Source organism: Nitrospira tepida (assembly GCF_947241125.1).
Classification (GTDB): Bacteria; Nitrospirota; Nitrospiria; order Nitrospirales; family Nitrospiraceae; genus Nitrospira_G; species Nitrospira_G tepida.
In genome coordinates this window covers 57,672-508,413 of sequence record NZ_OX365700.1, presented here as the reverse complement: position 1 = coordinate 508,413, position 450,742 = coordinate 57,672, and the positions used below count along the sequence as shown (strand labels likewise).

At 61.5% G+C, this 450,742-nt stretch carries 452 protein-coding genes, 5 tRNA genes, 2 other RNA genes, 5 pseudogenes, 1 CRISPR repeat array and 1 riboswitch (2 of these 466 only partly in view); of the genes and pseudogenes, 211 read left to right on the top strand and 253 right to left on the bottom strand.

From position 1 onward, the window contains the following. The 6 genes from QWI75_RS02510 to QWI75_RS02485 all read left to right on the top strand — a co-directional run. Window positions 1–3,210, top strand: partial view of a molybdopterin-dependent oxidoreductase gene (locus QWI75_RS02510; RefSeq protein ID WP_289267109.1) — the 3' portion only. The gene continues 228 nt to the left of window position 1, outside the view; only the last 3,210 of its 3,438 coding nucleotides appear in the window; the start codon falls outside the window, past its left edge; the stop codon is at window positions 3,208–3,210. A 103-nt stretch (window positions 3,211–3,313) separates the two neighbouring features. Next, window positions 3,314–4,603 carry a 4Fe-4S dicluster domain-containing protein gene (locus QWI75_RS02505; protein WP_289267108.1) on the top strand — a complete coding sequence of 430 codons (1,290 nt, stop codon included), beginning with the start codon at window positions 3,314–3,316 and terminating at the stop codon, window positions 4,601–4,603. Window positions 4,604–4,855: 252 nt separating this feature from the next. Further along, entirely contained in the window at window positions 4,856–5,296 is a 441-nt protein-coding gene (locus QWI75_RS02500; RefSeq protein WP_289267107.1) for a response regulator, read from the top strand. Window positions 5,297–5,543: 247 nt separating this feature from the next. Further along, complete coding sequence (locus QWI75_RS02495) at window positions 5,544–5,870, top strand: hypothetical protein (protein WP_289267106.1); 327 nt, start codon at window positions 5,544–5,546, stop codon at window positions 5,868–5,870. Window positions 5,871–5,957: 87 nt separating this feature from the next. Continuing rightward, the gene (locus QWI75_RS02490; protein ID WP_289267105.1) at window positions 5,958–6,326 is read left to right on the top strand and encodes a hypothetical protein; all 369 of its coding nucleotides are present in this window, start codon (window positions 5,958–5,960) and stop codon (window positions 6,324–6,326) included. A 94-nt stretch (window positions 6,327–6,420) separates the two neighbouring features. After that, entirely contained in the window at window positions 6,421–6,672 is a 252-nt protein-coding gene (locus tag QWI75_RS02485) for a hypothetical protein (RefSeq protein WP_289267104.1), read from the top strand. A 551-nt stretch (window positions 6,673–7,223) separates the two neighbouring features. On the opposite strand, the gene QWI75_RS02480 is transcribed toward QWI75_RS02485, so the two are convergent. Further along, window positions 7,224–7,493 carry a Trm112 family protein gene (locus tag QWI75_RS02480; protein ID WP_289267103.1) on the bottom strand — a complete coding sequence of 90 codons (270 nt, stop codon included), beginning with the start codon at window positions 7,491–7,493 and terminating at the stop codon, window positions 7,224–7,226. 215 nt (window positions 7,494–7,708) lie between these two features. Between QWI75_RS02480 and QWI75_RS02475 the strand changes: the two genes are divergently transcribed. The 13 genes from QWI75_RS02475 to QWI75_RS02420 all read left to right on the top strand — a co-directional run bounded on the left by QWI75_RS02475 (window position 7,709) and on the right by QWI75_RS02420 (window position 19,127). Continuing rightward, complete coding sequence (locus tag QWI75_RS02475) at window positions 7,709–8,356, top strand: DUF502 domain-containing protein (protein WP_289267102.1); 648 nt, start codon at window positions 7,709–7,711, stop codon at window positions 8,354–8,356. Between the two features lie 4 nt (window positions 8,357–8,360). Further along, a complete protein-coding gene (locus QWI75_RS02470) occupies window positions 8,361–8,864 on the top strand; it encodes a GNAT family N-acetyltransferase (RefSeq protein ID WP_289267101.1) in 504 nt (167 codons plus the stop codon). After that, entirely contained in the window at window positions 8,861–9,292 is a 432-nt protein-coding gene (gene bamE, locus QWI75_RS02465; RefSeq protein ID WP_289267100.1) for an outer membrane protein assembly factor BamE domain-containing protein, read from the top strand. Before QWI75_RS02470 ends, bamE begins: the two co-directional genes overlap by 4 nt. A gap of 12 nt (window positions 9,293–9,304) precedes the next feature. Further along, complete coding sequence (locus QWI75_RS02460) at window positions 9,305–9,742, top strand: hypothetical protein (RefSeq protein ID WP_289267099.1); 438 nt, start codon at window positions 9,305–9,307, stop codon at window positions 9,740–9,742. Window positions 9,743–10,085: 343 nt separating this feature from the next. After that, entirely contained in the window at window positions 10,086–10,907 is an 822-nt protein-coding gene (locus tag QWI75_RS22620) for an energy transducer TonB (RefSeq protein WP_370693541.1), read from the top strand. 543 nt (window positions 10,908–11,450) lie between these two features. After that, window positions 11,451–12,362, top strand: coding sequence for an LOG family protein (locus QWI75_RS02455; protein ID WP_289267098.1), 912 nt, complete (start codon window positions 11,451–11,453; stop codon window positions 12,360–12,362). After that, the gene (locus tag QWI75_RS02450; protein WP_289267097.1) at window positions 12,359–13,756 is read left to right on the top strand and encodes an MBL fold metallo-hydrolase RNA specificity domain-containing protein; all 1,398 of its coding nucleotides are present in this window, start codon (window positions 12,359–12,361) and stop codon (window positions 13,754–13,756) included. The genes QWI75_RS02455 and QWI75_RS02450 overlap by 4 nt, the downstream gene beginning before the upstream one ends. Next, window positions 13,746–14,972, top strand: coding sequence for a DmpA family aminopeptidase (locus QWI75_RS02445; protein WP_289267096.1), 1,227 nt, complete (start codon window positions 13,746–13,748; stop codon window positions 14,970–14,972). The genes QWI75_RS02450 and QWI75_RS02445 overlap by 11 nt, the downstream gene beginning before the upstream one ends. 107 nt (window positions 14,973–15,079) lie before the next feature. Continuing rightward, window positions 15,080–15,310, top strand: a complete 231-nt coding sequence (locus tag QWI75_RS02440) for a hypothetical protein (protein WP_289267095.1) — start codon at window positions 15,080–15,082, stop codon at window positions 15,308–15,310. Window positions 15,311–15,338: 28 nt separating this feature from the next. Further along, on the top strand, window positions 15,339–16,556 hold the full coding sequence (locus QWI75_RS02435) for an FIST signal transduction protein (protein ID WP_289267094.1): 1,218 nt from the start codon (window positions 15,339–15,341) through the stop codon (window positions 16,554–16,556). A 206-nt stretch (window positions 16,557–16,762) separates the two neighbouring features. Continuing rightward, window positions 16,763–17,116: an FKBP-type peptidyl-prolyl cis-trans isomerase gene (locus QWI75_RS02430; RefSeq protein WP_289271627.1), complete on the top strand. Its 354-nt coding sequence runs from the start codon at window positions 16,763–16,765 to the stop codon at window positions 17,114–17,116. A gap of 53 nt (window positions 17,117–17,169) precedes the next feature. Beyond that, the gene (gene gcvT / locus QWI75_RS02425) at window positions 17,170–18,273 is read left to right on the top strand and encodes a glycine cleavage system aminomethyltransferase GcvT (protein WP_289267093.1); all 1,104 of its coding nucleotides are present in this window, start codon (window positions 17,170–17,172) and stop codon (window positions 18,271–18,273) included. A 296-nt stretch (window positions 18,274–18,569) separates the two neighbouring features. Continuing rightward, window positions 18,570–19,127 (top strand): NUDIX domain-containing protein, encoded by a 558-nt coding sequence (locus QWI75_RS02420; RefSeq protein WP_289267092.1) that lies wholly within the window; start codon window positions 18,570–18,572, stop codon window positions 19,125–19,127. Window positions 19,128–19,205: 78 nt separating this feature from the next. On the opposite strand, the gene mscL is transcribed toward QWI75_RS02420, so the two are convergent. The 5 genes from mscL to QWI75_RS02395 form a co-directional block, all read right to left on the bottom strand. Then, on the bottom strand, window positions 19,206–19,625 hold the full coding sequence (gene mscL / locus QWI75_RS02415) for a large-conductance mechanosensitive channel protein MscL (protein WP_289267091.1): 420 nt from the start codon (window positions 19,623–19,625) through the stop codon (window positions 19,206–19,208). A gap of 77 nt (window positions 19,626–19,702) precedes the next feature. Further along, on the bottom strand, window positions 19,703–20,758 hold the full coding sequence (locus tag QWI75_RS02410; RefSeq protein WP_289267090.1) for a DUF481 domain-containing protein: 1,056 nt from the start codon (window positions 20,756–20,758) through the stop codon (window positions 19,703–19,705). A gap of 78 nt (window positions 20,759–20,836) precedes the next feature. Further along, complete coding sequence (locus QWI75_RS02405; RefSeq protein WP_289267089.1) at window positions 20,837–24,148, bottom strand: PAS domain S-box protein; 3,312 nt, start codon at window positions 24,146–24,148, stop codon at window positions 20,837–20,839. Window positions 24,149–24,968: 820 nt separating this feature from the next. Further along, window positions 24,969–25,157, bottom strand: a complete 189-nt coding sequence (locus tag QWI75_RS02400; protein WP_289267088.1) for a hypothetical protein — start codon at window positions 25,155–25,157, stop codon at window positions 24,969–24,971. A gap of 325 nt (window positions 25,158–25,482) precedes the next feature. Continuing rightward, window positions 25,483–26,115: a class I SAM-dependent methyltransferase gene (locus tag QWI75_RS02395; RefSeq protein ID WP_289267087.1), complete on the bottom strand. Its 633-nt coding sequence runs from the start codon at window positions 26,113–26,115 to the stop codon at window positions 25,483–25,485. 120 nt (window positions 26,116–26,235) lie between these two features. Here QWI75_RS02395 and QWI75_RS02390 point away from each other — a divergent pair, with 120 nt between their 5' ends. Beyond that, on the top strand, window positions 26,236–26,817 hold the full coding sequence (locus tag QWI75_RS02390) for a mismatch-specific DNA-glycosylase (RefSeq protein ID WP_289267086.1): 582 nt from the start codon (window positions 26,236–26,238) through the stop codon (window positions 26,815–26,817). 178 nt (window positions 26,818–26,995) lie between these two features. Beyond that, window positions 26,996–27,628, top strand: coding sequence for a hypothetical protein (locus tag QWI75_RS02385; RefSeq protein WP_289267085.1), 633 nt, complete (start codon window positions 26,996–26,998; stop codon window positions 27,626–27,628). Window positions 27,629–27,787: 159 nt separating this feature from the next. Here the strand turns inward: QWI75_RS02385 and msrA are convergent, their stop codons facing one another. The 4 genes from msrA to QWI75_RS02365 all read right to left on the bottom strand — a co-directional run bounded on the left by msrA (window position 27,788) and on the right by QWI75_RS02365 (window position 30,736). After that, the gene (gene msrA, locus QWI75_RS02380) at window positions 27,788–28,411 is read right to left on the bottom strand and encodes a peptide-methionine (S)-S-oxide reductase MsrA (protein WP_289267084.1); all 624 of its coding nucleotides are present in this window, start codon (window positions 28,409–28,411) and stop codon (window positions 27,788–27,790) included. Between the two features lie 64 nt (window positions 28,412–28,475). Next, a complete protein-coding gene (locus QWI75_RS02375) occupies window positions 28,476–28,718 on the bottom strand; it encodes a hypothetical protein (protein WP_289267083.1) in 243 nt (80 codons plus the stop codon). A gap of 183 nt (window positions 28,719–28,901) precedes the next feature. Further along, window positions 28,902–29,807, bottom strand: coding sequence for a ribokinase (gene rbsK, locus QWI75_RS02370; protein WP_289267082.1), 906 nt, complete (start codon window positions 29,805–29,807; stop codon window positions 28,902–28,904). Beyond that, a complete protein-coding gene (locus QWI75_RS02365) occupies window positions 29,789–30,736 on the bottom strand; it encodes a nucleoside hydrolase (RefSeq protein ID WP_370693540.1) in 948 nt (315 codons plus the stop codon). The genes rbsK and QWI75_RS02365 overlap by 19 nt, the downstream gene beginning before the upstream one ends. Before the next feature lie 211 nt (window positions 30,737–30,947). On the opposite strand from QWI75_RS02365, the gene QWI75_RS02360 reads away from it, so the two are divergent. Next, complete coding sequence (locus QWI75_RS02360) at window positions 30,948–31,730, top strand: enoyl-ACP reductase FabI (protein ID WP_289267080.1); 783 nt, start codon at window positions 30,948–30,950, stop codon at window positions 31,728–31,730. A gap of 94 nt (window positions 31,731–31,824) precedes the next feature. Here QWI75_RS02360 and arfB read toward each other — a convergent pair whose 3' ends face one another. The 4 genes from arfB to QWI75_RS02345 form a co-directional block, all read right to left on the bottom strand. Next, the gene (gene arfB / locus QWI75_RS02355; RefSeq protein WP_289267079.1) at window positions 31,825–32,238 is read right to left on the bottom strand and encodes an alternative ribosome rescue aminoacyl-tRNA hydrolase ArfB; all 414 of its coding nucleotides are present in this window, start codon (window positions 32,236–32,238) and stop codon (window positions 31,825–31,827) included. Window positions 32,239–32,285: 47 nt separating this feature from the next. Next, on the bottom strand, window positions 32,286–32,579 hold the full coding sequence (locus QWI75_RS22615) for a type II toxin-antitoxin system RelE/ParE family toxin (protein WP_370693539.1): 294 nt from the start codon (window positions 32,577–32,579) through the stop codon (window positions 32,286–32,288). Then, window positions 32,580–32,804 (bottom strand): addiction module protein, encoded by a 225-nt coding sequence (locus QWI75_RS02350; RefSeq protein ID WP_289267078.1) that lies wholly within the window; start codon window positions 32,802–32,804, stop codon window positions 32,580–32,582. A 318-nt stretch (window positions 32,805–33,122) separates the two neighbouring features. Next, the gene (locus QWI75_RS02345) at window positions 33,123–33,575 is read right to left on the bottom strand and encodes a hypothetical protein (RefSeq protein WP_289267077.1); all 453 of its coding nucleotides are present in this window, start codon (window positions 33,573–33,575) and stop codon (window positions 33,123–33,125) included. Between the two features lie 834 nt (window positions 33,576–34,409). Here QWI75_RS02345 and QWI75_RS22610 point away from each other — a divergent pair. Continuing rightward, window positions 34,410–34,757: pseudogene (locus QWI75_RS22610) on the top strand (type II toxin-antitoxin system RelE/ParE family toxin). Window positions 34,758–34,759: 2 nt separating this feature from the next. Next, window positions 34,760–35,089, top strand: a complete 330-nt coding sequence (locus tag QWI75_RS02340; RefSeq protein WP_289267076.1) for a helix-turn-helix transcriptional regulator — start codon at window positions 34,760–34,762, stop codon at window positions 35,087–35,089. A 66-nt stretch (window positions 35,090–35,155) separates the two neighbouring features. On the opposite strand, the gene QWI75_RS02335 is transcribed toward QWI75_RS02340, so the two are convergent. The 4 genes from QWI75_RS02335 to gcvP form a co-directional block, all read right to left on the bottom strand. Beyond that, complete coding sequence (locus QWI75_RS02335) at window positions 35,156–35,347, bottom strand: addiction module protein (RefSeq protein WP_289267075.1); 192 nt, start codon at window positions 35,345–35,347, stop codon at window positions 35,156–35,158. Between the two features lie 264 nt (window positions 35,348–35,611). After that, window positions 35,612–36,922, bottom strand: coding sequence for an aminotransferase class V-fold PLP-dependent enzyme (locus tag QWI75_RS02330; RefSeq protein ID WP_289267074.1), 1,311 nt, complete (start codon window positions 36,920–36,922; stop codon window positions 35,612–35,614). 171 nt (window positions 36,923–37,093) lie between these two features. Further along, window positions 37,094–37,699: a hypothetical protein gene (locus tag QWI75_RS02325; RefSeq protein ID WP_289267073.1), complete on the bottom strand. Its 606-nt coding sequence runs from the start codon at window positions 37,697–37,699 to the stop codon at window positions 37,094–37,096. Then, window positions 37,696–40,611: an aminomethyl-transferring glycine dehydrogenase gene (gene gcvP, locus QWI75_RS02320; RefSeq protein ID WP_289267072.1), complete on the bottom strand. Its 2,916-nt coding sequence runs from the start codon at window positions 40,609–40,611 to the stop codon at window positions 37,696–37,698. Before gcvP ends, QWI75_RS02325 begins: the two co-directional genes overlap by 4 nt. A 267-nt stretch (window positions 40,612–40,878) precedes the next feature. Here gcvP and QWI75_RS02315 point away from each other — a divergent pair, with 267 nt between their 5' ends. The 9 genes from QWI75_RS02315 (at window position 40,879) to QWI75_RS02275 (ending at window position 50,556) form a co-directional block, all read left to right on the top strand. Further along, entirely contained in the window at window positions 40,879–42,534 is a 1,656-nt protein-coding gene (locus tag QWI75_RS02315; RefSeq protein WP_289267071.1) for an FAD-binding protein, read from the top strand. Between the two features lie 232 nt (window positions 42,535–42,766). Then, a complete protein-coding gene (locus QWI75_RS02310; protein ID WP_289267070.1) occupies window positions 42,767–43,696 on the top strand; it encodes a cytochrome c oxidase assembly factor Coa1 family protein in 930 nt (309 codons plus the stop codon). A 9-nt stretch (window positions 43,697–43,705) separates the two neighbouring features. Beyond that, on the top strand, window positions 43,706–44,902 hold the full coding sequence (locus tag QWI75_RS02305; RefSeq protein WP_289267069.1) for a YjgN family protein: 1,197 nt from the start codon (window positions 43,706–43,708) through the stop codon (window positions 44,900–44,902). A gap of 7 nt (window positions 44,903–44,909) precedes the next feature. Next, complete coding sequence (locus QWI75_RS02300; protein WP_289267068.1) at window positions 44,910–46,031, top strand: M48 family metallopeptidase; 1,122 nt, start codon at window positions 44,910–44,912, stop codon at window positions 46,029–46,031. Window positions 46,032–46,095: 64 nt separating this feature from the next. Beyond that, window positions 46,096–46,767 carry a response regulator gene (locus QWI75_RS02295; RefSeq protein ID WP_289267067.1) on the top strand — a complete coding sequence of 224 codons (672 nt, stop codon included), beginning with the start codon at window positions 46,096–46,098 and terminating at the stop codon, window positions 46,765–46,767. Continuing rightward, window positions 46,767–48,167, top strand: a complete 1,401-nt coding sequence (locus tag QWI75_RS02290) for a sensor histidine kinase (RefSeq protein ID WP_289267066.1) — start codon at window positions 46,767–46,769, stop codon at window positions 48,165–48,167. Before QWI75_RS02295 ends, QWI75_RS02290 begins: the two co-directional genes overlap by 1 nt. 153 nt (window positions 48,168–48,320) lie before the next feature. Next, window positions 48,321–48,503 (top strand): hypothetical protein, encoded by a 183-nt coding sequence (locus QWI75_RS02285; protein ID WP_289267065.1) that lies wholly within the window; start codon window positions 48,321–48,323, stop codon window positions 48,501–48,503. After that, a complete protein-coding gene (locus QWI75_RS02280) occupies window positions 48,500–48,745 on the top strand; it encodes a type II toxin-antitoxin system RelE/ParE family toxin (RefSeq protein ID WP_289267064.1) in 246 nt (81 codons plus the stop codon). The genes QWI75_RS02285 and QWI75_RS02280 overlap by 4 nt, the downstream gene beginning before the upstream one ends. A 287-nt stretch (window positions 48,746–49,032) precedes the next feature. After that, on the top strand, window positions 49,033–50,556 hold the full coding sequence (locus QWI75_RS02275; RefSeq protein WP_289267063.1) for a DegQ family serine endoprotease: 1,524 nt from the start codon (window positions 49,033–49,035) through the stop codon (window positions 50,554–50,556). A gap of 54 nt (window positions 50,557–50,610) precedes the next feature. Here the strand turns inward: QWI75_RS02275 and cas6 are convergent, their stop codons facing one another. From cas6 to cmr4, 13 genes are all read right to left on the bottom strand, one after another. Next, window positions 50,611–51,621 (bottom strand): CRISPR system precrRNA processing endoribonuclease RAMP protein Cas6, encoded by a 1,011-nt coding sequence (cas6, locus tag QWI75_RS02270; protein ID WP_289267062.1) that lies wholly within the window; start codon window positions 51,619–51,621, stop codon window positions 50,611–50,613. Then, window positions 51,618–51,896, bottom strand: coding sequence for a CRISPR-associated endonuclease Cas2 (gene cas2 / locus QWI75_RS02265; RefSeq protein WP_289267061.1), 279 nt, complete (start codon window positions 51,894–51,896; stop codon window positions 51,618–51,620). The genes cas6 and cas2 (QWI75_RS02265) overlap by 4 nt, the downstream gene beginning before the upstream one ends. A gap of 3 nt (window positions 51,897–51,899) precedes the next feature. Beyond that, the gene (locus QWI75_RS02260; protein ID WP_289267060.1) at window positions 51,900–52,679 is read right to left on the bottom strand and encodes a CRISPR-associated endonuclease Cas1; all 780 of its coding nucleotides are present in this window, start codon (window positions 52,677–52,679) and stop codon (window positions 51,900–51,902) included. Then, window positions 52,627–53,616: a CRISPR-associated endonuclease Cas1 gene (gene cas1, locus QWI75_RS02255; protein ID WP_289267059.1), complete on the bottom strand. Its 990-nt coding sequence runs from the start codon at window positions 53,614–53,616 to the stop codon at window positions 52,627–52,629. Before cas1 ends, QWI75_RS02260 begins: the two co-directional genes overlap by 53 nt. Window positions 53,617–53,624: 8 nt before the next feature. Next, window positions 53,625–53,903 (bottom strand): CRISPR-associated endonuclease Cas2, encoded by a 279-nt coding sequence (gene cas2, locus QWI75_RS02250; RefSeq protein WP_289267058.1) that lies wholly within the window; start codon window positions 53,901–53,903, stop codon window positions 53,625–53,627. Window positions 53,904–53,935: 32 nt separating this feature from the next. Continuing rightward, window positions 53,936–55,189: a TIGR02710 family CRISPR-associated CARF protein gene (locus QWI75_RS02245; protein WP_289267057.1), complete on the bottom strand. Its 1,254-nt coding sequence runs from the start codon at window positions 55,187–55,189 to the stop codon at window positions 53,936–53,938. A gap of 295 nt (window positions 55,190–55,484) precedes the next feature. Next, window positions 55,485–58,960: a CRISPR direct-repeat array (repeat unit 36 nt; unit sequence GTCTTAATCCCTTCTTCTTCAGGTCGAGGTTCCCAC). A gap of 107 nt (window positions 58,961–59,067) precedes the next feature. Next, window positions 59,068–59,424, bottom strand: coding sequence for a Card1-like endonuclease domain-containing protein (locus QWI75_RS23040; RefSeq protein ID WP_441946975.1), 357 nt, complete (start codon window positions 59,422–59,424; stop codon window positions 59,068–59,070). Window positions 59,425–59,433: 9 nt separating this feature from the next. Then, on the bottom strand, window positions 59,434–60,225 hold the full coding sequence (locus tag QWI75_RS02240) for a hypothetical protein (protein WP_441946974.1): 792 nt from the start codon (window positions 60,223–60,225) through the stop codon (window positions 59,434–59,436). 83 nt (window positions 60,226–60,308) lie between these two features. Next, on the bottom strand, window positions 60,309–60,743 hold the full coding sequence (locus QWI75_RS02235) for a type II toxin-antitoxin system VapC family toxin (protein ID WP_289267056.1): 435 nt from the start codon (window positions 60,741–60,743) through the stop codon (window positions 60,309–60,311). Then, complete coding sequence (locus QWI75_RS02230; RefSeq protein WP_289267055.1) at window positions 60,740–61,009, bottom strand: type II toxin-antitoxin system Phd/YefM family antitoxin; 270 nt, start codon at window positions 61,007–61,009, stop codon at window positions 60,740–60,742. The genes QWI75_RS02235 and QWI75_RS02230 overlap by 4 nt, the downstream gene beginning before the upstream one ends. A gap of 46 nt (window positions 61,010–61,055) precedes the next feature. After that, window positions 61,056–62,429, bottom strand: coding sequence for a type III-B CRISPR module RAMP protein Cmr6 (cmr6, locus tag QWI75_RS02225; RefSeq protein ID WP_289267054.1), 1,374 nt, complete (start codon window positions 62,427–62,429; stop codon window positions 61,056–61,058). A gap of 1 nt (window position 62,430) precedes the next feature. Next, window positions 62,431–62,817 (bottom strand): type III-B CRISPR module-associated protein Cmr5, encoded by a 387-nt coding sequence (gene cmr5 / locus QWI75_RS02220; RefSeq protein WP_289267053.1) that lies wholly within the window; start codon window positions 62,815–62,817, stop codon window positions 62,431–62,433. Further along, complete coding sequence (gene cmr4, locus QWI75_RS02215; protein WP_289267052.1) at window positions 62,818–63,774, bottom strand: type III-B CRISPR module RAMP protein Cmr4; 957 nt, start codon at window positions 63,772–63,774, stop codon at window positions 62,818–62,820. Window positions 63,775–63,791: 17 nt separating this feature from the next. Here cmr4 and QWI75_RS02210 point away from each other — a divergent pair, with 17 nt between their 5' ends. Then, entirely contained in the window at window positions 63,792–64,076 is a 285-nt protein-coding gene (locus tag QWI75_RS02210) for a type II toxin-antitoxin system Phd/YefM family antitoxin (protein ID WP_289267051.1), read from the top strand. Further along, window positions 64,073–64,465, top strand: coding sequence for a type II toxin-antitoxin system VapC family toxin (locus QWI75_RS02205; protein WP_289267050.1), 393 nt, complete (start codon window positions 64,073–64,075; stop codon window positions 64,463–64,465). The genes QWI75_RS02210 and QWI75_RS02205 overlap by 4 nt, the downstream gene beginning before the upstream one ends. A gap of 5 nt (window positions 64,466–64,470) precedes the next feature. On the opposite strand, the gene QWI75_RS02200 is transcribed toward QWI75_RS02205, so the two are convergent. The 7 genes from QWI75_RS02200 to rimO form a co-directional block, all read right to left on the bottom strand. Continuing rightward, window positions 64,471–65,652, bottom strand: a complete 1,182-nt coding sequence (locus QWI75_RS02200; RefSeq protein ID WP_289267049.1) for a type III-B CRISPR module-associated protein Cmr3 — start codon at window positions 65,650–65,652, stop codon at window positions 64,471–64,473. Window positions 65,653–65,669: 17 nt separating this feature from the next. After that, window positions 65,670–68,738: a type III-B CRISPR-associated protein Cas10/Cmr2 gene (gene cas10 / locus QWI75_RS02195; protein ID WP_289267048.1), complete on the bottom strand. Its 3,069-nt coding sequence runs from the start codon at window positions 68,736–68,738 to the stop codon at window positions 65,670–65,672. A gap of 3 nt (window positions 68,739–68,741) precedes the next feature. Then, window positions 68,742–69,875: an RAMP superfamily CRISPR-associated protein gene (locus QWI75_RS02190; protein WP_370693610.1), complete on the bottom strand. Its 1,134-nt coding sequence runs from the start codon at window positions 69,873–69,875 to the stop codon at window positions 68,742–68,744. A 93-nt stretch (window positions 69,876–69,968) separates the two neighbouring features. Then, window positions 69,969–70,280, bottom strand: coding sequence for a hypothetical protein (locus QWI75_RS02185; protein ID WP_289267046.1), 312 nt, complete (start codon window positions 70,278–70,280; stop codon window positions 69,969–69,971). Between the two features lie 108 nt (window positions 70,281–70,388). Further along, the gene (gene csm6 / locus QWI75_RS02180) at window positions 70,389–71,510 is read right to left on the bottom strand and encodes a CRISPR-associated ring nuclease Csm6 (RefSeq protein WP_289267045.1); all 1,122 of its coding nucleotides are present in this window, start codon (window positions 71,508–71,510) and stop codon (window positions 70,389–70,391) included. Window positions 71,511–71,661: 151 nt separating this feature from the next. After that, window positions 71,662–72,525: a formyltetrahydrofolate deformylase gene (purU, locus tag QWI75_RS02175; RefSeq protein WP_289267044.1), complete on the bottom strand. Its 864-nt coding sequence runs from the start codon at window positions 72,523–72,525 to the stop codon at window positions 71,662–71,664. A 93-nt stretch (window positions 72,526–72,618) separates the two neighbouring features. Next, complete coding sequence (gene rimO, locus QWI75_RS02170; RefSeq protein ID WP_289267043.1) at window positions 72,619–74,175, bottom strand: 30S ribosomal protein S12 methylthiotransferase RimO; 1,557 nt, start codon at window positions 74,173–74,175, stop codon at window positions 72,619–72,621. Window positions 74,176–74,278: 103 nt separating this feature from the next. On the opposite strand from rimO, the gene QWI75_RS02165 reads away from it, so the two are divergent. Then, complete coding sequence (locus QWI75_RS02165) at window positions 74,279–74,815, top strand: gamma carbonic anhydrase family protein (protein ID WP_289267042.1); 537 nt, start codon at window positions 74,279–74,281, stop codon at window positions 74,813–74,815. 342 nt (window positions 74,816–75,157) lie between these two features. Here the strand turns inward: QWI75_RS02165 and QWI75_RS02160 are convergent, their stop codons facing one another. Both QWI75_RS02160 and QWI75_RS02155 read right to left on the bottom strand, forming a co-directional pair. After that, on the bottom strand, window positions 75,158–75,853 hold the full coding sequence (locus QWI75_RS02160) for a hypothetical protein (RefSeq protein ID WP_289267041.1): 696 nt from the start codon (window positions 75,851–75,853) through the stop codon (window positions 75,158–75,160). 64 nt (window positions 75,854–75,917) lie between these two features. Continuing rightward, on the bottom strand, window positions 75,918–76,070 hold the full coding sequence (locus QWI75_RS02155; RefSeq protein ID WP_289267040.1) for a type II toxin-antitoxin system HicB family antitoxin: 153 nt from the start codon (window positions 76,068–76,070) through the stop codon (window positions 75,918–75,920). Window positions 76,071–76,466: 396 nt separating this feature from the next. Between QWI75_RS02155 and QWI75_RS02150 the strand changes: the two genes are divergently transcribed. Then, window positions 76,467–77,480 carry a hypothetical protein gene (locus QWI75_RS02150; RefSeq protein ID WP_289267039.1) on the top strand — a complete coding sequence of 338 codons (1,014 nt, stop codon included), beginning with the start codon at window positions 76,467–76,469 and terminating at the stop codon, window positions 77,478–77,480. A gap of 838 nt (window positions 77,481–78,318) precedes the next feature. Here the strand turns inward: QWI75_RS02150 and QWI75_RS02145 are convergent. From QWI75_RS02145 to trmFO, 11 genes and pseudogenes are all read right to left on the bottom strand, one after another. Continuing rightward, a complete protein-coding gene (locus QWI75_RS02145) occupies window positions 78,319–78,879 on the bottom strand; it encodes a hypothetical protein (RefSeq protein ID WP_289267038.1) in 561 nt (186 codons plus the stop codon). Between the two features lie 136 nt (window positions 78,880–79,015). Beyond that, window positions 79,016–79,216 (bottom strand): annotated as a pseudogene (locus QWI75_RS22605) (type II toxin-antitoxin system MqsA family antitoxin); the annotation flags it as partial. A gap of 304 nt (window positions 79,217–79,520) precedes the next feature. Then, window positions 79,521–83,435: a PDDEXK-like endonuclease domain-containing protein gene (locus QWI75_RS02140; protein ID WP_289267037.1), complete on the bottom strand. Its 3,915-nt coding sequence runs from the start codon at window positions 83,433–83,435 to the stop codon at window positions 79,521–79,523. 145 nt (window positions 83,436–83,580) lie between these two features. After that, the gene (locus QWI75_RS02135; protein ID WP_289267036.1) at window positions 83,581–83,712 is read right to left on the bottom strand and encodes a hypothetical protein; all 132 of its coding nucleotides are present in this window, start codon (window positions 83,710–83,712) and stop codon (window positions 83,581–83,583) included. Between the two features lie 56 nt (window positions 83,713–83,768). Then, on the bottom strand, window positions 83,769–84,494 hold the full coding sequence (gene radC / locus QWI75_RS02130; RefSeq protein ID WP_289267035.1) for a RadC family protein: 726 nt from the start codon (window positions 84,492–84,494) through the stop codon (window positions 83,769–83,771). A 68-nt stretch (window positions 84,495–84,562) separates the two neighbouring features. Continuing rightward, complete coding sequence (locus tag QWI75_RS02125; RefSeq protein ID WP_289267034.1) at window positions 84,563–85,429, bottom strand: M20/M25/M40 family metallo-hydrolase; 867 nt, start codon at window positions 85,427–85,429, stop codon at window positions 84,563–84,565. 90 nt (window positions 85,430–85,519) lie between these two features. Next, window positions 85,520–86,410: an acetylglutamate kinase gene (gene argB, locus QWI75_RS02120; RefSeq protein WP_289267033.1), complete on the bottom strand. Its 891-nt coding sequence runs from the start codon at window positions 86,408–86,410 to the stop codon at window positions 85,520–85,522. A 105-nt stretch (window positions 86,411–86,515) separates the two neighbouring features. Continuing rightward, on the bottom strand, window positions 86,516–87,910 hold the full coding sequence (gene hslU, locus QWI75_RS02115; RefSeq protein ID WP_289267032.1) for an ATP-dependent protease ATPase subunit HslU: 1,395 nt from the start codon (window positions 87,908–87,910) through the stop codon (window positions 86,516–86,518). A gap of 35 nt (window positions 87,911–87,945) precedes the next feature. Continuing rightward, entirely contained in the window at window positions 87,946–88,482 is a 537-nt protein-coding gene (gene hslV / locus QWI75_RS02110) for an ATP-dependent protease subunit HslV (RefSeq protein ID WP_289267031.1), read from the bottom strand. Further along, complete coding sequence (gene xerC / locus QWI75_RS02105; RefSeq protein ID WP_289267030.1) at window positions 88,479–89,420, bottom strand: tyrosine recombinase XerC; 942 nt, start codon at window positions 89,418–89,420, stop codon at window positions 88,479–88,481. The genes hslV and xerC overlap by 4 nt, the downstream gene beginning before the upstream one ends. Then, window positions 89,393–90,709: a methylenetetrahydrofolate--tRNA-(uracil(54)-C(5))-methyltransferase (FADH(2)-oxidizing) TrmFO gene (gene trmFO / locus QWI75_RS02100; RefSeq protein ID WP_289267029.1), complete on the bottom strand. Its 1,317-nt coding sequence runs from the start codon at window positions 90,707–90,709 to the stop codon at window positions 89,393–89,395. The genes xerC and trmFO overlap by 28 nt, the downstream gene beginning before the upstream one ends. Before the next feature lie 227 nt (window positions 90,710–90,936). On the opposite strand from trmFO, the gene QWI75_RS02095 reads away from it, so the two are divergent. From QWI75_RS02095 to QWI75_RS02085, 3 genes are all read left to right on the top strand, one after another. Continuing rightward, window positions 90,937–91,011, top strand: a tRNA-Val gene (locus QWI75_RS02095). A gap of 259 nt (window positions 91,012–91,270) precedes the next feature. Continuing rightward, a complete protein-coding gene (locus QWI75_RS02090; RefSeq protein WP_289267028.1) occupies window positions 91,271–91,522 on the top strand; it encodes a hypothetical protein in 252 nt (83 codons plus the stop codon). A gap of 96 nt (window positions 91,523–91,618) precedes the next feature. Then, the gene (locus tag QWI75_RS02085; RefSeq protein ID WP_289267027.1) at window positions 91,619–92,803 is read left to right on the top strand and encodes a tetratricopeptide repeat protein; all 1,185 of its coding nucleotides are present in this window, start codon (window positions 91,619–91,621) and stop codon (window positions 92,801–92,803) included. Between the two features lie 53 nt (window positions 92,804–92,856). Here the strand turns inward: QWI75_RS02085 and dksA are convergent, their stop codons facing one another. The 6 genes from dksA to QWI75_RS02055 all read right to left on the bottom strand — a co-directional run bounded on the left by dksA (window position 92,857) and on the right by QWI75_RS02055 (window position 96,703). Next, window positions 92,857–93,339, bottom strand: coding sequence for an RNA polymerase-binding protein DksA (dksA, locus tag QWI75_RS02080; RefSeq protein ID WP_289267026.1), 483 nt, complete (start codon window positions 93,337–93,339; stop codon window positions 92,857–92,859). A gap of 61 nt (window positions 93,340–93,400) precedes the next feature. Next, a complete protein-coding gene (recR, locus tag QWI75_RS02075; protein ID WP_289267025.1) occupies window positions 93,401–94,015 on the bottom strand; it encodes a recombination mediator RecR in 615 nt (204 codons plus the stop codon). Window positions 94,016–94,032: 17 nt separating this feature from the next. Continuing rightward, window positions 94,033–94,359 carry a YbaB/EbfC family nucleoid-associated protein gene (locus QWI75_RS02070; RefSeq protein ID WP_289267024.1) on the bottom strand — a complete coding sequence of 109 codons (327 nt, stop codon included), beginning with the start codon at window positions 94,357–94,359 and terminating at the stop codon, window positions 94,033–94,035. Beyond that, window positions 94,356–96,272, bottom strand: coding sequence for a DNA polymerase III subunit gamma/tau (gene dnaX / locus QWI75_RS02065; RefSeq protein ID WP_289267023.1), 1,917 nt, complete (start codon window positions 96,270–96,272; stop codon window positions 94,356–94,358). The genes QWI75_RS02070 and dnaX overlap by 4 nt, the downstream gene beginning before the upstream one ends. Window positions 96,273–96,381: 109 nt before the next feature. Further along, an RNA gene (gene ffs, locus QWI75_RS02060) (signal recognition particle sRNA small type) lies at window positions 96,382–96,481 on the bottom strand. Window positions 96,482–96,613: 132 nt separating this feature from the next. Continuing rightward, window positions 96,614–96,703 (bottom strand) — tRNA-Ser (locus tag QWI75_RS02055). Window positions 96,704–97,064: 361 nt separating this feature from the next. Between QWI75_RS02055 and QWI75_RS02050 the strand changes: the two genes are divergently transcribed. The 6 genes from QWI75_RS02050 (at window position 97,065) to QWI75_RS02025 (ending at window position 101,867) form a co-directional block, all read left to right on the top strand. Continuing rightward, window positions 97,065–97,147, top strand: a tRNA-Leu gene (locus QWI75_RS02050). Between the two features lie 63 nt (window positions 97,148–97,210). Continuing rightward, window positions 97,211–98,536, top strand: coding sequence for a trigger factor (tig, locus tag QWI75_RS02045; protein WP_289267022.1), 1,326 nt, complete (start codon window positions 97,211–97,213; stop codon window positions 98,534–98,536). Window positions 98,537–98,615: 79 nt separating this feature from the next. Further along, on the top strand, window positions 98,616–99,236 hold the full coding sequence (gene clpP, locus QWI75_RS02040; protein WP_289267021.1) for an ATP-dependent Clp endopeptidase proteolytic subunit ClpP: 621 nt from the start codon (window positions 98,616–98,618) through the stop codon (window positions 99,234–99,236). Window positions 99,237–99,273: 37 nt separating this feature from the next. After that, complete coding sequence (gene clpX, locus QWI75_RS02035; RefSeq protein ID WP_289267020.1) at window positions 99,274–100,524, top strand: ATP-dependent Clp protease ATP-binding subunit ClpX; 1,251 nt, start codon at window positions 99,274–99,276, stop codon at window positions 100,522–100,524. A gap of 251 nt (window positions 100,525–100,775) precedes the next feature. Next, window positions 100,776–101,309, top strand: coding sequence for a PilZ domain-containing protein (locus QWI75_RS02030; RefSeq protein WP_289267019.1), 534 nt, complete (start codon window positions 100,776–100,778; stop codon window positions 101,307–101,309). A 39-nt stretch (window positions 101,310–101,348) separates the two neighbouring features. Next, window positions 101,349–101,867, top strand: coding sequence for a PilZ domain-containing protein (locus QWI75_RS02025; RefSeq protein ID WP_289267018.1), 519 nt, complete (start codon window positions 101,349–101,351; stop codon window positions 101,865–101,867). Here QWI75_RS02025 and QWI75_RS02020 read toward each other — a convergent pair. From QWI75_RS02020 to QWI75_RS02010, 3 genes are all read right to left on the bottom strand, one after another. After that, window positions 101,842–102,525: a HEAT repeat domain-containing protein gene (locus QWI75_RS02020; protein ID WP_289267017.1), complete on the bottom strand. Its 684-nt coding sequence runs from the start codon at window positions 102,523–102,525 to the stop codon at window positions 101,842–101,844. The two genes, QWI75_RS02025 and QWI75_RS02020, sit on opposite strands and share 26 nt — an antisense overlap. Before the next feature lie 139 nt (window positions 102,526–102,664). Next, window positions 102,665–103,498, bottom strand: a complete 834-nt coding sequence (gene tatA, locus QWI75_RS02015; protein WP_289267016.1) for a twin-arginine translocase TatA/TatE family subunit — start codon at window positions 103,496–103,498, stop codon at window positions 102,665–102,667. Between the two features lie 159 nt (window positions 103,499–103,657). Continuing rightward, window positions 103,658–104,893 (bottom strand): M24 family metallopeptidase, encoded by a 1,236-nt coding sequence (locus tag QWI75_RS02010; protein WP_289267015.1) that lies wholly within the window; start codon window positions 104,891–104,893, stop codon window positions 103,658–103,660. A gap of 78 nt (window positions 104,894–104,971) precedes the next feature. Here QWI75_RS02010 and QWI75_RS02005 point away from each other — a divergent pair, with 78 nt between their 5' ends. From QWI75_RS02005 to QWI75_RS01990, 4 genes are all read left to right on the top strand, one after another. After that, entirely contained in the window at window positions 104,972–105,442 is a 471-nt protein-coding gene (locus tag QWI75_RS02005) for a hypothetical protein (protein WP_289267014.1), read from the top strand. Between the two features lie 148 nt (window positions 105,443–105,590). Beyond that, window positions 105,591–106,019: a hypothetical protein gene (locus QWI75_RS02000; RefSeq protein WP_289267013.1), complete on the top strand. Its 429-nt coding sequence runs from the start codon at window positions 105,591–105,593 to the stop codon at window positions 106,017–106,019. Window positions 106,020–106,037: 18 nt separating this feature from the next. Further along, entirely contained in the window at window positions 106,038–106,775 is a 738-nt protein-coding gene (locus tag QWI75_RS01995; protein WP_289267012.1) for a gamma-glutamyl-gamma-aminobutyrate hydrolase family protein, read from the top strand. A 105-nt stretch (window positions 106,776–106,880) separates the two neighbouring features. Beyond that, window positions 106,881–108,335 carry an amino acid permease gene (locus tag QWI75_RS01990; RefSeq protein ID WP_289267011.1) on the top strand — a complete coding sequence of 485 codons (1,455 nt, stop codon included), beginning with the start codon at window positions 106,881–106,883 and terminating at the stop codon, window positions 108,333–108,335. Here QWI75_RS01990 and QWI75_RS01985 read toward each other — a convergent pair. The 7 genes from QWI75_RS01985 to QWI75_RS01955 all read right to left on the bottom strand — a co-directional run bounded on the left by QWI75_RS01985 (window position 108,332) and on the right by QWI75_RS01955 (window position 113,993). Beyond that, a complete protein-coding gene (locus QWI75_RS01985; protein ID WP_289267010.1) occupies window positions 108,332–108,838 on the bottom strand; it encodes a hypothetical protein in 507 nt (168 codons plus the stop codon). The genes QWI75_RS01990 and QWI75_RS01985 overlap by 4 nt on opposite strands. 167 nt (window positions 108,839–109,005) lie before the next feature. Continuing rightward, a complete protein-coding gene (locus QWI75_RS01980; RefSeq protein WP_289267009.1) occupies window positions 109,006–109,482 on the bottom strand; it encodes a phosphate-starvation-inducible PsiE family protein in 477 nt (158 codons plus the stop codon). A gap of 39 nt (window positions 109,483–109,521) precedes the next feature. After that, window positions 109,522–109,908 (bottom strand): hypothetical protein, encoded by a 387-nt coding sequence (locus QWI75_RS01975; protein WP_289267008.1) that lies wholly within the window; start codon window positions 109,906–109,908, stop codon window positions 109,522–109,524. Between the two features lie 11 nt (window positions 109,909–109,919). Next, complete coding sequence (gene nagZ, locus QWI75_RS01970; protein WP_289267007.1) at window positions 109,920–111,017, bottom strand: beta-N-acetylhexosaminidase; 1,098 nt, start codon at window positions 111,015–111,017, stop codon at window positions 109,920–109,922. Between the two features lie 33 nt (window positions 111,018–111,050). Then, a complete protein-coding gene (locus tag QWI75_RS01965; RefSeq protein ID WP_289267006.1) occupies window positions 111,051–112,568 on the bottom strand; it encodes a leucyl aminopeptidase in 1,518 nt (505 codons plus the stop codon). Between the two features lie 48 nt (window positions 112,569–112,616). Further along, the gene (queE, locus tag QWI75_RS01960; RefSeq protein ID WP_289267005.1) at window positions 112,617–113,252 is read right to left on the bottom strand and encodes a 7-carboxy-7-deazaguanine synthase QueE; all 636 of its coding nucleotides are present in this window, start codon (window positions 113,250–113,252) and stop codon (window positions 112,617–112,619) included. 42 nt (window positions 113,253–113,294) lie between these two features. After that, entirely contained in the window at window positions 113,295–113,993 is a 699-nt protein-coding gene (locus tag QWI75_RS01955) for an HAD family hydrolase (RefSeq protein ID WP_289267004.1), read from the bottom strand. Window positions 113,994–114,128: 135 nt separating this feature from the next. On the opposite strand from QWI75_RS01955, the gene QWI75_RS01950 reads away from it, so the two are divergent. The 3 genes from QWI75_RS01950 to QWI75_RS01940 all read left to right on the top strand — a co-directional run bounded on the left by QWI75_RS01950 (window position 114,129) and on the right by QWI75_RS01940 (window position 115,435). Beyond that, window positions 114,129–114,212 (top strand) — tRNA-Leu (locus QWI75_RS01950). Between the two features lie 225 nt (window positions 114,213–114,437). Continuing rightward, window positions 114,438–114,809 (top strand): response regulator, encoded by a 372-nt coding sequence (locus tag QWI75_RS01945; protein ID WP_289267003.1) that lies wholly within the window; start codon window positions 114,438–114,440, stop codon window positions 114,807–114,809. A gap of 167 nt (window positions 114,810–114,976) precedes the next feature. Further along, the gene (locus tag QWI75_RS01940) at window positions 114,977–115,435 is read left to right on the top strand and encodes a hypothetical protein (protein ID WP_289267002.1); all 459 of its coding nucleotides are present in this window, start codon (window positions 114,977–114,979) and stop codon (window positions 115,433–115,435) included. A gap of 14 nt (window positions 115,436–115,449) precedes the next feature. Here QWI75_RS01940 and priA read toward each other — a convergent pair whose 3' ends face one another. Together priA and QWI75_RS01930 are read right to left on the bottom strand one after the other, a co-directional pair. Beyond that, on the bottom strand, window positions 115,450–117,774 hold the full coding sequence (priA, locus tag QWI75_RS01935) for a replication restart helicase PriA (protein WP_289267001.1): 2,325 nt from the start codon (window positions 117,772–117,774) through the stop codon (window positions 115,450–115,452). A 66-nt stretch (window positions 117,775–117,840) separates the two neighbouring features. Then, complete coding sequence (locus QWI75_RS01930; protein ID WP_289267000.1) at window positions 117,841–119,475, bottom strand: OmpA family protein; 1,635 nt, start codon at window positions 119,473–119,475, stop codon at window positions 117,841–117,843. 647 nt (window positions 119,476–120,122) lie between these two features. Here QWI75_RS01930 and QWI75_RS01925 point away from each other — a divergent pair. From QWI75_RS01925 to QWI75_RS01850, 16 genes are all read left to right on the top strand, one after another. Then, complete coding sequence (locus QWI75_RS01925) at window positions 120,123–120,506, top strand: NADH-quinone oxidoreductase subunit A (RefSeq protein WP_289266999.1); 384 nt, start codon at window positions 120,123–120,125, stop codon at window positions 120,504–120,506. A gap of 41 nt (window positions 120,507–120,547) precedes the next feature. Beyond that, the gene (locus QWI75_RS01920; protein ID WP_289266998.1) at window positions 120,548–121,075 is read left to right on the top strand and encodes an NADH-quinone oxidoreductase subunit B; all 528 of its coding nucleotides are present in this window, start codon (window positions 120,548–120,550) and stop codon (window positions 121,073–121,075) included. A 1-nt stretch (window position 121,076) separates the two neighbouring features. Then, window positions 121,077–121,589 (top strand): NADH-quinone oxidoreductase subunit C, encoded by a 513-nt coding sequence (locus QWI75_RS01915; protein WP_289266997.1) that lies wholly within the window; start codon window positions 121,077–121,079, stop codon window positions 121,587–121,589. A gap of 9 nt (window positions 121,590–121,598) precedes the next feature. Continuing rightward, window positions 121,599–122,855: an NADH dehydrogenase (quinone) subunit D gene (nuoD, locus tag QWI75_RS01910; protein ID WP_289266996.1), complete on the top strand. Its 1,257-nt coding sequence runs from the start codon at window positions 121,599–121,601 to the stop codon at window positions 122,853–122,855. Window positions 122,856–122,955: 100 nt separating this feature from the next. After that, window positions 122,956–125,664, top strand: a complete 2,709-nt coding sequence (locus QWI75_RS01905) for a molybdopterin-dependent oxidoreductase (protein WP_289266995.1) — start codon at window positions 122,956–122,958, stop codon at window positions 125,662–125,664. 26 nt (window positions 125,665–125,690) lie between these two features. Next, window positions 125,691–126,281 (top strand): NADH-quinone oxidoreductase subunit NuoI, encoded by a 591-nt coding sequence (gene nuoI, locus QWI75_RS01900; protein ID WP_289266994.1) that lies wholly within the window; start codon window positions 125,691–125,693, stop codon window positions 126,279–126,281. 39 nt (window positions 126,282–126,320) lie between these two features. Next, window positions 126,321–126,851 (top strand): NADH-quinone oxidoreductase subunit J family protein, encoded by a 531-nt coding sequence (locus QWI75_RS01895; protein WP_289266993.1) that lies wholly within the window; start codon window positions 126,321–126,323, stop codon window positions 126,849–126,851. A 13-nt stretch (window positions 126,852–126,864) separates the two neighbouring features. Then, window positions 126,865–127,182 carry a quaternary ammonium compound efflux SMR transporter SugE gene (gene sugE / locus QWI75_RS01890; protein WP_289266992.1) on the top strand — a complete coding sequence of 106 codons (318 nt, stop codon included), beginning with the start codon at window positions 126,865–126,867 and terminating at the stop codon, window positions 127,180–127,182. A gap of 56 nt (window positions 127,183–127,238) precedes the next feature. Further along, complete coding sequence (nuoK, locus tag QWI75_RS01885; RefSeq protein ID WP_289266991.1) at window positions 127,239–127,541, top strand: NADH-quinone oxidoreductase subunit NuoK; 303 nt, start codon at window positions 127,239–127,241, stop codon at window positions 127,539–127,541. Between the two features lies 1 nt (window position 127,542). Further along, complete coding sequence (gene nuoL / locus QWI75_RS01880) at window positions 127,543–129,513, top strand: NADH-quinone oxidoreductase subunit L (protein ID WP_289266990.1); 1,971 nt, start codon at window positions 127,543–127,545, stop codon at window positions 129,511–129,513. 50 nt (window positions 129,514–129,563) lie between these two features. Beyond that, window positions 129,564–131,123 carry a complex I subunit 4 family protein gene (locus QWI75_RS01875; RefSeq protein ID WP_289266989.1) on the top strand — a complete coding sequence of 520 codons (1,560 nt, stop codon included), beginning with the start codon at window positions 129,564–129,566 and terminating at the stop codon, window positions 131,121–131,123. A gap of 7 nt (window positions 131,124–131,130) precedes the next feature. Next, the gene (locus tag QWI75_RS01870) at window positions 131,131–132,798 is read left to right on the top strand and encodes a complex I subunit 4 family protein (RefSeq protein WP_289266988.1); all 1,668 of its coding nucleotides are present in this window, start codon (window positions 131,131–131,133) and stop codon (window positions 132,796–132,798) included. Next, the gene (locus tag QWI75_RS01865) at window positions 132,795–134,288 is read left to right on the top strand and encodes an NADH-quinone oxidoreductase subunit N (RefSeq protein WP_289266987.1); all 1,494 of its coding nucleotides are present in this window, start codon (window positions 132,795–132,797) and stop codon (window positions 134,286–134,288) included. Before QWI75_RS01870 ends, QWI75_RS01865 begins: the two co-directional genes overlap by 4 nt. Window positions 134,289–134,521: 233 nt before the next feature. Then, a complete protein-coding gene (locus QWI75_RS01860) occupies window positions 134,522–135,931 on the top strand; it encodes a sensor histidine kinase (protein WP_289266986.1) in 1,410 nt (469 codons plus the stop codon). Then, the gene (locus QWI75_RS01855; protein ID WP_289266985.1) at window positions 135,928–136,389 is read left to right on the top strand and encodes a response regulator; all 462 of its coding nucleotides are present in this window, start codon (window positions 135,928–135,930) and stop codon (window positions 136,387–136,389) included. The genes QWI75_RS01860 and QWI75_RS01855 overlap by 4 nt, the downstream gene beginning before the upstream one ends. 199 nt (window positions 136,390–136,588) lie before the next feature. Further along, complete coding sequence (locus tag QWI75_RS01850) at window positions 136,589–137,515, top strand: phosphodiester glycosidase family protein (protein ID WP_289266984.1); 927 nt, start codon at window positions 136,589–136,591, stop codon at window positions 137,513–137,515. Between the two features lie 17 nt (window positions 137,516–137,532). Here QWI75_RS01850 and QWI75_RS01845 read toward each other — a convergent pair whose 3' ends face one another. Next, complete coding sequence (locus tag QWI75_RS01845) at window positions 137,533–137,961, bottom strand: rhodanese-like domain-containing protein (RefSeq protein ID WP_289266983.1); 429 nt, start codon at window positions 137,959–137,961, stop codon at window positions 137,533–137,535. Window positions 137,962–138,057: 96 nt separating this feature from the next. On the opposite strand from QWI75_RS01845, the gene QWI75_RS01840 reads away from it, so the two are divergent. Next, window positions 138,058–138,366 carry a hypothetical protein gene (locus QWI75_RS01840; protein ID WP_289266982.1) on the top strand — a complete coding sequence of 103 codons (309 nt, stop codon included), beginning with the start codon at window positions 138,058–138,060 and terminating at the stop codon, window positions 138,364–138,366. A 9-nt stretch (window positions 138,367–138,375) separates the two neighbouring features. Here QWI75_RS01840 and pyrE read toward each other — a convergent pair whose 3' ends face one another. From pyrE to QWI75_RS01765, 15 genes are all read right to left on the bottom strand, one after another. Then, window positions 138,376–138,993: an orotate phosphoribosyltransferase gene (gene pyrE / locus QWI75_RS01835; RefSeq protein ID WP_289266981.1), complete on the bottom strand. Its 618-nt coding sequence runs from the start codon at window positions 138,991–138,993 to the stop codon at window positions 138,376–138,378. A gap of 277 nt (window positions 138,994–139,270) precedes the next feature. Beyond that, window positions 139,271–139,477: a hypothetical protein gene (locus QWI75_RS01830; protein WP_289266980.1), complete on the bottom strand. Its 207-nt coding sequence runs from the start codon at window positions 139,475–139,477 to the stop codon at window positions 139,271–139,273. 136 nt (window positions 139,478–139,613) lie between these two features. Continuing rightward, entirely contained in the window at window positions 139,614–140,123 is a 510-nt protein-coding gene (locus QWI75_RS01825) for a sirohydrochlorin chelatase (RefSeq protein WP_289266979.1), read from the bottom strand. A 30-nt stretch (window positions 140,124–140,153) separates the two neighbouring features. Further along, window positions 140,154–141,110, bottom strand: a complete 957-nt coding sequence (locus tag QWI75_RS01820) for a YbgA family protein (RefSeq protein WP_289266978.1) — start codon at window positions 141,108–141,110, stop codon at window positions 140,154–140,156. Continuing rightward, window positions 141,107–142,402: a cryptochrome/photolyase family protein gene (locus QWI75_RS01815; RefSeq protein WP_289266977.1), complete on the bottom strand. Its 1,296-nt coding sequence runs from the start codon at window positions 142,400–142,402 to the stop codon at window positions 141,107–141,109. Before QWI75_RS01815 ends, QWI75_RS01820 begins: the two co-directional genes overlap by 4 nt. A 210-nt stretch (window positions 142,403–142,612) precedes the next feature. Next, complete coding sequence (locus tag QWI75_RS01810) at window positions 142,613–143,191, bottom strand: hypothetical protein (protein ID WP_289266976.1); 579 nt, start codon at window positions 143,189–143,191, stop codon at window positions 142,613–142,615. A 43-nt stretch (window positions 143,192–143,234) separates the two neighbouring features. Further along, on the bottom strand, window positions 143,235–143,720 hold the full coding sequence (locus QWI75_RS01805; RefSeq protein ID WP_289266975.1) for a PDZ domain-containing protein: 486 nt from the start codon (window positions 143,718–143,720) through the stop codon (window positions 143,235–143,237). A 17-nt stretch (window positions 143,721–143,737) separates the two neighbouring features. Next, window positions 143,738–144,208, bottom strand: coding sequence for a DUF4149 domain-containing protein (locus QWI75_RS01800; protein ID WP_289266974.1), 471 nt, complete (start codon window positions 144,206–144,208; stop codon window positions 143,738–143,740). A gap of 11 nt (window positions 144,209–144,219) precedes the next feature. After that, the gene (locus QWI75_RS01795) at window positions 144,220–144,813 is read right to left on the bottom strand and encodes a redoxin family protein (protein WP_289266973.1); all 594 of its coding nucleotides are present in this window, start codon (window positions 144,811–144,813) and stop codon (window positions 144,220–144,222) included. A 31-nt stretch (window positions 144,814–144,844) separates the two neighbouring features. After that, the gene (locus QWI75_RS01790; protein ID WP_289266972.1) at window positions 144,845–145,813 is read right to left on the bottom strand and encodes a TIGR01777 family oxidoreductase; all 969 of its coding nucleotides are present in this window, start codon (window positions 145,811–145,813) and stop codon (window positions 144,845–144,847) included. Window positions 145,814–145,823: 10 nt separating this feature from the next. Then, complete coding sequence (locus tag QWI75_RS01785) at window positions 145,824–146,639, bottom strand: formylglycine-generating enzyme family protein (RefSeq protein WP_289266971.1); 816 nt, start codon at window positions 146,637–146,639, stop codon at window positions 145,824–145,826. Between the two features lie 26 nt (window positions 146,640–146,665). Continuing rightward, window positions 146,666–147,055, bottom strand: coding sequence for a hypothetical protein (locus tag QWI75_RS01780; protein ID WP_289266970.1), 390 nt, complete (start codon window positions 147,053–147,055; stop codon window positions 146,666–146,668). 32 nt (window positions 147,056–147,087) lie between these two features. Further along, window positions 147,088–148,143 (bottom strand): formylglycine-generating enzyme family protein, encoded by a 1,056-nt coding sequence (locus QWI75_RS01775; RefSeq protein WP_289266969.1) that lies wholly within the window; start codon window positions 148,141–148,143, stop codon window positions 147,088–147,090. A gap of 80 nt (window positions 148,144–148,223) precedes the next feature. Continuing rightward, on the bottom strand, window positions 148,224–149,177 hold the full coding sequence (locus QWI75_RS01770) for a formylglycine-generating enzyme family protein (protein WP_289266968.1): 954 nt from the start codon (window positions 149,175–149,177) through the stop codon (window positions 148,224–148,226). Between the two features lie 38 nt (window positions 149,178–149,215). Then, window positions 149,216–149,551: a hypothetical protein gene (locus QWI75_RS01765; RefSeq protein WP_289266967.1), complete on the bottom strand. Its 336-nt coding sequence runs from the start codon at window positions 149,549–149,551 to the stop codon at window positions 149,216–149,218. 142 nt (window positions 149,552–149,693) lie between these two features. Between QWI75_RS01765 and QWI75_RS01760 the strand changes: the two genes are divergently transcribed. Next, on the top strand, window positions 149,694–150,617 hold the full coding sequence (locus QWI75_RS01760; protein WP_289266966.1) for a MerR family transcriptional regulator: 924 nt from the start codon (window positions 149,694–149,696) through the stop codon (window positions 150,615–150,617). Window positions 150,618–150,650: 33 nt separating this feature from the next. Here the strand turns inward: QWI75_RS01760 and QWI75_RS01755 are convergent, their stop codons facing one another. The 3 genes from QWI75_RS01755 to QWI75_RS01745 form a co-directional block, all read right to left on the bottom strand. Continuing rightward, on the bottom strand, window positions 150,651–152,015 hold the full coding sequence (locus QWI75_RS01755; protein WP_289266965.1) for a DUF4832 domain-containing protein: 1,365 nt from the start codon (window positions 152,013–152,015) through the stop codon (window positions 150,651–150,653). An 88-nt stretch (window positions 152,016–152,103) separates the two neighbouring features. After that, the gene (locus QWI75_RS01750; protein ID WP_289266964.1) at window positions 152,104–152,886 is read right to left on the bottom strand and encodes a CBS domain-containing protein; all 783 of its coding nucleotides are present in this window, start codon (window positions 152,884–152,886) and stop codon (window positions 152,104–152,106) included. A 365-nt stretch (window positions 152,887–153,251) separates the two neighbouring features. Beyond that, window positions 153,252–153,968 (bottom strand): phosphatase PAP2 family protein, encoded by a 717-nt coding sequence (locus tag QWI75_RS01745; protein WP_289266963.1) that lies wholly within the window; start codon window positions 153,966–153,968, stop codon window positions 153,252–153,254. Between the two features lie 291 nt (window positions 153,969–154,259). Here QWI75_RS01745 and QWI75_RS01740 point away from each other — a divergent pair, with 291 nt between their 5' ends. Next, the gene (locus QWI75_RS01740; protein WP_289266962.1) at window positions 154,260–154,499 is read left to right on the top strand and encodes a hypothetical protein; all 240 of its coding nucleotides are present in this window, start codon (window positions 154,260–154,262) and stop codon (window positions 154,497–154,499) included. Between the two features lie 63 nt (window positions 154,500–154,562). On the opposite strand, the gene QWI75_RS01735 is transcribed toward QWI75_RS01740, so the two are convergent. Genes QWI75_RS01735 through QWI75_RS01725 form a run of 4 tightly spaced genes read right to left on the bottom strand, consistent with a single transcriptional unit; the run spans window position 154,563 to window position 155,985 of the window. Next, entirely contained in the window at window positions 154,563–154,997 is a 435-nt protein-coding gene (locus tag QWI75_RS01735) for a ribonuclease H family protein (protein ID WP_289266961.1), read from the bottom strand. A gap of 24 nt (window positions 154,998–155,021) precedes the next feature. Continuing rightward, on the bottom strand, window positions 155,022–155,291 hold the full coding sequence (locus QWI75_RS22600) for a type II toxin-antitoxin system RelE family toxin (protein WP_370693538.1): 270 nt from the start codon (window positions 155,289–155,291) through the stop codon (window positions 155,022–155,024). Next, on the bottom strand, window positions 155,272–155,472 hold the full coding sequence (locus tag QWI75_RS01730; RefSeq protein ID WP_289266960.1) for a hypothetical protein: 201 nt from the start codon (window positions 155,470–155,472) through the stop codon (window positions 155,272–155,274). Before QWI75_RS01730 ends, QWI75_RS22600 begins: the two co-directional genes overlap by 20 nt. Window positions 155,473–155,505: 33 nt before the next feature. After that, window positions 155,506–155,985 (bottom strand): ribonuclease H family protein, encoded by a 480-nt coding sequence (locus QWI75_RS01725; RefSeq protein WP_289266959.1) that lies wholly within the window; start codon window positions 155,983–155,985, stop codon window positions 155,506–155,508. A gap of 166 nt (window positions 155,986–156,151) precedes the next feature. Here QWI75_RS01725 and QWI75_RS01720 point away from each other — a divergent pair, with 166 nt between their 5' ends. The 3 genes from QWI75_RS01720 to QWI75_RS01710 all read left to right on the top strand — a co-directional run bounded on the left by QWI75_RS01720 (window position 156,152) and on the right by QWI75_RS01710 (window position 158,255). Next, window positions 156,152–156,601: an SRPBCC family protein gene (locus tag QWI75_RS01720; RefSeq protein WP_289266958.1), complete on the top strand. Its 450-nt coding sequence runs from the start codon at window positions 156,152–156,154 to the stop codon at window positions 156,599–156,601. 482 nt (window positions 156,602–157,083) lie between these two features. Further along, window positions 157,084–157,326 carry a hypothetical protein gene (locus QWI75_RS01715; protein ID WP_370693609.1) on the top strand — a complete coding sequence of 81 codons (243 nt, stop codon included), beginning with the start codon at window positions 157,084–157,086 and terminating at the stop codon, window positions 157,324–157,326. Next, complete coding sequence (locus QWI75_RS01710; protein WP_289266956.1) at window positions 157,326–158,255, top strand: PDDEXK nuclease domain-containing protein; 930 nt, start codon at window positions 157,326–157,328, stop codon at window positions 158,253–158,255. Before QWI75_RS01715 ends, QWI75_RS01710 begins: the two co-directional genes overlap by 1 nt. A 251-nt stretch (window positions 158,256–158,506) precedes the next feature. Here QWI75_RS01710 and QWI75_RS01705 read toward each other — a convergent pair whose 3' ends face one another. From QWI75_RS01705 to QWI75_RS01660, 10 genes are all read right to left on the bottom strand, one after another. Then, entirely contained in the window at window positions 158,507–159,697 is a 1,191-nt protein-coding gene (locus QWI75_RS01705; RefSeq protein ID WP_289266955.1) for an aminotransferase class V-fold PLP-dependent enzyme, read from the bottom strand. Window positions 159,698–159,702: 5 nt separating this feature from the next. Continuing rightward, complete coding sequence (locus tag QWI75_RS01700) at window positions 159,703–160,560, bottom strand: tryptophan 2,3-dioxygenase (protein ID WP_289266954.1); 858 nt, start codon at window positions 160,558–160,560, stop codon at window positions 159,703–159,705. Window positions 160,561–160,648: 88 nt separating this feature from the next. After that, window positions 160,649–161,611, bottom strand: coding sequence for a helix-turn-helix domain-containing protein (locus QWI75_RS01695; RefSeq protein WP_289266953.1), 963 nt, complete (start codon window positions 161,609–161,611; stop codon window positions 160,649–160,651). A 99-nt stretch (window positions 161,612–161,710) separates the two neighbouring features. Further along, entirely contained in the window at window positions 161,711–163,651 is a 1,941-nt protein-coding gene (locus tag QWI75_RS01690; RefSeq protein ID WP_289266952.1) for an acyl-CoA dehydrogenase family protein, read from the bottom strand. 2 nt (window positions 163,652–163,653) lie between these two features. After that, window positions 163,654–164,889 carry a patatin-like phospholipase family protein gene (locus QWI75_RS01685; RefSeq protein WP_289266951.1) on the bottom strand — a complete coding sequence of 412 codons (1,236 nt, stop codon included), beginning with the start codon at window positions 164,887–164,889 and terminating at the stop codon, window positions 163,654–163,656. A gap of 115 nt (window positions 164,890–165,004) precedes the next feature. Beyond that, window positions 165,005–165,793: an enoyl-CoA hydratase gene (locus QWI75_RS01680; RefSeq protein ID WP_289266950.1), complete on the bottom strand. Its 789-nt coding sequence runs from the start codon at window positions 165,791–165,793 to the stop codon at window positions 165,005–165,007. A gap of 66 nt (window positions 165,794–165,859) precedes the next feature. After that, window positions 165,860–167,083: a 3-hydroxyacyl-CoA dehydrogenase gene (locus QWI75_RS01675; RefSeq protein ID WP_289266949.1), complete on the bottom strand. Its 1,224-nt coding sequence runs from the start codon at window positions 167,081–167,083 to the stop codon at window positions 165,860–165,862. A gap of 77 nt (window positions 167,084–167,160) precedes the next feature. Beyond that, window positions 167,161–168,351, bottom strand: coding sequence for a thiolase family protein (locus QWI75_RS01670; protein ID WP_289266948.1), 1,191 nt, complete (start codon window positions 168,349–168,351; stop codon window positions 167,161–167,163). A 19-nt stretch (window positions 168,352–168,370) separates the two neighbouring features. Continuing rightward, the gene (locus QWI75_RS01665) at window positions 168,371–170,083 is read right to left on the bottom strand and encodes a long-chain-fatty-acid--CoA ligase (RefSeq protein ID WP_289266947.1); all 1,713 of its coding nucleotides are present in this window, start codon (window positions 170,081–170,083) and stop codon (window positions 168,371–168,373) included. 51 nt (window positions 170,084–170,134) lie between these two features. Continuing rightward, window positions 170,135–170,881, bottom strand: a complete 747-nt coding sequence (locus QWI75_RS01660; protein WP_289266946.1) for an iron-containing redox enzyme family protein — start codon at window positions 170,879–170,881, stop codon at window positions 170,135–170,137. A gap of 312 nt (window positions 170,882–171,193) precedes the next feature. Here QWI75_RS01660 and QWI75_RS01655 point away from each other — a divergent pair, with 312 nt between their 5' ends. The 21 genes from QWI75_RS01655 (at window position 171,194) to QWI75_RS01555 (ending at window position 195,196) form a co-directional block, all read left to right on the top strand. Next, the gene (locus tag QWI75_RS01655; RefSeq protein ID WP_289266945.1) at window positions 171,194–171,790 is read left to right on the top strand and encodes a VOC family protein; all 597 of its coding nucleotides are present in this window, start codon (window positions 171,194–171,196) and stop codon (window positions 171,788–171,790) included. 63 nt (window positions 171,791–171,853) lie between these two features. Next, entirely contained in the window at window positions 171,854–172,975 is a 1,122-nt protein-coding gene (locus tag QWI75_RS01650; protein ID WP_289266944.1) for a homogentisate 1,2-dioxygenase, read from the top strand. Further along, the gene (locus QWI75_RS01645; RefSeq protein WP_289266943.1) at window positions 172,972–173,958 is read left to right on the top strand and encodes a fumarylacetoacetate hydrolase family protein; all 987 of its coding nucleotides are present in this window, start codon (window positions 172,972–172,974) and stop codon (window positions 173,956–173,958) included. The genes QWI75_RS01650 and QWI75_RS01645 overlap by 4 nt, the downstream gene beginning before the upstream one ends. Before the next feature lie 275 nt (window positions 173,959–174,233). Next, window positions 174,234–174,989: a hypothetical protein gene (locus QWI75_RS01640; RefSeq protein WP_289266942.1), complete on the top strand. Its 756-nt coding sequence runs from the start codon at window positions 174,234–174,236 to the stop codon at window positions 174,987–174,989. Window positions 174,990–175,025: 36 nt separating this feature from the next. Continuing rightward, a complete protein-coding gene (locus QWI75_RS01635; protein WP_289266941.1) occupies window positions 175,026–176,027 on the top strand; it encodes a thiamine pyrophosphate-dependent dehydrogenase E1 component subunit alpha in 1,002 nt (333 codons plus the stop codon). Next, entirely contained in the window at window positions 176,024–177,028 is a 1,005-nt protein-coding gene (locus tag QWI75_RS01630) for an alpha-ketoacid dehydrogenase subunit beta (RefSeq protein WP_289266940.1), read from the top strand. The genes QWI75_RS01635 and QWI75_RS01630 overlap by 4 nt, the downstream gene beginning before the upstream one ends. A gap of 104 nt (window positions 177,029–177,132) precedes the next feature. Continuing rightward, the gene (locus QWI75_RS01625) at window positions 177,133–178,302 is read left to right on the top strand and encodes a dihydrolipoamide acetyltransferase family protein (protein WP_289266939.1); all 1,170 of its coding nucleotides are present in this window, start codon (window positions 177,133–177,135) and stop codon (window positions 178,300–178,302) included. Continuing rightward, window positions 178,299–179,483, top strand: a complete 1,185-nt coding sequence (locus QWI75_RS01620; RefSeq protein ID WP_289266938.1) for a thiolase family protein — start codon at window positions 178,299–178,301, stop codon at window positions 179,481–179,483. Before QWI75_RS01625 ends, QWI75_RS01620 begins: the two co-directional genes overlap by 4 nt. Window positions 179,484–179,561: 78 nt before the next feature. Then, window positions 179,562–180,446, top strand: a complete 885-nt coding sequence (locus QWI75_RS01615; RefSeq protein ID WP_289266937.1) for a 3-hydroxyacyl-CoA dehydrogenase family protein — start codon at window positions 179,562–179,564, stop codon at window positions 180,444–180,446. A 33-nt stretch (window positions 180,447–180,479) separates the two neighbouring features. Next, window positions 180,480–182,075 carry an acyl-CoA mutase large subunit family protein gene (locus QWI75_RS01610; protein ID WP_289266936.1) on the top strand — a complete coding sequence of 532 codons (1,596 nt, stop codon included), beginning with the start codon at window positions 180,480–180,482 and terminating at the stop codon, window positions 182,073–182,075. Between the two features lie 338 nt (window positions 182,076–182,413). Then, entirely contained in the window at window positions 182,414–183,271 is an 858-nt protein-coding gene (locus QWI75_RS01605; RefSeq protein ID WP_289266935.1) for an MBL fold metallo-hydrolase, read from the top strand. Continuing rightward, window positions 183,262–183,669, top strand: coding sequence for a coenzyme B12-dependent isobutyryl CoA mutase small subunit (gene icmB / locus QWI75_RS01600; protein WP_289266934.1), 408 nt, complete (start codon window positions 183,262–183,264; stop codon window positions 183,667–183,669). Before QWI75_RS01605 ends, icmB begins: the two co-directional genes overlap by 10 nt. 22 nt (window positions 183,670–183,691) lie before the next feature. Continuing rightward, the gene (locus tag QWI75_RS01595; protein ID WP_289266933.1) at window positions 183,692–185,296 is read left to right on the top strand and encodes a carboxyl transferase domain-containing protein; all 1,605 of its coding nucleotides are present in this window, start codon (window positions 183,692–183,694) and stop codon (window positions 185,294–185,296) included. 19 nt (window positions 185,297–185,315) lie between these two features. Then, entirely contained in the window at window positions 185,316–186,113 is a 798-nt protein-coding gene (locus tag QWI75_RS01590; RefSeq protein WP_289266932.1) for an enoyl-CoA hydratase-related protein, read from the top strand. Window positions 186,114–186,142: 29 nt separating this feature from the next. Next, window positions 186,143–187,090, top strand: a complete 948-nt coding sequence (locus tag QWI75_RS01585; protein ID WP_289266931.1) for a hydroxymethylglutaryl-CoA lyase — start codon at window positions 186,143–186,145, stop codon at window positions 187,088–187,090. A gap of 1 nt (window position 187,091) precedes the next feature. Next, window positions 187,092–187,907 (top strand): methylmalonyl Co-A mutase-associated GTPase MeaB, encoded by an 816-nt coding sequence (meaB, locus tag QWI75_RS01580; protein ID WP_289266930.1) that lies wholly within the window; start codon window positions 187,092–187,094, stop codon window positions 187,905–187,907. A gap of 202 nt (window positions 187,908–188,109) precedes the next feature. Beyond that, window positions 188,110–189,507, top strand: a complete 1,398-nt coding sequence (locus QWI75_RS01575) for an MmgE/PrpD family protein (RefSeq protein ID WP_289266929.1) — start codon at window positions 188,110–188,112, stop codon at window positions 189,505–189,507. Window positions 189,508–189,509: 2 nt separating this feature from the next. Next, a complete protein-coding gene (gene prpB / locus QWI75_RS01570; RefSeq protein WP_289266928.1) occupies window positions 189,510–190,433 on the top strand; it encodes a methylisocitrate lyase in 924 nt (307 codons plus the stop codon). Next, window positions 190,411–191,577: a citrate/2-methylcitrate synthase gene (locus QWI75_RS01565; RefSeq protein ID WP_289266927.1), complete on the top strand. Its 1,167-nt coding sequence runs from the start codon at window positions 190,411–190,413 to the stop codon at window positions 191,575–191,577. Before prpB ends, QWI75_RS01565 begins: the two co-directional genes overlap by 23 nt. After that, window positions 191,552–193,267 carry a class I adenylate-forming enzyme family protein gene (locus tag QWI75_RS01560; protein WP_289266926.1) on the top strand — a complete coding sequence of 572 codons (1,716 nt, stop codon included), beginning with the start codon at window positions 191,552–191,554 and terminating at the stop codon, window positions 193,265–193,267. The genes QWI75_RS01565 and QWI75_RS01560 overlap by 26 nt, the downstream gene beginning before the upstream one ends. Window positions 193,268–193,288: 21 nt before the next feature. After that, window positions 193,289–195,196 carry an acyl-CoA dehydrogenase family protein gene (locus QWI75_RS01555; RefSeq protein WP_289266925.1) on the top strand — a complete coding sequence of 636 codons (1,908 nt, stop codon included), beginning with the start codon at window positions 193,289–193,291 and terminating at the stop codon, window positions 195,194–195,196. 88 nt (window positions 195,197–195,284) lie between these two features. Here QWI75_RS01555 and QWI75_RS01550 read toward each other — a convergent pair whose 3' ends face one another. The 5 genes from QWI75_RS01550 to QWI75_RS22595 all read right to left on the bottom strand — a co-directional run bounded on the left by QWI75_RS01550 (window position 195,285) and on the right by QWI75_RS22595 (window position 198,295). Then, window positions 195,285–195,629: a DUF5615 family PIN-like protein gene (locus QWI75_RS01550; RefSeq protein ID WP_289266924.1), complete on the bottom strand. Its 345-nt coding sequence runs from the start codon at window positions 195,627–195,629 to the stop codon at window positions 195,285–195,287. Continuing rightward, the gene (locus tag QWI75_RS01545; RefSeq protein WP_289266923.1) at window positions 195,626–195,862 is read right to left on the bottom strand and encodes a DUF433 domain-containing protein; all 237 of its coding nucleotides are present in this window, start codon (window positions 195,860–195,862) and stop codon (window positions 195,626–195,628) included. The genes QWI75_RS01550 and QWI75_RS01545 overlap by 4 nt, the downstream gene beginning before the upstream one ends. A gap of 457 nt (window positions 195,863–196,319) precedes the next feature. Next, window positions 196,320–196,556, bottom strand: a complete 237-nt coding sequence (locus QWI75_RS01540) for a hypothetical protein (RefSeq protein WP_289266922.1) — start codon at window positions 196,554–196,556, stop codon at window positions 196,320–196,322. 67 nt (window positions 196,557–196,623) lie between these two features. Further along, window positions 196,624–196,851, bottom strand: coding sequence for a hypothetical protein (locus tag QWI75_RS01535; protein ID WP_289266921.1), 228 nt, complete (start codon window positions 196,849–196,851; stop codon window positions 196,624–196,626). A gap of 1,028 nt (window positions 196,852–197,879) precedes the next feature. Continuing rightward, window positions 197,880–197,975: riboswitch (cyclic di-GMP riboswitch) on the bottom strand. Window positions 197,976–198,064: 89 nt separating this feature from the next. After that, entirely contained in the window at window positions 198,065–198,295 is a 231-nt protein-coding gene (locus tag QWI75_RS22595) for a BACON domain-containing protein (RefSeq protein ID WP_370693608.1), read from the bottom strand. Between the two features lie 69 nt (window positions 198,296–198,364). Between QWI75_RS22595 and istA (QWI75_RS01530) the strand changes: the two genes are divergently transcribed. The 3 genes from istA (QWI75_RS01530) (at window position 198,365) to QWI75_RS01520 (ending at window position 201,806) form a co-directional block, all read left to right on the top strand. Next, entirely contained in the window at window positions 198,365–199,702 is a 1,338-nt protein-coding gene (gene istA / locus QWI75_RS01530; RefSeq protein ID WP_289266912.1) for an IS21 family transposase, read from the top strand. After that, complete coding sequence (gene istB, locus QWI75_RS01525; RefSeq protein ID WP_289266911.1) at window positions 199,699–200,481, top strand: IS21-like element helper ATPase IstB; 783 nt, start codon at window positions 199,699–199,701, stop codon at window positions 200,479–200,481. Before istA (QWI75_RS01530) ends, istB (QWI75_RS01525) begins: the two co-directional genes overlap by 4 nt. Before the next feature lie 950 nt (window positions 200,482–201,431). Continuing rightward, window positions 201,432–201,806 (top strand): hypothetical protein, encoded by a 375-nt coding sequence (locus QWI75_RS01520; RefSeq protein WP_289266920.1) that lies wholly within the window; start codon window positions 201,432–201,434, stop codon window positions 201,804–201,806. Here QWI75_RS01520 and QWI75_RS01515 read toward each other — a convergent pair. The 4 genes from QWI75_RS01515 to QWI75_RS01500 all read right to left on the bottom strand — a co-directional run bounded on the left by QWI75_RS01515 (window position 201,769) and on the right by QWI75_RS01500 (window position 203,489). Further along, a complete protein-coding gene (locus tag QWI75_RS01515) occupies window positions 201,769–202,230 on the bottom strand; it encodes a hypothetical protein (protein WP_289266919.1) in 462 nt (153 codons plus the stop codon). The two genes, QWI75_RS01520 and QWI75_RS01515, sit on opposite strands and share 38 nt — an antisense overlap. A 126-nt stretch (window positions 202,231–202,356) precedes the next feature. Next, window positions 202,357–202,629, bottom strand: a complete 273-nt coding sequence (locus QWI75_RS01510; protein ID WP_289266918.1) for a hypothetical protein — start codon at window positions 202,627–202,629, stop codon at window positions 202,357–202,359. An 8-nt stretch (window positions 202,630–202,637) separates the two neighbouring features. Further along, window positions 202,638–203,300, bottom strand: a complete 663-nt coding sequence (locus QWI75_RS01505; RefSeq protein WP_289266917.1) for a hypothetical protein — start codon at window positions 203,298–203,300, stop codon at window positions 202,638–202,640. 42 nt (window positions 203,301–203,342) lie between these two features. After that, entirely contained in the window at window positions 203,343–203,489 is a 147-nt protein-coding gene (locus tag QWI75_RS01500; RefSeq protein WP_289266916.1) for a ribbon-helix-helix protein, CopG family, read from the bottom strand. Between the two features lie 140 nt (window positions 203,490–203,629). Here QWI75_RS01500 and QWI75_RS01495 point away from each other — a divergent pair, with 140 nt between their 5' ends. The 8 genes from QWI75_RS01495 (at window position 203,630) to QWI75_RS01460 (ending at window position 208,570) form a co-directional block, all read left to right on the top strand. Further along, window positions 203,630–203,785: a hypothetical protein gene (locus QWI75_RS01495; RefSeq protein WP_289266915.1), complete on the top strand. Its 156-nt coding sequence runs from the start codon at window positions 203,630–203,632 to the stop codon at window positions 203,783–203,785. 26 nt (window positions 203,786–203,811) lie between these two features. Beyond that, window positions 203,812–204,165 (top strand): hypothetical protein, encoded by a 354-nt coding sequence (locus QWI75_RS01490; RefSeq protein WP_289266914.1) that lies wholly within the window; start codon window positions 203,812–203,814, stop codon window positions 204,163–204,165. Between the two features lie 184 nt (window positions 204,166–204,349). Then, window positions 204,350–204,529, top strand: a complete 180-nt coding sequence (locus tag QWI75_RS01485) for a hypothetical protein (RefSeq protein ID WP_289266913.1) — start codon at window positions 204,350–204,352, stop codon at window positions 204,527–204,529. A 220-nt stretch (window positions 204,530–204,749) separates the two neighbouring features. Then, window positions 204,750–206,087, top strand: a complete 1,338-nt coding sequence (istA, locus tag QWI75_RS01480) for an IS21 family transposase (protein ID WP_289266912.1) — start codon at window positions 204,750–204,752, stop codon at window positions 206,085–206,087. Beyond that, window positions 206,084–206,866, top strand: coding sequence for an IS21-like element helper ATPase IstB (gene istB / locus QWI75_RS01475; protein WP_289266911.1), 783 nt, complete (start codon window positions 206,084–206,086; stop codon window positions 206,864–206,866). Before istA (QWI75_RS01480) ends, istB (QWI75_RS01475) begins: the two co-directional genes overlap by 4 nt. 66 nt (window positions 206,867–206,932) lie before the next feature. Further along, window positions 206,933–207,220, top strand: a complete 288-nt coding sequence (locus tag QWI75_RS01470) for a hypothetical protein (protein ID WP_289266910.1) — start codon at window positions 206,933–206,935, stop codon at window positions 207,218–207,220. Window positions 207,221–207,247: 27 nt separating this feature from the next. Continuing rightward, window positions 207,248–207,409: a hypothetical protein gene (locus QWI75_RS01465; protein WP_289266909.1), complete on the top strand. Its 162-nt coding sequence runs from the start codon at window positions 207,248–207,250 to the stop codon at window positions 207,407–207,409. A 12-nt stretch (window positions 207,410–207,421) separates the two neighbouring features. Further along, window positions 207,422–208,570, top strand: coding sequence for a tyrosine-type recombinase/integrase (locus tag QWI75_RS01460; RefSeq protein ID WP_289266908.1), 1,149 nt, complete (start codon window positions 207,422–207,424; stop codon window positions 208,568–208,570). A gap of 73 nt (window positions 208,571–208,643) precedes the next feature. Here QWI75_RS01460 and QWI75_RS01455 read toward each other — a convergent pair. Both QWI75_RS01455 and QWI75_RS01450 read right to left on the bottom strand, forming a co-directional pair. Continuing rightward, window positions 208,644–208,730, bottom strand: a tRNA-Leu gene (locus tag QWI75_RS01455). Window positions 208,731–208,978: 248 nt separating this feature from the next. Continuing rightward, window positions 208,979–210,469, bottom strand: coding sequence for an AAA domain-containing protein (locus QWI75_RS01450; protein WP_289266907.1), 1,491 nt, complete (start codon window positions 210,467–210,469; stop codon window positions 208,979–208,981). A gap of 273 nt (window positions 210,470–210,742) precedes the next feature. On the opposite strand from QWI75_RS01450, the gene rplI reads away from it, so the two are divergent. From rplI to QWI75_RS01415, 7 genes are all read left to right on the top strand, one after another. Further along, window positions 210,743–211,225: a 50S ribosomal protein L9 gene (rplI, locus tag QWI75_RS01445; protein WP_289266906.1), complete on the top strand. Its 483-nt coding sequence runs from the start codon at window positions 210,743–210,745 to the stop codon at window positions 211,223–211,225. Window positions 211,226–211,327: 102 nt separating this feature from the next. Then, window positions 211,328–212,590, top strand: a complete 1,263-nt coding sequence (glyA, locus tag QWI75_RS01440; RefSeq protein WP_289266905.1) for a serine hydroxymethyltransferase — start codon at window positions 211,328–211,330, stop codon at window positions 212,588–212,590. 309 nt (window positions 212,591–212,899) lie between these two features. Further along, the gene (locus QWI75_RS01435) at window positions 212,900–213,850 is read left to right on the top strand and encodes an IS110 family RNA-guided transposase (RefSeq protein WP_289266904.1); all 951 of its coding nucleotides are present in this window, start codon (window positions 212,900–212,902) and stop codon (window positions 213,848–213,850) included. Window positions 213,851–213,979: 129 nt separating this feature from the next. Next, on the top strand, window positions 213,980–214,444 hold the full coding sequence (gene nrdR / locus QWI75_RS01430) for a transcriptional regulator NrdR (protein ID WP_289266903.1): 465 nt from the start codon (window positions 213,980–213,982) through the stop codon (window positions 214,442–214,444). A 100-nt stretch (window positions 214,445–214,544) separates the two neighbouring features. Continuing rightward, window positions 214,545–215,711 carry a sensor histidine kinase gene (locus tag QWI75_RS01425; protein WP_289266902.1) on the top strand — a complete coding sequence of 389 codons (1,167 nt, stop codon included), beginning with the start codon at window positions 214,545–214,547 and terminating at the stop codon, window positions 215,709–215,711. Further along, window positions 215,686–216,369, top strand: a complete 684-nt coding sequence (locus QWI75_RS01420) for a response regulator transcription factor (protein ID WP_289266901.1) — start codon at window positions 215,686–215,688, stop codon at window positions 216,367–216,369. The genes QWI75_RS01425 and QWI75_RS01420 overlap by 26 nt, the downstream gene beginning before the upstream one ends. Window positions 216,370–216,457: 88 nt before the next feature. Further along, window positions 216,458–216,763 carry a protein kinase family protein gene (locus QWI75_RS01415; RefSeq protein ID WP_289266900.1) on the top strand — a complete coding sequence of 102 codons (306 nt, stop codon included), beginning with the start codon at window positions 216,458–216,460 and terminating at the stop codon, window positions 216,761–216,763. Window positions 216,764–217,254: 491 nt separating this feature from the next. Here QWI75_RS01415 and QWI75_RS01410 read toward each other — a convergent pair whose 3' ends face one another. The 6 genes from QWI75_RS01410 to QWI75_RS01385 form a co-directional block, all read right to left on the bottom strand. Next, the gene (locus tag QWI75_RS01410) at window positions 217,255–217,404 is read right to left on the bottom strand and encodes a hypothetical protein (RefSeq protein ID WP_289266899.1); all 150 of its coding nucleotides are present in this window, start codon (window positions 217,402–217,404) and stop codon (window positions 217,255–217,257) included. A gap of 113 nt (window positions 217,405–217,517) precedes the next feature. After that, the gene (locus QWI75_RS01405; protein ID WP_289266898.1) at window positions 217,518–218,069 is read right to left on the bottom strand and encodes a nuclear transport factor 2 family protein; all 552 of its coding nucleotides are present in this window, start codon (window positions 218,067–218,069) and stop codon (window positions 217,518–217,520) included. A 107-nt stretch (window positions 218,070–218,176) separates the two neighbouring features. Then, window positions 218,177–221,314, bottom strand: a complete 3,138-nt coding sequence (locus tag QWI75_RS01400; RefSeq protein WP_289266897.1) for an efflux RND transporter permease subunit — start codon at window positions 221,312–221,314, stop codon at window positions 218,177–218,179. A 108-nt stretch (window positions 221,315–221,422) separates the two neighbouring features. Further along, window positions 221,423–222,670, bottom strand: a complete 1,248-nt coding sequence (locus QWI75_RS01395; RefSeq protein ID WP_289266896.1) for an efflux RND transporter periplasmic adaptor subunit — start codon at window positions 222,668–222,670, stop codon at window positions 221,423–221,425. Further along, a complete protein-coding gene (locus tag QWI75_RS01390) occupies window positions 222,667–223,875 on the bottom strand; it encodes a TolC family protein (protein ID WP_370693537.1) in 1,209 nt (402 codons plus the stop codon). Before QWI75_RS01390 ends, QWI75_RS01395 begins: the two co-directional genes overlap by 4 nt. A gap of 228 nt (window positions 223,876–224,103) precedes the next feature. Continuing rightward, window positions 224,104–224,442: a hypothetical protein gene (locus tag QWI75_RS01385; protein ID WP_289266895.1), complete on the bottom strand. Its 339-nt coding sequence runs from the start codon at window positions 224,440–224,442 to the stop codon at window positions 224,104–224,106. An 883-nt stretch (window positions 224,443–225,325) separates the two neighbouring features. Here QWI75_RS01385 and QWI75_RS01380 point away from each other — a divergent pair. The 6 genes from QWI75_RS01380 (at window position 225,326) to QWI75_RS01355 (ending at window position 235,741) form a co-directional block, all read left to right on the top strand. Continuing rightward, complete coding sequence (locus tag QWI75_RS01380; protein WP_289266894.1) at window positions 225,326–226,579, top strand: TolC family protein; 1,254 nt, start codon at window positions 225,326–225,328, stop codon at window positions 226,577–226,579. A gap of 89 nt (window positions 226,580–226,668) precedes the next feature. Beyond that, window positions 226,669–227,838, top strand: a complete 1,170-nt coding sequence (locus QWI75_RS01375; protein WP_289266893.1) for an efflux RND transporter periplasmic adaptor subunit — start codon at window positions 226,669–226,671, stop codon at window positions 227,836–227,838. 5 nt (window positions 227,839–227,843) lie between these two features. Then, entirely contained in the window at window positions 227,844–230,942 is a 3,099-nt protein-coding gene (locus QWI75_RS01370) for an efflux RND transporter permease subunit (RefSeq protein WP_289266892.1), read from the top strand. A 1,164-nt stretch (window positions 230,943–232,106) separates the two neighbouring features. Beyond that, complete coding sequence (locus tag QWI75_RS01365; RefSeq protein ID WP_289266891.1) at window positions 232,107–232,619, top strand: hypothetical protein; 513 nt, start codon at window positions 232,107–232,109, stop codon at window positions 232,617–232,619. 357 nt (window positions 232,620–232,976) lie between these two features. After that, window positions 232,977–234,386, top strand: coding sequence for a two-component system sensor histidine kinase NtrB (locus QWI75_RS01360; RefSeq protein ID WP_289266890.1), 1,410 nt, complete (start codon window positions 232,977–232,979; stop codon window positions 234,384–234,386). Then, the gene (locus QWI75_RS01355) at window positions 234,383–235,741 is read left to right on the top strand and encodes a sigma-54-dependent transcriptional regulator (protein ID WP_289266889.1); all 1,359 of its coding nucleotides are present in this window, start codon (window positions 234,383–234,385) and stop codon (window positions 235,739–235,741) included. The genes QWI75_RS01360 and QWI75_RS01355 overlap by 4 nt, the downstream gene beginning before the upstream one ends. 188 nt (window positions 235,742–235,929) lie before the next feature. Here the strand turns inward: QWI75_RS01355 and QWI75_RS01350 are convergent, their stop codons facing one another. Then, a complete protein-coding gene (locus QWI75_RS01350; protein ID WP_289266888.1) occupies window positions 235,930–236,298 on the bottom strand; it encodes a hypothetical protein in 369 nt (122 codons plus the stop codon). 716 nt (window positions 236,299–237,014) lie between these two features. On the opposite strand from QWI75_RS01350, the gene QWI75_RS01345 reads away from it, so the two are divergent. The 15 genes from QWI75_RS01345 (at window position 237,015) to QWI75_RS01275 (ending at window position 252,229) form a co-directional block, all read left to right on the top strand. Further along, window positions 237,015–237,638 carry a hypothetical protein gene (locus QWI75_RS01345; RefSeq protein ID WP_289266887.1) on the top strand — a complete coding sequence of 208 codons (624 nt, stop codon included), beginning with the start codon at window positions 237,015–237,017 and terminating at the stop codon, window positions 237,636–237,638. A 261-nt stretch (window positions 237,639–237,899) separates the two neighbouring features. Further along, complete coding sequence (locus QWI75_RS01340; protein WP_289266886.1) at window positions 237,900–238,307, top strand: hypothetical protein; 408 nt, start codon at window positions 237,900–237,902, stop codon at window positions 238,305–238,307. Next, window positions 238,279–238,968, top strand: coding sequence for a carbon monoxide dehydrogenase beta subunit family protein (locus tag QWI75_RS01335; RefSeq protein WP_289266885.1), 690 nt, complete (start codon window positions 238,279–238,281; stop codon window positions 238,966–238,968). Before QWI75_RS01340 ends, QWI75_RS01335 begins: the two co-directional genes overlap by 29 nt. A 364-nt stretch (window positions 238,969–239,332) precedes the next feature. Next, a complete protein-coding gene (locus QWI75_RS01330) occupies window positions 239,333–239,611 on the top strand; it encodes a hypothetical protein (RefSeq protein WP_289266884.1) in 279 nt (92 codons plus the stop codon). 77 nt (window positions 239,612–239,688) lie between these two features. Beyond that, on the top strand, window positions 239,689–239,967 hold the full coding sequence (locus QWI75_RS01325; protein WP_289266883.1) for a hypothetical protein: 279 nt from the start codon (window positions 239,689–239,691) through the stop codon (window positions 239,965–239,967). 16 nt (window positions 239,968–239,983) lie between these two features. Then, complete coding sequence (locus QWI75_RS01320; RefSeq protein ID WP_289266882.1) at window positions 239,984–241,429, top strand: hypothetical protein; 1,446 nt, start codon at window positions 239,984–239,986, stop codon at window positions 241,427–241,429. Between the two features lie 25 nt (window positions 241,430–241,454). Then, window positions 241,455–242,033 carry a carbon monoxide dehydrogenase beta subunit family protein gene (locus QWI75_RS01315; RefSeq protein WP_289266881.1) on the top strand — a complete coding sequence of 193 codons (579 nt, stop codon included), beginning with the start codon at window positions 241,455–241,457 and terminating at the stop codon, window positions 242,031–242,033. Window positions 242,034–242,117: 84 nt separating this feature from the next. Next, on the top strand, window positions 242,118–243,014 hold the full coding sequence (locus QWI75_RS01310) for a carboxypeptidase-like regulatory domain-containing protein (protein ID WP_289266880.1): 897 nt from the start codon (window positions 242,118–242,120) through the stop codon (window positions 243,012–243,014). 212 nt (window positions 243,015–243,226) lie between these two features. Continuing rightward, entirely contained in the window at window positions 243,227–245,254 is a 2,028-nt protein-coding gene (gene hyfB / locus QWI75_RS01305; RefSeq protein WP_289266879.1) for a hydrogenase 4 subunit B, read from the top strand. Between the two features lie 106 nt (window positions 245,255–245,360). Next, window positions 245,361–246,311, top strand: a complete 951-nt coding sequence (locus QWI75_RS01300) for a respiratory chain complex I subunit 1 family protein (protein WP_289266878.1) — start codon at window positions 245,361–245,363, stop codon at window positions 246,309–246,311. Window positions 246,312–246,366: 55 nt separating this feature from the next. Continuing rightward, the gene (locus QWI75_RS01295; protein WP_289266877.1) at window positions 246,367–246,981 is read left to right on the top strand and encodes a hydrogenase; all 615 of its coding nucleotides are present in this window, start codon (window positions 246,367–246,369) and stop codon (window positions 246,979–246,981) included. 6 nt (window positions 246,982–246,987) lie between these two features. After that, window positions 246,988–248,469 carry a hydrogenase 4 subunit F gene (locus QWI75_RS01290; RefSeq protein WP_289266876.1) on the top strand — a complete coding sequence of 494 codons (1,482 nt, stop codon included), beginning with the start codon at window positions 246,988–246,990 and terminating at the stop codon, window positions 248,467–248,469. Next, window positions 248,469–250,013 carry a hydrogenase 4 subunit F gene (locus QWI75_RS01285; RefSeq protein ID WP_289266875.1) on the top strand — a complete coding sequence of 515 codons (1,545 nt, stop codon included), beginning with the start codon at window positions 248,469–248,471 and terminating at the stop codon, window positions 250,011–250,013. The genes QWI75_RS01290 and QWI75_RS01285 overlap by 1 nt, the downstream gene beginning before the upstream one ends. A 1-nt stretch (window position 250,014) precedes the next feature. Beyond that, a complete protein-coding gene (locus QWI75_RS01280; RefSeq protein ID WP_289266874.1) occupies window positions 250,015–251,610 on the top strand; it encodes a hydrogenase large subunit in 1,596 nt (531 codons plus the stop codon). 91 nt (window positions 251,611–251,701) lie between these two features. Beyond that, complete coding sequence (locus QWI75_RS01275; RefSeq protein WP_289266873.1) at window positions 251,702–252,229, top strand: NADH-quinone oxidoreductase subunit B family protein; 528 nt, start codon at window positions 251,702–251,704, stop codon at window positions 252,227–252,229. On the opposite strand, the gene QWI75_RS01270 is transcribed toward QWI75_RS01275, so the two are convergent. The 5 genes from QWI75_RS01270 to QWI75_RS01250 all read right to left on the bottom strand — a co-directional run bounded on the left by QWI75_RS01270 (window position 252,214) and on the right by QWI75_RS01250 (window position 259,395). Further along, window positions 252,214–252,768 carry a Na-translocating system protein MpsC family protein gene (locus QWI75_RS01270; protein ID WP_289266872.1) on the bottom strand — a complete coding sequence of 185 codons (555 nt, stop codon included), beginning with the start codon at window positions 252,766–252,768 and terminating at the stop codon, window positions 252,214–252,216. The genes QWI75_RS01275 and QWI75_RS01270 overlap by 16 nt on opposite strands. A gap of 90 nt (window positions 252,769–252,858) precedes the next feature. After that, window positions 252,859–253,215 (bottom strand): isocitrate dehydrogenase, encoded by a 357-nt coding sequence (locus tag QWI75_RS01265; RefSeq protein ID WP_289266871.1) that lies wholly within the window; start codon window positions 253,213–253,215, stop codon window positions 252,859–252,861. A gap of 13 nt (window positions 253,216–253,228) precedes the next feature. Then, entirely contained in the window at window positions 253,229–254,245 is a 1,017-nt protein-coding gene (locus QWI75_RS01260) for an isocitrate/isopropylmalate dehydrogenase family protein (protein ID WP_289266870.1), read from the bottom strand. Window positions 254,246–254,492: 247 nt separating this feature from the next. Beyond that, window positions 254,493–255,890, bottom strand: a complete 1,398-nt coding sequence (locus QWI75_RS01255; protein WP_289266869.1) for a bifunctional folylpolyglutamate synthase/dihydrofolate synthase — start codon at window positions 255,888–255,890, stop codon at window positions 254,493–254,495. A 247-nt stretch (window positions 255,891–256,137) separates the two neighbouring features. Next, window positions 256,138–259,395: a DUF2309 domain-containing protein gene (locus tag QWI75_RS01250; protein WP_289266868.1), complete on the bottom strand. Its 3,258-nt coding sequence runs from the start codon at window positions 259,393–259,395 to the stop codon at window positions 256,138–256,140. Between the two features lie 336 nt (window positions 259,396–259,731). Between QWI75_RS01250 and QWI75_RS01245 the strand changes: the two genes are divergently transcribed. Further along, complete coding sequence (locus QWI75_RS01245; RefSeq protein WP_289266867.1) at window positions 259,732–259,959, top strand: hypothetical protein; 228 nt, start codon at window positions 259,732–259,734, stop codon at window positions 259,957–259,959. Between the two features lie 164 nt (window positions 259,960–260,123). Here QWI75_RS01245 and nuoI (QWI75_RS01240) read toward each other — a convergent pair whose 3' ends face one another. From nuoI (QWI75_RS01240) to QWI75_RS01170, 15 genes are all read right to left on the bottom strand, one after another. Next, window positions 260,124–260,726, bottom strand: a complete 603-nt coding sequence (gene nuoI / locus QWI75_RS01240) for an NADH-quinone oxidoreductase subunit NuoI (protein ID WP_289266866.1) — start codon at window positions 260,724–260,726, stop codon at window positions 260,124–260,126. 4 nt (window positions 260,727–260,730) lie between these two features. Further along, window positions 260,731–261,054 carry a rhodanese-like domain-containing protein gene (locus tag QWI75_RS01235; RefSeq protein WP_289266865.1) on the bottom strand — a complete coding sequence of 108 codons (324 nt, stop codon included), beginning with the start codon at window positions 261,052–261,054 and terminating at the stop codon, window positions 260,731–260,733. A gap of 39 nt (window positions 261,055–261,093) precedes the next feature. Continuing rightward, window positions 261,094–261,414, bottom strand: a complete 321-nt coding sequence (gene erpA, locus QWI75_RS01230) for an iron-sulfur cluster insertion protein ErpA (protein ID WP_289266864.1) — start codon at window positions 261,412–261,414, stop codon at window positions 261,094–261,096. Window positions 261,415–261,461: 47 nt separating this feature from the next. Next, on the bottom strand, window positions 261,462–261,767 hold the full coding sequence (locus QWI75_RS01225; RefSeq protein ID WP_289266863.1) for a Rieske (2Fe-2S) protein: 306 nt from the start codon (window positions 261,765–261,767) through the stop codon (window positions 261,462–261,464). Between the two features lie 33 nt (window positions 261,768–261,800). After that, window positions 261,801–262,148, bottom strand: a complete 348-nt coding sequence (locus QWI75_RS01220) for a 4Fe-4S dicluster domain-containing protein (RefSeq protein WP_289266862.1) — start codon at window positions 262,146–262,148, stop codon at window positions 261,801–261,803. A gap of 18 nt (window positions 262,149–262,166) precedes the next feature. Continuing rightward, entirely contained in the window at window positions 262,167–262,511 is a 345-nt protein-coding gene (locus QWI75_RS01215; protein WP_289266861.1) for a hypothetical protein, read from the bottom strand. 22 nt (window positions 262,512–262,533) lie between these two features. Then, a complete protein-coding gene (gene iscU / locus QWI75_RS01210; RefSeq protein ID WP_289266860.1) occupies window positions 262,534–262,995 on the bottom strand; it encodes a Fe-S cluster assembly scaffold IscU in 462 nt (153 codons plus the stop codon). A gap of 47 nt (window positions 262,996–263,042) precedes the next feature. Further along, the gene (locus tag QWI75_RS01205; protein ID WP_289266859.1) at window positions 263,043–263,207 is read right to left on the bottom strand and encodes a hypothetical protein; all 165 of its coding nucleotides are present in this window, start codon (window positions 263,205–263,207) and stop codon (window positions 263,043–263,045) included. 285 nt (window positions 263,208–263,492) lie between these two features. Then, entirely contained in the window at window positions 263,493–264,884 is a 1,392-nt protein-coding gene (locus QWI75_RS01200) for a sigma-54 interaction domain-containing protein (protein WP_289266858.1), read from the bottom strand. Between the two features lie 65 nt (window positions 264,885–264,949). Beyond that, entirely contained in the window at window positions 264,950–265,747 is a 798-nt protein-coding gene (gene cysD / locus QWI75_RS01195) for a sulfate adenylyltransferase subunit CysD (protein WP_289266857.1), read from the bottom strand. A 190-nt stretch (window positions 265,748–265,937) separates the two neighbouring features. Continuing rightward, window positions 265,938–267,338, bottom strand: a complete 1,401-nt coding sequence (locus QWI75_RS01190) for a sigma-54-dependent transcriptional regulator (protein WP_289266856.1) — start codon at window positions 267,336–267,338, stop codon at window positions 265,938–265,940. Continuing rightward, window positions 267,313–269,337, bottom strand: coding sequence for a sensor histidine kinase (locus QWI75_RS01185; protein ID WP_289266855.1), 2,025 nt, complete (start codon window positions 269,335–269,337; stop codon window positions 267,313–267,315). The genes QWI75_RS01190 and QWI75_RS01185 overlap by 26 nt, the downstream gene beginning before the upstream one ends. Window positions 269,338–269,427: 90 nt before the next feature. Further along, window positions 269,428–269,757 carry a P-II family nitrogen regulator gene (locus QWI75_RS01180; RefSeq protein ID WP_289266854.1) on the bottom strand — a complete coding sequence of 110 codons (330 nt, stop codon included), beginning with the start codon at window positions 269,755–269,757 and terminating at the stop codon, window positions 269,428–269,430. A 108-nt stretch (window positions 269,758–269,865) separates the two neighbouring features. Next, window positions 269,866–273,165, bottom strand: a complete 3,300-nt coding sequence (locus tag QWI75_RS01175; RefSeq protein WP_289266853.1) for a DUF2309 domain-containing protein — start codon at window positions 273,163–273,165, stop codon at window positions 269,866–269,868. Between the two features lie 33 nt (window positions 273,166–273,198). Further along, window positions 273,199–274,890 carry a proton-conducting transporter transmembrane domain-containing protein gene (locus QWI75_RS01170; protein WP_289266852.1) on the bottom strand — a complete coding sequence of 564 codons (1,692 nt, stop codon included), beginning with the start codon at window positions 274,888–274,890 and terminating at the stop codon, window positions 273,199–273,201. A 300-nt stretch (window positions 274,891–275,190) separates the two neighbouring features. Here QWI75_RS01170 and hypF point away from each other — a divergent pair, with 300 nt between their 5' ends. The 10 genes from hypF (at window position 275,191) to QWI75_RS01120 (ending at window position 285,170) form a co-directional block, all read left to right on the top strand. Continuing rightward, window positions 275,191–277,647: a carbamoyltransferase HypF gene (gene hypF, locus QWI75_RS01165; protein ID WP_289266851.1), complete on the top strand. Its 2,457-nt coding sequence runs from the start codon at window positions 275,191–275,193 to the stop codon at window positions 277,645–277,647. A gap of 12 nt (window positions 277,648–277,659) precedes the next feature. Continuing rightward, window positions 277,660–277,941: a HypC/HybG/HupF family hydrogenase formation chaperone gene (locus QWI75_RS01160; RefSeq protein WP_289266850.1), complete on the top strand. Its 282-nt coding sequence runs from the start codon at window positions 277,660–277,662 to the stop codon at window positions 277,939–277,941. A 7-nt stretch (window positions 277,942–277,948) separates the two neighbouring features. Beyond that, a complete protein-coding gene (locus QWI75_RS01155; RefSeq protein WP_289266849.1) occupies window positions 277,949–278,638 on the top strand; it encodes a D-sedoheptulose-7-phosphate isomerase in 690 nt (229 codons plus the stop codon). After that, on the top strand, window positions 278,635–279,789 hold the full coding sequence (gene hypD, locus QWI75_RS01150) for a hydrogenase formation protein HypD (protein WP_289266848.1): 1,155 nt from the start codon (window positions 278,635–278,637) through the stop codon (window positions 279,787–279,789). Before QWI75_RS01155 ends, hypD begins: the two co-directional genes overlap by 4 nt. 101 nt (window positions 279,790–279,890) lie before the next feature. Further along, window positions 279,891–280,916 carry a hydrogenase expression/formation protein HypE gene (gene hypE / locus QWI75_RS01145; protein WP_370693606.1) on the top strand — a complete coding sequence of 342 codons (1,026 nt, stop codon included), beginning with the start codon at window positions 279,891–279,893 and terminating at the stop codon, window positions 280,914–280,916. A 63-nt stretch (window positions 280,917–280,979) separates the two neighbouring features. Beyond that, window positions 280,980–281,309 carry a hydrogenase maturation nickel metallochaperone HypA/HybF gene (locus QWI75_RS01140; protein WP_289266846.1) on the top strand — a complete coding sequence of 110 codons (330 nt, stop codon included), beginning with the start codon at window positions 280,980–280,982 and terminating at the stop codon, window positions 281,307–281,309. Between the two features lie 293 nt (window positions 281,310–281,602). Continuing rightward, on the top strand, window positions 281,603–282,547 hold the full coding sequence (gene lpxC, locus QWI75_RS01135) for a UDP-3-O-acyl-N-acetylglucosamine deacetylase (protein WP_289266845.1): 945 nt from the start codon (window positions 281,603–281,605) through the stop codon (window positions 282,545–282,547). 784 nt (window positions 282,548–283,331) lie between these two features. Then, window positions 283,332–284,141: an inositol monophosphatase family protein gene (locus QWI75_RS01130; RefSeq protein ID WP_289266844.1), complete on the top strand. Its 810-nt coding sequence runs from the start codon at window positions 283,332–283,334 to the stop codon at window positions 284,139–284,141. Between the two features lie 312 nt (window positions 284,142–284,453). Further along, a complete protein-coding gene (locus tag QWI75_RS01125; RefSeq protein WP_289266843.1) occupies window positions 284,454–284,732 on the top strand; it encodes a hypothetical protein in 279 nt (92 codons plus the stop codon). 105 nt (window positions 284,733–284,837) lie between these two features. Then, entirely contained in the window at window positions 284,838–285,170 is a 333-nt protein-coding gene (locus QWI75_RS01120; protein ID WP_289266842.1) for an arsenosugar biosynthesis-associated peroxidase-like protein, read from the top strand. A gap of 101 nt (window positions 285,171–285,271) precedes the next feature. On the opposite strand, the gene QWI75_RS01115 is transcribed toward QWI75_RS01120, so the two are convergent. The 6 genes from QWI75_RS01115 to QWI75_RS01090 all read right to left on the bottom strand — a co-directional run bounded on the left by QWI75_RS01115 (window position 285,272) and on the right by QWI75_RS01090 (window position 291,840). Continuing rightward, on the bottom strand, window positions 285,272–286,285 hold the full coding sequence (locus tag QWI75_RS01115) for an NAD-dependent epimerase/dehydratase family protein (RefSeq protein ID WP_289266841.1): 1,014 nt from the start codon (window positions 286,283–286,285) through the stop codon (window positions 285,272–285,274). Window positions 286,286–286,330: 45 nt separating this feature from the next. After that, window positions 286,331–288,196 carry a RiPP maturation radical SAM C-methyltransferase gene (locus QWI75_RS01110; RefSeq protein WP_289266840.1) on the bottom strand — a complete coding sequence of 622 codons (1,866 nt, stop codon included), beginning with the start codon at window positions 288,194–288,196 and terminating at the stop codon, window positions 286,331–286,333. Window positions 288,197–288,241: 45 nt separating this feature from the next. Next, a complete protein-coding gene (locus tag QWI75_RS01105) occupies window positions 288,242–288,607 on the bottom strand; it encodes a 4a-hydroxytetrahydrobiopterin dehydratase (RefSeq protein ID WP_289266839.1) in 366 nt (121 codons plus the stop codon). A gap of 59 nt (window positions 288,608–288,666) precedes the next feature. Beyond that, window positions 288,667–289,119 carry a CBS domain-containing protein gene (locus QWI75_RS01100; RefSeq protein ID WP_289266838.1) on the bottom strand — a complete coding sequence of 151 codons (453 nt, stop codon included), beginning with the start codon at window positions 289,117–289,119 and terminating at the stop codon, window positions 288,667–288,669. A 355-nt stretch (window positions 289,120–289,474) separates the two neighbouring features. Next, window positions 289,475–290,716 carry an SUMF1/EgtB/PvdO family nonheme iron enzyme gene (locus QWI75_RS01095; protein WP_289266837.1) on the bottom strand — a complete coding sequence of 414 codons (1,242 nt, stop codon included), beginning with the start codon at window positions 290,714–290,716 and terminating at the stop codon, window positions 289,475–289,477. Window positions 290,717–290,859: 143 nt separating this feature from the next. Next, window positions 290,860–291,840 (bottom strand): S1 family peptidase, encoded by a 981-nt coding sequence (locus QWI75_RS01090; protein WP_289266836.1) that lies wholly within the window; start codon window positions 291,838–291,840, stop codon window positions 290,860–290,862. Window positions 291,841–292,023: 183 nt separating this feature from the next. Here QWI75_RS01090 and QWI75_RS01085 point away from each other — a divergent pair, with 183 nt between their 5' ends. After that, the gene (locus QWI75_RS01085; protein WP_289266835.1) at window positions 292,024–292,344 is read left to right on the top strand and encodes a nucleotidyltransferase domain-containing protein; all 321 of its coding nucleotides are present in this window, start codon (window positions 292,024–292,026) and stop codon (window positions 292,342–292,344) included. Window positions 292,345–292,520: 176 nt separating this feature from the next. Then, entirely contained in the window at window positions 292,521–292,727 is a 207-nt protein-coding gene (locus QWI75_RS22590) for a hypothetical protein (protein WP_370693536.1), read from the top strand. A 19-nt stretch (window positions 292,728–292,746) separates the two neighbouring features. Here QWI75_RS22590 and QWI75_RS01075 read toward each other — a convergent pair whose 3' ends face one another. The 5 genes and pseudogenes from QWI75_RS01075 to QWI75_RS01055 form a co-directional block, all read right to left on the bottom strand. After that, window positions 292,747–293,475: a S1 family peptidase gene (locus QWI75_RS01075; protein WP_289266833.1), complete on the bottom strand. Its 729-nt coding sequence runs from the start codon at window positions 293,473–293,475 to the stop codon at window positions 292,747–292,749. Further along, complete coding sequence (locus QWI75_RS01070) at window positions 293,472–294,470, bottom strand: hypothetical protein (RefSeq protein WP_289266832.1); 999 nt, start codon at window positions 294,468–294,470, stop codon at window positions 293,472–293,474. The genes QWI75_RS01075 and QWI75_RS01070 overlap by 4 nt, the downstream gene beginning before the upstream one ends. 249 nt (window positions 294,471–294,719) lie before the next feature. Further along, window positions 294,720–295,019, bottom strand: a pseudogene (locus QWI75_RS22585) (toll/interleukin-1 receptor domain-containing protein); the annotation flags it as partial. A 27-nt stretch (window positions 295,020–295,046) separates the two neighbouring features. Continuing rightward, window positions 295,047–295,793: a hypothetical protein gene (locus tag QWI75_RS01060; RefSeq protein WP_289266830.1), complete on the bottom strand. Its 747-nt coding sequence runs from the start codon at window positions 295,791–295,793 to the stop codon at window positions 295,047–295,049. A gap of 169 nt (window positions 295,794–295,962) precedes the next feature. Continuing rightward, window positions 295,963–296,961 carry a ParB N-terminal domain-containing protein gene (locus tag QWI75_RS01055; RefSeq protein ID WP_289266829.1) on the bottom strand — a complete coding sequence of 333 codons (999 nt, stop codon included), beginning with the start codon at window positions 296,959–296,961 and terminating at the stop codon, window positions 295,963–295,965. A gap of 93 nt (window positions 296,962–297,054) precedes the next feature. On the opposite strand from QWI75_RS01055, the gene QWI75_RS01050 reads away from it, so the two are divergent. Together QWI75_RS01050 and QWI75_RS01045 are read left to right on the top strand one after the other, a co-directional pair. After that, window positions 297,055–297,735, top strand: coding sequence for a glycerophosphodiester phosphodiesterase (locus QWI75_RS01050; protein ID WP_289266828.1), 681 nt, complete (start codon window positions 297,055–297,057; stop codon window positions 297,733–297,735). A gap of 409 nt (window positions 297,736–298,144) precedes the next feature. Beyond that, window positions 298,145–298,777 carry a class I SAM-dependent methyltransferase gene (locus QWI75_RS01045; protein ID WP_289266827.1) on the top strand — a complete coding sequence of 211 codons (633 nt, stop codon included), beginning with the start codon at window positions 298,145–298,147 and terminating at the stop codon, window positions 298,775–298,777. 12 nt (window positions 298,778–298,789) lie between these two features. On the opposite strand, the gene QWI75_RS01040 is transcribed toward QWI75_RS01045, so the two are convergent. The 6 genes from QWI75_RS01040 to QWI75_RS01015 all read right to left on the bottom strand — a co-directional run bounded on the left by QWI75_RS01040 (window position 298,790) and on the right by QWI75_RS01015 (window position 305,627). Further along, the gene (locus QWI75_RS01040) at window positions 298,790–299,713 is read right to left on the bottom strand and encodes a hypothetical protein (RefSeq protein WP_289266826.1); all 924 of its coding nucleotides are present in this window, start codon (window positions 299,711–299,713) and stop codon (window positions 298,790–298,792) included. Between the two features lie 121 nt (window positions 299,714–299,834). Then, complete coding sequence (locus QWI75_RS01035; RefSeq protein ID WP_289266825.1) at window positions 299,835–300,311, bottom strand: hypothetical protein; 477 nt, start codon at window positions 300,309–300,311, stop codon at window positions 299,835–299,837. Between the two features lie 613 nt (window positions 300,312–300,924). Continuing rightward, window positions 300,925–301,749 carry a polyphosphate kinase 2 family protein gene (locus QWI75_RS01030; protein ID WP_289266824.1) on the bottom strand — a complete coding sequence of 275 codons (825 nt, stop codon included), beginning with the start codon at window positions 301,747–301,749 and terminating at the stop codon, window positions 300,925–300,927. Between the two features lie 18 nt (window positions 301,750–301,767). Beyond that, window positions 301,768–302,514, bottom strand: coding sequence for a DUF4412 domain-containing protein (locus QWI75_RS01025; protein WP_289266823.1), 747 nt, complete (start codon window positions 302,512–302,514; stop codon window positions 301,768–301,770). Window positions 302,515–302,556: 42 nt separating this feature from the next. After that, complete coding sequence (gene otsB, locus QWI75_RS01020) at window positions 302,557–303,384, bottom strand: trehalose-phosphatase (protein ID WP_289266822.1); 828 nt, start codon at window positions 303,382–303,384, stop codon at window positions 302,557–302,559. After that, window positions 303,381–305,627 carry an alpha,alpha-trehalose-phosphate synthase (UDP-forming) gene (locus tag QWI75_RS01015; protein WP_289266821.1) on the bottom strand — a complete coding sequence of 749 codons (2,247 nt, stop codon included), beginning with the start codon at window positions 305,625–305,627 and terminating at the stop codon, window positions 303,381–303,383. The genes otsB and QWI75_RS01015 overlap by 4 nt, the downstream gene beginning before the upstream one ends. A 50-nt stretch (window positions 305,628–305,677) precedes the next feature. On the opposite strand from QWI75_RS01015, the gene QWI75_RS01010 reads away from it, so the two are divergent. The 7 genes from QWI75_RS01010 to QWI75_RS00980 all read left to right on the top strand — a co-directional run bounded on the left by QWI75_RS01010 (window position 305,678) and on the right by QWI75_RS00980 (window position 316,928). Beyond that, the gene (locus QWI75_RS01010) at window positions 305,678–307,462 is read left to right on the top strand and encodes a glycoside hydrolase family 15 protein (protein ID WP_289266820.1); all 1,785 of its coding nucleotides are present in this window, start codon (window positions 305,678–305,680) and stop codon (window positions 307,460–307,462) included. Between the two features lie 19 nt (window positions 307,463–307,481). Beyond that, window positions 307,482–308,006 carry a macro domain-containing protein gene (locus QWI75_RS01005; RefSeq protein ID WP_289266819.1) on the top strand — a complete coding sequence of 175 codons (525 nt, stop codon included), beginning with the start codon at window positions 307,482–307,484 and terminating at the stop codon, window positions 308,004–308,006. Window positions 308,007–308,307: 301 nt separating this feature from the next. Further along, complete coding sequence (locus tag QWI75_RS01000) at window positions 308,308–309,555, top strand: ATP-binding protein (RefSeq protein ID WP_289266818.1); 1,248 nt, start codon at window positions 308,308–308,310, stop codon at window positions 309,553–309,555. 37 nt (window positions 309,556–309,592) lie between these two features. Beyond that, window positions 309,593–311,524 (top strand): site-specific DNA-methyltransferase, encoded by a 1,932-nt coding sequence (locus tag QWI75_RS00995; RefSeq protein ID WP_289266817.1) that lies wholly within the window; start codon window positions 309,593–309,595, stop codon window positions 311,522–311,524. 19 nt (window positions 311,525–311,543) lie between these two features. Continuing rightward, window positions 311,544–313,250, top strand: coding sequence for a DUF262 domain-containing protein (locus QWI75_RS00990; RefSeq protein ID WP_289266816.1), 1,707 nt, complete (start codon window positions 311,544–311,546; stop codon window positions 313,248–313,250). A gap of 3 nt (window positions 313,251–313,253) precedes the next feature. Continuing rightward, window positions 313,254–316,232 (top strand): restriction endonuclease, encoded by a 2,979-nt coding sequence (locus QWI75_RS00985; RefSeq protein ID WP_289266815.1) that lies wholly within the window; start codon window positions 313,254–313,256, stop codon window positions 316,230–316,232. A gap of 117 nt (window positions 316,233–316,349) precedes the next feature. Further along, window positions 316,350–316,928, top strand: coding sequence for a plasmid pRiA4b ORF-3 family protein (locus tag QWI75_RS00980; RefSeq protein ID WP_289266814.1), 579 nt, complete (start codon window positions 316,350–316,352; stop codon window positions 316,926–316,928). Window positions 316,929–317,022: 94 nt separating this feature from the next. On the opposite strand, the gene QWI75_RS00975 is transcribed toward QWI75_RS00980, so the two are convergent. From QWI75_RS00975 to QWI75_RS00965, 3 genes are all read right to left on the bottom strand, one after another. Next, complete coding sequence (locus QWI75_RS00975) at window positions 317,023–317,283, bottom strand: hypothetical protein (RefSeq protein WP_289266813.1); 261 nt, start codon at window positions 317,281–317,283, stop codon at window positions 317,023–317,025. A 362-nt stretch (window positions 317,284–317,645) separates the two neighbouring features. Then, window positions 317,646–317,992: a transfer-messenger RNA gene (ssrA, locus tag QWI75_RS00970) on the bottom strand. A gap of 220 nt (window positions 317,993–318,212) precedes the next feature. After that, entirely contained in the window at window positions 318,213–319,253 is a 1,041-nt protein-coding gene (locus QWI75_RS00965; protein ID WP_289266812.1) for an aldo/keto reductase, read from the bottom strand. Window positions 319,254–319,502: 249 nt separating this feature from the next. On the opposite strand from QWI75_RS00965, the gene QWI75_RS00960 reads away from it, so the two are divergent. Both QWI75_RS00960 and uraH read left to right on the top strand, forming a co-directional pair. After that, a complete protein-coding gene (locus QWI75_RS00960; protein ID WP_289266811.1) occupies window positions 319,503–320,732 on the top strand; it encodes an NAD(P)/FAD-dependent oxidoreductase in 1,230 nt (409 codons plus the stop codon). A gap of 58 nt (window positions 320,733–320,790) precedes the next feature. Then, window positions 320,791–321,114, top strand: a complete 324-nt coding sequence (gene uraH / locus QWI75_RS00955; protein ID WP_289266810.1) for a hydroxyisourate hydrolase — start codon at window positions 320,791–320,793, stop codon at window positions 321,112–321,114. Between the two features lie 232 nt (window positions 321,115–321,346). Here uraH and QWI75_RS00950 read toward each other — a convergent pair whose 3' ends face one another. The 28 genes from QWI75_RS00950 to QWI75_RS00820 all read right to left on the bottom strand — a co-directional run bounded on the left by QWI75_RS00950 (window position 321,347) and on the right by QWI75_RS00820 (window position 343,506). Next, window positions 321,347–321,814: a GlcG/HbpS family heme-binding protein gene (locus QWI75_RS00950; protein WP_289266809.1), complete on the bottom strand. Its 468-nt coding sequence runs from the start codon at window positions 321,812–321,814 to the stop codon at window positions 321,347–321,349. Window positions 321,815–322,031: 217 nt separating this feature from the next. Next, window positions 322,032–322,277, bottom strand: coding sequence for a type II toxin-antitoxin system RelE family toxin (locus tag QWI75_RS00945; protein WP_289266808.1), 246 nt, complete (start codon window positions 322,275–322,277; stop codon window positions 322,032–322,034). Then, window positions 322,274–322,522 (bottom strand): AbrB/MazE/SpoVT family DNA-binding domain-containing protein, encoded by a 249-nt coding sequence (locus QWI75_RS00940; protein WP_289266807.1) that lies wholly within the window; start codon window positions 322,520–322,522, stop codon window positions 322,274–322,276. The genes QWI75_RS00945 and QWI75_RS00940 overlap by 4 nt, the downstream gene beginning before the upstream one ends. Before the next feature lie 195 nt (window positions 322,523–322,717). Then, window positions 322,718–324,352 (bottom strand): MFS transporter, encoded by a 1,635-nt coding sequence (locus QWI75_RS00935; RefSeq protein WP_289266806.1) that lies wholly within the window; start codon window positions 324,350–324,352, stop codon window positions 322,718–322,720. A 12-nt stretch (window positions 324,353–324,364) separates the two neighbouring features. Further along, window positions 324,365–325,243, bottom strand: a complete 879-nt coding sequence (locus tag QWI75_RS00930; RefSeq protein ID WP_289266805.1) for an MBL fold metallo-hydrolase — start codon at window positions 325,241–325,243, stop codon at window positions 324,365–324,367. 4 nt (window positions 325,244–325,247) lie between these two features. Further along, entirely contained in the window at window positions 325,248–326,087 is an 840-nt protein-coding gene (locus tag QWI75_RS00925) for an arylamine N-acetyltransferase family protein (protein WP_289266804.1), read from the bottom strand. 31 nt (window positions 326,088–326,118) lie between these two features. Beyond that, on the bottom strand, window positions 326,119–327,105 hold the full coding sequence (locus tag QWI75_RS00920; RefSeq protein ID WP_289266803.1) for a rhodanese-like domain-containing protein: 987 nt from the start codon (window positions 327,103–327,105) through the stop codon (window positions 326,119–326,121). A gap of 52 nt (window positions 327,106–327,157) precedes the next feature. Beyond that, window positions 327,158–328,621 (bottom strand): efflux transporter outer membrane subunit, encoded by a 1,464-nt coding sequence (locus QWI75_RS00915; protein WP_289266802.1) that lies wholly within the window; start codon window positions 328,619–328,621, stop codon window positions 327,158–327,160. Further along, window positions 328,614–331,799: an efflux RND transporter permease subunit gene (locus tag QWI75_RS00910; protein WP_289266801.1), complete on the bottom strand. Its 3,186-nt coding sequence runs from the start codon at window positions 331,797–331,799 to the stop codon at window positions 328,614–328,616. Before QWI75_RS00910 ends, QWI75_RS00915 begins: the two co-directional genes overlap by 8 nt. Further along, window positions 331,796–333,052, bottom strand: a complete 1,257-nt coding sequence (locus QWI75_RS00905) for an efflux RND transporter periplasmic adaptor subunit (RefSeq protein ID WP_289266800.1) — start codon at window positions 333,050–333,052, stop codon at window positions 331,796–331,798. The genes QWI75_RS00910 and QWI75_RS00905 overlap by 4 nt, the downstream gene beginning before the upstream one ends. Before the next feature lie 143 nt (window positions 333,053–333,195). After that, window positions 333,196–333,516, bottom strand: coding sequence for a hypothetical protein (locus QWI75_RS00900; RefSeq protein ID WP_289266799.1), 321 nt, complete (start codon window positions 333,514–333,516; stop codon window positions 333,196–333,198). A gap of 96 nt (window positions 333,517–333,612) precedes the next feature. After that, the gene (locus QWI75_RS00895; protein WP_289266798.1) at window positions 333,613–334,053 is read right to left on the bottom strand and encodes a Spy/CpxP family protein refolding chaperone; all 441 of its coding nucleotides are present in this window, start codon (window positions 334,051–334,053) and stop codon (window positions 333,613–333,615) included. Window positions 334,054–334,126: 73 nt separating this feature from the next. Continuing rightward, complete coding sequence (locus QWI75_RS00890; RefSeq protein ID WP_289266797.1) at window positions 334,127–334,267, bottom strand: hypothetical protein; 141 nt, start codon at window positions 334,265–334,267, stop codon at window positions 334,127–334,129. 404 nt (window positions 334,268–334,671) lie between these two features. Further along, on the bottom strand, window positions 334,672–334,950 hold the full coding sequence (locus tag QWI75_RS22580) for a class I SAM-dependent methyltransferase (RefSeq protein ID WP_370693535.1): 279 nt from the start codon (window positions 334,948–334,950) through the stop codon (window positions 334,672–334,674). A gap of 5 nt (window positions 334,951–334,955) precedes the next feature. Then, window positions 334,956–335,285 (bottom strand): methyltransferase domain-containing protein, encoded by a 330-nt coding sequence (locus QWI75_RS22575; RefSeq protein ID WP_370693534.1) that lies wholly within the window; start codon window positions 335,283–335,285, stop codon window positions 334,956–334,958. Between the two features lie 21 nt (window positions 335,286–335,306). Beyond that, complete coding sequence (locus tag QWI75_RS00880) at window positions 335,307–335,954, bottom strand: DUF7002 family protein (RefSeq protein WP_289266796.1); 648 nt, start codon at window positions 335,952–335,954, stop codon at window positions 335,307–335,309. Between the two features lie 49 nt (window positions 335,955–336,003). Next, the gene (locus tag QWI75_RS00875; protein WP_289266795.1) at window positions 336,004–336,369 is read right to left on the bottom strand and encodes a DUF1428 domain-containing protein; all 366 of its coding nucleotides are present in this window, start codon (window positions 336,367–336,369) and stop codon (window positions 336,004–336,006) included. Window positions 336,370–336,408: 39 nt separating this feature from the next. Beyond that, complete coding sequence (locus QWI75_RS00870) at window positions 336,409–337,317, bottom strand: SDR family oxidoreductase (RefSeq protein WP_289266794.1); 909 nt, start codon at window positions 337,315–337,317, stop codon at window positions 336,409–336,411. 43 nt (window positions 337,318–337,360) lie between these two features. Continuing rightward, on the bottom strand, window positions 337,361–337,960 hold the full coding sequence (locus tag QWI75_RS00865; protein WP_289266793.1) for a DUF1579 domain-containing protein: 600 nt from the start codon (window positions 337,958–337,960) through the stop codon (window positions 337,361–337,363). 145 nt (window positions 337,961–338,105) lie between these two features. Next, entirely contained in the window at window positions 338,106–338,573 is a 468-nt protein-coding gene (locus QWI75_RS00860) for a VOC family protein (RefSeq protein WP_289266792.1), read from the bottom strand. Between the two features lie 117 nt (window positions 338,574–338,690). Further along, entirely contained in the window at window positions 338,691–339,131 is a 441-nt protein-coding gene (locus tag QWI75_RS00855) for a YciI family protein (protein WP_289266791.1), read from the bottom strand. Window positions 339,132–339,371: 240 nt separating this feature from the next. Next, window positions 339,372–339,743: a YciI family protein gene (locus tag QWI75_RS00850; RefSeq protein WP_289266790.1), complete on the bottom strand. Its 372-nt coding sequence runs from the start codon at window positions 339,741–339,743 to the stop codon at window positions 339,372–339,374. 74 nt (window positions 339,744–339,817) lie between these two features. After that, window positions 339,818–340,234 carry a tRNA (N6-threonylcarbamoyladenosine(37)-N6)-methyltransferase TrmO gene (gene tsaA, locus QWI75_RS00845; RefSeq protein ID WP_289266789.1) on the bottom strand — a complete coding sequence of 139 codons (417 nt, stop codon included), beginning with the start codon at window positions 340,232–340,234 and terminating at the stop codon, window positions 339,818–339,820. Window positions 340,235–340,349: 115 nt separating this feature from the next. Continuing rightward, window positions 340,350–340,646: a MoaD/ThiS family protein gene (locus tag QWI75_RS00840; RefSeq protein WP_289266788.1), complete on the bottom strand. Its 297-nt coding sequence runs from the start codon at window positions 340,644–340,646 to the stop codon at window positions 340,350–340,352. A 130-nt stretch (window positions 340,647–340,776) separates the two neighbouring features. Continuing rightward, window positions 340,777–341,961, bottom strand: a complete 1,185-nt coding sequence (locus tag QWI75_RS00835) for a WD40/YVTN/BNR-like repeat-containing protein (RefSeq protein ID WP_289266787.1) — start codon at window positions 341,959–341,961, stop codon at window positions 340,777–340,779. A 149-nt stretch (window positions 341,962–342,110) separates the two neighbouring features. Continuing rightward, window positions 342,111–342,629: a YciI family protein gene (locus QWI75_RS00830; protein ID WP_289266786.1), complete on the bottom strand. Its 519-nt coding sequence runs from the start codon at window positions 342,627–342,629 to the stop codon at window positions 342,111–342,113. 45 nt (window positions 342,630–342,674) lie between these two features. Beyond that, the gene (locus QWI75_RS00825; protein ID WP_289266785.1) at window positions 342,675–343,043 is read right to left on the bottom strand and encodes a YciI family protein; all 369 of its coding nucleotides are present in this window, start codon (window positions 343,041–343,043) and stop codon (window positions 342,675–342,677) included. Between the two features lie 115 nt (window positions 343,044–343,158). Beyond that, window positions 343,159–343,506, bottom strand: coding sequence for a YciI family protein (locus QWI75_RS00820; RefSeq protein ID WP_289266784.1), 348 nt, complete (start codon window positions 343,504–343,506; stop codon window positions 343,159–343,161). Between the two features lie 474 nt (window positions 343,507–343,980). On the opposite strand from QWI75_RS00820, the gene QWI75_RS00815 reads away from it, so the two are divergent. The 4 genes from QWI75_RS00815 (at window position 343,981) to QWI75_RS00800 (ending at window position 346,660) form a co-directional block, all read left to right on the top strand. Further along, window positions 343,981–344,604 (top strand): response regulator, encoded by a 624-nt coding sequence (locus QWI75_RS00815; protein WP_289266783.1) that lies wholly within the window; start codon window positions 343,981–343,983, stop codon window positions 344,602–344,604. A 595-nt stretch (window positions 344,605–345,199) separates the two neighbouring features. Beyond that, entirely contained in the window at window positions 345,200–345,538 is a 339-nt protein-coding gene (locus tag QWI75_RS00810) for a hypothetical protein (RefSeq protein WP_289266782.1), read from the top strand. A 13-nt stretch (window positions 345,539–345,551) separates the two neighbouring features. Beyond that, window positions 345,552–346,262: a helix-turn-helix transcriptional regulator gene (locus QWI75_RS00805; RefSeq protein WP_289266781.1), complete on the top strand. Its 711-nt coding sequence runs from the start codon at window positions 345,552–345,554 to the stop codon at window positions 346,260–346,262. Window positions 346,263–346,288: 26 nt separating this feature from the next. Beyond that, window positions 346,289–346,660 (top strand): VOC family protein, encoded by a 372-nt coding sequence (locus QWI75_RS00800; RefSeq protein ID WP_289266780.1) that lies wholly within the window; start codon window positions 346,289–346,291, stop codon window positions 346,658–346,660. Window positions 346,661–346,672: 12 nt separating this feature from the next. Here the strand turns inward: QWI75_RS00800 and QWI75_RS00795 are convergent, their stop codons facing one another. Continuing rightward, the gene (locus tag QWI75_RS00795) at window positions 346,673–347,158 is read right to left on the bottom strand and encodes a methylated-DNA--[protein]-cysteine S-methyltransferase (protein ID WP_289266779.1); all 486 of its coding nucleotides are present in this window, start codon (window positions 347,156–347,158) and stop codon (window positions 346,673–346,675) included. A gap of 2 nt (window positions 347,159–347,160) precedes the next feature. Then, complete coding sequence (locus QWI75_RS00790) at window positions 347,161–348,522, bottom strand: AlkA N-terminal domain-containing protein (RefSeq protein ID WP_289266778.1); 1,362 nt, start codon at window positions 348,520–348,522, stop codon at window positions 347,161–347,163. Window positions 348,523–348,888: 366 nt separating this feature from the next. Between QWI75_RS00790 and QWI75_RS00785 the strand changes: the two genes are divergently transcribed. After that, the gene (locus QWI75_RS00785) at window positions 348,889–349,059 is read left to right on the top strand and encodes a hypothetical protein (RefSeq protein WP_289266777.1); all 171 of its coding nucleotides are present in this window, start codon (window positions 348,889–348,891) and stop codon (window positions 349,057–349,059) included. A gap of 68 nt (window positions 349,060–349,127) precedes the next feature. Here the strand turns inward: QWI75_RS00785 and QWI75_RS00780 are convergent, their stop codons facing one another. From QWI75_RS00780 to QWI75_RS00770, 3 genes are all read right to left on the bottom strand, one after another. Further along, complete coding sequence (locus QWI75_RS00780) at window positions 349,128–350,357, bottom strand: RNA polymerase sigma factor (RefSeq protein ID WP_370693605.1); 1,230 nt, start codon at window positions 350,355–350,357, stop codon at window positions 349,128–349,130. 84 nt (window positions 350,358–350,441) lie between these two features. Then, window positions 350,442–350,891, bottom strand: coding sequence for an OsmC family protein (locus QWI75_RS00775; protein WP_289266775.1), 450 nt, complete (start codon window positions 350,889–350,891; stop codon window positions 350,442–350,444). A gap of 73 nt (window positions 350,892–350,964) precedes the next feature. Further along, the gene (locus QWI75_RS00770) at window positions 350,965–351,354 is read right to left on the bottom strand and encodes a VOC family protein (RefSeq protein ID WP_289266774.1); all 390 of its coding nucleotides are present in this window, start codon (window positions 351,352–351,354) and stop codon (window positions 350,965–350,967) included. Window positions 351,355–351,639: 285 nt separating this feature from the next. Between QWI75_RS00770 and QWI75_RS22570 the strand changes: the two genes are divergently transcribed. After that, entirely contained in the window at window positions 351,640–351,939 is a 300-nt protein-coding gene (locus QWI75_RS22570) for a type II toxin-antitoxin system RelE family toxin (protein WP_370693533.1), read from the top strand. Next, complete coding sequence (locus QWI75_RS22565) at window positions 351,936–352,184, top strand: type II toxin-antitoxin system Phd/YefM family antitoxin (RefSeq protein WP_370693532.1); 249 nt, start codon at window positions 351,936–351,938, stop codon at window positions 352,182–352,184. The genes QWI75_RS22570 and QWI75_RS22565 overlap by 4 nt, the downstream gene beginning before the upstream one ends. A gap of 503 nt (window positions 352,185–352,687) precedes the next feature. Here the strand turns inward: QWI75_RS22565 and QWI75_RS00765 are convergent. After that, on the bottom strand, window positions 352,688–353,293 hold the full coding sequence (locus QWI75_RS00765) for a YqgE/AlgH family protein (protein ID WP_289266773.1): 606 nt from the start codon (window positions 353,291–353,293) through the stop codon (window positions 352,688–352,690). A 365-nt stretch (window positions 353,294–353,658) separates the two neighbouring features. On the opposite strand from QWI75_RS00765, the gene QWI75_RS00760 reads away from it, so the two are divergent. Together QWI75_RS00760 and QWI75_RS00755 are read left to right on the top strand one after the other, a co-directional pair. Beyond that, window positions 353,659–353,922, top strand: coding sequence for a type II toxin-antitoxin system HicB family antitoxin (locus tag QWI75_RS00760; RefSeq protein ID WP_289266772.1), 264 nt, complete (start codon window positions 353,659–353,661; stop codon window positions 353,920–353,922). Then, complete coding sequence (locus tag QWI75_RS00755) at window positions 353,919–354,131, top strand: type II toxin-antitoxin system HicA family toxin (RefSeq protein WP_289266771.1); 213 nt, start codon at window positions 353,919–353,921, stop codon at window positions 354,129–354,131. The genes QWI75_RS00760 and QWI75_RS00755 overlap by 4 nt, the downstream gene beginning before the upstream one ends. Before the next feature lie 189 nt (window positions 354,132–354,320). Here QWI75_RS00755 and QWI75_RS00750 read toward each other — a convergent pair whose 3' ends face one another. From QWI75_RS00750 to QWI75_RS00690, 12 genes and pseudogenes are all read right to left on the bottom strand, one after another. Then, window positions 354,321–354,986 carry a PIG-L deacetylase family protein gene (locus QWI75_RS00750; RefSeq protein WP_289266770.1) on the bottom strand — a complete coding sequence of 222 codons (666 nt, stop codon included), beginning with the start codon at window positions 354,984–354,986 and terminating at the stop codon, window positions 354,321–354,323. Between the two features lie 81 nt (window positions 354,987–355,067). After that, window positions 355,068–355,526, bottom strand: a complete 459-nt coding sequence (locus QWI75_RS00745) for a DUF2214 family protein (protein ID WP_289266769.1) — start codon at window positions 355,524–355,526, stop codon at window positions 355,068–355,070. 109 nt (window positions 355,527–355,635) lie between these two features. Beyond that, complete coding sequence (locus QWI75_RS00740) at window positions 355,636–356,238, bottom strand: DUF1579 domain-containing protein (RefSeq protein ID WP_289266768.1); 603 nt, start codon at window positions 356,236–356,238, stop codon at window positions 355,636–355,638. A 108-nt stretch (window positions 356,239–356,346) separates the two neighbouring features. Beyond that, window positions 356,347–357,813 (bottom strand): nucleoside hydrolase, encoded by a 1,467-nt coding sequence (locus QWI75_RS00735; protein ID WP_289266767.1) that lies wholly within the window; start codon window positions 357,811–357,813, stop codon window positions 356,347–356,349. Window positions 357,814–357,915: 102 nt separating this feature from the next. Beyond that, the gene (locus QWI75_RS00730; RefSeq protein WP_289266766.1) at window positions 357,916–358,296 is read right to left on the bottom strand and encodes a VOC family protein; all 381 of its coding nucleotides are present in this window, start codon (window positions 358,294–358,296) and stop codon (window positions 357,916–357,918) included. Window positions 358,297–358,345: 49 nt separating this feature from the next. After that, entirely contained in the window at window positions 358,346–358,753 is a 408-nt protein-coding gene (locus QWI75_RS00725) for a VOC family protein (RefSeq protein WP_289266765.1), read from the bottom strand. A 51-nt stretch (window positions 358,754–358,804) separates the two neighbouring features. Beyond that, entirely contained in the window at window positions 358,805–359,263 is a 459-nt protein-coding gene (locus tag QWI75_RS00720) for an SRPBCC family protein (RefSeq protein WP_289266764.1), read from the bottom strand. 260 nt (window positions 359,264–359,523) lie between these two features. After that, window positions 359,524–360,002, bottom strand: a pseudogene (locus QWI75_RS22560) (VOC family protein). 163 nt (window positions 360,003–360,165) lie between these two features. Continuing rightward, complete coding sequence (locus tag QWI75_RS00705; RefSeq protein WP_289266761.1) at window positions 360,166–360,702, bottom strand: DUF8737 domain-containing protein; 537 nt, start codon at window positions 360,700–360,702, stop codon at window positions 360,166–360,168. 176 nt (window positions 360,703–360,878) lie between these two features. After that, window positions 360,879–363,983, bottom strand: coding sequence for an efflux RND transporter permease subunit (locus tag QWI75_RS00700; RefSeq protein ID WP_289266760.1), 3,105 nt, complete (start codon window positions 363,981–363,983; stop codon window positions 360,879–360,881). A gap of 35 nt (window positions 363,984–364,018) precedes the next feature. After that, complete coding sequence (locus QWI75_RS00695) at window positions 364,019–365,173, bottom strand: efflux RND transporter periplasmic adaptor subunit (protein WP_289266759.1); 1,155 nt, start codon at window positions 365,171–365,173, stop codon at window positions 364,019–364,021. A gap of 320 nt (window positions 365,174–365,493) precedes the next feature. Next, window positions 365,494–368,097: a sigma 54-interacting transcriptional regulator gene (locus tag QWI75_RS00690; protein ID WP_289266758.1), complete on the bottom strand. Its 2,604-nt coding sequence runs from the start codon at window positions 368,095–368,097 to the stop codon at window positions 365,494–365,496. A 240-nt stretch (window positions 368,098–368,337) separates the two neighbouring features. On the opposite strand from QWI75_RS00690, the gene QWI75_RS00685 reads away from it, so the two are divergent. Together QWI75_RS00685 and QWI75_RS00680 are read left to right on the top strand one after the other, a co-directional pair. Further along, the gene (locus tag QWI75_RS00685) at window positions 368,338–370,056 is read left to right on the top strand and encodes an Eco57I restriction-modification methylase domain-containing protein (protein ID WP_289266757.1); all 1,719 of its coding nucleotides are present in this window, start codon (window positions 368,338–368,340) and stop codon (window positions 370,054–370,056) included. After that, a complete protein-coding gene (locus QWI75_RS00680) occupies window positions 370,046–370,807 on the top strand; it encodes a PaeR7I family type II restriction endonuclease (protein ID WP_289266756.1) in 762 nt (253 codons plus the stop codon). Before QWI75_RS00685 ends, QWI75_RS00680 begins: the two co-directional genes overlap by 11 nt. 97 nt (window positions 370,808–370,904) lie before the next feature. On the opposite strand, the gene QWI75_RS00675 is transcribed toward QWI75_RS00680, so the two are convergent. From QWI75_RS00675 to QWI75_RS00645, 7 genes are all read right to left on the bottom strand, one after another. Then, window positions 370,905–371,255, bottom strand: a complete 351-nt coding sequence (locus QWI75_RS00675) for a DUF5069 domain-containing protein (RefSeq protein WP_289266755.1) — start codon at window positions 371,253–371,255, stop codon at window positions 370,905–370,907. Between the two features lie 46 nt (window positions 371,256–371,301). Next, window positions 371,302–371,985 carry an HAD family hydrolase gene (locus QWI75_RS00670; protein WP_289266754.1) on the bottom strand — a complete coding sequence of 228 codons (684 nt, stop codon included), beginning with the start codon at window positions 371,983–371,985 and terminating at the stop codon, window positions 371,302–371,304. Between the two features lie 69 nt (window positions 371,986–372,054). Next, the gene (locus tag QWI75_RS00665; RefSeq protein ID WP_289266753.1) at window positions 372,055–373,029 is read right to left on the bottom strand and encodes a hypothetical protein; all 975 of its coding nucleotides are present in this window, start codon (window positions 373,027–373,029) and stop codon (window positions 372,055–372,057) included. Between the two features lie 16 nt (window positions 373,030–373,045). Further along, window positions 373,046–373,780 carry a zinc metalloprotease gene (locus QWI75_RS00660; protein ID WP_289266752.1) on the bottom strand — a complete coding sequence of 245 codons (735 nt, stop codon included), beginning with the start codon at window positions 373,778–373,780 and terminating at the stop codon, window positions 373,046–373,048. Window positions 373,781–374,005: 225 nt separating this feature from the next. Beyond that, window positions 374,006–374,404 (bottom strand): secondary thiamine-phosphate synthase enzyme YjbQ, encoded by a 399-nt coding sequence (locus QWI75_RS00655; RefSeq protein ID WP_289266751.1) that lies wholly within the window; start codon window positions 374,402–374,404, stop codon window positions 374,006–374,008. A gap of 129 nt (window positions 374,405–374,533) precedes the next feature. Beyond that, window positions 374,534–375,895, bottom strand: a complete 1,362-nt coding sequence (locus QWI75_RS00650) for a flavin monoamine oxidase family protein (protein ID WP_289266750.1) — start codon at window positions 375,893–375,895, stop codon at window positions 374,534–374,536. 48 nt (window positions 375,896–375,943) lie between these two features. Further along, entirely contained in the window at window positions 375,944–376,336 is a 393-nt protein-coding gene (locus QWI75_RS00645; protein WP_289266749.1) for a hypothetical protein, read from the bottom strand. A gap of 422 nt (window positions 376,337–376,758) precedes the next feature. On the opposite strand from QWI75_RS00645, the gene rbp reads away from it, so the two are divergent. Then, window positions 376,759–377,064, top strand: coding sequence for an RNA-binding regulator (gene rbp, locus QWI75_RS00640; RefSeq protein ID WP_289266748.1), 306 nt, complete (start codon window positions 376,759–376,761; stop codon window positions 377,062–377,064). Between the two features lie 250 nt (window positions 377,065–377,314). Here the strand turns inward: rbp and QWI75_RS00635 are convergent, their stop codons facing one another. From QWI75_RS00635 to QWI75_RS00625, 3 genes are all read right to left on the bottom strand, one after another. Further along, the gene (locus QWI75_RS00635) at window positions 377,315–377,869 is read right to left on the bottom strand and encodes a hypothetical protein (RefSeq protein WP_289266747.1); all 555 of its coding nucleotides are present in this window, start codon (window positions 377,867–377,869) and stop codon (window positions 377,315–377,317) included. Between the two features lie 126 nt (window positions 377,870–377,995). Continuing rightward, the gene (locus tag QWI75_RS00630) at window positions 377,996–378,469 is read right to left on the bottom strand and encodes a hypothetical protein (RefSeq protein WP_289266746.1); all 474 of its coding nucleotides are present in this window, start codon (window positions 378,467–378,469) and stop codon (window positions 377,996–377,998) included. A gap of 163 nt (window positions 378,470–378,632) precedes the next feature. After that, entirely contained in the window at window positions 378,633–379,619 is a 987-nt protein-coding gene (locus QWI75_RS00625; protein ID WP_289271625.1) for a GlxA family transcriptional regulator, read from the bottom strand. A gap of 186 nt (window positions 379,620–379,805) precedes the next feature. Here QWI75_RS00625 and QWI75_RS00620 point away from each other — a divergent pair, with 186 nt between their 5' ends. Continuing rightward, entirely contained in the window at window positions 379,806–380,864 is a 1,059-nt protein-coding gene (locus QWI75_RS00620; protein ID WP_289266745.1) for a class I SAM-dependent methyltransferase, read from the top strand. A gap of 86 nt (window positions 380,865–380,950) precedes the next feature. Here QWI75_RS00620 and QWI75_RS00615 read toward each other — a convergent pair whose 3' ends face one another. Then, entirely contained in the window at window positions 380,951–381,346 is a 396-nt protein-coding gene (locus tag QWI75_RS00615) for a tetratricopeptide repeat protein (RefSeq protein ID WP_289266744.1), read from the bottom strand. A 471-nt stretch (window positions 381,347–381,817) separates the two neighbouring features. Between QWI75_RS00615 and QWI75_RS00610 the strand changes: the two genes are divergently transcribed. The 3 genes from QWI75_RS00610 (at window position 381,818) to QWI75_RS00600 (ending at window position 384,558) form a co-directional block, all read left to right on the top strand. After that, the gene (locus tag QWI75_RS00610; RefSeq protein ID WP_289266743.1) at window positions 381,818–382,273 is read left to right on the top strand and encodes a YbhB/YbcL family Raf kinase inhibitor-like protein; all 456 of its coding nucleotides are present in this window, start codon (window positions 381,818–381,820) and stop codon (window positions 382,271–382,273) included. 138 nt (window positions 382,274–382,411) lie between these two features. After that, complete coding sequence (tmpT, locus tag QWI75_RS00605; RefSeq protein WP_289266742.1) at window positions 382,412–383,047, top strand: thiopurine S-methyltransferase; 636 nt, start codon at window positions 382,412–382,414, stop codon at window positions 383,045–383,047. Between the two features lie 524 nt (window positions 383,048–383,571). Beyond that, complete coding sequence (locus tag QWI75_RS00600; protein WP_289266741.1) at window positions 383,572–384,558, top strand: maleate cis-trans isomerase family protein; 987 nt, start codon at window positions 383,572–383,574, stop codon at window positions 384,556–384,558. A gap of 151 nt (window positions 384,559–384,709) precedes the next feature. On the opposite strand, the gene QWI75_RS00595 is transcribed toward QWI75_RS00600, so the two are convergent. Next, entirely contained in the window at window positions 384,710–384,940 is a 231-nt protein-coding gene (locus QWI75_RS00595; RefSeq protein ID WP_289266740.1) for a tautomerase family protein, read from the bottom strand. Window positions 384,941–385,836: 896 nt separating this feature from the next. After that, window positions 385,837–385,941 carry a type II toxin-antitoxin system VapB family antitoxin gene (locus QWI75_RS00590; RefSeq protein WP_289266739.1) on the bottom strand — a complete coding sequence of 35 codons (105 nt, stop codon included), beginning with the start codon at window positions 385,939–385,941 and terminating at the stop codon, window positions 385,837–385,839. A gap of 261 nt (window positions 385,942–386,202) precedes the next feature. On the opposite strand from QWI75_RS00590, the gene QWI75_RS00585 reads away from it, so the two are divergent. Further along, window positions 386,203–386,499, top strand: coding sequence for a type II toxin-antitoxin system RelE/ParE family toxin (locus QWI75_RS00585; RefSeq protein ID WP_289266738.1), 297 nt, complete (start codon window positions 386,203–386,205; stop codon window positions 386,497–386,499). Next, complete coding sequence (gene nadS, locus QWI75_RS00580) at window positions 386,496–386,807, top strand: NadS family protein (RefSeq protein WP_289266737.1); 312 nt, start codon at window positions 386,496–386,498, stop codon at window positions 386,805–386,807. The genes QWI75_RS00585 and nadS overlap by 4 nt, the downstream gene beginning before the upstream one ends. 157 nt (window positions 386,808–386,964) lie before the next feature. Here nadS and QWI75_RS00575 read toward each other — a convergent pair whose 3' ends face one another. From QWI75_RS00575 to rnk, 9 genes are all read right to left on the bottom strand, one after another. Next, complete coding sequence (locus QWI75_RS00575) at window positions 386,965–387,504, bottom strand: hypothetical protein (protein WP_289266736.1); 540 nt, start codon at window positions 387,502–387,504, stop codon at window positions 386,965–386,967. Between the two features lie 50 nt (window positions 387,505–387,554). Then, a complete protein-coding gene (locus QWI75_RS00570) occupies window positions 387,555–387,887 on the bottom strand; it encodes a hypothetical protein (protein WP_289266735.1) in 333 nt (110 codons plus the stop codon). A 147-nt stretch (window positions 387,888–388,034) separates the two neighbouring features. After that, window positions 388,035–388,328, bottom strand: a complete 294-nt coding sequence (locus tag QWI75_RS00565; RefSeq protein WP_289266734.1) for an addiction module antidote protein — start codon at window positions 388,326–388,328, stop codon at window positions 388,035–388,037. A gap of 469 nt (window positions 388,329–388,797) precedes the next feature. Further along, entirely contained in the window at window positions 388,798–389,757 is a 960-nt protein-coding gene (locus QWI75_RS00560; RefSeq protein WP_289266733.1) for a hypothetical protein, read from the bottom strand. 55 nt (window positions 389,758–389,812) lie between these two features. After that, complete coding sequence (locus QWI75_RS00555) at window positions 389,813–390,313, bottom strand: DoxX family protein (RefSeq protein WP_289266732.1); 501 nt, start codon at window positions 390,311–390,313, stop codon at window positions 389,813–389,815. 239 nt (window positions 390,314–390,552) lie between these two features. Next, window positions 390,553–392,955, bottom strand: coding sequence for a heavy metal translocating P-type ATPase (locus tag QWI75_RS00550; protein ID WP_289266731.1), 2,403 nt, complete (start codon window positions 392,953–392,955; stop codon window positions 390,553–390,555). Beyond that, the gene (locus QWI75_RS00545; protein ID WP_289266730.1) at window positions 392,940–393,065 is read right to left on the bottom strand and encodes a hypothetical protein; all 126 of its coding nucleotides are present in this window, start codon (window positions 393,063–393,065) and stop codon (window positions 392,940–392,942) included. Before QWI75_RS00545 ends, QWI75_RS00550 begins: the two co-directional genes overlap by 16 nt. Then, complete coding sequence (locus QWI75_RS00540) at window positions 393,062–393,280, bottom strand: heavy-metal-associated domain-containing protein (protein WP_289266729.1); 219 nt, start codon at window positions 393,278–393,280, stop codon at window positions 393,062–393,064. Before QWI75_RS00540 ends, QWI75_RS00545 begins: the two co-directional genes overlap by 4 nt. Window positions 393,281–393,908: 628 nt before the next feature. Continuing rightward, the gene (rnk, locus tag QWI75_RS00535) at window positions 393,909–394,325 is read right to left on the bottom strand and encodes a nucleoside diphosphate kinase regulator (protein WP_289266728.1); all 417 of its coding nucleotides are present in this window, start codon (window positions 394,323–394,325) and stop codon (window positions 393,909–393,911) included. Between the two features lie 949 nt (window positions 394,326–395,274). On the opposite strand from rnk, the gene QWI75_RS00530 reads away from it, so the two are divergent. Next, the gene (locus tag QWI75_RS00530; RefSeq protein ID WP_289266727.1) at window positions 395,275–395,955 is read left to right on the top strand and encodes a response regulator; all 681 of its coding nucleotides are present in this window, start codon (window positions 395,275–395,277) and stop codon (window positions 395,953–395,955) included. Beyond that, on the top strand, window positions 395,952–397,376 hold the full coding sequence (locus QWI75_RS00525; protein ID WP_289266726.1) for a sensor histidine kinase: 1,425 nt from the start codon (window positions 395,952–395,954) through the stop codon (window positions 397,374–397,376). Before QWI75_RS00530 ends, QWI75_RS00525 begins: the two co-directional genes overlap by 4 nt. Before the next feature lie 170 nt (window positions 397,377–397,546). Here the strand turns inward: QWI75_RS00525 and QWI75_RS00520 are convergent, their stop codons facing one another. The 12 genes and pseudogenes from QWI75_RS00520 to QWI75_RS00470 all read right to left on the bottom strand — a co-directional run bounded on the left by QWI75_RS00520 (window position 397,547) and on the right by QWI75_RS00470 (window position 407,541). Continuing rightward, complete coding sequence (locus QWI75_RS00520) at window positions 397,547–398,689, bottom strand: ABC transporter permease (RefSeq protein WP_289266725.1); 1,143 nt, start codon at window positions 398,687–398,689, stop codon at window positions 397,547–397,549. Then, window positions 398,686–399,612, bottom strand: a complete 927-nt coding sequence (locus QWI75_RS00515; RefSeq protein ID WP_289266724.1) for an ABC transporter ATP-binding protein — start codon at window positions 399,610–399,612, stop codon at window positions 398,686–398,688. The genes QWI75_RS00520 and QWI75_RS00515 overlap by 4 nt, the downstream gene beginning before the upstream one ends. A 177-nt stretch (window positions 399,613–399,789) precedes the next feature. Next, window positions 399,790–400,734 (bottom strand): HlyD family secretion protein, encoded by a 945-nt coding sequence (locus QWI75_RS00510; protein WP_289266723.1) that lies wholly within the window; start codon window positions 400,732–400,734, stop codon window positions 399,790–399,792. Between the two features lie 212 nt (window positions 400,735–400,946). Continuing rightward, entirely contained in the window at window positions 400,947–401,582 is a 636-nt protein-coding gene (locus tag QWI75_RS00505) for a TetR/AcrR family transcriptional regulator (RefSeq protein ID WP_289266722.1), read from the bottom strand. A gap of 264 nt (window positions 401,583–401,846) precedes the next feature. Next, entirely contained in the window at window positions 401,847–402,251 is a 405-nt protein-coding gene (locus QWI75_RS00500) for a RidA family protein (protein WP_289266721.1), read from the bottom strand. 131 nt (window positions 402,252–402,382) lie between these two features. Continuing rightward, window positions 402,383–402,565: pseudogene (locus QWI75_RS22550) on the bottom strand (haloalkane dehalogenase); the annotation flags it as partial. Between the two features lie 507 nt (window positions 402,566–403,072). Then, window positions 403,073–403,495 (bottom strand): VOC family protein, encoded by a 423-nt coding sequence (locus QWI75_RS00495; RefSeq protein WP_289266720.1) that lies wholly within the window; start codon window positions 403,493–403,495, stop codon window positions 403,073–403,075. A 997-nt stretch (window positions 403,496–404,492) separates the two neighbouring features. After that, window positions 404,493–404,981, bottom strand: a complete 489-nt coding sequence (locus QWI75_RS00490; RefSeq protein ID WP_289266719.1) for a VOC family protein — start codon at window positions 404,979–404,981, stop codon at window positions 404,493–404,495. 358 nt (window positions 404,982–405,339) lie between these two features. After that, on the bottom strand, window positions 405,340–406,092 hold the full coding sequence (locus tag QWI75_RS00485) for an oxygen-binding di-iron domain-containing protein (RefSeq protein ID WP_289266718.1): 753 nt from the start codon (window positions 406,090–406,092) through the stop codon (window positions 405,340–405,342). After that, window positions 406,089–406,367 carry a YciI family protein gene (locus QWI75_RS00480; RefSeq protein WP_289266717.1) on the bottom strand — a complete coding sequence of 93 codons (279 nt, stop codon included), beginning with the start codon at window positions 406,365–406,367 and terminating at the stop codon, window positions 406,089–406,091. The genes QWI75_RS00485 and QWI75_RS00480 overlap by 4 nt, the downstream gene beginning before the upstream one ends. A 49-nt stretch (window positions 406,368–406,416) precedes the next feature. After that, window positions 406,417–406,533: an SDR family oxidoreductase gene (locus tag QWI75_RS00475; protein ID WP_289266716.1), complete on the bottom strand. Its 117-nt coding sequence runs from the start codon at window positions 406,531–406,533 to the stop codon at window positions 406,417–406,419. A 51-nt stretch (window positions 406,534–406,584) separates the two neighbouring features. After that, the gene (locus tag QWI75_RS00470) at window positions 406,585–407,541 is read right to left on the bottom strand and encodes a VTT domain-containing protein (RefSeq protein WP_289266715.1); all 957 of its coding nucleotides are present in this window, start codon (window positions 407,539–407,541) and stop codon (window positions 406,585–406,587) included. Between the two features lie 716 nt (window positions 407,542–408,257). Here QWI75_RS00470 and QWI75_RS00465 point away from each other — a divergent pair. From QWI75_RS00465 to QWI75_RS00455, 3 genes are all read left to right on the top strand, one after another. After that, complete coding sequence (locus QWI75_RS00465; RefSeq protein WP_289266714.1) at window positions 408,258–409,199, top strand: sugar phosphate nucleotidyltransferase; 942 nt, start codon at window positions 408,258–408,260, stop codon at window positions 409,197–409,199. 47 nt (window positions 409,200–409,246) lie between these two features. Next, complete coding sequence (locus QWI75_RS00460) at window positions 409,247–409,909, top strand: superoxide dismutase (protein ID WP_289266713.1); 663 nt, start codon at window positions 409,247–409,249, stop codon at window positions 409,907–409,909. Window positions 409,910–410,119: 210 nt separating this feature from the next. Beyond that, window positions 410,120–410,413, top strand: coding sequence for a hypothetical protein (locus QWI75_RS00455; RefSeq protein WP_289266712.1), 294 nt, complete (start codon window positions 410,120–410,122; stop codon window positions 410,411–410,413). 546 nt (window positions 410,414–410,959) lie between these two features. Here QWI75_RS00455 and QWI75_RS00450 read toward each other — a convergent pair. Next, window positions 410,960–411,091, bottom strand: a complete 132-nt coding sequence (locus tag QWI75_RS00450; protein ID WP_289266711.1) for a hypothetical protein — start codon at window positions 411,089–411,091, stop codon at window positions 410,960–410,962. A 571-nt stretch (window positions 411,092–411,662) separates the two neighbouring features. On the opposite strand from QWI75_RS00450, the gene QWI75_RS00445 reads away from it, so the two are divergent. After that, on the top strand, window positions 411,663–411,806 hold the full coding sequence (locus QWI75_RS00445) for a hypothetical protein (protein WP_289266710.1): 144 nt from the start codon (window positions 411,663–411,665) through the stop codon (window positions 411,804–411,806). Then, a complete protein-coding gene (locus QWI75_RS00440; RefSeq protein WP_289266709.1) occupies window positions 411,803–413,752 on the top strand; it encodes a cytochrome ubiquinol oxidase subunit I in 1,950 nt (649 codons plus the stop codon). The genes QWI75_RS00445 and QWI75_RS00440 overlap by 4 nt, the downstream gene beginning before the upstream one ends. 268 nt (window positions 413,753–414,020) lie before the next feature. Here the strand turns inward: QWI75_RS00440 and QWI75_RS00435 are convergent, their stop codons facing one another. The 6 genes from QWI75_RS00435 to QWI75_RS00410 all read right to left on the bottom strand — a co-directional run bounded on the left by QWI75_RS00435 (window position 414,021) and on the right by QWI75_RS00410 (window position 419,518). Further along, on the bottom strand, window positions 414,021–416,081 hold the full coding sequence (locus tag QWI75_RS00435) for a sigma 54-interacting transcriptional regulator (protein ID WP_289266708.1): 2,061 nt from the start codon (window positions 416,079–416,081) through the stop codon (window positions 414,021–414,023). Between the two features lie 194 nt (window positions 416,082–416,275). Continuing rightward, the gene (locus tag QWI75_RS00430) at window positions 416,276–416,647 is read right to left on the bottom strand and encodes a hypothetical protein (RefSeq protein WP_289266707.1); all 372 of its coding nucleotides are present in this window, start codon (window positions 416,645–416,647) and stop codon (window positions 416,276–416,278) included. Between the two features lie 10 nt (window positions 416,648–416,657). Continuing rightward, complete coding sequence (locus QWI75_RS00425; RefSeq protein ID WP_289266706.1) at window positions 416,658–417,221, bottom strand: hypothetical protein; 564 nt, start codon at window positions 417,219–417,221, stop codon at window positions 416,658–416,660. 35 nt (window positions 417,222–417,256) lie between these two features. Beyond that, the gene (locus tag QWI75_RS00420) at window positions 417,257–417,715 is read right to left on the bottom strand and encodes a hypothetical protein (RefSeq protein WP_289266705.1); all 459 of its coding nucleotides are present in this window, start codon (window positions 417,713–417,715) and stop codon (window positions 417,257–417,259) included. A gap of 153 nt (window positions 417,716–417,868) precedes the next feature. Beyond that, on the bottom strand, window positions 417,869–418,378 hold the full coding sequence (locus QWI75_RS00415; protein ID WP_289266704.1) for a cupredoxin domain-containing protein: 510 nt from the start codon (window positions 418,376–418,378) through the stop codon (window positions 417,869–417,871). Between the two features lie 627 nt (window positions 418,379–419,005). After that, complete coding sequence (locus QWI75_RS00410) at window positions 419,006–419,518, bottom strand: cupredoxin domain-containing protein (protein ID WP_289266703.1); 513 nt, start codon at window positions 419,516–419,518, stop codon at window positions 419,006–419,008. 571 nt (window positions 419,519–420,089) lie between these two features. Between QWI75_RS00410 and QWI75_RS00405 the strand changes: the two genes are divergently transcribed. From QWI75_RS00405 to QWI75_RS00275, 27 genes are all read left to right on the top strand, one after another. Then, a complete protein-coding gene (locus QWI75_RS00405) occupies window positions 420,090–420,896 on the top strand; it encodes a sterol desaturase family protein (RefSeq protein ID WP_289266702.1) in 807 nt (268 codons plus the stop codon). A gap of 80 nt (window positions 420,897–420,976) precedes the next feature. Continuing rightward, a complete protein-coding gene (locus tag QWI75_RS00400) occupies window positions 420,977–421,330 on the top strand; it encodes a DsrE/DsrF/TusD sulfur relay family protein (RefSeq protein ID WP_289266701.1) in 354 nt (117 codons plus the stop codon). Window positions 421,331–421,591: 261 nt separating this feature from the next. Beyond that, entirely contained in the window at window positions 421,592–422,281 is a 690-nt protein-coding gene (locus QWI75_RS00395; RefSeq protein WP_289266700.1) for a PAS and helix-turn-helix domain-containing protein, read from the top strand. A 308-nt stretch (window positions 422,282–422,589) separates the two neighbouring features. Next, a complete protein-coding gene (locus tag QWI75_RS00390) occupies window positions 422,590–422,835 on the top strand; it encodes a hypothetical protein (protein WP_289266699.1) in 246 nt (81 codons plus the stop codon). A gap of 246 nt (window positions 422,836–423,081) precedes the next feature. Next, window positions 423,082–423,639: a hypothetical protein gene (locus tag QWI75_RS00385; RefSeq protein WP_289266698.1), complete on the top strand. Its 558-nt coding sequence runs from the start codon at window positions 423,082–423,084 to the stop codon at window positions 423,637–423,639. After that, window positions 423,632–424,021 (top strand): hypothetical protein, encoded by a 390-nt coding sequence (locus QWI75_RS00380; protein ID WP_289266697.1) that lies wholly within the window; start codon window positions 423,632–423,634, stop codon window positions 424,019–424,021. Before QWI75_RS00385 ends, QWI75_RS00380 begins: the two co-directional genes overlap by 8 nt. 134 nt (window positions 424,022–424,155) lie before the next feature. Further along, window positions 424,156–424,650 carry a cupredoxin domain-containing protein gene (locus tag QWI75_RS00375; RefSeq protein ID WP_289266696.1) on the top strand — a complete coding sequence of 165 codons (495 nt, stop codon included), beginning with the start codon at window positions 424,156–424,158 and terminating at the stop codon, window positions 424,648–424,650. A 29-nt stretch (window positions 424,651–424,679) separates the two neighbouring features. Continuing rightward, complete coding sequence (locus QWI75_RS00370) at window positions 424,680–425,147, top strand: hypothetical protein (protein WP_289266695.1); 468 nt, start codon at window positions 424,680–424,682, stop codon at window positions 425,145–425,147. 65 nt (window positions 425,148–425,212) lie between these two features. Beyond that, a complete protein-coding gene (locus tag QWI75_RS00365; RefSeq protein ID WP_289266694.1) occupies window positions 425,213–425,692 on the top strand; it encodes a hypothetical protein in 480 nt (159 codons plus the stop codon). Window positions 425,693–425,780: 88 nt separating this feature from the next. Beyond that, entirely contained in the window at window positions 425,781–426,224 is a 444-nt protein-coding gene (locus tag QWI75_RS00360; RefSeq protein WP_289266693.1) for a hypothetical protein, read from the top strand. Between the two features lie 50 nt (window positions 426,225–426,274). Further along, window positions 426,275–426,718 carry a hypothetical protein gene (locus tag QWI75_RS00355; RefSeq protein WP_289266692.1) on the top strand — a complete coding sequence of 148 codons (444 nt, stop codon included), beginning with the start codon at window positions 426,275–426,277 and terminating at the stop codon, window positions 426,716–426,718. Window positions 426,719–427,042: 324 nt separating this feature from the next. Beyond that, window positions 427,043–427,750, top strand: coding sequence for a helix-turn-helix transcriptional regulator (locus QWI75_RS00350; RefSeq protein ID WP_289266691.1), 708 nt, complete (start codon window positions 427,043–427,045; stop codon window positions 427,748–427,750). Window positions 427,751–427,994: 244 nt separating this feature from the next. After that, entirely contained in the window at window positions 427,995–428,483 is a 489-nt protein-coding gene (locus tag QWI75_RS00345) for a hypothetical protein (RefSeq protein ID WP_289266690.1), read from the top strand. Between the two features lie 166 nt (window positions 428,484–428,649). Further along, window positions 428,650–429,084: a hypothetical protein gene (locus QWI75_RS00340; RefSeq protein WP_289266689.1), complete on the top strand. Its 435-nt coding sequence runs from the start codon at window positions 428,650–428,652 to the stop codon at window positions 429,082–429,084. Window positions 429,085–429,285: 201 nt separating this feature from the next. Continuing rightward, complete coding sequence (locus QWI75_RS00335) at window positions 429,286–429,564, top strand: hypothetical protein (RefSeq protein WP_289266688.1); 279 nt, start codon at window positions 429,286–429,288, stop codon at window positions 429,562–429,564. Then, complete coding sequence (locus tag QWI75_RS00330; RefSeq protein ID WP_289266687.1) at window positions 429,561–430,763, top strand: citrate synthase; 1,203 nt, start codon at window positions 429,561–429,563, stop codon at window positions 430,761–430,763. The genes QWI75_RS00335 and QWI75_RS00330 overlap by 4 nt, the downstream gene beginning before the upstream one ends. A gap of 474 nt (window positions 430,764–431,237) precedes the next feature. Next, window positions 431,238–432,839: a trypsin-like peptidase domain-containing protein gene (locus QWI75_RS00325; protein WP_289266686.1), complete on the top strand. Its 1,602-nt coding sequence runs from the start codon at window positions 431,238–431,240 to the stop codon at window positions 432,837–432,839. A gap of 22 nt (window positions 432,840–432,861) precedes the next feature. Then, a complete protein-coding gene (locus QWI75_RS00320; protein ID WP_289266685.1) occupies window positions 432,862–433,260 on the top strand; it encodes a hypothetical protein in 399 nt (132 codons plus the stop codon). Between the two features lie 8 nt (window positions 433,261–433,268). After that, complete coding sequence (locus QWI75_RS00315) at window positions 433,269–435,176, top strand: V-type ATP synthase subunit I (protein WP_289266684.1); 1,908 nt, start codon at window positions 433,269–433,271, stop codon at window positions 435,174–435,176. Window positions 435,177–435,208: 32 nt separating this feature from the next. Next, window positions 435,209–435,430 (top strand): ATP synthase subunit C-like protein, encoded by a 222-nt coding sequence (locus QWI75_RS00310; RefSeq protein WP_289266683.1) that lies wholly within the window; start codon window positions 435,209–435,211, stop codon window positions 435,428–435,430. 8 nt (window positions 435,431–435,438) lie between these two features. Then, window positions 435,439–436,017 carry a V-type ATP synthase subunit E gene (locus QWI75_RS00305; RefSeq protein ID WP_289266682.1) on the top strand — a complete coding sequence of 193 codons (579 nt, stop codon included), beginning with the start codon at window positions 435,439–435,441 and terminating at the stop codon, window positions 436,015–436,017. A gap of 502 nt (window positions 436,018–436,519) precedes the next feature. Next, entirely contained in the window at window positions 436,520–437,587 is a 1,068-nt protein-coding gene (locus QWI75_RS00300) for a V-type ATPase subunit (RefSeq protein ID WP_289266681.1), read from the top strand. Between the two features lie 94 nt (window positions 437,588–437,681). After that, on the top strand, window positions 437,682–438,011 hold the full coding sequence (locus QWI75_RS00295; protein WP_289266680.1) for a V-type ATP synthase subunit F: 330 nt from the start codon (window positions 437,682–437,684) through the stop codon (window positions 438,009–438,011). Then, window positions 438,008–439,741, top strand: coding sequence for a V-type ATP synthase subunit A (locus QWI75_RS00290; protein ID WP_289266679.1), 1,734 nt, complete (start codon window positions 438,008–438,010; stop codon window positions 439,739–439,741). Before QWI75_RS00295 ends, QWI75_RS00290 begins: the two co-directional genes overlap by 4 nt. 44 nt (window positions 439,742–439,785) lie before the next feature. Then, complete coding sequence (locus QWI75_RS00285; protein ID WP_289266678.1) at window positions 439,786–441,273, top strand: V-type ATP synthase subunit B; 1,488 nt, start codon at window positions 439,786–439,788, stop codon at window positions 441,271–441,273. 6 nt (window positions 441,274–441,279) lie between these two features. Then, window positions 441,280–441,897 (top strand): V-type ATP synthase subunit D, encoded by a 618-nt coding sequence (locus QWI75_RS00280; RefSeq protein ID WP_289266677.1) that lies wholly within the window; start codon window positions 441,280–441,282, stop codon window positions 441,895–441,897. 9 nt (window positions 441,898–441,906) lie between these two features. Continuing rightward, entirely contained in the window at window positions 441,907–443,061 is a 1,155-nt protein-coding gene (locus QWI75_RS00275) for an acyl-CoA dehydrogenase family protein (protein WP_289266676.1), read from the top strand. A 191-nt stretch (window positions 443,062–443,252) separates the two neighbouring features. On the opposite strand, the gene QWI75_RS00270 is transcribed toward QWI75_RS00275, so the two are convergent. The 6 genes from QWI75_RS00270 to QWI75_RS00245 all read right to left on the bottom strand — a co-directional run. Further along, window positions 443,253–445,316 carry an NAD(+) synthase gene (locus tag QWI75_RS00270; RefSeq protein ID WP_289266675.1) on the bottom strand — a complete coding sequence of 688 codons (2,064 nt, stop codon included), beginning with the start codon at window positions 445,314–445,316 and terminating at the stop codon, window positions 443,253–443,255. After that, window positions 445,313–446,305 (bottom strand): electron transfer flavoprotein subunit alpha/FixB family protein, encoded by a 993-nt coding sequence (locus QWI75_RS00265; protein WP_289266674.1) that lies wholly within the window; start codon window positions 446,303–446,305, stop codon window positions 445,313–445,315. The genes QWI75_RS00270 and QWI75_RS00265 overlap by 4 nt, the downstream gene beginning before the upstream one ends. Window positions 446,306–446,340: 35 nt before the next feature. Further along, a complete protein-coding gene (locus QWI75_RS00260) occupies window positions 446,341–447,144 on the bottom strand; it encodes an electron transfer flavoprotein subunit beta/FixA family protein (RefSeq protein ID WP_289266673.1) in 804 nt (267 codons plus the stop codon). 82 nt (window positions 447,145–447,226) lie between these two features. After that, complete coding sequence (locus QWI75_RS00255; protein ID WP_289266672.1) at window positions 447,227–448,936, bottom strand: electron-transfer flavoprotein:ubiquinone oxidoreductase; 1,710 nt, start codon at window positions 448,934–448,936, stop codon at window positions 447,227–447,229. A 39-nt stretch (window positions 448,937–448,975) separates the two neighbouring features. Beyond that, the gene (locus QWI75_RS00250) at window positions 448,976–450,562 is read right to left on the bottom strand and encodes an alpha-keto acid decarboxylase family protein (RefSeq protein WP_289266671.1); all 1,587 of its coding nucleotides are present in this window, start codon (window positions 450,560–450,562) and stop codon (window positions 448,976–448,978) included. 81 nt (window positions 450,563–450,643) lie between these two features. Next, a protein-coding gene (locus tag QWI75_RS00245) for an MBL fold metallo-hydrolase (RefSeq protein WP_289266670.1) crosses the window boundary here: on the bottom strand, window positions 450,644–450,742 show its final stretch. 837 nt of this gene lie beyond the right edge of the window; 99 of the gene's 936 nt are visible here — the last part of the coding sequence; its start codon lies beyond the right edge, outside the window — the gene reads right to left on this strand; its stop codon occupies window positions 450,644–450,646.

Genomic DNA, 450,742 nt, shown 5'->3' with positions numbered 1-450,742 from the left:
ATCCGCGCCTTCGTCCGCAACGGCGTCGTCATGCGCGTCGAGCAGAACTACGACCACCAGACCTACGAAGACCTCTACGGCAACCGCGGGACCTTCGCCCACAACCCCCGCATGTGCCTGAAGGGCTTCACCTTCCACCGCCGCGTCTACGGCCCCTATCGCTTGAAAGGCCCCCTGATGCGCAAGGGCTGGAAGGAATGGATGGATGCCGGCTCCCCGGAGCTCACCCCGGAGACCAAGAGCAAGTACAAATTCGACAGCCGCTACCTGGACGACATGATGCGCGTCTCCTGGGACACGGCCTTCACCTACGTCGCCAAAGCGATGGTCGTCATCGCCACGCGCTACAGCGGCGAGGCCGGCGCCCGGCGGTTGCGCGAGCAGGGCTATCCGCCCGAGATGATTGAGATGATGAAGGGCGCGGGCGTCCGGTGCTTCAAGCACCGCGCCGGCATGCCGATCCTGGGCCTGATCGGCAAGCACGGCAACACCCGGTTCAACAACAACACGCTGCCGTTGCTGGACGCGTGGATTCGGAAAGTCAGCCCGGATCAAGCCCAGGGCGGCCGCTATTGGAACAACTACACCTGGCACGGCGACCAGGACCCCAGCCAACCTTGGTGGAACGGCACTCAGAACTGCGACGTGGACCTCTCCGACATGCGGTTCTGTAAGTTCAACACCAGTTGGGGCAAGAACTTCGTCGAGAACAAGATGCCCGAGGCCCACTGGAAACTCGAAAGCCTTGAGCGCGGCGCCCGCATCGCCGTGATCACCCCGGAATACAACCCGACGGCCACCCGGGCCGACTACTGGATTCCGGTCCGGCCGGAGACCGACTCCGCGCTCTTCCTCGGCGCCTGTAAGATCATCTTCGATGAGAACTTCCAAGACACCGACTTCCTGAAGGCCTACACGGACATGCCGATCTTGGTCCGGACGGATACGCTCCAGTACCTCGATCCCCGCGACGTGGTCAAGGACTATGCATTCCCGGACTTCTCCAACGCCTATAGCGGCCGGGTGCAGGGCCTGAAACCCGAGTACATCCAGCGCCTGGGCGGCACCATGGTCTGGGATCTGTCGAAGAACCAGGCCGTGCCGATTCACCGGGAGCAGGTGGGCTGGCACTTCCAGAACAGCGGCCTGGATGCGGCCTTGACGGGCACCTACCGCGTCAAGCTGCTCAACGGCCGGGAAGTGGACGTGGCCCCGATCTACCAGCTCTATCAGGTGCACTTGCAGGACTACGACCTGGACACGGTGCATCAGATCAACCGGGCGCCCAAGGACCTCATCGTGCGCTGGGCGCGGGACGCCGGTACCATCAAGCCCGCCGCCATCCACAACGGCGAGGGGGTCTGTCACTACTTCCACATGACGCAGATGGGCCGGGCCGCCGCGTTGGTGATGATCCTCACCGGCAACGTCGGGAAGTTCGGCTCGGGCTGCCATACCTGGTCGGGCAACTACAAGGTCGGTATCTGGAACGCGACCCCCTGGTCCGGCTCCGGCGCCGCCGTGTATTTGAGCGAAGATCCGTGGCATATGAACACGGATCCCAATATCCACGGCAAGGAAGTCAAGTATCGGGGCTACTACTACGGCGAGGAGCCCGGCTACTGGAACCACGGCGACACGGCCTTGATCGTGAACACGCCCAAGTACGGGCGCAAGGTGTTCACGGGCAAGACCCATATGCCGAGCCCCAGCAAGCTCCGCTGGGTCGTCAACGTCAACATTCTGAACAATGCCAAGCACCACTACGACATGGTCAAGAACGTCGATCCGAACATCGAATGTATCGTGACCCAGGATATTGAGATGACCTCGGACGTGAATCATGCGGACGTGGCCTTCGCCTCCAATTCGTGGATGGAGTTCACCTATCCCGAAATGACGGGCACGGTGTCCAATCCCTGGGTGCAGGTGTGGAAGGGCGGCATCCGTCCGCTCTACGACACCCGCAACGACCTCGACTCCTTCACCGGGGTTACCACCAAGCTCGCCGACATCACCGGCGAACCGAAACTCCGCGATGTCTTCAAGTTCGTCTACGACAACCGGGTGGACGTGTATGTGCAGCGCATCCTCGATGCGTCCTCCACGTTCTACGGCTATTCGGCGGACGTGCTCTTGAAGTCGGAGAAGGGCTGGATGGTCATGGTCCGGACCTATCCGCGGCATCCCCTGTGGGAAGAAATCAACGAGAGCAAGCCCCAATGGACTCGGACCGGCCGGTTGGAATCCTACCGGACGGAGCCCGAGGCCATTGAATACGGCGAGAACTTCATCGTCCACCGGGAAGGCCCGGAGGCGACGCCGTACTTGCCCAACGCCATCTGCTCCACGAACCCCTACATCCGCCCGGATGACTACGGCATCCCCATCACGGCGCAGCACCATGACGACAAGCAGGTGCGCAACGTGAAGCTGCCCTGGGCGGAGATCAAGCGCTACTCGAACCCGTTGTGGGAGAAGGGGTATCAGTTCTACTGCGTCACCCCCAAGACCCGGCACCGGGTGCACAGCCAGTGGTCGGTGAACGACTGGGTGCAGATCTACGAGTCGAACTTCGGCGATCCGTACCGGATGGACAAGCGGACGCCGGGCGTCGGCGAGCACCAGTTGAACATCAACCCGGCGGCGGCGCGCGATCGGGGCATCAACGACGGTGACTATGTCTACGTGGACGGGAACCCGGTGGACCGGCCCTACCGCGGCTGGAAACCCTCCGATCCCTACTACAAGGTCGCCCGCTTGATGATCCGGGCCAAGTACAATCCCTCCTATCCGTATCACGTCACGATGGCGAAGCACGCCCCGTACGTGTCGACGGCGAAATCGGTCAAAGGGCACGAGACACGGCCGGACGGCCGCGCCATCGCCCTGGACACCGGCTATCAGTCCAACTTCCGCTACGGGGCCCAACAGTCCTTTACGCGGAGCTGGTTGATGCCGATGCACCAGACCGACAGCTTGCCCGGCAAACATGCCAACGGGCTCAAGATGAAGTGGGGCTTCGAGATTGACCACCACGCGGTCAACACGGTGCCGAAGGAATGTCTGATCCGCATCACCAAGGCGGAAGACGGCGGCATCGGCGCCCGCGGCCCGTGGGAACCGGTCCGGACCGGCTTTACCCCCGGGCAGGAGAACGAGTTCATGATCAAGTGGCTCAAGGGCGAGCACATTAAGATCAAGGTGTAATGGCGTCATTCGTCAACCGTCACTCGTCACTTGCAAGAGTGATGAGGTGTTCGGACGGACCGTACGAATGACTAATGACGAATGACGGATTACGGAGGAAACCATGCCTGAAGTCTATAACTGGCAACTGGGCCGCAAGATGCTCTATCCCTACGAGGAGCGGCATCCGAAGTGGCAGTTCGCCTTCGTGTTCAACATCAACCGGTGCTTGGCGTGCCAGACCTGTTCGATGGCCGACAAGTCCACCTGGCTCTTCTCGAAGGGCCAGGAGTACATGTGGTGGAACAACGTGGAGACCAAGCCCTACGGCGGGTATCCCCAGTTCTACGACGTGAAGATCACGCAGTTGATCGAGCAAGTGAACCCGGGCGGGCAGGTGTGGAACGTGCGGGTCGGCCGCAAGCACCATGCCCCCTACGGGGTGTTCGAGGGGATGACCATCTTCGACGCCGGGGCCAAGGTCGGCCAGGCGGCGATCGGCTACATCCCCACGGACCAGGAGTGGCGGTTCGTCAACATCTACGAGGACACGGCTACCTCGATGCGCGCCCTCGTGGAAGGCATCGACAAGACCGGCTTCTCCCGGGACGAACCCTGGAAGATGACGGGCAGCAGTCTGCCGGAGCATGAGACGTTCTTCTTCTATCTCCAGCGGATCTGCAACCACTGCACGTACCCGGGCTGCCTCGCGGCCTGTCCCCGGAAGGCCATCTACAAGCGGCCGGAAGACGGCATCGTGCTGATCGACCAGAACCGCTGCCGCGGGTACAAGAAGTGTGTCGAGCAGTGCCCGTTCAAGAAGCCGATGTACCGAGGCACGACCCGGGTCTCGGAGAAGTGCATTGCCTGCTATCCGCGGATCGAGGGGAAGGACCCCTTGACGGGCGGCGAGCCGATGGAAACGCGCTGTATGGCGGCCTGCGTCGGGAAGATCCGGATGCAGTCGCTGGTGCGGATCGGCGAGGACGGGCTGTGGGCCGAGGACCGGTGGCACCCGCTGTACTTCGCCATTCGGGTGGAGCAGGTGGCGCTGCCCCTGTACCCGCAGTGGGGAACGGAGCCGAACGGGTTCTACATCCCGCCGCGGTGGAGCCCGCGGGGCTATGCCCGACAGATGTTCGGGCCGGGCGTGGACAATGCGATCGAGAAGTACCTGGTGCCGAGCCGGGAGCTGTTGGCGGTGCTGCAACTGTGGCGGGCCAGCCAGCAGATCATCTTCCGGTACGACGTGATTCCGGGCCCGAAGGTGTTTGAGACCCAGATCCACGGGAAGCGGTTCGAGATGTACAACGACACCGTGCTGGGCTTCAACAAGTCAGGGAAGGAAGTGGCGCGGATCCAGGTCGAGGAGCCGATCTACGTCCGACCGGCGGAACGGGTCACCTGGCTGTAAGTCCAAGGCCGGGCCAGACGCGGAGGGGCCGGGAGCCGTCAGGCTCCCGGCCCCTCGTTTCTTCCTCCGTAATCGCGCCGCCATTGAATAATCTGATCTCCTGAGTTGAAAGGCATCCAGGATCGTCACACCATTCTCCCGTCCGTTGGTCCAGGCTCGCGTGACCCGCAGTGGTACGGCCCAACATTGCGCTGTCCGACGACCAGCCGTGGGCAACCATTGGCAGACCGCCACGTTTGAACCATTCAGGCCATGATAGACCGCGACGCCGGAATCCTGCCCTCCGCCGATGAGAGAAGCGCACCAACAGCCGCTGCCGTCCCCCGACGGATCTTCTTCGCTGACGACAACGAGGTCTTGATCTCCGCGCTCACGCGACGGTTCTCCGGACCTGTCCAACGGGTGCGCGCCTTCGCCTCCGGCGAGAATCTTTTGGACGCGCTCACCCGCGAGACGCCGGACCTCATTGTCCTGGATCTCAAACTCCCGGGCTTGAGCGGGCTCGACACCTTGAGAGAGATTCGTCGTATTCTTCCGAAGGTCGCGGTGATTATCCTCACCGCCTATGGCACATCGGACGATCTGGAGTCGGCCAGGACCTTGGGGGTGTTCGGTGTGGTGATCAAGAAGGTCGGCCTGGAAGAGGAGTTGGAGGCGGCGGTCACGCGGGCCTTTCTGGCCCTCAACAGGTAGTCACGGCGCCAGCGTCACCGCAACGACTGACGCTACACTGCGGAGGCATCACCACCGACAGTCGCCGCAGGCGCACAGCCCGTGATGCGCGAACGTCCTCCGAACATCTTAGGATGACCGAGCCATTGGCTCATCTTCGTGTTCATGCCCGCCCTTCGCCGGCAAGCGAGCAAACCCTTGACGGCTTCCTCGCCCCTTCAGTAGAGTGGACTGATTTTAGCAGCCCACCCTCGCGAAGGATCTCAGCGTGAGCGCCGCCCAGCCGTCGATCCCGTTTGCCGCCCAGGCCATCCCGTTTGATGAGCTTCTCGCCAAGGGCAAATTGCCGGACGGGTATTTGCCCACCGAGTATGTCGCGCAACAGTTCGTCGAACGGCTGGTCCACTACGTGCTGAGCGTGCCAGCCGAGAGTTATTCCATGTCTCAACTGGGGAAACTTTTGGAACAGCTCGATCCCCGCGCGCAGGTCTATTTCTTCAAGCGGCTGAAGGAAACCAGTCCGGAGAGCCTCAAACACTTCGCCCCCCTGTATTACGGTTTCATGAACGAATTCCATTCTCTCCTCTTTACCTGACCCCAGAATTTCTCCTTGTCCGACGCCGTTCCTGATGTATAATGAACAAGATACAGTCGCACGACCTCTAGACGAAGGGACTTCAGCATGACACCTGCATTGCAACGGGCGGTCACCAGTTTCTACAACCTGATTTATGAGGCTCAGACCTTCGCGACCTCCATGACCCGTATCGACACCGCCGATCAAGAGCACTACGGCGGCCGAATCGAGGGACTCAATTGGGTGTTGGACCGTTGTCAGATCTTGGAAGACATGGACGCGAATCTCACCCCTTCCGCGCTTCAGCGGGTGCTGGCCGAGGTCAAGTCGGATCTCGATCATGAACTGTCGGTCCAGCGTCGGGAGAAGGGCCGGCGAGCCGACGGCAGGGAAGAAGCCCTGAATTTCGTTGCCGATTACCTCACGAGCCTGATCACCGCAACCGAAATCGAATCCGCGAAAAATTCGGTGTAGCGCGCTCGAGTCTCGTCCGGATCGCCGCTGTCCTCCGTTCCGCGCGCGTTCCCTCCTTGTCCTTCATGCTTCCGCCGGGGTAAGGTTGTCCTCGATGAGTATGTCGATGGCGCGCGAATGGATTATCTTCGCCCTTTGCCTGGGCGCAGGCGGACATGTGGCGCTGGGCGTCATCCTCCATGAGCCCTCGTGGTGGCCGTGGTCCAGCGCAGGATTCTCGGGACTGCTGATCGGCCTGGGGATTTATGTCCTGGTTCAAATGTCCAGGATCCTGTGGCGAATCAGGCAGGGCAAACGGGAGAGTCCCATCGACGACGAGGGCGAGAACGACTATCTGGCTCCCTGATGCCTGTGCAACCGCTCAGAAGCCGCCGACCGATGGCATGACGCCGGTGGCATTTCTCCAGTAAATTGAAGGCGCCGGCTCCCACTTGACCGGGTTCGATTCGGTCTCCTACACTCGTGGCCCATGAATCACGGTTCGCCCCCAAAACGCCCGCCCGGATGGCCGTCAACTCCTCCGTCGACACGCCCATCGGCACCCTCTCGATCGCGGCAGGGCGAGAACCAGTTTGGATCATTTCAGGCCTCTCTGCTCTACTGCCCTCGATGTCGGGAAGCCACTCCGACTCGCCAGCGACTGCTCCTCGTCCTGCCGACAGGAAACCTCTACGAGTATCTCTGCCTCCACTGCGGCACCTCCACGGGAAGCAAGACGGAACGGAATGAACAAGAGGTTCGGATTCTCCGCCCATAATGAACCGCTGGTTTGCAGCGGACCACGTCCCCTCCGCAATCGGTCATCCGTCCTCATGAGCACGAACCTGGAGACGCGGACAGGAGCGCCTGCAGATCATGGTCTTCTCCGGTCTGTAGGACGCATCGGGGTCGCGGCTGTTACAGGTAGGGTTCGAGAGGAATGCCCTCGTCGATGAGCATGACGGGAATATCATCCCGAACGGGGTAGAGAATTTTCCGGTCCGCCCGAATCAATCCCCCATCCAACTTTTCTTTCACGGGCTGGCCGGCCTTGTTGCGAAGCTCTCCACGAGCCACCTGATCGTTGAGCCTCTCGATCAGCGGCTCGTCAGCTAGATGAACAGCCTGCTTGGTCTCCGGGCAGCATAAGATGGCCAAGAGGTCCTTGTCGAGGTTGACGTTGCCCATGTTCGACTCCTCTCGTCGCGCACGAAACAATCAAGGGTAAAGTATCGCCGCCAAAAAGATCAAGCGAACAGCCGCATTCCGCAACGGGCCTCCAGGCATCCGCAGGTTCGCGCGCCTCCAGCGCACTCTATTGTTCAAACCCCGACAGGAGCGGTCCAGCGGAATCTGCCGGCGGAATCTGTTAGACTCCCCATCATCAGGTTACGCCCGATATTATGATGAAATCGATCTCCCGCAAATGGTGGCAAGCCTGGTGGACCGGCCTTCTGGTGTTGGTTCCGGCCACGGCCACGTTGCTGATCCTGTCCAAGCTGTTCCAGACGTTCGACCACGTGACCCGGGATCTGCTGAGCCCCGGATTAACCGGGACGGCTCCGGGAGTCGGATTTGTCCTCCTCCTGCTGCTGATCTTCCTCACCGGACTGGTCACGTCGCATTTTTTCGGCCAACGCCTGGTCCTGTGGGCCGAAGAGAGGGTCCAGCGCATTCCGCTTGTCCGGACGATCTATTTGACCTTGAAAAGCATGACGGATATTTTTCACTTTCGCTCGCGATTCGGACGGAGTCGGGTCGTCGTGTTCCCCTTTCCGCGGGACGGCCTCTGGGCCATCGGCTTTGTCATGGGCGCCGCTCCGGCGGCCGTGCAGCGGACCACCGGTGACACGCTCGCCATGCTGTTCGTTCCGACCGCCATTCATCCGTTTACCGGCTACCTGGCGTTCGTCCCGACCCGGGCCATCACGCCGATCAATCTCCCGGTTGAAGAAGCCATGAAGCTGGAATTCTCGGCAGGACTGTACCGGCCGCGCGGGGCGTGGCTGCGGTCACCCGCGTCCTCGGAACCGCCCTCGACTGTCCGATAGCCCCATGACCAGGAATCTGCTCGTTCGCCCGGCCGAACTCGGGGATCTCGACCGGCTGATCGAATTCAGCCTGGCGATGGCCTTGGAAACCGAGGGCCGCGCCCTGGATCGCTCCCGCCTGCGCCAGGGCATCCTCGGCATTCTGACGGAGCCAGCCCGCGGCTTTTTCCGCGTCGCCGAAACGACCAGCGGGGACAGGGCACGGGTGGTCGGTCAAATGATGGTCACCTATGAGTGGAGCGACTGGCGCAACGCCACGTTCTGGTGGATTCAAAGCGTGTACGTGACGCCCGAATGCCGCCGGCAGGGCGTGTATCGCGCCATGCACGACGCCATTCGACGCGAAGCGCGCGCGACGCCCGGCGTCTGCGGCATCCGGCTCTATGTGGAAGGGACCAACCGGACCGCCCAGCAGGCCTATCGGCGGGCCGGCATGCAGATGTCGAGTTACCGGGTATACGAGGAAGATTTTGTCTTGCCTCCAAATAAACGAAAGGAGTCGATATGAATCACGTTCGTTCTGACCGCACGCCGTCGGGCCGCACCCTCTTGATCCGGCCCGCCCTCGTGCTTGGCCTGCTTTGGGCCCTGTTCTCGACGACGGGCTGCGCCTTCGTCAGGGGCAGCTATGGCGAGGACGTCAACCAAGGCGATCTCTCTTCCATCAAGACAGGCATCAGCACGCGCAGCGACGTGGCCTCGGTGTTGGGCGCGCCGGATCGCATTGTCGAAGCCAACGGCCACGAGATCTTTCACTATTACCATTTCGACGTGAAATCGGGCTTTATCCTGATTTTCTCGCGCACAAACATCAAGAGCGACGACATCTTCGTTATTTTCAATCAGGCCGGCATCGTGGAAGATCTCGTGTCGGGGAAGACAAAACCACCGCTCGAATTTCAGTTCTGGCCCTTTGATTGGCCCTTCGGACCCTGACCCGATCGCGTCATGACCCGAACCATCGCGAGCCTTCTCTGCGCCCTCCTGCTGATCGGTCAAGCGGGGTGCCTGCGCGGCCCAATCGGCTGGCAGCGGGTGAGCCTGAACCAGCGCATTGCTGCCGAGGATGTGCGGTTCATCATCGACGGGCAAACCAGTCTGGCCGACGTGACGGCCAGGCTCGGCTCGCCGGATGAAATGGTGGCCGTTGGCGACCACGTCCTCGCCCGCTACCACTTCACCGACGGCAAATACTTTCGGGCGAATTTCGGGTGGGGGTTGCGGTTTCTGATCCCGTTCTATTCGCCCGACCTCGTGCTCGGCGGCGGCGGGATCGGAACCGACATTTTTCAGATCGCCTGCGACGCTCAATGGATCGTCCGCGACCATGCCTTTGCGACCCATGCCAACTCGTCTGAGTTCCGCTTGCTTCCGTTCGGCGATTGATATCGGCTTCTCCGCGGACCTCGACGAGCCAGGTTTCCGGCCTCGCGCTCCATTGACGGCGTCGGCTTGAATTCTCCCCAGGATATCTCCATATCGAACCGTACAGTTTTGCTGTCAAATCCGAACAATAGCCACCCGTTACTTTCGTCGTTCAGTTTGGTAACCCGCCCAGCGTTCAAGTAACGCGACCTCACCAAGAGCAGCAACCAATTCACTCAACTTGACGTTGTGATCGACACCTTCTGCCTCCTCCTTCCGTACACTTGTGCGGCGATATCTAACTTTGCGAGAATCCGTCCTCACAAAGGAAAGGCATGACCTCTAAGGGAAAGGTTTCTGGCGTATGTCTTCTCGACGATTTGGAGCAACCCCCCTATTCCTCCTAATAATTATTATGAGCGGGTGTGTTACGGCTCAACCATTTCCCCTTCGAGTAGGATTGGTCACCATCACCGGTGCTCAGGTTCGTTCACCTCGCACCGTCCCTCCACATTGTATGTCAGCCAATAATGTTAGACCCCAAAGCTCGACCCAGACCATGCGGGCCGCTGAGTATCAGGAGATCATCCGCAAGTTGCATGAAACGCTAAGTAATCACTTCGTCTATCCGGAACTAGCCAGACAATATCTCTGGCAGGGAACGACGGAGATTTGCGGCACTCTTGCGCAGGACGGGAAGATCGTCCACGTGGCAGTTGCGTCGAGTTCGGGCAATGCCTTCCTAGATAATGAAAGTGTAGGTCTCATACGTTCGGTGGGCAGCATTAAACTCGACCATGCCCTGTCTTCGGCACAGACACGTTTTCTCATCCCAATTGCATATAACCTCATCTTTCTATCGCCTGATCAACAAACGTTAATCAACATAGTGAGGGATCGACTCCTTATAAACATGCATTACCCCGCCGCTGCCATTGCCTCAAAGCTTGAAGGGAACGTCGTTCTCAGTGCCGTGTTACAGGATGATGGTAGCCTACAGAATGTAGAGTTATACGACTCCTCAGGATCGGAACTCCTCGATCAGGCTGCACGAGACCTATTGGAGGGATCAGTTCCCTTTCCCATTCAACGGGTGGTCCACGAGACCCCTGCTTACCTTGTCATTCCCATTGCATATCGGTTCGACCACTCTATTCCCGGGTCATCTGATTCAACCGGTCAGTGAACGGTTGCCGTTCATCACTCAGCCTCATTGACTCCAACACAGAAAGGAAGCCCGAACAACCGGCGTGCCGTTCCGTTGGCCTGGGATGGCAGGGATGAGCACAGAGGGTGTAGCCATTGCGCTTGTATCATGCCGCTAGCCGTGAGGCCGCCGCTGCGACCGGCATTCGACTCTGGTCGAGCTTGAGAGGGAGCAGCGGCAACACCGGCGACACCAGCAGCGATCCCCATTGCATCGCATGATGGCGCAGCCGGAGTGCTCGCCCTGCGTCATCCGGGGCCCCCTGATCCGACTGAGGACGGACGGATGCCTAACCCCTTGCCAATCAGAAGGCCGTGAAGGGGTGACAGGAATAGTAGGTTCTGTAGCGCCGGATCACTCGCGTGACCGCAGATCAAGCTAGGTTTCACCAAGTTCCTTGGAGCAAATGTCAACCGCCTTGGGGTACAAAGAGGCTGGTCGGAGACGGTGGAGAGCGGGATCGGGAACAGGATGGCGCTCCAACATTGCCGCCGTGCGATCCCCTCTCTATAATGACGCTCCATGACCGACCGGCCGCCCGACCCTCCCACCGAACGATCGGCTGAATTGACCTCGACATCCTCCGACACCGACTCTTCCAGGGACTTAGCAGCCATTCTGCAATCGCCATCCTATCGCCGAGCTGACCGGGATACCGAGTTCCTGAACCGGGACGATCTCCGGGCCCTGCGGTTGCAGCTTGAATATCTGAAGCCCGAGTTCATTCAGCGCGAACAGGGCATCCAGTCGACGATTGTCGTGTTCGGGAGCGCGCGGCTGCCCGAGCCGGCCGTCGCGCGCCAGCGTCTTGCCGAAGCGGAAGCAACCCTGGCCCGCCGACCGGACGACCCGGTGCTTAGATCCAATGTCGAGACGGCCAGGAAACAATTGGCGCTGTCGCCCTTCTACGATCACGCCCGGGACTTCGCCCGTCTGGTGTCCTCCACCTGTCAGGTGGACGGGCGGTGCGAATATGTCATCGTCACGGGCGGAGGACCTGGCGTGATGGAGGCGGCCAACCGAGGCGCCACCGACGTAGGGGCCAAGTCGATCGGGTTCAACATCGTTCTGCCCCATGAACAAACCCCCAACTCCTACATCACGCCGGAACTCTGCTTTCAGTTTCGCTACTTCGCCTTGCGCAAAATGCACTTCATGTTGCGGGCACGCGCCCTGGTGGCCTTTCCTGGCGGTTTCGGCACGTTGGATGAATTGTTCGAGGTCCTCACGCTCCTGCAAACGGGGAAGGCGCAGGGCGCCGCGGTCGTCCTGTTCGGCCGTGCCTTTTGGGAACAGCTCATCAACTGGAACCTGTTGGTCGATTGCGGCCTGATCGGCCCGCAGGACCTGTCGTTGATCCGTTATGCCGAGACCGCGCAAGAAGCGTGGGACATGATTCTCACCCAACAGCAACCCCGGGGCTCTGCCAGATGAAACTCTCTTTTTTCGGAGCCGCACGATCCGTCACCGGGAGCCGCCACCTCCTGGAGGCGGGCGGCGTCAGGCTGTTGCTCGATTGCGGCCTGTTCCAGGGCCATAGGCACGACGCCGACGTTCGGAATCACGATCTCGGCTTCGATCCGAGATCACTCGACGCGGTGCTCCTTTCCCACGCCCATATCGACCATTCCGGCGCGTTGCCGGTCTTGAGCAAACAGGGGTTCAAGGGCCGCGTATACGCCACCGACGCTACCTGTGACCTGGCAAATTTGATGTTGCAGGATTCGGCCAAGGTGCAGGAGCAGGATTGTGGCTACATCAACCGCAAGGAACGACGCCGCGGGCGGCACTGCCGAGCGCCCTATTACGATACGGACGACGTGCGCGACATCGTCCGGCGGTTCTCCAGCCTGCGTTACCGGGAGGACGTGAAGATCGGCCGGCACCTCTCCGCCTCTTTTCACGATGCCGGGCACATCCTGGGATCCGGCGCCGTCCATATCAATATCCACCACAAGGGCCTGCGCACCAGCCTTCTGTTTTCGGGCGACTTGGGACGCCGCGGCATGCCGATTCTTCGCGATCCGGATCCTCCGCCCCCCTGCGACGTGCTCATTCTCGAATCGACCTACGGGGACCGGTTGCACGAACAGGACGCGGAAGAACGGACCCGTATGGCCCAAGACCTCTTTGCGCATGCGATCGCCTATCGGAGCAAGATCATCGTGCCGGCATTCGCCATCGGCCGCACGCAGGATCTGGTCATGCGCATCAAGGAACTGGTCCGCGCCGGCACCGTCCCACCGATCCCGATCTATATCGATTCTCCGTTGGCCTCCAAGGCCACAGACATCTTCCGCGCCCATCCCGATCTGTTCGACGAGGAGACCTTCCGCACCTTCCTCCAGGAGGGCGATCCGTTCGGGGCTCGTTATATCCGGTACGTCTCGACTCCCGAAGAAAGCAAGAAGCTGAATGACGCCAAGGGGCCTTGTGTCATCATCGCCTCCTCCGGCATGTGCGAGGGCGGGCGCGTGCTCCATCATCTGAAACATGCCGTCGCCGACCCGGCGAACGTGATCGCCATTGTCGGCTTCCAGGCGGAACATACCCTGGGACGCAAGCTCGTCGAACGCTGGGACACAGTGCCCATCTTCGGCATTTCCACGCCGCTGCGCGCCCGGGTCGTCGTCTTCAACGGTTTTTCCGCCCATGCGGACCGGAACGATCTGCTGGCCTATGTCCGAGCGATCACTCCGCTGCCCGGGCACATTTTCGTCGTGCACGGGGAAGAAAAACAGTCCCTGTCGCTGGCCGCAGCCATTCAAGCCGAGCACGCGAAGGTGGACGTCACGGTTCCCAGGCAGGGAGCCACCTATGACCTCTAACAAGCCCGTCTGGACAATCCATATGCTCGTCCTCGGTTGCTGGCTGGCGGGGATCGTGTGGCAGGCCTCGCCGGCTTGGGGCGAGGAGACGAGGGTCCGTGCGCGTGAATTGGGCATCTCGATCGGGCAGTACCAGCCTGGCCCGCTGAACGCCATCACCGATGTCACCGGCGTGAAGGTCGGGCACGTCACGTTGATCCGCGGCGAGGGTGCGCTCACGCCGGGACAGGGCCCCATTCGCACCGGCGTCACCGTCATCATCCCGCGCGAGGACGTGTGGCGGCGGAAGGTCCCGGCCGGCTCGTTCGTGCTGAACGGCACCGGAGAACTGACGGGACTCGCCTGGGTGGCCGAGTCCGGATTCCTGGAATATCCCATCGCCTTGACCAGCACCTTGAACGTGCCCCGCGTGGCCAACGGCGTCATGACCTGGATGATCCGACAATATCCCGACATCGGCATCGCCGACGACACGTTGACCCCGGTCGTGGGCGAATGCGACGACAGCCGACTCAACGACAGTCAGGGCCGCCACGTGTCGGAAGAGGACGTGATCCGGGCGCTGGATTCGGCCCAAGGAGGTCCGGTGGCGGAAGGGACCGTCGGAGCCGGAACCGGCATGGTCTCCTATGGATTCAAAGGCGGCATCGGGACCGCCTCGCGCCGGCTGCCTGAGGCTGAGGGAGGCTACACGGTCGGGGTCCTGGTCAATGCCAACCATGGCCGGCGGCCCGAGCTGATCATCGGCGGCGTGCCGGTGGGCCGGCTCTACGATCAACACAGCGGCTCACCGCGTGAATCAGTCCCTGCTCCTGCCGGATCAGCGGCCGTCCCCGGTTCCGAGCACGAGGGGTCCATCATGGTGATCATCGCGACGGATGCGCCGCTTGACGGCCGCCAACTCACGCGCCTGGCGAAACGCGCGGCGCTGGGGCTGGCCCGCACCGGCTCCACGGCTCGCCACGGGAGCGGCGATTTCATGTTGGCGTTCTCGACCGGCAACGTCATTCCGCATTATCCGAACGTGCCGACCTATTCGATGACGCATCTGGCCGATACCCATCTCAATCCCATCCTGTTCGCGACGGTTGAGGCGACGGAAGAAGCGATCCTCAACGCCCTGACGACGGCTACCTCCGTCGAAGGACGCGACCGCCACCGGGTCGAGGCCATCTCGCTGGCGCGCCTGCGCACATTGCTGCGACTGTCGCCATAGCCGGACGCCGCCCAGCCCGAACGATCCTGCACAAAGGGCGACCAGACTTGCAATTGTTCCTGATGCAGGGCTAAGCTCAGGACCATTCGGCTCGTCCTGCAGCAACGATGATGGGAGACTATCAGATCGGCGGCGGCCTCCGGTTACTCACCGCCCTGGAGAAAACCCAGGCGTTCGCCGGTTTTCTTCAGACCCGCCTGATTCGAGCCATCGAATCGGAAGACCCGACGGAGCTGCATTACCTACTGGCTCAACTCGACGACTACCATTCCTACATGTGGCGCTATTACAAAAAGCTCCGCGAGGAGCGGCCCGCGCGCGTGAATCCCGATCTGTAACCCACGACCCATGGCTCGATCCCTGTCCATGACGACGGCTCAAAAGACGACCTTGCGATTCGCCTCGGCCCTGTCCCACCGGATGTCCGCGGAGGATGCCGGGGAAGAAGTCGCCCGCGCGGTGCGGGATTCCTTGGGCACGGACCAGCCGGACCTGGCCTGTCTCTTTTTCTCGGGGCATTATGCGGCGACGGCGGACCGGTTGATCTCCGCGGTCCGTTCCGTGGTGAAATCGGCGGTCCTGATCGGATGCACGGGAGAAGGCATCATCGCGCAGGGACAGGAATTCGAAGAGGCACCGGCCGTCACCCTTTGGGCCGCCCGGTTGCCCGGCGTGCGCATGAACCCGGTCCATCTGCCGTTCGACGGCGACGACGCCGAGTCCGGCGTCCCGGACTGGCCCTTCGAGGCCGAACCGTTCAGCGAAAACCTGGACCGGGACTCGCCTCTGCTCTTGATGCTCGCGGACCCCTTTACGACGCCGGTGAAGGACTCGCTGGACTCCCTGCACGATCTCTATCCGACCATACGGGCGATCGGCGGCCTGGCCGGCGGCGGGCGGGAACCGGGCGAGCATCGGCTGATCCTGGACGACCGGGTGTTCGACCGGGGCCTGGTGGGCGTCCTCCTCTCAGGACCCGTCAGCGTCCATACCGTGATTTCGCAGGGCTGCCGGCCGATCGGCGAGCGGTATATCGTGACGAGGGCCGACCACAACGTGATCTACGAGTTGGGCGGCGCGCCGGCGCTGGACCAACTTCAGCAGGCCTTCGACTCGTTGACGGAGAATGAAAAGCAGCATGCGCAGCGAGCCTTGCACCTGGGCATTGCGATGGACGAGCATCGCGAGCGGTTCGACAGGGGCGACTTTCTCGTGCGCAATATCCTGGGAGCCGACCGCAATTCCGGCTCGATCGCCGTGGGCGACACGGTCCAAGAGGGTCAAACGGTGCAGTTTCATCTCCGGGATGCCGAATCGGCGAGCGAAGATTTGAACCTGATGCTGGCCGCCGAGCAGAACCGATCGACGCTGGCGCCGAAGGGCGGCCTGATCTTCAGTTGCTGCGGCCGCGGCCACCATCTCTTTGGGCACTTGCACCACGACGCCGAGACCGTGCACAATCGGTTTGGAGCCATCCCGGTCAGCGGATTCTTTTGCCAGGGCGAGATCGGGCCGGTCGGGGCGCATAATTTCCTCCATGGATATACGGCCAGCATTGCGTTGTTCTCCGAGCCGGACCCGTAATCCCCCTGGTGTCCGTCCCCACAGCCGAAGGATTCCCCCGTAATCTGCTCCCCAGCCTGAACGATCGGATAGCGACGCCACGCGAACAAGGAGCAAGCGTGATGAAAACCGTATCTCTTATTATTGTTGGTGCAATCGGACTGCTGGGCGCCCTCATCTCCGGCACCGGTCCCGCGAACGCAGAAGACAAGAAAGGCGAGACACCCATGACCTCCACACAGGAGATTACGACCCCGTCCGGGCTCAAGTACGTGGACCTTCAAGTGGGGTCCGGCGACCTCGCCGTCACTGGCAGTCTCGTGACCGTCCACTACACCGGCTGGCTCGCCGACGGGACGAAGTTCGACAGCTCAGTTGACCGGCGCCAACCCTTTTCCTTTCCGTTGGGGGCCGGCCGGGTCATCAAGGGGTGGGACGAAGGAGTGGCCGGGATGAAGGTCGGCGGCAAACGCAAGCTGACGATCCCGCCGGACCTGGGGTACGGGGCCCGCGGGGCCGGGGGCGTCATTCCGCCCAATGCCACCCTGCTCTTCGACGTGGAGCTGCTCGAAGTCCGCTAGACGGACCGACGCCGACCGCGATTTCCGGGTCGGCCCCGTCCCTTCACCAGGCGATGAAACGGACCCCCCTCCATACCGCCCATGTCTCCGCCGGAGGCCGGATGGTCGGCTTCGCCGGATGGGAGATGCCGATCCAATATTCCGGCGTCGTGGACGAATACCAGGCCGTCCGGTCGCGAGCCGGCCTCTTCGACGTGAGCCATATGGGCCGCGTGGGGGTGCAGGGGAGCGGCGCAGTCCCCTTTCTGCAACGGGTGACGACCAACGATGTCGCGGCGCTCTCCCCGATGCAGGCCCACTACTCCATGGTGTGCAACGAGCGCGGGGGCATCAAGGACGACATTTTCGTCTACCGGCTGTCGGCGGACGAGTTCCTGCTCTGCGTCAATGCCTCCAACCGGGAGAAAATCGTCTCGTGGTTAGAGGAGCAGGGACGGGCAGCAGCCGGCTGTCGCATTGAGGACCGTTCGAATGAGCTGGCGCAACTGGCGATTCAAGGCCCCGCTTCCCGCGACATCATGTCGGCCTTCGGCATCGCAGGATTGGAATCGTTGAAGCTTCGCCACTGTCTTGAAACCACCCTGCTCGATGCCCGTTGCCTCATCGCCCGGACCGGCTACACGGGAGAGTTCGGCTATGAATTGTACGTCTCGGCCGCCCATGCGCTTCGACTGTGGGAAGCCCTGCTGGCAAAGGGCGCGGCCTCGGGCCTCAAGCCGGCCGGACTCGGCGCACGGGACCTGCTCCGCCTCGAGATGGCCTATCTCCTGTACGGGAACGACATCTCCGAGGACACGACGCCGCTGGAAGCGGGAGCCGGATGGGCCGTGGCGATGGCGAAGGGGGAATTCATTGGTCGCTCCGTCCTCCACCAACAACAGCAGCAGGGCACGACTCGCCGGCTGGTTTCCTTCGAATTGCTGGAAAAGGGCGTCCCACGCCATGGTTGTGCCATCCGCTCAGCTCACACGGACGGCTCCCAAATCGGAGAGGTGACGAGCGGAAACCTCTCACCCCTCCTCCAGAAGGGCATCGGGATGGGCTATGTTTCGCCGTCCCATGCGACGCAAGGCACTTCTCTGGTCATCGACATTCGCGGAAGGGCGCTCCCCGCCATCGTCGTCAAGCCGCCCTTCTACAAACACAAGAAGTCGTGAGGCATGAAACGCTAGGCGTATGCGGTGAGCCAAAAAGAGGGAAGGCTCAAAATGAGAAAGCCACCCGAATCAATCAAAGAGCTTTACCAGAGGCTTCAACGGATTGCTTCTCAGAAAGGCCTCTCTGACAAGAAACGCAAAGATCTGATTGAAGGTGTAAGTCATCGAATAGTCACCAGGATCAAATATGACACGAGAATACCGCTAACTAAGAAGCAGCGCGATGAATATGCGTGGATCATTATGCAGGTGGGTCGCACATTTCACCAGTGTTTCCGGTAGGAGATTAGTATTCCTTGGTTAAGAACATTTATACGGGGCGGGTTGTAACGTTGAACGTCGATACCGTCGCGCTCCCCAACGGGGTGACAGTCGATCTGGAGGTGATCCGGCATCCCGGAGCCTCGGCCGTCGTGCCGCTGAAGGATGACGGCACCGTGGTCCTGATTCGACAGTTTCGCCACGCCGCCGGCGGCTTCATCTACGAAATCCCGGCGGGCAAACTCAACCAAGGCGAAGACCCGCTCCATTGCGCAGAGCGGGAACTGGAAGAAGAAATCGGCTATCGCGCCGGGCGATTCCAACTGCTCTCCAGCATCTTCACCGCGCCGGGCTTTACCGACGAGGTCATCCATGTCTATTTAGGCACCGGCTTGACGGCGGGGCGGCAGCAACTCGACCGTGATGAGGTCTTGGAAGTCGTGGAGATGCCGATCACGAAAGCGGTCGAGATGATTCACTCGGGCGAGATCCGCGACGCCAAGACCATTGTCGGCCTCCAATCCACGTACATTCTGATCACCACGTCGCGCGCGGGCGCCCGCGAAGAAGGCCTGGATAAAGAGGCGTTCTGAGATCGACCTTCCCGCCGACGTGACGCCAGAACTCGAACTGGCCACGGGGCATGCGCGTGAGCCGGAGCCGGCTTCCCGCTAGCGCCGCTCCTTCAAGAGATCTCGAATCTGGGTCAGCAACTTCTCTTCGTTCGACGGTTCCGGCGGGGCGGCCGGAGCCGGCGGAGGCGCGCTCTTGAGCCGATTGACCTGCTTGACCAGCAGAAAAATCACAAAGGCGATGATCACAAAATCGAACACCGTCTGGAGAAACACCCCGTAGTTCAAGGTTGGCGCTCCGGCCGCCTTCGCGGCGGCCAGCGACGGATAGTCTTGGCCGGAGAGGTTGAGAAAGAGGCTGGAGAAATCCACCTTGCCCAGCACCAGCCCGATCGGCGGCATCAGCACGTCGCCGACCAGTGAGGACACGATCTTCCCGAACGCCCCGCCGATGATGACGCCGATCGCCATGTCGAGCACGTTGCCCTTCATGGCAAACTCCTTGAATTCTTTCAGCATGACCTACCTCCTTGAGGGTGAGGGTGCGAGGGCTGCGCGGTCATCCGGGCCGAAGCCGACGGGATTTTCCTCCTGCTTCACAGCGCGTATCCGAAGGTGATGAGATAAATGGTGTCCGACTTGGTCGTTCCGGGTGCCGGCGCATTGTTGTACCGCCAAGTCACCTGGGGCTTGATGATGAAGTGCGCGTTGACGTTCAAGGCGGCGCCCGTGTTCGTGAGGATATAGAAATCCTTCGAGTTTTCCAACGACGGGTAGCCCTCATGATTGTGATAGATCGCGATCCGGTCCTTCACGATCGGCCAGTTCAGATTCACGGCCCAGCGGCCTCGGACCGAACTCTTGTCCTCGCGCGCCGGCGTTCGGAAGTCTTCGTTGAAGTAGGCGACGCCGCCTTCCGCATAGAACGTCAGCTCAGAAAAGATCCCGCCGAAATCGCCTTTGTCGATGAATTGATAGCCGGGGCCGGTGCCGAGCGCCGTGCGGAGTTTCAGGTCCTGGAAGGTATCCTGCTCGAAATAGGCGTTGGCGAACCAATAGAATCGCTTGGTGATGAAGAAGTCGAGCTTGATCGTTCCCAGCGCGTTCCGAGCCACGACCTGGCCGGAGGTTTCGCCGTAGATGTACCGTCCCATCAGGCTGAGCCGGAGCTTGTCGCCCCTGGCCACGAAGTCGAACAAGGCGCTGATGTTCTTGAACTCCGCATTCCCGCTGGTGCCGGAGATGCCGACCGTCGCATTCCCCGTGAACTGCACCGGGGGAATGTTGATGGCGGACACCGACTCGATCGGCACTTCCACCGGCACCGAGAGGGGCTGCGCCTTGAGCATCAAGGTTCCCGGCTTGCCCGGCAGGGCCTGTCCCTGAATAATGGTCCCTTCTTTGGTCGTGAATGAGCCGCCCTTGCCCAACGTCAGTTGCGTCACATCCGCCCACTTGACGGCCACCATGCCGTCTCCGCCGCCGAACCCCGTTTTGATGCGAAGGGTACCGGCGTTGAGATCGACGATCTCGCCATAGATGACGCTACCGTCTTTCATCGTCACGACATCCAATCCGTCTGCCGCAACCGCGGCGCCGGTCGCCCACAAGACCATCGACATGACCATGGCGAGAACTGTTCGGCACCCCATGCACCCTCCCTGGCTCGTCTAGGATTGTTCTCGCAGCGATCGCCGCCGGACTCTCCGATCCATGGCGCCAGCCTCCGTTTACAGCCGATTCGGGGCTGGCTTCGACTCGCCGGATCGATCCAACACTTGACGGACCGTCCGGAGCAGGTCCGACGGCAAAAAGGGCTTCTGGATAAACGGCACGTCGATCTGCATGTTGCCTTGGCGCCCCGCCCGTTCGTTCATATAGCCGGACATCAGCAGGAATTGAATGTCCGGCCGGGCAACTCGGATCTCGTCCATCAACTGGCGTCCTCCCATGCGTGGCATCACCGCATCGGTGATCACCAGATGGATCGGACCTTCATGGTGCCGGCTCTGCTCCAGCGCCTCGACCCCGTCCGACGCCTCCAGCAGGTAATAGCCCGCGGAGCGAAGCACTTCCCGCAACAACTGGCGGACCGTGGCCGCATCTTCCACCAACAGGATCGTCTCCGTGCCGGAAGGGGTGGACGGGCGCCGCACCTCCCGCTCGGCGGGCGGCTGCATCTCGTGACGAGGAAATTCAATGATGAAGGTGCTGCCTTGGCCCGGCGCGCTCTGCACCTGGATCGTCCCGTCGCTCTTGGTGATGATGCCGTGCACGGTCGCCAGCCCAAGCCCGGTGCCTTTCCCCGGTTTCTTGGTAGTGAAGAACGGCTCGAACACCTGCGCCTTCGTCTGCTCATCCATCCCGCATCCGGTGTCGCGCACGATCAGCCGCACGGCCGGGGCCGTCGTGGCTGCCTCGTTCAACACGTTCATGGTTTCAATGTAGAGGTGCCCCCCCTGCGGCATGGCGTCGCGGGCGTTGACGGCCAGATTGACGATGACCTGCTCAAGCTGCCCCATGTCGAGCTTCACCGGCCAGAGCTGCTCGGCAAGCGTCGTCGTGATCTGCACGTCTTCCCCGACCAGCCGCTGCACCATTTCGAGCATGCGTTCTAGCACGGCATTCAGGTCCACAACTTTCGGCTGGACCGCCTGGCCGCGGCTGAAGAGCAGCAATTGCTGCGTCAGACCGGCGCCCCGGTCCGCGGCCTTGCGAATTTCCACGAGCTGCGCATGGCGCGCATCGCCGTCCGGAATCGACTGAAGCAGGAAGCTGCAATAGCCGCGGATCACGGTAAGCAGATTGTTGAAGTCGTGCGCCACGCCGCCGGCCAGCCGCCCCAGCGCCTCCATCTTGGCCGCCTGCCGGACCTGCTGTTCCAGTTGCTGATACTCGGTGATGTCTTCCGCCAGTCCGGCCACCCGCACCACCGCGCCGGACGCGTCCTGAATAGGAAAGGCGCGATCCCGCACCCATCGCACCTTGCCGTCTGGCCGGACGATGCGGAACTTCTCGTCGTATTCGCCCGTGGCCTGCTTGGTCTGCGCCGCCTTCCGCACCCGGGCTCGATCCAGCGGGTGCACCCCCCGCAGCCAGTCCTGAGAAGATTCATACAGGCTCTCGCAGGTCCGTCCCCAAATCTTTTCGTAGGCGGGGCTCACATAGAGGATTTGCTGCGTGATGAGATCCCTCATCCAGAAGACGTCCTGAATATTGTCGGCCAACTGTCGAAACCGCTCTTCGCTGGCCCTCGCCGCCTGCTCGGCCCTTCTCGTCTCCGCCATGCGCTCCTGCAGTTGCTGGTTGAGCCGATCCAGGTCCGCCGTTCGTTCGAGCACGCGCTGTTCCAACGCTTCATTGTCGCGCCGGAGAATCTCCTCGGCCTGCTTTTGTGCTGTCACGTCCTGAATGGTCGTGAGCACGGCCGGCTGGCTGGTGCCGGGCGTCGTCAACCTGCGAGCCGACACCGTCACCCAGACGACGGTGCGGTCCTTTCGGAGATAGCGCGTGTCGAGGACATCGTGGGTCCGCTCCCCATGACCGAGCAGCTCGATCAAGGCGACATTTCTGGCCAGCTCGTCGGGATGCGCGCACAACTGGATCGTGTTGCCCAGCAATTCTTCCTCGTCATAGCCCAGGAGCGCGCAAAAGGCCTGATTGACCCGGATGATCCGGTTCAGGTCGCCGTACATGCACATCCCGAGCGGGGCTTCTTCGAACAGACAGCGAAACCGCGCTTCGCTCTGGCGCAACTGGCGGGCCTCCAAGGCCAAGGTCACCAACGTCGCGACGGACCCGGCGAAGTGTTCGTCCTCGGCCGACCAGTCGCGCGCCCGGCCGACCTGCTCCAGGCACAACAGGCCCAGCAACCGGCCTTTCACGCGAATCGGCACGTGCAAAAGGGCGCTGACACCGGCGCCGGAGGGATATCGCGCCAACAGGTCGCGTGTGCGGGGATCGACATTCGGTTCCCGGACGCTCAATACAGACTCCGCCGCTTCCAACGCCTCCACGTAGGGCGCACAGTCATGAACGGCCAGCCGTAACCCGGCGGTATGGCGATCGGCGTCGCGCTCGTACCAATCCTTGCCTTCCAAGATCCTCCGGTCCTCGCTGAACAGCCAGATGCTCGTTCGAGCCACCTCAAGCGCCCGCGCGGCGCTCAAGGTCACGGCGCGAAAGGCCTCGCCCAGATACCCGTTCTGGACGGCTTCATCCCTGGCCAGCGCCATGAGCGTCGCCTGGTGAGCCCGTATCCGTTCGGCCCGCCGATGCTGGGCTTCGGCGGCCAGCTTCAATCCGGTGACATCCCGCCCGATCACTGCGGCTCCGTCCACCCTCCCGTCCGGGGAACGCAAGGGGGTACAGGTCGTCACCAGGAATGTCCGACCGCCGTCCGGCAACTCGAACCAGCCTTCATAGGCGGATTCTTCGCCCTGCAAGCAACGGTCCAATGAGGGCTTGATCGTCCGGTGGAAGGTCTCGCGGCCCCAGATGTCGGCAACCGACTTTCCGGCAACCTCTCCTTCCGCCAGGCCCTGCATCCGCCGAAACCTCGGATTGCCGTACCGATACCGGTATTGCGGGTCCACGACCGCGATCGGAAAGGGCGAAGCTTCCACCACGAGGCTGGACACCCGAAGCGCCTCGCCGAGACGTCGATCTTTCGTCACGTCACGGCTGATCCAAATCCAACGGGCCGATTCTCCTGTAGACGGCGTCAGTACAAACGCCGTGAGTTCGATGGACAGGGTCTGCCTCCCTTTAGTCCGGGAGAGAATCTCGCCCCGATAGAGGCCTGCCGTTTGAAGCTGGCCGGCAATTCGGGAAAAGAGGTCGGGCTCCATGTGGAGCAGAGGAGTCTGGCCCAGCAGTTCACGGTCCGGGAACCCGAACAGCAGCACGTGCGCATGATTCTGCTCGAGATACCGGCCCGCACCATCGAGAATCGCGATCGCGTCAGGCGAGCGTGCGACTATTTCCTGGTACAGTCCGGAGAGGCCGACCGAAGGCGGGTCACTGGGCGGGTACTCCCTCACAACACCTCACTCTCTCTTCTCTGCCAATCACCTCGTGGGATTGCGGTTCGACCGGAGCCGCTCTCCGTCACACCGCCTGCAGGGTCTTTCCTGTCGCCGCCAAGCTCCGACCGGCACCGACACCGTTGATCGGTCCCGACAGAGCCGACCCGCCAAAGACCGGTTCCTGCTTCCCCGTCGCCACGAATGACGCAGATAGACTGCTCTCCTCACCGGCGCACCGGATGGTCGCGTGCCTCGCCAACGATGTGTGGGGAGAATCAAACTCGACGGAGGCCGCGTCAACTTCTGTGGCGGCCGAAATATACCACTATTAGCGGAGGCTACTCAACCACAATAGGGCCATCTGTGGGGTTTTTTCAGTACAAGATTCTGCACTGAGGGAATCCAGGTACGTGAGTCACGGGCCCCAGGTACAAAGCCCCGAGGTCTGGGCTGAGCCTCTTGGGCTAAGCTGATGGACCTCACGCCCACATGATGCATCAGGGTCGCCATCTCACGCCTTGAACAGTTTCTCTACCGGTTCAAGGAATGCGACTGTCACGGCTCCTGGGAGATGAGCTGAGTTTGATCAGAAGGGGAACGGATGAAGGAGAGGGCAGCAAGACAACGAGATGACGCTGGTGAAGACATCTCCATCGGTCTCCTCCCAATCGTGAGTGGGAATCGAGGTCCACCGAAGCAGGCGCATTCGCACCCAACGTTCGACTTTCGATCACAGGGAGTGGAGAGAGAAAACTCGGCCCTCCTGTTGGGGCCCAACAAGGCAAAAAAAAGCCCCCCGTTGAACGGGGGGCTTTCTGCTCGGCACGAGCTGAAATTACTTGCCCTTCTTTTCCTTCTTTTCCTCGCCGAAGAGCTTGCCGCCCTTCTTCTCATCCTTCTTCTCGCCGAACATGGTCACGTGACCACCCTTCTTCTCTTCCTTCTTCTGCTCACCCGCGAAAGCCGGAGCCGAGAAGGTCACGAGGACCGCCGCCGCCAACAATGACATCAGGATACGCTTCATACTCGATTCACCCCCTTCCACGCTTATGATTTGCTTCGAGCGCCTGCCGGCGCTGAGCTTCCCGTTATGGCGGGCTTGGGGGTGAGCAAGGGTAGTGCCATGCGGACAGAGAATGTCAATGCTAGACATTTCAATCACTTATAAACATGTCTCGGTCAGATAGCAGGGGTTCTCCTACAGTAACCCTGTGGCGGAATGGCGAAGTTCATAAAACTAGACTGCCCCACTGTCTCATCGGGATTTGGATACAGGCTTTGGTATTGGGCGGTGGCGGATACCATCGCTGCGAGCGCCCCACGCATCACTGCGGCCATCCCAGATCAGATCAGGGCTTTTGCGCGATGATACTCGCATACGCCGCCTGGCCGGTATCTTCGAATTGATAGCGAATGATCTTGAAATCCCGAAACAGTTCAAGCAGTTCGTTCTGCTCGATGAGATAGGTCCGGTTGAAATCGGGACGGTATCTCAGATGGTCCACCGTATAGGTCTCCACCACAGCCATTCCCCCATGCTTCAGCGCGTTCTTGATCTGAGGGAACAGGCTGCGTTGGAGGTAATAGGTGCAGAGAATCACGTCGTAGGAATCCCGCTCCAATTCCGTTTTCTCAAGATCGACCACCCGCGTCTCGATGGTCACCCCTTGTTCCCTCGCCAAGCGCTGCGCCTTCTCAAGCCCACGGGCGGAAATATCGAGTCCCGTCACGCGAAAGCCGCGCGTCGCCAGAAAGACGCCGTTACGGCCTTCGCCCATCGCCAGATCCAGCGCCCGACCTTTGGGAAGAAGATGTACATATGTGGCGAGAAAGGGAATGGCCTCTTTCCCGAAGAGATACTGATCCTCCTGATATTTCTTGTCCCAGCGGTCCTGGTCCCGGGGATCGGCAGAAACAGTCAGCGGCATGGACAACAATGCGGCGCAAGCTGCGCCTCCTATGAGCCCCGATACGATCCTCATCTTGGTCTCCGGCTTGCTTGAAGACCTCCTCCAACGGAACAGGCGACACCCCTTGTGTTCGACGATCCCACTGAACTCTAATGCGCGCACGAACCCGTTTCAAGTGCAAGGCCTCATCCCATGCGCGCCAAGCGGGCGACCTCTCGTACCTCCCTCCCTGACTATGTCGGGCCAGGCCTCGAGATTCTGTTCGTGGGCATCAATCCCGGCCTCCGTTCCATGGCGGTCGGGCATCACTTCGCCGGCTATTCGAATCGCTTTTGGAAACTGCTCTATGGAGCCCGCCTCGTCCCTGAGCCCCTCGGCCCGGAGGACGATAGGCGGTTGCCTCAATGGGGGATCGGCATCACGAATCTCATTCGTCGCCCGACCGCCGGCGTCGGCAGCCTCAAGGCCGAGGAATATATGGCAGGCCGGAAACGGCTGCATTCTCTCGTCCTCCGGCATCGCCCCCGAATCATCGCCCTGCTCGGCATGACGCTGTTGCCTGCAATCTTTCCACCTCGTCCGGGACCATCCACCGCCGCTTCGATTCCGCCGCGGCCCTCGCCGGGCTGGCAGCCCAAGCGCTTCGCCAACACGCGCGTATTCTTGTTACCGAACCCAAGCGGGCGGAATGCCCATTACTCGTATGAGGCCATGTTGGCTCTCTTCGCGGTCTTGCGAGGAGCCACTGCTGGCGAACGCGCCAGCCGGAACTGAAGCCGTCATTGGGCGACGAACGCTAACGTTCGGGTGACCTTGGCTACAACGATCGGTCGAGCCGGTGCCGGTGCGGAGATCCCAAAACCCGAAAAATCAACTGGCCAAGCCAGTGGAGTTGCTTTATACTTTGAAGGCTTCGGGGAACGTGACTCGGAGAAAAGTTCTGATGAACGGAATGCCGCTTGTCCTGATTTTTGCGCTTGTCCTCGCCTCCCTCAATCTGCCCCATGCTGCGTCAGCCTCGGATTCGGTTCCGCAGTTGACGGCTGAGTCGATCCGGGAATGCGAGTTGGGCCGGGCCGCTCAGCAACGAGCCGCCCGGGTTGCCCATTTCGAGCGCAGCCAGGCGCTGGCGGAACGGGCGATCGAGTTGAACGAACGGTCTGCCCGCGCGCACTTTGCGCTTTTCTGCACGCTCGGGGAACAGCTCCGCGTGGACGGCGAGAATCTCACCTCCCTCTTCGGCTTCCGCCGCATGATGAAAGAACTCGACCGGGCGCTCGAACTGGAGCCGGGTAATCTCGACGCCTTATCGGCCAAGGCCACCTTTCTCGTGAGACTGCCAAGCCTATTGGGCGGGGACCAGGAACAAGGCGAGCGTCTCCTGGAGATGATCATCCGCCGTGATCCCAAATCAGTCAACGCCAGGCTGAGCCTCGCCAAAAGTTACTGCTCCCGCGGCAACCATCAGCCGGCGATCGTGCTCGCCAGCGAAGCGCTCCAACTGGCGCAAGCGGATCAACGCACCGATTTCATCCTCGAGGCGCAGGCGGCGTTGGCGCAGATGAGGGCCCGGCAAGCCCACTGACGGTCATCCTCCCCTGATAGGTCTTTACGCCGATCCGCCTTCCCTGCACAGTCTCCGGAAAACATTTCCCGTCTGGCATGAGCAAGGCCAGGAGAAGCTCGCTCTGCGTTGTCCGGAGTGGTTCAACGGCCGATCGGAGGAGCAAAGGCGAGCGGTGGGCTAGCCTCGCGACTTCCCCCAGACTTCCTCAAGCCGCTGCACCCGCCCGCAGTTGTACTTGTAGAACTTGTAGCGGATCGGGTTGCGTTTGTAAAAATCCTGATGGTAGTCCTCGGCGGGATAAAACGTCGTGGCGGGAACGATCTGTGTCACGATCGGTTCTCGGAAGGGTTTGGTTTGTTCAACGGCTCGTTTCGACTCCTCCGCCTGACGCTGTTGCAGCTCCGTCAACGTAAAGATCGCCGATCGATACTGGCTCCCGCGATCGCAGAATTGCCGGTCCGGCGTGGTCGGGTCGATGTTCCGCCAAAAGACCTCCAGCAACTTCGGATAGTTGGTCCTGGCCGGATCGAACAGGACCTCAACGGCTTCGGCGTGACCCGTTGAACCGGAAGACACTTCCTCGTAGCTCGGATTGGCTTTCATCCCTCCGATGTAGCCGGACGCCACCGAGACGACGCCTTCGACCCCTTCAAAGGCCTCTTCCATGCACCAGAAACAGCCGCCCGCAAAGACGGCCTTCTCGAGGTTCGCCGCTCCAGCGGGACGATCCAAGCCGGCCGCGATCGCCAACAGTCCAGCCAACACCACCGACATCAACGGACTCACCCGCGCCGTCGTCATCAACACCTCTCCCTGACATTGCCTGCTGCATTGTCTCACGAAACGGCAGTGCCTTACAGGGAAGCTATCGGATCACTGCGGGGTCTTGCAATTCGGGCGGGCGCGTGACGATACGAAGCGTGATGGCATTGCCGATCTGCATGTGGACCATTTTGGTCTCAAGTCCTTCGAGCGTTTGGGAGGCGTCTTCTGTCGTGAAACTCACCCGACCGCCGCAACGCTCGACCAAATGGTAGATCAAGAGCGTGGTGAGGTGTTCCACTTCTTCTTGCGTGAGATCGTCGCTGAAACTCAGGATTTTTCGCATGTGGCTCCCGTCGATCATCCCCCCGCGAGGAGCCTTGTTATCGCTGAGCGGGCGGAACAGCCGCAATGCCCCAAACGGGGGTAGCTGTCCTTCGGAAGAAGGAGCCAGTGGGATGACCTTCCTATCAACCGGTTGATTTAATAGGCTTTCCCTGATCAAACCGAGGGTCTCGAAATGGGCCGGCTAAATGACTCGATCCAGCACCGCTTCGATCTCGCGCCGGCCTGGCATCGATTCCTGGGCGCCGCGCTTCGTCACCGCCAGGGCGCCGGCCGCCGAGGCAAACCGCAAGGCACGGTCGAGGGACCGGCCTTCCGCCAATGCAGCGGCGAGTGCACCGTTGAACGCATCGCCGGCCGCGGTGGAATCCACAGGCGTGGCCTTGAACGGAAGGATCGCCTTCATTCCTGCCGCGTTTGTCCAGAGGGCGCCCTGCTCGCCCAGCGTCACCACGACCTCGCGCACCCCTCGCGCCAGCAGATCGCGCGCCGCCGCTTCTCTAACAGCCTGACCGGTCAGTACAGTCGCTTCCGTTTCATTGGGAGTCACGATATCAACCAGTTTGAGGAGCCGGTCCGGCAGCGATTGGGCAGGGGCGGGATTCAGGATCGTGGTCATGCCCTTGGCCTTGGCGAGGGTCAGCGCCTGCGTCACAGCGGCCAACGGGACCTCCAATTGAACCAACAGGACCTTCGCCTCCTCGAACGCCAAGGCGTGCTCGCGAATCTCCTCGGCGGTCAGCAGCCGATTGCTGCCGGGCGCCACGGCGATCATGTTGCGCCCGTGGGTATCGACCACGATCAACGCCACGCCGGTCGGCGCGCGCCGGTCCTGACGCAGGCCAACCGCGGGAATTCCCTGTTCGACGAGATGCCGTGCGATCACCTCCCCGTTGGCGTCCGCGCCAACTTTGGTCACGAACAGCACATCCGCGCCAGCCCGGCGCGCCGCGACGGCCTGGTTAGCCCCCTTGCCGCCGAACGATTGATAGAACTCGCCGCCCGACACCGTTTCTCCGACGACCGGCAAACGGTCGAGCCTGACGGTCAAGTCGAGATTGGATGACCCGATCACGAGGACGTTCGGCATAGTCGTTCCGTGATGAGGCGGCGGGCCCGATCGGCCTGCACGCGCAGGGCCACCTGAACGTTCGGACGGTTCTGGTGTTCGCGCCGCAACCTGCGCCGATCGGCGAGCGTGGCTCCCAGAGCGACAGGCCCCTCAGTTTCCACGGCCACGTGCAACGGGACAAGCTGAACCAGCGCCGGGTCGATCGCGACCGCCACAGCCAGGGGATCATGAAACGGAAATACCGCCGCCCCCTCGACGCGATCGGCAAAATCCAACGCGGCCCCCGTGGCATCGGCGAAAAATTGTCCGACCGGATCACGGGCGCGGGCGGTCAGTTTCGTGATGGCCTCGCGCGACACCGTCACCTTCGTGGTCACATCCAGAGGAATCAATGTCAGCGGCAGATCGGCTTGCAACACCTGCTCAGCCGCATGAGGATCGACGTACACATTGAACTCCGCCGCGCGCGTCACGTTGCCGGGGACGGCGATGGCGCCGGCCATAGCAATGATGGATCGAAATCCCTTCGCGACGATCGCAGGCCGTTGGAGCGCCTGCGCCAGATTGGTGAGCGGTCCCAGGGTTATGAGCGTGAGGTTTGGTCCATGCGTCCGCATGCACCGTTCCCAGGTCTCAACGGCGGAAGGGAGCCTGCCAGGCACGACTGGGCGCGGGTAGCGGGGCTGCCCGCTCTGATTCGTGAACTGGTCCAGATCCCCCAATCCATCAGCGCCGTGCACGTGCGTCGCAGTCTCCAGCGGACGGCGTAGCGGAGCGGCCGCTCCTTGGCCGATCAACAGACCGCGCGGTGGATCGACCAGGCTCAGGATACGGAAGAGGTTCTCGGTCGCCTGTCCGACCGGCACGTTGCCGCAGATCGTCGTGATCCCGACCACATCAAGTTCCGGCGACCGAAGCGCCAAGAGGATCGCCAGTGCGTCATCCACGCCCGGGTCCGTATCCAGTATCACCTTTCTTCGTCGAGCAGTCGGCATGGTGGGAGCCTGCCACTATACTGCGACGGTTCAGAAAGAGCCACGCTCAGGCTGGGGCGAGTGCAGTCCTAGCACAGGACCTCGACTTCCCTGATTTCCCACGCTACCGGTTCTATGCTATGTTCCTGACGGTTTATACCTGGGCTGAACAAGGAGATGACGGATGGGTTTGCTGGACGGAAAGAAGGGCTTGATCATCGGCGTGGCGAACAAACACAGCATCGCCTGGGCCATCGCCCAATCGGCGGCCGGGCAGGGCGCGCACCTGCTGTTCAACTACCAGAACGACCGGCTCAAGGAGAATGTCGAGGAACTCGCCGCATCCATGCCGGGCGCGAAGGCCTTCCCCTGCGACGTCGGAGACGATGCCCAGATCGAGGCGCTGATGCAGCAGGTGCAGAAGGAGTTCGGCCGGCTCGACTTCCTGGTCCACTCGGTCGCCTTTGCCCCGCGCGAAGAGCTGACGGGGCAGTTCGTCAATACGACCAGGAAGGGGTTCGCCACCGCGCTCGACGTGAGCGCCTATTCGCTCGTCGCCGTCACCAGGGCGGCTGTGCCGCTGATGACGGAAGGGGGCTCGGTGGTCACGCTCACCTATCTCGGCGCCGAACGGGTGGTCCCGCACTATAACGTCATGGGCGTCGCCAAGGCCGCGCTGGAGGCGACCGTCCGCTATCTCGCGCACGATCTCGGGCCGAAGAACATCCGCGTCAACGCCGTTTCAGCCGGTCCGATCAAAACCCTAGCCGCCCGCGGCGTCTCCGGCATCAGCAAGATGGTCGATCACCACAAAGACTTTGCTCCGCTGCGCCGCGCGACCGAACAGGGCGAGGTGGGCGACACCGCGCTGTTCCTGATCAGCCCACTCGGCCGAGGCATCACCGGCGAAGTGATCTACGTGGACGGCGGGTACCATATCCTGGGATCGCTGGTGTCTTCGGAGTAGCGTCATTCGTCAAACCTCACTCGTCAAACAACTGCCACCCGAACTTCATGCCCTTCTCACGCTTGACCACTGACGGATGACGATTGTCGTCCCCCTAGTCGTCAATCCGTCCCCTGAGCGCCTTCAGCCGCCCCCGCTTGGTCTTGCTTTCCAACCGCCGTTGTTTCGAGGCCTTGGTCGGTTTCGTCGCCTTGCGCTTCTTGCGCGGGACCGCGACGAGCTGAATCAGCTCACGGAGCCGATCGAGCGCATCGGCTCGATTCTGCTCCTGGCTCCGCGACTGCTGGGCCTTGATGGTGATCACGCCACCCTGCGTTATGCGATGGTCCCGCAGCTTCAGGAGTTCCTCCTTATAGAAGGGAGGGAGCGAGGAGGCGGCGATGTCGAACCGCAGATGAATCGCCGTCGAGACCTTGTTGACGTGCTGCCCGCCCGCCCCCTGCGACCGCACGGCATGGATCTCGATCTCGTGATCAGGAATGGCGACGTGGGAGGAGATGTAGAGCATGGGATCTCACGAAGTCTCAACACGAATCGGCGATTCTCTCAGACGGATCACTCCCGGCCAACCCAGTACAGGGGGCGCCGTTTCAGATTCATCACCGCCAGCACGCGTATGGTGTCTTTTTTCAGGGAGTACAAGAGCGCGTAGGGAAACCGACGAAGGAGCCGGCGTCGAACTCCCCCACGAACAACTTGGCCTGATTCAGGAAATGCGAGAAGGTTTCTCGTGCAGTCTTCAACCTCGTCAAGAAACGCAGCGCCTAGTCCTGGGCTTTCCACGTCGTAGAAGAGCGCAGCATCGATCAGTTCGCGTCGGGCAAGGCGATGAAAGGAGATTTGCTCCATTCACCGCAGCTTGGCTCTCGCGTCCCGGAGGGCCTCCTCGGCGGAAGAACTGCCGCCGGGATGTGTATCCATCTCCTCATCCCGCCGTTGGGCTTCTTCGGCCCATAGCTTGGCGTTTTCGTCTTCGGAGAGCTGCTCCAGACTTTCCAGCAGCTTGCCGGCTAACCGCGCCCGTTCCTTTGGGTCTAATTTGAGGGCTTCCGCCTCAAGTTTTTCCAGGCTCATAACGCAAATCTTACCCCAAGAGGGATCAGAAAGACATCTTCAGCACCCACGAGCAATTTGTACAGTGCTGGGAACGGAGTCGTCCAAATCGCCGTCGCCACCTTGTTGACGTGCTGGCGCCCTTCCCCTGCGACTGAACGGCATGGATCTCGATCTCGTGATCAGGAATGGCGACGTGGGAGGAGATGTTCAGCATTGAGACTATATAGATCGCGCTGAGCTGTCATAATCCAGAGCCAGATAACGATCGACGTAACCGACCGCCGGAGCGCGGGCACCAGCAAGCGCAGCTTGCTGGCTGTCCGGCTAACCGAATAGTTAGCGTTTTCCAAAGACCTCATCCATCACCGAGAAGAAGGTGACGTCACGAGGCTTGTTGAGATTATCTATCATGGCTTGTATGTCAATATCCCCGGGCATGTATTCGCTGATCTTGAGGCGTTTCCTCGTCGCAGCCTCTTCAAACACGGGCTCTCCGCCCTTCACTTTCCAGCCAGGGTCAATAGATTCGATCTCGCGAATGAGGGCAGGGGTGACATTTTCTCCGTCAGACATGAAATGCTCTGGACCGAGCTTGATGGTCTGGTGTTTATGGTTGAAATTGAGGTAAAGGCTCCAAGGTTCGACGGGCTTTCCACCATCCGCAAAATATGCCATAACGTAACCAACGATTCGGAGCGCTGAGTTTTCGTGCATGGCATATGCTAACTGGTTTCCCATGACGATGTAGAGACTCCATCGATAACCAAACAACTTGTTCAGAAGACCCATTGTTGCTCACTAAAAATTAAGGTTCACAATGTGAAGCGCGCGCCTCTCTTGCGCGCCTCCCTCTCGATTGCGGAGTTAGCTCGCAACTCCTTTATTGGTATCACCCGATAACCCCCCGAGCTTCTACTTGTGATTGGGAAGCGCCCAGCGACATATATCCCGGCAAAAGGCGTGTAGACCGGGGGAGCCTTTTCAGCGAGCAGACGAGCAAGGTCCTCTGCCGAAGTAACGCCAGGAGGAACGACCACCAGGAGTATGCAATTTGAGCCGTAGCGATTTTTCGATTTGTCGGTGACACGTCGATGAATAGCCTCCGCAAGACATTTGTCGGGATTCACCCCGGTCCAACCCGAGGGTGCCCCTTCGGCCGCCCGAGCGTTCTCCCAAAGGAAAGTTGCATGCGCACTGTCGTAGTAACCCGCCGTCACTTCGATAAATAGTTCAGAATCACTGAATGAATAGACCAAGTCAGGGGCCTCTCCGGCGCGCCGAGAAAAGGCATAATACGCGTCCAACTGCGCATTCAGCCATTCGATAAACGTGTCCCCGTTTGCTCTCTCAAATTGCTTCTGTACAGTATCCATTTTGTTGCCAGTTAACCATTTGAATCTGCTGCGGCCTCCCCGTGCAACATAGTACAACAGCCTCAGCACTCAATTGGAAGGCAAGTCTACTTGCATATCCAACACGTATTCAAGATTTTGTCCGCGCATCGCCCACCGGGACAGCTTCGCGTTAACTGAATGTCAAGCGCGATCTTTCTATAATAGGGGAGCGCCTCAGTTCGGCTTCACGCCTTGCATCCATGTCATTATTGACATATATTCTGCCTCGATGAGCCCGACCGACAAGCCCCTGGTTTGGTTGCACGGGGAGGTGAAGAGCCCACCGTTGTCGGCAGCAGCCAGGCTCGAAGCCGGTATCTTGCTGCGCCGCCTGCAATGAGGAGAGGCACCGAGCATGCCCCACTCACGGCCGATGCCCATCGTCGGCCTGCGTTGTCATGAACTGCGAATACCCGACGAGACAGCGACGTGGCGCATTATGTACCGCGTAGATTCCGATGCCATTGTGATCGCAGAAGTCTTCTCCAAGAAGACACAAGCGACTCCTCATCAGGTCATTGAGACATGTCGGCGTCGGTTGCGTGCCTATGATGAGGCTGCGAACAAGGAGGAGTGACCATGGACAAGGCCAAACAGAAACGACTTGAGGCGCGAGGGTGGCGGGTGGGAACAGCCGAAAATTTCCTCGGGCTCAGTCCAGAGGAAGCCGCATTGGTCGAGATGAAGGTGAATCTAAGCCAGGCTCTCCGTGCGCGTCGCGAGGCTCACGGGCTCTCGCAACTGGCCTTGGCCAAGCGGCTCCAATCGAGTCAATCGCGTATTGCCAAGATGGAAGCGGCAGATCGGACCGTTTCCATTGACTTGCTGGTACGCGGGTTGGTGGTGCTCGGCGCAAGACCGCGAGACATCGCCAGAGCCCTTGGGCAGAAGAGCGGCGCTGCGGCCTAATTCGCTATTGTTGGATTGGAGGGATCTGATCGCTCAAATAGGACCAGAGTGGCCGGGTTTTCGATTTCAGAACAGCTTCTTGCGGATGTCTGTCTTGGCAGTTTCCCAGTCGATGAAGTGAGCCCGCCCCTCAGCAACCTGCCGGCGGCGTTCATCGAGAATATCTTGGTGCCAGTCAGGCGATTCGATCGCATCAGGAGTTCGCGCGAGGTCTTCCCAAATCGACTCCATCGCCGCGAGCTTCTCCTGAAGCGTCATGTCTTTCAGAGGAAGATTAAATGGCATAGGTGGCAGTATGCCTCAGCACCCAATGGATTCAAACTCTCAGGACCATTGTCCCTTTTTCTGGAAGGGCACCCATGCTGGTCCGATTGCGGCCGTGGAACGAGGCCCTTCTGAGGGCGCGCGTTCCGGGAGCACAGGACCAGTATGGGTGTCCTTCCACTTCTCCTATAGCCGCCGCGAACCTATAGACCTCGGCCACGCTTAAGGGCCTCCGGACCAATACGACTCCACTCTCATTCATACAGTAAGGTCACGGATCGCCCGCAGCACCACCTCCACCTCACCCGGCGTGTTCAGCAGGCTCGGCGCGAGCCGGACATATTGCACCGCATAGGGGCTCACGCTCGCGATGATCTTGTCCTCCTTGAGCTTTTCGACCACCTTCCCCGGCTTCATCCCTTCGATCTCGAAACACACGATCCCCGCGGAGAGATCTTGAGACATCGGCGTATGCAGGGTCACGCGCGGCATTGTGGCCAAGCCCTGCTTCAATTGCTGATTCAGCTCGTAGATCCGTTCCGTCACCTGCGCCTTGCCGATGATCTGATGGAACGTGAAGGCTTCATTCAACGCCCACCGATGTTCGAAGGAATGGAAGCCGCCCGGCGTCATCAACGCGGCCTGATGGATCGCATGTTCGGCAGTCTCCTTCATCCACATGCGATAGGCGGTCGAATCGAACGTGGGGATCGTCGCCTGCGCGAGGGGCCAGGCCTGCGGTTTCCCCCAGACCAAGCCGGTCCCGCGCGGTCCGAACATCCACTTGTGCGTGCCCGCCACGAAGAAATCGCAGCCCAGGTCAGGCAACTTCACGTTCTCCACGCCCAACCCATGCACGCCGTCCACGCACAGCAGGATTCGGTCTTGTTCCGCCCGCGAACGGTTGATCGTCGCCAACGCATCGGCGATCGCGCGAATGGGCAGTTTAAGTCCAGTACTGGAATGGACCCAGGTCACGGCGACATAGCGGGTCTCGGGCCGTACCTCTTTCACGAGTGTCTGAACGATTTCCTCCTGCGTGACTGTCTTGAGATCCTTGTACAGCGGAATCTGCCGGAACGAGGCGCCGGTCCGCTCAGCTCTCAAGCGAAGCGACGTGTCCGTCGAGTAATGGTCGTGGATCGTGGAGAGGATTTCCTGTCCCTGGGACAGCTTGAGCCCCCCATAGAGAAGCCCCAAGCCCATCGTGGTGCTGTCGGTCAAGGCGATATCGGTCGCGCTGACGCCTAAGTAGCCGGCCGCCGCCGCCAGCACCGCCGCTTCCCCGGTTTCCTCACGCTCTGACCAGTAGGTGGCCGGGTCCTCATCCAGCCCCTGCCGGTGGCGCTCGATGGCTTCACGCACCGGCGCGGGATGCGAGGCCAGCAAGAAGCCGGTCATATGGATCTTGCTGCGATCCAGCAAGAACTCGTTGCGCACGGCCGTCCAGTTTTTATAGCCCTCCCGCCGGCGCCTGACCTGCGGCGTTTCGCAGCCGCTCACGGCCGCCTCCATCACCGCCGCGCCGATCAGCAATCCGGTCCGAATCAGAAAGCTGCGACGATCCATTTCACTCTCCTCCCCGCTGAATGGTTCGCAATCCCGGCCGATTCGACTTGTTCGGCGAACCGGCTCATTCGCCGATTCTACCCTTTCGACCGGGCCATGGGGAGACTCTGGAGGCACCATGGCCTGAGAGCACATATCAACTCGAACGACGGCAGAGACTGTCGGTGTGGATTACGTGGTCGCGACCGGCTCGAAGGTTGTGGAGGAGGCCAGTTCGCTCAACAGACGTTCATAGAGATCCGCATCGCTGGCGGGACCGGCTAGAAAAAAGACGATCGCGCGGCCTTCCGGTCCCATGACCGCGCAGGCGCGGCCGACCACGTTGCCATGGAGATAGGAGGCGCGGATGGTCCGGTCGTCTTCTTCGAGCGGACTGGACAGTTGCAGAATGACCTCTCCCCCGAAGTCCTGTGGCTCCGACAGCTTTTGCTTCAGCTCCGCACGGTCGGTGCGGGCCATCAGCGCGACCACTCCCACCCCGGCATGGCGCTCGGAGCCCAGGAGCAAGGCGTCGGATCCGGGCGGCACCCGTCCTTCCCACTCCGATGGAATCACGAACGACCCACCAGTGGCCGGATCGCTCACGCGCACCCCGGCCCGGTACAGTTTGCCCGGCTCCCATTCGGCGACGGTTTCTTCGGCCAGACCCAGGGCGGGCAGGACGGGAATCAACAAGAGCACGAACGCCCGGCAGTGCCGCGTCACGCGTTTACGCAGGAACGAGCCGTTGGCCTGCCCGCTCCCTATTCGCGCGCTCACCGGACTTTGGATCTTCACGACGTCGCGTAACTTTCCATCGGCGGGCAGGTGCAGACCAGATTGCGATCTCCGTAGGCTTCGTCGATACGCCCCACGCTCGGCCAGAACTTGTGCTCGCGCACCCACGGCGCTGGAAACGCCGCCTGCTCGCGGGAGTAGGGATGGGACCAGTCGGCCGCCGTCACCATCCGGGCCGTGTGCGGCGCATTCTTCAAGGGATTGTCGGTCTTCGGCATCCGCCGCTCGATGATGTCCTGAATCTCGCCGCGAATGGCGATCAGCGCCGCGCAGAAACGATCAAGCTCGGCCTTGGCCTCGCTCTCCGTCGGCTCGATCATCAAGGTCCCGGCGACCGGAAACGAAACCGTCGGGGCGTGGAAGCCGTAGTCCATCAGGCGCTTGGCCACATCCATGGCCTCAATACCCGCGCTGTCCTTGAACGGGCGCAGATCCAGGATGAACTCGTGCGCCACCAATCCTTTGGCGCCCGTGTAGAGCACCCGGTAGTGCTTGTCGAGCTTCTTCGCCATGTAGTTCGCGTTGAGGATGGCCACCTGGGTCGCCCGCGTCAATCCCTCGTTGCCCATCATCGCGATGTAGGCATAGGAGATCGGGAGAATGCTCGGGCTGCCGTAGGGAGCTGCTGCTATAGAGCCGATCGCCTGCGCCCCGCCCGTCTTGACGACCGGATGCCCCGGTAGGAACGGCGCAAGGTGCCGCCCGACCGCGATCGGACCCATTCCAGGCCCGCCGCCTCCGTGTGGAATGCAGAAAGTCTTGTGCAGGTTCAGATGGCAGACATCGGCCCCGATGTCGCCCGGCCTGGTGAGGCCGACCATCGCGTTCATGTTGGCACCGTCGAGATACACCTGCCCGCCGTGCGTGTGAACGATCTGGCAGATTCGCCGGATCTCGGCTTCAAATACCCCATGGGTGGAGGGGTAGGTGATCATCAAGGCGGCCAGATCGCCGCGGTGCCGGGCGGCCTTTTCCTCCAGATCCTTCAGGTCGACATTGCCCTGCGTATCACAGGCGACAGGCACGACCGTCATGCCCACCATCGCGGCGCTCGCGGGGTTCGTCCCATGTGCCGACACGGGGATCAAGCAGACCTTGCGATGCCCTTCCCCCTGATGCTGGTGATACGCGCGAATCACCATCAGGCCGGCATACTCCCCTTGAGAGCCGGCATTGGGCTGCAACGACACCGCATCGAACCCCGTGATCTCGGCCAGCCAGTCGGCCAGCCTGGCGCAGAGCTCCTGATAGCCGGCGGTCTGCTCCACCGGGGCGAAGGGATGGAGGCGCGCAAACTCCGGCCAGGTGACTGGCACCATCTCCGTCGTCGCGTTGAGCTTCATCGTGCAGGAACCGAGCGGAATCATCGAGGTGGTCAGCGACAGGTCCTTGGCCTGCAGCCGGTTGAGGTAGCGCAGCATCTCGTGCTCCGCGTGGAACCGGTGGAAGACCTCATGCGTGAGGTAGGCGCTGGTCCTGGCAAAGGAGCCAGGATACGAGACATTCAGCCCGCAGGCCATCTGATCCAGGTTGAAGGGGAGAGGATCCTGGCCGGCGAAGATCGACAGGACCTGGCGCACTTCCTCAATGGTGCTCAGCTCATCCAGCGAAATGCCGACCGACGACTCGTCGATCACGCGCAGGTTGTACCCGCGCGCGCCGGCCCGGGCGATGATCGACGGGACCAGATCAACCCCGCAGGGCACGGAGAGCGTGTCGAAGAACAGCTCGGAGGCGGGAGGCAGGCTCAGGCGCCGCAACCCCTCGGCCAGCAGGCACGCCAACCCATGAACACGCGACGCAATCCGGCGCAATCCCTCCGGTCCGTGATACACCGCGTACATGCCGGCCATGACCGCCAGCAGCACCTGGGCCGTGCAGATGTTGCTCGTGGCCTTCTCGCGGCGGATGTGTTGTTCCCTCGTTTGGAGCGCGAGTCGATAGGCGGGCTTCCCGGCGTGGTCCTTGGAAACCCCGACAATCCGGCCCGGGATCTGCCGACGGTGCTCCTCGCGCGTGGCGAGAAACGCGGCATGCGGGCCGCCGAATCCCATGGGTACTCCGAATCGCTGGCTGGAGCCGACGGCAATGTCGGCTCCCAACTCCCCCGGAGCCTTCAAGAGGGTCAGCGCCAGGAGATCGGTCGCCATAGCAACCAATCCGCCTGCGTGGTGCACCCGCTGAATCAGCGCCGCATGATCGACCACGGAGCCGTCCGTGGCCGGATACTGGAGCAACAGGCCGAGCAGATCGGTCGCCCCGGCAGGAACCTCATCCCCATGCACGACCCGCACCGTCACCCCAAGCGGCGTCGCCCTGGTCTGCACCACGGCAATGGTCTGGGGGTGACAGCCGTCGGACACCAGAAAGGTCGTTCGCTCTTCGCCCTTTTGTCTGGCGATGTTCACGCACATTGCCATCGCTTCGGCGGCGGCGGTGGCTTCGTCCAGCAATGAGGCATTGGCCAGCGGCAGGCCGGTCAGGTCCGCCACCATCGTTTGAAAATTAACCAGCGCCTCCATGCGCCCTTGGGCAATTTCCGCTTGGTAGGGCGTGTACTGGGTATACCAGCCCGGGTTCTCCAGGATGTTCCGCAGGATCACCGTCGGCGTGAGACAGTCGTAATAGCCCATGCCGATCAGCGAGCGCCGGACCTGATTCCGTTTGGCCAGTTGCTGAAGCTCAGCCAAGGCTTCATGTTCGCTCTTTGCCGGCGGCAGGCTCAGCGGCCGGCGATGGCGGATATTGGCAGGCATCGCGGCATCGGCCAGCTCATCGAGGGACCGCAATCCCAGTGTGGCCAGCATCTCTTGAACGTCGGCCTCGCTGGGGGCGATGTGCCGCTGGGCAAATCGATCGGACGGGTCGAGCCACTGTGGTTCGGGCGAGGCCTGATCGGACAATGTGGACATGGAGAGCGCTCCTCTAGCGTGATGGCGGTTGCGGGCTGTCATATTTGTTTACCATAGAGTCTGTTCACAGGAGAAGGGAGAAGCAGAATTCCCTGCTCGGAGCACACCCGGTAACGGACTGAGTCAGGGAAGCACCCCCACAACAAGGCTTGCACCCACCATAGTAATCCGCGATAAGATTCAGACGGGCCTGTCAGCAAGACCGTGCCCCGGCGGCTCCGTCGTTTCAGGAAAGGGTTTCGAAGTGGGTTCGAGCAGCGCCAGGCGATGAAAATCCATGACGTGCTGATCGTGGGCGCGGGCCTTGCGGGCATGAGGGCCGCGCTCGCTGTTCCTCCCGATCTCGATGTCGCCATCATTTCCAAGGTCCATCCGGTCCGCAGCCATTCGGTGGCGGCGCAGGGCGGGATCAACGCCGCGTTGGGAGCGGCCGATTCCTGGGAGGCCCATGCCTTCGACACGGCGAAGGGCGGCGTCTACCTGGGAGACCAGGACGCGATCGAGGTCATGTGCCGGGAGGCGCCGGACGACATCCTGGAGCTGGAACGGCTCGGCGTCATCTTCAGCCGCACCGAGCAGGGGCTCATCGCCCAACGGCCGTTCGGCGGCGCCGGCTTCCCCCGCACCTGCTACGCCGCGGACCGGACCGGCCATGCGCTCCTGCATGTCCTGTACGAGCAGCTCCTCCGCCGGCAGGTGTCCGTCTATGAGGAATGGTACGTCACCTCGTTGGTGACCGACGAGGGCGAATGCCGCGGCGTCGTCGCCTGGGATCTGCTTCACGGCGGCCTGCACGTGATCGGGGCCAAGGCCGTCATCCTGGCCACGGGCGGGAGCGGCCGCATCTTCTACACCAGCACCAACGCGGTCATCAACACCGGCGACGGCATGGCCTTGGCCTATCGCGCCGGCGTGCCGCTCATGGACATGGAGTTCGTCCAGTTCCATCCGACCACGCTCAAGAGCACCGGCATCCTCATCACTGAAGGGGCGCGCGGCGAGGGAGGGTACCTGTTGAACACGCTGGGCGAACGGTTCATGCAACGATATGCGCCGGATCAGATGGAATTGGCCACCCGGTCCACGGTTTCCCTCGCGATCGGGCAGGAGATCCTGGAAGGGCGCGGCGTCGACGGCTGCGTGCTGCTGGACCTTCGCCATCTGGGACGCCAACGGATCCTGGAACGGCTGCCGCAGATCCGGCAACTGTCGCTGGAGTTCGCCGGCATCGACCCGATCGAGAGCCCGATCCCGGTCCAACCGGGCGCGCACTATCAAATGGGCGGGGTGCAGGCCAACGGATGGGGGGAGACTGCCCTGCCCGGGCTGTTCGCCGCGGGCGAATGCGCCTGCGTGAGCGTCCATGGCGCCAACAGGCTGGGCGGCAACTCCCTGCTGGAGACGATCGTGTTCGGCAGGCGGGCCGGTGTCCGGGCCTCGGAGTATGTCCGCGGCAAGGCCCCGCGCACTCCCTCCGACAGGACCTACCAAGCAGACCGGGATCGCATTGCCCGCCTCCATGCCAGCCAAGGCTCGCAACGGGCCTGGCAGCTCCGCGATGAGTTGGGGCGGGTGATGAGCACCAACCTGGGCATCTTTCGCACGAAGGAATCGATGGCGCTCGCGCTGGAACAGGTGCGCCGGTTGCGAGAGCAGGCCCGGCACGTCCGCCTGCACGACCACGGCCAGGTCTTCAATACGGATTTGATCCAGGCGCTCGAGCTTCAATCCTTGGTCGATATCGCGGAGACGATCGTCGCGGGGGGCATGGCGAGAGAGGAAAGCCGCGGCGCCCATTACCGTGCGGATTTTCCCAAGCGGGACGACACGACCTGGCTCACACATACCCTGACGACCTCGACTCCCGAGGGACCACGGCTTTCCTATAGGCCCGTCACGATCACCCGCTTTCCGCCCAAATAATCGGATAACGATCCTCGTTCCGAAACCACGCCATCCAACCGCGTCAAACACCCCTTGCCGCTTCTCCACCGCACGCCGGCCATCACCACAGGTCCGACTTCGCCCTACCGATCCTTGCGCGTCGGGGGGAATCGGCTATCTTTGGGAGATGGACGCGGTGGTTTGTCCTCAGTCCGTCACCTGCCCCTCCTGCCTGAGCTCGCAGGTCATCCCGGATGGCGACGGTACGGACATGGCTGTGGTGGCGTGCGCCACCTGTGACGTCAACCTCGTTCTGGCGCCGGCTCATGCGGCCGGTTCCGTGACCTCATCCGGCCACTCCACCAGCACCAGATCGATTCTGATGGCTGTTCCGGCCGATGCTGGGGCCAGACGGATGGCCATCCTCTCCCTCACGGCCCTCTGCCTGCTCGGCTACGGGGTTTTCGGCACGGCCCTGTTCGCCCTGACGCAAGGCATCAAGCGATCCACGGCCTATCAAACCTCCGTCGCCTTCATTCAAGACCATGAGGTGCTCAGGGACCATTTCGGCACCCCGCTCGAATTCGGGTGGTTCCCCACTTGGCACATGAGGTCTGACGGACGTCAGGGCACAGCCCAATTCGACATTCCGGTCTCTGGACCCCGCGCATCCGGTTCCGTCCTCCTGTCGTTGATCCAGGAGGACGGAGAAGCCTGGCATGTCCGCAAGGCCCAATACCGAGACGAGGCCGGGACGATCCGCCCCCTATGGACCCTTTTCCCCGGCGACGATCTGGCGGAGGCGCAGGTCACCTCGCTGCTGGCGGAACTTGATCAGGCGGCAAACAGCCGGGACGTGGACCGCCTGGTGCGACAGGTGGCGCCGGATGCCCGCCTGACCGTCGTCGTCCAGTTTTCCGGCACCGAGCAGGAACTGACGATGACTCGCGAGCAATACCGGACGAGCCTCCGGCAATCCTTCGCGATGGCGCAGGAGTATCAGTGGACGCGGATGGACACGCACGTGCGGCTCGCCCCGGACGGCAGGACTGCGGTCGCGCGACTCCGGGGAACCGAGTCGATCATGACCGACGGCCGGCGGCTGATGTTCGCCTTGGAGAAAGAATTGACCGTTTCGCTCAAGGGCCCGCAACCGCTGATTGTCTCGATGAAGGCGTTCGAGACCATGGCGCGAGAATAGATATCGGCGATGGCCAGCCTCTCCACCGACGACTCGATTCAGCTCACCTGTACCCACTGCCGCAGCCGTTTTCGCGTCCGATCGCGAGCCAGCCTCAAGCCCGGCACCAAGAGCGCCTGCGCTTCCTGCGGAACGAAATTTTTCGTGGTGGCCGGACCGTTCCCGCCCGCTGCGCCTCCCCAACGGATTACGGCTCCCAGCTCCGCCGACGTCGATGCGGAACCGGCCTCGGTGCCGTCCGGCGAGCAGATTCCGAGCCAAGGCCCGAAGACCTACCGCCTGAGCTTTTTCGGCGTCGGTGGATCGCTGTTCGGCATGCACCTGGTCAACCTCTGTCTGACCATCCTGACCCTGGGCCTCTATTCCTTCTGGGCCAAGGTCAAGGTTCGCTCGTACCTCTATAGTCAGACTCAGTGCGCCGGCGACCGGTTCGCCTACCATGGCGCGCCGCGAGAACTGCTCAATGGAGCCGGCAGGGCCACGCTCCTGTTCGGCCTTCCCTATCTCACTCTGTCCCTGGCGCCGCGATATTTTGAAATGGGCGCCGCGACCCTGGTCACCGGACAACTCCTCTCCACGATCCTCCTCATGCTGTTTCTGCCGGTGGCCGTGACAGGAGCCCGCCGCTATCGTCTCAGCCGCAGTTCCTGGCGAGGCATCCGCTTTTCGTTTCGCGGGAAAGCCATCGAGTTCATGACGCTCTTTCTCAAGGGCTCGCTGCTCACGACCATAACCTTGGGGGCCTACTATCCGCTCTTCGAGGTCAGGCGGCAGGCCTATCTCATCGACCATTCGTATCTCGGGTCTGAGCGGTTCTCGTTCGATGGGGACCGTTACGGCCTCGCCCGATCCTTCGTTGGGTCCGTGCTCCTGCTGCCGTTCACATTCGGCTGCTCCTGGTTCTGGTATATGGCGGCGCGCCAGCGCTACTTCTGGAACCATTCGACCTTGTGCGGCGGGCGGTTCGTCTGCACGGTGCAGGGCTGGCCGCTGTTGAAGCTCAAGCTGGGGAACTTCCTGCTGCTGATCGGCTCCCTTGGCCTGGCCTGGCCCTGGACGACGGTGCGGAACGCCCGTTTTCTCTTCAGCAACCTTCGTCTCAACGGCGCAATGGCGGTGGAGCGGATCGCGCAGGACGAACGGGCGGTCACCGCGACCGGCGAAGGGCTGTCGAGTTTTCTGGACACAGGGTTCGACCTGGGCTGATCCTTCCATGACAAAGAGCTGGCAAGCCGTCTACCTGGACGGGAAATCCGCCGTCCGGCACCAGGCGACCGTGCAGATCACGGCCGGACACATCCACATCGCCACCGAGTCCGGCGCGGTTCACTGCTGGCCTCACGGGCAGATCCGCCAGACACAGGGCTCCTACGATGGCGAGCACGTCCGGCTCGAATTCGGAGACCATCAGGTCGAAACCCTCGTGATCCGTGACCAGACCGTGCTGGAGGCGCTCCATGGCGTCGCCAGTTCCCGCGTCCGCCACCTTCACCGTCCTTCCATGCGATCGTCACGACTCCGGTGGACGGTCGTGGCGGCCCTGGTCGCAATTGGCGCGGCTGCCGGTCTGTATCGCTGGGGCCTTCCCCTGCTGGCCCAAACGCTGGCCCCGCACGTGCCTCTGTCCTGGGAAGAACAGCTCGGCCGCGCGGCCGTGGCAGCGTTGGCGCCGCCGGAGGCCCGCTGCACCGACCAACAGACCCTCGATGCCCTGAGCTTGATTACGGAACGGCTGACTGCCGTGCAGGCGCCCTTGCCCTACCGAATTCAGGTCTATCTGGCGGATCGGCCGATCGTGAATGCCTTCGCCGCTCCCGGCGGCTCGATCGTCCTGTTTCGCGGCTTGCTGGAGAAGACCGGCTCGGCGGATGAGCTGGCTGGAGTCTTGGCCCATGAGATCCGGCACATTGCCGGACGCCATGTCACGACGCTGCTGATCGAACAGATGGCGTCGAGCCTGCTGCTCGCGGCCCTATCCGGCGACATGGCGGGCGGCCTGGCCTATGGGCTCGAGGCGGCCGGCACGTTGGGGCTCTTGCGGTACAGCCGCGCGTTCGAAACCGACGCCGATTGGGAAGGCTTGCAGAGCCTGCGGAAGGCCGGCATCAACCCGGCCGGCATGATCCGCTTCTTTGAAACGCTTCAGAGGGAGCGTCCCGACGACGACCTGCTTGCTTACTTGTCGTCGCATCCCAGCACCGAGTCGCGGATTCAGAGACTGCAACAGGCGCTTCAGCCGGCGGACTCGGCCGCCGCGCCCCTTCTGCCGTCCGCAGGTTGGGACAGGATCAAGACGCGCTGTCGCGCCGCCGCGATCGCGCATCCACCTCGCTAGCGAGTCCCACCCTGACCTTTGGTATAATCCCTCGATCTCATCGGTCCGGATCAGCCATTGCGTCATGCGGATTCTGGTCATTGAAGACGAGGCAAAGGTGGGCTCCTTCATCAAGCGCGCGCTTGAGGAAGAGAGCTATGCCGTGGACCTTTGTACCGACGGGGCCCAAGGGCTCGACCTCGCCCTCAGCGGCAGCTACGACCTGGTGATCGTGGACCTGATGGTCCCCAGCCTGCCGGGTCTGGAGATCGTGAAGCGGCTGCGGAAGGAGAAAATCACCTCACCCGTTCTGATCCTCACGGCCCTGTCCCAGGTCGATCAAAAGGTCAAGGGATTGGATGCGGGCGCCGACGATTATCTCACCAAGCCCTTTGCGATCGACGAGCTGCTGGCGCGGGTCCGCGCCCTGTTGCGCCGCGGCCCCACGGACGCCGTCGGCATCTTGCAGGTGGACGACCTCATCCTGAACCCGGCGACCCGCGAAGTCACGCGAGGCGAGCAGCGGCTCGATCTCACCGCCAAGGAATATGCCCTGCTGGAATACCTCATGCGCAACGCCGGCCGCGTCCTGACGCGCCCGATGATCGCCGAACACGTGTGGAATCTGGACTTCGACACCTTCACCAACGTGATCGACGTCTACGTCAACTATCTGCGCAACAAGGTCGATAAAGGGCGGCCTCGCAAACTGATCCACACGGTCCGCGGGAGCGGGTACGTGTTGAAGGCGGAGTAATGCCTCTTCGCGTCAAACTGACGCTGTGGTACGGGTCCGTCCTGGCTCTGATCCTGATTCTGCTCGGCACGACCCTCTACGCCGTCCTCGCCCGCGAGCTGAAGGATCAGGTGGACCAGTCGCTCGAAGAAGCCGCCACCACCGCGATCCGATCGCTTGAACAACACGGGTTCGGCCCCTTCATCCAGTTCGACGACCTGTCTTCCCATTTCCCCGAACTGGCCGTGCTGGATAAATTCTTTCAGATCTTCAGCCCGACCGGCCGGATCACGATCCAATCCCCCAACGTCAAGAGCCACGACGTGCCCTTGAGCCAAACCGCGTTGGAAACCGCCTTCCGGGGCCATGCCACCTACGAATCGGCCCGTTTCCCCGGCGAGACGCTGCGCCTGATCTCCGTGCCGATCATGTACCAGGGCAACCTGCTGAACATCGTCCAGGTCGGCACCTCGTTGAAGCCGCTGGAAGAGGCGCTGCATCGATTGCTGGTCGTCCTGCTGGTGTCGCTTCCCGTGGCCCTGCTGGCCTCGCTCGCGGGAGGCTGGTTCCTGGCCGGCCGGGCGTTGCGCCCCGTGCATGCCATCACGGAAGCGGCGCAGAAAATTGCGGCCGGTGACTTGGCGCAGCGGTTGACGGTCGAATCCACCGGCGACGAAATCGGACGGCTGGCCGCGACCTTCAACGACATGATCGCGAGGCTGGACGCCTCGTTCCGGCAGGTCCGCCAGTTCAGCAGCGACGCCTCGCACGAACTCCGCACGCCGCTGACGGTCATGAAAGGCGAAACCGAACTCGTCCTCCGACGCGACCGCGACTGCGAGGATTACAAGAGCGTGCTTGAAAGCAACCTCGAAGAGATCGACCGGATGACGCGCATCGTGGACGAGCTGCTCTTTCTCTCGCGGGCGGACATGGGCGAAGTGAAAATGGCCTCCGCGCCCGTCCGCCTGGAAGAGCTGATCGAGGACATCCACGGACAGGCCTCGCTGTTGGGACAGGAGCAGGATGTGAAGGTGTCGCTGGGATCGCTCGACCCAGCCACGGTCCTGGGCGACGAGCTGCGCCTGCGGGAGTTGCTGCTCAACATCGTCGATAATGCCGTGAAGTACTCCAAGCCCGGCGGCCTGGTGGAGATTGCGCTCCGGACGGATCAAGGCATGGCTCGTCTCTCGGTCCGCGATCAAGGCATCGGCATCCGGCAAGAGGCGTTGGGCAGAATCTTCGACCGGTTTTACCGCACCGAGGAAGCCCGCACCCACACGAACAAGGGCACGGGGCTCGGCCTGGCCATCTGCGCCTGGATCGCCGAGATGCACCGTGGCCGCATCGAGGTCGAGAGCGCCCCCGGCGCCGGCTCGACCTTCACGATCGTGCTGCCGCTCGCCGGATCGAAAGCTTGACCCAAATCAGAAATTCTGGTCCAGCAAGATCGTCGCGATCCCTTTCAAGCCAGGTTAACTCGCATATGCACCCTCCTCTCGTTAAACCTGGCGAAAGTTGACGCCAACCCTCCGGTCTCTTAGAGTAAGACCCGCAACCACGGAGTCACGACCATGAGCGTTCAGACCGCCAAGCAGAAGATCCTTCAGGCTGTCGAGGGATTGCCGGACAATGCGACGCTCGACGACGCGATCGAACGGCTGTGCTTTCTCGCCAAAGTCGAAGAAGGGTTACGGCAATCGGAGGCAGGTGAAACTGTTCCACATGCCGACGCGGTTCGCCAGCTTCTCGGATGACCATCGTCTGGACCCGGCGGGCGGTTGCTGACGTTCAAGCCATCAAACAGTTTATTGCACGAGATTCGCCGCATGCCGCTCAACTGGTGGCCGAACGAATCGTGGCGGCGGTGGAGCGTTTGGCCGTGTTCCCTCAGTCAGGACGCATCGTTCCAGAAATGGCCGATCCGGTGATACGCGAAGTGATCCATGGTTCTACCGGATTGTGTATCGGCTCATCCGCGAAGAAGTCCACATTCTGACCGTACATCACGCAGCCCGCCTACTTCACCTGGAAATCTAGTCCCAAGCCCCGAGGGCAGCACCTCCACGTTCGACGAGATACCGACGGTATCCCCGGCGCCGGCTCGACCTTCACGATCGTGCTGCCGCTCGCCGGATCGAAAACTTAACCACTTTTAATCCCCGCTTAATTACGGTCTCATCCTCCGTTGCTAGCCTCTGAGCAGGTCGGGCCGGCGGACTCTGATGCAGAGATCCTCGCCGGCCGCATGGATCACAATCCTGCACAACGAAGGGAGGATGCACAATGAATCGATCGATGGGTTCGCGTGTCGTGGCCGGCGCCGCCGCCGTCGGCCTCGGCGTCATGCTGGTATGGGGCGGTATGTGGTTCGCAGACAGCCATGCCGCGCCTGCCGGCTTCCAGCAGGCACAAGCCCCGATGGAATCGACGGCGCCTGCCGCTGACAGCGGAGCGTCGCTTCCCGCGACCGGCTTCGCGCCGATCGCCAAATCGGTGACGCCCGCCGTGGTCAATATCACCGTCAGCAGCCGCGGAGAACGCATTTCCGGCAAGAAAGACCAACGGCAGGAATGGAAAGATCGCATGGAGGAGTTCGGGTGGCCCTTCGGCGGTCCGAACGGCCCCCGCATGCCCCGCAACCCCTTTGACCGTGGACCCCACGGTGATGGGATGGGCTCCGGGGTGATCGTCTCGCCGGACGGGTACATCCTCACCAATAACCATGTGGTGGAGGGGGCCCGCGAGTTGACGGTCACGTTGCCGGATAAGCGCGAGTTCAAGGCCACGGTGGTCGGGACCGATCCGAAGTCCGACCTCGCCGTCATCAAGATCGACGGGAAGAACCTGCCCACGGTCTCATGGGGCGACTCGTCCAAGCTCCAGGTCGGCGACTATGTGCTGGCGGTCGGCAACCCCTTCGGTCTGAACTCCACCGTCACGCTCGGCATCGTGAGCGCGGTCGGCCGGGGCAAGATGGGGATCACGCAGTACGAGGACTTCATTCAAACCGACGCAGCGATCAACCCGGGCAATTCGGGCGGGGCGCTCGTGAACACGAAGGGCGAGCTGGTCGGGGTCAACACGGCGATCTTCTCCCAGACCGGCGGCTACCAGGGGGTCGGGTTTGCGGTCTCGACCGCCATGGCGAAGCCGATCTACGAAAGCCTGGTCAAGACCGGCAAGGTGGTCCGCGGTTATCTTGGGGTGAGCATCCAAGACATCAATCAGGACCTCGCCAAGTCCTTTGGGTTAACGGACCAGAAGGGCGCGTTGGTGGGCGACGTCAAGGAGGACAGTCCGGCGGACAAGGCGGGATTGAAGCAGGGCGATGTGATCATCGGCTATCAGAACCAGCCGATCGAGGATTCCGCCGCGCTGCAACGGCTCGTCACCAGGGCTGCGGCCGGCGAGAAGGCGACGATCCGGGTCTGGCGCGACGGCCGTGAACGAACCCTCACGGTCACGATCGGGGAGCAGCCGGATGAGGTGAAAACCGCCAGGGCCGATTCGCCATCCGGCGAGTCCGGGTTGGCCGGCTTGGCGGTGCAGGAACTGGATCGAGACGCGATCCGCGAACTGGGCCTCAAGTCAGGCACCAAGGGGGTGGTCGTGGCGGACGTTGAGCCGGACAGCCCTGCGGACCGGGCTGGAATAGCCCGCGGCGACGTCATCCGGGAGATCAATCGGCAGCCGGTGCGGTCGGTCAAAGATTTTGAGCGGCTGGCCTCCGGGCTGAAGAAGGATGAGCCGGCGCTCTTCCTGATCAACCGCCGGGGCGCCTCGTTGTTTCTCAGCGTCAAGATCTAAGGTCGCGCGGCGGGCGGGCGGAAGTACCGCCTGCCGCGCCGCTCTGCGAGCTGGTCATTCAGCGTGGGGATCAAGCACCCGATACCGTCCTAATCCGAAACCTGTCGCCTTTCCAACGTGGGTCACCTCGCCCAGGCGTAGCAGCGGCAGAAATGGCCCGACGGGGCCCTCAAAGACGACGCGACCGACCAGTCCACCAAGCTGCATGGTCTCCTGCTGTCGTTGCGAGTAGCGGGTCCAGTCGTACCACGTCAGGGTAGATGAAGCGACCCGCACGGCATGCGCGAGGTCGATCCATTCACGAAACGCCATGCCCGATGGATCGCCGTCGCAATGAAAATAGGCCAGATGGGCGATCCGTCTAAGCAGAGCGCGGACCAGGATATGAAACTCGAGCGATGTCGCAAGTCGCTCCTCGTACTTCACCCGGAGCGGGGTGACGATTTCGACCGCGATTCGTCCGTCAGGCGGATGATCGGCGCCGCCGATCTGCGGGCGCGGTGGCAGGTAGGCTGCCTGCGTACAGGCCTCGGTCGCGGCGAGCGTTCGGTCCTCGGCGGAATAGATCCGGCAAGCGCGCCCGTCCAGCCAACCATCCGCGTGGAGGACCGATGCCGAAACGCGCCGGGAGCCGAATCCGACGCGGCCCATCCGTTCAACGGTAAAAATGAAGTGCGGGAGCCACCGCAGCGCCCGGCCGAACAACGTGAGGCCCAGCTCAAATGCCTCGCCGGGAGCCAGCGTGCGTCCGCCCGCCGGCGGTTGGAGCACAAACGGGTGCGGCGCCGCCGGATACTTGCGCATCACCCGCGTGCCTTCAGGCGGGGGCGTCTCGAACACGTACGGATACACACAGCGGTCCCTGAGCAGACAGGGGGCGCAGTCGTACGTCCGCGTCGCGCAGACGACCCGTTGGAGCGCATGACCGAAGGCGCCGCGGAACATGGAACCGGCGTAAGAAGGGAGCCACAGCGCCGCGTCGGCTGCAAGCGCGATCGTGAACCGGCCGAAGGTGACCGGCAAGGACGCGCGGGCTCCTTCACTATCCCGAAGCGGCTCGCTCACGGCAGCACCACCACTGTGCCCTCCGGGGTGCGGTCTCCGGACCCCAGCGACGTGATCGGCTCATCGGCCGGGAGGGGGTAGACTCGAACATCGTCGGCCGTCGCGTCGATCAGATCGCGGATGCGGGATAAGCCCTCCTGCAACTCCGGCCAGGTCAGCGAGCAGAGGAACACGGAATATTGCACCGGCACCCCGATGCTCTTGAGATACCGGTGCAGGCGGGTCAACCGGCCCTCGTCGGCAATGTCATAGCACACAAGGTAACGGCTCCGCATACGTCAACGTCCGCGAATAATGGCTTCGTATTGATCGAGCAGCCGGCGCATGAACGCCGCCAAGCGAGGGCGGCGGGTTTCAAAATAGGCGGCTAAGGCCGGGGACACGGTTCCATCTGAAAGACCGACCTCGACCCCTCCGCTCTCCAGCCACGCCTGGTCGGCGTCGGCCTGGAGGGCGACTACACAGTCTCGAACCAAGCCCAAGCCTTGCGCCCTGTGCTGCACGCCCAGATGAGGATCCCATCCGGCCTCCGAAATCCGCTCGAGGGCCAGCGTGTGGAGCGCGGCGTGAAAGAAGCCGCGCCGCCGCGGGGACGCGCCGCGCAGGCGGGCCTGCCGCGCGATCCAGGTGTCGTAGTCCAGCGGACGCAGGCCCTCCCGCCGCCACCGTGCCGCGGTCACGGGATCGAGCCGGGAGGCGAGGGTGAGCCGGCGCCCTCGTTCCCATGCCCGGAGCCACGCCGACAATCGCTCCCGCGTTCCGGGGTCCTCCAAGGCCGCCGCTTGCTCGGCGCGGCGCGCGAACAGCCCCGCCGCGCATCCGATCACCATCGCCACCGGTTCGCCGGCCCGATTCAGGAAGGCGACGGGCACGCCGCGCTCCGCAAAGGCCGTCAGACTTCCCGTATCGAGCGCCACGTTGCCCGCGATCAGGACCCGGCGAACCAGCCGGACCGGAACCCGCCGTCCAGCCGAGCCGCGCCGCTCGATCCACAGCGACGGGCCGTCACGGTTGACACGCAACCCCGGCACTTCGTTCAGATACAGCGTTCTCTCCATGGTCCACGACTCTTCGCGCCAGAGCCTCAACCGTCTCCCGCATATGCGACCGGTGCGGAGCGATCCACGCGTCATAGGCCGCGTAGTAGCGTCCTCTGGCCGCCTTCTTGAGGGCGCAGCCGGGCCGGCCGGCGTCCGACGTAAAATCGCGTTGCTCGAACTGCCGCGTTCTGAACAGTTCCCACACCCACCGATCCACCGTCGGGCGGAACGGTTCGAGGAGATCGCAGGCCAGCGACTCCCGGCCATACTCCAACTCGTGGTAAAAACCGATGAGCGGATCGAGGCCGATGACCTCGCACTCCCGTACCCACTCCCAGTGGGCCAGGGTATAGGTGAGCGAGAGCAACGCATTGACCGGATCACGCGGGGGACGGCGTTCGCGTCCCTCGAATCCGAGGCTCGGCGGAAAGAGCGCCGGAAGCGCGCCGAAGTACGCCGACGCCGCTCCACCCTCCAAGCCGCGCAAGCGGGCCAGGGTGTCGGCGCCGGCGACCTTGTCGCGCGCGTCGCCGACGATTTCGGCAGCCCGCAGCAGACTCGCTCGTGCTTCCGGCCGCGCATCCGCCGCCTCCCGCAGCAACGCGGTCTGCCCGGCGAGCTTGGCCGCGATCCATTCCATCGCCAGCTCAAGCGCAAGCGGCCCGCGGCTTTCCGCATATTGGCGGACGCGCAGGCGCGCGTGGTTGTGCAGACGGCCGACCAGCCGGCCTCGATAGGCCTGGGTCCGTCCGGACAGAAAGAGCACGGCGATGCCCTGCTCCGAGAGGCGGTGGAGCACGGCGGTTTCGACCTTGTGATTCCCCACCAACACCACCCGGTCCACCGGCGCCAGCGGCACCGTTCCGTTCCGCTCGCCGTTCACGTACACGGCGAGCGCCCCGCCATCCACCCTCAGCTCCGCGTCCCTGCGGTCTATGTAGACGGTTCCGCCCATCCTTCGAATCACCCGAAATAAAAGAACGCCGGGTCGGCCGGCGGCACCGCAATGCCCAACGTGTGCGGTCGGCTTCGGCCGTCCAATGTAACGACGTGCGCGCGATCCACGGTCGCGTCGATCAATCGCCGCAACGTCTCCGTGACCTCGGTCAATTCGGCCGGTGTGAGCCAGCACTCGTACACCGATTTCTGTCCCCCGGTGCTATAGGCTTTCAGCAGCTCGCGGACACGGTTCAGCCGTCCCGGATCACACACGTCATACGCGATGAGGTATAACCGCCGCATGCAGTCGCTCCTCGGAACGCCACAGCCTCCGTTCATCCTGCTCCACTTGCGACCTCCCTTCCGCGACGCCAGGGAAATTCCAGCGCGCGACGCCGGTCGACGAAATCGGGCACTTCCAACGCCACCAATGCCTGAAGTTTGTCCCGCAACGACTCAAGATCCTTCTTCGAGACGGGCTCAAGGCCGTGAGCCAAGAGCGACACGTTGCGCTTCTTGAGCAGTACCCCGATCCCCCGCCATTCGCCCTCGTCGAAGTGCCGGCCCACTGGATGGTCCAACGCCTTCAGAAGTTGGTAATCCAGGTCCAGCCCGATGAGGATCTTGCCCTCGGCCGAGCGGCGGGCTGCAAGCTGCGCCTGAAGCGGAGTCGGAGCCTTGGCTAGGTCCACGTCGGCGGTATCGATCCCGTATTGTCCGTGCAAGATCCACTGGGCCAGCATCTCCGTCAGTCGATACAACCGGGCCAGCGCGTCGTCACAACGGCCCTCGTCCAGGCGCCGGCCGGCATTGTTGTACAGGTCGGCCAGCCGGTCGGCCGAAAATCCATTCGCGGGAGTGAGCGCCACCAATCGCGTCAACACGGACTGCTCCGGCCGGAACGGGTCGAGATCCGGCACCGCCGACTCCCGTAACTTGCGCAACTCGCCGGAGGCGCGCCCATACTCGAAGCGATCCCACGCCCCGTAGCCAGTCCCGATCAACCGCAGGCCGGCGGCGAGCCGGCGCTCGTAGTCGCCCAACCAGACGGGTTTGACACTGTCGAGCAGCGTGAGCGCCGCATCGAAGCGCAAGGCGCGGCAATACTCGCCGGCCAGTCTCAGCCGCTCATCCGCCCAGATGCGCCGGGGCTCGATGGACACCACGCGTTCGGTGTCGCTCGCCACGACGCCGCCATGCCGTTCCCCGCTGATATAGCTCAGCGTCCCGCACCGATGCGCGACCGCTGCCAGGACCAAACCCGCCGTCATGGCCTTTGTGCCGCTGGTATAGTCCACTTCGATCATGTCGGGCTCGAATCCCTGTTGTCCCAGATCGCGGAGCAGCGCCAGACAGTCGCGATAGACGGCCTCGACATTGTCCGTGTCGCTGACCATTTCAATTCGGTACTGCGCGGGTGACAGTTCAAGCGCATGCGCCATCCGTTCCGCATGCGCGCGGCTCTGTTCGCTCACGACCCACACGGTGAATCCTGCGCCGCTTCGCCTCCAATGCCACACCAGCGGCCGGGTGATGTCCTGGTCCTGCCGCGTCCCGGTCCCCACGGACTGTACAAATGCTTTCGGCATGACTGACCTCCGTCTGACCGGCTCCTTTCTTACTGGAATGGCCCCACGCGAGCAAGCACGGAAACATTGCCGAAACACGCCGCCACGGCCAGGCGTCAATCGACGGAGAGGGCTATGGATTCAGGGGCGAGCCGCGGGAATCAGAGTCCTGCGAGACTCTGAAGCCGATGATGGAGGTCTTCCATATTCGCATGACGCGCCTCGCGCAAGAGGCCAGGGCGCCGGACCCTTCATACGTTCCGACTGTTTCGTGGTGCTAGCGCGATCTCGGCGGGCACGTCTGAAGGCCGAGCAAGGTGCAATCCCTTCTGCTTCAGGTCGAGATTCCCACTTGAACAGGCGGTTCAAGAGGCGGAGCGGCTGTCTGCGTCTTAATCCCTTCTTCTTCAGGTCGAGATTCCCACTTTGGACGCGCCTCGAACAGACAGTGGCAAGCAAGTGTCTTAATCCCTTCTTCTTCAGGTCGAGGTTCCCACAACAGAAAGGAGAGGGAGATGGACCAGCCAGTCATCAGTCTTAATCCCTTCTTCTTCAGGTCGAGGTTCCCACCGAGGAAGTACCAGCATAATTAAGCGCCACGCCCGTGGGGTCTTAATCCCTTCTTCTTCAGGTCGAGGTTCCCACTCTGTATCACAGAGACAAAAAGCGATGGGCAAAAGCAGTCTTAATCCCTTCTTCTTCAGGTCGAGGTTCCCACTGAGCGACCATAGCCACATCCAATGGTGCGATGCGACGTCTTAATCCCTTCTTCTTCAGGTCGAGGTTCCCACCGAACCGGAGGTCTCATTTGGGGTGCGCGGCAATGGGTCTTAATCCCTTCTTCTTCAGGTCGAGGTTCCCACAGGCCGGTCGAGGATGTAATGTGGGATGAGCATTGTCTTAATCCCTTCTTCTTCAGGTCGAGGTTCCCACGGAAGGCGATTGCGCGGGCGATTGCGGCGGCGAAGCAGGTCTTAATCCCTTCTTCTTCAGGTCGAGGTTCCCACGATCCAGGCCACAGCGTCTTTGAATGCGACGACTACGTCTTAATCCCTTCTTCTTCAGGTCGAGGTTCCCACAGAACTCGAAAACTACCTAATTGATATTGAGATCCGTGTCTTAATCCCTTCTTCTTCAGGTCGAGGTTCCCACTCGTGCAATATGCGATATATGGGCTAGATGGAGTCTTAATCCCTTCTTCTTCAGGTCGAGGTTCCCACGGATAACGCGTATTGTGCAGATTGCGGCGCGCACGGATGTCTTAATCCCTTCTTCTTCAGGTCGAGGTTCCCACCACGGAGGACGACCTTGAGGCTTTCGTCGTCCAGGCGTCTTAATCCCTTCTTCTTCAGGTCGAGGTTCCCACAGCTTACCAGTTAAGGGGGTACGAGACAGGGGGGTGGTCTTAATCCCTTCTTCTTCAGGTCGAGGTTCCCACACGCGACACGACTGAGAAAAAATCAACGGTGTGGTGTCTTAATCCCTTCTTCTTCAGGTCGAGGTTCCCACGGGACCATGAAGCCTCACATAAAGATACAGGGCATAGGTCTTAATCCCTTCTTCTTCAGGTCGAGGTTCCCACGACGGCTCTGTACGACATGTATACTACATCAATGTGATGTCTTAATCCCTTCTTCTTCAGGTCGAGGTTCCCACGGGGGACGGGTGGGAGAACTGCTACCCGGACGGGTATGTCTTAATCCCTTCTTCTTCAGGTCGAGGTTCCCACCAGACTAATGGCTGCAATCGATAGCCTGAAAGCGTCTTAATCCCTTCTTCTTCAGGTCGAGGTTCCCACGAGGAGACCATGCGATTCCACATCTGCACAGCATCGTCTTAATCCCTTCTTCTTCAGGTCGAGGTTCCCACGGAGATCGAATAGGAGAGGACCATCCAGCATAATTGTCTTAATCCCTTCTTCTTCAGGTCGAGGTTCCCACGGAGATCGAATAGGAGAGGACCATCCAGCATAATTGTCTTAATCCCTTCTTCTTCAGGTCGAGGTTCCCACGTACAACCGATCCAAACCAATCATTGCAGACGGTCTTAATCCCTTCTTCTTCAGGTCGAGGTTCCCACTATGTGGATCGTGACTCATCTCCGTACGCTGATCTATGTCTTAATCCCTTCTTCTTCAGGTCGAGGTTCCCACGCCGAAGGGCAGGGAGAAGTCAGTTTCGATAGCGAGTCTTAATCCCTTCTTCTTCAGGTCGAGGTTCCCACGCTCTTGCAGTGGCGAAACGAGAGGTCGCCTTTTTGTCTTAATCCCTTCTTCTTCAGGTCGAGGTTCCCACCGAAAAGCGAGCGATTATGAGGCATGTCAAGCTAGTGGTCTTAATCCCTTCTTCTTCAGGTCGAGGTTCCCACACGCGGGAGAGGAGGAGACCATGAAGCACATATATAGGTCTTAATCCCTTCTTCTTCAGGTCGAGGTTCCCACAACCAAGGAGGGAGGAATGGACGGGCACACAGCATGTCTTAATCCCTTCTTCTTCAGGTCGAGGTTCCCACTACGAATGCGAGGAAATAATGATGAGGGAGGATATCGGTCTTAATCCCTTCTTCTTCAGGTCGAGGTTCCCACCGACCTGCGCGGGAGCAACCTGAGCGGGAGCGACCTGCGTCTTAATCCCTTCTTCTTCAGGTCGAGGTTCCCACATCCCCTCATCGCGTATAAGCTCGTGACCGCTGATGGCGTCTTAATCCCTTCTTCTTCAGGTCGAGGTTCCCACTACCGTCAATTTTAGGATCATCAAGTATGCGGGCGGTCTTAATCCCTTCTTCTTCAGGTCGAGGTTCCCACATTGGGCAACACCTAAAAATGCTTGAGCGACTCATGGTCTTAATCCCTTCTTCTTCAGGTCGAGGTTCCCACTATTGAGGTCAGCACGAACGTGAATGCGCTCATTCGTCTTAATCCCTTCTTCTTCAGGTCGAGGTTCCCACTGAAGCCTCACATAAAGATAAATGGCATGGGGTGGTCTTAATCCCTTCTTCTTCAGGTCGAGGTTCCCACCAAGGCACTCCGCACTCATATGAGTCTCACCCAGGTCTTAATCCCTTCTTCTTCAGGTCGAGGTTCCCACTCTATATCGTCCGGTTGCGTAGCGGGAGACAGGTCTTAATCCCTTCTTCTTCAGGTCGAGGTTCCCACGGTCTGGGAGTGCCCGTATTGCGGGACGCCCTATCAGTCTTAATCCCTTCTTCTTCAGGTCGAGGTTCCCACCACCTACAAGCAAGAACATGCGTCCGAGGTCCACAGTCTTAATCCCTTCTTCTTCAGGTCGAGGTTCCCACTGCGCAAGAACAGCAAGCTGCTGCTATCAAGGCTGGTCTTAATCCCTTCTTCTTCAGGTCGAGGTTCCCACTCCTAGCTACGCTGTCCCATCTACCTACTGAAGTGCAGTCTTAATCCCTTCTTCTTCAGGTCGAGGTTCCCACGCTTTGACAGCGAGGACTTGCTGTAGACGCTGGGTGTCTTAATCCCTTCTTCTTCAGGTCGAGGTTCCCACCCATGAACGCGAAATTTATTGCGTGGCTCTCTGATGGTCTTAATCCCTTCTTCTTCAGGTCGAGGTTCCCACGGACCATGGCTCAAGTACCCATGCGGCAGCTCATAGTCTTAATCCCTTCTTCTTCAGGTCGAGGTTCCCACGCCGCTACAAAGTTTTGGTTTGGATTGGATTGGTCTTAATCCCTTCTTCTTCAGGTCGAGGTTCCCACGACGCGCCGTGGCAAAGCGATCAATGTCTATGCGTCTTAATCCCTTCTTCTTCAGGTCGAGGTTCCCACTGCCCCCACTAACAATTCCCTGCTGTTCCGCCATGTTGTGCGGACGGATGCGCAGGGTTTGTGAAGCGTTCTGAGGCACAAGTTTTTCCCACCCCCTTTCAGACTTGTTACCCGCCGTCCCTCCACAGGCGGACCCATTGCGGCAGGCTCCCTAAGAACCGAGGCCCGATGATCTGAAACCCGGCCTGCTGCGCCCGATCCTTCAACACCGGCGTCGGCTCCTGTGCGGCCAAGACCCATGTGTTCCCGAATAGGCCGCGGACGTCTTCTCCGAGACTCTTAACCTTGTACGCGAGGTCGTTGTCGTTCTCGTCGCCGGTGAAACGGAGGGTCTTACACTCGATAAACAACAGCCGGTTCCGGTCGCAGGCCAGCACGTCGAACTCGTTCCGCGCCGCCGTCGTGCCCTCCCACAGGCCCGTAACGCCGAGGCGCACGTCGTAGAGGCCGGCATCCTTCGCCACCGCAAACGCCTACTCTTCCAACCACCCGCCGCCCAGAAACCGGGCGGCCTCCACATCCGCGAAGCGAACGGTCACGGGGCCCTTCCGTGTCATGAGTCTGGCGCGCTCGAAGAGCGCGAGCGCCTTGGGCACCTCACCCCTGGGTTCCCGCGTGAGCCGCTGTTCCGGTTGAATCAATTCCTTGCCCGTTTCATCCAACGCGCGATGCGCCAAGGCGTTGACCAGCGCAATGAGCCCGCTCAATCCGGGGGCCCGATCTGCCAGAAACCGGGCCGCTTCTCGCCGGGCATCGATCCGCTCCAGTTTGAGGGCATGACGCGTGGCGTCGTCCGCGTACCGGAACCCCTGCACCGCAAGATAGCGCGGCACATCCAGCACGTCGCGCATGGGCACCGGCTGCGGGTCCGCCTGCCGGCGATCGGCGATAACTTCGATCCGACCGTGCGCCGTATCCGTGTAGATGATCTGCGCGGCCCGCTTCCGAAACACGTCCACAAATCCGAGCGTCATGAGCTTCGTGCCCCCGGTGGCGTTGAACACCAACTCGGCGTCGGGCCAGGCGGTCGCCAGATCCCGCGACAACGCGCTCGCAGAGGCGCGAATGGCTACAAGCCCCGCGTCGGGCGCCAGGTCCCGAATCTCCGCCGCGAGACCCTCTGTGTGGAGCAGCGCCTGCAACCGCCGCGCCTTGCCCTCCATCGCCCGCGAGGCGACCAGCACGACCACGTCCGGCCGGTCCATCAAGCAGGGAATGACGGTCGGAAGCGACTGGTCCGAGATGATGGCGACGTGGAGGCGCATGCGGGAGATCGGCCATCAGTCGAGACTTCTCGCTCACCGGCCGCTGAAGCGATCTGTCCCTCCATTGAGCGAAACCGATCAGTTTACGACGGAGGCGGGACCACTGCCAATCCCTCTGCCCCCGCCGCCCGATTGAGTTCTTCGTCGAATCCCAGGAAGTTGACCTCCGCCGCAGTCCGAGTCCGAATGTGCAGTGCCGCAGCCAGGTGAACCTCATCATAGGCTCGTAGTCGATGCGCTTCGGCTAACCGGCCGGCTTGCCGGATCACCTGCTCGCTCATCTCCAGCACGAGGTACCGGCTCCAATCCTGTTCGAAGTCCGCTACGATTCCTCGATACCGCCGCCGGACCACCCGGCCACCGTGAACCGCTCGCGCGAAGGCGGCCTTGGTTTCCACATACCCGATAGCGGCAATTCCCACCACCTGGCAGGCATCCACCCATTGGCGAACCCACGACGAGCCGGACTCCTCCACATAGAGCTTAACCAGCGCGCTGGTGTCGCAGTAGAGGATCATCGGCGATCCGCGATAACCAGATCCGACACCGAACGACCGGGCAACACGAGCGGCCGTTTCGCACCCTTAGGCTTGCCGCCGCTCCAGGTAGCCGCACCTTCACGCACGAGAGCGCCGACCTCGGCCGGGATTTCCCGGCGTTCAGCCGGCACCACTCTGGCGATCACTCGCCCTCGGTCCGCGACCTCCAGTTCCTCTCCCCCCCTGACCTTCTTTAAGTACCGGCTGAGGTGGTTTCGCAATTCCCGCACACCGACTCGTGCCATGGGTCCCCCTGTTGTGGCGTCATTGTGACCGTGATGTGGCGACGAGTCAATCGACGCCCTGCGCAGCCGGTCCCTTGCCGAGCAACTCCTCATAGATTGCCTTGGCTTGTTTCGCCGAGCCTGACACCTTGCTCGCCCACCAACCTTTCTCCTTCCAGCGGTGGACGATGTCGGCTAGGGCCTCCCGCCTAGTTGTCTCGTCGTCGATGGCTTTCACGGCTTCGGCCAACGTTTTTCCACGGAGCGCATCGTCTTCCTTAATCCCGGGCTTGCTGCACAACTCCCTGAGCTTGTCGTCCACCCAGCGGGAGCGGGGCGCAGGACTGACCTGTCGTTCCCCTGTTTGAGAAGCTGATTCGTCCGCCCGGATCATCGCCCCATAGCCGACCGCCGTTTTGGCCCCGAAGCCGAGCCAGGCAAAGGCATGTTCGAAGGCGCTCTGGAGCAGCGTTTTCCAGCGATCGTTCTCGGCGAGATCGGGAGCAAGCCGCTTCAGGCACGCGAGGTCGCACATGACGTGGAAGACGAACCGCGACTTCGGCGGCACGGTGAGGAAGCTGAGAGGCGTGGGCTGGCCGGAGTCGTGGGGCGATTGGAAGTGCGGAGGTTGAGGATTCTTCTTCTTGTCAATCTGGTAGTAGTGACTCTGGTGCGGCGTCATGATCTCCACCATGAGGCTGTCGGCTACGATCTGCGGAATCATGTCCCAGAAGGAGAGGGCGCCGCGGACGTGGGCGGTGTCGCCGTCTTTTGATTCCAGGCCAAAGAGGACATCGAGCATCGACAGCGAAACCGTCTGTTCGCCGATCTCGATCGCATATGGCTTCTCATCGCTCCATCCCCTTTTGTCGGCCCACATGCCGTTCGCCAGTTCACCCGCCGCCTGCCGCAGCACGCCCTTCACGCCGCTCCCGGGCAGATACGGCAAGCCATAGGGGTTCAAAAAGGCAAAGCCGTTCTCCAGGGGATGCTCGTTGCCGAGGCCGGTGGTGAAGGGGGAGATGGCTTGGGCGCTGACGCGGTGCACCGCATCATGAGCGATCCGGCTTGCGGCCGCTATCTGACGTGCAAGCAGTGCTTCCATCACCGGCATCCATGACTTGAGGCCAGGGTCCGCCTTTGGTTTCCTCGCCCGTGGCCGTTCCTCGTCGTACGGCGGGGTTTTGCATGCCGCAATCGTGCAGGCAAACTGGCCATTGGTCAGGTCCTCCCATTCAGGTCCGGATTTCCCAACCTTTTGCTGCTTCGTCTTTTTGTCGATCTTCGGTACACGGTCGTCCATTCGCCAATCGAGCTTTCGCGTTTCCCTGTTTTCGCCCCAAGCAGGGAAATAGAGCAGAAAGCGGTGTCCGGGCGGTGCAGCGAGATAGAACTCCGGATCGTTGTCCTGCATATACTTGGGCACAGCCGCGATCGGCATGTCAGTTGCCTCCCTTGCGGGCTGAGGCCATCTGCCGCAGCCACTTGAGCCAGGCGAAGGCCTCGGCGGTGATCATCTGGTAATCGCGCGGGGCGGCGTTCATCAGGTCTTGCATGAAGACCTCAAAACCGGGGTCTCGATCCACACCGTTGAAGCGTTTGTTGAGCCAGGCACGAAGCTGTTGTGCGACCACTTCGTAGGCGCCACTCTTTTCATGGCAGAAGGCCAACACCTGCATCAACCCGCCGTTCATGATGAGTGCCGGTAGTCCTTTGGCCAGGTTGACGTGATCCTTGTTGTAACGCTCCGCACATCGCCACGCGTCCTGCGCGCGCTGCTGCTCTAGCGTGAGCCGGGCCGGCTGTTTCGTTTCGGTTGCGGTGGCCATTTACCTTCCCTCCACGATGCTGGCGACGACCAACCCTCGGCCGGTGGTCGCATCGCCGCCGATCTGTAAGAGTTGACCGTTGATCACGTTTGTGACTTTGGCCAGCACCTCGCCGGCTGGTACGTCGCCATCCTTGCTCTTGCCGGTTCGCGTTTCACTCGCCAAGAGCGGCGCGATCAGGAGCGACTCGGGCGGCAGGTTTTCGGTGTAAAACAGCCCGCCATCGGCCGCCGTGCCGGTGTTGTCCTCAATGCGCACATGGGGCTCGACGAGCGTGGCATGCTGGACAAAATAGGCAAAGTCGGTGTCGGACAGCACGACGAGGTCGGTCTTGAGTTTCTCGCGGAAGAAGCCATAGCCGTTGCCGTCTGGGATAGCCTTCTGCGGAAGATCTTCTGCGATCGTTTTCAGATGAGCGCTCTGCTTGTCCTTCGCGGTGTACTCGAACGCTTCCAGGTGCAAGACGTCAGTCGGCCGGCTATTGATCTGCCGCTGAGAGAGCAGCGCAGGATTAGCCACAAGACACTCACCCTCCCTGACCGGGGGCAGGGCCGGCCAATTGACGGAGACACCAACGGACTGCAGCAACCGCTGGGCGCGGGCCAGGGCTTGCGGGCAGGTGGCGTAAACATAGCCGCCCTTGAGGCTGCGCACGGGAAAGACCACGAGTTGCGCATCCCCGAAGCTCACGGCCCCGGCGTAGAGCTCAGCGGCCCTGTCCTCCGGGCCAAACAGCAGCGTGATGAGTTCCTTCAGGGGACGATCCTGGACCTTCCCATTGGCCAAGACCTCGAACCCATGTCGTACGGCCCCCTTGATGCCGCTCCCGGCAAAGCAGGGGTGCCCCGTATGGCGCTCGCGCTGGATGGGGTTGTCAATCACGCCGATGGCTTGCCCGGCCCCCATGTGGACGGGGCTTACGGCGTAGAGAAAGAGGATGGCTCGTTTTTCGAACATTGTCAGCTCTCCTTGACTTGACCAGGTTCTTGACCTACTATCGGGCCATGCCCACTACCCTCAATGTGCATGAGGCGAAGGCCCATCTCTCCGAACTGCTCGATCGTGTTGAGGCCGGAGAAACTGTCGTTATCTGTCGCCGTAACAAACCGGTGGCCGAGCTGAAACCAGTCCCGGCGTCGAATCTCACGGAACCGCGCCCGATCGGCTTAGCGAAAGGGGTCGGCCACGTGCTGCCCTCGTTCTTCGAGCCGCTTGACGAGGGGTTGCTCACGCTGTTTGAGGGCCGTGGGGCCTCGTGAAGCTGCTCCTTGATAGCTGTACCTTCTTGTGGTTGATCTGGGATGAGCCGGAACTGTCGCACGAGGCCCGGGTGCGTATTGCCGATCCGCTCAACGATGTGTACTTGAGTTCGATCTCCCTCTGGGAAATCCTGCTCAAACACCAGGCGGGTCGGCTGGCCCTGTCCAAACCGGTTGATCCCGAGCGGTATTATATCGAACAACGGGAAGCCCATCGCATCGCCCCCCTGCCACTGAGCGAGGAGGCTGTTGCCCAAATGGTCAAGCTGCCGCCTCTGCACCGAGACCCCTTCGACCGCATGCTGATCTGCCAAGCGATCGCACACGGTCTCGTCGTGTGCACACCGGACCGTGCGATCCAGCAGTATCCGGTGCGCACGCTGTGGTAACCGCCTCATGGCCACAGACCCCAGGCAAACCGGTTGAAGCCTTCGGCGCGCCGCGCGGCATTTTCGCACGGCTCACTCCACAGCCCCATGTCCACCAGTTGGCGCAGCGCTTCCGGCGTGGTGTCCAGCTCGTCCAGCCAATAGACGCTGCCGGTGGGCGCGGCGCGTTGAGCCGCCTTCGGCTTCCACTTCGCCAGATCCCACCCCGACACGACTTCCGCGCGAGGCACCGCCGCACAGACGACGCGGCCCCGAACACCATGCAGGTCGAACACGACGGCCTCCTCCTGTTGCTGGGTGCCCGTCGGCAGCCAGCCGCCGGAGAAAATCCCCGGGCTCGTGAGGATGAGTCGGCAACGGCCGGCTTGCACAATCTCGCTGAAGAGATCAGGTTTGGAGTCGATCGCGTGAACGTGTGTAGCCCGGGCCGCTCGCCCGTCGCCCCCGAACCGCAATGTCATCTCGTGCGGAATGGCCGCCCCTTCGATCTCGGCCAGAAAGCCGACGTCGTAGTTGCGCGCGTGGCCATGATGCCGGTTCCACATCGCGACGGCCTGCACGGTGAAGAGCTTGCCCTCGGCCGCGCTGCGCTTCGCCGGATCGAGCCCGACGCCCACGCGGGCATCGAGCTTCCACAGATCGCCGCTTTCAACGAGATGCGTTTGAGGATCAACGTCACGGCCCGCGAGATAGGTCAGCCAGCCTTCGTGTATCAGCCAATAGCCGCTCTTCGGCTTGGTGCGTTCCCGTTCCGGTAGCACGGCGTGAAGCTCGGTCGCCGCCGAGGAATGCATGCCGCTCGGCAAGGCCCTGGGTTCCATACATGCACATTCGAGATTGTCGTCATCCTTGCGCCGGATGACGAGATCAGCCGGAGGAGCATACAGCGGTTGGACTCGCCCATCAGCGCACCGGCGGGCGAGGCGGAAATCCATGAGATGGAACGGACCCGGTTGCTGAGGTGTCCCCAACTCCGGGTCAGCCACTCGCCCCTTGGCAAATTCCTGAAGGTCCACACCCTTATGGGCAAGCAGCGCTGACCGGATCGCGCCCGCCGCGACCGACGGCCAGGGCGGCACCAGCGACTCACCGTAGCTACCCGGATCGCCAAAGAGCTTGTTGCCCCGCAAGACCAGGACATCCAGCGGTTCGATGAAGAGGGCCTGTCGGTTCGCGGTGATTCCCATGGTCTCGGTCCACCCTGTTATCGGCTAAGTTTTGCTGTTGCCGGCTCTGCGTCCTTCACGTTAACCCGTGCTTCCCGGGCCAAGAACTCCGCCACACCCATGAAGCGCGCGAGCCAGTCGAGCCGAGCCTTCTCTTTGCATGCGAGCGCCGCAATTCGGTTGGAGAGCAGAGGCCCCTCGTGTTTGTGCCACACTTCAATGCGAGAGGTCTGTCGCCCAAATTGATAGGCGAGCAGACTCCCCAGCATCCCAGCCGACGCATCGGGCGGCAGGTCCTGAAGCCACAGGAGGCTGTTATAAACCGCGCGGCGCGACACCGCCGGCTCCGCCAGAAAGTTGCGCAGCGCCACCAGCACATCCAGCGGTTCGCCCCACTTGGCAGTGAGCGACAAGACCCCGCCCGACCGCTTGATGACCGTGATCGAGAAGGCATCGCGCCCGCCCTCTTTTTTCGCCCGCTGCTCCGCCGCGCGCAGTTCCCGCAGCACCATGGCCAAGGGAGCCTGATGATGGGCGATCACCGCGCCGCAGGAGGCCGTGGCTTTTTCTCCCATCATCCGCATGAGCTGTCCGCGCAAGAAAGCGTATCCCTCCTTGACGACCATGCGCGTCTCACGACGGACAGCTCTCCAGTCGAGCGCAGCCTGTTCAGGGTCATGCCCACTGTATCCACAGCGCAAGCGCCTCATAGCCGAACACACATCCACCACGGGCAGCATGGCCAGCACATCATCACCACCCGCGTAGAGGACACGGCCGAGGTGTTCACTTTCGATGACTTCCGGAACCACGTGAAGGGCGAAATCGTTCAGGGCCCCGGAGATGGCGAGATGCCGATTGGGAGACAAGGCGCGCTTCTGCTCGCCGTAGGCTTTGATCGTGTCATGGTGTTGGGCTTGCTCCTTGAACCTCTGTTGCACCTCCGGGTGAAAGCTCTCCTGGTAGGTAATGGCATACCGCGCATCGCCTGAGAGGATGCGGCCCATGTGGTCACCATCCATCAGCAGGAGGGCATAGTAGGTTTCGAGGCGAACTTCCTTTTGCCCGCCATCCGCCAGGGCAAAAGCCTCTTTGATCAGGCCCTCCACCTTACGCAGCGCTCGTTCGTTTTCGCCTTCGCGTACCGCATCGAGCAAGCCCGGCAACCGTTTGGCGAATTCCAAGACATCACGCTGGCCGTATTTCCGGGCAAGCTTGCGAGGCAGGGGGACCGAATCGGTGTCTGCGAGACGATCGCGAAGCTCACCACCCATCGGCGCACCGGCATCGAGCCACTGGTCGAGCTGGTACGCCAGTGCCATGGTGTGCGTGGAGACGACGAAGCGCGGCACCTGACCGACCGGCTGGCCAGTTGCCCGAGCCACCTCTTCGGCAAAGAGGGAGGGCCACAACCGCTTGATGGCCGACAGTGCCCCGAGGTGCTCGCCTTTCTTGGCCCATGCCGGCTTCTCGTCGGCAAGGTGCGTCCAGAGTGTCTCGACATGGTCGCCCTCCCTAAAGCCTTCGTCTCTCCGGCTCTTCCGCTTGCCCGGCGGCACGTTCAGAAGAACCGGATCGTCCGTGAGCCATTCGCTCTCGCCGGTCAGCGAATCGCGCCAGCCCTTCTGTTCGACCTGTTCGAACGACCGCACACTTTTCGCTGCTGCAAGGACGCGCTCGGCTAGGTCGTACACCGCCGGGTAGAGGACGCCCGGCTTTGGTGAAAAGAAGGTCGTTCCATCAGCAAACTTCGCCTCCTTCTGCAACACCTCCCACGCCGGAGTTTCTAGAAAGCCACAGGCTTGCCCCGGCGCCACGCCAAAGAAAGGCGCCATGGCCTCGGACAACTGCGTTACGTCGAGATCGGTCTGCTTCGATTCGTCGCGAGCTCGGATCAGCGAAAAGGGCACAGCCGCCCAATGCACTTCCGGGAAGCCCTGGAGCTGCTCCCGCATCTGCCTGTGGCAGTGCTTGTCCGTCCCGTCAGCCAAGCCGGCTGCTTCAAGCAATCGATCCACGATGTTCTTTCCGAGGTCCTGCAACCAGGTGCGCACACGAGCTTCAACTGCTTGTGCGATCTCGCGCGACTGCGAGGCCGGCACCACCGCAACAAAACGGTTGGGAAGGGCGGCGGCAAAAAGGGGATTCGCATCCGTCGTCCTTTCCGTCCAGTTGCAGCCTGCGAACCATTGTGCGGGCAGTTTCATCTCGTCGCGCAACCACACATCCACTTGGGGTATGCCCCGTAGCCGTGGAAACAGGATTGCGTCCGGCCCCAGCCGCTCACACACCACCTTCATCGCTTCCCACGACAGCCGCGACAGCAGATGCGAGCCGGCCCACAGATCGGACGTCGAGCGGGCCGCCGCAATGAAGGACTGGACCGGCCCGATCGACAGCGCCAAGAGGGCCACTTCCCCTTGAGGATCGCTTGCGAAGCCACCAGCGAATGCTGAAGTGAGATCAAGATGATCCCAGATCGAATGATCCGGCACGCGCGTCTCCGCCGGTAGCAGGGGCCACAGATGGCCGAGTTGCCCGCTGTCTTTCCCCTCGCGCAGTTCCGGCCCAAAGCGCCAGAAGGCCAGCAGCGTCCGTTTCCAATCGACGTGCTCCCCCTCTTTGACAATCAAGCGCGAGAAGTGCTCGAAGCTCCGGGCCTTGATATCCCCGATGTCGGTGTCAGCAAGATGGCCCAGGTCGAATGGTGTGCCTGTCAGCGGATGAATCAAGACAGGCACTTCCGTCCAGCGCACGCGCGCCCAATTTACGACCCTCGAGGTTGTGGTCTCGCCTGATTTTGTCGGCACAGTATCCACCGGCCACTGGGGCCGATCGGCACCCGCCGCCCACCAGTCGGCGCGCTTGACGGTTTTGTACATCGCGATCGGGATACCGTGTTTGAAGAGCACGGTATCGAGCACCTGGGCATTATCCGGATCGAGCCACTCTTTCACCGGCAGATTGTGGAAGCCTAAATCTCGATGCAGCGCACGGCTCGTCCCGCCCTCGTGGCCCTCCGGGTCCCGGAGCAAGACGAGCGCCTTTTCCGCCGGGTCGTGAAGACGGGCGGCAAGTTTGGTTTGCCAGATGAGATCGTCGTTCATGCGTCACTCCGGAATGCGTTGCAAGGTCACCTTGTCAAGCTCGGGTTTGAGTTTGGATCGCCGATCCGCATCAGCGATCATCGCGTAGCTCCGGGCGCTCGTCGGTTTGACGAGTTCATCAAGCAGCTTGTGCACCGTCTGCCACGTGCTTTGGAGAGCCGCCTTGTTCGGTTGGAATTCGGAGGGCGGCGTGCACGGCACATGAACAATCACGCCGACGACCTGTTTGGAGGCGTTGGGCGCCGGACGCGCCTTAAAACGCAGGCAGTTGGGAAGACGTAAATTCTTTCGCTTCCACTCAGCGACAGTGTGAGTGGTGATCGGATAACTGATCCAGTGCCGTTGCAGAGGGTTGTTGTGCGGCGGTCTGTGATTCGGGAACACGAACTGCGTCCGCAGCCCGATCTTGATGATCGCTAATTCTCGCATCACCGCTTTCCAGTCGTCGCGCGGCTCCGTCTGCCAGATGAGCGGGCCTGTCGTGTCCAGGCCGATGGCGTGCGGCCAGTCGCAGGCGAGGCAGGCCTTCCAATCACGCAGGGGGAGCTGTCCTTCGAGCGTGGGCGTCCCGTTGGTCGGCGTCAGCGTGAACGACCCCCAGCCGTTGCGGCTGCGGCCGCCGACCGTGCCATAGCGGTCCATGAGCCACAGGGCACGGTGGAGGCGAGAGGCGTCTTCATTGGGCATGGCAAGCCGGAGGATGGCGGATTCACCGACGTCCACAACGGCCTTGACCCTTTCGTTTAATTTTGTCCCACCTCGTCCATCCAGTGGCCCGTAGCCGAGATAGGCATGGGGACCAACCTTGTAATTGGTTCGTTGCACTTCAGGATGAGTGACATTGGGTTGCTCTAGGCCGTTCCAGCTCTTCAAGGTACCTGACTCCCAGCGATCTATGCGGAGCCGGACTTGGCTTTTCGAGAACTCGTTCTCCAGCCACGCATTGCCGAACAAGAGCCCCTCTTCGCGGCGCATGGCGTCAACGTTTATGCGAAAGCCGTGATCGGCGGCGTACACGACGCGCCACCACTGCCGGAGCAGCGCCTTCAACGGTGGCGTCCGCCACCGGCCGTTCTGCTCGGCGTCGCCGAGAAACGCCGGGGTCAGGAATTGAACCGTGTAATCACGCGTGGTCATCTGTGCCATGATCATGCCGCCTCGCTGACGATGGAATCCTCTTTAACGATGTTCGTTCAGCCTTGTCCAGTCCGGAAACATTGCCGGTGCCCGTTATGCCGGCTCCTCCGGTTCCGGCAGCGCGCCGAGCTCGAGCGCGGTTTTCTCCTTCCGCAAGGTGAGTTCGGCCTGCTGCGCTTCCTGCGTTTTCCGTTGTTGTTCGGCGAGCTGCTCCCGCACCAGACGGAGGTCTCGTTCAATTGGCTCCTTCGCACGCGCCTCCGCCTGCCACACGGCGGCTTGAAGTTCGGCTGCATGCCGCTGCTTCAGATCGGTCTCGACCGTCCCGCGCACCTGCGCCAGCAATGCGTCCGAGAGCGCGATCGGCTCCCCGCATCTCGGACAGGCGATTTGGCTCGGCGTCATGGCGACTCCTTTCGCGTCCTCTGAGTGTCTTCTCATGTCTGGCGGCAACATAACCAGGGGATGGCCTCGCGTCCAGCCTGGAAATGTTGCCGCAATGTTGCCGCCCGATCACCCTTCCTCCCGTATCTTGGTTTTATCGAGCGCCAGGCCGTAGACCGTCTCGCCACGTGTGCCGCCGGAGCGGATGCGATAGGGGTTCTCGGCCGACCCCATCCCGAGCGTGCGTTCGAGCCTGCCGTTGACCTTGCGAATCAGCGACCGGAATTGGTTGGCGACGTCCTTGTCGTCCGTCGCATTCGTCAGGACCGGCATCCCGCCGCGCTCTGCGAGGGTCGCCTTTGTCTGCGCCCATGTGTCTTTGGTAAACCGGACATAACACTCCATGCAGTCACCGCAGGTTTCCAGTTCGGGGCGGGCGCAGTGGTACGTCTTGGTCCTGGCCAATGCCCGGTAGATGGTCATGCCCGCCGGGGAAAGCTCGATCCGGTTCGTGCCGATGCGTAGGGCATTGTCCCCACGATGAACCCGAACCGGCTCCGGATCGACGAGGAGTTGCAGCCTCCGTTCGGCGGTTGCTGCAATCCCGCTCAGCGTTGCCTCAGTAGTCAGGTGCTCCGCGGCCAGCAAGCCGCGCAATCGGACATAAGGCAATTCCGCCAGTTCGATCTTGGCCGTCCCGGCATTCAAGCGGCGTCCATTGCGGAGCACCAGTGTCCGTGAGCGTTTCGGCGGATAATAGAAGTCGGGATGCGATTCGAACTCCGGCGGAACCAGCACGTGATACAGCCGGTCGTCCGACCGCCCGTACAATTGCAATGCCGCGGCCAGGAGCACCCCCATCGTCTTGCGGCCGCCGGCGACAGAGCAGTGGAGGCGGGTATCGGCTCGGCTCGTCTGCTTGCGGATGAACCCGGCGATCTGATCGGCGATCGCCCGGCTGTCCCGTTCGGAGCGGACGTCGTCCAGCGGCTCGCCGTCGGCTGTTTCCAAGAGGATGACGGAGTTCGGCCCGCACCGGGGAACAGGGTTGGGCCGGTACTCGCGGATGTAGCGCGCCAGCGCGCCTTTTGACCCAAGGAGCGCGCGGAGGCACTGATCGCGACCGGCTTGCGTAGTGAGAATCCAGATCTGAACGGGATAGATGGGCGGGGTGCGATGAGACAGCGCCCAGAGCGTTTCGGTTACGACTTGTGGCGTGAGCCCACAGACCGCCACCACGACGTCGCGCATGCGCCCTCGCTTCAGCCGGATCGCATCATGCAAACCTCGTAGGGTTTTGTCAAGTCTGACCCTCGACACCAGTCAGGACCGAACGTGCGCCTGACCTAAACCCCTGGCCTTCCGCTCACGGGATCCGTCCAGTTTCTCGATGATCCGGTGATCAGTCGAACACCACGGTCCGTCTACCGTAGACGATCACGCGGCGTTCGACGTGGAGCCGGACCGCCCGCGCGAGGACCAACTCCTCCAGATCCCTCCCCTTGCGAACCAGGTCCTCCACCGAGTCTCGATGCCCCACGCGGATGACGTCCTGCTCGATGATCGGCCCTTCATCCAATTCTTCGGTCGCGTAGTGGGCCGTGGCCCCGATCAGCTTCACGCCCCGCTCGTAGGCCTGCCGATAGGGATTGGCGCCGATGAAGGCCGGCAGGAACGAATGGTGGATATTGATGACGGGACAGCCGACCGCGCGCAAGAACTCGCCGCTGAGAATCTGCATGTACCGAGCCAAGACCACCAGATGCACGTCCTGTTGCTTGAGGACTGAGATCACCCGCTGCTCCTGCTCCGGCTTGCTGTCTTTCGTCACGGGAAAGACATGGAACGGGATCTTGTACAACTCGGCCCACATGGCGCAGGTGTCGTGATTCGAAATGATGACCGGCACGTCGATGGGCAATTCGCCGCGCCGCTGCCGCTGAAGCAGATCGGCCAGGCAATGGTCCTGCTTGGAGACCAAGAGGGCCACCTTCGGATGAGCCGGAATGAAATGAACCTCGTAGCGCATCCCGAACACCTTCGCGATCGGCGCGAAGGCCGCGGCGATCTCAGCCGGGGGAAGCTGAAACCCTTCCAGCGCAAACACCGTCCGCATGAGAAATTCGCCCGCCTCGCGGTCCGTGTGGTGGTCCGAATCGAGGATATTCCCCCCGAACTCATTGATGAATCCCGCCACCCGGGCGACGATGCCCTTGCGGTCCGGACAGTGGATGAGCAACACCACGGCAGAAGGCGACTCAGTCATAGTTCTACTCTGACAGGTTACGCGGCGATTTGGCAACGAGCGGGATTGCGGGAGTGCTTGGGAGACGGCGACAAATGGAACAGGACGGCGGGTCTACTGTGCCCGGACCTTCGTGGGCATGATGAGGGGCACGACGGAGGACTCTCGTCGCATCTGTGGAGCGGAGGGCGCCCGTCGCGCCTGCGGGGCGGACGGTCCGGGCCTGGTCTGCAGACCCGCTTTCGATCTTGTCCGGACCGGCTCAATGGCTTGGCCGACCAGATCGTAAGCGGTGGCCTCGGTGATTTTCACCTGCACGAACTCGCCGGGCTCGACATCGCTCTCGCTCAAGTACACGACCCCATCGATCTCCGGCGCCTGCCCTTCATGACGGCCTTCGAGCAGAAACTCATTGTCCTCTGACAAGCCATCGACCAGCACCGACAAGGTGGAACCAACTTTACCCAGGCTCTGACGCAGCGCAATCGTCTCTTGCCGGTTCAGCAACTCGCTCCGCCGCTCTTCGATGACCGACTGGTCGATCTTGCCGTGCAAATCACACGCAGGCGTCTCCTCCTCGTCGGAATAGCCGAACACGGCCACCCGGTCGAAGGCCGCCTCTTCCATGAACTGCGCCAGTTCATCAAACATGGCCTCGGTCTCGCCCGGGAAGCCGACGATGAAGGCCGTGCGGAACGTCACCCCAGGAATGCGGGAGCGAATCCGCTCGACCAGCTTGGTCAGGAAGGCCTTGTCGCCGAGCCGGCGCATGCGGATCAACATGGCGTCGTTGATGTGCTGGAGCGGCATGTCGATGTATTTGGTGATCTTCTCTTCGCCGGCATATAAATCCAATAGCTCGTCGGTGACCTGCTGCGGGTAGAGGTAAAAAGGCCGAATCCAGCGCATGTCTTTCACCTTGACGAGCTCGCGCAGCAGCAACGTGAGGCCCTGCCGCAGGCCCAGATCCACCCCATAGTTGATCGTGTCCTGGGAAATGAGGTTCAGCTCCTGGACTCCTTCTTCGGCCAGCCGTTCGGCCTCGGCGACGATCGACTCGATGGACCGGCTGCGCTGCCTGCCGCGCATGATCGGGATCGCGCAAAACGTGCAGTGGCGGTTGCAGCCTTCGGCGATCTTCACGTAGGCGGAGTGAGCACGGCCCAGCCGGATGCGCGGGGCCATCGCGTCGTAAAGAAACGGGGGCGGGCTGATCCAGGACCGCTGCGCCGGTTGTTTGGGCTGAAGCAGCGAGCGGGTGATGTCCGCGATCTTGCCGAACTCGCCGGTGCCCACGATCCCGTCCAGCTCCGGCAACTCCTGCAATAGGTCGCCCTGGTAGCGCTGCGCGAGACAGCCGGCCGCGATCAGCACCCGGCAGGCCCCCGTCTTTTTCAGCTCCGCATGTTCCAGGATCGTGTTGATGGATTCCTGCTTGGCCTCCTCGATGAAACCGCAGGTGTTGATGATCACCACCTCGGCCTGTTCGGGACGGCTCGTCAGCTCGAAGCCGCCGGCCACAAGCTGGCCGAGCATGATCTCGGAGTCCACCTGGTTCTTGGAGCACCCCAGATTGACGAAGCCGATCTTGGTTCCCTTCTCTCTGATCCGCTCCCCAGGCATAGGGGAGAGGGATGAGCGAGGGGAGGATGTCCGCGGTTCGTGTTTCATAGAAGTCGCCTTGCGGCTCATAAGCAAGTCAGTCTACGGGCGACCTGTAAACCCTGTCAACGACGCTTGATTCGTAGCCAAGCGCTCGCTTACAGTGCGGTCCATGATCCGGACATTTCAAGGCATCACGCCGACCATCCCGAAGTCCTGCTTCATCGAGGATACCGGCGTCGTGATCGGCGACGTGGTCCTGGGCGAGCAGTGCAGCGTGTGGTTTCATGCCGTCATCCGCGGCGACGTGAATTTTATCCGAATCGGCCACCGGACCAACGTCCAGGATCTCTGCGTGCTCCACGTCACGCACGACACCGCGCCGCTTGTCATCGGCGATGACGTGACGATCGGCCACCATGTGGTCCTGCACGGCTGCACGGTGAAGGACCGGGTCCTGATCGGCATGGGCGCCATCATCATGGATGGCGCGGTGATCGGGGAAGACTCGGTGGTCGGAGCGGGCGCCTTGATCACCGAACGGACCATCGTCCCACCCAAGAGCCTGGTTCTGGGCTCTCCCGCCAAGGTCAAGCGTCCGGTCACCGAAGAAGAACTGGCCTGGATCAGGGAGTCGGCCCAGAACTACGTCCGCTACGCCAGCCAGTATCTGAGCGATCCGGAGAAGCCGCTCGGCTTTTGGGTCTAGCCCGCATTATTCATGAACGCTTCTGCTGCTTAGGCCCATTGCAACAGAAGCGCAATGGGCACCCCAATTCGCCGCTGCGACAGAGCCAACATGAGAAGTCGAAGGCAAAGTGCCTCTCCGCCGCGATGTGATCGAATGCGGCGGCTCAAGCGAAGCTTGGTATGGCGGGCGTGCTCGCCGCTCACTCCCTCGACGTACTGTTTCAAGTACGCCTTGGTCCTTCGCGGCTGTGCTTGCCCGTCTCGCTTGGCGACTGCGCGATTTCGCGACGAACCGTCATGAATAATGCGGGCTAGGTCTCTGAGTGCTGAGTGCCGAGTGCATCGGCCTCTTCCAATCCTGTCACTGCGTTCCGATCTGAATGAAACAGATAGGGTCTTCGACCAGCGCGGTTTTGTACGTCCGGCGTTCAACCTTCCAGTGGATCTGCCGCTCCGCGCACCATTCCGCAATCCAGATCGCTTCTTCTGTTGACGTGGTCACGAGCCCGCGACGTGTGAGGTTCTTGAGACATCGATCGACCAGACGCGTCACCGCGCGCCGTTCCTTTCGGAAGGCCGTTAGGTTAAACGTCACAGGATTGGCACGCCCATAGGACAGTTCGGAGAGCTCGGGGTAGCTTTCCGGATCGTTCAACACGCTGACGATCCACAAGTGATCGAACGATCCCCGCACGGAGGTCGCGTCACGATGCTCAAAGCGAAACGGGAGGTCCTTCGCGGCGCGATTCAGCTCCTGGACTTCGTCGCCTCTGAGATTACAGGCCACGACCGCTCGCTGTAAATCTACCGTCTCCATGATCAACACCGGCAACTCAGCCACGCCAGCGCCGACGTAGAGGCTGCGTCCGCCTGGCTTCAGCCTCAGCTTGAGCACCTCGCCGAGCTTAATGCCCAGCCGACGGCAACGCCCGCGTCTCGCCCGCCAGAACTCCTCGCCGCCCTCGTGGCAATAGACCTCGCCGAGGAGCCGGTAATCCAGTTCGTCAAAGACGCGGCTGATCGCCTGAACAGTCTGGGGTTGCAATCGAGGTTTCATCACTGACTGAACGGCGGACGGTTCTCATTCTGCGGGACCGACTAGCCGTGAGCTAAGAGGGAGGTCATGTGCTGTTGGATGGCTTTGCGGATATTCCGCCTGCCTCCTCGATTGTCTTGCCGTTGCTGAAACAGCCCGGCAGCGTTGGACTGTAAGCGGCATAGCCCACATCGTCTGACTCTTTCTCCACCACGATTTCGAAATGATAAAACGTCATCCTGAAGCTCATCCGGAGCGGATTATAGCAATCCGCTGATCGGAATGCCCACACAGCAGAAAGGTCGAGACGCCCCAGACTACGACTCTCCTTTAAAAACAAAATGGAGAAAGCCTGGAAGAGGATACCGAGTCGGGAGCCGCAAACGGCCTGCCGAGATTCCAGCTCCGTGCATCTCCGCCAATCAAGGGCCAAGCCGCGCTAACGCAGGTCTCCACCTGTCCCTTTGTCTTTGCCAACCCAGCAAGTCCTCTCCACTTCCGGGATGATAGTTGTAGCCCGAGCATAGCTCCGTTAAGATATGCTGCCTCTGCTACTGACTTAGCAATGCCTCCAATTAATGAGCATAGACGGTTACGACTCACCTTGCGTGGTGATGGCTTCCCACGCGGTGAGGTGCCGATCGCCATTCTGGCCTCAAAGCTACAGGCACTTCAGAACTTACTCTTTCATGCAGCAGCGGCTGTTGCACGTGATCCGAGTGCCAGACGAGGACTCTGGTACAACAAATACCGAGAAGTCGTCGAGCTGTCTTTTGTTAATGCCCACCACAGCGACCTTGTCATTGAAGTGGAGACCCCAGTGCCTGGCCCAACCTTGCTTCCGGAGGAGGATGTTGCACAGAAATCAATTGATCTCATCTTCGAGTTTGGACGAACAATTCAGATACAGTCGAGTGAAACGGAGCAGTCTAGTCTTCGTCGGTCGGATCGAACTTATCTCCTCAGAGCATTCGACGCATTGCTTCCTGGTACTTTAGACGACTATCTTGTCGAACTGGAGAACTGGTCACCAGCGCGACACCCACGGTTAGTATTTTCCGCTGAGACGCGACAAGCCGTGCGTCACCTCCTAGAGCGGGACGCGATGCCTACCACTGCCGAACAGGCGACCGTCATAGGTGAGCTCGTCAAAATTTACTTCGACACGGGGCCGGAAAAGATCACGATACGCCAGCGTGGGGTAGAAATTGACTGCTATTACTCTGAATCGCTCCGCGACGAAGTGGCAAATCTTCTTCCTGGTTCGTATGTCGAGGCAACAGGGTTGGGGACTGTGGACCACGAGGGGCGAGTTACGAGACTGGACACCGTCCTTGGCATAGAGACCGTCAGCATGGAGCCACTAAGGCTAACTCGCTTTGAACACTCCGGTAGGCGTTTTGAGATCCGAAAGCCGATTCAGGTCCAAGTCGAATATGTTGACGGCCTTTGGGTATACCGAAACGAGACTCTGAACCTCTGGGGCTACGGCGAACGTCGCGACGAAGCCTTGCGTGACCTTCACGCAAACTTCGCATATCTCTGGCAAGAGTTCGCAGAGGAAAATGATGAGGTGCTTGATGAAAAAGCCTTAGGCCTAAAGCGGCGCCTGCTAGAACTACGCGCCGACGCACCTGCCGCTTCGTAGCTCTAAGGCATGCCAAGATCCGCGCGGGACATAGCAACCGCCCTTCAGCAGAAGGGCTTCAGAAAGAAGGAGAATGATCATACGTTCTTCCATTTGTGGGTCGCCGGCAAGAAAACTGCGATCTTCACAAAGCTGAGTCACGGGGAAAGGGAGCTTCCTGACTCCCTTCTGAGTGCAATGGCTCGGCAAGTGAAACTGAACCGCAAGCAATTCCTCGATCTTATAGATTGTCCTCTTTCGTCCGAAGGCTACATTGATCTCTTGCGGGCCGCAGGACACATTTCCTGAGCCGCAGTTTTGCCCGTCTTGGGCACCACCCACTCTGCTTTTCCCCACTCACAATTCGCCTCTGACGGTTCTGTGCAGAAGTGACGTGAACAAATGGTCCAGCCGCTGGCGACTTTGCGTCTGCATATGTCCCATCGCTCGAATTTCGATGACGCGGGCGGCACACACCTGTCGGCGGAGGTCGATCACGTGCATGTCTGATGATCCTCCAGAGTTTCGACAGTCAATCGCGATCTCAACAGTGTTTCCTGGACGGCGGTGCGCATGACCGGATAACGCGATCACAGTCGGTTTGGGATAGCGGTCCCTTGGGGCCGCTCCAACTGGGGCAACGACTCCGGCGGAACGTTCACGGTGATGCTGCGCGCCTGGCCGGGAACGCGTCGAATGAGGCCGCGGCGTTCCAGCGTGAGGACCATCTGATGCACGCTCGGGGGTGTGACCTAAAAGAACCGTTGCATGTCCGCCTCGGACGGCGCGCAGCCGTTCACGATGCGGTAGTGGTGGAGGTAGGCCAGAAACTGGCCCTGTCGTGCGGTGTAGGATGGTTTCATTCGCCTGCCAGCTCCGCTTCGAGCAAACGGACGTGGTGCCGAAGCGCATCGCCGTAGCCCCAACCGATGTGGTCGGCGTGATCTTCCAGCCGTTGAATCCGTTCCCGGAACCGCGGATACGACGCCGGTTCTTCCATCCGCAAAAGCTGCGTCATCTCGCGCAAGACGGATTCGAGACTGTTGTAATAGGCCTCGTTGATGTCGCCGTAGTCTCGCGTGAACTCCGTGCCGGTCTCCACGTAAGTCAGCATCAGGTCAATCGTGCCTGCCAGGTTCCCTGTGGCCCTGCGGTACTCGCGGATGGCCTTGCGTGCCTCGGTCAGTTTGATCTTACCGTATCCTCGTGAGGGATAGAACTGCTCGATGATCGTACGCCGATACTTTTCCACGGCCGTTCCGTCGCCAGCCTCGGCCTGCACGCGGGCGTGCAGGAAATTGCGATTGCCGGATGAGGCGTCGTAAAGGTCTTTGACCAGCGCCAGCAAGGCCGGTTTCGGCTGCTCGTTCAGATAGCGGCGAATGGCCGACCAGCCGGTGGGCTTCTTTTCGCTTGTCATCTTTCTTCCTGGAATACGCGGTGGAGGAGGGACTGAAAGAGAGCGTCCATCCGGTGGCGGGAGGCTAGCATGGCATCCTGCTCCCATTCACGCCCGCCCCGGCCGATGAAAGCTAGACTGGAGATAGAGCTGACGGTCAGGCCAGGGTGGTCACTTCAACCTGCAGTCGCTTGGCTTTGGCCTCGGCAACGATCGTTTCCAAACGCGCCGCCACATCATCCTGAATCCAGTCTGCTCCACACAGGGCGCATGCCAGAGCAGGGACATGTCTGACAACCACCACGCCAAACTCAAAATCGGCCGTAAAGGTGGTGGTCCCGGCTTTTTTCTCGCCACCACAGAGAGGACAATGTTACTCAGTGTAGTTGCTCGTCATTGTGATCACTACTTTCCCGGGAAAGGCGCTGAAACAAATCGCCAAGCCGGCGGTGGATGGCCGTTAAATTCACACATAGAATGAGCCAATGGGCTTGATCGCCGTTACTCGCGCTTCTTCTGCCCAGAAACGACGAAATCCAGCCTCCAGAGACCCATGTGACCGTCTTGCCCGCCCCTCAATCGTCCACGCAGACGGTCACGCACCTCTTAATCCGCCACCTACTGTTCGGCGTCACATTATTCTCTAACGCAGCCCCGTTACACTAACTTCGACAAGACTGAAGAATTTTGGTGATTCGCTGTTCGACCTTATGAATCTCTCTAGCCCGGTCGTTTCGCCACGCCGTGGACCAGATCCTGTGAATTCTCCAGCCGCGCTGCTCGAGAACCGCCTGTCGCCAATAGTCGTAAGCCCGGGCTGAAGGTGCGCTGTGGTAGGCCTTTCCATCACACTCGACGCCCAGAATATATCCCCCACCGTCGGGGGCGCGGATACCCAGATCAATCCGGAAAGACCCGGAACTGACCTGAGGGTCGATTTCAAGATCAAGCGTCTCGCACAACGCTTCTCGCACTTCGATCTCGAACTCCGACTCTTCGGCTCCGACCGGTCCCCGATGCTCTTCGAGGCCGCCAGATAGTTCGAGAGCACGGCCGAGAATCGCTAGGGCTGCTTCCCGTTCACCCTTGGCGATGTGTTCCGCATAAGCCAAGTAAAGCTGAAGCATAGCCCGCCCTGCGGCGTCAGCGGTCTCGACCGCGCCTGGAGTAAGGGCACTGGCAAGCTCGTGAACTGGAAGTGATGTAAAAATTCGGACCCATCTCTTGGCTCGAGTAATGGCAACGTTCAGGCGACGTTCTCCGCCTTGCCTGTTGATCGGACCGAGGGTGCTTCGGATGAACCGTCCGTCGGTGCGCCGGCCGTACGTCGTCGAGAAAAGGATCACATCGCGTTCATCGCCCTGCACAGCCTCAAGACTCTTGACGAAAAACCCCACATCCTCGCCATCCTCCACGCGGGTTAGCTCCCGTTCGTATGACAGGCGAAAATCCGTGTCCCGAGCGGCCTCGGTCTCGAGCAGATCTTCGATCGTTTCTCTTTGGGCCTCGTTGAATGTGACGACCCCAACCGTCGGCCGATTTCTTGGGGATTGCCACAATTGTTTCAGGAAGGCGGCCACGCGCCGTGCTTCGTCCGGATTTGTTCGATCAGCTTGGTAGACGCCGTCCACTCGCTCGATGAAGAGCGCGGGTGCGCCACCCTCCTGTGTGACCCTCACAGCGGGCTCAGGCGATTCGAGACGATTCCTATAGAAGGCGGCATTTGAGAAGGCAATCAGGACAGGGTCGAGCGACCGATAGTGCACGTTGAGGTGCGCATCTGGAAGCCGGGCTTGCGCAAGGGATAGGAGATCGTCCGCGCCAGAGGCGATTCCAATGTCCATTTGATCTTCGGCTTGCCTTTCCCCATCGTTTTGATGCGTCTCGCCTTCGCCGTCCTCCTCAATGTCAAAGTCAAACGCCGCCTTGAAGAACATGGTCGGAGGCAACTGTTTTCCATCCCCTGCCACCGCTGTTCGTCTCCCCCTGTACAGGGCAGGGAGCGCGTATTCCGGGGGACACTGGGAGGCCTCATCGAAGATCACCACGTCGAAAAGTGACGACCTGAGAGGGAAGATTTGGCTCGCGGTTCCGGGGTTCACAAGCCAACACGGCCTGAGATCGAAGAGTCCCCGGCCAGCCCCTGTCTCGACGATCTCACGAAGCCTTTGTGAGCGAGGACCTCGAAAACGAAGTCCCCTGCGCCAGCGGTGGTCGATCGTCGGCCATTTCGATGCCCATTGAGCTCGGATTGCTTGCGACTCCAAGCCCCGTTTCTGTTTCACCAAATCGACGAGACGCGTTCGATTCGCGTCGTAGAGTTCTGGAGTAAGGCGCCGCAGGATCGGCGAATCTCTCTCTGCATTCCCAACCCAGGCTAGCAGCGCAGACAGCTCGACTACCTTCGGCCAATTTCGAGGAATTCCCGCCGATGCGGTCTCAAGCGCTCCGACAACCTCTCGACCGCGCTGATCCAGACCCGAGACAGTAGCCAGGTAGCGTAACAAGATGGGGAGACGCGGAAGATATTCCTTTAGCCTACGGAGGCACGGAGCCGCAGCGGAACCTGTGCGGATCGAGTTGCAAAGGGAATTCACATACGAGTCCTTAAACCACTTGCCGAGGGTCTTCAGGACTATCTCACACGCGGCCGCTGCGCTGGCCTGCTCGGCGATTCGATGAAAGATCTCGCCCGCCAAAGGATCTTTTGACCACTCGTATCGTTCAACGAAATTTCGGATGATCTGTCGATCCCGATAAAATGTCCGGGAGAAGATACGGAAAAGTGACCCTTGTTTAGCGATGACTCTCTCGACAGCCCTGGCAATTCTCCTATAGTCAATATCTTCAATCCGCGAGACTGCTTCCTTTGGCGGTATCACCTCCGACACCACGCTCGAATCCAACGCTGGCCAAAGCTGTGCAAGACGCTCCGCTGCGTCGCGGATCGCTTCAAGCGACCCGACTAGCTCGCCTCCCACGGATGCCTGCTGTCCTGCCCACTCATCGGCTTTCTCGGCGACTGGTACCGCCCGCTCAAGATCTCCCTCTATCTGTTCGAGTTGGTACCGATCGCCAGTCAGGTCTTCCCGCCCCTGCAACCAGGGGTTGTTCGGAACATCGGCTTCCCAGAATAGGCCCTCTATCTGCTTAAGTGCTTCGAGGAGTCGGCAAAGCTCCGTGTCGTTTGTGTGCTTCAATATCTCTCTGATCCCTGCTAGAGGTCTGACATCAGGGTGCTCCCGCTCGATGCGAGCAATCCGTGCGAGCATCGTGCGATAGCTAACACCATGGCGCTCACGGACGTGGAAGAGTGCCGTGGCATACTCTTGAAACTCCTTCTCGATCCGCTCGATTTCCTGCGCAATCCTGGTGCGCTCGTTGCCATTGTATGGAAGAACTAGCTGCTCTTGGTCGCGAAGCATCTCGATAACACGTCGGCGGTCGCTCTCCGCATCGTCGACTTGAATAAATAACTCTCCCAGACCAACTTTCCGCAGCCGGGTGGCGACGACATCCAGCGCCGCCTTTTTCTGGCACACGACGAGCGCCTTTTCCCCTCGGGCAAGCGTGTCGGCGACGATGTTGACGATGACCTGTGACTTCCCTGTGCCAGGCGGTCCATGGATTACGGCACCCTCGGGTCGGCGGGCCATCCATATCGCGATCTCCTGGGTATGATCCGAATCTGTCACCAGGAAACGCTCCACCTCAGGGGGAGGCTGAAGCGGGGTTGCCTGTGGCCGCTCTCGCTCTCGGAGAACGTCACCCGCTGGCCCTTCCAATTCCTCCATTCCGTGTAGCTTTTCCAGGTCAGCGAGCAATTCCATGTTCTCCCATTGGATCAGCCCCACGATGCCTGCATCGAAAAGCTTCGGCTCGTTTACCTGCTCCAAGGTATTCCGTTCCGGAACCGCCTCGATGGAAGGTCCAAGGCGGGTGTTAAGCACTGGTCGGAAACCTCCGCAGGATTGGCCTACTAACCTGCGGAGGTCGTCGAAGCTCGCCAGTTCGAGGAGATCGTGACCGGTCGGCTCTGGAGGGTCGAAATCCAAGTTGCGGCGTATCCACTGCCATGCAATGCGATTGAATCGCGGCGCACCCTTCTGACGGGTAAGAAGAACCTCTCCCTCGGGAAGAGCACCGCTTTCGATTTTGATTGGCCAGAGGAACAGCGGGGCGAGCAAGTACTCATCATGTTCGGCGCTTGGATGCGGTACGTAGAGGAGCGGGTATGCAAGCCAGAGCATCCAAAGCCCTGTCTCGCGATGGGCGGCCTGAGCTTCGCGGGCGAGCTTCGTGCGAAGAGTGGTGAATAGCGCCTGGCTCTGCTTACCACGTTCACCAGGCTCCCGATAATGGCGGAAGACAAGGCGATATCGGCCTTCCGGCTTTACGAGGCCTTGGACAAGTTCTTCCGGTGCGGGTTCGCCGGCAATGCGGAGCCGAGCTAGATCGATCCGTTTAACCGTACGTGTCGGAAATGCCCTCAGGATCGCGCTACGACCGACCCCGCCGAGAAGCCGACGGATGTAAGTTGAAACTACCCGCTCCTGAACTGGATCGCGGAGAGCCATTACGACACCAGTTCAGTCTGTAGCTGACCCGGAAGTGCTGTGGTTTCGGTGCCCAGCGTTCGTAGCACTTGAAGGTTATCGCCGTAGATCAGCATATTCTGCCACGGTTGCCCTGAAGCTAACAAAGGGCTGTTCGTCTTTTCTCTCACTCCTTGCCGTGATACACCAGCTCGTATTCCCGCTTCTCCGGCGGAAATAACATGCCCGCCCATTCAGGCGAAACCGCCTCCTCCTTTTGAAGGAGGTGGATCATCTCTTGTCGTTGTTCGGGCGTCATGATCTTGTCTTTCTCACCCACTGATCTCCAACAGGTCCTCTCGCGTGATCTGTTCTTCAACCAACATTCAGCGCCACCTCGTCCATAAGACCATTATCAGCGAAACTGAAGGTGTCGCGTTCACCAAAAATGAGGTGATCCAGCAGTTTGATTCCGATCGGCTTCAGAGCGGCGTACAAGTCCTCAGTGAAAAGCCGATCTGACTCACTCGCGTCGGCGACACCTGATGGATGATTATGACCCAGGATTACTGCACTTGCGTTGGCCTGCAGCGCCCTCGCTACAAGAAGTCGTATCGGTGGCCTGACCTGGTCAACTGCACCCACAGCCAGCAACGCGTCTTCTATCAATGTTCCGCGTCGATTCAGGAACAGTACCCTGAAATGTTCTTCCGGGAGTCCCTGCAATCGCGATCGAAGATAGGCCTCTGCCTGATTTGTATTCTTGATCGTAATGCGTTTTCGCCCGTCAGGCACAGACACCCGCCGCGCTACTTCCATCGCAGCAACCAACTGAGCCGCCTTTGCACCTTTCAAACCTTTGACAGCGAAAAGTGCCGAGAGCGGGGCTTCACCCAGAGCTCGAAGTGAGCCAAATTTCTCAAGAATGTGCCGAGCCAATTCGATGGCACTCATCCCCTGTACGCCGACCCGCAGGAGGATCGCCACCAACTCTGCATCCGTTACAGACTGTGCGCCCTGGCGTAATAACCGCTCCCGCGGACGTTCGCTCTCTGGCCATCCCCCGATGCCTTTCGAACTTATTTTTCCGTTCCGTGCCATTCGATCTTTGGTGACCGTCGATTTGGGCGCGAAGCTACACCAGGACGATGCGACTGTCCAGATGCAGTTTAGGATTGCTGCCCCAAGCCAGCAATGTCGATCGCAGCCCTCGTGACGGTTGCCGCGACCTTGGCCAGAAACTCCAGATTCAGCGTCTCCAGCGTATCCGTCGGCTGGTGGTAATGGGGATTGCGGAAGTTGGCCGTGTCGGTGAGCATGACGGCGGGAAAGCCGTAGACCCAAAACGACGCGTGGTCGCTCCGGCGCGTGTCAGGAAACTGCTCCCCCTGGCCCGGCACGACGAGGGGGGTGGCCTTGAGCGGAGCGGCCGCCTGTTGCCCGGCCTGCACGATCGTCTCCACCAACGTCTTAGCCGGCTCGTTGCCCACCACGCCCAGGAAATCGCCGGTCGCTGGCATTTTGACTGGGATTGGCGGCTGCGTTTGCGACCCCTCCGTCTGGGAGGCAAAGCCGACACATTCCAACACGATCGCGCCTCTGATCTCCCGGCCCTGTTTCCGCAGATGGGCGGCATAGGCCCGGCTCCCCAACAGGTTCCACTCTTCGAGGCAAAACCCGATGAAGTGGACCGGTCGGGCCAGTTGCACTTGCGCGAGTTGCTCCGCCGCCTCCAGCATGACGGCCAGGCCGCTCGCGTTGTCGTCGGCGCCGGGCGATCCGGCAACGGTATCGTAGTGGGCGCCGATCAGGAGCGGCGGCGCCTTTTTGTCCCGCACGGCCGGCAGCGAGGCCACGACGTTGTGGTAGGTGCCGCCGAGCGCGCGGAATCCATGGGTCTTGACCGGCAAGCCGGACCGTTGAAAGCTCGCGATGAGATACTGTTCTGCCTGCTGTAAGGCCGCAGGCGACGCGCGCGGATGCCGCTCGCCGACCAATTGCCGGAGGTGAGCCAACAAACTCTCGTGAGAAGCCATGCGTGAATCGTTCACCGTTAAACGTGTGGAAAGCGGAAGGTGTCTCCTACGTTTAACGAATAACGATGAACGTTTCACATCGTTTGTCGTTCATGCCACGATTTCTGTGCCGATGCCCTTGTCGGTAAAGACTTCGAGCAGGATCGCGTGCGGCACGCGCCCATCGATGATGTGGGCTTTTCTCACGCCCCCTTCCAGGGCGTCCAGACAGGCGTGGACCTTGGGCAACATGCCCTCGCCGATGACCCCCTTCTTCACCATCCGTTGCACGTCCTTGCGCGACACCGTAGACAGATGGCGCCCGTTGGCGTCGCGGATGCCCTTGACGTCGGTCAGCATCAAGAGCTTTTCCGCCTTGAGCGCCGCCGCGATCGAGCCGGCCACCAGATCCGCGTTGATGTTGTAGGTGTTGCCTTCGTAATCGGTCCCGATCGGCGCGATGATCGGAATGTAATGATCCTCCTGCAGCTTGTGCAGCAGGCTCGGGTTGATGGTTTCGATGTCGCCCACCAGGCCGAAGTCGCCGTCGGCCTCGCCGAGATCCTTTTCCAGGCTCTCCGCCCAAGCCTTGGCCGTGAGCGGCTTACTGAGGATGAGCCCTCCGTCCTTTCCGCTTAATCCAACGGCGCTTCCGCCGTGCCGGTTGATCAGGTCGGTGATTTCCATGTTGATCTTGCCGGCCAGCACCATCTCCACGATTTCCATGGTTGCCGCGTCCGTCACCCGGACGCCATGCCGGAATTTCGCCTCGATCCCCAGACGGTCGAGCATCTTGTCGATCTGCGGCCCGCCGCCATGCACGATGACCGGATTCAACCCCACGTATTTCAACAGCACCACATCCTGGGCAAACCGCTCTTTCAAGGGCGCGTCGGTCATGGCGTGTCCGCCGTACTTGACCACGACGGTCTTCCCGCGAAACGTCCGGATGTAGGGCAGGGCCTCGACCAGGACGTTGGCTTTCTTGATCAATCTATTCATGTGCAGGCTCCGGGTTGAGCACCCATGGCCAATGGCGAGGCGGCGAGGGACGGCGCCGATGGGACTCGGCGAGCGGGCGGCTGCATGCGGAATGGGATCGCATCTTCACAGGATGTAGCGGCTCAGGTCCTGGTCCTTCACGATGCCCTGCAATCGGTCTTTCACATAGGCCGCGTCGATCGCCACATGCCGATCAGCCGCTTCCGCTCCGTCGAACGAGACCTGTTCGAGCAAACGCTCCATGATCGTGAACAGACGGCGGGCGCCGATATTCTCCGTTTGGTCGTTGACCTGCAGCGCCGTGGCCGCGATCTCCTCCAACCCGTCCGGCGTAAATTCCAACGTCACCCCTTCGGTCGCGAGCAGCGATTGGTATTGCCGCATCAGCGAGCCGCGCGGCTCCGTGAGAATCTTCACGAAATCGTCCTTGGTCAGCGCGTCCAGTTCCACCCTGATCGGAAACCGTCCTTGCAATTCAGGAATCAGGTCGGACGGCTTGGCGACGTGGAACGCGCCCGCGGCGATGAACAGGATGTGGTCGGTATGGACCGGCCCGTACTTCGTATTCACGGTCGAGCCCTCCACGATCGGCAACAGATCCCGCTGCACGCCTTCGCGCGACACGTCCGGACCGGCGCTCCGTTCGCGGCCTGCAATCTTGTCGATCTCGTCGAGGAAGACAATCCCCGTCTGCTCCACCTTCGTGACCGCTTCCCGGACGACTTCATCCATATCGATGATGCGTTGCGCCTCCTCCTGCGTGAGGTGCTTCAACGCGTCCGGCACCTTCATCATGCGCTTCTTCTTTTTTCCCGGGAACATGCCGCCCAGCATGTCGCGGAGATTGTTTTCCAGCTCTTCCATGCCTCCGGGGCCGGAGATGATTCCGACGGGGAGCCCCCGTTCCTTGACCTCCACCTCGACCGACCGATGGTCGAGCTTCCCTTCACGCAGTTGCAGTCTGAGCTTGGAGCGGGTGGCCTCCAGAGACTCGGCTGCAGGGGACGGCGTGCCGTCGGGATTGTCGGCGGCGAAGCCCAGGGAAGACTTCTGACTCGGCAGCAGCAGGTCCAGCAGCCGCTCTTCCCCCAACTGTTCGGCCTTCTGCCTGACTTCCTCCAGATGCCTGGCCTTCACCAGCCCCACGGCTGCCTCGGTCAGATCCCGAATGATGGATTCGACATCCCGGCCGACATAGCCCACTTCGGTGAACTTGGAAGCTTCCACCTTGATGAAGGGCGCCTCCGCCAACTTGGCCAGGCGCCGCGCAATCTCGGTTTTGCCGACGCCGGTGGGGCCGATCATGATGATGTTCTTCGGCATGACTTCGTCGCGCAACTCCGGCGGAAGCTGTTGCCGCCGCCAACGGTTGCGCAGCGCGATCGCGACCATGCGCTTGGCCTCGCGCTGGCCGATGACGTAGCGGTCCAACTCCTGCACGATCTGCCTCGGCGTGAGGCTGTTGACGTTGAGCGGGTGCGTGTCGCGTTCGAGCTTCACGGTAATCCTATCGTTCGACCGATCGACCGAGGAGCCTACCTGGCCAGCTCCTCGACCACGAGCTGTTGATTGGTGTAGATGTCGATCCCCCCCGCGATCCGCATGGACTCCTCGACCACGCGGCGCGCATTCAAGGTCGAATGCATGAGCAGCCCCCTGGCAGCCGCCAGCGCGTAGGGTCCGCCGGAGCCGATCGCCAGAATCCCGTCCTCCGGCTCGATCACATCGCCGGTGCCCGAGATGACGAAGGAGTTTTCGATGTCCGCCACGGCCAGCAGGGCTTCCAGGCGGCGGAGGACTCGGTCGGTCCGCCAGTCCTTGGCGAGTTCGACCGCCGCACGCGTCAGATTGCCCCGGTATTCTTCCAGCTTGGCGTCGAACTTTTCAAACAGGGTAAACGCGTCGGCGGTGGCGCCCGCAAAGCCGGCGAGAACCCGGTCCTGATAGAGGCGTCGCAGCTTCCTGGCGTTCTGTTTCATCACGGTGGTGCCGAGCGTGACCTGGCCGTCGGACCCCATGGCAACGCGCCCGTCACGACGGACACAGAGAATGGTGGTGGAGCGGATCGTCATCGTCTGGTGGTCGCCGGGCGGGCAGGGGGCGTCTTGCCTGCGCGCGGATGCGCGCGATCGTAGACCGCCATGAGGTGGTCCGTTGCCACATGCGTGTAACGTTGTGTCGTCGCCAACGACGCGTGCCCCAGCAATTCCTGAATAGCACGAAGATCGGCCCCTTCGTCAAGCAAGTGCGTGGCGAACGAATGCCGTAGCGCATGGGGACTCACGCGCCCGCCCGGCAGCGCAGCGGAATAGCGCGCGACGATCCGCTCGACGCTGCGAACGGTCAACCGCCCTCCGCGACGATTCCGAAAGACCGGGCCGGTTCGATCCGTGGTGGCCGAGCCGCCGTGACGCAGCTCGCCCGCTTCATACTGGGCGATGGCGTCGATCGCCACCTGGCCGATCGGCACGATCCGTTCCTTGCGCCCTTTGCCGGAGAGCCGGACCAGACCATTCACCAGATCCAGATCTTCCCGATTTAATCGCACCAGCTCGCTGACCCGCGCACCGGTTGAGTAGAGGGTTTCGAGGATAGCCCGATCGCGCCGCGCAAGCGCCGTATCTCCCTCGGGCATCTCCATCAGCACGCCCGCATCATCCTTGGTCAACACCCGCGGCAGCGGTTTGGCCTGCTTCGGCATGCGGACCTGCTCGGCCGGATTTCCCGACAGACGTCCGTCCCTGTTCAGGAATCGGAAGAAACTCCGCAAGGTGGCCAGCTTGCGCGCCAGGGAGGATTTCTTCTCCCCCCTGCCGTCCAGCCAGGCGAGATAATCCCGGATTGATTGTGTCGTGAGGCTTGTCAGAGACGGATCGCCCTGACTCCCCTGCTGGTGTTGGAGGAATTTCGCGACCTGTCGGAGATCGGACTCGTAACTACGGATCGTGTCCCGCGAGGCCCCGCGCTGAACGTCCAAGAAGGTCACGAAAGCCCGGATTGCGTCTTCCATGCCTCCAGGTCCTTGACGGCCCGTTCTCCGATCAGCCGGCGTTTCTGCTCCTTGTCCCGGATGCGGGTGGGAAGCGGGGGGAAGAGCCCGTAGTTGGTGTTGATCGGTTGGAAATGATTCGGCTCGCAGGTGGTGATGTAGTGCAGCAAGCAGCCGTGCGCGGTGGTCGGCGGCGGCGTCACCGGCGGCAACCCGGACAGGAGGCGGACGGCATTGATCCCGGCCAGGCCGCCCATCGCCGCCGATTCGGTATAGCCCTCGACCCCTACGATTTGGCCGGCGAAAAAGATCTGCTCCCGCGTCTTCATCTGCAAGGTGTTGTGCAGGAGCCGGGGGGAATTGATGAAGGTGTTGCGATGCAGGCTTCCGTACCGCAGGAACTCGGCCTGCTCCAACCCTGGGATCATGCGAAAGACGCGGCGTTGCTCCGGATAGGTCAACTTGGTCTGAAACCCGACCAGGTTGTAGCTCGTGCGATGGATGTTCTCCGCCCGCAATTGCACGACGGCATGGGGCCGCCGGCCCGTGCGCGGATCTTCCAACCCGACCGGCTTGAGGGGACCGAAGAGCATCGTTTGCGGACCCCGCTCGGCCATGACCTCGATAGGGATACAGCCTTCGAAGTACGGGATCTTTTCAAAGTCCTTGGGCTGGACCTTCTCGGCAGCCAGCAACGCCTGATAGAACGCGTGATAGGTCGCCTCGTCAAAGGGGCAATTCAGATAGTCGTCGCCCCCCTTATCGTATCGCGACGCCCGGAAGACCACTTCCATGTTGATGGAGTCCGCATCGACGATCGGGGAAATCGCGTCAAAAAAGTACAAATGCTTGTGGTGCGTCAGCCGGCTGATTGCCTGAGACAACCGATCCGAGGTGAGGGGGCCGGTCGCCACGATGCAGACGGCGTCATCCGGGATGTCCGTGACCTCCTCTCTCAGGATCCTGACGTTGGGATGGCCTTCCAATTCCCGCGTGATCTGCTGGGCAAACTGTTCGCGGTCCACGGCAAGGGCGGAACCAGCCGGCACCCGCGCCTGCTCGGCCGCCCGGATGATCAAGGACCCCAGTCGCCGCATTTCCTCCTTCAAGATGCCCGGCGCGCTCAGGATTTCCGAGGAGCCCAGCGAATTGGAGCAGACCAGCTCGGCGAGCAGCCCGGTCTTGTGAGCCTTGGTCGGCTCTTTCGGCCGCATCTCATAGAGGGTGACCTTGACTCCCCGGTTAGCCGCCTGCCAGGCGGCTTCGGAGCCGGCAAGCCCCCCGCCGATAATGAGAAGATCGTCTCGCATGGAAGTGGAAGGTATGAGAAGCGCGTATGTGGGTTTCGCATTCTACGAATGGGATTTCATTGCTGTCAAGGCACGGTCCGTCGTCATTGGAACAGCTCACGCGCAGGGGTCATCGACTTCAACGGAATGCGCTGATCAGAGCCAGCCACAGGACGTCTCCAATGACCGTGACCGACGCCTCTCACATTGACTGACCCTGGGCCCCATGCTAGAGTCGGCCCTTGGTTGGGCGATTAGCTCAGTGGGAGAGCGCTTCCTTCACACGGAAGAGGCCACTGGTTCGATACCAGTATCGCCCACCATCCCTTCTCCACTTCCCCTCCCCTTCTGATCAATCTGGCCGAAACATGCTGTATTCCGGCTACTTCCTAGACAGGTCGGGGTTGGTGAGCTAGACTTTCTCCTGTGCGCCGGGGTCCATCTCCCGGCCTGGACCATGACCGACCATTGCTAACGAGGTGACCCATGTGTAATCAGGCAAGGTTCTTGGCCGGTGCCATCTTTTCATTGGGGCTGGTGGTTTCCGGCTGCTCAAGCGTGCCATACGATGGAACGTCGGGCATGACGGATTCCAACGTTCGGACCAGCATCTATTCCACCCTCGACAGCACGGCCTTGGTCTATACGAATCCTGCCGCCGGAGCGCCTGCGGACGATAACCCGTGGCGATGGGCAGGTTTTGTGATGCATCCGATTGGAGTGGGGCTCGACTATGTGGTGAATCGGCCGCTGTATTCGATCAGCTCAACGTTCCCGCGAGCGACCGGTTATACCAACGAAGATGCCATGCTGGATGCGTACCGACAGCGCTGATTGCTCCTGACCTGCTTCTTGTTGCGTTTCCGTCTTCACACGCCCACCCTTTTCTCTGCATAATGGGTGATCCCGGCAGGAGCACCTCCCGCCGGGATGGCTATGTTCAGTTCCCTCGATCATTCCTCTGCCGGCCGGCGTTCGGCTTGGAAAGCCGCATGGCTCGCCACCAGGCTCGACCGGTACGCCATAGTCGCCAGCCTCTGTTGGCTGACGGCCTGTGCGGCGCCCGATCCTCGCCCACAGCTTCCTCCATCCGCAAGCGATTTGGTGCTCATGAAATCGGCTCACCTCTGCGACACGCACGCCGCGTTTATGCAATCCCATGCGACCGGACATCAAGAGATTCCCTGGGGAGCCGGTCGCGAGTTCCGCATCAATGAAACCCAGAGCGAGTCCGGCAGCGAGGAGGCGTGGTTTTTCGATCAGGACGGCACCCTGGTCGGAGCCCTCTTTGTCTATCCGGCCGGGCTCGACTTGAAGCCCTATCCGGTCCTCCGCGAGACGTTGTCGCAGCTCCGACCGGTGCTGAACTTTTATCTGTCCGTTCCGAAGTTGCCGAGCAAGGCCCGGATGGATACCAGTTCGCTCTACCAGACGGGCGACGAGAAGACGACCGCTCAGTATCTCGTCACCGGTACGCGCGACCAGCCCATCTTGTTGACGGCTTCATTCACCATCGACCCCTACGTGTCGTTGTTCTCTCCCTATCGCAGGGAATTCTTGGATCGGGTCCGCGGCGCGGAGAGCAAAAAAACCGGACAAGGGTCGGTCGATCAGGAACCCTTCGCGTCCTTGCAGCAGTTCGCGCGCGGCGAGGCGGCCCAACTTGCCTATTGCGGAACGCGCCATGCCGACGTGGCGGCCGATGCCTATCAGAAGGCGATCAACAGCGGATTCTCCAACAAGGTGCGGCTCGCGGAAGCCTATCACAAGCTGGGCTTGGCTCTGGAGGCGCAGGGCGCCTCCGAGAAGGCCAAGGCGGCGATGCAGCAGTCGTTGGCGATCAGACCCAACGTGCCCGAGGTGCTGAATAATCTCGGCACGATCTATCGGCAACTGGGGGACCGGGACCAGGCGATCGCCTCATTCGAGAGAGCCGTCACGCTCCGGCCCAACTACCCGCTGGCTCGCTTCAATCTGGCTGAATCCTATGAACCGACCAACCGAAAGCTGGCCATTTCCGAGTATGAAACCTACTTAGCGCTGGTCGAAGGGAATCCGGATGAGGCTGAGCGCGCGGCCCGCGTGAAAGAGCGGGTCAAGAATCTACAGCGGTAATCTCAGAGTCGGCAGGTCGCGGTCCCAACGTCCTGAGCGTCGAGGAGAGAAGACTACCGTCGTCCGTTTTCCTGCTCTTCCTGGCGTGTCTTGCACTCGATGCAGAGCGTGGTCACCGGACGGGCCTTGAGACGGGGGAATGGGATCTCTTCTCCGCATACTTCGCAGATGCCATAGGTTCCGGCAGCGATCCGACTGAGCGCTTCGTCGATTTTCTTGATCAGCTTGCGCTCCCGTTCCCGAATGCGCATGGCAAAATGCTGATCGGCTTCGGCGGTCGCTTGATCGCTCACGTCGGGAAAGGCCGGGGTTTTGGACTGCTGGACGAACCCGACACCGGCCTCCTCCAGCAACTCGGCCCGCTGCCGTTCCAACTCGTGACGGATCTCTTGCAGTTGCGCGTCCCGGGTCGATGTTGATGAAGAATTCGCCGCTTGGGACCCGCGAGAGGACCGGTCTTGGAGCGCCGGCTGGCGGGACAAGGATGCCCGGCGGGAGGGCGCGGATTTGGTTCGTTCGGAGTCCCGCCTCAACATGGCGTTATCATAGCAACGTGCAGGTTCTGAGATCAATGCACCGGATGAGGTTGGTCGCGCGCTAGAGGTCTCGGCGACCTTCCAAGGATTTGATCAACGTCACTTCATCCGCATACTCGATATCCATGCCAACAGGGATGCCGTAGGCGATCCTCGACGTCCGAATTCCCAGGGGTTTGATCAGTTTGGTCAGATACAGAGCCGTGGCCTCCCCCTCAATCGTGGGGTTGGTGGCGATAATGACCTCCTGGACGCCCCCTCTCTGCAGCCGGTCCATCAGTTCCTGCGCCTTGATATCAGACGGTCCTACGCCGTCCAAGGGCGAGAGCGCGCCCAGCAGAACATGGTAGAGGCCGTGGTAACTGCGGGTCCGTTCGATTGCATAGAGGGTGCTGGGTTCTTCCACGACGACGATGCGCGTTCGGTCTCGCTTGGGATCCAAACAGAGGTCGCACAGGTCGCCCTCGGCGATGTTGCGGCAATCGTTGCAGAAGCTGAGTCCATCCTTGACGGCCTTGATAGCGTCCGCCAGTCGAAGCGCGTCGTCCCGTTCGGCCTTGAGCAGATGAAATGCCAGCCGCTGCGCCGTCTTTTGGCCGATTCCCGGCAACCGCACCAATTCCTGAATCAGCCCACCCAACAAGCCCCGCCGATCTCCCGTGAGCACCGCCGCCATGGCCGTCCCTCTTGAGTTTAGAGCAGGCCGGGGATATTCAATCCGCCGGTGAGCGATTTGAGTTCGTTGGCCATCATCTCTCGGGCGTTGCGAAGGGCCTCGTTCGTGGCGGCAACCGTCAAGTCCTGGAGCATCTCGACGTCGCCGGACTTGACGACCTCGGGATCGATCTTCACGGACACCACCTGCATGCCGCCGGTAACCGTGACCGTGACGATCCCGCCGCCGGCCGTCCCGGTGACTTGTTTGGACGCCGCTTCCTCCTGGATCTTCGTCATTTGCTCTTGCATCGCCTGCGCCTGCTTCATCAAGCTGGCCATGTTGCCAAACGGGTTCTTGCTCATACCTGGGCCTCCTTCTCGGCACCGAGTCGTCTCACTTCGACCACGTCCGCCCCGAACAGGGCAAGGGCCTCCTTCACGAGCGGATGCGCGCGCGTGCGCTCGAAGAGGAGCGTGGTTTCTTCCCGTCGGCGCGCCGCCCGCGCCTCGGCCATCGTGGGGCCCGCAGGAGTGGCGTCCGCCAGCTCGGCGATGCGGACTGTGACCGGCCGGCCGGCGAGTGCTTCGGCAACCGACCGCATGATGCGAAGATTGTCCTCTTTCTCCATCATGGCCCGAGCCACCGTCTCCGTTTTGGCATAGCCGAGCACGATTTCGCCATGTTCCATTTCCACCAACCGGCCTCGCTCCAGGAACGACGCAATACTTGGATGGGTGGCAGCCATGCACTCGACGAAGTGTTCCCACTCCAATGCGAGGGGCGGCAGTTGTTGGCTCTCAGGCAGAGCCTCCTGCGGGGGTCCAATAGACCTTTGCTCCTGCTGACTTCTCTCCCCCTTGGGAGACAGCGCAGATGCGTCCGCAACCGAGGGTTCATCCCCCTTCGTTGTTCCCCTCCGACCTTCCAGACCTTCGGGCGAGACCGATCTGGCATCCGGTGACTTCAGTGGCCTCGCAAGCCCTGAGCGGCTCCTGTCGTTTCCCCGGCCAGAGGTCGGATCGGTTGGGCGCGGTTTCGCCTGGTTCAGACTGTTTGCGGCTGGACCGGTCGGAGTTTTTGTCCGGACAGGAGCCGGAGATGAAGACGGAGCGACCTTGCCAGGTGGAGGCATCGCCACCCGAGCTTGCATCGAACTGTCGGCAATGGGTGCGGTCGCCTCCGCCATTGTGGTCGCCCGGATCGCGGCGGCTTCCAAGGCAAAGCGAGGGTGGATGCTCAGACGCAGGCCGTCTTCGGCCTGTGAAAACACCTGAAACACCTGCTGCAGACGCTCGCTGGAAAATCGTGACGCTTCCTCCAACAACAGCGTCAACTCCTCGTCCGCCGCCTCCACCAGTCCCCGAAGCTCCTGCACGGATGGCACGACCGACGCCACCAGCAGATTGCGCAGGTATTCCACCACATCCGCGCAAAAGGCCCGAAGATCCTGCCCCTGTTCCAGCAGCGCGGCAATGACCTCTACAGCGGCTAAACTGTCGCGCCGTTCAAGCGCCTGGATGAACGAACGCACCAACTCTACCGGAACCGCGCCCAGCAACTGCTCCAGGTCGTCATGGTTGACCGTCTTGCCGCAGAGCGCGATGGCTTGATCAAACAGGCTGAGCGCGTCCCGCATGCTGCCTTCGCTCGCCCGCGCAACCAGCGTCAAACTCCTCGGTTCGATGGACACGTCGTCCTGCGCCGCCACGAGCGCCAGGCGCTCGACGATCTCCGCGCGCGGAATCCGCCGAAAACTATAGTGTTGGCACCGAGAGAGGATCGTGGCCGGAATCTTGTGCAGCTCCGTCGTCGCAAAGATAAAGACGACATGGGCCGGAGGCTCCTCCAGGGTCTTCAGGAGCGCGTTGAAGGCGGAGTTGGACAGCATGTGCACTTCGTCGATGATGTAGACTCGATAGGCCCCTCGAAACGGCGTGAACTTCACGTTCTCGCGGATCTCGCGCACGTCATCGACGCTGGTATTGGACGCTCCGTCGATCTCCACCACATCCACCGCGGTGCCTTGAGCGATTTCGGTGCAGTTCACGCAACGATTACAGGGGGTTCCCGTCGGCCCCTGCTCGCAGTTCAGCGCTTTGGCCAGGATTCGCGCGATCGTCGTTTTGCCGACGCCGCGCGTGCCCGAGAACAGAAAGGCGTGGGCGATTCGTTTGGAGGAGACGGCGTTGACGAGGGCTTGAACGACATGGGGTTGGCCGATCACGTCCGAGAACGTGCCCGGCCGATATTTTCGTGCGGAGACCTGATAGTCCATGGTCGCTAGGCTCCAGTGCTCAGTGCTGAGTTCTGAGAGGGAAGAGATGACTCCCCACTTTCACTCGGTACTCAACACTGTGTACTCAGCACTTGCCGACGGCGGAGAGTGGGGCCAGGTGATCCTGCGGCACACAGACTTGCCCGCTTACCGTTGCTTCCTTCCGGACCTGGCGGGGTTCACAGGATTCTGTTGCACAGGGCCCAGCCCCTATACCAAATTCGATGATGAATTCTGAACGAGGAATGTTGAATGGGCGAACAGAGCTGGACCACCGAATAACATCACAGCATTACAGCATTCCCAATTCATCATTCCAAATTCCTCATTTCTGCTTGGTATGGCGGAGAGGGTGGGATTCGAACCCACGGAACCGTTGCCAGTTCACGTGCTCTCCAGGCACGCCGATTCGTCCACTCTCGCACCTCTCCGCGCGCCAAGGGCATGAAAGGCGGCATCTTAACACGCGCCTCCGAGACCGGCAAGGCGCCGCCCATGGGCCGCCTGCAACATACCGCCGCCACAGGACGGTCGCGGGACTAAGGACCTGTTGCCCGATTTGTGGACGAATCCAGCCTGATGAGTCGTTCCCCCGGTGGAGGTGGATTACAGGAAGCCCGATGCATCATCCCCCCTGCGAGTTTCTTCTCCACCATTCGAAGGGATCACTGTAATCACGACACGCATGCTGTTCCTACAAGCTGAAAATGGGGCGGAGTCTTCGGTTGACACACCTGTGCGGGCGGGGGTAGAAGGAAGCTAGCCTATTGCGAAAAACGCTGACTTAGAGCTGCGAGAGTGGCGGAACTGGCAGACGCGCGAGACTTAGGATCTCGTGGGCAACCGTGAGGGTTCAAGTCCCTCCTCTCGCACCACGATGAGACCGCTGACAGCCGTCAAATCAGCCACCTGAACAACCTCATCGAGCGCAAGGTATTATGAAGGTTGAAATGACCGAACTCGGCCCGGTGAAACGGGCCATCCGGATCGAAGTCCCTGAAGAAGAAGTGAAGGAACGGTTCCGGCGTGCCTATGCGGAACTCAATCGCCAGGTGCAGGTCCCGGGCTTTCGGCCGGGAAAAGCGCCGGTTTCGCTGCTGGAGCGGCGCTATGCGAAAACGGTCGAAGAAGACGTCATCCGAACGCTCGTCCCGGAATACTACGACCGGGCCGTCCGCCAAACGGGCATCCATCCGGTCGTGGTGGAGATTCCGCCGATCGACCGGGTGAAAATCAAGAAGGATGCCTCCTTCGCCTTTACCGCGACGGTGGAAATTCGGCCGAAGATCGAGCTTCGGGATTACCGGCCGCCCAACCCGATCTCGTTGAAGCCCGACAAACGAACCGTCACGGACGAGCAAATCGCGAAGGCGCTGGAGGTGCTTCGCGAGCAGCAGGCTCAGTTGCAGCCCGCCCCTCCCGGTGTCTCTCTGAAGGAAGGGGATTTTGCCGTGGTGGATATCGAGGGGTTTCTGGACCAACAGCCCCTTGACGGCACCAAAAAGCAGGGGCATTTGCATCGAATCGGATCAAAGATCCCGGTCCTGGGCCTTGAGATCGATCAGCACCTGAACGGACAGGTTGAAGGAGCCCATATCGAAATTCCCCAAAGCTATCCGGCCACCCATCCGGACCAGAGAGTCGCAGGCAAAACGGTGGCGTTTCGCATCACGATCGTGTCGGCGAAGCACAAGACCCTGCCAACGCTGGACGATGAGTTCGCCAAGGACTGCGGCCCGTACAACAGCCTCGACGAACTCAAGGACAAACTGCGGGACCAAATGGAGAAGGCGCTGAAACGGGACATCGAAGACGGGTACAAGGAGCAAATCATGAAACGGCTCCTGGACACCCATCACTTTGATCTGCCCCAGGCGCTCGTAGATCGCGAAGTCACGGCCATCGTGCGGTCGCAACTCCACGCTCGCCATCAGAAACGTGGGATAACAGACGAGCTGGACGAGCAGGCTCTGCGCCCCGAGGAATTGAAGAAACTCCAGGAAGAAGCGCTTCCCGAGGCGACCCGACGGGTGAAACTGGGTCTCATCCTGGATGCCGTGGCGGAAAAGGAAGGCCTCACGGTCGAGGAAGCCGATCTCCAAGCCGAGATCGCGCGGATGGCTGCGGAACTCAAGATCGACACCCTGGAGCTGCAACGGATCATCCAGGCCGGCGGGAACGATTCGCGTGACGAATTGCGGAGCCGTATTCTCGCCGACAAGGCCCTGGACTTTGTTTACCGACATGCGGTGATTCAAGGATAATCCCACGACCAGTTGGGCGCGGCCGGGACAGGTTCAGCCGGGCTCCCGCGGCCCGGAACGGAAGAAAGGAACGGAGTGCATGCTGGTACCGATTGTGATCGAGCAGACCAACCGAGGGGAGCGAGCCTATGACATTTACTCTCGGCTGTTGAAAGACCGGATCATCTTCTTGGGAGCGCCGATCGACGATGTCTTCGCCAATTTGATCATCGCGCAGTTGTTGTTTCTGGAGGCCGAGGACCCGGAAAAAGACATCAATCTCTACGTCAATTCGCCCGGCGGCAGCGTGACGGCCGGGCTGGGCATTTACGACACCATGCAGTATGTGAAGCCGCCCATCAATACCATTTGCCTGGGACAGGCGGCCAGCATGGGGGCGCTGCTCCTGGCCGCCGGAACCAAAGGAAAGCGTTTCGCGCTCCCCAACGCCCGGGTGATGATCCACCAGCCGATGGGCGGATTTCAGGGGCAAGCCACGGAGATCGATATCCATGCGCGGGAGATTCTCAAGATCCGCGAGCGCCTCAACGAAATCCTCGCGAAACATACAGGGCAACCGCTGGAGAAGATCGCCCAAGACACCGAGCGCGACTACTTCATGTCCGGCGAGGAAGCGAAACGGTACGGGCTCATCGACGAAGTCATCACCCGGCCTCCGAAAATGCTGAAAGAGACCGGCGGGCTCACGGCGAGCAAGTAGCACGGAGCAGAGGTCACTCGTTACACCAGGAGGCCGCATGGCGAAGCAGGACAAGATGGACCGCCACTTACGTTGTTCCTTTTGCGGAAAAAGCCGGGATGAGGTGCGCAAGCTGATCGCCGGGCCGACCGTCTACATCTGCGACGAGTGCGTCAACCTTTGCAACGACATCATCGCGGAGGACTGGGAGGAAGCGAAGGAAGAGATTTCCTCGAAACTCCGGAAGCCTTCCGAAATCAAGCACCACCTCGACCAATATGTGATCGGCCAGGAGCGGGCAAAGAAAATCCTCTCCGTGGCCGTCCACAACCACTACAAGCGCATTTCCAGCAAAGACGTGGACGAGGTCGAACTGCAGAAGGGGAATATCCTGATGATCGGGCCCACGGGGACGGGCAAGACCCTGCTCGCCCAAACCCTGGCCCGCTATTTGGACGTGCCGTTTACGCTCGCGGACGCCACGACGCTGACGGAAGCCGGCTACGTCGGGGAGGATGTGGAAAACATCATCCTCAAGCTCTTGCAAGCGGCCGACTACGACGTGGAACGGGCGGAGCGGGGCATCGTCTATATCGATGAAATCGACAAGATCAGTCGGAAGAGCGACAGCCCCTCCATCACGCGCGACGTGTCCGGCGAGGGCGTGCAGCAGGCGCTCCTCAAGCTGATCGAGGGAACGGTCGCCAATGTCCCGCCGCAAGGCGGACGGAAGCACCCGCACCAGGAATTTATCCAGGTCAATACGGGCAACATCCTCTTCATCTGCGGAGGCGCCTTCGTCGGGCTCGAAAATATCATCGAGCAGCGCCTCAACCGCAAACAGATGGGGTTCGGCGCGGACATTCGGAGCCGGAAGGACGTGCGCCTCGGAGATGTCCTGGCCAGGGTGCAACCGGAGGACCTGTTGAAGTACGGGCTGATCCCGGAGTTCATCGGACGCCTGCCGGTTGTCGCCACCCTTGAAGAACTCGACGAGCGGGCGCTGATTCGCATCCTCACCGAACCCCGCAACGCTCTCACCAAACAGTATGAGAAGCTGCTCTCTTTCGAGAAGGTCAAGCTCAAGTTTACCGAGGGCGCGCTCAATGCCGTCGCCAAGAAGGCTTACGCCCAGAAGACCGGCGCGCGCGGGCTGCGCGCCATCTTGGAAGAGGTCATGTTGGACGTGATGTACGACGTGCCGTCCCAGAAACAGATCAAGGAAATCATCGTGACCGAGGAGGTGGTCGAAGGCAAGAACGTCCCGATCCGGATCTTCGAGCACGACAAGGACATCAAGAGCGCCTAATCTTATCGTCAAGCACCATACGCTTTACTCTCTTCGGCCGGTCCAAGCACCCACTGGTCCTCGGACCGGCCTTCAGTTTCTGCTCTACGGCTTTGCCCGAGCCGGCGCCTCTGTAAAAAGTCAGGGGCTGGCAGCCCCCCTCCCATAGAGACCCGGGCCGGCGGCCGCGTCTCATCGACAAACCTGCCCGATCCAAACTCACGTTTTCGTTCGACAAATCAAGACCCTGCGCTATACTTCCCCTTGGGACGATGACCACGGCACGAGACAGCCTCAAACATTCGGTTCCGGCCAACCGCCGCCACAGCGGAAAAACTCTGGAAATGGACCCCGAACACGAGGTCCTGATTCTCCGGGGCGCAAGCGGCGAATTGATCGGCAGTATTTCGTGGGATTCCATTATCGAACAGGTCCTCGCCTACCATGAATCACGCCCGCCCCAGGAGGCTAGGCGTGAACCCCGCGTGTCCCTGGCCTTGCGGGTGCGCTATCGGACCCCGGAAGGCCAGACTTTTGAGAGCCGGGCCGGAGGAATCGGCGGAGGCGGAATCTTTATCGAGAGCGAGGAGCCGCTCGCGATCGGGACGAACCTGTTTATCGAATTTGCCTTCCCGGAGCGCCCGACCGACTGGCTGTCGGCCCGAGGCATCGTCGCCTGGGTATGCCCCAAGGCCGATCAATACACCTTTTCCCCGGGGATGGGGATTAAGTTCAACGAAATCGCCCCTGACGTCCGCAACCGGATCATCGACTTGGTTCGCTCGCTGAGAACGGCGGGGTTCTAGCCGCCGTCCGTGCGTGACTGAAGACTGGGCCACCCCTCCATGAGATTTCCGATTCTCTCGACGCAATACCATCAGGGCAAAACCCTTGAGATCGACTGTGATCGAGAAACGGTCGCCCTCTACGACCACGGCGGCCATCACATCGGGACCCTCACCTGGGCCTGGGTGATCGATCGAATCCTTTCAGCCCAGGACGGCGACGAATACGCCCACGCCCGAGCCTATCCACGGGCTCCACTGGCCATCAAGGTGCACTGTGTGACCTCGGAAGGAAAGGAATTCGAGAGCCTGACGGGAGGGATCGGGGGCGGAGGCCTGTTCATCGAGAGCGGGAGCCCGCTTCAGCCCGGCAGCGAACTCACCGTGGAGTTTACGCTACCGGATCATCCGAGCGAAAAAATCGCCGCACAGGGTCGCGTCGTCTGGAGGCGGACCAAAACGGAGCGGCTGCTGCTCTTCCCTGGAATGGGCATTCAGTTCACCGACATCGCCCCGGAAGCCCGGGAGAGGATCGTGCACCTCGTCGAGTCCCTCAACCGGAGCCGGATACCGAACTGACCGCTTCCACGGCCGCAGCCGCCCAACGCCGCACCTGAGCATCTTTATCGCTCATTGCCGCCTGTCGCAAGGGCCAGACCAGATCCGCGGTTCCAATCTTCCCCAGTCGAAAGGCCGCCTCAGCCCTCACCGAATCTGCCGGATCGTGCGCCAGCCGGTCCAGAAGCGGAGGGATCGCCCGAGCATCTCCCAACTCCCCCAATGCCGCGACAACGGCTTGCCTCACTTCTGCGTCCTGATCGGCGGAGGCCCGTATGAGAGTGGGAAGCGCGTCGCTCCCAACCTGACCGATCAAGGCACGGGCCGCAGCCTTGCGCATCTCGGATTCCTGCGATTGAAACGCCTCAAGAAGCCACCGAGCTATTCCAGGATCTTGATCCAGTTCGTTCAAGGCCTGCGCCGCCGCCAGTCGCACCGGCTGAACCGGGTCGCCGAGCCGGGCAACGAGGGACACCGCCTGCTCTTGCGGCAGAGCATCGGGGCGATTCAGATTCCCCAACGCCCAAGCGCTCCATTGTCGTACCCGGCTATCGTTGTCCTGTAGCCGCTCACGCAGGGTTGAAGCTGATTCCTCCGCTCCGATTCGGCCGAGCGCCAGCACTGCCGTGAGCCGGACCTCGGGGTCGCGATCTCCCGCCAATCGGATCAACCTGGTCACGGCTCCTTGCGGATCGGGATCGGAGGATTGGTTATGACAGGCCGGTAAGAAGCTTGTAAGAATCAGGAACCCGAAGACGCTTCGTAGAGGCCGAATGGGAGGTACGAGCTTGAGCACAGGATTGACGGGCAGGCGGTGGTCAGGCTGGTTTCGGCGGGGTTTCCTCGTGGATCGAGGGCATCTGTTTGGCCACCTCGACCGAGTCCTGGATTTCTTTCTGAGCGGCATCGACCTCTGTTTGAAACACCCTGACCTGCGGCTCGATGGCTCCCCGTATTTCGGCCGTCGTCTCCCGGACCAGGCGAAACGCTTCGCCCAACCCCTGTCCAAAATCCTGCATGTCCTGCGGGCTCAGTCCGCCTCCCTGGGAAGATCCGGAGCCGGCTGCTGATTTGGCGCGCATGGCAGCCTGCTGGGCTTGCACCCGAGCCACCGCTTCTTTGTTGACGATCGCCGAGGGACGCTTGGCCGCCGGCTTCGCCTGAGCAGTGGGCGGAATCGGCGGATAGGAAGCCCGCATCGCCGGCGCCGGTTGCGCGAGCCGTTCCTCCATCGTCGGCGGCTGATGCAAGGGGGGCGGTGGCGCAACGGGCTGATGAATGGGTTGGGAAATGGTCAGGGTGGCCGGCTTCGGTGGCGCCTGGTAGGCCTGCGGCGCCGCGGCCGCCATCATGGCCGCTGTTGTTCCCGGGGTCAGCTCAGGACCCGGCGTATAGGGAGCGGTCGGCTGCGGCGGAGGCGTCGTCGGGGTCGAACCCGATGTGGCATTAGCCGCCGTAGCTTCCATCGAAGGTGCCTCGACCGTCTGCGCAGCCGGCTCGGCCTGCGGCAACGGCTCCTGAACTTCTTTCTTGAACCCCTTTAAGGCTTTCCCGATGCCCTCTCCAATTTGCGGCAACCGGCCGGCCCCGAAGATGATCAGGATGATGACGAGGATGATGATGAGCTCGGAAAACCCCATCGTACCGAACATCGGGTCACCTATAAAGATGATGTCATCGTGAAGGTCCGAACGGCAAACCGGACCTCGCCGTGGCCTGCGAAGACTCAGTCCACTCTATCCGGGGCCTGTCAAGAGTGTCAAGGCAAGAGCGCCCGGTCCGACCGCCCCACCGCCCTCAAGCCGACCCTGTTAGAGGCCTAAAATCGGGATGAGCTCAGTCTGGAGTGGAAGACCGAACACCAGGGCGTCCCGGTCGTCGAGATAGACATCCAGCTCGCTTCGGATGCCAAAGTCGCCTGGGAGATAAATGCCGGGTTCAATCGAAAAACAGGTGTGGGGCAGGAGCCGCCGAAGATCCCGCGTCTCCAGGTTATCGATGTTCGCCCCGTTGCCATGAACCTCTTCACCGATCGAATGGCCGGTGCGATGGACAAACCGCTCGCCATAGCCGGCCTTCTCGATCACCAGGCGACAGACCTCGTCCACCTCCCATCCGCAGGGACAATCGCCTGATTGAATGCGTTTGCGAACAAACTCAAACGCCGCATCACGAGCGCGCCGGACGATCTGAAAGACCTCCTGCTGGCGCGCCGGCACCGACGGCCCGACAAAGCCGGTCCACGTGATGTCGGCATAGACGGCGCCGGCTGCCGGCTGCTTGGCCCACAGATCGATCAGGAGCAGGTCGCCCCGCGAGATCGGCGCGGAGGATTCGGCGGCCGGTCCGTAGTGAGGATCGGCGCTATGGGCATTGACCGCCACAATCGGAGGACTGGACGTCGCCACGCCATGCGCCTGAAACCGTCCCAGCATGAACTGCTGCAAACGGTACTCGGTCAGCGAGCGTCCGGCGGTGATTGCCTCGGCCACCTCCCGGAACGTTTCATCGACCACGCGCCGCAGCACCTCCGCCGCCGCGCGATGCGAGGCCAACTGCTCCGTCGTCCAGACCGCCTCGAACTGCTGGACCAAATCGGCCGACGTCACCGGTTCGACTCCGAAGCTGCGGATCAGCTCGACGGTGCCGGCATCGACCCGGGAGACATAGGGAATGGCGTTCATCGGCGAGTACTGCATGGCGACCCGAGCCCCATGCGGAAGCATGATGCGCAACCGATCCTGTTGCTCCTGCCACGACACGTAGGTCAGCGTCTCGCCCGGCAACGCATCGAGGACATGCGGCTCGATGCGATGGCTCAATTTCACCGGTCGTCCGTGCGCCGGCACCCAGTAGTACCATCGCCTCGTGACGTGTTGGGTGGGATCCAGGAGCAGAATCCGATAGGCAATCGGGTCGGAGTGCCGGAAATCATAGAACAACCAGCCGTCCACACCCTCCACGCCTGCCGATCCAGCCAATCTCGAAGCACGCCGGAGGGCCGCCTGAATGTCGTCTATCCGTTGCTGTCTGTCCTGCCTGGCCATGCCGGCATCTTAGCCTCGTGATCGGACGCCGTCAAAGAGGACGCTCAGGCCGGAGAAAGCATGACCGGTGCGTGATCCGTGATGGTAGAATACGGCGTCATGTCCTTGCTGACGCCTCCGACGGCTCCCCAATACCGCGTGACTCTGTTTTACGGTCCCGAGATCGCTTCGGGAGATACCGCGCGGCTTCATTGCGTCTTCAACGTGAAGAAACGGAGTTGGAAGGCCGGCATCCAGGTGTTGGTCGAAATGCCCGCCGGTCTCGCGGCCGCCCTTAAAGATCGACTGCGCTTCGACTCGTGGCTGGAGAGAATTCTGGCTCCGATGGACGATGACGCGCGCCGCGAGTACCGGCATCGGGCCGAGGACTTGCTGGTGATCCACGCCTGCACGTGCAAGCTGAACGCGGCACTCGACGACGGGCTCCCTCAGGAGAATACGACGCTGGGCATCGGCCCGCTCGACGACCACCTTCCCGAGGTCTTTTCCGAACTGAGCGAATCGATCAAACAGCAGGTCCTCGCCGAATTGGATCTCGCCGCTCGGTAGTCTCTGCCAAGGCTCATCGTTCCGGTCGTCCAACCGGGATTTAAATGTTTGCTTTCGAGGGCAGATTTGCTATATGTGGCCTTGACTGCGTGTTCGCCTTGCGAAATGCGGCGACGAGCTTGATCACTCGCAACCAGGAGGGAACGTCGTGAAGGTGTTGCCGTTCGGCTGGTGTGGAGCCGTTGGGTCTCGTGGCTCGGTGTTTCAATCCATCGCTCTCGTCCTGATGATTCTCGCCGTTTCTCATCTTGTCTTCGTTCCACTTGCCTCGGCTCAGTCGAAAGAGGAAGGCGGAGCGGAATCGACCGGCTCGCAAGCCGGCATGGGCGTCGCCTCCTTCTTCGTCAACCTCCTGTACATGCCGACCAAGGTCGTCTATGCGATCCTCGGCGGCATCGTGGGCGGGTTCGCCTACGGGTTGAGCGGAGGCGACGACAAGGTGGCCAAGAAGGTCTGGGATACCAGCCTCCGCGGCACCTATGTGATCACGCCCGACCATTTGCGGGGAGACAAGCCCGTGCGCTTCCTCGGCGTTCCCCAGGAGGAAGAGGAAGCCGAAGCGGCTCCGACCCGCTGACGAACTCCATCAACCTGGATGAAGCCGGTCATCGGCGTTACACCTGATTTCAACCCCGGGAACCGGGAGGATATGGGAGGCAAGGAGCCCACCTATTTCCTACGGGCCCGATACGTTCGCGCGATTGAAGAGTTGGGAGGGCTCCCGGTGATCCTCCCGCTGGCCGCCGCCGAGACCGACCGGAAGCGCCTGCTCTCGGACCTCGACGGACTGTTGTTGACCGGTAGCGGCCCTGATCTCTCTCCCCGTCTCTACGGCGAGCGACAGCGTTACCCATTCACCGTGATGAGCGAGCGCCGTTCATCCTTCGAATCGACCCTCGCCCGGCTGGCCCGCCGGACCAGATTACCGACCTTGGGCATTTGCGGGGGGATGCAGGCCATGAACGTCGCGCTCGGTGGAAGCCTGGTGCAGGATATCCCCGCCCAACTCCATTCGCCGCTGGACCATCGCCAGGCTCCTCCGGCGACGGAATTGTCCCATACCGTCTCGATCGCCGGCGGAAGCCTATTGCATCGCATCCTGCGACAGCGGGAGATTCGGGTCAACAGCTCGCACCATCAATCCGTCAAGCGCGTCGCGCCAGGACTCACCGCCAGCGCAACGGCGCCGGACGGCGTGATTGAAGCGATCGAGTCGCCGCGACACCCCTTCTTCCTCGGGATTCAGTGGCACCCGGAGTTTCTGTACGACCGGTTCGAATATCACCAGCGTTTGTTCCGCGCCTTCTTGGCGGCGGCCAGAGCACGCGGCTGACCGCACGATCGGAGCCTTCTCACCGCACGAGACTGCTATACTTGACCAGAAGACCGCTCCCAAGCCCGGACGGCGGTCGTAACCACGTCCTGACACCGGTCCACCGTGAATCCATTCTTCAAAACCAAATCCATCGAGCAGATCCTGGCGGACGCGGACCATCCCCAATACCGGCTGAAGCGCACCTTGACGGCCTTCGACCTCACTGGGCTCGGAATCGGCGCCATCATCGGGACCGGCATTTTCGTGCTGATCGGCACGGCGATCGTGGGCGACGCCAACCGGCCTGGGTCAGGCCCGGGCATCGTCCTCTCCTTTGTCCTGTCCGGCATCACCTGCGCGCTGGCCGCGCTCTGTTACGCGGAATTCGCCGCCATGATTCCGGTGGCCGGCAGCGCCTACACCTATTCCTATGCCACACTCGGCGAATTCATGGCCTGGCTGGCCGGATGGAACCTGATTCTCGAATATGGCGTCGCCTGCGTTGCGGTCGCCATCGGCTGGTCTGGTTACTTCACCAACCTGCTGACCCTGATGGGGATCGCCCTGCCTCAATGGGCCACCCGCGCTCCGGCCGACGGCGGCCTCGCCAACCTGCCGGCCGCCGTCATCGTGCTGTTGGTGACCTGGATTCTCGTCCTAGGAATCAAGAAAAGCGCGCGCACGACCTGTGCCATCGTGCTCGTGAAACTCGGCGTGATCCTGTTCTTCATTGCCACCGGAATCACGTCGGTCGATACAGCCAACTGGACACCCTTTGCCCCGGGAGGGATTCAAGGGATCGGGGCGGCGGCGGCGCTTGTCTTTTTCGCCTACATCGGGTTTGACGCCGTCTCGACCACCGCGGAGGAGGCCCGCAATCCGCAGCGCGATCTGCCGATCGGCATCCTGGCCTCCCTCGGGATCTGCACGGTGCTGTACGTCAGCGTGGCAGCGGTGCTGACGGGATTGCTGCCCAGCTCGCAGATCGACGTCCATGCGCCGGTCGCGGAAGCCTTGCGGGTGGCGGGGTTCACCTGGGGCGCGGCGTTGGTGGCGGTGGGAGCGGTGGCGGGGATTACGAGCGTGTTGGTGGTGATGATGCTGGGACAGATCCGCGTCTTCTTCGCGATGTCACGGGACCGGCTGCTCGGTCCCTGGCTCTCGACGGTGCACCCGAGTTACGGCACGCCGCACCATGCGACCATTCTCACAGGAGTCTGCGTCTCCATCCTCTCAGCCTTCATCCCGATCGGCGAGGCGGCGGACATGACCAACATCGGCACACTGTTCGCCTTCGTGCTGGTCTGCATCGGCGTCATCGTGCTCAGAAAGCTCCGCCCGGACCATCCTCGCCCCTTCCGCATTCCCTTCATGCCGATCATCCCCATCCTGGGGACCTTGGCCTGTCTCGGCCTCATGGCCTTCTTGCCCGCCATCACTTGGGTCCGATTCGTCGTGTGGACGGCAATCGGAATCGGGGTCTATGTCGGCTATGGAGCCAAGCACAGCCGGCTCAACAACCAGAATCAGCCTGCTGCGGCTTCAGCCCCTTTACCAGAATCAGTCGAACAGAGTTAGTTTTTCGAGGAGGGGGTAGACTGGACGGCCGCACGCTCCGGCTGAATCGGGGATGGCGGAGAGGCTTCCTGTGCTGCGGTTCCGTCGCTTTTCGGTTCGACGGTGGCGGCTTGCGCGGGAGCGGCCTGAGCGGGAGCACCTGCTGGAGCAGCCTTGGCCGGGGCCGCCGGTTTCGCCGCCCCTTCCCCAGCCGCTGCCGGAGCTGGTTTCGGGGCCGTTGCCGGCTTGGGCGGGGCTGGGCGTTCCGGTTTAATGCCCCCTTCCCAATTGGGCCCATCGTACATGTCCGGAGCCACCAGCGCCTTAGCCTTCCACTTCTCTTCAAAATCGGCTGCAGCCTTGTTGGGGGTCTCCGCTTCGCCGGCGATACTGTTGAACGGATAGACCTTGGGCGAGATGACGACTTTGCCTTCGTTGCGCCGAAGATACAGCGCCACGGGATTCCCTCGGTAGGGTCCCAGAATAATATGAATCGATCCCACGTATTCCAAGGGCTCCGCCATAGCCGTCCTGTCGAGACAGAAGGCGGATGATGCCACAGGAAGGGGGAGATGGGCAAGCGTGGGCTGTTGAAGAGGATACCCGCATGGTGAAGGAGTGCAGAACAGCGATGGATGTCCGAGCATCTTGAGAAGGGTCGATTCGTAAATCTGTCCGGACGACAACGCTACTACGATGGAGCCGGGGCCGGCCGCTCGGGACGTTGCCGCACGAGAAAGACCCCTACCACCAGCACCATGATAACGGCGACGTTCAGCCCGACGTCCATGAGGTACTGATAGAACTGCTCCGAGGTGATCGAGGGTTGATGGGACAGTTCGGCGCTGGCCGTGAGCACCCGCCTCGTGCAGGCAATGACCCCCACGGCCAGGTAGGGCTCAAGAGACAGGACCTCGGTTTGCAGGAACCGGACGACGGTCCGAAACAGCTCCAGCAGAATAATCACCAGGAGCAGATCGTTCAACAGTTTCAGGCCGGCCGGCAACAGACCGATCTGGGAGCTTTTCGCGAGAAAGATGTACCAGGCATGCACGAACACGAGCATGCCGAGCAGGAGCAGGCTCAGACCGGCCGTGACGTAGCCCCACCGGTCGAGGGATTCCATCCAATCCAAAATGCGTCGAAGTCGTGGAGAGCACTCACCCATGCCGTCCCTCGTTGGTCAACAGGCGGTTACGGTCCGGGGTCAGGCATGGCCGGCCGGCGAATTCGGCTCCGGCGGCGTGCTTCGCATCTGACCGAAACGGAGGTCGTTGACGGCATCGACCGTCATCACATGGCCGCAACAGTGAATGCCGCTCAACCCTGCGCCACCGTCGATGACCAACACGCGAAGTCCGCAAGAGCCGGGGAATTGCCGGTTCTCTTCGAGCATGGCACCCGGCGGAAGCTGGCCTTTTTTTCGGCCCCGGCTTTCGGCGATCTCCGTCACCAGATCATCTTCGGTCAACTCATGGCCGCAACAGACGACCTTGGCGAACCCCTCCCCGCCGCCCATGATCTTCACAACCAGGCCGCAACTGTCGGGGAAGCGTTTGCGCTCGTCGAGGATATCGCCTTTTTTCAATGCCATGGCTCCGTGCCTCAAACCTGGAGGCTCGCACGCTTGGCGCGTGAATCGAGCACGGAGTCTAACACAGCGCGATGCGCCTGGCAGCCGACAATCGTCTTGGCTTCGGAGATTCGGGCAGGCTCGTAGGGATGGATGAACCGTTGTTTGACCCGTGCGATGCGGCGCAGCGAGGCCTCCAGGCGCGCTTCGCTGATCGTTCCGTCCTTGATGGCGGCGAGCACGGCTTCCATCGCCAGGATTTCCCGCTCCTGATCCTTGCAGATCAGCAGGATATCGGCCCCGGCGATAAAGGCCCGGACGGCGGCCTCTTCGACGCCGTAGTGGTCCAGAATGGCGTGCATCTCCAGATCGTCGGTCACCAGGAGGCCGTCAAAGTCGAGATCCTCCCGCAACAGGGAGCGGAGGATGAGGGTGGAGAGGGTAGCAGGATATTCGGCATCCAGCGACTGGTAGAGCACATGGGCCGTCATCAGGCTCGCCAGGCCGTTTTCGATCGCGTGCCGGAACGGGCGGAGTTCGACGTCCCGAAGGCGGTCGAGCGAGGCGGTGACGACCGGCAATTCCTTATGGGAATCCTTGGTCGTGTCGCCGTGGCCGGGAAAATGCTTGCCGCAGGCCACGACGCGGTTGTCTTGCAGGCCCGCCATGGTGGCCAGGCCGTATTCACAGACCTCCGCGGGCGTGGCGCCAAAGGCCCGGTCGCCGATGATGGGGTTCTGCGGGTTGCTGTTTACATCCAGCACGGGGGCCATGTTCATGTTGATCCCGACCGCCCGCAACTCTCTGGCGGTCGCGGACGCCGCCGCATAGGCGGTGTCGGTCGAGTGACAGTGTCCCACCGTCTCCGCCGGAGGGAAAATCGTGAAACCCTTGGGGAGTCGCGAGACCCGTCCGCCCTCCTGATCGATCGCGATCAGCAGCGGCTCCGTCGCGCGCTTCTGTAGCTCATTCGTCAGGTGCACGATCTGATCGCGCGACTCCAGATTGCGGGAAAAGAAGATGACCCCGCCCGGATGGTATTCGGCCATCACCCGCGCCCAATCCTTGGACAGGGAGGTCCCCATAAATCCAAGCATGAAGAGCTGGCCGACTTTCTCCTTCAGCGTCATCGGCTGCGTATCCAAGGCGGCGACGTGCGCCGGCTATTTGGCCTGATCGATGACATATTGCAACAACAGGCGCGTGCCGATGCCAGTCGGGCCCTTCGGAATATAGGCGCGCTCCTTCTCGCTCCAATCGGTGCTGGCGATGTCCAGATGCACCCAAGGGTAGTTCCCCGCGAATTTGCTCAGGAACAGCGCAGCGGTGATCATCCCGCCCCCGCGACCACCGATGTTCCGCATGTCGGCCACGTCGCTTTTCAACTGCTCAAAATACTCGTCCCACAAGGGCATTTCCCACACACGCTCCCCGGATTTCTGTCCCGCCGCCTGCACGCGACGCTTGAGCGTCTCGTTGGTGCCGAACAGGCCGATGGCAAACTGGCCGAGCGCGACCACGCAAGCGCCAGTGAGGGTGGCGATATCGATGACGGCCGCCGGCTTGTAGCGGGCGGCGTAGGCCAGGGCGTCCGCCAAAATCAGCCGGCCTTCCGCATCGGTATTTTGCACCTCGACAGTCTTTCCTGAAAGCGTTTTCACGATATCGCCGGGCTTCATCGCGCGTCCGCCCGGCATGTTTTCCGCGACCGGGAGGAGCCCGATCACATGGGCGGAGAGCCGGAGCCGCGCCACCGCCCGCACGGTCGCCAAGACCTCCGCCCCGCCGGTCATGTCCGCCTTCATCTGCTCCATATTGTCGGCCGGCTTGAGCGAAATCCCCCCCGTATCGAAGGTGATCGTCTTGCCGACCAGGACGATGGGCCGGCTGTCTTTCGGTGTCTTCGGTCCCTTGTATTCCAGAATGATGAACTTGGGCGGCTCATGGCTGCCGCGGGCCACGCCGAGCAGGGCCCCCATGCCAAGTTCTTCCATCTCATCCTTTTCGAGCACCTTCAGGCTGACCCCCTGCTCCTTGGCGACGGTCTTGGCTTCTTCGGCAATGCGCGTCGGCGTCATCACATTGGAGGGATGGTTGCACAGATCGCGCGTCAAGACGGTCGCTTCCGCCGTGGCTGTTCCACGCCGTACACCCTCGGCCACCTGTTTCAGTTGGCCCTTGTCCGCCGTCACGATCAGAAACCGGGCGACCGCCTTTGGGGCGCCATTGTGCTCGCTTCGATACTCGGTGAACTGATAGTTTCCGAGAATGGCCCCTTCGGTCATGGCCTGTGCGGCATCGACCGTCGTCGTCCCTCGGGGCAACAGGGGGGGCAGCGTGGCGACAAACGCCTCCGTCTTGGCCTGACGCACCCGCTTGACCGCATAGCCGAACGCCTGGCGCAAGGCATCCAGATGAAACTCTTTCCGTTTTCCCAGTCCCACGAGAAGTAGGCGTTTGGCCGGAATCTTGCCCTGGGTATGGACGACCAAGGTTTCGCCGATTTTTCCCTCGAACTCCCCGCTCTTGACGACGTCGAGCAAGGTGCCGCCAAGGGCCTTGTCGAACGAGGCTGTTTCCGCTTTCAAGCCGGTCTCTCCCTCGAAATGTGGGATGACGGCGACCTCTGTACTTTCCTGCTCAAGCCGCCCCTGCTTCGCCTCAACCTGTAACCGGTTCATCCGCTACGTCCCCTTTCTCTCTCAACCATCACATCATCATCACGCCCGTTATACACCGCGCCGATCCGGCGACCAAATAAACTTATGCAATTGCGCCTGGAACCGAACCGGCAGGCGATCGGCCAGCATCCACTCCGCCAGCGACTGGAGGTCCAGCTTCCCGAACACGGGACTGAACAGGACCGCGCAGCGATCGGCGAGGGCGTGCTGCGCCACGACATCGCGAGCCCATTCATAATCCGCCCGATCCTGCAGGACGAACTTGGCCTCGTCTTTGACGGACAGCTTGTCGAGATTGGGCCAGTACATCCGATCGGTCATTCCGCTCCCCGGACATTTCACATCCATGATGATATGGGTCCTCCGATCGACGGGACCGATATCGACGGCCCCGCTGGTCTCCAACAGCACCTCATAGCCCGCGTCACAAAGCCGCGAGAGGAGCCGGAATGCATCCGGCTGATGCAGCGGCTCTCCGCCGGTCACCTCCACCAGCGGACACCCATAACCGGCCACCTCGGCCAGCACCTGTTCCAGGCCCATTTCCGTCCCCCCGTAGAAACTGTACTCAGTGTCGCACCAGGTGCAACGCAACGCGCAGCCGGTGAGGCGGACAAAGACACAGGGGCGCCCCATGAACGTCGACTCGCCCTGAATGCTGTGAAAAATTTCCGTGACGCGCATATCGGCACCAACAGCGCATCGCCAACCGGTGGCCGGCATCCCTCACGAGGCCCAGCGGTTCACCGGCCAGCCCCGGTGCTTCGCAATGCGGGCCATGCCTCGGATCGGATTGACCACGGTGGGATGCCCCACCACTTCCAGCAGCTCGACGTCTCCCGGACTATCCCCGTAAGCATAGCTGGCGCTCAGATCGACTCCATGCTCCTTGGCATGCGCTTCGATGAGCGCGCGTTTGCCATCCGCGTAGGGGAGGGGTGGCAGCAACCGGCCTGTGTAGCCCGATAACCCTTCTTCAAGGCGCGCGGCAATCACGGTCTCCACCCGTAAAAAGTCCGCCATGGGTTTGATCAGACACTCCAGCGAGCCGGTGACCAGGACCAGACGATGCCCGGCTCGGCGGTGGCGATCCACCTGATCCATCGCCTCGGCCGAGAGCCTTGGAATGAGATGCGTCCGACAAAAGGCCTCCGCAAGCGGCTCGATCTCCGCCGGCCGCTTGCCGGCCAAATACAGCTTCTTCAGCCGGAGCGGCTGGAACGACACCGGCGGGACATGACGCAACAGACACCACAGGCTCTCGACTGCCTCCCGAAGGCCCACAACACCCCGCTGCCAGAGATAGCGAAAAAATCGCACCTCGCTGGCCTCGCCGGGGAGCAGGGTGTTATCGACATCGAAAAAGGCCCCGACAGTGGGCGCGGATCGACGGTCTGCCTGATGGGGGCTGCTCGACCTGGACATGTGAGCCTCGAGATGGAGCACGGGACAACCAGCGAGGAGTCGATTCCACGTGTGTGCCGTGATTCTAGCCGGACGATCGGTTGATTGACAAGAATTTTGGCCCACTTCTATAATGCGCCTCACACTTCTCCGGTTGCCGAAGTGGTGGAATGGCAGACACGCACGTTTGAGGGGCGTGTGGCGCAAGCCGTGCGGGTTCAAGTCCCGCCTTCGGCACCATCCCCATCTCCGTTCGAACTATCCAGCCGTCCCAATCCTCATATGCCGGTTCGAAGTTCATCCAAATGAGGGCGACCGAATTGAGCTGGGATTGGCGCCTTGCGGCGTTCGCACAACGGAAGAGGCGGAAGAGAATCGCGAAGCGCTTGCACTCGAAGACGGGATGAGGGAACCTATGGAGGCCGACGAGGGGCCTGGAGTTTTCACCAACAGGCAAGTACGACCATGGCATCCGTGCTGATTGTCGATGATGAAGATCAGATCAGGACCCTCATGCGCGCCGCGCTGGAGCGAGCCGGCTTTCAGGTGCAGGAGGCGGCCGACGGCAAGGAGGCGCTTGCTTGCTACCGCCAACAGCCCTTCGACTTGGTCATCATGGACATCCTGATGCCGGACCAGGATGGACTCGAAAGCATCATCCAGCTTCGGCGCGAATTCCCCGCGGTCAAGGTCATCGCCATTACCGGCGGAAGCGACATGATCGGCGTCCTGAACTTCCTGGAGGTCGCCCGCATGTTGGGAGCCAGGCGCACGCTCCAGAAACCATTTGATCTCGCGGCCCTCGTCGAGGCGGCCGAGTCCGAATTGGTTCACTGACCGCCGTCGCCCACGCAATCTCCCCCATTCCATCCAAGGGGGGTTTCTTCCTCCTGCTGCGCCATCCCCGAACCTTTGACCAAGTGGTCATTGGGGCGTCTCAGTTGACTTCCCGCTCCTGACCGAGGAGACTGCCAAGTCGCCGATCTCGTTCAGCCAGACACTCGATGGCCATGTGGATTCGTTATCTCAACGCTCTCCTTGGAAGTCTCGTCCTCACAACGGGCCTGTGGATCGCCGTGGGCGAGCTGTCCCCGCCCGCCGCCGTCGCCGTCTATGGGCTCATCGCCGGCGCGCTCGGCTGGCTCTGCTCCAACAACACGGCCATCTGGGCCTGGACGACCCTCCTCTTCGGCGCGGAGAGCCTGGCCTGGCCCATTTCCATGATGGTCCGGATCAAGCTGGCCGGCATGGACCCGACCGAACAACAGATGCAGGACATGCTGACCGCCATCCTCTTCGGGCTGTTCTCGTCGATCTTCTGGTTCACGTTCGCCTATGGCCTGTTCAAACGTACCAGGATACCGGAAGGAACCGCTCAAGCATCGCCCCAACGGGTGGGGGACGCTACTAGCAGTGCTCCCCCTGGACGGCGTCGCCGATCGCAGAAAGGGCGGCGCGCCTGACCCCATCCGACCCGTTAGCCCAGGTCCACGGGGTCCACATCCACCTCGAACTTGAGGGTCCTGCGTCTCACCAGACGGGAGAGATCCTCGAGCGTCCTGCGCACCAGTTCCCGAGCCTCCGCCCCCTCCGTCGTCTTGACCAGCAGGCGCCATCGGTATTGGCCCCGCAGCCGCGCGACAGGGGCCGGCACCGGACCCAACACGTCAATCGGGAGCCTCACCCGGGACCCGGATCGGGCAGCGTGCCCGGAGCCCGGCTCTTCCCGCAGGCCCACCTCTTTCCGAAACAACGTAGCCCATTGCTCTATGGCTCGGTGAACGGCCGGTTCGTCTCCTCCTGACACCTGCAGCACGATCAGACTGGCAAACGGCGGATAGCCCAGCGCCTTCCGCAGCTCCAGTTCCGCATTCGTGAACAGGTCCCGACGGCCTTCGGCAATCGCTCGGATGACGTGATGGTGGGGCAGGAAGGTCTGGAGGATGGCTCGAGCGCCGGTCTGGCCCTCGACCAAGGCCATGGCATCCAACAGACTGTGATAGGTTCGCTCGGCCGCCCGAAAATCCGGCACATGGAGTCCTGCGTCGGCCAAGGGGAGTCCCAATAGGACAGAGCCTTGGGCGGCAGGCTCATGCAGGACCAGTCTCGTGCCGATCAGGATATCCCACGAGCGGGTCCCCATAGCCTCCCACGATGGCATGCCCTTTGATCGTGAGCCCACCTCGTCTCGATCTCGGCGCAGGATACGGGCGGACGGAAATTGGCTGCGAACTTCTTCTTCCAGCCGCTCAGTGCCGAAGCCGATCAATCGAAATTCGGTGCCGGAACAGACCAGGCAACGGTCCGGAGCCGCAGTCCGACCGCCGCAATACCGGCAGGTCAGGAGGCGGTCCTGGCGGGAGAACATGAGCGGCACGGAACAACGTGTGCAGCTCGGCGCGTTGCCGCAAGCTCCGCAGGTCAGCGACGGGGCATAGCCCCGCCGGTTCACATACAGCACCACTCTCTGCCCCGCATCCAGGGTCCGGCGCATGCCTTCAAGCAGGGCACCAGACAGGACGGAGCCGAACGGGCTTTGCGCAAGATCGACCACCTCGATCGGAACGTTCGATGGCTCGGCTGGAAGGGACCAGAGAGAGCCCTTCAACCTGACCTTTTCTTGCGTTTCCAGAGAGGCATGGCCGCTGGCCAGCAGGAGGACGGCCTGCTCCTGCTCGCACCGGTGCCAGGCGACCTCCCTCGCATGGTAGTGGGGTTCCCGCTCCTCCTTGTAGGAGGGACTTTCCTCCTCCTCGACACCGATCAGGCCCAGATTCAGCAAGGGCGCGAACACGGCCGATCTGGTCCCGATCACCACATCGGCTCTCCCGCTCCGGATGCGCTGCCAGGTGCTGACACGCGCGGCTGGTGAGAGCCCGCTATGCAGCAGGGCCACCCGAGCCCCCCAGTGTGCCGCGAGCGTATCACCGATCGCGCAAGCCCGCCGGATCTCCGGAGTGATAAACAGACATCGTCGATTGGTTTCCAAGACCATGCGGGCGGCCGCGACCATCACTAGTGTCCGTACTTGCTCTTCCGCCTCGACCAAGATCGGCATCCGGCATCGCCGGATCACCGATTCCTGGATATCGCGCAAGAGGGGCTCCGGCGCAGCCGCAACTGGTTTACCGGCCTTCCCCTGCCAGGCAAGCTGAACTCCCGGCTTGGTCTCGCCGAGGGCCTGAGTCATACTCTGGTTTACAGGGTCAGTCGCGACGGCCTTCACGAGTCCGCGATTCAGCAGCGACAGCAGCGTATCCTGTGTCAGATATGGCAGGCTTCGTTTGAGCATCGACAGAGTCCGGCCACGCTTCGACTTTTTCAATCGCGCGAGGACCTCCGTTTCCAACCCATTGAGCGAGACGTGGCCTCCGGGGCCCGTCCTTCCCTCGAGTGCGAGCACAAATTTCATCTGTGGTGGCTGCAAGGATCTCGGCGGCAGGAGCAACGGCAGACATTGCCCCAACGGGGCCAGATAATACTCAGCCGCCCATCGGGCGAGGCTCAACAATTGAGGGTCGAGCGCATCGTCTTCTCGATGGCCGACGGCAAGAATCGCCCGCCATCCTTTGGGGGGGCGTGGAATCCGGGGATGCACGGCGAGGTCTACGATGATGCCGCTAACGGTCGTGGACCCAAAGGGAACGGTGACAGTGGTGCCCACTCGAACCACCGACTGAAGCGAGGCCGGGATGGAGTAGGTAAAGGACCGATGCAGGCGGCGAGGCACGACCACTTCGGCAAATCGTGGCGGGAACTCGGATTGGGCGCAGGTGCTTGGCTCGAACCGATCGGTTCCCACGCGCCGCATTCTAGCAGCCGCGATCCAGGGGGACAATTTTACGCGGAGGAAGAGAACCGGCGATTCCTACGGAGCGGGGGCGGGAGCAGCGTCGGCGGACTGCGGCTCCGCCGGCTCCGATCGATCCAGGGGAACCGTGTCCGGAGCCGATTCAGAACCTGCCGGCTCCGCGCCGTCCGAAGATTGATCTACCAAAGATCCAGAACCTTGGGCCGGTTGACTCTCGACCGGCGCGGCCGCAACCGGACTCGGCGACAGCGTACTACCTACGGCCGGTTCAGGAGAAAGGCCATTGGGAATGGTTGGCGCGGGGCTTTGGACCTGAGTGAAATTTCCCCCCGACTCGCCCTGAGGGGAGGTCTGAGGAGCCTGCGGTGCGTCCGGAGGCCTGGATGGCGTGTAGAGGACGACCTCGACGCGGCGATTCTTTCGTCGTCCCTGATCGGTGGCATTGGTGGCGACCGGCCGAGACGCTCCATGCCCGACGGACGAAAGCCGCTCCGGCGCAATTCCGGCTTCCTCTACGAGGTACCGGGCCACGTTTATCGCGCGGGCCTTGGATAACTCCAGGTTCGTTGGATATTTGCTTCTCAGTGACGGCCCGATTTCCATACTGTCGGCATGGCCTTCGATCCGGATCTTCGTGTCGGCTCCCTCCTGCCGGAGAATGTCTCCCATCTGCTTCAGAATCGGCTGGAAATCCGGTTTGATCGCGGCCTCACCGGACTCGAAATACAATCGGTCAGCCAGGTCGTTCACGCTGAGAACGACCGTGTTGCCGGTCTGTTCCACCTGCATGCCGGCCCGACCACCGCTCGCACGAGTCAGGTCATCGATTTTCCTGGCCAATTGTTGGACATCGCTCTTGTTCGAAGGGCTCTCCTCCGGCACTTCAACCACCGGGATCGGGGTGGTCGCGGTACGCATTCCCACTCGATCTCCGATCAGCAAGGGAGCGATCGCCTTGGTGACTAGGACGGTCGAGGTGGAATCTTCCAAGGACAGAACCTTGACCTCTCCGATGACCCGACGAGGCAAGCCCCCTCCCACCCGATAGATTTCAAAATAATCGCCCACCTGCAGGCCGTCGTTTCGCCCAATGTCCAAATACACCACCTGCATTTGCCCGACGAGCATACGGTTGGCGGGGAAATCAACGATGATCCCATGGACATCGGCTGCCGCTCGACCGGACTCAGATCGGCTCTCAACAGTCGGGGGAACGAACCGGGTCAACATATCGCCCGGTCCAATCGGCGCAAATGAGGCCACCAACTGCCCATGAGCGAATTGCCCTTCTATTGCGACAACTTTGACGACACCAAATTGATGGATGAGTTCCCCCAGGTATTGTCGAGTGGCGGGATGAAAGACCTTATGCTGTTTGCGATAGACCGTCAGGAGATCACCGACCGCGGTCTCGCTCCCGGGCTTGATCTTCAGGTAGAGCCGTTGGGTCCCGCCCACCAGCATCCGGCTTCCCGCCACCTGGCTGTCCCCGGTGACTTGATTGACCACGCCTTCGGATGGCATGCTCAGGCGGATATAGCCGGCGGGAAAGGCCCAATGCTGGTCTCCGCGGACCACGCTTTCGACAGCCGGATCGACGGTGTATCCACCCATCGCCTGGGTCGCCGGCAGGTGAGCAAGAACCAAGAGGGTGAGGAAGAAACCGGAGGCTGGTACGAGATGGGATCTCATGATTGGTCCGACGTGGCAACCTTAGCAGATCGCGAAGTGCTGTCAAGCGATCCCGGCAAACCTTGGAACATCGGTGGACCGAGGAGAGATCGTGATGACAGGCCTCGCACCTGTCAGTTTACGGGGAACAGCCATGGCTGAACAACCCGGCGCTGCGCCGCGCGTCCGTCAGACAAAGCCAGGACGAATCGAGACGCAGATCCCGCGTCGTAAGAAGGGAAGGGCTGTCCCGCCGTTGAAAGCCGAATGGGAGCCCGGGTCGGACGCCATATCGTCGGGGCTCCGCATGCCCGCCTCCAACATGAAGACCGACCGCACCTGACCCTCATATGTCGGCCGTCTCAGGGCGGGATGATCCTTGGGCTGGAATAGCCGCCGCCACTACTTGACTGCGTTTTTCAGTTTGAGGAAGGGATGGACGGTTCCGTCTGCGGCTGGCCAATTCTGATGTTTCACCTTCTTTCTGTGATAGACCGGGCAGCCTCGCCGGGAAGAGGTCGAAGCAGTGGAAGGAGTCCGAGGGCCGGCGTTTAGGACTTTCGGGGTGGGGCCCCGGTAGGTCCTTTGTGCGCTTGCTATTGCTTTCTGCCGGTGACTAAGATTGCCGCTCGTTTTTTCTTCCCCGAATGCCCACGTAGGGGACCGCAATGGCCGGAACCGAGCTGCTCCTCGAATATCTCAACAGTTACTTCCCCATCCTGCTGTTCATTTTCGTCGCGCTGGCGTTTGGGGTCGTCACATTGATCGTGAGCTATCTCGTTCAACCCAAGTACCCGGAACCGGAAAAACTGAGCACCTATGAATGTGGATCGGAGCCCTTTTCAGATGCGCGCATGCCGTTCCCGGTCCGGTACTACATTTTTGCGATGCTGTTCGTCATCTTCGATATCGAGATCATCTTTCTGTATCCCTGGGCCGTCGTGTTCGACAAGATCGGCTTGATCGGGCTCCTTGAAATGATCATTTTCATCGGCCTGTTCGTCATCGCCTATGTCTATGCCTGGCGAAAAGGCGCCTTGGAGTGGGATTGACCGGACGGGTATAGGGGATTGAACGTCCTATAGGTGTCACCATGGGCTTGATCCAAATCGGGCGTCACGACAAAGACGGTCAGGCGGACGTGATCACGACCACCGTCGAGAAGGCGGTGAACTGGGCCCGCAAGGGTTCGTTGTGGCCGATGACCTTCGGTCTGGCCTGCTGCGCGATAGAAATGATCGCCGCCGTCTCGTCCCGCTACGATATGGACCGGTACGGCGCGGGCGTCTTTCGCGCCTCGCCGCGCCAATCGGACCTCATGATCGTCGCCGGGACCGTATGCCGGCGGATGGCGCCGGTGATCAGGAAAATTTACGACCAGATGCCCGAGCCCAAATACGTCATCGCGATGGGGTCCTGTGCTACCTCGGGCAACATTTACGACAGTTACAGCGTCGTGCAGGGGGTCGACCGATTCGTCCCGGTCGATATCTATGTCCCCGGGTGCCCTCCGACGCCGGAGGCGCTCTTCGACGGGATTCTCAAGCTGCAAGAGCGCATCATGCAGAAACGAGTCTTCGTCAAGCAGCCGGAGCAGGTGAAGCAGCACCTGAAAGCGTGACATGACCGCCGACTCCCTGCATCCCATGGCCCGCCGGATCAAGGACGCCTTCCCGGAAGGTTTCGTGAAGGCGGTCGAATGGCGGGGCGACCTGGCTGTGACGGTCACACCGGACGCGCTGCACCGCGTGGCGCGGCTGCTTCACGACGACCCCGCATTGGATTTTGATTATATCGTGCACGTCAGCTCCGTCGATTGGCCCGAAGATGAGGAGCGGTTCGAAGTCGTCTATGAGTTCTACTCCATCAGGAAACGCCATCGCATTCGGCTCAAAACACGGGTCCGCGAGTCGGACTGTGTCGTGGATTCCCTCTGCGACATTTGGAAAGGCGCCGACTTCATGGAGCGGGAAGTCTTCGACATGATGGGTATCCGTTTTCGGAATCATCCCGATTTGCGCCGCATTTTGATGCCCGATGAATATACGGAGGGGTACCCGCTCCGGAAGGATTTTCCGCTTCGCGGCAAGGGATGGCGCGACACCTTCGATTTCTTGAACGAACCGATGTCCTAAAGGCACGGCATGGCGTCCCGACCCTTCGAAGACCAACGCACGACCGTCTACAAGGTCGACCCGCAACATCCGGAGAGCGAGACCCTCCCGACGTTGCGCACGGAAGAATTGCTGCTGAACATGGGGCCGCAGCACCCCAGCACGCACGGCGTGTTGAAGGTGATTCTCGAGCTGGAAGGCGAGCGGATCGTCAAGTCCATCCCGGTCATGGGCTACCTGCACCGCGGAGTCGAAAAGCTGGCGGAGGAGGGCACCTACCACCAGTTCATTCCGCACACGGACCGGCTGGACTACGTCTGCGCCATGTACAACAACTACGCCTATTGCCGGGCGGTCGAGAAGCTGGTCAACATCACCGTCCCGGAACGGGCGGAGTATCTGCGAACGATCGTCGCCGAGGTCCAGCGCATCATCGGCCACCTCTTCTGGCTGGGCACGCAGGCGCTCGACATCGGGGCCATGACGGTCTTTTTCTATACGTTTCGGGATCGGGAGATTCTGCTGGATTGGTTCGACGAGCTGTGCGGAGCCCGGCTGACCACGAGTTGGTACCGCATCGGCGGGGTCGAGCGGGATTTCACGCCGGCCCTCTTCGAGAAGATCCGCAAGTTCCTCGATTACTTTCCGCCGAAAATCGAGGAATACGTCGTATTCCTCGAAAAGAACCGCATCTGGCTGGCCCGGACCAAGGGCGTGGCCGTCATCTCGGCTGAAGATGCCGTCAATTTCGGGTTGAGCGGCCCGACCTTGCGCGGCTCCGGAGTGGATTACGACCTGCGGAAGTACGAATCCTACGGCGCCTATCCTCGCTGCGAGTTCAGCGTGCCGGTCGGCAAGAACGGCGACACCTATGACCGGTATTGGATTCGAGTCTTGGAAATGCACGAGAGCGTCAAGATCATCCGCCAGTGCCTGGAGCAGATCCCGGCTGAGGGTCCGGTCATGGCGGATGTCCCCAGCGTGACGCTGCCGCCGAAAGAACGGGTCTTTACCAACTTGGAATCGATGATTCAGCAGTTCAAATTGTTCTCCCAGGGGTTCAATGCGCCGCCGGGCGAAATCTACTGCGGCACCGAGGCCCACAAGGGCGAACTCGGGTTCTATATCGTGAGCACGGGCGGCGGGAAACCGTACCGGTTGAAAATCCGTTCGCCTTCCTTCATTCATATGGGCGCCTTTGATTTCATGGCCAAGGGGTACATGATCGCCGACGCGGTCACGATCTTCGGCACCTATGACATCGTGATGGGGGAGTGCGACCGATAAATAAAAGGCGTCAACCGTCACGCGTCAATCGCGCCATGGCGGCGGTTGCTCTCCGAACCGATTGACGGATGACGCAGAACGGTTGACGATTGCAAGTACCATGGCACTGAAACCAACCACTAGTCCTGACACGGAAGCGACGACCATCGAATTGTCCATCGATGGCCAGACGGTCACGGCCAAGGACGGCGTCTCGCTGTACGACGTGATCGCGAGCACGGGCAAGATCATTCCGGCCATGTGCTACCACTACACGTTCGATCCGTTCGGATCCTGCGGCATGTGCCTGGTCATGCAGGAAGGCAAGAAGGCGCCGGTTCGGTCCTGCACCGCCAAGGCGACCGCCGGGATGGTCATCCGGACAGAGGGGGAGGATCTATTCCTCGCCCGCAAGAAGGCGGTGGAGAAACACCTCTCCGTGCATCCGCTCGACTGTCCCGTGTGCGACGCCGACGGCCATTGCGAACTCCAGGACATGGCCTTCCTGCACGGGGTCACGAACCTGGCCAGCGCCAAACAGAAACTCATCCCCGAAGATACGCGCAGCCTGGTGCTGGACTTCAACATGAATCGCTGCATCGCCTGCGGCGAGTGCATCAACATCTGCAAGGACGTGCAAATGATCGACGCCTTGCAGTTCATGAAGAAGGGCGGCTTCAACCAGGTGGTGGCCAAGGGGGACCAGCCGCTGCAATGCGAATTTTGCGGCGACTGTTTGGCCGTCTGTCCCGTGGGCGCCATCACCAACAAGTACTCGAAGTACCAGTACAAGCCCTGGCAGATGAAGAAGACCCTGACCACCTGCAACTACTGCGGCGACGGCTGCCAGATGTATGTGGAGACCAAAGACACCCAGGTGGTGCGGGTCACTTCTCATCTGTCCTGGAAGAACAAATGGGGCGACCGCACCGAGACGGCGAAGGGACATGGCGGCCTCTGTGTTCGCGGCCGGTTCGGGTTCCAGTTCATCGACAGCAAGACGCGCCTGACGCAACCGCTCGTCCGCCGCGAGGGCGAGCTGATATCGGCGCCCTGGCTGGATACCATGCACCAGCTCATCGAACGCATCGAGGCCGTCAAGAGCGCCCACGGACCGCAGGCGATCGCGGGACTCATCACTGCGCGCTGCACCAACGAGGAATTGTACCTGTTCCAAAAGCTCATGCGCGTGGCGCTGGGAACCAACCAGATCGACAGCAGCGCGAGATACGGCCACCTGAATTTCGTCCATGCGGCGCGGCAGGCCCTGGGGGTCGGACGGATGACCAACGATTCGGCCGACATCACCAAGGCAAAAGCCATTCTCTTGGTCGGCTCCAACATCACCGAAACCAATCCCGTCGCGAGCCTGCGGGTCAAGGAAGCGATTCGGGTGTACAAGGCCCAGGTCATCGTCGTCGATTCCTTCAACACGAACATCGCCAAGCTGGCCTCGCACCCCACGTTGGTCAAGCCGGGTACGGAAGGGCTCTTCGTACAAGGATTGGTCAAGGCGGCCCTGGATCAGGATCTGATCGACCAGGAGGCCACAGGGAAACACCCGCAGGCCCTGGCCGCGCTCAAACAGGCGGTTGCCGGCCTCTCGTTGGAGCGGATCGCAACCCAAACCGGCGCCTCGATCGAACAGATCGTCGAAGCCGCCACCCTGTTCGCCGAAGCCCCCCGCGCCCTGGTCATCGCCGGCGAAGGCATCGTGCGGCGGAGCGGCGGCTATCGGACCCTGCTCACCTTGATCGATTTCCTCTGGATCACGGGGAAGTTGGGACGGCCGGGATGCGGCCTCAACACGGTGGTCGAAGAGGCCAACGAACAGGGAGCCGTCGATATGGGCGTGGCGCCGGAATTCCTCCCGGGCCAGGCCCCATTCTCCGATGAAGCCGCTCGGGCCAGATTCGCCAAGGCCTGGGGGTCGGAGCCGCAGCCGGCGACCTTACCGGCGGCCGGGTCTGGCGCAAGCTTGATGGAGATCCTCGACCGTTGCCGAACCGGGCAGATCAAGGCGCTCTATCTCGTGGGCGAAAACCCGCTTGAGACATTGCCGGCCTCCGCCGATGTGCGGGCCGCCCTTGAGAAGCTCGATCTCCTGATCTGCCAGGATCCGTTTTTGACCGAGACCGGCAAACTGGCCCATTTTGTCTTGCCGGCCTGCACCTTCGCCGAAAAGGACGGGACGGTGACCAATCAAGAGGGACAGGTCCAGCGGATCCGCCAGACGCTTGACCCCCTCGGAGAAAGCCTGCCGGACTGGCACATCATGACCGCGCTCGCAAGCGGGCTCGGCCATCAGTGGGACTACGAATCCTCGCAAGATATTCAGAACGAGATCATGAAGCTCTTGCCCGGCTACTATAATCTCGGCCAAGCGAAGAAACCCATGGTCTCGCCCGACGCCTACTTCTCCAATGGCTATGCGGTCCAGGTTTCTTCGCGCTATGCCCAGCCGGGAACCGAGCCATCGCCGGACAAGCCCTATCGGTTGATCATGGGACAGTTGCTGTACCACTCGGGCAAACTCTCGACGCAAGCATCCGGCTTGATCAACATCGCGCCGAACAACGGCCGCCTCCATATGAGCCTGGAAGACCTGTCGCGGCTGGGGTTGGCGGAAGGGGGCACGGTCCGAGTCACCTCGGCGAAGGGCTCGCTGGTCATGGCCGTGCAGCCGAATACGACCGTCCTGCCAGGCGCCTGTTTCTTCCCGGAGCATTTCAACGAGCCGCCTGTGAAGGACCTCATGGCGGTCGAGATCGATCCGGTCACGAAGGTCCCAACGTTCAAATTGACGCCGGTATTTGTGGAGAAGGCCTAAGTCGGGACGCCGGCCCAAAGAGCACGATGATGAAAGTCGCCAGTGTGACCAAGAAGATCCTCCACGCGATCCTGTTCGACGAAATCTGGGACGCCATGAAGGTGACCTTCAAGCACATGTTTCACCGGCCGATCACCTTTCAATATCCGCGCGAGCAGCGTCAGATTCCTGACACCCACCGGGGCGCGCTCGCCCTGTTGCGGTACGACGACGGCAAGGAGCGGTGCGTGGGATGCGACCTCTGCGAAGCCGCCTGTCCCTCGCGCTGCATCAAGGTGGTCAGCGCGGAAGACAAGTCCCTGCCGCTCCAGCGGTACGCCAGCGAGTTTTACATCGACATCACGAAGTGCGTCTTTTGCGGATATTGCGTCGAAGCCTGCCCCGTCAACGCCCTCGCCATGACCAAGCTCTACGAGTTTTCCACCCACGATAAACGGACGCTCTTGTTCGATAAAAAGCGGCTGTACGAGATCGGTGAAAAGTTCCTGGAAGACGGCAAGAAATATCTCTACGCCCACGGCCAGGAAAAAAACAGCGACTCGAGCCGCGAGTACCGATATTACTTTCCCCAGTCCGTGGCGAAGGGGACGCAGCCGCCGCCGAAGCACCTCACGTAAGCGACCGTGCACCGGCCTGTCGAAGGAACCTAGAAGACGATGATCGCGGTGTTCTTTGCCTATTTCTCGCTGGTGGCCATTGTGGCCGGCGTGTTGACGGTCGCCCTGAAGAACCCCGTCCATTGCGGCCTGGCCCTGTTGGCCCTGCTGTTGCACGTCTCCGGCCTGTTCATTCTGTTGAACGCGGAATTCCTCTGGGCGGTGCAGGTGATCGTCTACGCCGGCGCGATCCTCGTGCTCTATCTGTTCGTGCTGATGCTCCTGAACCTGAAGACCGAAGAGCGGTATTTCCATGCCCATTACCCGTACCTGTTGGCGCCGGCGGTCCTGGGCAGCCTCTACCTCCTGTTTATTTTGTTTCGCACCCCCTTCAGCGGGGCGAAGGGCGATGCGCCGACCGATCTCACGCTGAAGACCGGCAATACCGTCGCGATCGGCCTCAAGATGTTCAGCGACCACATCTTGCAGTTCGAGATTATCGGTCTGTTCCTCACGGCCGCGATCGTCGGAGCCATCGTGCTGGCGAAAACACCGACGGATGCCAAGCCGGAGAGCCAGGATCGTCCATGAGATGGAGAGGGAGATGGCGTGGTTCTATCTGATTGTGGCGGGATTGTTCGAGGTCGGGTGGGCGGTCTCGCTGAAATACACGGAGGGGTTCACGAGGCTGTGGCCCAGCGCGTTGTTCGGGGTGTCCATGGCCCTGAGCATTTGGTTGCTGGCGCTGGCGCTCAAGACGATTCCCATCGGAACCGGCTACGCCGTCTGGACCGGCATCGGCGCGGCCGGAACCGCGACGCTGGGCATGCTGCTCTTCGGAGAGTCGCGGGATACGTGGCGGATGCTCAGCCTCCTGTTCATCATCGCCGGGATCGTCGGGCTCAAGGTCTCGTCCACCTGAGGACATCGCTTGGCCATGCCGAAGGCAACTCATCGTCGTGATCTGATGGAACAATCATGATTCCCCTGTCCGCCTACGTGACCGTCAGCACGATCCTGTTCATGACCGGCGTCCTCGGCGTGTTGATCCGGCGGAATTTCATCATCGTCCTGATGTCCGTCGAGATCATGCTGAACGCGGCCAATATCAACCTCGTGGCGTTTTCGCATTATCTGGAATCCATGGCGGGCCAGCTCGTCGCGCTGTTCGTCATCGCCATCGCGGCCGGAGAAGCCGCCATCGGCCTGGCGATCATCATCGTCGTGTTCCGGGGAAAAATCTCGACCAACGTGGACGAGATGAATCTGTTGAAGTGGTGACATGTTCGACTGGCTAGTTCTGCTGATTCCCATCTTCCCCCTGCTGGCAGCAATCGCCAACGGCCTGCTTGGCAGCCGGTACTCGCACCATATGGCCGCACGGCTGGCCTGCGGCTCCGTGTTCCTGTCGTTCCTCTGCGCTGTCGCCGTCTTCGCGGACGTGTTGGGCACCGGCGGTTCTCGCGACGTGGTCGCCTACCAGTGGATCTTCGGCGGGGACCTCAACATCAATCTGGCCTATCTGATCGATCCCCTGACCTGCATCATGCTGCTCGTCGTGACCGGGGTGGGCTTTCTGATCCACCTCTATTCGGTCGGCTACATGCACGGGGAGGACGGGTTCACGCGCTTCTTCACCTACATGAACCTGTTCATGGTCTCCATGTTGCTCCTCGTGATGGGGAACAACTACGTGGTGCTGTTCATCGGATGGGAAGGCGTGGGGCTCTGCTCCTACCTGTTGATCGGCTACTACTATGAGAAGGTTTCGGCCGCCAAGGCGGCCACCAAGGCCTTCGTGGTCAATCGGATCGGCGACGCGGGCTTTTTGCTGGCCATCTTCCTCATCTTCGTGAATTTCAAGTCGCTGGATTACACCACGGTGTTGGCCCAGGCCGGCCAGATCTCGCCGGAAATGGCAACGGCCATTGCCCTTTGCCTCTTGATCGGCGCGGTCGGCAAGTCCGCGCAGATTCCCCTGTACACCTGGCTGCCCGACGCGATGGAAGGCCCCACCCCGGTGAGTGCGCTCATTCACGCCGCCACCATGGTCACGGCGGGGGTCTACATGATCGTGCGCAACCACGTGTTTTACGACATGTCGCCGACCGCAATGACGACCGTGGGGATCATCGGCGGCTCGACGGCCCTCTTCGCCGCCACGATCGGCCTGGTCCAGACCGACATCAAGCGCGTGCTCGCCTATTCCACCGTAAGCCAGCTCGGGTACATGTTCCTGGGTTGTGGCGTCGGAGCCTATGCAGCCGCCATCTTTCACCTGATGACCCATGCCTTCTTCAAGGCCTTGCTGTTTCTCTCAGCCGGCTCGGTCATCCATGCCCTCCACGGAGAGCAGGATATCCGCAAGATGGGAGGGCTGCATTCGAAGATTCCCTGGACCCACCGCGTGTTTCTCATCGGCACCTTGGCGATCGCGGGAATGTTCCCTTTCGCCGGATTCTGGAGCAAGGACGAGATCATGGCCCACGCCTTCACCCATCATCATTACATCCTCTACGGGATGGCGGCCTTGGGGGCCTTGCTCACATCGTTCTACATGTTTCGCCTGACCTACCTGACGTTTTACGGAGAACCGCGCGTGGACCATCACACCTGGGAACATGCCCACGAATCGCCGCCGGTCATGCTCGGACCACTGTTCGTCCTGGCCGCCTTGTCCCTGGTCGGCGGGTTGCCCGGTGTCCCGCCGGAGCACGGGTGGTTCCATCGTTTTCTCAGCCCGGTGGCGGGCACGGGAGGGGGGGAGCACGAGGCCGGCGCCGGGCTCACGATCATGCTCATGGGCGTGGCTACGGTGATCGCCCTACTGGGCTGGCTGCTGGCCCACTTCCTCTATACGGTGAAGCCGGGCACGGCCGACACCTGGGCGGCCCGCTCGCCCCGGCTCTATGCCGCGCTGTTGAACAAGTGGTATGTCGATGAGATCTATGACGCCCTGTTCGTCGAGCCGATGAAACGGATGGGATTGGTCTGGGATTGGTTCGACCGGACCGTGATCGATGGGATCGTCCGCGGCGTCGGCCGCATGACCGAATTGACCGCGGCCGGCAGCACCTGGACCGAAAAGTATGTGATCTACGGATTTCTCAACATCGTCGGGTACGCCAACCATCTGATGGCTCGCTCCTGGCGGAAACTGCAAAGCGGCCTGGTGCACCACTATGCTGCCATCATCGTGGCCGGGTTGTTTGTGATCGTCCATCTCGTGTGGATCTGGTGGAGCGCGTTGTAAGAGAGCCGACGCATGGCGGGCCTCTCGATGACTGAAAGCGAGCCGATCTGATGCTGGAAGAGCTGTCGTTCAATTTCCCCATTCTGTCCTGTCTCTTGGCCGTCCCGCTGCTGGGAGCGCTCGTGCTCTGGTTCCTGGACGACGAGGAGATGGTCAAGGCCGTGGGGCTCGGCGTGTCCCTGCTGGAACTGGCGCTCGCCATCGTCGTGCTCGTCCATTTCGTGCCCGATTCGCCGGCCATGCAGTTCGTCGAACGGGTCGCATGGATCGCCCCGCTCGGCATCAGCTATCACCTGGGGGTGGACGGCATCAGCGTGCTGTTCGTGGGCGTGACGGCGTTCCTGACCACGCTGGTCATCATCTATTCGTGGGATCAGGTGCGACACAAGATCCGCCTCTACCTGATGGCGCTGCTGGCCCTCGAAACCACGACCATGGGCGTGTTCGTCAGCCTGGATCTGTTCGTCTTTTTCGTGTTCTGGGAATTGATGCTGATTCCCAGCTATTTTCTGATCAAGCTCTGGGGCGGCGGCGCGGAGCGTCAATATGCGGCGTTGAAGTTCACGCTCTACACGCTTCTCGGCAGCGTCTTCATGCTCGTGGGGATCGCGCTGCTCGACATCAACTATCACAGTTGGGCGGTGCGCAGTCACATCGAGCCGGTCTACTCATTTGATTTTCTCGAACTCCTGCAGGCGCCGATCTCGGTTAACAAGCAGATTCTGATCTTCTGGCTGTTGTTCCTGGGCTTCGCTTTCAAGGCTCCGCTGTTTCCGTTCCATACCTGGCTCCCGGACGCCTTGCTCGAAGGCCCGATCGGCATGGCGGTCATGCTGGCCGGGGTCAAGCTGGGCACGTACGGATTCCTCCGGTTCAGCCTTCCGTTGCTGCCCGAAGCCTCCAAACATGAGAGCGTCGTCACCATCATCATGGTGCTGGCCCTGTCCGGCATCGTGTACGGCGCCGTCGTGGCGCTGATCCAGCCCGATTTCAGGCGGCTGCTGGCCTTCAGCAGCGTCAGCCACCTGGGGTTCGTGGCGGTCGGGGCCTTTGCGCTGAACTATCAGGGCATTCAAGGCAGCCTGTTGACGATGATCAACCTCGGCTTCAGCACGGCCGGACTCTTCTTCGTGGCGGGGTTTCTGTATTCCAGGAGGCAGAGCACCCATCTGTCGTCCTTCGGCGGCCTCGCCAAACAGGCCCCGCTGCTCGCGACCTTTTTGCTGATCATTGGATTGGCCTCGATCGGGTTGCCGGGGACGAACGGGTTCGTCGGCGAATTCCTAATCCTGATGGGCGCCTTCAAGGCCTATTGGCTGTACGGCGCCATCGCGGTCACCGGCGTCATCACCGGGGCGGCCTATTTTCTGTGGTATTACGAACGGTCGATGCTGGGCCCGCTCGGCAAGGGTCTGGCTCAGGCGGTGCCTGATCTCAAGTTGGGGGAGCTGGTCATCAGCGTCTCGCTGACGATCATGATCATCTGGATCGGCCTGTATCCATCGCCCTTCTTGCGCATGATGAACGGCTCCGTCCAGGCGCTCGTCGACCGCCTGGACCGCGGCACTGTCACGATGATCGATACCACCCGGCACTCGATGCGGGATTAAACAAGTCATGGCCGACTACACGCTCCTTTATATCCTGTTCGCTCCGTTTCTCGGCGTCATCGCGCTGATTTTCACTCCCGAGCGCCAGACGCTCCTCATCCGCAGCATCGCGGCCTGCGCGGCCGGCATCAGCCTCCTAGCTTCGTTCTACATGTTTTTCGCCTACGATCCGGCCAAAGGCGGCTTTCAGTTCGTCCAACGGTACGAATGGTCGCGTGAACTGGGCATTGCGTTCTATCTTGGCGTGGACGGCATCGGGACCCCGCTGGTGCTGGCCTCCTGCATCCTGCTCTTCGCCGGCATTTTCGTCTCGTGGCACATCAAGGACCGGGTGAAGCAATTCTATAGCTGGCTCCTGATCCTCGCGGCCGCCACGATCGGCGTCTTCATGTCGCTGGATCTCTTCTTCCTGTACTTCTTCTACGAAATGTCCGTCATTCCCATGTATCTGCTCCTGGGCATGTGGGGAAGCCACACGAAGAAGTACCTCGAAATGACCGACCCGGAGGGCTTGAAGAAGCGCGATTCGATCGGGTTCATCTTCAACTTCGCCTCGAACAGCAAAGAGTACGCCGCCATGAAGCTCGTGCTGTTCCTGTCGGCCTTTGCCGTCGTGGCGCTGATGGGCATTCTGCTGATTTACAAGTTCTCCGGGCTCAACACCTTCGACATTCTCGTGTTGCGGGAGCAGGCCCATTTCAGCGGACCGGTCGCGACGATCATCTGGCTGCTGATCTTCTTCGGATTTGCCTCGATCGCGCCGATTTGGCCGCTGCACTCCTGGTCGCCGGTCGGCCACGCGGCCGCCCCCGCCGCGACCAGCATGCTCCATGCCGGAGTGCTCATGAAGCTCGGGCATTTCTCCATCATTCGCGTGGCCTTCGAAATTCTGCCGGAGACCACCCGTGAGCTGATGCCGATCGCCGCGGTCCTGTCCATCTTCAGCATGCTGTACGGCGGGTTCGTGGCGTTCTACGCCAAGGACACCAAGTACGTCATCGGCTACTCGAGTTCCAGCCACATGGGCTACGTGTTCCTCGGCATGGCGGCGCTGGACTACATCAGCCTGAGCGGAGCGGTCATCTACATGTTCGCCCACGCGCTGGCCACCAGCATGCTCTTCGCCATGGCCGGCTGGGTCTATGACCAAACCCACACCAGGGACATTCCGTCGCTGGGAGGACTGGTCAACCGCATGCCCTTCATCGCCGGCTGCACGATCGTCGCCTGCATGGCCTCCGTCGGGATGCCGGGCACGGTGAACTTCATCGCCGAAGTCATGATCATCGTCGGCAGTTGGAACAAGTATCCGTTACAGGTCATCGTGGCCGTGATCGGGATCGTCCTGACGATGGGCTATCTCTTCCGCATGATGCGCGCCGTCTTCTACGGCCCCATGGACCAGCACCATAGCCACGCGCACGACGCCGTCGCGGCCGTGGACCGGGTGCCGTTCTTCCTGATGATGGCCTGCAGCATCGGGTTTTTCCTGTTCCCCGGACACTTCTATTCCGTGGTCCGCGCGGGGGTCGATCCGCTGGTCGCGCGGATCTCCAAGGTGGTGCCTGTGGCGGCCGCCGAGCCGGCGGCGGACCGGACCGTCGAACTGGCGTCGTCTCACCCGGATTCCACCGCTGGGTCCGCCGCTCAACGACCGGAGGCCAGACGGCCATGACGTTTTCGCTGTCCCTCTCCCTCTCCGACCTGTTGCTGATGCTGCCGGAGATCGTGCTGACGCTCTGGGTCTGCGCGATCCTGGCGGTCGATTTCGCTTGGCCGAAGCTGCCGAAGATTCACATCGCCTCGTTGAGCGTCCTGTCGCTCGTCAGCACCCTCGCCTGTCTGGTCTGGCTGGACCTCTCGCACGTGACGGGAGCCCTGTTTCGCAACATGTTCGTGCTCGACCGGATGGCGATCTTCTTCAAGATCTTCATCGTGGCCGCCACCCTCATGGTGGTGCTGGCCTCGATCGAATACATCCGCAAATTCCGCTTTTTCCGCGGGGAGTATTACTTCTTGCTGCTCATGTCGGCGCTGGGCATGATGTTCATGGCCTCCGCCAACGACCTGCTCTCCCTGTTCGTCACGCTGGAATTTTCGACCTTCGGCTTCTACGTGCTGGTCTCCTATCTGCGCGACGACCTGGCCTCCAACGAATCCGGCATCAAATTCTTCATCCTGGGCGTGTTCGCCGCCGGGTTGCTGGCCTACGGGATCAGCCTCGTGTACGGCGAGACCGGCAAGCTCGTCTTCTCCGACATGATGGGACCCGAGCCGACGCCCGGGCTCATCGCGGGCTATCTGCTGATCTTTGCCGCGCTCGGCTTCAAGATCGGCGCCGTCCCGTTCCATGCCTGGATTCCGGACACGTATCAAGGGGCGCCTACGCCGGTCACGGCCTTCCTCTCGATCGCCCCGAAAGGCGCGGCCTTGGCCATTCTGCTGCGCATGTTCTACATCGCGCTGGCGACGATGAAGCCGGCCTGGGTCATGATATTGGTCGCCGTCTCCATCCTGTCGATGACCTACGCCAACATCGTGGCGATCGCCCAACGCAACATCAAACGGCTGCTGGCCTATTCCGGCATCGCGCAGATCGGAAACGTGCTGATCGGCTTGGCGGCCGGCACCAAGATGGGGGAGGACGCCATCCTGTTCTACCTGCTCACCTATCTGTTCGCCAATATGGGCGCCTTCGCCGTCATCATTACTGTCGGCAATCTGATCGGCAGCGACGAGATCGAAGATTACAACGGCCTGAACCGCCGCTCGCCGCTCTTGGCCTTTGCCATGCTGTTGTTTCTGCTGTCGCTGGCCGGAGTTCCCCCGCTCGCCGGGTTCATCGGCAAGCTCTATATTTTCGTCGCGGCCATCAAGGAAGGCCTCTACACATTGATCGCCGTCGGGCTGGTCAATGTCGTCATCTCCATGTACTACTACTTGATCGTCGTCAAGAAGATGTATATCAACGAGCCGACCGATCCGACGCCGCTGCGGGTGCCGGGGTCGATGCAGGCGGTGCTGTACATCGGCCTGGCCGGCACGCTGGCGCTGGGAATCTACCCGCAGCCGGTGATCGACTGGGTCGTCTCCGCCACGCTCATGTTTTCCAATCTTGCCGGCTCGATCGCCCACGCGGCTCCGCCGGCAATGCCCGGCGGTTGATCGTTCCGCCTCTCGCCCTGGTGCCTGTCATTCCATAGGCCGTCGCCGCCACGCTCCCGTTTACCCGCTGCGCGAAACGCGAAATCCGTCAAGGCCCGTCCCCCTCTCTGCTAGAATACCGACCGACCGGATCCAGCCGGCCCGGTGCGCCGCATCGACGCGATCCCTGTCCCAGCCTCCAGATCGATGCCCCGGAAAGGCGCGCGCGTCCTCATGTTCCGGTCCACGCACCCATGCGCATCCCATACCGCAATTCGTTCGCACAGTGGTCCATTCATCACCTCATGCTGCTCGGCTTCGGCTTGGTGTTCCTCGTCGTCGGCGCCATCAGCCTCCTGGTCTATCGCAACACCTCCATCCTCATCACGAACACCAAACATGACGCCCGGAGCCATCGCCTCGTCAAGGGCCTCGACGACCTGCTCGCCCTGCTGGAAGAAGCCGAACGCAGCTCCCGCCGCTACTTGGTCACGGGCGACGACAGTTATCTGGATGCGCACCAAGCCGCCATCGAATTGGCCCCGGCCTATGTGCTGACGTTTCAGGAATCGGTCAGCGAAAGCCCTTTGCAGCAGGAACGGGTCCGGTTGCTGGAAACCCGCATCAAGCGCGTGCTCGACGCCGAGCGGGCCGGCATCGTCCAACGCCAGAAACACGGCTATCAGGGGGTGCGTCCGCTGGTGTCCGGACGGGACGCCAACCGTGAACTCGAAGGGGTGCGGCTCATCCTGTCGGAGATTAGCCGGGAAGAAACCGAGTCGATCGAACGTCGGGCCCATGACTCGGCGGCCAGCACCCGCCTGAACATTTGGCTGCTCGGAGGCGGGACGCTGTTGCAATGCGTGCTGCTGTCGTCGGTCTACTATCTCATCCGGCACGACCTTGCCGAGCGGGAGCGGGTGGCCAGGGAACTCGCGCACCGGGGCGAACTGCTGGAAGCGGCCAACAAGGAATTGGAAGCCTTCAGCTACTCCGTGTCGCACGACTTGAGGGCTCCGCTCCGCCACATCGACGGCTACGTCGCCTTGCTGGAGAAGGCCGCCGGGCAGGACCTCAACGAAAAAGCGCGCCGGTACCTCACGACCATTTCCCAGGCCGCCAAACAGATGGGCCAGTTGATCGACGATCTCCTGAGCTTCTCGCGCATGGGACGGGCCGAGATGACGACGACCGACGTGGATATGAACCAACTGGTGAAAGAGGTGATCCAGCACCTGCAACCGGACCTGCAGGGGCGCGCCGTCGCCTGGCAGATCGAGGATCTGCCGGTCGTCCAGGGCGACCCCTCCATGCTACGGCAGATCTTCGTCAATTTGATCGCCAACGCCGTGAAGTTCACGAGCACGAGGCCGTTGGCGAAGATCGAGATCGGAGCCGACTCGTCCTCTCCGCAGGAAACCGTCTTCTTCGTGAAGGATAACGGCGTCGGGTTCGACATGGCTTATCGCGACAAGCTGTTCGGCGTCTTTCAGCGGCTCCACCGGGCCGATGAGTTCGAGGGGACGGGGATCGGCCTGGCCAACGTCCGACGGATCGTCCACCGGCACGGGGGCAGGAGCTGGGCGGAAGGGGAGCCCGACAAGGGCGCCACGTTTTACATCGCTCTGCCCACCCATCGGGCTCCGCTTCAGATGGCGGCATGACCGTGAGCTACAAACCGATCCTGCTGGCCGACGACAACCCCCAGGATGCCGAGTTGGCCCTGGCCGCCATGGAAGAGCAGCGGCTCGCCGAGAAAGTGACCCTCTGCCGGGATGGTTCGGAAGTCTTGGACTATCTCTATCGCCGGGGCCCCTACGCCGCTCGTCCGGAAGGCCAGCCGACGGTCATCATGCTGGATCTGAAAATGCCGAAGGTCGACGGGCTGGAGGTGCTCCGCGCCATTAAATCGGACGACATGCTAAAGCGCATCCCGGTCGTCATCTTTACCTCGTCGCGCGAGGAACAGGACATTCTGCGCTGCTACGCCTTCGGAGCCAACGCCTACGTGGTCAAACCGGTCGAGTTCGGGGCGTTCAGGAAAACGGTCACGGAGCTGGGCCTGTTCTGGGGCACGATCAACGAACCGCCGCCTCCGGACCCGGCGCCGGCGGCACGGTAATCGATGCGAGAGGAGAGCGGCAGGCCTGCGCCGTTGACCGGGCGGGGAGGCCTCTCTATACTCGTCCCCGTTGGCCCAGCCCGCGACGCATCCTGCTCGTCCGTCTCGTCATGCGTGCCGATCCGAGTCTCCGATGTACGCCGACCGCGCAGGCCGACAAACTGACCGGGAGCGACCGGGAGGAAGCTGCGACGCCCTGATGGCCAAGACCGGTTCGGTCTTGCGCCTGGGTCGGACGCTGATCAGCCGCGCCGCGATCATGCTGCTGCTCGTCCTCCCCCTGGTAGCACCAGCCGCTTCCGATGAGGGCCTCAAGTGGGACAGCGTGGCGGATGGACTGGCGTTTGCGACCTGGAATCCCGGTGTTCGATGCAGCGAGGACCTTGCAGCGGTGCTCGTGCGCATCGATCCGGAGCGCTACCGGTTTGCGGTCCACCATTTCCAGGACGAAGGCTTGCCTTCCCCCCCCTTGATGGTGGACTGGCAGCGGCGCATCGGGGCCAGCCTCATGTTCAACGCCGGCCTGTTTCTCGACGATTTTTCCTACATGGGGCTGCTCTATAAGGACGGGCGTGCGCTCGGAAAGCGGCGCCACCCTCAATGGCAGGCGCTGTTCGTCGCCGAACCCACGGAGGCGGACCGCCGGAAAGCCGGGGTGCTCGACCTGGCCTTTGAACAGTTTGAGGAGGAACGTCCGACCTATCGGGAAGCGGCGCAAGCCCTCATGGTCGTCGATCGAACCGGCAAGATCCGCGTCAGGCAATCAGGCAAGCGCGCGCAGCAGACGCTCCTGGCCGAAGACGGCGGCGGCATGATCTGGCTCCTCAAGACGACGAATCCGGCCACGCTCTATGGGTTGGGCGATTGCCTGCGCCGGTCGTTCCCGGCCGTGAAGCAGGTCATGGCGATGGACGGCGGCTCCTCTTCCGAAGTGCTGGTCGGCGCCGACTTGCTGGCGCAACTGACCAGATCGGGCTACGCGCCCGGTTGGCGGTCCGCCGTCGACGGCACCGCCCGGGCCTCCCACATCCCGCTGCCGGCGGTGATCAGCATCAGGCCGAGGACGGAGACCGGCTCGCCCTCGCCGACCCGCCATCCGGCGCAACAACCGTCCTCAGCCCGTTGACAGCCCGTGCCCGCCTCCTACCGGCGAGGACGCTCGATCGGATAGCCTGCCTCCGTCCAGGCGTTCATGCTGCCATCGACGTTGTACACGTAGCGGTAGCCCAAGTCGGCCAGCGTCTCCGCGGCGATATTGCTGCGATGGCCCGACTGGCAGTACACCACGACGTGCTCGTCCGGTTTGGCTCCGATCTCCCGATGCCGGGCCTTGATCTCGCGGAAGTCAATGTTGAGATCGGTGCCGGGAATGAACCCGCCTGCATGTTCTTCCGGGCTGCGGACATCGACCAAGAAGAACCCCTTCTTGTCCGGAGAGACCGCCTTCATCAATCCCGCCCGCAATTGCTGCACGTTCAACACATAACTATGGTAGGCGAGTCCAGCCGTGGACCCGGCTACGACAATCGCCAGCGCAATGCCGCCGATCAGAAGCCACCCTGGCCGTTTCATGGACGTCCTCCTTTCGCAACCGACTCCCTGTCCGCCGTCGCGGACCTCCGATTGATTCTTGTTCCGATCGGGTCCTCCGCTTATGATACGAACTCCATGAAAAACCGGTCAAGGTTCTGCCTGCTGGCTCTGGCGGTCGCCTGCCAGGGTTGTTCAGAGGGCGCCAAGCTGTTACAGGTGAGCGAGCAGGGGGGCGTCGTCGTCTATCCCTTCAGGCCGGAAACCGGGTCGATGACCTCGACATTTCGGCGGGATGCCATTCGGTTGATCGAAGAACAGTGCGGCCGTCGCTACACCATCGTCCGTGAAGGAGAAGCCAGGGGCCGAAGTCGAGTGCACAACGTGCAGGGTTCGCAGGAGATCGTTCAAGAACGGCGGTGGGGCATTCAGTTTGAATGCAAATAACCCAGCCGATCAGCGGGCGCCGGCCGGTCCAACCTTGGCGTGAAAATCATCGATCGTCAACAGGCTCAAGAGCCTGAGCCCTTCCGCTTCCACCCTTGCCCGGCCATCCTGTTCCTTGCGATCCACGATCACCAGAGCATGCCCCACTTCCAGTCCGGCCTTTCGCGCCGCCGCGACCGCCTTCAACAGCGAGCCGCCGCTGGTCAAGACGTCGTCCACGACCACCGCCCGGTCGCCCGGACGGACGCCGCCTTCGATCAGCTTCCCCAAGCCGTGGTCCTTAGCCTGCTTTCTCACGACGAAGGTCCGCCATGCCCGTTGAGGATTGGCCGCAAACGCGTAATCCGAAATCGTGGTGGCGATGGAAATCGCGCCGATCTCCAATCCGCCGAGGCAGTCGAAGTCCACCTCCCTCAACCGTTCCCAGGCAGCCTGTGCCACCAGCCGGCGAGGGCCGGGATGCGCCATGAGCATCCGGCAATCCACATAGAAGGGGCTGATCTGGCCGGAAGCCAGCGTAAACCCTTTATCCGGGTCGTACCGGAACGACTGGGTTTCAAGAAACGCCTCGACCAATTCGGCCTTCAATGTCGTGTCCTGTTCCGTTGATCGATTGACCTGCGTCACAGACGATGTCTCCCGGCCTGTCGCCAATTCTGCACGATCCGAAATCGGCATATCGGATGGCCGGCCCCGCGCGAGTATACCGATATCGCGAGTCCCACGCCACACTTCGGCTGGCTCAAATCCACGGCACCTGAAGGGTGGCGCTACCGGAGGGGCTTGTCGGACCGTGAAACAGGACCACTCGCCATTGGGAATGCCGACTACAGGACAGTTCCGGATAGGGCTTCAGCAGCCACCGTTCACGGAAAAGCACCAAACGGACTCAGAGATGGACCGGTCAGTAGGATCCGGTCGTGCCGGGCGAGGAAGTGCTGCGGGACGGACGTTGAGACCGACCGGGTTGAGCCTCGCGAGACGAGTCCTTGTCTTCGGCCTGTTTGGCCTGTTCCTCATCTGTCATATATCGATCCGGCTCCACGCAACCCTGGACCCATCCGCAGAACAGCAGAAGGGCGATCAACATTCCCAAGCGGATACGAATCATGTGTTGCCTTTCCCTGTCCGGTCCACCGCCGCCTTCACTCTACTACAAGGTTCTAGCCTGGAGAAAGCGGAGATTTCCCCTTCGGGGGAGGCGAGAATTCAGGGCGCGAATACAGAGATAGACCTATGAGAACCAGTCACGAAAACCGCCGCAGTTGCTCCGCCAGGGTCTCTGCGACGAGGTTCAAGTCGAACGGCCAGGCGTACCGCAAGGTGATCTCCGGATGTGCGGCCCTCAGCCCCGCGAGAATTTCCGGGATCTCGATTTCCGAATGGGAACCGCCGGGCGTGAACATCGTGGTGATCACCGTAATGTCCGTCGCGCCCATTCCGGCCAGTTCTTCTACCGCCTCCTGTAACGTCGGCGCGCAGTACTCGTTGTATGCGAGCGCAAAGAGGGCTCCGTCCAACCGCTGGCGGAGATGCGCGGCCACCGCCTCCAGCCCGACGCGATAGGGGTCGTTCTGCGGGGTCCTCGGCCAGCGCCGGATCGTCGCGTCCAATTCGATTTCCTCCTGGCTCGGCGGCGCCTTGACCGCTCGCCGCTGCGCCTCCAGCCGCTTCAGCCTCGTGATCAACTCCGGCGGGCAATCTTTGGGAATGCCTCCATGTCCGACGAGCACCACTCCGCGTTGGGTCGAGACCATCGAGCGACTCCTTTCACGCCTTTCAGGCGGCTATACATGGTTCCTCAACATGAGTTCCTTGGGATGCGGATTCAGATAGATCTGGTCCCGGACGTAAGGCACCTCGAATCGGGCCACGTAATGTTTGACGAGCGTCATCGGCACGACCAACGGGACCAGGCCGCGATGATAATCGTCGATGAGACTCAACAACTCCGCCTTTTCAGCCCGATCGAGGTGGGCTTTGAAGTGTCCCACCAGGTGATGCAGCACGTTCACATGCTTGCGGACCGTCGCCTTGACGGACAGGGCCTCCATGAACAGCTTTCCATATCGCAGAGGCAGTTCCTTCGGCCGGTAGCGGTCGGCCTGCGCAACGATCTGGCCCAAACTCCGATAGTGGGTCGCGCTGTGCGCCAGGAGGAGATACTTGTGGATCGTGTGAAAGCTCACCAGGGCTCGCCGGGTGCCGCCGGCCGACAGCAGGCTCCGCCACCGGTCGTAGGCAAACACCCGCTCGATGAAGTTTTCGCGGATCAACGGATCGCAGAGCCGTCCCTCCTCCTCGATTGGCGTCAGCGGAAAATGCTCGCGGAACGCCCGGGCGAAGACCCCCACCCCGGCCCGGCCCGGCATCCCGTGCTTGTTGTAGAGCCTCACCCGCTCGATGCCGCAGCTCGGCGAGTCCTTCTTGAACACGTATCCGCACAGATCCTCCGCTTCCAGCTCCCGAACCCGCCGGTGAGAGAACTCTGCCAGCGGCCTGGTCAGGTCCCGGTTCGTTCGGATCGTGATCAACCGGGGCTGTTCCGGCTCGCCCACCAACCGCATCGCCTCCCGTGGCGTGCCCAACCCCGCCTCCACCTCGGGACAGACCGGCACCCATTCGACATAGCGGCCCAGCACCTCGACCAGAAAGTGATCCCGCTTGTGCCCGCCGTCGAACCGGACCTCGTCTCCGAGCAGGCAGCGGCTGATGCCGAGCTTAATGGGATGCTCCCGGTTCATGCCGTCCTCGCCGCTTCGGCCACGTACTCGCCGGCCGGATCAAACTTTTTCCCCTGTAGCGCCGGGTTGAAGATCCGATAGCCAGGCATGGCGTCCGTGCCGGTCGAGGCGCACCATTGCCAGTTGCCGTTGTTCACGGCCAGGTCCGCATCGAGCAGCCGGTTCATGAAGTAGCGCTCGCCCCAACGCCAGTCCAGCCGCAGATCCTTCGCAAGGAACGACGCCGCCACCATGCGCACGCGATTGTGCATCCAGCCGGTCTGGTTCAGTTGACGCATGCCGGCGTCCACCAGCGGATAGCCGGTTCGCCCCTCGCGCCAGGCCTGAAACAACCAGCGGGCCTCCGGCCCGTCGGGACGGCGAGGGGCGACCGCCGCCGCCCGGAACGGCTCCCCGGCTACATGCGGATGGTTGGCCAGCACCTGATGAAAAAAATCCCGCCAGACCAATTCGTCGATCCAGGTCACGACATCTGACCGGGATGCGCCGTTTCGTTGACTGTCCCGATCGCTCAAGGTTCGCAGCGCCTGCCGGACTGCCGAGCGCGGCGACAAAGTCCCGAATCGGAAGTGCGGAGAGAGCACGGAGGTCTCGTCCTGTGCCGGCCGGTTGCGTCCGATGCCATAGCGGTGAATCGGGCCGTCCAAAAACAGTCGCAGTCGAGCGAGGGCCTGCCGTTCTCCGCCGGGAATCGCCGGCACGATAGTCTGGTATCCCAAATCTGAAGCGGAGGGGAGCGGTTTGATCTCTTTGGAGGGAACCGCTGACTGTCTTGAAGGAGACAGGGTCGCCGATTCCGGGGCAGCGGCCCGCCACTTGGCCCACCATTTCGCCCGATAGGCGCCGTAGCGTTGGAAGCCCCCGCCGTCCGCTGTGCGGATCTCATCCGGCTCGAAGACCATATGGTCCTTGAAGGTCCGTACCGCGACCCCTTGCTTGGCCAAGGCCCGCATGACGAGATGATCCCGTTCCACAGCGACCGGATCATAGTCCCGATTCCACAGCACCGCGTCGGCCCGCATGTCGCGCGCCAGCTTCGGAACGTCTTCCAGAGGATCGCCATGGCGCCATCGCAATGAGAGCCCGGATCCGGCCAGCGAGCGTTGCAGTTCGGCCAGACAATCCAGCATGAACCGGACGCACCCGGCGCCAAAGACCTGCGACCGGAGCAACGGCTCGTCGAACACGAAGAGCGGGATGACCTCCTCATAGTCTCGGAGCGCATTCGCCAGGGCGGGGTGATCCTGCACCCGGAGATCCCGCCGAAACCACACGATCGCTCTCGACATCATGATCCTTTCAATCGCCGAATCGAGATCCGGCCGGCTGCTTTCATGTCCCGTCGGCTTGCGCCATGACCGCCCGGTCTGGGACACTCTTCCAATCCGTGGACGGGGGAGTGGACCCACTGTGAGCCCAACGCAGCGACCCACTCACCCCGTTGGGAGGCGCCGTGCGGAGTCGCGGTGCCCCCTTCCACAGTAGCCGTCTGTCTCATCGTTTCACCATCCCCATTCCGCCGGCACGCCCGACCACCAATCGTCGGCCCGTTCGCTCCGCCACAGGGCCTGCTGCTTCCACAGCGCCTCGGTCCGCAGGGCATCGAGCCTGGTAGCCATGGCTGCCGTGAGGTCGGCTTGGTTCCGCACACTCTCCTGAATGAATTCCTTGGCCATGCGGGCGAGCCCGCCCGGAGGATCGATCAAATCCTGCGCCTCACGGTAGGTCAGGTTTCTGTACAACTGTTCGACGAGGCCCCATTGCTCGCGTTGCGACTGGCGATCGAGATAGCCGTCGATCGCATGGTAGACATAGGTCAGATAGGTGTAGTTCTCGGCCGATGGCCGTTCATTCACCTCCTGCTCGCAGGCCTCCAGCGCCCGGCGAAAGTCTCCGGCGGCGAGGTACAGTTTGGCCCGCGCCAGATGACCGGACGCGGGGAGCGGGGACCTCTTGGTCGACTCACCGGAGGCGGCCGGATTCAATGAGGACAGCGAGGTCCAGACGACGGCACAGACTGCGAGGCCTGCCAGCATTGGCAGCATGCCGGAAAATCCGGCTCGTCCATATCGATGGCTCACTGGTCCTCCTTTGTCCGCCGGAGACAAGCCGGTCGGACAGGCTCTATCGCTCGGGTCTGGCATGGGTTCCAGGCATGCCTTTGTAGAGCCGGTCGCTCCCGACACGGGTCAGGGTCACCTCGCGGGTCCCGCGTTCGCCTTTCACGCTGAGCCGGACCGTCTTCCCCACCTCTCCACGGACCATCATGACGACCTCTGCGTGGGTCTTGCCGGCCACCGGCTGGCCATCGATGGCCGTCACTTCCTCGCCATGCTCCAACCCGGCCTCATGGGCCGGTCCTTGCGGAAAGACCTGCCCGATATACAGCGCCGCCGGATCCCCCACGCGCTCAGCTCCCACCTGCAATGAAAGGCCGACAACCCCGTCTGGCATGGCCGGCTCTGCCTGGGCGCCGCGCGCGGCGCGCTCCCTCATCTCATGAGATTCCGCCCCTGCGACATCACCAGGAAGCCACATCGGAAACAGGCCCCACAGAGTCAACAGCCCGACCAACCCATACATCGCCGGCAACCATCGACGGAGCGTCATATCGTCCTCCTTGTTTGTTACAGCCTGATGGAGAATCCCAGCAGCCCCAGCGCGCAGAACAGGACCAAGGTGTTCAGATACACCGATCGTTGGTGTAGTCGCTGCCAGTTCCGTTGCAACGCGAGATCGACCGAACCCGCCAACTCCTGTTGCTTCAGCCGGTCCCGCATCTCGTTGCTCATGGGCGTAAGCGACGACCGGCAATAGCCCTCTCCCGCGAGCACGATCAGCCACAGCAGGCTGGCAGCGAGACTCGCCATACCGAACCCTTGCAGCATGCTGAGACAGCTCACGGCCGCGAGCCCCAGCAGCGCCGAGGCCATGCCCAACACATAATAGGCGGGGAAGAGTTGCCGGACGACCTTGCCGAAAGACTCCGGCTCCAGGGTCCTGGCCAACACGGGCGCGACCACGAACGACAGCAACGCCACTTTGCCGATCAACAGGCCGCAAGCCAACAGATGCAGATAGCGGAATGTCGCCTCCATGGCGGTCCCCCCTACGGTCGCGGCAGTAGCTTGCCCGCGGCCTCATAGGCCGCGTCGAAGTTCGGCAATTCGCCCATCGGCACCAATTGTAGGTGACGAATCACATTGTCTCGATCGACGACAAGCACTGCGCGATGGAGGATCTTGTAGGGGCTCAGCAGGAGCCCCGTCGTGCGGCCGAACTCATAGCCCGGCGCGTCGGAGAGAAAGGTGATGTTCCCAATGCGGGCCTTCTTGGCGAAGGCGGCCTGGTCGTCGGCGCTGTTGGTGCTGAGCGTGATGACCTGTACCTTGGGATCGAGCGAACCCCGCTGCTCGCTGAAACGGTGCGTCTGCTCGTCGCACACCGGCGTGTTGAGCTGCGGGACAATGCTGATTAACTTCACCTGGGCACCGGTCTGAGTCAGTCGCACCGGCTTTCCGCCGGCGCCGATCACCAACACATCGGGCAAACGGTCCCCGACTTTGATCCCCGAAGAGCCTCCGTTCGCAGGCGGCGCGGCCCACCCTGATCGGGCTTGGGCGAACGCCAGAAACGCGGCCAGGCCGGCGAGGCCGAGGCTCAAGACAGTCCATCTCTCTTTTGGTCCATGCAGGCGATTCATGGCGCTGTCCCTCCACAAGAATTGGTTGTCGTTATGCCGACACCTCGGTCTGCCGACGGTCCGGGACCGAAGGGCCGGCGCCGGTCCTGCCGATCAGGATGGCGCGCAGGGCCGATTCCAGGTCCGGGTAGACAAAGGGAAACCCGGAGGACAGGGCGACCATCGGGATGACCCTCTGTCCTGTCGTGAGCAACGTGCCCATTTCGCCCAGCGCCAACTTCACGGCGAATCCTGGGACCGAAAGCCAGGACGGCCGGCCCATCGCTCGACCGAGCAGGCGGCAGAACTCGGCCATCGTCACGGCTCCCGGAGCCACCGCATTCAAGGGGCCGGAGATCGTGTGATTCGTTATCGCCCATTGGATCAACCCGATCAGATCCTGCCGATGAATCCACGACACCCACTGGTCGCCGGGAGAGATCGGGCCTCCCACAAACAGTTTGAAGGGCAGCAGCATGCGCGGCAGCGCGCCTCCATCCCGCTCGAGCACCATCCCGATACGAAGCCGCACGACCCGCACGCCGAGCGCCTCGGCCCGATAGGCCTCGGCCTCCCAGGCTTCCGACAGGTCCGCAAGGAATCCCGATCCCCGTTCCGCCCGCTCATCGAGCAACCGATCATCGCTGGCCCCGTAATAGCCGACACCGGACCCGCTGATCAGAACCACAGGACGGCTCGCGCGGCGACCAAGCGCCTGGACGACCAATCGAGTGGCCGAGACGCGGTTCTCGATCAGATGCCGTTTGCGGGATTCCGTCCAGCGTTCATCCGCAATCGAGGCGCCGGCCAAATTAACGACGGCCTCGACCTCTTCGAACGAGGTCTCCCAGGTACCGGGCGAGATCCCGTCCCATTCCATGTATTCGCAGAGATTCCCCAATCGGCGCCAGGCCCGGTTGGTATCGCGGGTGAGTAGAGTGACCCGATGGCCCTGAGCCGCCAACTGCTCACTCAGCGCTGACCCGATAAAGCCGGTCCCCCCGGTCACGACGATGTGCATGGCCTCCTCCTTATTTCGCGCCGTCTGGCCCTTCGACGCTCTTTGCGCAGCGAAAGCCGGTGCCGTGCGTCTGGAGCGCAAACCCTCCACGTCCCCGGGAGGCGACGCCGATATCCCACATTGGGCTGTGCCAGGACCCGCCTCTGATGCTCCGCACGACTCCTTTGGCAGGTCCCTTGGGATTGCGGTCGGGAGCGTGCTTGTAGTAGTCCGGATCGTACCAATCTTCGACCCATTCCCGCGCGTTTCCGGACATGTCCTTGACCCCGTAGGGCGAGTCGCCGGCCGACAGCGCACCCACCGGATGCATGGTCTTCTCTCCCTCCCATTCGCGATCGAAGTTGGCGCGTTTCGGAGAGGGCGGGTCATTGCCCCAGGGATACAAACGCCCATCCGTGCCACGCGCCGCCTTTTCCCACTCCGCTTCCGTCGGCAAGCGCTTCTTCGCCCAGGCGCAGTAGGCCTTGGCGTCATACCAGGTCACCTGCACGACCGGGAGTTGCTCGATCCCGGTGGCGTCATGCAAAAAGCCGGACCCGTAAGGGTTCGGGGGATTGCGATGCCCGGTCGCCTTTACAAAGGCCAGGTAGCGCTCGTTGGTCACTTCTACCTGGTCGATGGCGAATGTATCCAAGTAAATGTCCCGCTGAGGCCGCTCGTCCTCTCGCCCCTTGCCGTCCTCACTTCCCATCTTGAACGGACCAGCGGGGATCATCACCATCGGCACGGGGTCCGGCTCGATAGTCCGGGTCGCCGCCGCCACCGGAAACGTGGCCGGGACCAACGCCAGTACGCCGACCGTCCAGAGGAGAACGTTCCAGATCATGATCGCTACAGCTCTCCGCATCAGTATCATCGCTTGTGCTCCCTGCTTCCCATGATTGCCGCATCAGTATGGATCGTAATGGCGTCCACCAATCGTTGGACTTGCCTTGTATCGCCGCGTTCCGCCGCCGACCGAGCTTGCGGCACCAACGCCCGGGCTTCATGCAAATGCTGTTCGATCTCCGCCTGCACGGCCGGCGACGCGATCGTCCCCCCCAAGGCCGCCTTGTGATAGGTCTCCCAGGCCTGGTCGACGGCATGTTCGGCTTCATGAACGGCCTGCGCCGCCTCCGGAAAGGGATGTGCGCCCGGATCGATCGGACCGCCATGCACAGGCTGGACGAACCACGCCGCGACCGCGATCAACAGAAGGCCGAACGAGAAAGTTGGTGTGGAAGGGGACTGGATTTTGCTCATGGGTGTGCTCCCGCCTATGCCGGCCTGTGAGACTAACCGCGTTTCAGTGACTTATGAATCAACCGGTCCAGATCCAACAGCTCCGGGTTCACCGGATCGATCCGCAATCCGCGCGCGACCGACTGCCTGGCCTCCTCGAACTGTTCCTTACCCATGAGAACCAAGGCTTCGATGGAGGCCTGGCGAATCTGTTGTTCAATCTGCTGCGGCGCCTGCTGTGTGCAGCGGAACCCGAGACCGACGCCGTAGCTGTTATTCAAGGGATGATTCCAGAACCGGTGCGTGGACCGTACCGTCGCTTCCGGCGCGATCCAGGAGCCGCCGCGGATGACGCGCTTTTCTCCGACGGTCAGACGATCCACATAGGTGCCGGTCCCGCCAAGCCAGATGGGCTTGTCCGGCCCGGTCGGATTCACGGAGGTGTCGAACCGGCCGTAGTACTGGGGGTCGTACCAGTCGGCCACCCACTCGAAGACGTTGCCGGCCATGTTGAGGGCGCCGTAATAGCTGGCCCCTTCGGGGTAGGCTGTGACCGGAGCCGTCGCTTCGGCCCGGCGCCCGAAGTTGGCGCGGGCTTCATCGAATTGGTCGCCCCAGGGATAGAGGTTCCCGGAGGGGCCGCGCGCCGCCTTCTCCCATTCGGCCTCGGTCGGAAGCCGCTTGCCTCGCCATTCGCAGTAGGCCTTGGCATCGTACCAATTGACACCGACTACCGGCTGCTCCGACTTGTTGAGGCGCGGATCGTCCCAATAGGCCGGTGCGGGGTGGCCTGTCTGATTCATGAACTCGCCATAGTTCCCATTGGAGACCTCGTACTTATCGATCAGAAAGGCATCCAGCATGACCAGATGGGCCGGAACTTCATCGTGGAAGGCATCCGCCGACCAGGGTGTCGCCATACGTTTCTGGTAGGGCGTCAGTTTGGCATTGGTTTCCGGTTGCTGCGCTCTGTCGAGACCCATGATCGATGGCCCCTGGGCGACATACACCATGTCGTCCGGAATCATCGAGTCGGCTCCGTCCGCGACGCTGACTGCGACCGCGAGCAGGACGGCAGCGATAAGGATCGTGTTCGTTATTCTCTCCATGGCATCCCTCCGGCCAGATGGCGAAGATTGACCCGCATACCGGCGGCAGCCGCGACGGGACGCGGCTGCCGCCGAAACCATTATTTCTTCAGGCTCTTCTTGATGAGGTCGCGGGTCGCGGCATATTCCTTGTTGCTCGGATCTGCCTTGAGCGCTTGTTCGATCGACACCAGAGCATCCGGGTACTTCTCAATGCCCATGCTGATCAGGGCCTGGATGAATGCGTCCCGGCCTGCCTGATCCGCATGCACGATCGGAGCGGCGCTCTTGGCGCAACGGAATCCCAGTCCGACCCCATAGGAATTGTTCTCCGGCTGGTTCCAGAACCGGTGTGTGGTGTGGAGAGAGGTCTCCGGTGCCAGCCATGAGCCGCCTCGTAGGACCTTTACCGGGCCCTGGTTGGCGAAGTTGTACCCCTTGTCGGCGCCCTGTGGATTTAGGGCATTGCTCCTCTTGTACGAGTGGGGGTCATACCAATCTGAAACCCACTCGAACACATTGCCGGCCATGTTATAGAGCCCGAAGCCGTTCACCCCTTCGGGATAGGCATCGACCGGCTCGGTCCGCCCGACGTTCTGGCCATAGTTGGCCTTGGACGGATCCAGCGAATGCCCCCAGGGATAATGGTTGTCGCCCGAGGGTCCTTTAGCAGCCCGTTCCCATTCGGCTTCGGTTGGCAACCGCTTTCCTTCCCACTTACAGAAGGCAGTCGCATCATGCCAGCTCACGCCCACCACCGGCTGGTTGGGCTTGCTCAATCGAGGATCGTCCCAGTAGGCGGGAGCCGGATGACCGGTCGCTTTCATGAATTCTTTGAATCGCGCGTTCGAGACCTCGAACTTATCGATCAGAAACGAGTCGAGCACGACCTGATGCCGGGGCTCATCTGAATGTTCGTTGCCGCCCATGGTGAATTCCCCGCCGGGGATCGTCGCCATGTCCTTTTCCTTCTCGCCCGCTCCGAAAGCGATTCCCGAGCCTGTCATCAAAGCTAAACTCGCGATGGCTGCCGTAAGCACCGTGGTCCTCCGCATGGCTGTCATCCTTCCTGTTGAATGGTGGTGTGTGAAATCTACGAGAACATGGCTGTTGCATACTGTCCCGATCGACCGGCACTGACGCGGAAGGCGACGCCGGCTGGATCAGTCAGCAAGCCGGAGGGGACCGAGGCCTGCTTGGTCCCTTGGGTGACGCGATTCCGAAGAATCACCGGATCGATGACGTCGCCGCACTGCACGCAGCGTAGGGCCGTGAACTCCAACCGGCCTGTGCCGTCCATCAGGTCCGTGCAGTGGTCGATCACCAACAATCCACCGCACCGCACACACTCTTGAATCGTCGCAGGGCGGAGCGCGGATGGTTGGATCGGGGTTGCTCGATCGGCCTGTCTCGTCCTTGCTGTCGCCACGGTCATCACCTCCTTGATCGTTTGGCCTATGGTATGTCCAATGTTGTGTCTAATGTATAACGGTATTTGTCCAATGTGTCAATAGTTGATATAAAAAATATTCTACAAACATTGGACGCACTGTGCTATCATGGGTTGCATTATGAATACCCATAGAATTCATAGAGTTGCGAAACTCACCGGTCTCACCAAGGACGTGATTCGCGTCTGGGAGAGGCGTTATGGGTTGTTGAAACCGATCCGGGGGGCCAACCGTTATCGCAATTATTCAGACGAAGACGTGTTGCTGCTTCGTTTTTTGAAGCAGGAGCAGGAGCGGGGATACTCGATCGGGGATTTGGCGGAACTGGGCCGGGATGAATTGCTCGCGCGTGCGCGCCAATCGGCCTTGCCGGCGCGCTCTCCGGACTCGAATCCCTATGCAAGGTTGATCGAACAACTGATTCAGTCGCTCGATCCGTTGGACAAGACGAGCTTTGAGCGGAAGCTGAACGGAGCGGTCGCCATCGTCCCGTTTGACGAAGCGCTCCACGGGATGCTGATCCCGCTCCAGCAGCGCGTCGGGGAGTTATGGCATGAGGGGAGGCTTAGCGTGGCCGTCGAACATTACGTCAGCAAGGTCGTGCAGCAGAAGCTCTTCTCCGTGATGAATCAATTGGCGCCGCCGGATCATGGCCCGAAGGTCGTCGTCGCCTGTCCTCCGAAGGAGACGCACGAACTCGGCGCGCAGACCGTCGCCTACCACTGCGCCGTCCGAGGATTCCGGGTGATCTACTTAGGCCCCAACACGCCGATCGACGACCTGTCGGCCTTGTGCCTTGACGTGCAGCCGGCCCTGGTGCTGCTCTCGATGACGTTGGGCGGTCCGGATGACGAGCTTCACGCCCTGGCCAAGGCGCTGGCCCACAAGATCAAGCCGCTTTGTCCGGTCGGGTTGGGAGGAGCCGGCCTCTCGGCCGTCAAGGAGATTTTCGAGGAGGAAGGGCTGGTCGTGCTGGAGGATCTGGACTCGCTGGACCGGTTCTTGGAACGCGTGCGGTCTGCCCAATCGTCTGCGCCTCGCTAGCTCTGGCTCGCCGTTCAATCGCCGGAGAGGCTGCTATTCGCGGACCATGACCCGGGAGATCGGATACCATCGATCCGCCCGCCGCCCGGCAATGGCCAGATCCACCAGTGGCAACCGGCCTGCTTCGTCGAGCACCGCAACATCGATGTGATAGACTCCGGCCGGCACGTCCGGCGGAATCGCCGGCGTCTCTTCGACCAGGTATGGCTCGCCCGGCAGCCACCGCTTGAGATCCGCCCCGCTCGTCCATTGAGCCATGACCTGCTCCGACTCGTTCCGCAGCCGGTAGGCAAGCGGCCAGGGACGATAGACGGGAGCCACGCCGACATTCTCCCATCGGGATTGCAGGACCAACGGACCGCCGGCCCTGGCCTCCGCCTGATGGCTGAACTCACGCAGCACCAGCCGATAGCCCATCTTCTTGAGAAACTGTTCGACCTTGGATCGCCAGGCTTCCGGCACGGGAGCCGATTTTGCGTTCAGGACCGAGAGGTGCCAGTCCAGCCCCTGCTGCAAGATACGATCGATGTCGAACCCCTTGTCCTGCCAGTCCTGCATCACGCCGCAGACTTCGAACTGCACGGGACCACGTTTCCAGGCCTCGCCGATCACCGGATCGCGCAGCACCGGTGCGTAAGCATGTTCCATGTGATTCCAGGTGGGGGTGAAATAGCCATAGTCCCCGAAACAGTCCCCGCGCCAGCCGGCTCCGCGTTCGGCGCCATATTTGAGTTGGCCGCCGTGCAGGCTGACCAGCGGCACCTGCGGAAAATACCTGAAGTACCAGTCGGTGATCCTGAGCTGATTCCCCTCGCTCGGAAAGAACGCCTGGCATTGAGGACGTTGCTCCGGGAGGCAGCAGGCTGTGTTCCATTCTCCCCAGCACCCGACCGATCCGATGTCCACATGGTCGATCTCCGGCGAAGCGCCGTACCGTTCGCCGAAGGCCTTGATCAACTTTTCGTGGTACTCGAGAAAGAGAGGATTGTTGTAGTCCGGAAAGATCCCGTCGGTTTCCTTGATGCTGGCGACCCCCTTCTCCAACAGCCAGCGCGGCGATCCCTGCTCGTATTCCGCCACGATGCGGAAGGCCAGCCGTTCGCCCTTGGCCTTGGCCTGTTCGATGATCCGATCCACGAAGTCGAATGCATAGTGCCCCTCGGCCGGCTCAAGGTCGGCCCAGGACCAGCGGAAATAGGCGACGGTCGAGCGAGGATAGCGATCGGCCGGAGGCGGATGGCCGAACCCGAAATGGAAATCGGCAAAGCCCATCCCGGGATTGTAGAGGACCTCGTCGATCTCGACCGGCGTCACCGTCACCATCGGAGCGGATGGCTCGAATGAGGCAGCCCGGAGCCGCTCGCCGTCGGTCACGCAACCGGCCGCCGCGCTCAGCACCACTGCGCACCACAGCGGTAACCACAGAACTAGCGGCCGCCGGCTCACTGGTCGGGTCGCGTTCATGAGGAGGGTCTGAAATGGGGGGCTAGTCCACGCGCATCGCCGACAGGTCCTCAATCGCCCGCAGGATGTCCGACACAGACAGCACGCCGATGATGGTCCGGTCCGCCGTCACAGGCAGGTGCCGCACCCCCGCATCCTTCATGAGGGCCAGGGCGTCCGACAGGGATTCCGTCAGCTCGATCGTCACGACCGGCTTGCTCATGCAGGTGAGCACGGTCGTCGTGCTCGGATCGAGCCCGCGGGCCACGGCCTTCCGGCTTAGATCCGAGTCGGTCACGATACCGATATAGCGCGAGCCGTCATCCACGATGAGCGAGCCGACCTTCCACTTCTGCAACGCCCGGCCCGCCTCCTTGATCGTCGCGCCGCTGTGGATGCTGCGGACGTCGCTGGCCATATAGTCCTCGACGGTCACCCGTTGCAGGGCCTGCCCGTCGAGGCCAGGCCGCCGCGTCACGAGCAGGCGCTTGCGGAATTCGAGGTCGGCGACGCAGCTTTCGAGCACCCGCTTGCGCTGGTGCAGGCTCTCGCGTTCCCGGTCATGGGTACCGCTTTCCTGCGCCTCCTCGGGCAGGAGGCTCCCTTCGCCGATCTTGGCATAGAGATAGGCCTCGAACTGATCGGAGGCCTGGCCGAACACTTGGCCGATCAGATCCTCCATGTCTTCATCGAACTGCTCCAGCGACATGGTGGTTTTTTTGCGGGAGAGAAACGGCTGAAATTTCTCCAACCGTTCCTTAAACCGCTGAATATAACGATCCAGAAACGTCGCGCGCGTCAATCCGGTCCTTGTCTTGGTTCCCATCGTGTGCCACTCCTCTTGTGAAGGGAGCCAGACTATCGCAACAGGGGTTCAGGGCTCAAGAGGCAGCGACGTGCCGTGGCAGCGACCTGCCGGCGGATGCGCCGCCCGAATCATGCTTGAACGCGAGGCGGAAGGATGGAGCGTAGCGGTTGGCTAGCCCGCATTATTCACGATGACTTCTACTGCAACCGCCGATATGCCGCTGCAACAAGGTTGGCTGCGCCTGAACGGCAGCCAACCGGGCGGGCTCGCCGCTCACCCCCTCGACATACTGCCTAAGTATGCCTCGGGTTCTCGCGGCTCCGCACGCCCGTTTCGCGTGGCATCTCCGCGGTTTCGTCACGAACTCTCGTGAATAATGCGGGCTAGTGAAGCAGTTTCTCTCCGGCTCCCTTGAGCAGGTCGTAAAGAAACTGAGCCAACTCGTGGGCGTCATAGAATAGATAGGTCATTTGGGTGGTCATCACGAACAAAGCGGCGTACAGCGCGGCCGGCCTCGTCCGCTCCCATGTCGTCGTCCAAGAGCCGAGGCGGGTCTGTATCCCTTCGCTGGTACAGAACGCATAGGTGACCGACCCACCCAATAGGGCGCCCGCGACGATATCGGTCAGATAGTGGAGGCCGAGGTAAGCCCTGGGAAACGAAATGATAAGGACGGCATGGGCCAAGGCCAGCCACCCCAGCGTCCGGGAAACGAAGAACAACCCGACCGCGAACGAAAAGAAGAAGGTCGCATGGTCGCTCGGGAACGCGCTCCACGACGAATAGTGCCATTCCTGGAGCCCTTCGGCATGTTTCAGGTGGAGTTCGGGCGTGAACAAGGGTCTCACGCGGATCGGCTTGTATTGTGCGGCCTGAGAAAGGGCGACGGCGAAGATGCAGGAGACCAGCAGGGTCACCAGGATCGCATGACGGTGCTCGTTCCTCTCTTCCCGAAACCAGGCCCACCAGAACAGGGGCAGGATCAGGTAGCCCTTGGCGAGATTGCTTGAGGCGAGGTAGACCATGATCGCATCGAACGTCCATGACCGCTGGACAAACTGGTTGAAAAACGCCGTCACAGCCAGATCGATCGACGTCATGTGACGGGACTCCTGTGCTCCCGGTGGTCAGGATCTTGCGAAGATCTTCCGTCGATGGTGCTGCGCGCCGAAGCCGTCCGACCCGGCATCAAGGGCGCTGACCAGTCGGTCGGCCGTAGGGAGAAGGTGGAGATTGTGGGAGGGCGGCTGCCTACTGCGGGCCGGAGACCGGATACCGAGAGGGTCGAGATCCGATGCTTCATGGAACGGCGCCTCCTATTCCCGTTACGCGGTCATCGTTCACCTGATTGCTCGTTCACGATGCCCCACAGAGTCGGGAAGAGACCCGCGATGTCTGACAGCAAGATCGTGGGGAAGGCGGAAGAGCAAGTTCCGGTCCGGCCGCGCACCATCCGTTTCGGGCTGTCCGACCGTGGAAACAGGCCGGAGAGGCAAGGTAGTTACAATGGCGCGATCGCGAAGGCGCGTTTGGCGGGGAGTGCGATGATCAGCAGCCGCACGGTGCGTGCGGTGCGAAATCGCTCAGGCCGGCTGGATGATCTGAACCGTGAGAAGGCGAGAGAGCGGTAGCTCAAGCAAAGCGGTGGTGGGCCGGGCGGAACTGTAAGACGCAGAGAGGATGGCGGAGACGGCTTACCGGCTCATTCCTTGCGCCTGGCCCCCTCCCAAGCCGCCGGCAATGGAAGCGGCCCGCTGCGCGAGAACGTCGCAGGCTTCGTTCTCCGGATGGCCGTTGTGCCCGCGTACCCACTGCCAACTGACCCGGTGGAGGGCGGCGAGCCGATCCAGCTCGGCCCAGAGATCATGGTTCTTTTTCCGCTTCCAGCCCAGGGTCATGGTTTTAATCAGGAGCTGGGAGTCGGAATGGAGCACGACCATGCGGGACGCAGACAGGCTCTTCAAGGCCTCGATGGCCGCCGTCATTTCCATGCGGTTGTTCGTGGTCTCGATCGCATGGCCCGAGGCTTCGGTCCGCTCTTCACCGATCTCGATAATATAGGCCCAGCCGCCCGGGCCGGGATTCCCGAGACAACTGCCGTCGGTCCAGATCAGGATAGGGTGGTTCATGCTTTTATGGGAGAAGCGGTGGCGTTACCTCTTGTAGATCTCTCCTCGATGGCCGACCCGCAAGACGACGATTTTCTTCCCTTGGAGATCAAAGATGATCCGATAATCACCGATACGGAACCGGTAGGAGCCAAGATCAGAGTCCTTCAAGGATTCAGCGTGCGCCAGCGGATTCTCTTCGTAACGGAGGAGGGTTTTCCGATTCGTTGCTTGATGGAGGGATCGAGTCTGTCGATGTCTCGGATTGCTCGTTGCGTGTAGGTCAGCCGATAGATCATCGGCCAAAGACTTCATCGTGATCCTTCACTCTTCCGGCCTTATAGTCCCAGCGAGCTTCCCTGATGCTCCGCAGGTATTCCGGAGAAGTCGCCGCGATTAAGTCCTCGATAAAAATCTGCCGTTCTTTCTTTTTCATCCTTTTCACAGCCTTGATAATGCTGCTGGGATTCACTTCCATTCGTAATGCTGTCGCCATGATTCACTCCCTTTTGCGCAAGAGAGATCACAGTTAAGGACGAGGCAGATGGTCACACAGAGCTTGTCCTGTCACGTTATAGCAACGCGGATCGGGCAGTTCAACTGAGTGGTGATATGGCGCCGGTCTCGCCGCCCGCCGGGACTGATGCGACCGTCCGTCGCCTATCCGCACCTGGCACCTAGACAAGCGCAAGCCACTGGCAACCGAAGCGGCGTCTTGAGGGAGCCGGTCGCAGGCTTCGTTTTCCGGATGGCCGTTGTGCCCGCGTATCCATTGCCAACTGACCCGGTGGAGGGCGGCCAGCCGATCCAACTCGGCCCAGAGATCATGGTTCTTCTTTCGCTTCCAGGCCAGCGTCATGGTCTTGATGAGGAGCTGGGAGTCGGAATGGAGCAGAACCGTCTGTGAAGCAGGCAGGGTCTTCAAGGCCTCGATGGCCGCCGTCATTTCCATGCGGTTGTTCGTGGTCTCGATCGCATGGCCCGAGGCTTCGAAATGACCATGCCTCACAATGTCTCGGTCCCCGGTCCAGCCTTGGGTTCTGCCTAGTCCTCAGACCGACCGAGGACGGTCTATCCTCATGACCGAAGGAATCGCCAACGCGCCCGGTCACGGGTCGTTCACCATTGCAACAGGGGCGGAGGGAAGATCTTCGTCCTTTGAAAGGAGGAGGACAATGTCAGTCGTCGAACAATCGATCGAGGTCAATGTGCCGGTCAGAACGGCCTACAATCAATGGACACAGTTCGAGGATTTTCCGCATTTCATGGAAGGGGTCAAGCAAGTGAAACAACTCGATGACCGGCAGTTGTATTGGAAAGCCGAAGTCGGAGGAAAAGAAAAAGAATGGCGGGCGCAGATTACGGAACAAATCCCGGATCAGCGCATCGCCTGGGCGAGCACCTCCGGCGCGAAAAACGCCGGAGTGGTGACCTTTCATCCGCTCTCAGCCACGAGATCCAAAGTCATGGTGCAGATGGACTACGACCCGCAAGGCGTGGTTGAGAACGTCGGCGACGCGGTGGGCGTCGTGACGCAACGAGTCCAGGGAGATTTGGAACGATTCAAACAGTTCATCGAAACCCGCGGGCAGGAAACCGGAGCCTGGAGGGGGGCCGTGAAGTAGCGCAGGTCAGGATCGGCTGCGTGAATCCCTCCCAAAGACCACACGCAGCCGGGGATTCGTCGGGCGGCCGTCGCGGGGTCTCCTTCGCGGCGGCCGCCCATCTCTCGACGGCCGGTGCTTGCCCCCAATGCTAGAGGCCCCTGCGCACACTCGTGTGAATCCTGCATTGAACAGGGGACGGACTTCCTGCGAGGACCTCCACGAGGGCGGTGACGGTCCGAATGGCGCGGACGACGCTTCTTCGCCGGCGGACTATTTTCCCGAGCAATAATCTGCGGGTACCCCCCGTCCCTCAATTCGAACTCACCCACTGCAGCACTAATCCCGGTCGATGTATGATGAAGATTGGCATAGGCCAAATGGTCCCATTTCGCTCCTGCCTTTCTCACCTGGCAGTCAGTTTCCAGAACTAAGCAGTACCGCGCATCTTGCGCCGTAGCCCATTGTCCGCCCAAACGAAAATGGGTATTCTTGCGCCCACCATGGCCAATCCAACTAAGTCACTCACCCGCTACCATGCCAAGTACTTTGCCCATGAGCTGACCCGCCGAGCTGTGGGCGGCATGGATAGGTTGTCTATGTCCCTGTTTGACGCGGCATTCGACCAGATTTTCGTGAACGGCGACAACAACCTCGAGAACCTCAAGGCGCCCGATGACACCTGGAAGGTGCGCCTGATCGAAGAGGACTTCTTCCGCCTGATGTTCGAGACGGAAGGGGTGTGATGCCGAAGAAGGCCTCCAACACTCCGCTCGCCAGGACCGCGGAGCCGCTGTTTCGGGAGATCTGCTTCGTCCTCGAACAGGCGCGCGCCGGTGCCTATCGCGCCGTCAATGCCGCGATGGTGCAGGCGTACTGGCACGTTGGGCGGCTGATCGTCGAGCACGAACAGGGCGGCCGGCGCCGCGCCACCTACGGTGAAGCGCTCCTGGAGGAGCTGTCACGGCGCCTCATGGCGGAGTTCGGACCGGGCTTCGATGTCACCAATCTGCGCAAGATGCGGCAGTTTTACCGGATGTTCGACATTCGAGACGCGGTGCCTCTCGAATCGCAGCCGGCAGGCGACGCTCGAAAACGAGACGCAGCGCGTCTCGATTCCGGGAGGGAGGCAGTTCGCCACATCGCGCATGGCGAATTGAACTGGACCCATTACCGACTCCTGATGCAGGTGGCCGCCCCGGATGCGCGGCAGTGGTACGCGAACGAAGCGGTGAGCCAGCACTGGTCCACCCGCCAGCTCGAACGGCAGATCTCCGTCCTCTACTACGAACGCCTGCTCGGCAGCCGGAGGAAGGCGCCTGTCCGCAGGGAGGCCCGACAGAAGCTGGGGAGTATGGAGCCGGAGCACTTCATCCGCGACCCCTACGTGCTCGAGTTCCTCGAGCTCCAGGACTACCCGGCGCTGCGCGAGTCGAAGGTCGAACAGGCGATCATCGACAACCTGCAAGCGTTCCTGCTGGAACTGGGAAAGGGATTCGCCTTCGTGGCACGCCAGAAGCGGATCCGATTCGAGGAGGAGGACTTCTACGTTGACCTGGTGTTCTACAACTACCTGCTGCGCTGCTTCGTGCTGGTCGACCTGACGGTCGGCGCGCTCACGCATCAGGACATCGGCCAGATGGACAGCTACGTCCGCGTCTTCGACGCGCACTGATCAGGGTCAGCGCACTGATCAGGGTCAGGCTTGCGTATTGACTTATGGTCCAACCTGCGCGCCGTTGATGCCGAACTGGATTCCGTCACATACACGTAAGTGATCTGCCTGTTCGTGTGCACGCACCGGGTATCGCCGGCCTGACCAGCTCAAGCTGGAGTAAGGTGCGCCGTCCGTGGCTCGGGCGATCATCCCCATGATCTGCTTCATCACTCGCTCCAGCTCAACGGCCCCTCACGGACGCCGGCGTACTAGAATTGCGCGCCCCCCGCTGACAGGTACCGCTCATAGACCTTGGTCTCGAGGATGGTGTGTATTTCCTGCATCGTGGCATCGATCTCGTCATCGGACGTATAGAAGTGCGGCGCGATGCGAATGCCGACGCCGGGCCGAAAGTCCACCAGGATGTCGCGGTTGGCCAACTCACGCACGATGGCGGCTGCATGGGGGACATCGACGGCGACCATGCCGCCCCGCGTTCCTGCACTCCGCGGCGACTTGACCTGCCACCCGTACTGATCCGCCAGTTCGACCAACCGGGAAGTCTGCCGAATCGATTTTGCGCGGATCTTCCCGATGCCGGCCGCGAGAATGATCTCATAGCCGCTTTCCGCCGCATACAACGCCGGGATACCGGGCGAGCCATGGAGAAAGCGGTGGATGTCGGGAGCATAGGTGATCGGGCCGGGCTCAAAGGCAAAGGGCTCTCGGTGCGCCATCCACCCGGTGACCTTCGGCTCCAGTTGGTGGTGCAGCGCCGGATGCACGTAGAGGAAGCCGGCGCCAGGACCGCCGCAGAGCCATTTGACGGACCCCCCCACCACAAAATCGACGTCGAGAGCCCTGACATCAAGGGGCACGGTGCCTGCCGACTGGTAGACGTCCAATACGACCTTCGCGCCCACCGAATGGGCCTTGTGAACGACGGCCCGGACATCCTGAATGTACCCACTCTTGAACAGCACGTGCGAGATCGGTACCAGGAGCGTCTCCTCATCAATGGCGTCCAGCAGACGCTCCGTATCGATGGTCAGGCCGTCGTCGCTGGGAACCTCCACAAGGCGCGCTCCGGCCGCGCGGACATGCGCTTCATAAACGTACATCACGGAAGGGAAGTTCAAGGCTTCGTAGACGATCTTATTGCGCTTCCGGGTCAGATCAAAGCAGGAGGCAATGAGCGACTGACACACGGACACGTTCTGGTGCATCACGACGGTCCCAGGATCGGCACCGATGATGCGGGCGATCTTGTCGCCGGTCTTCACCGGCATCTCCCACCAACCCTCAGCCCAGGCTCGGATGCCACGCGTCGCCCAGAGATCCGCGAACTCGCGCAGGCGGTCGTAGACGCGAGCCGGCATCGCGCCCAACGAGTGACTGATCATGTAGATGGCCCGGTCAAGGATGGGGAAGTCTTTCCGGTACGACAGCAGCTCATCCATCGCCGTCAAGATCCATGCGGGTCTTCACACATGAGGGAGCGGGCTTCCCACAGTTCAGGAAAAAACTTTTTATCCAAGGTCGCCCTGAGATAGGAGGCTCCGGCGCTGCCACCGGTCCCCCTGGTCATCCCGATGGTGCGTTCCACCATTTGAATGTGCCGCAGGCGCCAGGCGACGAGGAGCTCATCGAACTCGGTGAGTCGCTCGCAGACATCGATCCAATCCCGATGGCCGCCCTCCTTGCGATACACCGCAACGATCAATTGGGCCCGCATCCGGAACCGCTCGTTCTCCGCGGCGTCCGGAGACATCGGAGGGGCCGTTTCCATCGCCGCCAGCGCGTCGAAAAAGACATCGCGGAGGGACGGTTCCTTCAGCCGCCGCTGAAGCGCGGCGAACAGCTCCGGGGCTGGCTCGTGCAAGTCCAGCATCCGCTCATCCTTCAGGCCGCAGAGGAACTCCAGTTCTCGAAACTGTTCGGACTGAAACCCGCTCGCAGGCCGCAGCCGATCGCGGAAGGCCAGGAAGTGCGTCGGCAGCATCGTTTCCAAGACGGTGAATTGCTCGACAAGGAGTCTGGCAATCTCGGTGCACCGTCTCAACAGGCGAGCCGCCTCATACACCTCGTCTCGCGAGTCAGGCCGCCGCGTCGCGGCGCGCAGATTTGCCACGACGGCATCCAGTTCGTGCAACAACAATTTGAACCAGAGCTCGTAGGTCTGATGAATGATGATAAAAAGCAATTCGTCATGGGCCATCGGCCTGGAGAGGGGAGATTGCAGACGCAACAGTTCGGGAATCCGGAGGTAATCGCTGTACGTCAACTGCCGGTCGGCTTGCGAAGACGGCGGCTCAACGCTCATGCTGCGCTCGGGGTATATGCGGGCGCTGCACAGAGCGTCCGTCGGATGGGCTCGACAGCTTTGATCTTGAACGGCTCGCACGGGAATTTCATGGAAAGGCTTTCTGGAAGCGCGCCAACTCGGCTTTGAAGGCGTGCCGTCCCGCATATTCGAACACGTACCGCGTCATGTCGAACAGCGGCGCGGGATTCAAATCGCGGATGGCCTCCGGCTTCCACGTGATTTCCAGTTGGCTGATCATGGTGATCGGCGTCGGCTTGCCGACCATTCCGAGCGGGACCTGCCCGTAGGATTGCGAGAAGATCAGGATCTCGCCGTCGAACATGGCCGCGTTGATGTCATGGGCCGCCCCCTGTTTCCGATAATCCTCCTCGAACCGGCAAAAGGCCGGTGACCGGTCCAGTTCTTCCCGGAACGAGAAGAAGATCTTGATCCCGGCGCGCTGCTGGTTGTCCATCACCTCGACGGCGTCGGCCACGAGGGAATCGTCGCGCATCTGCTCGCTCGACAGGACCAGGAGGCGGCGGATGGCGACCCCTCGCTTGGCCGCGGCTTGATTGGCCAGGAGGTAGTTGGGGTACAGCGCCTCCCCTTTTTTCCAGATGTTCCATCGTTCCATGACCGCGTCGATCGAGCGCTCCGCCGTCTCGACCAGGCGGACGGCTTCGGCATTGGCCGCGGCGCCTTCGTACACGAGCGTCTGCGATTCGAGCTGGCGCAATTCCCGGCCGATTGCCTCGACCTTCTTGGGGAGGTACTTGGGATGTTTCGGCACATGGAGCATCACGTCCACCGCGGTCTGGGCCAGCGTCCAATACTGCTTGGCGGAGGCGGGGGCCTTGTCCTTTTGGGCGACCAGCAGCAACTCCACCGGGTTGCGGTCGAGCAGCTTGGCGATCTTGATACACAGTTCCGGCTTGGGAATCTTGAGCCCGCGGCGCATCAGGTTGGCCTCGGGCTGGGCGATGCCGAGCTTGTCGGCCAGCGCATAATCGCTGGTCAGCCCATATCGCTCTTTTACCGCGTCAAAGTAGCTTGCGATCTCCGCCATGCTGACCTCACCGACCGGTGACCATCATCCGAACCCCGCCCCGGAGCCAAGGGCCATCATTACCCGGCGCTTCTCCTTCTCCGGCTCCTCCACCAGGTCTCACCCTTTCGAAGATACGCCCATCAGGTGCTCCGCCTCCGCATCGCAACTGGTTCCGGCGAGAGTCTGATCGACCGAGCCGGACGGGATGATGCCTGCTTCCAGCCAGTCGGCCTGGCCCGCAAGAATCTCCTTGGCTAGGTGAAACAGTCTCGTGTCGTCATCCCACCGGGGCGTTCGCAGGGAGAGTAAGGGGGTGGGATCGAACAGCTCCTCGACTCGACCCTGGAAATCGGCCACGAGAGCCCGACACAGCGGCCGGTCACGGACGTCCGGCTGCGATGCATACCACGCGAGCGCTTCGCCGGCAAAGAGCTGCATGCCGGCTGTCACCAGCCTGGTCAACAGCCGTTGCTTGCGTATGAGCCCATGACGGTGACGGGCCGTGACCCACAGGGTTGTTCGCGCCAGCTCGCGGCTTTCCCTCGCGACAAAACGATCCCAATCAGTCGCGGGCGAGCCAGGTGCCGCGGGCTTCCTCTCGTAGGCGGATGCGGCGCGAAGTGATCGGGCCGCCACCCGGGCGAAAAAGGGGAGAGCCTGCGCGATCTCCTTGATCCGGAACTCCAGAAAGGCGTTCCCCTTCGCCACATATTCCGCCAGCCCTTCCCGCCCGATCCAGAGGGTGAGGATCCCGTTGGTGCCTTCCCAAATAACGTTGATGAGGGAATCGCGGATCATCCGCTCCACCGGGGCCGGCATTTCTCCCCGGAGCCGGAGCGAGTCCGTTGTCTCAAACCCGCGCCCGCCGTAGATGCGCAACAGGTCGATCAACGACTCCAGCAGCCATTCGGAGGCGAGAATCTTCGCGGCCGCCGATTCCAGCCTGACGTCCACCTTGGCATCGGCCCAAACGCCCGTGATCGCGACCAATGCCTCCAGCGCCAGCGTGCGCGACGCCATCCGCACGAGCTTCGATCCGATGTCCGTGTGCTCGCCGATCGAGCGGTCGTATTGAATACGCTGTTGCGCGCGGCGACGGGCCAGCCACAAACATTGCTTCAGGCTGCCCAAGCAGGCGGCCGGAAGCGTGAGCCGGCCGACGGTCAAGGTTTCCAAGGCGCGCCGAAGCCCTTCTCCCTCCTGCCCGAGCCGATCGGCCACGGGCACAAACACGTCTCGCAGTTGCACCCGGCCGTTATAGATGCCGCGTACGCCCATGAAGCGAAACCGGCTGCAGCGGCACCCCGGGGCATGGGTCTCGACCACAAACGCCCCGAACCGCCGTTGCTCCTTGGGACGCGCGACCTCATGGGGCTCGTCCACGATCTGCGCGATCACGACCAGCAGCGAGGCCAAGAATTCGCCGTCTCGCCGCGGCGCGTTGGTCGTGTACATCTTCTCGCCGGTGAGCCGATAGCCCACCAGCTCGCCACCGTCCCATACGCGGAGCGCATAGGTCTTGAGATCCCAGATGTCGCAACCGGCATCCGGTTCGGTCAGCGCAAAGCCCGAGATCTCGCCGTTGGCCAGGCGGGGCAACCATCGTTGTTGTTGCTCCTGATCTCCGGCCAGCTTGACCGGTTCGGGCACCCCGATCGAATTATGAGCGGAAAGAAGGACGGTGAGTGCCGCATCATGGCTCCCAAGCAAGGTCGCCACCCGATGGTAGTCGGATTGGGAGAGGCCGAGCCCACCGTAGGTCTTCGGGATCTTCAGGCCGAAGGCACCGATCTGCTTGAGTGCGGTCAAGATGTCTTCGCCGATCTCTCCTTCGCGATCGACGGTGTCCGGGTCCACTTTCTCGATCAGGAGCGGACGGAGCCGTTCAAGGAACGCCGTTCCCGTCTCGCTGAGGGGAGGGATCGAATAAGAATCGAACAGATGGCGCCGAACGATGCCCTCGAAGAGCCCGGACAGGAAGCCTGCGTACCGCTTCGTATCTCGGGAGGCTTCGGCGACTGCCAGCGAACCTTGGAATAACGGCGTTGTGCCCGCCATCTTTACAGGCTCCCTTCCCGCTGATCCGCCTTGCGCCAACCCAAACCTGGCGGCCTGGGCACTGCCGGAACGACTGTGGTCTGATGTTGCGGTCGGCCGGACGCCGCCGCGACCTGATCCAGTTGGGCCATGCGTGGCTGCATCCGGTCTTCGAATCGGGCGCGTGAGAGAGGAATGCCATGGCGCGCGAACTGCGCCAGCAGGTCGTCAAACCGGTCTCTGACCGCGTTCGCAACCGCCCAGTATCCTGCTCGGAGCAGCAGCACCCGGTCGTGGTAACTCAAAAAACTCCGTTCGAACAGGAGCGCATCGTGATGAGACGGGGTGATCATCAACAACTCGGTGTCCGGATGGCTCTGTTGGAATAGGGTCAAGGCTTGGGAAAAGCGCGCCTCGAAGTTGATGCGAGAGGCCTGTTCGCCGATGGAGAGAAATCCTTTGTCGCGCAAGCGCGCGGCGCGCCTGCCGTCGGCTCCCTCGCCATGCATCAGTTGGCGGTGCGGGGCCCGAAACATCGGATTGATCAGGATCATGAACTCCACATGCTTGCTGACCGCGATGTCGAAGAATGTGAGCCGGCCGATGCCGGCATCGATATAGTCACGGTCCTGGATTCGAACCGGGCAGAAATAGATGGGGGCAGCGGACGACGCTGCGACAGCTCGGGAGATCGGCACCTCGCGCCACCCCTCATCGCCGAACAGAACGCTTTCGCCGGTTTCCAGATCGATCGCGGGGATGTACAGCTCTTTTGTAAGTCCGGTAAACCGGTTGCTCAGTCCATTGGCTTTAAAGGTCGTTTCCAGATATCGAGCGAACGGTTCCAACGTATAGATGCCGCCCGGCAGAGCATCCTGGGCCTTGTCGAGCAGGTCGATCAGCGTCATCTCTCCGTAGTGCCGCACATAGAGTTGGAGAAGCGGGATGAGTTGCCGGGCCACGCGCCAGACCGTTTTGATCCCCTCTCCCAGGGCCGGGGTGAAAATGTCCCGATGCTCAAAGTAGTAAGGACGCTGCCCGGAGAGATTCGTCTTGAGAATGTCCTCCGGACTGACTCGATTGGCCACCAGCGAGGCCGCCGCAGCGCCCGCGCTCACACCGACATACAGATCGAAGTCATTCACCAGGAAGCCATCTCCGAACAGATCGTCCAGCGCGGTCAACGCGCCGATCTCAAACAAATAGCCCGTAAACCCTCCGCCGGATAAGGCCAAGGCCCGCTTGCCTGACTGTCCCATCGTGCACCAACGGCTTGGTCCTGCCGCCGGAACTGCCCGGACGGGGTGATAATCTGCTGCGCGGCTTCCCGGGGGAGACCCAGGCGCCGCACTATCCAGAAAACCCACGGAGGCCTCAACGGTCCTTGAATCTCGGCTGTCGTTTCTCCAGGAAAGCCGTAAGTCCTTCTTGTCGATCCTCCGTCTCGCACAGCACGCCGAACAGGCGCGCCTCCAACGCCAGACCTTGTCGCAGGCTCAGATCATTCCCTTCGCGGATGGCCTGGAGCGCCGTCCGGACCGCCACCAAGCTTTTTGCCGCTATGGTGCGCGCCAGCCCCCGGGTCTGGCGAAGGAGATCATCCGGCGGCACGACCTGCGACACCAGTCCCAGCGCCTTGGCCTCCTGTGCGGAGACGACATTCCCCGTCAGGATCAGCTCCGTCGCCTTTGACCGCCCGATGAGCCGGGGAAGCCGTTGGGTGCCGCCGAAGCCCGGCATGATTCCCAGGTTGATCTCCGGCTGGCCGAGAGTGGCTCCCTCCGATGCGAGCCTCATGTGGCAGCACATCGCGAGTTCCAAGCCCCCGCCGAGACAGGCTCCATTGATTGCGGCAATCACCGGCTTGTCGAAGGCTTCGATCTTGTCCAGGATCGCCTGCCCGCGAAGCGCCATCCGCTCGCCTTCCTGTGAGGAAGGAATCGCGGCCAACTGGCGGATGTCGGCTCCGGCGACGAAGAAACGTCCCGCGCCGGTCAAGACCACGGCCTTGACGGCCTCGTCCTTGCCCAGAGCCTCAAACGCTGTCTCCAACTCGTCCATGACCGACTCGGTCAGCGTGTTCGCCGGCGGGTGGTTGATGGCGAGGGTTGCGACCCTGTCTTCGATCTTGCAAGAAACCATCGAGCCGGTGGTCGTGGTCATGGTGACCTCACCTCGGTCAAGCGTGAACAGCAAGCCGCAAGCGGCGGAAGTTCTCAATGAGTCGCGTCAATAGCTAAAGAACCCTCGTCCCGCAATCCGTCCGGTGAATCCGGCCTCCACCATCCGTCGCAGCAGGTGCGCCGGCCAGAAGCGCGGGCCGAGACTGTGCGAGAATTCCTCCAATTCATGAAGGACCTGATCAATGCCGAGTTGGTCGGCGAAATGCAACGGACCTTCGGTCTCACGCGGAAACCCGATCCCTCCCATCATGGCCACATCAATGTCGCTGGCTGAGGCGATGCCTTCCTGCAGGGCGGTCGCCGCTTCGTTCACCATGGCCAGCAGGAGCCGTGACCGGCTCCACTTGGTTCGGCGCGAGCCGCTTTCTTGCGCGATCCGCTGGATCAGATGGTCCAGGCTTTGATCGCGGCCTCCCTCCTCGGTGCTGAGATAGTCGTAGAATCCATGACCAGCTTTGACGCCCAGCCGCCCGGCCTTGACCAAGGCCTCGAGCAAAGGGGCCGGCGCCATCCTGGGTCCATAATGCCGGTGGAGAATTCGCGCCACCTCGAACGCAATATCCAATCCCACCGTATCAGACAGGGCGAACGGGCCAACGGGCATTCCGAACGAAACCAGGTCCTGATCGATGTCTTTCGGCGATGCGGCCCCTTCCTGAAGACAGAGGATCGCCTCGTTGACGTAGGGCATCAGCAGCCGATTCACCAAGAAGCCGGCGCATTCCTTCACGACGATCGGCGTCTTGCGGAGGCTCTGCGCGAAGCCCACCACATCGTCAACAGTCTGGGGATCGGTGGCGAGTCCGGGAATCACCTCCACCACCGGCATAGCATAGGCCGGATTGAAGAAATGCAGCCCCAAGACTTGGCCAGGCCGGTGGGTGGCTGCGCCCAATGCCGAGATCGAGAGCGCGGACGAGTTGCTGGCCAGGATGGCGCCCCGCGGGCAGACCTGATCCAATTCCTGAAAAATCCGCTTTTTCAACTTCAGGTCCTCAGGAACCGCTTCGATGACGAGATCGACATCCCGAAGGTCGGCGAGGCCGGCCGCCGCCGTGACCAGCAACAGCTTCTCCTCGACCTGCTCGGGCGTCATCTTCCCCTTGCTGACGCGGGCCTCATAGATCGCACGCACGGACGCGACCCCTCGCTGCGCCAAGGCCTCATTCATGTCGGCGAGCACGACCGGCAGGCCGGCGAAGCTCACGACCTGCGCGATTTGCGCGCCCATCGTTCCGGCTCCCATCACTCCGACCTTGTAGATGTACATGGCGTGTCCCGTACTTCGTCAATCGTCATGCGTCATTCGGTCTTCCCTTTGACGATCGACGGTTGACCTGTTTCGTCCTATATCCGCTCGAAGACCATCGCCGCGCCTTGCCCGCCGCCCACGCACAGGGTCACCGCTCCCAGCATCGCCCCGCGCCGCCGCATCTCGTAGAGGAGCGTGAGGACCAGACGCGTGCCGGTCATGCCGACCGGATGGCCGAGCGCGATCGCGCCGCCGTTGACGTTCACAATCTCCCGCTTGAGGCCCAACAAACGTTCGACTGCCAGATATTGGGCGGCAAACGCTTCGTTCACCTCGAGCAGCTCCAGATCGGCCAGTTTCAGTCCCGCCCGCTTGAGGGCCAACGGCAGGGCTTCTGCCGGCCCGATCCCCATCCGTGTCGGCTCCACCCCGACCATGGCATATCCCCTGATACGGCCGAGCGGAGCCAGCCCCAGCGTCCGCGCCCGCTCAGCGGACATCACGATTGCTGCGGCCGCCCCGTCATTGAGCGGACAACTGTTTCCCGCCGTCACCGTTCCGCCCTCCTTGAAGAGGGGAGGGTAGAGGGCGAGTTGTTGTTCGGTGAGCGCCACGTTCGGTCCTTCATCTTGCGCGAACAACGTGGGCGCTGCTTCACGGCCCGCGACGGTTTTGGGCACCGTCACCGACAGAAGCTCTTCCTTAAATTTGCCTTCGCGGATCGCTCTAAAGGCGCGACGGTGGCTCTCCACCGCGAACCGGTCCTGCTCCTCCCGGCCGATGCCGAACTCTTCGGCGAGGGTTTCGGCGGTCCGCCCCATGAGCTGGCCGCAAAAGGCGTCGGTCAAGCCCTCCCAGATGCTGTCGATGAACTCGGCATGCCGCAGCCGCTTCCCCCACCGCATGTCGCGGGAGATGAACGGGGCGCGGCTCATGCTTTCGACCCCTCCCACGACCTGCACGTCCGCGTCCTCGCTCTGGATATTCTGGTGGGCGTTCACGAACGGTTGAAGGCCCGAGGCGCAATTGCGCTGGACCGAATAGGCGGGCGTGGGAATCGGCAACCCAGCCATGAGGGCGATCACTCTGGCTACGTTATAGGCGTCGCTGGTTTGCCCCACACAGCCGACAATCACTTCCTCCACGAGCGCCGGATCAAGCCCGGCCCGGGCGACAGCCTCGCGCACGACCAGCTCGCCGAGCCTCTGGGCGGGAAGGTCCTTGAGCGCCCCGCCGAAGTTGCCGATGGGCGTCCGTGCCCCGGCGACAATGACGGTGTCCTTCATGAAGGCCTCCTTGAACGTCTCAGACGGCGCGCTGAATCTGCGCGCCGTGACCGGCAGCGACGGCTTCCTCGCGCAGCGCGCGTCGCAATACTTTCCCGATCAGGGTCCGCGGCAATTCACGGCGGAATGTAATGGCGGCCGGAACCTTGTAGCGGGCCAGGTCCTTGCTGCAATGCTCGATCAATTCCTTCTCGGTGACCTCCCGCCCTTCTTTGGTCACCACATAGGCGTGCAAGGCTTCTCCATAGCGGTGATCCGGGAGCCCCACGACCACGGCCTCCTTGACGTTCGGATGGCGATACAGGATCTCTTCGACTTCCCGTGGATACACCGTCTCGCCGCGCGATTTGATGACGTCCTTCTTGCGGTCGACGAAAAAGAAAAAGCCCCGGTCATCTCGGCGGACAAGGTCCCCCGTATAGAGCCAGCCGTCACGCAAGACGAGGCGCGTGTCCTCCTCCCTGTTCCAATAGCCGCGCATGACCTGCGGTCCTCTGACGATCAGCTCCCCGACTTCGCCCACGGGCACGTCGTGAAGACCGGTCTCCGTGTCCACAATGCGCGCCTCCGTATCCGGAAACGGAAGCCCCATCGAGCCACGGGGATGGGTTCCGTGCAACGGGTTGCAATGGGTCGCTGGCCCGGCTTCGCTCAGGCCGTAGCCTTCCGCAATCCTCGCCCCGGTCAGGCGCTCGAACCGTTCCTGCACGTCGGCCGGCAGCGGACTCGCCCCGCTCAAACAGACACGCAGCGATCGCAAATCGTAACGGCCGGCGTCCGGATACTCGGCAATCATCGTGTACATCATGGGCACGCCCGAGAGCATCGTCACACGATGCCTGTGAATCGCCTTGACGACCTCGTCCGCGTGAAACCGGGGAAGGAGCACGATCGAGCACCCGGTCGCGATCGCCAGGTTCTGGCAGGTGCTCTGGCCGTAGCAGTGAAAAAACGGGATCGCGCCCAAAAAGATCTCCCGGCCCTCTTGAAGATCCGGATACCAGTATCGGCCTTGCAGCGTGTTGACGACGACGTTGCGGTGGGTCAACATCACGCCCTTGGGTATGCCCGTCGTCCCGCCCGTATATTGCAGTTGGGCGAGGTCGTCGGGTTGCACGGACGGGAGATCGGCGGAGCGGCTCTCGTCCCCCAGGGACGCCGCACGCAACAACTTGTGGAAATCGTACGCGGGCGGCGTGGTGTTGATGTGAACCCAGCGTTTCGCCAGCCGGGCCTTGATCGGGTAGAGGAGTTTCTTGAACAGCGGCAGATAATCCCGAACGCTGGTGACAATGATGCGCTTGGGGAGAGAGGCCGTTTGCCGGACAGCCCGGACGCGGGCGTAAAACAGGTCAAGGACCACCATCGCCTCCGCCCCAGCATCCGTCACCTGGGTCTGAATCTCTCGTTCGACGTAGAGCGGATTGGTCGGCACGGCGACGGCGCCTGCCTTCAGAATGCCATAGTAGGCGATGACGGCCTGCGGAATATTCGGGAGCATGAGGGCAACCCGATCACCTTTTCCGACCCCGAGCCGCCGCAGCGCCACCGCAAAGCGGGTCGTGAGGTCGTCCAGTTCGCCGTAGGAAATGCGGGCGCCGTAGAACAGGAGCGCCGGAGAGTCGGCGGCACGGGCCGATGAATGTCGCAGGAAGTCAGGGACCGTCCAGGCTGGATAGTTGACAGTCGGAGGAACACCGGAATCGTACTGGCTGATCCAGGGCCGTTCCATAAAAAAATATGGGCCCTCGCCCCATCATCCGTCGGTTTGGACGCCCATTGTCTAACTTGCCTGCCGTTGGGCCAGATGCTCCCAGGTCTTCGCCGAGCCGGCTGACCGGTGTTCCAGTCCCATCCAAAAGCCTTCCAGATAGTTCAGCACGGCGTTCACGCCATAACGGAAGTCGGCCTTTTCTTGTTCCGTCATCCTCTCGTTCCCGCCGTCGTTGGCGCCGCCAACCGCGGCCACGGCCTGTGCCATCGCCTCTTCATGCGAGGCTTCGAGCTGCCGGTGAAAGGTGAAATAGGTCATGTCCATGGCCGGATACCGTTGGCTCTTGAGGATGGAGAGGCCGGGGATCAGGTGATCCCACATGGTAATCGCCATATTCTCCAGACCGAACGAGGCGCCGAGCGCCCTGGCGTGATTGCCGTCACTGTAGAGTTGTTCCATCCCGTCAATATAGGCGCGGGTGGAAGGCAGCATCGGACGAACCATCGCGTCATGGACCGAGATCCCGACGGACCGAAGGAAGTCGCGATAGAGCAACTCGTGCCGCCTTCTGGTTTCGCCGTCACCCAGTTCCGAATAGAGCACCTTCGTCAGCTCGTCCGCCACCTGCTCGTCCTCCGTGTTCACCAACTGAGCGGCGAGAATCCGGGGGAAAAAGCGCGCGAAGTTGTAAAACTCGACGGCGAACTCGTGAAATTCTTGATCGGTGATCTCTGCGGTCTTGAAGCGGTCCAGGTAGGGGTTGTTGATTGCGCCGTGACGAAGGACGAACTCCCGCATCTCCTCATAGAAGGTCATGGAGCACCTCCTGACGCCGTATGTCGAGATCGTGCCTTGATGATAGTACTTTCATATCATAAAAACAATGAATAACTTTGTGGTGAGGAGATGAGGCATTGCGAAGGATCATGGTCGGCTCAGAATAGGCTTGCAGTGAGATGTTCATGGCCTCTCTCGGATAATATAAAAAATATATTGTTCAATATAGATACTGTTGTTATACTCCCAGCCATGTTGCTATACTCCGGATGAAGGAGGGAGGCATCGCGATTCACTTGCCCGGCAAGACCAGCGACTCCAACCAGCTGCGGGGGTAGAGGAGGTCACACCATGCGCGGATCAATGGGCATCGATCACATCACGCTCTGTGTGGAAGATCTGGATTCGGCGGAATATCTGTTCACCAAGGTGCTCGGATTTGAGGTGATTTGGTCGGCACGGGACGTGGGAAGCGACAAGTCCAGCATGGATACGGTGGTCGTCCAACGGGGTGAGGCCAAGATCGCGCTCATGCAGGGGCGGGACAAGGCGGTCAAGTCCCAGATCAATGAGTTCATCGAAAAGTACGGCCAAGGGGTGCAGCACGTCGCAATCGAAGTGGACGATATCGAGGCCGTCTGCAGGGAATGGGAGGCCCACGGAGTGAAGTTCAGCGGTCCGCTCAAGGACGGGCGGGACGGATTCGGCCCGCTCAAGCAGCGGTTTACCTACCCCCTGTTTCCCGGCGCCGGGGTGTTTCTCGAATTGACGCAACGGGAGCATGGTGAAGAAAAGTCCAAGACCTTCGTCCGGAGCACGGTCGAGTCTCTGTACAAAGACATCGAGCGCGATCAGATCGCGGGCGTCGAACAGACCATCATCGATTACAAGTCGAGCCCGGTTCCTCTCCGACGGAGGCAGAAGACGAGCCAGAAGCGGGCATCGTAAATGGGCTTGCTGGGAGTCATCTGTATGGGAGATATGATTCGCTGCATGTGACGGAGGTCCGTCATGTACCTGCTGAAGAAAGGGAAGGTGCCGCTCCAGGCGCATGTGGCTATCCCGGAGGGGTTATGCGAGGAAGAACACGGGCGCCAGGGCTTCAGCGGCCCCGTCTCCCATTTATACCGCATTCATCCTCCCACCGGATGGGTCCGCATTGAAGGTCCCCTCCGTCCTCGAGCGTTTGCCTGCTCCGCTCTCGCCACGCAGGATCTGGGATCATCCGACGGTCATCCGGCCGAAGTCCTCCGCAGCCCGGACGGCGGCCTGTTCATTTCGCGGCGCGCCACCTCGATGCCTTATTTTGTCAGGAACGCCGACGGCGATGAGGTGCACTTTGTGCATGCCGGCCAGGGACGGTTTGAAACGGACTACGGCTCATTACCTTACGAACCGGGCGATTATGTCGTTATCCCCAAAGGCACGACCTATCGTGTGATGGTGGAGACGCAACCTTCGTTGTTCCTGATCGTTGAATCGGAAGAAGCCATCCGCCTGCCCGAGCGGGGATTGCTGGGACAACATGCGCTCTTCGATCGAGGGCTCTTGGCGGCTCCGGAATTGGACGGCGGCCCCGCTCCGTCCGATCAAGCCGGCGGCGAGACCCGCGAATGGGAGGTTCGGATCAAGCGCCGCGGTGAATACACGCGCGTCTGGTATCCGTTCCATCCGCTGGATGTCGTCGGCTGGAAGGGCGATCTCTGGGCGGCCAAGCTCAACGTGCGGGATTTTCGTCCCGTGACCAGCCCACGGTACCACCTGCCTCCGTCCGTCCATGCGACGTTTCAGGCCGGAGGGATATTGATCTCGAGCTTCGTGCCGCGGCCGCTGGAGAGCGATCCCGAGGCGCTCAAAGTCCCCTTTTACCACCGGAACATGGATTACGACGAAGTGCTGTTTTATCACCGGGGCAACTTCTTCAGCCGAGCCGGGATTCAACCGGGCATGCTGACGTTGCACCCGCAAGGCATCCATCACGGGCCTCAGCCTCAAGCCGTCGAGGCCAGCAAGGGAAAAACGCACACGGAAGAAGTGGCCGTGATGATCGAGTCCCGCCGGCCTTTTGTCGTGTTGCCGGAGTTCGAGGCGGTTGAACAGAAGGATTACGCCCTCAGTTGGAGTCGGTCATGAAACTGGCCAGCTTTCAGGTTCGTACGCCGGTCGGGTTGTTTACAAGGATCGGAGCCCTCCAGAGTGCTCACCTGGTGGACTTGAACATGGCCTATGCGCGATGGCTGGCAGACCAGAAAGAGGCACAGCCGTACCGGCTGGCGGCGGCGCAGGTGCCGCCGACAATGCTGGAGTTTCTGGAGGGCGGGCCCTCGGCGATGGAGGCCGCCCGACGGGCTTTGGAGCATGCCGCGGGCTTGGGGCCTGAAGCGGAAGGACCCACAGGGGAAACGATCTTCTACAAGACCACCGTGGTGCGGGTCATCGCTCCGTTACCCAATCCGCCTTCGCTCCGTGACTTCATCGCGTTCGAGGACCACATTGCCGCCACCTCCAAGCGGCGGGGGCAGCCTATCCCGCCTGAATGGTACAAGGCGCCGGTCTACTACAAGGGGAATCACCGCACGATCATCGGGCCGGACCAGGATCTAGCCTGGCCGCTTGCGACCACGAAGCTGGACTACGAGTTGGAATTGGCCTGTGTGATCGGCCGGCAGGGCAAGGATCTGCCGGAACGGGAAGCGGGCCAGTACATCGCCGGTTACACGATCATGAACGATTTCAGCGCGCGGGACATTCAGTTTCAGGAGATGGCCTGCCGGTTGGGACCGGCGAAAGGGAAGGACTTCGCCACGGCCATCGGGCCCTATCTGGTGACTCCCGACGAGATCCCGAACCTGGACGACCTGACGATGATCGCGCGCGTCAACGGCGAAGAGTGGTCGCGCGGGCGATTTGGCTCGATCTATTGGAGTTTTTCTCAGATGATTGCGCATGTGTCACAAGGGGAACGTCTCTATCCGGGCGACCTGTTCGGATCGGGGACGGTGGGCGGCGGCTGCGGCCTTGAGCTGGATCGTTTTCTCAAACCGGGTGACGTCGTGGAATTGGAGATTCAGCCGATCGGGGTCTTGAGGAACCGAGTGGTGAAGGCGGAGGAATAGCGAAGGCAACCCGGTCTACGAGACGAGAAGGAGGCGCCGGTTCAAGCAAAGCTTGGTATGGAGAGGCGGAGAGGAAGCATTAGAGGGATCTCTCCGGCGGCGTCAATGCAGAGGGGCTTCGCCCGATGAGCCGCCGGTTCTAGCAAAGCTTGGTGGATTGGTAGAGAAGAGAGGGGAAGAGAATCACGTGAGGTGTTCCTCCGGCGGCGTCAATGCAGAGGGGCTTCGCCCGATGAGCCGCCGGTTCTAGCAAAGCTTGGTATGGAGGAAGGACGATGAGCGTCAACCTCACTCAGGAGTCGGCCCTGTCGGAACTGGTGGAGCGGCACCGGAAGCTCTATGTGAGTCCGGAGATCGACACCAGGCTGGAGCGGATCATCCGAAAGGGACCGCACTCGAATCTGTCGGAGTGGGACGTGCATCGGATTCTACGCACCGCCCAGGCGGTGTACTTCGATACTCATGTCGCGGTCGTGTCCGGCCACCATACGGGGACCTACCTGCGGTTCGAATCGATCTCGCGAGTACCGGAGCTCCTTGGCTTGATCGTCCGGGATATGGCGAACTGGATCTCGCGCACGTTCGAGAAGGAATCGATCACGGGCCTCGTCACGACCGGCTCGGCAGCCGCACAACTGGCGGACGGTATCGCCAAGCTGCTGGATGCGCAGATGGGCCTTCGTGTGACCTTGACGCCCTACAACTGCGAGACGGGACGGATCGGCACGCAGATCGCCGAGGGGCTCATCAGGCCCGGTGACCGGTTCGTGGCGCTCAACGACGTGACCACTCGCGGGAACTGCGTGAGCAAACTCGGCAAGGTGATCACGGACCAAGGCGGCCATCTGGCCGGCATGATGGTCTTCGCCCGTCGGGACAGCGGCCAATTTCCCCTCATGGATGAACTGATTGCTACCTATCCCTTCTACTACACGACGGACCTGGACATGCCGCAATGGGAGCCGGACCGCTGTCCCCTGTGCCGGGACCGGCAACCCTTGCTGTTCTGGAGAGACATGCCAGAATTATAAGCAACGTCACCCTCATACATCGGCTGGAGGTAGCTCATGGACCTGGCGGAGGTGAAACGAGACATCAAACGGGCCGACCTGCTGCAGATGTACTATTACCTTCGGCTCACCAGAGCCCTCGAAGACCGCATCAGTGCCCTGTACCGGCAGGGTCGCATCGTCGGCGGCTGCTACACCAGCCACGGGATGGAAGCCATCGCCGTCGGTTATGCCTCGGCCCTGGAACGGGATGACGTGATCGCCCCGTTCCATCGGGACATGGGGGCCTTCCTGATCCGGGGTATCACGCCGGGAGAAGTCATCGCCCAGTACCTGGGCAAACGAACCGGCCCCACCAAGGGCAAAGACGGCAACGTCCACATGGGAGACCTGAAGCGCGGAATCATCGGCTTTGTCAGTCACCTAGCCGACAACCTCCCGGTCGCGACCGGGGCGGCACTCGCCTTCAAAATGCGGGGCGAGGCCCGGGTGGTGTTCACCGGCACGGGGGACGGCGGGACCAGTCGGGGCGATTTTCATGAGGCCATGAATTTCGCGGCCGTCCGCAAACTGCCGGTCGTCATCTTCTGCAACAACAACCAGTACGCCTACTCCACGCCGATCCGGTATCAGATGGCGATCCGGGATGTGGTCGAGCGGGCCAAGGCCTACGGGATGCCGGGCGAGATCGTCGATGGCAATGACGTGGTTGCCGTATATCTTGCCTCCAAACGGGCCATTGCCCGAGCCAGAGCCGGAGCGGGACCGACGTTTCTGGAATTCAAAACGATGCGGATGCATGGCCATTCGGAACATGACCCGGCCAAGTACGTGCCGCGCGAGTTGCTGGAAGAATGGAAGCAGAAGGATCCGATCCTGAGCGCCGAGCGGCTGCTGACGCAACTGGGCTACGGGGACCCCGCCTATTTTCAAGAGGTCGGGGAGCGGGTCAAAAAGGAAATCGAGGCAGCCGTAGAGTTTGCTGAACAGAGTCCCTTGCCGGAGGGACCAGAGGCCCTGGAAGGAGTCTTCGCCACCGAACGGGAGGTCGCACCATGAGCACGACCATGACCAGCGTGGCATCCGGGACGGATGTGACGTATTTGGAGGCGATCTCCCAGGCGCTGGACGAGGAGATGGCGCAAGACAGCCGGGTCTTTCTGATGGGGGAGGACATCGGAACCTACGGAGGCGCCTTCAAGATTACGGAAGGGTTTCTTCAGAAGTACGGGGAGTGGCGGGTGCTGGATACGCCGCTGGCCGAATCGGGCTTCGTCGGGGCGGCAATCGGCGCGGCGATGATGGGGCTCCGGCCCGTCGTCGAGATGCAGTTTGCCGACTTCATCTCCTGCGCCTTCGATCAGATCACCGAGGTGGCCGCCAAGAATCATTATCGCTGGGGCGCGCCCGTGCCGATGGTGATTCGCGCGCCCTTCGGCGGCGGCGTGCACGGAGGGCCTTTCCACTCCGAATGTCCCGAGGGCTGGTTCTTTCATTCCCCCGGCCTCAAACTCGTGGCGCCCTCCACTCCTTACGACGCCAAGGGGCTGCTGAAGGCGGCCATCCGCGATCCCAATCCGGTCATCTATTTCGAGCACAAGTTTCTCTACCGGCGCATCAAGGCCCAGTTGCCGAAGGACGATTTCGTCGTGCCGATCGGGCAGGCGGACATCAAGCGGCGGGGCACCGATATCTCGGTCATCACCTATGGCGCGATGGTGCATGTCGCGCTCGAGGCGGCGGAGCTGCTGAGCCGAGAGGGGATTGATCTCGAGGTTGTCGACCTGCGGACGCTGAGTCCGCTCGACAAGGACACGATATATGGATCCGTGCGCAGGACCAGCAAGGCCATCCTCCTGCACGAAGACAACAAGACCGGCGGCATCGGCGCCGAAATCGCGGCATCACTGGCCGAAGACTGTTTCGATCATCTGGATGGGCCGGTCGTGCGGATTGCGGCGCCGGATACACCGGTGCCGTTCAGCCCACCGCTGGAGGAGTTTTTCCTCCCGAAGACCAGCGACGTGGTGGCGGCGGCGAAGAAATTGGCAGCCTATTGACGATCGTCACTGGTCAAGCGTCATGCGTCAATCGTGGAGGATGATGACAGCATGTTCACTTCTGAGCCGAATGACAATTGACGATTGACGCATAACGGAGTTTTATGGCGACCGACATTGTCATGCCGCAACTGGGCGAGAGCATCGCGGAAGGGACCGTGGTCAAGTGGCTGGTCCCGAAAGGCGGACGGATCGAGAAGGATCAGCCGCTGCTCGAAGTGGAGACCGACAAGGTCGCCTTGGAGATCCCCTCGCCGGCGACGGGCCTGCTTATCGAGGTGCTGGTTCAGCCTGGGGAGACGGTGCCCGTCGGCACGGTGCTGGCCCGTCTGGACGGTGGCGTCACGGCTGAGACTGGGGTCATCAACCGGGTCGGCGGCGTGGTGGTGCGTCCGGCCGAGCCAATGTCCGGCGGGGAGGAACATTATTCCCTCGCGGTCCGCCAACTGGCGAAGGAACATGGCGTAGATTTGCATCAGGTCGTCGGGACGGGCGAGGGAGGGCGCGTCACAAAAAAGGACGTGCTGGCCTTTGTCGCCGGGCGCGAACCCACGGCGACGCAACCTACCCCGGCGGGGGTGAAGCGAGAGGCGCCGAGAGAGCTGCGGGAACAGGATGAGATACTCCCGCTCACGCAGATGCGCCGGACCATCGCCGAACGGATGGTGAAGAGCAAGCAGGCCGCTCCCCATGTCGCCACCTTCTTCGAGGTGGACTGCTCCGGGATCGCCCGCTTTCGTGAAGGGAAGTCGTTGACCTATTTGCCCTTCATCATCAGTTCCGTGTGCCGCGCGCTTAAGGAACTGCCGATCATGAACTCCTCATGGGGCGACTCGGGGATCGTCCTCAGGAAGGACATCCATATGAGCGTTGCCGTGGCGCTCGACGAGGGGCTGTTAGTGCCCGTGATCCAGCACGCCGACCGCAAAGGATTGCTGGAACTCTCCAAGGAAGTGGCGGACCTGGCCGAGCGCGCCAGAAACAAGAAGCTCGCGCCGGAGGAGGTCCAGGGCGGCACCTTTACGATCACGAACCATGGAGGATTCGGGAGCCTCTTCAGCACGCCGATCATCAACCAGCCCCAGATTGCGATCCTCGGGATCGGCGCCGTGCAGAAACGGGCGGTCGTCATCCACGATGCAATCGCGATTCGGCCCATGTGTTATCTGAGCCTTTCGTTCGATCACCGCGTGATCGACGGCGCCACCGCCGATCAGTTTATGGCCAAGATCAAGCGTGATCTCGAGCAGCAGGATTGGGAGAAGCGCCTATGACGCATCGACCGCAAGCGGTGATTGTGAGCGCGGTGAGGACCCCGATGGGAAGCTTCAACGGGGTCTTCAGTCCTGTGCCCGCGACCAAGCTGGGGAGCCTCGCCATCGCCGAAGCCTTGAGACGCATCGAGCTTCGTCCGGATCGCGTGGACGAAGTCTACATGGGGTCCGTGTTGAGCGCAGGGCTGGGCCAGGCGCCGGCGAGACAGGCTTCCATGGGCGCGGGTATTCCGAACTCTGTCGGCGCGACGACCGTGAACAAAGTCTGCGGCTCAAGCCTCATGACGGCGATCATGGCCGCGCGCGCCGTCCAACTCGGCGACGCAAAGGTCATCGTGGCGGGCGGCATGGAAAACATGAGCCGCGCGCCCTACCTGCTCGAGAAGGCCCGACAGGGCTACCGGCTCGGGCACGGGGAACTGACCGACAGTTTGATCAAAGACGGGTTGTGGGACGTCTATAACAATTTTCACATGGGCCATGGAGGCGAGCTCTGCGCCGCGAAATACCGTTTCACGAGGGAAGAGCTGGACGACTTCGCCTTGGAGAGCTATCGCCGGGCTCGGGAGGCGGTGACCTCCGGCGCCTTTGCCAGGGAGATCGTGCCGGTGGAGGTGCCGCAGAAAAAAGGACCTTCGCTCGTTGTGCGGGAGGACGAAGAACCCAATCGGGCCGATCTGAGCAAACTGCGCTCGTTGAAGCCGGTGTTTCAGGAGGACGGCGTGCTAACGGTGGGCAATTCTCCGTCCTGCAACGACGGAGCTGCGGCGCTGGTGATCATGGCGGACGACGAGGCGGCACGACTTGGACTGAAGCCGATGGCGCGAATCGTCGGCTATGCGGGCGCGGCGCTCGCGCCGGAATGGTTCACGATCGCGCCGGTCGAAGCCATCAAGCTGGTGCTCAAGCAGACGGGGCTGTCCGTCGGTGAGATTGATCTGTTCGAGATCAATGAAGCCTTCTCCTCTGTCTCGCTTGCGGTGAACCGGGAATTAGGGCTCGATCCCAAACGGGTCAACGTCCACGGCGGTGCCGTGGCCTTGGGCCATCCGATTGGAGCAACCGGCGCCCGCATCGTGACGACACTGCTCCACGCGATGGAGGCGCGAGGGGTCAGGCGCGGGCTGGCCAGCCTCTGCATCGGAGGCGGCGAGGCGCTGGCCATGATTGTGGAGCGGTAGAGGGGGCGTCAAGCGTCAATGGCCAACCGTCAACCGATTTTCACGATTGACGGATGACGGTTGACGGGTCTTCAGGTCATGAAGATCGACGACGTCAAGACCATCGGCGTGGTGGGGGCCGGGCAGATGGGCCGCGGCATCGCACAGGTCTGCGCAGCGGCCGGCTGGAGGGTCTTGCTGGTCGATGTAACGGAAGAGGCGCTCAAGGACGCGATCAAAAAGATCGGTCAAGCGGTGACCAAGGCCGTGGAGAAGGGGGCCCTCCGGCCGGATCAAGCCGGGGCGGTCCTGGCGCTGATCCGGCCGATGAGAAGTCTGGAACAGTTGGTGGAGGCCCAGGTCGTTATCGAAGCCGTTCCCGAAGATCGCGTCATGAAGCAAGAAGTCTTCGCGAAACTCGGCCGGATCTGCGACCCAGCGACGATCCTAAGCAGCAACACCTCTTCGATTTCCATCGCAAGCCTGGGCGTGGCCTCGGGGAGGGCGGACCGCGTGGTGGGGATTCACTTCATGAACCCGGTCCCGGTCATGCGTCTTGTGGAAGTCGTGCGGGGGGTCGAAACTTCCGAGCGCACGCTCACGCTTGCGCTTGAGCTCGTCCGCCGTCTGGGTAAGACGCCGGTCGTGTGCAAGGATTTCCCTGGCTTCATCGTGAACCGCGTCCTGATCCCGATGATCAACGAAGCCATCTTCGCCCTGGAAGATGGTGTCGCCTTGGCCGAATCGATCGACTTAGCCATGGTGGAAGGCGCCAACCATCCGGTGGGCCCGCTGGCTCTGGCCGACCGCATCGGCTTGGATACGGTGCTGGCGATCTGCGAAGTGCTCTACCAGGACCTCGGCGACCCGAAGTTTTGCCCCTGTCCACTGCTGCGGAAATACGTGGAGGCGGGGTGGCTCGGCAGGAAATCCGGTCGTGGGTTCTACATCTATGACGAGCAGCCGGCACTGAATGCTTCCTAGCATGGCCATGTGCCTGAAGGGAGGCGGTGCGTCATGAACGAGCGGAAACCCCAATTCACTACCCTTTCGGGAATTGAAGTTGCGCAGGTCTATACCGCCGACGAGCTGAAGAGCTGGTCCCCCGAGCAGGACCTCAGCCGACCGGGCGAGTTTCCCTACACCCGCGGCATCTATCCGACCATGTACCGAGGACGCCTGTGGACCATGCGGCAGTTCGCGGGATTCGGATCGGCCGAGGACACCAACCGCCGGTTCAAGTATCTCCTCGAACACGGGCAAACGGGGTTGAGTGTGGCCTTCGACATGCCGACGCTGATGGGCCTCGACGCGGACGATCCGCTGGCCCACGGGGAGATCGGGCACTGCGGGGTCTCGATCTCATCCTTGGCAGACATGGAACGGCTGTTCGAGGGCATTCCGCTCGATCAGGTCACGACCTCGATGACGATCAATGGGCCGGCCGCGGTGCTCTTCGCCATGTACCTCGCGGCCGCGGAGCGCCGCGGCATTCCCTTCGAGCGGCTCGGCGGGACCCTGCAGAACGACATCCTTAAGGAATACATCGCCCAGAAGGAGTGGCTGTTTCCGCCGGAGCCGTCGCTGCGCTTGATCACCGACACGATCGAGTACTGCGCCGACTCGGTTCCCAAGTGGCATCCGGTGAGCATCAGCGGCTACCACATCCGCGAAGCGGGCTCGACGGCCGTTCAAGAACTGGCGTTCACCCTCTACAACGGGCTCACTTACGTGGAGGCGGCGGTGAAGACGGGATTGGCCGTAGACCGGTTCGCGCCGAAACTGTCGTTCTTCTTTAATGTCCATAACGATCTCTTCGAGGAGATCGCCAAGTTCAGGGCGGCGCGGCGCCTGTGGGCGCGCGAAATGCGACGGCGCTATAACCCAGCCGATCCCCGATCGCTCCAACTGCGTTGTCATGCGCAGACCGCCGGCTGCTCGCTGACCGCGCAACAGCCGTTGAACAACGTGGTGCGCACGGCCTTGCAAGCCTTGGCGGCCGTGCTGGGCGGAACCCAGTCCCTCCACACCAACTCGATGGACGAAACTCTGGCGCTGCCGACGGAGGACGCCGTCCGGCTGGCGTTGCGCACGCAGCAGGTAATCGCCCATGAGAGCGAGGTGGTGAACACGATCGATCCGCTGGGCGGGTCCTACTATGTCGAGACGCTCACGAATCGGCTCGAGGAAGGCGCGCGCGATTATTTCCAGCGGCTGGACGACATGGGAGGGATGGTCAAGGCGATCGAGCAGGGCTATCCGCAGCGGGAAATCCTGGATGCCTCGCAGCGGTACCAGCGCGAGGTCGAGCGGGGCGACCGGACCATCGTCGGCGTCAACGAGTTCGTCGAATCGGAGCCCCAGAAGATCCCGATCCTCAAGATCGGGCCGGAGGTCGAAGCGGAGCAGGTGGCCCGGCTCTCCGACCTCAGGAAGTCGCGCGACCCGTTCAAGATGGCGGGGGCCATCGAAGCAGTGCAGGAGGCGGCCGTCTGCCACGAGAACCTGATGCCGTACCTGGTCGAGGCCGTGAAGGCGAAGGCGACGTTGGGGGAGATCTGCGCGGCGCTCAAGGAAGTGTTTGGGACGTATCGCGAGCCCGTGGTGTTGTAAAGCGCCTCGTCTGGCGAAGGGCGGGCAGCTTCGGCTTCGCCATAATGCGATGATGAAGTGCCGCTCATTGATATTTGTACCATTGGCCGGGCGCCTTCTCGGATTAACAGAACGGCGCGCCGGCACCTGTGTGGTTTCTTGAAATGGCAACCGGCGCTATGACGAGAGCCTCCGTGCCCATCCCCTACAGCCGAGCCGCGGTGAGGGAGAAGATAGGAGGCAGAAAATGGAATGGGCCGCTATGAGCCCTGCACCTTCCTGTAAGAGATGAGGGACAGGACGCACCTTCACGAATCGCGGCTGACCAGTGACCAATGACGTTTGACACATGACGATTGATGGCAGCTATGAAACTCGGCGAGTTTGACATCTATCCCGTAACGGACGGGCGGTTCCGGCTGGACGGAGGGGCGATGTTCGGCGTGGTGCCGAAGGTGCTCTGGCAGCGGTGCTGCGACGCGGACGAGTTGAACCGGATTCCCTTGAGCCTGACCTGTCTGCTCATCAAGGCCCACGGCCGGAACATCCTCGTGGATACGGGTTTGGGCGACAAGGGCGACGACAAGTTCCATCGCATGTTCGCGGTGGACCGGAAGCGCACGTTGCTCGCCTCGCTCAGGGAACATGGCTTGGACGCGGATGACATTCACATGGTCATCAACACCCACCTGCATTTTGACCATGCCGGCGGCAATACCAGGCGTGACGGTCGAGGGTCGCTTGCCCCGGCCTTCCCCAAGGCTACCTATTTCATCCAGCAGGGCGAGTTCGAAGACGCGGCCCGGGCCAACGAACGGACGAAAGCCAGTTACCGTAGCGAAAATATCGTGCCGGTGGCGGAGCATTACCGGTGGGAGCTGTTGCATGGCGACACGGAGGTGCTGCCGGGCATTACCGCGGTCGTGACGGCGGGCCATACCCGCTATCACCAGGGGGTTAAGATCGAATCAGAAGGCCGAACGGCGTTTTTCCTCGGCGATCTCATCCCGACGGTCTCGCACCTGCCGCTCCCCTACATCATGGGGTACGACCTCTACCCGATCCAGACGCTCGAGACTAAACGGTGGGTGCTGGACCGCGCGTTCGAGGAACGTTGGCTGCTGATCTTCGAACATGACCCGCTGGTGCAGGCCGGCTATGTCCGCAGAGACCACGCCGGCAAATATGTCCTGGAAGAGGTGCGAGCATGGCAGTAGCGACGGAACCCATCCGCGTGTTGATCGGCAAAGTCGGGCTCGACGGGCACGACCGAGGCGTGAAACTCATTGCGCGCGCGCTCCGGGACGCGGGCATGGAAGTGATTTATACGGGCCTGCACCAGACGCCGGAACAGGTGGTGAACACGGCGATTCAGGAGGACGTGGACGCGATCGGCCTCAGCATCCTTTCAGGGGCGCACAAGACGCTGTTCGCGCGCGTGATCGAGTTGCTGAAGGAGCGGGGGGCGGAGGACATCGCTGTCTTCGGCGGAGGGGTCATTCCCGACGACGACCTTCCCCTGTTGAAGGCGGCCGGCGTCCGAGCGCTGTTTCGGCCGGGCGCGCCGATGGGCGAGATCGTGGAGTTCGTGAAGGGGCTCAAGTTGCAGAGGTAGCGAGAACGTTCAGGGGGCTCAGATGCGCGTGCTGAAGAGCGGGGTGAGCACAACCTCCGAGGAGTTTCGCCGGAACCGGCAGCATTATGAAGGCCTGGTCGCGGATCTCAAAAAGCATCTGGCTCAGATCCAGGCCGGAGGGCCGGCCGATGCGACGGCCTTGCACAAGAAACGCGGCAAGCTCACGGCCCGCGAGCGGATTGCCTTGCTGCTCGATCCCGATTCCTTCTGGCTCGAGCTGAGCCCGCTCGCGGCCTTCGGCCTCTATGACAACGGAGTTCCCGCCGCCGGAATCATCACCGGGATCGGGTACGTTGCCGGTCGCCCCTGCGTCATCGCCGCCAACGACGCGACCGTCAAGGGCGGTACCTATTTCCCCGCGACGATCAAGAAGCATCTGCGCGCGCAGGAGATCGCGCTTGAGAACCGCCTGCCCGCGATCTACCTGGTCGATTCCGGCGGGGTGTTCCTGCCCATGCAGGCCGAGGTCTTTGCGGACCGCGACCACTTCGGACGCATTTTCTACGACCAGGCCCGGATGTCGGCGCTGGGCATCCCGCAGATTGCGGTCGTGATGGGCATGTGCACGGCCGGCGGCGCCTATGTGCCGGCCATGTGCGATGAAAACGTGATCGTGAAGGGCACGGGGACTATTTATCTCGCGGGCCCGCCGTTGGTGAAGGCCGCCACCGGCGAGGAAGTCACGGCGGAGGCGCTCGGCGGCGGCGATCTGCATACGAGACTGTCCGGCGTGAGCGACCACCTGGCCGAAGACGACCGCGATGCGCTGGAGATCTGCCGCTCCATCGTGGCCACGCTGGGCAAGAAGCCGCCGAGGCGGTCACGTCCTGCCGTCGAGGAACCGCTCTATTCGGCCGGCGATCTCTACGGCCTGATTCCCAGCAACCCGCGCCAGACCTTTGACACACGGGACGTCATCGCGCGGCTTGTCGACGGAAGCCGGTTTCACGAGTTCAAGGCCCGCTATGGCACCACGCTGGTCTGTGGCTTCGCGCACTGGATGGGCCATCTGGTCGGAATCGTGGCCAACAACGGGGTGCTGTTCTCCGAAGCCGCGCTCAAAGGCGCCCATTTCGTGCAGCTCTGTTCGCAGCGGCGCATTCCGCTCGTCTTCCTCCAGAACATCACGGGGTTCATGGTCGGAAAGGACTACGAGGCGCGCGGGATCATCAAGGACGGCGCCAAGATGGTGCAGGCCGTGGCGACCGCGGAGGTGCCGAAGTTCACGGTGATCATCGGCGCGTCGCACGGCGCCGGCAATTACGCCATGTGCGGGCGTGCCTATGGCCCGCGATTCCTGTTCGCCTGGCCCAACGCACGGATCTCGGTCATGGGCGCGCAGCAGGCGGCGCAGGTGCTCGTGACCGTGAAACAGCAACAGCTCGAGCGGGAAGGCAAGACCTTGCCGGACGAGGAACGGGATCGCATCACCGAGTCCATCCGGCGGCAATACGAGCAGGAGGGGAGCGCCTATTTCAGCTCGGGCCGGCTCTGGGACGACGGGATCATCGATCCGATCGACACCCGCCGGGTGCTCGGCCTCTGTCTGGATATAGCGGCGTCGTTGCCGACCCGCGAATCCCATCCGCCGGTGTTCCGGATGTAGCCATGATGGAAGGAGCCCCTTGAGCGAGTCCGCCGTTCTGGTCGAGCAGCAGGACGCCGTGGCCCGGGTCACGTTGAACAGGCCGGATCGCCGGAACTCGTTCGACGGATCGATGGTCGGCGAGCTGTGCGAAGCCTTCGAAACCTTGGGCCGCGACCAAGCTGTCCGGGTGGTGGTCTTGGGCGGGGCCGGAGCGGTCTTTTGCGCGGGCGCGGATCTTCGGTGGATGGGTTCGGGCGGCTCGGTCTCTCCCCAGCAGGCACGAGGGGACGCGGGGAGCCTGGTGAGGATGTATCGCGCCATCGATGAATGCCCCTGTCCCGTCATCGCGCGGGTCCAGGGATCGGCCTTCGGGGGAGGGGTCGGCCTGCTCGCCGTCTGCGATATCGTGATCGCGGTGGAGGGGGCTTCGTTCGCGTTGAGCGAAGCGCGGCTCGGGTTGGTGCCGGCGGTGATTGCGCCGTTCGTGCTGCGCAAGGCCGGGGAATCGTTCATGCGCCGTTATGCGTTGACCGGCGAAACGTTCTCCGCCTCGGTGGCTCGGCAATTCAACCTGGTCCACGATGTGGTCGAGCGGAATGGACTCGACAAACGGGTCGACGAACTGATCGACGCGGTGGCGCAACTGGCCCCGCAGGCGCTGCGGCACAGCAAGTCACTGCTTCGCCGGATCGTCCAGTCACCCGATCCAGAGCGCTGGCATCTCTGCGCGGAGGCCAATGCGGAGGCGAGGCTCTCGGAGGAGGCGCGGGAGGGGCTCCAAGCGTTCTTGGCGAAACGCGCCCCCGCCTGGGCGGGGCCGCGTGTGAATCGATAGTACGAAGCCGCAGCGCAACGAGGACATGAATGAGTCCAACCCTGCCGCACACCGGTGAGACCGGCACGGCCAGGAGGCCTGTCCGGATTGTCGAGGTGGGCCCGAGGGACGGCCTGCAGAGCGAAGCGGCCATCCTCTCGACCGAAGTCAAGGTGGCCTTTATCAACGCCCTGTCCAGAACCGGCGTGGCGGAGATCGAGGCCGGGTCGTTCGTCTCGGCCAAGGCCGTGCCGCAACTGGCGAACAGTGAGGACGTCTTCCGCAAGATCGAGCGGGTGCCCGGCGTGACTTACTCGGCGCTGGTTCCGAATGAACGGGGGCTGGAGCGGGCGCGGGCGGTTGGGGCGCAGAAGATCGCGGTCTTCATCGCCGCCTCCGACACCTTTACGCGGCGCAACATCAACGCGACGATCGCCGAATCGCTCGAACGGTTCCGGCCGGTGGTGGCCGGTGCCAAGCGCGACGGCATGGCCCTGCGCGGCTATGTGTCCACGGCGCTCTTCTGTCCTTATGAAGGCCGGGTCGCTCCGGCTCGGGTTGCGGATGTGACCAAGCGCCTGCTCGACCTCGGCGTGGATGAGATCTCGCTGGGCGATACGATCGGGAAGGGGGCCCCCACCGACGTTCGGAAGCTCTTGGACGCGGTGCTTCTCGGTCTTCCGCCCGAGCGGCTCGCGCTCCATTTTCACGATACCTATGGGATGGCGGTCGCCAATGTCTTGACCGCCTGGTGGGAGTACGGAATCGGGACATTCGACTCTTCCGCCGGAGGGCTGGGCGGCTGTCCCTATGCGCCTGGGGCCTCCGGCAACGTGGCCACGGAAGACGTGGTCTACGCGCTGAAAGCTTGCGGCGCGACCGTGGCCGTCGACGAGCGCAAGGTGGTGGCGGCCGCGCAATCCGTCGGCCGCGAGCTGAACCGCCGGCTCTCGTCCCGGCTGTCGCAGGTCGAGTCGTCCGGAACCCTTGAGGCATAACATGGTCTTTCCCGAAGTCGGCCCAATGACCAGGACGCAGGTGACGACCGATGTCGCGTCACTGATCGAGCAGGTCAAGACAGGCGACGTGCGCGCCCTCTCCCGTGCGATCACGTTGCTGGAGATCGGCGGCCCGAACGGTGCGGCAGTCTCCCAGCGGCTGGGACCGAGGCGTGGGCGCGCCAACGTGATCGGCGTGACCGGGTATCCGGGCGCGGGCAAGAGCACGTTGATCGCGCAGCTCATCGCGGCCTATCGGCGACTGGGCATGACGGTCGGCGTGCTCGCGGTCGATATCAGCAGCCGCGTGACCGGCGGCGCGCTGCTCGGTGACCGCATCCGCATGCAGGATTGGGCCGCCGATGCCGGGGTCTACATCCGCAGCATGGCGACCAGAGGCCATGCGGGGGGACTGGCGCGGGCCACAGGCGACGCAGTGAGGGTACTGGAGACGGCCGAATATGATGTGGTGTTGATCGAAACGATCGGGGTTGGTCAGGGAGAGCTCGACGTCATGGATGTCGCGGCCACGGTTGTGGCGGTGGTGGCGCCGGGACTGGGCGATGAGGTGCAGGCGATGAAGGCCGGACTCCTGGAGGTGGCGCACATCGTCGTGGTGAACAAGGGCGATCATCCCGGCGCCGAGACCACCTTGCGCGATCTGCGCGAATGGTGCCCGTCCGTGCTGAAGGTGGTCGCCACGACAGGCGAGGGGGTGGGGGACCTGCTTGCGTTGATCGCCGAGCGGAGGCGGATGAGGGACTTGGCCGCCTCCGGAATACGTCCCTCCCTCCGTTCGGCGCGACGTCAGTCGTGAAGAGTGAGATCGTCATGCTGAATCAGTTGCTCACGATCACGCACCGGACGGCCCGCATCACGCTGCATCACCCGCCGGCGGGGATGAAGGGATGAGGCAAAGAACTGCGTCAATCGTCATGCGTCAACCGTCAAACGAATGAATCCCGGCTGCGCGAAGAACGATTTGACGCTCGACGAATAACGTCCCCGATGAGGTGACCATGCTTGCAGACCGTCTTGCGCGATACAGCCGGTTGCTCTGTTACGAGGATCTGCCGGGCGAGGTCGTCCATGAGGTGAAACGGCGGATCGCCGACAGTCTTGGCTGCGCGTTCGGGGCCTGGAACGCCCCGCCTTGCCGCATCGCGCGCGATCTGGCGCGGTCGGTTGCGGATGCCCACGGCGCCACGCTCTGGGGCACGAAACACAAGGCGCCGCCGGACCTTGCCGCCTTCGCCAACGGGGCGCTGGTCCGCTACCTTGACTTCAACGATACCTATCTGTCCAAAGAGCCGGCCCATCCCTCCGACAACATTGCAGCGATTCTGGCGGCGGGCGAAGCCGTCGGGGCCTCCGGCCAGCGGGTCATCCAGGCCATCGCGTTGGCCTACGAGGTCCAATGCCGGCTCTGCGATGCCGCGGCTCTGCGGCCCCGGGGTTGGGACCATGTCACCTACGGGCCGATCTCCTCGGCCCTGGCGGTGGCCAAGGTGCTGAAGTTCACGGAAGGGCAGACGCGACAGGCGGTCAATCTGGCGGGGGTCGCCAACATCGCGCTGCGCCAGACCAGAGTGGGCGATCTGTCCATGTGGAAGGCCTGCGCCTTTTCCAACGCCGCTCGGAACGGGCTGTTCGCGGCGCTGCTCGCCCGGCGTGGCATGACAGGCCCTTCGCCGATCTTCGAGGGCGAGAAAGGGTTCATGAAGCTCGTCTCGGGCCCATTCGAGCTGGCGCCGCTGGCCGGCGAAAAAGGCCTTGAACGAGCCGGCTTATTCAAGATCCTGGACACCTACATCAAACACTACCCGGTCGAATACCACGCCCAGACGGCGGTCGAGGCGGCGCTCACGTTGCGGGAAGAATTGTTGAAAAGCGAAGGATCGGAAGCGCTGACAAAGATCGCGGCGGTGACGATCGACAGTTACGACGTGGCGATCGAGATTATCGGGCGCGACCCGGAGAAATGGCGTCCGCAAACGAGGGAAACGGCCGACCATAGTTTCCCCTACTGCGTCGCGGTGGCCTTGCTGGACGGCACCGTCACGCTCCGTTCGTTCGAACCCCGCCGGCTCAACGATCCGGCTCTGCTGGAGCTGATACAGAAGGTGCGCGTCTCCCCACGACAGGATTTCGTCGGGCTCTATCCGGAAGCCATGCCGACCAGGCTGACGGTCCGTACGGCGTCCGACCGTGACTATGAGGCGCAGGTGGACCATCCGCTGGGCCATCCGAAGAACCCCATGACCGACCGGCAGGTCGAGGAGAAATTCCTTAGCTTGGTGAAGGGCAAACTGGATAAAAACCAAGCCCGCAGCCTCTTGGATCTCATCTGGAATCTCGAACGCGTGAAGGACATCGGCATTCTTTCGCGCCACATGAGCATGAAAGGAGCGGCCTGACTGTGACGGAGCGTCAAGACAGCCCAGGTAGCCGCCTGCGCCGATTGTTGGATCGGCAGATGGTCACGCTGCCCGGCGCCTTCAACGCGCTCACGGCCATCCAGATCGAACGAGCCGGCTTTGAGGCCCTCTATATCTCGGGCGCCGGCCTGTCAGCGGCCCGCGGGCTGCCGGATCTCGGGCTGCTGTCGTTGACTGAGGTGGTGTCAGACGCGGCCACGATCAGCCGCGCCGTCACGATCCCGGCTCTGATGGACGCGGATACGGGTTTTGGCTCGGCCCTGAACGTGATGAGAACCGTGGAGCAATGCGAGGCCGCCGGGCTGGCCGGTATGCAATTGGAGGATCAGGAGTTGCCCAAACGTTGCGGGCATCTGCCGGGCAAGGTTTTGGTCTCGACGAGCGAGATGGCCGACAAGCTGCGGGCGGCCTGCCTGGCGCGGAGGGACCCGGACTTCCTGATCGTCGCCCGCACCGACGCGCGGGCGGTTGAGGGGATGGAAGGTGCGGTCAAGCGGGCCTTGGCCTATATCGAAGCAGGGGCCGATGCCCTTTTTCCCGAAGCGCTCGAGTCGGCGGAAGAGTTCCGGTTCTTCGCCGAACGGATGGCGAAGGAAGGCGTCAAGGTGCCGCTGGTCGCGAACATGACCGAATTCGGCAAGACACCCTATCTCAGCGCGGGCGAGTTCGAGGCCCTGGGGTACCGGCTCGTGCTGTTTCCGGTCAGTGCACTCCGCGTCGCCGCCAAGGCGGTCGAGGAATTCCTCCATGACCTGAAGCGGGTCGGCTCGCAGAAGGACCGGCTGTCGCAGATGCAGACGCGCCGGGAACTCTACGACCTGCTGCGTTACGAGGACTATGAACGACAATCCCGTCTCTTGGAGAAGCACCATGAGGAGCGCCATGACGACACAAGCGACCGATGACGAGACCAGGACGATTCCCTATCGCCCCGGGCTCGAAGGGGTGCCGGCCGGGGAATCCGCGATCTGCCAAGTGGACGAGGGGGACCTAGGCCTGCGCTATCGCGGGTACGCGATCGGCGACCTGGCAGAGCAGGGGACGTTTGAAGACACGGCCTACCTGTTGCTCTACGGCGAGTTGCCCGGCAAGAAGGAGGCGGCGGACTTCGCCGAACGACTCCGGGCCGAGTGGCCCCTGCCTCCGTCGGCGGAGGCGTTTCTGGACCTCATCCCGCCGGCGGCCCATCCGATGGACGTGCTCCGGACCGGCATCTCCCTGCTGGGCATGGTCGATCGGGAGGTCGAGGACGGGTCGCGCCAGGCGAATCTCCGCAAAGCGATCCGGCTGTTGGCTCAGACGCCGGAACTGATCGCCGCCGTCTATCGACGGACCCGCGCTCTCCCGCGGCTCCATCCGCGCGCGGACCTGTCCCTCGCGGAAAACCTGCTCTACCTGTTGACCGGCCGCCAGGGGGATGCTCAGGCCAAAGCGATGGCCCGAGTCCTCGATATCTCGTTGATCCTCTACGCGGAACATGAGTTCAACGCCTCCACCTTCGCGGCGCGGGTCACGGCCTCGACCCTGACTGATCTCCATGCTTCCGTCACCAGCGCGATCGGCACCCTCAAGGGACCGTTGCATGGAGGGGCCAACGAGGCGGTCGCGGCGATGCTGCTGGACGTGGGCTCTCCAGCCCGGGCCGAACGTTGGGTCAGGACGGCCCTCGCCGAGAAGCGGCGCGTGATGGGGTTCGGGCATCGGGTGCTGAAGAAGGGGGACCCGCGGTCCCTGATCATTCAGCGGGAGGCCGAGCGATTGGGCCGTCTCTGCGAGAACCAGCGCTGGTACGACACGGCCGTGATCATCGACCGGATCATGCAGAAGGAGAAGCACCTCTATCCGAACTTGGATTTCTATACGGCGGTCGCCTATTTGTTGATGGACATTCCACGGGAGCTCTACACGCCCGTGTTCGTCTGTTCCCGCCTGTCCGGCTGGTGTGCCCACGTGATCGAACAGCAGGACCACAACCGTCTGATCCGGCCTCGCGCCCTCTACACGGGGCCGGCCCCGAGGACCTATGTCCCCCTCGACCGCCGTGGATGAGCGCATCGCGCGGGCGCGCGAACTGTCCGGCGAGCCCTCCTCGCTGCCCTGGCAATCCTTTGCCGAGTTCTATCGGGCTCGGGTCTACGATCCGGACCTGATCAAGCGGACTTTCCTGACCTACTACGACGACGAAAGGCAGGTCCGGCGCAGCTACACCTACGGCGAATTCAACGCGCTCGTGCAGAGGGTGGCGGCCTTTCTCCATGACCGCCTCGGGCTCGTGCGGGGTGACCGGCTTGCGACGATCCTGTCGAATCATGACATTACCGTGATGGTGTACTTTGCCGCCTGGACTTTGGGCCTTGCCGTGGTCCCCATCAACGCTGAGGAGGCGCCGGAGAAAAAACGTTACATCCTGGAACATTCGGAGGCGTCGGCGGTCCTCTGCTGGGAAGGCTCGTTCGAGGAATTGAAGCAGCTTCAGGGCGAATTGCCGGCGCTGCGCCACGTGGTGGCGCTGGAGGACGCGACCGAGCACGGATCGTTCACGATCGCCGAGCATGCGGGGCTGGACGGGGCGAGCCGCCACGTCCAATCATTGCCGCCGCATCTGCTGGACGAGGCGCTGATCGTCTATACCTCCGGCACAACCGGCCCACCGAAAGGAGTTGTGCTCACGGCGGAAAATCTGCTGATCGACGCCGACGCGATCGGCCAGTGGCACCGGTTCGGCCCGCAGGATCGGCTGATGTGCGTGTTGCCGATCCATCACGTGAACGGCATCGTGGTGACGCTCGTGACGCCGTTCTATTGCAAGGGGACCGCGGTGCTGAACCGCAAGTTCAAGACCGGGCTGTTTTGGAAGCGCCTGCACGAGGAGCAGGTCACCTGCGTGAGCGTGGTTCCGACCCTGCTGGAATTTCTGCTGGAGGCGAACGAGGACCTAACGCCCTATCACCTGCATCCGTTCGGCGGGTTCATCTGCGGAGCCGGTCCGCTGCTCAAGGACACGGCGGCCCGGTTCGAAGACCGGTTCGGCTTTCCGATCCGGCACGGATACGGCCTGTCGGAGACCACCTGCTACTCCTGTTTCCTTCCCAACGACCTCACGCCTGAGGAACATCGCCGGTGGCTCACGGCCTATGAGTTCCCGTCGATCGGCGTGCCGCTGCGCCATAACCTCATGACGATTCTCGATCAGTCCGGGGCCGCGTTGCCAGAGCTTGCGCGCGGGGAAATCTGCATCAAGGGCGGCACCGTCTGCGTTGGCTACTTCAAACGGCCCGACGCCAACGAGGCAGCGTTCAAGTGGGGCTGGTTCCGCTCCGGCGACGAAGGGTATTTCGTGAAGGACGAACAGGGGCGCCCGTTCTTTTTCATCTCCGGCCGGCTCAAGGAACTGATCATTCGCGGCGGCGTGAACATTTCGCCGCTCGAGATCGACGAGGTGCTGAAGGGTCATCCGGGGGTCAAGTTCGCCATGGCCGTGCCGTTCGAACATCGCTTCTACGGCGAGGAGATTGCCGCCTATGTCGTGCCGGCGGAGGGGCAATCGGGACTCACGCCCAAGATGCTGGAGGAGTTTTGCCGGCCGCGCCTCCCGTTCTGGAAACGGCCCAAGGTGATTCTGTTCGGGCAGGAGGTGCCTTACACTTCCACCGGCAAGCCCAAGCGACTGGAGTTGAAGGCGAAGCTGGCTTCGGAACTGGCGCGCTATCGGGACCTTCGGTTCAAGGACGTGGCGTAACAACGGAGCAGGAGCCGGATCATGGCGCAACTCTTTAAAGGACTCGAAAAGATCGAGGAAGCCCGCGAGAAGCTGACGGGCCGCAGCTTCATGGCGGGACTCTATGAAGGGCGCCCGGATTTCGAGTTGCTGTTGCCGCCGGATGAGCCGCCGGAGGAGCGGGCCGCGGGCGAAGCCTTCTGTAAGACGATTGAAGTGTTTCTCACCAGTCAGGTCGATCCTGACGAGATCGAGCGGACCGCCAAGATTCCCCCGCATGTGCTCCAAGGGTTGTTCGCGCTCGGCGCCTTCGGGATGAAGATCCCCAAAGAATACGGCGGGCTCGGCTTCTCCTACACGAACTACGGCCGGGTGCTGACCCTGATCGCCGGTTGGAGCAACATCCTGGCCTTGACCGTTGCCGTGCCACAATCCATCGGCATCGCCATGCCGGTGTTGCTGTTCGGCAGCGAGGAGCAGAAGAAGACCTACCTGCCGTTGGTGGCGCGGGAGCAACTCTCCGCGTTCGCGCTGACGGAGCCGGTCACCGGGTCGGATGCGGCGAACATTCAGACCGAGGCGATCCTGAACGAGGCGGGTGACGCCTTCATCGTCAACGGCCAGAAGCTTTGGTGCACCAACGGTCCGATTGCCCGCTTCGTCACCCTGATCGCCAGGGTGCCCGCCAAACGTGTGCAACGGGACGGCAAACCGGTCTGGGCGCCGGTGTCCGACAAGCGCCAGGCGGAGGAGTCCGTCCATTCTGCCTTCGTGCTCGACATGATGTGGCCTGGCGTGCAGGTGCGGCAACGGTGCCAGTTCGAAGGGTGCCGCGGCATCGAAAACGCCTGGATGACGTTCGAGCAGGTGCGCATTCCGGCCGGTAATCTTGTGGGCGAAATCGGAAAAGGCCTGAAGTACGCGCTGACCATTCTCAACATCGGCCGCGCCATCAGCATCCCCGCGATCTGTCTCGGGATGGCGAAGCAGGCCTGGCAGCCGACGTTGGACCGGGCGCACAGCCGGAGGACATTTCAAAAGCCGTTGGCGGAGCGGCAGACCCAACAGATGCGCATCGGCCGCATGGCAGCCGACCTGTTCGCGATGGAGTCGCTCGCCCATCTGGTTTGGCGGCTCGCGGATCAGCACCAGTTCGACATCCGCATCGAAGCCGCGATTGCCAAGATCTTCTGCTCCGAAGCCACGATCCGGTTCTTAAAGGACGCGCAGACCCTGTTCGGCGGCATGGGCTACGAGACGGCCGAGTCCAAACGCCTGCGCGGCGAGCCGGCTTTCGGGATCGAGCAACTGGTGCGCGACGCGGAGATGTACCGGATCGGCGAAGGGGCCACCGACATCCTGCGGCCGTTCGTCTCGCGCGAAGGGCTGAATCCCCATCTCGAACGCGCGCAGCCGTATTTCGAGAAGGGAACGACTGCGGGCCGACGGATGGCGGAGCTGCTCAAGCTTGCGCGGTTCTATATTCCTTGGTACCTCAAGCTGTGGAAAAAAGCGCCGCTACCAATGCGCCCGGAATTCCTGGACATGCCGGTCCTGTCCCATCTCTCCTTGGTCGAACGGCTCAGCCGGAAACTGACCAGGGCCATCCTCTACGCGATGGCGATGAAACGCGAATCCTTGCGGGACGATCAAGGAAGGCAAAACCGAATCGAGATGATCGGAGAAGACCTGCTGATAATTGCGGCTGCGACTCTAAGAGCCAGACAGGAAGAACGGGAGACCGGCCGTATGGGTGTTTGGGAACTGGTCGAGCGGGTGACGATGGACGCGAAGGAACGGATCACCCGCGCCATCCGAGAGCTGATCAGCAACCGCGACGAGGACATGGCCGCGACGGGGCGCAACGCCCTAGCCGGACGGTACGACCGGCTCAATCACGGCATCGTGCAGCGCCGACTCGACGACTACCTGCCCAAAAAGAATTCATAAAGAAGAAAGACCTTCCAGCTCAGCGGACAGCAGAGCTGGGCGTGCTGTAACTGGGGAATGGATGAGGGGCGATCCCATCTGTTCTGACTCAGGAGGAACGCGTCATACCACTTCGATGAGTGTTTCCCCACCCAGCAAGACGTTGCATGATCTCGGGCAAGAGCGGTCCTAACCAGTTCCTGCGCGAGGAGTTCGTGGCGTTGCCCAATCGCAACCAGACCACCGACGCTGGCTGAGCGACGAGTGTGGCGAGAACCGCAAAGTCCTCATCTTTCGTCATGATGATGTATCCGTGCCGCCGGGCGAACTCGAAAACGGCGCGGTCATCGAGATTCAAGCCAGGCTGATCGCTGACATAGATCGCCTCATGTGCCTTTTTGCGGAGCCAGGTGGCGAGACCGGGTGGCAGGCTGGCGTCCACGAGGAACTTCATCCAGTCCGCGCAGGCACGATACTGTGATTCAGATAGGCGGCGGCGTAGGCCATGGCGGCTCGGATGTCCTCACGCTCCAGGTAAGGATAATCGCGCAAGATCTCGTCCTCGGACGTGCCCGCTGCCAGCATATCCAGTATATCCTGGACACGAATGCGCATACCGCGAATACAGGGGCGGCCGCCGCACTTGCCCGGTTCAATGGTAATGCGTTGGAGAAGGTCGGTCTTCATGGCTGACGGCGAGGAGCCCTATCAACACGCTACGTGAGGATCGGGCGCACTATAGCACCGGCCCGGAGGTCGATCAACAAATGGAGAACTTTGACGAGCCATTGAGATCTTATTCTCGCCGTGGCGACCCCCTCCGCGTCCATCCCTTCCAGTCGAGGCTAGGAGTCTATGACGTTGCGCGGTTTTACGACAAATTGCCAAACATAAAGGAGACTGGTCATTTTCAAGGGGCGATTCCCATGGGCCATGCAAATTCGAATCGCGACCGCGCGTAGTGGTTCATCGCTGCGCGCATTGAGATGCGAGGGTGCACCTGGTAGGCGGAGGCGGAGCGGGTGAGCCATGAGGCTTATGATTTGTTCAAGGGCATGCACAAGACAAGACTTGACCCCACATTTGGTGTGTATCGCGGCGAGACCACCTGCTGCCCTCATGCAGAGGGCGTACCCTGGAGAGGTTATTCCGAGGCTTCGAGCTCGTTCAGGCGGTCGACGCCGCGGGCCGTCAAGAGATAGCAGTGCCGCACAGGATCGTGCTCGACATGCCCGCGTTCCACCAGGATCGCCATGTGGCGAGCGAGGTCAAGCGGGCCGGCCTCGATATGTGTGAACTCCTCTTCGCTCCACAACCCGCCCTTCGCCCGCAACAGGCGCAAGATCTTGCGCTGGATTTCGGTCTCTTCATCGAATGGCATGGCCGCACTCCGTGACACTGGTCCCCCATCGTGTAGAAAATTGCGAGCGCCCCTGGTCCGAGTAGGCTTAGGCGGCCTGTCTCGCGTCCTGCGGGATCACGGATTCGTCCTTGGAAGACCGCGCGACCGCGGTGCGGCTGGTCTCCGCCCACAGGCGATTGACGGCGATGCCTGGGTCCACGACATTCCCGCAGTTCATACAGCGCATCACCGTGACCCAGTGCGGCCCCATCGACTCCTGAAGATCGATGAAATGATCTTCTACCATAAGACCCTGACACCGCGGACAATTCATGCACACCTCCCTGGTTACGCAACACCGCCCCCCAGCTCCGCGGGCACATGTTCCAAGGATAAGGCCTGGCAAGAACTCTGGTAGACCCGATGAGGGTAACTCGAAAGCGGGGGATTTGATCGGAAGGCGAACGAGCGCGTGGGAACTTGCGGATCTGAGACTATCCCCTGAGCCTAGATAGTGTCAGCGACGAGGACGGCGATAGTCGAAGAACTGTCGCAGATGAGACAGGAGACGGTGGATCTCGTATAAAGAAGCGGTCCGCAGAACGGTCAAGACCTACGTGTTGGTGAACAATCGGGCCGAATGGAATGCGCCGATGACGGTTCAGGCGCTGGCCGATCGCCTCAGGGAACAGCCTTTCCCCCTGGAGTCTTGTTGTTCACTGCCGAAACATTAGTACAAGTAGAATCGCTAAGACTACGAGATTCAACAAGAAAACTCCGAGAATAATGGTGTATCGCAGCCCCACAACGGCTGTGTTCCTCCAGACCCCGAGCAACTTCAAATGGACCATGCCATTGATCAGTATAAACAGGGCCAACACTCCAAGGGGGCTAATACCTTTCAGAAGCTGCATCAAGTACAGAATTTGGGTTCGCTGCGGCATGTAGTTTCCTCCTTCCAGTCGATCTCGGCTCACCAATACTGCTCTTTCAGATTCTCGTCCCTGATTGTGCTTTTTGTAATACACGCTCTTGCTTACCTCGTTGGAATACGAGCTTTCGTTGCCGTTGTTGTCGAACGCGGTGACGACAAAGAAGTAGGTAGTCCCCGTGGTAGCCCGCTCGCCACGTAACTGGTCACGTTCCCCTTGATGATGGCGATGGGCGCGCCGTAGACCCACAATACGAGCCCATACAGGGAGAGTGTGAACACCTCACTGAAGGTGAAACGCGTGGGTCTGTGATCTGTGCGAGGCATGGTTCCGGTCCTCCTTGGTTACATCCGGCGCTGGCTACCACGCTCGTTTGGGTAACTGCAGGGGAAGGACACATGCAGGTTACCGAAGTCACCCATCGAGCCAGCGTGGCAGCCAGACTGACCGTCGGGTCTCTTCTAGGTTCCGATGAGGTCTCTTAGCTTTGCGTCCCGCCTTTACAGGCGGTTTGCCCTTGTCACGGGACGAACCTCGCTCTGCGTTTCACCAGAACGTGATCCATCCTATTGGTTGTTAAGCAGACGCGGGTACCGTCGAAGTCACGGGAGTCGCCTATGGGGTATTGGTTGCGCTGGCGGCCGAGACGGTGATCACTCCATTGTAGGTCCCGTCTGCCACCCTGGAGAGGTTAACGGCCGCCGTGATGGTGCTGCCGCATTGCGTGGCGGTGAGCCAGTTCGCATTGTCCACGACGGCCCAGGTGAGGGTCCCGGTCCCCGGGTTCGTGACTGTGATGGTCTTGGATGCGGGGTTACTTCCGCCGGTGGTCCCGCTGAATGTCAGCGGTCATCCAATAATCCCCAGGTGTGGTCATTGAATTTTCCCCACCCTCCTAACTGAAGGAGGAGGGAGATGGGACTTGACGAGACGGGAGCGTCGGCGATCATGCGTGCCCAGGGGGACCAATCTGGGGAGGCATGCATGGTGGATCAGGAGCGATGGGCGGAGATTCGACGGTTGTTTCACGAGGAGCGGGTGTCCATTTCAGCGATTGGGCGGCGGTTGGATCTGGATCGCAAGACGGTCCGGCGCAGTCTGCGGCAGACGACGTGGCACCCCTATCGCCGGGCAGCGGTGGCGGAGACGCTGCTCACCGCCCATGCCGACTTTGTGCGGACCCGCGCCCCGCAGGTGGGGTACTCGGCGCGGATTCTCTACCAGGAACTGCGGGCGAGCCGGAGCTACACCGGCAGTTATGAGACGGTGAAGCGGTGTGTGGCGCCGCTGCGCGAGGTCCAGCTGCAAGCGGAGCGGGCCCTCCTCCGCTTTGAGACCCCGCCGGGGCAGCAAAGTCAGATTGATTGGGGCCAGGCCACCGTGCCCTTCCGCACCGGTCCCGTCGTGGTGCACGTGTTCGTGCTCACCTTAGGGTTCAGTCGCCGCGGCTTCTATCACGCGTGTGCCGATGAGCGCCTGGCGCAATTTCTGGAGGCCCATGAACGGGCCTTTGCCCATTTCGGCGGGCACACCCGCGAGCATCTCTATGATCGTCCGCGCACCGTGTGCTATGCGGATGAGACCGGCCGACGCCTCTGGAATCCCACGTTCAAAGCCTTTGCCGACTATTGGGGCTTTGAGCCCCGCGTGTGTCGGCCCTACCGGGCGCAGACCAAAGGCAAAGTGGAATCGGGCGTGAAGTATGTGAAGCGGAACTTTCTGCCCGGGCGGACGTTTGTCGACGTGGTGGACTTCCAGGCCCAGCTCGACGAATGGAACGTGACGATCGCCGACCAGCGCCTGCACGGCACGACTCATGAGCGACCGATCGCGCGGTTTGAGCGAGAACGCGAGCACCTCGTGCCACTGGCGGGCCAGCGCGGCTTCCAGCAGGAGGCGCGGGTCTCGCGGATCGTGGCTGAAGACTATCTGGTCAGCTTCGACACGAATCGGTATTCCGTGCCCTTCCGCCTGATTGGGCAACGGGTTGAGGCGCAACGGCGGGGCGACACCATCCATATCTTCCATCGCGACCGCGAGGTGGCCACCCATCCCGTGTTACCCGGCCGCCACCAATTCCGCATTCTGCCGGAGCACGGCCCCGGCGCCAGTGCCCGCATTGCGCGCCAGCGCCGGTCAACCCTGAGCGAACTGGCCACTCACCCCGGTGCGGTCCCGGAGGTCGAAGTGCGGGATCTGGCGTGCTACGAGGCGGTGTGCGGGAGCGCGGCGGCGCACGAGGTGCAGCCATGAACCCGGCGCAACTGGAACGGCTCCGTGAACAGCTGACGCGGCTGCGGCTCCTGAAGAGCCGCGAGCGGCTCGACGCCCTCTTACAGGAGGCGGCGGCCAAGGACCTGTCGTATGCGGACTTCCTCGATCAGGTCCTCAGTGAAGAAGTGACCGCCAAAGCGGAGAAGAACATTACGATGCGCACCAGTCTCGCGCGGTTTCCGTTTGTGAAGAGTCTGGAGGTCTTCGACTTCGCCTACCAGCCGTCGCTGGATAAGAAGCAGATCCAGCAAGTGGCCACCTGCCACTTCATCGAGCACGGCGAGAATCTCGTGATCTTGGGGCCGCCCGGGGTCGGCAAAAGCCACCTGGCCATCGGGCTGGGGCTCAAAGCGATCGAGCGAGGCTATCGGGTGTTGTTCACGACGGCCGCCGCCATGATCGCCACACTGACTCGAGCCCTGACGGAGAATCGGCTGGAGGACAAGCTGAAGCTCTACACGATCCCGCGGTTACTGATCATCGATGAGATCGGCTATCTGCCCATTGACCGCACCGGGGCCAACTTGTTTTTCCAACTCATCTCGCGTCGCTACGAGAAGGGGCCGATGATTCTCACCAGTAACCAGAGTTTCGGGGCCTGGGGGGAGGTCTTCGGGGACCGGGTGCTGGCGACCGCGATCCTGGATCGGGTCCTGCACCACGCCATCACCATCAATATCCGTGGTCATTCGTACCGGCTCAAGGAGAAACTTAAAGCCGGTTTGGTGCGCGTCGAAGAAGCCGCCACGACCACGTAACCAGGGTGGGGAGTTTTCGATGACCATAACTGGGGAAATTTGGGTGACCCTTGACACCGCTGAACGCCAAGCAGATCGGGCTGAGCCCGATCGTCGGCTGCGCCGGCCTGGCCGGTTCTCTGATTCTCGTGGCAGGCCCGCGACTTCCGCACAGGGCGGGGCCTTCCGCGGGGCGGAGGTCCTGCCCTCTTTCCCATCACAGGGCTATGGCGTCTTGTTGACCGACAGCGGGTGAGGTCGTCAATCCGACCGTCGCCCCAACCATGACAATCGGCGAAGTGAGGGTTTTCTTTGGAGGAGAGGGCCGCGAGTGACGGGCCTCGTGCCGGCGGCCCTGGCGCGAAGATCCTGCGGGCCTGGGAAGAGCCCATCAGAAGGGCTGAGCGGGGGGGCGAGGATTTTTTGGAAGTATCCGTTTTGCTCGTTTCTCTCAGCTCTGCGTGTGGGGTCTTCTGAACACGAAGGTATGCTTTAGCGATGGAGTTCTCCGATCAACAGAGTCCCCGATCACGAGAATGCAGTCGAGTGTCCAGTCATCACTGCGATATGATCATGTTCCGCGGTAGAGACAAGTGGTCTCACGTGACAAGATTTGACCAGTGTGGGCAAAAATCCACAGTGAACAATGCTCCTATTTCTCTGTTGAGATGAGAATGGTTCCGGCGATTCGAAGTCGCTTAGGATCAGGTTTCCTGCTCGCCCCAAGCGATCCATCTGGCCGTAGGTATTGGTGAATCTCGACGACCCACTGCCCGCCAAGATCAAGGTATCGTATAATCTGGCTCCGGGTTCCCTCAGGTTGCCCGCGAAGGCTCGGATTTTGCAGTACTCTGTCCTTGATTATTTGGGGCACAAGAAGCCCCCTGGCGATCATGCTCGGATATTGACTGTTGTTGAAAGTGGTCCGTATAGTCTCTGGCGGGACGCGCTTTACTCTTTCAGGAGGCATTATGATTTCTGAACTCCTCCAAACCTCAGCCTTAACTCAGGAGATTATCCAGTACCTCAGCAGGGAGCGATCAGCTTCCGAGTTGGAGGAGTGGCTTGTGGGCAACCTGCAGGACATCCTTGACTCCGGAGATCATAAAGCCATCGAAATCGCCAACCAGGTTGACGCACTCCTCATTGAAAAAGGGGAGCAGTTACTCAGCGAGGATCAATTTCGGGATAGCGTCTACGCACTGTTAATCGAGAAAGGTCTTCCTGCCGAGTTCAACTCAAGTGCCTCAGGGAATACGGTCATCCACACGGAACCGATGATCCTGGCACCAACCATCTACTTTCGCGTTAGCCACTCATTTTCACAGGCTGGGGCAGGTAAATAATCCTGAACGGGATGCGCGAGACGCGCCGCACCCTTCCCTCTCCTGACAGATAGATATCAAACCACCAGAGCCCCGGCACATCGAACAGTATCTGCATGTCAGCGCAGATCCCTACTCCTCTGTCTCCTGGTGACTCAAAGTTCACAGGATATACAGCCGCTTGCAACTTCTCATTGTTCGGCTTTATGGGCTGAATACTGATTTGATAGGTCCCGAGCGCCTCACCCGACTTGAAATTCAGGACCAACGCAAAACGATAAGGAAATGGCTCCATCACATCAGGGCCGGGTGCCGCATGCGTGACTCGGTCGATGATACGGATCGCTGACATGACCCCGTCCTGCTCTCGTAAGACCTTTTCACAGATAAAGGCCGCGTTGAGGTAGGGACCGAATTCATCTGGTGTGCGCATTTCCTCTGCCATAGGCTGTTCCTTCCCCTTCATTGGGCTCAAGTGAGGCGCAGTTCGTTCCTACTACACCTTCGGCAAGATCCCCCACCACTCCAGCTCCACCAGCTACGCTTCCGCCGGGCGGAGGTCCTGCCTTCCTCAGGTTCTCAGATTCGGGTCTTGATCGATGGCCTTCAATTCTTCGAGTCTTGTTCGGCCCATCTCGGCCAAGTAGTATCGGCCGCTTCTCGGCTCAATACACTTCTGATCCTCAAGTCGTTTACGGGCAAGCTCATAGCCATGAGACATATCCTTTGTCTTCTGGGATTCTGCCAACTCCCAGCGCCTGAATTCCTCGTCGCTACGCCCGTCTGGATGGTTATGGTATTCCAGAACCGCTTTCTCGTACTGAGTATCTTTTTGCAACGGCATGGCTCCTCCTATCGTCCCTTCGGCAAGATCCCCCGTTTTTCCAATTCCGCCAGCTTGGCCACCGGCTGGTGTTCTGTGATGCCAAGGATGTTTCGAAAAGAATGTTCTATTTCATGTCGAATCTGTTTAACCGGCTCGTCCAGCTCTAATATTTTGGCCCCAAAACCTTTTGGGTCCTGTATCCCTTGTGTTAAGTCGTCCGGTGCTCTCTCTCCTGCGAAGCGTTGAAGAAGTCCCAACTTAATAACCAACTGTTCTATTAGGTCGCACAAACCGTCTGGAAAGTAGATTTTACGAGGCTCGAAATAATCTTCGAACGCCCTGAATTTAGACAGTGCCTCCCGATAGTAATCAGGCTGTCCACCCTTCCCATATATTAAGGCGATCCTAATAGCAGAATGGGCATCAACCAACTTGGCATACAACTCGGCAATAGCCTCCGCCCGCTTCTCATGGAGTTTTGCAAAGGTGGTTTCCTGCTGGAAGGCGGCGATTCGAAGGTCCGCCCGAAGCCGCTCCAGTTCTTTCTCATTAATCGATTTCAGGTCGGCCTTGAAACGTTCGAGATCCATGGACAAGAGATGCTTCGATAAGAACTTGGCGAGAAATACAAAGGCAGCGGAAGCAAAACCGGTAGCTGTGAGGGTGGTGACGAACGTATTCCAGTCCATCCCTACTTTCCCTTCGGCAGCAGCCCCTTCTTCTCTAACTCCTCAGCGGCTCTCGCGCCGCTTTTCCCGGTACTTCTTCATCAAATCCCTTAGCCCTTCCTCAACGAGTTCATTCATCGGTTTTCCCTCATCGACGGCCAGGTGCTTGATTTCTTTCATCAGGGAATCAGGTAGGCGAATCCCGAACATCTTCCGATCTGAGGAGGGCTTGGGGGTAGGCATGGCGGAAAACCTTACCTGATAACAACTTATGTCGTCAAACCACCTAGCTTGATAACTAACTACATAATAAGTTATCATATTATGTAGTTATCACAAAGGAGGTGCGTATGAAGCTGGTGCGGATTCTCATCATGGTGCCGGAGTCGGTGAAGAAGCGCCTGGATGCGATGCGGGCCAAGGGCTACACGTACAGCGGTTTCATCCGGCATGTGCTGGAGCGGGAATTCAACGAGGGTCCCAAGCCCGCGAAGAAAGGCGGGTGAGAGGACAACCCAAGGGGGGGAGAGAAATGAAGACCACGAAACGGAAACCGAAACGGGAAACCTTGTACGTCAACGGGGTCAAGGGCGTGGCGACTGAAACGATGAACGGAACAATCCAGACCGGGCGTTATGGGGTCCGTTTCCTCTCCGACTTGGGGGCGCAGTTGAACGGGACCTACAAGGCCACCTGGGACGCGGAACGGCGAGTGCTCCGATTTCGGACCGATCGACAGACGGCGGATCGGCTGTCCAGGCTGACGGGGCAGATCACGATGGAATTCAGGACCGGCAGCCGTCGCCGCCCGGGGGGATTACTCTTCGCGAGCGTCCATGCGGCGATCTTGAACGAGGATCATTCGGTGGAATGGCTCATTAACTAGGGGGTGAAGCGATGAGTCACACGTTGAGACGACGAGGGGTGCAGCGAACGTGCGAGAGCGAACTGTATCGAGCGTTGGCGCAAGTGAAGGCGAGGCTCTCAGCGCGCGATTTTCAGGCGCTCTGCATGCTGCTGGCGCTCCTGGCCCTTGGGGTCGCTGATGGACAGAAGAAAGGAGGCCGACGATGAACGGAGCCTTGCCATTCGTGGATGCGGTGAAACAAGCGGCAGACCAGATGCTCCTCGTGGGGTACCTGGCGGGCGGAATCGTGCTGGTGGTCGGTGTCGCCCTCGTCCTTCATGAAGCCTATCTGGAAGCGAGACGGAACGCCGGTCGCGTCTGGAAGGATCGGGAGGAAGGCTGAGCAACTGAAAGGAGGAGGCATGAGCAAACCGAATCAGGACCAACTGACTGAACTCTTCGGAGAGCCGATCAGCCGGTACAGGGATCAGGAGGCGCTGTCGGACGGTGCGATCGTGGACATTTCATCCTGTGGTGTGAGGTTCAGGTGTCAGCGGTCATCCAATAATCCCCAGGTGTGGTCATTGAATTTTCCCCACCCTCCTAACTGAAGGAGGAGGGAGATGGGACTTGACGAGACGGGAGCGTCGGCGATCATGCGTGCCCAGGGGGACCAATCTGGGGAGGCATGCATGGTGGATCAGGAGCGATGGGCGGAGATTCGACGGTTGTTTCACGAGGAGCGGGTGTCCATTTCAGCGATTGGGCGGCGGTTGGATCTGGATCGCAAGACGGTCCGGCGCAGTCTGCGGCAGACGACGTGGCACCCCTATCGCCGGGCAGCGGTGGCGGAGACGCTGCTCACCGCCCATGCCGACTTTGTGCGGACCCGCGCCCCGCAGGTGGGGTACTCGGCGCGGATTCTCTACCAGGAACTGCGGGCGAGCCGGAGCTACACCGGCAGTTATGAGACGGTGAAGCGGTGTGTGGCGCCGCTGCGCGAGGTCCAGCTGCAAGCGGAGCGGGCCCTCCTCCGCTTTGAGACCCCGCCGGGGCAGCAAAGTCAGATTGATTGGGGCCAGGCCACCGTGCCCTTCCGCACCGGTCCCGTCGTGGTGCACGTGTTCGTGCTCACCTTAGGGTTCAGTCGCCGCGGCTTCTATCACGCGTGTGCCGATGAGCGCCTGGCGCAATTTCTGGAGGCCCATGAACGGGCCTTTGCCCATTTCGGCGGGCACACCCGCGAGCATCTCTATGATCGTCCGCGCACCGTGTGCTATGCGGATGAGACCGGCCGACGCCTCTGGAATCCCACGTTCAAAGCCTTTGCCGACTATTGGGGCTTTGAGCCCCGCGTGTGTCGGCCCTACCGGGCGCAGACCAAAGGCAAAGTGGAATCGGGCGTGAAGTATGTGAAGCGGAACTTTCTGCCCGGGCGGACGTTTGTCGACGTGGTGGACTTCCAGGCCCAGCTCGACGAATGGAACGTGACGATCGCCGACCAGCGCCTGCACGGCACGACTCATGAGCGACCGATCGCGCGGTTTGAGCGAGAACGCGAGCACCTCGTGCCACTGGCGGGCCAGCGCGGCTTCCAGCAGGAGGCGCGGGTCTCGCGGATCGTGGCTGAAGACTATCTGGTCAGCTTCGACACGAATCGGTATTCCGTGCCCTTCCGCCTGATTGGGCAACGGGTTGAGGCGCAACGGCGGGGCGACACCATCCATATCTTCCATCGCGACCGCGAGGTGGCCACCCATCCCGTGTTACCCGGCCGCCACCAATTCCGCATTCTGCCGGAGCACGGCCCCGGCGCCAGTGCCCGCATTGCGCGCCAGCGCCGGTCAACCCTGAGCGAACTGGCCACTCACCCCGGTGCGGTCCCGGAGGTCGAAGTGCGGGATCTGGCGTGCTACGAGGCGGTGTGCGGGAGCGCGGCGGCGCACGAGGTGCAGCCATGAACCCGGCGCAACTGGAACGGCTCCGTGAACAGCTGACGCGGCTGCGGCTCCTGAAGAGCCGCGAGCGGCTCGACGCCCTCTTACAGGAGGCGGCGGCCAAGGACCTGTCGTATGCGGACTTCCTCGATCAGGTCCTCAGTGAAGAAGTGACCGCCAAAGCGGAGAAGAACATTACGATGCGCACCAGTCTCGCGCGGTTTCCGTTTGTGAAGAGTCTGGAGGTCTTCGACTTCGCCTACCAGCCGTCGCTGGATAAGAAGCAGATCCAGCAAGTGGCCACCTGCCACTTCATCGAGCACGGCGAGAATCTCGTGATCTTGGGGCCGCCCGGGGTCGGCAAAAGCCACCTGGCCATCGGGCTGGGGCTCAAAGCGATCGAGCGAGGCTATCGGGTGTTGTTCACGACGGCCGCCGCCATGATCGCCACACTGACTCGAGCCCTGACGGAGAATCGGCTGGAGGACAAGCTGAAGCTCTACACGATCCCGCGGTTACTGATCATCGATGAGATCGGCTATCTGCCCATTGACCGCACCGGGGCCAACTTGTTTTTCCAACTCATCTCGCGTCGCTACGAGAAGGGGCCGATGATTCTCACCAGTAACCAGAGTTTCGGGGCCTGGGGGGAGGTCTTCGGGGACCGGGTGCTGGCGACCGCGATCCTGGATCGGGTCCTGCACCACGCCATCACCATCAATATCCGTGGTCATTCGTACCGGCTCAAGGAGAAACTTAAAGCCGGTTTGGTGCGCGTCGAAGAAGCCGCCACGACCACGTAACCAGGGTGGGGAGTTTTCGATGACCATAACTGGGGAAATTTGGGTGACCCTTGACAGTTCAGGGACATGCCGGTCAACCGGATGACGAGCGGGCTCTGGGCCGACCTTGAACCGTTCCTCTTGCCAGTGGCCGCCGCCAAGGCGGGGATCACGTTCACAGGGTCCGCCGAAGTGCTCCTTGACCAGCTCAACGGCCAATATCCATCCGGGTATCTGGCCGAGCTGGCAGCCATGCTCAAAACAAAAATCCGCCTGGCGTCCTACAAGGGCGACATCTGGCAGGTCCCGCCGGGTCTCTGGCTGATTGAAAACGAAGTGAACGGATGGACGATCATGCGCCCGGAAGATTACTGAGCCAGGTCAACTGCGCGGGAGAGTGAGATGAACACTCTGAATTGGAAGCAACAGCAGGCGCTAGAGGCGATGCGGGCACGGAACGTGGGAGCGGTCTGGACCACGGCATTCGGATGGATCTGGCCGGAGGATGTGAGGAATGATCCGGCCTGTGCGGAAACGATCATCGCCTCCGGACTGAGGAAGTAGGAGGAAACCACGATGAGGGGGCACATCACGCAGCGGCACGATGGAAGCTATTACCTGGTGTTGGATCTGGGGCGAAGAATCGACCCCAAGACCGGATTGCTCAAGCGCAAGCAGAAGTGGGTCACGTTTCGGGGGACCAAGCAAGCCGCAGAGAACAAGCTGACCGAGTTGTTGCAGAAGGTGAACACGGGCCAGGTGATCGAACCGTCCAAGTTGACGCTTGGTCAGTGGCTCGACGAGTGGCTACAGATGGCGATCAAGCCGCCCCATAAACGGCAGAGGACCTATGAGACCTATTCCTCCGTCGTGACGAACCATCTCAAGCCGAAGATCGGGAATATCCGCCTCGCGGACCTTCGAGCCAGTCACTTACAGCAGTATTACGATCATTCACCGCTCAAGAAAGCGACCCTTCAGGTGCATCACGCCATTCTCTATAGCGCCCTCAAAGCTGCCACCAAACAGGACCTAGTTCCCCGCAACGTCGCCGATTTGGTCATTGGAAAGCCTCGGGCCAAGCATGACCGCAAAGAGGTGATGGAGCACTGTTGGGATGAACAGGAAGCAAAACGGTTTCTGGATGTCGCCAAGGAAGCCGGAACGCAAGCCGCGGCGTTCTACGCGCTGGCCCTAGACAGCGGGGCAAGGAAGGCAGAGTTGTGCGGGCTGAAATGGTCCGATTTGGATGTTCAGACCGGGATGCTGTCAATTGTCCGCCAATTGGTCAAACCAGGACCAGAGCCGATCTTTGGTCCGCCAAAGAATGGGCAGCCTCGGACGATTCAACTCAGTCCGGGAACGATCGCGTTGCTTCGGAAACACAAGGTTGAGCAGGCGAAAGGACGGCTGGAACTCGGGACCGCCTACAAGGATCACGGACTGATGTTTGCGAAAGCGTTTGGACAGCCGCTTCAGATGAACAACCTCGGGCAACGAGAGTATCAGATGATCCTCAAGCAGGCCGGAGTGAAGAAGATCAAGTTTCACGGCCTCCGCCATACCTGCGCGACGCTCCTCTTCAATCAGGGAACGCCGCTCAAAGTGGTCTCGGAACGCTTGGGACACAAGGATACGTCGATCACGCTGGACGTGTACGCGCACGTTCAGCCTTCGATGCAAGAGGCGGCAGCCGCAGCTCTTGAAACGGTCCTCCACGGATGAGGCGTTAGAGATCGGTTAGATTTTGGAGAGATCGGATGTGGAATTGCTTGAGAAACCAAGTGGAAAATGGATTTGGTGCCGAAGCCGGGATTTGAACCCGGACACCCCGGAGGGCGCTAGACCCTGAATCTAGTGCGTCTGCCAGTTCCGCCACTTCGGCACTTACAGGCTGCTGAAAATGCTCTCCCGCGTCGTTCTCAGTCGTCCATCTGCCTCGACATACCAACCTCCAGTACGCCTCGGTCGCCGGGCTCCCTGCGGCCTCGTTGAAGGCCATTTTGAGCGTGCCTGACGAATGCACCATCCTCACGATTCTTGATCCGAATCGATGATGCGGCCTGATTATGGCGAAGGGGTGGAGGTTCCGTCAAGGTGACGAGGCCTCTGGTCTTGGCTTTTTCCCGACCCTCAATGTCCCACCGCCGCGCTGCTCGCTCGATCCGGCCGGACGAGCGACAGTTCGCGATTCAGGTCCCAGGCGCCGGTGAGGGCAAAGTCGCGAAGTTCGCCGCTGAGCACGATGCGATCGCGCGTGATGGCCGCCGCGCCCAGAACGAACGCCGCAGGGATCTGCGGCGCCTCGTCTACGACCAGCACGTCGAACCGCACCCGCGCGAACAGGGGATCGCTGAGGACGCGCCCGGCTGTCGTGGCCACGATCCGCTTGTTCTGGACGAAGGCCTGCCGGTTCGTGCCCTCTTCGGCTGCGAGCAGCTCGCGGATCTTCTTGGTGCCGCCCAGCCGGACGACCTCTTCCTTGAGCTCCTCATACTCCGGCCGCATGTCGCGCGGGACCGCCGCCTCCGGCGCCAGCTCATCGATGCGCGCCTTCGCGATGTCCAATTCCTTCTTTAAGCCAACAGTCTGCTGGTCATAGATCTGCCGGTACTCGGCCAACGACTCCACGTTCTTGCCCACCGACTGCATCGCGAGGCGCTTCCAGATCGGCAGGGCTTCATACTGGGCGACGATCTGATCGATCTCGGCGATCTTGGTCCGGCATTCCGTCAACTGCGTCATCAAGCGCCATTCGAGCAACCGGACCTCGTCCAGTTCCTGCTGCTTCTGCGCCTTGTAGGCCAGGATTGGCGTCAGCTCCCGGAACCGTTCGTACTTGCGGCGCAGGGCCGCCTTGTCCGCCCGTGACTTCGCAAAGAATTGATGCATCTGCGCCTCGAACCCCAGCTCCGTCAGTTGGATGCCCAGCCGCTCCCGCTCAACCGCCACCTCGTACCTGGTGAGATAGGTCTTATAGGTGAGGCCGGCCGCTTTGAGACTCTTGGCCAGGCTTGCCGTCATGTCGTCCGACATTCGATGGTCGGGGCTGATCAGCAGGACGCGCTTGTTGGCCCGGACCAACTCGACCAGCAGCGTCGCCAGGCGGCTGCGCCGTTCCGCCAGATTGTCGGCCCATAGGGTCGTGAGGACCGAGGTCCCGGCCGCCCTCATGGTTTGGGCCGCCTGCGCGGGATCACCCTCCAGCAATCCGGTCAGCCGTTCGGCCGGGCCGAGTGTATAGGCAGCGGACTTGGCGAGGATGTCGGCCAGCCGCCGCGCCGCCGCATCGACAAAGGCGCTGCTATCTGGCACGATCGTCGCCGAAGCCTGTTGCGCTCCAAGATCGTCCACGATCTGGATCAGCGCCTGCGACCCTTCCTGTGCCAGCACCAGCCCTTCGGTCGGCTCCATCCCCTCCGGCAAGACAATGGTGACCGGCACATCGTCGAGTAAGGTCGCGCCGGGCGGCAGATCCGCTCGGTACAGGTGGAGCGTGCCGACGGTCGCTTGCCGCTGGAAGTGGAGCGCCTCGATCGGTGCATCGAAGCGGGCGGCATCCGGTGAATGGCGCCAGGCTTTCAGCTTGGCGGCACTTTGTTCAATAGAGGTCAGGATCGACATGGTCCGTTACCCTTTACCCACCTGTGACGCCGGCTCCGGCCGCCCGTGGGCAGTGCACCATACTGAATTGTGCCTCCGGTCGTCCAGCCATCGTTCGGCCGGCCTGGAGCTGAAATCGTGAGTCAGTTGGTGCGCTACCCCGCCATCCAGCCAGGACCGTCCCGGTCCTTCGCATGCGTGATGGCCTGCAACGCATCCCCGCAATCTCGTTGACTTTCGGTGCCGGTGGCCTGTATGGTGAACGGTCTTTTCACCAGTCAAGGAGCAGGGGCTATGAAGGTCATTTTGCAGGAGACATTGGAAGGCATCGGCAATCTCGGCGACGTCCTGGATGTCACCGACGGGTTTGCGCGGAATTTTCTGTTGCCCCGCCGCAAGGCGGTGGAGGCCAGCACCAGGAACGTGAAGGAATTCGAGCACGCCAAGCGGGTGGCGGCCGAGCGGGCCCAGAAGGAACGGCTGGAAATCGAAGCCCACGCCAAGAAGATCTCGGCCGTGTCGCTGACGATCCCGGTCCAGGTCGGCAAGGACGACAAGCTGTTCGGATCGGTCACGAACAAGGACATCGCCGACGGATTGGCCGCCCAAGGCTTTACGGTCGATCGCCGCAAGGTTCAATTGGCCCATCCGATCAAGGAACTGGGCACACACACGGTGGCGATCAAGCTGCCGCGGGAGGTGACCGCCGCGGTCGCCGTGCATGTCGTGAAGCAGCAGGAAGAGGCGCCGGCGGAAGCCGCCCAGGCGACATCCTAGCTACTACGACAGCCGCGGACCGCAGCCGGTCAGGTAGAACGGAATCGAAACAGAAACAACCCGAACCACGCCAATTCCCACGACTCACACATCGAGGCCCGCATGAGCGATGCGATAGGAACTTTGGAGGCGTTGAAAGCCACCGATCTCGACGTCTATGAGGCGATTCAGGCGGAGGAGCAGCGCCAGCGCGAGAAGCTCCTGCTGATCGCGTCGGAAAACTTCGCCAGCCCCGCCGTGCTGGCCGCCCAAGGCTGCTTGATGACGAACAAGTATGCCGAAGGCTATCCGGGCAAGCGCTACTATGGCGGTTGCCAGCACGTGGATGCGGTGGAAACCTTGGCGATCGAGCGAGCCAAGCAGATTTTCGGCGCGGAGCACGTCAACGTGCAGCCGCATTCCGGCTCGCAGGCCAACATGGCGGCCTATCTCGCGGTCCTCAAGCCGGGGGATGCCATCCTCGGGATGGACCTCGCGCAAGGCGGCCACCTGACCCACGGCAGCAAGGTGAACTTCTCCGGCATCCTGTTCCAGGCCTTCTCCTACGGCGTCGACCGCGACACCGAACAGATCGATTACGACGTGGTCCAGAAGCGGGCGGAGGAATGCCGCCCCAAGATGATCGTGGTGGGGGCCAGCGCCTATTCGCGAATCATTGATTTTCCGCGGTTCCAGCAGATCGCCAAGTCCGTCGGCGCCTACCTGATGGTGGACATTGCTCACATCGCCGGCCTGATCGCGGCGGGACTCCATCCGAACCCCGTGCCCTACGCCGATTTCGTGACGACCACCACCCACAAGACCCTGCGCGGCCCGAGGGCCGGCATGATCCTGTGCAAGGCCGAGCATGCCAAGGCGATCGACAAGATCGTCTTTCCGGGACTCCAAGGCGGCCCGTTGATGCACGTGATCGCCGCCAAGGCCGTGGCCCTCAAGGAAGCGCTGTCCCCATCTTTCAAGGCCTATCAGCAGCAGGTGATCGCCAACGCCAAGGCGCTCGCGGAGGGCTTGCTCGCCCGCGGCTATAAGGTCGTGTCGGGTGGGACCGACAACCATTTGATGCTGGTGAATCTGACCAACAAGGGCGTGACCGGCAAGGAGGCCGAAGCGGCCCTGGATGCCGCCGGCATCATCGTCAACAAGAACGCCGTGCCCTATGACGAAAAGCCGCCGGCCACGGCGAGCGGCATCCGCCTCGGGACGCCGACGGTCTCGACCAGGGGCATGCGGGAATCCGACATGCGCCAGATCGTGGACTTCATCGATCGCGTGATCCAACGGCCGCAGGACCAGGCCCTGCAGCAGCAGATTCGCGCGGAGGCCAAATCGCTCTGCACGAAGTTTCCGATCTTCCATCAGTATTGACGCGCATTATTCATGAACGCTTCTACTGCAACCGCGTATTCGCTGCTACGACCGGCCTGCACGCGCCCATTGCGGCGTACAGGCTGGCGGGCTCGCCGCTCAGACCCTCGACGTACTGGTTCAAGTACGCCTTGTATCTTGGAATTGTGGTACATGAGACATACGGAATGTGACAGATCGATACGCCTCCGGTCCGAAGAGACCGCGGCCGAGCCGGGTCGTCACATTCCCTATTCCATAAGCCCGCACAGTTGCCTGGGCCACCGAGCCCGCATCAAGACAAGGACGGGCTTCACCAAGGAGGAGGCGATGCAGACATCGTCGGTGTGTGTCGGAATTGATATCTCGAAAGCGCAGCTGGACGTCGCCATGCGGCCGGCTGGCACGCCGCTGAGCGTCCCGTATGATGCCCAGGGAATCAGCACGGTGATCGCACGGCTGAGCCAGGTATCGCCGATACGGATTGTCGTGGAAGCCACCGGGGGCTTGGAACGGCCGTTGCTGCGGGCGCTGGTGGACGCCGCCTTGCCCGTGATCGCGGTCAATCCGCGCCAGGTCCGGGACTTTGCCAAAGCGACGGGCCGGTTGGCGAAGACCGATACGCTGGACGCGCAGGTGTTGGCCCGCTTCGCAGAGGTCATCCAACCGGAAGTGCGGGCGCTCCCCGATCCGCAGACCGCGGAACTGGCGGCCCTGTTGGCGCGACGCCGCCAAGTGCTGGCGATGCAGCGGGCCGAGCAGAACCGGTTGGACCGAGCTCCAGCCCGCGTGCGGAAGCGGATTGAAGCCCATCTGCGCTGGTTGCGCACCGAACTGGCCCGGCTCGACGAGGACCTCGATGACATGATTGAAGAGAGCCCCATCTGGCGTGCACGCGAAGATTTGTTGCAGAGCGTGCCCGGCATCGGACCGGTAATGAGTCGCACGGTCTTGGCCGAGCTGCCGGAGTTGGGCTTGCTGAATCGCAAGCAAATTGCGGCCTTGGTGGGCGTCGCGCCCTTCAATCGGGACAGTGGGCGGCTGCGCGGCCGACGCACCATCTGGGGTGGGCGGGCCCCCGTCCGCACCGCGCTGTACATGGCGACCTTGGTGGCGACGCGCTGGAACCCCGTCATCCGGCAGTTCTACCAGCGACTGCGTACCGCCGGCAAAGCATCCAAGGTCGCGCTGGTCGCCGCGATGCGCAAGCTGCTGACCATTCTCAATGCGATGGTACATCATGGGACTCCATGGCAACCGGCCGCTGCACGGAGAGCTTGACATTCAAGACAGTTGCTCAGGTCTTCCCGGCTCCGCGCGCCAGTCTCGCCACGCGACTTCGCGGTTTCGTGACGAACCGTCATGTATAATGCGCGTTAACGCTTCGAACCCTGAGACGAGGCACGCTCGGTGAAGTGCCCGTTCTGCGACGCGCTTGAAGACAAGGTCGTTGATTCGCGGATGGCCAAGGAAGGCGAGCTGATTCGCCGGCGCCGCGAGTGTTTGGGCTGCAAGCGCCGGTACACCACCTACGAACGGGTCGAAGAGACCCTCCCGCTCGTCGTCAAAAAGGACGGGCGCCGCGAGCCGTTTGATCGCGGCAAGATCATCGCCGGCCTGAAGCGCGCCTGCGAAAAACGCCCCATCAGCATGGCCACCATCGAAGCGGTGGCCGACCACATCGAAAAGCGCATTCAAGAGCTCGGCGAGACGGAAGTCGCCAGCCGGACCATCGGCGAAGAGGTCATGGAGGCGCTTCGCGAGCTGGATCAAGTGGCCTACGTGCGGTTCGCCTCGGTCTACCGCGACTTCAAAGACATCGACCAGTTCATGGACGAGCTGAAGTCGTTGGCCCGCGAGCGCCGCGAACGCTAGCCGGTCGCCGCCCTATCAGTTCCCCCTCGATCTGCGGTAGGGTACAGGCCCCTGCTGCGATGCAGGACACTTGGCCAGAACCGCGCGACCGATGAAGACCATGAAAACCGGAGTTCGGAGCGCCAGGCGCCGAAGATCCGCGCCGAAGCGGACGCGCCCGCCCTCACCGCGTCGGCGGCGCGAGTTTCGCCCTCGGCAGGCCGCCACGCACGTCGCCATTCTCGGCGCCGGACGGGGAGGGACGGCCCTCATGGAAATCCTCGCGCCGGACCCGCTGGTCAAGATCATCGGGATCGCGGAGGTGAACCCCAACGCCGTGGGTCTCGAGCTCGCGCGGCGATTGAAGATCCCCGTGACGCGCGACTTCCGCAAGCTGCTCGCCATGAAGCGCGTCGAGCTGATCATCGACGTGACGGGCGATCCCACGGTCGAGGCGACCTTGCAGGATTTTCATCGCATGGGCGTCACGGTCCTCGGCGGGGCCAGCGCCAAGTTCATGTGGCAACTGATCGAGGCCCGCATCAGGACCACCGCCGAGATCGAGAGAACCCTCGCCCAATACCAATCGCTCTACCGGCTGTACGTGAAGGAGGCGGCCACCGCCGTGAGCGAGGAGCGGACCCGCATCGCCTGCGAAATCCACGACGGGCTCGTGCAGAGCCTGGCCGGCGTCAACTTCCGATTGGAGTTGTGCCAAGAGCTGGCGCGGAAGGATCCGGCCGCCTGCGAAGAGACCCTGCGCGAGACCAAGGACCAGCTCAAGCTCGCGATCCAGGAGGCCCGCCAGGTGATCTTCAACCTGCGCCCTCTCCACTACGACAAGATGGAGCTGATCCCGGCGCTGACGAACTATCTCAAGTCCTATGAAACCCAAACCCACATCAAGACAGGGTTCTCGGTGTCGGGCGACGAAATGGCCCTGTTTCCGCGAACGAAGATTTTCTTGTTCCGCATCGTGCAGGAGGCGCTCAGCAACGTCGAGAAGCACGCCAAGGCCCAACAGGCCGATGTGCACCTGCGCATCGACCCCGACCGTCTGACCGTCACGATCACGGACGACGGCATCGGGTTCGACGTGGAGGCGGTCTCGCGCGATCCGGAGAAGTGGGATCATTTCGGGCTTCGTGGTATTCTGGAGCGCGCGCGCCTCGTCGGCGGGGAGGCGAGCATCACCTCGAAGCCGGGGCAAGGCACGAAGATCGTGATCGACGTCCCCATGGTTCCGAAGGAGGCCGTGAGCGATGGAAAAGACGACGGAAAAGATTAAGGTCCTGATCGCGGATGATCATCGGGTCGTGCGGGAAGGGCTCGCGGCCATCCTCAAGACCAAGGAGGACATCCATGTCGTGGGGGAGGCGCAGGACGGCCAGGAAGCGGTCGAGAAAACCCGGACGCTCATGCCGGACGTGGTGCTGATGGACGTGAGCATGCCGCGGATGGGCGGCGTCGAGGCGACCCGGCAGATCAAGCGGGAGTTTCCCCACATCGGCATTGTCGCGCTGACGATGTACGAGGAGCAGCAGTATATCTTCGATCTCGTGCGGGCCGGCGCGACCGGATACCTGCTGAAGGACAGCGACTCCTCCCAGATCGTGGCTGCAATTCGAGCGATCTACCGAGGGGAATCGCTGATTCACCCCTCCGTCGCGAGCAAGATCCTTGCGGAATTCTCTCTCATGGCCCAGAAGAAGGGGAAGAAGCCGGCCTGGGTGGAGCACGACCTCACGGAACGGGAGATCACCGTGCTGCGGCTGGTGGCGGACGGCAAGACCAACAAGGAAATCGCCAACGCGCTCGACCTCAGCGAGAAGACCGTGAAGAACCACGTCCGCAACATCTTCCACAAGCTGCAGGTCTATGACCGCACGCAGGCCGCGATCCTCGCGATCAGAAAAGGGCTCATCGAGCTGGAGCCGCGTCCGTAAGGCCTGGCTGATGACCTTCACTCCGGCATTCCCCACTCGCACGCGAAGCCGGCATCTCCGCATTCACCGTTGTCTGGGATGGATCGGAATGATTCTCCTGGTCGCGGCCACGGCTTGCTCCACCGCGCCTCCGCGCGAAATGATCGAGCGCAACGATCACCCCGGGCTGGCAACCTGGTACGAGCAGGAAGCCGCGCGCCTCCGTGGGAAAGTCGAAGAAATGCAGCAGATGGTCGCCGAGTATGCAAAGCCGTCCTACCAGCCCTCTCCCAAAACGACCAAGTGGGAACTGATCGATCATTGTCATGTCTTCATCAAGTACTACGCGCAGGCTGCGGAGGAGGCGGAGACCTTAGCGAAGTTACATCGTCAGCAGGAGAAGGCTATTCCCTAAACTCGGTGACCTCCGACGGAAACCCATCGGCCATCAGGCGACCTCTGCTGCACCAATCAGTTGAGATCGGCGCCGCCGCCAACCCACAAGCCGCACCTCAGCTCTGATGCGGCGGCACATGTACATTCATACAACCCTTGGCTCGTGTTCCCCATCACACATAGGCATTGGCCGCATATTGTTGCACCATGCGGTGCGTGTTGAAAAAGGAGGCGTTGAGCGCGATCGCATGCCGCATCACGTCGATCCAGCGGTCCCGCGACTGATAGTACATGGGCACAATCGTCCAACTCAGTTTTTGATATGGCTCGCGCGAGGCCGCATCGCTCGGTGCTCCCGCGCCAACTCGTCCGCTTCGTCCTCCGCGTTCATGTAGTTCTGAGCAATGGCCCCACAATGCGCGGTGCGTTGCATTGGTTCGGCTTTCCCATGCGGCTCCGAATGCTTCTCATAACATTCGGCCGTCATCTCCCAACCTTTCGGCCTGTCCCTCAATTCCTGCGCCTGCTGGGCGTAATAATCGCGAGGCCCACATGATCGTTCGCATTGATCATGCGTTGTGTCGAGATCTCCGCACAGCCTTGCAACATAAGGGCCAACCCGATCACATCGACCATCGAACCCCATCGACCGTTCATCATTATTCGCCCTCCTTTTGTTGGCAGCGCGGGAGTGCGCTGCATCTGTGAAAGATTCTGGCTAGTGGCCATGCACGTGTTCATCTCAGGAATCGTGCCATGCGAAAAGACAGAGACTAGAAGAACGGGTGCGGGGCTGCACCGAACCCGCGTGTTTTCGGGCCTTCTCCGCGATGTCCGCGAACCCTCCACGCGCCTTTCTCATTGACCATGTAATGTATTTCTCCGTACCAACTGTCGATGTTGACCTGTTGCCCCGTCTCCTTCGAGACGGCCCACAGACTTCCCGTACAGGTGAGCTCCGCAGCGGGAGACGCAGCAGGCACCACGGCAATGCGCGAGAGAATATGGTTGCTTCTGAAGTCCCGATGATGAGCCAGTAACTCCTCCCAAATCGCCCGCAAATCGCTCTTCGTCAAGTCGTGATAATGATAGTCCTCCGAGTAAAGGTCCATCAGCCCATCTGCATTGCCGGCCTGCAGGGCCGTTTCAGCCCGATTGAATGCGGCGAGAATTCCTGAAACCATGGCGTCATGGGCCTTTACGTCAGCCCAGCTATCGATCATAATCCCGCCTCGATGCATCAGCGGCGGGACCATGCATCCAGACAATTCCCACGAGAGTCCCATAACGGCCACGAACGCGGCAGTATGGCTTGTCCAGTTCATAACGCTCTCCTTTCGACTGTTCGCCGTAGGTAATCCGTCGCGTGCAGACAGCGTTCATGGGTAGTTCCACAGGGATTCAATTGCATCCGAATCGAACGTCGTCGGATTCATGTCTTTGTCTCGTGCCGAGCCTGACGTTCCTTCCACCAGCGCCATATCACGTAGACGGGCGGGATGACGAACAGCGTGAGGATCATCGCGGAAAAGACCCCACCAACCTGTGGCGCGGCGATCCGTTTCATGACATCCGCTCCCGTACCCGTGGCCCACATCACCGGAAACAAACCGATCACGTCGACGAACCCGATCATCGCCATCGGCCTGATGCGTTCCACAGCGCCCGACTGGACTGTGTCAATCACGTCCTGCAACGTCTTGAGCCCGCCCGCCGCTTTGCGCCGCGCGCAGGCCTCGTCCAGGTAGGCCAGCATGACGGCGCTCGTTTCCGCGGCCGTCCCCACTACGGTAATGAGTCCTACCCACACGGCAATGCTGATGTTGTAGCCCAGTATCGTCAGGTACCAGACGGCGCCGACCAACGAGAGCGGCACGCCGACCATGACCATGAACGTCTCAGCGACCGAGCGGAACGTGAAGTAGAACGCAACGAAGATGATGATGAGCGTCAGCGGGATCACGAGTTTCAATCGCTCCTTCGCCCGCTCCATGAACTCATATTGCCCGGACCAGACGATCGTATAGCCCGGCGGAAGTTGCACTTTGGCCGCCACCGTCCGCTTGAGATCCTCCACATAGCCGCCCACGTCGCGGTCGGCCATGTCCAGAAAGACATAGCCCGCGAGCATCCCGTTTTCATCCCGGATCATCGGAGGGCCGTTGACGAATCGCAGGGTCGCCAGTTGGGCCAACGGCACTTGGGCGCCGGTTGGCGTATCGACGAGGACACGCTGAAGCCTCTGGGGGTCATCCCGCAACTCCCGCAGATAGCGCACGTTGATCGGATATCGTTCACGTCCCTCGATCGTGGTAGCGATGTTCTCGCCACCGATGGCTGATTCGATGATCCTTCCCACATCCATCAGTTTGAGGCCATAGCGGGCAATCTCCTCGCGGTTGATGTCGAAATCCAGATAGTAGCCGCTGGAGACCCGCTCCGCATACACGCTGCGGGTTCCAGGGACTTCTTTCAGCACCATCTCCAACAGCTCTCCCAGTTGTTCGATCTGCTTGAGATCCGGGCCGAAGATCTTGATTCCTACCGGTGTCCGAATACCGGTCGTCAGCATGTCGATCCGATTCCGGATCGGCATCGTCCAGGCATTGGTCACGCCGGGAAATTGGAGGGCTCGATCCATTTCATCGACCAGCCCCTCGTAGCTAAGCCCAGGTCTCCATTGCTCTTTCGATTTCAATTCGACGATCACCTCCATCATGCTGAACGGGGCCGGGTCCGTGGACGTTTCCGCCCGTCCGGCCTTGCCGAAGACTCGCTCCACTTCAGGAAACGATTTCAGTTTCCGGTCCATGATCTGGAGGAGCCGCCCGGCTTCCGTGACCGAAAGACCAGGCAGGGTCGTGGGCATGTACAGAATCGTCCCTTCGTAGAGAGGCGGCATGAATTCTGACCCCATGCGTTGATAAACCGGTACGATGCTGAGCAGGAGTCCCACGGCCAGCAGGACGACGGTGCCCCTGTGTTGCAACGTCCATCGCAAGAGCGGCGCATAGATCCCTTGCAGGCTTCGGCTGACCGGATGGCGCTGTTCCGGGAAGATCCGGCCACGGATGAATGTCGGCAGGCAGGCGGGGACCAAGGTGATCGCGAGCACCGCGCACATGGCGACGGCGAGATTGTTCGTCCAGGCCAGCGGCTTGAACATCTTCCCTTCCTGCGCTTCCAAGGCGAAGATGGGAATGAAGGAGATGGCGATCACGAGCACCGAGGCAAAGATCGCCGGGCCGACTTCCTTGGCCGAATCGATGAGGACTTGCACCCGCTCGCCCCTGCGGCCGTTTCGTTCCCATTCCTCCAAGCGCTTGTGGGCGTTGTCCACCATGACGATGGCGGCATCGACCATGTCCCCGATCGCGACGATGATCCCGCCGAGCGACATGATGTTGATGCCGACCTGCAGAAGGTACATGGGAATGAAGGCGATCAGGACCGCGATCGGCAGCGTGAGGATGGGCACCATTGCGGAGCGCACATGCAGCAGGAACGCGACAATCAGCACTCCAGTGACGAGCAGTTCCTCCAGGAGGCTTTCATTCGCCGTGGCGATCGATTCTCGAATCAGGTCGTTTCGATCGTACGTACTGACGATCTTCACGCCCTTCGGCATGGAGGGTTCCAATTCCTTGAGCTTGGCCTTCACCCGTTCGATGACCGTCAGCGCGTTCTCCCCGAACCGCATGACGACGATGCCTCCGACCACCTCGCCTTGGCCGTCCAGATCGACGAGGCCCCGCCGCATATCCGGCCCGAGCCGCACGGTCGCCACATCCCGCAACAGAATGGGCGTGCCGTTGTCATTGACGCCCACGGCGATCTTCTCGATGTCCTCGCTCTTCTTGATGTAGCCTCGCCCTCGAACCACGTATTCGATTCCCGAAAATTCCACGACGCGGCCGCCCACGTCGTTGTTGCTTTGTCTGATGGTTTCCACAATGGAAGGAATAGAGAGACGGTAGGCCAGGACTTTCGTGGGATCGAGATTGACCTGGTACTGGCGGACGAATCCGCCGATGCTCGCGACCTCGGCCACCCCTTCCACCGCGCGCAGCCAATAGCGAAGGTACCAATCCTGGAAGCTGCGCAGCGAGGCGAGGTCCTGTTGTCCCGATTCATCGACGAGGGCGTACTGATACACCCATCCGACCCCGGTGGCATCCGGGCCGAGCTGCGGCGTGACCCCTTCCGGCAGCCGGCCCGCCAACTGGTTCATGTATTCGAGCACACGGCTCCTCGCCCAATAGATGTCGGTGCCGTCCTTGAACAGAACATAGACATAGGAGTAGCCGAAGTCCGAGAAGCCCCGGACCACCGTCACCTTGGGCGCGGACAGAAGCGCCGTCACGATCGGATAGGTGATCTGGTCCTCGATCAGGTCCGGAGATCGTCCGGGCCAGGTCGTGTAGACGATCACCTGCGTGTCTGAGACGTCGGGCAAGGCATCGATCGGCGTCTGCCACAAAGCCCAGAGGCCGATGGCCGAGAAGGCCAAGACCAGCAGGAACACGATGAAGCGATTTCTCGCGCTGAATTCAATGATTCGTTCAACCATCGTGCCTCGCGACGCTCGGCGCGTCATTCGTCAGCCGTGACTCGTCATTCGATCGGAAAGTACGAGGCGTTCCTGATTGACGAATGACCAATGAGGCTTGACGTTCCTTCACTTCATCCCCGGCATGCCGCCCATGCTTTCGACGGCGGACTTGAGCCGGCTCTCGCTGTCGATCAGGAAGTTGGCCGAGGTCACAATGTGCTCGCCCTCTTTGAGGCCTTCCAGCACTTCGGACCACTCGCCGGTCTTGACTCCGGTTTTGATCAGACGCGGTTCGAGCTTCCCACCGCCGTGATGGAGAAACACGACATGCTTCCGGCCCGATTCGATGACGGCTTCTTGAGGAATCGCCAGTCGCGTGCCCAGGTCGACCCGTAACTCGACGTTGGCGTACATGTCCGGCTTGAGTTTCTCGTCGAGGTTGTCCAACTCGAACCGCACTTTGGCCGTGCGGGTTTTGGGGTCCAGGGTGGGATAGATGAACCCCACGCGGCCGGTCAGGATCGCGCTTGGATCATAGGACAGGGTGACGGCGGCCTTTTGATCTTTCTTCACGAAAGAGAGTTCGTATTCGTAAATGTCCGCCAAGATCCAGACATGGGAAAGATCCGCAATGGTATAAAGTTCCTCGCCAGGCTCCACATGCGCCCCGGCGAGCGCCTCCTTCTTGATGACTGTGCCGGTGATGGGTGAATGGATCGGGAGCGTTTTCAAAACCTTACCGGTTTGCTCCAGCTCTCGGATATGGTCCTCCGTGATATCCCATAACTGGAAACGACGCTTGGCGGCCTCAAGCAAATCCTTGGAGCCCTGCGCGACTTCCGGAAACTCGCTGCTCCCCAACTGTTTCTGTCCCCGCACGGCGAGGAGATATTCTTCCTGACTCGCGACCAGATCGGGGCTGTAGATCGTAAAGAGCCGTTGCCCTTTCTTCACGTGATCTCCAAGTGCGCTCACATAGAGTTCTTCGATCCAGCCGTGAAACTTGATCGTGACTTTGGCGAGGCGCCGTTCATCCACCGCCACCCGCCCGACGGTGCGAATGGTCTTTTCCAGGCGACGGCGCGCCACCGGCTCGTACTTCACCCCGATCATCTGTAGACGTTCGAGCGGGATCGTCACCACGCCGGGATGTTCGGAACTGGGTGCTGAGGACTGGGGCATGGGGCTCGTCGCCCCGTCCTCGGACCTCTGTCCGGGCCGTGGCTCCGGCATCGGCATCCCCGGCATGTTGGTCATCGAGTCTTGCATGGAACCCGCCGGCGGGAAGATTCTTGGCCACAGCCAGACCCAGCTCATCCCGATCACCAGTAGCAGGAGGACCAGCACCAGCGGCGTGACGCGGCGGCGGTTCATGATCCCGGCTTCCTTTCGGCCATCGGCCCTTCAAGCGAGCCCCCCGTCACCGCTTCGAGCCGGGCCAGTGCGCGCTCGTGGTTCACCATTTCGCCGTGTAGCTCCAGTTGGCTATCCTGGAGTGTGAGGAGACTGTTCAGCAGCGTGAGAAAATCGACTTTTCCAACTGCGTACCCTGCTTGCGCGGCCTGGAGGCCAAGTGTGGCCTGGGGAATGATGGCATCGCGCAGGATGGTGATCAGCCGTTCCGCTCGCTGCGCCTGCACGAAGCCGTCTTTGACTTGAAACAGCACCTCTTGGCGCGTCGCGGCAAATTCCTCGCGCGCTCCCTCCAGGCCAGCCAAAGCCTCTCGCACCCCTTGCTTTTGCTTGCTCTCGTAAAAGAGCGGGATCTTGATCCCGACGATCACTTGGTACCCGTTGTCGTTGATCCGGTCGTTCCGGAGGCCCAGCGCCGTGATGTCGAAATCCGGATAGTATTGGCGCCTGGCCAGCGAGACGGACCGTTCAGAACGGTCAATACCTTTGGCCGTGGCCAGCAATGCCGGGGAGAACGCTTCGGCGCGCCGGTTGAGTTCGTGCAGCGGGATCGTCAGGATGGTCGTCCGAATTTCTTCCGGCGTCCCAAGCGGGTCGGAGGGGGGCCGATTGATCAGACGATTGATCGCCGCATGCAGGCTTTCTTTCTGTTGATCGAGCACCGCCAGCCGATCGAGCACGCGCGAGATCTCGACCTGCGCTCGAAACACATCCTGCTGCGCAGCCTGTCCAACGCTGTACCGTGCCTTCGCGGTCTTCTCGAACTGCATCAGGAGCGCTTTGTTGCTCTCGACGATCTCGATGCTCTTGTGCACGAAGTGCAGGTTGTAGTAGGCCTCCTTCAACGAAGCGATGAGCCTGAGGCGGGTGGCGCGGTACTCCTGTTCCAGTCGTTCAGCTTCCCGTTGAGCCACCTCCCCCCTGAGACCGAGCTTACCGGGAAAAGGAATGTCTTGCCCAAATCCGTAGACCGCTCCCTCCACGACAGGAGGCACCATGGGCATCCGTTGGTATCCCAATTGGAGCCGAGGATCCGGGAGGCTTTGGACCTGCGGTACAACGGCGAGGGCGGCCTCCCAGCGCTGTCGGGCGGCCTTAACCTGCGGGTTGGTTGCGTCGATGTCTGCGATGAGACCAGGAAGGTCAATACGAATCTCATGATGCAAGGGGCGGTCTCCATCGGAGTGGGTCGCCCCTCGATCGTCCGCCCCACGCACAGGCCAGGGCGAGAAGACTACGGCTGAAAGGATGCTCAGAGCAACGAGCCACACTCGTGGGGCTGCGGCAGACGGTTTCACGATGGCACCTCCAGACGGCGTTGGCAAAATGGAATGGATCAACGCCCGCTCAGCCGACAGGGCCGAGCGGCGAGCAAACGAACTGGAGGCGGAGGATCAGATCCGAAGGACCGAGGAAGAACCTATGGAGATGGGAACAATGGACAAGGCGTTGCTCCGGGAGCACGGCGTTGGGATTGAGGGGATGGTGAGATCGATGGACGGACTGAGCAGGATCGTGGCCTGATCAACAGCCGCGGCCGCGCCATTTTTCACCTGGCGCTCCGGTGATGAGACCGCCGAAGGCGGACAGATGATCGTCCCCTCCATCGGGCAGCCCATCGGCTCTTCCAAGACCGCCATGTGTTCGCCGGCCAGAGCGACATGGGGGACGGCACACATGAGACCGACGACCTGACAAAACACGAAAACCAACAGAACCGCGGCCAGCTTCACGTCAATTCCTCTCACTGTCGAAACCAGACCATGCATCGGAATACCTGCGCATTCGTTCTGGCTATCCTCTATCAAATCCAGGAGGCGCGTCAAGCCGGGCCCTGCGAGGTCAGTCCACTCAGCCAGGCTCACCGCTGCGCAAGGAGCTCTACTGCCGCAGAGGTCCGGAGTCAGATCTCCCGCCGTGGACCGGTTCGCAGGGTCTCCATTTCCAAGAACAAAGAGATCGGATCGGGAGAATTGTGCTATTCTGCTACCACGATGCCGTCGATGCGTGGTCGTTCAACCTGGTCTCGTAGAGCCCTTCTCGCATGGGTTTCCCTCTGGCTGCTCATGGTGCCCTGGGTGCACGTGCATCCGGAGGTGGAGCACAGCCATGGAGACCCGGGCCATGTGCACCATGCAATCATGCATACGGTGTTTTCGGAGCCGTTGGAGTGCGAATCTCACCAGCCACACTATGATGACACCGATCGAAGTGTCATCCGGCAGTCGATCCACCTCATCGGCCATCATGGGCATGTGTCAGATCATCCCGAAATTGATTATGTGCTCGCCGCGCCTTCGCCGTGCCCAGCCATCGATAAGGTTCTCCTCGTTCCCTCCGGTGAAGAGGCTCCTCCACCGACTCTCCTCAGCCTCTCACGAGTCGATTCGGCTTTCTCAATCACCCCGACCGTTCTGCTTCTTTCGTCATCGCTCCCCCTTCGAGCACCACCCGCTTCTCTTTCCTGAACCAATTCTCGTCACAAGTCGTTCATGTGAAGCGGGCTGACCGCTGCGACGCGATCGGAGCAGCCTCGATCCGAGCGGTCACATGCGGCGCGTCGGGACATTGGTTCCTCCGCAAGGCTTCGCTTCATGAGAAGGAAGGAGGAATCCCATGGTGGTTCGACTCATCATGGCGCCGTGGCTCCTATTGTTCGGCTCCATGCTCCTGTGGAAGGAAACCCGGGCTGCCGAGCCAGGCCCGGCGCCGTACAACCTGAACACCATCATCGCTCTGGCGCTCGAGCGCAGTCCGGTCATCACCGGTGCCAAGGCCTCGATTGAACAGAGCCGTGGACAGAGGATGACGGCGGGAGCCTATCCCAACCCCTCCGTGACGGGATCGGCCGGCCGCGGGTCGATTCGAGACCCCAGTACCGGCGTCAGCATCACCGAGCGCACCGTTACGGTGGAACAACCGCTGGAGTGGCCGGCCAAGCGCGAGGCGCGGCAGCGCGCCGCGGATGCGGGGGTAGCGGGAGCCACTGCCGGGTTGGAAGAAGCCAAGCTCAATCTCATCGCCGAGATCAAGGTCGCCTTCTATCAGTTGCTGCTGGCCCAGCGGGACGCGGATCTCTCCGCCCAGAACCTGGCCATGGTGAAAGAAGTATCGCGGACCGCGACCGCCCGTGTTGCCGCAGGAGACGCAACGAAATTCGATCTCATGAAGGCCACGGTCGAAGTGCAGAAGGCCACGAAGGACGCAGCCAGGGCACAGAGCGCCGTGCTGACTGCGCGCGTGGCCCTGAACACGAAAACCGCCGGAGCGCTCGGCCACGCCTTCGCCGTCGAGGGAGATTTCGAGCCGCTAAAGCAGGAGATCCGTCTTGAAGCCTTGACCGAACGGACCTTAGAGGACCACCCGACCTTGCGCCGCTTGAGCCGGCTGGTCGACCAAGCGGACCAGACCCTGATCTACGAGAAAGAGTCGCGCATGCCCACCGTCAGCGTGCAGGGCCAGTACCACCGGGAGGCCGGCGATGAATCGGTGACGGGCGGGCTCAGCCTGCCGATCCCGCTCTGGTACCGCCGGCAAGGGGAGATCCAAACAGCCCTCGCCGGAAAACATCGTCTGCAGGCGGAACGTGACCGGATGCAGAACGAACTGATCCAAGCCCTGACCCAGCACGCGCAGGAAGTCCGTACCGCCAAGGGCCAGATCGACCTGTTCGAGCAAGGCCTGCTCAAACAGGCCGAAGAGACCCTGCGCATCGCGCGAATCAGTTTTCAACAGGGAGCGGCCAGCCTCCTGGAGGTACTGGACGCACAGCGCGTGCACCGGCAAACCCTCCTGGAGTACGCGCAGGTTCGCATGGATCTCTCGGTGGCCCTCGCGCGTCTCGAACGGGCGAGCGGCGGGATGTTATGACGGGACTGACGCAAGGACCGCGCGATGGCGGACAGGGCAGGAACAGGAGCCTGGACAGGACAGTGAGGAAGGCCGTCATGACCCACGGCATGAAAAGGTCCCGTTGGCCCCTGGTGGTCGCGCTCGCGGCGCTGCTGGTCGGATGCGGCGATCATGAGTCGGAAAAGCCTTCGGCGCCGCCGGAACATATCACGGCGGACACACCGTTACTCCGGATGATCCAACCGCCCGCGGCGATGCAGGGGCGCATACGGACCGAGCCGGTCGCAGCCCGAAGGGTACCGGAGATCGTCACGGCGCCCGGCGAGGTTTCATTGGACCTCAAGCAGGTCGCCAAGGTGACCTCAAAGATCGAAGGACAGGCGGTGCGGGTCTACGCCCAATTGGGCGATCGCGTCCGCGCCGGGCAACCGCTCGTCGCGATCGGGAGCCTCCAACTCGACCAGTTGGTCGAAGAATACCTCGTGGCCAAGGCGCAAGCCGACGTGGCCGAGAACAGCTTCCGGCGAAGCGAGCGGCTCCGGGCGGATCAGATCATCACCGAACGACGGTTCGTCGAGGAGCGTGGGCGTCACCTCGAGACCAAGGCCCGGTACCAGCACATCCGCGAGAAGCTGATGAATATGGGGTTGACCGAGCGAGAACTCACAGAGTTGGAGCAAGGGACTCACGAACAGAGCCATCGCTACACCCTTACGGCGCCGATCGCGGGGACGGTGGTGGCGCAGAACATCGTACTGGGCCAAGGGGTGGCGCCGGGCCAGGAATTGTTCGAGGTGGTGGATCCCAGCCGGGTCTGGGTCTTTGCCAACTTGCCGATCGAGCAGGCGCGGCGATTCAAGGTCGGCGACCAGGGCACGATTGTGCCCAAGGGCGCCGAGCCGTTGGCAGCTCCGTTGACCTACCTCTCGCCGGTGGCGGACGAAAAAACCCGCACCATCCGCATTCGCTTCGAGGTCGCGAACCGGGAGGGCCGGCTGAAGCCGCACGAATATGTGGACGTGCGCCTATCCTTCGGCGGCTTGCCGACCCTCGCCGTTCCCGCATCCGTCGTCACGATGGTGGGGAACGACCGCGGGGTGTTCGTGCAGCGGGAACAGGGCTATGCCTTTGCCCCCGTACAGACTGGCCGCGAAGGAGACGGCTGGGTGGAAATCCTCCACGGGGTCTCCGAGGGCGACCGGGTCGTCAGCGACGGCGTCTTCGATCTGAAGAACGTGCTCCTCAGGGAGCATATCGACTCGGGAGGAGAGGGCTAAGTAAGATGGATCGGTTGCTCGAGCTCTCTCTCCGCTATCGATTTTTCACCCTGGTAGCGATACTTCTCGTCATCGCCGCCGGCACCTGGTCCCTTAAGCATCTCTCCATCGACGCGGTGCCGGATCTCACGCCCATTCAGGTCCAGGTCCTCACCAAGGCACCGGCGCTCGGCCCCGTGGAAGTCGAACAGTTCGTGACGTTTCCCATCGAGAGTCAACTCAGCGGGCTTCCGGGATTGCGCGAACTGCGGTCGGTATCTCGCTACGGGCTCTCCGCCGTGACGGCCATCTTCGAAGACCCCACCGATATCTACCGCGCCAGGCAACTGGTGAGCGAACGGCTGTCCCGGGCGATCGAGCGCATTCCGCCCGAATACGGCCGTCCGATCATCGGGCCGCTGACGACGGGACTGGGCGAGGTCTTCCAATTCACACTCAAAGGTCCCGGCTATGGCCAGATGGCTTTGCGGACGCTCCTCGAATGGGACATCGGCATGCGGCTGCGCGCCGTGCCGGGAGTGGTCGAGGTGAACATCTGGGGTGGGGAGACGCAGCAATTCCACGTGTTGGTCGATCCCGCAAAGCTGCTGGCCTATCGGTTGTCGCTGCGCCAGGTCTTCGAGGCGCTGGAGCGGAACAATGCGATTGCGGGAGGGGGGTATATCGAGCACCAGCGCGAACAGGTGCTCATCAGGGGAGAGGCCCTGGCCACGACCGTCGCCGACCTGGCCAAGATCGTGGTGGACCATGGGCCGGGCGGGGTGCCCATCGTCGTGAAGGATGTCGCCGAGGTGAAGGCAGGTCCGGCCTTACGGATCGGGGCGGCGACGGCGAACGGTGAAGGCGAGACCGTCATCGGCATGGTGCAGATGTTGGCCGGAGCCAACGCGCAGCAGGTGGTGGAGCAGGTGAAGGAACGGGTCAAAGCCATTCAAGACTCGCTGCCCGCCGGCATCACCATCGAACCCTATTACGACCGGACCCTGTTCGTATCGCAGGTCATCCGGACGGTGCGTAATAACCTCCTCGAGGGCGGTCTTCTGGTTGTCGCCGTGTTGTTTTTGTTCCTGGGCGATCTCCGCGCCGGCCTGATCGTCGCCTCGGCCATTCCACTCTCGATGCTCCTCGCCTTCACCGGCATGGTCCAGGCTGGCCTGTCCGGCAACCTCATGAGCCTCGGGGCGATCGATTTCGGCCTGTTGGTGGATGGATCGGTCGTCATGATCGACAACATCCTCCGTCGCTTGGGGGAGAAACCTGTGACGACGGCGGAGGAGCGGATCCGCGTGATTTACGAGGCCGGTCGCGAAGTGTTGCGGCCGATCACCTTCGCGGTGGGAATTATCATCCTGGTTTATCTGCCGATTCTGAGTTTAGCGGGAATCGAAGGGAAGATGTTCCAACCGATGGCGTTGACGGTTATCCTGGCCCTGGCCGGATCGTTGGTGCTCGCCGTCACGGTGACGCCGGTGCTCGCCTCGTGGTTTGCACGGGGCATGAGAACTCGGTCAGAGACCAGGCTGCTCCATTGTATCCGCCGGATCTACGACCCCTGCCTCACCTGGTCGCTCGCGCGCCCGCTTCTTGTGACCGCTTTGGCCGCCGGCGTGTTCGCGGCTAGTCTCGCGGTCGGCGCCGCGCTCGGGATCGAGTTCGTCCCACGGTTGGATGAAGGGGACATGGCAATTCAGGTCTGGCGCCTGCCGAGCGTCTCGCTCACAGAATCAGTGGCCACCTCGCTCCAGATCGAGAAGGTCTTGCGCCGGTTCCCCGAGGTGGTGCAGGTCGTGACCAGAACGGGCAGCCCGGAGGTCGCCACCGACGTCATGGGCGTAGAACTGTCCGATGTCTTCGTGATCCTGAAGCCTCGACGAGAATGGTTCACCGCTGCCACGCGGGAAGATTTGATCGCGGCGATGAAGCGCGCCTTGGTCGAGACCGTGCCGGGCGTCGGGCTGGGCTTTACGCAGCCGATCGAAATGCGATTCAACGAGTTGATCGCCGGGACACGCTCTGACCTGGCCGTCAAGATTTTCGGCCAGGACCTGGACATGCTCCGCCAGAAGGCCGATGCGGTGGCGCGCGCGCTTGAGACCGTCCAGGGGGCGCAGGACATCAAGGTCGAGCAGGTCGCCGGCCTCCCGCTGATGCGCGTCCTCATCGACCGCGACCAGATCGCGCGATATGGCCTGACCGCCGACGAAGTGTTAACGCTCGTTGAAACGACGCGCGTCGGCCGCGTGGTCGGAACCGTCGTGCAAGGGGCGCGACGCTTTGAGCTGGTCGTGCGGCTGCCTGAACATGCCTCCGCAAGCCCAGCCGCCCTGGGGACCCTGCTTATTCCCACCGCGCATGGCGAACTGGTGCCGCTCTCCCGAGTCGCTGCCATCCGCATGGACAGCGGACCGGCGCAAATCAGCCGCGAGGCCGTGCAACGGCGCATCGTGATCGAATGCAACATCCGCGGGCGCGATCTCGGACACTTTGTTGCCGAAGCCCAGCGCGTGGTCGGTCGGACCGTCGCTTTGCCGACCGGCTACTACATGACCTGGGGCGGGCAGTTCGAACATCTGGAAGAGGCTTCAATCCGCTTGGCCCTGGTGGTGCCAGTCACCTTGGCGCTGATCCTGGCCGTCCTCTCCGTCATTTTCGGCGCCATGAAGCCCGCGCTGCTGATCTTTTTCAACGTTCCTTTGGCGCTGTCAGGAGGGATCGCGGCCCTGGCCCTTCGTGGCCTCCCGTTCAGCATTTCTGCCGCAATCGGTTTCATCGCCCTATTCGGCATTGCCGTCCTCAACGGCGTTGTGCTGGTCAGCCGCATTCGCCAACTGGAGTCGCAGGGCCTTCACACGGAGGAGGCCGTCCGGCAGGGGGCGCAGGATCGGCTGCGCCCTGTCCTCATGACAGCATTGGTCGCCAGCCTCGGCTTTCTCCCCATGGCCTTGGCCACGACGATGGGCGCGGAAGTGCAGCGCCCGCTTGCCACGGTCGTGATCGGCGGACTGATGACCTCGACGATCCTGACGCTGCTGATCATTCCCGCGCTCTACAAGCGGATGGCGGAACAGGGCCGGCCGATGCAGGCCGCATCCGTCCGGGACTGACGGTTCCATCGCGCCACTGGCTCCCCACCCCCGACGTGCAATCTTTGCATCCCCCTTCTGTTCTGCCTCTCCTGGCTTCTTCTTGCAGCCTGCCCACACCTGCACAATGTATTGAAAGTGCTCGCAACCCTCTTGCGATGCAGTCTCCGGCACGTCTGTTGCTCAAGCTCGTTGCGGAGATCGTCTCTACGGTCACGGAGGATGGCCGTCACAGGGGTCGGAAAAGATGAAACCACTCACCTGTGCCTGCTGCCGCAAGGCATTGACCAGCGCCCTGTGGGACAAGAACACCGAACAATGGTATTGCGCCCAATGCGTTCCGCCGCTGCCGCCGAGTGGGCCGCCGGCGGCCAGATCGAGGGCAATGGGAGGTGCTGGGCGCAACCAACGATGGCCTGAGAGCCGGTGATTATGGAGTCCCCCATGATTTCACTTGAAAATATCGAGCTAGAGCCCCCCGATCATCCATGCGAGCGTTGTCATCATCTATCCCCTCAACTTTTCTTCGACGAGGATAATCGGTTGTTGCTCTGTCCGCGTTGCATGGAACGCGAGCAACAAGAGCGAGCCCGGTCATGTTACTGTGATATGGAACGGGCCTAGCATACATGGACAAGGCCTTCCACTCACTGCTTCGGTCTATTCCTGCCTATCGAGTGCGAATTGAGAAAGAAGAGGCCTCGCTGCGTGGGCTGATTGCTCGCTACCCAGACAGTCGCCAACTGTCCCATTATCTGATTTTCTTGTTAGCCGCCAACGGCCGGCATGCCGACGCGGCTCAGGAATGCCGTCGCATCCTGGATGTCTATCCGAACGATCCTGTGGCGCTTCTGTGGAGAGAACTGATCCGGTTGAGGTGGCATCACTCTGGATGTAAATGTAAACCACGCCCGGGCCAATCCGTCCGTCAGCGCCGTCGGTGGCAGCGCGTTTCACACACCGCTTGTTAACCAGAATGAGCAGCCCCGTCAGACCCCTGAATGCCGTCCCCGCCACTGCCAGCAATTTTTGCAGACTCTTCCCCGTCAGACGAGACGGCTACGGTTCCTTTCTCTTCCAAACCCCACTGGATGCCGGCAACCATCCAACGCTCAGCGGTATGACTGTGATGCCCGTAGGTTCGGCATTGGTATTGCTTTGTCGAATCCACACGCAGCAGAGGCCATGATGCTCAGCGACTGGACTCGCATCGATCTGGCGACAAGACTGCGCGGGATGAACCGGACGCTCGACTGCCTCGTCGGGGATGAGACCAATCGGACGTTGCAGGAGGTGCTCGACGCGGTGATGGAACGGATCGCGACGGCCGATACGGAAGAAGCCGCGGCCGTTCTTGAAGCGACGGTCCAGGCCAGCCCCTGTTGGCTTCGCGGATACTTGCTGCTCGCCACCATTTACGAGTATGACCGCAAGGCCGATCTGGCTGCTGACAGCATTGAACGGGGCCTGGCTGTCTGCGCCAGGAGTTCGTCCACGCTGCGGCTGCAACGCTGGGGCGAGAGAGTGGGTCAGATCACCGGATCGATCGCCCGGGATCGCATCATCCGGAACATCCAGCGCCTGACGCGATATGAACATATCTTCAGACAACGGTTGGCCATGATTCAGATTCGACGAGGCTCTTTGGATGAGGCCATTGAAGAGTGGGCGACCATCGAAGGTGACCGCGACGCATAGCTTGACATTCCGAGCCAGGAACGAATGACAGCGTGACAGACATGACACAAGGAGGCGTAAGATCATGACCGGCAGTTTACCCGCTGCACAGGATGGCACATCGGCAGGATTCATCGTTTGCGATCGATGCGCGCGGCGTTCCCGTTCGCTCGTTTTCGACGAGCTCAGTTCGCAGGAACTTTGCCAGGACTGCTTTGCCCAGTTACTTCGCCGCCGTGGCGTTGCCAGACACAGGACCACTCCCCGCACGTGATCCGGTTGCCTGTGCGACCGGCCCGATCAGCGCATCGATCGCAGACCTTCCGGGTGTACAGCCCCGTTCGAGCGTGTTAGCATAATCTCAAGGTCCGACTATCGATGTTTCGGCCTGCCCCTATAACCACGTTTATCCGCGGGATTCCCTACCGGCTCATCGCCTCGGTCGTGCTCATCCTGGCCATCGTCGTCTCGGTGATCCTGCTCCTCAGCTTGGAGCACGACAAGCTCCTGCTGCAGGGGTTCGGCGATGATCGCCCTCTCCCTCGTGAATTGTTCCCCGCCTTGTGGCAGTCGCGCCGCGATTTGATCATGGTCACCCTGCTCATGTTCCTCGTCAGCGCGATCGGGATCGCGGCGGTCATTACCTGGCTGCATTACGACAGCACGAGACGCACCCTTGAGGAGGTGAAGGGTTTGGCCAGGAACATCCTTCAAAGCATTCCGACCGGCATCCTGACGATCAACCGTGACGGGGTCATCACCGCGGTGAATCCCACGGCCGAGGCGGTGCTGAAACGCGCCTCGGCGGACTTGCTGGGCAATGCCTACGAAACGGCGTTTGCGGAGGGCGAGACGATCCGCGAGGTGCTCGATAGCGCGCTCCGCCGCCATCGGCACATGAGCCAGAAGGACCTGCCCTATGACAGCGCCGATCGCCAGGCTCGCACCATCCGCGTGAGCACGGCGGAGCTGACGGGAGACGGCGGGGAACGGGCCGGCGTGATCCTGCAGGCCCAGGACATTACGGACTGGCTCGCCCTGGAACAACGGGTCCGCGTCGCGGAGAAGTTGGCGGCCCTGCATACCCTCTCGGCGGGGGTGGCCCATGAGCTGCGGAATCCCTTGAGCGCCATGGATCTGAACCTGCACTTGCTGGAGGAAGAGCTTCGGGACAGCGGAATGGCAGGAGGCCAGGGCGCGCGGTATCTGCATGTCCTCAATGCCGAATGCCGCCGGCTGTCGGTGATTCTCGACAACTTCATGAAGTTCGCCCATCCGGGGTCGTTGGACCTGCACGAGGTTGATATGACGGCGCTGATCGAGCATGTCGCGGCCCTCATGCAATTCGAGGCCGAGGAGCGAAAGGTCCGGCTCGAACTCGACGTGGAACAACCGGTTCCCTGTGTGATGGGGGATGAAACGGCCATCAGCCAGGTCCTGCTGAACATCGTGGTGAACGCCCTGCACGCCATGCCGAACGGCGGGCTCTGCCGCATCGGCGCGCGAGCACAGGACTCGGACGGCAAGCGCTGGGTGGCCCTTTCGGTCACGGATACCGGAATCGGCATCACGAAACAGGAGCTGTCTCGGGTGTTCGAACCGTTCTACACCACCAAGCCCGGCGGCACCGGACTCGGCCTCGCCATCGCCTATCGCATCATGCAGGACCACGGCGGCACCATTCAGGTGTCCAGCGCGCCGGGGAGCGGCACGACCGTCGTCATGACCTTCCCCGCGGCAGCGCGGCAACCCCAACCCATCGCTCAACCGGTCTCGCTCGCATCATGAAGCCGGCCGCGCGCATCCTCGTCGTGGACGACGAGATCAACATTCGCGGGGCCCTGGTGACGATGCTCGAAAAGAAGGGGTATGAGGTGCGAGGCGTAGGAACAGCAGAAGAAGCGCTGGAGCAGTTAACGGCTTCGTCCGTGGAATTGGTCATCACCGATCTGAAGATGCCCGGCATCGGGGGCATGGCCTTTCTCCAACGGCTCAAAGAGCAGTGGCCGCAGACGGAAGTCGTGGTGATGACCGCCTACGGATCGATCGATACGGCGGTCGAGGCGATGCGCGGGGGCGCCTACGACTACCTCACCAAACCCATCGATCGCGAGCGATTTCCCGTCGCGGTCGCCAAGGCGCTGGAGCGCCAGGCGCTGGCGAGCGAGAACCGGCAACTCCGCGACCGTCTCGAAGCGAGAATCCGCTTCGACCAGATGGTGGGCGAGAGCGAGCCCATGCAACGGGTCTATTCGCTGGTGGAGATGGTGGCGGACAGCGATGTCACCGTCCTGCTCACCGGCGAAAGCGGAACCGGCAAGGAACTCGTCGCGCGGGCCATCCATCACAAGAGCCGCAGGGCCGACGGACCCTTCATCACCATGAACTGCGGCGCGTTGCCCGAGAACCTCTTTGAGAGCGAGTTGTTCGGATACGAGAAAGGCGCGTTCACCGGCGCCATGACCACCAAGATGGGGCGGTTCGAGCTGGCGGACGGCGGCACATTGCTCCTGGACGAAGTGGGGGAGCTCTCCCTGAAGTCGCAGGTCGATTTCCTGCGCGTGTTGGAAACCAAAGAGTTCCGCCGGCTGGGCGGGACCAAATTGATCACCGTGGACACGCGGATCGTGGCCGCCACGAACCGCAATCTCGAAGAAGCCGTCAAGCAAGGCGGCTTTCGCGAGGACCTCTATTATCGCCTCAATGTCGTGCCGATCCGCCTCCCCCCGCTTCGTGACCGGGCGGACGATATCCCGCTTCTCGCGGAACGTTTTCTGGCGGAGTTTTCGGCCCAGCATCACCGCGCTCCTAAAGAGGTGTCGCGGGAGGCGATGCGATTGCTGCGGTTGTATGCCTGGCCCGGGAACATCCGCCAGCTCCGGAACCTCATGGAGCGGTTGGTGGTTACGGTGAAGGACAGCGTGATCCGACCGGAACACCTGCCCGAGGAGATCCAGGCCAGCCGGGAGGACGTTCGCACCATGGTGGTGACGCTCGGGACCTCGCTGGAACAGATCGAGCGCGACGTGATCCGACGGACCTTGGCGGAGGTGACCAACCACCGGGAGAAGGCCGCCAAGCTCCTGGGGATCAGCTTGAGGGCCTTGCAGTACAAGATCAAGGAATACGGGATCAGAGACTAACCTTCGAACCAGACATCTTCTCTTTGTCCTGTTTTCACTCTTCTCTCAGACCGTGCCGCTGAGCTTGGCGTGATGGACTCGTTCGTGGGAGGGCCTCTTTCTAGGCTGAGCGAAGAGTTTGATCCCGACGCCCCTGTCAGGGTTCCATCACTGTCATCCGACCACCTGGGCCACCGCATCGTGGCTCTTCACGACGCTTTCGGTAACGCCTCGCTCCCAGTTGGCATGGAGACGCTGCCTTTCGGCAACGGAGTCGGCGGACTTGGGGTCATGCCGCGAGGGACGTGGAGTTTCCTCAGAACCGTCCGATTGTCCTCTTTGACGTAGTGCGCGCTGACCCACTCTCCGATATCCACGAGGAGATCAGCAAGAGCCTTGTGTTCCGTACCGGCTAGAATTTCGCTCTCTGGAGTGATGATCAGGCGGCGAACCCGTTTTCCATCGTGCTCAGAAGGTTGGATCACGATGACCTGATGCGTGACATCGACACTCACCAGTATGCCGTGCAGTTTATAGGTCCTCTTGGTCGAACCTGCGGGACTTATGGATCGTTCCATGTACGTCTCCTGTCGTGAATGTTCATAACGAGCGACTTCCTGCTGCCCATTGACTCAGCATAGGCCATGCCCGCTTGAACAACTGCGGAGAGACCCAGTGACCTAATGTTTCAATATTGTTGCGGAAGGACAGTAAAAAGGAGTGAACGCACCATCTGAAAGGGGAGGCCAGCGATGCTTCGCATTTACACGCAGTTCATGAAAGCGTGCAACTTCTGCAGGAAGAATCCTCTTTACTCATTTCCCGCCATTCGGTTGGCCCGTCGTACTTATTAGGTTGAGCACAGAGTGCCGAAGGCACGCGGGATTACCACGCGACGAAGGAACCAGGGCATAGGAGTGGCCCAATCCCACCGCCTAGAAGATGAATTGGTCACAAGATGATCGCAGAATGCGTCTCCAAATCCCATCTCTCTATTTGATTCGTGAATCTTGCGCGGCTGACTGTCCCCAATCGGTTGCGTGACGCAGGGATCGTTCCCCGTCCAGCAAGAAATACCATCTCCCATCATCCGCATCGACTCAGCATCTGCAAATCGTGCACGTCTCGATTACGCACTGATCGATTCGACTCATTGCAGCTCATAAAGCCGACTCTAAGCCCTCAATTTATATTGCCATGGATCGTCATCGCTGCATGGTTCATCTGCGGCATCCCGCATGCAATGGTTCTTGTGTCAGGAGGCTTTTCGAGAAGTGGTCGGGAGGACATGGTTATGAAACTGAACATCCGACATGGCATGACGGCTGGCTTAACCGCTATAGCGATGGTCGCTGTGACAGGCTGCGCGCAACCCCCCATAGAGCAATTGGAGGCTGCTCAAAAAGCCGTTGATGCGGCCAAGGCGGCCGGTGCGACAGAATACGCGAAAGAGGACTTGGCCACTCTCGAACAGCAATTCGCTCTCGCAAAGGAAGAATTGGCCAAACAAGAAACCGCCCTCTCTGTCTTCCGATCCTATGCAGAAGCCGACAAGCTGTTGCTGAAGGTCGTTGAGTCCGGCGCGGCCATAGCAACCAAGGCGACGCAAAACAAAGAAGCGGCACAAGCAGCGGCCAAAGAGAGGGAGAAAGAAGCACAGCAAGTTGTGGCTTCGGCCAAGGAACTCATGGCCGAAGCGCCGACCGGAAAGGATAAGGCAGCAGTTGAAGCGCTTAAGGAGGACATCAGCGGGTTAGAGGCGAATCTTAGCGCCGTCCATCAGCTTATTGAGAAAGGGGACTATCTGGGTGCGGACGCGCAGGCTAAGGCCTTGAAAGAGAAAGCCTCCGCAGTTTCAGGGGAGATCCAAAAGGCCATCGAAAAGGCTGGCGGAAAGAAAGTGAAGGCCCATGCGTAAGGCATGTGAGGCGCTCAATGAGGCTCGATCAATCTTATGAGGCCGCACCGCATGGGAGGCCGGTTCGGTGTCCACGTTGCCGGAGAGCGTCCATGGTCCTGATGTTTGATTCGCCGGCGGGAGGCATGGTCTGTCGGTGCTGTCATGAGCGGCTCATGATACTTCGCAAAGAGGCCGTTGTGCTCACGCGAGATCTTGGCACAGCAACATCGAAGAAAGCGTAAGGCAAGTGATCCCCAATCCTCAATATGATGGAAGAGCTTGAAGAAGGTGAGCGTAAAACAGATGCCCTCGATCCGCGAACAGCAGTTCGGGTTTCTGGAAGTTGTCGCCTATATCGCGGCCACCACGGCAGTGGTCGGGACCATGCTGTGGGGCTGGGATCTGAATCTTTTCGTCGCGCTGATTCTGGGAGGCGTCGCCTACGCCATATTGCGCGATCTGCGAACCCTTTCGATCTTAAGGCGAGAGGACACTCACTACCCATCACCCGTAGACGCAATTCCAGGCCGGCAATCGTTGCTGCATCCACAGTCCGGGAAATCCTTGTTCACCGCGAATAGGCCTCGGGACGGCGCCAACGGAGTCGATGGCCCGTTTAATCAGACCTCCCTTGCAGTGGAACAGAGAGGAACCTCGCATGAGCCCGTTGAATGCCATAGGGCATGAACGCGTGATTGATGTCGGTCCGGCCGGATTCCATCCGCCATCGGCTATAGAACTCGGCGTGACCCATCCAGAATCCGGATTCGGGCTGTTATATGGCTGGCACGCCCCCGAAGATGAGGTGATTGCCGAGGCGGCTCGCCAACTATTTACGCGAGCGAATCCGACGATCTTCCCGGGGCCGCTCTATTTGTGGGCTTGGCATCCGGAATGGATCGCCAAAGGACAGGCGCTCTTGAGGCTTGCGTCGGAAATTCCCAACGTCATGATCATTCCCATGCCGGACTATCGCCCGAAATATCCCAAGATCGACCCGGAGGAGGGGATCAATCCCAATCATCCCAATCTGACGATTTGGCACAATAAGATCGAAGTGGCCCTGTTCATCGGCATCCATTGTCACTATGCCAACCTCGCATTGCGAATGGTGCGGGCCGGAACCAATTGCCTGACGATTGCGTTCTGCCACGACATTCATGAAGACGCCATGCTGAGCGTGCAAGACCTGGATGTGACACGGATGAACCACATCATCGACATCTTCCGGAGCGTCCGCACAGAACTCGGGATCGCCATGCCGAAGGATGGCAAAACGGTCCGACTGACGGGCACGCAGGCCCGGATGAATCGTGGGATCGAGCAGGTTCGCCCATGGCCACTGTAGCGTGTCGATACGGTGTCGAACGGAAGAGTCAAGAAACGTAGAGGAACGAAAATGGCGGCGAATGCAGGTCGGCCACCTCAACCCGATCCACGACCTGGTCCACTCAGGGAACACCAGCCAGCCGAATCATGGATCGGCCGACTCAGTCGATTGCAGAATCTCCTTGACGTATGCCCGGCGGATATCGTGACCAGATATGAAATGGCGACGCTGCTCGAAGAAATGGGACTCCATGAGGAGGCCTGGTTCAACTGGAAAGCGGTGTTGAGCTGCGACCCCAACAATCTCCGAGCGCGAGAAGGAATGGCTCGTTGCCGCCATCGGGCTGGCCGTTCTCTGCGTACCGACATGTGAGTATGAGGATATGCCGGTGCTCTGGGGCCATTTTGATCGAGTCGATCGTGATGCGCGCGGCACCCGGTGGATTCTTGTGACGACCGTGTTGCCAGGAGGAACCGCGATCCGCGCCCGCGCGCTGCTTGGCAACCAGACCCTCATCGCGAGAGGCATCGCACAGGTCGAGCTTGCCGACCTTCGAGATGGGGACTTCGTGGAAGTCACCTATCACCATGGGCACGCAGGTTTTCTAGAGGCCGACTCCATTTACGCCCGACCGAATGATGTCGCGTTGCAGTCTGGATAGCAGAGGCCTCACTGAATTGACATAGAAACTAACGGCCAAGGAACAAGGCTCGCAGACAGGCAGATCCGATCTGAGTCATGCCACCGAATGCCGACACAGTGGTCGTGCAGTACCCGAGGGGAGCGACGGCCCTTATCTGGGTTGACCCGACCACGGACACGATTGTGACAACCCATCCCGGGCTGAGAACGGCGCTTCGCCGTGGGGTCAAAGACTGGAGCGGTCGCGCGGTCTTTCCAGATGGCGGGCGTATCTTCTTATCTGCGCTGTACGATCATCTCTTCCTCAACGGGTATCCCGTGCGTTGGATGAACGTCTTGGCCCTAAGAAAGGGATGGAACATCTACCGTGTCTAGCACGACCCCTCTTGATATGGCTCCGTTTACAGCCTGGCTTCCTCCTCGTCCCCATCAAGAGTTCGATTTCGTCCTGAAGATCATGGGACCCAGCGCGGCCGTGCTCTTCAAGGAATTGATGCCCATCACCCAATTTCTGACCGGGCGGGGCTTTGCGGTGATGGCGCAACGCGGGATGCTGAGCGGCGATGTCACGGACTGTGTCCTGCACCTTCGCATCGCGTCGCGAACTTTCTATTCAATGGGACATGGCTGTGATGGGCTCATAGATCTTGATGGTCACACTCAGGAACTCCCGCGGATCGGGATCCAGCCAGGCAGTGTGCTCCTGTGGGAACCGCCCGGGGCACATCGCCCATCTCCGCTCATCCCTGCAGGAGTCATTGTGTATGCTCTCCCGCTGACCGAGCTCTGCGCCCCGTACAGTGAGGGACTGCCCAGCAAAGGACTCGCGGCGCTCGCGGCACTGTTGTCACTGCTTGGAATCCCCGAAACCCCACTCCGCCGTCTCGCCCCATCGCTGGCGGCGCCCCGGTCATTTGAGGCAGGATTGGACTTTGGCCTCCACGCGATCGAAAAGCGGGATATCTATTCGCTTCCTCTCCCCGGCGGCTCTCACGAGCAAAGCCGGCTGATGTTGACGCCGGAGCGAGCCATATTGCTGGGATTCGCCGTAAGTTCTTGCGAATGCCGGAGCGCCTGCGATGCAGACCTCATCGCTTCTCCCACCCAGTGGACCTCCAAACACCTAGGCATCGCCGGGGCGATGGTGTCTGTTCTTGAAAGCGATAGCCATCCAGGCGTGCAAGCGTACCGAGGGCCACAGGGGCAGGTCATGGCTCTGCTCCGGGGGAACGATGCCGCGGTCGCGTCGTGCTTCCGTGACTTCAAGGCCCCCGAGGTCTTCATCGCCTCCGATCTCTCCGACACCGTGAGACTATTGATCGCAGGCCACGAGTTGATCCGCAGTGGTCGCAGTGACGGAGTCGGGGTATTGCTCGAAGACACACTCGCTCTACGCCATCAGAGTCTGGACATTCATACCTTGGTCGAGATGATTGGCAGGCGGAAAAGCATTGACCCGAATCCTGCCATCCACACAAGGCCTCAATGGACTGACGCGACATCCCAACGAGAGAGAACTGTCATGGCGGATGTGGGGTTTGTCGCCTGGGGAGCGGCGCAGGGCGTGGTACGAGATGCCGTGGCGCTATGCCAAAGTTTCGGACTGAAGGTCGCCGGTCTCTACCCCTCGCGCATCATGCCGTTGTCGCATGAGGAGATCGAGTCATTTGCCAGGAGCGTCAGTCGGATCGTCCTCGTCGAGGAGGGTCACACCAAGGGTTACTGGGACCGGCTGCGTGCAGGCTTCTCATTCGAGTACACAGTGCTGACTCCGCTGGTTGGGAAGCCGTTGACGGCGATGGATATTTTCCTTCGCGAAGGATTGGGTGCCTTGTGAAGGCTCACGGAAAGGAGTGCGCGAAATGAGGCCGTATGAAATGACGATTGGACCCGAAGGATATCTTCCGCCTTCCGTCTCGAATAGGGGGGTCATCGGGCCGTCGAAAGGAGAAGGGCTCGTGATGGGAAAACGTGTCCCTGAACAGCTCGCTATCGACGAGGCGGCCCGGAGGCTGATCATGGCCAAGAATCCGACGATCTTCCCGGGTCCGTTGGTCCTCTGGGCCTGGAATGAGCAAGCCGAGCGCGAATCCAGAGTGGTCAAAGCCTTGGCCGAAGCCGTACCGGCGAAGCTGATCCCGATGGCGGATTATCGCCCGAAGTACCCGAAGATCATCGCGGAAAAAGAAATCAACCCGAATCATCCCAATCTCACGATCTGGAAAAACAAGATCGATGTCTGCCTCTTCGTCGGTGTGCATTGCCACCAGTCCAATATCGCGCTGAAAATCATCCGCGGCGGCACCGATTGCTTTACGATTGCACTCTGCACCTTCAACGGAGACGACGAGGCCCATCTCACGATTCGTGACTTAACAGCCAGCACGATTCAGCGCATCGTGGATTCGGTCAACCGGCAAAAACGAACGCGACCTTCGTGATCTCAGCGGGGCTCATGCCTTTTAATCTACTTTCATGAGGAGAGGAATGCCATGCGATATTTTGTGAGCGCAATGATCGCAATCATGACGGGAATAGGCTCGCCCGCCTGGTCTTATGAAGAAACCGCGGTCACGGATGGCGGACGAGTGGTGGGGACGATCACGCTTGACGGCCAAGTCCCCAAACCGAAAGGGTACAACCTCACGACGTTGCCGGACCCATTCTACTGCGGGCGCATTTCTGACGGGCAGGGCTGGCGCATCCTGCAACCGTTCCAGGTCGGGCCGGCGGGCGAATTTCGCGAGGTGGTGGTCTATCTGGACGGGATCGACAAGGGCAAACCGTTCGCCGAGGGAGGGGTGCCGCAGATCGAAGCGAAAGACTGCCTCTTCCTCCCGTTCACCACCGTCGTGCGGGACGATCAGCCGGTGACAGTGGTCAACATGGACCCCGTCATGCACGACATTCAAGCCTATGAAACCTCGCATCTGGGTCCACGCGTGTTGTTCAACGTGCCGCTGCCGATGAATCCGCAGCACCCGCGCAACTTCAAGGATCGCAGCGATGCCGCGCTGTACCACAGACACATGGCCGGGACGCCAATGAAGCAATTGGTCAATCTCACCAAGAACCGCCGGATCTTCGTCATGCAATGCGGCTTCCACGCGTACATGGAGAGCTGGGGCCTGGCCGTCACCAATCCGTACTTTGCCAAGACGGACGAGCAGGGCCGGTTCACCCTAACCGATGTGCCGCCGGGCACCTATAAGCTCGTCGTCTGGCATCCCTATGTCCGGAGCTCGATCGAGCGAACCGTCACCATCGGCCCGAAGGGGACAGTGGAGGCCCATATCGCGGTCCCGGCCCCGACCGGGCGGCTCTACGCCAACGAGGTGCTCGATCACGCGTACATCCGCTACAACGTGCCCGAGGAAACACAGAAAGAAATCGAGCCGATGATCCAAAAGCAGCAGCACTGATCAAGGGCTAGCGGGATAAGGGGATAGCAGGGTATGGGGCAGGATGGGAGAGAGAGAAAAATGGATAGTGGGGTAACAGGTACGGAACGCTTAACCCCACTATTCCGATTATCGCCCCTTACCCCCAGTACCTCGTTTACCCCGTTGCGGCTGGTGCCAGATCGTCCCGACGCTGATCGGCCAAGGACGGCTCTCGTGATGATCGAGAGCACATGTTGAATCTGTTCCTCCTGCTCCTTGCCGGTTACCTCGCCGGGCTGATGCTTCCACTCTGTTTCCCCGGGAAGCCGCGATTGCAGAACCTGCTCGCGCACGGCCTTGCCGGGTCGGCGGGCGGGGCAGGGATCCTCCTTGGGATTGCCGGCCTCCTGACGCCGAAACCCTGGACCGCTTCGGTCGACTCCACCATTCCCCTGCTGAGCTTTGCGATCCGTCTCGACCCGCTCGCGTCGTTCTTCGTCCTTACCATCTCCTTAGCCGGCCTGGCTGCCTCCATCTTTGCGATGGGCTACGTGACGGAATTCTTCGGCAGATCGTCCGTTGCCATCATGGGCTCGCTCTACAATGGGTTCTTGCTCTCCATGACGCTCGTCGTCATGGCGGACAACGGCTTCTTTTTCCTGATCCTCTGGGAGCTGATGTCGCTGCTCTCCTATTTCCTGGTGGTCACGGAACATGAGCAGGCTGATGTCCGCTACGCCGGATTGTTCTACCTGATCATGGCGCATGTGGGCACTGCCTTCATCGTGCTTGCCTTTCTGATCTTTTTCCAGGAATCCGGTTCCTTCGCTTTCGAGACGTTCCGTCATCCGCAGCATCCGCTCCCGGAAGGGATGAGGACTCTCGTGTTTCTTGTAGCCTTGATCGGATTCGGCGCTAAGGCGGGCATCGTGCCGTTGCATGTCTGGCTACCCTATGCCCACCCGGCCGCTCCCTCGCATATTTCGGCGCTGATGTCCGGTGTCATGATTAAAACCGCCATCTATGGCCTGGTCCGGGTCTATTTCGATTTTCTCGGCGGGGAGTTCCCCTGGTGGTGGGGTTTCACCGTTCTCGTGGTTGGTGCCGTATCGGCACTGTTAGGCGTGATGTATGCGCTGATGGAACATGACCTGAAAAGCCTCCTTGCGTTTCACAGCGTGGAAAACATCGGCATCATCCTGCTCGGCATCGGGGCTGGCATGATCTTCCGCACCTACGGACTCCATGAGTTCGCGGCCCTGGGACTCCTGGCTGGTCTCTACCACACCATCAACCACGCCCTGTTCAAGGCCCTGCTCTTTCTCGGCGCCGGCTCGCTGCTGTACGCCACCCATACCCGCAATATGGAGGAATACGGCGGCTTGCTCCGTCGCATGCCCTGGACCGGCTTCTTCTTCCTCGTCGGCGCTGTTTCGATTTCCGCCCTGCCACCGACGAACGGATTCGTCAGCGAATGGCTCGTCTTCCAAAGCCTCTTCCTGAGCTTTCACATTCCCGCACTCCTCCTCAAGCTCATGCTCCCACTCACTGCAGCGATGCTGGCCTTGACCGGCGTGTTGGCCCTCGCCTGTTTTGCGAAAGCCTTCGGCATGTCTTTTCTCGCCCTGCCACGGAGCGCCCATGCCAGACATGCAGAAGAGGTTCCGATGCCCATGCGCGTCGGCATGGGCTTGTTGGCTGCCATGTGCCTGTTGCTGGGACTGTTGCCAATGCTCGTGGTGCCCATGCTGGATCGAGTGGGCGCCCCGTTCACAGGAGTCTCGATCGCAGGAAAGGTCGTGGCGCTGGATGGCTGGGCGCTCGCACCGGGGAACGTCGAATTTTCTAGCCTCTCCTCGCCGGCAATCGCGCTGGGATTATTCGGGCTCTCGCTGCTCGGCCTCCTCTTGGTGGTCGTGTTCGGCGGTCTCGTCAAGGCACGCGCTTACAAGACATGGGGCTGCGGGATCAACCTGAGCCCACGCCTCGAGTACACGGCCACCGGCTTCGTCCAACCGATCAAGCGGGTGTTCAGCACCATCTATCAGCCGACCGTCAAGCTGGAGACGGAGCTGCTCGAAGAGTCTCGGTATTTCGCCAAGCGACGGCGGTTCGAATTCCACATCGAGCCGGTCTTTCAAAAGTATCTCTATGACCCGGTCGTGATGTTCTTCTCGACCATGGCCGACCGGTTGCGCGTGATCCAGGCCGGAAGTCTCCATCTCTATTTGACCTACATCTTTGTGACGCTGGTGCTGCTTTTACTCTTCGCGGTCTAAGAAGTGAGTCACGAGGACTACGGACTGAGGGCTGAAACGAAGTAAAGGATGGGCTGAGCGCATTTCGTCAGCCTTAGCACTCGGCCCCGACCAGACAGGACCACATATGCTGCAGGCCATACTCCTCACGGTGTCGCAGGCGATCGTCTTACTGGCCGTCTCACCATTCATCGTCGGGTTGATCCGGAAGGTAAAGGCGCGGCTTCAATTGCGCAAGGGCGCGAGCGTCTTCCAGCCATACTCTGACCTGGCCAAGCTGTTTCGCAAACAGCCGGTCGTCTCGACGACAACATCATGGATCTTCACGACCACGCCGTACCTCTTGTTTGCCTCAACCCTTCTCGCCGGCCTGCTCGTGCCGGTTTTTACGTCGAAGGTCCCTCCTAACTTCGCCGGCAACATCATTGCCCTGGTCTATCTGCTGGCGTTCGGAACGTTTTTTCTGATCCTGGCTGGGCTCGACGCCGGCTCGGCCTTCGGGGGCATGGGGAGCAGCCGGGAGGCGATCGTCGCCTCCCTCACCGAGCCGGCCATGATCATGTCCATCTTCGCCATCGCGCTGACCGCCGGATCGACCAATTTAAGCACCATCGTGCACAAGACCGCTCTGCTTGAGGGCATTGTGACTGATCCCTCGCCGCATTTGATGGCCCTTGCCGCCCTGTTCATCGTGGCCATCGCTGAAACCGGTCGCGTGCCGGTGGACAATCCGGCGACACATCTTGAACTGACCATGATCCACGAAGCGATGATCCTTGAATACTCCGGGCGCTATCTGGCGCTCGTGGAATGGGCCGCAGGCCTCAAGTTGCTGGTGTTTCTCACGTTGATCGCGAACATCTTTGCGCCCTGGGGGATCGCGACGAGCATGGAACCGCTGGCGCTGGGCGTCGGGCTGATGGCCTACCTGGCGAAAGTCTCGGGACTAGCCGCGCTGATCGGCGTGATCGAATGCATGTTCGCCAAGCTTCGGTTGTTCCGAGTCACCGACTTTCTAGGGGTCGCCTTCATTCTGGCCCTTCTCGGGATGATCTTCTTCTACGTGCTGCGAGGATAACTTGTCGTTGCTGCCCCCCCACATAGGATCTCAATTGGTAGACTTAGGATCGGCTATGCTGCTGCTGACCTGCTTTGCGATCGTGGCGCAGCGTCGTCTCTCGGCTTGTGTGGATTTGTTCGCCTTGCAGTCCGTCTTTCTGGCTCTGACGGCCGGCCTGGTCGCATACCTCACGGGCATCCATCATATCTATGTGGCGGCGGCGCTCACGGTCGTCATCAAGGCCGTCGTGATCCCGAGAATCCTCAAGCAGGTGATCGAGCGTCTGAACGTCACACGGGAGTTGGTGATGAATGTGAACGTACCGGCCGGACTTCTGATTTGCGGAGGACTGGTCATGCTCGCCTTCTATATTACCCAGCCGATCATTCCCCTCGGCTTCCTCTTGACACGGGATTCCCTAGCGATCGCGCTCGCCATCATGTTGATCGGCTTCTTCACGATGATCGCCCGCAAAAAGGCGGTGACGCAGGTGATTGGGTTTCTCGTGATGGAAAACGGCCTCTTCCTGGGGGCCACAGCCGCCGCCTATGGGATGCCGCTGATCGTGGAGCTGGGCGTGTTCTTTGACGTGTTGGTCGGCGCCCTCATCATTGGGATCTACACGCACCGCTTGCAGGACGCCTTCGACAGCGTGGACACGAGCAAGCTGACGATCCTAAAGGAGTAGTCGTTCATGGAATGGCCTCTGATCGTTCTGGTCGCCGTGCCTATTTTGGCCGGACTGGGCAGCCTACTCCTGAAAGAGCGCAGGGCCATCGAAGCCTTGCACTGCGTTCAAGCGGGGGCGATGCTGGCGAGCGCCCTGCTGGTGATAGAGCGAGTTGTTGCCGCAGACGGCCTGTCAGTCAGCGTCATATTACAAGCCGACGCGCTGAGCGCGTGGATGGATCTGATTTTAGGCGTGGTGGGCGGTACGGGCACCCTCTACGCGGTGGGGTACATGGGGGAAGAAATGACCCGGGGCCACCTCGCGGTGCAGCGCTACTCTCAGTTCTTCTGCCTCTTTGATCTCTACCTGGCTGCCATGTTGACCGCGGTCAATCAGGACAATATTGCCATTATGTGGATCGCGATCGAAGGATCAACGCTCTCTGCCGCCTTGTTGATCGGCTTTGAGCGGAGCAAAGCGGCACTCGAAGCCGGCTGGAAGTATGTGATTCTGAGTTCAGTCGGCATTGCGCTGGCCCTGTTCGGCACCGTCCTCATTTATTATTCATCCGAACAGGTATTGGGCGTCACGGGCGAGGCGTTGCGTTGGTCTCAGCTTTACCAAACAGCCGAACGGTTGAACCCAGCAGCCATCAAGATTGCCTTCGTCTTTGCCTTGATCGGTTATGGAACGAAGGCCGGCGTCGCACCGATGCATACTTGGTTGCCAGACGCGCATGCGGAGGCTCCGACGCCGGTGAGCGCAATGTTGTCCGCAAGTATGTTGACCGTGGCGGTCTATGCCATCCTGAGGTTCAAGGTCATCACGGATCGAACAGTGGGACCGGACTTTGCCGGCACTCTCGTGGTGGCATTGGGGTTGCTGTCGTTGACGGTCGCAGGAACTTTTCTTCTGGTCCAGCGGGACTTCAAACGGCTGTTCGCCTATTCCAGCATCGAACACATCGGGATCGCCTTGCTGGGGTTCGGCATCGGGGGCGCCGGGGTCTTTGCTGGCGCCTGGCATTTGCTGAACCACGCCCTGGCGAAATCCACCGCGTTTTACGGTGCCGGGTTAGTGCTCCTCGGATACCAGCATCGATTGCTTGATCGGGTCAGCGGTTTGCTGGTCCATATGCCGCTCGCAGGGACGGCCGTCCTCGTGGCCGGTCTAGCGTTGGCTGGAATGCCGCCCTTTGGCCTGTTCACCAGCGAGTTGTTGATCGCGGTAGGGGCCTATGCCGTGAAGCCGGAGGTTGCCGGCCTGTTCCTGCTTCTCTTGGCCCTGGCATTTGCGACCTTGCTGTATCAGGTGTTTCGCATGGCGTTAGGAGGACCGATTGAGCCAGGAAGCCCGCTCGGCAAGCACTGCCGTCTTTTTGCCAGCGCGGCGGTGGCTCTCAACGTGGGGGCATTGGGAATGATCGGACTCCATGTCCCTCCGAGACTGACTCTGTTGCTCGACGCGATCGTGAAACTGTTCAGTCCGACGACGGAGATGCCGTGATGGGAACAATCGTGGCGCCCGTGGCGATCATCCTCGGAACACCATTGATGGGCGCGGTCCTCAGTTTAACCACCAGGCAGACCCATGTGCTCCATGGGCTGAATCTGGCCACCATGGCAGCCCTGTTGATTTCAGAACTGGCCATCGTGCAACAGGTATTGACACAGGGCTCGTTCACGTCGCTCTGGGGGTTCGTCTATCTCGACGCCCTCTCGGCGTTCATTCTTCTTATCATCACCGCCATCGGGTTTCTCTGCTCACTGTACACCTGGACTTATCTCGATGATTATCTGAATCGGGGCACGATCACGCTACGGCGGGTGAGCCAGTTCTTTTTTCTGTTTCATTTGTTTCTCTTCGCCATGATCGCCGCGACCATGGCCAACAACCTCGGCATCCTCTGGGCTGCGATGGAAGGGACCACATTAGCGACCGCCTTTCTGATTTCGTTTTTTCGCAAACGCGAAGGATTCGAGGCCGGATGGAAATACCTGATTCTCTGCTCTGTGGGCATCGCGTTAGCTCTGTTTGGCACGGTCCTGACCTATTACTCATCCGTGCGCGTGCTGGGGGATGTCAGTGCAGCGCTGAACGTGACCACGCTGCTGGAAGTAGCACACCAATTGGATCCGCATGTGCTTAAACTGGCATTCATTTTCATGCTCGTCGGTTATGGGACTAAGGTTGGACTCGTGCCGATGCACAGTTGGTTGCCGGACGCTTACAGCGAAGCACCCGCGCCGGTGGTCGCGATGTTGGCCGGAGTGTTGGAGACGGTGGCGGTCTATGCCTTGCTCCGCAGCAAGGCCATTGCCGATCACGCGCTGCCCGAGCACTACACGGGCAATTTGCTGATCTTTCTCGGGCTGCTCTCGTTTGTGGTGGCTGCGCTCTTTATTCTGATCCAGCGCGACTACAAGCGCTTGTTCGCCTATTCCAGTATTGAGCACATGGGAATTGCGATGGCAGGGTTTGGGGTGGGAGGAGTAGCCGGCACATTCGGCGGCCTGTTTCATCTCCTGAACCATGCCCTGGCCAAATCGCTGGCCTTCTTCTCAGCGGGCAATGTGCACCGCCGGTTCGGTACCCGCGAAATTATGGAGGTGCGGGGGCTGGCGAAAGTCCAGCCGGTGACGGCGATAGCCATTGTGGTCGCGGGCCTGGCGCTGGTAGGGATGCCCCCGTTTTCCATGTTTCTCAGCGAAGTCATGATCGTGTCGGCATTGGCGACCCAAAGTTTTTCCTCCGACACTCTGCACCTTGGACGATTCCTCACGATCATCGTGGCGCACGACGTGCGCAGCCTTGCCATTGTCACACTGTTTCTCCTGTTCGCAGTGGCGCTGTTCGGAGGCTTCACCTATCGCCTAGCTTCGATGGTATGGAGAAACCCTCCGGACGGCGTGCAATCCGGCGAGCGATGGGACGTGGGGCATGTCCCACTGATCGTGACCGGTGCTGCGTTAGTGGGGTTTGGGTTGGCGCTTCCGGAACCGGTGCGCGGATTGATGGATCGGGCGGTCAATGTGCTTCTGGCGAGGTGATATGATGGCCGATGCGGCGACAGCAGCAGAGTTGCTCAGACAGGAATTTGCGGCTGCGGTTGTTGATACATCAGTGGTGCACGGCATACCATTTCTGCGGGTCACAACTGACCATATTCCACTCGTCGCGCATTATCTTCACACGAAGCCGGATTTGCGGGGCAGCCTGTCGCTCCTCTGGGCCGTGGACCATCGTCCACGGGAAACCCGTTATGAGTTCCTCTATCTCTTCACCCTCCAGGAACGCAAGGATTGGTTATTGCTCTGTACAGATCTGCTGGACAAGGAACGCCTGTTCCGATCGATCACACCTCATATCCATGCGGCTCAGTGGTACGAACGTGAGATCCGTGACATGTTCGGACTGATTCCCGTTGGCCATCCTGACCTCCGCCGTCTGGTCCGGCATGAACATTGGCCGAAGGGCGTCCATCCGCTCAAGAAAGATTTCCGCTGGGATACGGTCCTCGGCCGGCAACAGGGCGAATACCGGTTTCTCCAGATTGAAGGGGAGGGGGTCTTCCAGGTCCCGGTCGGACCGATTCACGCCGGGATCATCGAGCCGGGCCATTTCCGGTTTTCCGTGGCAGGCGAGCCGATCATGCAACTGGAGCTGCGCCATTTTTGGAAACATCGCGGGGTGGAAAAGCTCTTCGAACAACAGACCCTGTCAGCCGCGGTCCCGCTGGCCGAGCGGATCTCGGGCGACAGCACGGTGGGACACAGTCTGGCCTATTGCCAGGCCGTCGAGCAGATGGCGGGGATCACAGTACCGCCGCGAGCCCGGTACCTTCGCTCGCTCTTTCTCGAACTGGAACGGCTTCACAACCATCTCGGCGACGTCGGCGCGATCTGCAACGACACGGCCTATGCCCTCGCCCATGCGCACGGCGGCCGGATGAAGGAGCGGATCATGCAACTCAACGAGCGGATGACCGGCTCTCGGTTTCTTCGCGGGGTCATGACCGTCGGAGGGCTCGCTCGCGACATCACCGCCCGACAACTCGACGAGATCGCCGCCGAGGTGGCGCGGATCGAACAGGATTTTTCCGAACTGGAAGCGATCATCTTCGCAAATGCTTCTCTGACCGACCGGCTCGAAACCACCGGCGTGCTGCCCGAACGTATTGCCTGGGACCACGCGGTGGTGGGTGTCGTCGGACGGGCGTCTGGGCTCGACCAAGACGTCCGGCGGGACCGTCCCTTTGCCGCCTACGACGAGTTGCCCGTGAACGTGGCGCGATACCGATACGGCGACGTGCGCGCCAGGCTGAGAGTACGCATGGACGAAATCCATGAGTCCATCCGGCTCATCGGAGAGATCCGCGCTCATCTGCCTCAGGGTCCAATCGTCGCCGAGGCCGGGCGTATGCCGGAACCAGGTCTATGGGCGATCTCCGCGGTGGAGGGGTGGCGGGGAGAGATTCTCTATTTTGTAATGGCCGGCGAGCAGGGCCGGATCCACCGGTGCAAGGTGCGGGACCCGTCCTTCGTCAATTGGCCCGCGATCCAGTGGGCGGTGCTGGGGAATATCATCCCGGACTTTCCCCTGATCAATAAGAGTTTCAACCTGTCCTATTCAGGAACGGACCTGTAGCCGTGAAACGGCAGACGTAAGACGAAGGAGACGAAGCGAGCCCTCGCATCTCACTTCTCACTCCTTACTCCTCACTTCCCACGGAGGCATCATGTTCCGCATCCTCAAGAAGAGTCTCAAGACCGGGGTCGTGACCGGCGAACATCCTCCTGCCGAAGCTTCCCCCAAACCAGCGAGCCCGGAAACGAAAGCCAAGGCGGCCCCGTTTCGCCGGTCGCTTGCAATTCGCGAGGTGGACACCGGCTCCTGCAACGCCTGTGAGATGGAGATGAACGCGCTGATGAATCCGGTTTACGACGCAGAGCGATTCGGCATCCATATTGTGGCCTCGCCGCGCCATGCCGACGCGCTGGTCGTCACAGGGCCCGTGACCGTGAACATGGCGAAACCGCTCAAGGATGTGTACACACAGACTCCCGATCCCAAGATCGTGATTGCGCTGGGCGACTGTGCCATCAATTGCGGGATTTTCGCCGGAAGTTACGCCGTGACCGGCCCGGTGGATCGTCATATCCCCGTCGATGTCCGGATCGCCGGCTGTCCGCCAAAGCCGGCCGAGATCCTGGCAAGCCTGACGAGGCTGAGAGAAAAGGGCGGGCCTGGTCAGCCGGATGGCTGACTGAGGCCTGAGGCGGGGTTCGCGGCTGGCTCTCCGAGCGTGATCGTGATCTCGCTTCGGCCGGTGGCGGCGTCGAGCGAAGCGACGGTTTCCTTGACGCTTGCCTTGACGACGCGTTCGAGCCGCCTTCGCAACTCATCCTGACAGGCCTTGAAGACCTCGTCGTGAACCTGTTGCAGGAGAACCCTCCCGTCCTGCGATTGCGCCAGCCGCTGCTCGGCCGGCGCCAGCCTGGCCCTGGTCACCGTTACCGTGATCACGTCCTCAGACAACTGGACATGGACATGGGAGCAAGCGGCCTGCATCCACTCCGTGTAAAAATCCAGAATGGCCAACATGACCGCATATTCGATATCGGCCTTGTTGCGAGTCGGGCGCGACTCAGGCCGCTCATGGGCGTGGGCGGGATGTCGATGGGCCTTGCGATGCTTGTCCTGCACTGCGGTCAGGAAACGATCCACGATGAACTCGTCCAACGACACCGCTCCGGGCTCCCCTGTTCCATCTCGTGTCGGGCCAGGCCCATCATTGGGATTCATGCACTTCCCTCCTTCCGTGATCGCACCGACCGCACTTCATCGGAATCGCTCGACAGCCGGTCGCAGGAACGGCCCTGCTCATGCTCGGCTTCAATAGGCTTTGCTGAACCCGGCCTCACCATCGTAATTCCACAGCTTCTGGGCGGCGGACCACCACCACCCCTTCCGGGTCAGCGTATCCAGAAACTCGTTGACCTCGCGGTCCTGCACCTCTCGTGTCGCCATGAACCGACAGCGATACCAGTTCACCATCAACAGATCGGGGCTGACGAATCCCGGCCACACTTTCGTGCCGCGGTTCGAGATGAATTCGCACTTGAAAGGACCGAACTCCCCGTCGGTGAATTTCGGAATGCCCTGATCGGTGATGATGTAAAGGTCCACCCCGACCAGGTCGATCCTCTTCTTTTTCTTCGTTGCAATCGCTTCTTGGGTAAACGTCGGCATTGGGTCCTCTCCCTTATTTCCGTCCGGCATTCATCTTGTCGATGATCGCCTGGGCATATTCGTCAGTCTTGGCGGTTCCGCCCACGTCGTAGGTCACCGTCTTCCCCTCGTCCAGCACTTGATACATCGCCTTCTCGATCCGATCGGCCGCCGCCTTTTCGTTGAGCCAACGGAGCATCATGACGCCGGAGATCAACACCGCGGAGGGATTGACCTTCTTCATGCCGGCGTATTTCGGCGCCGAACCGTGCACGGCCTCGAAGATGGCGCAATTGTCGCCAACATTCGCGCCCGGCGCGAACCCGAGGCCGCCCATTAGGCCGGCGCAGAGGTCCGTCAAGATGTCGCCGTACAGGTTCGGCAGGACCAGACAGTCGAACTGGCCGGGATTGCGCACGAGCTGCATCGAGCAGTTGTCCACGATAATGTCGCCGGTGTCGATGTCCGGATACTTCTTGGCTGCCGCACGGAAGGCTTCGAGGAACAGGCCGTCCGTCATCTTCATGATATTGGCTTTGTGCACGCAATAGACCTTTTTACGGCCGTTGTCCCTCGCCCACTTCAACGCGAAATCGGCGATGCGGTAGGAGCCGGGCCAGGTGATGACTTTCAGACACTGCGCGACTTCGTCCGACACCATGTGTTCGATGGCGGCGTAGGAGTCCTCGGTGTTCTCCCGGAAGTTGATGATGTCCAGCTTCTCCCAAGGCCGCTTCAGCGCGGGGATCAACCGCACCGGCCGCACGTTCGCATACAGATCGAAAACCTTGCGCAACGTGACGTTCGCGCTCTTGTGTCCCGTGCCGATCGGCGTCGTCGTGGGGCCTTTGAGGGCCACCTTGTTTTTGGCGATGCTTTGAATGGTTTTGTCCGGCAACAACGTGCCGTGCTTTTCGAGACAGTCGAGACCGATATCTTCATATTCCCACTTGATGTCGACGCCGCTCGCGTCGATCACCATCCGCACCGCCTCGCAAATCTCCGGTCCGGTGCCTTCTCCGGGGATCATCGTCACAACGTGCTTGGCCATTCTGAACCTCCCATATGCAGCAAGGGCGATCGGACCATCCGTTTCCCTTCACTCAACCGAGTGGATCTGCAAATCGGATTCCAGAAAAGCGACAGGCACAGAGTTCAATGAGACGAGGTAACTGCCTGAAAAACCAGGCTCTGCGAAACGAATCGGGAGGTGACCTTTCCCTTCTCCGAGACGTCCCGTGCGAGGATACACGACCGTCACGTAGTGCCGTGCGCCCATGCTCGCGCAGGGCGACCGATTACCGCAGGCTCAGTTTCGCTGTACCGCGCGGAGATTGTTCGGCGAGCGTCCGACCAAGACCGGCGATTTGGACGGAGCCGGTCACCACGACGACGCCGAAGGAACCCGCCGCCTCAACCGCCCGATCGAACGCCGCGGCCGGATCCTCGACAATCTCCGCCGCGGCGTGAGTGTTCGCGCGCCATAACGAGGCGAGCACCTCCGGCTCGACGGAGCCCTCGTACGGCCAGCGGGTAAATACGGCCCGTTCGGCGCCCGCTCCGGCCAGCAACTTGATCATTTTTGCATACTCCTTCTTGGAGCCGAGCGAGAGCACGAAGACCATCCGGCGGCCTTCGAAGGCGTGGCGGAGGACGGAGGTCAGCGCGGCCGCGGCCGGCGTATTCTGCGCGCCGTTGACCAACACGGCGGGCGCGCTGTGGAACACCTCACAGCAGGCCCCGAGGTCCATGTCTTTGAAGAGAGTGCCGAGTTCTGAATCCGTGATGTCGCGAACCAATCCGCGCCGGTGCAACACCTGGTAGACAGCCAGGGCCAAGGCGGCGTTGGTCGCCATGAAATCGGCCGGGGAATTGAGTGCGATCCGATCCCAGACCTTCTGGCCGACCCGCAGGGAGCAGGTGCCGCCGAAGCCGTTGCGAGCAAAGCCGGTGGCCTCATAATGTTGACCGATCAGCAACACCGGAGCCTGCAGTTCGACCGCGCGCGAGCCGATGATCCTCCGCGGGCCGTCCGCCATGGGTCCGCAGACGACGGGAGTCATCGGCTTGATCACGCCGGCCTTCTCCCCGGCGATCTGCTCCAGCGTCTCGCCGAGCAGGTCCATATGATCATAGTCCACGTTCGTAACGACGGAGACCTCCGGTGCAATGACGTTGGTGGCATCCTGCCCCCCGCCGATCCCCACCTCAACCACGGCATACTCCACCTGAGCCGCATGAAATGCGAAAAATGCGGCGGCCGTCAGAAACTCGAACGATCCGAGTTGCACCCCTTTCCAATCCATATACGCTTTGACATGGTTGCAGGCGTCCACCAGTTCCTCCTCGCTGATCGGGCAACCGTTGACGGCCATGCGCTCGCGAAAGTGCGTCACGTGAGGACTCGTGTAGACTCCCACTCTCATGCCGGTGGCTTGAAGGAGGGCCGCGATCATGCGGCAGACGGTGGTTTTTCCGTTGGTTCCGGTCACGTGAATCGTGCGGTACCGCAGGTCCGGACGGCCAAGCTCGTGCAGGCATCGCGCGAGAGTCCCCAGGCTGACCGTGCCGTCGGACGGCTGGCCCTTCAGGATGCGGGCCGTCTCGATTTCGCGGAGAAAGTCCGTGACCTGCTGGTAGGACGAAAAGGGAATCGCCCAGTAAGGCCGCTGCTTCCGGGGTTCCAAGGTGAGCATCGCTTCCTCCCGCGCTGCGTCGGAGCCGAACCTCTAGCGCGCATTATTCATGAACGCTTCTACTGCAACCGCGCATTCGCTGCTGCGACCGGCCTGCACGCGGTCTTTGCAGCGTGCAGGCGGGCGGGCTCGTTGCTCAGACCCTCGACGTACTGTTTCAAGTGCGCCTCGGGTCCTCCCGGCTCCGCGCGCCCGTCTCGCAACGCGACTCCACGGTTTCGTGACGAACCGTCATGAATAATGCGCGCTAGGTCCAAACGCCGACCGGCTCCAACGACCGATCGGCTTCCTCGCGCATCAGCGTCCAGTTGGCGCCTGCGGCAAGCCGATAAAACCGCCTCTCCGCGGGATCGAGGGCAATCAGTGTGATCCATCGGTTCCGAACCAACCGCTCCACAAGCGGCTGCCGCTCGATGATGGCCGTGATCCGCTCGCGTGGCGCCTCGATGATCGCGGTCAGACGCAGCGGATCATGATACGGGCGCCGCCCGGCCATCAGGCTCTGTACCGGAAGCCCCATGCGCAGGTCGCTGTGGTTACCAGCCATGACGCCGATACGGCCAGTCACATTGTGATAGACCTTGCTGCCGCTGCCGTAAATTTCGGGGGCGACCGTCGAAAAGTAATACTCCATGTTGATCCATTGGGCGACGATGAGCGGGGCCGTCATGATGAATTCAAGCAGCTTGCCGTCCTCGTCCGAACCGTGCTCGTAAGAATGCAGGAAGGAGCGCCCCTCCAGGTCGGTTCCTCGGGTCAGCTCGCGCCTCGCGACGATGAAGAGGCTGTTACGGGCCAGCCCCCACTCCGGACGCACTTGTGACCAATCAACGCTCCGTTGGCGGACCGCTCTCGCGGCCTTTGCGGCGGATTCCGCCGGCACTGAGACCGTCAGGCTCGTGTGCCGCTCTGCCGTCGCATCGTCTCCCGCCGCCGCGACATCCTCCAGCACCTGCGCCAATTCCTTCCGGTGGGTGGACGGCACGTCTTCCAGATCGGCCACGCTTACCTCGTCGGTCGTGGTGTCGTGAAGGGCGGCGATGAAATGCGTGTCCGACGGAATCGCAATTCCGCGTTGGGCCAACAGCTCGCGCACCTTGGGCCGGTTGGCGATCGTGGCAAACGCACGAGCGTTGGGAAGACCTTGACTCCCGCCGCAAGCGCCGCAGTCGAGCGCCGACTCGTAGGGATTGTTCTGCGAGCTACTGCCATGGGCGCACATAAACACGAGCCGCCCGAAGTTGGATGTGAGGCCCATGAGACGAAGCGCCGTCTCGACATAGTAAGCCTGTTCCTTTTCCGTGAATCCGGTGCGCGTCAGGTGATTCACGCGGGCCGATGTATCGCGAGCGGTCAGCCGGCACTCTCGTCGCAAATCCTCGAGGGAGGCGAGGTTCCCGGTCTCGACGATGCCTTGAAGCGCCTTCGCCTCACCCTCCAGGCCTTCGTCCATCCTCAGGACCTGCTGTCTGATTCCCTCCAAAGCTCCGGGCGAGAGGGCGCTGCTTTGAGCCGGATACCGGACGCGCAGCCAGCGCATGATGCGCATCCGCTGCTCCGCGGCGATCATTTCATAGGCCTCGTCGGTCGTGAGCTTATCGACGGTCATGGTCGTTGACACGGGCGGCATGATCGCTCGCTTCGCCCGAACCGTCATCCGGTGATACCAACGCGGGAAGAGCGTCCGGCCGAGCAACGGCCAGGCGAAGAACCATCCGATCGCCTCGACCATCACGTAGGGGGTGATCACATTGTGCTTCAGATCATGCAGCAGCCCCTGGCCCAATTTCGCGAGCGCTGCCATTGATCGCCGCCGCTCTGCGGCTCCGCCTTGATAGGTTCTCGGCACCTCTCTGACCACGTGCTTGGGTTTGATCAACACCGGGCAGAGTTCCGCATCGGGCGATTCATCCAGTGAGCGGTAGATCACGGGGACCCCGAAGAATCCGGCGAATCCGAACGTCTCATACCCGCCGCGCTGCTCCAGGTGCCGGCGGAACACTTCGGATCGGACATCAATGCAGAAGACGAACTGCGCCAGCGGCCTCGCGCGCACCGGCTGGCCCGCCGAGCCGTCGGTCCGCCCCGCCGGCGAAGACGTCAGTTTGCGCAGGCTCTCGTACTGATGCCCCCGCTCACAGGCTTCAAGCCACTTGAGCGCCTGCAGGCGGGGCGACAACGAACGGAGCCATCCCAGGAGCATGGAGAGCTCGCTCTGCGCGGTCTCCGTGATCAGCGCCGGGTCCATACCGAGGACGGCGGCCAACCGGATCAGCGCGCGGGCCTCTTCCAATCTCCGCTCCGCTTCCCGCATCAACTGCAACTTGCCATACCAGCGCCGCCCGAACTGTTCCCATGCGCCGGCACCCGATCGCTGACCCCACCACCGGAGCCGCGCCGCCTCAGAAGCCGCCCCCTTCGGCAGCCGCCCGGCCACCAGCGCCCGTCTCGCCCATAGCGCGTGCGGATAGCGCTCGGCATAAGCGTGAACAGTTTGCACATCGCCCCCGCAACCCAAGGCCTTGCGACACGACGCCGCCGCGAACTCCCGTTCGTAGAACAGCCGGACAGCCAGGTACTGGATGAGGTCAATGCGATAGGCTTCCTGCCAAGGATAGGCGGTCTGCTCCGACCGCCACTTGATGAAGCCGGCCCACCCCGGCAAAGCTGCAATGTGCAACGACAAGTACTCCTGCCAGGCAGCGGGCTTGACGTTCAGCATCTCCAGGGATTGAAGCAGGGCGTCTTCCGGGCGATCAGGCAACGCTCGAATCTTCTCTGCGCTCGCCTGGATCCCCTGCCAGGCCAATCCCAGGTCGTAGGGAGCCGCTGCCTTCCAGGCCCGGAAGAATGTCCGCTCGCGATGCGGCATCGGCCAGGCCGCCTCGCCTTCGTCGCAGAAGGCGGCGCACCATTTGATCATGTGCCGATTGATCCGATCGTTCACCTCGGTCCCGAGCGTCCGATCGCACCACATCGCCATCGTTTCATCGTGGGGCGGTCCGGGGATCGTCCCCTCAATGCGTGCTTCACTCTCGTCCAAGTCGCCTTGGGAGGCCAGGACGGTCAGCCAACGCGCGACGCGCTCCAGTTGCTCGCGATCTTCCTGTCGGTCCTTCGTTTCAGACTGTGAAACGCCATCCAGCCTGATCTGAATCCCTTGTGCCATCGCGGCCGTGAGGACGTCCAAGTGGTGGATCCGCCGATCCCCGAAGTGAAGGTGCTGATCCGAGCTGAGGGGCTGCAAAACCTCCTCCAGATGTCGCGAGTGGATGCGCCCGTTCCGGAAGGCTTCGCGATAGAGGTCTGAGGACAGATATCCCGACCCGCCGAAAAGCCGTTCACCACGGTCGACCGCCTCGTCGAAGTCCAGGTGCTCCAGCCCCTGCAACGGATTGCGGGAAATGAAAGTCCGCATTGGCCAGAGACGTGCCACGACTTCGCCGGCCAAGTTGACGGTGGAACGCAGCTCCATGCGTTGAGAGTCGGTGTATTGAAGAGCCATCCTGCTTCTCCTAGTGCTGTCGCGATGAGACATGAGCAAGAAGAAGGCCGGGGGCCCGAATTCACTCATTGAACGGCAAAACTTCTAGAACTGCGAGAATACGGGCTCTCGATCTGCAACACTGGAGTGGGAGCCGTCGCCAAGCCGGTGCAGCGATACACGGTCCGTGCGGAGGTGCACGAGGCGAGCGTTATGTCAGGGGATCCAAAAACTGAATGGAGCGGTCGTTTTGGAGCAAACTGCCTGTCCGGTGCGAACTGGAAGACGATGACCGCCGGCCGATAAAACCTTCCCGCCCACGCGCCATGTCTCTGGCGCGCGCGTCCAGGAAGCCGTGTGTGGGCGGCCGCCGTCTCCGTGATTGCCGCCGGCGCGATGTCCGGTTATCTCTCAGCGATGCCGGTGCGTATGCTCGCCGTGCTCGCCGCGATGGGTGTGCTCGTGCGCTTCGTTCCCGAGGTCGTGGTGATGGAGGTGGGCATGACGATGGCCATGTTCATGGCTGTGCGGCCGCGAATGGCCGTGCGAGTGTTTGTGTGTGTGGGTGTGCGTATGGGAGTGTGAGCCTTTCATGATCCCTCCGGGGTTGGCGTTGATCTTGACCGTCTCGAAGGAAGCGGCCTCATTGTAATGGATTGATTAGGATGGTGCAATTCACGTGAAGCTGGAAAGACCAGAGGCCGGCGGAGCGCCATGGGTGCGATTTGGTCAAGGATCTCTCGGTCCGTTCAGCCGGTACCGCTCGTGCGGAGAGGTGCGGCATCCCTCGGCGGACTGTCGGGAAACGCGACGTTGAAGAAGGCGACGTTGGGATGTTGGAGCTCCAACCGTTTCTCTCGGATGGGAAAATTGCGGTCGCCGATGGCCAGAAGCTGCTCCTTGTTCAGAAAGAGGTGCCGCTTGTCGTAGACGGACCATTCATATTCCCGCGTCATGGCCAGCGCGTCGACCGGACAGGCCTGGACGCACATCCCGCAGAAGAGGCAGCGGGTCATGTCCATGTAATATTCCTTGGCGTACCGCTTGATCGGTTCGCCGGGGACTTCGGCGCTGACGACGGTGATGACGCGGCTGGGACACGCGGCTTCGCAGAGGTCGCAGCCCACGCATTTCTCCGTGCCGTCGTCATAGCGCAGCAGTGCGAGCATGCCGCGGTAATTGTCCGGCAGGAGGCGCTTCTCGTGGGGATATTGAATCGTGACCGGGCGGTAGCGCAGAAGATGCGTCAGGGTGGCTTTCATCCCGAGCGCGATTTCGTAGAACGTGAGCGTCTTCAACCACTCGACGAGCCTCGACGTCCAACTGGATCGCCGATGAGAGACCGCGCCCATGGTTTCAGCGGTACCGGGGCACGGCGGGATCGATCTGCACCGACCAGGCGTCGATCCCGCCGACGAGGTTTTTCACCCTTGCAAATCCCTGCTGAAAGAGGAAGCCGGCGGCATCGGCGCTTCGCATCCCATGATGGCAATACACGACGATCTCCGCGTTCCGGTCCAGCTTGGCGAGCGATTGCGGCAGCGTTCCCAGCGGAATGAGCTGCGAGCCCGCGATTTTTGCGAGGTTGTATTCCCAGGGCTCCCGCACATCGAGAAGAACCAACTTGTCTCCCTTGTCGAGTCGATCGTTCAGTTCGCGCGGCGTGATGATGGGAATCATCAAGAGCTCCTGTAGATTGGCGGTGGCGATTCGATCCGTTCAGGCACTGAACGAGCTGCCGCAGCCGCAGGTTGTCTTGGCTTGCGGGTTCTTGATCGAGAATCCCGAGCCCTGCACGCTGTCCAAGTATTCGACCTCGGCTCCTTGAAGGAGGGGAGCGCTCTGGGAATCCATGATGATCGTGAGGTCGCCCTGTTCGATGACCGTGTCGTCATCGGCGACGGTGGATTCGAGGGCCATGCCGTATTGGTAGCCGTGACAGCCTCCCCCGCGTACGTAGATTCGCAGGCCGACGGCTGCATGCTCTTGCTGCACGAACTCACGGATTTTCTGTTCCGCGTGAGGCGTGATGGTGATCATGAACGGCTCCTTCGCTTAAGAGTGAGGTGTTCCCGAAATGGCCGACCCTATAACCGGACCTTGACATCCTCGCCATCGACCTGCACGTCGTATGTCTTGACGGAGGCAGAAGGCGTCGTGAGCGAGATGCCCGTCCGGACGTTATATTCCCAACTGTGCCAGGGACAGGTCACGACTTCTCCCTCCAACTCGCCTTCTCCGAGCGGACCGCCGCGATGGGCGCAGGTATTGTCCGTTGCGAAGAACGAACCATCGACGTTGAAAATCGCGATGGAGCGATCTCCGACCTCGAAGACGCGGCCGCTGCCCATCGGAACATCGCTCACGCCCGCGACCCTGACAAACTCAGCCATCGATAACCCTCTCGACGAAGCGAGCCGGGCCCGTTAGCCGCGCACGCCGCTCCAGACCTTGTCGGGATGAATCTCTTTGTCCGGATTGAGACGTTGCGCCCGTTCCAACAACACCTCTTTCGATTCCGGATAGGCCGGATCCGAGATGCAGCAATTGTCGACGGGGCAGACCGCGGCGCACTGCGGCTCGTCGAAATGGCCGACGCACTCCGTACAGCGCTCGTGAGTGATGACATAAATGCTGTCCCCGATACCCTGACCGTCCCCGACGTGATACCCCTTCGCCTCGGCGTCGCTGCGCGTTTCAAAAATCGCTTCGTTGGGACATTCCGGCAAACAGGCTCCGCAGGAAATGCACTCATCGGTGATCAATAACGCCATAGAGATCTTCTCCTCTTGTCACACGTCCACATCTTCCAACTCGGCTGCGATGCGACTATCCAGGTCAAGGTCCGCCAGCACGTTCGCGCCCAGCGGCAGGGCCGTTCCGTCCGGATCGTTCCAGAGGTCTCTGGACCGGCCCGCCCCTTTTCTCGTGCGTACCGAGACGATCTGATGGAGCTGAGGCCGTGCCCGATCTACCATCGGTGAAGGCGGGGACCTCCTGTGCTTGAGAATCACCGGATCGAGGACCTCTCCGCAGATCAGGCAGCGCCAGGCGGCAAAGGTGCACAGGCCGGCCTCGTCCTGCAGATCGAAATAATCGTCGTGTATCATCAAGCCGGTGCATCGAGGACAGTTCATACGGTCTCCCTCCGCCGCGGCGTCATGGGGTCGAATGTGCTATGTGGTTTTGCCCCCCCTCCGGGGAATCGGGCTGCGTCCCTGCTCCGCGACCGGATTGCCTGCCGGCGCCGGTCTTGTGTTGAAAGTCGGACAACGCCGCCTTGATCGCGTCTTCGGCGAGGACTGAACAATGGATCTTGACCGGGGGGAGGTTCAGTTCCTGGACGATGTCCGTATTCTTGATCGCGGCCGCTTGCTCGATGGTCTTGCCCTTCAGCCATTCGGTGGCCAAGCTGGAACTCGCGATCGCCGATCCGCAGCCGAACGTTTTGAACTTCGCATCGACGATCGTGTCGTTCTGCACCTTGATTTGCAGTTTCATCACATCGCCGCATTCAGGGGCGCCCACGATTCCGGTGCCGACGTCCGGAGCCTCTTTCGGCAAGCTGCCCATGTTTCGTGGGTGGGTGAAGTGATCGACAACTTTCTCGCTATAGGCCATGTTCCATTCCTCCTCGTGCAGGGCTGAACAGAAACGAGCACTGTCCGCTAATGCCACAAGCTGCGCCCTTCGGCCCGCGCGAAGGCCTCCATCAGTTCAAGCCCCAGGCGCACGAGAGCTTGCTCATCGGTGAGCGCGACCAGTTGGTCCAGCGTCATTCGTTCATCGCTCCGGTCTCCCTCGTTCGAGCGAGCCACGGTCGGTTCCAACACAATCGTCCTTCCTCTTGCGCACAGGCGGCGCGGCAGGGCCGTTCTTCGGAGACAAGGCCTGCGCATTGGTTTCGTAGCGCCAGTATTGACGGTCCTGTTCTCGCGCCGAATTAGAGCAGGAGATGTGCCAGAATATCGCGGGGAGGTCGAAGCAGAACCGGTTAAATTGCCTGGAGATTTTTTTGGAGGTTGTGGAGAAGAAAACTGGAAGAATGTCAGAATGAAACTATACCACGGAAAGACATAATTTCAATGTCTTATGAGCGTCATTTTGACCATGCTGATTCATTTTGATTGGCCCGTACGACTCATCTTATAGAGTTTGATACGGCGAAGAAGCGTCGATCGGCTGATGCCTAGCCGGCGGCAAGCCGTCCGATAATCCCAATCGGTCTGTTCCAGCGTCCGGGAGATGGCTTCCCGCTCCAAATCCGCAAGAGCGACTCCTGCGTCCCCCGCAGACGTGCCGACCCTCTCATCGCCGCTTCTCTTCTCCGCCGTCAGGTATTCAGGCAAGTGATCCAGGCGGAGACTATGGTCCGGGCAGCGAATGAACGCGTGCTCCAGGATATTTTCCAGCTCCCGCACGTTTCCGGGATAGTGGTGGGCCTCCAGCACGCGGAGAGCAGGGCCATCGACATCCCGCACATTTTTCCCCATCACGCGATTCAATCGTGCCATGCAATGTTCGATGAGGGGCAGGATATCTTCTTTCCGATCTCGAAGCGGCGGCACCCGAATCGGGAATACTTGAAGTCGGTAATAGAGGTCGTCCCGAAACCGCCCTTCCTGCGTTTGGGCCGTCAGATCCTTGTTGGTGGCGGCCACGACCCGCACATCCACCTTGACGGTCTTGTTCCCTCCGACCCGCTCGAATTCTTCTTCTTGAAGCACCCTCAGCAGCTTGGCTTGCGCCATGGGGCTGATCTCCGCAATTTCATCAAGGAACAAGGTGCCCTTGTGCGCGATCTCGAATCTCCCCGGACGGTCGGCGATCGCCCCGGTGAAGGCGCCCTTGACATGACCGAACAATTCGCTTTCGAGCAGCCCCTCGGCCAAGGCGGCGCAATTGACGGCGACGAACGGATGGTCCCGCCTGGGGCTCAGCCGGTGAATCTCTCTCGCAATCAATTCTTTTCCCGTGCCGCTCTCGCCCTGGATGAGGACCGTGGCTTTCGAGTTGGCCACCTGGGGCAGCACGTCGAGAATCCGCTGCAACGCCTTGCTGCGCCCGATCAGCGGGCCGCGGGCTCCCGGATGTGCCTGCCGTTCCAGCTTGGCTTTCAGCTCGTTGATCTGGCTCAAGTCGCGGTAGGTTTCGACAATGCCGATCAAGTGGCCTGTTTCGTCCCACAACAGGTCCGTGTTCAGACTCACCGGGATCTTCCGTCCCTCTTTGTTCTGGATCACGGTCTCGTAGTTCCGGACTTTCTCACGGTTGCGGATCGCGCGCTCCAGGATGCAATCCTGCGTGGAGCAGATGCTGCCCTGCACGAAGAAATGGCAGCTCAGCGGTTGTCCGAGCAGCTCGTCCTGCTCATAGCCCAGCAGCTCCCGCATCGCCCGGTTCATGTAGCGGATGCGCATATCCAGGTCGATCGTGACCACGCCGTCCCCGATGCATTCCAGGACGATCGCCTCGTCGCACCGCCGATCGGTGATGATTTTCAAATCCATCGGGCCGTCTCCGGCCCCCATTATACGAGGAGCGATAGGCCGGTCTGCAACGTTGTCCGCAGTCGTCACATGTGCCCGAGCTTGCGCAGCGTTTCCATGCCGCGGCCCTCGTCCTGCGCGCGGCCGGAGCGTTCCGCGACGGTCGTCGTGCGAAGCTCGGCGATGATCTGCGGAATCGTCGACGCGCAGGAATTGACCGTGCCGGTGCAAGGGACGCAGCCGAGACTGCGGTAACGCGTGCCGTTCCCCTGGTCGAAGTAGAGCGGCGGGAGGGGAATCTGCTCAAGCTCCAGATACTCCCAGATGTTGAGCTCGGTCCAATCGAGCAGCGGATGGACCCGAACATGGGCACCGGCAGGGAAGGTCGTATTGAACTGGTCCCATAGCTCGGGCGGTTGGTCGCGGAAATCCCATTCACCGTGCTTGTCGCGGAGCGAAAAGTACCGTTCTTTCGCCCGAGTCCCTTCTTCGTCCGCGCGGATGCCGAGGATGACGGCCGTCCAGCCGTGCGCGGCGATCGTCTGCTTCAACGCCTCGATCTTCATGGCCGTGCAGCAAGTGACGCGCCCGCGCTCGGGTCCCATCCCTCCGGCAAGCGCGTCCTTGTTCTGGCCCACGACGAGATTGAGCCTCCACTCGCGACATAACCGGTCCCGGTACTCGATCAAAGCCGGCATTTCATAACCGGTGTCGATGTGCACCAACGGAAAGGGGACGTGGCCGAAAAACGCCTTCCTCGCAAGCCAGAGCAGCACGGTCGAGTCTTTGCCCATCGACCAGAGCATGGCCAGATCGTCGAAGCACTTGTAAGCCTCGCGTAAAATATAGACGCTGTGGTCTTCCAGCACTCGCAGGTGTTGCATCGTTCCCTCCGAACGCACGGGCGCTTCATTTCGTTGTTCCAAGTCTTGTGCCGGATCCGAGAAGGAGGCGGAGAGAACGCGTGTTGCCTTGGTCCTTGCACAGCTCGCACGGGACGCGTGTGCGCCTGAGCCGGAGCAGACAGGCACGGCTGTCGGGGACTGCAATCCAACCAGATCGAGGCCAACAGGCTTATCTCCTCCGCCGCCGGTCCAGCATCCAACGGGTGATACCGAGCTGCTTGGCGGCGAGAGTCTTGTTGCCGCCCGTCCGCCGCAGCACCTCATTGATAATGCGATCCTCGAGGTCGGCGAGGGACTGCTCGCCCACTCGAAACGTGAGCTGGACCAGAGCCGGGTCGAGCCAGCCGGCTGGAACGGACAGCGGTGCGGAGGCACCTATGGACGACGTGACGGGGCTGTCCTGCACGTCAGAGGGAAAGTGAGACGCGTCGAGGGACTCCTCGGAACAGAACAGGACCGCACGCTCCATCAAGTTGCTCAATTCCCGGACGTTCCCCGGAAATTGGTAGCGAGACAAGACGGCGACTGCGCTTTCTCCCAACGTGCGAACCGGCTTCCTGAATGCAAGCGCGGAACGAGCCAAGAACTGTTCAGCGAGCGGAATGATATCTTCGCGGCGATCCCGCAGCGGTGGCACGGTTAACGTGACCACGTTCAGCCTGAAATAGAGATCCTCTCGAAACTCTCCCTTGGCCACGGCTTCTTTTAAGTTGCGATTCGTCGCGGCCATGAACCGGACCTCCACCGGGATCGTCGTCGAGCCTCCGATACGTCGCAGCGCCCGTTCCTCGATCACCCGCAGCAATTTGGTCTGCAACGGAAGGGGCAAGTCGCCGATTTCATCGAACAACACGGTGCCGCCTTCAGCCATTTCGATCAAGCCGCACCGCCTGCCACTGGCGCCTGTGAAGGACCCTTTTTCATGCCCGAACAACTCGCTCTCGAACAGCTCGCGGGGAATCGCGGGACAATCGACCTCGATGCAGGGTTTGTGGGCCCTTGCGCTGTTGAAGTGGATCACACGGCCCATATACTGCTTGCCTGTGCCGGTCTCTCCCTGCAAGAGGACCGTGACGCGGTCGTTCTTGGCCAGCTCGCGGACCCGGGCGAGAAAACTCTGGGTAGTCGGGCTCTTGGCGATCACGCGGTCGAGCGCATAGCGCGCCGATTCTTGCCCACTCTGCAAGCGAACCTGCCGCTGGAGCGTCAAGAACTCCGTCGCTCGATTCAGCGCGTGTTGGAGGTCCTCCATATCGATGGATTTGGCGACAAAATCGAATGCGCCCAGCTTCGTCGCTTCCACCGCGTCCTTCACCGTCCCCCTGGCAGTCAACAGAATCACCAGCAGATGGGGAGAGGTCTGCTTGACCCTGGCCAGCACGTCGAGACCGGAGAGCTTGGGCATAACCAGATCGAGCACCAGAATATCCGGTTCGTAGGAGCGCAGCAGCGCCAGCGCCTCTTCCCCTGATGCGGCGGTCTGCACGACGTAGCCCTGGTTGCCGAGGCGCAGCGCGAAAGCCTCGCGAACGGACGCCTCGTCTTCAACCAGCAACAGGTGCCACGTCATGGCAGACCTCTTGTTTCACCGGCAACCACACCTCGACTACTGCGCCGCTTCCCGTCGGACTTTCGATCGCCAATTGCCCGCCATGCCGCTCGATGATGTCATGGGTGATCGTTAAGCCCAGGCCAACGCCCTTCGCCTTGCCGTTGGTAAAGAACGGCTCGAAGATACGCTGCAAATCCTCCGGGGGGATGCCTTTGCCCGTATCCGAAAACGTCAACAACAAGCCGGGGCCCCGTTTGGTATCCGGCCTGGCCGTGATCGTCAGGTCGCCCCCGTTGGGCATGGCGTCGATCGCGTTCATTATGATGTTGAGACAAGCCTGCTGGATGTGCGCGCGCGAGGCCTCCACTTGCGGCAGGTCCGGGGCGATGGCCTTCTTCACGTTGATCTGCTGGTTGTGTAGGTTCGGCCGGAGCAGCGTCAGCGTGTCGTCGATGAGCGACGGAAGGTCGCAGGGCCGGAGATCGAACGGACGCGGACGCAATTGGCCTAAATGGGTCTCCAGCAGCTCGTCGATACGGGCCGCCTCCCGGGCAATGAGGCGGCAGCGGTCGCGCGCGGCCTGCGGCAACTGCTCCTGCTCGGCCAGATGTGTCGCGAGGCTCCCGAGCCCGATGAGCGGATTGCGGATCTCGTGCAGAATGCCGCCGGCCAGTTGCCCCACCAGCTTGACCTGCTCGGTGTGACGCAGCGCCTCCAACATCTGCTCCCGCTCGCTCAGGTCGGTGAGGATCGCCAGGTAGTATTGGGTGATCTCGTCGCGATCCTTCACGGGGCTCACGCTCTCCCAGACCAGGAATTCCGTGCCGTCCTTCCGGCGATTGACGAAGCGGTCGACAAACGGCTTCCCTGATCGGATGGCGTGCCAGAGCCGCTCGTAAAATTCAGGCGAATGCTTCCCGGACTTGAGGATCGACGGCCGCTGTCCCAACGCCTCCTCGCGCGCCCAGCCCGTCATCCGTTCCAGCGCAGGGTTCCATTCGAGGATCCGGCCGTCGGTGTCGGTCAGCATGATGCCGTCTTGCGCCGACATGAACAGACGGTGATAGAGATCGATTTGGGCGTCGGCCCTCCGCTTTCGCTCCAGGACGGTGGCCACCGTATTGGCCACCGTGCATAGAAATGCCTGCTCTTTCTCCGTGAAGTCCCGGACCTGTTTCGAATGGGCCGTCATCACCCCGTAGACCTTGTCTTCGACCAACATCGGCACGCACATCCCGGCGATGCCGCCGTGCTCGGTCAGCAATTTCGACGGGGTGAATCGTGTCTCTTCACGAAGATCGCGCACGACCACGGGCAGCCGCTCCCGGATAGCGAACCCGGCCTGCGAGTGGGTCCCTCCCTCGATCGTCAGTTTGCCGATGAACTCTTCCTCAATGCCGACCCCGGCCACGACCGCGAGATGATCATCCGATTCCCGGGCAATCAGGATCTTGCACAGATCCACCCCCAATGCCTCAGCCGTGAGTCGAACGGCCTCGTTCATCAATGCCTGGGCCGGCTCATCACTGACCGCCAGCGTGCCGATCCGGGCCAGCACGGATTGGAAACAGGCCGCCTGCGCCGCCTCCTGCGCGAGCAACGTCCGTTCGGTGACGTCCTCCAGCACCATCAGCACTCCGCGCTCGCCTCGATAGGGCACCACGTTGAAACGACACTCGTAATGGAGCGGGTGGCCCTGACGATCCTTCAGCCGGTATCCGGACAACTTCTTCGCACCAAGCGGGCGCCGATTCCACAGGATGGCTTCATCGAGGAGGCTCTTCCTCAACCGATGCTCGATCCCGTCTGCGCGAAGTTCCGTCGCCTCGACCAGCTCCGCAAAATGCGAGTTTTCGAAGATCAGGAGGCCGTTGCAGACGAAGCAGAGACCGCCTTGAATGCAGTCGCTGACCCAGGCCAGCACTTCGGCCGCCGCCACCTCTGATTGGACCGGCGAGGTCGTTTTGGATCGAGGGCGATGGGAGGAGGTCATGGGGTCCCGCATCTTCGGCTCCACGCGGGCTCCGTTCGCCGCGGGAGCGGACGAAGGCAGTATATCGGCCCGGGCTCGGGATCGTCGAGAGCCGGAGGAGCGGATTCGACCAGATCAGGTCGCCACGAAATGCTCCCGTCGGGTCACCGCGACGTCGCTCACGAACATCGCGCCCGAATGTTTGTTGAACAGAGGTGTCAACCCGGCCAGGATCGGCTCGATCCGCTCCTCCGGGACCACGGTGAAGACGATCACTTGGCTACTCGTATCATCGAACAACAAGTGGCCTTCGTGGAATCCATGATGGCCCTTGCCCGAGACATTGTGGATGATCGTGTAGCCGGTCGCGCCGACTCGGTCCAGCACATCGGTCACGATTCTCAGGTGTTCGCCCTGAACCACGATCCTGATTTCCTTCATGGGATGCAGCGTCAACCTGCTCATAGGTCCTCCCTCGTCAACATGGCTCGTCAAGCCGCCGCGCGGCGCCTCGACCGTAACGACCGTCGCACCTCATCACCGCTCCGGTCTTCCGCTCAAGCCCCGGTCGCGTTACCGCACCCCGGTGACCTGTCCAGGGTCTTGCAACGGCTGACTCTCTCCGGCGGCGGTCAGGCCTGCGATCGACGCATCACCTGGCTCCGACGGCGCCGGACTCGGAACCGCCTCCCAACCCGCCATCAACTCATAGCGAGAGAACCGGCCGTCGGTCGGATCCAAGACCAGCAGCGACACCCAGCCTTGGTCGAACAATTGCTCAAGGTGCGGATGTTTGGAGATCACGTCTTGGACCCTCTTGACCGGCGCCTCGATGACCGCCAGCAACCTCATGGGCTCGTGATAGGGGGCCGGCCCGTTCAGGACGGTCTGGGCGGGCAGTCCGATCCGCAGATCGCTGCCGGCCCCGCTCATGACGCCCACCCGTCCGACGACATTGTGATACACCTTGCTGCCGCTCCCATAGACCTCGTTATCGACCGTGGAGAAGTAATGCTCCATGTTGATCCATTGGGCCACGACCAGGGGAGCGGTCATGATGGTTTCGAGCAGCTTCCCCGATTCATCCTGCCGGTGATCATAGGAGTGGAGGAAGGCCCGTCCTCGTAGGTTTACGGTTCTGGTCAGTTCCCGCCGTCCGATGACCATGAGGCTGTTCTTCGAGAGTCCCCACTCCGGACGGACCTGCGCCCAGTCGGTGCTTCGCCGCGCGGCTCTCGACCGCGCCGCGGCTCCATCGCGGACGGCGCCCCCGTCCAGCGCCGCGCCCCGCTCCAGGGCGGCCTGCGCGCCGGCTTCCTTGAGGTCCGCGATCAGGCGCGTAAGGTCCTTGCGATGGGTCGCCGGCACGTCCTCAAGATCCACGATCCGCACGTCGTCGCAGGTCGTATCGTGCACCGCGGCCGCGAAATGGGTATCGTTGGGAATGGCGATGCCGCGGGTCCGCAGCAGGTCGCGGACAGCCTGCCGGTTGGCCATCGCCGCGAAGGCCCTGGCGTTCGGCAAGCCGTTGTTGCCGCCGCAAGCTCCGCAGTCGAGCGCGGATTCATAGGGATTGTTGTCGGACGTGCTGCCGTGGGCGCAGACCACCATCAACCGCGCAAAGCCGGAGGTGAGCCCCATCAACCTGAGCGCCGCCTCTACGCCGTAAGCCTGTTCCGCGACGGAAAAGCCGTGGTGGGTGATCCGATGGAGGCGGACGGACATCCCGCGCGGGGTGAGGTCGAGTCGATGACGCAACCGCTCGTAGAGGGCGGCTTCATCGGCCGGCCCAATTCCCAATGCTTTGGCCACCTCGACCCCGCCCGCTCCGTTCGTGCCCTCCAGGACGCGGAGGCGAATGGCTTCGATCAAGGCCGGTGTCACGGTCGAGCCCCGGAGGGCGAACTCGGTCCGCAGGATTTCCCGGATGCCGGCGCGCTGTTCGGCCGCCATCATCTCCGTGGCTTCCTCTCTGGTCAATTTGTCGATCGTCAAGGTCGTCGCCAGGGAAGGGAGGAGGAGCCGTCGCAAGGCTTGAGCGATCCGCTGGTACCACAGCGGACAGAGCGTTTTCCCGAAGAGCGGCAGGCCGAAAAACCACCCCAGCGCCTCGACCATCACATAGGGCGTGATGACGTTTTCCTTCAGATCGTGCAGCAGGGTATGGCCGACCTTGGCGAGCCGGGCCCCCAAACGATGCCGCTCGGCCGCCTGCCCGTGGTAACTCCGGGGAATCTCCCTGATCTGATTCCTTGGCTTGAGCAAGACCGGACAGTGGGTCACGCTGTGGTCCGCCCCGAACCCCTGATACTTGAGCGGGATGCCGAAGAATCCCGCCAGGCCCAGTGTCTCATAGCCGCCAAGATTCTCCAGGTGCCGTCGCAGCACCTCCGACCGCACATCGATGCAGAAGACCATCTGGGCCAACGGCCTCGATGACTGCGCCGTCTCCACCTGGCCGCCGCCCTGCCGCGCCTGCTCGAACGTTCCGGTCAACTGTTCGACGACCTGACGGCGCTGGCGCGTTTCCAAGGCCTCCAGCCACCGGCGGCTCTGTTGGGAAGCGGGAAACCCCTCCAGCCAATTCACGACCGTGAGCGCATCGGCCGGGGCCGTCTCGGTGATCGAGTCCGGCCTCACGCCGATCGCGGCCGCCAGGCCGAGCAACTGCCGCGCCGCCCGTCTCACCCGCTCAGCGGCGCGCCGCTCGACCGTCTCGTTGCAGAGTTTCTTTGCCGCTTCGTTCCGCTCTTCCGCCGATTTCTGGTTCCAGGTCCGCACCAGCCTGTGGGCGGCTTCGGCGACCGTCCGCGGGAGCCTGCCGCCGGTCAGCTCGCGACGAAGCCAGTAGGCATGGGGAGCCCGATCGACATCGTCGCGGATGGCTTCATGCTGCCCGTCGAGGCCGAGCCGATCCCGGCAGGCCAGGGCGACCAGTTCGCGTTCATAAAACAACCGCACGGCCAGATACTTCACCAGATCGATGGGATAGCGCACTTGCCACGGATAGTCCGGTTCGCCCGATCGCCACTTGATATAGCCCGTCCAGCCGGGCAGGGCCGCCAAATGCAGGGCGAAGTAGGCCTCCCAGGAGGGCTTCGGGATCTTCATCGCGGCGAGATGCCGAAGCAGCGCGTCTTCCGGTCGATCGTCCAGTGCGGCGATCTTGGCCCCCGCGTCCTTGATGCCCAACAACCGCAGCGCGGCATCGTACCGAGTCAGCGCCTTCCAGGCCCGATAGAAGGTCCGTTCACGGCGCGGCATCACCCAAGACGCCTCGCCCTCGTCCAGGAACACGCTGCACCACTTGATCAACTGCTCGTTGATCGTGGCGACCAGCTCCGTGCCCAGCGTCTGGTCGCACCAGGCCGACAAGGTCTCTTTGGACAAAAGCTCGATGGATTCCCACTGCGCAGGCGGCTCTAGGGGCGTCCCGAACCCCGAACCCAATGAGGCTTTCACCCAGGCTGCCAGTCGGTCCGCCTCCTCCGTTCGAGATGACGAGCCGGAAGGGTCGGCCGCCAGCTCCCCCAAGCCATGGATCATGGACAGGCGAAGCACCTCAAGGTGCGAGAGCACTCTCCCCCCGAAGACCACCTGAGTCCCGGTGGCGATCGACGAGAGCACTTGTGTGAGATCCTCGACGCGGACGAGGCCCTGCTCGAAATACCGGCGATAGGCTCCGTTGGGCAGGTACCCGCGCCCGCCGAAGAGTTGTTCGCCGCGCTTCACGGCCTGATCGAAGGGAAGATTTTCCAGGCCATGCAGGGGATTGTGGTGAATGAAGGTCCGCATGGGCCAGTACTGGGCAATCGCCTCGCCGGCCAATTGCACATACGAGCGCACCTCCATCCGTTCTGCGTCGGAAAACATGCGCGATTCCGCCGTCATGCCGCCATCACCCCGCTAGCGGCGGCCGTCGGCGTCGCAGGACAGGCGACGGGACGGCCGTTCAAAGGTCCGCACGAGATCTTCCACATAGAGTCCGTTGAGAAAGGCCACATAGGCCCTGGTTCGAAGGCCTTCGATCCACGCCGGCACGAGCACTTTCACGCCGCGAGCCGTTCCGTAAATCAGGCCCCAGACGGCCACGATGAGGACCGCCGAGAGGCCGATAAAGGCATCGAACAGATACGGATGCCACTCGGCGGCCTGGAAGTAGGCGTCTGCCTCTCCCGGACCGGGATAGAGGAAATGGGTGAAGGCTTCGCCGGCCCACAGGTAGGTCATCCCGATCAAGGCGAGCGCCCCGACCATCGTCAGCGACACTTTCCAGGACGCTCCGCTATGCGCCCGGTAGAGGCTGAACATCACTTGGGACGACGTGACCCATCCGAAGAACAGGAAAATGACCGCTCCCTGCACGTCCAACAACGGGATGCGAACCACCCCATGGACGGCCAGCAAGATGATCAGCGGCAACACCAGGGTCACGGTGAGGCCGGTGCCCCAGGTGATCGCCGAGAACGCCCCGGCCTGCTCGATCTGCGCTGCAGGTGGGAGCTTGAACTCCTTCCTGGCCTTGTGAATGTTCGTGCCGGAGTTCAAGAACAGCGTGGCCTTGAACAGTCCATGGGCGCAGAGGTGAAACACCGCCAGCGCGAAGGCGCCCAATCCGCACTCCATCACCATGTAGCCCATCTGTCCCATCGTGGAGTAGACCAGCGTCCGCTTCACGCTGGATTGTGTCAGCATCGTGGCCGCGCCGATCAAGGCCGTGAGCCCCCCGATCAGGAACATCAGATTGAGAGTCGTCGGCGCGGACCCGAACAACGGGGCCAGCCGGTTGACCAGGAAGCCGCCCGCGTTCACGATGCCCGCATGCAGCAGAGCCGACACCGGCGTGGGCGCCTCGATCGTGCCGGGGAGCCAGATATGAAAGGGAAATTGAGCGGACTTGGCCATCACGGACAGGAGCAGGAGCAGGGTCGTGACGAACGGGACATCCAGCTCCAACCCGGCACCGAACCATACGATAGTCCGTACCGGCGACTGCCTGATGGCCGCAAAGATCCCATCCAGATCCAATGTGCCACAGGTCGCATAGAGCACCAGCGCCGCCGCCGCGAAGGCGGTATCGCCGACTCCCTGAATCCATAACGTTCGCCTCCCGGCTAGGAGGGCGGCTGGGCTCGACCCCTGAAACGACACCAGCTTCACGAGCAGCCAGGTGACCAGATGCCAGCAGAGCAACAGCCACAGCAGGTTTCCGCTGGTCACGAGGCTGAGCAGGACGAACGTGAGCAGCCCCAGGAGCGAGAAGAACCGCACATAGCCCGCATCGCCGACCATGTATCGGCGCGAATAGACGTGAATCACCAAGCTGACCGAGGTGATCAGAACCATCATGACGGCGGCCAGGCGGTCGATCAGAACCGCATGGCTCATGGTTCCGGCGTTGACGTCCAGAATCGTCAACTTGACCGGTCCCGCTTGAAGCACGACCGTCATCATCGCGATGGATGACAAGGCCGACGCCCAGAGGGCCGCGATGCCGATCCATGCGCTCCGTTCTCCCAACTTCGACCCGCACAATGGGATCGTCGCGCCCGAGAGCAGCGGGGGGAGCAGGGCTACAGCAAGAAGAACCATCTCCATAGGAAAATTCTCCGCATGGGAGGCTATCAGCAAAAAGAGGACCGTCCCGGTCGGACTGTACAACAGCAAGGTAAGCTAAAGAAACTGCGGCATTATCGATGGGATGCTGTCGGCGGCGATGAACGACACCCAGGCGAGCGCGATTCCGCTTCGTGTATCCGCGCACGTCGGTGCGCCGGCGCACCGATTCAGACGGCTCTTGATCGTGTCGCAACCATCCCGCTAGACTGCGTCCTCTCCTTCCGTCTTACCAGTTTTGCTTTGGCCAACAGGTTTCTTTGAGCGACCCACATGGAGGACGTGACGACCCTCGATTTAAGAGAGACAACCGTGACGCAATCCCTTGCTTCACCTGCTTCACCGCTCACAGCCATGACGATCCGCATTCGCGGATTGGTCCAGGGTGTCGGATTCCGCCCGACCGTCTGGCGGCTGGCCCAGCGCCTCGGCCTGCGCGGCCATGTGTTGAACGATGGAGAGGGCCTGTTGATCCATCTAGTCGGCCTTCCCGATACCATCCGGCAATTCCTCGACGACCTCACGTCGCGACCGCCGGCCTTGGCCCGGATCGACGAGGTGATTTGCGAGCCGGCCCAGGCTCAAGACATTCCCCCGGACTTCACGATCCTCGCCAGCGCGATCGGCTCTGTTTCGACCGCTGTCCTACCAGACGCCGCGACCTGCGTGGATTGTCAGGACGAAGTGCAGGATTCCTCCGCGCGTCGCTATCGCTATCCGCTGGCGAACTGCACCCATTGCGGCCCGCGGCTGACGATTCAGGAACGTATTCCCTACGACCGGTCCGGCACCACCATGAGCCGGTTCGAACTCTGTTCCCCTTGTGCCGCCGAATGCAGGGACCCTCAAGACCGGCGGTTTCACGCGCAGCCGATCGCCTGTCACGAATGCGGCCCGAAGGTCTGGCTTGAGCGCGCCGACGGCACACCAATTCGAATCGAAAACCTTCCTCTGTTCGACGCCGTCGATGCCGCCTGCACCCTCCTTCAACAGGGCAAGATTTTGGCGATCAAGGGATTGGGGGGCCTGCAGTTGGCCTGCGATGCCTCGCGGGAGGAAGCCGTTTCGCGACTCCGTCGCAAGAAAGGACGGGATGGGAAGCCGTTCGCCCTCATGGCGCGCGATCTTCGGGTCATCCGCGACTCCTGCGAGGTCAACGAGCAGGAACAGGCGCTGCTTGAAAGCCCCGCGGCTCCGATCGTGATCTTGGCACGGCGCACCAGGACCGGTCCAGAGTCCAATCTCCAGGGCGCCATCGCCCCCAGCGTGGCGCCCGGCCTTCGCACGTTGGGCTTCATGCTGCCTAACACGGCCCTCCATCACCTGCTGCTTCAACGGATGGACCGCCCCGTCGTCCTGACCAGCGGGAATCGGTCCGACGAGCCGCAATGGATCGACAATGAGGAGGCCAAGACCCATCTGGGGGACATGGCCGACGCGTTCCTGTTGCACGATCGTCCGATCGCCCACCGGGTCGATGATTCCGTCGCCAAGGTCATGGCCGGCGCGGGGCGAATCTTCCGCCGCAGCCGAGGCTACGCTCCGGCGCCGATCGTGCTCCCACCGGAATTTGCCGAGGCGCCTCCTGTCTTGGCCCTGGGCGGGGAACTGAAAAATACCTTCTGTCTGTTCCAGGACGGTCGCGCGGTCCTGTCCCACCACATCGGGGACCTCGAAGATGCCTTAACCCTTGCGGATTATCGACGGGCGCTGGACCGATACCGTCACCTGTTTGCCCATGCTCCGGCGGTCCTCGCCATCGACCGTCACCCCGAATACCGGTCCAGCAAGATCGGGAGGGAACTGTCTGCGACGGAGGCCATCCCGCTCCACGAGGTTCAGCACCACCATGCCCACATCGCCGCCTGTCTCGCGGAGCACGGTCTCCCGCTCGATCATCCTCCGGTGCTCGGCATCGCCCTGGATGGGCTCGGGTATGGGGACGACGGGACCTTGTGGGGCGGAGAGTTCCTGGTCGCCGACTATCGTGCGGCCAGGCGGGTCGGGGCCTTCAAACCAGTGGCGCTGCTGGGCGGGGAGCAGGCGATCAGGGAACCCTGGCGGAACACCTACGCGCACCTGATGACGGGGCTTGGCTGGGCGCGCTTCGCGGAACGCTACGGTGAATTGGGTCTCCATCATTATCTCGCGGACAAGCCACGGACCCTGCTCGACCACATGCTCGCGCGAAACATCAACAGCCCTCCGGCCAGTTCTTGTGGGCGACTGTTTGACGCGGTGGCGGCGGCCATGGGCATCTGTCCCGACCGAGCGGGCTACGAGGGTCAGGCCGCCGTTGAACTCGAGCAACAGGTGGATCGCGCGGCTCTTGAAGAGGAGGACGAGGCCTCCGCCTATCCCTTCGCAATTTCTCTTCTCAAGGAGACCGGGATTCCCTCTCTCGACCCCACGGCCATGTGGCAAGCGCTTCTGGATGATCTTCTTCTGAAGACGCCGATCCCGGTCATGGCGGCGCGGTTTCACAAGGGACTGGCTCGCGCCATCTGCGCCATGGCGGATCGGACGACCCGAGACGAGAGAGGCGAACGAGCCGTCCGCCAAGTTGCGTTATCAGGCGGGGTCTTCCAGAATCAGGTGCTGTTCGAGCTGGTCGCAATCGGATTGGAGGCACTGGGCTTCCACGTGCTGGCTCACAGCGAGATTCCGTGCAACGACGGCGGCCTTGCGCTCGGGCAGGCCGTGGTCGCCGCGGCGCAGCAAGTGCCGCGTCGTCGGTGAGGGTCCCCTGGTATGTGCTTGGGCATTCCCGGGCTCATCGTCGAAATCATCAGCGAGCAGGACAATTTGGCCGTTGTCGATGTCGCAGGCGTGAGGCGAACGGTCAACATTGCCTGTATTGTGGACGAGCAGCACCGGCCGGAGGCCTGTCTCGGCGAGTGGGTGCTGGTGCATGTGGGGTTCGCGATGGGCCGCATCGATCCGACGGAAGCGCAGCGAACGATCGCCCTGTTGGCCGAGCTCGGGGAGGCACAGACAGAGGTCCGAGCAATGCGGACATCCGGACAGGCGTGAGGGAGCGATGGCGGCCAACGACATCCTCGGCGGACTCTATCCGTTCCTGAACGAGCAGGGGGCCCTCCCGGCTCGACTGAATGAGGAACTGCTGGAATCGGTCCGCCAAAAAGCGGAGGACAGCTTGGCGGCCAAACGGGCTTTCTTCGCGTCGCATGCGGAGCAGGTGGTCGCGGCGGCGAAGGCCATCGCCGAAGTGTACCGCCGGGACGGCCGGCTCTTCACGATGGGCAACGGCGGATCCAGTTGCGACGCGGCCCATATCGCCGTGGAGTTCCTTCATCCGGTCACGACGGGCCGTCCGGCCTTGCCGGCGGTCAATCTGGATGCCGATGTGGCGATGCTGACGGCAGTCGGCAACGACGTGGGGTTCGATCATATCTTCGTCCGGCCCCTGATCGCCCAGGCCAAAGCCAGGGACGGGCTGATCGGGGTGACGACCAGCGGCAATTCGCCGAACCTGCTCCGCGCCTTCGAGAAGGCCAAGGAGATGGGGCTCACGACGATCGCCCTATCGGGAGGAGACGGCGGCTCCGTGGCACGGTCTCCGGCTGTTGACTACAGCCTCGTCGTGGAGACGGACAGCATCCACCGCATTCAGGAATGTCACGTGGCCATCTACCACATCCTCTGGGATCTCGTGCATACCCTCCTGGCGCACGACCGAGGTCGGATGGGACGAAGAGGCGCGCCGTGAAATACGTGGATGAATTCCGCGATCCCGACAGGGCGCAACGGCTACTCAAGGAAATCCGTAGTCTGGCCGGCCGGGTCGGCCTTGGCCGGCGGACCCCGCTGGGCATCATGGAGGTCTGCGGCGGCCACACCCATACGATTTTCCGCTACGGCCTCAACAGGCTGCTGCCGGAAGAGGTGGAGTTCATCCATGGACCAGGCTGTCCTGTCTGTGTCCTGCCTCGGGGACGCGTGGACGATTGTGTCGCGCTGGCCCAACGGCCGGAGGCCATCATGACCACCTTCGGGGATGCGATGCGGATCACTGGGTCTCGCAAGAGCCTGCTCCAGGCCAAGGCGGAAGGAGCGGATGTCCGCATGGTCTATTCCCCGCTGGACGCGCTGACGATCGCCAAGGCCAATCCTGATCGGGAGGTGATTTTCTTGGCGCTGGGGTTCGAGACCACGATGCCGAGCACCGCCCTGACGGTGTTGCAAGCCAAGCGGGACGGCATCGCGAATTTTTCGCTGTTCTGTAACCACATCACCATTATTCCCACCATCAAGGCCGTGCTGGATTCCCCCGATCTCCAAGTCGACGCGTTTCTGGGACCGGGCCATGTCAGCACGGTGATCGGCACGCAACCCTATCGGTTCATCGCCGACCGCTATCGGAAGCCGATCGTGATTGCGGGCTTCGAGCCCTTGGACATTCTTCAGTCTGTGTGGATGGTCTTGCGGCAACTGGCCGAGGGTCGCTGCGCGGTGGAGAACCAGTACCGTCGGGTCGTGTCGGAGGCCGGCAATCTACAGGCGCTCCAGGCCATTCATGAGGTCTTCGAGGTGCGGGAATTCTTTGAATGGCGAGGGCTGGGCTCCATCGACTATTCCGGGGTCCGGATGCGATCGGCGTTCGCAGCCTTCGACGCGGAGCAAAGATTCCCGGTGCCGAACATGAAGATCGCGGACCCCACCTCCTGCCAATGTGGCGAAGTGCTCAAAGGCGCCATCAAACCCCCTCAGTGCAAGGTGTTCGGAACTGCCTGTACGCCGCAGAATCCGCTGGGTGCCCTCATGGTCTCGACCGAAGGGGCCTGCGCGGCCTACTACCAGTACGGCAACCATGGACGGCTCGATCGGGACGGGCAGAAATCAGACAGGGTGCCGGCATGATGCCGGCGCGGAACGATGGGCAGACCATGAACCATGCGGCGCTCGAACAGAACCCCTCTGAACCGCTGAGGACCGCGTGGTCAAACCAGTGGTTGGAACGGATGCGGGACCAGCGGATCAGCATGGCCCATGGCAGCGGCGGCAAGGCCATGCGGGAACTGATTGAACACCTGTTTGTGGAGGCCTTTCGCAATCCCTTGCTGGCCGCGCTGGAAGACCAGGCCGTCGTTCCGCTGGACGACCTGCGGCGACAAGGGGGGAGGCTGGCGTTCACGACGGACTCGTATGTAGTCAATCCGCTGTTTTTTCCAGGCGGCAGCATCGGCGATCTGGCCGTGCATGGGACGATCAACGATCTCGCGATGAGCGGGGCCAAACCCCTCTTCCTCTCCTGCGGGATGATCCTGGAGGAAGGACTCCAGATCGACCTGTTACGACAAGTCGTCCAACGGATGGGCGAAGCGGCCTCCCATGCCGGCGTGTCGATTGTCACGGGCGATACCAAGGTGGTGGAGCGGGGGGCCGCAGACAAACTATTCATCAATACGGCCGGAATCGGCATCATTCCCCACGGCGTCTGGATTGCCGCAACCAGAGCCAGACCCGGAGACGCCATCCTGATCAATGGCCCCATCGGCGATCATGGGATTGCCATCCTCACGGCGCGAAACGAGTTGGCCCTCGAATGCCCGGTCGAAAGCGACACCCGCCCGTTGCATGACTTGGTCCAAGCCATGCTCGATGTCTGTCCGGACATCCACTGTCTCAGGGATGCGACGCGCGGCGGCCTCGCGACCGTCCTCAACGAGTTCGCCCAAGCCTCGGCGGCGGCGATCCACCTCAACGAATCCGCGATCCCGGTCCGGGAGAGCGTCAGAGGAGCCTGCGAGATCCTCGGCCTGGACCCTCTCTATCTGGCCAACGAAGGGAAATTGGTCGCAGTGGTTCCGCAAGCACATGCGGAGGCCACACTTGAGGCCATGAACCGGCATCCAGCCGGTCAGGACAGTGCGATCATCGGCGAAGTCACGGAGACACCGGCAGGGGCGGTGGTGATGAGGAACGCCTTCGGAGGATTGCGGGTGGTGGACCTGTTGATCGGCGACCAGTTGCCCAGAATCTGTTGATGAAGGGCATGCTTATTGGCCAAGCAACGGCGGCCGGGATAGCGCTCCGGGATAGTTTCGTCAATGCATGAGTTGAACCTCATTCGTCACATCGTCCAGATTGTCAGCGATCGGGCCAACGGCGCCAAGGTCGCCCAGGTGACGCTGCAGGTCGGCAAGCTGAACGACGCAACGCCTGAGGCCATCCGCTTCAGCTTCGACCTGGCGACGAAGGGCACCCTGCTGGAAGGCGCCAGACTCGAGATCGTCGAGATTCCAGGACTGGGCCGATGTCGGGCCTGCGGACAGGATGTTCCCATGAACCAGCTTGTCGAGCGATGCTCCTGCGGCTCGACAGATCTCGAACGTCTCGCCGGCGACGAATTGATTATCACCCATATGGTGACGGTCTGATGAGGATCTGTGGCTCCTCACTCTAGGACAGGCTCGATGGATATAAGACAGGGCTTGCCCAATCAGAGAGAACTTGGTATTGGTATTAGCCTTCCCAAGCCCGCCAGCCAGTCTTAAGACGAACGAGGACTGAAGGGTTGAATCCGTGAAAACGCAACAGGTGTGGAGTTTTAGCCACAGAACAATCAAATCCGATCATCGCCACCAACATGTTGATATTAAAAGTATTATCGTCATAATTGTTAAGAGAATTCGATTGGCACGTTAGTTGTATACACCTCCCGAACGTCATCATGCGCTACCAGCAAACCATCGCCTCCCCAATTACCTGTACCGGTGTTGGACTCCATTCCGGGCAACCGGTCACGATGACCCTGCTTCCCGCTCCTCCGAATACGGGAGTCGTGTTCCTTCGTAAGGCGGGTGGATCGGCGATTCCGCTGGGGGCCACGATCAGCAACTTGGTGGCAACGGAACTCTGCACCGCCATCAGCAGCGCCGGCACCCAGATCAAGACGATCGAGCATGTCCTGGCCGCGCTCTGCGGATTGGGAGTGGATAACGTCTACATCGAAATCGATGCCGGCGAAGTCCCGGTCATGGATGGGAGCGCCGGCCCCTTCGTGCGGCTAATCAAGGCGGCCGGAATTGTGCCCCAGAATCGCGCCCAGCGGTTCCTCAAGATCATGCAGCCGATTGAAATCATGGATAGGGGCCGCCGGGTCGTGATCGAACCGGCTCCGACCCCCAAGGTGACCTATACGATCGCGTATGACCATCCGCTGATCGGCACCCAGAGCTACGAGTATGAATGTTCCGCCGATTCGTTCGAGCGAGACATCGCCGATGCCCGGACCTTCGGCTTCCTGAAAGAGGTCGAAGCCCTCTGGTCGCGCGGGCTGGGAAAAGGTGGGTCGCTGGACAATACCGTCGTCCTGTCCGACGATGATGTGATCAACCAATCCGGCCTTCGATTCCAGGATGAGTTCGTTCGGCACAAGGTGTTGGACCTGGTCGGCGACCTGTCGCTTCTTGGCATGCCGTTCATCGGCCACGTCAAGGCGGAGCGCTCCGGCCATGCCTTGCATACCTCGCTCGTCAATCAGATCCTGCGCCGTCCGGACTGTTGGGTCCTTCTGTCGTTGGACGATCAGCCGACCCTTGCGGAACGGCCCCTTGTTCAGCCCTCCACGGCCTATCACTCCTCAGCCCTGACGGCTCCGGTCGCCTCAGTCTAATTTCTCAGCCCAGCCCTTCCGTCGATCGCGCTCAACCGACGTCCGGCCGACCGTGACACGTTCCTATTGACCAGACACAAGGCCGCCTCCCGCTCACACAAAAAAGCGCCGGAGGCAAGTGGCCTTGCCTCCGGCGCATGGAGCGGGGGGAGTGACTTACTTCTTCTTCTTCTTTGCAGCCTTCTTCGTTGCCAACGCCCTCACCTCCCTTCACACATGACGTCACGAGTGAATTGCCATGGAAAGACCCGGTGCCGCATCACGCGCACGAACCCGTCCCGAAGGACCCGCTGCACGCTGCTTCCTGTTTGACCGGAATGCACGATGGACCAACGATGACTGCGAGACCTCATCCGCGATGAAGTCCGAGCGCGGACGTCGCGCGCGGGGGCCGGAGCGTATGCACTGGAAGGAATGCCGCTACTCAGGCGCGCGGAGCAACCCGCGTCGCTCATAGAAACCCATTGCGCTCTGGATCGAAAATCGGAAACAATCCTGAACGGACAATCGAAGGAAAGGCGCTTGTCGTCAAGCTTGGGGAGGAAAAGGCGAGAGGCGAAACGTCGTGGTTCGTGTTCGATGTTCAATCCTTTGAGTTCTCCAAAATCGGATCTCACTCAAAGCATGGGTGCTTTATAGCAACAGTGTTCACTGAGATCAACAAAAATTTCTCGCAGCCGGCGTCGCGGCCGACCCGATCGATTCCTTTGCCGGTCGTCTCTGGCTCATTGCTGTTGAAAGTGTAGCACGAGCGCATGGTTTATCAAACGAGACAACGGGCCGAATGAGCCGAGAGACGCGCCACGAGTCGCCCGCGCGCGCCATGAGCGCCGCCGTCGCCGCCGCACGAAAAGCCGGCGCGATCCTACGTGAACAGGCGAGGGCGGGGTTCGGGATCGACCGGAAAACCTCGATCGTCAACCTGGTGACCGACGCCGATCGGGCCGCGGAGCAGGCGATCGTGGACCATCTCTTGGCTTCATTCCCGACCGATGGGGTGCTGGCGGAGGAACGGGGACAGGATGGACGGCGGGAGTCGGGATGCCGATGGATCATCGATCCGCTCGACGGCACCACCAACTTCGCCCACGGCTTTCCGTTCTATTCCATCTCCATCGCGCTCGAACGGGAGGGAGTCTGCACGCTGGGCGTGGTCTTGGATCCGATTCGCGAGGAACTGTTCACCGCCGAAGAAGGGCAGGGCGCATGGCTCAACGGCCGGGCGATCCGGGTCTCCTCCATCAACACCCTCGATGACGCCCTGCTGACCACCGGGTTTGCCTATGACATTCGGGAGACGGCCGACAATAACCTGGACCACTTCAGCCGCTTCGCGCTGCGCGCGCAGGGGATCCGCCGGACGGGATCGGCGGCCCTGGACCTCTGTTATGTGGCAGCGGGGCGGCTTGACGGGTATTGGGAGGTGAAACTGAGTCCTTGGGATTCAGCCGCAGGATCGGTCGTGCTGAAGGAAGCCGGCGGCCGGATCACGCATTTCAACGGCTCTCCCTATTCCATCTACGGCAAAGACCTCGTGGCCAGCAACGGACCCCTGCATCCAGCCATGCTGCAGGTGCTGGCCGAGCGACCGTGATAAGGAGATCGCGCTCGCCTAGGACCCTGTCCAACATTGACCTTTCTACTCCGGCGAACGATGTACCGGCATCTGCTTCGTTCTCGGCCCCAAAAACTCCGGGGCACCCATTGCATTCTGCAGAGCAATGGGTCCCGATTCCAGCGAATACGCTTCCGGGTTTTCGTGGCCTGCGGCCTTGTATCTGCCAGCACCCCCTTCACCTCGTCACGAACGGCAATGTCGGACAGGCTCCCAGCCGGCGACCGGGCGGTGTACAGCCCGCCGGTCGTTACGGTATGATGCAGCTCCACTCATCCAGGTGGGACACACATGGCGTCTCAAGGTTCCCAGGGTCACAATCATCAGCAAGGCGAATCGTCCGACCAGACGATCACGGTCAAAGAAGTCGAGCTGGTTCGCGTCGTCGTCAGCCGAGCAGGGCTCGCGGTGTCCGCCGAGTGGGCCATCCATCCGCAACTCAAGCAGGACCTGCCTCCCAACGAATGGAAAGAGGTCGCCGACCTCATGGGGAAGGTCACCAACCTGGTGGGCTCTCGCTTCAAGCGAGTCCTTGCCGAGGTGGAGCCGGACCCGCCAGGCAACGCATAACAGACAGGCTCAGGGCGAGGTCGAGGTTGAGCTCCAGGAGGATCGAACCTCGCCCTGCAACCTCAGCCTCAGCCTCAACCTTAACCTTTGAGCGAGTGAGTCGCCATGGAAACCTATTACCATCCCAAGGACCTGGGCAAGTTCGCCGATATGGGGAAGGGGAACAAGGACCTGTGGGATAAGTTCATGAGCTACTACAGCGCCGTCTTCGCAGAGGGCGCCCTGACGGAGCGGGAGAAGGCCCTCATTGCCTTGGGGGTCGCCCATGCCGTGCAATGTCCCTATTGCATCGACGCCTATACGCAAGCCGCGCTGGAGAAGGGCTCGAACGTGGAGGAGATGACCGAAGCGGTGCATGTCGCCTGCGCGATCCGCGGCGGGGCCTCGTTGGTCCACGGCGTGCAGATGCGGAACGTGGCCGAGAAATTGTCCATGTGAGGGGGATCAGACGTCAGTCGTCAACCGTCAATCGGACAAGAGGTGTTGTTTCCTTCGCGACTTACGCATGACCATCGACGAGTGACGAATGACGGGCTGGTTTACGCCGGTAGATAGCCATTGGCCCGGAACCAGACGATGGCGTCCCGGATCGCCTGGTCGATCGGGCGTTTGGCGGTGAAACCCAGCTCGCGCGTGGCCTTGGAACAGTCATACTGCTGCATGTGGGCCAGCATCTCGACGAAAAAGCCCGGCACCGGCGCCGGCCGCCGGAGAATCGTTCGGACTCCCCAATCAAACGTCTTGAAGGCCGGACGCGCAAGCCAGGGAGGAATGGGAAAGAGCGGGGCGAGCACCCCGAGTTCCTTGGCGATCAGCCGGTTCAATTCCTGTTGGGTCGTATTCCAATTCCCAAGCAGATACCGCTCGCCGACCCTGCCCCGCTCCGCCGCGAGGACCATGCCCTCCGCCACATCCCTCGCGTCGATCGCGTTGACCGGACCATCGATATAGCCCGGCATCAACCTTCTGGCGATCATGAGGATGACCGTGCCGCTGGTGGGCTTGCTGTCATAGGGTCCATAACAGGCGGTGGGACAGACAATCACCGCCGGCAGGCCTGAACCGGCTGCCTGCCGCACCTCCCGTTCCATCTCCGCTTTGGCCATCAAATAGGGATTGTCGTGGTAGCGGGTCGAAAAGGGGCAGTCTTCTGTCGCCAGCCGGCCGGCCTGGGCAGGATGTCCGATCGTGGTCAGCGCGCTGACGAAGACCATCCGCTCGACCTTCGCGGCGCGGACGGCTTCGAGAACATGGCGCGTCTCCTGAAGGGCTTGCCGGACTGCGGTATCGACGGGAACCGTATAGGGAGGGTAGTAGCCGGCGGCGTGATAGACCCTGGTGACCCCTTCACAGGCCGCGGCAAGCGACCCGGGCTCGTTCAGATCGCCCGGGACGCGCTCGACGTCGAGACCGTGGAGCGTCGCGTGGCCCTTGGCCTGTTTGCTGGATTGAATCGGCCTGGCCAGCACCCGGACATGCTCACCCCGCGCCAAGAGCGCGCGAACGAGGTTCGCACCGAGAAAGCCCGTGCCGCCGAGGACCAGGACCTTCATGCGCCTTCTCCAGACAGGAGAGGAAAGGCTGCCTGCGATATGAGGTCAATGAAAAGGATGCTCCGGGATCGCCAACGTAAAATATTTGCCCCGTTCCTCGTAAAGAATCCGTTTGGCGGTCAGATCAGTCAGGATCGAGGACACCGTCTCACCAAGTCCGGGGCCCCCCAGATAAACCTTGCCCACCGCCGCCGCAATCTGATCGGTTGATCGCACCAAGTCGTTACAGAATTCGATGACAAAGGCCGCCGGCCCGTCAAAGCGATAGCGAACCGGACGTCCAGCCACCCGACCGTCATAGACCGTGACATAGCTCGGCGCCTTGGAATAGAACAGGAACGGCTTGTCATCCGAGGCGTAGCGCTTCTGCCACTCCCGCACGGCGGCGATCAACTCTTGATAGACATGAGGATCGACCGCCCAGTGATCCAGCTCGTATTCAAAATCGTAGGCGATCTTGTTCAGATCCACCTGGCGAGCGTCATAGACATATTCATAGGCCAAGCCGGGGCCGGTGATGCGCAGGCCGTACTCGCCTGGCCTCGTGTGGTAGGGGCTGAAGCGCTCGAGCCAGAACTTGCCCGTGGCCTCGGGCGGCTGCAAGTGGAGCAATGACGGGATCAGGTCGATCTGCCGCCGGTAGTCGTCATTGGTCTCCCCGGGGAATCCGAGAAGAATATTCCAGGATACCAGGATCTTGTAATAATAGCTCCACTTCAGGCATTGGATGTTCTGCATGGGCGTCACGCCCTTGTCCATCGTCCGGAGCTGGCTCAGACTGAGGCTTTCCAGACCCGGCTGCATGCATTTCACACCCCCTGCCGCCAAGGTCTTGATCTGCTGCTTCTGAAGATTGCTCTTCGTTTCGATGAACACGTCCAGGTCGCAGCGGGCCTCCGCAAACCTGCCGAACAGTTCCTCGATGTATTTCATGTCGATGATGTTGTCCACCAGGCGGAACCGTGTCGTGTCATAGCGGCTGGAGAGGTCGGCCATCTCGCGAGCGACCTGATCCGGCGACTTGGCACGGAACTTCATGTTCTGCGCATTGAGCCCGCAGAAGGTGCAGTGGTGCTTTTCCCCCCACCAGCACCCGCGCGAGCCTTCGTACAGCAGAACGCGATCGAGCCCGGTCGGCCCCGCGCTTCCCAGCCTGGCAGACAGGTGGAAGTAGTCGTCATAATCGGGCGGGCCGGTTTGGGCGAAATCCGAGAACAGGCTCGTATTGGGTTCGAAACAGATCCGGCCGTCTTTGCGGTAGGCCGCTCCCTTGGGAAACCCGTCCGGGGCGCCGTTCAGCACACAGCGCACGAGGTCCGGGACTACCGGCTCTCCTTCGCCGACCACGACATGGTCGATAAAGGGAAAGGCCCTGAAGTACTCCAGTCCCATCTCGCCGTCGTAGTTGGCCCCGCCAAAGACGATCTTCACGTCCGGGTAGAGGTCCTTGATCAGCTTGGCCAACGTCAGACTGGCCACATTCTGGTCGAACGTGGACGTGAACCCGACGAGACGATATTGTCCCCAATCCACTGCCGTCATTGCCCAGGTCAGGAATTCCGGCGCCTCGCGCATGGCCAGGTTCTCGAAATACCCGATCGGCAGGCCGCCCTCCTGGGCGATCTGCTCGAAGACCGGCTTGAACATGCGGGGATATTCCACGCGTTTGGGGTTGTCTCGAAACAGGAGGTAGGAAAACAGCCACTCACCGAAGAGGGCCCGCTTCTCGCAGATCCGCTCATATAGCGGCACCCCGATCCGGTGCGCGAAGTGGACATTCAAGTGATGACAGTCCACCCCGATGCCCTGGGATTTGAGCAGAGCGGCCAGCGTGCCGAGCTGGATCGACGGATACTTCGACGAGCTGAACGGCATGTTGACCAGCGCCACCGGCGCTTGCACGCGACTCATGACTTCACCGGTCTGGATGAGACATGGCGGGAACGCGTGCTCGGACTATTTTGGCGCTCCGACCGCGACTCCTGCCCGAAACGCCGCGAACTCGCGATCCGCCTTGGCCGCCAGGTAAAAATCGCTCTCGGTGAGCCCGTTGATCTTATGCGTCCAGATCTCCACCTTGCACTTGCCCCAGGCCAGATACAGGTCTGGGTGGTGCCCTTCCGCCTCAGCCACCGCCCCGACTTTGTTCACGAAGTCGAGTGCCTGGGCAAAATCCTTGAAGGTGTAGAGCCGTTCCAGATGGCCGGCTGTGTTCAGCGACCAGCCCCGATCGAGCTGCACCAAGAGTTCTTGCGCCCGCTCAGCCGGCAACGGCGGAACGCCGCCTCGACAGGGTACGCATTTATTGTCTGCCAATCCCATATATTTTCCCCTCCCTACCAACCTTTGGTTGAACCGCGAGCCCTTCGATGGCCGTCAGGTTATGGCTTGTGCCCGCGCTCGAAGAAGAGCCCGCGGTTGATGTCGCCGACGCTCACGATCCCGACCAGTTTCCCCCGCTCGACGACCGGAATGCGCCGGAAATTCTTCAAGCCCATGTAGGAAGCCGCCTGCAAGACCGGGTCGTTCGGCGAGACCGTCATCGGGCTGACGCTCATGACCTCTTCGACCTTCTTGGCCAGAACCTCGGGATACCCCTCTTCCATCTCGACGAAATCGCGGCTATGGACGTTATCGTGGATATAATCGCCGTAGTTGGGGTAGAGGGGCAAGAGCACGTCTCGCAGCGTCACGATGCCCACCAGGCGGCCGTCGTCCTCGACGACCGGCACGGAGGCGCAATGCCGGCTGAGCATCTTGATGACCGCCGAACGAACCGTATCGGTCTTTCTTACCGTCACCACACCGGTCGACATCACCTCATGCACAAGCATGGCAGCCTCCTTTCGCAGGCTCACGACTGCTGAACACCGGACCGGACAGGAGGTCGCGCCGCGGCCGCTTGGATTGTCGAGCAGGCTGAAGAGGAGGCCCCCGCGCAGCCTCAGGGGGGAAAGCCTAGCACCAGGCGGGAATCATCGCAAGGGCACGGTAGCAGCAAACAAAAGGACATCCGTCATCTGTCACTCGTCATTCATCAAACGATCGGAGCGTCTTTGCATCGTGGTCCCCTCATCGTTGCTTGATTGACGGATGACGACTGACGCTTGGCGTATGACGACAGGTCGAGCCACTGCGATTACCTGCCGCACAGGGACCAGGCCACCAGACGTTTCCAACACCCTATCGCTACTTCGCATCCTTGGCGCAGCGGAATCCTTCAAACCCTCCACCCGCAGAAGCATACTTTCGGACCTGATAATCAACCTGCGATCCTTCCCTTGGTTTGGCGTGGAACGCGCTCAAACTCCCTCGAATCGTTTTTCTGCTCTTGTCGTCTGCCTCGCCGGGGGACAACCTCGACTCGTGATAGGGACTCGATGTCCATTCCGTCACATTGGCATCAAGGATGCGGCCCTCCGTATCATGCGCCGCCTTTTCCCACTCGTCCTCCGTGGGCAATCGCTTCCCAGCCCATTTACAGTACGCCACCGCGTCGTGCCAACCCACCCCATCCACCGGTTGGTGTGGATCGCCGGGCCAGTCTCGCTCCTCGCCATATCTCCCCGTGACGCGGTGCCCGGTGCTTTGCAGAAACCGCCTGAACCGTTGGATCGTCACAAGACCCCGATCGATATAAAAATCATCGGCGACGTAGAGATTGACGGGTGGGGCATCAACCTCCTCGACTTCCCCTCCACCGTAGACCGCCACGATCTTGGTCGGGAGGCGGCCGCCTCGAATCAGCACCATCGGGGCGCCGTCTTTGCCCGTGATTTCTCTCATCGCTGTTCCCTCTGGCGTGATCCGCCAGCCTCTCAAAGCCACCTCGAGGATCGCCGCCGGAACCGCATAGCCCATCCGGTCTCGCGCATCGGTCACGACTCCCACGACTTTTCCGCCGAGGAGCACCGGGCTTCCCGAATGCCCCTCTTCGATCAAGGCCTGCAAGGACAGCTCCGGTCCCTTGAGGCCGTTCAGATTGCCGGTCGAAACGGCCCAGGGCGCCAATGTCCGTGGAAAGCCGATCAGGGTGATCGGTTCGCCGCCTTGTATTTCCCTTGTCTGATCGAGCGCCAGCGAGATGAGGCCATCCGGAAGTGGACCCGAAACCAGCAAGGCGGCGAGACCCTTGGGGTTCTGGCTTTCAACCCCGATGACCCGGGCGGTAAAGCTCTGTTGGGACTGCAGAAAGAACGTGACCTGCGGATTGGGATCGCCTTCGATGACGTGAGCGGCCGTAACAATGTAGGCGGCGTCTTTGCCCAAACGCACGATGAAGCCGCTCCCGACCTTCGGCTGCTGCCCTTCGACCCGGGCGGTGATTCTCACCACGCCGCTTTTAATTTCTTCGATATCCTGCGCCCAGAGGATGGTGGTGAACAGAACAAGAACCAGAATCGCTCGCAGGATGTTCAAAAAGGCCGTCATCTCACCAGCCCACCCCGGCGCGGTGTCTGTTTCATCTTAACGTTGGTCGATTGACGACTGACGTTTCATGTATGACAAAGGTTTCGGCAGCCGCGATCACCAGCCAGACGGAGAGCCAGCCGGCCGAGTTGCGCACCATTCCGCTACTGGCGCTCCAGCGCGAAAGAACCAGAGTTGCCATTACTGCACGTCAGATAGCCCTGGATCGTCTTACCGCCGCCGCCGACTTCCGAGACGAAATCGCAAAACACGCCCTGGAAGACCTGCGACGCCGCCCGCCCCTCGAAGACGTTATCGTGCACGCGGCCTTGCATCGGTCCGAAATCGCCCTGGTTGTTGACATAGGAACCGGTGACGGTGTCGCCGTTCTGTTGATAAGTGGCCTCCAGGCCGACCATGCCTCCCAACATGCTGAAGCCGAGGCCCTGGTACTTGCCGGACACCAGCGGCCGCGCCGTCGGCTGAGTGGCGACCGGTTCCGGTTCCTCGGGTGCCACGTCGGCCGGCTTCTGTTCGAATTCTTCCGAGAGCCGCACACCCCATCCGTCCAAGGCAAAGCGCGCCACCACGGCCGGCACGGCGGTATTAAACTTGGCGCCCACCTCCGTCACGATGCCCACGACCTTGCCCTGGAACAGAACCGGCCCGCCCGAGTTGCCTTCGTCGGCCGCGCCTGAAAACGAAAGCGCGCTGCCCCGGCGGCCGGAGAGGGTTCCGGTCGTCACAGCCCAGGGGGACCCTTCCACCCGAGGGAAGCCGATCAACGTGATGGATTCGCCGCCGCTGACGGCAGCCGTCTGGTCGAGGTTCAGGGCGACGAGATCGGAGGGAATCTTCCCTTCGACCAGCAGGGCGGCCAGCCCGGCCGGGTTTCCTCCCTCCAGCCCCAGCACGCGGGCGCGGAAGGGGCGGTGCGGGGCAGAAAAGAAAAAGACGTTCGGGTGTTGGTCTCCTTCGATGACATGCGAGGCCGTCACGATGTAGACATGGTCTTCTTCCACCTTCACGACGACGCCGGACCCGACCCGGTTCTTGCCTTCCACCTGCGCCGTGATCTTTACCACGCCCTTTTTCACCTGCGCGATGTCCTGAGCCCAGAGCGAACCAGGGGATAGAATTGCCAAGAGCAGCAACAACAGAAGGAAGAAGAGGGCAATCCACAGCCACGGTGGATCAAGAAAGATTGAGGACTGCTTTTTCCTAAAACGTTCACGGATATGATTCCCGGCTGATCTTACTTCAGGCTCCCTCCAAATATGCCAGCAGGCCCTTTTCATGCTACGATTGGCTCGGATTCGGAGCAGGCCATGGTGTCGCAGCAACAAATAGAGCAAGCGGTCCGCATTCTCGCGCAGGCGGTTCGGCCGGTGAAAATCATTCTGTTCGGTTCCTACGCGCGCGGTGACGCGCGATACGATTCAGACGTCGATTTCCTTGTTGTGGAATCAGCCGTCCCGAACAGGCGCTCCGAGATGGCTCGTCTACGAAACATCCTAAGGCCATTGCGAATTCCTGTAGATGTCATCGTCGCTTCCGAAGCGGAGTTGAGAGAGTGGGGCCATTTGCCGGGCCATATTCTGTACTGGGCGCTGAAAGAAGGCAAAGCGTTGCATGAAGCAACCGCGTGATCTGGCCCTCCGTTATCTTGCCCTCGCCGATCGTGACATCAAGACCTGCCGGCAGCTTTCCGACATTTTCGATAGCCATGACGAAGCGATCGGATTTCACGCGCAAAAGCAATCGAAAAATGTCTTAAGCCGTTCTTGCTGGGAAAGCGATCCCATTCAGAAAAACGCACGACTTGGTGGAACTCATCGATCTCCTAAAAGATCGCTTGCAACTCACGCCTCCCCACGTTGATGTGCTCGATCAGCTCAATCCATTTGCCGTAGCCTTTCGATACGATTTCCTCGATGTCGAACCAGTGAACCGTGGCCAGCTTCGTACAGTAGTCGATACGCTTCGGCACTGGGCAGAACAGCATATCGACTCTCCGTATCCACATGATTGATCAACGTCAAATTCGTTTCTCAGATTGAATCCAATTCCTGAACCTTCAAAGATGCCAAGACCTTCTGCGGCGACTCCGGCGCTCCCGGTTCACCGTGGTCCTCAACTGTAATTCCAAATCCTTCCACGAAATCATGGACGCTCCTCGCTACCACCCCCCGGCCGGATGACTGACCTGCGACGACAACCAGCCCCAATACGTTACCATTCTGAAGGATCGGTCCGCCGGAATGCCCGGAATCAACGGTCGGAGAATAGTACAGGTCTCGATCTTGCCGGGAGGAGATATTCCCCTTAACTACATTCCACGGCCCAGCATTGCCTGGAAACCCAATCATGATGATGTCTTCGCCCCCAGAAAAGCGCGTGGTTTCGGCAAATGGCAACGTTCTGAGTCCCTTCGGTAGATTTTCCCGCCCTCTCACCACTAGCAAGGCCAAGCCTCTCACCTCGTCGTCGCCCTCCAATCCGAGTACCTCAGCTGTAACTGGCATGTTTCGCTTTGTGAAGAACTCCACTCTTGGCTGTGCGTCCCCGGCGACGACGTGGGCCGATGTGACAATATAGGCCGCATTGGTTTCTAACCAGACGATGAATCCAGTGCCGACATTTCCAGTTCCTTGCGGTGGGTTGGCCGTGATCTTGACCACCCCCGCTTGGAGACGGGTGATGTCCTGCGCATACGTGGATTCCACTTGGACCAAGGCGACCAACGCTATCAGCAAATTAACCCATGAAGGCAGGATCATCGGCGTTTGAACTCCCTCCAGAGTCGATAGGCCCCAAGGCTCATCGTGAACACAGCAGCACCAAAACTCAGGAGAACAGCCAGTCTGGCATCATGCCATAGGGCGTCAAATGCGGTCAGGCGACGGCTCTGAATCGGAATTTGCCCGGTCTTCGTGCGGATCTGCTTGGCCATGCCATCACCGAACAGGCGCATGCCACGGTGTTGGGCGCTCAGGCTGACCTCCTTAATCATGAAGCGGTCGAGGCCTTCCAGTCCTATCGCGTCATCTTTGCTCACAGGCACACTCCCTAGATGCGGATAATCTGGAAACGTGATCGTGCCTTGTCCGGTCAGGGCGCTAACCCGCCCACCGGATGAGTCCTGTCTGGTGAAGTCCAGCGTCGTGACCGGGATCGCACCGAAAATAGTAGTTGCGGAGCGTTTGGGTGCGAAGGTCGGTGAAATTCCAGGACCATCTCCCTGTGCCGAGATCTCGATCCAGGATGCCCGCTCCGGCAGGGTGATGCGATACGTCAGCTCGTCATGCTGTTGAAACGGCGAATCCTCAAAACCGCTCACCTGCGCATGGTCCGCGATCAATTTGAAGGGCTCGTGCAGCGACAGAGTAATAGCCCCCTGCCCCGCGACCTTGATCGTGAGCCCCTCACTCTTTCCACCGCGGCTTTCCAGCATGACATGCGTTCCTTGTGCCACCGGTATAGGGTCGAGATGGATGGTTTCCTGCCCGGCGGTGGTGAGTCCCTCCACGGTCACCCTCGGATGCCGCGCGTGATTCTTGGCTGCCAGCGTGACCTTGGCGCTCGCGGCGGGCAACGCCCGCCAGGCCGATGGCGGGAAGTCATCCGTTTCGACTCGATATTGCGCAGGATCCGCCACTTCCAAAGTTTGCGGCTCAAATGCAATTGTGGTGAATTTTTCTATTGCGACCGATCGGACGTCGAGTCCCGCCAAAATCGTCGTGCCTTGAGACGCCGCGCCAACCTCGAACTCCATACGCTCCGTCGTCAACTCGACTTGGACCCGCGCGGAAAGAGGCCATAACATCAGCCCGATCACGACAATTGTCGCCAACAAAGTCGGCGGGCTTACGAGCCAGAGGGGGTGAACCCGCTCCCACCATGGCTTGGACCCGATTTCAATTTTCTGTGGTGGACTTTTGACAAGCCGCTCAATGTCCTTGAGCAGTTGCGAAAATCCGGGGTGGTCGGCGCCCGCTTCCCAACTCACAAGGGATTGGTACGTCCGCTGGGTAAAGCCGAGCGGGATTTCACTCTCGTCGATCTTGATAGGGAGGTATTTCTCTTGCCGCTTGGCCTCACCGGCCTCCGCTTGAACCCATTCGGAATCGACGGACTGTTCCGACCACACAATGATGGCGCACTTGGCCGCTTTGAGTTCCTGTCTGATCACCGCATGAAACGACCCGCCGGTCGGGATGTTGCGATCCCACCAGACGGACCAGCCATATGTCCCCAGCGTTTTGGCGAACTGTTCGACCCAGGGACGGTCCTTGCTCGAATAACTGATGAAGATATCGCTCATGGTGGGTGATCAGGCATCGATCGCCGGCTACTTTACCGTCGGCTTGTGGAAAAACCGCACGGTCTGTTGCAGAGGCTGATTCGTGTCGAGAAAATAGCCTTTGCAGACCAGGGCATACCGGCCTTCTTGTGCGCTTCCCGCGTCCCACCGGACGGTAAAGGGACGGCCGCCGGGAATGCGGCGAAACGTCTGCGTCATGAGCTCCGCCGGTTCCCCTTCTCGATAGACCTTGCAGGAGAGCCGCGCATCTCCGTTGGTCTTCATGGTGAAGAGATAGCCCCCGATCTTCTCGGGCGGCCTGGCGTGATAGAGGATGGCCGGCGCGATGTCTTCGATCGAGGCCGGCGTGTCTTTCTTGAGCCGAACCAGCACGCCCAACTCGTACAAGTTGAGCTTCTGATCCAGTTGCCGCAGCACTGTTCCTGTGGCCCAGGTGAACTCATTGACCGACTTGACCTGCCAATCCTTGACCGGCTTCACTCGATCGAGCCAATAGAACAGCCGGTAATCCTGTTCCCGGACGGTGAGATGAACGGGAGCCTGACCTTGGAGGTAGAATGCGACCCGAAGTTGGTCGGGAAGCCTATCGGCCGGCTCTTGATAATCGACCAGGACTGAGATGACTTCGATGTCATAGCCGGAGACCGGCTTGGGCCTGATGCCTTCGAAGTGGTCACCACGATTCTGGTAATCGAGGTTTGATTCGGCCCAGAGAGACGGGGAGAGTGTGCACAAGACAAGAACGAGAAAACTCTGTGTGAGTTTAAGAGCCATGGCAGGCCCTGGGTGCCGAGGTGTGGGCTCGTTGGAAGTCGCCGGCCGCTCCTGAAATATTGACCTGCTATACAGAGATTTGGGGGTAGTTTAGCGGATATGGGTAGGTGAATCTAGTGAGCCTGTGGAAGGGCCAGCGGTGAAATACTGGTATTTCGCGGAACTCAGTCTACTCCCCCTCATCGGGCACGCCGCCCGACTTTGCCAGATCTTCCGTCTTGATCTTGTCTGGATTGAATTTCTCCGCGGCCTGCATCATCTTCTGGAGCGTCTCGTCGAACGCAGGCGGCGCCGCATCCTTCGGACGGAACCGAATCGGGTTCACGCGCGCGACGACGAAACTCTTCAAATAGGGACTGGTAAGGCCTCGCGCCTTCAAGGCCTCGACCTGCTTGATCACCAGGTCGTCGAGTGCCAGCACCGTCTTGGCCCGCTGCTCCCGGACCGTCATCGCTGCATGCATCGGTCTCGTCAGAAACTCATCCACCCGCTTCAGCACCGGATGGTACGCGCCTCCGCTGAATCGGGGCCGTTCTTCGTAGCAGAGCCCCAAGGTGATGAACGCCGGCTCCTCGAACTCCAGGGCGTAGGTATCTTCGGAGGCATCATCGAGGCGGGCCAGTTCTCGATACATCCGGATGACCTCCAGCGCCTTTTCGCGCAGGTTGTGGGCCTTCTCCGTGTTGAGCGCCAGAATCTGATAGGCGGCGGCCGGCTCTGGGACCACGATGGCCGTAATGCTCTTGGCTCCCAGCGTCTTCATCGCCGAGAGGCGATGGTGGCCGTTGGGCGTCCAATACTTGATCCCGCCCTCCTCATGGCTTCCGGTGCGAACGGCGATGATCGGGTCGAGGAACCGCCCGAGTTTGCTGATAACGGTTTCCAGCTTCCGGACATGGGTTTCCGACAGGTTCCGTTGGTAGGGCGTGGCGGCGACCAGGTCGATCGGAAGCGCCGCCATCACCAACCACTTGCCTCCGTACGGCTCGCGATAGGTCGCCAATGCCTTCCCGCCGTCATCTTCGATCGTCCGATGCAACGAGACCACGTCGCCGGGCGGAGCCGCAGCCTGTAGCTCGGCCGCAGCCAACCCGACCGATGCGCCGGCCGGCTTTCTTCGCCGCCGTCCGCCGGTGGCTGTGGCTTTCTTCGGTTTCTTCTCGGCCATGAGCGGTGCCTATGGTAGGCCACCGGATGGAGGAATGGAAGCCCTCCTGCGCCGCGACCCCGCCTTTCTTGGTAGCATGAGGAGGAGGGACCCATGAAACGGATCATCAAGATCGGCCACCGTGGCGCAGCCGGGCATGCCCCGGAAAATACGTTGGCCTCGCTTCAATATGCGATCGGCCTCGGGCTCGACTACGCGGAATTCGATCTCCGCCGAACGCTGGACGGCGTCTTGGTCCTACTCCATGACGAGCGGGTGGACCGCACCACCAACGGCAGGGGGCGCGTGGAGCATCTGGCCTTTCGCGACCTCAAGACGTTGGATGCCGGCCACGGCAATTCCATTCCCTCGCTGGAAGATGCGCTGCGCCTCGCCAACGGCCGCATCGGACTGATGCTCGAACTCAAAGTACCGCGGATCGCCCAGGACTGCGTCGAGGTCGTCCAACGGCTCCGGTTCGGCAGCCCTGTGCTCTACGCCTCGTTCCTGTTGGACGAGTTGGCCGACATCCGCATGCTCGACCGACAGGCCGCAACCATGGCGCTGTTCTCCAATCTCCCCTCTGATCCACATGGCATCGTCGCCACGGTGCGTCCATCCCGGGCCACCCATGTCGGCCTCCGGCATGACACCATCACGCCAGACTTGATCCAGGACCTGCACCAAGCCGGCTGGCCGGCCTTTGCCTATACCGTGAACGAGCCGGCCGACATTGAGCGGCTCAAGAGATCCGGTATCGACGGGATCATCTCCGATTTTCCCGACCGCCTCTAGCCCGCATTATTCATGAACGCTTCTGTTGCTTAGGCCCATTGCAACAGACAAGCAATGGGCACCCCGATTCGCCGCTGCGACAGAGCCTAAAGGCGGGCGTGCTCGCCGCTCAGTCCCTCGACGTACTGTTTCAAGTACGCCTTAGTCCTTCGCGGCTGTGCTTGGGGGTACCCATTGCTCTTTTTCATTGCAATGGGTCCAACGCTTGGCGACTGCCGGGTACCCGTTGCTCTTCCCGATGCAACGGGTGCAATGCGACGAACCGTCATGAATAATGTGGGCTAACAGGCTCCGGACAAACCCTCCGTTCATCCTTCGAGAGCCTCAGGACGAACGGCGTGTAAAGCCATTGATGACGCACTACACTAGCTGCCGATCATCGGACCGATTGAGATTGAGGAGGTTGGCTATGCTCGCGCGTCTGCGCATCACCCAAGCCCCGCTGATCCTCGTTCTGCTTGCCACCGCTGGTTGTGCCGAAACCGCCTATCGCTACATGAACGATCCTGCGCGGGATGAATGGCAACAACCGAAGGCCGTCGTGGAGGCGCTCAAGATCGCGCCGGGATCCCGCGTGGCGGATCTCGGCGCGGGTGGAGGCTATTTCACGTGGTATTTGGCCGACGCCGTCGGCCCACAGGGGAAGGTCTATGCCGCCGATATCGAAGAGGTCGGTCTCCGCATGGTCCGGGAGGAGGCGGGGAGGCGCGGCTTGCACCAAGTTGAGACCGTCCGATCCACGGCGACGGATGCCAAGCTACTGGAACCGGTCGAACTGATCTTCCTCTGCAACACCTACCACCACCTACGCGATCGCCCGGCCTATTTTCGCGCGCTCGCCGGGTCCCTCACACCGGCCGGCCGCATCGCGATCATCGATTACAAGCCGTCCGGCCTCCCCTGGCTATTCGGCCATGCGACCAGCGAGGAGACCGTGCGGACGGAAATGGAGTCGGCCGGCTACCACCTGGTCGAGGCACCGGACTTCCTGCCCAAACAGCATTTCCTGATCTTTCGCCCGGCGCTTCCACGAGGCCCGTAGTGGGCCACGCTTTCAACTTCGTGGGTTCAGCCGCTTCAGAAGACTCCGTGGGACATCGAACGAATACCGAAGTTGAATCGCGACGTACTTCTGAATCAGCCCGGACCGGTCGAGGGGCCGATCCTCTTCCCGATAGACGGCAAACTCATAGTCCCGCCAACGCAGCGCCAGCCCGATGATCCAGTCCAGCTCGGTGGGGTTGGCATTGTTACTTGCCTCGCGATCGGAAAAGAGATTCGCGTCCGCATACAACACGAGCTTGTTCTTGTAGAGGTCGAGATCGGCATGTGCGACATAGCGGAACAGGGCCTTGCCGGTGTTGTCCGGCCGGGCGAAATAGCTGCTGTTGTGAAACAACCAGCCGGCCCCGGCGTAGGCCGTGAGATTCTGCTGAGGGAAGGTGCTGCGCCACCAGGCGGAGTCCTGCATGGCCACGAAGCGTCCGGTGAGCAGGACATCCCCATATTCCTGGATGAGTGTCCGCCGGTCGAGCCCTGCGTCACGTTCATACTGGATCCGCCACCCCCAGCGATCAATCGAGCCCGTTAGAGCGTACGTGCTGTCCCATTCGGTCAACCGAATCCAGCCGTCTTCGCGATCCGAGAAAAAATTCTGGTCGGTGTAGAACTGCAAGTAATCTTTGTACAGGTTGGTTTCGAGATGGATCATGTGTCGCAGCCCGACCAGGCCGGTATTGTCGGGACGGGCGGCAAAGGTCGGATTGTACGGGAACGCCGCGCTGAGCAAATAGCCGCTGAGCAATGATTCCTGCTCTTGGCCGTTGGACTCCGGTCCATCCATCGACGGCAGCGGCCTTCCATACTTTTCCAACGCCTCCGCAGGAGCGCTCCCCAGACAGAGCCAGGCCAGGACAAGCCATGCCCCCCACGGAGCGGCGATCCGCTGATGGCGGCTCTGTCGGGCACGACCGGCCATGGGAGTCTCCTGATCGAACAGTGCGCGCCAGTGGATGGAAAGGTGGAGCGCCGGACCTCAGGTCACGGCGGTCAGGCTCCTCTTTACCAGAAAGTCCCGCCTGTGAGCGATCAAGAAACGGTTACGAGCAGGGGTCGAAGATGGCTTCGCATTGATCGGCGGCATCGGCTGAAGAGGGCACTGACTGGTAATGGACCGCCGTGATGGCGTCGCCTTCAATCGATATGGTCGCCCAACAGGCGTGGCGGGGGACCGGCACGCTGCTCTTCGACGCCACGATCGACCGGTCGAGAATCGGCGCGCGCCGGTAGTAGGTCAAGAGGGTATGGTCCTCCTGCTTGGTTTCCCGGAGGGGAGGACCGGCGCAGGCGAGGAGTGCTTGGTGGGTCTTCCCGATAATGGCCCGCTGATTGGGAAACAGCTCGTTCCGGCTGTTCTGATGAGCGGACGTCGCACAGCCGGCCGACCAGAGGAGCCCCAGCCCGACGAGCAGATGCAATCCGAACACAGCCTGACCTTGAGCATGGTGCAGGATGCCGTTCATTTGCCCTTTATTCAGATACTCCGAGAACCCGATGACCGGGATGTCACGATTCACCACAAACGCCACGGGCCACCGATGCTGACTAGGCGGGAGGTGGCCCGTGGTTGGCGCTTGTGACGCCGAAGAAGCTGTTCAGTTGTGATGGAGACTCGCGCAAGGGGGAACCATCCGGCTCCTGGCCTCGGGGGAGACGTTCGTCAATCCCAGGCGCTTGGGTTCCTCATGCTCAGGACCGTTTCTCCGCTTCTCACTCGTGTGTGTGGCTGTTTCGCTGTCTCGTGCCGAGAGGCACAGCCGGTGGAGAACCGGTCAGCATGACCGAGCAGAAGCCTAGTCCTGCCTCGGCGAGCCAACCTGACCCGGTGGAGTCAGATCGCTCATTGCGCACCCCCTTTCATCGTGGAATGATCCGGGGTTTTCTCGACAGGCGCGCGCTGTCTCGCCCCCGGTACCCTTCCGATCGTTCTCACGGCGGCTGTCGTTTCTGCGACAGCCCGATCTGAATCTTACCGACTATCGGGACGCAGTCCCTATCTACTCCTGTTGCACAGGCCTGTCAACGGAGAAAAATAGCCCCCGTCGAATGCGTCCATCCGGCTCCATTTTTCATGATGGCGATCCAAGTGGGTTCCTAACCATCGTGATCGCTGTCCGCGTGTGAGTCCCTTCATTCGATCACGAGCCGGTCCCAGTCGATGTCCGCGGACGGCTTGGGACAGCCGAGGTTCATGGCTTCCAGCGCCTCCACCACCGCCCGCGCGACGAGCAGATTGCGAAACCATTTCCGATTGGCCGGCACGATGTACCAGGGCGCCGACTCAGTGCTGGTCTTGGAGATCACAGCTTCAAAGACCCGGAGGTAGTCATCCCACAGTTTCCGTTCCTCCAGGTCGCCTTCGTTGAATTTCCACCGCTTCTCAGGGTCCCGCACCCGCTCCAACAGCCGCTGCTTCTGCTCGTCCTTCGAAATGTAGAGGAAGAACTTCACAATCGCCGTCCCGTTTTCGGTCAAGAGCTCCTCAAATTCCTTGATCTGGCCAAATCGGCGCTTCGCGACCCGGTCGGAAATCATGCCGTGGACGCGGGTAATGAGCACATCCTCATAATGGGAACGGTTGAAGATGCCGATCTGCCCCTTCGCCGGCACCTCTTGATGAATCCGCCAGAGGAAATCATGATTCAACTCCTTCTCGGACGGGGTCTTGAACGAGACGACTTTGCAGCCCTGCGGGTTCACGCCCGACATCACATGCTTGATCGTGCTGTCCTTCCCGCTGGTATCCATGCCCTGCAGCACGATCAGCAAGGCCCGGTCTCCGTTGGCGTAGAGCCGCTCCTGCAAGGCGCTGATGCGGTCGATCAGACGCGCGGTTTCCGCCTTGGCCTTTTCCTTGACCCGCTCGTTCTTCTTGTAGGTACCGGTCTCCCCCGGATCCCATCGATCGAGCTGTAACCGGGTTCCTGGTTTGACGCGATAGGGCTTGAGATTCATGGGCTGGGTGTCTGCCTCTCAGGGTTTGGTTCGTTCGGGAGTGATCGATTTGGGGGCCGTTCCCGGCATCGCCGGTAGAGGCCCTCCAGGCCCCGTCCCGCCCATCAGGGTGTCGTTATCCATCCGCTTGTAGCCGGACGGCGGCGTGAACAGACTGTCTTCCACCGCTCGCGGCTCGACCTTCGTCGCCTCCAGCCGGCTTTCCTCCTGCCCATCCTTGGAGCGGACGATCACCCGCAGGGGAAAGGCGCGGGCTTTGGCCAGATCCAGCAGCCAGGAGGGAAACTCCAGCGGGCTCCTGGCATCACCCGTCATCAATCCAGTCAACGCCGGATTGCCGAGCCCGTTGCCAAGACAGACTTCTTCGGACATGCCGTCGGCCTTTCCTTTCGCCACATAGAGGTCGCAGACCCGGCCGGCCACCTTCTTGGTTTTCCCCGTGCGGGTGATCAGCACTTCGTCGAGCAGCTTCTTGGACATGTCGCCGGGCAGCTCTTCCATTGGAAAGACATAGTACAACTGGTCGTCCGGCTCGACGCCGAAGCCCTGTCGCGCCTTCGCGTCGAACACGAGCACCCCCTTGTCCTCGGCATCGGTGTCGTTTTCAAGCCGGAGCCGGTCGCCCTTGAGATAGAGCAGGTATTGCTCCGGCGTCCCCATCGTCGTGCTGCGCATCCTGATCACTCCTTCAAAGTCGCCGGCGTGACCCAGCCATGGCAGGCCGATGATCGCAAGGCAGACGGCGACGATGCGGCCAAGGCACATCCGAGGACTCTTTTTAGAGGTCATATGGACGCACGAGAGGATTCATCTCGCGGCCGGCCGTCCGGCCGTCATGATTCCCGGAGGCTCGCCGATCGTGTGTGGGGGAGGCCGCATCGAAAGGAGCTTCACCAGATAGTCCAGCAGCCGCGCCACCTGCCCCTGATCGGTCAGGTAGAACTGCGCGCGCGAACCCCTCTTCCGCCCAATGCGCACCGTCACGATGCGGGCATCGGGAAGCGCAAACACATCCTCATCCGTCACATCGTCTCCCACATAGAGAGCCGTCGTCACATTCAGGCGGCGCATGAGCGAGCGGATCGCCGCTCCCTTATGGGGAGAGCCGGCCGGGACCGCGTTCACGACGGCCTTTCCGAGGATGATGCGGGGCGCGGGCGTCAACCGCGAGAGCGCCTCCTTGGCCTTCCGCTTCGCGCGGGTGCTGTTTCGCGTGCCCCGATAATGGAGGGTGAGGGAGTAGGTCTTATCCTCAAGCGTGATGCCCTCGTCGTGAAGCTTTGCGCCGGCAGAGCCTCCAAGCTGTTCCCGCCAGGACCGTGAGACCGCCTGGGCTTGATTCCGGACTTCGGCTTCCTCCTGCGTCCCCTCTAACCCGTGATTGCCGATGAGATAAGAGACGGCTCCCTCGATCCTCGGCTCCAAGTCCTCCAGCGCCCGGCCCGAGACCACCGCCGTCGGGGCCAGCCGGCCGAGTTCATGAAGCGCCCGACGCACCTGCGGCGTCACCTGGGCGCGGTCCCGTTCCCGGACAATCTCCGCCAAGGTGCCGTCGAAATCGAAGGCATAGAGCGATTCGGTCCGGCTGAGCGCCTCCAACCGCGCCAGCCCGCTGTCGGAAAACAGATCGATCATCGAAGCGATTCCCTTCCCAAGGCCTGATCGGGCTGCGTGACCTTGCGCATGACCCGCTGGCGCTGGCGGATGCGGGCCGCATCGATCAACATGCGGCCGGCCCACCGGTAGACATTGAACTCCTGGATCAAGCCCCGCATGCTCCGCATGCGCGTCCGTTGCTCGGCCGGCGGCATCGTCAAGGCTAAGTGCAACGCCGCCGCGCACTGGTCGATATTGTAGGGATTCACGACCAGCGCTTCCGGCAACTCGCGGGCCGCGCCGGTGAACTGGCTCAAGATCAACACGCCCTGCTCGTCGTCGCGCGCGGCGATGAACTCCTTCGCCACCAAATTCATGCCGTCGTGCAAGCTGCTCACGATGCAGAAATCCGCCCCGCGGTAGTACCCGAACGTGTGCGGCGGCTCATGGTGCTCGATGTTCAGATAGATGGGTTGGTAGCCCTCGCGTCCGAATCGCCTGTTGATCGCGTCGGCCAAGGTGCGCACCTGCGCGGCGAATTGTTGATATTGATCGATGATGGAGCGGCTGGGCGCGGCCACCTGGATGAACGAGAACCGGCCGATCCATTCGGGCTGCAATTCCAGCAGCCGCTCCACGGCCATGAACCGTTCGAGGATGCCCTTCGTATAGTCCAATCGATCCACGCCGAGCCCGATCAGCCGCTCAGGCTCGATGTCGTGACGCTCGCGGATCTGCCGGCGGCAGGCCTCCACAGGCGGCTGGCCGGCCACCCAGCGGCTCGGCCATTCGATGGAGATGGGGTAGGGATTCACCGCCGTCAACTTGCTCCCGTAGGAGATCGTCGAGCTGTCCCGATCGATGCGGGCTTCCAGATACCGATCGACGCTGTCGAGAAAGTTGTTGCCGTGGACCCTGGTATGGAATCCCAGGATGCTGCTGCCCAGAAGCCCGTCCAGCAGGTCTTCCCGCCAGGGGCAGATGCCGAACAGCTCGGCGTTGGGCCAGGGAATGTGCCAGAAAGTGATGATGGTCGCATGGGGCAGCCGTTCACGAATCATCTTGGGGAGCAGGGCAAAATGGTAATCCTGAACCAACACGACCGGATTGTCCGTCTTGGCCTCCTCCTGCACCGCCTGGGCAAACCGCGCATTGACCTCGACGTAGGCCTTCCAATCGGAGGAGCGGAACACGGGCCGGACATGGGCCAGATGGCAGAGGGGCCAGATGCCTTCGTTGGCGAATCCATAGTAATAGCCCATCTCTTCTTCCGGCGACATCCAGACCCGGCGGATGTCGTAAGACGGCTGGTCCGGAGGCACCCGCACGTGATCCCGGACGTCGACGGCGTCGCGGTCGGCCGATCCGCTGCCATGCGCGATCCAGGTGCCGGAACAGGCCCGCATGACCGGCTCCAGGGCCGTGACCAACCCGCTCGCCGGCACCTGCACCTCGATGCGGTCCCCTCGCCAGTTGTGGATATAGGGTTCGCGGTTCGACACGATCAACACTTCGTCCCCCGCCAACTGATCGTGCAGGATGCGGCGCAAGGCGGCCGGCGTCCAACTGATCCGGCTCTCATCGCGCAGGCGGCGATCGGCCTCCAGATCTTGAATCAACGCGCGCAGGTCCTTCGCCACCGGCCGCAGCTCGGGAGCATGGTCCTGGTCGGACGGCGCCAAGGGATTGCCTCCCTGCAACAGGTCCCGCACGCCCGAGACCCATCCGCGCCAACTGAGATGGGCGACCAACACGGTCACGAGCGAAATCACCGCGCCCATCACCACGAACAGATAGAAGATGTAGCGCTTCGTGTCGGCGCTCCGGCGCTCGACCCAGCTCATATCGTGGACGAGAATCAGATGCCCGAGGAATTTATTGTCCACGCGAACCGTCCGCGAGGCCACATGGACGGGGCCCGTCGTCAGCGGCAGCACGGCGGTGCGGTCCGGCGCCACGCTGTTGGGACCCGTACAGGGAATGGCGTCGGGGTAGGTCTGCGTCCTGTACAGGAGCCGCTCGGCCTGGTCGCAGAGCCCGATCGCATACAGCCGCTCGTCCTGAATGACGCGGTGAAAATACGCAAGCAGCTTGGCCCTCGCTTGGCCGGCGAGCATGTCGGCCACGGGGCCTTCCATGGTGCTGGCGATCAGTTTCGACCGCATGTCCAAATCGCGCACGAACCACTTGAGCGCGAAGGTATCGACCAGGGGAATCACGGCATAGGCAAGAAGGGCCAGGACGATCGCGAGGGGCAGGAGGAACCGGAGGGACAGGCGCATTGTAAAACCTTAGTTTACTTCAGCAGGCAAATCAAATATTGTTTCGGACCATGTACCCCTACGGCTTGATCGGCAACTGCCAGATGTCCGCGCTCGTCAGCGACCGGGGCTCGATCGAGTGGATGTGTTTGCCGCGGCCCGACAGCCCGCCGGTGTTCGGGCGGCTGCTCGATCCCGAAGGCGGGCACTTCTCGATCACGAGCCCGACTCCGTCGGACCAGGTCCGCACGTCGCAGCGCTATTTGCCCAACACCAACATCCTGGTGACCACCGTCGCCCTCGGCAACGGCGACGCCTACGAGATCACGGACTTCTGCCCGCGATTCGAGCAGTACGGGCGGATGTACCGCCCGTCGGCCCTGTTTCGCGTCGTGGAGGCGATCTCCGGCACCCCCTCCGTCGTCGTCAGTTGCCGGCCGGTGACCGGCTGGGACAAGACGCCCGCGCAACCGGTCCGCGGCAGCAGCCACATCCGCTACGAGATCCGGGGCGAGCCCCTGCGCCTGCTCACCAACATGCCCCTGACCTACCTGAGCGAGGAAACGCCGGTAGCCCTGACGCGAACACTCTACTTCGGCCTCACCTGGGGGTTGGGGATCGAAGACGACCTGGTCAAGGTGAGCCACGAATTTCTGGAGCAGACGACCCGGTACTGGCGCACGTGGGTCAAGAACTGTTCCGTGCCGTTGTTGTTTCAACAGGAGGTGATCCGGTCGGCGCTCATCCTCAAACTCCATTGCTATGAAGACACGGGAGCGATTCTCGCGGCCCTCACCACGAGCCTCCCGGAGCAGGTGGGCGGCGCCCGTAACTGGGATTACCGGTTCTGTTGGCTTCGGGACGCCTATTACTCGCTCACGGCCTTTCACAACTTGGGGCATTTCGAGGAGATGGAGGCGTTTCTGCAATTCCTCCTCAACATCGCCCACGCGCATGAAGAGTCGCGCGACCGTTTGCGCCCCGTCTACAGCCTCGGCCAGAGCCTGCCGCTCCCGGAAACCGAGCATACGAACTGGAAAGGCTACCAGGGCAGCACGCCCGTGCGGAGCTGCAACCAGGCGGCCGAGCAGGTGCAAAACGATGCCTACGGCGAAATGATCCTGACGTTCGCGCCGATCTTCTTCGATGAGCGGTTCATCGACCTGCGCACCAAAAACCTGGAAGCCCTGCTGGCGCATCTGGCGCAGCTCTGCATCCGGAGCATCGGCCAGCCGGACGCGGGACTCTGGGAGATTCGCGGCGGCTGGCAGGAACATTCTTTCACGAACCTGATGTGCTGGGCCGGGCTGGAACGGCTGGAGCGGATCAAGCGCGCCGGCTATCTGGGCTCGTTTGCGCTGGACCTGGCCGCCTCCCGCGTCCGCGCTGCGGAAGCGCTGCTGCGGGCCGTGAAAGAGGGGGTGGTCCGCAACGGGCCGGCGGACGACAGTTTCGATGCAGCTTTGGCCCAACTGCCGATCTTCGGCTATCCCAATGTGCCCCTCTGCGAAGCGACGACCTTGCAGATTGTCCGCGAACTCTCGCTCCGCCTGGAGGGAAAGGACACAGGCTTTTTCTACCGGTATGTCCGCGAGGACGACTTTGGGACGCCCGACGGCGGGTTCGTGATTTGTTCGTTCTGGGTGGCCCATGCCCTCGCCCGGCTCGGCCGGATCGCGCAGGCACGCCAGGTGCTGTCAGACGTGATGGCTGGCTCGAACCGGTTGGGCCTGTTCTCGGAGCATTTCATTCCCTCCACTCAGACCCAATGCGGCAACTTTCCGCAGGCCTATTCCCACGTGGGCCTCATCAACGCCGCATTCGCCGCCAGCCCCTCCTGGAACGAAGTGCTGTGAGCCACCCGCAGCTTAGAGAATGTTAACCCTGAAAGAAGTGGAGCATTTCCCCATGATCAAGGACGTGACCGGAGACATTCTGTTGTCGAAAGCGGGAGCCATCGCGCACGGCGTCGCCCCCCACGATGATTTCAAGCAGGGCCTGGCGCTCCAGCTCAGAGAACAGTGGCCGGGCATGTACAAAGATTTTCGCCACTACTGTCAGACCGTCAATCCCAAGCCCGGCACGGTCTGGTCCTGGAAAGGCCCCAACGCCCCGGTCATCATCAACCTCCTCACGCAGGAGCCTCCGCCCGATCACCAAAGCCGTCCCGGCAAGGCGACCCTGCCGAACGTCAACCACGCGCTACAGGCGCTGAAGAAGGAAGCGCAGGAACAGGGGATCAAGAGCTTGGCCATCACGAGGGTGGCCACCGGCGTCGGCGGCCTCACGTGGGAGGAGGTGCAGCCGCTGATCACGCAGATACTCGGCGATCTCAAGATCCCCGTCTACCTCTATTCGACGTATAAGAAGGGACTGGCGGCGGAAGAGGTGTGGCCGTAGAACGCATTATCCATGAACGCTCCCACCGCAACCGCGCACTCGCTGCTGCGACCAGCCTGCACACGGGCTTGACCTCCTGTGCAGGGGGCGGGCTCGCCACTCAGACCCTCGACGTACTGTTTCAAGAGCCTGGCGAACTCGGAAGCCGGAGACTTCCGAGCGCTTCCGAGTCGAGTTTCAGGCGCTTACGTCTGGCGGTTCCCTCCTCACCTTATGCTTTCAACTGGCCGGGCTCAATGGTTTCAATTGGCCGACCCATAACCTTGCACTTAGCCGACACATAACGTTACAATTGGCCGCCATGACGGCGGCTGCGTGCTACCCCCGCTTTGCCGAGTCCTCTCTCACCGAAGCGCTGGCGGACACGCCCGTCGTCCTGATCCACGGGCCGCGCCAATCCGGGAAGACCACGCTGGCGCAAAAGGTCGGCGAGGCCCGAGGGTACAGCTACTTCAGCTTTGACGATCACGTCGTCTTGACGTCGGCGCAGGCCGATCCGGTCGGTTTCGTCGGCGATCTGCCGGAGCGAGCCATCCTCGACGAGATCCAACGTGCGCCGCAGCTCTTTACCGCCATCAAGACCGCCGTAGATCGCCGTCGCACGCCGGGGCGCTTCATCCTGACCGGATCGGCCAACGTGCTGCTGGTTCCCAGGCTCGCCGATTCCCTCGCCGGACGCATGGAGATCCTGCGGCTCCACCCGCTGGCGCAGAGCGAACTCGTCGCCCGTCCCGCCCCTTTTCTCGACCGACTCTTCACCGGAAAGTTCAAGACGAGAACCTACGAGCGTCTTGGGGCCGGCTTGATCGAACGACTCGCCGCTGGTGGCTACCCGGCCGCTCTGGCTCGGCCCGCACCGCGCCGTCGCACCGCCTGGTATCGTGACTACATCGAGACCATCGTCCAACGTGATGTACGGGACCTCGCGCGGATCGGCGCGCTCGACACGCTGCCACGCCTGCTCGCCCTGGCGGCAGGGCAGACGGCGCGGCTTCTCAACTTCAGCGACCTGGCGAGCCCGTTCCAGTTGAGCCGGCCGACGATCCGGGACTATGTCACACTGCTCGAACGTGTATTCCTACTGGAGCCGCTCCCGCCGTGGCATAGTAACCGGCTGAGCCGGCTGATCAAAACACCGAAGCTCCATCTCGGAGATACGGGAGTCGCCTGTGCGCTCCTGGGGCTCGACGCGTCTACGCTGGCACAAGACCGTTCCATGCTCGGTCAACTGTTGGAAACCTTCGTGTTCCAGGAACTGCGGCGGCAGGCGAGCTGGCACGAGACGCCCATCACCTTTCATCATTTCCGGGACAAAGACGGCGCCGAGGTCGACATGGTCCTGGAGCGCGGCGCCCACGAAGTGGCCGGGGTCGAAGTGAAAGCGGCGGCTACCGTCACGGAGGCGGACTTCCGAGGCCTTCGAAAGCTCCGGGAGGCGGCCCGCACACGCTTCGCGTCGGGCGTGGTGCTGTACGACGGCGAGGCGAGCGCGGGCTTCGGCGAGGGGTTTTACGCCGTGCCGATCCGGCTGCTGTGGGAGATGGCATGAATCCGGCGCCACGGCACGTATCAAGCGAGGGACCACCATGACAAACGACCAACCCGACAAGCTCGACCTCCGCTCCCACGATATCGCCGAGGACAAGCGGCAGGAGCTGCTCCGCCTGTTTCCGGAGATTCGCACGGAAGGCGGCAAGCTCGACTTCGAGCGGTTGAAGCTCGCCCTCGGCGAAGCGGTGGATGTCGGCAAGGAACGCTACGGCATGACTTGGCCGGGTAAGGCCGAGTGTTTCAAAACCATCCAGATGCCAAGTCTCGGCACGCTGCGTCCCTGCCAGGACGAGAGCGTCGACTTCGACACGACCGAGAACCTCATCATCGAGGGCGACAACCTGGAGGTGCTCAAGCTCCTGCAGAAGTCCTACCTGGGCAAGGTCAAGATGATCTATATCGATCCGCCCTACAACACCGGCAACGACTTCATTTATCCCGACAACTACGCGGAGAGCCTGCAAACCTACCTGGCATACACAGGCCAGGTGGATGCGGAGGGGAAGAAATTCGGCACGAACACCGAAGCCGACGGCCGGTTCCATTCGAAGTGGCTCAACATGCTGTATCCGCGGCTCTATCTGGCGAGGAATCTGTTGCGGGAGGATGGGGTGATCTTTGTCTCTTGTGATGACAATGAGGTCCACAACCTGCGGGCGCTGATGAATGAGGTGTTCGGCGAGGAGAACTTCGTGGCCAATATCATCTGGCAGAAGGTCTTTTCGCCCAAGAACTCGGCTAGGCATTTCTCGGAAGATCATGATTACATTGTGCTCTATGCGCGTCAAGCGGAGACGTGGCGGCCCGAGCTTTTGCCGCGCACAGACGAAATGGAGGCGCGCTATGACAATCCAGACAACGACCCAAGAGGACCTTGGACATCCGGCGATCTCTCGGCGCGAAACTATTACAGCGAAGGTATTTACCCGGTCACCTGCCCATCTGGCCGAATGGTCGAAGGGCCGCCGCAGGGTAGATACTGGGTCATATCAAGAGACAAGTTTCTTGCACTGGATAAGGATGGTCGGATCTGGTGGGGCAAGGATGGGAATGGCACACCGAGACTCAAACGCTTTCTCTCAGAAGTAAAGCAAGGTCGTGTCCCACAAACATTGTGGCCATATTCAGAGGTCGGCCATACGCAGGACGCGAAGAAGCAGTTAATGGAGTGTGTGGCCTTCGAGCAAACGGACAATGTCCTCGACACGGTGAAGCCGACGGGTTTGATTCGAAAGATGCTGCAAATTGCCACGCGTCCTCAAGAAGCTGACATCGTACTCGACTTTTTCGCTGGAAGCGGTTCCACCGGACACGCGATTCTGGCTCAGAACAAAGAGGATGGCGGAAATCGACGGTTCGTGCTCGTTCAGCTCCCCGAGCCTCTATCAAAGCCGGAAACATCTCTGAAGACCATCGCCGACATTTGCAAGGAGCGCATTCGTCGGGTCATCAAGAAGCTGAACGACGAGGAGGCGCAGGCGTCGCCGCAGTTGGCGTTGCCTCACCCCTCTCACCCCAACCCTCTCCCGGAGGGCGAGGGAGCAAAAAAGGACCGCGGCTTCCGCGTCTTCAAACTGGTCGAATCGAACTTCACGCCCTGGGACGCCGAAGCGCCCAAGGATGCCGAATCACTGGCCAAGCAGCTCGAACTGCACATCCGCCACATCCGCGACGACCGCACCGAGCAGGACCTTCTCTTTGAACTCCTGCTCAAGAGCGGCTTTCCGCTCACCACGCCTATCCAGACCCTCATGCTGGAAGGCCAGCCGGTGCACAGCGTGGCCGATGGCGCCATGCTGATCTGCCTGGAGCGCGAGCTGACCCTGGAACTGATCCGCGCCATGGCCGGCAAGAAGCCCGAACGCGTGGTCTGCCTCGACGAAGGCTTTGCCGGCAACGACCAGCTCAAGGCCAATGCCGTGCAGATCTTCAAGACCAAGGGCGTGACGAACTTTAAGACAGTGTGACCCGACAAGGAGTTCCTCCATGTCCGCCATCCACTTCAATACGTCCAATCAGACATTTCGACAACTCATGGGTAACGGACTGTCCTTTCGAGTCCCTCGGTTCCAGCGGGACTATAGCTGGACCCAGGACGAGTGGGATGATTTGTGGCAAGACATCCAAGGCACGCTCCAGGGCGGCGAGCCGGCGCACTACATGGGGTACCTGGTCCTTCAAACTCGCGACAATAAGGTTTTTGACGTGATTGACGGCCAGCAACGTATGACGACACTGAGCCTGATGGTCCTTGCCGTTCTGAGAGCGATACAGGACCTCGTGGACTCCAACGTGGAAGCCGACAACAACCGCAGGCGGATCGAACAGCTACGTAGTTCCTATATCGGATTCCTCGATCCCGTCACCCTGGTTCCACAAAATAAGTTGACCTTAAATCGGAACAACGACGGCTATTACAAGGACTACCTCGTCCCCCTTCAAAAATTGCCGCAACGCCGCCTGCGGGCATCGGAACACGCACTGCGCAAGTCCTTCGAATGGTTCTACAAACAGGTCCGCGACACCTATGGAAAAGAGCGGAGCGGAGCTAGCCTCGCGAAGTTTATCGATGAAGTGTCAGACAGACTCTTTTTCACCGTGATTACGGTGACCGACGAACTGAACGCGTTTAAGGTCTTCGAAACGCTCAACGCACGCGGTGTACGATTGTCGCCTACAGACCTCCTCAAAAATTACCTATTTTCGGTGGTTCACCGCGACAGCACGCACACCGGTGAGATTGAGACTTTGGAGCGCCGCTGGGAGGCTATGGTCGGACGACTCGGGGGGGAAAGCTTCCCCGATTTCCTGCGTGTGCACTGGAATAGCCGACGAAAGTTTGTCCGCGAGGCAGATTTGTTCAAGACCATCCGAGCCGAGACTCCAACCAAGGCGCGAGTCTTTGAGCTGATTCGCGATATGGAAGAGGACATCGACACGTACGTGGCTTTGTCCAATCCGGAAGATGCATTGTGGTCCGACGACCAGAGGTCATATGTGCGCGAGTTACGCATGTTCAGCGTCCGCCAGCCTTGGCCTGCCTTGATTGCCGCGCGCCGCGCTTTCGATCTGCAAGGCTTCACAGCTTTTTTGAAGACCTGCAGTGTCATTGCGTTCAGATACAACGTCATCGGAAGCCTGGCCACCAATGAACAGGAACGGGTCTACAATTCAGTCGCCCTTCGGATTGCCTCGAAGGACATCCTTTCTCCGGCAGATGCCATACGGTCACTCGCTCCCATTTATGTCCCCGATCAGTCCTTTCGCCAGGCGTTTGCAGAAAAGGTGTTGCCCACGACTTCATCGCGGAATCGCCACGTGGCTCGATACATACTCTTCAGCCTGGAGCGGTACCTCACAGGGCAGGAATATGACATCGACAGCCCGCAATACACGTTGGAACACGTTCTTCAGGAAAATCCTGATGGGAATTGGCCGGAGTTCACAGACGAGCAGGCATTGGAATCGGTGTACCGTCTCGGTAATCTGACGATCATGGAGGCAGGGCAAAACCGTGACCTGGGTAATGCGGGATTCGACAGCAAACAGCAAGCCTATCGCCAAAGCCCTCTGGAAATTACAAAGAAGATTGCCCTCGAAAATACCGAGTGGAACGTGGAACGGCTCGCTGCGCGGCAGCGCTGGATGGCAAACCAGGCTACGTCCATTTGGAAGATATCCCAATTAGGCTAGGCCGTGAAGCTTCAATTCGACGCGAACCAGCAATTCCAACTTGACGCTGTCGCGGCTGTCACCGACCTCTTCGACGGCCAGCCTCAAGGGGCGCCGGAATATGCCGTCATCAACCTGGGCACAATGGAAGGACTCTATGCCGGGCAAGAACGTACGGAGCTGGGCGCGGGCAACCGCCTGCTCCTTGCGGAGGACAAGCTGCGCCGGAACCTGCGCGCGATCCAGACCCGCAACGATATCGAGGTGAGTGATCCCGATGCCGCGCCCGAGGCATGGGAGCTGTTCGACGCCCCTGCCAACCTCGCGCGCCGCTGCCCCCACTTCTCGGTCGAGATGGAGACCGGCACGGGCAAGACCTATGTGTATCTCCGGACTGTCTTCGAGTTGTCGCGGCGCTACGGTTTTCAGAAGTTCATCATCGTGGTGCCGAGCGTGGCCATCCGCGAGGGCGTCCTGAAGAACATTGCGATCACCGCCGAGCACTTCCGCGCGCTCTACAACAATCTGCCCTTTGAGCACTTCGTCTACGACGCGAAGAAGGTGAACCGGTTGCGGCAGTTCGCGACCAGCAACACCCTGCAGATTCTGGTCATCAATATCGACGCCTTCCGCAAGAATTTCACCGGCACGGAAGAAGAGCAAAAGAGCAACGTCATCTACAAGGAAAGCGACAAGCTCTCGGGGCGCCAGCCGATCGAGTTTGTGCAGGCGGCTCGGCCCATCGTTATCATTGACGAGCCCCAAAGCGTGGATGCGACCGAGAAGGCGCAGGAAGCGATCAAGACGCTCAACCCGCTCTGCACGCTACGCTACTCAGCTACGCACCGGAACCCCTACAACCTGGTCTACCGCCTCGATCCGGTGCGAGCGTTCGAGCTGAAGCTGGTCAAGCAGATCGTGGTCGCGAGTGCCAGAGCCGATGGTGCGACTAACGAGGCCTTCGTGCGGGTCGAGCAGATTGACTACAAGAAGGGGATCAAGGCGAAGCTCCGCATCCACGCCCAGACTTCGGATGGCCCCAAGGAGAAGGCAGTCACGGTCAAGCAGGGGGCCGATCTCTTCACGGTCTCCAATGAGCGTGCGACCTATCGTGACAGCTTTGAGGTGGCTGAGATCAACGCTGAACCTGGCAACGAGTACCTGCGCTTCTCAAACGGCCGCACGTTGCGGCTTGGCGAGCAGATCGGCGGCCTGCGCGAGGACGTCTGGCGGGTCCAAATCAAGCACACCGTCAAGAAGCACCTGGAGAAGGAGCTTCTCGTACGCGCGCGGGGCCTCAAGGTCCTGTCGCTCTTCTTCATCGACCGCGTCGCCAACTACCGTGACTACGGCGGCGACGGGAAGCCGACGAAGGGAAAGTTTGCCGAGGCGTTCGAGGCGGCGCTGTCGGAGTTCGCGAAGGATGAGCGCTACCAGAGTTTGGAGTGGCTGAAGGAACCGGTTGACCGCCTGCACAACGGCTATTTTGCCCAGGACAGGAAGGGAGTGCTCAAGGATACGCGAGGCGATACTCAGGCCGACGACGAGGTCTACAACCTCATTATGAAAGACAAGGAGCGCTTGCTCTCACTGGACGAGCCACTCCGGTTCATCTTCAGCCACTCCGCGCTGCGCGAGGGCTGGGACAACCCCAACGTCTTCCAAATCTGCACGCTCAACGAGACCCGGAGCGTGGTGAAGAAGCGGCAGGAGATCGGCCGCGGCCTGCGTCTTCCGGTGGACCAGACCGGCGTGCGTGTCTTTGATGAATCGGTGAACAAGCTCTATGTCATGGCGAACGAAAGCTACGAGGACTTCGCCCGCGCGTTGCAGACCGAGTACGAGGAAGACTGCGGCGTGACCTTCGGCAAGGTGCCATTCACGGCGTTCGTGAAGCTGACCCGGATCGTGGATGGCGTGGAGCAACCGATCGGCCGGGATGCGGCGGAGGCGGTCCGCGCATCGTTGGTCCAGCAGAAGATGCTTGATGCTGACGGGCGTATTCAGTCCGCGTTTGACCCCAAACGGAAGGACTTTAAGCTTAATCTGCCCGAGGCGCACCGCGACCTGGCGCCGGCCGTGGTTGACCTGCTCGCCGCATACCAGATCGAGCGGCACATCCGCCGGGACCGGGACGAAGGAACGAACCGGCTCAAGAAGGAGATCACCCTCAGCCCGGAGTTCCAGGCACTCTGGGATCGGATCAAGCCGAAGACCACCTACCGCGTGGAGTTCGAGACCGATGCGCTCGTGGCGCGCGCGGTGGAAGCTATCAAACGCATGGAGAAGATCGAAGCGCCGAAGATCCACGTCGCCGCAGGGCAAGTCCAGGTCGTGAAGGGTGGGGTGGTCACGACCGCCGTGAGCGTCGCCGAGGAGCGGCCTGTGTACGGTGTGCGCCCTCTGCCGGACATCCTCGCCTACCTCCAGAACGAGACTGAACTGACCCGCTCAACGCTCGTGCGCATCCTCAGGGACTCCGGCCGGCTTGCGGACGTGTTCCAAGACCCGCAGCGCTTCCTCGATCAGGTGGCGGCGATCCTCAAGCATGAACTACATCGCTTGCTCGTGGACGGCATCAAGTACGAGCGGCTGCCCGGTACCGGTGCCGACGCCGAATGGGAGATGCTGCTCTTTCAGAACGAGGAACTCATCAACTACCTGAACGCACTCCAGGTGAATAAATCTGTCTACGAGTACGTGGTCTACGACTCGGAGGTAGAGCGCGAGTTCGCCCGGAAACTCGACCAGCGCGAGGACATCAAGCTCTTCGTGAAGCTCCCCTCCTGGTTCAAGGTCGATACCCCCGTGGGGGAGTACAACCCGGACTGGGCCATCGTCAAACGCGATGGCCACACGCTGTACCTCGTCCGCGAGACGAAGGGCACGCGTGATTTTCTCAAGCTTCGCACGGTCGAGACGGATAAGGTGCGGTGCGGCCAGCGCCACTTCGAGACGCTTGGCATCCCGTTTGCCGTCGCCGTGTCGGCCGACGAAGTGTGAGTTCACCGAATAACGAGAGAAACCTACCGGGAACCCTATTATGTAGATGACATCTCTGCGACTAGGAAAAGAGGCCGGAAGTCACTCCACACGGCGGTTCCTCGCAACGAGGCTGGCATGAAACAGGGCAAGGATAAAAAGGATAAGATCGGCGCGTCCGTGTACCAGCTCAAGGTCTCCTTGCGGGAGATCAAGCCTCCGATTTGGCGCCGCGTGCAGGTGCCCGGCGATATCACCTTGGCGAAGCTGCACCGCGTGTTACAGGTCGTGATGGGATGGACCAATTCACACCTGCACAAGTTCAGTATCGGAGGAGTGGACTACGCCGAGCCGGACCCGGATGGGTTCCTGAACTTCCAGAGCGACCGGCGCGCTCGTCTGAACAAGGTGGCGCGCGCAATGCAGAAGTTCGAATATGAATATGACTTCGGGGATAGCTGGGAGCACGACATCGTCGTCGAAAAGACGTTTCAGCCGGAGCCCGGAGCCTCCTACCCTGTTTGTCTGGCAGGCGAGCGGGCATGCCCGCCCGAGGATTGCGGCGGCCTGTGGGGATATCAGGACTTTCTCGAAGCGATCATGAATCCCGCCCACACCGAGCACGAGGCGATGTTGACCTGGGTCGGCGGCAGCTTTGATCCGGAGACGTTCGATCTGGACGCCGTCAACGCCTCGCTCCGGCGCCTTCGGGGCTAACCCACATTATTCATGACCGCTTCTACTGCAACCGTCAACACGCGGTTTCGTCACGAACCGTCATGAATAATGTGGGCTGAAGCGATGGCGGCTGTCAGTTGACGGAGTCCTTCAGGCCCCACTCGCGTAACGCGCGCTCGTTCACGGCGCGAAGGAATCGGGGCCGCAGCACCAGGTCGAAGACCTCTTCTTTGCCCGGACAGAGACGCAGGATCTCCCTCCGCGCATGTTCGATGACATCCAGCGAGTCGGAACGGCTCAGGGGTGTCCTGTCCAACAGATAGAGGGTCACATCCGCGACCCGTCGGACCCGATCTATCCGGTACTGTTCCTCTTGAAGTTCCGTCGGATCCATGTGGAGCGGCGACCTATGGCTGGCCAGCGGAAGCGCGAATTAGGCCCTCCTTCGCGGACGCTGTCGCGGGCCTCTTTCGAAGGTTGAGTATAAGGGAACCGGCAGGACAGCCATTGCGGTGTTTCTCCAGCGGTCTATGAAAGCAAAGGAAGGAAACACGTATAAGGCGCTTCTCCGCCGGCGTCAATCTCGATAAATCGAAAAAGAGCCGGCGGTTCAAGCCAAGCTTGGCATAGAGGAGCTTCGCCCGATGAGCCGCCGGATCACACGAACCGAAGGAAGAATCGCTGGAGGTGTTTATCCGCGGGCGTCAATGAAGAAGGCTTCGCCTGAAGTGCCCGCGGTACACGTCAAGCGAGGGATGGTGGAGGCGGCGAGAGTTGAACTCGCGTCCGAAGACCGTCAGCGCACCGACCCTCCATGCGTAGTCGGCGATTTGGATTCGCCACCGTTCATGTCCGCCGACGGGCTAAGAACGGCCGCTAGCTCAGAAAGGTCTCGCCCTTCCCCGCTGAGCACCGGAGTCGGGCCAGCCTGCCACATCGCGCCCCCTCACCCCCGCAGGCAAGAGATGAGAGAACGTCACAGCTTAAGCTGCGAGTGCCAGTTCTTGGTTGGCAGTTGTGTATGTTCCTCGAGGTTTAACGAGTCTCCAGGAGCTCGGCATGCGTCAGTGGCGTCAGTGTCCCCGTCGAAACCGGTCGCCCCCTCCTTTGTTAAACGTCAACCGTCACACGTCATTCGTGAAGCGTGCTTCCCAGGCGTTGGCCCTCATTCTGGCTTTCAATCCATGACGCTCTACGCTTCACATTTCACAAAGAACGTTTCCTTTTAGATACTCATGATACTGCACGGGTCAAGGAGATACCAGCCCGACACCTTTTGGCCCCGTTCCGTAGCCAAGGCGCTTCTCTCCGCTGTCCATCGGGCTACATCCGCTCCAGCGGGCCGAATCGCTGCTCCACTTCCGGCCGATCGCAGGACCAGAGCCGGTCCGTCTTATAGTTCTCAAATCGCCCGTCTGCGGCGGCGCCCGCCACCCGTCTCCGGAGTGCCTCCATCTCCTGCTCGGTCATCGGGACGAAACGCCGGGCAATGGCCAGGTTCTGGCGCAACACCTCCCGGGAATCGATTCCGCTGACCAGCGACACGATCGGCAGCGAGAGCACATAGCGGATCGCTTCCTCCACCGTCACGACACCCTGCTTGATCGGCTCGCCCTTTCCGCAAAGCGACTTCATCCCCAAGGGCGCAATGCCGCGGCGGGTCAGCTCCGGAAGGACCAGTCGTTCAAAGCTCTGATAGGAAGCGTCGAACACATTGAGCGGGAGTTGGCAGGTGTCGAATGGAAAATCATGCTTGAGGATGTTCAGATGCACGGCCGGATCCTTGTGCCCTGTGAAGCCGATGAACCGGACCTTGCCCTGCTGTTTCGCCTGGAGCAAGGCTTCCGCCGCTCCGCCGGGACGAAAGATCAGATCGGGATCGTCCTGGCACCCAACTTCGTGAATCTGCCAGAGATCCAGATAATCGGTTCTGAGCCGGCGCAAGGATTGCTCAAGGTGCAACAGGCCGATGTCCTTTCCCCGGCCGTGCGTGCACATCTTGGTCATGAGAAAGACGCGCTGGCGTTTGCCCTGCAAAGCCTTTCCCATCACCTCTTCGCTGCGGTTGTTGTAATAGTCCCAGGCATTGTCGAAAAAGGTCAGGCCGGCCTCGATCGCCTCATGCACGATCTTCGTCCCTTCCTCGTCGCTCTGCTTGATGAGGTGCCCGCCGCCCAGCACGAGGATCGGCACCTGCACCCCGGTGCGCCCCAACGGCCGATGCGGCAGGCCGCCGGTCGCCTTGCCGCCTTCGCCCTTCTCCATTCCGGCGAACACTCGGGTCATCTCGGTAACGTTTCCTGCCGCGAGGGCGGACCCGAGCAGCCCCATGCCTTTCAAGACCTGCCTTCGATCCAGTTTCATGATCGAATCATCCCCGCGTGATGTGTTGTCCTGATCCATTGGTCGTCCCCTCCGGAGAGTGCTTGCAAGATGTGTGGACGGGTCTGGTGTCCAATCATCCATTGTCTGTCGGACCCAACGGTTCCGTCGCGCCGCCGCGGCCCGGAATCGATCGCCATCACGAGGTCACTCATAGCCCCTAGGATAATCCTTTCGGAGTAGGGTATGCTGAGGTTCTTTCGAGCCCACTTTCGATCACGGAGAAGATCCATGCATGCAACGCGCTATCTCCTCATTGGCGGCGGGTTGGTCTCCAGCCAAGCCGCCAAACAGTTGCGGCAGCTTGATCCCGGCGCCTCGATCACGCTGGTGAGCGAGGAACGGCATCCGCCGTACGACCGGCCGCCGCTCTCCAAAGACTTTCTCCGAGGCGAAACGCCAGCCGACAAGCTGCTGTACGATCCAGAGCCCTATTTCCGCGAGCAGAACATTGATCTAATCCTGGGCGTGTCCGTCGAACGGCTGAATCAGCCTGACAAGACCGTCTCATTGAGTGACGGGCGCCAGATCCGGTTCGAGAAGGCCTTGCTCGCGACCGGTGGCCGACCGGTTCGGCTCAAAATTCCCGGCGCCGATCTCCCGGGCGTACACTATCTCCGCACGATCGACGATTCGGCGGCCATCGCCGCGGAGGCCAAGGCCGGGGCGAAGGCCGTGGTGGTCGGAGCCGGCTTCATCGGATTGGAACTCGCCGCCTCGCTCACGCAACGGGGCGTACAGGTCACGGTGATTGAATCCCAGCCGCGCATCTGGGCCCGCTTTGCCGATGCCACCCTGGCCCGTTTCGTCGAGCGCTATTGCACGGACCGCGGGGTGACGTTCCGGACCAACGAGTCGGTCTCCCAGATCCACCGCCACAATCAGGCGTTCGCGGTGGACCTCAAATCCGGAACCTCGCTGGCCTGTAATTTCGTCTGCATCGGCGTGGGCATCGTGCCGAATGTGGAATTGGTCCAGCAGGCAGAGCTGCAAGTCGAGAACGGCGTCGTCGTAAACGAGTATCTTGAGACCTCGCACCCGGATATTTACGCCGGGGGCGACGTGGCCAATTATCCGGACCCGCTCTTCGGCAAGCGGCGGCGCGTCGAACACTGGGGCCATGCGGAATATTGCGGCCAACTTGCCGCCCAGAACATGGCCGGCGCCCGGAACCGCTACGACCTCCTGACCTACGTCTGGTCCGACATCTTCGATCTCCATCTGGAGTTCGCGGGAGACGAAACCGAGCACGACCAGGTGCTGATCCGCGGGAGCCTCGACAAGCCGCCGTTCACGCTCTTATATCTGAAGGAACACCGCCTGCGCGCCTACTTCGCCGTCAATGCCGCGGCCAAAGATTTCCAGCCGCTACAGCGGCTGATTCGAGGCGGCACGGACCTGAGCGGCAAGGAGTCGCAGCTCCAGGATGCGGCCGTTCCCGTCAAGACGCTTCTGACATGAGCCGTCGTCCCGTCATCGCTTCCGCGCGGAATCAGCGTTCCAGTGCCTGCGAATCCTGATGGGCGCCCTCACGCTTCACGTGCTTGATCTTGTGAAGGGCCGGCCGGCTCAGGGAATACCGGTGATTCTGGAAGTACAAGGGCTGGCTGGAAGTTGGAAACTGCTGAGCCGCAGCCGGACGGATGCCGACGGCCGCAGCGCCGACGTGATGCCCTCACATCAGCGGCTGCAAGCGGGTACCTACCGGCTCACGTTCGACACCGCGACCTACTTTCAAATCCAGCGGGTTGAACCCTTCTACCCGGACATCTCTGTTGTGTTCACTGTCCGCAATCCGGCCCAGCACTACCATATCCCGCTGCTGTTGAGTCCGTTCGGCTAGGAGCCTGTCTGACGTTGCCGTTCGTTACGAGGCGAAGGAGGTGCGGTCAGATGCAAGGCCGCAGGACCGAAAACACCGGAGGTGTATTCACTGGAATACATTGAGGATGTTTTCGGGCCGAGAACGATGCAAATGGCCGCAGATCGTTCGCCGTAGTAGAAAGGTCAATGTCGGACAGGCTCCTGGAGTACCTACCGAGGAAGTTGAGCCGGCCGACTGGTCATGTGTGCGCTTATTTCTGTGCGGGAAGCTTGTGCGCCGCACCGATGCTGTCCAAGCCGGCTTGCGCGCAAGCCGCATCCAGATGGCCGCCCGGCGCGCCGCCGACTCCGATGCCCCCCACAACCTCGCCGCCGATCTCGATCGGCAACCCTCCGCCCAGGATGAGGATCTTGTCGTTCATGTCCCGGAGGCCCTGGACAGCCGGCATGCGGCCCAGCATCTCCGCCAGATCTCCGGTCGAGCCGCGCAGGCTGGCCGCCGTGTAGGCCTTCTTGCTGCTGCTCTCGACCGTGTGGGACCCGGCTCCGTCTCCGCGCGAGAACGCCCGCAACACGCCCGCCCGGTCCGCCACCGCCACGCTGACGCGATAGCCGTCCTTGGTGCATTTGTCCAACGCCGCCGCGACCGCTTTGTTCGCCATCGCCAAGGGGAGCACGGCCTCGCGAGGCAAGTCCTCGGCCATCGCCACACTTGCCATGAATCCGAATGATAGCGCCAGAACGCCGGCGAACCCACAGACTGCACGGCGAGAGAACTGCCGGCTAGATCTTCCATTCTCCATAAGTTCCTCCATAAAAGGTGAACAGTGAGGTGCGATCATACCCTGTCCGTCGGCGCTCGTCTAATAGATCGAGACGCCTTGGCCAAGACGATCAGAAATCGTCACAACCATCCCATCTTTAAGCAACTACCGACTATTTGGGATGAGGAATGATGGAGAGCAGAATGTACAAGTCGCCTTGGATCTTGAAGTAAAACCGGTAGTCGTCATCCACCCGCGCTTGCCATATATCCTGTGCCTCATCGTACTTCTTGGCCCGTAGCGAGGGATGTCGAAGATTGGAGAGGAGGAAGGCTAACTGCTTGTCGAACTTCGCTTGCCGGTGCTTAGAAAGCTTCTGATACTGTTTGCGAAAACGAAGCGTGAAGGACGCCGTCATGCGGTCCGACGGCGCAGGGCACGGATCGTTGCCTGAGCGGTGGAGAAAGGACCTTTGACGCGTCCGCGCTTGACCTCGTCAAGCGCCAACGTCAATTCGCGGTCAATGGCACGCTTCGGAACCAACATAATTTTCTTTCCTTCGACTTTTGCGTCAAGTAGATCGCCTACAGCTACGCCGGCTTTCGCGAGTAGCTGAGCAGGAAGCGTGACGCGGTAATGCGATTTCACCTTGACAACGGCCACTTGAGCTTCCCTTTCGGGGGACCACAAGAGATAGCCAAACGCAAGTCCAACTATAGGGTCACAGATTCACGCTGTCAACGAACAGTGAACCGATAGGTAGGACTGACCGCTTGAACACTGCGGGCTCGTTGATCCGGCCTTTAGCCCCTTGCGATGTCGCTGTCGCAGCAGCGGATCTGCATGGGCCGCGGCATTTCAGGCGCTCTGGAAGCGGGTCATCTTGGCGAACAGAATCGCCGCGAAGGGGAGGGCCAGGCTGATGACGAGTTGGGTGATCAGCAGCATGCCGAGGTCGCTGTAATCCGCCGGCGTCTGCACCATCCCCGTGGCGGGATCGCGCATCTCGCGGGTGACGATGAAGATCTGATTGAGGTACTTCGTGCCGAGCTGGCTCAACGACAGCGCCAGATTCGTGAAGGAGGCCATGACCGCGAAGAACGTGGCTTTCAGATTCGCCGGGGCTGAGTTGGCGATCCAGGCCAGCATCGGAATCATCGAGATCTGGCCCAGCGGGGATTCCAGCGCCGTGTCCACCAGCGCGATGAATCGCGCGTCCACCACGCCGCCGGTCATGCGCGCGGTCCATTCGTGGAGGCCGTAGTACATGCTGACGATCGGCACCGAGAGCACGACTCCCATCAGCGTCAAGAAGCCGACCACGTAAACAATCGAGCGTTCCGCCATGAACCGCCGAAAGATAAACATGCCGGCGAGGGTCAGGCTGCTGCCGATCAGCGAGAGGACCGACAGAAATTCCTGGTCGAACTTCAGCTCGTCGATCATCCACCAGGTCTGGCCAGGCCCCGGACCGGGAACGGCCCGGAACATGAAGATCACCGTGGCGGTCCCAACGAGCGTCGCGCGCGCAGAGGGCTCCAGCTCGTTCGTTAACCGGACCAGGAGAAAGCCTACGATGCCGAGCGACCCCGCGAACACGATTTCTTCGCTGTAGGGAAACCGGCCGAGCCCCACGGTCAGCGTAAACAGGGCGAACAGGAGGCTGCCGCCGAGAATCCACCAATTGGGTTTCGCGGCTCCGCCTTCCTCCCCATGCACGCTCGTCATCGCCCGGATCTGTTCCACGCTGTAGCCTTGAGCCCGCAGGCGGCGCCGATCGCGCCGCTTGATCAGGGCGGCGACGGCGATTCCCATCACGGACACCGCCGGGATGACCAGCGCCATCAGGTAGACCTGTTGATAAATGCCCACGATCTCGCTCTGTGGACGCCCTTCGACGCCGCGAAAGAGATAGAGGTTGATGAGCGCCACAAGCACGCCGCCGCCGATGATCGCCACGCGCCCCAGCGTCTGCATCGTCGTGTGCATGAGCTTGCGGGTCCGGTCGTCGAACGGACGGCCCCGCTCGTCCACCCGAGGGACCGCTTCGACCGTCATGGCATCGGCGACGGTATCCTGAATCACGTACCCGATCGGCGCCAGGAGCACGCTCAGGATGTACCAGGCTTCGGCGGACATGATGGCGGTCATCTCGTCCCGATGGCCGATCAGAGCCGCCATGATCGAGAGGCTGGCTGCGAGCAGTCCCGCCCCCACGCAAATCAACCAGCTCTTCCACCGCCAGAGCAGATCCACAAGATGGCCCATCGGCATTTTCAACGCCCAGGGGATGCCGGCCCAAAAGCCCAGCGCGGCGAGAAATGCCGCGGAGAGGCCGAGATACTCCTTCACGAAAAAGGTGCCGACGATGCCGGTCAATCCGGAAATGCCGTAGGCCATATAGACCATGAGCGGCGGCAGGTAGGAGAGGCGCATCTCGCGCCCCAGTTCCAGGATGTTGCGGTCGATCCAGCGAGCGAGGGAGGTGAGCATGAGACTGGTGGGCTAGGAAACCATCGTCGTGTGGCGCCGCTCGATCAGGTCGCGAAGGCGGCGCTGCATTTCCTCGGCGGGGAGGTGAACACGATGGCCGTGACCGGCCAAGACCCACTCAAAGCGCACATCGGCAAGCTTGGCAATGGAGGCCAGCAAGTGGTCCTGATTCCAGACCAACTGCCGCGGCGCAGCCAGTCTCCGCTCCGCAGGGTCCCACCAAAGGTGATCGCCGGTGAAGAGGAATCGGCTCTTATACAGCAAGGCCTGGCTTCCGGGCGTGTGGCCCGGCACGTGGATAATCTCAAAGTCAGACCCTATCGCCTGCCGATTCTCTATGTCCACGATCCATTCCGCATCGGGCATCGCGTCCGCGTCGGCGCGGTGGATGATTCGGATCGACCGGAAGTGCGCCGCATACTTGGCCGCATCGGCCACATCATCCTCATGGGTAAGAAATATATAACGAAGGCCGCCCATTCGCTGAAATACCTCGACCAGATGTCTGATGTACCGTGGCGAATCAACCAGCCAGTTCCCATCCGGATGCGTGACGAAGTAACTGTTCGCGCCGAACGATTTCTCCGAATTGAACCCGCAATAGTACACGCCGCCTTCGAGGGGCAGGGGAAAGCCGGCTTTGGCGTCCTGCCAGAGAACCTTGTCGCTGTGTTGCGTGCCAATCGACCCGGTCGGGCAGGCGAGCAGCGCCTGGTAGGCCTTGTAAAGCTGAATCGCTCCCTCCGGCTGCCGCCTCACCGCGGAAAACTCGCCGACCTCCTCGAAACTGTCCGGCGCCAACTGCCGGCAGGTGTCGCAGTTGATACAGGTCGCATCGACGAAGAAATTCCCCTCGACGTTCGTGCTCAATCGTTTCCGCGCATCCGCCATCGAATTATCCGTTCGTCTCTACGCGCTCGCCGAAGCAGGCGCTCAGCTCGTGATCGGAGAGCGCAATGCCGAAATGGTCCGCCAGCATCGCCCGGTAGGCTTCCGGCGTCTTGAGCGCCTCGGTCTGCGATTGGCCATCATGCCGGATTTTGAGGGCCCGGTTCTGCAGAATGATCCGCCCGTTCGGCGTCGGCTTCGTACATAGCCGTTTTTGGGTAAACAGCGACTCCGGCGAGTGGGAGTGAAAGTAATTGGCATAGGTATAGTCCACCGGCAAATAGGACTCGGCCGTGAACGAGTACATCGGCTCCCAGACGTCCTTGACCAGACAGTCGAGCCGATATTCTTGCCGATATCCCCGCCGAGATTCGCTCCGATCCTCACCCTGCTCCACGGTCGTCACTCGAAACCGATCCGCATATTGCCGCTCCTCATGGCCGGCGGCCAGTGGAATGGCCGCGATCAAGCCGTTGCCGCCGAATCCAACGTCGGCGATCCACCGTTCGCCTCCGGTCTCGACGAGCAGCACCCGATGGCTGAGCGGGCCGACCTCCGTCTGGCCCCATAACACCCGCGCCATCAGATGGCGTACGGAAAACCCCAGGCGCTCCAGCAACAGGGCAAAGAGCCCGTTCAATTCGAAACAATAGCCTCCCCGTCGCCGTCGCACGATCTTGTCGAACAGCGACGCAGGATCGAGGGAGATAGTCCTTCCCAGATGAATGTCGAGATTCTCGAATGGCACGGCGAAGGCATGGGCCGCATGCAGCATGCGCAGAGTCTCGGCTGTCGCCTCGTGCGGCCCATGATAGCCGATGCGGTCCAGATAGGCTGTCACCTCCATCGTCGAATCGCGCTCCCTCCTATGCAGCCGTTCACGAACCGGCCCCGATCGCCGCCCGGCTTTCGCGCCGGCCGTGGCTTGAGCCGGGATGTCGCACGAGCGGGTACTTTCGCTGCCGCCAGGCGTCGATGCCCCCCTCCAACGGCCGAACCTGATGGATGCCGTTCCGCTTGAGCTTCAGCGCCGTCCGGGCGCTGCTGACCTCGTTCGGACAGGCACAATAGAGAATGATCTCCCGGTCCTTCGGGATTTCATGGTACCGCCCGTCGATATCCTCCAGCGCCATATGGATCGCTCCCGGAATCATGTCCGGATCGGCCTGCACGTCCCGCGCATGCCGGACATCGATCACCGTCAGTGGTTCCTCCGCGTCCAACCTGGCCTTGAGCTCGTCAACGGACATCTTGGCCATCCGAAGCTGCCGCAGGAAGCGCCTGCGCTGGAGAAACTTGTAGGCGACATACACGAGCAAGGCGCCGAGGAGCAGCAGGACGGCCCGGCTGCCCAGATCCGCGAGCCCGGTGACCACGCGGTCCAATTGATCGCTGAACAGATGGCCGAGCCCGACGCACAGCCCGGCCCAGATGAGCGCCCCGGCCACATCGTAGACCAGAAATTTTACCAGTCCCATGCCGAAGATGCCCGCCATGGGCGGCGCGACCGTGCTCAGACCGGGCACGAATTTCGCCACGAGAAGGGAACGTGTGCCGTGTAGAAAAAACAGGTTCTCCGTCTTGCGCACGCAGGAGTCCGGCTCGAGCGAGATCCGGCAGAGCCAGCCCAGCACCTGCCAGCCGCGGACGCGGCCGAGCCAGAACCAGAAGATGTCCGCGGGCAGGGACGCGGCGACCGGGAGCAGCAACGCGGCGGCAAGGGACATCTTGCCCTGTCCGACCATCGCACCGGCCGCGACCAGCAGGGGAATGGCGGGGATGGGCAGTCCGATCTGCTCAAACAGTACGGTCCAGAAGAGGACCGCTTCCTTGTGCTCGGCGAGAAATTGAGCCCCGCTCTCCACGCTCGCTCCTTCCGGCGTCGAACGTCCGGTGTTCAGACGGGCTTGACGTTGATCACAAGCCGGAGACGGCCGGCTCTTGGCGAACGGCGACGGGACCGGGCGACGTCGAGTCGGCGCGCTGAGCAGGATGCTCCTCCGGCGACCAGCCTCCGCCCAGCGCCTTGTAGAGTTGGACGACCGAGACCAGATGAAGGCGGTGCGTGCCGGTGAGCGCCAGTTCGGCCTCAAACAGGTTGCGCTGCGCGATCAGCACGTCGAGGTAATTGGCGAGCCCGCCCTTGTACCGCAAGTTCGCCAGACGCAAGGCCGAGCGGAGCGCCTCCACCTGCTGCGCCTGCGCCTCCCGCTGCTCGCGGGCTGTCCGGACCGCCACCAGCGCGTCCTCCACTTCCCTGAAAGCCACCAATATGGACTGCTCATAGCTGGCCAGGGCCTGGCGCGCCTGCGCTTCGGTCGCCTCCTGTTGAAATCCGAGAATCTGCGCGTTCAACAGCGGACCCGCCAGGCTTGGTCCGACTACGCCGAAGTCGCTGCCGTTCGTGAAGAGCTGGGAGAGCTTGGGATTCGCGACGCCCAGAATGCCGGTGAGCGACAGCTTGGGAAATCGATCCGCCTTGGCCATGCCGATCCGCGCGGTGGCCGCCGCCAGTTGCTGCTCGGCCACAAGCACATCCGGCCGTCGCTGCAACAGTTCCGACGGGAGGCCGGGGGGGACGGCCGGAGGGATCACCTGTTCCGTGAGCGACCGGCCGCGCGTGATCTGGCCGGGATTTCTGCCGAGCAGCACGCTGAGCTGATTTTCTTTCTGGACCATCTGCCGCTCGAACTCGGCCGCGCGGGCGGCGGCGTTCGCCCGCTCCGCTTCGAACTGATCGGCGTCCAGTTTGGCGATCACCCCTTGGCGCAGCCTGGCCTGAGCGATGCGCACGGATTCTTCCCAGGATTGCAGAGTGCGCTTCGCGATATCCAACTGCATGTCGAACTGAAGCAGGTCGAAATAGGCTTGCGCCACGCTGCTGACCAGCTCCAGCACCACCGCCCGCTGATTTTCATCCTTGGACAGCAGGTCGCCCCGCGCCGCCTCATTGGACCGGCGGATGCGCCCCCAAATGTCCAACTCCCAAGAGAGGTTGCCTTGAATATAGTAGTTGAACGGGTTGGGAAAGCCTGGAAATAGAAAGGTCGCATTGCGCCCGAACGACGGCGCATTCACGACCCCGTCGAGCTTCGGGGCATAGTCCATCCTCGAGATGAACAGGCGCGACTCGAATTCCTCCACGGTCGCCACCGCTCGCTTCAGATCCTTGTTTTCCTCCAGCGAGATCCGGATAAGTTTCTGAAGTTCTTCGTCGCGCAGCAATTCCCACCAGGGCAGATTGGCAATGGACGGTCCGGCGCTGCCCGCCTCCATCATGCGAAACTTCTGCATGGTCGTGACGGACGGACGGGAATAGTCCGGACCGACGGCACAGGCGGTGGTGAAGAGGAACAGGAACGGGACCACGATCTTACGCATGTTGAAACTCCTCCTCTTCGGCTTCGGATGGAGCCGGCAACACCTCGGGCGGCCGAGGCTTGCGCCCGATCAAACGGCGGCTCACCTTTTGGATCAGGACGAAGAACAGCGGCACGAAGAAAATGGCCAGGAAGGTGGCCGCCAGCATGCCGCCGAACACGCCGGTGCCGATGGAATGGCGGCTGGCGGCTCCCGCGCCGCTCGCAAACACCAACGGGACCACACCCAAAATAAAGGCCATCGACGTCATGATGATCGGGCGGAACCGCAGCCTGGCGGCCTCCAGCGCCGCCTCCCAGGGAGCCATGCCGGCTTCGACTCGGTGATTGGCGAACTCGACGATCAGAATGGCGTTCTTGGCCGAGAGGCCGATCAAGGTGACGAGCCCGATCTGAAAATAGATGTCGTTGGCCTGTCCGCTCACCCACACGGCGGTCATCGCGCCGAACACGCCGAACGGCACGGCCAGGATCACGGCGAACGGAACCGACCAGCTCTCATACTGGGCGGCCAAGACCAAGAACACCATCAGCAATCCGAACGCGAACGCAAAGACCGACTCCGATCCCGCCTTCTGTTCCTGATAGGAAATGCCGCTCCAATCGATTCCGTAGCCTTGCGGCACCAACACCTCCTGCGCCACGCGTTCCAGCGCCTCCAACGCCTGCCCGGAGCTGAACCCCGGGGCCGCGGTTCCCAAGACCAGGGCCGTGTTGAAGCCGTTGAAGTGGGTCACGGGATCGGGTCCGCTGGTGTACTCGGCGGTCACCACCGTATCCAGCGGAATCATCCTCGACCCTTGGGGGCCCTGAGCCCGGACATAGATTTTGCTGATGTCCTCGGGCGTCGAGCGATAGTGGGCGTCGGCCTCGGTCTGCACCCGGTACACCCGGCCGAACTTCACGAAGTCGTTGATGTACAGGTTCCCGAAGAAGGCCTGCATCGTATCGAACACTTCCGAGATCGGCACGCCCAGCGACTTGGCCCGTTCGCGGTTGATCTTCGCGTTCAACCGGGGGGCGCTCACCCGGAAGCTCGTCCCGATGGCGCCGATGCCCGGCGTCTGCCGGGCTTTTTGAATGAAGGCCTGGGTCACCTCTGCGAACTTGTTGAAGTCCCCGCCGCTCGGATCCTGGACCTGAAGCGAGAAGCCGCCGGTCGCCCCGAGCCCGCGGATCGGCGGCGCATTGAAGGCGAGAATCAAGGCCTCGGGAATTTTGGCGAATTCGCCGTAGGCGGCGCCGATCAGCGCGTTCACATGCTGGTGAGGCGCTTGCCGTTCGTCCCAATGATGCAGCGGCAAAAACATCGTGGCTGCGTTGGGGCCTCGCGTGTTGAACACGAAATTCTGGCCCGATAGCGCATCCGTGGAATGGATGGACGGATTGGCCAGAAAATATCGTTCGATCTTTTCGAGCACGGCATCCGTCCGTTGCTTCGACGCGCCGTCCGGCAGTTGGACAACCGTGATGAAGTAGCCCTGATCCTCCTCCGGGAGAAAACTGCTCGGGATCATGCGGAACATTCCGATGGCCGCCACGACCAGCACGGCGAAGATGGCGAGCGCCACCGCCGAGCGTTTCATGACGGTCCCCACGACCTTCGTATAACGGTCGCGCGTCCAGTCGAAGACCCGGTTGAACCGGGCGAAGAATCCCCGCTGCGGCCGGTGCTCCGACTTCAGCACCAAGGAGCAGAGGGCGGGACTCAGCGTGAGCGCGACAAATCCGGAAATGACGACGGCGATGGCGATCGTGATCGCAAACTGCTTATACAGTTCGCCCGTGATGCCGCCCAAGAATCCCACCGGGACGAACACGGCGCAGAGCACGAGCACGATGGCGATGACAGGTCCCGTGACCTCGGTCATCGCCTTCATCGCCGCCGCCTTGGGCGACAGCCCGCCTTCGCGCATGTGTCGTTCGACGTTCTCCACGACCACGATCGCGTCGTCCACCACGATGCCGATTACGAGGACCATCCCGAAGAGCGTCAACGTGTTGATCGAGAACCCCAGGGCCTGCAACCCGATGAAGGCGCCGATCAGCGAGACCGGCACCGCCACGGCCGGGATGAGCGTGGCCCGCCAGGTTTGGAGGAACAGGTAGACGACCAAGATCACCAGAATCATGGCCTCGCCGAGCGTCTTGACGACCTCCTTGATGGAGACCTCGATGAACTTGGTCGTGTCGTACGGGACGTCGTAGGACACGCCCGGCGGAAAGTTCTTGGACACCGACGCCATCTCTTCGCGGATGCGCTTGACGGTCTCCAGCGCGTTGGCGCCGGGGGAGAGGAACGTGAGCAGAAACACATTGGGTTTGCCGTTCCACCGGCCTTCGAGCGTGTAGGATTGCGCGCCCAGCTCGATCCTGGCGACGTCCTTCAAGCGGATCATCGAGCCGTTGGGCAGGGCCCGGACGATCAGGTCTTCAAAATCCCTGACCTCGGTGAGGCGTCCCTGCGTGATGACCGGAATGGTCAGCTCGGTGCCTTTGAGCGCCGGCTCCCGGCCGATCACCCCGGCCGGGAAATCCCGATTCTGTTCCCGGACCACGTTGGCGATGTCGGTCGGCGTCAGGTTGAGCTGGGCCATCCTGACCGGGTCGAGAATGAGGCGCATCGAATAGTTCGCGCTGCCGAACACGAACGCATCGCCCACGCCTTTCAGCCGTTTGAGATTGTCGATCACGCGGAGAATGGCGTAGTTGGACAGGTAGATCGTGTCGTGCGTGGGATCGCTGGAGCTGAGCGCCACCACGGCCAGCAGGTCCGGCGAGACTTTCTTGACGGAGATGCCTTGCCGGACCACTTCCGGCGGCAATTGCGGCTCCGCAAGCTTCTGCCGGTTCTGGGTCTGGACCTGCGCGATGTCCACGTCCGTCCCGATCTCGAACGTGAGCTTGATCGTCATGTGGCCGTCGTTGGTGCTGGTCGAGTCGTAGTACAGCAGGTTGTCGATGCCCGGCAGTTGCACCTCGATCGGGCGCGCGACGGAATCCGCCACGACCTCCGCGCTGGCGCCGGGATAATCGGCATCGATCTGCACCACCGGCGGCGTGATCTCCGGAAACTGCGCGACCGGCAAGGCCTGCAAGGCCACCAGGCCGATCACGACGATGATGATCGACAATACGGACGCGAAGATGGGACGTTGGATGAAGAAATGCGAGGTCATGAGGTCTGCTCCGCCTTCGCATCGGGCGGGGGCTCGCCGGATCGGTTTGCAGGCGAGTCCGATGGCCGGCCGGACGCCGGCGCCGGCTCGACGCCTTCGTCGGCCCCTCCTGCGGGCCGATCGATCGGAATCGGCTTCACCGGCGCGCCGGGCTGCACGCGGTGCACGCCTTCGACGATCACCCGCTCGCCGCTCTTGATCCCCTCTTCAACCAGCCACTGGCTGCCTTGCCAACTGGTCGCCTGGACCGGGCGAATCTCCACCTTGTCTCCCTCTCCGACGACGAAGACGATGGGGCCCTTCGGCCCCTGCTGCACCGCCCGCTGCGGAACCAGAATGGCCGCCGGTCTCGTGTACCCCTTGACCCGCACCTTGACGAACTGTCCGGGGAGCAGGGCGCCGCTCGGATTGGAGAAGATGAATCGCGCGTCGCGGGCGCCGGTTTCGGTCCGCAGGCCAACGTCCAGCAGATCCAGCACCCCTTCCTGCGGATAGGTCGAGCCGTCGGCGAAGGTAATGACGGCCTTGAGCCGGTATTGGTCCGGCTGCTCCACCTGCCCGGCGGCCAACTCGCGGCGCTGTTGCAGGATAAAGGTTTCCGGCAGACTCGCCGTCACATACATCGGATCGATCTGGTGAATGACGGTCAACAAGTCGGTCTGGGCCGACACGAGCCGGCCTTCATAGACTCTGGTCCGCTCGATCATCCCGCTGATCGGGGCGGTGATGAGCGTGTTGTCCAGATCGAACTTGGCCTTGACCAACTGCCCCTTGGCCGCCTCCAGCGCCGCCTTGGCCGCCAACTCCTCCGCCACCGCATCGTCCACGTCCTTCTGGCTCACAGCCTGCTCCGCCAACAGCGGCTTGACGCGGGCGAGGTTCTGCTTGGCCTGCACCAAGCGCGCCTCCGCCTGCGCGACCGTGGCCTTGGCCGTGACGACTGCGGCTTCGAACGGCACGGGATCGATGCGGTACAGCTTGGCGCCCTGCTTGACGCTCCGGCCCTCCTTGAAGAACCGCTCCTTGATGATCCCCGTGACCTGGGAACGGATCTCGACCGGACGGGAGGACTCCGACTGCCCCACGAACTCCGGCTCCTCGGCCAGCGACTGGGTCGTCACCGTCGTCACCTGAACCTCAGGCGGACCGGGGGCGGGCAACGAGGCCGCCTCCTGTTTGCAAGCCGCCAGCCCGGCCCCGAGGCTTAACGCCAAGGCCCCTACGTGGATCAACTGGTGAACCGCCTTACCCATGCCGATATTCTCCAATAAGCATTACTGATGCGTCTTGCATACGATCGCTCCAAGCGGCGCGCGTCAATTCTAGCGACGGCCTCCGGCGACAACAAGCCTAATCTCGGGCCTTGGGACTGCATCGGCAGGCGACGCGACGGATGTCAGTGGCGTTGCCCTGCCGAACCAATCGATCGATCCCGCGAGCGATTCCGGCATGACTCGGTCACATCGTCGACGATCGCCCTGGTCAGACAGCCTCCCGCGCGAAACGTCACGCCTTGCCGGCAGAGGGAGGCCAAGAGCTCCTTGCCGTCGGCGTCGATGTAGGTGGTCTCATTCAGATCGATCACCGCGGTTTCCCGCTCGGACGGCTCCGTCTGAGCCCAGCACTGCTCCAACTCGCGCACCCATGGACCCATCAATTTCCCGGCCAGCGCGAACGTCGTGCCTTGTGGGTCCCGCGATACCGTAATCTTCAGCATGATCTCCTGCCCTCGCCCGCGTCGTATTGATATTGATATTCCGCCGCTTCTTCCGCGTCCAGACCTGTCATCCGTGAGACGCCTCGACGGACGTCCTCACCCGCCGCTGTGCCGCTCCATCCACCGACGAATGTGCTCGACGGCTTCAGCCTTTTGCTCGGGCGTGAGGCTCGCATGCCACTCCGCCACCTTGGGCAGCACCTTGTCCATCGTCTGGCGTTGCAACGCTTGATGCTGCTCAAACAGCCGGGCCAATTTGGCCTGGTCCAATCGATCGCTCTGAATTTGTGCGAGGAGCGCCTCCAGCAGCGCCCGATGTTCCTCTTGGGCCGCCGCGCGCGCAGCCAGGAATTCCTCCTTCGCCGCGGCGAGCTTGGCCTTCTGTGGGGCGTTCAATTCCAACTCCTTGGCGACCTTGTCGGCCATCCACTGAGCCCGCTCGGCCGGACTCTGGTGGCGATGGCAGGCCGACGCGGTCAGCGTGGCGGCTGCCAGCACGGCGAAGAAGATGGTTTTCAGCAGGGTCTGCGATTTCATTGGCGGCTCCCTTCGTGGATCGTGAACGATAGAGACAGATCGCGCGTGCTGATCGACGCACTTGCCATTGTCGTCATTGTCCGGAGTGCGGGCGGCGCACGGGCGCCGGTTTCCCGGCCCAATCCTTGGCCAGGACGCCGATGAGCCACAACGGCAATCCGAGCAGCAACAGATACCATCCGGCCCAAAGCATGATCGCGTTCGTGATATTCATGCTGTCACCCCTTTCTCTGCATCTATGACTTGTCTGGTTCGTTTGTTCCCGTTGTTGTGGTTCAGCAAGGGCCGTTCCTGCTTTCTCGTCGAACCGACCGTTCATAACCCATTGACAACTGGTCCGTATTGGACTCTGCCATATAACCACGCACACCTAGCATGGCCTGGTCGATGCCGACTGATCGTCACCTGCCGAGAATTCGGCACCAGACGATTCTGTGCTTGGGAGATGGAACGGTTGAAGGGGATTGGGGACTGTTTTTGGATTCGAGCCCGCGATGCGGCGTAGTCCTCGGACGTGATCAGGAAGATCCGGGGTGGCGAGTTGGACTCAGACGCCTCGCCTCACAGCCAGCAGGTAGAGCTTCTCCAATTGGACCTCGAACTCGCAGGGTCTTCGCGTCAAGGTTTCCTCCACGTAAAGCCGGCTTCCGTCAGATATTCCGCCAACTCCGCCGGTTCGAAGAGCGTGGCATCCAGAGAGACGGACTGCCCGAACCGCTCATCGACATGAAGGTCCTGTTGCCCCAGATGGCACCCCACCAGGAGGCGTCCGTTCTTTCCAAGGACGCGCGCCATGTCCCGGAGCACCGGCACCACGGCATCCCGGCGAAGATGAATCAGCGAGTAGAAGGCCACGATCCCTCCCAACGAACCGGCAGGCAGGTCGAGCGCGCGCATGTCGCCTACCTGGAATGGAATCGCGGGGTATCGGCGCCTCGCAGGTCGATCATGCGGGGTGAGAGGTCGATCCCGAAGACTTGGACCCCACGCAGACGCAGATACGCTGCGACGTAGCCCGGTCCGCAACCAAGGTCGCAGACAGGACCGTGAACCGATTCCGCAAACCGGTTCAACAGGGCTTGATCGAAGGGCGCGCGACCGAGATCATCGGCGTAGGCTTCGGCATAGAGATCAGCGATTCTGTCGTAATCACCGACGAGATCAGGATTCCAATCTCCATCACGTTTCGCCACGTCATCGTCCGGCGGATGGTCAACCGCCTTGTCGCTCATGCGCCCGGCAACCACCGCCGCTCATGGACGAAAGGCTTCCCCTGATCCTAATCGCCGGACGTCGATGAGGCAGCTCATGACATCCCTAGCGTCTTCTGCCACAGTCAGCTCGACAGGACGCTGACTCCGCGCATGGAGGCGAATGCCGAGACCTTCCGTCTCACTGGACCAGCCCGTCTCGATCCACAGCCGATAGGGCACGAAGGTGCATCGCCCCCGCATCGCCGGCCTGCGGCACGCCTGTCCCGAATTGATCCGGGAGAGAGAAACCCGCTCGGCATAGCGGGCCACCAGGCGCCGGGCATCGACGACCAGGACGACTTGCGGCCGCGGTTCGCAGGCGCGCCTCTGCCGGTTGAGCCGATCCGCATCCAACCAGAAGAACACCTGCGAATTGATCAGTTCGTACCATTCCGGCGGCGTGAGGCCGACCAGACAGGTCGCCAGCGAACGTTCGGGGAGCGGCTTCTGGTCGCGCACCTGCACGCCGTTCGGCAAGGTGGTGTGTTCGAGACGCTGGCACCGCTCGATCCGTTCCCGCTCTGTTCCTTGGAGACCGGCCAGATCGAGCAGGACCTTCGTGCTCAATAGCCCACTGAGGCAAATAGACGGCCAGTTCGCCGCTTCGGCCAGGTGATAGACACGCGCCGGAAGCGTCCTCGACCTCATCGGGTCACCCGGACGTCATCGGTTCATACAAGCCGGGAGATCGATCGTGTCATGACGCATCCACCAAAACTTTGAACCCGCCATAGACCATGCGCTTCACGTCGAACGGCATGTCTTTTGGATCACACATCGTCGCGATGCGCGGGTCTTTCATGACCTTCGCGTTAACGCGGTCCCGATGCGCTCGCGATTTATAGACGATGTACGAGAACACCACTGTTTCGCCGGGCTTGGCCCTGGCGCTTTTCAGAAATGGAACGCCCATCTTGGTATGGAGATCGTCGCCGGCGCATTCTTTATAGTCCAGCGCGCCGTGTTCTCGCCAGATCTTCCCCGCCTTCTGAGCCAGACGGCGGTAGGCATTCAAGTTCTTCTTCGGAACGGGCAAGACAAATCCATCGACGTAGCGGGCCATGCCACCCTCCTTTGGATACGTGCTGACGAGACGAACACCCTATCGATAGCCGGTCGCGTCGGCCGGCTTTCCGGCATCGACCACTTCCCGCAGATATCGCCACGCGTCGGGACGGGAGCCGTCGAGGTCGGTAAAGCGATAGACTTGCGCCAGTTGGCCGCTGGACAGCGATTGCCCGTTCCAACGCGAGCGATTCGGATCTGCCGCAAGGGCCGCCACGGCGCGCCCGATGAAACGGGGACTCTCGGAGATCACGAAATGCGGCACGTTCGCCGTGGCGTCCCGCCAATTCTCTTCGCTCACGCCGAATGCGTCCAACATGATCTCCGAACGCAACCATCCGGGCGTGATGGCCACCGAGGTCGCGCCATGGGGGGCGAGGTCCTTGGCATGGGCCCAGGCCATGCGCGTCACCGCGATCTTCGCGAGGTCATAGAACGGGTTGATCCGATAGTGCTCCGCATTGTACTCGGCCGTGCCGTCCGTCACCTCGACCAGGAGGCCTCCCGGACGCTCGATCAACAGCGGCAGGGCATAGTGCGCCGTGATCAGATGCGTGTGAATGCCGAGGCTGAGCATCCGCAACCCATTCCGGAGATCATGTTTCCAGACCGGTGTGTCCCATTCCTTGAGCTGCTCTCCGCCCCAGATGTCATTGACGAGGACATCAAGACGTCCCTGCTCGGCGCGGATGCGATCGATCAGCCTCTCGACCTCCTCCGCGACGAGATGATCCACCTGAACGGGGATGCCATGGCCGCCGGATGCCGAGACAAGCTCGGCCGTTTCTTCGATGGTTTCCGGCCTGGCGTATTCGGACGGCCGGCCCCGCGCGGTCCGCCCGGTCACATAGACCGTGGCGCCGACCGCGCCCAATTCGACCGCGATCCCCCGGCCCGCGCCGCGCGTTCCACCCGCAACCAAGGCGACCGTTCCGACAAGCGACATCAGACCTTCCACTTACCCCCAAGTCGTGCGTGTCCACATTCCGCTACGGTTTCCGCTTATACGTGATCTCCATCATCTTCGTTTCCTTCTGGCCGTGGTGCGCTCCGTACATATCGAATGTCTGGGTGTGGTCGTCGATGATCTTCCAAACCGCCCGATGGGTCATCTTGCCTCCGCCCGGCTCAGGATGCGACCCTTTCAGCGTGATGGTCTTGCCGTCGGCGCTGGCCGTGCCTTCCATGATGAAGATGCCCGTGCCCATCGAATCCATCCAGGCCGTCACGTACTTCTTGGTCATGTTGTCGTAGGCGTCGATGCCGATTCCGGAGAAGGGTTGCCCCATCATCTGGCCATGGTATTCCTGGTAGAGAAAGCGGCCATCCAGCAACATCTTCATGTCCGCGGTGCCGCTCGATTCCGTCGGCGGCTTGCCCGGCTCCAGCCATTCCTTGGTGGTGGTCGTCCAGCTCCCGGCGAGACTCGCAAAGAGCTTGTGCGGCTCGCCGGGCTGGGCGAGTTTCTTCCACAGTTCCATCATGGCCTGGGGGTCCATCTGCTTCTCCGCCTTCTTCTCTTTGGCCAGGGCGGGGGAGGCCATGACCAGCAGGCACACACACATGAATATAGTGGATACGAAACGCATAGGCGCCTCCTTGTGATCGAGTGATGCGCACCGTCGCTGAAACGATGCGCTTGGACAATCCTCATGCAGGCGAGCGGCCCCTTCGGTGGAGCGGATAGCCGCCGATCGTTCGCCGCGGTCGAAGGCCATGGTCCGGACAGGCTCCTTACCCGCAAGCCTTCCGCGCCGCCGCTTGCAGTTCTTCCGGCTTCACATCGCGAACGTGCGTGGCGACCGACCAGTGGTGCCCGAAGGGGTCTTCGAGTTTACCGTAGCGATCCCCCCAGAACGTGTCTTCAACCGGCATCGTCACTTTCGCCCCGGCTGCCACGGCTTGTTTGAAGCACGCGTCCACGTCCTGGACATACAGATGGATCGTGACCGGCGAACCCTTGAGGGACTTCGGCCCGAACGAATGCCAATCGGGAAATTCATCGACAAGCAGGACGGCCGAATCACCGATTCGGATATGGGCATGGAGGAGTTTGCCTCCTAGTCCCGGCACTCTCCCCAGTTCCACGGCATTGAAGGCCTTCTTGTAAAATTCGATGGCGTCCGCCGCGCCGGCGCAGACCAAGTGCGGGGTGACCGTATGCATCCCGTCCGGGATCGGTTTGACTTGGGGCTGGCTCATCGTCATGTCTCCTTGCGGTGATGGGTTTTCATCAGAAAGTCTGGGGCAGCTCAATTTCCCTACGGTATCCTCGGCACCACCCGCCATTGTCCCTTGGTTCCAATGGCCCTCTGCGGTCTAGTTCTTTATCGTTCGCTGAATCTGCTCGGCTTGCGCGCGTATCCGCTCCTCCTGTTCCCTGAGTTCCGGCGTAAACTCGGCGCCGAAGTCTTCCGCCTCGAACACCTGGCGAATCTCGATCTCCGATTCGCCTTCATGGGGATTCGGGCAGCGCTTGACCCACTCGATCGCCTCTTCCTTCGACTTGCACTGCCACAGCCAGTAGCCGGCGATCAGCTCTTTCGTTTCGGTAAAGGGCCCGTCGATCACCGTCCGCGTGCTTCCGGAGAACTTGACGCGCGCGCCCTTCGAACTGGGCTGAAGTCCCTCCCCCGCCAGCATCACGCCGGCCTTCACCAGCTCTTCGTTGAATTTGCCCATTTCGGCTAAAAGTTTCGTGCTCGGCATCACGCCCGCTTCCGACTCCTTGGTGGCCTTGACGATGATCATGAATCGCATGACGCTCTCCTTTTTGGCTTCCCCCCTCACCCTCCCTCTCCTCCTACAAGGGGGAGAGGATTACGGTGAGGAGGAACGGCACCATTGGCTCATCGAATGGTAGTCGAACGAACACCCATGAAATCGACAGGTGAGTTCGTCATCCGCACCTCAAGAACCATATTCGTGAATTGTATTTCGTGAACATCGTTGACTTTGAAAGCACAGGCTTTTCACATTTCACACTTCACATTTCGAATTTCACGATCCCTCGCCCGGCAACCCCGCGACCTCTCTCACCTGCCGGACTTCGACCGTTCCGATGCGCGCGCCGGGAATCCGACCCGCGATCTCGATGGCTTCGCTAAGATCCTTGGCGGTAATGAGGAAATACCCGGCAATCTGCTCGTGCGTCTCCGCGAACGGTCCATCGGTGGTAAACCGTTTGCCCTCTCGAACCTGCACTTTGACTCCCGTTGTCGTCGGATGCAGCGGCGACGCATGGACATATTGTCCCTTGTCGTCGAGCTGGTGACAGAGCTGAATCGACTCCGCCAACATGCCCTGCCGCGTGGCCTCTGGAATCTTACCGAACGCTTCTTCGTCGTGATGAACCAGCAGCAGGTATTTCATGAGGCTCCCTCCATTCGCATCCCATAATCATGCGGTCGATCGGGAATCCCGGGCGCCGCGGTAGTCGCGCGGCGTTATGAGTCTGCCGATCGGGGCAGCACCGGCTTGATATCGACGATGGGCGTCCCGTCGATGGCCTCCATCGGCGCAACCCTTACTCTAAGCCCTGCGACATCCAAGACCGAAACCCGATGGAGTCCCACAGGATTGGGGCGATCCGGCGACCGCGTCGCAAACACGCCCGTCAGCGGCGCCTCCAGATTTCCGCGTGGATGCACCTGAAGCACGTCACGCTGTGCCCGGTGAAGCCACGTCAGCACGATGACCTCGTCTCCGGCGGTAAGGCCGGCCAATCCCGCCGCGACCCGCGGCGCAAGCTCCAGCCAGGCTTCGGGCGCGTCTTCGTAGCCTTGGCGTGGCGCCGCCTTGCGATCGACGAGCGTCGAACGGATGACGCCGATCGGCTCGATCCTATAGCCCGTTCCGTCCATCCTTCTGTTCCAAAGGAAACACTTCCTCGCGGAGTGGGGTTCATCCGTCGCAATGAAGCAAGGGACGACTCTCATCGCTCACGCGAGGCGAATGACGCTTGACGAATGACGCTCTTTATCCGCCGGCCATGGCCCCGACGATCAGGAACGGCTCGGCCCCCGTCGCGACCGCCTCGGGAAGAGGAGTATCCGGCGATTCATGGGAGACATCCTGCTCGCAGGCGAAAAATCTCACGAACGGCCGGCGCTTGTGCGTGACATGGTCGCGGACCGTCCCCCGCAACATGGGATAGCGGGCTTCGAGCGCGTCAAGGATCGAGCGCTGCGTGACCGGTCCATCAATATCCAACCCGACCTCGCCGTTCACGCGGGCAAGCGTGCGCAGATGTTGCGGCAGCACCACGCGAATCATCTTATATCTCGTATTTCGTGAAGCGTATTTCGCATTAGAACTGCGCGCCATTCGTCATGCGTCAATCGTCATTCGTACGGAGAGCCATGTTGTTCCCGTCGATTGACGAGTGACGGTTGACGTTTGACGATTATGACAGCGTCTGCGCTTCGACCGACAACACCGCCGGCAGATCCCGGACGATCGGCGCCCAACTGTCGCCGGCATCGGCCGAGGCATACACTTGCCCGCCGGTCGTGCCGAAATACAGGCCGCAGGGATCCAGCTCGTCGACGTCCATCGCATCGCGCAGGATATTGACGTAACAATCCTGTTGCGGCAGCCCCTTCGTCAGCGGTTCCCACTCGTTCCCACCGGTCCGGCTGCGGTACACCCGCAACTTGCCCTCGGGCGGATAATGTTCCGAGTCGCTCTTGATCGGGACCACATAGACCGTGTTCGGCTCATGGGCATGCACGGCAATCGGGAACCCGAAGTCGCTCGGCAGGTTCCCGCTGATTTCGTGCCACGACTCGCCGGCATCGTCGCTGCGGAGCACGTCCCAGTGTTTCTGCATGAACAGCACGTTCGGACGGGACGGGTGCATGGCGATGCGGTGCACGCAATGGCCGACTTCCGCATCCGGATCGGGCAGCTCATACTGAGACTTCAGGCCGCGGTTCGCCGGCCGCCAGGTCTTGCCGCCGTCATCGCTCCGGAACGCGCCGGCGGCGGAGATGGCGATGAAGATCCGCTGCGGATTCCTCCGGTCCAACAGGATCGTGTGCAGACACATCCCGCCGGCGCCCGGCTGCCAGAGATGCCCCTTCGCTTCGCGCAGTCCCGCCAACTCGTGCCACGACCGCCCGCCGTCGGTCGAACGGAATAACGCGGCATCTTCCACGCCGGCATAGACCGTGTCCGGATCGTTCAGTGATGGTTCGAGGTGCCAGACCCGCTTGAACTCCCAGGGCTTTTGCGTGCCGTCGTACCACTGGTGCGTGGTGAGCGGCCTGCCGGTCTCGGGGGACGCATCGTAGACAAACATATTGCTCTCGCCCTTCGGCATCCCATCCGGCCCCATGAGATCTTCAGGCTTGGTTCCGGGGGCGTTCCAGGTTTTTCCGCCGTCATCCGAGCGCTGAATGACCTGCCCGAACCAACTGCTCGTCTGCGAGGCATAGAGCCGGTTCGGATCCGCGGGCGATCCCTTGAGATGGTAGAGCTCCCAGCCTCCAAACAACGGCCCGTTGACGTCCCAGCGCTTGCGCGTCCCGTCCGAGGTCAAAATGAACGCCCCTTTGCGTGTCCCGACGAGCAGCCGTATCTGGCTCATGGTCTTCTCCTTTGCATGATGCACGGCCTCATTCAGCCGGTAGTTTTCGATATGCGCGATCGTCCGGATCTCGCGCAGGCGGGCTCAGCCGCAAACCGGAACATCCGCCGCACGGCGGTCCCGCTGTCGACCGTCTCCGCTCGCGCCCTTTACCCCGCCGTGTGAGCGAGCAGATCGCGGCTCGTCGCCTGTTCCGATGCGCGCCTTCTGTCCGTGCACCTCTCGGCCACGGGCCGGACTTCCACGACGCAGCCGTATTCGAGTCCAGGACACTGTTTGGCGATTTCCACCGCCTCATCGATATTGGCGACCCGAAGATAAAAGTAGCCGCCAATGGCTTCCTTGGATTCAGTGAACGGACCGTCGGTGACGATTCGGCCATGCTTGCCGGAAACGAGCTTGCCCTCAAGATGCAATGGATGCCCGCCTGTGCACCTGCCCTCCTGCTTCAGGCGCTCGAACCAATGACTCCAGTCGGACACGAACTGCTCAAATTGTTCCGGCGACAGACGCCTTTCCCAATCCGTGCCGCGAAAGAGCAATAGAAAATCGGCTTGAGGCGTTGACGTGCTCATAGTTCCTCCCTCTATAGCAATTCGTCGATACACCGACTTGTCGAAAGAGCAGCCGCACAATCGACATCGTTCCTCACTCAAAACCTTGCGCATGACGAATGGCGGTTGACGAATGCCGCTGATGGGCCTCGGACGGCTTCATGGTTGTCTCGCGTCGGCGGGCAGCCCCGGGATCTCGATGACCGGCCTGACCTCGACCGTCCCCTTGCGCGCCATGGGAATCCGCGCGGCGACAGCGATCGCCTCGTCGAGATCCTTGGCCTCGATGAGGAAATAGCCGCCGAGTTGTTCGCGCGTCTCCGCGAACGGACCGTCGGTCACGAGCCGTTTGCCGTCGCGCACCCGAACGGTGGTCGCCATCGCGGTGGGATGCAACGGGTTCGCGCCCAGATATTGTCCGTTCGAGTGAAGATCCCGCGCGAGCTGCATGGATTCCGCGTAACAGTCCTGCCGCTCGGTCTCGCTCAACGCCAGCTCGTCGCCGTAAATCAACAACAGGTATTTCATGCGAAGGCCTCCATCAATATGTGCAGGATGTGCCACCCGTAGTGTCCGATCGACGCGCCGGGGGGAGGGGAACTGTTTCCCCATGGTGCGTTGTCTCTCGATCTCAATGCAACTGCTACACCTCCAACACCGGCCGCACCTCGATCGTGCCCAGCCGCGCCGACGGCAATTTCGCGGCCACCTGGATGGCCTCATTCAGATCCCGCGCATCGATCAGGTAAAAGCCGCCAAGTTGCTCCTTGGTTGCGGCTAACGGCCCGTCGGTGGTGAAGACGATGCCGCTTCGAACCCGCACGGTCGCGGCTCTGTCTGCCGGCTGCAAGACTTCGCCGCAGCGGTAATGGCCGCTCTTCTGGATGTCGGCGGTGACGGCAACATGCTCCACCATGAGCGCATCCAGTTCGGCCTTGGACAGGGCGCGCAGCTTCGCTTCCTCCTCATAGATCAGGCACAGGTACTTCATGGTTCTGGCTCCTTGCTCCTGACTCCCGCCGGACCGGCCGCCCGCATCATCTAGTCGTTCGCGGGGCCCCAAATCGACAGGTCATGTCACGTATGCGGGAAAGAAATTTAAGCGGCCTGGAATATGGGCCGAATGTAGGGGAAGGCTCGAAAAGGCCCACTATATAATGTGGAGCCCTGCCATAATCAGCTGAGCGAATCGTGACATCGGCGTTCAAGCGCTTGCGCCGGCCCCGCCTGCCGGCGTTCTGTCTCGGCTCATAGGGTCCCCTGCCTTCCCTCCAGCGCCGTCCACTATCTCTCCGCTCGTTGGAGGTTGCTGACAGTCGGCGTGTCTCGACGCTTTTCTGAGGCAGCGTCACGGCAATCACGGATTCCCTTTGCCGAATTCGTCGTTTCCACTATGCTTGGGAACTTGGAGAAGCTGCGCGACCTTCATCTCTTGTCCCAACCATGACCCCCGAGGCCATGCCCCATGAGCATACTCCTCGTTGACGACTCACCGGATGCGCGACTGCTCATTCAAAGCATGCTCAGGGAGGCCGGCTATCGAGACGTCCTGGCCGTACGCTCCGCCGAGGAAGCGTTCGCCAAACTCGGCCTTGCGTCATCTGCCGCGAAGGCGTCCGCAATTGATCTGATTCTCATGGATATCGCCATGCCGGAAGTGGACGGCATCGAAGCCTGCCGCCGCATCAAGGGCAGTTCACAGCTCCAGGACGTTCCGATCTTGATGGTCACGGTGAGAGACAAGACGAGCTTCCTCCCGAAGGCCTTTGAGGCGGGCGCGACCGACTATATCTGCAAACCGGTGGACCGCGTCGAGTTGGTGGCGCGAGTCAGACTCGCGCTGCGGCTGAAAGAGGAGATCGATGCCCGCAAGGCATGGGAACGGGACCTCACCAAGACGGTCGAAGACATGAACCGGACCATCGAGACACTCACCATGCTGTGTAAACTCCTCCACGTCTGTCCGACTTGCAAGACACTCCACAGCAACCCCGCCTCCCTCCCAAGACTGGAGGGCTATCTCCTCGCCAACCCGGACCTCACGTTCAGCCAGGCCCTCTGTGCCGCCTGCGGCGCAAAGCCCCACTAACCCACATCATTCATGAACGCTTCTACTGCAATCGCCCTGCGACCTGTTGCGGTCAAAGAGCACCGGTGCCCCGGCTACGACGAGCTAGCATGCGAAGTCGGAGAGAAAGGGCCTTCCGCCGCGAGATGATCGAACGCGGCGGTTCAAGCGAAGCTTGGTATGGCGGGCAGGGTTCGGGATGGGGACAGACACCACGCGCAGACGCGGTGAAGGGTGTCAGTCCCCAGGCCCCGCGTGGGGGCACCCATTGCTCGTTCGGCAATCGATTGACGTTCACGGAGACCATCAGCGCCAACCGCCTCGGCGCCGTCGGCCGTCCCGGTCGATCCACTCGTCGATAACAGCCGTGCGCACCGGTTTTCTGTGCGGCCGGACTTTCAGTTTGTCCAACGCCGCCGCCTCGGCCGGGACGACTGTTTCGGCTATCGGCTGAACCGTGATGATACACTCGGTCGGCCGTACAAGGGCGAGGCTGTTCTTTCAGAACCAGCCGTTCCGGTTCACTCTGCGACATTGCTGACAGGATGCTGTCAGCAGCCCTCCGCTACGATGGCAACACCGGAATGTTCCGGCTAAGCCTGAGAGGAGGGCAACCATGACCCCTACATTTTCTGTCGAGTTGGCACCCTTCACCCTTGCTGACGGCATCCCCGAAGAGACGCTGTTGGCGGCCTCGGATCAGTTGGAGACAGAGTTTCTCGCCAAGACCGATGGCTATCTCGGACGCATGCTCCTGAAAACAGATCGCAGGCGGTGGACTGATATCGTGTTTTGGCAATCGGCCGCCCACGCGAAGCAGGCCATGAAGCAGGTTGCATCGAGCGAGGCCTGCGCACGATACTTCGCCTACATGGTCACCGAAGATCACCATGACCTCGACCACGGAGTCACCCTCTTCCAGGCGGTCAGGCGGTATGGCGGTCGAATCGTCTAGGCGCTCCTAACACATGCGACGGGCAGACCGGCTGTTTCAGATCGTGCAGTACCTGCGCTCGCGGCCGCTGACCACGGCGGAGTGGCTGGCAGCCAGGCTGGACGTTTCCAAGCGGACGGTCTATCGAGATATCAATGATCTCATTCGGTCCGGCACGCCGATCGAAGGAGAGGCAGGCGTCGGTTATGTGCTGCGGCGTAAACTCGATCTCCCGCCATTGATGTTCGATCGCACGGAATTGACCACTATTGAGCTGGGGCTCCGCTTTGTGTACGCCAACACCGAGGCGCCGCTCTCTTCCGCCGCGATCTCTGCGATGGCCAAAATCCGGAGTGTCTTGCCCGGCACCGTTGCCGCGGACATGTCGAAGAGTCCTGTCTATGTGCCTCGGCGTGAGCGAGCCCGCGAGCCGCATCTCAACAGCGTCATTTCGGCCGCCAACGACAAGCGTCGCGTGCAGCTTGACTACAAGGATGCCGAGAACAGGGAAACGAGGCGTGTGGTGTGGCCGCTCGGGGTCTTCTTCTGGGGGAGCACTTGGACGATGTTGGCTTGGTGCGAACTGCGTCGCGACTTTCGCAGTTTTCGCCTGGACCGCATGAGCGGGCTACAGATCCTCGACACATGCTTTCAGGATGTGCCGGGCAAGCGCCTGATCGACTATTTGCGATGGCTCGAGGCTACCCATGCGGTACCGCTCTCCGAGTTCGATCCGGAGGGCTAACGAATTAGGAAGACACGGAGGACAGGATGATGAAAATTACAGAAATCGCCTTTACCTGCTATCCGGTCACGGACCTGAGCCGGGCTCGCCGGTTCTACGAAGAGGTGCTGGGATTGAAAGAATCCCGGTTCTTCGGGACAGGAGACACCGGGTTCGTCGAGTACGACATCGGGCCCGGCACGCTCGCGATCGGCAACATGGCTCCTGATTGGAAGCCTTCTCCCGGCGGCGGATCGGTCGGTCTCGAAGTGGAGGATTTCGAAGCCGCGGTCGCGCGCCTGCGGTCAAGCGGCTGCACGTTCCGCCTCGAGCCGTTGGAGACGCCGGTCTGCCACATGGCTGTCGTGTCCGATCCGGATGGCAATTCCATCACGATTCATCGGCGGAAACCCGGTTGAGGGAGCGGCGGACTAGAGCTGGGCTCGTCCTTCCAGCGCCAGGAGCGCGCGCTTTTTCGCCAAGCCGCCCGCGTAGCCGGTGAGCGCGCCGTTCGAGCCGACGATACGGTGACAGGGGACGATGATGCCGATCGGGTTGCGGCCGGTGGCCGCGCCAGCGGCGCGCGCACTGCCCGGACGGCCGGCGCGGCGCGCCAGTTCCGCGTAGGGAATGGTCCTGCCGAACCCGACGCCGGCGATCGCCTTCCACACCGCGCGCTGGAACGGCGTGCCGCGCGGCGCGACCTTGACGGTAAAGCGTCTGCGCTTGCCGGCGAAATATTCCTCCAATTCATGCTTTACCTGCCGTATCGGCGCATGCCGCCCATCCCTCACCCAATCCCGTTCGATACGCGGCTGATACTTCTGCCCGGCGAAGTAGACGCCTGTCAGCGCCCTATCGTCGGCAACCAGCAACATGCGCCCGTGGGGGCTGTGATAGTAGTCGTAGTAGGACATGGTCACTCCTGTGTCATTGCATTCCAGAGGTGCATCACGGCATAAGCGCGCCATGGCCGCCAGGCTTCACCGGCTTCGAGGACGCGGCGCGCATCCCTCTCGCCCAGCGCTCTCATCACGCCGAGATCCGTGTGGGGATACGCATCGGGCCAGGCGAGCGCCCGCATGGCGATGTACTGCGCCGTCCACTCGCCGACGCCCTGCAGCGCGCGCAATCGCTCCAGCGTGGCGTCGAGATCGGCGTTGGGCAGCAGCATGAGGTCGCCGTCGGCCACGCGCGCCGCGGTGGGAAATACTATCGTGAGCGCAGCAAACGGCGTCTCGATCGGATCGCCGAGCGCGGCCGCAAAGCGGCCAGCCAGCGTCCGCGCCGCGGCCACCGCGACTTGTTGTCCAAGAATCGCGCGCACCGCCACTTCGAATCCGTCGAACGCTCCGGGGACGCGCAGACCGGGACGGCGCGATGCCAACCGGCCCAGCGCCGCCGCCACCTCAGCCGGATTGCAGGACAGGTCCATGAGCGCCTTGACCCGCGAGAGCACCGGCGGCAGCACCAAAGCGAGCGACGCAGACACAGCGACCCGCAATGCCGGCTTATTCGCCGACAACCCTACCTCTATCCACCCGAAGTAATCCTGACCCGCCGATGCTATGCGCGCCGTCCGCCGGTAGCAGGTTCCCTCGAACATCTCGACGCCGGCAATCGCCCGCGCGCCAAGAAACGCACTGACCGCCGGCCAATCATAGGGTGGGCGGAAGCTCAGTTCGAAGTTCAAGACGTCGCCAATATGTACGGCCTCGCCGTTCAGGCGCCGGCGCAACTGTGCAGGCTGCAGGCGATAGCGCTGTTTGAACAGGGCGTTGAAGCGCCGTACGCTGCCGAAGCCGCTGGCGAACGCAATTTCCGTGACCGGCAGGCCGGTGTCGGTGAGCAGGCGCTTCGCAAGGAGCAGACGTTGGGTTTGCGCAAACTCGATCGGCGATACGCCGAACTCGGCGCTGAATGCGCGCCGCAAGTGCCGGTCGGTAATGCCGAGGCGCCCCGCGATGGCCGCCAGCCCTTCAGCCTCGAGCGTCCGGTCTTCGATCAAGCTGGCCGCAGCCTGGGCCACGCGCGTCGTCGCGTCCACGCTGGCATTGCCCGGCGCCAGCTCGGGCCGGCAGCGCAGGCAGGGCCGAAAGCCGGCCACTTCAGCCGCGGCGGCGCTCGGATAGAAACGGCAGTGCTCGGGCCGCGGCGGCTTCACCGTGCAGATGGGACGGCAGTAGATGCGCGTGGACGACACGGCGACGAAGAATCGTCCGTCGAAGCGCGCATCGCGCGCCCGCAGAGCCCGGTAGCAGGTAGCGGCATCGAGCGTCATGGGTGTCATTATAGACAGGGCGAGACGACGCCTGCTCGCCATTTTCGGACATGACAACCACAGATCCACAGAAGGATAGAACCAGACGAGGTGCCGGCGCGCAATCGGGAGTGTGACTGATCACCAGACCGGGTTTCTTAAGCTGAGTACGGCGTGAGATAGGCAAGTGCCGTTGACATCGTTTGAGAAACAACGGTACGGTTTGCGTTACAGAGCAGCGGATCACGGATCATCAGATCAAGATTGTCCTCGAACGTCAGCGTACGACTCCTAATTTGAGTCTCATCCGACATTGGACAGTCGAGATTAAAGCGTGGGAATTGACCGTGGAGAACTTGACGCGGCGACTCAGGAAAGGGAAGCGCCATGATTAAGAATCGAGGACTGACGGCGATCTTGAAATCTCTTTCCCCCACACACGAGAAACGGGATGAGTATGAAGGGCGGCTTTATGCAGCCCTGACCCATCTCAACCACCATGTCAAACCAGCCATCAAGGAATGGGACCGGGTGGTGGATCGCATGCCCAATAACTGATCGTTGCGCGCATGGCTGAACTCTTCGCGCTTCTCCATCTAGCGCCCTATCGCCCTACGACTCCCCTCTCAGTCCTTTAGCTCGCTCAGCCGCCGCTGGAGAAAGCGCCGCTCCGGTTCCTGCTGCGTGAGCGAAAGGGCGCGTTCGTAAGCAGCTCTGGCGTCCGCCGTCTTCTCCAGCCGCCGGCAGAGATCCGCCCGCGCGGAATGCGCGAGGTGATAGTTCGCGAGATCGCCGCGCGCGAGGACGGCGTCGATGATGGCCAGTCCGGCCGAGGGGCCGTCGCGCATCGCCACCGCGACCGCCCGGTTCAACTCGATCACCGGCGACGGTTCCGCCTGCATCAGCAGGTCGTAGAGGCCGACGATCTGCGCCCAATCCGTGGCAGCGGCGCTGGGGGCCTGGGCATGCACCGCGGCGATCGCCGCTTGGATGCTGTAGGGCCCGATGCGGGGAGCGGACAGCGCCCGTTCCACCAGCGAGACCCCTTCGGCAATCTGCTCGCGATTCCACAGGGAGCGGTCCTGCTCCTCCAGCAGAATCAGGTCGCCCGTCGGAGAGGTGCGTGCCGCGCACCGGGAATCCTGCAGCAACATCATCGCCAGAAGGCCCATCGCTTCCGGCTCCGGGAGCAAAGCAATCAGCACCCGTCCCAGGCGGATCGCCTCGCCCGACAGATCGTGCCGCGTGAGCGACCCGCCCGACGACGCGCTGTACCCCTCGTTGAACACCAGGTAGACGACCCGGAGCACCGCCTCCAGCCGGTCCGGGAGATCGCGCTCCGACGGCACGACGTACGGAATGCGCGCGTCTCGGATCTTGGCCTTGGCCCGCACGATCCGCTGGGCGATCGTGGCCGGCTTCGTGAGAAAGGCCCGGGCGATCTCTTCGGTCGTGAGGCCGCAGACCTCCCGCAAGGTCATGGCCACTTGGGACTCCGGCGGCAGGGCCGGGTGGCAACAGGTAAAGATCAACCGCAGCCGGTCGTCTTCGACGTGCTCGTCGTCCCATTCGGCGGCGTCATCGGTGCTGGTTTCCAGTTGTTTTGCCAGTTCCGACAGCGAGGCATCGAATCGAGCCCGCCGGCGCAGACCGTCGATCGCCTTGAAGCGGCCGGTCGAGACCAGCCAGGCGCGGGGATTGGCCGGCAGGCCGTCCCGCGCCCATTGTTCCACGGCCGCGGCGAAGGCCTCGTGCAGCGCCTCCTCGGCCGTGTCAAAATCGCCGAGTAATCGGATCAACGTTGCGAGCACCTGGCGCGACTCCGAGCGATAAACCGCCTCCACCACGTCGCTCATCGGTTTGGCTGCGTCGTCGCTCACTTTCGACAATTCCTCATAGAGATCGCCTCCTGCTGGCACAAGAGACAGAAACCGGCTCTGTCACTCTGCTAAGACCGTCACCTCCGTGAGCACCGAGTTGGCAATGAAGCATTCGGCATGGGCTCGTTCATGGAGGGACACGATTTGCTCAGCGGTTGGGGGATTCGTCCCGCCGAATACGACCTGAGGACTCAAGATGACACGCGTGACCGCCAGCTTGCCCTTTGCGTTCTTTTCCAGAAACCCAACAGCCTGATCACGGTAGGCATCAACGATAAACTGTTTCTTCGAAGCGAGCGCCAAGAAGGTCAGCATATGACAACTCGACAAGGCCCCGACGAGGGCTTCTTCAGGATTCACGTGAGCGGGATTCCCACGATAGGCTGGTGCGGCTGATGCCGGAACTCGAACACCACCTTCAAATACCAACACATGGTCTCGATTATAGGACTCGTACGAGAAACTCTCCGATTCTCTCTTCCATTCTAGCGTGACCTTGTGTTCAGACATCGCTCAAGCCCTCTCTAAGGGTTACGATTTGTCCAATGAATCGCCATCCCCCGCACGGACAAACCTAACATGCTCACAGATTCTCTTCGCGGGTGCGATAACAGATTTCCAGGCGATTCCCGCTGGGGTCCTGGAAAAAGACGGCGTAGTAGGACGCCTCTTCGTACAGCGGCCCCTCGACCTGTCGCGCGCCGGCCTGAATCGCAATCGCGGCTAGCCGCTCGACCTCGCGCATGCTCTCGGCCCGGAACGCGATCCTGCATTCGTTCGCCACGTGCTGCGGCGACTCCGTCACGCCGACGAACTCGGTCGCGCCATCCGTTCCCTCCGCCTCATATTGGAGCCATCCCTCGATTTCGACCCTGCGCGTGAACCCAAGCGCGGGCAGGAGCGTCTCATAAAACGGCCGCGCCTCGGCCAGGCTGTGCACGCGGAGGTCAACGTGATCGAAACGCCGTGGCATCGGAGCAACCATAATAAAGGTCAAGAAGGCTTCAGAGAGGTAGGCTACTGCCGAGGGGTGCCTGAGTCAACGAGCGGGAGGCGGCCCGCTACCTGGACCTAATTCGTCATCGGTACCGTGTGCGCCGTCGCCACGACGCTGACGATGACAATTCCGCACCTTCATCCGTGGGTCCCGCCAACGCTCAACAAGGCGAACTAGGCGACTGCCGCACGCGGACTCTGTTTTGAAGAGTTCCAGATGCGATGAATTGACTCCCTGCGGCACCTATGCCACGATTCGAATGTGTACGACATTCGATTGGCCAAGGGCGCGGAACAAGATCTCAAGAGACTATCGGCCTTCCATCGGAACACGATCATCGACGCCATAGAACGCAGTCTCGCGAATGAACCGGCTCGGGTTTCTCGTAATCGAAAGATCTTGATGGGACTGATCCCACCGTGGACGGCCGAGCCACCAATCTGGGAGCTTAGGGTCGGCGATTACCGAGTGTTTTACGACGTGGCAGCAGAAGAGCGAGTGGTGTATATTCGAGCCATTCGGAAGAAGCCATCTGGCCGAACAACGGAAGACATCCTATGAAGAAGGCCACAGTCCAAGACCTGCGGAGACACACCGACAAGTTCGTTACTCAGGCGCAAAATGACCGAGTGGTCATTACGCGCCAAGGCAAGCCAGCCGCAGTGCTAGTGGGAGTGAGCAAACAAGATTGGGAATCAGTCGTTCTTCAGACCGACCCCAAGTTCTGGAAACTCATTCATGCTCGCCGGAAGCAGTCCACACGTTCGCTGAGCCAAGTCAAAGCAGGTCTCCGCCGGCGCAAGTAAATCATCCACTAAGTATACTTCCCCACCGTCGCGCGCGATCCCATTCCTGACGGAAGGCGCATCAAGAAGTTGCAGGGCTTCAAGGAGAGCCTGTACCGATTGAGAGCCGGCGACTATCGCGTGGTGTTCAAACGGTCCGGAACCCGCATCGACAGCGTCCGCATGTCGAGCAAACTGGACTTTGAGAGGGTCTGCTGACCGACCATGTGCGATTACAAGGCCTGACCCTTTCTCCTTCTGCCAAATATGAGTGTCAACTCAGCGACATGGCGAAATGCACGTATTAATTACGACGAATAACGCCGGCGGGTGTGCGCGTTCCGCGAGCACAGATCCCTATGCTCCTTCCAAGCTTGCTCGTACTTCTTCCCCTCGAGGGGTGGTCTGGATCTGTCCCTCAATTGCACACATTGACCGAGCACCGCCAGCAATCGAACAATGTGATTGATATTGTGTGCGCGGGCGGCGAGCAGGAGGGATAGCCCAGACCGCCCCCTCTCTCCCTAATTGGAGATCACCCTGGGCGCTTGGAGGCGACTGAGACAGTCCTGCCAGAATGTGGCCGGGTCCCTCTCGAAGATGTCGACCGAACCAGGCTGCAGCGTGGCCCAGGCCCCCTGGAGCATTTCAAATGCCAGTTGTCCCGGAGCCCACCCGGCAGAACCGGCAAATACCCGGAAGGTTTCGGTCGGTTTACCCTGCGTGATGATCTGTTCCAGGACCGCCGTGGTGCCTCCCACATAGACCCCGTCGAAAACCGGTCGCGCGTCCGCCGGAGGCTCTTTGACGCGGAACAGCAGGAGCAGGCGGGTTGGCTCGACCGGCCCGCCTGCAAACAGCCGGTAGCTGGTCCCCTTGAGCACGGTGACCTCTGGCAACGCCTCGGACAGGAGGACGTTCGTGGCGCGATTCAGCACGAGCCCTAGCGTTCCCTCGGGCCCGTGCTCCAGGATGAGCACGACAGTTTGATGAAAGTTCGTATCGTTCAGCATTGGGCTGGCGACGAGCAGCACGCCCTTCGCGACCGACGACGGCGAGAACTCGGTCCCCGCCACAGCCGGAATCGTCTCCAGGACGGCCAAGCATCCCGCGAGCAGGACACTCGCCATGACTTTCCGTGCACCAGCGAGACCCGAGGCGCCCGAGTATTCAGACATGGGCAGCATGGGGAAAGGCAATGAGGTATTTTAGACGAAGAACACCTTGTCAGGCACCATTTCACGGCGCACGGCAGTGCTCTTGGCGACTTGCTTTTCCACGGGCTCGGGCTTAGCCTAGCCCGCATTATTCATGAGCACTTCTGCTGCAATTGTGGATTCGCCGCTGCGACAAGCCAACATGCGGCTTCGGCGGCATGTTGCCGGGCGGACTCGCCGCTCGGTCGGTCAACAGACTGTTTCAAGTCTGCCTCCCTTCCTCGCGGCTCCGTGCGCCCGTCTCGCCTGGCGACTCCGCAATTTCGCGACGAACTGTCATGAATAATGCGGGCTGGGGTCATCTATTTTTGAGGAAAGCCATGGCGAAGGTGACACAGCTCAAGATTGAGTTGGAACAGGAAGAAGATGGCCGATGGATTGGTGAAGTGCCGACGTTGCCTGGTGTGATGGCTTATGGCCAGACACGAGCTGCTGCGCTCGCCGCAGTTCAAGCCTTGGCCCTTCGCGCGATGGCCGATCGTCTCGAACACAACGAAGCGGTACCTGAGGAACTGCTGAACGTCTCCTTCATTGCGGCATGAGCCGCTGGCCTTCAACACAAGCCTCCCGGGTTCTCCCCGCACTTCTCTGCATCGGTTGGCAAATCAAACGGACGACTGGTTCCCACAAAGTCCCCCAACGGACCGGCTGGCCCGATGTCGTCTTCGCATTTCACGACCGGGACGAAATCGGGCCGCGCATGCTGGCGCGTATATCCAAGGTGACGGGGCTCATGCCGGATGATCTTTGAAGGGCGCGAAACAGCGGCGATCGAATGTTCAGCCGGTTACAAGCTACGACCCGCTGGCCGTTGTGTCAACTTGAAGAGGGGCAGTGCTGAGTTCTAAGTGCTGAGTGCTGAGGGTGAACGAACAATGCTGATAGCTGACTGCTCGTAGCCTGGCTCTCGCGAGGACGACAACGGGTCCGACACCGTTTCCTATCGCCCGATGGCCACACGAAGGAATACTTCCGCATAGGTGCCGGCTGGGGTTTCGGCCATGGGATCGGCAAACACGGCGCGCCAACGGTTCAATCCCAACACCCCGTCCCCGTAAGGGATCGTTGCCACCTGACTGCGATGTTCCGCGATGGCCAGCCTCTTTTTCTCCACATAGACATCGATGTACTCCAGGCGATCCCACCTGGCGAACGGACCCCAGACTTCATAGGCCCACACCCCTCCGCTCGGCATGAGATCCGATTCAGCGGCACTTTCCCGCACCAGCCGGCCCGCCTGGCGGTGGCCCGGATGTCGATCGAGTTCTTCGTGAAGCGTGTAGACCTCGATGGGCTTGAGGCGAGTCATGACCGCGACGAGCTTCCGCCTGACTGCCACTTCATCAACCTCGTCCGCCGCGTCCGGCTGGTCACAGAAGATGACCTCCGTTACACCCAAGACCTCTGCGGCCCGCAGGGCTTCAGTCCGCCGCACGTCAGCCATTCGTTGTTCCGTCCAGCCGAAGGGGTTCGAGGCCCGGCCGCCATCTGTCACGACAAGAGAGGTAATCTCAGCGCGCTCCTCAACCAGTTTGGCGACGGTTCCTCCCATACCGATTTCCATGTCATCGGGGTGCGCGCTGACAATGAGGATCTGGCGACTCATAGGCCGACAAGAAGGCGGCAGAGCGTATAGCTTATTGTATAAGGCGTAGGGCATGGAGCAAGTGCCGATGGCATGATGCGGTCATTCGATCATGCCGCTCCCACGCGCCATGAGCGAGGCACAGAACACGATTCCGACGACTCCTGCCAACTCCACCAGCATGACCGCGCGCACTCGTCGCACCTGAGCCTCTTCAAGGCGAGGCAGGCCGCCTGCCTTGAGCTGTTTGTTCCACGACAGAAACAGCAGGGTCGGATAGAGCGAGAGCAGCGCGACGAGGAGGAAGAGCGCCGCCTTCGCGAGGAAGAACGCATTATGAAAATAGTATGAGGCGCCCTTCTCGAAGTACAACACCCGCAGCAGGCCGGCCACCAACAAGACGCCCGCCGACATTCCGTAAGCCGCATCAACACGCTGCACCCTCCGCGCTTGCCTGAGGTCGAGAGCGGCTCCGAACAGCGCGAGTTCCGCCATCAGTGCGCCCACGAGCGTGAACGCCGCGACATGGTGAAGAAAGGCCATCACTGCTGCTGTGGTCATAGGGTCATGTCCGACGGTCAAAGCGCGCAGTGCAGGGGACTGATGCGCCAGAGGAATGGGATCAGGGGAGGCGACCGCTCACAAGTGCTATGAACGGCCGCCTTGTTTCTCAGCTTTGCTTGCGTGTGTAGGTGATCTCCATCATCTTCATTTCCTTCCCGTGTCCATGCGTCCCGTACATGTCAAAGGTCTGGGTATTGTCGTCCACAATCTTCCAGACCGCGCGATGCGTCATCTGTCCCCCGTCCGGCTCAGGGTGCGATCCTTTAAGCGTGATCGTCTTGCTGTCGGGGCAGGCCGTGCCTTCCATCACAAAGATCCCCGTGCCCATGCTGTCGATCCAGGTCGAGACGTACTTCTTGCGCAGGTTGTCGTAGGCGGTGACCCCGATGCCGGTATAAGGCTGGCCCATCATGGTGCTGTTGTATTCCTGCTGGAGAAAGCGGCCATCCAGCACCATCTTCATGTCCGCCGTGCCGGTCGCTTCCGTGGGGGGCTTGCCCGGCTCCATCCATTCTTTCGTCTGGGTCGTCCAGCTCCCGGCCAGGCTCGCCAGCAACTTGTGCGGCTCGCCCGGCATGGCGAGCTTCTGATAGAGCTCCATCATCGCCTGCTGGTCCATCTGCTTTGAGGGTTTCTTTTCTTTTGCCGCCGCGAGCGATCCGGCCATGACAAGACAGAGACAGGTGAGGGTGATGAGTGTGCGTCGCATGGTTGGCCTCCTTTTGTTCAATGTTCTTTTTGAGCGATCGTCGCACGAAAAGGACTCAGCCGCAGCGCTGGTTTGGTTCCCCGAGGGAGATGCGCCGCTGCAAGACCGTTACATGGCCCGGCTCACGTCGAAGGCGGCGTAGGACTCTCCAAGAATTCTGGTGAGCACCACATCCTTGACTTCGCGGTCCAGATCGTAGCAATCGGTCACGAGCGGACCATGGAGGCCCTTGGCCACTTCCAGATCACGTCCCATCCCGAACGGCTCCAGGAAGAGGTTGAAGCCGATCCGCGCCGGAATCCGCCGACAGCGAAAGTGTTCAGGCATGGCGGCGTAGGCCACGGCCAACACGTCGAAGGGATGAAACCCCGGCTTCCCCAACATCGTGTTCCAGAACGAGAGCCACGGCTGACTGACCTCGCTCAGCCATTTGGCGGCCCCATCGCCCTCGCGCAGGCGTTCGAGATCGGCTTCGGTGACGACCAACTTCGTGGCTAGGTCGAAGGGCACGAGCGTGACGGGCGCTCCGGAGTACAGCACAATCCGGGCCGCGTCAGGATCTTGGGCAATGTTGAAGTCGCCGAAGTGGAACCACCATTGATGGCCGGGATGAAAGAGTTGGCCGGGACGCTTGCCTCCCACGAGGACAATCCGCTCGATCCGCTCCGTGAGATCCGGGCGATGCCTGAGAAGCGTCGCGATATTCGTCAGGGGTCCCAGGGCGAGGATGGTCAAGGGTTCCCGCTCCAGGGCTGCGGCCAATGCCTGCGAGGCCGGCGTCGGGCGCCAGGCCGATCCACCCCTGACCGAGCTGCCCGCGTGCAGTTGGAATGGAGCGGCGTCCGCCGGTTGTCCACCAGCCAGGCGAGCCAGGACCTCTTCAATCACGCGGTGGACCCGGCGACCGTCCTGATTGCCGAAGACCGTGCTGATCCCGCGAATGGCCAGCTCCGGGGAACGGACGGCGGCCAGCAACGCCCAACAGTCGTCGACATCGACGGTCGTGCCGGCGCCGCACGCAGGATCGGTGTCGATCCAGACCGACGCCGGCTTGGCCGTCTGCGGAGTGCCCGCGGATTGCTGTCCCGAGATCGCGCTGACCGGTATGGCATGATGCTTGGCCTCGTAAGAGGCATAGGCTAACGAGGATACTGCCCAGACCAACAGCAGGGTACAGACCAGGCCGGCGGCGGCATCCTTCTTCCACTGCGGCGGCTGTTCTCCGGGAAGAGCACGGACGCCCTTGTACAGGTGCGCGATCCCAAGAACCGTCACGACCGCAAAGGCCGAGGCTCCGACCAGCTCCACGTCCGTGCGCAGGTCTTGATTGGATAGGCTCAGGCCCGCTCCAATCGCAAAGGTCGAGGCGTACCCTGCAAGTGGCAGTTGCCAACTCAACCGAGCGTCGCTCCAGCCTTTCGAGCGCAGGTACCAGACGGCCAGCAGCGGCAAGAGGAAGGTGACCAGTTGGACCTCCTGCGGTTGATGGATCAGCGCCACGACCGCAACCGTGGAGACGGCCAGCAGGGCAAGGATCGTTCCGATGGCACGTGACGTGAAGACCTTTCGTGTCATCTGAGTCATCTCATCCGTCTTGTCCGACCCTGGATAGCCGGCAGGTTCGCGGTTCCTGCGCCACGGGGCCGGGCCTATCCGGCGACTGGCTGCCGGATTCCATCAGCCCCCGCTGGGAACGCGCGTCAGCAATTCGAGGATATGTCCGTTGGGATCGCGGAAGTAGACGCCCCGGCCGCCGTTCCAGTTGTTCAGCTTTCGATTCTCCAGATTCCACGGTTCGCTGCCGTAGGCCAGCCCCGCCTGTTGGATCCGGCTGAAAATGGCGTCGAACTCTTCATCGCTCACGTGGAAGGCATAGTGGTGGATGTCGAACCCCTCGACATCGTCGTCGAAATCCAGGGTTAAGGTCTCGTTGACCCGCACCGGCGCGAAGTATCCACTCGACCCTTCATACTTCAATCCAAAGATATCCGCGAAGAAGCGGGCCGAAGCGTCTTTATCGCGCGCCGGCACGATCGTATGATTCAACGTGATGGCCATAGTCGATCTTTCTGCATCCCTCGTGAGCTATCGGCTCCAATACGAACGCTTATCCCTTCTGCACGTGGGCCGGGTCCATCCAGAAGACTTCCCAGATATGCCCGTCGGGGTCCTCGAAGCTCCGCCCGAACATGAACCCGTAATCCTGGGGCTCGCGCGCCTCCTTCCCGCCGGCCCGGGTCGCGGCATCGGCCATCTCGTGAACCTTTGCCTTGCTTTCGACCGAAAGGGCGGTCAGGACCTCGGTGGTCTCGTGAGCATCGGCGACCTGTTTCTTGGTGAACTGCTTGATTTTTGGATGGGTCAGCAACATGGCGTAGATATCGTCGCTCATGACCATGCAGGCTGCGGTCTTGTCCGTGAATTGCGGATTGAACGAGAAGCCGATCGCTTTGAAGAACGTCATCGATTTGTCCAGATCCCTTACGGGAAGATTCACGAAGATTTTGCCGATCATGTCCGACTCCTTTTTGTGGTGGACCCCGTCATAGGCGGCACCTCTTCCGAGCTAATTCCAATTGTCGATCTTGATATCTCTCGGAGAAGGTCTGCCCTTCCCGGTTTCGACGAGTTCCTTGAGACTTATCAGGAAGACCGCCCATTTCGTGCTGCAATGGGCGGTAAACTCGCTGGACTCCTTCCACTTCCGATGGCCGAACAGGACAATCGTGAAGTCGTTCTCTTGTTTCAAATCGAAAGTGATGTCCGTACCGATCCATTCCTCGGGCCCTTTAACACACTTCCACTGGACCTTCTTGGCGGGTTCTTGCTTCACCACTTCCATGTCGAATCCGCCAATCGTCTTTCCGTTGGGGTCGCGAAACTGAAAGGAAATGATCTTCCCAACATCAGCGACGCCACTCGTGTCGGTGGTCCACCAACCGGCCAGTCCGTCGATCGTCGAGAGCGCCCTGAACACCTTGTCAGGACCAGCCTTGATTCCCACGCGATGAATAATGTCCGCCATGTCACACCTCCACATTAGGGCAACTTGAAGTTCTCAAGCGATCAGAACAGGCGCCTTCGGTTGGTTCTGGCTGCTTGTCTTATGACCCTACCCTTTAGTCGAACCGGACAGCCGGAAATCGACAATGGCCCTGAAGCCTCTGTAAGGCCTGACAACAACGACTGCCCGAGGCTGTCGGGCTCACCATGTGCAATCTTCTCATTGCCCTGTGTGTTGTCCCACCTCTGCGATTAGTCGCGCCGCCCTCGCCTGACAATGGCTTACGCGCCGCCCTTCGGCTTCATGAAAGCCTCGGCCCGTTTCGCCAGTTCATCGGGAGGCATGTCCTCCACATGCGTGGCGAAATGCCATTGATGCCCAAAGGGATCTTCGAGGCTGGCTGCGCGGTCGCCATAGAACTTGTTCTCAACCGGTCTGAGCACCGTGGCCCCGGCGGCAACCGCTCGATTGACGAACCGGTCCACGTCCTGGACGTACACCATGATACTCACGGGTGTGCCGCCGAACGACTGAGGACTCCTGCAATTCATGTCGGGGAATTCATCGGCCAGCATGATGAGCGAGGCCCCGATCTTGATTCCGCGTGGCCCACCTTTCCTTCCGGAGCCGGAATACGCATGATCTCCGTGGCTCCGAAGGCCTTCTGATAAAACTCCAATGCGCGGGTCGCGTCCTTGACGATGAGATAGGGTGTCGCGCCTTCATACCCCACGGGGATCGCGTTCACTTTGCCCGACATGGACGACCTCCTTCGTGGAAAGCCGAACGCTCTTCGCGTGACGACACACCGCTCGATCCGGCCGCACAACCCTCGTTCATGCCCGCAACGATGAGACCATCTAACTTGCCGGGAACGCCGCGCCGACGGCCGAACCTGTGCATGACATTGCGGGCTACAGCTCTCATCGGCTGAAGCCTGTTTGCCAGAACCCTCCTGACATGATCAACCTTTGCGCCTGAATGAGCGCGGTCAGGTGCAGCATGATGAAACAAGGCACCAGAAAGCCGGGGACCAACACCAGCGGCATCCGAGCCATGGGACCTGTCGTGATCTCTCCGTACTCGCCAAGCCCCAAGCCGGACGACGCCGCTCCCACACCGACCGCGACTACAAGGTCGACTATCCCGAGAAGGTTCCAGATCGCGAATGAACGGCTCGAAGCAAACTGCGGTCTGCGACTCAACGCCCAGGCGACCCATACGGCGGAAGCGCCGATCGCCATATCGCCGAGTCCGGCGGGCCAAGCAAAATGGCCGGGCAGGATCCCGTACGCGTACAACGCAAGAAAGCCGAGCCCGCCGAATCGCCACGCTTGAATCGCGGTGACAGGGACCAGATCGAGAGAGAGGATGAACCAGCGGAACGTCGGCCAGACCGAATAGAGCGTGAGGAACACCATGATCGGGAAGGTCACACCAAGAAGGATCGGCAGCGGCAAGCTCCCGGGATCCCTGTTATAGGCTCCACGGGCGGCGAGCAGCATGACCACCGCAAGCCACAGCGTCAGGATAGCGACCGCGGATGCGGTGATCTGCGACCTGTGGTGAATGTGATCCGATGACAACATCGCCGGCCTCCATGATGTATTCGGATGAGTGTTGCCCTACTTCACCCCTAGCTCCCCGCTGCCAGCAGCCCGTCGTAATCCACTTCCTCCCGCACTTCCCGCTCCGCTCGTTCCTCCTGCTCCGGGACCGTCTGATGTTGAGACGCGATCAGCGAGTAGAACACCGGGACGACGAACAGCGTGAACAAGGTGCCGACCGTCATGCCGGTGACCAGCACCATCCCAATGCTGTTGCGGGCTTCGGCCCCCGGCCCGGACACCAACACCAACGGCAGGTGTCCGAAGACCGTGGCGGCCGAGGTCATCAGCACCGGCCTTAGTCTGGTCAACGCCGCCTCGCGCAAGGCGGCCACCTTCGAGAGGCCGCGCGCTTGCAGCGTGTTTGCAAACTCCACGATGAGGATGCCGTTCTTCGCGATCAGCCCCACCAGGGTGATCAACCCGACCTGCGAGTAGATGTTGATCGTGGTGAGGTCCAGGAAACTGAACACCAGCGCGCCGGAGATCGCCAGCGGCACGGAGCCCAACAGCACGATCAACGGGTCGCGAAAACTGTGGAACTGCGCCGCCAGCACCAGATAAATGAGCACGATCGCGAACCCCAGCGTGACGGTGAGCGCCGAACCCTCTCGGCGGATGTGCCGCGACTCTCCCGCATAGTCGAGCACGACGCCCGGTCCTCCCGCCGCGGTTGCCGCCTGTTCGAGCACCCGCAGTCCCTCATCCTTCGTGACGCCCGGCTTGACCCCGCCGAAGATCCGCACCGCGTTGCGCTGCTGGAACCGGTTCAAGGTGCGCGGCGCGGTGCTCGTCTCGATCTGCGTGAAGGTCGAAACCGGCACGAGCTGGCCGCCCGGCGTCTTGATCTTGAGGTCAAGCAGCGGGCCGACGGTGGCGCGGTCCTCGTCGCCGAGTTGCGGAATCACCTTATAGCTGCGGTCGAAGAAGTTGAAGCGGTTCACGTAGGCTCCGCCGAGCATCGTCCCGAGTTCCCGGCCGACTCCGGCCAGATCCAGCCCCAGGTCGGCGAGGCGCTCGCGGTCGAGCACGACCCGCGCCTGCGGCAGGTCGATCTTCAGGTCCGTGTCCACGTACAGGAACTTTCCGCTTTGCCAGCCCGCGCCGAGCACGGCGCCGACCGTCTCCAGCATCTGTTCGGCCGGCCTGTCGCTTTGGAGCACCAGCTCGACATCGTATTGGCCCGGGGTGGGCAGGGGCGGGTCCAGGCGCGGGAACACCCGCAGGCCCGGCACCTGCGACACCGCGCCGTAGACCTCGCCGAACATCTCTTCGGTCGACCGGGCGCGCACTTTCCAATCTTGCGCGACCAGGCCGCCGAATCCTCCCCAGGCCGACGTCAGCGACCAGGTGAAATCCGTTTCCGGAAATGCCGTGATGGCATCCACGATCTTGAGGTGCTCGCGGTTGGTGGCGGCCAACGTGGAGTCGGGCGAGGCCTCGAAGAAGAGGCTGATGTGGCTCTGGTCCTCCACCGGCGCCAGTTCCTGACGCGAGAACATGTACAACGGCCAGGCGGCGACCATGATCAACAGCGACGCCGCGACAATGGCCCAGCGCATTGCCAGCGCGCCGTCGAGCAGCCTGGCGTAGGCGCGGCGCACCAGCTCGAAGCCCCGGTTGACCAGGGTGGTCAGCCGGCCCTCCTTGCCCTGCGGGTGCACGAATCGCGAGCTCATGACCGGCGAGAGCGTGAGCGCCACAATGCCTGACACGACCACGGCGGCGGCCAGGGTGATGGCAAATTCAAGAAACAGCGACCCGGTGAGGCCGCCCTGAAAGCCGATCGGCGCATACACCGTGGCCAGCGTGATCGTCATCGCGATGATCGGGCTGAGCAATTCCCTTGCGCCGATCAGCGCCGCATCGATCCGCGACTTGCCCCGGCGCACGTGCCGCTCGACGTTTTCCACGACCACGATCGCGTCATCCACGACGAGTCCGACCGAGAGCACGATCGCGAGGATCGTCAGCAGGTTCAGGCTGAACCCGAACGCGAGCATGACGATCGCCGCGCCGATCAGCGAGACCGGCATGGCGAGCAGCGGCACCAGCGCGGTGCGCACCGAGCCCATGAACAGGAACACCGCCAACCCGACGATCGCGATCGTCTCCGCCAGCGTCTTCGTGATCTCTTCCAGCGCATTCCTCATGAACATCGTGCCGTCCCACACCAGCCGCATGTCGATGTCCTTGGGCAGCGTGGGCCTGATGCGGTCCATCTCCTCGCGCAGCCGCTGTGCGACCTCGATCTCGTTGGAGCCGACCAGCGGCCACACGCCCAGATAGACGCCTTCCTTCGCGCCGTACTTGGCGATGACCTCGGCCTCTTCGGCCCCGAGTTCGACCCGCGCCACGTCGCTCAGTCGCACGATGGCGCCCCCGCGGTCGGCGACGATCAGGTTCTCGAACTCCTCGGCGGAACGCAGGTCGGTGTTCGCGAGCAGGTTGACCTGCACGAGATTGCCCTTCGTCCGTCCGACCGCGGCCAGGTAGTTATTGCGCCGCAGGGATTCCTGCACGTCGCCGGGAGAAAGGTTGAACAGGGCCAGGCGATCGGGGTCGATCCAGACGCGCATGGCGATCTGCCGGCCTCCCTCGATCGTCACGCGCTGAACGCCGGGCAGTGTGGCCAGTTGCGGCTGCAACGTGCGGAGCAGCCAGTCGGTGACGGCCGGCACGCTCCGTTCTGTCGACGTGAAGCTCAGGTAAAACGAGGCGTAGGGCCGGTCCGCCCGTTGCACCTCGACCACAGGCGGCTCGGCCTCCTGAGGCAGCTCAGATCGGACCTGCTGGAGCCGGGCCGTGACCTCGGCCAGCGCCGCCGTGCTGCTGTGGTTGAGCTTCAGGTGCACCGTCACGGTGCTGAGGCCGGCGCGGCTGGTCGATTCCAGATAGTCCACCCCGCTGATCGCCGACACGACGCGCTCGATCGGCGTGGTCAGGAAGCCGCGCACGGTTTCGGCGCTGGCGCCGTAATAGACCGTCGTGATGATGACCGACGAACTTTCGATCTTCGGATATTGCTGCACCGGCAGGACGGTCAGCGCCCGCCACCCGACCAGCACGATGACGAGGTTGACGACCACCGCCAGCACGGGATGTTTGATGAAGGTATCGGTGAACGAACGCATCTGACGGTCCTTCTCTCGGAAGCCTTCCGCTCCGCTCAGCGTTGACTCAGAACCTGAGGTTGCGCCTGCCCGCTCTCCTGACGGTTTCCATAATCGCCGGCGACTGCGACCAGCACCCCGTCGCGCAACTTGAAGGACCCGGAGGCGGCCACCCGTTCACCGGGATTCAGCCCCGCATAGGTCACGACCTCGTCGCCAACCATGGCCCCACTCTCGACTTGCCGCGCATAGGCCCTGGTCTTCCCCTCCTGGTCCGTCTGGATGACGAACACTTGATCGCCGCCCGGCCCCTTCCGCAGGGCGCTCACCGGGACAGCCACGGCCTTGCGCAGCGTGCCGATCGGAACCAGCACGCGAACCGAGGCGCCGGGCGGTGGGGCTTCAGCAGCACGGTCGATCCGCGCCCGCACCATGGCATTCCGGGTCGTTGGATCGACGCGGGCGTCGATGGCGACGATCTTGGCCTGAATCGGAGACGACGAACCAGGGGCGAGCACGTCGACTCGCTCGCCTTCCCGCAATCCCGCGGCCACCTGCTGCGCAACCGTGAAGTCCACGTGGGCCGCCTCGTCGACGCCTTGCAAGGTCGTCAGTTGCGTGCCCTCGTTCAGGTACTGGCCTGGATGCACGTCCGCCATGCCGACCTTGGCCCGGAACGGCGCGCGGATGGTCTTGCGGGCGATGATGGCCTCGGTCCGCGCGATCTGGGCCAGCGCGACATCCAGGTCCGCGCGCGCGCGATCCACTTCCTCCTGGGCCGTCGCCAGATCCAGACTTAAATGCTGCCGGCGGGCGAGCACGGTCTTGGCCAACGCCGCCTGCGCCTTCTGCGCCTTCAGCTCGGCCTCCTCGACCGCCACATCCAGCGCGACCAGCACGGTGCCGGCCTCGACGATCTGTCCGGGCGTGAGCCGGACCTGACGGACGGTGCCGGCCAGTTCGTTGCGCAGCGTGATCGAGCGCAAGGCCAAGACCGTGCCGATCGAGGTGGTGGTCTGGCGGTGTTCACGCTCTTCGGCCACGGCGACCATCACGGATTCCATCGGTTCCGGCTGGTTGGCGGAAGCCGCGGCGCTGTCCTGGATGGCCGCATATTTCCATGTCGCCAGACCGGCGCCGGTCGAGACCACCATCAGGAGCAGCAGAGCAGATCCGATCCAACGGGGACGATTCACGCGAGAACGACTCATGACTGACGCCCTCCCGAGCGCCGACCGATCTGGAATTTCGTCGCGGATATGAGTGGGTGAGAGAATGACTTCATGGCAACTCCCAAAACAGTTTCCCTCGTCGCGCTACCATTACACCCGGGGCAAAGCAACACCCATTCCTCCCGCAAATGATCAAGTGCCCGGAAAGGCCGATCGCGAGTGTGCGATGGTTAACCGATGAATTGCAGGAGGATTTCTCGAACTGTTCTCGTGGAGAGACTGTCGTCGTTAGGATTTTGATAGGAAAGGAAGATAGAACATAGACTGCCGATCTTTCGGCGCGTGCCGAAAAATCGGCGCTATTTCGAGCGGGTGAGGCCGAGCTTCTGAATCTTGGACTGGAGGGTCGTGCGCTTCATGCCAAGCCGGGCAGCGGCTCCCGTGGGGCCACCGATCACCCAGTCACTCTCCTGAAGAGCTTTGAGGATATGTTCCCGTTCAGCTTGCTCCAGGGTCGCGTTCAATGAGTTCGCCGAGCTCGTGGCCGCGCTCGTCGACAATTTCAATTCCGACGAGGGGACAAAGAGATCGTTACCGGGCGTGAGGATCACGGCCCGCTCGATAAAGTTTTCCAGCTCCCGGATGTTGCCCGGCCACGAATAGCTCTGCAAGGCCTTCATCGCCTGGGCCGGAATCGTCTCGATGCGCTTCTTCATCCGCGCCGCGAATTTCTGAACGAAGTGGCGGACGAGCATGGGAATGTCCTCGGCTCGTTCCCGCAGCGGGGGCACGAGGATCGGGAACACTTTGAGCCGGTAGTACAGGTCGCTCCGGAACTTCTGTTCATCCACGAGCTGCGCGAGATCGCGATTCGTCGCGGCGATGACCCGGACGTTGACGCGCATCGTGCGGGTTGCGCCCAACCGTTCGAACTCCTGTTCCTGCAACACGCGCAGCAGCTTGACCTGCAACTCCAGCGGGATTTCCCCCACCTCGTCGAGAAAGATGGTGCCTCGGTCAGCCAATTCGAAGCGGCCGATCTTGGTGGCGATGGCGCCGGTAAAGGCTCCCCTTTCGTGCCCGAAGAGCTCGCTTTCCAGAAGCCCGGTTGGAATCGCGGCGCAATTGAGCTTGACGAACGTGCGGTCCCGCCGCTCGCTGAGATTGTGCAACGCGCGGGCAATCAGCTCCTTGCCGCTGCCGGTTTCGCCCAGGATCAACACGGTGGAATCGGTCCGGGCGACGGTCTCGACATCCTTGAGGACGCGCTTGAGACTCTGGCTTTCGCCGACGATCTCCTCGAAGTTGTATTCGGTTTGAATCTCCCGCTCAAGATAGAGCTTCTCCTTGCTCAGCTTCTCCTTCAGCGTGGCGATCTCCTGAAAGGCCAACGCGTTTTCGACCGCGATCGCGATCTGTTGCGCCACTTGGCTCAGCAGCTCGACCTCCTCCGGCGTGAAGCGGTCGTCCTTCCGCCGGCCGACATTCAAGGCTCCCAACGTGCGGTGATGCGACAGGAGCGGAACGCTGCAGTATGATTTCACCCCTTTTGACAACAAGTGCCGCGCGATGTCCGAGGTCGCCGCCTTCTCCTTTAAGTCGCTCTCATGAAACACCGCCGCCTTCCCGGTTTCGATGGCGACGCAGCACGGCGACCAGGTCACCGTTTCCACTCGTCCTTGCTCGACGAAACTTTCGTTGTTGGCAAAGTCCAACACCCGGATGCGCCACTCGCCGCTGTCGGCATCGCAGAGCAGCAGGCTGGACCCGTCGTGCTGGATGACCCGTCTTAAGCAGGCGCTGACGGCCATGAAGAGATCATCGAGATCCAGATGGGCGACGACCGCGTTGTTGACTTCCAACAGCAACCGCTGCCGGTCGCGCTCGCGCGCCAATTGCCGCTGATAGGCCAGCGCGGCCTCGGAATTCAGCGCGTTGTCTACGGCCACCGCCACCTGCTTCGCCACCTGCTGCATGAAATCGATCTCGGCCTCTTGATAAACCCTCCGCTGCAGGCTCCCGAATCCCATCGCCCCGAGCGGACGTTGTGCCGTCGTGAGGGGCACTGCGCAGAAGGACTGCACGCCGTTCTCGCGCAGCATCGCCATCAGTTTCGGGAAGCGGCGCTCCTGCGTAATGTCGTTCACGGTCAACGGCTGTTGGGTTTTCCAGACGAATCCGCCGGGCGACTCCTCAACAGGCGTTTCCAGGCCGGGGCTGATCGTGCTGGGCTCCGAGGTCACCAGGAGCCACAGGCGCATGACCTGCCGGACGGCATCGTGCAGGACGACGTTGATGTAGTCGAACGGAACGACCTGGGGGAGACGCTGCGCGAGATCGTGAAACAGCTCGGTCAGGTCGCGGTGCGACGCGATGGACTCGGAGACCTCCAGCAGCAGCCGCAACCGGTCCCGTTCGTGGCTGAGGTCCTGATGATGGAGCACGTTGTCCACGGCCACGGCCACCTGCTTGCCGACGTGCTGGAGGAACAGGAGATCCGTTTCGCCGTAGGCCTCTTTCTCGAGACTCGCAAAGCCCATCGCGCCGAGCCGCCGCACGGCCGTGGTCAAGGGCACGATGCACACCGATTTCGTGCCGTCCTCCTTCATCCGCTCGATGACCGTCGGCCAACGCGCTTCCGCCTCGAGGTCCGGCACGATGAGCGGCTGCTGGGTGCGCCACACCAGTCCGGCCGGCGTGTCGTCCACCGGCTCCACGTGGCCGCCGATCAGGTCGGCCGGCACGTTCGCCTGGATGGTCTGCAACCGCATCACGTTCTGCACCGGATCGTGCAAGGAGAGCGCGACGAAATTGACCGGCACGACTTGCGGGAGACGTTGGGCGAGGTCGCGAAAGAGTTCGGGCAGGTCACGGTGCGCGGCAATGGCCTCCGTGACCTCCAGCAGGGCTCGGTACTCGTGCGTGAGTTCAGGGCAGTGCAGTTCCGGCTGATTCATCGGCATAGTATGGCCTCCGATGGGTGGCTAGTACAAGGTCCCACGTGGCCGCGTGGGGAGGCAGCTAGAAAAGAGAGTGAGGGAATCCTCCCCCGGTGGGAGGATTTGATCCTAGCCGGTGCCCAAGAGATCTCTCTCTCTCTGTGCCTGGCAGAAAAGCTGTCGTGGGCGCCTTGAACATAAGTATTGGAAAAGCTAGTATCAAGCGCTTTCACTCCCCGATCTCCTCAAGAGTTCGAGGCCCCAGTGATAAACAGCCAGGCCACTTCATCAATCCCGACGCAAGGCATCCAGCTCCAACTAATAACCCCTTGTATCCGCCAACCCGCGACTCCTATCGCCGAACTCAAGGGGGTTGTTTTCACGAAACGTTGGGTTGTGGAATTGATCCTCGATCTTAGCGGCTACTGCCAGGACAAGAATCTTGTGGATGTCTTGGCCGTTGAACCTGCAGCAGGTGATGGCGCATTTCTCGGTCCTATGGTCGAGCGCCTCATGGAATCTTGTCGGAAACTAGGCAGGCCCTTTTCGGATTGTAAAGATTCATTAATTGCATATGAGTTGGACGAGAGAAGTGCTGCTCGTGCCCGTGCATTCGTAAAAAGCATCCTAATTGATGCTGGAGTCACACCCCCATTAGCTGAGCGACTGGCCGAAAGCTGGGTTGTAACAAGGGACTATCTCTTTGATGCCAACGCCAGGCAGGCGGATTTCGTGATTGGCAATCCGCCATATGTACGCTTGGAAGATATGCCAGAGGACACTGCCTCGTTGTATCGCGAAGCATATACAACGATGCGCGGCCGAGCTGATCTCTATGTGGCCTTTTTCGAAGCCGCTCTTCGCCAGCTTAAGCCTGGGGGTACCTGCGCGTTTATCTGTGCCGATCGTTGGATGCGTAATCAATATGGGGCAGAACTACGACAGCTTATTACTTCCGTCTATAGCGTCGACGTACTTCTGAGCATGCACAATGTGAACGCATTTGAGGATGGAGTGGATGCCTATCCCGCTATCACAATCATCCGGCATAAGAAACAGAAGACCGCCATTGTGGGCAGTGCCAGTTCAGAATCTGAGAACATTCAGCCAAAGCAGTTGGCGACGATTCTGACCCAAAAACACCGACGAGGGCCATCAACGCCGGTCCAAGGAATTCAAGTGGCAGTGGTGAACACGTGGTTTAGAGGGGCGGACCCATGGCCCTGTCATTCCCCTGAGCAATTGGCGCTACTCAGACGGCTGGAAGACGAATTTCCTCCCCTTGAGGCGAACGCCAAGGTAGGAATAGGCGTCGCCACAGGGAATGACAGCATATACATCACAACCGATGCCGACCTTGTGGAACCCTCCCGCCTCCTGAAACTGGCTCTCGTGAAAGACCTGGCCAGTGGAACATTACGATGGTCAGGGCATTATCTAGTCAATCCTTGGAACAACGATGGGTTGGTAGACCTGGATGCCTATCCCAAGCTGAAGGCCTATTACGAACACCACGCTGTAGCACTGAAGAAGCGCCACACTGCCCAGAAGAGTGCGAACGGCTGGTATAAGACTATAGACCGTGTGAACCACGGCCTCACCAACAAGCAGAAGCTCTATATTCCTGATATTAAGAACATGCTGGAGCCAGTCTTAGATCGCGGCGAAACGTACCCACATCACAATTTGTATTTCGTTCAGTCGGATGAATGGGACCTCGAAGTACTTGGAGGTCTGCTCATGTCCTCTGTAGGAAAGTTTTTTGTGGAATCATATGGGGTTCGCATGCGAGGCGGATACTTGCGATTCCAAGCCCAGTATCTACGCCGGATTCGCGTTCCCGATCCAAAAACTCTGTCCAAATTGCAATCTCATGAATTAAGAGACGCATTCCGTCGTCGCGATCGGGAGCATGCAACTCAAGTGGCCATAGAGTTGTATGGAATAGAAAGAAACCTGCTAGAGGTAGCACTTGGACATTGACAACAGACTGCAAGCTGCCGTCCAAAGCTACTGGGACGCCCGTAGGAAAAATAAAGAGAAGCAGGTCCAATCCGGGAAAATTGACGCAGGTACCCGAGGAGAAGTGACGGGAGGCACCCAGATGGGTGCACTGGAGGTTTTAGTCTCAGACATCCTTTGCGAGGCTGGGCTAAAGAAACTCGATGTACGTACACGGACGGCATTGGAACTACCAGGGTACTTCCGAGCCACGAAGAAGTGGGACCTGATCGTCGTCTCCAACGGCACGCTGGTCTTAGCTATGGAATTCAAATCTCAGGCCGGCAAATCAATCGGCAACAACGTCAACAACCGCGCCGAAGAGGCGGTAGGCAGCGCCAAGGACATTTGGACGGCCTTCCGAGAAGGCCGCTTTGGCGAATCTCCTGCTCCGTTTCTTGGTTACCTATTCCTCCTCGAAGATCGTGACAACGTGAAAACACCTGTGGCAAACAAGGAACCTTACTTCGATGTTGATCCTGAGTTCCGTGGTGTGGCTCAGGGGAAAGGCAAAGGTATCTCACAATACAAAGGTGTGTCCTATAGCAAGCGATACGAATTACTCTGTCGCCGTTTGGTACTAGAGCGGCTCTATACCTCAGCCTGTTTCCTGATGGCCACCAATTCACCAAGAACAAAAATCACACAGCCCGCCTCAGATTTGACTTTCCGGCGTTTCGTAGCGGCGCTTCGAGGTCATGTCGTCACCTTCCTCGGAAGTCGTCGCGAGTAGTCAGGCCTGTATAGGTGTGAGGGCTGACCGGTTCCCTCGTTTCCAATTCCTCTTGCCTCAAAAATCGTGGGGTCAAAGGTGGGCGGGCACAGCCGGCTCAACTGAGCTGCACCGCGCCTTCCTTCTTGTTCCAGGCGTCGATCTCGGACTGCGGGCGCTTCCTGGCATGCTGGCCGATCCAGTTTGCCACCTCGTCATCGGTCGCGCCGGTGGCCACGAACGCCCTGAACTCCTGGTAGTCGATCTCCGCAAACTTCAGCCACCGTTGATCCAGCGGGCAGTTGGAGAGGTATTCGCCCTGCCAGCCCACGAGCGTGGCCCGGCACTTGTCCAATGCGCGCGCCGCCAAGGCATAACCCGCCAGCTTCTCGCGCGGCCTGCGCGGGGCTTCCTTGTCATCCCGTAGATCGCGAGCCTGTTGCTTCACTTTATCGAGGTCTTCTTTCATCGAAAGCTCCTTTCGAAGCACCGGCACATCACAACGTCTCCGTTAATTACCTGTCGTGCGCCGCGGCAAGCATGGTCTCTCGGTCGACGGTCAGCAGGTCACCGATCCGTTCGATCGTCAGGTCGGCGGATGGGAACGTGCGCAGGATCTCCGGATCGTGGGCATAGTGGCCCTGTCGCGGGAACACGGTGGTCACGCGCGAGCCCCACCGTTGCTTCACCGCCGTGAGAATCCGCAGCTTGTCGTCCACCAGGACATAGTGGTCGGCGGGATAGCGTTGTTCCACGTCGTCCAGCTCCTGCTCCTTGTGAATGTAGATGAGCACACGGCCTTCGACCGCCTCAAAGAGCCCGGACCGTTCGATCTTTCTCGGCTGAAACACCACGTCGCCGTCCGACAGAATAGCGGCTCTTCCCCAAGGTTTCACATGCTTGACGACCTCAATCGCCCGTGGAAACAGCCGCTCGGCGAAGGGATAGTTCACGAGAAAGCGCGAGACCGTGAGCAGATGCGGATCGCGCGGATGCTCGAGGCGATAGCGTTGCAGCGCGCCGAGGTAGTCCGCATAGCCCAATTCGCGGCGCAACTGCTCGAAGATCGTCCAGTAGAGTTCTTCCCGCTTCGGGCCCACCTCTTGCCGCAGGTGCTGTTTCAGGTCGGCCGTGACGCGATCATTGTCCAGCAACGTATTGTCCACGTCGAAGAGCACGACCACGTCCGGCAACGCCATGGCTGGCTCTGTCAACCCCGTCCGGTCCGCGTATCGCACACGACCTGCACCACCATACGAAAGAGCCGGCTACGGCGCCCGCATCAACGCCGGTTCCAACCGCACCGCTTGTTGAAACAACCGCCGAAACTCCGGTCGATCCCCGTCGGCCTGTTTGGCCTGCTTCAGCGAGGCTTCCGCCTGGTCCGGTTTCGACAACCGGGTCAGGCAGCGAGCCTCATCCAAATGTTGTTGAACTTGCAGCAATGCCGGTAGCCGATCGGTCCGCACCTTGCGAAAATACTCCAATGCCGCTTCACAGTCGGCGGGGCGGATCCTGCCCACGGCGTAGTTGCGAAAGCTGCGGCTTAAGTTTCTCCCGAATGCCAACCGCGCATAATCAGCCACCGGCGAATCGGGGAACGTCTTGAGCAGATCGGTCAGCAGGGCTTGCCCGGCCTCCAGGTGATCGCCGCGCTGCCACAGGAGGAACTTTCCCGCCTCCTCGCTCGCAGGGGTGCCACCCATCAACAGCGCCCCGGCCCCGCCCTCGTCGACGACCGCCACACTCACGGGGTTGGATTGCACCAGCACATGCTGCGCGCCGCTCGAATAGCCGTATCCGGCGACGATGCCATAGGTCTCCGGCCGGTGAAACGTCCATCCCAAGGCGCCATAAAAAATCGGAAACGCGGCGGCGATTTCCTCGCCCGGCGCGAGCGCGGACGCGCGTGTCTCAACGGCATCGCTCACGAACAGAGGCAGGTAGATGAAGCGCGGGCGGCTGGGGCTCGCAACTTCAATATGGACGCCGCCCGTTTGCGGATCGAGCAATCTGGACACCTTCACCGGCGCCTGCCCCGTATTGATCAGCCGGACCGTGGCGTAGACTGGCTCTCCGAAGACCAGGGTCGTCTTTCCGATTTCAAGCTTGAGCTCAAGTGAGGCGCTTCCCGGACGGTCCTGGGCTAACCCATGACCTGCGAGCAGCGCCAGGGCCAACACGGTCACCATGCAGATGCCGACGCAGGCTTTGTTTCCCCGTGGCTGGCAGACCCTGTCCATGAAACGACCTTCGGCCTCACTCACAGGTTGTGACCGTTAATACCTCATCAGGATGAAACCAGGCCGCGTGTTCGTTGTTCACCCAGGTGAACGGCGCGGCGCCGACGGCGCCGGGAAATTTGCACTGAGCCGGATGGCTCTCCAAATGCTCCCGGCTCTGGTCCGAAAAGGCCCAGGCCGGATCGTCTTCGAGGTCGCCGGTTTGCGTCATGATCGAGACTCCGTCGCCGTCGCTGTGATGGAGGTTGAATGCATGGCCGATTTCATGGGCCGTCGTCCGCAGGTACTCGGGACCGCCGGCTTGAATCGTGGACGCCTGGTAGAAGATGGCAAAAGCCGAGCGCGTATGACCCTGCCACATCTTGCCCAGAACCTGAATGGCATTTGGCGCGCAGGCGTCCCCGAACGTGCCGTGGTGGTTCACGACGACGCCGTAAAGGTGGTACGTGTTGCAAAACTGAAAGGGGCAGACGGAGGTCGGGAACAGCGAGAGGTGCCGATGGCCGTTCTCCACCGTCGTCAACTCGGCGTCGCTGATGCAGTCGTCCTCCGCGATATTGAGCGGCTGAATCGCCGTGTCGTCTTCCTGCACGTCCAGCTTGATGCCGGCGGCATTGTAGATGGTTTCCAAGGTCACCGGCTGGCCGTTGACCATCTGCGGCGGCGGGAAGGTGGTGCCCGTCATCCGGTCGAATTCGAGCGACACGCAGGACGCCAGGAACCAGCACAGGGCCGGAGCGGCTGCCATCATCCTGAACCGAAAACCCGGTCGGGAAGCGGCGGGTGGATCAGGTCTTGCCACCATCGTGCACCTCGCTGGAGCGACAGAAAGGAGCATGCTCAAGAACAGACGGTGTCACCAACCTAGACCCTGGGAAGGCGAATGTCAACGCAGGTTTCGGCGCAATACGTATATGCCATGGTCTCGCGAGGGACCATCGCCGCCGGTTTCCGTTTGCGCGGGAGGACTCTGTGATCAGGACGGCATCAACGTCACGTGCACGTCCCGCTCGCGCGGGCCGTCCAACTCCACCAACAGCACGGATTGCCAGGTGCCGAGGGCCAGTTGGCCGGCCGAGACCGGGATCGTGAGGGACGGACCGAGAAGAGACGCGGCCATATGCGACCACGCATGAGACGGATCATGGGCGTGCCGGAACTGAATCTTCGGGATCATCTGTTCCACGACTTCCAATAGATCCAGTTCGGTCCCTTCCCCGATCTCTCCGGTGGTCAGAGCGGCGGTCGTGTGGGTAATGAAGAGGGAGCAGAGTCCCTCTCGCATTTGTGCCTTACGGATCAGCGCTTCGACCGGATCGGTCAGGTCCACGACTTGTTTGAGATGGCTGGTGTTGACGCGCAGGATTTCCGGCATGGGCGTTCCTGCCTCCCAGGATAAATCGGTGCCCGAACCTTACACAAGACGATCGAGTGACGAAAGGCATGTCACACCGGCCTCGGAGACGACCGTCCATTCGTGAGAACAAGCGATCGTACGAGCGCATCACGCGCGGGAGCATAACTGCCGACTCAACGCCTCCACTTCCGCAGCGGCTCGCCATCCGCTTTCGACGGCGCCGTTCATGTATCCCTGCCAGCGCAGGCTGGTGTGCTCGCCGGCGAACAGCACTCGGCCATGGGGCCTGGCGAGCCAGGCCCGGAGTTCCGGGTCGTAGTCGCGATGGAAGAAGGCGTAGCCTCCCTGAGCCCAAGGATCGTCCGTCCAGCAGACCGCTCGAGAGGCCAGCACCGAAGCCTGTGCCGCGCCGAGCCACCTCAAATGGTCCGTCAGACCTCTGATCCCGCGCTGGGCCAGGAGCCTTTCTGTCTCGATGCTGGCCGAGCCACCGGCGAGCAACGTCAAGATGCCGGCGTTCCCGCGCTGTTCCTCGTTGGCATCCCAGATCGCGCCGATCGGCAGATCCGTGCCGTAGGCACGCGGGCGCCCCTGCCGCTGCCAGAATCGACGGTCGAACTGGAGCTGGGTCTTCGTCGCCCGGCCATAGCGCAGATCCCTGATGGCACGACGTTGCAAGGCCGGCAACGGAGGCGTGAACACGATCCGCCGCAACGTCGTGGCGGGCAGCGCAAGCACGAGAACATCCGCGGCGATCTTCGCTTGGATTCCATCCGACCCGCTGACCGTGACCCGCACCCCGCCTCGACGCTGCGTAACCGCGAGCACCGTGGTGTGGAGCTGCACCGGTTCGCGCAACATCCGGGCGAGACCAGTTGCTAACTGATCATTGCCGCCTTTGATCCGATAGAACCGGCTCTGTCCCTGCGACTCGGAGGCAAGCTGATCCACCAAGGCGAGCAAAGAGAGCTCTTCGGGATCGGCCAGGAAGAACCCCCGCATGCCCTGCACGGCCGCGCGGATCCGCCGGTCGGCGCGGATCTGATCGAGCCAGTCCGCCACCGATTGATTGGCCAAAACTCGCGCAATGGGACTATCCCAACGCTGCTCGGTCAGACGGTAGGCCCTGACCCATGGCTCACAGAGCTTCGCAATTTCTGGCCAGAATCCACGGGCGATTGAGACCGGGTTGGAGGGATACCGTCGAGAATCACGGCGAACGAATGCAAATCCACCTTCAAGGACCGGCGTCAACGACAACCCCACCTGACCGGCCAATCGACGGATGGCGTCATGATCCGTCTCGATCAGATCCGCGCCGGCCTCCGCATGCTGGCCGTCGGCGAACCCGTTACGTACGGTCCAGACGCGGCCGCCGACTCGGTCTCGCGCCTCCAGCACCGTGACCTGTGCGCCTGACTGCTGCAACCGGACGGCGGCCGCGAGGCCCGCAAGCCCCGCGCCCGCGACGACGACAGACCGACCACTCAGGATTCGAGTGTTCGCCATAGCAAGTCCTATGAATGACGCAGGAAGGTCACCGTGAATGGCGTGAAATTACGGCAGGGGTCCGCCGGGGACCGGACCACCCGGCACGGTGCCGCCTGGGACGGTCCCACCGGGAACAGGTCCTCCCGGCGCCGGACCGCCGGGCACCGTTCCACCTGGAAGAGTCCCGCCGGGAACAGTCCCTCCAGGCACGGTGCCACCAGGAACCGGTCCCCCAGGCAGCGTCCCGCCCGAAGGCGTGTTGCTCGGTCCATCGAGCTTTTTTCTTGTTTCTTCCGTAGCGCTCGACGACTGAGGGGTCTGAGCGGGGGCGCGATCGTCGGCCCCGGCGATCGCGCTCCAGGGAAGCAAGACGAGCACGGCCAGACACACAGCGGGAATGAAGAAACCGGACGACCGACGCGGTTCGTCCTTGGGGCGAGCTTCCGGATACGGCATCATCGCGAACACCTCTTTTGTGGTTGGCCTCAATGCAGTCCGCTGACACCAGCGTAAAGCGAACCAGGTCCCTAAGAAAGGGGGAGGAGAACGCGGATCGATGAAGCGCGCGCGACCGATCGGCGCCGACGGTCACGCCAAGGACACCGCCGCTGGTTCGGCCAGCCCAACAAGAGACCGAACAGGCCGCTCGCCTGAACGTATGGCTATTTCATGACCGGTGTGGTAGCGTAGGACAGTTCCATCGCGGCGGGCCTTGCGTGGAATGAAGAATCGAACGGCCCATCACGATGTTGTGGTTACCGAGAATCTGATCGGAAGTCTGACCTAAGCCGCCTCCTCGATTGCGTCTTCTGGCCTCTCCTTCCCCTCGTGAAGTTCTTCTCGCGTCTCCGACAATATCATCATCAGAAGGAGGAACCCCCATGGGTTCAAAACTTTATGTCGGCGGGTTGCCCTACGCGGCGACCGAAACGGAACTCACCACCTTGTTCGCATCGCACGGCACTGTCGAGTCGGCCCGTGTGATCACCGACAAGTTCACCGGACAGTCCCGAGGCTTCGGGTTTGTCGAAATGGCCACATCTGAGGAAGCCCGAACGGCGATGACCGCCTTAAACGGCACACAGATGGACGGGCGGTCCCTGACCGTGAACGAAGCCAAGCCGCAGGAGCCGCGCTCCGGCGATAGCGGACGTGGCAACGATTTCGGCCGGCGCAACCGCTTCTAACGCGACAGGCTACAAGCGGGGGACGCCTGACTCAGGTGTCCCCCGTTCGATCACGCTCCGTCTCCATACCCCAGAGGTCGATTCCTCCCGGTAACAACCCGTAACAACCCGGCCGAGAACGCCGACGCCCCCGTGCAGGGGGTCTCCTGCAAACCGGTTGGCGATCCGAGCGGAAGCGGTCCGCCGTCCATCCTCGATCAGGTCGGACCTCGCTGCCCATAACCCAGTCCGCATCGGCCGTGACCGCTCCTTACGACCATGGTCTTTCCTCGAAATGGTCGAGAACAGCCTTTTGCACCGTATGTTTCTGCCTGCTCATCCAATACCGTCGCGAGAAGTACCAGGCATAGAGCAGCGACAGCAGCACAAAGTTGGGGATGAGGATGGCCGGCGTCATCCATTGCCACCCGTTGAACTTCCAATCGACGAGCGGCCACAGGACCGGCGTCGGAAAGAAGGCATGCGAATGCGTGGGCACGTCGACCAGCACGTGCAGACCCCAGGCGGCGAGCTCCCAGAGCGGCCGCTTCAGAAAGAACCACACGGCGAGAAATACGATCAGGAACACGACGGCGCTATGGGTGACGTTGTAGAGATGGTGCACATAGAGCGGGATGGAAGATTCGGGGGGAGTGCCATGGCTGAAATCGGGTGTGTCTTCAAGCCCGACCATGGCCGCCGTCCAAAGAATTCCGAACGACAGGAGATCCGGAGCGACGCCGATCCCGAACGCCAGCCAAAAACTCGATCGGCTCTTTCGACCGAACGCAAGCGCGCCCCAAAGCCCGTGGGAAACGATATCCATCTGCTCGTCAGGTGAACGGCTCAGTCATGACGACCCGTCATGGAGAATGGTCAGGCCCGCCACGCGCCGCGAGATGGTTTCAGGCATCCAAGAGCCATGCGGTTGGGCAGCCAGTTGAGGGCGGGGTTACGCAAGCCGCAACTGTGCCAATGACGCGGGCGCATTCCCTCCACTGATGTCCGGAATGATGCTCAATTCGAGCACCGTGACCGCCGGAAGTTCGACATGATGATCTTCTATCTCGCTCGTTGCGCCCTGTGGACTGAAGTTCCACTGCTGCCGCACGATTTCCCGGAAGGACTGCCCACGATCCGACGACCAGCGCAAGACGTACTCTTGCGTACGTTCGGCTCCGGGCTCCACAAAATTCATCCAGATCCGCCGTAGTCGTTGCGGATGGTCGAAGAGAAGCCGGATTGTCTGTTTTCCAGGCCCTGCAGCACGCCACCCCGAAGCCCGACCGCCCAGCAATGCGGACTCAATCGGATGAGCGGCGTCCTCTGAGGTGATTTCCACTTCCGCGATCCCCTCCACATTCAACCACTCCTGTTCAGCCGATACGCTTTCTTTCTGGACTTCGGCGATGATTCGCTTGCGCATTGGTGTGCCTCCTGATTTATGCCGTAGACATTCCTCATTACCGGCTAGTAAGCCTGCTCCGGCCAGTCTCCTGCAAAGTCGGACACGGATCCATCACTCGGCAAGCGCCGGAGAAGGTTCTGTCCCCCTTGCCCCATTGTCGGTTCTCGACTGGAAACGGGGCCTATGAACGAGATAACGCCCCCGTTTGTCCTGATGGCAGCGTATTTGTCGTCACAAGGGGCACCTTGAACTTGCGGCGGTACGCGCCCGGGGTGATCCCGGTCAGGCGCTTGAACAGTCGCCGAAAGAACGCCGGGTCCTCGTAGCCGACGTTCCAACTGATCTCATCGATTGCCTCCTCCGTCCGTTCGAGCCGGCGCTTGGCCTCATGCACACGCAGGTTCTGGATGTAGGCCATCGGTGAATAGCCCGTCGCCTGGGTGAACCGCCGGTTGAAACTTCGCTCGGGGAGCCCGGACCGTTTCACCGCCTCTTCGACGGGTTTGGCCACGGAGAAATGGCCTGCCAGCCATTCCTGCGTCGCGAGCACCATGGCGTCCCCATGGTCGAGACTCGGTCGAAACGCGATGTATGGCGTCTGGCCGTCCTGGTGCCACTGGAGAAGCATGAATTTGGAGATTGCCTGAGCCGCGGTCGGCCCGACGAATCTGGCCACGAGGTACAGCACCAAATCATGCCAGGAGGCGGACGCGCCGGCCATCACGAATTGCGCCCGCTCCCCCGAAGCCACGAGCACTTTCTCAAGGGACAGTCGAACGGCGGGGAAATTCTTGCGGAATGTGGGCGCATAGGCCCAGTGGATCGTCGCATCTTCTCCGTCCAGCAGCCCCGTTTCAGCCAGCAACAGGACGCCCGAGCAGGCCGAGCAGAGCAGCGCACCCCTGCGGTTCATCTCCAGGAGCCATCGCACCATCTCGGCATGGCGTCCCGGCACCCAGTCGCCATGCTCGACCAGGAGGGAAGGGACGATCACGATCTCGGTCGAAGTGACCTCGCCCAGCGATCGGTGCACTTCAACAGGCAGTCCGCTTGCCGTCTCCACCCGCCCGCCCCTGGTCGAGACAAACTCCACCCGAAAGGGAGCTGACGACGGCACCGCCTCGTCTAAGCTCCCAAGGAACTCGAAACAGGTGAGCACGTCATACATGCCGCTCAAAGGCGACACCATCACCTCTGGGATCACAACCAGGCTGACGTGCCGAGGGTCGGAATGTGGCTGTGCGGTTGCGGGGGATGGCATAAATGAACCGAAAGTGGCCAGTCTAGCCCTGCCCTTCCGTCGTCGCAACCCATAGGATACGGCATCATGGTTGATTCACCAAAGGAGGACCACATGCCGATCAATCAACAAGCGCTCGACCAGTTCTTGGAACGGGCCGTCAACGATCTGTCTGCAAGTTATGGCGGCGTCATGGTGTCGCTCGGCCACCGGCTGGGCCTGTACAAGGCCATGGCCGGCGCCGGCCCGCTGAGCCCGCGGGAAGTCGCGCAGCGCGCCGGCTGCGACGAACGCTACCTGCGCGAATGGCTGAACAGCCAGGCGGCGGGCGGCTATGTCCGGTACCATGCCACGAGCGAGACCTATGAACTTCCGCCCGAACAGGCCTTGGTGTTGGCCGACGAGGAGAGCCCGCTCTTCCTCCCGCCGGCCTGGAACGTGCCGGCCTCCATGTGGTTCGACGAAGACAAGGTCGCCCGGGCGTTTCGGACGGGAGAGGGCATCGCCTGGGGCGACCACCACGAGCGGCTGTCGTGCGGCGTCGCGGCCTTCTACCGAAATTGTTATCGCGGATCGCTCCTGCAAGCCTGGCTGCCGGCCTTGCCGGGCGTGATCGAGAAGCTGAAACAGGGCGCGAAGGTCGCCGACATCGGCTGCGGGCACGGCCATTCGACCTTGCTGATGGCCGCCGCCTTTCCGAACTCACGATTTTGGGGATTCGACAACCACGAAGAATCCGTTGCGGCGGCCCAGGAGCAGGCGCGGCGCGCAAACGCCGGTCTCTCCGTGACGTTCGAGGTCGCGACCGCGCAGTCGTATCCGCCGCAGGGGTTCGATCTGATCTGTTTCTTCGATTGCCTCCACGACATGGGCGATCCCGTCGCCGCCGCGCAGCATGCCGCAGCGGCCCTCGCCGAAGAGGGCACGGTGATGCTGGTCGAGCCCTTTGCCCACGATCGGGTCGAAGACAACCTCACCCCTGTCGGTCGCCTCTACTATGCCGCCTCCACCGCCATCTGTTGCGCGCACTCGTTGTCGGAAGAGGGGAGGGCGGCGCTCGGAGCGCAGGCCGGAGAAGCGCGGCTGAGGGCTGTGTTCCAAAAGGCGGGCTTTCGGACTTTTCGCCGCGCGACCCAGACGCCGTTCAACCTGGTGCTCGAAGCCCGGATGTAACAGGTTGCGGCAATCTGTGTTGCGATCCTTGAGAGAAGCAGACTGGCCCTGATTATCGTGGAGCGAACCCCCGGCGGCCTTCTTGCTTACATCCCCAGGTGCTTCTTGAGAATGTCCGAGCCCGTGATGGCAGGCTCGCTCGGGGCCAACTCCAAGGCTTTCTTAAATGACGCGGTGGCCTCGTCATGTTTGCCCATCTTGTCCAAGGTCAGCGCGACGTTGTAGTGCACGACGGCCGAATTGGGATCGGCCTTGACGGCCTTCTGGAAATGCTCCATTGCCACATCCCAATGCCCCTGCTGGTAGTGTCCCACCCCCTCGTCATTGGCCATTCGAGCGGCCGAACTGGCCGGGGCAAACAGTGGAGCATCGGCCGCCGCTCCGGCTTTCCTTGCTCCGCCTCCGGTTTGGCTTGGCTCGCACCCAACGAACCCGTTGGCCACAAAGAGGACGAGTCCGAGAACAACAGATCCTAGTCTCATGGCATCCTCCTCGGTGAGATGTCGTTGATCCGTGACTCATCAGTCTAATACAGCGAACAGGCGAAGGCTACGCGCACGTGGCGCGCCATGACATGCGGTATGCCGCTCCCATTTGAGACCACGCGAGAACGCGCCTACCGACTCTACGGCATACGCTCCGGACTTACGGGGCTGCGTGGTCACCGGCGACACCGTAACCGAGACAGAATCCTTGCTCCGGGAGGCCAGTGAATCTCATTGGGAAGGGCTCAGGGCCGACGGCCTTCCGATCCCGCAGCCGAGCAGCCAAGTTGAATGCATCAACGTCCCTGCCTAAGATCTCACTCAACATATCGCGGCCGCCAATCAACTTGAGCCGGCTCAACCGCGGCGCAAGATCTGGTCTGATCGCGTCAATTGATTCCTGGGAATGTGTGGTTTCAGGACCTGACCCTGAATCCTGATCTCCTGAAGAGGAAAGGAGGTTCACCGATGAAACTCACCAGCTCCGCATTTCAGGCAGGGGGAATGATTCCGAAACAATACACGTGTGACGGCCAGGATATGTCGCCTCCGTTGAGCTGGTCTGATGTTCCCGACGGAACAAAGAGCTTGGCTCTGATCGCGGATGACCCGGACGCTCCGATGGGGATCTGGGTGCATTGGGTCGCGTGGAATATCCCGGTGACGGCCCGAGCCCTTGAGGAAAACGTGCCGAAGCGAGATGCCCTCCCGAACGGCTTAAAGCAGGGCACATCGGACTTTCGACGCGTCGGCTATGGAGGGCCCTGTCCACCCTCCGGCACTCACCGCTATTTCTTTAAATTGTACGCGCTGGATACGACCCTCAACCTGTCGCCAAGCACGACGAAGAAAGATCTGGAGAAGGCCATGCAGAGCCATATTCTTGGACAGGCGGAGGTGATGGGGACATACAGCAGGAAATAGGGATCCGCTGGCAGGTCTGCCGATTCTGAGGGCGACACCGTCGCGGTTTCAGCGCAATGTGTGATAGCAATACCCAACCCTGCTTCATGTACCATGCGGATCGGTAGGCTCAATCGTCATGCATCAAGAGGATTGAAGATGGACCCAAGTTTTTGGCACCAAAGGTGGGAGAAGAATGAGATTGCCTTTCACGAAAGTAAGGCCAATCCACTGCTCGTGGAGCACTTTCGTGAGCTTGGCGTAGCCAAAGGCAGCCGGATTTTTGTCCCATTGTGCGGGAAGACTCTGGATATTTCTTGGCTACTCTCCAACGGCTATCGGGTGGCGGGAGCCGAATTGAGCCGACTGGCCATTGAGCAGTTATTCACGGAATTGGGCCAGCAACCAGCCATATCGGCGACCGGCCAAGTGGAGCGGTGGAGCGCACCACAGCTTGACGTATTTGTCGGCGACATCTTTGCGCTGTCCGGAGAGAGACTCGGCCCGGTCGATACCGTCTATGATCGGGCCGCGTTGGTGGCCTTCCCCGAAGAAATGCGCGATCGCTATGCCGCGCACCTCACAACGATGACAGGCAAGGCTCCGCAGTTGCTGATTTGCTATGAGTATGACCAACGCATGATGGACGGTCCTCCGTTTTCAGTGAGCAACGAGGAAGTCACGCGGCATTATGCCGCGCATTATGATCTCACGCTCCTCGAGAGCAGAGAGGTATCCGGTGGATTGAAGGGCAAATGTCCAGCCAAGGAGAAGGTGTGGCTGATAAAAAGATGAGGCGTATCGGTACATTGCAAGCGATCGCTCGTCACGCCTGACAAGGGCACCGTCGAACTTCGACCCTCAACCCGGAACCCGGCGCTCCGCCGCGTCGATAGGGGAACGGGCGGTACGCAACGAAGGATCCTCCCAGATCAGGATTCGCTGGTGGGTGGTTGGCAGGCTGGTATGGGAACCGCTTGTGATGGGAAATCGGACGGCGGAGGCGGGAGGCTTGGCAGGGCATCGTTGCAGAAGGAGCATGACGGAGTGAAGGCCACACAGTGGGACGGCCAAACTGGCGCGATCCTGTAGGCCAACACCCGTCACTCGCACTGAAAGAGCTGCTTGCACAGGGCCTCGCACTTCTCGGTTCGCTCTTGGCAAAGGGCTAAACAGGCGCTATCGCCCGCGCATTGGCTCCGGCACATCAGACTATCCGCCGCGTACTTATCCCGGCCTGTCACCTGGACCAACTGCTTATGCCCTCTTGCCTTTCAGGGACTTTCCCGCCCACTATTATAGAGCCGAGTTGAGTACAGGTGAAAACTGTCGCCGAATGCGAGGCACTGGTCATGATGGGAGAGCATCAGCACGCGAGCCACCATGGACCCCAGAAGGTCATCGGCCCACTGTCCGGGAAGACGATCAACATACCGGATGTGAACCGTCCGCCGATGCCTGCTCTGGCTCCTTCCGGCGTCATTCACAACGGCAGGACAGCCGAACACTTCGGCGAGATCGACTCCTCCCGCGGATATCCTGATGTGAGGAGCTTCAGAAGAAAGTTCGGTCTGATTGTCCCCGCTACGAATACCAGCATGGAGCACGAGCTTTGGAGCATTATTGGCAGGAATCCACAGACACTCAGAGGGGTCGGCCTGCACACGTCCAATGTCATCACGCCGAAGCCGACGTTAGAAACCGAGGCAGATCTCTTGGAGTATCAGAAGCAGTTCTTGGGCGGATTGAAGGCCGCGGTTGATACGGCGCTGTTGGCGGAGCCGCAATACATGCTTATGGGCATGAGCTTGGAACATATTCTGTGCGGCATCGAACAAGTAAAAGAACCTATGGCTGAGATCGAGGAGCACTCGAGATTGCCATGGGCCACCTGGCATGAGGCCGTCGTCGCCGCGCTGCGAAAGTATCAGGCGAGGCGCATCGGGATCTTGACACCGTTCGACAAGAAAGGAAACGAGCACGCCACGCGCATGTTCCAAGACCTGGGGTTCGAGGTGGTGGCGAGCGTAGGCTTTTCTTGCGCCAATGCTCTGCATATCGCACATGTTCCGGACTGGGCCAAGGAGAAGGCCATACTGGACATGCTGGCCACGCGTGACAATGCACTGGACGCCGTCGTCCAGTGTGGCACGAATATGAGCTTGATCGATGTGGCGGAACAACTGGAGCCGGTGATCGGGATGCCTATCCTGGGTATCAACGCTGTGATCTTTTGGTACGCCCTCCGGGAAACGGGGATCCAAGGAGCAGTAGTAGGGGCGGGGAGATTGTTGCAAGAGTTCTGACCGGTCGTGAGGTGCAGAACAAGAGGCCCGGGATCTCTTCGTCACCGATACCGCCACAGATCGGCCGGGTCTCAGGTGACGTGGGAATCGGCGACTGAGGGAGCGGGGCGGAGACACGGGCTGCCACGCGCCGCGATCGGGTGGGGTGGCATCAGGTTTTGCTCCGCGTTCTCATCTGCTTGCGGGACCGTTGTTTCTTCCAATCGTTCGTCAATAACCCCGAGAACCCCCAGTTGGCTTCTGCAATTTCTTGAATCACGATATGGGTATGCTCTGGATGCTTGCCCAGGATCCGGACAAGCGAACCGGTCACCTCTCTCACGAGACGGGCTTTCTGTGCTCTCGTGGCACCCTTGGTAATCTGGATATTGACATACGGCATGACCACTCCTTCTTGAGGGTTTGAGATCTCGAAAGGTTGTGGAATGATTTGGCGGCCTGGTGCAGGCAGTCTACTGCAACATTGACGGCGTATCCATCACCCCAGGAGAAGGTGCCGTGCGAAGAGCGGCTAATCGAGCGGGACAGAGAAGACGTCCCCCGGGTGCGGCGCAACGTGTGATGACAGGACTTCAGTCACTCTGTTGCATCCAATAATGGGAACAGGTGTTATGAGAACAGGAAGGATGACAATCAAGAGTCGATTGGTCACTCGCACTGAAAGAGCTGCTTGCACAGGGCCTCGCACTTCTCTGTTCGCTCTTGGCAATGGACCAAACAGGCGCGTCGCCCGCGCACTGGCTCCGGCACCGCAGACTGTCCGCCGCGCATTTCCTCCGACACTGCCGGCACCGCATGTCCTCCGCCACCTTCACGCCATCGTTGATAGACGGCCGTGGCTCAGTGATGCCCTCCTGCCCCCGTACTGCGTCGCTTGTCGCTGACCGTTCCTCTTCACCCCGGGTCTCACTTCGATCTCCGTCCCGATACTCGTGGCTCGGGAATGGACGGCACTCGGCGGCCCTGTCTTGGATGAACGTCACCATCGCCTCATGCCGTGACGGGTCGTCATCCGAGGCGTCATGCGATTGCGCCCAGACCATTCCCGCATTCACCAGGACCACCAGGACGAGGACGAACCCAGAGCGTGCGACCGGCAGCTTCTTCATAGCGTGGCAAGTCTACTGCAAAGTCGGAGGCGGATTCATCACTCCGGGGACGAGATGGAGCGCTGTGTGGGGAGCAGGGACGAGAAGTGTTACGGGGGGCTTGACGCAATGACGAATCACGCTGATTGGCCTGCCACCCACACGCAATGTGTGATGACAAGACCTGACCCTAATTCCCAATGCCCAGGCGCACAAGCTGAGTTTTTTCGTGCACCCCGGTGAGCTGTGCCGCCCGCTTCATGAGCTGGTCGTCGATGTTCAGCGTCGTACGCATATGCATGAACATGCATCAATCAGGCATCTGGGTCAAGGTGCTCCAGACACCGGCCGGCGAGCGGCATCCGTCCGCAACCTCGATCCGGTTGTCGGGTTGCAATACCCGAAGTGGCCCCAGGGCTCATTCGACTGTGCAAGCCTACCGCTGGCTCATCGCGAATGACGAAGCAGGCTGGACCGCCACTCCAGCTTGCAACTGCGTCTTGCTACAGTGTGCGCCAATGGCGTACCATTCTCCATGCGGTTTGTGGAGACTCCGGTGTTTACCGCCGCGGTGCGGCGTCAGCTAGACGACGAGAGCTATCGGGCGCTGCAATTGGCATTGTTGCTGCGGCCCACGCAAGGCCCCATCATTCAAGGTGGCGCGGGACTGCGCAAACTCCGATGGGCGGCGGAGGGGCGAGGCAAACGAGGCGGGGTCCGCCTCATCTACTATTGGGAGCCGGCAAGCCAGACGTTTTATATGTTGTACCTCTATGCAAAGAACGAGCAGGGCGACCTCACGGCAGACCAACTCAAGGTGTTGGCCAAGCTCGTTCGGAGGGAATTCTCATGAAGGACACGGCATTTCAAGAGCTGCTGACCAGCATCCGGCAAGCCGGACGCATTCGTCGAGGCACGCTGAAGCCTGCTCGCGTCACCACCTTTCGTCCGGCCGATGTGAAGAGCATCCGGGAGAAGCTCAAGGCATCGCAGGCCGAATTTGCCTTAATGATCGGTGTCAGCATCGCGACGCTCCGTAACTGGGAACAGGGACGGCGAAGGCCTGAAGGTCCGGCGCTCGCTCTACTTCGCGTCGCAGCTCGCAATCCCCGTGCAGTGGCCGAGGCGTTACATCGCCCACCGAGAAAAGGCGCAGCCTAAGAATGTGTCCCGTACGCGCGATCCCGGAGAAGCGAGGGGAGTGAGAAGCTAGGACCGAATGGTAGGCAGGCTGGACAGCCACACGCCGTGCAATGTGTGATTGCAAGACCCGACCCCATCTAGATTCAGCAAGCAGGAGACGCCCGCTCCGACGGGCTTACAGAAACAGGTAGATCGCGGCCACCATCCCGAAGAAGTCGGACGTGTTCCTGCCTCTTACGCTGAACCAGGGGCCGGCGATCAAGCCGACGTGTTCGTTATAGAGATATTCCACGGCCGGCGCCACGCTCAGCACATCGCCTGATCCCCTGCCGGTGACCGCCGGTTCACCTGTCGGGCCGATTCCCGGCGTTCCGGAAAAGCGAGTCGCCTGGATGATCTGAAAGCCGATGTCGAGCGCGAGCACCCAATGACGCGTGAGCGTGTACTCGGCGGCCGCCGTCAGCGTCGTGACCGATCCCGGGTGAACCCGTCCATCCGTCCCGAAACCGCCTCCATAGGCGTTGAACCCGGTCACGTCGACGGGCATGTACAGGCTATGAGTCAGATTGAAACGGTAGCGAAGGAAATGGTCGCCGCCGAGATGGAACAGGTTCTGGACTCCGGCGCCGAAGGTCGTGGCGAAGGATCCCCCTCCGGTCGCTTCGACGCTCGCTTTGATCGGGTCCAGATTCTCGAAGCGTCCCGTCGGAAACATCTCCTGCACCCAAAGCCTGATCGCCGGAACCCACGAGCCGGGCCGGCCCCTCAGTGCTTGAAATCCGAGCGCGACCGGAAATCTCCGAATCCCGTGGAAGACTGCCCCTGTGAACGATTGCTGAGCCATTGCGGGGCCAGTTCGAGATCGATGCGGTCGGTGAGGCCGTAGATGAGATAGTTCTGCTGAACGATTGTGCGGAAGTTGTTCGCCGATTGCAGGCGCCACGTGTCATTGTAGAGCCCGCCGTACTGCGTGAAATAGAGGTAGGGTTCGACGACAGCATGTCCCCGGTCGAGGGTGCTCCCGCGACTCGAAAGCAGAGTCCCGGTGAACCACGGCGCGCGCAGGGAAGCGAGCTCCTCATCGAGTTCGGTACCCATGACCACCGGCGCTGCCCACGGGCTTGCGAGCAGGAGGCTGAGGCAGACGGCGGAGAGGATCGGGGCGGGACGACGCTGATGAGGGTCAGGTCTTGCAATCCTACATCAGACCTACGTCGCTTCTCCCAGGTACATCGTGCTCACCGTTTAGCGGTTCGCTGCAACCGCGAGGCGAAATCCCATGGCGTGGAGTAGCCTGTCGAGACTCTTCAGTTCAGGATTCCCGCGCTCCGAGAGCATCTTGTACAGGCTTTCGCGGTTGAGTTTGGTTTTCCGGGCGAGTTGCGTCACGCCTCCCTGCGCCTCCGTCACGTTTCTGAGCGCCAACAGAAACAACTCGGGATCGTCTTCTTCCAATGCCGCGTTCAAATATTCTTCGGCCTCACGCGGATTGCGCAGGCTCTGAATCAGCTCCGGCTGATAGGCTTTGCTCCTTTTCATGACTGTCTCCTGTGCGGACCGAAGGGTAGTCGAAAATCTACCCTTCGACAAGGGGGCCGTCAGGCTCCGACCTTGGTTGTCGATATACGCGCCAATGCGCCCCGCGAACTCGCTGATTGGACGTTCTCCCCGGGAAGACGCCCCGTGATTGGGCCGATTGCGGCCGTCGAACGAGGCCCTTCTGAGGGCGCGCGTTCCGGGAGCGCGGGACCAACCGCGGGGCGGCCTTCCCCTCTCCCTTGATCTCGCCCATCGACCAATACCCTCAAGGTAACGAAGAGGCTCGCAAGATGCCAGAGAACGGATGCGTTCGGAGTAGAGGAGGATGGCTTGGGGGGAATCAGGATAACGGCGTGACAGAGGCCGAGGGGTCTCTCAAATGGCTCTGTCACTGGGGACCAACGATCTTACGAGCGTGGGCCGCGCCACTCGTCGTGGCGCGGCCCATGAGAAAACGACCGCCGAACAGTTACGACCCGGCTTTCCAAATATCCGTCACCGCGCCGCTTTCGTTCAGCTCGATCGTGACGCGGCTGCCTTCCTCGATCGGCTTGGCCTTGACTTCGATCCGTTCGAGCGGGAACACCTTCTCCCCTTCGGGCGTCCAGAGCTTGATCTCCTTCTTCATCTTGCCGACATAGACCAGCTTGCCCGTGACCAGCCGATGGGCCTTGTCATGGCCCTTCTGGTGGTGGTCCACGACTATGTTTTCCTCGTTGACCCAAAGCGTGATCTCGTCGCCGGCCTTGATGTCCTTCGGCAAAGTCTTGGCGTTGAGCCAATAGTCGCCGCCTGGCGCCTTGACGGCCACCATCGGCCCTTGAATCCGATCGACCACCCCATGCACGGTGATGTGGTAGCCAGCCTTGGTCTTCGGCTGTTCGTCAAAGGTCATCTCCACGTTCATCTTATGAATATCGATGACCTTCCCGGCCTCATTGAGTTCGACGGAGATGGGCGTGCCCTCCTCGATGCCCGCCAACTGGGACCGGCCGCTTTGCACGTCGAAGGTCTTCTCGCCCTCCGGCGTCCAGAGCTTGATCTCTTTCCGATCCTTCGAGGCATAAGCCAGTTTGCCCGTGACGAACCGGTGCTTGTGGGCCGGATCGCCCTTTCGGTGCAGGTCGATCACGACGTTGTTTTCGTTCACCGACATCTCGACCTGTTCTCCCACTTCGAGATTCTTGGGAGCCGTCTTGGAGGCCACCCGCATCTGTCCCCAGGGAGTCTTGATCGTGATCAGGTCGGACTGAATGGCCGTCACCTCCCCGCTGACCTTCATGTGGGTGCCGGGGCCGTGGCTGTGCTTGCCGCCCTCATCGGCCAGGGCGGGGGATGCAGCCAACAGCAGGCTCAGCACCATCGCTCCGGCGAGCGACCCGATCGGCCTGCGGCTCGGATTCTCTTCTCTTGACTTGACAGGGGTCATCTTACCTTCTCCTTTCATGATGGCTTTGTGGAATGGCGGACCGTCGTCCTGACTGTCAGCCGATGTGGTGATGGGCCTCATGGAGCGGCCGCGGGGCATAGTGGCGCTCGGCGCCGAACCATCGCGCGATGACCCGGTCGAGGGACCAGGCTCCTCCGCCGGTCAACACCAGCGCGGCGCTCATCCCGATCACGAGCAGGTGATATTCAAATCCTTCCCCCTGCTGCTGGCCGAACCAGTTCATGAAAAAGCCGTGCGGCAGATGGGAGGTTACGATCGCGCCGAGCATGATCACGATGAAGCTCGCCGCCGTGAACCGCGTCAACAGGCCGGCGGCCAACGCCAGGCTGCCGAGGGACTCGCCGATGATGACGAGAAACGCGACGAGCCAGGGCAATCCCATCTGTTGCGTAAAGAACCCGAGCGTCCCTTCGAATCCGTGGCCGCCGAACCAGCCCAACAACTTTTGCGCGCCGTGCGGGAACATGACCGTCGCCAACATCAGCCGCAGCACCACAGGAGACCAGGACTCGTCCGTCTTGAACAGCGCTTGCATCTCACACCTCCTTACTTGAAAGATCGTGGTTGTGATGGAACTCGATGACTCATGCCCTGAGTCATCAGCAATCGCCGTTCCATGTGTGGTTCACGAATCCATCGAGCTTCCAACTCCGCGATCACATAGACGATTCTCTTCCATTTCTCTTGCAATTCAGCGAGGAAAAACCCGCGGTGCCGAAGGCCAGCCCGCCGTCCTATCGGCAACTGCCGACATATCGGCAGTCCGGTGATCCCCTACCGGATGTCCGCATATTGGAGACGCAGGCTGTTGGCCACCACGCTGACAGAGCTGAACGCCATGGCGGCGCTCGCGAGAATCGGGCTCAGCAGGAGCCCGAAGGCCGGGTAGAGGAGTCCGGCCGCCACCGGAATCCCGACCACGTTGTAGGCGAAGGCCCAGAACAGGTTCTGTTTCATCGTCCTCATCGTGCGTCTGGACAATTCAATCGCGGTGACCGCGCTCCGCAGGTCCGAGCGCATCAACGTCACGTCGCTCGCCTCGATCGCGATGTCGGTGCCGGCGCCGACGGCGATGCCCACGTCCGCCTGCGCCAGAGCCGGCGCATCGTTGATTCCGTCGCCGACCATCGCCACGGTCGCTCCCTCCTTCTGGAGACGCGTGATCTCCGCCACCTTCCCCTCTGGCGAGACCCGTGCGACGACACGATCAATTCCGGCCTGGGCGGCCACGGTCTCCGCGGTGCGCCGGTGATCGCCAGTGAGCATGGCCACCTGAAGCCCGAGCCGTTTCATCCGTTTCACCGCTTCCCGGGACGTCGGCTTGATCCGGTCGGCCACGGCGATCAGACCGGCGAGCCGCCCGTCGACCGCGATGAACATCGGAGTCTTGCCTGCCTCCGCCAGGCGCTCGGCCTCCTCCCGCAGCTCGTCGGTCGCCACACCGGAGGCCGCCATCAAGCCTTCGTTGCCGACCAGGACCGATATGCCGTCGATCCAGCCGCTCGCCCCCTGGCCGGTCACGGCCTGAAAGTTCTCAGCTCGGCTCAGCACGAGCGACTGTTCCGCGGCATACCGGACAATCGCCTCGGCTACTGGATGTTCCGACGACCGCTCGAGCGACGCCACCAGTCGAAGCACCTCGCGGTTCGGCCAGGGCGCCGCTTTCGCGCCCACATAGTCGGTGACGGTGGGTTGCCCCTCCGTGATGGTGCCGGTCTTGTCCAACACGACGGCCGTCACACCGCCGATGCGCTGCAACGCCTCGCCCCCTTTGATCAGGATGCCGAGCTCGGCGCCCTTCCCGGTCGCCACCATGACCGCGGTCGGTACGGCGAGTCCCATGGCGCAGGGGCAGGCAATGATCAGCACAGCGACGGAAGCCGCGAAGGCCCTCACGGCCGGAGCCGTCTCCGCGGTCACGAACCAGACGACGAAGGTGGCGACCGCGAGCGACAGCACCACCGGGACGAAGACCGCGCTCACGCGATCGGCCAACTTCTGAATCGGCGCGCGCGAGCTCTGGGCGTCGCGCATCAAGGTCACGATTTGGGACAAGACGCTTGCTGCCCCGACCGTTGTCGCCCGGTACTGAAACGCGCCGGTCTTATTGATCGTCCCGCCGATCACCGCATCGCCAGCGCGCTTGTCCACCGGCATGGCTTCTCCGGTGAGCATCGATTCGTCCACGCTGCTTGTCCCGTCGATGATCGTGCCGTCCACCGGAATCCGCTCGCCCGGCCGCACGACCACTAGGTCTCCTGCCCCGACGGTCCCGACCGGCAGGGTCTGCTCCATCCCGTCGCGCAGGACCCGCGCGGTCTTCGGCTGCAGGGAGACCAGCCGTTGAAGGGCGGCGGAGGTTTGGCGTTTCGCCCGGGCCTCCATCATGTGGCCGGTCAGGATCAGGGCGATGATGAGGATCACCGCCTCGTAGTAGACATCCGGGGCGAGACCCCGCTCGATGAACAGGCCGGGCGCGACGGTTGCGAGCGCGCTGTACAGAAAGGCCGCGCCCGTGCCCACGGCGACCAAGGTATTCATGTCCGCCGAATGGTGGCGGAACGCCGACCAGGCGCGAAGATAAAAGTGGCGCCCCGCCCAGACCATCACGCCGAGCGTCACGCCCAACAGGGCGAGGGACAGAACCCTCGGCTCGATGCCGTAGAGCCACGGCGCGGCGCCGCGCAGCACCGGGGTCAAGCGCTCCATAGCCCACCGCATGAAGGGATCGGCAGTCGGCCCATGTTCGGTCATGCCGGCCATCAGGGGCATCGACAGGACCATCGCCACCGTTCCGGCCAGACCGCTCCAGATCGCCTTGCGCTTGAGCGACAGGAATTCTTCCGCCTGCGCCTTATCCCGCGTCTCTTGCTCATCCACCGCGCTCAAAGCGGGACTGGGCAGATCGGCCTGGTAGCCGGTGTCCCGGATCGCGGCGACGAGGTCTTCCGGCGACGTGGCGGCCGGATCGAACCGGACCGCCGCGCTCTTCATCATCAGGTTGACGGAGGCCTCGATGACACCTGGTTGTTGTCCGAGGGTGCGCTGCACGCGCGCTTGGCAGGCGGCGCAGGTCATCCCCTGAACCGGTATCGTGATCGTTCGAGCGGCGGCGCCCGGGCGGGCGCCGCCGGCCTCCTCGACGGCAAGCGGGTGGTCCTTCAGCGCCGTTTCCATGAGGAGTCCTCCTTTGCGACTTCCCGGCTTTGGGCCAGGAAGAAATACCAGTTGATCCAAGCGATGACCGCGGTTCCGCCGAGGATGACCAGCCATTCGATGGCGCTCATGCGGCCCTCCCGGCTGGGCGAACGTCGTAGCCCGCCTCCTTCACGGCCTCGACGATGTCGCCGAGCTCGCTCACCTTCGGATCGTAAATCACCCTGGCCTCTCCCACTTTCACCTCGCAATGCTGCAAACCCTCCACGCGCGCCAAGGCCCTTCGGATTTGACCCACGCAATGGCCGCAGCTCATCCCCTCGATCTGTAACGTGATCTCGTTCATGGGACTCTCCCCTCTGTAGGTGGTGGCTGTTTCGCCTGATCACAGGCGCTGTCACCACTACAGACGGAAACGGCGGCGGATTATTACAGTCGGGAAGGCCTCCCTGTCGGAGGCCCTCCCAGATCGGATCGAGGATGTGAGTCGGGACATCGAGAGAAGGCGCGGACTCGTTTCAGGTTCACGTCAGTCCGCGCCGAGCAGGAGCCGCGTCAGATCTTTCCCAATCAGGACCATGGCAGCGAGGATCAAGCCGGCTGGATGCATGAGCAACGCCAACAACCCCATGATGAACATCACGGCTTCCTCCTTTCTTCATCCCCTCCATTTCATAGGTAAGCAGGCAGCATGAAGAGCCGGTGAAGAACCGATGATCTTTCAGCCTCCAATCTTCATGGGCGTTTCACGGAATCTTCATCCGGCCCCGCTAGAATGAGGACCGAACTCCGGCGCAGCGGAGTCCGGTCCGCAGCAACCTCTCGATGGTGATGGCGGCCGGGCTTCCGACGGATGAGGCAAGGAGTCCGTGACTATGATGATCCCGATGCTGCTGGCCATGACCGGACTATTCCTGCTCTTCGTGGGCATGTTGGGAGTCGCCCTGTATGCGGAGAACCGCAAACGACGGTGATTACCGGTCGAAATCGCCGGCCGCTTCCGGCTGGTAGAGCACTGCTTCAATCCTGACCTTCTTCACCCCCGCCGGAACCTGCCATTCGACCGTGTCGCCCACCCGATAGCCCAACATGGCGGTGCCGATCGGCGCGAGCACGGAAATCCTGCCTTCTTCGATCTTCGCTTGGCTGGGAAACACCAGGGTGTAGACCCGCTCTTCACCCGTATCGACGTCCCGCAGGCGAACCTGCGAGTTCATGGTCACCACGTCCGTGGGAATCGCTTTCGGGTCCACCACATGCGCCCGGTCCAACTCCCGCTCCAGGCTCTTGAGGTACTCGCTGTTCTTGCCATTGAAGACGATCCCGACCTGCAAGAGTTCCGACAATCGCTCCAGGTCGAAGGCAGTCATATAGATGTCTCGTTGTTCCATAGCGTTATGCTCCTTGATCGAAAGATTGAAGAACGATATCCCCGGCTGCGCGACGAAACACCGGGGCTCGCCGATCAGCACAGGGCTTGGAATTACGGTCGCGAGGGGGCTTGCTTGGAAGAATGCCTGCGAGGCGGAGAAGGAGAGACGCCCGCCGCGACCGTCACGCCATTCCCAGGGTGCCGGCACCACGATGGCCATAGTTTCCAGACCGTCGCCATGAGCAGAACGGCTGTGCCGAGGGCGGACAGCCAGATGGTGATCAACGGGGACATCAGCGCTCCTTTCCTGTCTGCAAGGTAGAACCGCCGGATGAAGGTTTCATGAAGAACGGATGAAGACTCGCTCAGATTGCGCCGTCCATGGGTCCTTCTTCGTCATTCGTCATTCGTCATTCGTCATTCGTCATTTCTCACTTCGCACTCTCCCTCCCGCTGTGATCATGAACATTTCTTCACGATCCATTCACGCGCGGTTCATGTCGCGCCGTTAGCTTGTGGGCATCGGATGATGCGACGCAACGGAATGACCGCAAGATACGGATCGTGAGGTAAGCCCATGTCTGACATATTTGGCCCGGCAGTTCTCCTCACGCTGCTGCTGGTTGCGATGGCGGCGTTGGTCTGGTGGGGCATGTCGTTGCTGGCATGAAAACGGAACGGGCCGCGGGCCGTTTAAAGGATGCAACTGTCCAAGGAAGGAGGCGAGAACCATGTCTACAATCCTGGCCACCATCATACTCATCGTCACCATGCTGGGGTTGGCGCTGCTCATCATGTGGGGCCTGTCCATCATTGCCTAACGGGATCACTCGGACTGATTGAGCGGTCGTCCCCATGAACAGCCGAGCAGCCCCGTGGCATTTCATGGGCCGGCAGGAGCACAATAGGGCGGCGGCCGGGTGCTCGGACGTTCCTTGTCTTGCTTCGCCGGCTGTGACATCACGACCATGCGAATCTTGCTTGTCGAAGACGACGCCAATCTCGCCCAGTTCGTGCAGAAGGGCCTCCGTGAAGAGCGTTATGCCGTGGACTGGGCCGGCGATGGCGAAGAAGGGCTCGACCTCGCCGGCCAGAATGATTACGACCTCCTCATCGTGGACATTCTCCTGCCCAAGTTGGACGGCTTGACGCTTTGCCGCCGGTTCCGGGCTAAGGGAGGGCGGACTCCGATTCTCCTCCTCACGGCGCAGGATTCCGTGCAAGACAAGGTGGCGGGGCTCGACAGCGGCGCCGACGATTACTTGACCAAACCCTTCGCCTTCGCGGAGCTGTTGGCCCGGGTGCGGGCCCTCCTCCGTCGAGGCGGTCCCCACACCCCCACGCGCTTGAAGGCGGCGGATTTGGAGCTTGATCCTGCCTCCCACCGGGTCTGGCGCGCCGGCAAGGAGATCGCGCTGACCAACAAGGAATACGCGATCCTGGACTTTCTCCTCCGGAACAAGAACCGCGTCTTGACGAGGACCGCGATCATCGAGCACGTGTGGGACATCAGCTACGATCCCATGACCAATATCGTGGACGCGCACATTCGAGCCCTGCGCGCCAAGATCGACCGCGACTTCTCGCCGCCGCTGATTACGACCGTGCGAGGGGCCGGCTACATGTTGGAGACGCCGGAGGAGGCATGACCTCCTTTCGGAACCTGATCCGTGCCTGGGCCTTGGCGCTGATCCTGGTCCTCCTCGCGATCTTCAGCGCGCTGGTCTATGGGGGATTCGAGGTCCTGCTTGAGCGCTATGCCAACGCCAGGCTCCTGGGGCTGGCCCAGACGCTGGCCACCCTCATCGAGCAACGGCCGGATCTCCTGAGCGGCAGCCGGGAACAGGACCTCGTTCCGGCTCAGGAGACGGGGGCTGACGAGGCGCAGCACGAACTGCGCGAAACGGCGCACTCGATCGTCGTCCTCTCTCCCGATGGCCGGATCGTCTGGCAAGGTTCCAACGTCGTACCCCGTCCGCCGGTGAGCGGCCCGTTGCTCGAACGGGTCCGGCGCGGACATCCCGTCTACGACACCGTTTCCACGGTCAACGGTCCACCCGTGCGGCGCCTGTCGCTCCCGATTCCCTCACAGGGAGAAGTCCGGTACATCCTCCAAGCCGAGGTTTCCCTCGGATTCTCCCAACGGGCGCTCCGCAATCTGATGGGTTTGCTGGCGATCGTGTCCGCGGCCATGATGGCCGTCGCCTGGTTCGGCAGTAGTTGGTTGGCGCGAAAGGTCTTGGGACCCATCGAGGTCCTCAGCGCCACGACGGAGACCGTCTCCGGTTCCGCGCTCCAAACCCGATTGAACGTGGATGCTCCGTATCAGGAGTTCCATCGCTTGGCGCAGGCCTTCAACGCCATGCTGGACCGATTGCAAAAGGTCTTCGAGGGCCAGCGGCGTTTCGTGGACCATGCGGCGCACGAGATGCAAACCCCGTTGACGGTCCTGCAGGGCAACATCGAAGTGGTGCTCCAGAAGGCGCGGACGGCGGAGGAATATCGCGAGGCCTTGCTGAACAATTGGGAGGAAGTCCAACGGTTGGTCAGCCTGACACGGTCGCTCTTGACCCTCGCCCGTCTGAGCGGAGACCATTCTTTAGTACAGCCGGCCCCGCTGGCGCTGGAGCCGTTGCTCCGGGAACTGGTCGATGAGCTGGCGGTCCTGGCCGACGACCACAAGCTCCGGTTGACGCTTCAGGCCGATCCGGTTCCTTCCATCCAAGGCGACCCCCGGTGGCTCAAACAGGCCGTGATCAATCTGCTGCACAATGCCCTCCGCTACACGGAGCCGGGCGGGCGCGTCACGGTCAGACTGGGAATCCGAGAATCGCAGGTCTGCATCACCGTGGAAGATACGGGCCAGGGGATCGAACCCGATCAACTGCCGCACCTCTTCGAGCGGTTCTATCGCACCGACCGGGCCAGGGCTCGGGATTCCGGCGGCACGGGCCTGGGCCTGCCGATCGTGAAGGAAATCATCGAAGCCCACGGCGGGCGCATCACGGTCGAGAGCCAGGTCGGCACAGGCTCCGTCTTTACCCTCTGGCTGCCGATCCCGAAGAGTTAAGCAACACGCTGTGGAAATCAACCGAGGCTGATCTCGGCGGTCAGAACGTTCGTCATGCGTCAGGCGTCATTCGCCGATCGATGAGAGGTCGGTAGCGAGGCGTACGCCATGAAATGTCCGATGACCAATGGCGGTTGACGCTTGTCGATTGACGGATCACGAAGACCGGGCTAATCCAGCGTCTGCCGGTACCGCTTCACGCCGATCATCAGCGCGACCGCGGCGAACAGCGCGATTTGCCAGAGCTGGAGGACGACCTCGTCAAAACCGTTGCCCTTCAAGAGAATGCCCCGCACGATCCGGAGAAAATGGGTGAGAGGAAAGACTTCGCCGAGAGCCTGCGCCCACTGAGGCATGCCGCGAAACGGGAACATGAACCCGGACAACAGAAGCGACGGCAGGAAGAAGAAGAACGTCATCTGCACGGCCTGGAGTTGGTTCTGCGCCAACGTGGAAAAGGTGATGCCCACCGCCAGGTTGGCGGCGATGAAGATCAGGGTCACGGCAAGCAGCAGCAGCACGTTGCCGACCATCGGCACGTGGAAGAGAAAGCGCGCGGCCAGGAGGATCAACCCGACTTGCACGTAGCCCACGACGATATAGGGAAGGATCTTGCCGGTCATGACCTCGAAGGGGCGGGTCGGCATCGAGAGGAGATTCTCCATGGTGCCGCGCTCGCGCTCGCGCGTGATGGCCAATCCCGTAATCATGATCATGGTCATCGTGAGGACGACGCCCATCAGACCCGGCACGATGTTGTAATGGGTGATGGCCTCGGGGTTGTACCGAGGATGGACCCGCAGGTCGATCGGACCGTCGCCGGCGGCGAGAAAGGCGAGCGGCCCCTTGAGATCCTCCCGCAAGGCTGTATTCACCGCCGTGCGCAGCGAGCCCAGCGCGTTGCTCGTGGCGGCGGGATCGGTGGCGTCCGCTTCAAGCAGCACAGCCGGCCTGTCGCCGCGCAGGAGATCGCGCGTGAAGTTCTCCGGGATGGTGACGACGAACTGCACCTCGCCGCGGGCGAGCGCCTCCTGTGCTTCGGCTTCGGTCTGCACCTGCCGGACGAATTCAAAATAGCCGCTGTTTCGAATCCCATACAGCAACGAGCGGCCTTGCGGACCCTGATCGGCCAGGAGCACGGCGGTGGGCAACTGCTTGGGGTCAGAATTGATCGCCAAACCGAACAGCGTGAGCTGGATCAGCGGCACCCCGACCATCATCCCGAAGGTCAGGCGGTCCCGGCGCATCTGGATGAACTCCTTGACGACAATCGCCCAGAACCGAGCCGGTGAGAAGGCCAGCCGCTTCGTCATGCCGAGATCCTCTCCGGCGCATTGTCCATCAGGTGAATGAACACGTCCTCCAGCCCCGTCTCGATCCGCCGCCATTCATAGGGCTCCGTTCGAAACGGCGCGATCGCCCGTTCCAGCGAGCCCGCATCGTCTCCGCTGACGTGCAACATCGTGCCGAACGCCACGGCCTGCTGCACGCCCGGCGCTTCCCGGAGCCGCTGCGCGAGTTCGACGAGATTCGGGCCGCTGACCGACCAGGTCGTGAGCCGCGAGTGCGCGATCACCTCCGTGACCGTGCCATGCGTGAGCAGCTTGCCGGCGGTGATGTAGGCGAGCCGATGGCACCGCTCGGCTTCATCCATGTAGTGCGTGGTGATCAGGAACGTCAGGCCCTGCGCGGCCAGCTCATGGATCTGCTCCCAGAATTCGCGCCGCGCTTTGGGATCGACCCCGGCGGTCGGCTCGTCGAGCAGGAGCAGCTTGGGGTCGTGAATCATGCAGGCGCCGAGGGCCAGGCGCTGTTTCCATCCGCCGGACAACTGGCCCGCGAGTTGCTGTTTCCGCTCCGTCAAGCCGAGGCGGTCCAGGCTTGTGCGGACCGCTTCGCGGCGGCGCGGCACGGAGTACATGCGCGCCACGAAATCCAGATTCTCGGCGATGCTGAGGTCCTCGTAGAAGCTGAACCGTTGGGTCATGTAGCCGACCTGGCGCTTGATGGCCTCGCTCTCGGTGATGACGTTATGGCCGAGGCAGGTGCCGCGCCCCTCGTCCGGGCGGAGGAGCCCGCAGAGCATGCGGATAAACGTCGTCTTCCCGCTGCCGTTCGGCCCGAGAAATCCGCAGATCTCTCCCTGGCGGACGTCCAGGTCGATATGGTCCACGGCGGTCAGCGCGCCGAATCGCTTCGTCATCCCGCGCACGTTGATGGCCAGGTTGTTCGTCATGGTCCGTGTGGCTCACGCTTAGGGGCAGGGATATCCGTCATTCGTCAAACGTATCGGAGCAGCCGGTCTTCGTATCGTGTTTCCGTCATCGTCCCTCGATTGACGGATGACGCTTGACGACAGGTCACAGTTTCGCGATCACTCGCCACGGAGCTGCCCGGCTCTTCGCGATGGCGGTCAGATTCCAACCCGCACATCCACCGGCTGTCCCGGATGCAAATTGGCCGCGACCTGGGGATCGAACGTCGCTTCAATCATGAAGACGAGCTTATCCCGGCTCTCCCGGCTGTAGATGACCGGCGGGGTGAATTCCACCCGGGGCGAAATAAAGCTCACGGTGCCGATCAACGGCTGGGCCACGCTGTCCATGCTGACCGCCACCTGATCGCCGAGATGAATCGTTCCAATCTTGGCCTGGGGGACAAAGGCGCGGACCTTGACGTTCTGCGGCGGCAGCAGCGCGACGACCGGCCGCCCCGCCGCCACCCATTCTCCCTCGCGATAGAGCGTATCGAACACTAAGCCCGCCTTCGGGGCTCGTTGGCGTTTCTGCGAGAGGTCCCATTCCGCCTTGGCCAGCGCCGCTTCCCGCGCGCGCACTTCGGCTTCGGCCGCGATCACCAGGTCGCTGCGCGAGCCAAGCTGCGCCGTCGTCAGGTCGGCTTCAAGCTGCGCCACCCGCTGGCGTTGCTGGTCTCGCATGGAGCGGGCCCGGTCAAACTCCAATTCCGCCGTCGCGCCGGGGACGCTCATCAAGGCTTCGTGCCGGGCAAACTCGCTTTCCGCCAGTTTCAGCGCCGCCCGCGCTTGCTTCAGTTGCGCCTTGATGGCCTCAATTTCCGTGGGCCGCTTGCCCTTCTTCGCGTCCTCCAAATTCGCCCGGGCTTGCGCGAGCCTGCGCTCCGCCTCGTCCCTGGCCGCTTGCTCCGCCACGCTGTCCAGCGCGAACAGGGGATCGCCTTCCTTCACCTGTGTGCCCCGTTGCACTGACAAGGATTCCAGCGCGCCGGGGAGGGGAGAGGCCACATAGACATATTCTCCTTCGACATAGCCCTGGACCAGGTTGGGGTCCGAGTTGCCGCAACCGGCTGCGAGCGCCATCCATGCCAGCGGGACCGCCATGCGGCAGACGAGGCGTCTATATGACGGCTCACAGCCGGTCATAGTTTGGAGCCTGTCCGGCATTGCCGTTCGTGACGAGGTGAAGGAGGTGCTGGCAGATGCCAGGCCGCAGGCCACGAAAACCCGGAAGCGTATTCGCTGGAATACGTTGAGGATGTTTCGGGGCCGAGAACGAAGCAGATGCCGGTACATCGTTCGCCGCAGTAGAAAGGTCAATGTTGGACAGGCTCCTTGGACCTTCCTGTCTCGGTCATCACGCCCTCAAGAACGACCTTCATGATGGTGGCATAGCCGGTTTTCGGCGTGAGCGCGAGTTCGGCCATCTTCGGGGGATTCATCACGGCCTGCACGGCGCCGAGCAGAATCTCCATGATCAGGGTGGCCGGGATGTCCTTTCTGATAATGCCGGCCCTGCGCCCTTCGCCGAGGATCTTGCCGAAATGGCGTTGAATCACGTCCCGGCGCCGGTTCTCCACGATCTTGAACAGCTCCGGCGACTCCCGCCGCATGTCGCGCACGAACGGCGGCTGGATCTCTTCCGTGTGCCGCTGCATGCAGGCGAGGAGCCGGTGCAGCGCGCTCAGCACGTCGGAGGAGCTGTCGGCCGTGATGCCGTCGAGATCCGCCTCGACGCTCCGGAACTTATCCAGGAGCACCGCCTCCAGGAGCGAGATTTTGCTCGGAAAGCAGGCGTACAGCGTTTTCTTGCTCATGCCGAGCTCCGCCGCCAGCTCGTCCATCGTAACGTGGCGAAACCCATGGCGCATGAACTGCTGACGGGCGGCGGTGACCACGCGTTGGGCGACCGACGGACCGGACGGCGCGATGGAGGTTGGGCGGGATCGCATGGTCGATAGGTCAATACTACGGAAACTAAAATCGTATTTCAAGTTTCCTCCTGCCGGCATTGGACGCCTGGCGACCTCGCCACCGGCCGACAGACAGCGGGAAGGCGCTACCTGAAGACCCACCGAGGTCGGAGGGCGCCCGGGAACTCGATCAGAGTGCGCATCACGCGGGCAAGGATGACCGGCCGGCGATGGTTATGAGTCCCTTCGGCACGACCGAGGACGTGGCCCATGTGTGAGCTCGACCGTCCCCGTGGCCGTCTGTCATCGCCGCTCGATTGCGCCATCAGCCACGGCAATCGCTTCGATTTCGATCAGCGCATCCGGAGAGTACAGCGACGACACTTCGACGATCGTATCCGCCGGGTATGGGGGCGTGAAGTAGCGGCCGCGAAGCTCGACGATCTTTGGAAAGTTCGCCATGTCACGGAGAAAAATCGTGACCTTGATCACGTTGGCGAGGCTCGATCCACCCGCCCGGAGAACCCGCTCCAGGTTTCGGAAGGCTTGGGCCGCCTGCGCATCGAAGTCCCCAACCCCCACGATCTTTCCCCGGTCAACGATCGCGGCTTGCCCAGAAATGAAGAGAAGATCCCCGGCTCGAAAGCCCTGAGACAGACGAAAGGGGGCATAGGGATCGGGGGTCACGGTAATCTGAGATACGTTCATGCAACCTCCTTTCCGCTCGTGTCAGCGACGACGCCGCCTGCCCGCGAGCATGAGCCGGGACGCGCGGTCGGATCAAATGGTTGTCGTGGCGCAGGCAGCGCACACTCCATTCCTCTCGGTGAATGACGGCACGCGACCGTTCTCTTGTCTCCCGGGACATGTGGAATGATGTTACGCCACAGATAGGAGGACGTCGGATTGCCATGAAGGAACACGATCGGATCGCCTTCTCCGACATCCACATAGCTCATGTCTGTGTCCAGCACGCGCACCCGTTGTCGTGGGTGTGCATCAACGCTCGCAATAGTCGGCATATGAATTGTGTCGTGCATGTTGTCCTCCATGGCTGGTCGGCTCACAACTACCCCTTCTGCCCGTGGGCTTGATCCATCCAGAACACTTCCCAGATGTGGCCGTCCGGGTCCTCGAAGCTCCGCGCGAACATGAAACCATAGTCCTTGGGGAGTCTGGCTCCTTTCCGCCCGCTTTGATCGCCTTGCCGGCCACCTCGTTCACCTTCTCCTTGCTGTCGACGGCAAGCGCGGTGAGCACCTCCGTTGTCTCGTGGGCGTCGGCGATCGCTTTTCGTAAACTCCTTCGCTTTGTCATGCGCCAGCAGCATCGCGTAGATGTCCTCGCTCATGTCCATGCAGGCGCGGACTTGTCCGTGAACCGCGGGTTGAACGCAAATCCGAATCGACTTGAAGAAGCCATCGACTTGTCGAGTCCTGGACGGGGAGATTGACCAAAATCTTGCTGATCCTTTGCGACTCTTTCCTGCAGTGACGGGATTCGTCGGGCTCTTGCGCACACGACGATGGCTATTCCGCCGCCTCCCACGCAGGATTCCAGGCGATCTCCCACAAATGCCTGTCGGGGTCCTGGAAATAGCCCGCATAGCCGCCCCAGAACGTGTCTTGCGCCGGCTTGACGATGATCGCCCCGGCCTGGCGCGCCTGCTCCATGACAATGTCCACTTCCTTCTTGGACGAGACGGTATGTCCGAGCGAGAACTCAGTAGCGCTGGGCTTCTCCAAAGACAGCCCGGAGTCTCGCGCCAGACTCTGGCGCGGCCAGAGCGCGAGCTTCACTCCGGCCTCTAAATCAAAGAAGACCACTGCGCCGTGCTCGAACTCCGTTCCGATGATGCCCTCCGTCTTCAGCCCCAGACCGTCGCGATAGAAACGCAGGGACCTGTCCAGATCATCGACGCCGACGGTGATGACGGAGATGCGTGGCTTCATGGCAAGGTCCCTTCGCGTGTCAGCCTTCAGGCGCAGTTCCTCGTGTGGAACCGTCTCTCACTTCCTCCATGCTCTGTAGACCATCATCCGGATGCCGCCGTCCATCACCTCGCTCACGAGCGTTGGAGCCCGAAGATGACGGGGACTCTCCTCAAAGTTCATCATCGCCGGTAGATAATGATTCAGGCTCTTCCGGAAATCGTGTGGGTGAAGTTGATGACTCCGGCTGACGTTGGACCCGTTGCATCCAGAAAGGCAACGGGTTCCCCGACACTCCGGGTTGCGTCATGATGCGTTGGCGTCAGGAGGCCGTTCCTGGTCGTCCTGTCGGCCACCGCGACTGTGAGGCGACGCCGGAGCGTCAAGCCGTCGCGGTGGCACCAGGATCAACCTGCATTCGCCCCGTTCCCGCCATGACGCGAACCCTCTGTGTCCGCCCTTCCAGCCGGGGCTGGCACGATGGCACCTCGTCCGATGGCCCGCACAATTTCCGGAAAAGCCCTTGGGCTGCTCTGCAGGCATTGGGGTGGCTTCAGGGTCGGCATGGGGGTGACGCTGCCTTCGCTGAAGGAGCGGGGCCCCACCGAGGGTTTGTCGAGCAGGAAAGCCGAAACTGACCAAGGCACCACGGTCGCAGACCGTGGACGCGGGAATTTCGGAAGGGTTTCCGCTCGGCAAGCCCCGGTAGGGTCGCTCTGGGAGGCGCGGCAGCACAAGCCCCATGCCGACCCTCAACTTGAGTCACCCACACAAAATCCTGAAGAGCCATGATTCATTGACCTTTCGCTACTGGCACACGGCTCGATCTTATTCATCGTGTTGGTAGTCTGCGCATTTTCCGCAGCTTCGAGATTGGCCGGCATTGGCTCGATCGTCGTCTCAGTCGCCTGGGCGGCATGCCATCCATTAGAGACTCGTAGAGACTCGCGTACTCCCTCAATTGGCCTGCCGCCTCCTTTTCGCGGTCTATCAAACAGTCCGATAAGATCAATTCCAGTTAGGCCCCCTTCGAGTAGGCTGCTTGAAGGTCGGCGATATCGAGCTTCACCATCTTCAATATGGCCTCAGCCACGCGTTTCGCGCGTGTGCGATCCGGATCGGCCATCATGCCTCCCAGAACCGTCGGCACAATCTGCCAGGAAACGCCGTACCGGTCTCTGAGCCAGCCGCATTGCTCGGGCGACCCGCCGTTCAACAGCGCCGTCCAATATGTGTCGATTTCCGCCTGATCGTCGCACATCACGCAAAACGAAATGGCGTGGTTGAAGGGGTCGAGCGGCCCCGCAGTAATCGCCATGAATGGCTGGCCCGCGATGGTGAACTCGACTACTTTCACCGAACCGGCAGGACCGCTGGGCGTGTCTGCCGGCACTGGCGTCACTCGATCAATGTGCGAATTCGGGAAAATCGACGTGTAGAAGCGCGCGGCCTCTTCGGCTTCGTTGGCGTACCAGAGATGGGGGACGATCTTAGGAACAGTCGGCATGACAGAGCTCCTTTCTCGTCACAATAGTTTCCTGACTCGTCGGGAGAACGCCGGCTTCCACTTTCTTGATGGCCTTGACGACGAGCATGAAGCGCATCGTCGCATCTCCTCCCGGTTTTCGCTCCGGGGCCGGGGGTTCACCTTCTTGTCGAACGGGAAGCGCAAAATCGACATGAGGCACTGGACCACGAGAGACCCGGCTCCCGGTTCCCGGTGGGTCCATGTGGCAGCGTGCCTCAGAAGAGCGTTGCCCGTCCTCTTTCTCGTCCACCCACTGCAGCATGGCATCGACTCGGCGCCACCACTGCGGCCCTGGTGAGCCGCATGGCTCGTCCCTGGCGGAACCAGAAGTCGAGGCTCAGTCTGCAGTACGGTCGGGGCCGGGCCCCAGAACTTCCCGCATGGCGACCGCGAGGTTCCGCAGCGCCCGTGCGCCGTCTCCTACGAATGTCGATCCATGCATGAGCGCCAGTTGCTTCGGCCGGAGATCGGCCAGTCCGTGGAGGATGGAGTCGGTCAACGGCGTGTAGGGATAGGCGTGGGCAAATGGGCCTTTCTGGCCCTCGATCAACGATCGCCGGGCGCGATCGACCACATCCGATTCGGTGAGCGCCTCGACGTCTCCTTCATGGGTGAAGAGATCGGAGCAGAGCAAGGTGCTCGTCACTTCTTCGAACAGAAGGCCAGCCTCCCAGTTGTGCGGCACATGCGGCGTCCGACGGAATCGCAATCTATATCGACCGGTCTTGAGGATTTCGTCTTGTGCCAGGACATGCGCCGGACGAACGGCGAAATCATTCACGCTGACGAGCGCCCCCACTAAGCCGCATACCGGTTCCGCGAGCGGAGCCACTTCCAGCCAATCGTTCAGCGCCCCACACTCATCGGCCTCGAAATGGCTGAACGAGATCCAGCGCAGCATGGAAGGATCGATGACGCGCGCCAATGCCTCGCGCACCAGCGGAAACATCTGCTTCATCCCCGTGTGAAACAGGAGCGGCTCGTCGTCCTTGATGAGAAAGTGATTGAACCGCAGGTTGAATTCCGGAACGTAGATCGAGATCGCATAATGATCTGGGGCGATCTCCGCCACTCTCGCGTTGTCCGTCATCGCCTCTCCTTTTCCCTCGACCTTGCACGGATGAGCGAGCGGCCTCCGATCAGCTCTTTCGTTTCGGCAAAGGGGCCATCGATCACCATCGGCTTGGCTCCGAAGTCTGGGATGCGCCCGCCCTTCGAGCTCGGTCGAATCCTCCAGCCGTTGAGTCGCGAGATGAGTCGCGGCGCCCGGTCGCGGTCTGTCGTCATCTCCGCGGCAAGCCGACCGCTTCGCATCCCACCCGCTTCCAAGTCCTTGGGACCCTGCACCATATCAAGAAATCGCATGGTCGCGTCTCCTCGTCCCTGTCGTCCGAATACGTCCCTCTTCCCCCCTTCACATCACCACGCCTCCGCCGGCCTGAATCGTGCCGCCGGTGATCCAGCCTGCATCGTCGCTGACGATGAACGCCACCACATCCGCGATGTCCTTCGGCGTGCCGAGCCGCTTCATCTAATCCCCTTGGCATCTTCCACGGGGCGGTTCCGCTCGGCATTCCACCGGTCAGGCGGCAACGGCCTGCTCGTCAGACACCCTCATTTCAACCTCTGGTTTTTCCGCCAGCGCCCGCCAGGCTTCGATACCGCCGGCCAGTGCCCACACCTGATCGAACCCCAGCCGGCGCAGGACCAACGTGGCCTCGGCGCTGGACGCATCGCGCGGGCAGGCGCAATAGAACACGATGGCCCGGTCTCTCGGAAGCACAGCGGCTTGGCCGGCCAGATCGACCATGCTCATGGTCATTGCGCCGGCGATGCCCGGGACTTCGTGCCGGTGAACCGTTGAGCGAAGGTCCACGAAGAGGACCGCCTGTCCCGCTTCCAAACGCTCTAGGACTTCTGTCACCGTGATTCGCGGCGCCCGTTTCAGCTCGGCTCGCCGCCGCCACGCTTTCGCGCCGAGACAACCAGCCAGCAACGCCGCCACCGTCGCTTCCACAAGCGGCGTTATGTGAGTCCCATGGGCGACCATCTCAGGAGTGCCCGTGCCAACGGCATAACCGAGGGCCAGTCCGGAGCCGACCCACAGTGCCGTCCCAAGCGAGTCATAGAGGAGGAAGTTCAGGGGACCGATCCCGACGACACCGGCAAGCGGCGGCGCGACGGTGCTGAATCCGGGAACGAACTTGGCCAAAAGGAGCGCGTGAGGCCCATGCATTCGAAAGAACTCCTCCGTCCGCCGGATGCACGTGTCAGGCTCGAGCGCGATTCTGCAGAGCAAAGCCAACACCGGCCGGCCGCGCCGTTGTCCGGCAAGGTACCAGAGACCGTCGGCACAGAGGGTAGCGAGGAACGCCGCGCCGACCGCCGGAACCAATCCCATGTGCTCCGTCCCGATCAGGATCCCCGCCGCTACCAACAGCGGCCAGGCGGGGAGAGGAAGTCCTGCCTGCTCGGCGAAGACGACGCCGAAGACGATGAGCGCGCCATGGCGATGCAGAACGTCAGTCAGGAATTCCATTGGGCCTCATCCCTTCACCAGACCTTGCTCATGAGCCACCGGTCGCGTCAGCGCCACCCCGATACCGGCTGGCCCTGCTTGAATACCTGTTGCCGCGTGACAGAATGTGAACCTCTTCGATCAGGCCGCCGCAATCGGCGCAGGTCCAGGCTGTAATGGCGAGCGAGCCGCTCGCGTCCATGACGGTCCGACTTGTTCCGTTGAGAAACGTTCGGCGGTGCTCGCAAGGCTTCGCAGCCCGTCGGTCATACACCCACGAAGCCGCAGCGATCTGGTGCTTGCCTGGTTTCATCATGTCCTCCTCTCCGGCACTTTCAACAATGAGCTGGTCTCTTAGCCACCTCTTTCGCCCGCGCATGAGCATAGCCCGTTCCTGAAGCAGACAGACCGAGCATGCCAGTCTAAGTGGCCGTTGAACGAAGGTTTCTACCGGGAACGCCGGCAACGTGAGCGGAGCCGGATGGGAAGCGATGACGAAACAGCAGCGCCGATTTCTCGGCGCCTGCCGAAAGTTCGGCGCTGCCGTGGCCGCGAGATGTCCAACTTCTGCATGCGGGATTGGAGAGTGGTGCGCTTCATGTCGAGCAGGACCGCGCCGCCCGATCATGAAGACATCTTCATGGTCCGTTCATCGGCTTCTCATCTTCCGACCGTACAGTCCTTTCAAGACAAGAGCCGACGAGGTCAGTGAACTGGACGACCGAAAGGAGAAGGAGATGACACGAGGGCACTTGTGGTCGATTGTATTGGCGGGAGGGGACGGAGTCCGGACGAGCGCATTCATCCGGCGATGGCTGGGATCGGCCAAGCCGAAGCAATACTGCGCCTTCGTCGGGACCCGCTCCATGTTCCAGCACACGCTCGACCGCGCGTCCCTGCTCACGCCCTGGGAGCGAGTGGTCGTGGTGGCGGCTCGGCACCATCAACCGGAGGTCTGGCACCAGCTCGATGGGAGGCCGGTAGGCATCGTATTGTTGCAGCCCGAGAATCGGGACACGGCGGCCGGGATCTTTCTCCCGCTCGCCTACATCCTGGCGCGCGATCCCGGCGCCAGCGTGGCGGTCTATCCCTCGGATCATTTCATCTATCCGAAAGACCGGTTTGTCTCGGCGGTGGAACATGCGGCGCGGGGAAGCGAGCTGCTCGGGGGACGGCCCGTCCTCCTGGCCGCAAGGCCGGATTCCCTGGAATTGGAGTACGGATGGATTCGTCCCGGCCGGTTTCTCGGCTGGACGGGGGACGCTCCCATCTTAGCGGTGGACGGCTTCGTCGAAAAACCCGATGAGGTGGCCGCACGACGGGCCAAGGACGCCGGCGGCCTTTGGAACACGATGGTGCTGGCGGCCGGAGGCAAACAGCTCTGGGATCTCGGGCGGGACTGTTTCCCGGAAGTGATGGGCCTCTTCGATCGCTTGACACGCGCCATCGACACAACCGATGAGCCAAAGGTGCTCTCCGCCATCTATGAAACCATGCCGCGGAGGAACTTCTCCTCGCATCTCCTGCAGCGCAGACCGGACCGGCTGGCGGTCATGGAGATGCGGGGGGTCCTGTGGAGCGACTGGGGGAACCCGACAAGGATCACGGAGACGCTCGACAAGATCGGCAAACAACCGACCTTCGCGGAGGAGGCGCCTGAACTGCTTCACGCGGGGTGAGCGGCGCTAGCATGAGATATTCGAGTCGGTCAATCAAGAAGGAGGTAGTGACCATAATTGCCACGCTTCCCTATCAAGCCAAGCCGTTCGATCTCGGCGGCCTCAACGGTATGTCGGAACGGACCATGGAGCTGCATTTGTCGCTCTATCACGGGTACGTCCGTGAGGCGAATCGCCTCAGCGAACGGATTCGCGCGTTTCTGACGGACGGCCCTGTCGCTCAGGATGACATGCCGTTGTTCTCGGAACTGACCCGCCGCCTCGGATTCGAATACAACGGGATGGTCTTGCACGAATATTATTTCGGCAATCTCATTCGGCAGGGGACGGGCGATCCGGATCGTTCCTCGTCGTTCTTACGGGCGGCCGAAGCCAGCTTCGGGTCCTATGACGTTTGGAAAACCGATTTCGTCGCCACGGCCTCGATGCGCGGGGTAGGGTGGACCATCTGCTATTACGATCCGATGACGGGGCGATTGTCGAACCATTGGATCAGCTCGCATGAGGTCGGAACCGTCGCCGGCTTCGTGCCCTTGCTCGTGCTGGATCTGTGGGAACATGCGTTCCTGCTCGACTACGCGCCGTCGGAACGGCGGACGTACGTCGAGACCTTCTTCTCGAACGTTCACTGGGAGGCAGTGGACGAACGGTTGAACGAATGCGCGAGAACGCGCATGGAACGGATGCGAAAGGAATTCTACGGATCCTGATGCGTGCATCTGAAGGCCCAGGTCTCGTAGCCGGAGCGGTGCAACGGCATCGAGGCCGATTCGACCTGACTCATGGGGCACCCTGTTTCCGGATCAGTTCGTGGTGCGGGCGAAGATGCTTCCGATGAGTGCCGGCGGCAAGGACTCTGTCAAGAGTGAGAGGACGGCTTCCCTGCAAGCACGACATACGGCGTATGAAAGGAGGGGCTTGTGACGGTCAAGAAGAAAGTCATGTGCAGAATCTTCATTGAGGAGCGGAAGCACGGAACCGCCTGGGTACCCTATAAGACTCTGATGGGATATGGAATGGGGAATCGAGTGATCATTGGCTCTCGTGGAGAGCACGTCTACGGGGGTGCGGAGTTTGGGATCAAGGAGCATGCTGTCGACGCCGCCAAAGCCAAGGCGCGGGAGGTCATCGCAGCGAAGTTCGAGGGCGTTGCTGAAGAGGACATCGAGTGGGCTATCGTGGATGAAGCGGCTCCCTTGCCGATAGCGGTGTAAGAGGAGCATCCGGATCAGGGGCCGGCTGTTCAGCAGTCTGTCGCTGATCCCGAACGGAAGATGAGCAACTTTTCACGAGGGCTTCATTCCCGGTTCATCTTCATCAGTGAGGCTCTGGAGACAGCCGGCGGAGAACCTGCGTTCAGATAGCGGGCTGTCTCCGCCTTCGGGGTGCTATGGACTGAAGAGAACATTGCGACAAAGGAAAAGGAGGGTTGCCAATGGAAAAGGGAGGAGTGCCAATTTATCCGGCGTAGGCTTTAGGTGCGTTGATGTTCCTGACATGGGCGATCGCAATGGTCGCTTCATATCGGGACGAGAAGCCGTCGTAACCGTCTGCATCTCGGAAGGGAAGAACGGCCGGCAACGTCAAAGGTTGCCGGCCGTTCTTTTGCCGGCGAGACCTTGAGCGCATTGTGACAAACGATGAAGAATGGGCGGAACAGCAAATGCTCTCTTCCGGACCAATCCAGACGGCACGTGATCGCATCTGTCACGCAATCGCAGACCTGAACCGAAACGATTCGATCTCGGAAACCCCTCCATTCAGTCCGCCTTCCGCTTGTTCTCCGAACGAGGCACAGTCGGATAATACGGCCTCTCATCTGTATAGGCGCGCCAGAGCGCCACGCCCCAGAACGCCGTCACGAGCAGCAGCGCCACCTCGGCATAGGGCATGATCAATATTCCCTCCTTTCGGGCCACGAATCCGGCGCTGGCTTTAACGGAGCGGGACGGAGACAACCGCAATTGTGGCCTACGAGCCTCCCACGACAACACCTTCTTCCTGAGCGCAGGATACCGAGGCGAGATGAACAAGATCCGAACAGAGGATGAAGAACTCTTCATCAAGCTTCCGTACCCGTCCATGAGCCCATGTGCGTCAGGTCAACCGCTCTTGCATCACTCGCGATATTTCACGGGGCACCGTGCCATTGCACGGTGTGATTGAAGCTCCCCCTTCATTGCCGTTCGCCTGCCCGCCTCTGCGCTCTGTCCTTCCACCCCATCATGAGATCTTCAAGAACATCCTCCGCTTTTGGCGGTCGCTCGTGACCACGACCGATCACGATGGATAGTGAAAATCCACCGTGTTGTTTCCACAAGGATGCACGGCACGGCCGGTTTCTCTCACAGTTTCAGAGTGATCGCGAACAGGGGCAGCGGCACGGCTGTTGCGTGGTCAGGGGCACAGGCATCCGCTCGCAGCGGAGCAACCAACATTGCGAGGGATGGAAGGAGGTGCCCCATGACGGAATTGGATATGGGACTGTTGTTGCTCGGTGTGGTCGGTGCGTTTGTGTTTGCCGGAACGAATATCTGGCTCGTGGTTCCGCCGTTAAAGCGGACCCCTGCCATCGAGAGGATCTGGCGACAGAGGAGGACGCCATGAACAGGACGGATATACTGCGAGCACCGTGTGCGCTTCGTACCGCATGTCTGCTGTCCCTCGCGATGTCCGCGGTCACGATCTTGCTGTCCGGCTGCTTGCTGGCGGCATCGGCGTCGTCCGCGGAAGCTCCCGATCCGCCGTCCGAACCGGCCGGACAGGCCGAGATCGATCCAAGCATGCGACCCGAAACCGCCCGCGACGTGTATTACAAAACGGAAGGCGTGGTGAGCGGCCCGCCCGCTCCCGCGACCAGCAACGACCAGATCCATTATCCGCGCTACAACTTCGAGAGTCGGATCTTGATCTGGTTCGCCAATCAACAGCATCTCTATTACGGCAGCTTCGTGCTCGCAGTGCCGATCTTCTGCATGATCATCGAGTTTCTCGGAATCGTGACGAAGGACCGGTCCCTCGGGGAGCGCTACGACCGGCTGGCCTACGATTTTGTGAAGATCAGCCTGACCGCCTACTCCTTGACCGCCATCCTCGGCGGCATCCTGCTGTTCACGTTCTTGACGCTGTATCCGACCTTCTTCGGCTATCTCTCCGGCATCTTTCGGCCGGTGATGCACCTCTATGCCCTGTTGTTCGTGGCGGAGAGCGGCACCCTCTACATCTACTATTACGGATGGAACAAGATGAAGACCGGGTTCCTCAAGTGGGTGCACCTCAGCATGTCGGTGATGTTGAACACGATCGGCACGGCCCTGATGTTCCTGGCGAACTCGTGGATCGCCTTCATGATGTCGCCGGCTGGCGTCGATGAGCAGGGCCGGTACCTGGGCAACATCTGGCACGTCATCCATACGGCGCTCTGGAATCCGCTGAACCTGCATCGCATCCTCGGGAACATGGCCTTCGGCGGGAGCGTGGTGGCGGCCTATGCCGCCTATCGGTTTCTCTCGGCGCGCACGCAAGAGGAACGCGCGCATTATGATTGGATGGGCTACGTGGCCATGTTCATCGCCGTCCTCTTCCTGATTCCGCTGCCGTTCGCGGGGTACTGGTTGATGCGGGAGGTCTACGCCTATCGCCAGCAGATGGGGATCACGCTCATGGGAGGATTGCTGGCCTGGTTGTTCATCATCCAGGCCACCATGATCGGAGCGTTGTTCCTCACCACCACCTATTATCTCTGGCAATGCCTCGGCCGGATGCCCGGGGCCGAACGCTATCTGCGATACGTGAAGTATCTGGTCTTCATCATGTTCGCCGGTTTTCTGGTGTTCATCACCCCCCACACCATGGTGATGACGCCGGCGGAATTGAAGGCGATGGGTGGCCAGCAGCATCCGGTGCTGGGGAATTACGGCGTGATGTCCGCCAAGAACGGCGGCATCAATGTGATGATCGTCACGACGGTGTTGAGTTTTATCTGGTATCAGCGGGGCAATCTCGTCGCTGCCGTGTCGTGGCGGAAATTCGGCAACATCTTCATGGGCGTGTTCTTTGCCCTGGCCTATGCGAACATCGTGTGGTTGGCCGTCTACGGCTATTACATTCCGGCCAACGTCCGGGTCGGGCTCTCGGTGCCCCAGGTCGCGACGACCTTGTCGTGCCTGCTGCTCATGACCGCCCTCAATCTGGCCATGCTCAAGGGCGCCACGCGGCAAGGCGCCGTCGAATGGGGGAAGATGACGGCGCGCTCGCAATATGCGTTGGTGATGCTCGCGACGGAGTTTACCTGGATGATGGCGCTGATGGGCTATATCCGCTCGTCGGTGCGCCTGTTCTGGCATGTCAACGAGATCATGCGCGACAACTCCCCCTGGGCCTACACCCATACGGTCGGGTTCGCGGCCAACATGATCTCGTTCAACGTGCTGTTCTTCTGGATCAGTATCCTGTTCGTGTTCTGGTTGGCGTCGTTGGGAGAGAAACAACCGGTCACAAAAGCGGCGGCATCGAGCCCAAACCTGACAACGTCCCCTGTCGGGCGGTCATGATCGCCGCCCTGTGGCCAACGTCGTCGGATGCCATCGGGTTCGGCCGGTTTCGCAATGACCGGCCGAGCCGATATTCCGGATGGGTGTCGGCCAGTGAGCCGCGACGATGCGCATCCGACCAGCAATGACCGTTCTCCCGCGAGGATGAGCACAGATCCTCGAGCTGTTGGGACCACTATCAAGGAGATGTGGAAATGAAACAGATTGAAGAGGGCATGGATTGCGCCGGAGTCGAGGCCGGCTGCTCGACGTTTGCGAAAAGTCGGCGCTATCGCGGCCTCGTGATCCCCAGCTTCTGCATGCGGGACTGGAGCGTGGTGCGCTTCAGGCCGAGGCGGGCCGCCGCGCCGGCCGCGCCGCCGATCGTCCAGTTGGTCTCGCGCAGGGTCTTGAGGATATGCTCCCGTTCCGCCTCTTCCAGCGTGGTGGGGACACCGTTCCCGGAGACCGCCTGGTGGGGTTTCAATTCCGAGAGGGGCACGAACAGGTCCGCTCCGGCGGTGAGGATGACGGACCGTTCGATGAAGTTCTCCAGCTCGCGGACGTTGCCGGGCCACGAATAGCGCTGAAGCGCCTTCATCGATTCGGCCGGAATGGTTTCGATGCGCTTTTTCATCCGCATGCCAAACTTCTGGACGAAGTGGCGCACGAGCACGGGGATGTCCTCGACCCGCTCCCGGAGCGGCGGCACGGTGAGCGGGAAGACGTTCAGCCGATAGTAGAGATCGCTCCGGAACTTCTGCTCCTCGACCATCTGGGAAAGGTCGCGGTTGGTGGCGGCCACCACGCGCACGTCCACGCGCACCGTGCGGGTGCTGCCCAGCCGTTCGAACTCTTGCTCCTGCAAGACCCGCAACAATTTGACCTGCAGTTCCAGCGGAATCTCTCCCACCTCATCGAGAAAGATCGTGCCCCGGTCCGCCAGCTCGAACCGGCCGATCTTGGTGCTGATGGCTCCCGTGAAGGCGCCCTTCTCATGCCCGAACAGCTCGCTTTCCAAAAGGCCGGTCGGGATGGCCGCGCAGTTGAGCTTGACGAACGTCCGGTCCTTCCGGTCGCTGAGGTTGTGCAGCGCGCGGGCGATCAGCTCCTTGCCGCTCCCGGTTTCACCCAGAATCAACACCGTGGAATCCGTCGGAGCGACCGTCTGCACCTGCTTGAGCAACCGCTTGAGGGGCTTGCTCTCGCCGACGATTTCCTCAAAGTTATAGGCCGTCTGAATCTCCTCTTCGAGATACAGTTTCTCCTTGGCCAGCCGGTCCTTCAGTTGCGTGATCTCCTGATAGGCCAGGGAGTTCGCCACGGCCAGTGCGATCTGGCCGGCGACCTGGCTCAGGAATTCCACGTCGGAGGGCGAAAAGGCTTTGGCGCGGCGGCTCCCCAGGCTGAGGCAGCCGAGGGCGCGGTCCTTCGAGAGCAGCGGAAGGGAGCAGAGCGACTTGAATCCCTTCTGGAGGAGCAACCGGATCACTTCGTGCTCGAATGCGGCCAACTCCTCTTCTCCCGCCACCACCGGCCGTTTGGTGCGCAGGGCGACCGCCGCAGGGGAATCGGTCGCGTCCGTCGTCAAGCCTTCGGCCAAAAGGCCTTTGTTATCTGGAAAATCCAACGCGTGGAGGCGAAAGCGGTTCTGCTCGCTGTCGTAGAGCAGCAGGCTGGCATATTCCTGCGGGACCACCTCGCGCAACGAGAGGCTCACTGCGCTGAACAGCTCCCGCAGCTCCAGTTTGGAGACCATTGCGTTGGTCATCCGGAGCAGGAGGCCGAACCGGTCGCGCTGGCGCTCCACATCCTGTTGCGAGGCCGAGGCGGCTTCCCGGTTCAAGACATTGTCCACCGCCACGGCCACTTGGCGTCCTACCTGCTGCAAGAAGTCCAGATCGGTCTTCCCGTAGGCGTCGGCCTGGAGGCTCGCGAACTCCAACACGCCCAGTTTCCGGGCGGAACTGGTCAGCGGAAGGAGACAACAGGACCGTACGCCGTCTTCCTGCATGCGGGCGATGACCTGCGGCCACCGGCGTTCGTCCGATAGATTGCGAATGAGCAACGGTTGCTGTGTCTCCCAGACCAGGCCGGCGGGGGTCGCATCGAGTTCGTCCTCATGCCCGCCGATGATGTCGGCCGGCACATTGGCCTCCAAACTGTGCAACCGCATGACCTGCCGTTCCGGATCGTAAAGCGACAACCCAACAAAGTTCACCGGAATGATCCGGGGCAGGCGTCGCGCGAGGTCCTTCAGCAGCGCGGGGAGGTCCGGATGCCGGGCGATCGCCTCCGACACCTCCAAGAGCGCCTGATACTGTTCGATAAGGGGATGGGCTTCCGGCATAGGCATCGTGGATGGCGCGCAATTCTGCGCGCCGACGCGATCGGCGCCGGCCCATTATAAGAGGAAGCGTCCTGGCGGTGCTAGCGCGCAAGGCGGGAGGGAGCGGATGGCTGGCTTATACTTGGAGAGCCTTCACTCCTCCCAGAAGCACTTCTCCCACTCGACGGTCTTGTCCCACCATTGTTTGTGGCGCTTCACATCGTGCAACGCCGACGGGGTGACCTGATAACAATATCCCAGATGGCATCGGCGGCTTCGGGGCTGATCCCTCCGTCGCGCTGTTCCAACATGTCCATCGGTCGATTCATCGCAAGATAGGACCTGTCCACATCATTCCGACCGTAGAGGCTCCGCATCAACGCCACCTGCCCAATATAGGGATCGAACGTTCCCGGTTCGGCCTTGGCCTGTGCCGTTCCCTGTTGCAGCAGGATAAATCCGGTCAATTGGTCCAGCCAACCTTCCGACCAGACCGCCATGGCGATCGCCGCCCAGAGCATGGCTGTGGCGAACAGAAGGGACAGGAACAAGACCCACTTTCTTTGCGAGCTGATCGCCTGTGCCATGACTCCCCCTTTACGGGATGACCTTGATCCGACTGCCGGCATCCGCATCGTTCCGGTGGAGTGGACAGAAAAAGCGATAGATCATCGTGTCTCCTTGGGAACCGACCACATCGTCCGCCAGGCGGTCTCTGTCCACTTCAACCAACAGGGTTTCCTCCGACGCAATGGTGATGCGAAGGGGCCTGGCCGACATGATGCCGCCTTCTTCAAACGACTCGAACAGCCCCGGAGCCTCGAAGACATGGGTTCGAGGAGACGGATTCTCAAGCCGGAAGCTGAGGGGTTCCGTCAAATCCTGCTGCCGGGAGATGAGGACTTCGCGTGGAAACCACACGGCCTGCGCGCCATCGACATCGCGCACCACAAAGTGCAACTCCTTGGCCAGGCTGAGAGTCGGTTGGCCCAGCATGCCAACTCCGAGGGTCAACCCAAATCCTACGCCAAGCAAGAGACCCAGCCATGCGACCCTGACGTGATGGAGGAACGGCCGCCGGCCCAGCTCTCCACGGTCTGCGCCCGCCTGTCTGATCCGGATGACTTCGTGCGCTTCAGACCGCCGGACCGGTTCACACATGAGTCCTCCTGTTTGAGCCGGTCCTCGACGCCTGTTCACGGCACGACCCGGATCGTTCCCCCGGCATGCGCGTCTCCCTTGTGCAACGGACAAAAAAACGGAAACTCCTCCACCCTCGCCGACACGGTCCCGCCTGTGGCAAATTGCGCCGTGCTGATCTGGACGCGAACCTCATCCTCAGGCATCACCGTCACCCGCAAGGGTCTCGTCATCAGATTGCCGTTGGCGCCCATCGTTTCCTCAAAGAGTCCATAGGCCGCGAAGGCATGGGTGCGGTAGGTGGGATTCTTCAAGACCAACACCAGCCCGTCCTGCAGCTCCGTGCCGCGGTGAACCACCACCTCTTGAGGCACCCAGGCGGCTCGCTTCTCGCCACGTTCTTCGGCGATAAAGTGGATCTCCACGGCCCAGGCCACGTTGACTAACGCCACGGTGCCGGCCAGAACCGCCAGCGCCGGCCCGCCGAGGAACCGTTGTCGCCGCGATCTTCTCATGTTATCCCATCCCCTGATTCAGCACACGGCGTGATCGGGCCCATCCGCTCTTGTTCCGTCGTTTCCATGAAATGCCGCAGCCCCGGCCTGGCTTCCACAATCAAGCCGGCCGGGGCTGCGACGGTCCACTCTCCACCCTCTCAAGCGTCCAACTCATCCCCCTCCAGGGACGCCGGAGGTTTCAACGACCAGCAACTCGCCGCGCACTTCCGGGTGAATATCGCACCAGATCGTGTGGTACTGCGTATAGGCTTCATTTCCGCCGTACAGCCCGTCGCGCTGCACGTCCGACGGCTTGGTGAACGTGAGCGTCATCACCTGTCCCGGATCAAGGTGGAAGCTCCTGATCTTCTTCCCCTTGACCTCCTTGCCTTGCCCTTCCAGTTTCACCGGGAGATTCTGGAACAGATGGGACGTAAACCCGTGCGTGACCGAATCTTCGTTCCGAACGGTGATCTTCATCAACGACCCGGCCATGGCCGTCCCCTTCAACAGCTCATACCCATGGTCTCGGTCCTTGATGACGATGGTCAACTCTTGAACCGGCGCGGCCATCCCAGGGGCCTGGGCATCCGCCTTCCCGGTTCCCAGCCCCGGCAGCGTCAGCGCCGCCAGCGCGAGGGGCACCGCCAACATTGTTTTGGGGCATCCTCTCATTCTCATGGTGTCTCCCTCCTCCGCGGATGCGTTCCGCATCCGTTCCTCTTCAATGTGCATATCCTGTGCGTCGCTTTGCTCCTCGATCAATCTCGAACCGGTCGTTCCCCAGCCCCTCACCTCCTTCCCTGCGACGGATATCAGATCGGCCCGACGGACTGATGCTTGATGTACCCGTCGAGGTGACTGAAGGCAACATGACAGGCCGCCGACGTCACCCTCTTGCCCTGATCATTCCCACGCTCCATCGCGTCCATCCCTTCACCGCGGCCTTCCGTTCTCGACATGCTTGCCATTGCCTCAGCTCCTGCGAATGCGCTGTGCGAAACCCTTGCCACAGTGAATCCCCAGTAATTTCGGCATGTATCCGGAGAACCAGGCTCGAACCTGGGGAGAAACGCAACAATGTCGCGTTATGTCCTAGGGCAGGAAGGTACAAATGACGGTTCGAGCACCAAGAGCTTGAGCCCGCACACTACAGACACTACAGTTTGTCCAACAGGGTAAGAGAACTCATGCTCTTGCCGCTGGTTTGCTGAAATGCCGCAGCCCCGGCCGGGCTTCTTGAAACACGGGCGCCGACCGGGGCTGCAGCGGACTCTCGACAAATCTCGTCTCAATCAAGCGGAGAACTTATCCCGCTCCTGGCACACCCAACGTTTCAACGACCAGCAACTCACCACGCACTTCGGGGTGAATGTCGCACCAGATGGTATGGTACTGCGTATAGGCTTCGTTCCCTCCGTACAGTCCCGCGGGCTCGATGGCCGACGGCTTGGTGAAGGTGAGCGTCATGACCTGTCCTGGGTCAAGGTGAAAGCTCTTGACCTTCTTTCCCGCGACCTCCTTGCCCTGACCGTCCATCTTCACCGTGATCCCGTCAAAGAGACGCGAGGCGAACCCATGCGTGACCGAGTCCTCGTTACGAACGGTGATCTTCATCAGCGACCCCGCCATAGCCGTCCCCTTCAACAGCTCATACCCATGGTCTCGGTCCTTGATCACGATGGTCAACTCTTGAACCGGAGGGGCCATCCCGGGCGCCTGGGCATCGGCGCGCCCCGGCCCTGTTCCCGGCAGCATCACGACCGCCGCCAGCGCGAGGGGGACTGCCAACATGGTCTTATGGCATCCTCTCATTCTCATGGGAACTCTCCTTCCTCTCCGGATGCTTGCGGCATCCGCTCCTCTTACCATTACAAGTGGCTGTCCTGTTCCTTCTTCGCCGTTTCACTCACTTACCTCCTTCATCCCCCAACTTGCCGACCCGCCCTTCACCTCCTTCCTCCGACGGAGACCTCGCCGGACCGACACGCTATCTGCTCACTGAGAATAAGCCGCGGCGACGACTTGTCATCGGCGGCACCCTCTCGCGATAAGTTGATCTACCAGCCGATCGGCCGCTCCCGCCTCACTCCCGTTCTCGAGATGCTCGCGTGTGCGCATGATCCGATTCATCCATGCTCAGAGCATAATCAGCCGTTCATCTCCCAGCAATGAGATGGACACACCATTTTTGCGATGAGGTGGTCGCACCAGTCGGCATGCTCTCTTGGACCTTTGTCGCGTTCCATCCGTTGCACATGGAAGAGCCAGGGAGATGACCTGGCCGGAGCGTGAAGGCGGTCTCCAGGTAAGAATAATTGGTCGAGAGTTCACCCCCTACACGGGGGACAGTCCGGTATAGTGTTGTGAGGGTGTGGTCATGGCGGAAGAGATGCTGATTAGAATATCGGCGTTCCTCGGAGTGCTGGGGCTGATGGCATTTGGGGAGGTGCTCATCCCCCGGCGTCACCTGACCACCTCAAAGGCGCGACGGTGGGTCGCCAACCTCTCCATCGTGGTCATAGACGCCGCCGCCGTCCGCCTATTGTTCACTGCCGGCGCGGTCGGGGCATCCATGCTGGCTGCGGAGCGACACTGGGGCGTTCTGAACCATCTCAGTTGGCCGAACTGGTTGGAACTAGTGCTGGCCGTCGTCGCACTGGATCTTGTTCTGTATCTGCAGCACGTGATGTTCCACGCCGTCCCCCTGCTCTGGCGCGTCCACATGATGCATCACGCCGACCTGGACTGCGATGTCACCACAGGGCTCCGGTTCCATCCCGTTGAGGTGGTCCTGTCGATGCTCATCAAGGTCTCCGCGATTGCGGTCCTGGGCCCATCGCCCCAGGCCGTACTGAGCTTCGAGGTGCTGCTCAATGCCACCGCCATGTTCAACCACAGTAACGTACGACTCCCGGCCACGATGGACCGATGCCTTCGCTGGATCGTCGTGACCCCCGACATGCATCGCATTCACCATTCGATCCTGCCACGAGAGACCAATACGAATTTCGGGTTCAACCTCCCGTGGTGGGATCGGCTGCTGGGAACCTATCGGCTTCAGCCGAACGATGGTCACGAGCGGATGACACTCGGCCTGACACAGTTCAGGGACCCAGCCCGTTTGACACTCACGGGAATGCTCCTGCTTCCCTTTACGGGAAGGCCGGGTGACTATCCGTTGAGCCATGATCGATGACGGCGATGTGGGAGCCCTGGATGACCTGTCAGCACGGCCTGTGAGCCGCGTACGCAGGAAACGAACCAATGAGGTGACGTATGAAGCTTCTCATGATTCTTCATGATGCCCCCTATGGCTCCGAGAAGGTGTACAACGCTTTGCGCCTTGCGATGAAGTTGCAGCAGGAGCATGCCGAAGGAGAGATCCGCGTCTTTCTGATGGCGGACGCCGTCACTGCGGCCATGCCGGCGCAGATCACGCCGCAGGGGTACTACAACGTCGAACGGATGCTCAAAGCGGTGATGGGCAAGCAGGGGGAAGTGAGAGCCTGCGGCACCTGCGTAGAGGCTCGTGGACTGGAACAGGTGGCCCTGATCGAAGGCATCGAGGTCGGCACGATGAGCCAGTTGGCACAGTGGGTGGTGGATTCCGACAAAGTGCTTACATTCTGACGCGACGTTCACGGGAGGGTCGTTGACGGTAGAGGGGTGCCGGTGTCGTTCCTATGACAAAGACTCAGCCGAACGCCTTTCATGGTTCAGCGGGAACCGCGGATCCCTCGATTGCCCCATCGGGTGCTTCATCTCGATCCCTCGTGGAATAGGGCAAGAGCCACTGCCACCGAACGGGCGATTGCGGGCGATCGGGCTGCCTTATGTATAATAATAACAAGCCAGACTCGATGCCCGTGAGGAAGTATGGATCGCTCGGTTATGACGATGCTGTCTCGCACCGCCGACGGCGCCATGCTGGTGGATGAAGGCGGCAGGGTGATCCTGTGGAACAAGGCCGCCGAGCGATTGTTGGGATTTCGCGCTCAGGACGTGATCGGGCGACCCTGCCGTGAGGTCCTGTGCGGGGAAACATTGGGCGGCCAACCGCTGTGTTCGGCCTCCTGCGCAATGGGCCGCAAGCTCGCCGGCGGTGGCGGGGTGCGCAACTACGATATGCAGACCCATGCGAAGTCCGGCCGTGTCGTCTGGATCAATATCAGTTCGCTTCCCGTGCCTTCTCGGAAGAAGGGCCGGTTTCTGGCGATGCATCTGTTTCGAGACATCACGAAGCAGATCAAAATACGCCGGCTCGCCGAGGAGCTCCATGTCCTGCTGTCGCCCCCTGGGGGCAAGCCGGTTTCTGAAACCACAAAGAGACGGTCAACTTCGAGGGAGACTGGCGAGCTTCCGGCTATTTGGAGCGCCTTACCGTTGAGCAACCGGGAGAAGGAGGTGCTGCGTCTGCTCGCGGCTGGGAAGCCCTCCAAAGACATCGCGGACACGCTCTTTATCAGCCCCGTAACCGTACGGAACCATATCCAGCACATTCTCGAAAAGCTTGGAGCGCATACGCGTCTCCAGGCCCTCGCCCTCGCATTTCCTCCTGGTGCGTCACCTGCTCTCAAGTAAGCTCCGGACGGGCTGACAGCCGTTCTCTCTCGGTGAGTTCGGGCCTCGCTCTCCATCCCGGCCAGGATTATCCCGGAACGCCTCCTGCTCAGTTCGCTGTGTCAGCGACCTTGAAACAGGATCGCCTTGCTCGCCCTGGTGAGACCAACCCACCTCCAAAATGATGCCGCCATCTCATTGTTCGAGGGCATCGGGGGTGACTACGGTAAAGGTGGAAATGGATCACGGGCCAGAGATTGGCCAGGGCCATTCAGCGGATGCCGTGATGAGCACGGGGAGCGGAGGACAGGATGTGGGTGGCAGCGAGCATGAAGAGAACAATGGCCATCCTCGTGGGGATGACCGGCTTCATGGTCGTCCTCATTGGAGGACCGGTCGTGGTTTCTTCTACGGATGGCGATTGGCTCAATGCGATGATGAATGCCGTCCTCGTTGAGCAACTGAACCAGGGGCCGTTCTGGGGAACCTATGCGCCATATGTGGCTCAAGTGGAAGAAGTCCGGGCGCATTTTCGGAGAGGGGATATCGAGGCCACCTATGACTATGAGGGATGAATCACTTTATGGACATGCTCGAGCAACGCGAGAACGGGATCCAGAAGCCAGTGCTGATTGGCTCTTTGATTACTGCTACGCCGTGACGCCGGCCAGGTACCATGATGTCTCGCGTCACATCGAGAGGTTCAAGGAGCATCAGTTCGGCGGGCCGGTTCGTCCGGTGGGGTGAGCCTGTAGGAACGGTCAAGCGAACGGCCAATGGGGAAGGGAAGAGAATGCACCGACAGAGGGAAGAGGCGGGTCATGACACGGATGCTGATGAACTGGCTGGGAGGGCTGGTAGTACTGACCGCCACGGCGGGAGCGATAGCGTCGACATCGGCCTCCCTCCATCAGGCCGACAACGATTGGATCGACGCCATCACGAACGCCGTGTTGATCGAACGGCGGGGTGGAGGCGGTTATCCAGGCGTCAGGTGGGAACCCTATCTCGGTCAGCTTCAGGTGGTCCGAACCCACTTCGAACGGAGGGATGTCGAGGCGACGTACAAGGCGATGAACCGGTTCATGGACATGTTGGAAGCCAGGGAGAATGGCGTGCCGGCAGCGACAGCGGACTGGCTCTTCGACTTTTGCTACGTCGTGGTGCCGGCCCAGTACCACGACGTGTCGCGACACATTGAGAAATTCAAACGAGACCAGTTCGGGACATCCGACGGTCTCTTCAGGCAGTTTGTTCTGACCGCCTTCAGAAAGGAGGTGTGCCATGAGAACGATGGGAAACATTCCGTTGACAGCAACGTGCTGGTCAACGGCGTTAATGCTTGGTGTGCTGGTAGGCGGGGGAATGGCCGTGAGTGACGCGGCCACGGCGGGAAAGGGACTCCCGGAACTGACGATCGAAGTGTCCATCAAGAAGATGGAGTTCCATGTCACCGGCTACGGGCGAGAGGGGAATCCGACCGCCATCGTGGTCCGCAATGAAGACGGGGTCACGCATGGATTTTACTCCCCCTTGTTCAAGGACACACCGGTCCACCTTGAAGGCGATGGGTATCAGGTCGCGGGGAAGGATGGCCCGGCGTTCCGTGTGGACCCGGGGAAGACCATGACGCTCCATTTCACGAAGGGATCAGCGGAAGCCCCTCTCACGATGATGAGCCCGCTGGTGCGTCACGTCATCTGGTGCGACATGCACCCGGATGTGAAGGGGGAGCTGTTCATCATCGAGCGCCGAGGTTGAGGGTTAGTACGTGGAGTCAACAGTCCGTCAGAGAGGGGAGGTGATGACGTGAAGATCCTGTCGGAGGGCAGGAACGGATGGTGATGAGAAGTTCAGCCGTGAGCAGTTCATGTTTCGAGACAAGGAGGTCCATCATGAAAATCAGAGGACACACCACCCCAGTATTAGCCGTTCCCCTCGCGCTGGCGGCGGTAACGCTGCTCGGCATGGGAGCGAGAGAGGCGTTTGCACAAGCCCCGGGCATGGGGGCGCCGCCGTCGAAGGTGGAAATCACGATCAAGGATCGGCAGCACGGGTATGAAACTATGGGACTCACGATGCCGTCACATGAGACGACGATCGTGGTCCGCAACCTGAATACGGTGACCCATGGGTTCGCGTCAAGACTGTTCAAGGACCTCCCGGTCCGGATGGAGGGCGGGACGGAAGTGCGCGGGAAGAACTTCACGTCGTTCCATGTCGAGCCGGGAAAGACCCTGACGCTGCACTTTGCAACCGCGCCGTCGAATTTCGATCCAGCGACGGGCGGAGCGGAGAGCATTCGCCATGCGCTGTGGTGTGACATTCACCCCGAAGTCAAAGGGGAGCTGTATGTCATCGAAACCAGAGGAGAAATCGGCGGCGGCTGAGGGGGTCTTCTAGCCTGGAGGCATGTCGCATGCGAGCTGGTTCACCAATAGCCGGCCTGGTTGGGCTGGCGTTCGTGGCCTTGTCCGGCGCTCTGGGGTGCTGGAACCCGGCCAGGGCCACGGAGTTTCACTTTGTGGTGCAGGAGATCGGAGACAAGCGGGCCCTGTGGGTGCCGCAGGAGGTGGTGATTCACCGGAGCACGGAGATGCAGGACGGGTTGGTGTTTGTGCTGGATAATCCGACGGATCGCACCCATGCGTTTGCCGCCTACGGATTGTTCGAAGAAACGATGGGTGCGGGCGGAGAACTCACAAGGAAGCCGTTACGGATCAACGTGACCCAGGAAGATACAGTGAGGGTACAAATCAGCACAGTGCAGTTCGCATCGCCGGGAGGCGCGATCGACGGCATGAGAGGCGAGGAGCAGTTCCCGTTCTTTTGTCCGCTCCATAAGGGAGACGCCCACGCAGGGGGAACGATCCGGGTGGTGCCGTAGCGGCTGATCAGATGTTCCTCCTTGCAGAAGACCCTGGAGAGACCGAAGGGAGAGCATTTGCGGCCATGAGTACAGTCGCCAACCGATTCGTAGTGGCGAGGGTTCTGCCCCTCGTGCTGACCTGGTGCCTGGCAGCCAGCCAGGGCGCCCATGGCGGTGAGTTCCACTTCACGGTGCAGGATTTGCCGGACAACAGCGCGGCCTGGCTGCCTGACCAGGTGGTCATTCACCGGGAAACGGACTTGAGAGGGGGATTACTCTTCATCCTGGAGAACCCGACGGCCCGCACGCATGTGTTTTTTGTCGAGGGCCTTGAGGAACAGATGGTCGATGAAAATGGAGTGCTGAATGTCAGGCCCTTGCGGGTCACGATCGCGCCCGAGGAAACCATTCGGGCAGTGATCGCCACGGAGCCGTTCCAAGAAGTTCACTCAGACCGCGAAACAGAGTTTCGATTCTTCTGCCCCTTGCATAGAGGGGATCGTGATCCGGGCGGAACGATCCGGATCGTTCATCTTGGGGGGACGATCCGGATGGTCCCGTAGTCGAAACAGCGGTCTTCACGCGAGACGGAGGAGCCGGGTCCATCAGAGCGCAGGCCTGTGAGAGAAGAAAAGAGAGGGGGAATGAACCATGGACCGGATTGTTTGCCAGAGATCGCTCATCGCAGCCCTGGCGCCTGGTTTCCTTGGAGCGATATTGCTCCTGACGCCGCTCAAGTCGGGAGCCAGTCCTGCAAGCACGGCAGGCTGGGTGGATCAACTGACCGGCTTTGTCGTCGTCCAGCGAGGAATCGCCCAGGCCAAGGATGAGCCAGGATCGTTCGATCCCTACATCGGCCAGGTCACCCTGGTGCGGAGTCTGTATGACCGAGGTGACTGGAACGGCTCCTACATGGCCATGAACCGCCTCATGGACATGTTGGAAGTCCGAGAAGGGGACATCAATCCCAAGGCCGCCGATGCGATTTGGGATTACTGCTACGAGGTGACCCCACCGTCCTTGCATGACGTCAAACGACATAAGGAATGGTGGGACAAGCGCGTGGATTGGGAGCAGTTCTTCTGGGAGGAGTGAACAGAACGAACGGCACAGTGAGTCAGACACAATCATTCCGAGGTGCAACGATGAAACACGGCACTCACATAAGCATGACGGCGATGGCGCTGGTTGCGGGACTCGCCTGCGTGCTGGCACCGATGGCTGTACAGGCAGATTCGCGCCCCTTCACCTGGATTGACGACATCCACGGCGCCATCATCTTCTACAAGGGGGACGCCTATTACAAGAAGGAATATCCGAGAGCCGATTGGGATCTCTACCTCGACCAGGTACGGCTGGTACAGACAACGTACGCGGCAGGGGACATCCATGCGACCTATCTGGCCATGAATCGGTTCATGGACATGTTGGAGGCTCGTGAGGGAGGGATTCCCGGCGTGGCGGCGAATGAGCTGTTCAACTTTTGCAATCTCGTGACCCCCGCACAGTTCCATGACGTGGAACGACATAGCGGACCGCCCAAAACTGAACAGCCCCGAGCGCCTGAAGGCGTCCGGTGGCCGGGCTAACTCTGGAATTGCCCGAGCATGATTCAAGAGGGAGCAGCGGCGAGAGGCAGGGCACGAGGCACGCAACCGGGCTGGTCCACATGTCGCCGCTCGGATCAGAGCCATGGCGGCGACAAGGTTCACCAAGGTACTCCGCTGGCGGTCTGGCGGTCGCCGCGCCTCAAGGCTCTCATGAAATTACGGGACCGGCTCCAGCAGGAGCTTTCACGGCTAGCGGTTGCTGCGGCGGCCGAGGCGAAGGAGCAGAACGAACAGCAAGTACGTCGTGAGTAGCTGAAAGCCGAGTCCGGGCTATTCGCTGCGAACTGTTCGCGGACAACGACCATGAAACAGCTCACCGCCATGCTGGGACGGGCGGCTGAGGGCGCCATGGTGGTGGACCAGGACGGGAAGGTGGCGTTCTGGAATCGAGTCGCTCAACGCTTGCTGGGGTTCAACGCCCAGGAGGTCATGGGCCGTCCCTGCTGTGAGATCATTCGCGGTGAGACGCTGAACGGTCAACCCCTGTGCTCGCCGACCTGCCCGATCGCGAGCCGCATCCGAAGCGGCGGCGGGGTCAGACAGTTCGACATGCAGACACGAACGAAGGACGGCCGCCTCCTCTGGTTGAACGTGAGCACGCTGCCGGTCCCCTCCCGCAAACCGAACGTCTTTTGGATCGCCCATTTGTTTCGAGATATCACCAACCAAGTGCGGGCCCGACACTTGGTACAGGAGCTGCAAGTCGTGCTCGGATCTCCCGGATCGCCCGTAGCGGAAATCCGGCCGGACTCGCCGCCGGACATCCCGGCAACCCTCCCGCTCACCGAACGGGAGCGGGAAGTCCTTCGTTTGGTAGCCACCGGCGCCACATCCGCGCGCATCGCCGAGACCCTGAGCATTAGTCCCAAGACCGTGCGCAATCACATCCAACACATCCTTGCAAAACTGGGCGCCCACAGCCGGCTCCAGGCCCTCGCGATCGCCTTTCCTCCGGGGACCGGCTCGCTGCCATGCCGACTAGCGCGCACCAGTCCGCCCACCGCTCCCTGACTTCCGCGGCAACGCCTTCTCGATCAACTGAGGCCGTCGCCCCAGGCACAAAATGAGGCCACCTGCTCATTGTGCGCGACCATGCCAGACCATATGGTGGAGTTGCGAACACGACTCGGCGGGTCTTGAACGGGAGGCACGGGAAAGGAGGTGAGCGTCAGCAGTCGGTGGTGCCGTGCACACTCACCCGCTCAGGATCGTCGGTGTGCGAGAACGGAGATCCGGTGAGATAGGAGGACGGGCCATGAGGAAATGGAAAGACATAGGCTATGCGGCAGGCCTTGCCGTCGTCTTCCTTGTCGGCTTATTCGCCGGCGAGACGGCACAGGCAGGCGAGATTCGATGGGTGGCCTCGGAGATGATGCCTCCAAGGTGGGCGATCTGGCAGCCCAACCAGGTGATGATGGACGACGAGGACTTGAAGGGCGGGCTCACGTTTATCTTGGAGAATCCCACGAAGGAAGAGCACGCGTTCGCTGTCCGAGGCATGTTTGAGATGACGGCGGAAAAAAGCACGGAAGCGCTGGCGCCCGGGGAGGAAGCCGGAATGGTCTACCACTTGAAGCCCATTCGTGTCAGCGTGCCTCCGGGTGAGACCAAGCGCATCATCGTGAGCACGGCGCAGTTCGAGGGGGCCCGCGTGAGTGGCCCGGGATTGCTGTTCCGCGTCTGGTGTCCGCTGCACAAGGATTGGCATCTGGGCGGGCACATCTATTTCGTTGGGTCGCGGTGAAGCGGCGGAGATAGGCGCGGGGTTGTTCAGCGGTTAGCCCCGCCTCGCGGCGCGAAACGCGGGCTTCGGCCTCCTCCACGTTTCGCGCCTGTCCTTCCCAACCTTCCTGTTCGGGAAGGCGGCCGGAACCGAGCGTGGAGACTGACACGAAACGGAGGGCTGAACCATGAAGCCGACATTCAATCAGGCGATGTGGCGAGCTGGCCTCGTAGCCGCGATCCTCCTCCTTCCGGTGAGCGGCGAATCAGGGTCTGTGGTGCCGCGGGACGGATGGCTTGAGGAGTTGACGGGGTTCGTGGTGGCCCAGCAGGGGGCTGCGCTCGTCAATGGGGAATCCACGAGGTTTGAGATCTATCTCGACCAACTCCACGTCGTGCGTCACGCCTACGAGAATGGTGATCAGGAGAGAACCTACGCGGCCATGAACCGCTTCATGGACATGCTGGAATCCAGAGACGGCGGGATCAGCGCCAAGGTCGCGGACGCGATCTGGGATTACTGTTACCAGGTGACGCCGCCGGCCTTGCACGACGTCAAGCGCCACAAGCAGTGGTGGGACAAGACCGTCAACTGGGACGAATTCTTCTGGGGCGATGGGTAAGCCATGCTCTGAGGTATTTTGCGACAGTCACGACGTGACTCATGATCTAAAACACCCCAAACGGGCTCGCAACAGACTCCTTTCCTCAAATCCGCTGCATCAAAGTACTTGTGATACCAGGTGGTTCCGAACGGCCAAGCGGGAAGGGTACAGGCACATCCCATGCTTCTCTCTCACAACAGAGAGGGCAAAGGAGCGACCATGTTGACGACGGAAGCCAGCGGGACCGAGCGCGCGCAGCGAGAACGTCCTGATCGGTGTGATCGATGCGGCGGGCTCCTGGTTTGGGAGGAGTTCGAGGAAGGGGCCGGCTTGGCCGAGGGCTGGCGTTGCGTGATCTGCGGGGAACGGCTGGATCCGATTATCGTGAAGAACAGGATGGAGCAGGCCGGCAAGCGGGGCCGTGGCGGCAATCCCAGCGGGTGCGCGGGCTTCGGATGGAAGTGCGTCACGCATCCTCAACAGAGGTCAGGACCATGAAGGGAGACGTGAAGGCGACCACGCCTGAGGCGACGGCTAGCTCGGAAGCTGTCCGGCGGGAGTTTTCACCCGGGCTTGCCGGTGTGCCCGCCGCCAGGTCCTCCATCAGCTTCGTGAATGGCGAGACTGGTCTGCTGGAATATCGCGGGATTCGAATCGAAGAATTGGCGGAACACAGTTCCTTTCTGGAGACGACCTACCTGCTGCTCTACGATCGCCTGCCGGATCAGACGGAACTCGATCGGTTCACATCCGATGTGACCCAGCACCGGCGCATCAAGTATCGGATCACGGATCTCATCAAGTGTTTGCCGGAACAGGGCCATCCCATGGATGCGCTGCAGGCGGCCGTGGCGGCTCTTGGGATGTTTTATCCGGCCAGGCACGTCTTGGATCCTCAGGTGCAATACTGGTCGGCCGTCCGGCTGATCGCCAAGATGCCCACGATTGTGGCCGCATACCATCGGCTCCGGCGCGGTGACGAGCAGGTTCAGCCCCGCGATGATTTGGACCATGCCGGCAACTTTCTCTACATGCTGACTGAAACGGTCCCGGACCCTCTGATCGCGAAGATGCTCGACACCTGCCTCATCCTTCATGCTGAACATACGATGAACGCGTCCACCTTCAGCGGCATGGTGACCGCCTCCACTCTGGCCGATCCTTACACCGTGGTCTCCTCGGCCATCGGCACCTTGAAAGGACCGTTACACGGCGGAGCCGCTCAAGAGACCGTGGACATGTTGGAAGAGATCGGATCCGTGGACCATGTCCGGCCGTACATCATGCAGAGGCTGGCCGCGAAGCAGAAGCTCATGGGCTTCGGACACCGCATTTACAAGGTGAAAGATCCGAGAGCCATCATTCTCCAAAAGCTGGCGCAGCGGCTCCTGGCAGAATCCTGGCGCTCCCCCCTCTATAAGCTCGCAGAAGAGGTCGAGCGTGTGGGGGAGGAGTTGCTGGCTGGGAAGGGCATCCACGCCAACGTGGATTTCTACTCCGGCGTGCTCTACAAGACGATGGGTCTTGATGAAGACTTCTTTACCTGTGTGTTTGCGATGGCCCGCGTGAGCGGTTGGTTGGCCCATTGGCTGGAGCAGATCAAGGACAATAAGCTCTTCCGCCCGGACCAGATTTATGACGGCCCGCATGGCCGAGGCTATGTCCCGATCGAGCGCCGGCCGGGAGGGCGGGGGTGAGATGATCACGGCTCCGAGGATCGCGTTGATCCTGGGGAGATGAAACGGCAGACAACATGACAACGCGAGCCCTTGGCGCCTGCATCCCATCTGGCTCATCCGAAGGTGGGAGCAAGGGGCGACATGATCGGCTGATAGCGCGACTGTCGGCACGTTGTCGATTCTTAAAGATGCACAAACGCGGGAGGGCATCATGATGAAGGCAGACGACCAAACAGACATGAAGCCCGAAAAGAAGAGTGAAGAGACATCACCGTACGAAAAGCCCAGCCATTGTCTGCTTTGCGGGCAGATGGGACCGGCCCTCTTGTATGGACATTGGATTTGCGACCATTGCAAGAACCTGATCCAGGCAGAGGCTCTGGCGAAGAGGCGACAGATCGTGAAAGAGGGTGGTGGTCCTTCCGGTCTGTAGGGAAGCAATGGTCCGACGGTCGGAGCGCGATCACGATGGCGACAGTCACGAGCCGCGAGATGATGCACGCACCCGTCCTCGACGACGCGCCTGATGCCGCGCTTCGCCGGCCGTCCGGCAGCGGTTTGAGATTTTCGCTCATCCATCTTTCGGGGCGTCGCCGAGGGGAGACGCAGTTCTTCCAACGCGCGCCGGTGACATTCGGCAGCGCCCCCGGCGTCGATGTATCTTTTCCCGCAAATGGCGAGTGCCCGGTTGCGCCTCTGCAAGCCGAGATGTTCCAGGCGAATTGCGAGATGCGGCTGCGCAACTGCGATCCGGCAGCACGGACATTGGTGAATCGCGAAGCGGTTGAGGAAATCATTCTTCGTGACAGGGACGTGATTCAACTGGGGCCGAACGGCCCCACCCTCCGGTTCCGCATCCGCCCCGAAGAATATACGCTTTGCAAGCAGCTCAAGGAGATTCTGCAAGATGCCCGCGACGTCGCTTCCGCTGGACGTGCTGACGGACGCGTGACCCTCCGGTCTTTCGTCGGCCAACTCGCCTTTGAGATCGTGCGGAATGCCACCCTGGCGACGCAAGTGGTCGTGGTCGGCTTGCTCGTGATGCTCATCGCGGCCATCGGAGGGCTGGCCTACTATAACTACCTCACGCAACAGGCTCATGAACGCCATATCGCCTCGTTGTTGAGGGAGCTTGAGCTGTCTCGCATCTCTTTGGCCGAATTGGAGCAGAACAGCGCAGACGAACGGAGGCGGCTGACCGAGACCTTGGCGATCCATGAGACGGAAGAACAACGTTTAATGGTGATGGTGGAGGAACAGCGCAAGAAAGGCGCTTCATCGGAAGCACTCGAGGCGTTGACCCTACGTCTGAGAACGTTGGAGGCTGAACGGAACAATGCCGAACTGTTGATCACACGGTTCGGCCCGTCAACCTGCCTCTTGTACATTGCCTACGGCTTTGTCGAAAAGGGCGACAAAGAGGAGGCGCCCCATACCCTGTTGGAGTACACCGGCACCGGCTTTCTGATCGATGCGGAGGGGCGTATCGTGACCAATCGGCACCTCGCCGAGCCCTGGTCCATGGATCCGAAAGGAACGGCGGAGATGCTCCAAGCCGGTCTCGAGCCGCGCCTGGTGATCATGCGTGCCTATTTCCCCGGCCGGGCGCAGGCCTATGACGTCACCGTCCTGAAGCTCTCTGAGCAAGGAGATGTGGCGCTGGCCCAGCTCACTCCGGAGCCCAGGGGCATGACGCCGGTTCCCCTGGAGAAGCCATCGCCTCAGGCAGTCCCTGGCGAAGCGGTCGTCGTTGTTGGCTACCCCTCAGGTCTGGAAGGGATCTTGGCGAGGCTGGATGAACACGCTGCCACCGAGCTTTTGAAAGGAGCCGAGCGCAATTTGCAGAAGCTGATGCAAGACCTGGCCGACCGAGGGCTTGTCAGACCGCTGACCACGCAAGGCCACGTGAGCGATGCCGTGCCGAATCGCATTATCCATGATGCCCAGACCACGAGTGGCGGCAGTGGGAGTCCGATCTTCAACAGCCAAGGAGAACTCATTGCCGTCCATTCATCCATCATGACCCGATTCGGCGCGGTCGGCTCCGGCGTGCCGGCCGCCAGGGTCGATGAATTACTTCACTCGGACAGTTGAGTGGTCCCAATCTGAGGCAGCTATGTCGGAGCCTTCGGATCAGCAGTCTCCGGAGATTCTCATCCACATCCAAGCTGCCGAGCAGAGCGTGGACGGCATGGTCCAGGCGGCGCAGCAGGAAGCGACGGCCCTTCTCGCGAGGGCGAGGGCCCAGGTTGAAACCCTGTTACTGGAGACACGTCGCTCTCTTGAGCGGAAGAAGGCGGAGGCCGAGGCGAAGAGCATCGCGGAGGCAGCACGTGAGGCTGAACAACTGCTCACGGAGATACGGGCAAAGGCAGGCAATCTGAAGGCCCGGTGCATGGGCAGCATGGACGAGGCGGTCGAACTGGTGCTTGAGCGGATTCTGCCGAGCTCAAAGGGAGCCGCGGACGACTCGCTTCAGGATGGCCCCGAGAGCCGGTTACAGGCTGATGAATGATTGAGCCAATGGCAAAGGTACGAGTGGCCTCTCCCCGGACGCTTATCGACCGAGTCACCTCGACGCTCCAGGAGGTTGGCGTCCTGCATATCGAGTCGACCCCATTGGAAGCGGCTCAGGTTCCCCTTCGGCCGCAGATGATGGATGAAGCCGCCCGACGGCGACGAGCTGAACTGGAACGATTGCGCGAAGACGTGCGCCGCCTGCTTCTGCTCCTTCCGGAGATTCCGGCGGATGAGCGAATGATCGCACGCCCCACTCGACATCCGGAACTGACGGAAGACGGCCTCACCCGCCTCGCCGGTCTGGTCCGGGAGATCGGTCGTCATGTTGATGACCTTGCGACCAGGCTGAAGACAAGTGAGGAAGAGCTGGCACTCCTGTCCAAATACGAGAGGGCCTTGGCGGGGCTGGCTCCGTTCTTACGGTTCATCCAGGACAGCGAGGAATTAGACCACCTCGGCGTGACGCTCGATGAGCGCGAAGGTTCCGGCGCTCTCCTGCCGCTCCTGCGCGAAATGATGGCCAAGATCACGGACAATCGTTATGAGCTGTTCCATACACGGATAGACGCACGTTCCCTTGTGGTGCTGCTGATGTTTCCAAGGGTGCATAGCGCCAGAGTTCGCAATCTGTTGTGGGAAGAAGGCATCGCCGAACTGCGGCTGCCCGTCTCCGTCGCGGATAAACCCCTGGGAGAGGCCATGCGCCTGCTCCTTCAGAAAAAGACGGACCTTCCCCGCGAGGCGGACCGTTATCGCCGGGAGCTGAAAGCCGTGGCGTTCCAGCGGCGTCAGGAATTGGCGGAGTACTACGATGCGATTGTGTGCGGTCTCGAACATATTGAAGTGAGCCTGTATTTCTATCACACCGAGATGGCTCTCCTGATCTATGGCTGGGTCCCATGCGAGATGCTCACCGCCTTGCGTCTCAGGATCGAAGACGAATTCGGCGGCAAGGTTGTATTGGAAGCATGTCCGGTTGCTCCCAAGGAATGGGCGACTGTTCCGGTGACACTGCGGAACCCGGTCGTTGCCCGGCCGTTCGAGACATTGACCCGGGTCGTGGCCTTGCCACGGTACGGGAGCATCGATCCGACCCCCTATATGGCGGTGTGTGTTCCCCTGTTCTACGGCGTGATCCTCGGCGATGTCGGCTATGGGCTGCTCTTGCTTGTCGCCGCAGCCATGGTTCGCCGACGGCACCGTTCCCATCCGCTCGTTCGCGACCTTTCGACCATCTTCCTGTGGGCTTCGGGCTCGGCCATCTTGTTCGGTTTCCTGTTCGGGGAGCTGTTTGGGGAACTGGGCGGGTCCGTCGGTCTGCATCCGGTGCTGAACCGCATGCAGGCGTTCCTGCCTCTTCTCTCCCTATCCATCGGAATCGGCACGGCGCATGTGGTGTTAGGGCTTGCGCTGGGTGCGCACTCGGCCTGGCGGCATGGGAACCGGCAGGAGTGTCTGACGAAGTGCGGCGGCATGGTGCTGGTGCTGTCATTCATCTCTCTCATCGCAAGCGCCGCCGGACTCGTGCCGCGCGAGTGGATGGCGGCCGAGGTCGTCGGACTCCTGTGCGCGCTGCTGATCATCTTTATCTTCGGAAGGGGCCGCGGGGTCATGGAACTGCATAACCTCGTCAATGTGCTCTCCTACCTGCGTCTGATGGGGATCGGTGTCGCGTCGGCCGCGCTCGCCTTTGCCGCCAACAAGCTGGGCGGCCTGGTGGGCAACGTCTTCGTGGGCATCGTCGTCGCGGGAGCACTCCACGGGATCAATGTCGTCTTCGGCATCCTCTCGCCGACCATCCAATCGCTCCGGCTCCATTATGTGGAATTTTTCGAAAACTTCTTTGCGCCTGGCGGCAGGCCGTACAAGCCTTTTCGGCATTTCCACGCGACCCCGCCCGTTCGAGGGTGAGGGAGGGGGGGGACAACCATGGAGGGGGAATCATGACAGAGATCGGACTCGTCGCCATCGGTGCGGGCCTGGCGATCGGACTGGCCGCGCTGGCTACCGCGTTGGCGCAGGCTAAGATTGGTGCAGCGGCGATTGGCGCCATTTTGGAGAAGCCCGAGACTTTCGGGACGATGTTGATATTACTCGTCATCCCGGAAACCTTGGTCATCTTCGGCTTCACCGTGGCCATTCTGATTCTCTTCGCGCTGAAGTGAGTCTCACGATGCCGTACGACAGGCTCATCGAGGCGCTGTTGGAAGAGGGACGAGCCAAACGCGACGCGATCCTGCATCAGGCTCAGGTGGAAGCCGAGCGGCTCCTGTCTGACGCGAAGCGGGAATGCGACGCTTTGGCCTCTGAGGTCGATCTCATCATTCGTCGAGACCTTTCTGCCCGGCGGGCCGCACTGCTGGCCCGCGCCGCGCTGGCCGGCCGCCAGATCGTGCTGCAGGCCAAGCGAGAGATCTTGGATGCCGTGTGGCGACACGCCGGCGAGAAAGCCCTGTCGCTCGCCGGCGATGCTCGGACGCGAGTCCTCAGGGCCCTGCTGGCGGAAGTGCTGGCCGCATCCCCTTCTCAATCGCCTCGCGTGCTCGTTGACAATCGGGAGCGGCCATTCCTTGAGGAGAGTCTGAAACAACGAGGCCTCGCAGTGGAAGAGCGGCATCAGGATGCGCTCCTACTGGGGATCGCGCTTGAGGCGAACGGCGAGGTGCTCACGAACTCCTTTGCGGCGCGCCTCGCGAAGGCTAAGCCGGCCCTGACAATCGAACTGAACCGACTGTTGTTCAGAGAAGGGTAAGGCCGAGGCTCAGGTTGAGGTTAGCCCGGTCGTGGGCGAATCCTTCGTCTTAACCTCAGCCTTAACCCGCATTATTCATGAACGCTTCTGCTGCCTTGGCCCATTGCAACAGAGGAGCAACGGGCGCCCCGATTCGCCGCTGCGACAGAGCCTACATGAGAAGTCGAAGGCAAAGTATCTCTCCGCCGCGATGTGATCGGACGCGGCGGCTCAAGCGAAGCTTGGTATGGCGGGCGTGCTCGCCGCTCAGGTCCGGCCGCCTCACCAACTCGGCGGCGCGCACAGACATGGCGCTCTTTATTCATCGCGCCGTGCGCCCCTCGACGTACTGTTTCAAGTACGCCTTGGTCCTTCGCGGCTGTGCTTGGGGGTACCCATTGCTCTTTTTCATTGCAATGGGTCCAACGCTTGGCGAGTGCCGGGTACCCGTTGCGCTTCCAATGCAACGGGTGGAACGCGACGAATCGTCATGAATAATGCGGGCTAAGAGATTGGACGACAAATGGACGACTATGCCTACACCAATGCGAGGATCCGCGCCATGGAGGGCCGCCTCCTCCGCCGGGACCAGTATGCGTCTTTGCTGGAGCAGGCGACCCTTGATGCCCTGATCAATGCCCTGAAGAGTTTGCCGTATGCGCGCGCGCTGGAGCCCATCCTCGCCACGCTCGATCGCGCCCAGGGCCTCCGGACGATCGGTTATCTCGATGAGGCTCTGCGACGAGACCTTGTGGAGACCCTCGGCATCCTTCGGCGCTTCTTCTCCGATCGATCGCGTGAATTGCTCGACGCGCTCCTCCTCCGATGGGACGTCTACAATCTGAAAACCGTCCTGCGCGGCAAACGGGCGGCGGCGCCGGTCGAGGAGGTCTTGGCCATGACGTTTCCGGTGGGGGTCCTCGACGACATCGCCGTGGCCGAACTTGCGCGAGCGCCGACCATGCAAGCCGTGGCTCACTTGCTGGAGCTGTGGCGGCTTCCGCTCGCTCGTCCAGTTCGATCGGGGCTGAACCAACTTGGGGAGGCCGACGACCTGCAACCGCTTGAGTCTGAACTCGACCGATTTACGTTTATGCGCTCATGCCGACTCGCGGTTGACGGAGATGATCATGACCGAGCCGTCAGGAGTTATCTCGTGTTTCTCGCGGATAAGGCGAACCTTCTGACGGCGCTCCGCTACCTGGCTGAACGTCGCGCTCTTTTGTCGATAGAGGCCGGCCGCCATTTCCTTGAGGCAGGGGGCCGGTTCACCCGAACTCAGTATGAGGCGGTCATCGGCGCGCCCGATCTGCGCGAGGGACTCAACCGCCTTGCCGCCACCTCCTATGGATGGCTGGCCGACCTGTTTCGAGCCAGGGACTCCGTATCTCCCCCGCTCGTCGAGAGAGAATTGGACCGTGCGGCCGTCCGCCACGCCGTCGGCCTCTCTCGGCCAGACCCGTTGGGCATTGGCCCGGCGATCGTCTACCTTGAACGGAAGACGAACGAGATCCGCAACCTCCGGATGATCCTGCGAGGGAAGGCTGCGGGAATGCAACCGGAGCAAGTCGAGGAATGGCTGATCGTCTGAAGCAGAAGGTTGAGGCTAAGGTCAAGGCTCAGGTGAGGCATTCAAGCTCAGACTCAGCCTCAACCTAAACCTGCTGAACGAGAGTGAGGAGTAGATGGCTCGACTCATCGTCATCACCGATCCCGATACCGCGCTGGGTTTCCGATTGGCCGGTGTCGATGTGCGCGAAGTGGGCGCCCAGGAGGAGGCCGCCGAGCAACTACTCTCGCTCCTCTGCAGCAGAAAGGCCGGAATCGTGATCTATAACGAGGAGTACCGGTGGGGGCTTCCAGAGAAGAGCCTGAGCGAGATGGAGGAATCGGTGAGCCCGGTCTTCTATGCCATCCCGGTCTCTCAGGCCACACGTGAGGGAGACATGCGGGAGCACTATCTCGCCCGCCTCCTCCGGCGGGCGATCGGATATCAATTGAAACTCAAACGATGAGCGGAACGATCATCAAGATCTCGGGGCCGACCGTCCTCGCGCGGGGCATGGAACAGACCCGCATGTTCAATCGTGTCGCGGTCGGCAAGACAGGATTGCTCGGGGAGGTGATTCGTCTGCGAGGAAGCGAAGCGACGATTCAAGTGTATGAAGACACCACGGGCCTGATGCTGGGGGAAGAGGTGGCCGATGCAGGAGAACCGCTTCAAGTGGAACTCGGGCCCGGTCTGCTTGGCACCGTCTTCGACGGGGTCCAGCGTCCATTGAACGTGATCGCGGCCCAGTACGGTGATTGGATTGCGCGCGGCCTGACCTTGCCGGCCCTGTCCAGAGACCGACGCTGGGCGTTCACTCCGGTGGCCCGTCCCGGAACAGCCGTCGGCGGCGGAACCTGCGTGGGAGTTGTCCAGGAGACCGCAAAGATCGAACATCGCATCCTGGTCCCCCCAGGATTATCGGGAACGCTCTCCAAGATTGAGGGAGGCGCCTACACGATCGAGGAGCCGGTGGCCTGGCTCGATGGTCACGGTCCATTGACCTTGTTGCAATGCTGGCCGGTGCGGACGTCCCGCCCCGTCGCCGAACGGCTTCCTCCGGTCGTGCCCTTCATCACCGGCCAGCGGGTGTTCGACATGCTCCTTCCCCTTGCCTCCGGCGGAACTGTGATAGTGCCCGGCGGGTTCGGAACCGGCAAGACCGTGGTTGAGCAGACGCTCGCCAGGTATGCGCAGGCCGATATCATCGTTTACATCGGGTGCGGAGAGCGGGGCAACGAAATGACGGAGGTCCTGACCGAGTTTCCCCACCTGAAAGATCCCGCCACCGGGTTGCCGCTCATGGAGCGCACGGTCCTGGTCATCAATACCTCGAACATGCCGGTGGCGGCGCGGGAGACGTCGATCTACACGGGCATCACGATCGCGGAATATTACCGGGATATGGGCTATGCGGTCGCCCTCATGGCCGACAGCACGTCGCGCTGGGCAGAGGCGACGCGTGAGATTTCCGCCAGGCTGGAAGAGATGCCGGGAGAGGAAGGATATCCCACCTATTTGGCCAGCAAGCTGGCCGGATTCTATGAACGTGGTGGACGGGTCCGCTGCTTGGGAGAACCGGACCGACAGGGGGCGGTGACGATCGTCTCGGCCATCTCCCCACCCGGGGGCGACTTTTCAGAGCCGGTGACACAAGGCTCGATCCAGGCGGCCGGAGGGCTCTGGGCCTTGGACTCGGATCTGGCGCATCGGCGGCATTTCCCCGCCATCAATTGGAAGCGCAGTTTTTCCCTCTACACCCACGCGCTCGACCCCTGGTTTCAGACGCAGGTGGCTCCGGACTGGCCGCAGCTTCGAACCGAGTTGGCCGCGCTTCTCCAGAAAGAAGAAGACCTGCAGGAGGTCGTGCAGCTTGTGGGGATTGATGCGGTCCCGGATCAGGAGCGCATCGTGTTAGAGGTCAGCCGCCTCATACGAGAAGAGTATCTCAGACAGAATGCCTATTCCGACATTGACGCGGCCTGTCCGCTTGGGAAGCAGTACTGGATGCTGAAGGCCCAGATGGAGTTTCTCGCCTACTGCCAGGCCATGCTGAAGCAAGGCCGTCCGATCGAGCAACTCCTCGCCTCGCCGTTGAGAAGCGAGCTGGAACGCATGAAGGAGACGCCTCCGGACGATTGCATCCAGCAGGCCCGAACCATGATAGAGAACATGCAGCAGGAGGCACAGGCGTAGAGGGTGCGGCCGGAGGCGTCAGGTGGGCAAGTCGGTGGTGGAAGATGGATGATCTGATCACCCGCGAATATCGGACCGTGAGCGGCATTGCCGGACCGCTCCTCTTTGCGGAGAAGCTGACCAAGGCTTCCCTTGGAGAGCTGGTTGAGATCATTCTCGCGACCGGGGAGGCCCGGCGAGGTCAAGTCATCGAGCTGTCCGAACAGCATGCCGTGATCCAAGTGCTGGAGGAGACAACGGGCTTGGGAGTGACCGGGACCCGAGTCCGGCTCACGGAATCGGCCGCCGCAATGGATCTTTCGCCCGATCTCTTGGGGCGGCGCTTCAGCGGTGCCGGCGTCCCGCTCGACGGTCTGCCGTCGATCATTCCCGACGCCCGCGTGGACATCGTCGGACAGCCCCTGAATCCGGTCGCGCGCGACAAACCCTCGCATTGTATTCAGACCGGGATCTCCACGATTGACGCGCTGAACACGCTGGTGCGCGGGCAAAAGCTGCCGATTTTCTCCGGGGCCGGCCTGCCGGCCAAGGAAGTCGCCGCTCAGATCGTTCGCCACGCCAAGGTGCGGGGACAGCCGCCGGCCTCGGGAGGCCAAGAAGGGCGACAGTCCCCTTCGTTCGCGATTGTCTTTGCGGCGATGGGGATCACGTTCCGGGAAGCCTCGTTCTTTCTCGATGAGTTCGAGCGCGGCGGGGTCATGGAGCACACCGTCATGTTCCTCAACCTTGCCGATGACCCGACGATCGAACGGCTCCTGACACCGAGGTTTGCCCTGACCGTGGCTGAGTACCTTGCGTTCACGCTCGGTCGCCACGTGCTGGTCATCCTGACCGACATGGCCGCCTACTGTGACGCGCTGCGTCAAATCGCCACGGCCCGTGAGGAGATCCCAGGCCGGCGAGGCTACCCCGGGTATATGTATTCTGATTTGGCCTCTATCTATGAGCGGGCCGGACGGATCAAGGGCAAAGCCGGGTCCATCACGCAGCTTCCCATCGTCACCATGCCGGACGATGATCTGACTCATCCGATCCCCGATTTGACCGGGTACATCACGGAGGGACAGATTGTGCTGTCACGCGAGCTGCATCGCAAAGGCGTCTTTCCGCCCATCGATGTGCTGCCCTGCCTGTCGCGGCTGATGAATCTCGGGATCGGTCCCGGCAAGACGCGCGAGGATCATCGGGCGGTGGCTGATCAACTCTATGCCTGCTATGCCCAGGGGCGAGATGTCCGGCGTCTTGCCGCCATCGTCGGCGAGGACGGTCTGAGTGAGTCCGACAAGCGCTTCTTGAAGCTAGCCCAGGACTTTGAGCAGCACTTCGTCAACCAAGGATCGCGTGTTCGTGAGATTGAAGAGACCTTGGACCTCGGGTGGAAGTTCTTGCGATATCTGCCGCAAGAGCGGTTGACCAGGCTGAAGCCGGAGTTGATTGAACGGTATTACGGGCCAACGTCACACGTCACTCGGCAAGCGTCAATCGTACCTGAAGACAATACCGGCCTTACACGAATGACGATTGACGATTAACGACCTATGGAAAGCGTCGGCCGCACCAGAATGAATTTGTTGCTGCTGAAGCGGCGGGGCGAGGTCGTTCGGCGGGGACTGGAGCTGCTCCGCAGCAAGCGCGAGGCGCTGGTGCGGGAGTTCTTCGCCGTCATGGACCGTGCGGCGGAAAGCCGGACGCAAATGGAAGCCGTGATGGGGCACGCCCTGGCGACGCTGACGCTGGCGCTCGGCATGGAAGGCCGCGCGCCGCTCCGATCGGCCGGCCATGCGGCAAAGCGGACGTTGTCCATCGAATTGACCGAGCGCAACGTGTGGGGCGTCAGGTTTTCGGAAGTCCGCTACGCCCCGGTGGGCCGGGCGTGGGACGCCCGGGGGTACGCCCCCTCAGGAGAGTCCAGCTACGTGGACGAAACGGCGCGGCGCTTCGAACAGGCGCTGGAGCTGATCCTTCGCAGCGTGGCGGTGGAGATGCGGCTGAAGAAGCTGGGATCGGAAATCAAGAAGGTGACGCGCCGGATCAATGCGCTCAATGAAGTGGTGCTCCCCGCGCTGACCCGAGAGGTCAGAAACATTCGACAGGCCCTCGAAGAGCGCGAGCGGGAAGACCTGTTCAGGATGAAACGATTCAAGAGTGGAGGATAAAGGAGCAACATGGATTTCGAGCTGACCGACGAGCAGCGATTGATACGGGAAACGGCGCGGCGATTCGCCGAGCAGGAGATCGCACCGGTCGCGGGGGAGAACGATCGAGCCGGACGGTTTCCGCGTGAGTTGATCAACCGCATGGCTGCAATGGGTTTCCTCGGAGGGCCGATCCCAAAAGAGTACGGCGGCTCAGGTCTGGATTACATCAGCCACGCCATCCTCACCGAAGAGGTGGGACGCGCCGACTCCTCGCTTCGCACCACCCTGTCGGTTCAAGTCTCGCTGGTCGCGCTCACGATTTTGAAATGGGGAACGGAGGAACAGAAGCGTCGGCACCTGCCCGACCTGTGCGCCGGTCGGATGCTGGGCTGCTTCGGCCTTACAGAGCCCAACGCGGGCAGCGATCCGGCCTCGATGGAAACCACTGCCGTGAAGCGCGGGACCGCGTGGGTGCTCGACGGAACCAAGACCTGGATTTCGAACGGGACGGTGGCCGACCTGGCATTGGTCTTTGCTCGGACCGGCCCCGGCAACGGCCACGACGGCATTGCGGCCTTTCTCGTGGACCAAGGCACACCAGGGTTGGCAACGAGGCCGATCACGGACAAACTCGGGCTTCGCGCCTCGGATACGGGAGAACTGATCTTCAACAACTGTTCGGTGCCGGAGACGGCCTTGTTGGGAGCGGTCGGACAGGGCTTCAAAGTCGCCATGTCCGCCTTGGACAACGGGCGATACAGCGTCGCGGCCGGGTGCGTGGGCATCATACAGGGCTGTCTGAATGCCTGTACGGAATACGCCAAGACGCGCCGGCAATTCGGCCGGCCCATCGGAAGCTTTCAACTGGTGCAGGACATGATCGCCCGCATGGCGGTGGATTTGGATGCCGCGCGCCTGCTCGTATTCCGGGCCGGATATCTGAAGAACCAAGGTCTTCCCAACACGATCGAAACCTCCATTGCGAAGTACTTCGCTTCTGAAGCGGCGGGGCGGGCGGCAACCGACGCGGTTCAGGTCTTCGGGGCATATGGCTATTCCGAGGAAACGCCGGTCGCGCGGTATTACCGCGATGCGAAAGTGGCGACGATCTATGAAGGCACGTCGCAGATTCAGAAACTGTTGATCGGCTCGCACGTGCTGGGGATCAGGGCCTTTTCGTGAGCGAAGAGCATGGTTCCACCCGAGCAACGGTCGCCCAAGTATCCCGCCTGGCGAGTCACGCGTCTTGACCCCACATCCATCCAGATCGCAGAACGGCCGAGGGCATCAAGAGTGATGAGTCCGGACGATGGCGGACCCGCCCCGACCTCAACGAGTGCGTCGGACTCGGCCAGGAAGCTATTGTACGGGGATCACGGCGGACAGCGCTCGCGCAGTTCGTGTAGCCAGACCTCGGCGCGCGCGTCGCTGGGCGCGCGCCAGTCGCTGCGAGGCGACAGCGAACCGCCGGACCCCACTTTGGGGCCGTTGGGCATGGCCGAGCGCTTGAACTGGCTGAACTCGAAGAAGCGAACGATAAAGACCTCAAGCCACTTGCGCACAGTGGCGAGGTCGTATTCACGGCGTTGATCAACGGGGACTGTATCCGGCCACGCGCCGCGCAGGCGATCTCCCCAAGCCTTCCAGGCGAGAAAGGCCACTTTGCTGGGACGGTACCCGAACCGGCTGAAGTAGTACAGGTTGAAATCCTGCAGTTCGTAGGGACCAACGACAGCCTCCGCGCGTTGCGCCGGCTCGCTGCTCGCGCCAGGCACCAACTCGGGAGAGATGCGGGTGTTGACGATGCGCTCAAGCACCGTTCTGGTCCGTTGATCGAACTGCTGGGTCTTGATGAGCCAGCGGATGAGATGCTGGATCAGGGTCTTAGGCACGGACGCATTCACGCCGTAATGCGACATATGGTCCCCCACCCCGTAGGTGGTGTACCCCAACGCCAGTTCGGACAGGTCGCTCGTCCCGACGACGAGCGCCTGATGCATGTTCGCCAGCCGGAACAAGTGGGACGCGCGCTGGCCGGCTTGGACGTTTTCAAACGTCACATCGTAGGCCGATTCCCCACGACTGAACGGATGCCCAAGATCCTTGAGCACCTGTTGGGCCGACGGACGGATGTCGATCTCCTGACAGCCGATTCCCAGCGCCTGCATGAGTTCGCGCGCGTTCTCCTGGGTGAGGCGGCTCGTGCCGAAGCCGGGCAACGAGTACCCCAAGATGTTGGCGCGAGGCAGTTTCATCTGATCACAGGCGCCGACGGCCACCAAGGCCGCTTGCGCCGAGTCCAATCCTCCCGAAACCCCGATCACCACCTTCTCGATCCGAGTGGCCTCCAGGCGTTTGATCAACCCCTGGACCTGGATGCGGTAGACTTCTGCGCAGCGTTCGTCGCGGTGCGCCGGATCGCTGGGCACGTAGGGGAACCGCTCCACGGGCCGCTCTAGAGGGACCGCGCCCGGCGGAACCTCGAACTCGAACGTCACGCGACGCATGGGAGATGCAGCTTCACGCTGGGCCGCGCCGCAGTCGGTGAAGCTGGTCATCCGCATCCGATCCTGGCGTAGGCGATCAAGGTCGATGTCGGCCGTGATCAACCCGGGCTGCTTGGGAAACCGCGTCGACTCCGCCAACAGATCCCCATTCTCATAGATCAACGCATGCCCGTCCCACGCGAGATCCGTCGTGGATTCTCCCGGGCCGGCCGCCGAATAGAGGTAGGCGGCTATGCACTTGGCCGATTGCGAGGCGCAGAGCAGTTTGCGGTAGTCGGCCTTGCCGATCGTGATATCGCTGGCTGACAGATTGGCGAGCACCGTGGCCCCGGCTAAGGCCGCGTAGGTGCTGGGCGGAATCGGGACCCACAGGTCTTCGCAGATCTCGACGTGGAAGGCAAAGCCCGCGAGGTTGGCGGCTTCGAAGATGAGGTCGTTGCCGAACGGGACCGGCTCATTGCACACCATGATGCGGTTTGAACGCGCATGCCGAGCCGAGGCGAACTGTCGCTTCTCGTAAAACTCACGGTAGTTGGGGAGATACGTCTTTGGTATGACACCGAGGATTCTGCCCCGATAGATCACCAGCGCAGAATTGAAGAGCTTGCTCTCCGCCCGGATCGGCGCTCCCACAATCACCACGGGGATTAACTCGCGGCTGGCGTGAACGAGCTGGGAGATCGCCGACTCGACGGCGTCCAGCAAGGCGTCCTGGTGGAACAAATCCTCGTTCGAGTACGCGGACAGGCCGAGCTCGGGGAACAAGGCCAGCGCCGCCTTCTGCGCCGAGGCCGCGCGCGCAAGGGTCGCGGTCTGGTCCAAGTTGAATGCCGGGCGAGCCACGTCGACGCCTGGCGTGCAGGCCGCCACCCGAACGAAGCCATGCGAATAGATATTCTCGAACGGGGTCTTGGCGCCAAGCGAGCTCATCCGGCCCTCAGGTTCTTCACTTCTTCGGTCAGCAGCGGGACGATTTCAAAGAGATCGCCGACGATGCCATAGGTGGCGAGTTTGAAGATCGGGGCGTTGGGGTTATTGTTGATCGCCACGATCGTCCGGGCGGACGACATCCCGGCTTGGTGTTGAATAGCTCCCGAGATCCCGCAGGCAATATAGAGCTGCGGTGAGACGGTCTTTCCGGTGAGTCCGATCTGGTCGCGATGCGGCCTCCAGCCCGCATCGACCACCGCGCGCGAGGCTCCCACGGCGGCTCCAAGCGCCGCCGCGAGCTCTTCGAGCAGGATGAAATTATCCGGCCCTTTGAGGCCTCGGCCTCCCGAAACGATGATCGAGGCCTCGGTCAATTCTTTCTTGTCGTCCGCCGTTGCGCGTGCGTCGCGGATTCTCGCCATCGGTCGAGTGCCGTCGAACGAGACCGCGAGCCTTTCGATCGGAACATCGGATGCGGGCTTCGATTCCAACAGTGAGAAGATGTTCGGGCGGAGCGTCACGACCTGCATGAGCGGATTCGTCGGCTTCACCACCGCTCGCAGTTTCCCCCCATAGATCGGCCGGGTGGCGATCAGCGAGCCATCAGCCTCCATTTCCAGCGCCACGCAGTCCTGGATCACGGCGCTCTTGAGCCTTGCCGCTACCTTCGTAGCGAGGTCCTTGCCCATGGCGGTCGCGCCCATCAGGATGGCGACCGGCTTAAGCCCGGCGGCGAGGTCCGCCACAATTGTCGTAAAAAGTTCGGATGAATAAGACGAGAGCGCAGGGTCCTCCGCGATCACGATTCGTGAGGCCCCATGACTGGCCGGCTCTTGAGTGAGGGGGCTGACGGAGGAGCCGACAACAAGCGCGACCACGTCCCGGCCACCTGCCTTGCTCAGGCGGCAGGCCTGACCTAAGGCTTCGAGCCCCGCCTTCTTCAGATGGCCGTCGCGTTGCTCGCAGAAGACCAGGATCGGATTGGCCATTCCTTGCTCCGGACACCTCGCGTGCCACGTTTCCGTCAGATCACCTTCGCGTCCTCATGAAGCAACCGCACGAGTTCCGTGACCGCAGCGGTCGCGTCGCCGGAAATCATTCGAGCAGCCGGTCGCGCCGGCGGAGACTCCAGGCGAACGACTTTGACTTGTGCTGCGGCGGCGCCAACTGTCCCGGCTTCGAGGCCGATCATCTCCCGGTTCCAGATCTCCAGCGGTTTCTGTTTGGCCTTCATGATGCCGGAGAGCGACGGATAGCGAGGCTCGTTGAGGCCTTTCTGGCAGGTAATCAATGCCGGGAGCGGCGCCTCCACCACTTCGACCGCCCCTTCGATTTGGCGGTGGGCCACAATGCAGCGACCCTGGGCCCCGACTTCCAGCTTGTTCACCACCGCGACATGGGGAATACCGAGCATCTCTGCGACCTGAATTCCCACGGCCCCACAGTCGTCATCCACCGCCTGCTTGCCGAACAGCAGGAGGTCGAAGGACAGACGCCTGAGCGCCGCGGCCAGCGCCAGCGCCGTCGTATAGCTGTCGCCTCCCTCGAAAGCCGGATCACTCAACAAGACCGCGTTGTCAGCGCCCATCGCCAAACACGTTCGCAAGGCTTCCTCCGGCTTCTGAGCCGCATGCTGGCGCAGCGAAACAACGGTCACGTCTCCGGCGCCGAGCCGCTCTCTGATCCGGAGCGCCTCTTCAACGGCGAACTCATCGTAGGGATTTATCACCAGGCTGAGGCCTGATCGTTCGATATCGGTCCCATCGTCCTTGATGACGAGCTTCGAGTCGGTGGCCGGTACTTGTTTCACACAGGCGACGAGCTTCATCGGTCCGTTCCCCGTTGTCCGCAGTCCGCAATCCGTGGCCCGTCATCCGATGGCGGATAACGGAGGCCGGTATACGGCCTATTTACAGCCCCTGATAGCGCGGTCCTCCCTCCGCAGGCGCACGCCAGACGATGTTCTGCACCTGATCTCCCGGGACGACGTCGATGGGATCCTTGATCACGCAGGTCTTGCAGTGCACGCAGTTGGCGAAGTTGATCTGAATGCGGCATCCGGCTCTTTCGCCGACTACCTCATAGACCCCGGCGGGGCAGAAATGCGTACAGGGCGCGTCCCCGAATCGAGCGATACAGTCTGTCAGACAACGCGTTGGATCGAGGATCTGGATGTGTGAGGGCTGATCCTCTCGATGTTGCGTGCCAGAATGATAGACATCGGTCAGCTTGTCAACCAGCACTCCGGCGTCATACCGGGCCGGCGCGGAAACCCATCGGCCTCGAGCCGCTTGGTCGAGCGGTCGCAGGTGTCTGAAATCCTCCCGGACGCCTGCAGGCTTGGATGGACCGAGTCCGGTCCACATCGTCAGGCCTCCGAGGAGCAGGCCCGGCAGGCGACCGTAGGCGAAGGCACGCCGGAAGTTCCGTACCCGATACAAATCTTGGATGACGTACGAGGAGGCCAGTCGGGCTTCATAGGACGAGAGCCCCGCGGCGGACGCGTCGTTGTGCAGCAAGGCGTTGAATATCGTGTCGGCCGCCAACATGCCGCTTTTCATCGCATAGTGGATCCCCTTCAGATAGGGGACATTCAGCAAACCGGCCGAGTCGCCCACGAGCAACGCGCCGTCGACATACGGTCGCGGAACGGCAAAGTAGCCGCCCTCGGGGAGCGTCTTGGCTCCATAGGCGATGACCTCGCCGCCCTTGATGAACTGCTGAATGAAGGGATGCTTCTTGAGCCGCTGGAGTTGGGCGTGGACATCCATCTGCGGATCGTCCCAATCCAGCCCGCAGACCATGCCCACCGCAAACAGGTTCTCGTCGAGGCCGTAGCAGAACCCTCCACCGAAGACACGGGAGCCAAGCGGGTAGCCGATCGTATGCATCGCGAGACCCGGCGACCCTCCCGACTTCACTCGGATCACCTCTTTCACGCCCAGGGCGTAGGATTGCGCATGGCGGCCTTCGCGGAGCTTGAACCGATGGATCAAATCCTCGGCCAACGTTCCATAAGGGCCTTCGCCAAAAACGGTGATATTGGCGTGGATGTCGGTGCCCGGCTCGTAATTGGCTTTCCTGCCGCCGCCGGCATCGAGTCCCTTGGCGCCGGTTTGCACCCCGCGGACCGTCGTTCCGTCGTAGAGGATCTGCACTCCGCAGGTCTCGGGAAACAGGTAGACGCCAGCGGCTTCGACTTGCTCTGCAAGCCAGAGGTTCAATTTCTGGAGGGAGCCGATATAACAGTGGTCCTGCCGGTCGGAAGGTGGGAGCAGCGCATTGGGCAGCCGGACCGACCCTTCGGTCGTGAGGTACCGCAGGCCGTGCCGCGTCACGTGAAGCGAGAAGGGAAAGCCTCGCTCGCGATAATCCGGCAGCAATTCTTCCAGCGCGATCGGATCGAAGATGGCGCCCGAGATCGCATGCGCGCCGACATCGCGCCCCTTCTCGATCAACGCGATTCGCGGGGCCAGAGGAGGGCCCGATGTCTCGCCGGCGGAAACCAGAGCGTTATGGTTCGCGATGAGCTGAGTCAGGCGAAGCGCCCCCGAGAGGTTGGCCGGCCCTCCCCCGACGAACAGGATGTCCACTTCAAGGATCTGCAGGGCTTCATCCATCGACCTGTCCTCTGAAGGCCCGTGCCACCAGTTTGACGGTCAGCCTTTCCCGCCCAGCCTTCGGAGCGTGGGTGAAATATCATCAGGAGCGAGCACCGCCTCAATCAGTAAGACCCCGGTCCGTTCACCTGCCTGCCTCAGGGCGGTTCTGAACTCCTCCGGTGTATGCACGCGTGTGCCCTCGGCCCCTAAGGCCCTGGCCACCGCCACATAATCCCAGGGATGGATATCCCACACGGCCCGCCTTCCCCCCAACGCCTCCAGACTTCGATATCCTCCGTTGTTGAGCACAATGATGATCGCGTCGACCCCATACCGAACCAACGTCCCAAGCTCCATGCCGGTCATCTGAAACCCGCCGTCGCCCACCAACGCCACCGGTCGAGAGTCCGGGACGGCCAGCCCCGCGCCCAACACAGCCGGCACGCCAAACCCCATGCTTGTATAGTAGCCAGGGTTCAGGATGGTCTCGGCATTCAATGCGACCGACCCGAACAGGCAGTCGCCGGTGTCCGTCGTGAAGATATAGCGACTGTCGTCCAGGCAGCTCAACTCGGTAAAGACTGCGGCGACCAAGGACTGATTGTCCGGTTCCGGGGGTTCCGGCCGATAGTCATTGCGAAATTCCCGCGATTTGATCTCCGAGTGGTTCAACAACGCGGGCAGAATCTCTGCGAGCCCGATGTGGTGATACCGGTGCCGGCTGATGACAACCTCGTCGGCCAACACCTGCATCAAGGTCCCGCGAGCGATCACGCTCGTGAATCGTCCGGTCTCGGTGTCGGTCAGCCATACCCCCAACATGAGCAGGCAGTCGGATCCCTCAACCATCTCCCGTGCGTACGGATGGCTGGCCGCGCCCATATAGGTCCCGATGAAATTCGGATGATGCTCTGGAAAGACCGCCTTTCCCATGAACGAAGTGGCCACCGGCAGGTTGTAGCGCTCGGCTAGTCTGATCAGGTCATCCCGAAGACCCAGTCGCATAATTTCGATACCGGCTAGAATCGCCGGGGTCTGGCTCCGGTTGAACCGTATTGCAATTTCTTGCATGGCCTCCGTCAACGCCGCCTGATCCCGCTGCGGAGCAACTGCCGTCCACGCCTCGGCTACGCCGATGTCGGCCCACGCCATGTCGCGAGGGATTTCCAGATATCCCGGCCGCTTTTCGCGCTGCATCGCATCGAGCACCCGGTCGATCTCGCGAGCCGCGGTCTTCGGATCATCCAGGACTGCGTTGGCGGCGGTCATCTCTGCGTACACGCGTCGCTGGGTGTCGAACGTCTTGACCTTGTGATGGATCAGCAGATCTGGGTCCCGACCGGCCATATCGGGCGCGCCGCTGAGAACGAGCACCGGAGATTTTTCCGCGTAGGCCTGGGCGATCGGATTGACCATGTTGAGGACGCCGGCGCCGTAGGTACCGATCGCCACTCCGATCCCTTTGAGGCGCGCGTAGGCATCAGCGGCGAATCCGGCTGAAGGCTCATGGGTGGTCAGGATCGAGCGGATAGGACTGTCCGCTAGCGCTTCGTAGAGCGGGAGCACATGATCGCCTGAGATGCCGAATGCATGGGCAGCACCAAGGTCGAATAGTCTCTGGAGCAGTAAGGGAGCCAGACGCATGGCAGCCTCATTATACCGTGCGCATCGCCCGGCGCATCAATTGTTCGCAGGCCCTGCTGCTCATCCTCGTTATAAAAGATGTCAGGGCTGTCCCTTTCGACGCTCGGAGAGATAGCGATACATCCCTTCGACATTCTCGGGGAACCATTCCGCGTATCGTTGCCACTGCTCGTACTTGGG

Excerpts from the sequence above, each read along its gene's own strand:
- QWI75_RS02505 (WP_289267108.1), top strand. The coding sequence starts at position 3,314 with ATGCCTGAAGTCTATAACTGGCAACTGGGCCGCAAGATGCTCTATCCC.
- QWI75_RS02500 (WP_289267107.1), top strand. The coding sequence starts at position 4,856 with ATGATAGACCGCGACGCCGGAATCCTGCCCTCCGCCGATGAGAGAAGC.
- QWI75_RS02490 (WP_289267105.1), top strand. The coding sequence starts at position 5,958 with ATGACACCTGCATTGCAACGGGCGGTCACCAGTTTCTACAACCTGATT.
- QWI75_RS02485 (WP_289267104.1), top strand. The coding sequence starts at position 6,421 with ATGAGTATGTCGATGGCGCGCGAATGGATTATCTTCGCCCTTTGCCTG.
- QWI75_RS02480 (WP_289267103.1), bottom strand. The coding sequence starts at position 7,493 with ATGGGCAACGTCAACCTCGACAAGGACCTCTTGGCCATCTTATGCTGC.
- QWI75_RS02475 (WP_289267102.1), top strand. The coding sequence starts at position 7,709 with ATGATGAAATCGATCTCCCGCAAATGGTGGCAAGCCTGGTGGACCGGC.
- QWI75_RS02470 (WP_289267101.1), top strand. The coding sequence starts at position 8,361 with ATGACCAGGAATCTGCTCGTTCGCCCGGCCGAACTCGGGGATCTCGAC.
- bamE (WP_289267100.1), top strand. The coding sequence starts at position 8,861 with ATGAATCACGTTCGTTCTGACCGCACGCCGTCGGGCCGCACCCTCTTG.
- QWI75_RS02460 (WP_289267099.1), top strand. The coding sequence starts at position 9,305 with ATGACCCGAACCATCGCGAGCCTTCTCTGCGCCCTCCTGCTGATCGGT.
- QWI75_RS22620 (WP_370693541.1), top strand. The coding sequence starts at position 10,086 with ATGTCTTCTCGACGATTTGGAGCAACCCCCCTATTCCTCCTAATAATT.
- QWI75_RS02455 (WP_289267098.1), top strand. The coding sequence starts at position 11,451 with ATGACCGACCGGCCGCCCGACCCTCCCACCGAACGATCGGCTGAATTG.
- QWI75_RS02450 (WP_289267097.1), top strand. The coding sequence starts at position 12,359 with ATGAAACTCTCTTTTTTCGGAGCCGCACGATCCGTCACCGGGAGCCGC.
- QWI75_RS02445 (WP_289267096.1), top strand. The coding sequence starts at position 13,746 with ATGACCTCTAACAAGCCCGTCTGGACAATCCATATGCTCGTCCTCGGT.
- QWI75_RS02440 (WP_289267095.1), top strand. The coding sequence starts at position 15,080 with ATGATGGGAGACTATCAGATCGGCGGCGGCCTCCGGTTACTCACCGCC.
- QWI75_RS02435 (WP_289267094.1), top strand. The coding sequence starts at position 15,339 with ATGACGACGGCTCAAAAGACGACCTTGCGATTCGCCTCGGCCCTGTCC.
- QWI75_RS02430 (WP_289271627.1), top strand. The coding sequence starts at position 16,763 with ATGACCTCCACACAGGAGATTACGACCCCGTCCGGGCTCAAGTACGTG.
- gcvT (WP_289267093.1), top strand. The coding sequence starts at position 17,170 with ATGAAACGGACCCCCCTCCATACCGCCCATGTCTCCGCCGGAGGCCGG.
- mscL (WP_289267091.1), bottom strand. The coding sequence starts at position 19,625 with ATGCTGAAAGAATTCAAGGAGTTTGCCATGAAGGGCAACGTGCTCGAC.
- QWI75_RS02410 (WP_289267090.1), bottom strand. The coding sequence starts at position 20,758 with ATGGGGTGCCGAACAGTTCTCGCCATGGTCATGTCGATGGTCTTGTGG.
- QWI75_RS02400 (WP_289267088.1), bottom strand. The coding sequence starts at position 25,157 with ATGAAGCGTATCCTGATGTCATTGTTGGCGGCGGCGGTCCTCGTGACC.
- QWI75_RS02395 (WP_289267087.1), bottom strand. The coding sequence starts at position 26,115 with ATGAGGATCGTATCGGGGCTCATAGGAGGCGCAGCTTGCGCCGCATTG.
- QWI75_RS02390 (WP_289267086.1), top strand. The coding sequence starts at position 26,236 with ATGCGCGCCAAGCGGGCGACCTCTCGTACCTCCCTCCCTGACTATGTC.
- QWI75_RS02385 (WP_289267085.1), top strand. The coding sequence starts at position 26,996 with ATGCCGCTTGTCCTGATTTTTGCGCTTGTCCTCGCCTCCCTCAATCTG.
- msrA (WP_289267084.1), bottom strand. The coding sequence starts at position 28,411 with ATGACGACGGCGCGGGTGAGTCCGTTGATGTCGGTGGTGTTGGCTGGA.
- QWI75_RS02375 (WP_289267083.1), bottom strand. The coding sequence starts at position 28,718 with ATGCGAAAAATCCTGAGTTTCAGCGACGATCTCACGCAAGAAGAAGTG.
- rbsK (WP_289267082.1), bottom strand. The coding sequence starts at position 29,807 with ATGCCGAACGTCCTCGTGATCGGGTCATCCAATCTCGACTTGACCGTC.
- QWI75_RS02360 (WP_289267080.1), top strand. The coding sequence starts at position 30,948 with ATGGGTTTGCTGGACGGAAAGAAGGGCTTGATCATCGGCGTGGCGAAC.
- arfB (WP_289267079.1), bottom strand. The coding sequence starts at position 32,238 with ATGCTCTACATCTCCTCCCACGTCGCCATTCCTGATCACGAGATCGAG.
- QWI75_RS22615 (WP_370693539.1), bottom strand. The coding sequence starts at position 32,579 with ATGGAGCAAATCTCCTTTCATCGCCTTGCCCGACGCGAACTGATCGAT.
- QWI75_RS02350 (WP_289267078.1), bottom strand. The coding sequence starts at position 32,804 with ATGAGCCTGGAAAAACTTGAGGCGGAAGCCCTCAAATTAGACCCAAAG.
- QWI75_RS02345 (WP_289267077.1), bottom strand. The coding sequence starts at position 33,575 with ATGGGTCTTCTGAACAAGTTGTTTGGTTATCGATGGAGTCTCTACATC.
- QWI75_RS02340 (WP_289267076.1), top strand. The coding sequence starts at position 34,760 with ATGGACAAGGCCAAACAGAAACGACTTGAGGCGCGAGGGTGGCGGGTG.
- QWI75_RS02335 (WP_289267075.1), bottom strand. The coding sequence starts at position 35,347 with ATGACGCTTCAGGAGAAGCTCGCGGCGATGGAGTCGATTTGGGAAGAC.
- QWI75_RS02330 (WP_289267074.1), bottom strand. The coding sequence starts at position 36,922 with ATGGATCGTCGCAGCTTTCTGATTCGGACCGGATTGCTGATCGGCGCG.
- gcvP (WP_289267072.1), bottom strand. The coding sequence starts at position 40,611 with ATGTCCACATTGTCCGATCAGGCCTCGCCCGAACCACAGTGGCTCGAC.
- QWI75_RS02315 (WP_289267071.1), top strand. The coding sequence starts at position 40,879 with ATGAAAATCCATGACGTGCTGATCGTGGGCGCGGGCCTTGCGGGCATG.
- QWI75_RS02310 (WP_289267070.1), top strand. The coding sequence starts at position 42,767 with ATGGCTGTGGTGGCGTGCGCCACCTGTGACGTCAACCTCGTTCTGGCG.
- QWI75_RS02305 (WP_289267069.1), top strand. The coding sequence starts at position 43,706 with ATGGCCAGCCTCTCCACCGACGACTCGATTCAGCTCACCTGTACCCAC.
- QWI75_RS02300 (WP_289267068.1), top strand. The coding sequence starts at position 44,910 with ATGACAAAGAGCTGGCAAGCCGTCTACCTGGACGGGAAATCCGCCGTC.
- QWI75_RS02295 (WP_289267067.1), top strand. The coding sequence starts at position 46,096 with ATGCGGATTCTGGTCATTGAAGACGAGGCAAAGGTGGGCTCCTTCATC.
- QWI75_RS02290 (WP_289267066.1), top strand. The coding sequence starts at position 46,767 with ATGCCTCTTCGCGTCAAACTGACGCTGTGGTACGGGTCCGTCCTGGCT.
- QWI75_RS02285 (WP_289267065.1), top strand. The coding sequence starts at position 48,321 with ATGAGCGTTCAGACCGCCAAGCAGAAGATCCTTCAGGCTGTCGAGGGA.
- QWI75_RS02280 (WP_289267064.1), top strand. The coding sequence starts at position 48,500 with ATGACCATCGTCTGGACCCGGCGGGCGGTTGCTGACGTTCAAGCCATC.
- QWI75_RS02275 (WP_289267063.1), top strand. The coding sequence starts at position 49,033 with ATGAATCGATCGATGGGTTCGCGTGTCGTGGCCGGCGCCGCCGCCGTC.
- cas2 (WP_289267061.1), bottom strand. The coding sequence starts at position 51,896 with ATGCGGAGCCGTTACCTTGTGTGCTATGACATTGCCGACGAGGGCCGG.
- QWI75_RS02260 (WP_289267060.1), bottom strand. The coding sequence starts at position 52,679 with ATGGAGAGAACGCTGTATCTGAACGAAGTGCCGGGGTTGCGTGTCAAC.
- cas1 (WP_289267059.1), bottom strand. The coding sequence starts at position 53,616 with ATGGGCGGAACCGTCTACATAGACCGCAGGGACGCGGAGCTGAGGGTG.
- cas2 (WP_289267058.1), bottom strand. The coding sequence starts at position 53,903 with ATGCGGCGGTTATACCTCATCGCGTATGACGTGTGTGATCCGGGACGG.
- QWI75_RS02245 (WP_289267057.1), bottom strand. The coding sequence starts at position 55,189 with ATGCCGAAAGCATTTGTACAGTCCGTGGGGACCGGGACGCGGCAGGAC.
- QWI75_RS02240 (WP_441946974.1), bottom strand. The coding sequence starts at position 60,225 with ATGCGCCTCCACGTCGCCATCATCTCGGACCAGTCGCTTCCGACCGTC.
- QWI75_RS02235 (WP_289267056.1), bottom strand. The coding sequence starts at position 60,743 with ATGATCCTCTACTGCGACACCAGCGCGCTGGTTAAGCTCTATGTGGAG.
- QWI75_RS02230 (WP_289267055.1), bottom strand. The coding sequence starts at position 61,009 with ATGGCACGAGTCGGTGTGCGGGAATTGCGAAACCACCTCAGCCGGTAC.
- cmr6 (WP_289267054.1), bottom strand. The coding sequence starts at position 62,429 with ATGCCGATCGCGGCTGTGCCCAAGTATATGCAGGACAACGATCCGGAG.
- cmr5 (WP_289267053.1), bottom strand. The coding sequence starts at position 62,817 with ATGGCCACCGCAACCGAAACGAAACAGCCGGCCCGGCTCACGCTAGAG.
- cmr4 (WP_289267052.1), bottom strand. The coding sequence starts at position 63,774 with ATGTTCGAAAAACGAGCCATCCTCTTTCTCTACGCCGTAAGCCCCGTC.
- QWI75_RS02200 (WP_289267049.1), bottom strand. The coding sequence starts at position 65,652 with ATGGGAATCACCGCGAACCGACAGGCCCTCTTCATCGAACCGCTGGAT.
- cas10 (WP_289267048.1), bottom strand. The coding sequence starts at position 68,738 with ATGAACGACGATCTCATCTGGCAAACCAAACTTGCCGCCCGTCTTCAC.
- QWI75_RS02190 (WP_370693610.1), bottom strand. The coding sequence starts at position 69,875 with ATGACCACGCGTGATTACACGGTTCAATTCCTGACCCCGGCGTTTCTC.
- QWI75_RS02185 (WP_289267046.1), bottom strand. The coding sequence starts at position 70,280 with ATGACGCCGAGCCAAATCGCCTGTCCGAGATGCGGGGAGCCGATCGCG.
- csm6 (WP_289267045.1), bottom strand. The coding sequence starts at position 71,510 with ATGCGCGACGTCGTGGTGGCGGTCTGTGGGCTCACGCCACAAGTCGTA.
- purU (WP_289267044.1), bottom strand. The coding sequence starts at position 72,525 with ATGACTGAGTCGCCTTCTGCCGTGGTGTTGCTCATCCACTGTCCGGAC.
- rimO (WP_289267043.1), bottom strand. The coding sequence starts at position 74,175 with ATGAAACACGAACCGCGGACATCCTCCCCTCGCTCATCCCTCTCCCCT.
- QWI75_RS02165 (WP_289267042.1), top strand. The coding sequence starts at position 74,279 with ATGATCCGGACATTTCAAGGCATCACGCCGACCATCCCGAAGTCCTGC.
- QWI75_RS02160 (WP_289267041.1), bottom strand. The coding sequence starts at position 75,853 with ATGAAACCTCGATTGCAACCCCAGACTGTTCAGGCGATCAGCCGCGTC.
- QWI75_RS02155 (WP_289267040.1), bottom strand. The coding sequence starts at position 76,070 with ATGACGTTTTATCATTTCGAAATCGTGGTGGAGAAAGAGTCAGACGAT.
- QWI75_RS02145 (WP_289267038.1), bottom strand. The coding sequence starts at position 78,879 with ATGACAAGCGAAAAGAAGCCCACCGGCTGGTCGGCCATTCGCCGCTAT.
- QWI75_RS02140 (WP_289267037.1), bottom strand. The coding sequence starts at position 83,435 with ATGGCTCTCCGCGATCCAGTTCAGGAGCGGGTAGTTTCAACTTACATC.
- QWI75_RS02135 (WP_289267036.1), bottom strand. The coding sequence starts at position 83,712 with ATGACGCCCGAACAACGACAAGAGATGATCCACCTCCTTCAAAAGGAG.
- radC (WP_289267035.1), bottom strand. The coding sequence starts at position 84,494 with ATGGCACGGAACGGAAAAATAAGTTCGAAAGGCATCGGGGGATGGCCA.
- QWI75_RS02125 (WP_289267034.1), bottom strand. The coding sequence starts at position 85,429 with ATGGCTTCTCACGAGAGTTTGTTGGCTCACCTCCGGCAATTGGTCGGC.
- argB (WP_289267033.1), bottom strand. The coding sequence starts at position 86,410 with ATGAATAGATTGATCAAGAAAGCCAACGTCCTGGTCGAGGCCCTGCCC.
- hslV (WP_289267031.1), bottom strand. The coding sequence starts at position 88,482 with ATGACGATCCGCTCCACCACCATTCTCTGTGTCCGTCGTGACGGGCGC.
- xerC (WP_289267030.1), bottom strand. The coding sequence starts at position 89,420 with ATGGAAGACGCAATCCGGGCTTTCGTGACCTTCTTGGACGTTCAGCGC.
- trmFO (WP_289267029.1), bottom strand. The coding sequence starts at position 90,709 with ATGCGAGACGATCTTCTCATTATCGGCGGGGGGCTTGCCGGCTCCGAA.
- QWI75_RS02090 (WP_289267028.1), top strand. The coding sequence starts at position 91,271 with ATGACGGATTCCAACGTTCGGACCAGCATCTATTCCACCCTCGACAGC.
- QWI75_RS02085 (WP_289267027.1), top strand. The coding sequence starts at position 91,619 with ATGGCTATGTTCAGTTCCCTCGATCATTCCTCTGCCGGCCGGCGTTCG.
- dksA (WP_289267026.1), bottom strand. The coding sequence starts at position 93,339 with ATGTTGAGGCGGGACTCCGAACGAACCAAATCCGCGCCCTCCCGCCGG.
- recR (WP_289267025.1), bottom strand. The coding sequence starts at position 94,015 with ATGGCGGCGGTGCTCACGGGAGATCGGCGGGGCTTGTTGGGTGGGCTG.
- QWI75_RS02070 (WP_289267024.1), bottom strand. The coding sequence starts at position 94,359 with ATGAGCAAGAACCCGTTTGGCAACATGGCCAGCTTGATGAAGCAGGCG.
- dnaX (WP_289267023.1), bottom strand. The coding sequence starts at position 96,272 with ATGGACTATCAGGTCTCCGCACGAAAATATCGGCCGGGCACGTTCTCG.
- tig (WP_289267022.1), top strand. The coding sequence starts at position 97,211 with ATGAAGGTTGAAATGACCGAACTCGGCCCGGTGAAACGGGCCATCCGG.
- clpP (WP_289267021.1), top strand. The coding sequence starts at position 98,616 with ATGCTGGTACCGATTGTGATCGAGCAGACCAACCGAGGGGAGCGAGCC.
- clpX (WP_289267020.1), top strand. The coding sequence starts at position 99,274 with ATGGCGAAGCAGGACAAGATGGACCGCCACTTACGTTGTTCCTTTTGC.
- QWI75_RS02030 (WP_289267019.1), top strand. The coding sequence starts at position 100,776 with ATGACCACGGCACGAGACAGCCTCAAACATTCGGTTCCGGCCAACCGC.
- QWI75_RS02025 (WP_289267018.1), top strand. The coding sequence starts at position 101,349 with ATGAGATTTCCGATTCTCTCGACGCAATACCATCAGGGCAAAACCCTT.
- tatA (WP_289267016.1), bottom strand. The coding sequence starts at position 103,498 with ATGTTCGGTACGATGGGGTTTTCCGAGCTCATCATCATCCTCGTCATC.
- QWI75_RS02010 (WP_289267015.1), bottom strand. The coding sequence starts at position 104,893 with ATGGCCAGGCAGGACAGACAGCAACGGATAGACGACATTCAGGCGGCC.
- QWI75_RS01995 (WP_289267012.1), top strand. The coding sequence starts at position 106,038 with ATGAAGCCGGTCATCGGCGTTACACCTGATTTCAACCCCGGGAACCGG.
- QWI75_RS01985 (WP_289267010.1), bottom strand. The coding sequence starts at position 108,838 with ATGGCGGAGCCCTTGGAATACGTGGGATCGATTCATATTATTCTGGGA.
- QWI75_RS01980 (WP_289267009.1), bottom strand. The coding sequence starts at position 109,482 with ATGGGTGAGTGCTCTCCACGACTTCGACGCATTTTGGATTGGATGGAA.
- QWI75_RS01975 (WP_289267008.1), bottom strand. The coding sequence starts at position 109,908 with ATGGCATTGAAAAAAGGCGATATCCTCGACGAGCGCAAACGCTTCCCC.
- nagZ (WP_289267007.1), bottom strand. The coding sequence starts at position 111,017 with ATGACGCTGAAGGAGAAAGTCGGCCAGCTCTTCATGCTTGGATTTATG.
- QWI75_RS01965 (WP_289267006.1), bottom strand. The coding sequence starts at position 112,568 with ATGAACCGGTTACAGGTTGAGGCGAAGCAGGGGCGGCTTGAGCAGGAA.
- queE (WP_289267005.1), bottom strand. The coding sequence starts at position 113,252 with ATGCGCGTCACGGAAATTTTTCACAGCATTCAGGGCGAGTCGACGTTC.
- QWI75_RS01955 (WP_289267004.1), bottom strand. The coding sequence starts at position 113,993 with ATGTCCAGGTCGAGCAGCCCCCATCAGGCAGACCGTCGATCCGCGCCC.
- QWI75_RS01945 (WP_289267003.1), top strand. The coding sequence starts at position 114,438 with ATGGCATCCGTGCTGATTGTCGATGATGAAGATCAGATCAGGACCCTC.
- QWI75_RS01940 (WP_289267002.1), top strand. The coding sequence starts at position 114,977 with ATGGCCATGTGGATTCGTTATCTCAACGCTCTCCTTGGAAGTCTCGTC.
- QWI75_RS01930 (WP_289267000.1), bottom strand. The coding sequence starts at position 119,475 with ATGAGATCCCATCTCGTACCAGCCTCCGGTTTCTTCCTCACCCTCTTG.
- QWI75_RS01925 (WP_289266999.1), top strand. The coding sequence starts at position 120,123 with ATGGCCGGAACCGAGCTGCTCCTCGAATATCTCAACAGTTACTTCCCC.
- QWI75_RS01920 (WP_289266998.1), top strand. The coding sequence starts at position 120,548 with ATGGGCTTGATCCAAATCGGGCGTCACGACAAAGACGGTCAGGCGGAC.
- QWI75_RS01915 (WP_289266997.1), top strand. The coding sequence starts at position 121,077 with ATGACCGCCGACTCCCTGCATCCCATGGCCCGCCGGATCAAGGACGCC.
- nuoD (WP_289266996.1), top strand. The coding sequence starts at position 121,599 with ATGGCGTCCCGACCCTTCGAAGACCAACGCACGACCGTCTACAAGGTC.
- QWI75_RS01905 (WP_289266995.1), top strand. The coding sequence starts at position 122,956 with ATGGCACTGAAACCAACCACTAGTCCTGACACGGAAGCGACGACCATC.
- nuoI (WP_289266994.1), top strand. The coding sequence starts at position 125,691 with ATGATGAAAGTCGCCAGTGTGACCAAGAAGATCCTCCACGCGATCCTG.
- QWI75_RS01895 (WP_289266993.1), top strand. The coding sequence starts at position 126,321 with ATGATCGCGGTGTTCTTTGCCTATTTCTCGCTGGTGGCCATTGTGGCC.
- sugE (WP_289266992.1), top strand. The coding sequence starts at position 126,865 with ATGGCGTGGTTCTATCTGATTGTGGCGGGATTGTTCGAGGTCGGGTGG.
- nuoK (WP_289266991.1), top strand. The coding sequence starts at position 127,239 with ATGATTCCCCTGTCCGCCTACGTGACCGTCAGCACGATCCTGTTCATG.
- nuoL (WP_289266990.1), top strand. The coding sequence starts at position 127,543 with ATGTTCGACTGGCTAGTTCTGCTGATTCCCATCTTCCCCCTGCTGGCA.
- QWI75_RS01875 (WP_289266989.1), top strand. The coding sequence starts at position 129,564 with ATGCTGGAAGAGCTGTCGTTCAATTTCCCCATTCTGTCCTGTCTCTTG.
- QWI75_RS01870 (WP_289266988.1), top strand. The coding sequence starts at position 131,131 with ATGGCCGACTACACGCTCCTTTATATCCTGTTCGCTCCGTTTCTCGGC.
- QWI75_RS01865 (WP_289266987.1), top strand. The coding sequence starts at position 132,795 with ATGACGTTTTCGCTGTCCCTCTCCCTCTCCGACCTGTTGCTGATGCTG.
- QWI75_RS01860 (WP_289266986.1), top strand. The coding sequence starts at position 134,522 with ATGCGCATCCCATACCGCAATTCGTTCGCACAGTGGTCCATTCATCAC.
- QWI75_RS01855 (WP_289266985.1), top strand. The coding sequence starts at position 135,928 with ATGACCGTGAGCTACAAACCGATCCTGCTGGCCGACGACAACCCCCAG.
- QWI75_RS01850 (WP_289266984.1), top strand. The coding sequence starts at position 136,589 with ATGGCCAAGACCGGTTCGGTCTTGCGCCTGGGTCGGACGCTGATCAGC.
- QWI75_RS01845 (WP_289266983.1), bottom strand. The coding sequence starts at position 137,961 with ATGAAACGGCCAGGGTGGCTTCTGATCGGCGGCATTGCGCTGGCGATT.
- QWI75_RS01840 (WP_289266982.1), top strand. The coding sequence starts at position 138,058 with ATGAAAAACCGGTCAAGGTTCTGCCTGCTGGCTCTGGCGGTCGCCTGC.
- QWI75_RS01830 (WP_289266980.1), bottom strand. The coding sequence starts at position 139,477 with ATGATTCGTATCCGCTTGGGAATGTTGATCGCCCTTCTGCTGTTCTGC.
- QWI75_RS01825 (WP_289266979.1), bottom strand. The coding sequence starts at position 140,123 with ATGGTCTCGACCCAACGCGGAGTGGTGCTCGTCGGACATGGAGGCATT.
- QWI75_RS01820 (WP_289266978.1), bottom strand. The coding sequence starts at position 141,110 with ATGAACCGGGAGCATCCCATTAAGCTCGGCATCAGCCGCTGCCTGCTC.
- QWI75_RS01815 (WP_289266977.1), bottom strand. The coding sequence starts at position 142,402 with ATGATGTCGAGAGCGATCGTGTGGTTTCGGCGGGATCTCCGGGTGCAG.
- QWI75_RS01805 (WP_289266975.1), bottom strand. The coding sequence starts at position 143,720 with ATGACGCTCCGTCGATGGTTGCCGGCGATGTATGGGTTGGTCGGGCTG.
- QWI75_RS01800 (WP_289266974.1), bottom strand. The coding sequence starts at position 144,208 with ATGGAGGCGACATTCCGCTATCTGCATCTGTTGGCTTGCGGCCTGTTG.
- QWI75_RS01795 (WP_289266973.1), bottom strand. The coding sequence starts at position 144,813 with ATGAATCGCCTGCATGGACCAAAAGAGAGATGGACTGTCTTGAGCCTC.
- QWI75_RS01790 (WP_289266972.1), bottom strand. The coding sequence starts at position 145,813 with ATGCACATCGTCGTGACCGGGGGGACCGGCTTTATCGGGTCAGCGCTG.
- QWI75_RS01785 (WP_289266971.1), bottom strand. The coding sequence starts at position 146,639 with ATGATCTGGAACGTTCTCCTCTGGACGGTCGGCGTACTGGCGTTGGTC.
- QWI75_RS01780 (WP_289266970.1), bottom strand. The coding sequence starts at position 147,055 with ATGAGCAAAATCCAGTCCCCTTCCACACCAACTTTCTCGTTCGGCCTT.
- QWI75_RS01775 (WP_289266969.1), bottom strand. The coding sequence starts at position 148,143 with ATGGAGAGAATAACGAACACGATCCTTATCGCTGCCGTCCTGCTCGCG.
- QWI75_RS01770 (WP_289266968.1), bottom strand. The coding sequence starts at position 149,177 with ATGCGGAGGACCACGGTGCTTACGGCAGCCATCGCGAGTTTAGCTTTG.
- QWI75_RS01760 (WP_289266966.1), top strand. The coding sequence starts at position 149,694 with ATGAATACCCATAGAATTCATAGAGTTGCGAAACTCACCGGTCTCACC.
- QWI75_RS01750 (WP_289266964.1), bottom strand. The coding sequence starts at position 152,886 with ATGGGAACCAAGACAAGGACCGGATTGACGCGCGCGACGTTTCTGGAT.
- QWI75_RS01745 (WP_289266963.1), bottom strand. The coding sequence starts at position 153,968 with ATGACGTCGATCGATCTGGCTGTGACGGCGTTTTTCAACCAGTTTGTC.
- QWI75_RS01740 (WP_289266962.1), top strand. The coding sequence starts at position 154,260 with ATGTCTGACAGCAAGATCGTGGGGAAGGCGGAAGAGCAAGTTCCGGTC.
- QWI75_RS01735 (WP_289266961.1), bottom strand. The coding sequence starts at position 154,997 with ATGAACCACCCTATCCTGATCTGGACCGACGGCAGTTGTCTCGGGAAT.
- QWI75_RS22600 (WP_370693538.1), bottom strand. The coding sequence starts at position 155,291 with ATGAAGTCTTTGGCCGATGATCTATCGGCTGACCTACACGCAACGAGC.
- QWI75_RS01730 (WP_289266960.1), bottom strand. The coding sequence starts at position 155,472 with ATGGCGACAGCATTACGAATGGAAGTGAATCCCAGCAGCATTATCAAG.
- QWI75_RS01720 (WP_289266958.1), top strand. The coding sequence starts at position 156,152 with ATGTCAGTCGTCGAACAATCGATCGAGGTCAATGTGCCGGTCAGAACG.
- QWI75_RS01715 (WP_370693609.1), top strand. The coding sequence starts at position 157,084 with ATGGCCAATCCAACTAAGTCACTCACCCGCTACCATGCCAAGTACTTT.
- QWI75_RS01710 (WP_289266956.1), top strand. The coding sequence starts at position 157,326 with ATGCCGAAGAAGGCCTCCAACACTCCGCTCGCCAGGACCGCGGAGCCG.
- QWI75_RS01705 (WP_289266955.1), bottom strand. The coding sequence starts at position 159,697 with ATGGATGAGCTGCTGTCGTACCGGAAAGACTTCCCCATCCTTGACCGG.
- QWI75_RS01700 (WP_289266954.1), bottom strand. The coding sequence starts at position 160,560 with ATGAGCGTTGAGCCGCCGTCTTCGCAAGCCGACCGGCAGTTGACGTAC.
- QWI75_RS01695 (WP_289266953.1), bottom strand. The coding sequence starts at position 161,611 with ATGGCGGAGATCGCAAGCTACTTTGACGCGGTAAAAGAGCGATATGGG.
- QWI75_RS01690 (WP_289266952.1), bottom strand. The coding sequence starts at position 163,651 with ATGGCGGGCACAACGCCGTTATTCCAAGGTTCGCTGGCAGTCGCCGAA.
- QWI75_RS01685 (WP_289266951.1), bottom strand. The coding sequence starts at position 164,889 with ATGGGACAGTCAGGCAAGCGGGCCTTGGCCTTATCCGGCGGAGGGTTT.
- QWI75_RS01680 (WP_289266950.1), bottom strand. The coding sequence starts at position 165,793 with ATGACCACGACCACCGGCTCGATGGTTTCTTGCAAGATCGAAGACAGG.
- QWI75_RS01675 (WP_289266949.1), bottom strand. The coding sequence starts at position 167,083 with ATGTACATCTACAAGGTCGGAGTGATGGGAGCCGGAACGATGGGCGCG.
- QWI75_RS01670 (WP_289266948.1), bottom strand. The coding sequence starts at position 168,351 with ATGAAGGACACCGTCATTGTCGCCGGGGCACGGACGCCCATCGGCAAC.
- QWI75_RS01665 (WP_289266947.1), bottom strand. The coding sequence starts at position 170,083 with ATGGAACGGCCCTGGATCAGCCAGTACGATTCCGGTGTTCCTCCGACT.
- QWI75_RS01660 (WP_289266946.1), bottom strand. The coding sequence starts at position 170,881 with ATGACCTTCTATGAGGAGATGCGGGAGTTCGTCCTTCGTCACGGCGCA.
- QWI75_RS01655 (WP_289266945.1), top strand. The coding sequence starts at position 171,194 with ATGCGCGGATCAATGGGCATCGATCACATCACGCTCTGTGTGGAAGAT.
- QWI75_RS01650 (WP_289266944.1), top strand. The coding sequence starts at position 171,854 with ATGTACCTGCTGAAGAAAGGGAAGGTGCCGCTCCAGGCGCATGTGGCT.
- QWI75_RS01645 (WP_289266943.1), top strand. The coding sequence starts at position 172,972 with ATGAAACTGGCCAGCTTTCAGGTTCGTACGCCGGTCGGGTTGTTTACA.
- QWI75_RS01640 (WP_289266942.1), top strand. The coding sequence starts at position 174,234 with ATGAGCGTCAACCTCACTCAGGAGTCGGCCCTGTCGGAACTGGTGGAG.
- QWI75_RS01635 (WP_289266941.1), top strand. The coding sequence starts at position 175,026 with ATGGACCTGGCGGAGGTGAAACGAGACATCAAACGGGCCGACCTGCTG.
- QWI75_RS01630 (WP_289266940.1), top strand. The coding sequence starts at position 176,024 with ATGAGCACGACCATGACCAGCGTGGCATCCGGGACGGATGTGACGTAT.
- QWI75_RS01625 (WP_289266939.1), top strand. The coding sequence starts at position 177,133 with ATGGCGACCGACATTGTCATGCCGCAACTGGGCGAGAGCATCGCGGAA.
- QWI75_RS01620 (WP_289266938.1), top strand. The coding sequence starts at position 178,299 with ATGACGCATCGACCGCAAGCGGTGATTGTGAGCGCGGTGAGGACCCCG.
- QWI75_RS01615 (WP_289266937.1), top strand. The coding sequence starts at position 179,562 with ATGAAGATCGACGACGTCAAGACCATCGGCGTGGTGGGGGCCGGGCAG.
- QWI75_RS01610 (WP_289266936.1), top strand. The coding sequence starts at position 180,480 with ATGAACGAGCGGAAACCCCAATTCACTACCCTTTCGGGAATTGAAGTT.
- QWI75_RS01605 (WP_289266935.1), top strand. The coding sequence starts at position 182,414 with ATGGCAGCTATGAAACTCGGCGAGTTTGACATCTATCCCGTAACGGAC.
- icmB (WP_289266934.1), top strand. The coding sequence starts at position 183,262 with ATGGCAGTAGCGACGGAACCCATCCGCGTGTTGATCGGCAAAGTCGGG.
- QWI75_RS01595 (WP_289266933.1), top strand. The coding sequence starts at position 183,692 with ATGCGCGTGCTGAAGAGCGGGGTGAGCACAACCTCCGAGGAGTTTCGC.
- QWI75_RS01585 (WP_289266931.1), top strand. The coding sequence starts at position 186,143 with ATGAGTCCAACCCTGCCGCACACCGGTGAGACCGGCACGGCCAGGAGG.
- meaB (WP_289266930.1), top strand. The coding sequence starts at position 187,092 with ATGGTCTTTCCCGAAGTCGGCCCAATGACCAGGACGCAGGTGACGACC.
- QWI75_RS01575 (WP_289266929.1), top strand. The coding sequence starts at position 188,110 with ATGCTTGCAGACCGTCTTGCGCGATACAGCCGGTTGCTCTGTTACGAG.
- QWI75_RS01565 (WP_289266927.1), top strand. The coding sequence starts at position 190,411 with ATGACGACACAAGCGACCGATGACGAGACCAGGACGATTCCCTATCGC.
- QWI75_RS01560 (WP_289266926.1), top strand. The coding sequence starts at position 191,552 with ATGTCCCCCTCGACCGCCGTGGATGAGCGCATCGCGCGGGCGCGCGAA.
- QWI75_RS01555 (WP_289266925.1), top strand. The coding sequence starts at position 193,289 with ATGGCGCAACTCTTTAAAGGACTCGAAAAGATCGAGGAAGCCCGCGAG.
- QWI75_RS01550 (WP_289266924.1), bottom strand. The coding sequence starts at position 195,629 with ATGAAGTTCCTCGTGGACGCCAGCCTGCCACCCGGTCTCGCCACCTGG.
- QWI75_RS01545 (WP_289266923.1), bottom strand. The coding sequence starts at position 195,862 with ATGAAGACCGACCTTCTCCAACGCATTACCATTGAACCGGGCAAGTGC.
- QWI75_RS01540 (WP_289266922.1), bottom strand. The coding sequence starts at position 196,556 with ATGCCATTCGATGAAGAGACCGAAATCCAGCGCAAGATCTTGCGCCTG.
- QWI75_RS01535 (WP_289266921.1), bottom strand. The coding sequence starts at position 196,851 with ATGAATTGTCCGCGGTGTCAGGGTCTTATGGTAGAAGATCATTTCATC.
- istA (WP_289266912.1), top strand. The coding sequence starts at position 198,365 with ATGGGACTTGACGAGACGGGAGCGTCGGCGATCATGCGTGCCCAGGGG.
- istB (WP_289266911.1), top strand. The coding sequence starts at position 199,699 with ATGAACCCGGCGCAACTGGAACGGCTCCGTGAACAGCTGACGCGGCTG.
- QWI75_RS01520 (WP_289266920.1), top strand. The coding sequence starts at position 201,432 with ATGATTTCTGAACTCCTCCAAACCTCAGCCTTAACTCAGGAGATTATC.
- QWI75_RS01515 (WP_289266919.1), bottom strand. The coding sequence starts at position 202,230 with ATGGCAGAGGAAATGCGCACACCAGATGAATTCGGTCCCTACCTCAAC.
- QWI75_RS01510 (WP_289266918.1), bottom strand. The coding sequence starts at position 202,629 with ATGCCGTTGCAAAAAGATACTCAGTACGAGAAAGCGGTTCTGGAATAC.
- QWI75_RS01505 (WP_289266917.1), bottom strand. The coding sequence starts at position 203,300 with ATGGACTGGAATACGTTCGTCACCACCCTCACAGCTACCGGTTTTGCT.
- QWI75_RS01500 (WP_289266916.1), bottom strand. The coding sequence starts at position 203,489 with ATGTTCGGGATTCGCCTACCTGATTCCCTGATGAAAGAAATCAAGCAC.
- QWI75_RS01495 (WP_289266915.1), top strand. The coding sequence starts at position 203,630 with ATGAAGCTGGTGCGGATTCTCATCATGGTGCCGGAGTCGGTGAAGAAG.
- QWI75_RS01490 (WP_289266914.1), top strand. The coding sequence starts at position 203,812 with ATGAAGACCACGAAACGGAAACCGAAACGGGAAACCTTGTACGTCAAC.
- QWI75_RS01485 (WP_289266913.1), top strand. The coding sequence starts at position 204,350 with ATGAACGGAGCCTTGCCATTCGTGGATGCGGTGAAACAAGCGGCAGAC.
- istA (WP_289266912.1), top strand. The coding sequence starts at position 204,750 with ATGGGACTTGACGAGACGGGAGCGTCGGCGATCATGCGTGCCCAGGGG.
- istB (WP_289266911.1), top strand. The coding sequence starts at position 206,084 with ATGAACCCGGCGCAACTGGAACGGCTCCGTGAACAGCTGACGCGGCTG.
- QWI75_RS01470 (WP_289266910.1), top strand. The coding sequence starts at position 206,933 with ATGCCGGTCAACCGGATGACGAGCGGGCTCTGGGCCGACCTTGAACCG.
- QWI75_RS01465 (WP_289266909.1), top strand. The coding sequence starts at position 207,248 with ATGAACACTCTGAATTGGAAGCAACAGCAGGCGCTAGAGGCGATGCGG.
- QWI75_RS01460 (WP_289266908.1), top strand. The coding sequence starts at position 207,422 with ATGAGGGGGCACATCACGCAGCGGCACGATGGAAGCTATTACCTGGTG.
- QWI75_RS01450 (WP_289266907.1), bottom strand. The coding sequence starts at position 210,469 with ATGTCGATCCTGACCTCTATTGAACAAAGTGCCGCCAAGCTGAAAGCC.
- rplI (WP_289266906.1), top strand. The coding sequence starts at position 210,743 with ATGAAGGTCATTTTGCAGGAGACATTGGAAGGCATCGGCAATCTCGGC.
- glyA (WP_289266905.1), top strand. The coding sequence starts at position 211,328 with ATGAGCGATGCGATAGGAACTTTGGAGGCGTTGAAAGCCACCGATCTC.
- QWI75_RS01435 (WP_289266904.1), top strand. The coding sequence starts at position 212,900 with ATGCAGACATCGTCGGTGTGTGTCGGAATTGATATCTCGAAAGCGCAG.
- QWI75_RS01425 (WP_289266902.1), top strand. The coding sequence starts at position 214,545 with ATGAAAACCGGAGTTCGGAGCGCCAGGCGCCGAAGATCCGCGCCGAAG.
- QWI75_RS01420 (WP_289266901.1), top strand. The coding sequence starts at position 215,686 with ATGGAAAAGACGACGGAAAAGATTAAGGTCCTGATCGCGGATGATCAT.
- QWI75_RS01415 (WP_289266900.1), top strand. The coding sequence starts at position 216,458 with ATGATTCTCCTGGTCGCGGCCACGGCTTGCTCCACCGCGCCTCCGCGC.
- QWI75_RS01410 (WP_289266899.1), bottom strand. The coding sequence starts at position 217,404 with ATGATGAACGGTCGATGGGGTTCGATGGTCGATGTGATCGGGTTGGCC.
- QWI75_RS01405 (WP_289266898.1), bottom strand. The coding sequence starts at position 218,069 with ATGAACTGGACAAGCCATACTGCCGCGTTCGTGGCCGTTATGGGACTC.
- QWI75_RS01400 (WP_289266897.1), bottom strand. The coding sequence starts at position 221,314 with ATGGTTGAACGAATCATTGAATTCAGCGCGAGAAATCGCTTCATCGTG.
- QWI75_RS01395 (WP_289266896.1), bottom strand. The coding sequence starts at position 222,670 with ATGAACCGCCGCCGCGTCACGCCGCTGGTGCTGGTCCTCCTGCTACTG.
- QWI75_RS01380 (WP_289266894.1), top strand. The coding sequence starts at position 225,326 with ATGGTGGTTCGACTCATCATGGCGCCGTGGCTCCTATTGTTCGGCTCC.
- QWI75_RS01375 (WP_289266893.1), top strand. The coding sequence starts at position 226,669 with ATGAAAAGGTCCCGTTGGCCCCTGGTGGTCGCGCTCGCGGCGCTGCTG.
- QWI75_RS01370 (WP_289266892.1), top strand. The coding sequence starts at position 227,844 with ATGGATCGGTTGCTCGAGCTCTCTCTCCGCTATCGATTTTTCACCCTG.
- QWI75_RS01365 (WP_289266891.1), top strand. The coding sequence starts at position 232,107 with ATGATGCTCAGCGACTGGACTCGCATCGATCTGGCGACAAGACTGCGC.
- QWI75_RS01360 (WP_289266890.1), top strand. The coding sequence starts at position 232,977 with ATGTTTCGGCCTGCCCCTATAACCACGTTTATCCGCGGGATTCCCTAC.
- QWI75_RS01355 (WP_289266889.1), top strand. The coding sequence starts at position 234,383 with ATGAAGCCGGCCGCGCGCATCCTCGTCGTGGACGACGAGATCAACATT.
- QWI75_RS01350 (WP_289266888.1), bottom strand. The coding sequence starts at position 236,298 with ATGGAACGATCCATAAGTCCCGCAGGTTCGACCAAGAGGACCTATAAA.
- QWI75_RS01345 (WP_289266887.1), top strand. The coding sequence starts at position 237,015 with ATGAAACTGAACATCCGACATGGCATGACGGCTGGCTTAACCGCTATA.
- QWI75_RS01335 (WP_289266885.1), top strand. The coding sequence starts at position 238,279 with ATGAGCCCGTTGAATGCCATAGGGCATGAACGCGTGATTGATGTCGGT.
- QWI75_RS01330 (WP_289266884.1), top strand. The coding sequence starts at position 239,333 with ATGCCGGTGCTCTGGGGCCATTTTGATCGAGTCGATCGTGATGCGCGC.
- QWI75_RS01325 (WP_289266883.1), top strand. The coding sequence starts at position 239,689 with ATGCCACCGAATGCCGACACAGTGGTCGTGCAGTACCCGAGGGGAGCG.
- QWI75_RS01320 (WP_289266882.1), top strand. The coding sequence starts at position 239,984 with ATGGCTCCGTTTACAGCCTGGCTTCCTCCTCGTCCCCATCAAGAGTTC.
- QWI75_RS01315 (WP_289266881.1), top strand. The coding sequence starts at position 241,455 with ATGAGGCCGTATGAAATGACGATTGGACCCGAAGGATATCTTCCGCCT.
- QWI75_RS01310 (WP_289266880.1), top strand. The coding sequence starts at position 242,118 with ATGACGGGAATAGGCTCGCCCGCCTGGTCTTATGAAGAAACCGCGGTC.
- hyfB (WP_289266879.1), top strand. The coding sequence starts at position 243,227 with ATGTTGAATCTGTTCCTCCTGCTCCTTGCCGGTTACCTCGCCGGGCTG.
- QWI75_RS01300 (WP_289266878.1), top strand. The coding sequence starts at position 245,361 with ATGCTGCAGGCCATACTCCTCACGGTGTCGCAGGCGATCGTCTTACTG.
- QWI75_RS01295 (WP_289266877.1), top strand. The coding sequence starts at position 246,367 with ATGCTGCTGCTGACCTGCTTTGCGATCGTGGCGCAGCGTCGTCTCTCG.
- QWI75_RS01290 (WP_289266876.1), top strand. The coding sequence starts at position 246,988 with ATGGAATGGCCTCTGATCGTTCTGGTCGCCGTGCCTATTTTGGCCGGA.
- QWI75_RS01285 (WP_289266875.1), top strand. The coding sequence starts at position 248,469 with ATGGGAACAATCGTGGCGCCCGTGGCGATCATCCTCGGAACACCATTG.
- QWI75_RS01280 (WP_289266874.1), top strand. The coding sequence starts at position 250,015 with ATGATGGCCGATGCGGCGACAGCAGCAGAGTTGCTCAGACAGGAATTT.
- QWI75_RS01275 (WP_289266873.1), top strand. The coding sequence starts at position 251,702 with ATGTTCCGCATCCTCAAGAAGAGTCTCAAGACCGGGGTCGTGACCGGC.
- QWI75_RS01270 (WP_289266872.1), bottom strand. The coding sequence starts at position 252,768 with ATGAATCCCAATGATGGGCCTGGCCCGACACGAGATGGAACAGGGGAG.
- QWI75_RS01265 (WP_289266871.1), bottom strand. The coding sequence starts at position 253,215 with ATGCCGACGTTTACCCAAGAAGCGATTGCAACGAAGAAAAAGAAGAGG.
- QWI75_RS01260 (WP_289266870.1), bottom strand. The coding sequence starts at position 254,245 with ATGGCCAAGCACGTTGTGACGATGATCCCCGGAGAAGGCACCGGACCG.
- QWI75_RS01255 (WP_289266869.1), bottom strand. The coding sequence starts at position 255,890 with ATGCTCACCTTGGAACCCCGGAAGCAGCGGCCTTACTGGGCGATTCCC.
- QWI75_RS01250 (WP_289266868.1), bottom strand. The coding sequence starts at position 259,395 with ATGGCTCTTCAATACACCGACTCTCAACGCATGGAGCTGCGTTCCACC.
- nuoI (WP_289266866.1), bottom strand. The coding sequence starts at position 260,726 with ATGGGCGCGGTCTCTCATCGGCGATCCAGTTGGACGTCGAGGCTCGTC.
- QWI75_RS01235 (WP_289266865.1), bottom strand. The coding sequence starts at position 261,054 with ATGATTCCCATCATCACGCCGCGCGAACTGAACGATCGACTCGACAAG.
- erpA (WP_289266864.1), bottom strand. The coding sequence starts at position 261,414 with ATGATCACCATCACGCCTCACGCGGAACAGAAAATCCGTGAGTTCGTG.
- QWI75_RS01225 (WP_289266863.1), bottom strand. The coding sequence starts at position 261,767 with ATGGCTGAGTTTGTCAGGGTCGCGGGCGTGAGCGATGTTCCGATGGGC.
- QWI75_RS01220 (WP_289266862.1), bottom strand. The coding sequence starts at position 262,148 with ATGGCGTTATTGATCACCGATGAGTGCATTTCCTGCGGAGCCTGTTTG.
- QWI75_RS01215 (WP_289266861.1), bottom strand. The coding sequence starts at position 262,511 with ATGAACTGTCCTCGATGCACCGGCTTGATGATACACGACGATTATTTC.
- iscU (WP_289266860.1), bottom strand. The coding sequence starts at position 262,995 with ATGGCCTATAGCGAGAAAGTTGTCGATCACTTCACCCACCCACGAAAC.
- QWI75_RS01200 (WP_289266858.1), bottom strand. The coding sequence starts at position 264,884 with ATGGATTTGAAAATCATCACCGATCGGCGGTGCGACGAGGCGATCGTC.
- cysD (WP_289266857.1), bottom strand. The coding sequence starts at position 265,747 with ATGCAACACCTGCGAGTGCTGGAAGACCACAGCGTCTATATTTTACGC.
- QWI75_RS01190 (WP_289266856.1), bottom strand. The coding sequence starts at position 267,338 with ATGACGTGGCACCTGTTGCTGGTTGAAGACGAGGCGTCCGTTCGCGAG.
- QWI75_RS01180 (WP_289266854.1), bottom strand. The coding sequence starts at position 269,757 with ATGAGCAGGTTGACGCTGCATCCCATGAAGGAAATCAGGATCGTGGTT.
- QWI75_RS01175 (WP_289266853.1), bottom strand. The coding sequence starts at position 273,165 with ATGTTTTCCGACGCAGAACGGATGGAGGTGCGCTCGTATGTGCAATTG.
- QWI75_RS01170 (WP_289266852.1), bottom strand. The coding sequence starts at position 274,890 with ATGGAGATGGTTCTTCTTGCTGTAGCCCTGCTCCCCCCGCTGCTCTCG.
- QWI75_RS01160 (WP_289266850.1), top strand. The coding sequence starts at position 277,660 with ATGTGCTTGGGCATTCCCGGGCTCATCGTCGAAATCATCAGCGAGCAG.
- QWI75_RS01155 (WP_289266849.1), top strand. The coding sequence starts at position 277,949 with ATGGCGGCCAACGACATCCTCGGCGGACTCTATCCGTTCCTGAACGAG.
- hypE (WP_370693606.1), top strand. The coding sequence starts at position 279,891 with ATGCGGGACCAGCGGATCAGCATGGCCCATGGCAGCGGCGGCAAGGCC.
- QWI75_RS01140 (WP_289266846.1), top strand. The coding sequence starts at position 280,980 with ATGCATGAGTTGAACCTCATTCGTCACATCGTCCAGATTGTCAGCGAT.
- lpxC (WP_289266845.1), top strand. The coding sequence starts at position 281,603 with ATGCGCTACCAGCAAACCATCGCCTCCCCAATTACCTGTACCGGTGTT.
- QWI75_RS01130 (WP_289266844.1), top strand. The coding sequence starts at position 283,332 with ATGAGCCGAGAGACGCGCCACGAGTCGCCCGCGCGCGCCATGAGCGCC.
- QWI75_RS01125 (WP_289266843.1), top strand. The coding sequence starts at position 284,454 with ATGGCGTCTCAAGGTTCCCAGGGTCACAATCATCAGCAAGGCGAATCG.
- QWI75_RS01120 (WP_289266842.1), top strand. The coding sequence starts at position 284,838 with ATGGAAACCTATTACCATCCCAAGGACCTGGGCAAGTTCGCCGATATG.
- QWI75_RS01115 (WP_289266841.1), bottom strand. The coding sequence starts at position 286,285 with ATGAAGGTCCTGGTCCTCGGCGGCACGGGCTTTCTCGGTGCGAACCTC.
- QWI75_RS01110 (WP_289266840.1), bottom strand. The coding sequence starts at position 288,196 with ATGAGTCGCGTGCAAGCGCCGGTGGCGCTGGTCAACATGCCGTTCAGC.
- QWI75_RS01105 (WP_289266839.1), bottom strand. The coding sequence starts at position 288,607 with ATGGGATTGGCAGACAATAAATGCGTACCCTGTCGAGGCGGCGTTCCG.
- QWI75_RS01100 (WP_289266838.1), bottom strand. The coding sequence starts at position 289,119 with ATGCTTGTGCATGAGGTGATGTCGACCGGTGTGGTGACGGTAAGAAAG.
- QWI75_RS01095 (WP_289266837.1), bottom strand. The coding sequence starts at position 290,716 with ATGACGGCCTTTTTGAACATCCTGCGAGCGATTCTGGTTCTTGTTCTG.
- QWI75_RS01085 (WP_289266835.1), top strand. The coding sequence starts at position 292,024 with ATGGTGTCGCAGCAACAAATAGAGCAAGCGGTCCGCATTCTCGCGCAG.
- QWI75_RS01075 (WP_289266833.1), bottom strand. The coding sequence starts at position 293,475 with ATGATCCTGCCTTCATGGGTTAATTTGCTGATAGCGTTGGTCGCCTTG.
- QWI75_RS01070 (WP_289266832.1), bottom strand. The coding sequence starts at position 294,470 with ATGGAGTTCGAGGTTGGCGCGGCGTCTCAAGGCACGACGATTTTGGCG.
- QWI75_RS01060 (WP_289266830.1), bottom strand. The coding sequence starts at position 295,793 with ATGGCTCTTAAACTCACACAGAGTTTTCTCGTTCTTGTCTTGTGCACA.
- QWI75_RS01055 (WP_289266829.1), bottom strand. The coding sequence starts at position 296,961 with ATGGCCGAGAAGAAACCGAAGAAAGCCACAGCCACCGGCGGACGGCGG.
- QWI75_RS01050 (WP_289266828.1), top strand. The coding sequence starts at position 297,055 with ATGAAACGGATCATCAAGATCGGCCACCGTGGCGCAGCCGGGCATGCC.
- QWI75_RS01045 (WP_289266827.1), top strand. The coding sequence starts at position 298,145 with ATGCTCGCGCGTCTGCGCATCACCCAAGCCCCGCTGATCCTCGTTCTG.
- QWI75_RS01040 (WP_289266826.1), bottom strand. The coding sequence starts at position 299,713 with ATGGCCGGTCGTGCCCGACAGAGCCGCCATCAGCGGATCGCCGCTCCG.
- QWI75_RS01030 (WP_289266824.1), bottom strand. The coding sequence starts at position 301,749 with ATGAATCTCAAGCCCTATCGCGTCAAACCAGGAACCCGGTTACAGCTC.
- QWI75_RS01025 (WP_289266823.1), bottom strand. The coding sequence starts at position 302,514 with ATGTGCCTTGGCCGCATCGTCGCCGTCTGCCTTGCGATCATCGGCCTG.
- otsB (WP_289266822.1), bottom strand. The coding sequence starts at position 303,384 with ATGATCGATCTGTTTTCCGACAGCGGGCTGGCGCGGTTGGAGGCGCTC.
- QWI75_RS01015 (WP_289266821.1), bottom strand. The coding sequence starts at position 305,627 with ATGCGCCTGTCCCTCCGGTTCCTCCTGCCCCTCGCGATCGTCCTGGCC.
- QWI75_RS01010 (WP_289266820.1), top strand. The coding sequence starts at position 305,678 with ATGTACCCCTACGGCTTGATCGGCAACTGCCAGATGTCCGCGCTCGTC.
- QWI75_RS01005 (WP_289266819.1), top strand. The coding sequence starts at position 307,482 with ATGTTAACCCTGAAAGAAGTGGAGCATTTCCCCATGATCAAGGACGTG.
- QWI75_RS01000 (WP_289266818.1), top strand. The coding sequence starts at position 308,308 with ATGACGGCGGCTGCGTGCTACCCCCGCTTTGCCGAGTCCTCTCTCACC.
- QWI75_RS00995 (WP_289266817.1), top strand. The coding sequence starts at position 309,593 with ATGACAAACGACCAACCCGACAAGCTCGACCTCCGCTCCCACGATATC.
- QWI75_RS00990 (WP_289266816.1), top strand. The coding sequence starts at position 311,544 with ATGTCCGCCATCCACTTCAATACGTCCAATCAGACATTTCGACAACTC.
- QWI75_RS00980 (WP_289266814.1), top strand. The coding sequence starts at position 316,350 with ATGAAACAGGGCAAGGATAAAAAGGATAAGATCGGCGCGTCCGTGTAC.
- QWI75_RS00975 (WP_289266813.1), bottom strand. The coding sequence starts at position 317,283 with ATGGATCCGACGGAACTTCAAGAGGAACAGTACCGGATAGATCGGGTC.
- QWI75_RS00965 (WP_289266812.1), bottom strand. The coding sequence starts at position 319,253 with ATGAAACTGGATCGAAGGCAGGTCTTGAAAGGCATGGGGCTGCTCGGG.
- QWI75_RS00960 (WP_289266811.1), top strand. The coding sequence starts at position 319,503 with ATGCATGCAACGCGCTATCTCCTCATTGGCGGCGGGTTGGTCTCCAGC.
- uraH (WP_289266810.1), top strand. The coding sequence starts at position 320,791 with ATGGGCGCCCTCACGCTTCACGTGCTTGATCTTGTGAAGGGCCGGCCG.
- QWI75_RS00950 (WP_289266809.1), bottom strand. The coding sequence starts at position 321,814 with ATGGCAAGTGTGGCGATGGCCGAGGACTTGCCTCGCGAGGCCGTGCTC.
- QWI75_RS00945 (WP_289266808.1), bottom strand. The coding sequence starts at position 322,277 with ATGACGGCGTCCTTCACGCTTCGTTTTCGCAAACAGTATCAGAAGCTT.
- QWI75_RS00935 (WP_289266806.1), bottom strand. The coding sequence starts at position 324,352 with ATGCTCACCTCCCTCGCTCGCTGGATCGACCGCAACATCCTGGAACTG.
- QWI75_RS00930 (WP_289266805.1), bottom strand. The coding sequence starts at position 325,243 with ATGGCGGATGCGCGGAAACGATTGAGCACGAACGTCGAGGGGAATTTC.
- QWI75_RS00925 (WP_289266804.1), bottom strand. The coding sequence starts at position 326,087 with ATGGAGGTGACAGCCTATCTGGACCGCATCGGCTATCATGGGCCGCAC.
- QWI75_RS00915 (WP_289266802.1), bottom strand. The coding sequence starts at position 328,621 with ATGCGTAAGATCGTGGTCCCGTTCCTGTTCCTCTTCACCACCGCCTGT.
- QWI75_RS00910 (WP_289266801.1), bottom strand. The coding sequence starts at position 331,799 with ATGACCTCGCATTTCTTCATCCAACGTCCCATCTTCGCGTCCGTATTG.
- QWI75_RS00905 (WP_289266800.1), bottom strand. The coding sequence starts at position 333,052 with ATGGGTAAGGCGGTTCACCAGTTGATCCACGTAGGGGCCTTGGCGTTA.
- QWI75_RS00900 (WP_289266799.1), bottom strand. The coding sequence starts at position 333,516 with ATGCTGAAGATTACGGTATCGCGGGACCCACAAGGCACGACGTTCGCG.
- QWI75_RS00895 (WP_289266798.1), bottom strand. The coding sequence starts at position 334,053 with ATGAAATCGCAGACCCTGCTGAAAACCATCTTCTTCGCCGTGCTGGCA.
- QWI75_RS00890 (WP_289266797.1), bottom strand. The coding sequence starts at position 334,267 with ATGAATATCACGAACGCGATCATGCTTTGGGCCGGATGGTATCTGTTG.
- QWI75_RS22580 (WP_370693535.1), bottom strand. The coding sequence starts at position 334,950 with ATGCGCGCGCTCGACCTGCCTGCCGGTTCGTTGGGAGGGATCGTGGCC.
- QWI75_RS22575 (WP_370693534.1), bottom strand. The coding sequence starts at position 335,285 with ATGAGCGACAAGGCGGTTGACCATCCGCCGGACGATGACGTGGCGAAA.
- QWI75_RS00880 (WP_289266796.1), bottom strand. The coding sequence starts at position 335,954 with ATGAGGTCGAGGACGCTTCCGGCGCGTGTCTATCACCTGGCCGAAGCG.
- QWI75_RS00875 (WP_289266795.1), bottom strand. The coding sequence starts at position 336,369 with ATGGCCCGCTACGTCGATGGATTTGTCTTGCCCGTTCCGAAGAAGAAC.
- QWI75_RS00870 (WP_289266794.1), bottom strand. The coding sequence starts at position 337,317 with ATGTCGCTTGTCGGAACGGTCGCCTTGGTTGCGGGTGGAACGCGCGGC.
- QWI75_RS00865 (WP_289266793.1), bottom strand. The coding sequence starts at position 337,960 with ATGCGTTTCGTATCCACTATATTCATGTGTGTGTGCCTGCTGGTCATG.
- QWI75_RS00860 (WP_289266792.1), bottom strand. The coding sequence starts at position 338,573 with ATGAGCCAGCCCCAAGTCAAACCGATCCCGGACGGGATGCATACGGTC.
- QWI75_RS00855 (WP_289266791.1), bottom strand. The coding sequence starts at position 339,131 with ATGCGATTCATGATCATCGTCAAGGCCACCAAGGAGTCGGAAGCGGGC.
- QWI75_RS00850 (WP_289266790.1), bottom strand. The coding sequence starts at position 339,743 with ATGAAATACCTGCTGCTGGTTCATCACGACGAAGAAGCGTTCGGTAAG.
- tsaA (WP_289266789.1), bottom strand. The coding sequence starts at position 340,234 with ATGGACGGAACGGGCTATAGGATCGAGCCGATCGGCGTCATCCGTTCG.
- QWI75_RS00840 (WP_289266788.1), bottom strand. The coding sequence starts at position 340,646 with ATGATTCGCGTGGTGCTGCCGCAACATCTGCGCACGCTTGCCCGCGTG.
- QWI75_RS00835 (WP_289266787.1), bottom strand. The coding sequence starts at position 341,961 with ATGAGCCAGATACGGCTGCTCGTCGGGACACGCAAAGGGGCGTTCATT.
- QWI75_RS00830 (WP_289266786.1), bottom strand. The coding sequence starts at position 342,629 with ATGCGCAAGGTTTTGAGTGAGGAACGATGTCGATTGTGCGGCTGCTCT.
- QWI75_RS00825 (WP_289266785.1), bottom strand. The coding sequence starts at position 343,043 with ATGAAATACCTGTTGTTGATTTACGGCGACGAGCTGGCGTTGAGCGAG.
- QWI75_RS00820 (WP_289266784.1), bottom strand. The coding sequence starts at position 343,506 with ATGAAGTACCTGTGCCTGATCTATGAGGAGGAAGCGAAGCTGCGCGCC.
- QWI75_RS00815 (WP_289266783.1), top strand. The coding sequence starts at position 343,981 with ATGAGCATACTCCTCGTTGACGACTCACCGGATGCGCGACTGCTCATT.
- QWI75_RS00810 (WP_289266782.1), top strand. The coding sequence starts at position 345,200 with ATGACCCCTACATTTTCTGTCGAGTTGGCACCCTTCACCCTTGCTGAC.
- QWI75_RS00805 (WP_289266781.1), top strand. The coding sequence starts at position 345,552 with ATGCGACGGGCAGACCGGCTGTTTCAGATCGTGCAGTACCTGCGCTCG.
- QWI75_RS00800 (WP_289266780.1), top strand. The coding sequence starts at position 346,289 with ATGATGAAAATTACAGAAATCGCCTTTACCTGCTATCCGGTCACGGAC.
- QWI75_RS00795 (WP_289266779.1), bottom strand. The coding sequence starts at position 347,158 with ATGTCCTACTACGACTACTATCACAGCCCCCACGGGCGCATGTTGCTG.
- QWI75_RS00790 (WP_289266778.1), bottom strand. The coding sequence starts at position 348,522 with ATGACGCTCGATGCCGCTACCTGCTACCGGGCTCTGCGGGCGCGCGAT.
- QWI75_RS00785 (WP_289266777.1), top strand. The coding sequence starts at position 348,889 with ATGATTAAGAATCGAGGACTGACGGCGATCTTGAAATCTCTTTCCCCC.
- QWI75_RS00780 (WP_370693605.1), bottom strand. The coding sequence starts at position 350,357 with ATGAGCGACGTGGTGGAGGCGGTTTATCGCTCGGAGTCGCGCCAGGTG.
- QWI75_RS00775 (WP_289266775.1), bottom strand. The coding sequence starts at position 350,891 with ATGTCTGAACACAAGGTCACGCTAGAATGGAAGAGAGAATCGGAGAGT.
- QWI75_RS00770 (WP_289266774.1), bottom strand. The coding sequence starts at position 351,354 with ATGCCACGGCGTTTCGATCACGTTGACCTCCGCGTGCACAGCCTGGCC.
- QWI75_RS22565 (WP_370693532.1), top strand. The coding sequence starts at position 351,936 with ATGAAGAAGGCCACAGTCCAAGACCTGCGGAGACACACCGACAAGTTC.
- QWI75_RS00765 (WP_289266773.1), bottom strand. The coding sequence starts at position 353,293 with ATGGCGAGTGTCCTGCTCGCGGGATGCTTGGCCGTCCTGGAGACGATT.
- QWI75_RS00760 (WP_289266772.1), top strand. The coding sequence starts at position 353,659 with ATGAATAATGCGGGCTGGGGTCATCTATTTTTGAGGAAAGCCATGGCG.
- QWI75_RS00755 (WP_289266771.1), top strand. The coding sequence starts at position 353,919 with ATGAGCCGCTGGCCTTCAACACAAGCCTCCCGGGTTCTCCCCGCACTT.
- QWI75_RS00750 (WP_289266770.1), bottom strand. The coding sequence starts at position 354,986 with ATGAGTCGCCAGATCCTCATTGTCAGCGCGCACCCCGATGACATGGAA.
- QWI75_RS00745 (WP_289266769.1), bottom strand. The coding sequence starts at position 355,526 with ATGACCACAGCAGCAGTGATGGCCTTTCTTCACCATGTCGCGGCGTTC.
- QWI75_RS00740 (WP_289266768.1), bottom strand. The coding sequence starts at position 356,238 with ATGCGACGCACACTCATCACCCTCACCTGTCTCTGTCTTGTCATGGCC.
- QWI75_RS00735 (WP_289266767.1), bottom strand. The coding sequence starts at position 357,813 with ATGACACGAAAGGTCTTCACGTCACGTGCCATCGGAACGATCCTTGCC.
- QWI75_RS00730 (WP_289266766.1), bottom strand. The coding sequence starts at position 358,296 with ATGGCCATCACGTTGAATCATACGATCGTGCCGGCGCGCGATAAAGAC.
- QWI75_RS00725 (WP_289266765.1), bottom strand. The coding sequence starts at position 358,753 with ATGATCGGCAAAATCTTCGTGAATCTTCCCGTAAGGGATCTGGACAAA.
- QWI75_RS00720 (WP_289266764.1), bottom strand. The coding sequence starts at position 359,263 with ATGGCGGACATTATTCATCGCGTGGGAATCAAGGCTGGTCCTGACAAG.
- QWI75_RS00700 (WP_289266760.1), bottom strand. The coding sequence starts at position 363,983 with ATGCGTTCGTTCACCGATACCTTCATCAAACATCCCGTGCTGGCGGTG.
- QWI75_RS00695 (WP_289266759.1), bottom strand. The coding sequence starts at position 365,173 with ATGAGTCGTTCTCGCGTGAATCGTCCCCGTTGGATCGGATCTGCTCTG.
- QWI75_RS00690 (WP_289266758.1), bottom strand. The coding sequence starts at position 368,097 with ATGCCGATGAATCAGCCGGAACTGCACTGCCCTGAACTCACGCACGAG.
- QWI75_RS00675 (WP_289266755.1), bottom strand. The coding sequence starts at position 371,255 with ATGAAAGAAGACCTCGATAAAGTGAAGCAACAGGCTCGCGATCTACGG.
- QWI75_RS00670 (WP_289266754.1), bottom strand. The coding sequence starts at position 371,985 with ATGGCGTTGCCGGACGTGGTCGTGCTCTTCGACGTGGACAATACGTTG.
- QWI75_RS00665 (WP_289266753.1), bottom strand. The coding sequence starts at position 373,029 with ATGGACAGGGTCTGCCAGCCACGGGGAAACAAAGCCTGCGTCGGCATC.
- QWI75_RS00660 (WP_289266752.1), bottom strand. The coding sequence starts at position 373,780 with ATGATGGCAGCCGCTCCGGCCCTGTGCTGGTTCCTGGCGTCCTGCGTG.
- QWI75_RS00655 (WP_289266751.1), bottom strand. The coding sequence starts at position 374,404 with ATGCCGGAAATCCTGCGCGTCAACACCAGCCATCTCAAACAAGTCGTG.
- QWI75_RS00650 (WP_289266750.1), bottom strand. The coding sequence starts at position 375,895 with ATGGCGAACACTCGAATCCTGAGTGGTCGGTCTGTCGTCGTCGCGGGC.
- QWI75_RS00645 (WP_289266749.1), bottom strand. The coding sequence starts at position 376,336 with ATGATGCCGTATCCGGAAGCTCGCCCCAAGGACGAACCGCGTCGGTCG.
- rbp (WP_289266748.1), top strand. The coding sequence starts at position 376,759 with ATGGGTTCAAAACTTTATGTCGGCGGGTTGCCCTACGCGGCGACCGAA.
- QWI75_RS00635 (WP_289266747.1), bottom strand. The coding sequence starts at position 377,869 with ATGGATATCGTTTCCCACGGGCTTTGGGGCGCGCTTGCGTTCGGTCGA.
- QWI75_RS00630 (WP_289266746.1), bottom strand. The coding sequence starts at position 378,469 with ATGCGCAAGCGAATCATCGCCGAAGTCCAGAAAGAAAGCGTATCGGCT.
- QWI75_RS00625 (WP_289271625.1), bottom strand. The coding sequence starts at position 379,619 with ATGTATGACGTGCTCACCTGTTTCGAGTTCCTTGGGAGCTTAGACGAG.
- QWI75_RS00620 (WP_289266745.1), top strand. The coding sequence starts at position 379,806 with ATGCCGATCAATCAACAAGCGCTCGACCAGTTCTTGGAACGGGCCGTC.
- QWI75_RS00615 (WP_289266744.1), bottom strand. The coding sequence starts at position 381,346 with ATGAGACTAGGATCTGTTGTTCTCGGACTCGTCCTCTTTGTGGCCAAC.
- QWI75_RS00610 (WP_289266743.1), top strand. The coding sequence starts at position 381,818 with ATGAAACTCACCAGCTCCGCATTTCAGGCAGGGGGAATGATTCCGAAA.
- tmpT (WP_289266742.1), top strand. The coding sequence starts at position 382,412 with ATGGACCCAAGTTTTTGGCACCAAAGGTGGGAGAAGAATGAGATTGCC.
- QWI75_RS00595 (WP_289266740.1), bottom strand. The coding sequence starts at position 384,940 with ATGCCGTATGTCAATATCCAGATTACCAAGGGTGCCACGAGAGCACAG.
- QWI75_RS00590 (WP_289266739.1), bottom strand. The coding sequence starts at position 385,941 with ATGCGTACGACGCTGAACATCGACGACCAGCTCATGAAGCGGGCGGCA.
- nadS (WP_289266737.1), top strand. The coding sequence starts at position 386,496 with ATGAAGGACACGGCATTTCAAGAGCTGCTGACCAGCATCCGGCAAGCC.
- QWI75_RS00575 (WP_289266736.1), bottom strand. The coding sequence starts at position 387,504 with ATGTTTCCGACGGGACGCTTCGAGAATCTGGACCCGATCAAAGCGAGC.
- QWI75_RS00570 (WP_289266735.1), bottom strand. The coding sequence starts at position 387,887 with ATGGGTACCGAACTCGATGAGGAGCTCGCTTCCCTGCGCGCGCCGTGG.
- QWI75_RS00565 (WP_289266734.1), bottom strand. The coding sequence starts at position 388,328 with ATGAAAAGGAGCAAAGCCTATCAGCCGGAGCTGATTCAGAGCCTGCGC.
- QWI75_RS00560 (WP_289266733.1), bottom strand. The coding sequence starts at position 389,757 with ATGACCCCTGTCAAGTCAAGAGAAGAGAATCCGAGCCGCAGGCCGATC.
- QWI75_RS00555 (WP_289266732.1), bottom strand. The coding sequence starts at position 390,313 with ATGCAAGCGCTGTTCAAGACGGACGAGTCCTGGTCTCCTGTGGTGCTG.
- QWI75_RS00550 (WP_289266731.1), bottom strand. The coding sequence starts at position 392,955 with ATGGAAACGGCGCTGAAGGACCACCCGCTTGCCGTCGAGGAGGCCGGC.
- QWI75_RS00545 (WP_289266730.1), bottom strand. The coding sequence starts at position 393,065 with ATGAGCGCCATCGAATGGCTGGTCATCCTCGGCGGAACCGCGGTCATC.
- QWI75_RS00540 (WP_289266729.1), bottom strand. The coding sequence starts at position 393,280 with ATGAACGAGATCACGTTACAGATCGAGGGGATGAGCTGCGGCCATTGC.
- rnk (WP_289266728.1), bottom strand. The coding sequence starts at position 394,325 with ATGGAACAACGAGACATCTATATGACTGCCTTCGACCTGGAGCGATTG.
- QWI75_RS00530 (WP_289266727.1), top strand. The coding sequence starts at position 395,275 with ATGCGAATCTTGCTTGTCGAAGACGACGCCAATCTCGCCCAGTTCGTG.
- QWI75_RS00525 (WP_289266726.1), top strand. The coding sequence starts at position 395,952 with ATGACCTCCTTTCGGAACCTGATCCGTGCCTGGGCCTTGGCGCTGATC.
- QWI75_RS00520 (WP_289266725.1), bottom strand. The coding sequence starts at position 398,689 with ATGACGAAGCGGCTGGCCTTCTCACCGGCTCGGTTCTGGGCGATTGTC.
- QWI75_RS00515 (WP_289266724.1), bottom strand. The coding sequence starts at position 399,612 with ATGACGAACAACCTGGCCATCAACGTGCGCGGGATGACGAAGCGATTC.
- QWI75_RS00510 (WP_289266723.1), bottom strand. The coding sequence starts at position 400,734 with ATGGCGGTCCCGCTGGCATGGATGGCGCTCGCAGCCGGTTGCGGCAAC.
- QWI75_RS00505 (WP_289266722.1), bottom strand. The coding sequence starts at position 401,582 with ATGCGATCCCGCCCAACCTCCATCGCGCCGTCCGGTCCGTCGGTCGCC.
- QWI75_RS00500 (WP_289266721.1), bottom strand. The coding sequence starts at position 402,251 with ATGAACGTATCTCAGATTACCGTGACCCCCGATCCCTATGCCCCCTTT.
- QWI75_RS00495 (WP_289266720.1), bottom strand. The coding sequence starts at position 403,495 with ATGAAGCCACGCATCTCCGTCATCACCGTCGGCGTCGATGATCTGGAC.
- QWI75_RS00490 (WP_289266719.1), bottom strand. The coding sequence starts at position 404,981 with ATGCCGACTGTTCCTAAGATCGTCCCCCATCTCTGGTACGCCAACGAA.
- QWI75_RS00485 (WP_289266718.1), bottom strand. The coding sequence starts at position 406,092 with ATGACGGACAACGCGAGAGTGGCGGAGATCGCCCCAGATCATTATGCG.
- QWI75_RS00480 (WP_289266717.1), bottom strand. The coding sequence starts at position 406,367 with ATGCGATTTCTTGATATGGTGCAGGGTCCCAAGGACTTGGAAGCGGGT.
- QWI75_RS00475 (WP_289266716.1), bottom strand. The coding sequence starts at position 406,533 with ATGAAGCGGCTCGGCACGCCGAAGGACATCGCGGATGTGGTGGCGTTC.
- QWI75_RS00470 (WP_289266715.1), bottom strand. The coding sequence starts at position 407,541 with ATGGAATTCCTGACTGACGTTCTGCATCGCCATGGCGCGCTCATCGTC.
- QWI75_RS00465 (WP_289266714.1), top strand. The coding sequence starts at position 408,258 with ATGACACGAGGGCACTTGTGGTCGATTGTATTGGCGGGAGGGGACGGA.
- QWI75_RS00450 (WP_289266711.1), bottom strand. The coding sequence starts at position 411,091 with ATGCCCTATGCCGAGGTGGCGCTGCTGCTCGTGACGGCGTTCTGGGGC.
- QWI75_RS00445 (WP_289266710.1), top strand. The coding sequence starts at position 411,663 with ATGACGGAATTGGATATGGGACTGTTGTTGCTCGGTGTGGTCGGTGCG.
- QWI75_RS00440 (WP_289266709.1), top strand. The coding sequence starts at position 411,803 with ATGAACAGGACGGATATACTGCGAGCACCGTGTGCGCTTCGTACCGCA.
- QWI75_RS00435 (WP_289266708.1), bottom strand. The coding sequence starts at position 416,081 with ATGCCGGAAGCCCATCCCCTTATCGAACAGTATCAGGCGCTCTTGGAG.
- QWI75_RS00430 (WP_289266707.1), bottom strand. The coding sequence starts at position 416,647 with ATGGCACAGGCGATCAGCTCGCAAAGAAAGTGGGTCTTGTTCCTGTCC.
- QWI75_RS00425 (WP_289266706.1), bottom strand. The coding sequence starts at position 417,221 with ATGTGTGAACCGGTCCGGCGGTCTGAAGCGCACGAAGTCATCCGGATC.
- QWI75_RS00420 (WP_289266705.1), bottom strand. The coding sequence starts at position 417,715 with ATGAGAAGATCGCGGCGACAACGGTTCCTCGGCGGGCCGGCGCTGGCG.
- QWI75_RS00415 (WP_289266704.1), bottom strand. The coding sequence starts at position 418,378 with ATGAGAATGAGAGGATGCCCCAAAACAATGTTGGCGGTGCCCCTCGCG.
- QWI75_RS00410 (WP_289266703.1), bottom strand. The coding sequence starts at position 419,518 with ATGAGAATGAGAGGATGCCATAAGACCATGTTGGCAGTCCCCCTCGCG.
- QWI75_RS00405 (WP_289266702.1), top strand. The coding sequence starts at position 420,090 with ATGCTGATTAGAATATCGGCGTTCCTCGGAGTGCTGGGGCTGATGGCA.
- QWI75_RS00400 (WP_289266701.1), top strand. The coding sequence starts at position 420,977 with ATGAAGCTTCTCATGATTCTTCATGATGCCCCCTATGGCTCCGAGAAG.
- QWI75_RS00395 (WP_289266700.1), top strand. The coding sequence starts at position 421,592 with ATGACGATGCTGTCTCGCACCGCCGACGGCGCCATGCTGGTGGATGAA.
- QWI75_RS00390 (WP_289266699.1), top strand. The coding sequence starts at position 422,590 with ATGAAGAGAACAATGGCCATCCTCGTGGGGATGACCGGCTTCATGGTC.
- QWI75_RS00385 (WP_289266698.1), top strand. The coding sequence starts at position 423,082 with ATGACACGGATGCTGATGAACTGGCTGGGAGGGCTGGTAGTACTGACC.
- QWI75_RS00375 (WP_289266696.1), top strand. The coding sequence starts at position 424,156 with ATGAAAATCAGAGGACACACCACCCCAGTATTAGCCGTTCCCCTCGCG.
- QWI75_RS00370 (WP_289266695.1), top strand. The coding sequence starts at position 424,680 with ATGCGAGCTGGTTCACCAATAGCCGGCCTGGTTGGGCTGGCGTTCGTG.
- QWI75_RS00365 (WP_289266694.1), top strand. The coding sequence starts at position 425,213 with ATGAGTACAGTCGCCAACCGATTCGTAGTGGCGAGGGTTCTGCCCCTC.
- QWI75_RS00360 (WP_289266693.1), top strand. The coding sequence starts at position 425,781 with ATGGACCGGATTGTTTGCCAGAGATCGCTCATCGCAGCCCTGGCGCCT.
- QWI75_RS00355 (WP_289266692.1), top strand. The coding sequence starts at position 426,275 with ATGAAACACGGCACTCACATAAGCATGACGGCGATGGCGCTGGTTGCG.
- QWI75_RS00350 (WP_289266691.1), top strand. The coding sequence starts at position 427,043 with ATGAAACAGCTCACCGCCATGCTGGGACGGGCGGCTGAGGGCGCCATG.
- QWI75_RS00345 (WP_289266690.1), top strand. The coding sequence starts at position 427,995 with ATGAGGAAATGGAAAGACATAGGCTATGCGGCAGGCCTTGCCGTCGTC.
- QWI75_RS00340 (WP_289266689.1), top strand. The coding sequence starts at position 428,650 with ATGAAGCCGACATTCAATCAGGCGATGTGGCGAGCTGGCCTCGTAGCC.
- QWI75_RS00335 (WP_289266688.1), top strand. The coding sequence starts at position 429,286 with ATGTTGACGACGGAAGCCAGCGGGACCGAGCGCGCGCAGCGAGAACGT.
- QWI75_RS00330 (WP_289266687.1), top strand. The coding sequence starts at position 429,561 with ATGAAGGGAGACGTGAAGGCGACCACGCCTGAGGCGACGGCTAGCTCG.
- QWI75_RS00325 (WP_289266686.1), top strand. The coding sequence starts at position 431,238 with ATGATGCACGCACCCGTCCTCGACGACGCGCCTGATGCCGCGCTTCGC.
- QWI75_RS00320 (WP_289266685.1), top strand. The coding sequence starts at position 432,862 with ATGTCGGAGCCTTCGGATCAGCAGTCTCCGGAGATTCTCATCCACATC.
- QWI75_RS00315 (WP_289266684.1), top strand. The coding sequence starts at position 433,269 with ATGGCAAAGGTACGAGTGGCCTCTCCCCGGACGCTTATCGACCGAGTC.
- QWI75_RS00310 (WP_289266683.1), top strand. The coding sequence starts at position 435,209 with ATGACAGAGATCGGACTCGTCGCCATCGGTGCGGGCCTGGCGATCGGA.
- QWI75_RS00305 (WP_289266682.1), top strand. The coding sequence starts at position 435,439 with ATGCCGTACGACAGGCTCATCGAGGCGCTGTTGGAAGAGGGACGAGCC.
- QWI75_RS00300 (WP_289266681.1), top strand. The coding sequence starts at position 436,520 with ATGGACGACTATGCCTACACCAATGCGAGGATCCGCGCCATGGAGGGC.
- QWI75_RS00295 (WP_289266680.1), top strand. The coding sequence starts at position 437,682 with ATGGCTCGACTCATCGTCATCACCGATCCCGATACCGCGCTGGGTTTC.
- QWI75_RS00290 (WP_289266679.1), top strand. The coding sequence starts at position 438,008 with ATGAGCGGAACGATCATCAAGATCTCGGGGCCGACCGTCCTCGCGCGG.
- QWI75_RS00285 (WP_289266678.1), top strand. The coding sequence starts at position 439,786 with ATGGATGATCTGATCACCCGCGAATATCGGACCGTGAGCGGCATTGCC.
- QWI75_RS00280 (WP_289266677.1), top strand. The coding sequence starts at position 441,280 with ATGGAAAGCGTCGGCCGCACCAGAATGAATTTGTTGCTGCTGAAGCGG.
- QWI75_RS00275 (WP_289266676.1), top strand. The coding sequence starts at position 441,907 with ATGGATTTCGAGCTGACCGACGAGCAGCGATTGATACGGGAAACGGCG.
- QWI75_RS00270 (WP_289266675.1), bottom strand. The coding sequence starts at position 445,316 with ATGAGCTCGCTTGGCGCCAAGACCCCGTTCGAGAATATCTATTCGCAT.
- QWI75_RS00265 (WP_289266674.1), bottom strand. The coding sequence starts at position 446,305 with ATGGCCAATCCGATCCTGGTCTTCTGCGAGCAACGCGACGGCCATCTG.
- QWI75_RS00260 (WP_289266673.1), bottom strand. The coding sequence starts at position 447,144 with ATGAAGCTCGTCGCCTGTGTGAAACAAGTACCGGCCACCGACTCGAAG.
- QWI75_RS00255 (WP_289266672.1), bottom strand. The coding sequence starts at position 448,936 with ATGGATGAAGCCCTGCAGATCCTTGAAGTGGACATCCTGTTCGTCGGG.
- QWI75_RS00250 (WP_289266671.1), bottom strand. The coding sequence starts at position 450,562 with ATGCGTCTGGCTCCCTTACTGCTCCAGAGACTATTCGACCTTGGTGCT.